This window comes from Hymenobacter sp. NBH84, from assembly GCF_014217645.1.
Lineage (GTDB): Bacteria > Bacteroidota > Bacteroidia > Cytophagales > Hymenobacteraceae > Hymenobacter > Hymenobacter profundi.
Genome location: NZ_CP043644.1, coordinates 4,303,186 through 4,764,558, shown reverse-complemented (window position 1 = coordinate 4,764,558; position 461,373 = coordinate 4,303,186). Strand labels below are relative to the sequence as shown.

Annotated in this window: 392 protein-coding genes, 1 tRNA gene, 2 pseudogenes and 2 riboswitches (2 of these 397 cut by a window edge); of the genes and pseudogenes, 198 read left to right on the top strand and 197 right to left on the bottom strand. The window is 56.7% G+C overall.

Going from position 1 to position 461,373, the window contains the following annotated elements; genetic code table 11:
• A protein-coding gene (locus tag F1C16_RS19985; RefSeq protein ID WP_185282348.1) for a S9 family peptidase crosses the window boundary here: on the top strand, positions 1-564 show its end. 879 nt of this gene lie to the left of the window's left edge; the window shows 564 of its 1,443 coding nt (coding positions 880-1,443); its start codon lies beyond the left edge, outside the window; the stop codon is at positions 562-564.
• Between the two features lie 7 nt (positions 565-571).
• Here F1C16_RS19985 and F1C16_RS19980 read toward each other — a convergent pair whose 3' ends face one another.
• Positions 572-1,852, bottom strand: coding sequence for an MFS transporter (locus F1C16_RS19980; RefSeq protein ID WP_185282347.1), 1,281 nt, complete (start codon positions 1,850-1,852; stop codon positions 572-574).
• A 503-nt stretch (positions 1,853-2,355) separates the two neighbouring features.
• On the opposite strand from F1C16_RS19980, the pseudogene F1C16_RS19975 reads away from it, so the two are divergent.
• The 3 genes and pseudogenes from F1C16_RS19975 to nth all read left to right on the top strand — a co-directional run bounded on the left by F1C16_RS19975 (position 2,356) and on the right by nth (position 3,975).
• Positions 2,356-2,995 (top strand): annotated as a pseudogene (locus tag F1C16_RS19975) (RNA polymerase sigma factor).
• Positions 2,931-3,161, top strand: coding sequence for a hypothetical protein (locus F1C16_RS19970; protein ID WP_185282346.1), 231 nt, complete (start codon positions 2,931-2,933; stop codon positions 3,159-3,161). The pseudogene F1C16_RS19975 and the gene F1C16_RS19970 overlap by 65 nt, the downstream one beginning before the upstream one ends.
• Positions 3,162-3,270: 109 nt before the next feature.
• Positions 3,271-3,975 carry an endonuclease III gene (gene nth, locus F1C16_RS19965; protein ID WP_185282345.1) on the top strand — a complete coding sequence of 235 codons (705 nt, stop codon included), beginning with the start codon at positions 3,271-3,273 and terminating at the stop codon, positions 3,973-3,975.
• Positions 3,976-4,011: 36 nt separating this feature from the next.
• Here nth and F1C16_RS19960 read toward each other — a convergent pair whose 3' ends face one another.
• Entirely contained in the window at positions 4,012-5,247 is a 1,236-nt protein-coding gene (locus tag F1C16_RS19960; protein WP_185282344.1) for a glycosyltransferase family 4 protein, read from the bottom strand.
• Positions 5,248-5,325: 78 nt separating this feature from the next.
• Positions 5,326-6,333 carry a gliding motility lipoprotein GldB gene (locus F1C16_RS19955; protein WP_185282343.1) on the bottom strand — a complete coding sequence of 336 codons (1,008 nt, stop codon included), beginning with the start codon at positions 6,331-6,333 and terminating at the stop codon, positions 5,326-5,328.
• 105 nt (positions 6,334-6,438) lie between these two features.
• Here F1C16_RS19955 and F1C16_RS19950 point away from each other — a divergent pair, with 105 nt between their 5' ends.
• Complete coding sequence (locus tag F1C16_RS19950) at positions 6,439-7,125, top strand: porin family protein (protein ID WP_185282342.1); 687 nt, start codon at positions 6,439-6,441, stop codon at positions 7,123-7,125.
• 218 nt (positions 7,126-7,343) lie between these two features.
• Here F1C16_RS19950 and F1C16_RS19945 read toward each other — a convergent pair whose 3' ends face one another.
• From F1C16_RS19945 to F1C16_RS19935, 3 genes are all read right to left on the bottom strand, one after another.
• Positions 7,344-8,951, bottom strand: coding sequence for an Rne/Rng family ribonuclease (locus F1C16_RS19945; RefSeq protein WP_185282341.1), 1,608 nt, complete (start codon positions 8,949-8,951; stop codon positions 7,344-7,346).
• A 393-nt stretch (positions 8,952-9,344) separates the two neighbouring features.
• Positions 9,345-10,244 carry a tetratricopeptide repeat protein gene (locus F1C16_RS19940; protein WP_185282340.1) on the bottom strand — a complete coding sequence of 300 codons (900 nt, stop codon included), beginning with the start codon at positions 10,242-10,244 and terminating at the stop codon, positions 9,345-9,347.
• Between the two features lie 78 nt (positions 10,245-10,322).
• Complete coding sequence (locus F1C16_RS19935) at positions 10,323-10,628, bottom strand: HU family DNA-binding protein (RefSeq protein ID WP_185282339.1); 306 nt, start codon at positions 10,626-10,628, stop codon at positions 10,323-10,325.
• 192 nt (positions 10,629-10,820) lie between these two features.
• On the opposite strand from F1C16_RS19935, the gene mutY reads away from it, so the two are divergent.
• From mutY to recG, 4 genes are all read left to right on the top strand, one after another.
• Complete coding sequence (gene mutY / locus F1C16_RS19930) at positions 10,821-11,906, top strand: A/G-specific adenine glycosylase (protein WP_258048975.1); 1,086 nt, start codon at positions 10,821-10,823, stop codon at positions 11,904-11,906.
• Between the two features lie 92 nt (positions 11,907-11,998).
• Positions 11,999-12,424, top strand: a complete 426-nt coding sequence (locus F1C16_RS19925; protein ID WP_185282338.1) for a single-stranded DNA-binding protein — start codon at positions 11,999-12,001, stop codon at positions 12,422-12,424.
• Positions 12,425-12,674: 250 nt separating this feature from the next.
• Complete coding sequence (gene gldD / locus F1C16_RS19920) at positions 12,675-13,271, top strand: gliding motility lipoprotein GldD (RefSeq protein ID WP_185282337.1); 597 nt, start codon at positions 12,675-12,677, stop codon at positions 13,269-13,271.
• 94 nt (positions 13,272-13,365) lie between these two features.
• The gene (gene recG, locus F1C16_RS19915; protein ID WP_185282336.1) at positions 13,366-15,465 is read left to right on the top strand and encodes an ATP-dependent DNA helicase RecG; all 2,100 of its coding nucleotides are present in this window, start codon (positions 13,366-13,368) and stop codon (positions 15,463-15,465) included.
• Positions 15,466-15,525: 60 nt separating this feature from the next.
• Here the strand turns inward: recG and F1C16_RS19910 are convergent, their stop codons facing one another.
• Positions 15,526-15,774 (bottom strand): hypothetical protein, encoded by a 249-nt coding sequence (locus F1C16_RS19910; protein ID WP_185282335.1) that lies wholly within the window; start codon positions 15,772-15,774, stop codon positions 15,526-15,528.
• Between the two features lie 343 nt (positions 15,775-16,117).
• On the opposite strand from F1C16_RS19910, the gene F1C16_RS19905 reads away from it, so the two are divergent.
• Positions 16,118-17,566, top strand: coding sequence for a hypothetical protein (locus F1C16_RS19905; RefSeq protein ID WP_185282334.1), 1,449 nt, complete (start codon positions 16,118-16,120; stop codon positions 17,564-17,566).
• Between the two features lie 107 nt (positions 17,567-17,673).
• On the top strand, positions 17,674-18,351 hold the full coding sequence (locus F1C16_RS19900) for an IS1595 family transposase (RefSeq protein ID WP_185281262.1): 678 nt from the start codon (positions 17,674-17,676) through the stop codon (positions 18,349-18,351).
• A gap of 166 nt (positions 18,352-18,517) precedes the next feature.
• Here the strand turns inward: F1C16_RS19900 and F1C16_RS19895 are convergent, their stop codons facing one another.
• From F1C16_RS19895 to F1C16_RS19870, 6 genes are all read right to left on the bottom strand, one after another.
• The gene (locus F1C16_RS19895; protein WP_185282333.1) at positions 18,518-20,305 is read right to left on the bottom strand and encodes an acyl-CoA dehydrogenase family protein; all 1,788 of its coding nucleotides are present in this window, start codon (positions 20,303-20,305) and stop codon (positions 18,518-18,520) included.
• Positions 20,306-20,493: 188 nt separating this feature from the next.
• Entirely contained in the window at positions 20,494-20,859 is a 366-nt protein-coding gene (locus tag F1C16_RS19890; RefSeq protein WP_185282332.1) for a 50S ribosome-binding protein YggL, read from the bottom strand.
• Between the two features lie 2 nt (positions 20,860-20,861).
• The gene (locus F1C16_RS19885) at positions 20,862-22,046 is read right to left on the bottom strand and encodes an acetyl-CoA C-acyltransferase (RefSeq protein ID WP_185282331.1); all 1,185 of its coding nucleotides are present in this window, start codon (positions 22,044-22,046) and stop codon (positions 20,862-20,864) included.
• A gap of 120 nt (positions 22,047-22,166) precedes the next feature.
• Positions 22,167-24,575: a 3-hydroxyacyl-CoA dehydrogenase/enoyl-CoA hydratase family protein gene (locus F1C16_RS19880; protein ID WP_185282330.1), complete on the bottom strand. Its 2,409-nt coding sequence runs from the start codon at positions 24,573-24,575 to the stop codon at positions 22,167-22,169.
• Positions 24,576-24,687: 112 nt separating this feature from the next.
• Positions 24,688-25,164, bottom strand: a complete 477-nt coding sequence (locus F1C16_RS19875) for a MarR family winged helix-turn-helix transcriptional regulator (RefSeq protein ID WP_185282329.1) — start codon at positions 25,162-25,164, stop codon at positions 24,688-24,690.
• A 110-nt stretch (positions 25,165-25,274) separates the two neighbouring features.
• Positions 25,275-27,053, bottom strand: coding sequence for a long-chain fatty acid--CoA ligase (locus F1C16_RS19870; protein WP_185282328.1), 1,779 nt, complete (start codon positions 27,051-27,053; stop codon positions 25,275-25,277).
• A gap of 177 nt (positions 27,054-27,230) precedes the next feature.
• Here F1C16_RS19870 and F1C16_RS19865 point away from each other — a divergent pair, with 177 nt between their 5' ends.
• The 4 genes from F1C16_RS19865 to murQ all read left to right on the top strand — a co-directional run bounded on the left by F1C16_RS19865 (position 27,231) and on the right by murQ (position 30,270).
• On the top strand, positions 27,231-28,379 hold the full coding sequence (locus F1C16_RS19865; protein ID WP_185282327.1) for a formimidoylglutamase: 1,149 nt from the start codon (positions 27,231-27,233) through the stop codon (positions 28,377-28,379).
• A gap of 112 nt (positions 28,380-28,491) precedes the next feature.
• A complete protein-coding gene (locus tag F1C16_RS19860) occupies positions 28,492-28,734 on the top strand; it encodes a cytochrome b5 domain-containing protein (protein WP_258049141.1) in 243 nt (80 codons plus the stop codon).
• 60 nt (positions 28,735-28,794) lie between these two features.
• Positions 28,795-29,445, top strand: a complete 651-nt coding sequence (locus tag F1C16_RS19855; protein WP_185282325.1) for an HAD family phosphatase — start codon at positions 28,795-28,797, stop codon at positions 29,443-29,445.
• Positions 29,446-29,469: 24 nt separating this feature from the next.
• Complete coding sequence (murQ, locus tag F1C16_RS19850; protein WP_185282324.1) at positions 29,470-30,270, top strand: N-acetylmuramic acid 6-phosphate etherase; 801 nt, start codon at positions 29,470-29,472, stop codon at positions 30,268-30,270.
• 120 nt (positions 30,271-30,390) lie between these two features.
• Here murQ and F1C16_RS19845 read toward each other — a convergent pair whose 3' ends face one another.
• Positions 30,391-31,488 carry a porin gene (locus F1C16_RS19845; RefSeq protein ID WP_185282323.1) on the bottom strand — a complete coding sequence of 366 codons (1,098 nt, stop codon included), beginning with the start codon at positions 31,486-31,488 and terminating at the stop codon, positions 30,391-30,393.
• Positions 31,489-31,688: 200 nt separating this feature from the next.
• Here F1C16_RS19845 and F1C16_RS19840 point away from each other — a divergent pair, with 200 nt between their 5' ends.
• On the top strand, positions 31,689-32,255 hold the full coding sequence (locus F1C16_RS19840; protein WP_185282322.1) for a hypothetical protein: 567 nt from the start codon (positions 31,689-31,691) through the stop codon (positions 32,253-32,255).
• Positions 32,256-32,351: 96 nt separating this feature from the next.
• On the opposite strand, the gene F1C16_RS19835 is transcribed toward F1C16_RS19840, so the two are convergent.
• From F1C16_RS19835 to era, 3 genes are all read right to left on the bottom strand, one after another.
• The gene (locus F1C16_RS19835; protein WP_185282321.1) at positions 32,352-32,630 is read right to left on the bottom strand and encodes a hypothetical protein; all 279 of its coding nucleotides are present in this window, start codon (positions 32,628-32,630) and stop codon (positions 32,352-32,354) included.
• A 142-nt stretch (positions 32,631-32,772) separates the two neighbouring features.
• Entirely contained in the window at positions 32,773-34,095 is a 1,323-nt protein-coding gene (gene der / locus F1C16_RS19830; RefSeq protein ID WP_185282320.1) for a ribosome biogenesis GTPase Der, read from the bottom strand.
• Between the two features lie 174 nt (positions 34,096-34,269).
• The gene (gene era, locus F1C16_RS19825) at positions 34,270-35,166 is read right to left on the bottom strand and encodes a GTPase Era (RefSeq protein ID WP_185282319.1); all 897 of its coding nucleotides are present in this window, start codon (positions 35,164-35,166) and stop codon (positions 34,270-34,272) included.
• 211 nt (positions 35,167-35,377) lie between these two features.
• Between era and hemH the strand changes: the two genes are divergently transcribed.
• The 9 genes from hemH (at position 35,378) to F1C16_RS19780 (ending at position 48,731) form a co-directional block, all read left to right on the top strand.
• A complete protein-coding gene (gene hemH / locus F1C16_RS19820; RefSeq protein ID WP_185282318.1) occupies positions 35,378-36,424 on the top strand; it encodes a ferrochelatase in 1,047 nt (348 codons plus the stop codon).
• Positions 36,425-36,710: 286 nt separating this feature from the next.
• A riboswitch (SAM riboswitch) is annotated at positions 36,711-36,802 on the top strand.
• A 273-nt stretch (positions 36,803-37,075) separates the two neighbouring features.
• Positions 37,076-37,828: a phosphoadenylyl-sulfate reductase gene (locus F1C16_RS19815; protein ID WP_185282317.1), complete on the top strand. Its 753-nt coding sequence runs from the start codon at positions 37,076-37,078 to the stop codon at positions 37,826-37,828.
• A gap of 91 nt (positions 37,829-37,919) precedes the next feature.
• Entirely contained in the window at positions 37,920-38,825 is a 906-nt protein-coding gene (gene cysD, locus F1C16_RS19810; RefSeq protein ID WP_185282316.1) for a sulfate adenylyltransferase subunit CysD, read from the top strand.
• Positions 38,826-38,925: 100 nt separating this feature from the next.
• Entirely contained in the window at positions 38,926-40,212 is a 1,287-nt protein-coding gene (locus tag F1C16_RS19805; protein WP_185282315.1) for a sulfate adenylyltransferase subunit 1, read from the top strand.
• Between the two features lie 100 nt (positions 40,213-40,312).
• Positions 40,313-41,095, top strand: a complete 783-nt coding sequence (cobA, locus tag F1C16_RS19800; RefSeq protein WP_185282314.1) for a uroporphyrinogen-III C-methyltransferase — start codon at positions 40,313-40,315, stop codon at positions 41,093-41,095.
• A gap of 11 nt (positions 41,096-41,106) precedes the next feature.
• The gene (locus F1C16_RS19795) at positions 41,107-42,933 is read left to right on the top strand and encodes an assimilatory sulfite reductase (NADPH) flavoprotein subunit (protein WP_185282313.1); all 1,827 of its coding nucleotides are present in this window, start codon (positions 41,107-41,109) and stop codon (positions 42,931-42,933) included.
• Between the two features lie 157 nt (positions 42,934-43,090).
• Complete coding sequence (locus tag F1C16_RS19790; protein WP_185282312.1) at positions 43,091-45,988, top strand: TonB-dependent receptor; 2,898 nt, start codon at positions 43,091-43,093, stop codon at positions 45,986-45,988.
• 26 nt (positions 45,989-46,014) lie between these two features.
• Positions 46,015-47,730 (top strand): NADPH-dependent assimilatory sulfite reductase hemoprotein subunit, encoded by a 1,716-nt coding sequence (locus F1C16_RS19785; RefSeq protein WP_185282311.1) that lies wholly within the window; start codon positions 46,015-46,017, stop codon positions 47,728-47,730.
• A gap of 80 nt (positions 47,731-47,810) precedes the next feature.
• Positions 47,811-48,731: a sulfite exporter TauE/SafE family protein gene (locus F1C16_RS19780; protein ID WP_219733358.1), complete on the top strand. Its 921-nt coding sequence runs from the start codon at positions 47,811-47,813 to the stop codon at positions 48,729-48,731.
• A 206-nt stretch (positions 48,732-48,937) separates the two neighbouring features.
• Here the strand turns inward: F1C16_RS19780 and F1C16_RS19775 are convergent, their stop codons facing one another.
• From F1C16_RS19775 to glmM, 4 genes are all read right to left on the bottom strand, one after another.
• Complete coding sequence (locus F1C16_RS19775) at positions 48,938-49,423, bottom strand: PRC-barrel domain-containing protein (protein WP_185282310.1); 486 nt, start codon at positions 49,421-49,423, stop codon at positions 48,938-48,940.
• Between the two features lie 28 nt (positions 49,424-49,451).
• Positions 49,452-50,096 carry a hypothetical protein gene (locus F1C16_RS19770; protein WP_185282309.1) on the bottom strand — a complete coding sequence of 215 codons (645 nt, stop codon included), beginning with the start codon at positions 50,094-50,096 and terminating at the stop codon, positions 49,452-49,454.
• Positions 50,097-50,423: 327 nt separating this feature from the next.
• On the bottom strand, positions 50,424-51,590 hold the full coding sequence (locus F1C16_RS19765) for a cysteine desulfurase family protein (protein ID WP_185282308.1): 1,167 nt from the start codon (positions 51,588-51,590) through the stop codon (positions 50,424-50,426).
• Between the two features lie 194 nt (positions 51,591-51,784).
• Positions 51,785-53,179 carry a phosphoglucosamine mutase gene (gene glmM / locus F1C16_RS19760; protein ID WP_185282307.1) on the bottom strand — a complete coding sequence of 465 codons (1,395 nt, stop codon included), beginning with the start codon at positions 53,177-53,179 and terminating at the stop codon, positions 51,785-51,787.
• A gap of 170 nt (positions 53,180-53,349) precedes the next feature.
• Between glmM and mazG the strand changes: the two genes are divergently transcribed.
• The 8 genes from mazG (at position 53,350) to F1C16_RS19720 (ending at position 61,537) form a co-directional block, all read left to right on the top strand.
• Positions 53,350-54,192, top strand: a complete 843-nt coding sequence (mazG, locus tag F1C16_RS19755; RefSeq protein WP_185282306.1) for a nucleoside triphosphate pyrophosphohydrolase — start codon at positions 53,350-53,352, stop codon at positions 54,190-54,192.
• A 257-nt stretch (positions 54,193-54,449) separates the two neighbouring features.
• On the top strand, positions 54,450-55,322 hold the full coding sequence (locus F1C16_RS19750) for a MotA/TolQ/ExbB proton channel family protein (protein ID WP_185282305.1): 873 nt from the start codon (positions 54,450-54,452) through the stop codon (positions 55,320-55,322).
• Positions 55,323-55,389: 67 nt separating this feature from the next.
• Positions 55,390-56,013, top strand: coding sequence for a biopolymer transporter ExbD (locus F1C16_RS19745; protein WP_185282304.1), 624 nt, complete (start codon positions 55,390-55,392; stop codon positions 56,011-56,013).
• Between the two features lie 14 nt (positions 56,014-56,027).
• On the top strand, positions 56,028-56,549 hold the full coding sequence (locus F1C16_RS19740) for a biopolymer transporter ExbD (protein ID WP_185282303.1): 522 nt from the start codon (positions 56,028-56,030) through the stop codon (positions 56,547-56,549).
• On the top strand, positions 56,546-57,394 hold the full coding sequence (locus F1C16_RS19735; protein WP_243900176.1) for an energy transducer TonB: 849 nt from the start codon (positions 56,546-56,548) through the stop codon (positions 57,392-57,394). The genes F1C16_RS19740 and F1C16_RS19735 overlap by 4 nt, the downstream gene beginning before the upstream one ends.
• Before the next feature lie 265 nt (positions 57,395-57,659).
• Positions 57,660-58,508: an energy transducer TonB gene (locus tag F1C16_RS19730; RefSeq protein ID WP_185282302.1), complete on the top strand. Its 849-nt coding sequence runs from the start codon at positions 57,660-57,662 to the stop codon at positions 58,506-58,508.
• Between the two features lie 370 nt (positions 58,509-58,878).
• Positions 58,879-59,880: a PstS family phosphate ABC transporter substrate-binding protein gene (locus F1C16_RS19725; RefSeq protein WP_258048974.1), complete on the top strand. Its 1,002-nt coding sequence runs from the start codon at positions 58,879-58,881 to the stop codon at positions 59,878-59,880.
• Between the two features lie 37 nt (positions 59,881-59,917).
• The gene (locus F1C16_RS19720; protein WP_185282301.1) at positions 59,918-61,537 is read left to right on the top strand and encodes a tetratricopeptide repeat protein; all 1,620 of its coding nucleotides are present in this window, start codon (positions 59,918-59,920) and stop codon (positions 61,535-61,537) included.
• A 73-nt stretch (positions 61,538-61,610) separates the two neighbouring features.
• Here F1C16_RS19720 and F1C16_RS19715 read toward each other — a convergent pair whose 3' ends face one another.
• From F1C16_RS19715 to F1C16_RS19650, 14 genes are all read right to left on the bottom strand, one after another.
• Positions 61,611-62,663: an RluA family pseudouridine synthase gene (locus F1C16_RS19715; protein WP_185282300.1), complete on the bottom strand. Its 1,053-nt coding sequence runs from the start codon at positions 62,661-62,663 to the stop codon at positions 61,611-61,613.
• 79 nt (positions 62,664-62,742) lie between these two features.
• Positions 62,743-63,366, bottom strand: a complete 624-nt coding sequence (locus F1C16_RS19710; RefSeq protein ID WP_185282299.1) for an OmpH family outer membrane protein — start codon at positions 63,364-63,366, stop codon at positions 62,743-62,745.
• A 65-nt stretch (positions 63,367-63,431) separates the two neighbouring features.
• Entirely contained in the window at positions 63,432-64,091 is a 660-nt protein-coding gene (locus F1C16_RS19705; RefSeq protein ID WP_185282298.1) for an OmpH family outer membrane protein, read from the bottom strand.
• A gap of 14 nt (positions 64,092-64,105) precedes the next feature.
• Entirely contained in the window at positions 64,106-66,640 is a 2,535-nt protein-coding gene (gene bamA, locus F1C16_RS19700; protein ID WP_185282297.1) for an outer membrane protein assembly factor BamA, read from the bottom strand.
• Between the two features lie 9 nt (positions 66,641-66,649).
• A complete protein-coding gene (locus tag F1C16_RS19695; RefSeq protein WP_185282296.1) occupies positions 66,650-67,396 on the bottom strand; it encodes an isoprenyl transferase in 747 nt (248 codons plus the stop codon).
• Between the two features lie 96 nt (positions 67,397-67,492).
• Positions 67,493-68,251, bottom strand: a complete 759-nt coding sequence (locus tag F1C16_RS19690) for a DUF6089 family protein (RefSeq protein WP_185282295.1) — start codon at positions 68,249-68,251, stop codon at positions 67,493-67,495.
• 43 nt (positions 68,252-68,294) lie between these two features.
• A complete protein-coding gene (locus F1C16_RS19685) occupies positions 68,295-69,173 on the bottom strand; it encodes a DUF6089 family protein (RefSeq protein ID WP_185282294.1) in 879 nt (292 codons plus the stop codon).
• Between the two features lie 130 nt (positions 69,174-69,303).
• On the bottom strand, positions 69,304-70,197 hold the full coding sequence (locus F1C16_RS19680; protein WP_185282293.1) for an NAD kinase: 894 nt from the start codon (positions 70,195-70,197) through the stop codon (positions 69,304-69,306).
• Positions 70,198-70,235: 38 nt separating this feature from the next.
• Positions 70,236-71,687 (bottom strand): POTRA domain-containing protein, encoded by a 1,452-nt coding sequence (locus F1C16_RS19675; protein ID WP_185282292.1) that lies wholly within the window; start codon positions 71,685-71,687, stop codon positions 70,236-70,238.
• 148 nt (positions 71,688-71,835) lie between these two features.
• Complete coding sequence (locus F1C16_RS19670) at positions 71,836-72,513, bottom strand: CBS domain-containing protein (RefSeq protein ID WP_185282291.1); 678 nt, start codon at positions 72,511-72,513, stop codon at positions 71,836-71,838.
• A gap of 110 nt (positions 72,514-72,623) precedes the next feature.
• Positions 72,624-73,400: an alpha/beta fold hydrolase gene (locus F1C16_RS19665; RefSeq protein WP_185282290.1), complete on the bottom strand. Its 777-nt coding sequence runs from the start codon at positions 73,398-73,400 to the stop codon at positions 72,624-72,626.
• 4 nt (positions 73,401-73,404) lie between these two features.
• Positions 73,405-74,028: an aminodeoxychorismate/anthranilate synthase component II gene (locus F1C16_RS19660; protein WP_185282289.1), complete on the bottom strand. Its 624-nt coding sequence runs from the start codon at positions 74,026-74,028 to the stop codon at positions 73,405-73,407.
• 129 nt (positions 74,029-74,157) lie between these two features.
• Complete coding sequence (locus F1C16_RS19655) at positions 74,158-74,679, bottom strand: CvpA family protein (protein ID WP_185282288.1); 522 nt, start codon at positions 74,677-74,679, stop codon at positions 74,158-74,160.
• Between the two features lie 182 nt (positions 74,680-74,861).
• Positions 74,862-75,326 (bottom strand): GatB/YqeY domain-containing protein, encoded by a 465-nt coding sequence (locus F1C16_RS19650; protein WP_185282287.1) that lies wholly within the window; start codon positions 75,324-75,326, stop codon positions 74,862-74,864.
• A gap of 128 nt (positions 75,327-75,454) precedes the next feature.
• On the opposite strand from F1C16_RS19650, the gene F1C16_RS19645 reads away from it, so the two are divergent.
• The 8 genes from F1C16_RS19645 (at position 75,455) to F1C16_RS19610 (ending at position 83,090) form a co-directional block, all read left to right on the top strand.
• Positions 75,455-76,171, top strand: a complete 717-nt coding sequence (locus tag F1C16_RS19645) for a pyridoxine 5'-phosphate synthase (protein ID WP_185282286.1) — start codon at positions 75,455-75,457, stop codon at positions 76,169-76,171.
• A 96-nt stretch (positions 76,172-76,267) separates the two neighbouring features.
• A complete protein-coding gene (gene mnmH / locus F1C16_RS19640) occupies positions 76,268-77,281 on the top strand; it encodes a tRNA 2-selenouridine(34) synthase MnmH (protein WP_185282285.1) in 1,014 nt (337 codons plus the stop codon).
• Positions 77,282-77,304: 23 nt separating this feature from the next.
• Positions 77,305-77,697: a VOC family protein gene (locus F1C16_RS19635; protein ID WP_185282284.1), complete on the top strand. Its 393-nt coding sequence runs from the start codon at positions 77,305-77,307 to the stop codon at positions 77,695-77,697.
• Positions 77,698-77,727: 30 nt separating this feature from the next.
• A complete protein-coding gene (selD, locus tag F1C16_RS19630) occupies positions 77,728-78,789 on the top strand; it encodes a selenide, water dikinase SelD (protein ID WP_185282283.1) in 1,062 nt (353 codons plus the stop codon).
• Entirely contained in the window at positions 78,790-79,386 is a 597-nt protein-coding gene (locus F1C16_RS19625; RefSeq protein WP_185282282.1) for a hypothetical protein, read from the top strand. It abuts the gene before it with no gap.
• A 106-nt stretch (positions 79,387-79,492) separates the two neighbouring features.
• Positions 79,493-81,433, top strand: coding sequence for an ATP-binding protein (locus tag F1C16_RS19620; RefSeq protein ID WP_185282281.1), 1,941 nt, complete (start codon positions 79,493-79,495; stop codon positions 81,431-81,433).
• A 31-nt stretch (positions 81,434-81,464) separates the two neighbouring features.
• A complete protein-coding gene (locus tag F1C16_RS19615) occupies positions 81,465-82,247 on the top strand; it encodes an alpha/beta fold hydrolase (RefSeq protein ID WP_185282280.1) in 783 nt (260 codons plus the stop codon).
• Positions 82,248-82,379: 132 nt separating this feature from the next.
• A complete protein-coding gene (locus F1C16_RS19610; protein WP_185282279.1) occupies positions 82,380-83,090 on the top strand; it encodes an SAM-dependent methyltransferase in 711 nt (236 codons plus the stop codon).
• Between the two features lie 163 nt (positions 83,091-83,253).
• On the opposite strand, the gene feoB is transcribed toward F1C16_RS19610, so the two are convergent.
• Both feoB and F1C16_RS19600 read right to left on the bottom strand, forming a co-directional pair.
• Positions 83,254-85,395, bottom strand: coding sequence for a ferrous iron transport protein B (gene feoB, locus F1C16_RS19605; protein WP_185282278.1), 2,142 nt, complete (start codon positions 85,393-85,395; stop codon positions 83,254-83,256).
• Positions 85,396-85,458: 63 nt separating this feature from the next.
• The gene (locus F1C16_RS19600) at positions 85,459-85,716 is read right to left on the bottom strand and encodes a FeoA family protein (RefSeq protein ID WP_185282277.1); all 258 of its coding nucleotides are present in this window, start codon (positions 85,714-85,716) and stop codon (positions 85,459-85,461) included.
• A 224-nt stretch (positions 85,717-85,940) separates the two neighbouring features.
• On the opposite strand from F1C16_RS19600, the gene F1C16_RS19595 reads away from it, so the two are divergent.
• Entirely contained in the window at positions 85,941-86,855 is a 915-nt protein-coding gene (locus tag F1C16_RS19595) for a carboxypeptidase-like regulatory domain-containing protein (protein ID WP_185282276.1), read from the top strand.
• A gap of 86 nt (positions 86,856-86,941) precedes the next feature.
• Here F1C16_RS19595 and F1C16_RS19590 read toward each other — a convergent pair whose 3' ends face one another.
• Together F1C16_RS19590 and F1C16_RS19585 are read right to left on the bottom strand one after the other, a co-directional pair.
• Positions 86,942-87,553, bottom strand: coding sequence for an OmpA family protein (locus F1C16_RS19590; protein ID WP_185282275.1), 612 nt, complete (start codon positions 87,551-87,553; stop codon positions 86,942-86,944).
• Positions 87,554-87,645: 92 nt separating this feature from the next.
• Positions 87,646-90,129 (bottom strand): bifunctional UDP-N-acetylmuramoyl-tripeptide:D-alanyl-D-alanine ligase/alanine racemase, encoded by a 2,484-nt coding sequence (locus F1C16_RS19585; protein ID WP_185282274.1) that lies wholly within the window; start codon positions 90,127-90,129, stop codon positions 87,646-87,648.
• Between the two features lie 85 nt (positions 90,130-90,214).
• Between F1C16_RS19585 and F1C16_RS23150 the strand changes: the two genes are divergently transcribed.
• Positions 90,215-90,733 carry an EamA family transporter gene (locus F1C16_RS23150; RefSeq protein WP_258048973.1) on the top strand — a complete coding sequence of 173 codons (519 nt, stop codon included), beginning with the start codon at positions 90,215-90,217 and terminating at the stop codon, positions 90,731-90,733.
• Positions 90,734-90,739: 6 nt separating this feature from the next.
• Positions 90,740-91,126 carry an EamA family transporter gene (locus tag F1C16_RS23145; protein ID WP_258048972.1) on the top strand — a complete coding sequence of 129 codons (387 nt, stop codon included), beginning with the start codon at positions 90,740-90,742 and terminating at the stop codon, positions 91,124-91,126.
• 110 nt (positions 91,127-91,236) lie between these two features.
• Here the strand turns inward: F1C16_RS23145 and F1C16_RS19575 are convergent, their stop codons facing one another.
• Complete coding sequence (locus F1C16_RS19575; RefSeq protein WP_185282273.1) at positions 91,237-93,861, bottom strand: DUF5686 and carboxypeptidase regulatory-like domain-containing protein; 2,625 nt, start codon at positions 93,859-93,861, stop codon at positions 91,237-91,239.
• A 160-nt stretch (positions 93,862-94,021) separates the two neighbouring features.
• Here F1C16_RS19575 and F1C16_RS19570 point away from each other — a divergent pair, with 160 nt between their 5' ends.
• Positions 94,022-94,525, top strand: coding sequence for a regulatory protein RecX (locus F1C16_RS19570; protein ID WP_185282272.1), 504 nt, complete (start codon positions 94,022-94,024; stop codon positions 94,523-94,525).
• Positions 94,526-94,586: 61 nt separating this feature from the next.
• Here F1C16_RS19570 and F1C16_RS19565 read toward each other — a convergent pair whose 3' ends face one another.
• Positions 94,587-95,225 (bottom strand): DUF4230 domain-containing protein, encoded by a 639-nt coding sequence (locus F1C16_RS19565; RefSeq protein ID WP_185282271.1) that lies wholly within the window; start codon positions 95,223-95,225, stop codon positions 94,587-94,589.
• Positions 95,226-95,493: 268 nt separating this feature from the next.
• Between F1C16_RS19565 and F1C16_RS19560 the strand changes: the two genes are divergently transcribed.
• A complete protein-coding gene (locus F1C16_RS19560) occupies positions 95,494-96,234 on the top strand; it encodes a hypothetical protein (RefSeq protein ID WP_185282270.1) in 741 nt (246 codons plus the stop codon).
• Positions 96,235-96,401: 167 nt separating this feature from the next.
• On the opposite strand, the gene F1C16_RS23140 is transcribed toward F1C16_RS19560, so the two are convergent.
• The 6 genes from F1C16_RS23140 to F1C16_RS19535 form a co-directional block, all read right to left on the bottom strand.
• Complete coding sequence (locus tag F1C16_RS23140; RefSeq protein ID WP_258048971.1) at positions 96,402-96,530, bottom strand: hypothetical protein; 129 nt, start codon at positions 96,528-96,530, stop codon at positions 96,402-96,404.
• Positions 96,531-96,570: 40 nt separating this feature from the next.
• A complete protein-coding gene (locus F1C16_RS19555; protein WP_258048970.1) occupies positions 96,571-97,347 on the bottom strand; it encodes a 1-aminocyclopropane-1-carboxylate deaminase/D-cysteine desulfhydrase in 777 nt (258 codons plus the stop codon).
• 172 nt (positions 97,348-97,519) lie between these two features.
• Entirely contained in the window at positions 97,520-100,075 is a 2,556-nt protein-coding gene (locus tag F1C16_RS19550; protein WP_185282269.1) for a YfhO family protein, read from the bottom strand.
• Positions 100,076-100,242: 167 nt separating this feature from the next.
• Positions 100,243-100,521, bottom strand: coding sequence for a DUF4834 family protein (locus tag F1C16_RS19545; protein ID WP_185282268.1), 279 nt, complete (start codon positions 100,519-100,521; stop codon positions 100,243-100,245).
• A gap of 17 nt (positions 100,522-100,538) precedes the next feature.
• The gene (locus F1C16_RS19540; protein ID WP_185282267.1) at positions 100,539-101,297 is read right to left on the bottom strand and encodes an FkbM family methyltransferase; all 759 of its coding nucleotides are present in this window, start codon (positions 101,295-101,297) and stop codon (positions 100,539-100,541) included.
• Between the two features lie 70 nt (positions 101,298-101,367).
• Positions 101,368-101,862 carry a hypothetical protein gene (locus F1C16_RS19535; RefSeq protein ID WP_185282266.1) on the bottom strand — a complete coding sequence of 165 codons (495 nt, stop codon included), beginning with the start codon at positions 101,860-101,862 and terminating at the stop codon, positions 101,368-101,370.
• Between the two features lie 189 nt (positions 101,863-102,051).
• Between F1C16_RS19535 and F1C16_RS19530 the strand changes: the two genes are divergently transcribed.
• Positions 102,052-102,124: transfer RNA gene (locus F1C16_RS19530), tRNA-Thr, on the top strand.
• Between the two features lie 67 nt (positions 102,125-102,191).
• On the opposite strand, the gene F1C16_RS19525 is transcribed toward F1C16_RS19530, so the two are convergent.
• Positions 102,192-102,683, bottom strand: a complete 492-nt coding sequence (locus tag F1C16_RS19525) for a hypothetical protein (protein WP_185282265.1) — start codon at positions 102,681-102,683, stop codon at positions 102,192-102,194.
• 241 nt (positions 102,684-102,924) lie between these two features.
• On the opposite strand from F1C16_RS19525, the gene F1C16_RS19520 reads away from it, so the two are divergent.
• Positions 102,925-103,719, top strand: a complete 795-nt coding sequence (locus F1C16_RS19520) for an SDR family oxidoreductase (protein ID WP_185282264.1) — start codon at positions 102,925-102,927, stop codon at positions 103,717-103,719.
• Between the two features lie 84 nt (positions 103,720-103,803).
• Here the strand turns inward: F1C16_RS19520 and F1C16_RS19515 are convergent, their stop codons facing one another.
• Complete coding sequence (locus F1C16_RS19515; RefSeq protein ID WP_185282263.1) at positions 103,804-104,166, bottom strand: hypothetical protein; 363 nt, start codon at positions 104,164-104,166, stop codon at positions 103,804-103,806.
• Between the two features lie 316 nt (positions 104,167-104,482).
• Here F1C16_RS19515 and F1C16_RS19510 point away from each other — a divergent pair, with 316 nt between their 5' ends.
• Positions 104,483-105,082 (top strand): C40 family peptidase, encoded by a 600-nt coding sequence (locus F1C16_RS19510; protein WP_185282262.1) that lies wholly within the window; start codon positions 104,483-104,485, stop codon positions 105,080-105,082.
• Between the two features lie 162 nt (positions 105,083-105,244).
• Complete coding sequence (locus tag F1C16_RS23410) at positions 105,245-105,934, top strand: YkvA family protein (protein WP_185282261.1); 690 nt, start codon at positions 105,245-105,247, stop codon at positions 105,932-105,934.
• Positions 105,935-106,017: 83 nt separating this feature from the next.
• On the opposite strand, the gene F1C16_RS19500 is transcribed toward F1C16_RS23410, so the two are convergent.
• The 6 genes from F1C16_RS19500 to F1C16_RS19475 form a co-directional block, all read right to left on the bottom strand.
• Positions 106,018-106,287 (bottom strand): phosphopantetheine-binding protein, encoded by a 270-nt coding sequence (locus F1C16_RS19500; protein WP_185282260.1) that lies wholly within the window; start codon positions 106,285-106,287, stop codon positions 106,018-106,020.
• 137 nt (positions 106,288-106,424) lie between these two features.
• Positions 106,425-109,862: an efflux RND transporter permease subunit gene (locus tag F1C16_RS19495; RefSeq protein ID WP_185282259.1), complete on the bottom strand. Its 3,438-nt coding sequence runs from the start codon at positions 109,860-109,862 to the stop codon at positions 106,425-106,427.
• 8 nt (positions 109,863-109,870) lie between these two features.
• The gene (locus tag F1C16_RS19490; protein WP_185282258.1) at positions 109,871-110,263 is read right to left on the bottom strand and encodes a four helix bundle protein; all 393 of its coding nucleotides are present in this window, start codon (positions 110,261-110,263) and stop codon (positions 109,871-109,873) included.
• 51 nt (positions 110,264-110,314) lie between these two features.
• Complete coding sequence (locus tag F1C16_RS19485) at positions 110,315-111,454, bottom strand: efflux RND transporter periplasmic adaptor subunit (protein WP_185282257.1); 1,140 nt, start codon at positions 111,452-111,454, stop codon at positions 110,315-110,317.
• A gap of 59 nt (positions 111,455-111,513) precedes the next feature.
• On the bottom strand, positions 111,514-113,058 hold the full coding sequence (locus tag F1C16_RS19480; RefSeq protein WP_185282256.1) for a TolC family protein: 1,545 nt from the start codon (positions 113,056-113,058) through the stop codon (positions 111,514-111,516).
• A gap of 33 nt (positions 113,059-113,091) precedes the next feature.
• Entirely contained in the window at positions 113,092-113,703 is a 612-nt protein-coding gene (locus F1C16_RS19475; protein ID WP_185282255.1) for a TetR/AcrR family transcriptional regulator, read from the bottom strand.
• A 208-nt stretch (positions 113,704-113,911) separates the two neighbouring features.
• Between F1C16_RS19475 and ispF the strand changes: the two genes are divergently transcribed.
• The 3 genes from ispF to F1C16_RS19460 all read left to right on the top strand — a co-directional run bounded on the left by ispF (position 113,912) and on the right by F1C16_RS19460 (position 117,676).
• Entirely contained in the window at positions 113,912-114,391 is a 480-nt protein-coding gene (gene ispF, locus F1C16_RS19470) for a 2-C-methyl-D-erythritol 2,4-cyclodiphosphate synthase (RefSeq protein WP_185282254.1), read from the top strand.
• A gap of 80 nt (positions 114,392-114,471) precedes the next feature.
• Positions 114,472-116,160: a M28 family peptidase gene (locus F1C16_RS19465; RefSeq protein ID WP_185282253.1), complete on the top strand. Its 1,689-nt coding sequence runs from the start codon at positions 114,472-114,474 to the stop codon at positions 116,158-116,160.
• Between the two features lie 145 nt (positions 116,161-116,305).
• On the top strand, positions 116,306-117,676 hold the full coding sequence (locus tag F1C16_RS19460) for a LutB/LldF family L-lactate oxidation iron-sulfur protein (RefSeq protein WP_185282252.1): 1,371 nt from the start codon (positions 116,306-116,308) through the stop codon (positions 117,674-117,676).
• A 13-nt stretch (positions 117,677-117,689) separates the two neighbouring features.
• Here the strand turns inward: F1C16_RS19460 and sdaAA are convergent, their stop codons facing one another.
• Together sdaAA and msrB are read right to left on the bottom strand one after the other, a co-directional pair.
• On the bottom strand, positions 117,690-118,595 hold the full coding sequence (gene sdaAA, locus F1C16_RS19455; protein ID WP_185282251.1) for an L-serine ammonia-lyase, iron-sulfur-dependent, subunit alpha: 906 nt from the start codon (positions 118,593-118,595) through the stop codon (positions 117,690-117,692).
• A 173-nt stretch (positions 118,596-118,768) separates the two neighbouring features.
• A complete protein-coding gene (msrB, locus tag F1C16_RS19450; protein ID WP_185282250.1) occupies positions 118,769-119,230 on the bottom strand; it encodes a peptide-methionine (R)-S-oxide reductase MsrB in 462 nt (153 codons plus the stop codon).
• 145 nt (positions 119,231-119,375) lie between these two features.
• Here msrB and F1C16_RS19445 point away from each other — a divergent pair, with 145 nt between their 5' ends.
• Entirely contained in the window at positions 119,376-120,905 is a 1,530-nt protein-coding gene (locus F1C16_RS19445; protein WP_185282249.1) for an NAD(P)H-hydrate dehydratase, read from the top strand.
• Positions 120,906-120,938: 33 nt separating this feature from the next.
• On the opposite strand, the gene F1C16_RS19440 is transcribed toward F1C16_RS19445, so the two are convergent.
• The 3 genes from F1C16_RS19440 to pafA form a co-directional block, all read right to left on the bottom strand.
• On the bottom strand, positions 120,939-121,823 hold the full coding sequence (locus F1C16_RS19440) for a UbiA family prenyltransferase (RefSeq protein ID WP_185282248.1): 885 nt from the start codon (positions 121,821-121,823) through the stop codon (positions 120,939-120,941).
• Between the two features lie 139 nt (positions 121,824-121,962).
• Positions 121,963-122,547 (bottom strand): inorganic diphosphatase, encoded by a 585-nt coding sequence (locus F1C16_RS19435; RefSeq protein WP_185282247.1) that lies wholly within the window; start codon positions 122,545-122,547, stop codon positions 121,963-121,965.
• A gap of 167 nt (positions 122,548-122,714) precedes the next feature.
• Positions 122,715-124,424, bottom strand: a complete 1,710-nt coding sequence (gene pafA, locus F1C16_RS19430; RefSeq protein WP_185282246.1) for an alkaline phosphatase PafA — start codon at positions 124,422-124,424, stop codon at positions 122,715-122,717.
• Positions 124,425-124,574: 150 nt separating this feature from the next.
• Here pafA and F1C16_RS19425 point away from each other — a divergent pair, with 150 nt between their 5' ends.
• The gene (locus F1C16_RS19425; RefSeq protein WP_185282245.1) at positions 124,575-125,303 is read left to right on the top strand and encodes an HAD family phosphatase; all 729 of its coding nucleotides are present in this window, start codon (positions 124,575-124,577) and stop codon (positions 125,301-125,303) included.
• Between the two features lie 162 nt (positions 125,304-125,465).
• On the opposite strand, the gene atpG is transcribed toward F1C16_RS19425, so the two are convergent.
• The 8 genes from atpG to F1C16_RS19385 form a co-directional block, all read right to left on the bottom strand.
• Positions 125,466-126,350, bottom strand: a complete 885-nt coding sequence (gene atpG, locus F1C16_RS19420) for an ATP synthase F1 subunit gamma (RefSeq protein ID WP_185282244.1) — start codon at positions 126,348-126,350, stop codon at positions 125,466-125,468.
• A gap of 101 nt (positions 126,351-126,451) precedes the next feature.
• Positions 126,452-128,035: a F0F1 ATP synthase subunit alpha gene (gene atpA, locus F1C16_RS19415; RefSeq protein WP_185282243.1), complete on the bottom strand. Its 1,584-nt coding sequence runs from the start codon at positions 128,033-128,035 to the stop codon at positions 126,452-126,454.
• Positions 128,036-128,038: 3 nt separating this feature from the next.
• Positions 128,039-128,599: an ATP synthase F1 subunit delta gene (gene atpH, locus F1C16_RS19410; protein WP_185282242.1), complete on the bottom strand. Its 561-nt coding sequence runs from the start codon at positions 128,597-128,599 to the stop codon at positions 128,039-128,041.
• Positions 128,600-128,686: 87 nt separating this feature from the next.
• Positions 128,687-129,181 carry a F0F1 ATP synthase subunit B gene (locus F1C16_RS19405; protein WP_185282241.1) on the bottom strand — a complete coding sequence of 165 codons (495 nt, stop codon included), beginning with the start codon at positions 129,179-129,181 and terminating at the stop codon, positions 128,687-128,689.
• Positions 129,182-129,368: 187 nt separating this feature from the next.
• Positions 129,369-129,635 (bottom strand): ATP synthase F0 subunit C, encoded by a 267-nt coding sequence (gene atpE / locus F1C16_RS19400; protein ID WP_185282240.1) that lies wholly within the window; start codon positions 129,633-129,635, stop codon positions 129,369-129,371.
• Between the two features lie 54 nt (positions 129,636-129,689).
• Positions 129,690-130,745: a F0F1 ATP synthase subunit A gene (gene atpB, locus F1C16_RS19395; protein ID WP_185282239.1), complete on the bottom strand. Its 1,056-nt coding sequence runs from the start codon at positions 130,743-130,745 to the stop codon at positions 129,690-129,692.
• A gap of 33 nt (positions 130,746-130,778) precedes the next feature.
• The gene (locus F1C16_RS19390) at positions 130,779-131,186 is read right to left on the bottom strand and encodes a hypothetical protein (protein WP_185282238.1); all 408 of its coding nucleotides are present in this window, start codon (positions 131,184-131,186) and stop codon (positions 130,779-130,781) included.
• A gap of 26 nt (positions 131,187-131,212) precedes the next feature.
• Positions 131,213-131,452, bottom strand: coding sequence for an AtpZ/AtpI family protein (locus F1C16_RS19385; RefSeq protein ID WP_185282237.1), 240 nt, complete (start codon positions 131,450-131,452; stop codon positions 131,213-131,215).
• A 215-nt stretch (positions 131,453-131,667) separates the two neighbouring features.
• Between F1C16_RS19385 and F1C16_RS19380 the strand changes: the two genes are divergently transcribed.
• From F1C16_RS19380 to uvrC, 3 genes are all read left to right on the top strand, one after another.
• The gene (locus tag F1C16_RS19380; protein WP_185282236.1) at positions 131,668-134,649 is read left to right on the top strand and encodes a tetratricopeptide repeat protein; all 2,982 of its coding nucleotides are present in this window, start codon (positions 131,668-131,670) and stop codon (positions 134,647-134,649) included.
• Between the two features lie 126 nt (positions 134,650-134,775).
• On the top strand, positions 134,776-137,115 hold the full coding sequence (locus tag F1C16_RS19375; RefSeq protein WP_185282235.1) for a penicillin-binding protein 1A: 2,340 nt from the start codon (positions 134,776-134,778) through the stop codon (positions 137,113-137,115).
• A 137-nt stretch (positions 137,116-137,252) separates the two neighbouring features.
• Positions 137,253-139,067: an excinuclease ABC subunit UvrC gene (gene uvrC, locus F1C16_RS19370; protein ID WP_185282234.1), complete on the top strand. Its 1,815-nt coding sequence runs from the start codon at positions 137,253-137,255 to the stop codon at positions 139,065-139,067.
• 122 nt (positions 139,068-139,189) lie between these two features.
• On the opposite strand, the gene gldN is transcribed toward uvrC, so the two are convergent.
• The 10 genes from gldN to lipB all read right to left on the bottom strand — a co-directional run bounded on the left by gldN (position 139,190) and on the right by lipB (position 149,745).
• The gene (gene gldN / locus F1C16_RS19365; RefSeq protein ID WP_185282233.1) at positions 139,190-140,143 is read right to left on the bottom strand and encodes a gliding motility protein GldN; all 954 of its coding nucleotides are present in this window, start codon (positions 140,141-140,143) and stop codon (positions 139,190-139,192) included.
• Positions 140,144-140,190: 47 nt separating this feature from the next.
• Complete coding sequence (gldM, locus tag F1C16_RS19360) at positions 140,191-141,777, bottom strand: gliding motility protein GldM (RefSeq protein ID WP_185282232.1); 1,587 nt, start codon at positions 141,775-141,777, stop codon at positions 140,191-140,193.
• A 61-nt stretch (positions 141,778-141,838) separates the two neighbouring features.
• Complete coding sequence (gene gldL, locus F1C16_RS19355; protein WP_258048969.1) at positions 141,839-142,654, bottom strand: gliding motility protein GldL; 816 nt, start codon at positions 142,652-142,654, stop codon at positions 141,839-141,841.
• Between the two features lie 91 nt (positions 142,655-142,745).
• Positions 142,746-143,753 (bottom strand): SUMF1/EgtB/PvdO family nonheme iron enzyme, encoded by a 1,008-nt coding sequence (locus tag F1C16_RS19350; RefSeq protein WP_185282231.1) that lies wholly within the window; start codon positions 143,751-143,753, stop codon positions 142,746-142,748.
• Between the two features lie 236 nt (positions 143,754-143,989).
• Positions 143,990-144,997, bottom strand: coding sequence for a PorP/SprF family type IX secretion system membrane protein (locus F1C16_RS19345; protein ID WP_185282230.1), 1,008 nt, complete (start codon positions 144,995-144,997; stop codon positions 143,990-143,992).
• 259 nt (positions 144,998-145,256) lie between these two features.
• Positions 145,257-146,069 (bottom strand): uroporphyrinogen-III synthase, encoded by an 813-nt coding sequence (locus F1C16_RS19340; protein WP_185282229.1) that lies wholly within the window; start codon positions 146,067-146,069, stop codon positions 145,257-145,259.
• 69 nt (positions 146,070-146,138) lie between these two features.
• Positions 146,139-147,338 (bottom strand): DUF4271 domain-containing protein, encoded by a 1,200-nt coding sequence (locus F1C16_RS19335; protein WP_185282228.1) that lies wholly within the window; start codon positions 147,336-147,338, stop codon positions 146,139-146,141.
• Between the two features lie 29 nt (positions 147,339-147,367).
• Positions 147,368-148,444: an MraY family glycosyltransferase gene (locus F1C16_RS19330; RefSeq protein WP_243900257.1), complete on the bottom strand. Its 1,077-nt coding sequence runs from the start codon at positions 148,442-148,444 to the stop codon at positions 147,368-147,370.
• A gap of 47 nt (positions 148,445-148,491) precedes the next feature.
• Positions 148,492-148,908, bottom strand: a complete 417-nt coding sequence (locus F1C16_RS19325) for a hypothetical protein (protein ID WP_185282227.1) — start codon at positions 148,906-148,908, stop codon at positions 148,492-148,494.
• Between the two features lie 36 nt (positions 148,909-148,944).
• Positions 148,945-149,745, bottom strand: a complete 801-nt coding sequence (lipB, locus tag F1C16_RS19320; protein WP_185282226.1) for a lipoyl(octanoyl) transferase LipB — start codon at positions 149,743-149,745, stop codon at positions 148,945-148,947.
• A gap of 176 nt (positions 149,746-149,921) precedes the next feature.
• Between lipB and F1C16_RS19315 the strand changes: the two genes are divergently transcribed.
• Positions 149,922-150,281, top strand: a complete 360-nt coding sequence (locus F1C16_RS19315) for a YraN family protein (protein ID WP_243900258.1) — start codon at positions 149,922-149,924, stop codon at positions 150,279-150,281.
• Between the two features lie 145 nt (positions 150,282-150,426).
• On the opposite strand, the gene F1C16_RS19310 is transcribed toward F1C16_RS19315, so the two are convergent.
• From F1C16_RS19310 to F1C16_RS23405, 3 genes are all read right to left on the bottom strand, one after another.
• A complete protein-coding gene (locus F1C16_RS19310) occupies positions 150,427-151,416 on the bottom strand; it encodes a toxin-antitoxin system YwqK family antitoxin (RefSeq protein ID WP_185282225.1) in 990 nt (329 codons plus the stop codon).
• A gap of 232 nt (positions 151,417-151,648) precedes the next feature.
• Positions 151,649-153,493, bottom strand: a complete 1,845-nt coding sequence (gene htpG / locus F1C16_RS19305) for a molecular chaperone HtpG (RefSeq protein WP_185282224.1) — start codon at positions 153,491-153,493, stop codon at positions 151,649-151,651.
• Between the two features lie 607 nt (positions 153,494-154,100).
• Positions 154,101-154,571, bottom strand: coding sequence for an STAS/SEC14 domain-containing protein (locus F1C16_RS23405; RefSeq protein WP_374940607.1), 471 nt, complete (start codon positions 154,569-154,571; stop codon positions 154,101-154,103).
• A gap of 419 nt (positions 154,572-154,990) precedes the next feature.
• Here F1C16_RS23405 and F1C16_RS19295 point away from each other — a divergent pair, with 419 nt between their 5' ends.
• The 7 genes from F1C16_RS19295 to F1C16_RS19265 all read left to right on the top strand — a co-directional run bounded on the left by F1C16_RS19295 (position 154,991) and on the right by F1C16_RS19265 (position 161,510).
• Positions 154,991-157,447 carry a TonB-dependent receptor gene (locus tag F1C16_RS19295; protein WP_185282222.1) on the top strand — a complete coding sequence of 819 codons (2,457 nt, stop codon included), beginning with the start codon at positions 154,991-154,993 and terminating at the stop codon, positions 157,445-157,447.
• Between the two features lie 178 nt (positions 157,448-157,625).
• Positions 157,626-158,603 carry a cation diffusion facilitator family transporter gene (locus F1C16_RS19290; RefSeq protein ID WP_185282221.1) on the top strand — a complete coding sequence of 326 codons (978 nt, stop codon included), beginning with the start codon at positions 157,626-157,628 and terminating at the stop codon, positions 158,601-158,603.
• Between the two features lie 55 nt (positions 158,604-158,658).
• Positions 158,659-159,897, top strand: a complete 1,239-nt coding sequence (locus F1C16_RS19285) for an MFS transporter (RefSeq protein ID WP_185282220.1) — start codon at positions 158,659-158,661, stop codon at positions 159,895-159,897.
• A gap of 68 nt (positions 159,898-159,965) precedes the next feature.
• Positions 159,966-160,334, top strand: coding sequence for a hypothetical protein (locus F1C16_RS19280; protein ID WP_185282219.1), 369 nt, complete (start codon positions 159,966-159,968; stop codon positions 160,332-160,334).
• Between the two features lie 98 nt (positions 160,335-160,432).
• Entirely contained in the window at positions 160,433-160,882 is a 450-nt protein-coding gene (locus F1C16_RS19275) for a DUF6526 family protein (protein WP_185282218.1), read from the top strand.
• 17 nt (positions 160,883-160,899) lie between these two features.
• Positions 160,900-161,190: a YciI family protein gene (locus F1C16_RS19270; protein ID WP_185282217.1), complete on the top strand. Its 291-nt coding sequence runs from the start codon at positions 160,900-160,902 to the stop codon at positions 161,188-161,190.
• 17 nt (positions 161,191-161,207) lie between these two features.
• The gene (locus tag F1C16_RS19265; protein ID WP_185282216.1) at positions 161,208-161,510 is read left to right on the top strand and encodes a DUF4286 family protein; all 303 of its coding nucleotides are present in this window, start codon (positions 161,208-161,210) and stop codon (positions 161,508-161,510) included.
• 181 nt (positions 161,511-161,691) lie between these two features.
• On the opposite strand, the gene F1C16_RS19260 is transcribed toward F1C16_RS19265, so the two are convergent.
• The 12 genes from F1C16_RS19260 to F1C16_RS19205 all read right to left on the bottom strand — a co-directional run bounded on the left by F1C16_RS19260 (position 161,692) and on the right by F1C16_RS19205 (position 177,410).
• On the bottom strand, positions 161,692-162,177 hold the full coding sequence (locus F1C16_RS19260) for a GNAT family N-acetyltransferase (RefSeq protein WP_185282215.1): 486 nt from the start codon (positions 162,175-162,177) through the stop codon (positions 161,692-161,694).
• A 90-nt stretch (positions 162,178-162,267) separates the two neighbouring features.
• Entirely contained in the window at positions 162,268-162,501 is a 234-nt protein-coding gene (locus F1C16_RS19255; RefSeq protein WP_185282214.1) for a hypothetical protein, read from the bottom strand.
• 216 nt (positions 162,502-162,717) lie between these two features.
• The gene (locus tag F1C16_RS19250) at positions 162,718-164,907 is read right to left on the bottom strand and encodes a prolyl oligopeptidase family protein (RefSeq protein WP_185282213.1); all 2,190 of its coding nucleotides are present in this window, start codon (positions 164,905-164,907) and stop codon (positions 162,718-162,720) included.
• Between the two features lie 103 nt (positions 164,908-165,010).
• Complete coding sequence (locus tag F1C16_RS19245; protein ID WP_185282212.1) at positions 165,011-165,694, bottom strand: hypothetical protein; 684 nt, start codon at positions 165,692-165,694, stop codon at positions 165,011-165,013.
• 243 nt (positions 165,695-165,937) lie between these two features.
• On the bottom strand, positions 165,938-167,398 hold the full coding sequence (locus F1C16_RS19240; RefSeq protein ID WP_185282211.1) for a hypothetical protein: 1,461 nt from the start codon (positions 167,396-167,398) through the stop codon (positions 165,938-165,940).
• Between the two features lie 188 nt (positions 167,399-167,586).
• Positions 167,587-169,176, bottom strand: coding sequence for a hypothetical protein (locus tag F1C16_RS19235; protein ID WP_185282210.1), 1,590 nt, complete (start codon positions 169,174-169,176; stop codon positions 167,587-167,589).
• A 52-nt stretch (positions 169,177-169,228) separates the two neighbouring features.
• Complete coding sequence (locus F1C16_RS19230) at positions 169,229-169,663, bottom strand: hypothetical protein (RefSeq protein WP_185282209.1); 435 nt, start codon at positions 169,661-169,663, stop codon at positions 169,229-169,231.
• A gap of 62 nt (positions 169,664-169,725) precedes the next feature.
• A complete protein-coding gene (locus tag F1C16_RS19225; RefSeq protein WP_185282208.1) occupies positions 169,726-173,196 on the bottom strand; it encodes a hypothetical protein in 3,471 nt (1,156 codons plus the stop codon).
• Between the two features lie 36 nt (positions 173,197-173,232).
• Positions 173,233-173,631 carry a hypothetical protein gene (locus tag F1C16_RS19220; protein ID WP_185282207.1) on the bottom strand — a complete coding sequence of 133 codons (399 nt, stop codon included), beginning with the start codon at positions 173,629-173,631 and terminating at the stop codon, positions 173,233-173,235.
• 185 nt (positions 173,632-173,816) lie between these two features.
• On the bottom strand, positions 173,817-175,262 hold the full coding sequence (locus tag F1C16_RS19215; RefSeq protein ID WP_185282206.1) for a hypothetical protein: 1,446 nt from the start codon (positions 175,260-175,262) through the stop codon (positions 173,817-173,819).
• Positions 175,263-175,557: 295 nt separating this feature from the next.
• Positions 175,558-175,950 carry a hypothetical protein gene (locus F1C16_RS19210; RefSeq protein ID WP_185282205.1) on the bottom strand — a complete coding sequence of 131 codons (393 nt, stop codon included), beginning with the start codon at positions 175,948-175,950 and terminating at the stop codon, positions 175,558-175,560.
• A gap of 95 nt (positions 175,951-176,045) precedes the next feature.
• The gene (locus F1C16_RS19205) at positions 176,046-177,410 is read right to left on the bottom strand and encodes a hypothetical protein (RefSeq protein WP_185282204.1); all 1,365 of its coding nucleotides are present in this window, start codon (positions 177,408-177,410) and stop codon (positions 176,046-176,048) included.
• Between the two features lie 331 nt (positions 177,411-177,741).
• Between F1C16_RS19205 and F1C16_RS19200 the strand changes: the two genes are divergently transcribed.
• Positions 177,742-178,191 carry a DoxX family membrane protein gene (locus F1C16_RS19200; protein ID WP_185282203.1) on the top strand — a complete coding sequence of 150 codons (450 nt, stop codon included), beginning with the start codon at positions 177,742-177,744 and terminating at the stop codon, positions 178,189-178,191.
• A 216-nt stretch (positions 178,192-178,407) separates the two neighbouring features.
• Here F1C16_RS19200 and F1C16_RS19195 read toward each other — a convergent pair whose 3' ends face one another.
• The gene (locus F1C16_RS19195; protein WP_185282202.1) at positions 178,408-179,409 is read right to left on the bottom strand and encodes a sugar phosphate nucleotidyltransferase; all 1,002 of its coding nucleotides are present in this window, start codon (positions 179,407-179,409) and stop codon (positions 178,408-178,410) included.
• Between the two features lie 184 nt (positions 179,410-179,593).
• Between F1C16_RS19195 and F1C16_RS19190 the strand changes: the two genes are divergently transcribed.
• The 3 genes from F1C16_RS19190 to F1C16_RS19180 all read left to right on the top strand — a co-directional run bounded on the left by F1C16_RS19190 (position 179,594) and on the right by F1C16_RS19180 (position 181,532).
• Positions 179,594-180,172: a LemA family protein gene (locus F1C16_RS19190; protein ID WP_185282201.1), complete on the top strand. Its 579-nt coding sequence runs from the start codon at positions 179,594-179,596 to the stop codon at positions 180,170-180,172.
• Between the two features lie 83 nt (positions 180,173-180,255).
• Positions 180,256-180,714 (top strand): TPM domain-containing protein, encoded by a 459-nt coding sequence (locus F1C16_RS19185; RefSeq protein WP_185282200.1) that lies wholly within the window; start codon positions 180,256-180,258, stop codon positions 180,712-180,714.
• 32 nt (positions 180,715-180,746) lie between these two features.
• Positions 180,747-181,532, top strand: coding sequence for a YgcG family protein (locus F1C16_RS19180; protein WP_258048968.1), 786 nt, complete (start codon positions 180,747-180,749; stop codon positions 181,530-181,532).
• Between the two features lie 180 nt (positions 181,533-181,712).
• Here the strand turns inward: F1C16_RS19180 and F1C16_RS19175 are convergent, their stop codons facing one another.
• Together F1C16_RS19175 and F1C16_RS19170 are read right to left on the bottom strand one after the other, a co-directional pair.
• Positions 181,713-182,288, bottom strand: coding sequence for a hypothetical protein (locus F1C16_RS19175; RefSeq protein WP_185282198.1), 576 nt, complete (start codon positions 182,286-182,288; stop codon positions 181,713-181,715).
• A gap of 41 nt (positions 182,289-182,329) precedes the next feature.
• On the bottom strand, positions 182,330-182,953 hold the full coding sequence (locus F1C16_RS19170) for a DUF1684 domain-containing protein (RefSeq protein WP_185282197.1): 624 nt from the start codon (positions 182,951-182,953) through the stop codon (positions 182,330-182,332).
• Positions 182,954-183,082: 129 nt separating this feature from the next.
• Here F1C16_RS19170 and polA point away from each other — a divergent pair, with 129 nt between their 5' ends.
• Positions 183,083-185,941: a DNA polymerase I gene (polA, locus tag F1C16_RS19165; protein ID WP_185282196.1), complete on the top strand. Its 2,859-nt coding sequence runs from the start codon at positions 183,083-183,085 to the stop codon at positions 185,939-185,941.
• 134 nt (positions 185,942-186,075) lie between these two features.
• Positions 186,076-187,098, top strand: coding sequence for a YpdA family putative bacillithiol disulfide reductase (locus F1C16_RS19160; protein ID WP_185282195.1), 1,023 nt, complete (start codon positions 186,076-186,078; stop codon positions 187,096-187,098).
• A 76-nt stretch (positions 187,099-187,174) separates the two neighbouring features.
• On the opposite strand, the gene F1C16_RS19155 is transcribed toward F1C16_RS19160, so the two are convergent.
• The 3 genes from F1C16_RS19155 to F1C16_RS19145 form a co-directional block, all read right to left on the bottom strand.
• Positions 187,175-188,650, bottom strand: coding sequence for a hypothetical protein (locus tag F1C16_RS19155; protein WP_185282194.1), 1,476 nt, complete (start codon positions 188,648-188,650; stop codon positions 187,175-187,177).
• A 24-nt stretch (positions 188,651-188,674) separates the two neighbouring features.
• Positions 188,675-189,928, bottom strand: coding sequence for an OmpP1/FadL family transporter (locus F1C16_RS19150; protein WP_185282193.1), 1,254 nt, complete (start codon positions 189,926-189,928; stop codon positions 188,675-188,677).
• Between the two features lie 241 nt (positions 189,929-190,169).
• The gene (locus tag F1C16_RS19145; protein ID WP_185282192.1) at positions 190,170-190,895 is read right to left on the bottom strand and encodes a cyanophycinase; all 726 of its coding nucleotides are present in this window, start codon (positions 190,893-190,895) and stop codon (positions 190,170-190,172) included.
• Between the two features lie 272 nt (positions 190,896-191,167).
• On the opposite strand from F1C16_RS19145, the gene mgtE reads away from it, so the two are divergent.
• The 4 genes from mgtE (at position 191,168) to F1C16_RS19125 (ending at position 194,565) form a co-directional block, all read left to right on the top strand.
• A complete protein-coding gene (gene mgtE / locus F1C16_RS19140; RefSeq protein WP_185282191.1) occupies positions 191,168-192,550 on the top strand; it encodes a magnesium transporter in 1,383 nt (460 codons plus the stop codon).
• 77 nt (positions 192,551-192,627) lie between these two features.
• Positions 192,628-193,359 (top strand): hypothetical protein, encoded by a 732-nt coding sequence (locus F1C16_RS19135; protein WP_185282190.1) that lies wholly within the window; start codon positions 192,628-192,630, stop codon positions 193,357-193,359.
• A 63-nt stretch (positions 193,360-193,422) separates the two neighbouring features.
• Positions 193,423-194,106 (top strand): hypothetical protein, encoded by a 684-nt coding sequence (locus F1C16_RS19130; protein WP_185282189.1) that lies wholly within the window; start codon positions 193,423-193,425, stop codon positions 194,104-194,106.
• A 96-nt stretch (positions 194,107-194,202) separates the two neighbouring features.
• On the top strand, positions 194,203-194,565 hold the full coding sequence (locus F1C16_RS19125; protein WP_185282188.1) for a hypothetical protein: 363 nt from the start codon (positions 194,203-194,205) through the stop codon (positions 194,563-194,565).
• Positions 194,566-194,604: 39 nt separating this feature from the next.
• On the opposite strand, the gene arfB is transcribed toward F1C16_RS19125, so the two are convergent.
• Positions 194,605-195,012 (bottom strand): alternative ribosome rescue aminoacyl-tRNA hydrolase ArfB, encoded by a 408-nt coding sequence (gene arfB, locus F1C16_RS19120; protein WP_185282187.1) that lies wholly within the window; start codon positions 195,010-195,012, stop codon positions 194,605-194,607.
• 122 nt (positions 195,013-195,134) lie between these two features.
• Entirely contained in the window at positions 195,135-195,914 is a 780-nt protein-coding gene (locus tag F1C16_RS19115; RefSeq protein WP_219733354.1) for a septal ring lytic transglycosylase RlpA family protein, read from the bottom strand.
• A 404-nt stretch (positions 195,915-196,318) separates the two neighbouring features.
• Here F1C16_RS19115 and F1C16_RS19110 point away from each other — a divergent pair, with 404 nt between their 5' ends.
• Positions 196,319-197,230: a DUF72 domain-containing protein gene (locus F1C16_RS19110; RefSeq protein ID WP_185282185.1), complete on the top strand. Its 912-nt coding sequence runs from the start codon at positions 196,319-196,321 to the stop codon at positions 197,228-197,230.
• A gap of 70 nt (positions 197,231-197,300) precedes the next feature.
• Here F1C16_RS19110 and F1C16_RS19105 read toward each other — a convergent pair whose 3' ends face one another.
• Entirely contained in the window at positions 197,301-197,990 is a 690-nt protein-coding gene (locus F1C16_RS19105) for a hypothetical protein (RefSeq protein WP_185282184.1), read from the bottom strand.
• A gap of 148 nt (positions 197,991-198,138) precedes the next feature.
• Between F1C16_RS19105 and F1C16_RS19100 the strand changes: the two genes are divergently transcribed.
• Positions 198,139-200,256 (top strand): T9SS type A sorting domain-containing protein, encoded by a 2,118-nt coding sequence (locus F1C16_RS19100; protein WP_185282183.1) that lies wholly within the window; start codon positions 198,139-198,141, stop codon positions 200,254-200,256.
• A gap of 169 nt (positions 200,257-200,425) precedes the next feature.
• Here F1C16_RS19100 and F1C16_RS19095 read toward each other — a convergent pair whose 3' ends face one another.
• Positions 200,426-201,370, bottom strand: a complete 945-nt coding sequence (locus F1C16_RS19095; protein WP_185282182.1) for a 3-oxoacyl-ACP synthase III family protein — start codon at positions 201,368-201,370, stop codon at positions 200,426-200,428.
• Positions 201,371-201,524: 154 nt separating this feature from the next.
• On the opposite strand from F1C16_RS19095, the gene F1C16_RS19090 reads away from it, so the two are divergent.
• Complete coding sequence (locus F1C16_RS19090; RefSeq protein ID WP_185282181.1) at positions 201,525-202,094, top strand: hypothetical protein; 570 nt, start codon at positions 201,525-201,527, stop codon at positions 202,092-202,094.
• Positions 202,095-202,254: 160 nt separating this feature from the next.
• Here the strand turns inward: F1C16_RS19090 and F1C16_RS19085 are convergent, their stop codons facing one another.
• Positions 202,255-202,956 (bottom strand): head GIN domain-containing protein, encoded by a 702-nt coding sequence (locus F1C16_RS19085; RefSeq protein ID WP_185282180.1) that lies wholly within the window; start codon positions 202,954-202,956, stop codon positions 202,255-202,257.
• 131 nt (positions 202,957-203,087) lie between these two features.
• Between F1C16_RS19085 and F1C16_RS19080 the strand changes: the two genes are divergently transcribed.
• From F1C16_RS19080 to F1C16_RS19070, 3 genes are all read left to right on the top strand, one after another.
• Positions 203,088-203,531 (top strand): hypothetical protein, encoded by a 444-nt coding sequence (locus F1C16_RS19080; RefSeq protein WP_185282179.1) that lies wholly within the window; start codon positions 203,088-203,090, stop codon positions 203,529-203,531.
• Between the two features lie 68 nt (positions 203,532-203,599).
• Positions 203,600-206,041 (top strand): penicillin acylase family protein, encoded by a 2,442-nt coding sequence (locus tag F1C16_RS19075; RefSeq protein WP_185282178.1) that lies wholly within the window; start codon positions 203,600-203,602, stop codon positions 206,039-206,041.
• 1 nt (position 206,042) lies between these two features.
• Entirely contained in the window at positions 206,043-206,426 is a 384-nt protein-coding gene (locus tag F1C16_RS19070) for a hypothetical protein (protein ID WP_185282177.1), read from the top strand.
• Positions 206,427-206,594: 168 nt separating this feature from the next.
• Here the strand turns inward: F1C16_RS19070 and F1C16_RS19065 are convergent, their stop codons facing one another.
• The 4 genes from F1C16_RS19065 to F1C16_RS19050 all read right to left on the bottom strand — a co-directional run bounded on the left by F1C16_RS19065 (position 206,595) and on the right by F1C16_RS19050 (position 215,017).
• Complete coding sequence (locus F1C16_RS19065; protein ID WP_185282176.1) at positions 206,595-208,658, bottom strand: glycoside hydrolase domain-containing protein; 2,064 nt, start codon at positions 208,656-208,658, stop codon at positions 206,595-206,597.
• A 44-nt stretch (positions 208,659-208,702) separates the two neighbouring features.
• Positions 208,703-209,944, bottom strand: a complete 1,242-nt coding sequence (locus tag F1C16_RS19060) for a YdcF family protein (RefSeq protein WP_185282175.1) — start codon at positions 209,942-209,944, stop codon at positions 208,703-208,705.
• Between the two features lie 216 nt (positions 209,945-210,160).
• Positions 210,161-211,801: a RagB/SusD family nutrient uptake outer membrane protein gene (locus tag F1C16_RS19055; RefSeq protein WP_185282174.1), complete on the bottom strand. Its 1,641-nt coding sequence runs from the start codon at positions 211,799-211,801 to the stop codon at positions 210,161-210,163.
• A gap of 24 nt (positions 211,802-211,825) precedes the next feature.
• Positions 211,826-215,017, bottom strand: a complete 3,192-nt coding sequence (locus F1C16_RS19050) for a TonB-dependent receptor (RefSeq protein ID WP_185282173.1) — start codon at positions 215,015-215,017, stop codon at positions 211,826-211,828.
• Positions 215,018-215,443: 426 nt separating this feature from the next.
• Between F1C16_RS19050 and F1C16_RS19045 the strand changes: the two genes are divergently transcribed.
• Both F1C16_RS19045 and F1C16_RS19040 read left to right on the top strand, forming a co-directional pair.
• The gene (locus F1C16_RS19045) at positions 215,444-216,220 is read left to right on the top strand and encodes a hypothetical protein (RefSeq protein WP_185282172.1); all 777 of its coding nucleotides are present in this window, start codon (positions 215,444-215,446) and stop codon (positions 216,218-216,220) included.
• Positions 216,174-216,692, top strand: a complete 519-nt coding sequence (locus tag F1C16_RS19040) for a T9SS type A sorting domain-containing protein (RefSeq protein ID WP_185282171.1) — start codon at positions 216,174-216,176, stop codon at positions 216,690-216,692. Before F1C16_RS19045 ends, F1C16_RS19040 begins: the two co-directional genes overlap by 47 nt.
• Positions 216,693-216,797: 105 nt before the next feature.
• Here the strand turns inward: F1C16_RS19040 and F1C16_RS19035 are convergent, their stop codons facing one another.
• Both F1C16_RS19035 and F1C16_RS19030 read right to left on the bottom strand, forming a co-directional pair.
• Positions 216,798-217,277, bottom strand: coding sequence for a GAF domain-containing protein (locus tag F1C16_RS19035; RefSeq protein WP_185282170.1), 480 nt, complete (start codon positions 217,275-217,277; stop codon positions 216,798-216,800).
• 284 nt (positions 217,278-217,561) lie between these two features.
• Entirely contained in the window at positions 217,562-218,785 is a 1,224-nt protein-coding gene (locus tag F1C16_RS19030) for a S9 family peptidase (RefSeq protein ID WP_258048966.1), read from the bottom strand.
• A gap of 377 nt (positions 218,786-219,162) precedes the next feature.
• Here F1C16_RS19030 and F1C16_RS19025 point away from each other — a divergent pair, with 377 nt between their 5' ends.
• The 5 genes from F1C16_RS19025 to F1C16_RS19005 all read left to right on the top strand — a co-directional run bounded on the left by F1C16_RS19025 (position 219,163) and on the right by F1C16_RS19005 (position 224,960).
• Positions 219,163-219,576 (top strand): BlaI/MecI/CopY family transcriptional regulator, encoded by a 414-nt coding sequence (locus tag F1C16_RS19025; RefSeq protein ID WP_185282169.1) that lies wholly within the window; start codon positions 219,163-219,165, stop codon positions 219,574-219,576.
• A complete protein-coding gene (locus tag F1C16_RS19020; protein ID WP_185282168.1) occupies positions 219,554-221,029 on the top strand; it encodes a TonB family protein in 1,476 nt (491 codons plus the stop codon). Before F1C16_RS19025 ends, F1C16_RS19020 begins: the two co-directional genes overlap by 23 nt.
• A gap of 53 nt (positions 221,030-221,082) precedes the next feature.
• On the top strand, positions 221,083-222,399 hold the full coding sequence (locus tag F1C16_RS19015; RefSeq protein WP_185282167.1) for a M56 family metallopeptidase: 1,317 nt from the start codon (positions 221,083-221,085) through the stop codon (positions 222,397-222,399).
• Positions 222,400-222,525: 126 nt separating this feature from the next.
• Positions 222,526-223,512 (top strand): hypothetical protein, encoded by a 987-nt coding sequence (locus F1C16_RS19010; RefSeq protein WP_185282166.1) that lies wholly within the window; start codon positions 222,526-222,528, stop codon positions 223,510-223,512.
• Positions 223,513-223,907: 395 nt separating this feature from the next.
• Entirely contained in the window at positions 223,908-224,960 is a 1,053-nt protein-coding gene (locus tag F1C16_RS19005; protein WP_308461640.1) for a hypothetical protein, read from the top strand.
• A gap of 201 nt (positions 224,961-225,161) precedes the next feature.
• Here F1C16_RS19005 and F1C16_RS19000 read toward each other — a convergent pair whose 3' ends face one another.
• From F1C16_RS19000 to F1C16_RS18985, 4 genes are all read right to left on the bottom strand, one after another.
• Positions 225,162-226,733 carry a DHA2 family efflux MFS transporter permease subunit gene (locus tag F1C16_RS19000; protein ID WP_185282165.1) on the bottom strand — a complete coding sequence of 524 codons (1,572 nt, stop codon included), beginning with the start codon at positions 226,731-226,733 and terminating at the stop codon, positions 225,162-225,164.
• Positions 226,734-226,867: 134 nt separating this feature from the next.
• Positions 226,868-227,950, bottom strand: a complete 1,083-nt coding sequence (locus F1C16_RS18995) for an HlyD family secretion protein (RefSeq protein WP_185282164.1) — start codon at positions 227,948-227,950, stop codon at positions 226,868-226,870.
• Between the two features lie 88 nt (positions 227,951-228,038).
• A complete protein-coding gene (locus tag F1C16_RS18990; RefSeq protein WP_185282163.1) occupies positions 228,039-228,482 on the bottom strand; it encodes a universal stress protein in 444 nt (147 codons plus the stop codon).
• A gap of 95 nt (positions 228,483-228,577) precedes the next feature.
• Positions 228,578-229,930: a TolC family protein gene (locus F1C16_RS18985; protein ID WP_185282162.1), complete on the bottom strand. Its 1,353-nt coding sequence runs from the start codon at positions 229,928-229,930 to the stop codon at positions 228,578-228,580.
• A 250-nt stretch (positions 229,931-230,180) separates the two neighbouring features.
• On the opposite strand from F1C16_RS18985, the gene F1C16_RS18980 reads away from it, so the two are divergent.
• The 4 genes from F1C16_RS18980 to F1C16_RS23130 all read left to right on the top strand — a co-directional run bounded on the left by F1C16_RS18980 (position 230,181) and on the right by F1C16_RS23130 (position 234,482).
• Complete coding sequence (locus tag F1C16_RS18980; RefSeq protein ID WP_185282161.1) at positions 230,181-232,292, top strand: sigma 54-interacting transcriptional regulator; 2,112 nt, start codon at positions 230,181-230,183, stop codon at positions 232,290-232,292.
• Between the two features lie 75 nt (positions 232,293-232,367).
• Positions 232,368-233,075 (top strand): hypothetical protein, encoded by a 708-nt coding sequence (locus F1C16_RS18975; protein ID WP_185282160.1) that lies wholly within the window; start codon positions 232,368-232,370, stop codon positions 233,073-233,075.
• Between the two features lie 50 nt (positions 233,076-233,125).
• Positions 233,126-234,304, top strand: coding sequence for a glutathionylspermidine synthase family protein (locus F1C16_RS18970; RefSeq protein WP_185282159.1), 1,179 nt, complete (start codon positions 233,126-233,128; stop codon positions 234,302-234,304).
• A gap of 55 nt (positions 234,305-234,359) precedes the next feature.
• The gene (locus tag F1C16_RS23130; protein ID WP_258048964.1) at positions 234,360-234,482 is read left to right on the top strand and encodes a hypothetical protein; all 123 of its coding nucleotides are present in this window, start codon (positions 234,360-234,362) and stop codon (positions 234,480-234,482) included.
• A 178-nt stretch (positions 234,483-234,660) separates the two neighbouring features.
• Here F1C16_RS23130 and F1C16_RS18965 read toward each other — a convergent pair whose 3' ends face one another.
• Complete coding sequence (locus F1C16_RS18965) at positions 234,661-235,641, bottom strand: Gfo/Idh/MocA family protein (RefSeq protein ID WP_185282158.1); 981 nt, start codon at positions 235,639-235,641, stop codon at positions 234,661-234,663.
• A gap of 259 nt (positions 235,642-235,900) precedes the next feature.
• Between F1C16_RS18965 and F1C16_RS18960 the strand changes: the two genes are divergently transcribed.
• From F1C16_RS18960 to F1C16_RS18875, 18 genes are all read left to right on the top strand, one after another.
• Complete coding sequence (locus F1C16_RS18960; RefSeq protein ID WP_185282157.1) at positions 235,901-236,488, top strand: RNA polymerase sigma factor; 588 nt, start codon at positions 235,901-235,903, stop codon at positions 236,486-236,488.
• Positions 236,489-236,748: 260 nt separating this feature from the next.
• Positions 236,749-237,861, top strand: a complete 1,113-nt coding sequence (locus F1C16_RS18955; protein ID WP_185282156.1) for a FecR domain-containing protein — start codon at positions 236,749-236,751, stop codon at positions 237,859-237,861.
• Positions 237,862-237,986: 125 nt separating this feature from the next.
• Complete coding sequence (locus F1C16_RS18950; RefSeq protein WP_185282155.1) at positions 237,987-241,433, top strand: TonB-dependent receptor; 3,447 nt, start codon at positions 237,987-237,989, stop codon at positions 241,431-241,433.
• A gap of 19 nt (positions 241,434-241,452) precedes the next feature.
• A complete protein-coding gene (locus F1C16_RS18945; protein WP_185282154.1) occupies positions 241,453-242,955 on the top strand; it encodes a RagB/SusD family nutrient uptake outer membrane protein in 1,503 nt (500 codons plus the stop codon).
• A 41-nt stretch (positions 242,956-242,996) separates the two neighbouring features.
• Positions 242,997-244,067 carry a LamG-like jellyroll fold domain-containing protein gene (locus tag F1C16_RS18940; RefSeq protein ID WP_185282153.1) on the top strand — a complete coding sequence of 357 codons (1,071 nt, stop codon included), beginning with the start codon at positions 242,997-242,999 and terminating at the stop codon, positions 244,065-244,067.
• Positions 244,068-244,155: 88 nt separating this feature from the next.
• On the top strand, positions 244,156-245,394 hold the full coding sequence (locus F1C16_RS18935) for a glycoside hydrolase family 130 protein (protein ID WP_258048963.1): 1,239 nt from the start codon (positions 244,156-244,158) through the stop codon (positions 245,392-245,394).
• A gap of 167 nt (positions 245,395-245,561) precedes the next feature.
• The gene (fucP, locus tag F1C16_RS18930; protein ID WP_185282152.1) at positions 245,562-246,824 is read left to right on the top strand and encodes an L-fucose:H+ symporter permease; all 1,263 of its coding nucleotides are present in this window, start codon (positions 245,562-245,564) and stop codon (positions 246,822-246,824) included.
• Between the two features lie 186 nt (positions 246,825-247,010).
• Entirely contained in the window at positions 247,011-248,336 is a 1,326-nt protein-coding gene (locus tag F1C16_RS18925; RefSeq protein WP_185282151.1) for an AAA family ATPase, read from the top strand.
• Positions 248,337-248,531: 195 nt separating this feature from the next.
• The gene (locus F1C16_RS18920) at positions 248,532-249,587 is read left to right on the top strand and encodes a hypothetical protein (protein WP_185282150.1); all 1,056 of its coding nucleotides are present in this window, start codon (positions 248,532-248,534) and stop codon (positions 249,585-249,587) included.
• A 92-nt stretch (positions 249,588-249,679) separates the two neighbouring features.
• Positions 249,680-252,127 (top strand): TonB-dependent receptor, encoded by a 2,448-nt coding sequence (locus tag F1C16_RS18915; RefSeq protein WP_258048962.1) that lies wholly within the window; start codon positions 249,680-249,682, stop codon positions 252,125-252,127.
• 17 nt (positions 252,128-252,144) lie between these two features.
• Complete coding sequence (locus tag F1C16_RS18910; RefSeq protein WP_185282148.1) at positions 252,145-253,290, top strand: PepSY domain-containing protein; 1,146 nt, start codon at positions 252,145-252,147, stop codon at positions 253,288-253,290.
• A 182-nt stretch (positions 253,291-253,472) separates the two neighbouring features.
• A complete protein-coding gene (locus tag F1C16_RS18905; protein WP_185282147.1) occupies positions 253,473-255,122 on the top strand; it encodes a TldD/PmbA family protein in 1,650 nt (549 codons plus the stop codon).
• 108 nt (positions 255,123-255,230) lie between these two features.
• Positions 255,231-256,565, top strand: a complete 1,335-nt coding sequence (locus F1C16_RS18900) for a TldD/PmbA family protein (RefSeq protein WP_185282146.1) — start codon at positions 255,231-255,233, stop codon at positions 256,563-256,565.
• A 90-nt stretch (positions 256,566-256,655) separates the two neighbouring features.
• The gene (locus F1C16_RS18895; protein ID WP_185282145.1) at positions 256,656-256,958 is read left to right on the top strand and encodes a GIY-YIG nuclease family protein; all 303 of its coding nucleotides are present in this window, start codon (positions 256,656-256,658) and stop codon (positions 256,956-256,958) included.
• Between the two features lie 97 nt (positions 256,959-257,055).
• The gene (locus F1C16_RS18890; protein WP_185282144.1) at positions 257,056-258,711 is read left to right on the top strand and encodes a TldD/PmbA family protein; all 1,656 of its coding nucleotides are present in this window, start codon (positions 257,056-257,058) and stop codon (positions 258,709-258,711) included.
• 260 nt (positions 258,712-258,971) lie between these two features.
• Positions 258,972-260,621: a TldD/PmbA family protein gene (locus tag F1C16_RS18885; RefSeq protein WP_185282143.1), complete on the top strand. Its 1,650-nt coding sequence runs from the start codon at positions 258,972-258,974 to the stop codon at positions 260,619-260,621.
• Between the two features lie 77 nt (positions 260,622-260,698).
• Complete coding sequence (locus tag F1C16_RS18880) at positions 260,699-262,024, top strand: TldD/PmbA family protein (RefSeq protein WP_185282142.1); 1,326 nt, start codon at positions 260,699-260,701, stop codon at positions 262,022-262,024.
• Positions 262,025-262,105: 81 nt separating this feature from the next.
• On the top strand, positions 262,106-262,786 hold the full coding sequence (locus F1C16_RS18875; RefSeq protein ID WP_185282141.1) for a hypothetical protein: 681 nt from the start codon (positions 262,106-262,108) through the stop codon (positions 262,784-262,786).
• A gap of 99 nt (positions 262,787-262,885) precedes the next feature.
• Here F1C16_RS18875 and F1C16_RS18870 read toward each other — a convergent pair whose 3' ends face one another.
• The 3 genes from F1C16_RS18870 to F1C16_RS18860 all read right to left on the bottom strand — a co-directional run bounded on the left by F1C16_RS18870 (position 262,886) and on the right by F1C16_RS18860 (position 265,153).
• Entirely contained in the window at positions 262,886-263,563 is a 678-nt protein-coding gene (locus F1C16_RS18870; protein ID WP_185281262.1) for an IS1595 family transposase, read from the bottom strand.
• Positions 263,564-263,770: 207 nt separating this feature from the next.
• Complete coding sequence (locus tag F1C16_RS18865; protein ID WP_185282140.1) at positions 263,771-264,436, bottom strand: porin family protein; 666 nt, start codon at positions 264,434-264,436, stop codon at positions 263,771-263,773.
• A gap of 99 nt (positions 264,437-264,535) precedes the next feature.
• A complete protein-coding gene (locus F1C16_RS18860) occupies positions 264,536-265,153 on the bottom strand; it encodes a porin family protein (protein WP_185282139.1) in 618 nt (205 codons plus the stop codon).
• A gap of 264 nt (positions 265,154-265,417) precedes the next feature.
• Here F1C16_RS18860 and F1C16_RS18855 point away from each other — a divergent pair, with 264 nt between their 5' ends.
• The 6 genes from F1C16_RS18855 to F1C16_RS18830 all read left to right on the top strand — a co-directional run bounded on the left by F1C16_RS18855 (position 265,418) and on the right by F1C16_RS18830 (position 274,000).
• Entirely contained in the window at positions 265,418-266,041 is a 624-nt protein-coding gene (locus F1C16_RS18855) for a DUF4159 domain-containing protein (protein WP_185282138.1), read from the top strand.
• A 118-nt stretch (positions 266,042-266,159) separates the two neighbouring features.
• The gene (locus tag F1C16_RS18850) at positions 266,160-267,137 is read left to right on the top strand and encodes a MoxR family ATPase (protein WP_185282137.1); all 978 of its coding nucleotides are present in this window, start codon (positions 266,160-266,162) and stop codon (positions 267,135-267,137) included.
• 195 nt (positions 267,138-267,332) lie between these two features.
• Complete coding sequence (locus F1C16_RS18845) at positions 267,333-268,196, top strand: DUF58 domain-containing protein (protein WP_185282136.1); 864 nt, start codon at positions 267,333-267,335, stop codon at positions 268,194-268,196.
• A 158-nt stretch (positions 268,197-268,354) separates the two neighbouring features.
• Positions 268,355-269,938: a BatA domain-containing protein gene (locus tag F1C16_RS18840; protein ID WP_185282135.1), complete on the top strand. Its 1,584-nt coding sequence runs from the start codon at positions 268,355-268,357 to the stop codon at positions 269,936-269,938.
• The gene (locus F1C16_RS18835) at positions 269,935-272,160 is read left to right on the top strand and encodes a DUF4175 family protein (protein WP_185282134.1); all 2,226 of its coding nucleotides are present in this window, start codon (positions 269,935-269,937) and stop codon (positions 272,158-272,160) included. Before F1C16_RS18840 ends, F1C16_RS18835 begins: the two co-directional genes overlap by 4 nt.
• A gap of 46 nt (positions 272,161-272,206) precedes the next feature.
• Positions 272,207-274,000, top strand: a complete 1,794-nt coding sequence (locus F1C16_RS18830; RefSeq protein ID WP_185282133.1) for a hypothetical protein — start codon at positions 272,207-272,209, stop codon at positions 273,998-274,000.
• Between the two features lie 154 nt (positions 274,001-274,154).
• Here F1C16_RS18830 and F1C16_RS18825 read toward each other — a convergent pair whose 3' ends face one another.
• Positions 274,155-274,373, bottom strand: coding sequence for a hypothetical protein (locus F1C16_RS18825; RefSeq protein ID WP_185282132.1), 219 nt, complete (start codon positions 274,371-274,373; stop codon positions 274,155-274,157).
• Between the two features lie 136 nt (positions 274,374-274,509).
• Between F1C16_RS18825 and F1C16_RS18820 the strand changes: the two genes are divergently transcribed.
• From F1C16_RS18820 to F1C16_RS18810, 3 genes are all read left to right on the top strand, one after another.
• A complete protein-coding gene (locus F1C16_RS18820; protein ID WP_185282131.1) occupies positions 274,510-275,097 on the top strand; it encodes an RNA polymerase sigma factor in 588 nt (195 codons plus the stop codon).
• Between the two features lie 48 nt (positions 275,098-275,145).
• Positions 275,146-276,297, top strand: coding sequence for a serine protease (locus F1C16_RS18815; RefSeq protein ID WP_185282130.1), 1,152 nt, complete (start codon positions 275,146-275,148; stop codon positions 276,295-276,297).
• A 174-nt stretch (positions 276,298-276,471) separates the two neighbouring features.
• Entirely contained in the window at positions 276,472-276,708 is a 237-nt protein-coding gene (locus tag F1C16_RS18810; RefSeq protein ID WP_185282129.1) for a hypothetical protein, read from the top strand.
• Between the two features lie 100 nt (positions 276,709-276,808).
• On the opposite strand, the gene F1C16_RS18805 is transcribed toward F1C16_RS18810, so the two are convergent.
• From F1C16_RS18805 to metH, 8 genes and pseudogenes are all read right to left on the bottom strand, one after another.
• Positions 276,809-277,231: a DUF2007 domain-containing protein gene (locus F1C16_RS18805; RefSeq protein WP_185282128.1), complete on the bottom strand. Its 423-nt coding sequence runs from the start codon at positions 277,229-277,231 to the stop codon at positions 276,809-276,811.
• A 311-nt stretch (positions 277,232-277,542) separates the two neighbouring features.
• Complete coding sequence (locus F1C16_RS18800) at positions 277,543-278,946, bottom strand: OFA family MFS transporter (protein WP_185282127.1); 1,404 nt, start codon at positions 278,944-278,946, stop codon at positions 277,543-277,545.
• Between the two features lie 172 nt (positions 278,947-279,118).
• The gene (locus F1C16_RS18795) at positions 279,119-280,615 is read right to left on the bottom strand and encodes an N-acetylmuramoyl-L-alanine amidase (protein WP_185282126.1); all 1,497 of its coding nucleotides are present in this window, start codon (positions 280,613-280,615) and stop codon (positions 279,119-279,121) included.
• 143 nt (positions 280,616-280,758) lie between these two features.
• Positions 280,759-281,304, bottom strand: coding sequence for a hypothetical protein (locus tag F1C16_RS18790; protein ID WP_185282125.1), 546 nt, complete (start codon positions 281,302-281,304; stop codon positions 280,759-280,761).
• Between the two features lie 60 nt (positions 281,305-281,364).
• Positions 281,365-281,898 carry an energy transducer TonB gene (locus tag F1C16_RS18785; RefSeq protein WP_185282124.1) on the bottom strand — a complete coding sequence of 178 codons (534 nt, stop codon included), beginning with the start codon at positions 281,896-281,898 and terminating at the stop codon, positions 281,365-281,367.
• A gap of 276 nt (positions 281,899-282,174) precedes the next feature.
• Positions 282,175-282,645 carry a tetratricopeptide repeat protein gene (locus tag F1C16_RS18780; RefSeq protein ID WP_185282123.1) on the bottom strand — a complete coding sequence of 157 codons (471 nt, stop codon included), beginning with the start codon at positions 282,643-282,645 and terminating at the stop codon, positions 282,175-282,177.
• A 117-nt stretch (positions 282,646-282,762) separates the two neighbouring features.
• Positions 282,763-283,720 (bottom strand): annotated as a pseudogene (metF, locus tag F1C16_RS18775) (methylenetetrahydrofolate reductase [NAD(P)H]).
• 160 nt (positions 283,721-283,880) lie between these two features.
• Positions 283,881-287,594, bottom strand: coding sequence for a methionine synthase (metH, locus tag F1C16_RS18770; protein ID WP_185282122.1), 3,714 nt, complete (start codon positions 287,592-287,594; stop codon positions 283,881-283,883).
• Positions 287,595-287,666: 72 nt separating this feature from the next.
• A riboswitch (SAM riboswitch) is annotated at positions 287,667-287,778 on the bottom strand.
• A 224-nt stretch (positions 287,779-288,002) separates the two neighbouring features.
• On the opposite strand from metH, the gene F1C16_RS18765 reads away from it, so the two are divergent.
• The 11 genes from F1C16_RS18765 to F1C16_RS18715 all read left to right on the top strand — a co-directional run bounded on the left by F1C16_RS18765 (position 288,003) and on the right by F1C16_RS18715 (position 300,347).
• The gene (locus F1C16_RS18765; protein ID WP_185282121.1) at positions 288,003-289,172 is read left to right on the top strand and encodes a PA14 domain-containing protein; all 1,170 of its coding nucleotides are present in this window, start codon (positions 288,003-288,005) and stop codon (positions 289,170-289,172) included.
• A 156-nt stretch (positions 289,173-289,328) separates the two neighbouring features.
• A complete protein-coding gene (locus F1C16_RS18760) occupies positions 289,329-290,453 on the top strand; it encodes an alkene reductase (RefSeq protein ID WP_185282120.1) in 1,125 nt (374 codons plus the stop codon).
• A gap of 236 nt (positions 290,454-290,689) precedes the next feature.
• Positions 290,690-291,568 (top strand): SDR family oxidoreductase, encoded by an 879-nt coding sequence (locus tag F1C16_RS18755; protein ID WP_185282119.1) that lies wholly within the window; start codon positions 290,690-290,692, stop codon positions 291,566-291,568.
• A 163-nt stretch (positions 291,569-291,731) separates the two neighbouring features.
• Positions 291,732-292,604, top strand: a complete 873-nt coding sequence (locus tag F1C16_RS18750; protein WP_185282118.1) for an SDR family oxidoreductase — start codon at positions 291,732-291,734, stop codon at positions 292,602-292,604.
• 174 nt (positions 292,605-292,778) lie between these two features.
• Positions 292,779-293,387 carry a gluconate 2-dehydrogenase subunit 3 family protein gene (locus F1C16_RS18745; protein WP_185282117.1) on the top strand — a complete coding sequence of 203 codons (609 nt, stop codon included), beginning with the start codon at positions 292,779-292,781 and terminating at the stop codon, positions 293,385-293,387.
• Positions 293,388-293,513: 126 nt separating this feature from the next.
• A complete protein-coding gene (locus F1C16_RS18740; protein ID WP_185282116.1) occupies positions 293,514-295,193 on the top strand; it encodes a GMC family oxidoreductase in 1,680 nt (559 codons plus the stop codon).
• A gap of 104 nt (positions 295,194-295,297) precedes the next feature.
• Entirely contained in the window at positions 295,298-296,635 is a 1,338-nt protein-coding gene (locus F1C16_RS18735; protein ID WP_185282115.1) for a family 1 glycosylhydrolase, read from the top strand.
• Positions 296,636-296,848: 213 nt separating this feature from the next.
• Entirely contained in the window at positions 296,849-297,781 is a 933-nt protein-coding gene (locus F1C16_RS18730) for a hydrogen peroxide-inducible genes activator (protein ID WP_185282114.1), read from the top strand.
• Positions 297,782-297,810: 29 nt separating this feature from the next.
• Positions 297,811-298,413, top strand: coding sequence for a TlpA disulfide reductase family protein (locus F1C16_RS18725; RefSeq protein ID WP_258048960.1), 603 nt, complete (start codon positions 297,811-297,813; stop codon positions 298,411-298,413).
• An 83-nt stretch (positions 298,414-298,496) separates the two neighbouring features.
• Positions 298,497-299,243: an alpha/beta fold hydrolase gene (locus F1C16_RS18720; protein WP_185282113.1), complete on the top strand. Its 747-nt coding sequence runs from the start codon at positions 298,497-298,499 to the stop codon at positions 299,241-299,243.
• Between the two features lie 159 nt (positions 299,244-299,402).
• A complete protein-coding gene (locus tag F1C16_RS18715; RefSeq protein WP_185282112.1) occupies positions 299,403-300,347 on the top strand; it encodes an N-acetylornithine carbamoyltransferase in 945 nt (314 codons plus the stop codon).
• Positions 300,348-300,521: 174 nt separating this feature from the next.
• Here the strand turns inward: F1C16_RS18715 and F1C16_RS18710 are convergent, their stop codons facing one another.
• The 5 genes from F1C16_RS18710 to F1C16_RS18690 all read right to left on the bottom strand — a co-directional run bounded on the left by F1C16_RS18710 (position 300,522) and on the right by F1C16_RS18690 (position 320,182).
• Positions 300,522-301,052, bottom strand: coding sequence for a hypothetical protein (locus F1C16_RS18710; protein ID WP_185282111.1), 531 nt, complete (start codon positions 301,050-301,052; stop codon positions 300,522-300,524).
• Between the two features lie 72 nt (positions 301,053-301,124).
• The gene (locus F1C16_RS18705; RefSeq protein WP_185282110.1) at positions 301,125-302,093 is read right to left on the bottom strand and encodes an NAD(P)/FAD-dependent oxidoreductase; all 969 of its coding nucleotides are present in this window, start codon (positions 302,091-302,093) and stop codon (positions 301,125-301,127) included.
• 282 nt (positions 302,094-302,375) lie between these two features.
• Complete coding sequence (locus F1C16_RS18700; protein ID WP_185282109.1) at positions 302,376-308,846, bottom strand: Ig-like domain-containing protein; 6,471 nt, start codon at positions 308,844-308,846, stop codon at positions 302,376-302,378.
• 1,218 nt (positions 308,847-310,064) lie between these two features.
• Positions 310,065-316,748, bottom strand: a complete 6,684-nt coding sequence (locus tag F1C16_RS18695; RefSeq protein WP_185282108.1) for a T9SS type A sorting domain-containing protein — start codon at positions 316,746-316,748, stop codon at positions 310,065-310,067.
• Positions 316,749-317,446: 698 nt separating this feature from the next.
• Positions 317,447-320,182, bottom strand: coding sequence for a 4-alpha-glucanotransferase (locus F1C16_RS18690; protein ID WP_185282107.1), 2,736 nt, complete (start codon positions 320,180-320,182; stop codon positions 317,447-317,449).
• Between the two features lie 224 nt (positions 320,183-320,406).
• Here F1C16_RS18690 and F1C16_RS18685 point away from each other — a divergent pair, with 224 nt between their 5' ends.
• Both F1C16_RS18685 and F1C16_RS18680 read left to right on the top strand, forming a co-directional pair.
• Positions 320,407-325,620 (top strand): translocation/assembly module TamB domain-containing protein, encoded by a 5,214-nt coding sequence (locus F1C16_RS18685; protein WP_185282106.1) that lies wholly within the window; start codon positions 320,407-320,409, stop codon positions 325,618-325,620.
• Between the two features lie 87 nt (positions 325,621-325,707).
• Positions 325,708-328,077 carry a BamA/TamA family outer membrane protein gene (locus tag F1C16_RS18680; protein ID WP_185282105.1) on the top strand — a complete coding sequence of 790 codons (2,370 nt, stop codon included), beginning with the start codon at positions 325,708-325,710 and terminating at the stop codon, positions 328,075-328,077.
• A 76-nt stretch (positions 328,078-328,153) separates the two neighbouring features.
• Here the strand turns inward: F1C16_RS18680 and F1C16_RS18675 are convergent, their stop codons facing one another.
• The 5 genes from F1C16_RS18675 to F1C16_RS18655 all read right to left on the bottom strand — a co-directional run bounded on the left by F1C16_RS18675 (position 328,154) and on the right by F1C16_RS18655 (position 334,003).
• The gene (locus tag F1C16_RS18675) at positions 328,154-330,703 is read right to left on the bottom strand and encodes an FdhF/YdeP family oxidoreductase (protein WP_185282104.1); all 2,550 of its coding nucleotides are present in this window, start codon (positions 330,701-330,703) and stop codon (positions 328,154-328,156) included.
• 50 nt (positions 330,704-330,753) lie between these two features.
• Entirely contained in the window at positions 330,754-331,095 is a 342-nt protein-coding gene (locus F1C16_RS18670) for a DUF7009 family protein (protein ID WP_185282103.1), read from the bottom strand.
• Positions 331,096-331,341: 246 nt separating this feature from the next.
• The gene (gene fdhD / locus F1C16_RS18665; protein ID WP_185282102.1) at positions 331,342-332,220 is read right to left on the bottom strand and encodes a formate dehydrogenase accessory sulfurtransferase FdhD; all 879 of its coding nucleotides are present in this window, start codon (positions 332,218-332,220) and stop codon (positions 331,342-331,344) included.
• 255 nt (positions 332,221-332,475) lie between these two features.
• Entirely contained in the window at positions 332,476-332,745 is a 270-nt protein-coding gene (locus tag F1C16_RS18660; RefSeq protein ID WP_185282101.1) for a glycosyltransferase, read from the bottom strand.
• A 121-nt stretch (positions 332,746-332,866) separates the two neighbouring features.
• Entirely contained in the window at positions 332,867-334,003 is a 1,137-nt protein-coding gene (locus F1C16_RS18655) for a hypothetical protein (RefSeq protein WP_185282100.1), read from the bottom strand.
• Positions 334,004-334,174: 171 nt separating this feature from the next.
• Here F1C16_RS18655 and F1C16_RS18650 point away from each other — a divergent pair, with 171 nt between their 5' ends.
• Both F1C16_RS18650 and F1C16_RS18645 read left to right on the top strand, forming a co-directional pair.
• Complete coding sequence (locus F1C16_RS18650) at positions 334,175-335,467, top strand: hypothetical protein (RefSeq protein ID WP_185282099.1); 1,293 nt, start codon at positions 334,175-334,177, stop codon at positions 335,465-335,467.
• Positions 335,468-335,695: 228 nt separating this feature from the next.
• Positions 335,696-336,076: a hypothetical protein gene (locus tag F1C16_RS18645; protein WP_185282098.1), complete on the top strand. Its 381-nt coding sequence runs from the start codon at positions 335,696-335,698 to the stop codon at positions 336,074-336,076.
• Between the two features lie 192 nt (positions 336,077-336,268).
• Here F1C16_RS18645 and moaA read toward each other — a convergent pair whose 3' ends face one another.
• Positions 336,269-337,273 carry a GTP 3',8-cyclase MoaA gene (moaA, locus tag F1C16_RS18640; protein ID WP_185282097.1) on the bottom strand — a complete coding sequence of 335 codons (1,005 nt, stop codon included), beginning with the start codon at positions 337,271-337,273 and terminating at the stop codon, positions 336,269-336,271.
• Between the two features lie 124 nt (positions 337,274-337,397).
• Between moaA and moaD the strand changes: the two genes are divergently transcribed.
• Entirely contained in the window at positions 337,398-337,640 is a 243-nt protein-coding gene (gene moaD, locus F1C16_RS18635) for a molybdopterin converting factor subunit 1 (protein ID WP_185282096.1), read from the top strand.
• A 164-nt stretch (positions 337,641-337,804) separates the two neighbouring features.
• Complete coding sequence (locus F1C16_RS18630) at positions 337,805-338,221, top strand: molybdenum cofactor biosynthesis protein MoaE (RefSeq protein ID WP_185282095.1); 417 nt, start codon at positions 337,805-337,807, stop codon at positions 338,219-338,221.
• Between the two features lie 152 nt (positions 338,222-338,373).
• Here F1C16_RS18630 and F1C16_RS18625 read toward each other — a convergent pair whose 3' ends face one another.
• The 4 genes from F1C16_RS18625 to moaC all read right to left on the bottom strand — a co-directional run bounded on the left by F1C16_RS18625 (position 338,374) and on the right by moaC (position 344,602).
• A complete protein-coding gene (locus F1C16_RS18625) occupies positions 338,374-340,116 on the bottom strand; it encodes a S41 family peptidase (protein ID WP_185282094.1) in 1,743 nt (580 codons plus the stop codon).
• Positions 340,117-340,487: 371 nt separating this feature from the next.
• A complete protein-coding gene (locus F1C16_RS18620; RefSeq protein ID WP_185282093.1) occupies positions 340,488-342,737 on the bottom strand; it encodes a S41 family peptidase in 2,250 nt (749 codons plus the stop codon).
• 226 nt (positions 342,738-342,963) lie between these two features.
• A complete protein-coding gene (locus F1C16_RS18615) occupies positions 342,964-344,124 on the bottom strand; it encodes an NTP transferase domain-containing protein (RefSeq protein ID WP_219733351.1) in 1,161 nt (386 codons plus the stop codon).
• Positions 344,114-344,602, bottom strand: a complete 489-nt coding sequence (gene moaC / locus F1C16_RS18610; RefSeq protein WP_185282092.1) for a cyclic pyranopterin monophosphate synthase MoaC — start codon at positions 344,600-344,602, stop codon at positions 344,114-344,116. Before moaC ends, F1C16_RS18615 begins: the two co-directional genes overlap by 11 nt.
• Before the next feature lie 212 nt (positions 344,603-344,814).
• Between moaC and F1C16_RS18605 the strand changes: the two genes are divergently transcribed.
• On the top strand, positions 344,815-346,032 hold the full coding sequence (locus F1C16_RS18605; protein WP_185282091.1) for a molybdopterin molybdotransferase MoeA: 1,218 nt from the start codon (positions 344,815-344,817) through the stop codon (positions 346,030-346,032).
• Between the two features lie 638 nt (positions 346,033-346,670).
• Here F1C16_RS18605 and F1C16_RS18600 read toward each other — a convergent pair.
• From F1C16_RS18600 to treA, 3 genes are all read right to left on the bottom strand, one after another.
• The gene (locus F1C16_RS18600) at positions 346,671-347,333 is read right to left on the bottom strand and encodes an SOS response-associated peptidase (protein ID WP_185282090.1); all 663 of its coding nucleotides are present in this window, start codon (positions 347,331-347,333) and stop codon (positions 346,671-346,673) included.
• A gap of 294 nt (positions 347,334-347,627) precedes the next feature.
• Complete coding sequence (locus F1C16_RS18595) at positions 347,628-348,893, bottom strand: MFS transporter (protein WP_185282089.1); 1,266 nt, start codon at positions 348,891-348,893, stop codon at positions 347,628-347,630.
• A gap of 196 nt (positions 348,894-349,089) precedes the next feature.
• Complete coding sequence (treA, locus tag F1C16_RS18590; RefSeq protein ID WP_185282088.1) at positions 349,090-350,655, bottom strand: alpha,alpha-trehalase TreA; 1,566 nt, start codon at positions 350,653-350,655, stop codon at positions 349,090-349,092.
• Positions 350,656-350,910: 255 nt separating this feature from the next.
• Here treA and F1C16_RS18585 point away from each other — a divergent pair, with 255 nt between their 5' ends.
• The 3 genes from F1C16_RS18585 to F1C16_RS18575 all read left to right on the top strand — a co-directional run bounded on the left by F1C16_RS18585 (position 350,911) and on the right by F1C16_RS18575 (position 353,980).
• Positions 350,911-351,717, top strand: coding sequence for a hypothetical protein (locus F1C16_RS18585; RefSeq protein WP_185282087.1), 807 nt, complete (start codon positions 350,911-350,913; stop codon positions 351,715-351,717).
• A 249-nt stretch (positions 351,718-351,966) separates the two neighbouring features.
• A complete protein-coding gene (locus tag F1C16_RS18580; RefSeq protein WP_185282086.1) occupies positions 351,967-352,284 on the top strand; it encodes a hypothetical protein in 318 nt (105 codons plus the stop codon).
• A gap of 58 nt (positions 352,285-352,342) precedes the next feature.
• Positions 352,343-353,980, top strand: a complete 1,638-nt coding sequence (locus tag F1C16_RS18575; RefSeq protein ID WP_185282085.1) for a catalase — start codon at positions 352,343-352,345, stop codon at positions 353,978-353,980.
• Positions 353,981-354,379: 399 nt separating this feature from the next.
• Here F1C16_RS18575 and F1C16_RS18570 read toward each other — a convergent pair whose 3' ends face one another.
• Positions 354,380-355,312, bottom strand: coding sequence for a cation diffusion facilitator family transporter (locus tag F1C16_RS18570; protein WP_185282084.1), 933 nt, complete (start codon positions 355,310-355,312; stop codon positions 354,380-354,382).
• Positions 355,313-355,454: 142 nt separating this feature from the next.
• Between F1C16_RS18570 and F1C16_RS18565 the strand changes: the two genes are divergently transcribed.
• Positions 355,455-356,810 (top strand): NAD(P)/FAD-dependent oxidoreductase, encoded by a 1,356-nt coding sequence (locus tag F1C16_RS18565; protein WP_185282083.1) that lies wholly within the window; start codon positions 355,455-355,457, stop codon positions 356,808-356,810.
• On the opposite strand, the gene F1C16_RS18560 is transcribed toward F1C16_RS18565, so the two are convergent.
• The 3 genes from F1C16_RS18560 to F1C16_RS18550 form a co-directional block, all read right to left on the bottom strand.
• Positions 356,807-357,811: a glycoside hydrolase family 43 protein gene (locus tag F1C16_RS18560; protein ID WP_185282082.1), complete on the bottom strand. Its 1,005-nt coding sequence runs from the start codon at positions 357,809-357,811 to the stop codon at positions 356,807-356,809. The genes F1C16_RS18565 and F1C16_RS18560 overlap by 4 nt on opposite strands.
• A 173-nt stretch (positions 357,812-357,984) precedes the next feature.
• Entirely contained in the window at positions 357,985-358,428 is a 444-nt protein-coding gene (locus F1C16_RS18555) for a hypothetical protein (protein ID WP_185282081.1), read from the bottom strand.
• Positions 358,429-358,521: 93 nt separating this feature from the next.
• Positions 358,522-359,778: a hypothetical protein gene (locus F1C16_RS18550; protein ID WP_185282080.1), complete on the bottom strand. Its 1,257-nt coding sequence runs from the start codon at positions 359,776-359,778 to the stop codon at positions 358,522-358,524.
• A gap of 179 nt (positions 359,779-359,957) precedes the next feature.
• Here F1C16_RS18550 and F1C16_RS18545 point away from each other — a divergent pair, with 179 nt between their 5' ends.
• The 6 genes from F1C16_RS18545 to F1C16_RS18520 all read left to right on the top strand — a co-directional run bounded on the left by F1C16_RS18545 (position 359,958) and on the right by F1C16_RS18520 (position 366,733).
• Positions 359,958-361,406 (top strand): Gfo/Idh/MocA family protein, encoded by a 1,449-nt coding sequence (locus F1C16_RS18545; RefSeq protein WP_185282079.1) that lies wholly within the window; start codon positions 359,958-359,960, stop codon positions 361,404-361,406.
• A gap of 229 nt (positions 361,407-361,635) precedes the next feature.
• A complete protein-coding gene (locus tag F1C16_RS18540; protein WP_185282078.1) occupies positions 361,636-362,661 on the top strand; it encodes a GRP family sugar transporter in 1,026 nt (341 codons plus the stop codon).
• Between the two features lie 285 nt (positions 362,662-362,946).
• A complete protein-coding gene (locus F1C16_RS18535) occupies positions 362,947-363,573 on the top strand; it encodes a response regulator transcription factor (protein ID WP_185282077.1) in 627 nt (208 codons plus the stop codon).
• 114 nt (positions 363,574-363,687) lie between these two features.
• Positions 363,688-365,310 (top strand): Na+/H+ antiporter, encoded by a 1,623-nt coding sequence (locus F1C16_RS18530; protein WP_185282076.1) that lies wholly within the window; start codon positions 363,688-363,690, stop codon positions 365,308-365,310.
• 165 nt (positions 365,311-365,475) lie between these two features.
• On the top strand, positions 365,476-366,141 hold the full coding sequence (locus tag F1C16_RS18525; protein WP_185282075.1) for a hypothetical protein: 666 nt from the start codon (positions 365,476-365,478) through the stop codon (positions 366,139-366,141).
• A 139-nt stretch (positions 366,142-366,280) separates the two neighbouring features.
• Complete coding sequence (locus tag F1C16_RS18520) at positions 366,281-366,733, top strand: phosphatase PAP2 family protein (protein ID WP_185282074.1); 453 nt, start codon at positions 366,281-366,283, stop codon at positions 366,731-366,733.
• Between the two features lie 74 nt (positions 366,734-366,807).
• On the opposite strand, the gene ettA is transcribed toward F1C16_RS18520, so the two are convergent.
• On the bottom strand, positions 366,808-368,472 hold the full coding sequence (ettA, locus tag F1C16_RS18515; protein WP_185282073.1) for an energy-dependent translational throttle protein EttA: 1,665 nt from the start codon (positions 368,470-368,472) through the stop codon (positions 366,808-366,810).
• Between the two features lie 432 nt (positions 368,473-368,904).
• Here ettA and F1C16_RS18510 point away from each other — a divergent pair, with 432 nt between their 5' ends.
• The 3 genes from F1C16_RS18510 to F1C16_RS18500 all read left to right on the top strand — a co-directional run bounded on the left by F1C16_RS18510 (position 368,905) and on the right by F1C16_RS18500 (position 371,375).
• Positions 368,905-370,200 (top strand): DUF349 domain-containing protein, encoded by a 1,296-nt coding sequence (locus F1C16_RS18510; RefSeq protein WP_185282072.1) that lies wholly within the window; start codon positions 368,905-368,907, stop codon positions 370,198-370,200.
• 136 nt (positions 370,201-370,336) lie between these two features.
• Entirely contained in the window at positions 370,337-370,558 is a 222-nt protein-coding gene (locus F1C16_RS18505) for a DUF2795 domain-containing protein (protein ID WP_019948259.1), read from the top strand.
• Positions 370,559-370,589: 31 nt separating this feature from the next.
• Entirely contained in the window at positions 370,590-371,375 is a 786-nt protein-coding gene (locus F1C16_RS18500) for an ABC transporter ATP-binding protein (RefSeq protein WP_185282071.1), read from the top strand.
• 218 nt (positions 371,376-371,593) lie between these two features.
• On the opposite strand, the gene F1C16_RS18495 is transcribed toward F1C16_RS18500, so the two are convergent.
• The 4 genes from F1C16_RS18495 to F1C16_RS18480 all read right to left on the bottom strand — a co-directional run bounded on the left by F1C16_RS18495 (position 371,594) and on the right by F1C16_RS18480 (position 376,228).
• Positions 371,594-372,763 (bottom strand): lycopene cyclase family protein, encoded by a 1,170-nt coding sequence (locus F1C16_RS18495; protein ID WP_185282070.1) that lies wholly within the window; start codon positions 372,761-372,763, stop codon positions 371,594-371,596.
• Positions 372,764-372,824: 61 nt separating this feature from the next.
• The gene (locus tag F1C16_RS18490; protein WP_185282069.1) at positions 372,825-373,466 is read right to left on the bottom strand and encodes an alpha/beta hydrolase; all 642 of its coding nucleotides are present in this window, start codon (positions 373,464-373,466) and stop codon (positions 372,825-372,827) included.
• Positions 373,467-373,763: 297 nt separating this feature from the next.
• Complete coding sequence (locus F1C16_RS18485; RefSeq protein ID WP_185282068.1) at positions 373,764-374,627, bottom strand: TIGR00730 family Rossman fold protein; 864 nt, start codon at positions 374,625-374,627, stop codon at positions 373,764-373,766.
• A gap of 338 nt (positions 374,628-374,965) precedes the next feature.
• Positions 374,966-376,228 (bottom strand): ABC transporter permease, encoded by a 1,263-nt coding sequence (locus F1C16_RS18480; protein WP_185282066.1) that lies wholly within the window; start codon positions 376,226-376,228, stop codon positions 374,966-374,968.
• Between the two features lie 223 nt (positions 376,229-376,451).
• Here F1C16_RS18480 and queA point away from each other — a divergent pair, with 223 nt between their 5' ends.
• The 10 genes from queA (at position 376,452) to F1C16_RS18430 (ending at position 384,099) form a co-directional block, all read left to right on the top strand.
• A complete protein-coding gene (gene queA / locus F1C16_RS18475; protein ID WP_185282064.1) occupies positions 376,452-377,501 on the top strand; it encodes a tRNA preQ1(34) S-adenosylmethionine ribosyltransferase-isomerase QueA in 1,050 nt (349 codons plus the stop codon).
• A 192-nt stretch (positions 377,502-377,693) separates the two neighbouring features.
• A complete protein-coding gene (locus F1C16_RS18470; protein ID WP_185282063.1) occupies positions 377,694-378,425 on the top strand; it encodes a 2-C-methyl-D-erythritol 4-phosphate cytidylyltransferase in 732 nt (243 codons plus the stop codon).
• 255 nt (positions 378,426-378,680) lie between these two features.
• Positions 378,681-379,364 carry a cytochrome b/b6 domain-containing protein gene (locus F1C16_RS18465; protein ID WP_185282061.1) on the top strand — a complete coding sequence of 228 codons (684 nt, stop codon included), beginning with the start codon at positions 378,681-378,683 and terminating at the stop codon, positions 379,362-379,364.
• Positions 379,361-380,146: a molybdopterin-dependent oxidoreductase gene (locus F1C16_RS18460; RefSeq protein WP_185282060.1), complete on the top strand. Its 786-nt coding sequence runs from the start codon at positions 379,361-379,363 to the stop codon at positions 380,144-380,146. The genes F1C16_RS18465 and F1C16_RS18460 overlap by 4 nt, the downstream gene beginning before the upstream one ends.
• Before the next feature lie 82 nt (positions 380,147-380,228).
• Positions 380,229-380,843: a DUF4142 domain-containing protein gene (locus F1C16_RS18455; protein ID WP_185282059.1), complete on the top strand. Its 615-nt coding sequence runs from the start codon at positions 380,229-380,231 to the stop codon at positions 380,841-380,843.
• Positions 380,844-380,893: 50 nt separating this feature from the next.
• Positions 380,894-381,136 carry a hypothetical protein gene (locus F1C16_RS18450; RefSeq protein ID WP_185282058.1) on the top strand — a complete coding sequence of 81 codons (243 nt, stop codon included), beginning with the start codon at positions 380,894-380,896 and terminating at the stop codon, positions 381,134-381,136.
• A gap of 35 nt (positions 381,137-381,171) precedes the next feature.
• Positions 381,172-381,777: a DUF4142 domain-containing protein gene (locus tag F1C16_RS18445; protein ID WP_185282056.1), complete on the top strand. Its 606-nt coding sequence runs from the start codon at positions 381,172-381,174 to the stop codon at positions 381,775-381,777.
• Between the two features lie 90 nt (positions 381,778-381,867).
• Complete coding sequence (locus F1C16_RS18440; protein ID WP_185282055.1) at positions 381,868-382,512, top strand: DUF4142 domain-containing protein; 645 nt, start codon at positions 381,868-381,870, stop codon at positions 382,510-382,512.
• A 123-nt stretch (positions 382,513-382,635) separates the two neighbouring features.
• Positions 382,636-383,256 (top strand): DUF4142 domain-containing protein, encoded by a 621-nt coding sequence (locus F1C16_RS18435; RefSeq protein ID WP_185282053.1) that lies wholly within the window; start codon positions 382,636-382,638, stop codon positions 383,254-383,256.
• Between the two features lie 234 nt (positions 383,257-383,490).
• A complete protein-coding gene (locus F1C16_RS18430) occupies positions 383,491-384,099 on the top strand; it encodes a DUF4142 domain-containing protein (RefSeq protein ID WP_185282051.1) in 609 nt (202 codons plus the stop codon).
• Between the two features lie 85 nt (positions 384,100-384,184).
• Here the strand turns inward: F1C16_RS18430 and F1C16_RS18425 are convergent, their stop codons facing one another.
• The 6 genes from F1C16_RS18425 to uvrA all read right to left on the bottom strand — a co-directional run bounded on the left by F1C16_RS18425 (position 384,185) and on the right by uvrA (position 391,631).
• A complete protein-coding gene (locus F1C16_RS18425; protein ID WP_185281262.1) occupies positions 384,185-384,862 on the bottom strand; it encodes an IS1595 family transposase in 678 nt (225 codons plus the stop codon).
• Positions 384,863-384,909: 47 nt separating this feature from the next.
• The gene (locus F1C16_RS18420) at positions 384,910-386,304 is read right to left on the bottom strand and encodes a hypothetical protein (RefSeq protein WP_185282050.1); all 1,395 of its coding nucleotides are present in this window, start codon (positions 386,302-386,304) and stop codon (positions 384,910-384,912) included.
• A gap of 32 nt (positions 386,305-386,336) precedes the next feature.
• The gene (locus F1C16_RS18415) at positions 386,337-387,260 is read right to left on the bottom strand and encodes a hypothetical protein (protein ID WP_185282049.1); all 924 of its coding nucleotides are present in this window, start codon (positions 387,258-387,260) and stop codon (positions 386,337-386,339) included.
• Entirely contained in the window at positions 387,257-387,943 is a 687-nt protein-coding gene (locus F1C16_RS18410; protein WP_185282048.1) for a hypothetical protein, read from the bottom strand. Before F1C16_RS18410 ends, F1C16_RS18415 begins: the two co-directional genes overlap by 4 nt.
• Complete coding sequence (locus tag F1C16_RS18405; RefSeq protein WP_258048959.1) at positions 387,940-388,482, bottom strand: RNA polymerase sigma factor; 543 nt, start codon at positions 388,480-388,482, stop codon at positions 387,940-387,942. The genes F1C16_RS18410 and F1C16_RS18405 overlap by 4 nt, the downstream gene beginning before the upstream one ends.
• Before the next feature lie 173 nt (positions 388,483-388,655).
• Positions 388,656-391,631, bottom strand: coding sequence for an excinuclease ABC subunit UvrA (uvrA, locus tag F1C16_RS18400; protein WP_258048958.1), 2,976 nt, complete (start codon positions 391,629-391,631; stop codon positions 388,656-388,658).
• Between the two features lie 276 nt (positions 391,632-391,907).
• Here uvrA and F1C16_RS18395 point away from each other — a divergent pair, with 276 nt between their 5' ends.
• Positions 391,908-392,351 (top strand): hypothetical protein, encoded by a 444-nt coding sequence (locus F1C16_RS18395; RefSeq protein WP_185282047.1) that lies wholly within the window; start codon positions 391,908-391,910, stop codon positions 392,349-392,351.
• A gap of 58 nt (positions 392,352-392,409) precedes the next feature.
• Here the strand turns inward: F1C16_RS18395 and F1C16_RS18390 are convergent, their stop codons facing one another.
• On the bottom strand, positions 392,410-394,041 hold the full coding sequence (locus F1C16_RS18390) for an FAD-dependent oxidoreductase (protein WP_185282046.1): 1,632 nt from the start codon (positions 394,039-394,041) through the stop codon (positions 392,410-392,412).
• Positions 394,042-394,150: 109 nt separating this feature from the next.
• Between F1C16_RS18390 and F1C16_RS18385 the strand changes: the two genes are divergently transcribed.
• Positions 394,151-394,399 (top strand): hypothetical protein, encoded by a 249-nt coding sequence (locus F1C16_RS18385; RefSeq protein ID WP_185282045.1) that lies wholly within the window; start codon positions 394,151-394,153, stop codon positions 394,397-394,399.
• 163 nt (positions 394,400-394,562) lie between these two features.
• On the opposite strand, the gene F1C16_RS18380 is transcribed toward F1C16_RS18385, so the two are convergent.
• Positions 394,563-395,939: a hypothetical protein gene (locus F1C16_RS18380; protein WP_185282044.1), complete on the bottom strand. Its 1,377-nt coding sequence runs from the start codon at positions 395,937-395,939 to the stop codon at positions 394,563-394,565.
• Between the two features lie 273 nt (positions 395,940-396,212).
• Here F1C16_RS18380 and F1C16_RS18375 point away from each other — a divergent pair, with 273 nt between their 5' ends.
• The 5 genes from F1C16_RS18375 to F1C16_RS18355 all read left to right on the top strand — a co-directional run bounded on the left by F1C16_RS18375 (position 396,213) and on the right by F1C16_RS18355 (position 402,919).
• Positions 396,213-396,650 (top strand): ribosome-binding factor A, encoded by a 438-nt coding sequence (locus F1C16_RS18375; RefSeq protein WP_185282043.1) that lies wholly within the window; start codon positions 396,213-396,215, stop codon positions 396,648-396,650.
• A gap of 101 nt (positions 396,651-396,751) precedes the next feature.
• Complete coding sequence (locus F1C16_RS18370) at positions 396,752-397,561, top strand: bifunctional 2-polyprenyl-6-hydroxyphenol methylase/3-demethylubiquinol 3-O-methyltransferase UbiG (protein ID WP_185282042.1); 810 nt, start codon at positions 396,752-396,754, stop codon at positions 397,559-397,561.
• Positions 397,562-397,829: 268 nt separating this feature from the next.
• A complete protein-coding gene (locus F1C16_RS18365; protein WP_185282041.1) occupies positions 397,830-399,059 on the top strand; it encodes an FtsX-like permease family protein in 1,230 nt (409 codons plus the stop codon).
• Between the two features lie 165 nt (positions 399,060-399,224).
• Complete coding sequence (locus tag F1C16_RS18360; RefSeq protein WP_185282040.1) at positions 399,225-402,194, top strand: DEAD/DEAH box helicase; 2,970 nt, start codon at positions 399,225-399,227, stop codon at positions 402,192-402,194.
• A 50-nt stretch (positions 402,195-402,244) separates the two neighbouring features.
• Positions 402,245-402,919 carry a hypothetical protein gene (locus tag F1C16_RS18355; RefSeq protein WP_185282039.1) on the top strand — a complete coding sequence of 225 codons (675 nt, stop codon included), beginning with the start codon at positions 402,245-402,247 and terminating at the stop codon, positions 402,917-402,919.
• 12 nt (positions 402,920-402,931) lie between these two features.
• On the opposite strand, the gene F1C16_RS18350 is transcribed toward F1C16_RS18355, so the two are convergent.
• From F1C16_RS18350 to kaiC, 5 genes are read right to left on the bottom strand one after another with little or no spacing between them, the layout of a single operon-like run.
• Positions 402,932-403,345, bottom strand: a complete 414-nt coding sequence (locus tag F1C16_RS18350) for a response regulator (RefSeq protein ID WP_185282038.1) — start codon at positions 403,343-403,345, stop codon at positions 402,932-402,934.
• 45 nt (positions 403,346-403,390) lie between these two features.
• Positions 403,391-405,127: a PAS domain-containing sensor histidine kinase gene (locus F1C16_RS18345; RefSeq protein ID WP_185282037.1), complete on the bottom strand. Its 1,737-nt coding sequence runs from the start codon at positions 405,125-405,127 to the stop codon at positions 403,391-403,393.
• Complete coding sequence (locus F1C16_RS18340; RefSeq protein ID WP_185282036.1) at positions 405,120-405,449, bottom strand: circadian clock KaiB family protein; 330 nt, start codon at positions 405,447-405,449, stop codon at positions 405,120-405,122. The genes F1C16_RS18345 and F1C16_RS18340 overlap by 8 nt, the downstream gene beginning before the upstream one ends.
• Before the next feature lies 1 nt (position 405,450).
• Entirely contained in the window at positions 405,451-405,747 is a 297-nt protein-coding gene (kaiB, locus tag F1C16_RS18335; RefSeq protein ID WP_185282035.1) for a circadian clock protein KaiB, read from the bottom strand.
• Positions 405,748-405,790: 43 nt separating this feature from the next.
• Positions 405,791-407,524 carry a circadian clock protein KaiC gene (gene kaiC, locus F1C16_RS18330; protein ID WP_185282034.1) on the bottom strand — a complete coding sequence of 578 codons (1,734 nt, stop codon included), beginning with the start codon at positions 407,522-407,524 and terminating at the stop codon, positions 405,791-405,793.
• A gap of 143 nt (positions 407,525-407,667) precedes the next feature.
• Here kaiC and F1C16_RS18325 point away from each other — a divergent pair, with 143 nt between their 5' ends.
• From F1C16_RS18325 to F1C16_RS18315, 3 genes are all read left to right on the top strand, one after another.
• On the top strand, positions 407,668-408,123 hold the full coding sequence (locus tag F1C16_RS18325) for a hypothetical protein (RefSeq protein WP_185282033.1): 456 nt from the start codon (positions 407,668-407,670) through the stop codon (positions 408,121-408,123).
• A gap of 99 nt (positions 408,124-408,222) precedes the next feature.
• On the top strand, positions 408,223-408,756 hold the full coding sequence (locus F1C16_RS18320; protein ID WP_185282032.1) for a hypothetical protein: 534 nt from the start codon (positions 408,223-408,225) through the stop codon (positions 408,754-408,756).
• Between the two features lie 60 nt (positions 408,757-408,816).
• Positions 408,817-410,007 carry a class I SAM-dependent rRNA methyltransferase gene (locus F1C16_RS18315; protein ID WP_185282031.1) on the top strand — a complete coding sequence of 397 codons (1,191 nt, stop codon included), beginning with the start codon at positions 408,817-408,819 and terminating at the stop codon, positions 410,005-410,007.
• Between the two features lie 154 nt (positions 410,008-410,161).
• Here F1C16_RS18315 and F1C16_RS18310 read toward each other — a convergent pair whose 3' ends face one another.
• On the bottom strand, positions 410,162-410,740 hold the full coding sequence (locus tag F1C16_RS18310; RefSeq protein WP_185282030.1) for a hypothetical protein: 579 nt from the start codon (positions 410,738-410,740) through the stop codon (positions 410,162-410,164).
• A gap of 162 nt (positions 410,741-410,902) precedes the next feature.
• On the opposite strand from F1C16_RS18310, the gene crtD reads away from it, so the two are divergent.
• The gene (gene crtD, locus F1C16_RS18305) at positions 410,903-412,408 is read left to right on the top strand and encodes a 1-hydroxycarotenoid 3,4-desaturase CrtD (protein ID WP_185282029.1); all 1,506 of its coding nucleotides are present in this window, start codon (positions 410,903-410,905) and stop codon (positions 412,406-412,408) included.
• Positions 412,409-412,554: 146 nt separating this feature from the next.
• A complete protein-coding gene (locus tag F1C16_RS18300) occupies positions 412,555-413,247 on the top strand; it encodes a carotenoid biosynthesis protein (RefSeq protein ID WP_185282028.1) in 693 nt (230 codons plus the stop codon).
• Between the two features lie 209 nt (positions 413,248-413,456).
• On the opposite strand, the gene F1C16_RS18295 is transcribed toward F1C16_RS18300, so the two are convergent.
• From F1C16_RS18295 to glyA, 4 genes are all read right to left on the bottom strand, one after another.
• A complete protein-coding gene (locus tag F1C16_RS18295; protein WP_185282027.1) occupies positions 413,457-413,699 on the bottom strand; it encodes a DUF6952 family protein in 243 nt (80 codons plus the stop codon).
• Positions 413,700-413,709: 10 nt separating this feature from the next.
• Complete coding sequence (locus F1C16_RS18290) at positions 413,710-414,027, bottom strand: thioredoxin family protein (RefSeq protein ID WP_185282026.1); 318 nt, start codon at positions 414,025-414,027, stop codon at positions 413,710-413,712.
• A 127-nt stretch (positions 414,028-414,154) separates the two neighbouring features.
• On the bottom strand, positions 414,155-415,018 hold the full coding sequence (gene tatC, locus F1C16_RS18285) for a twin-arginine translocase subunit TatC (RefSeq protein WP_258048957.1): 864 nt from the start codon (positions 415,016-415,018) through the stop codon (positions 414,155-414,157).
• A 144-nt stretch (positions 415,019-415,162) separates the two neighbouring features.
• The gene (glyA, locus tag F1C16_RS18280; RefSeq protein WP_185282025.1) at positions 415,163-416,455 is read right to left on the bottom strand and encodes a serine hydroxymethyltransferase; all 1,293 of its coding nucleotides are present in this window, start codon (positions 416,453-416,455) and stop codon (positions 415,163-415,165) included.
• Between the two features lie 167 nt (positions 416,456-416,622).
• Between glyA and F1C16_RS18275 the strand changes: the two genes are divergently transcribed.
• Together F1C16_RS18275 and F1C16_RS18270 are read left to right on the top strand one after the other, a co-directional pair.
• On the top strand, positions 416,623-417,138 hold the full coding sequence (locus F1C16_RS18275; RefSeq protein WP_185282024.1) for a hypothetical protein: 516 nt from the start codon (positions 416,623-416,625) through the stop codon (positions 417,136-417,138).
• A 76-nt stretch (positions 417,139-417,214) separates the two neighbouring features.
• On the top strand, positions 417,215-418,006 hold the full coding sequence (locus F1C16_RS18270) for a tol-pal system YbgF family protein (protein WP_185282023.1): 792 nt from the start codon (positions 417,215-417,217) through the stop codon (positions 418,004-418,006).
• Positions 418,007-418,100: 94 nt separating this feature from the next.
• Here the strand turns inward: F1C16_RS18270 and F1C16_RS18265 are convergent, their stop codons facing one another.
• The 3 genes from F1C16_RS18265 to F1C16_RS18255 form a co-directional block, all read right to left on the bottom strand.
• Positions 418,101-418,805, bottom strand: a complete 705-nt coding sequence (locus F1C16_RS18265; protein WP_185282022.1) for a metallophosphoesterase — start codon at positions 418,803-418,805, stop codon at positions 418,101-418,103.
• Between the two features lie 113 nt (positions 418,806-418,918).
• Positions 418,919-419,152 carry a hypothetical protein gene (locus tag F1C16_RS18260; protein WP_185282021.1) on the bottom strand — a complete coding sequence of 78 codons (234 nt, stop codon included), beginning with the start codon at positions 419,150-419,152 and terminating at the stop codon, positions 418,919-418,921.
• 68 nt (positions 419,153-419,220) lie between these two features.
• Positions 419,221-419,748 carry a hypothetical protein gene (locus F1C16_RS18255; protein WP_185282020.1) on the bottom strand — a complete coding sequence of 176 codons (528 nt, stop codon included), beginning with the start codon at positions 419,746-419,748 and terminating at the stop codon, positions 419,221-419,223.
• A 134-nt stretch (positions 419,749-419,882) separates the two neighbouring features.
• Here F1C16_RS18255 and rsmI point away from each other — a divergent pair, with 134 nt between their 5' ends.
• The 6 genes from rsmI (at position 419,883) to F1C16_RS18225 (ending at position 425,687) form a co-directional block, all read left to right on the top strand.
• On the top strand, positions 419,883-420,617 hold the full coding sequence (rsmI, locus tag F1C16_RS18250) for a 16S rRNA (cytidine(1402)-2'-O)-methyltransferase (RefSeq protein WP_185282019.1): 735 nt from the start codon (positions 419,883-419,885) through the stop codon (positions 420,615-420,617).
• 127 nt (positions 420,618-420,744) lie between these two features.
• On the top strand, positions 420,745-422,445 hold the full coding sequence (lnt, locus tag F1C16_RS18245; RefSeq protein ID WP_185282018.1) for an apolipoprotein N-acyltransferase: 1,701 nt from the start codon (positions 420,745-420,747) through the stop codon (positions 422,443-422,445).
• 79 nt (positions 422,446-422,524) lie between these two features.
• Entirely contained in the window at positions 422,525-423,322 is a 798-nt protein-coding gene (locus F1C16_RS18240) for an inositol monophosphatase family protein (protein WP_185282017.1), read from the top strand.
• A 176-nt stretch (positions 423,323-423,498) separates the two neighbouring features.
• Positions 423,499-423,708, top strand: a complete 210-nt coding sequence (locus tag F1C16_RS18235; RefSeq protein WP_243900266.1) for a FeoB-associated Cys-rich membrane protein — start codon at positions 423,499-423,501, stop codon at positions 423,706-423,708.
• Between the two features lie 120 nt (positions 423,709-423,828).
• Complete coding sequence (locus tag F1C16_RS18230; protein WP_185282016.1) at positions 423,829-424,167, top strand: hypothetical protein; 339 nt, start codon at positions 423,829-423,831, stop codon at positions 424,165-424,167.
• 527 nt (positions 424,168-424,694) lie between these two features.
• Positions 424,695-425,687, top strand: coding sequence for a hypothetical protein (locus tag F1C16_RS18225; RefSeq protein WP_185282015.1), 993 nt, complete (start codon positions 424,695-424,697; stop codon positions 425,685-425,687).
• 94 nt (positions 425,688-425,781) lie between these two features.
• Here the strand turns inward: F1C16_RS18225 and F1C16_RS18220 are convergent, their stop codons facing one another.
• Together F1C16_RS18220 and F1C16_RS18215 are read right to left on the bottom strand one after the other, a co-directional pair.
• Positions 425,782-426,744, bottom strand: a complete 963-nt coding sequence (locus F1C16_RS18220) for an SMP-30/gluconolactonase/LRE family protein (protein ID WP_308461639.1) — start codon at positions 426,742-426,744, stop codon at positions 425,782-425,784.
• 178 nt (positions 426,745-426,922) lie between these two features.
• Positions 426,923-427,819 (bottom strand): mechanosensitive ion channel family protein, encoded by an 897-nt coding sequence (locus tag F1C16_RS18215; protein WP_185282014.1) that lies wholly within the window; start codon positions 427,817-427,819, stop codon positions 426,923-426,925.
• A gap of 105 nt (positions 427,820-427,924) precedes the next feature.
• On the opposite strand from F1C16_RS18215, the gene F1C16_RS18210 reads away from it, so the two are divergent.
• From F1C16_RS18210 to F1C16_RS18195, 4 genes are all read left to right on the top strand, one after another.
• Complete coding sequence (locus F1C16_RS18210; RefSeq protein ID WP_185282013.1) at positions 427,925-428,953, top strand: Gfo/Idh/MocA family oxidoreductase; 1,029 nt, start codon at positions 427,925-427,927, stop codon at positions 428,951-428,953.
• A 170-nt stretch (positions 428,954-429,123) separates the two neighbouring features.
• Positions 429,124-429,585 carry an Rrf2 family transcriptional regulator gene (locus tag F1C16_RS18205; RefSeq protein ID WP_185282012.1) on the top strand — a complete coding sequence of 154 codons (462 nt, stop codon included), beginning with the start codon at positions 429,124-429,126 and terminating at the stop codon, positions 429,583-429,585.
• A gap of 154 nt (positions 429,586-429,739) precedes the next feature.
• Positions 429,740-430,135: a biotin/lipoyl-binding protein gene (locus F1C16_RS18200; protein WP_185282011.1), complete on the top strand. Its 396-nt coding sequence runs from the start codon at positions 429,740-429,742 to the stop codon at positions 430,133-430,135.
• Between the two features lie 94 nt (positions 430,136-430,229).
• Positions 430,230-430,490 carry an acyl carrier protein gene (locus F1C16_RS18195; protein WP_185282010.1) on the top strand — a complete coding sequence of 87 codons (261 nt, stop codon included), beginning with the start codon at positions 430,230-430,232 and terminating at the stop codon, positions 430,488-430,490.
• Between the two features lie 42 nt (positions 430,491-430,532).
• Here F1C16_RS18195 and F1C16_RS18190 read toward each other — a convergent pair whose 3' ends face one another.
• On the bottom strand, positions 430,533-431,306 hold the full coding sequence (locus F1C16_RS18190; protein WP_185282009.1) for a PPK2 family polyphosphate kinase: 774 nt from the start codon (positions 431,304-431,306) through the stop codon (positions 430,533-430,535).
• Between the two features lie 44 nt (positions 431,307-431,350).
• Entirely contained in the window at positions 431,351-431,893 is a 543-nt protein-coding gene (locus F1C16_RS18185) for a hypothetical protein (protein ID WP_185282008.1), read from the bottom strand.
• A 425-nt stretch (positions 431,894-432,318) separates the two neighbouring features.
• Here F1C16_RS18185 and F1C16_RS18180 point away from each other — a divergent pair, with 425 nt between their 5' ends.
• Positions 432,319-432,702, top strand: a complete 384-nt coding sequence (locus F1C16_RS18180; RefSeq protein ID WP_185282007.1) for an Hsp20/alpha crystallin family protein — start codon at positions 432,319-432,321, stop codon at positions 432,700-432,702.
• A gap of 58 nt (positions 432,703-432,760) precedes the next feature.
• Here the strand turns inward: F1C16_RS18180 and F1C16_RS18175 are convergent, their stop codons facing one another.
• Both F1C16_RS18175 and F1C16_RS18170 read right to left on the bottom strand, forming a co-directional pair.
• Positions 432,761-433,084: a hypothetical protein gene (locus F1C16_RS18175; protein ID WP_185282006.1), complete on the bottom strand. Its 324-nt coding sequence runs from the start codon at positions 433,082-433,084 to the stop codon at positions 432,761-432,763.
• A gap of 177 nt (positions 433,085-433,261) precedes the next feature.
• Entirely contained in the window at positions 433,262-433,531 is a 270-nt protein-coding gene (locus F1C16_RS18170) for a VF530 family DNA-binding protein (protein WP_185282005.1), read from the bottom strand.
• Positions 433,532-433,642: 111 nt separating this feature from the next.
• Here F1C16_RS18170 and F1C16_RS18165 point away from each other — a divergent pair, with 111 nt between their 5' ends.
• Genes F1C16_RS18165 through F1C16_RS18155 form a run of 3 tightly spaced genes read left to right on the top strand, consistent with a single transcriptional unit; the run spans position 433,643 to position 435,139 of the window.
• On the top strand, positions 433,643-434,497 hold the full coding sequence (locus F1C16_RS18165; protein ID WP_185282004.1) for a glycoside hydrolase family 25 protein: 855 nt from the start codon (positions 433,643-433,645) through the stop codon (positions 434,495-434,497).
• 31 nt (positions 434,498-434,528) lie between these two features.
• The gene (locus tag F1C16_RS18160; protein WP_185282003.1) at positions 434,529-434,927 is read left to right on the top strand and encodes a septal ring lytic transglycosylase RlpA family protein; all 399 of its coding nucleotides are present in this window, start codon (positions 434,529-434,531) and stop codon (positions 434,925-434,927) included.
• Positions 434,928-434,947: 20 nt separating this feature from the next.
• Positions 434,948-435,139 carry a hypothetical protein gene (locus tag F1C16_RS18155; protein WP_185282002.1) on the top strand — a complete coding sequence of 64 codons (192 nt, stop codon included), beginning with the start codon at positions 434,948-434,950 and terminating at the stop codon, positions 435,137-435,139.
• A gap of 174 nt (positions 435,140-435,313) precedes the next feature.
• Here the strand turns inward: F1C16_RS18155 and F1C16_RS18150 are convergent, their stop codons facing one another.
• Positions 435,314-435,724, bottom strand: a complete 411-nt coding sequence (locus tag F1C16_RS18150) for a DUF6799 domain-containing protein (RefSeq protein ID WP_185282001.1) — start codon at positions 435,722-435,724, stop codon at positions 435,314-435,316.
• A gap of 169 nt (positions 435,725-435,893) precedes the next feature.
• Here F1C16_RS18150 and F1C16_RS18145 point away from each other — a divergent pair, with 169 nt between their 5' ends.
• The 4 genes from F1C16_RS18145 (at position 435,894) to F1C16_RS23260 (ending at position 439,456) form a co-directional block, all read left to right on the top strand.
• On the top strand, positions 435,894-436,241 hold the full coding sequence (locus F1C16_RS18145) for a DUF3140 domain-containing protein (RefSeq protein ID WP_185282000.1): 348 nt from the start codon (positions 435,894-435,896) through the stop codon (positions 436,239-436,241).
• 105 nt (positions 436,242-436,346) lie between these two features.
• Entirely contained in the window at positions 436,347-437,270 is a 924-nt protein-coding gene (locus F1C16_RS18140; RefSeq protein ID WP_185281999.1) for a DnaJ C-terminal domain-containing protein, read from the top strand.
• A gap of 123 nt (positions 437,271-437,393) precedes the next feature.
• A complete protein-coding gene (locus F1C16_RS18135) occupies positions 437,394-437,729 on the top strand; it encodes a chaperone modulator CbpM (protein ID WP_185281998.1) in 336 nt (111 codons plus the stop codon).
• Between the two features lie 164 nt (positions 437,730-437,893).
• A complete protein-coding gene (locus tag F1C16_RS23260; RefSeq protein ID WP_185281997.1) occupies positions 437,894-439,456 on the top strand; it encodes an OmpA family protein in 1,563 nt (520 codons plus the stop codon).
• A gap of 199 nt (positions 439,457-439,655) precedes the next feature.
• On the opposite strand, the gene F1C16_RS18125 is transcribed toward F1C16_RS23260, so the two are convergent.
• From F1C16_RS18125 to F1C16_RS18105, 6 genes are all read right to left on the bottom strand, one after another.
• Positions 439,656-440,399 (bottom strand): ZIP family metal transporter, encoded by a 744-nt coding sequence (locus F1C16_RS18125; protein WP_185281996.1) that lies wholly within the window; start codon positions 440,397-440,399, stop codon positions 439,656-439,658.
• A gap of 137 nt (positions 440,400-440,536) precedes the next feature.
• Positions 440,537-440,632, bottom strand: a complete 96-nt coding sequence (locus F1C16_RS23400; RefSeq protein WP_374940606.1) for a heavy metal-binding domain-containing protein — start codon at positions 440,630-440,632, stop codon at positions 440,537-440,539.
• Positions 440,633-440,796: 164 nt separating this feature from the next.
• Positions 440,797-441,171 carry a hypothetical protein gene (locus F1C16_RS18120; protein ID WP_185281995.1) on the bottom strand — a complete coding sequence of 125 codons (375 nt, stop codon included), beginning with the start codon at positions 441,169-441,171 and terminating at the stop codon, positions 440,797-440,799.
• Between the two features lie 104 nt (positions 441,172-441,275).
• A complete protein-coding gene (locus F1C16_RS18115) occupies positions 441,276-441,881 on the bottom strand; it encodes a hypothetical protein (RefSeq protein WP_185281994.1) in 606 nt (201 codons plus the stop codon).
• 140 nt (positions 441,882-442,021) lie between these two features.
• Entirely contained in the window at positions 442,022-442,882 is an 861-nt protein-coding gene (nadC, locus tag F1C16_RS18110) for a carboxylating nicotinate-nucleotide diphosphorylase (protein WP_185281993.1), read from the bottom strand.
• Positions 442,883-443,090: 208 nt separating this feature from the next.
• Positions 443,091-443,489, bottom strand: coding sequence for a DUF4783 domain-containing protein (locus F1C16_RS18105; protein WP_185281992.1), 399 nt, complete (start codon positions 443,487-443,489; stop codon positions 443,091-443,093).
• 144 nt (positions 443,490-443,633) lie between these two features.
• Here F1C16_RS18105 and gpmI point away from each other — a divergent pair, with 144 nt between their 5' ends.
• From gpmI to F1C16_RS18090, 3 genes are all read left to right on the top strand, one after another.
• Positions 443,634-445,187, top strand: a complete 1,554-nt coding sequence (gpmI, locus tag F1C16_RS18100) for a 2,3-bisphosphoglycerate-independent phosphoglycerate mutase (protein WP_185281991.1) — start codon at positions 443,634-443,636, stop codon at positions 445,185-445,187.
• Entirely contained in the window at positions 445,180-445,770 is a 591-nt protein-coding gene (locus F1C16_RS18095) for a hypothetical protein (RefSeq protein ID WP_185281990.1), read from the top strand. The genes gpmI and F1C16_RS18095 overlap by 8 nt, the downstream gene beginning before the upstream one ends.
• Before the next feature lie 106 nt (positions 445,771-445,876).
• Entirely contained in the window at positions 445,877-446,701 is an 825-nt protein-coding gene (locus F1C16_RS18090; RefSeq protein WP_185281989.1) for a PKD domain-containing protein, read from the top strand.
• Between the two features lie 98 nt (positions 446,702-446,799).
• On the opposite strand, the gene F1C16_RS18085 is transcribed toward F1C16_RS18090, so the two are convergent.
• From F1C16_RS18085 to thrA, 9 genes are all read right to left on the bottom strand, one after another.
• Positions 446,800-449,622: a prolyl oligopeptidase family serine peptidase gene (locus F1C16_RS18085; RefSeq protein WP_185281988.1), complete on the bottom strand. Its 2,823-nt coding sequence runs from the start codon at positions 449,620-449,622 to the stop codon at positions 446,800-446,802.
• A gap of 166 nt (positions 449,623-449,788) precedes the next feature.
• The gene (locus tag F1C16_RS18080; protein ID WP_185281987.1) at positions 449,789-450,385 is read right to left on the bottom strand and encodes a hypothetical protein; all 597 of its coding nucleotides are present in this window, start codon (positions 450,383-450,385) and stop codon (positions 449,789-449,791) included.
• A 63-nt stretch (positions 450,386-450,448) separates the two neighbouring features.
• Complete coding sequence (locus F1C16_RS18075; RefSeq protein WP_185281986.1) at positions 450,449-450,883, bottom strand: secondary thiamine-phosphate synthase enzyme YjbQ; 435 nt, start codon at positions 450,881-450,883, stop codon at positions 450,449-450,451.
• Between the two features lie 172 nt (positions 450,884-451,055).
• Positions 451,056-452,570, bottom strand: coding sequence for a right-handed parallel beta-helix repeat-containing protein (locus F1C16_RS18070; RefSeq protein ID WP_185281985.1), 1,515 nt, complete (start codon positions 452,568-452,570; stop codon positions 451,056-451,058).
• Positions 452,571-452,799: 229 nt separating this feature from the next.
• Positions 452,800-453,471: a phosphoribosylanthranilate isomerase gene (locus tag F1C16_RS18065; RefSeq protein WP_185281984.1), complete on the bottom strand. Its 672-nt coding sequence runs from the start codon at positions 453,469-453,471 to the stop codon at positions 452,800-452,802.
• 229 nt (positions 453,472-453,700) lie between these two features.
• Entirely contained in the window at positions 453,701-454,327 is a 627-nt protein-coding gene (locus F1C16_RS18060) for a DUF3365 domain-containing protein (RefSeq protein WP_185281983.1), read from the bottom strand.
• Between the two features lie 56 nt (positions 454,328-454,383).
• The gene (gene thrC / locus F1C16_RS18055) at positions 454,384-455,682 is read right to left on the bottom strand and encodes a threonine synthase (protein ID WP_185281982.1); all 1,299 of its coding nucleotides are present in this window, start codon (positions 455,680-455,682) and stop codon (positions 454,384-454,386) included.
• Positions 455,683-455,730: 48 nt separating this feature from the next.
• Positions 455,731-456,651 carry a homoserine kinase gene (locus F1C16_RS18050; protein ID WP_185281981.1) on the bottom strand — a complete coding sequence of 307 codons (921 nt, stop codon included), beginning with the start codon at positions 456,649-456,651 and terminating at the stop codon, positions 455,731-455,733.
• An 85-nt stretch (positions 456,652-456,736) separates the two neighbouring features.
• Positions 456,737-459,181, bottom strand: a complete 2,445-nt coding sequence (gene thrA, locus F1C16_RS18045; RefSeq protein ID WP_185281980.1) for a bifunctional aspartate kinase/homoserine dehydrogenase I — start codon at positions 459,179-459,181, stop codon at positions 456,737-456,739.
• 383 nt (positions 459,182-459,564) lie between these two features.
• Here thrA and prfA point away from each other — a divergent pair, with 383 nt between their 5' ends.
• Both prfA and F1C16_RS18035 read left to right on the top strand, forming a co-directional pair.
• Positions 459,565-460,635, top strand: a complete 1,071-nt coding sequence (prfA, locus tag F1C16_RS18040; RefSeq protein ID WP_185281979.1) for a peptide chain release factor 1 — start codon at positions 459,565-459,567, stop codon at positions 460,633-460,635.
• Between the two features lie 184 nt (positions 460,636-460,819).
• A protein-coding gene (locus tag F1C16_RS18035; protein ID WP_185281978.1) for an NAD(P)/FAD-dependent oxidoreductase crosses the window boundary here: on the top strand, positions 460,820-461,373 show its 5' portion. 721 nt of this gene lie beyond the right edge of the window; only the first 554 of its 1,275 coding nucleotides appear in the window; its start codon is at positions 460,820-460,822; the stop codon falls past the right edge of the window.

Sequence of the window (461,373 nt, the reverse complement as noted above, 5' to 3'; positions counted from 1 at the left end):
GAAATTATGCGCCTCATTGGGGCCGATCAAACTCAGGTGAAGGCGGCCATTGAGTTGTACGAGCGCATGGTTACAATTATCCGGCAGACGCCCAACGATAACCAGGCCCGCGGCAAGGTGGCCGGCACGCTACGCCTCAACAACAGCCAGATTGACCCAACTATGGCCCGTGCCCGCGCCATTCAGCTCACGTCGCCCTGGTCACGTTTCTTCCTCGACTTTGACCCGCTCCGGTCCTTGCCCGATGTGCGCTGTCCCGTGCTGGCCCTGAACGGTACCGACGACCTACAGGTAGGCGCGGCCACCAACCTACCACTCTTGCAAAAGGGTCTGAAAAACAACCGCGACGTGACCGTGAAGAAACTTGCTGGCGTCAACCACCTGTTTCAGCCCGACCCGCAGGATTGGCCTTTGGTGAACGGACAGCAGCAGCCTAATTTCTCGCCCAAGGCACTGGATACCATTCGGGAATGGATTGCCAAGCGTACCACCGCGGCTCCATCGGCAGCGGCTCCGCAGAAGCCTGCCGCCAGCAAAACCAAGAACAACACGGCCAGCAAGTAGCTACAGCTTATTCGGCTGGTGCAGAGGTAGGCGCCGGGGTCAGGTCGAGGCGACGGAGTTTGTCGGCTTTGAAGGCGGTTAACAAGACTACTACAATCGTCATACCTCCACCGAAAACCACTGAGGGCACTACGCCCAGTAGCCGCGCCATCGCGCCCGACTCGAACGAGCCGATTTCGTTGCTGGAGCCGATGAAAATATTGTTGACAGCCGATACCCTACCCTTCATATACTCCGGCGTGAAGGTGTGTACTAGCGTTTGCCGCACAATCACCGATACGGAGTCGAACACGCCCGTCATAAACAACAGGAACAACGACAGCCAGATATTAGTAGACAGCGCAAAGCCGATGGTGGCTACCCCAAAGCCCGCCACGGCCCACAGCAGCTTGCGCCCGGCCTGCTGATGCAGCGGGAAATAGGTGAGTACGGCCGCCATCAGCACCGAACCAATAGCTGGTGCAGCCTCCAAATGCCCCAGCCCATCAGCCCCTACCTTTAGAATATCCACGGCGAATACCGGCAGCAGCGCCACCGCACCGCCAAACAACACCGCAAATAAATCCAGCGACAGCGCAGCCAGTACTAGCTGGTTGCCCCAGATAAAGCGCAGGCCACTCAGTACGCTTTCCTGCAACGTGAGCTTGGCGCCCTCAATGGGGGGTAGGGGCCGCGAGGCAATCAGCATAAACTGCACGAGCGCCAGCACCAGCAGGCTCGATGCCACGGCATAGGAATTGGCAACGCCCAGATGCGCAATAAGGTAGCCACCGATTGCCGGCCCCAGCACCGCCGCTCCCTGGTAGGTGGTGCTGTTCCAGGTAATGGCATTGGAGAGCCGCTCGCGGCTGGGTAACAATTGTGGCATAAAGGAAAACAGGGCTGGCCCCAGGAACCCGCGCGCAATGCCGCTCACAAATATCACCGCGTACAGCGGCAGGGTATGGAGCGAGCCGGGCGCTAGTAAATCCAGCCCCCAGGGCGAAGCAAAAAACCAGAGCGCCACCGCGCACAGCACCAGCATGGCCACCCCCGCCACAATAATGTTCTTGCGCCGCACCGAGTCGGCCACGTGCCCGGCGTAGAGCGACACCGCGATGCTGGGAATGGCTTCGGATAACCCAATCAGCCCGAGCGCCAGGGGGTCGTTGGTGATTTTGAAAATCTGCCAGCTCACGGCCAAGCCCTGCACGCGGGTAGCAATGGTATAGCAAATGCGCGCCGAAATCAACCGGCGAAAATCTGGAATCCGCAGGGCGGCATACGGGTCGTGGAGGGGTGCCGACATGCAAACAAATCGAAAAGGATAGGGAACGAATGCCAAAAGTAACCTGAAACCCTGGCTGCCATACTCCTCGCTACTTGCCCTTACTCTTTCTAGACTAGCTTCTTCGGTTACACGCCACACTATGTACACGGAAAATAGTCGATTTTGCAACGCGGCGCCCTCGTCACCTATTTTATTACCTTATTTTTCTTTTGCCCCTTTCGAGCAAATAAATGATTGAATAACCGCACTTTGCAAGTAGTTAAGAGCTAATAGTAACATAATTAATAAGCGAAGACATAATTTTTTATAAAACTCAAAATAATAGATATACTATATAAAATATTAAGGTTTCATAATGCACAAAAAAATATTCAGTTGGTGGCGTTCGGGCATTGCGTTTGGTATAACCATTCTCTACATTTGGTCTTCATCCATTGCTCATCTAGGAGCTACTCTCTGACATTCACCCGGTAACCCCACTCTATGGCCTGAAGCTCTACGTTCCTTAACTCGTAGCCTTTATGGAAACCATGCAGCCGAGCGATTCCGCTCTCATATCCCTTTACATTACCGGTAAAGAATCAGCTTTCGAAATCTTATTGGAACGGCATAAAAGCCGGGTGTTTACCACGATTATGCTGATCGTGCGCGACGAAGACGTGGCCGATGATTTGGTGCAGGACACCTTCATCAAGGCCATTCACACGATGAAAAGCGGGCGCTACAACGAAGAAGGAAAGTTCTCCTCCTGGATCTGCCGTATTGCGCACAATCTTGCCATCGACTTCTTCCGACGCGAAAAAACGTAGCCCTTTATTGAATCTGGATACAACAAGCCATGCCTTCAATTCGTTAAGTCTTGCGGAAGAGGGCGCGGAAGCGCAGCTCACCCGCGAGGAGACGTACGCCCGGCTCCGGGAGTTGATTCAGGACCTGCCAACGGCCCAGAAGGAAGTGCTCATCATGCGCCATTACGGCGACATGAGCTTCCAGGAAATAGCCGATGCCACGGGAGTCAGCATCAACACCGCACTGGGTCGTATGCGCTACGCGCTGATCAACCTGCGGAAAAAGATGGCCGCGCAACCCGTGTTCTATGATCAAAACCTTTACTCAAGAGAAGCTGCTCCAGTACGTGTACAACGAGCTGCCAGCGAATGAACAACAGGCCCTGGAGCAAGCGCTCCAGCACGACCCCGAGCTAGCCGCGCAGTGCGCCGACCTCCTGCTAACGTTACGTGCCCTTACGGCCGTTCGCCAAGCGCCTAGCGAAGCCGCTACCCAAAATATTCTGCGCTACTCGCGTACGTTCCCGTATTCTTCCTAAAGGCTACCCTACCGAGCTACGTTCAGTCCCTGCGTTTCTGACCAGGCCCGAACGTAGCTCGGCGCGGTTATGTACTTTTGACCGATGTTTCTCACCGGTCCTTCTTTCTATGCGCAAGCCTGAGCGGTATCGTCGCTTTCTGGAATATTTTACCACGCACTTCCCCGCCCCCGAAACGGAGCTGCACTACGCCAATCCCTACGAGCTGATTGTGGCCGTAGTGCTCAGCGCTCAGTGTACCGACAAGCGCGTGAACCAAATAATGCCGGCCCTGATCCAGCAGTTTCCTACCCCGGCGCATCTGGCAGCGGCTTCGGCCGAGGAGGTTTTCCCCTTTATCCGCAGTGTTTCCTACCCCAACAACAAGGCGAAGCACTTAGCAGGCCTAGGTAAGATGCTGGTTGAGGACTTTGGCAGCGAAGTACCCAGTACCATTGAGGAGCTACAGCGCCTACCAGGGGTAGGCCGCAAAACGGCCAACGTAGTAGTATCGGTTATCTACAACCAGCCCGCTATGGCCGTGGACACTCACGTGTTTCGGGTGTCGCACCGGTTAGGCTTGGTAAGCCGAACGGCTACCACGCCACTAGCGGTAGAGAAGGAGTTGGTCCGCTACATTCCTGAGGAGCTAATTCCAAAAGCGCATCACTGGCTGATTTTACACGGCCGCTACATCTGCGTGGCCCGCACACCAAAGTGCAGCAGCTGCCCACTCACCGACTTTTGCCAGTATTATGCTACTCAGGTAGCTCCTGTTTTAGACACAGAAAAGCCTGTTTCGAGGCTGAAATCCCCTAAGAAGTCTGATATTTAGTACAACTTAGTTTAAAACAAGTATCTGCTAGTACAATCACAGATCATTGTGTTTTGCGCTCTGCTCCAGAATCTTCTGCATGGTAGCGGCGAGCTGCTGCCGGTCGAAATACTGCTGTGCTACTTGTTGCCCGGCTTGGCCAGCCGCCAAGACAGTAGCCGGTTCCGCAAGCAATTCTGCCACGCGGTCGGCCAACGCTGAGGCATTGCTGGCTGGCACGTACCAGCCGCAGTTGTGCGCTTCCACCAGTTCCTTGGTCCAGCCAGGATTCGTGACGATAACCGGCGTGCCTACCGCCAGACTATCGTATAGCTTGGCCGGCGAATTGGCATCTAGTGCGGGCAGCCCCAGAAAAGAAACGACCGATAAATCGGCCAGCCGAAACCACGCGAAGACGGCGTGTCGGGCCTGCGGCGGTACCAGCCGGATAGCAGCGCAACGGGCGGCAGCGGCTTGCACCAACGGTTCATCGTAGCCGTGTCCCATAAACAGCCAAACCAGGGTAGGGTGGTCGTCAGCTAGTTGCTCGGCCGCTGCCAGCAGGGTAGGGATATCGTTGGCTCGGCCGAAGGTGCCAGCGTACAATATTACCCGTCGGTTTTGCAAATCATATTCCTGTCGGAGCGCAGCTACGGCTTCATCGGTGGCTAGTGCGGCCAGCTCCAAATCAGTACCATTGAGGATGGTTGTTACTTTCTCTTCTCCAAAACGCCATCTCCTACCTTTCGCCAACCCTGTTTCAGTGACGGTGCTGCTCATATCCGGCGAAAGCGTCACGATGTGCTGCGCCGAGCGGTACAAGCCGTATTCCATCTGATGCAGACGCCGCTGCGCCCACTTGCTCGGAACAGCGCCCATGGCAATCGGGAAAGCGGGCCATAGGTCTTGCACCTCGAACACCCACGGCACCCCGCGCAGCCGCGCCACCTGCGCAGCGGCCCACGCGGCCGTCAGCGGGGTCGAAATTCCCCAAATAACGTCGGGCTTATCGATGCACAGGCCTTCGCGAATGGCGTAGGCGGCGTAGCGGCCGAAAGACAATAGCCGCCGCCCTACCCCCATTTTGTTTTCGTACGACACCGCTGCATTACGCACCTCTACCCCTTCCGGTATCCAAGGGTAGCGGTGCGTAATGCGCAGTCGCTCCCACGTGTTTGTCGTAATCAGCGTGATACGATGCGTGCGCGCTAAATGAGCCAGCAACGCGTAGTGCCGACTAGTAGCCGGACAGTCGGGGTTGGTGTGGTGTTGGCTGAATACGGCGATGTGCATGCTAATCAGTTAAAAATTAAAAGTCGCCCGAGCGTATGTAGTCCGTCGAGACGGCTTTTAATTTTTAACTCTTGGTTTTTACTTCCTCTTTGGCTTGTAGTGTGAATCATTGAGAATGCGTTGGGCATCGCGCTGGGCCATAAGCTGCGGCAGTGTTGTTTCGGGGTGCTGCTCCATGTATTTGCGCACAATCTGCAAGCCTACCCAGGCGCCCAGGCGGCCGGGCGCCGTCTTGTCTATTTCGGGCGTAGCGGGCCGTTCGCCAATGTACTTTTTGATAACGAATGGGTCGGCTGTATACAGCAGATTCTTCTCGATGAAGTGCGCCCAGATTTTTCCCTCGTTGAACTGCACACCGACTAGCTCCTTATTTGTATAGCCCATCAGCAGCGAATCGGGCGTACAGGGCAGCATTTTTTCGGCGAAGTATAGGCTTTTGCCAAACTGCACCATATCGCGCAGCATGGTATGGTTGCCGGTCAAAGCGCGGTTGTACTTGCTGGAAATGGTGAGGGCCAGCGCCGGCAGCACGTGCGCAGGGGTATAGCGTCGGTTGATATAGGCCGGCACATCGGCACGGTAAGAGGCAGTAGGCCCCACAAAGAAATCCAGGCTGAGCACAATCAGGCTGTCGTTGGCAAATAGCGCATCCTTTTCTGGCTCCTTACCTAAGCCGCTCACAAAGGTCTTCACTGGCGGCACCCGAAAACTGGGGTAGTAGTAACGCACGTGCTGAAACAAGCCACGCAGTTGTTGCTGCAAGCTATCCGTGTTCTGAAAGGCGGCCTCCGTCTCGCGGCCTAGCTTCTGCAAGCCAGCGTTGGTAGCCAATTGGGTCATGGTTTGCGCCAATTGCTCAGAACCGTAGCGTCCTTCCAGCAAGTATTGACGCGCAAACAGCGGATGATGATCCAAAAACTGCTGGGCTTCGGCCGGGTTTTTGATTTGAAAAAATGGCTTTTCCAATCGTTCGAGCTGCACCGGCGCCTCTACTTTCGCTATGTCAGGGTTTTGCTCACAGTCGGAGCCGGTAGAGCAGGACGTGAGCAGGAACCCGCCCAGCAGGGACACTAGCAAAGAACGCATCGGGATTAGGTTGTACATCACACGTATATTTGAGGCGAAAATAGCCAAAAGCAAACGCTACGCCGTTTGCTTTCTTTTCTTACTGCCGATAATTCGGCCCGCTCTATGAAAAAACTTCTGCTTGCTCTGGGTGTAACCTTTCTGACCGCTGGTGCAGCTTCTGCTCAGGTCGAAATTGGCCTGAAAGTTTCGCCTTCTATCACCAATCTTCGGGCCGATTCGCCCCGCAATGGTACAGGAGCTACGGGCTTCAAAAACGAGAAATCGAAGGTAGGCTTCGGAGGTGGGGTTATCATCGATTACTTTTTTGGTCAAAACTATGCGTTCAGCTCTGGCTTATTCCTGACGGGCAAAGGCGGCACTGTTTCCTACCTCGACCCAAGTACTAATACCCGCTATAATCAGAAAATTGGTGTACAGTATTTGGAGGTACCTGTATCGTTGAAGCTGTTCACCAACGATATTTCTGAAGGAACCAAAGTATATTTCCAGGTAGGCGGCACACTCGCCGGAGCTATTTCTGCCCGTATCGACGGCGAGAAATTTTACCAGGATCCTGGTAACAGCAACGCCGAAACTCGTGCCAGCAAGCACGTCATTATTCCCGACGTAGGCCTGCTGGGTGGTGCCGGGGTAGAGTACCTGCTAGGCCAAAGCACCCGCTTGATAGCAGGTCTCTCCTACCATCACGGCATCGTTAACATTGACCGGTACTTTGATAACACCCGTAAATTCAACAACGTCACGCTAAAAAATAGTGAAGTAGCGCTGGATTTGGGGATTAAGTTTTAACCCAGCGAAGTAAAATAGGTCTGTCCTCTTGAGCTTGCGAAGGACCTTATGCCCGTTGAACGACCATCGTACCAACAACTCGTTCTAGCGTGATAAGGTCCTTCGCAAGATCAGGAGGACAGATGCATTCTAATGCAAAACCCACCATTGAAAAGCCCGCCCTACTCTCGGAGTAAGGCGGGCTTTCTTCTTATTCAGGGGAGATTTTCGCAGAAAAATCAGTCCGTTATTTCTATTTCGCGGTCTTGCATGCGGCTCATGGCCGCTGCGGCTGAGTGCAGTTCGATGTCCTCGCCGTGCTCGTCCTCGATGCGGTAGTCGGTGAGGCCCAGACTGGTGTCCTTCATCACCTTCACCCACTTATAGTATTTCAAGTACCACTTCATCTGCCTCGATACCAGACCTTTGGTGTAGTAAGCATGCAGGAAAGGATGTACGTAGAGCGTAATACCCGACTGGTTTTGCGTCAGCAGCAAATCATCAATGCTGTTGTCGATTTCGTCGGTGACCAAGATAGAAGCTGAGATTTTGCCGGTACCGCCGCAGGTAGGGCACACCTCGCCGGTTACGATGGCCTCGGCGGGGCGCACGCGCTGCCGCGTAATTTGCAGCAGCCCAAACTTAGTAATGGGCAGAATAGTGAACCGTGCTTTGTCGTGCTTCATCACGTCGCGCACAGCGTCCTCCACCTTCTTGCGGCTCTCCGCCGACTTCATATCAATGAAGTCGACGACGATGATGCCGCCCATGTCGCGCAGGCGTAGTTGTCGGGCTACTTCTTTGGCCGCCAACATGTTAATCATGAGGGCTGTGGCCTCCTGGTCGCCTTCCTGGTTACTTTTGTTGCCTGAGTTTACGTCAATAACGTGCAGAGCCTCAGTATGTTCAATCACCAGATAGCCACCACCAGGCACCGACACCGTTTTGCCAAACAGCGTTTTCAGCTGTTTCTCAATATTGTGCTGCTCAAACACTTTCACCTTGCCGGTGTGGAGCTTGAGTAGCCCTAGCTTGTCGGGGGCAATTTTTTGGAGGTAGCCGCGCATCTCGTCGTGCAAAGCCGGCGAGTCTACGATGATGGAATCAAACGACTCGTTGAGCATGTCGCGCAGCATGGAGCTGCTACGGCCCAGCTCGCCCAAAATCTTATCGTTCGGCTTGGCCTTACGCAGGGTTTGGAAGAGCTGTTCCCAATTATCGATCATGCTTTGCATGTCCTTATCTAGCTCGGCCACCTCGCGCCCTTCGGCCACAGTGCGGATAATAACCCCGAAATTATCAGGCTTAATAGACTGAATAAGGCGCTTGAGCCGGTCGCGCTCCGTGCGGCTCACGATTTTCTTAGAAACGCTGATAACGTTGGAAAACGGTACCAGCACCAGATAGCGCCCTGCCATCGAAATATCGGTAGATAGACGCGGTCCTTTGGTAGAGATTGGCTCCTTCACGATCTGCACTAGCAGTTGCTGGCCTTTTTTGAGCGTGTCGGCTACCTTTCCTACCTTATCAAGTGGCCCTTCAAACTGAAATGTTTTGAGCGGGCCAACGGCAATTTTCTGCGATTGTACGCCTTTCACCCACTTATTCAGCGACGGGAAGTTCTCTCCCAAGTCGCCGTAGTGCAGAAAAGCGTCTTTTTGATACCCGATATCAATGAACGCGGCGTTCAGACCGGGCATAACTTTCTTGACCGTACCCAGGAAAATGTCGCCAACGGAATAGTTGGTGTCGTTGCGGTCGAAATGATATTCGAGCAACCGTTTATCCTGAAGCAGGGCAATTCGTTCTCCCTCCTGAGTAGAATTAATGATTAATTCGTTACTCAATGGATTAGGTTAATTAAGCAACTCCCTGGCCGGCAAAACCCTACACTACCCGAAACCCGCAAAGGGAAGCCAGTGCGCACGGCACCAGCTTCCCTTTCAGGCCACGGGGAAAGCATACGGCTAGCCACTCTCGGGGAATTTATATGAGAGATAGACGGACATTTCCTACGTCGGAAACAGCCGCCAGCAGACCCCGGAAGGCTTACTTCTTCTTATGACGATTCTTGCGTAGACGCTTCTTCCGCTTGTGGGTGGCAATCTTATGACGCTTTCTCTTTTTACCGCAGGGCATGAGTTGATGGGTTAAGGGTTAAAACTTGAATTACGTAGACTTTGGGAAACCTCGTACCAGCCGAGGGACGGCAAAGGTACGGATTTCATTCCGTAGCTTCTTTATTGCAGCTTTTGCAGTTGTTCGGCAATTGAGGCAGCCAAGCCAGGGTCGTTACTTAGGCTTTTGGCCCTAGCAAACGCAGCCTTTGCTTCCTCCTTGGCACCAGTTTGAGCCAAGGCAACGCCCAGGTAGAACTGCCCTTCCACATTATTGGGATGGGCAGCAGTCAATTCCCGAAAGCGCTCCACTGCTTTGTCGTACTGATTGCTTTGCATCGAAAGCAGCCCGAGGTTGTAGAGCGCCTTTTCATTTTTAGGGTCAGCGGCAATTACTTCCCGCAACAACGTGACGCCCTGCACTGGGTTGTCGCTGGCCATGTAGGCCATACCCAGGTTAGTTTTTGCGTTCAGGTTGTCGGGGTTGTTTTTGAGCACCCGCTCATACAACTCCCGCGATTTGGCGCCCAGCATCTTACCCCGCTCAGCGGTAGCCGCAAAGCTAAAGGCTTCGAAATACTCGTCGGCAGCACGCTGCCAGGCTTGCTCACCGGGCCGGGCCAAGGCCACTTGCTCGTAGTAATAGCCTGCGCTATCAAACTTTTCGACTGCCTTGTATTGCTTTGCCAAATCGGTGGCCAAGCGAAGCTTGGTGTCGCGGTCGGTGGTAACATTGTATTGCCCTAGCAAACCGTTAATGCTGCTCCGTTGCTGAGACGTAAGCGACATGTGGGGCTGCTCTGGGGTAGCACCGGCTGGTCGGCCATCGGCTTCTACTGAAGCTGTGGAAGGCGCAGCAGCTCCCTGGTCGCGATTGGCGGTGCGGGCAGCTGTTTGAGCCGTAAGTTCGCTTTCACCCTGTTTGGGCTTCACAATTACCTTCGGCAACAGAAACAACGCAATAACCAGGGCAACGGCTATAGCAACAACAGTGAGCTGGTGAGAAGATTTTGATCGGGCCATGCAGAAAAAGCAGGCCGTCGGGTAGTTCCCAAGAAAGGGCGCCCGACGGCTCCGCCGCAATAGTACAACAACAAAAAGTTAGGCGTTAGCCGTTTCTTTGATCTTTTTGCTGTTCTTGATTTTGCCGATGAATGTTTTCGACGGCTTGAAGCTCGGAATAAAGTGCTCGTCGATGATGATCGAGGTATTTTTCGAGATGTTGCGCGCCACTTTCTTTGCCCGCTTCTTGTTTACGAAGCTACCGAAGCCGCGCACGTAGATGTTGTTGCCTTCGGCCATCGAGTCCTTTACTACTTTAAAGAAGGCTTCAACGGTTGCGGACACGTCTGCTTTCTCAATGCCAGTTTTATCGGCAATTTCGGCGATTACTTCTGCTTTAGTCACGCTGGTAAGTGTACTATGGAGTGAAAAAATGTACTGGGCAATTTCCCCGTTCAACACGTAAGCCTTTGCCCACTAGGCTGTTCGCTTCCGAATTGGGGCCACAAAGGTAGGTTGCTTTTTTGGTTTTCCAATTTTTTTCCCACAATCCCGGCCTCTGTCCTATTTTTTGACAAGTCTTTCTGACTCACTGTTTTGAACAACGTTCCTCCTACTTCTGTTCATTCCGCTTTCGCGATTACCCTGCTCAACTGGTATCCGCGCCACCGCCGCGACCTACCTTGGCGCCACACTCGTGACCCGTATGCCATTTGGCTATCGGAGGTGATTTTGCAGCAAACCCGCGTGAAGCAGGGCCTGCCTTACTACCTCGATTTTATCAACTCCTACCCTACCGTGCAGGACTTGGCGACTGCTCCCGAAGATGAGGTGCTGCGCCATTGGCAGGGCCTGGGCTACTATTCCCGTGCTCGCAACATGCACCATACCGCCCAGCAGGTAGTGCGTGAGTACGGCGGCAAGTTTCCGACTACTTATGTCGAGTTGTTGAAGCTGCGCGGGGTAGGACAATACACGGCTGCCGCCATTGCTTCTTTTGCGTTCGACGAGAAAGTGGCGGTGCTGGATGGCAACGTGTTTCGGGTGCTGAGCCGCGTATTTGGCCTCACGCAGGATATTGCCGCGCCAGCCAGCCGCAAAGTATTTCAGCAGCTCGCCGACACGCTGATTCCGGCCGACGCCCCGGCGGAGTTCAATCAGGCTATCATGGAGTTTGGGGCTATTCAGTGCACGCCGGTGAAGCCAGACTGTCTGTTTTGCCCATTGCAGGCGCAGTGCTATGCCTTTCAGCACGGCATGGTGGCCGAATTGCCCATCAAGAGCAAAGCCAAAGCAGCCCGCACGCGCTATTTTCACTACCTGGTGCTACGTCACGCCGACAAGGTGTACATGCGTAAGCGTACTGGCAAAGACATTTGGCAGGGCCTCTACGATTTCGCTTTGACGGAAACAGACTCAGCCGAGTTATCGGCGGTGGAGGTTTTGCGTCGGGTAGAAGCTTTGGGTGGTACGATAGTTTCAGATAGAGCCGAGGAACCTTCGGCGGCCTACCGGCACGTGCTTAGCCACCAGAAGCTGGAGGCCCGGTTCTACCCTATTCAGTTGCAGGCGGCTTTGCCTGTTGCGGCATTGCAGGAACTAGGGTTGGCCGCGTTCAGCGTTGCAGAAGTGGAGGCCTTACCTAAGCCCATTCTTATCACTAATTACATTAGCAAAAAGTGAAATAATTCAGCTAAAAAACTTGGAATATATATTTTCATCTATTACTTTTAGAACAGTAAATACTATGTCACACAGAACGAAAAAGTAACACTATGGCAGGCATCAACAAAGTCATCCTGATTGGCAACTTGGGCAAAGACCCGGAGATTCGGCATCTGGAAGGCGGCGTCAGCGTCGCAAACTTCACCCTGGCCACCAACGACTATTACAAAGACAAGCAGGGCAACCGCGTGGAGCGCACCGAGTGGCACAACATCACGGCGTGGCGCGGGTTGGCTGAAATGGCTGAGAAATTCTTGAAGAAAGGTCAGCAGGTGTACGTGGAAGGTAAGCTCCGCACGCGCCAGTACCAGGACAAGGACAACCAGACGCGCTACATCACGGAGATTGTAGCCGATGAGCTAACCATGCTGGGCGGCCGCCCGCAAGGAGATGGTACTACCCCCGCGGCGGAGCAATCCGCCGCGGCTACGGTCACGTTCCGGCAAGAGCCGGAGCTTGACCAATTGCCGTTTTAATCATCTCCTACCTGGCCTTTCTGAGCCTCGGCACGCTGCCGGGGCTTTTTGCGTTGTAGGGGCAGCTTGCAGCTGCCCCTCGTTGCTGATGTTGTTTAGAAGCAATTGAGTAAACTGCGAGAACAGGTAGGAACAGTGGAATTCTCAATTGCCGCTGACATTGTTTAAAACCAGCAAACAACGGGCGGCCATAATATGCCCCTACCGCCTTATATGCTACCTTTACTACGTGAACTCTGCCTTGCTTCGTATGCCTGTTTCCGCTTCCCTACGTGGCCTTAGCGCCGCGCTGAGCTTTTTGCTGCTGGCAACCGGCTGCTCGTCGGCTCCCGATTACACGCCGAAACCCAAAGGCTACAATCGCATCGACCTGCCACCGCACAGCTACCAGCAGTTGGCGCCGGGGCATCCGTATACGTTTCAGTATTCGCAACAAGCACGCATTCTGCGCGACTCTTCCTACCTGGCGCAGCCGCACTGGCTGAACATCTACTACCCCCAACTGCATGCCAACGTGCAGATTACGTACGCCGACTTAAAGGGGAACCATCAGCTTTACAATAAGCTGTTGGAAGATGCGCGCAAGCTCACCAGCAAGCACGAAATAAAAGCAACAGCCATCGACGAGAGCACCATGAAAACGCCCAACGGCATGCGCGTATCGGTGTTTGAGTTGCAGGGCGAAGTACCTAGTCAGTTTCAGTTCTACACAACTGATAGTACTCGACATTTCTTCCGGGGCGCGCTATATTTTCGCACCGCTACCGCCAACGACTCGCTGGCGCCGGTGATTGAGTATGTGAAGCAGGACGTAGTGAAGCTACTGAACACGTTGAAGTATCAGTAATTTAGCTGTTAGCTAATAGCCGCTGGCTGTTAGCTTTCCGCAAACTCCTTTTTTTGAAGCAAATAGCTAACAGCCAATGGCTAACAGCTAGTAGATGAGTAATTTCTTTCAAACTAAAATAGAGTACCTGCGGGGCGTGGGCCTGCAACGGGCGCAGCTGTTGCAAAAGGAGCTAGGCATCTTCACCTACGGCGACCTGATTCAGCGCTACCCTTTCCGCTACCTCGACCGCACGCAGTTCTACAACATCGTGGACCTGCACGACGACCTACCTTTCGTGCAGGTGAAAGGCATTTTGCGCAACCGCGAGGTGATTGGCGAAGGCCCCAAGAAACGCATGGTGGCCAAGGTAGCCGACGCCAATGGCGAGCTAGAGCTGGTGTGGTTTAAGGGAGTGAATTACCTGGAGAAGATTATCAAGAATCACCAGGAGTACATTGTATTCGGCAAGCCTACCATGTTCAACGGCCGGCCCCAGATGGCCCATCCGGAACTAGAGGAAGTAACGGAGCAGAAGGCCGGCCAGAGCTTTTTGCAACCCGTCTACAATACCACCGAGAAGCTTAAAAACTACCACCGCATCGATAGCAAAGCCATCATGCGCATGGTGGCCGACTTGCTGAAGCTGGCCCTGCCTCAGGTAACGGAAACGTTGTCGCCCTACCTTATTCAGCAGTATGGCTTGATGAGCAAGGCTAACGCCTTGCAGCAGATTCACTTCCCGCAGAGCACCGAGCTGTTGCAAGCTGCGCGCTTTCGCCTGAAGTTTGAGGAGCTATTCTATGTGCAGCTCAAGCTCCTGCGCCAGCGCGACCAGCGCAAGGTAGAGCTGGCTGGGCAGATCTTTAAGGAGGTGCCCTCGCTGGTGCATTTCTACAAGAACGTGATGCCTTTCGACCTTACCGGCGCGCAGAAGCGGGTTATTCACGACATCTACAAGGATTTTTGCTCAGGAAAGCAGATGAATCGCCTATTGCAAGGCGACGTAGGCTCGGGCAAAACCATCGTAGCGTTTATCTCCATGCTGATGGCTGCCGACAACGGTGCCCAAAGCTGCCTGATGGCTCCCACCGAAATCCTGGCCGATCAGCACTATACTGGTTTAAAGGTGTACGCTGATATGCTGGGCCTGAAAATCGGGCTGCTGACGGGGAGTACGCGCACGGCGGCGCGGCGGGTACTGCACGAGCAATTGCGCTCGGGCGAGATGCACATGCTGGTAGGCACGCACGCGCTGCTGGAAGATGTAGTGCAGTTCCGCAACCTGGGCCTCACCATTATGGACGAGCAGCACCGGTTTGGGGTAGCGCAACGCTCGAAGCTGTGGCAGAAAAATCCGCATGTGATTCCGCATGTGCTGGTGATGACGGCCACGCCCATTCCGCGCACACTAGCCATGACACTCTATGGCGACCTGGATGTGTCGGTGATTGACGAGCTGCCAGCCGGCCGCAAGCCCATCATCACAGTCCATCGTTACGACTCCAACCGCCTGAAAGTATTTCAGTTTCTGCGCGACCAGATCAACCTGGGTAGGCAGGTGTACATTGTGTACCCGCTGATTGAGGAAAGCGAGGCCATGGCCGACTATAAGGACCTAATGGACGGCTACGAAAGCGTAGAGCGAGCTTTCCCGGAATTTCAGATAAGCATTGTGCATGGGCGCATGACCGCTGGCGAGAAGGATGCCGAAATGCAGCGCTTCGTAGAGCGCAAAACCCAGATCATGGTGGCTACCACCGTAATTGAGGTAGGCGTGAACGTACCCAACGCCTCGGTAATGGTGATTGAAAGCACTGAGCGGTTTGGTCTTTCGCAGTTGCACCAGCTGCGTGGCCGGGTAGGACGCGGCGCCGACCAAAGCTACTGCATCCTGATGTCGGGCTACAAGCTTAGTAAAGAGTCACGCACCCGCATCGAAACGATGGTGCGCACCAATAACGGCTTCGAAATCGCCGACATCGACCTAAAGCTGCGCGGCCCCGGCGACTTGATGGGCACTCAGCAAAGCGGTGTACTGGACCTGTTGATTGCCGACTTGGCTAAAGATGCCCGCATTTTAACAGAAAGCAGAGCTGCTGCTAATCAGCTGTTGCAAGAGGACCCTACCCTACAACTGCCCCAAAATCAGAATATCCGGCACCATATAGAGTCACTACCGGCTACGGCCGTCAACTGGAGCCGCATTAGCTGATGCCGTGGAAACGGTATCATACAAAAAAGACGACCTGATGGGTCGTCTCAAGGAAACTACTTACTGATTGACTACCTCATTGGTAGTGAAATAAGCGGGGGTAATTCGCCATGGCTGCTGGTTTTCCTGTACACTCACCACCTGAGGGTATAATTGGCGAGTGAAGAAAGAAATCGGCTGCGTGGAGGTTGCTTCTAACGATAACGAATCGGGGGCGATAGTGATAACTGCTTCAGGCGACTGCTGCTTTACGAGCTTGCCAACTACAAGTAAACCTGAAAGCAACAACGATTTTGCTAAGAACTTCATAAAGGAAAGGTATTTGTAGTCTTTCTGACACAAAGTTGAAACCAACTTCTGTGCATCATTTGTTTTTTTGTATTTAGCTAATCTTACTCTTCAGCACAACGTCACTTTTTCGCAAGCTTTGCACCGCACATTTTTCCTTTTCGTTCCTGTATCCGGCTGCAAAGTAAAGGCATTTTCAACTAATAGCGGTTAATCAAACTATTAAGCTTCTATGAAACTTACGCTTTGCAATAGACCATTTTTCGTCAGTCCGGCTCATATACGTAAACACCTGATAATTGGTCACTTTTGCGTAGTACTTTTCACTGATTTTTTCCTGAAACCATCTTAAATTCCTTTGTCTGTGAGACTTACATTTTTGTCATTCAGCATCCTATTGGGCAGCACATTACTGGCTCCGAAGGTGATGCAAGCACAGAAAACGAAATCGGTATCGTTTGCATACCTCCCCGAGCAATCATATGACCGATACAATCAGCGTGTCTCCCAAAAGACCCTTTCTCAGTCGGATGGTGGTTTTTTAATTTTAGCACATAAATCAGTTTCGGGCTACGCCGTAGAGCGTTATGATGGCGAACTGAAACGTGTATGGAGTACCGATTTACCACTAACAGCGGAAGAAAGCATTGAAGGATTTGCGCAAAGCAACCAGCAAGCTACCGTAGTAATATACCGCAAAACCAGTGCGGCTCAGCAGCTCACGGCTTACACATTCGATCTGAAAACAGGTCAAAAAAGCGCCGGCAAGAAATTAATCGAAGCCGGTCTGCGTGACCGACGCCCAGGCGTTACTTTTTCACCCGATGGCACCCACACAATAGCGTGGCGCTACCTCACCCGCGAACAGCAAATAAAGGCTATCCTTGCCAATGTATATGACGCGCAGCTTTCCCAAGTGAAAGAGCGCACCTACGATTTCCATGATCAGGGTGCTTTTTTTTCCACTACCGTTAGCCTAGGCAACGATGGCACGCAGTACGTAACGCTGCTCAGCGACGGGATGAAAAAGCTGAGTGTGCGGCGCTACCTTAATACCAGCACGGAGGTGAAGGTGATGTCGGTAGCGCTTGGGGGCGTGTTTGGCGGGCAGGAGGTGATGGTGTTCGATACGAAGTTTAGTCTGCAACCTGATAACACTTTGTACGCCGCTGCTATTTGTACCGAACGCAAAACTGGCCTTTATCACAGTCTGAAAGCCGTTCGATTTGACTTCACCGACGAGGGCGATATGAAGTTTGCGCCGGAAGTGAAGTTCTCGCCTGACTACTTAGCCGAGGTAAACAAAGCAACCCAAGGCACCAGCAAACGTCTAGAAGACATTTACTTGGCCCAGTTGCTTGTGAATGAGGATAAGCAACTGGTCATCATCGCGCAAAAACAGTACGAAGAAGGCGGCGAGAACTCACCGATTCATTCGCGGGAGTTGCACCTGTTTGGGTACAATGAGTTTTTGGCGCCACGCTGGCATACCATCATCAACAAAAACCAGGTAGCCCCACCCGCCGAAGCCTTCTCCAGCATCGGCTTTCGTGCGGCTATATTTGGCCCGGACCTGCAACTCCTGACGGAGGAGACTATTAAAGGGAAATCTGACCTATACGTACGCCACGTGGACATGACAACCGGCGTAGTGCAAGAGCCAAAAGGATTAGGCCTGAAGGTAGCTAACGACCAAAACCTGGCTTACGTGAAGGACTTTACTACCTGGGCCGATGCCAAAACCATTATCGGTGTAAGCCGCCCTAGTAAGAAATCCGCCGCGTTGATGCTGAATAAGATTGTAGTGAAGTAATCTGAACCACGGATTCGCTCGGATTTATCAGAATACACGGATTTTTTGGACAATTAATTTAGGGGCTTAGGAAGCAAAAAGCGAGGAATGGGGCATAACTTCCTGTTATGCAGCAAACTAACCGCTATTATAAGTGCAGCAAAATTTCCGAGGTCAAATTTCGCTACTTGTTGCGTCTTTTCGCGCTGGATTTGACGGCTTCGGACGCGGCCCGGCTGACGGGTCTGAGCGTACGCGCGGTCAACGACATATACCTGCGCCTGCGCCACCGGCTGCTAGCTTGCAGCCCGGTGCCGGCTGACCTGGACGGGGCCGTCGAACTGGACGAGAGCTACTTCGGCCCGCGGCGCGTACGCGGCAAACGGGGCCGGGGAGCGGGGGGTAAAACCATTGTCTTTGGCCTGTTCAAACGCGGGGCTCAGGTATACACGGAAATCGTCCCGGATTGCTCGAAAAAGACCCTGCAAGCTATTATTCGGGGTAAGATTGATGTCACGGCGATGGTCAACACCGATGGCTGGCGCGGCTATGATGGCTTGGTGGACGTGGGCTACGACCGTCATTTTCGGGTGCATCATGGGCAGAACGAGTTTGTCCAGGGAGCCTCGCATATCAACGGGATTGAATCATTTTGGAGCTTTGCCAAAGCCCATCTGCAACGCTTCAAGGGCGTGCCCAACCATACGTTTTTACTACACTTGAAAGAGGCCGAGTTTCGCTTCAATCATCGCCACGAAGACCTGTACAAACTCTTACTTAAATTGCTTCGTCAACAGCCCCTCTAATTAGTTTTGCTTCCTAAGCCCCTAATTTAATACGTTCATTACCTACTCAGCAATAAAAAAGGCGACCCAAATGGGTCGCCCTTTTTCTGTATCAATCATACGGTAGATCAGCCGTCCACGAAATCCGTGTAATCCGACAAATTCGAGCGAATCCGTGGTTCAGACGTTAATACACATATTCATTCGCCTCGATCAGCTTGGCAGCGATGCGACGGCGAGCTTCCTTGGCATTGAACAGATCTACCTTCGTGAAGCGCTTGAGACCAAGTGAGAGGAGACGCTGCTCGTCGCCTTCTACCATGGAGGCAATGGCATCTTTGCCGGCTTTGTTCACGATGTCTACGGCATCGGCGAGGTAGACGCGGGCAATATCGATTTGCGTGGCCAGGGCCTCTTCACCTTTTTCATTGGCTTCTTTCTCTACCCGCAGAATGGTGCTTTCGGCCACATAGGTTTTGATGGCCATGTCGGCAATGTTCATCAGGATTTCCTGCTCCTTGGCCAGCGAGTTCATATACTTCTGCACGGCCGTGCCCGCTACCATCAGAATAGCTTTTTTCAGCTTCTGAATGGTCTTTTTCTCGGTGGCAAACAGGCCCGTTTCCTCTTCCACGTTGAAGTCGGGAATGGCCATTAGCTCGTTTTGCACGTCTTGGGCCGGTCCCATCAGGTCCAGTTCGCCCTTCATGGCTTTCTTCAAAATCATGTCTACGGAGAGTAGGCGGTTGATTTCGTTGGTACCCTCGAAGATGCGGTTGATGCGCGAGTCGCGGTAGGCACGGTCCATGGGGTAGTCGGCCGAGAAGCCATAGCCGCCGTAGATCTGCACACCTTCGTCGGTCACAAAGTCCAGTACCTCCGAGCCTTCTACCTTCAGCATAGCGCACTCCACGGCAAACTCGCGGGCAGCGCCCAGCAGCGCCTCGTTGGCGCCCTGACCCTGGGCCAGCAATTCCTGCTCGGTGCGGTAGATGTCCATACCGGCGCGGTAAATAGCCGATTCTACGGCGTAGATCCGTACCGCTTGCTCGGCCAGCTTGTGCCGAATGGCGCCAAACTTCGAGATAGGCAGGTTGAACTGCACCCGCTCGTTGGCGTATTTCACGCTCAGGTCGGCGGCCATTTTGCAAGCGCCCAGGCACGCAGCAGCCAGCTTAATACGACCAATATTCAGAATGTTGAAGGCAATGAGGTGACCTTTGCCAATCTCACCCAACACATTTTCCTTGGGCACCTTCACATCCGACAAGAACACCTGCCGGGTAGAAGAACCCTTGATGCCCATCTTGTGCTCCTCGTTGCCGAAAGTCAGGCCAGGCGTGTCGCGCTCCACGATGAAGCCTGTAAACTTCTCGCCGTCAATTTTGGCAAACACGATAAATACGTGCGCAAAACCGGCGTTGGTAATCCACATTTTCTGGCCGTTGAGCACATAATGCTCCCCGTCTTCGGTCAGTACGGCTTTGGTTTTCGCACCCAGTGCATCGGAGCCGGAGCCAGGCTCGGTGAGACAGTAGGCGCCTACCCACTCGCCGGTGGTCAGCTTGGGAATGTATTTCTGCTTCTGTTCCTCAGTACCGAAATACAGAATGGGCAGCATGCCGATGCCTGTGTGCGCCGCAAATGCCACCGGAAACGAGTGGCCACCCCCTACCCCTTCCGTCACCAGCAGGGCCGTGTTGAAGTCCATATCGTACCCGCCATATTGCTCGGGAATGCTCACGCCAAACAGGCCCAACTCACCGGCTTTCTTCATCAGGTCTTCCATCAGGCCTTCCTCGTGGTTGTCGAGGCGCTCTAGCAGGGGCTGCACCTCGCTGGCAATGAAGTCCAGACAGGTTTGGTGCATCATGCGCTGCTCTTCGGAGAATTCAGCGGGCGTAAAAACATCCTGGGCGTTGGTTTCTTTGATAATGAATTCGCCGCCTTTGAGGGGTTTCTGCGTTACTTCCATGGTCGGGTGCGGTGTGTTATTGTTGGGTGAAATGCTAATTCTAAAAGGGTAAAACTGCTCGGCTTGCCGAGTATATCAAGACTTTAGAGGTCTATATTCAGGTATCGAAAGATACGAAAATTTGTTATGCTTGCCGAGTAGTTAACGAAAAGAAAACCCCGATTGGTTCGGGGAGTTCTTTCTATGCGTTATGAGAAAAACTCGTTAAATGCTTCATTAATAGGATATGCTATCAGCATAATCAGCCAAGCATCCCAGAATTGATCATGTAAGTTAAACGTCTGTTCTGTTTCTCTATCCAACAGCCAGCGTTTTAGTAGGTTCTGCTCCTCTGTAGTAGGAATAAGACGGTTATTTAACGACACAACGAATAGTTCGTCATTCCTTCTGCCTAATCCTAGATTGTTTTCTTGTGCAAAAGACCCAAAGTCATCTAGTAATGTTTCTCGTTGAGAAGACGTGAGAGTATCAGGTGATTTGAGTAATAATCGCCAAGCAAGTTCTTGGAACTCACCAGTACGCATTGCTTTTTGAGCTTCTGCGTTACGAAGCATTGCTACTTCAGCAACTCATAAATACCCGCTACACCCTGGCCGCCGCCTACGCAGGCTGTCACCATACCATACTTCTGGCCGCGCTGGCGCAGCTCATCAAATAGCTGGATACTGAGCTTCGCGCCGGAACAGCCCAGCGGGTGCCCCAGGGCAATGGCACCGCCGTTCACGTTCAGCTTATCTGGGTCGATGCCTAATTCGCGCTGCACGGCAATGCTCTGGGAGGCGAAGGCTTCGTTTAGCTCAATCAGGTCGATGTCTTCGAGTTTCATGCCGGCTTGCTTCAGCACTTTCGGTACGGCTTTCACGGGGCCCATGCCCATGATGCGCGGGTCTACCCCCTCGATGGCGTAGTTCACCATGCGGGCCACCGGCTCCAAGTTCAATTCCTTCACCATGCGCTCCGACATCACCAGCACGAAAGCCGCGCCGTCGGAAGTTTGGGACGAGTTGCCGGCCGTAACGGTGCCACCTTGGGCAAACACCGGCCGCAGTTTGGCCAGGGCCTCCAGCGAGGTATCGGCGCGCGGGCCTTCGTCGGTATCCACCACGTAGAAGCGGGTTTTCTTCTTACCACTAGCCGCATCCACGTAGGTTTCTTCTACTGTGATGGGTACAATCTGGTCTTTGAACTTGCCTTCGGCAATAGCCTTCAAAGCCTTTTGGTGCGAGTTGTAGGCAAACTGGTCCTGGTCTTCGCGGGAGATGCCATAGTCTTTGGCAACGGCTTCGGCGGTAAGGCCCATGCCCATATAGTAGTCGGGGTGGGCCTTGGCCAGCTTGTAGTTAGGCACGGTTTTCCAGCCTACGGTGGGCACCATGCTCATGCTTTCGGCCCCTCCAGCTACGATGCAGTCGGCCATGCCGGCGGCAATTTTGCCCACGGCCATTGCAATGGTTTCCACACCGGAGCCGCAGTAGCGGTTCACAATGAGGCCGGGCACGTTGAGGGGTAGGGAGAGTAGGGAAATCAGGCGGCCCATTTGCAGGCCTTGTTCGGCCTCGGGCACGGCGTTGCCTACTATCACATCGTCGATGCGGGTAGGGTCGAGGGCGGGTACGGTAGAAACCAGGTGCTTGATAACGTCGGCAGCGAGGTCATCGGTACGGGTGAAGCGGAAGCCGCCGCGCGGAGCTTTGCCCACGGCAGTTCTATATCCGGCAACTATATAAGCTTGTTGAGACATGGTATTTTCTTTGTCATCCTGAACGCAGCGAAGGACCTTATCACGCCCGCGCCGTTGGGAATATGAGTGCCGACGAAAGCAGCCGTGATAAGGTGCTTCCTTCGTCAGCATGACAAAAACTTAATTACGCAGCGGCTTGCCCGTGGTCAGAATCGACTGAATGCGCTCCAGCGTTTTCCGCTCGCCGGTCAGGCTTAGGAAGGCTTCGCGCTCCAAATCCAGCAGGTACTGCTCGCTTACCTCGGTAGGCGCCGACAGGTCGCCGCCGCACATCACGTAGGCCAGCTTATCAGCAATTTTCTGGTCGTGGGCCGAGATGTAGTTGCCTTCCTTCATAGCAAACACGCCGGTATTGAACATCGCCAGCGCGCCGCGGCCATGTACTTTGATGTTGGTTTTGGGTACGGGCTGAGTATAGCCGGCATCGGCCAGTTCCAAAGCAGCCGCTTTGGCTTGCGCAATGACGCGGTTGCTGTTCACTACAATTTCGTCGCCCCGGCGCAGGAAACCCAGATCAAACGCCTCAGCGGCGGAAGTAGAAACCTTGGCCGTGCTGATGGTCATGTAGGTGTTGCGCAACAGATTGTATTCCGGCTCGCCTTCCTCATACTTGGCGGCGGTGCGCAAGGTCATTTCCTTGGTGCCGCCCCCGCCGGGAATCAGCCCTACCCCAAATTCGACGAGACCCATATAGGTTTCGGCGGCGGCTACTACCTTGTCGCAGTGCAGGTTTAGCTCGCAGCCACCACCCAGCGCCAAGCCGTGGGGCGTGCCTACTACCGGAATGCTGGAGTAGCGCATGCGCATCATGGCTTGCTGAAACTGGGCAATCATCAGATTCAGCTCGTCGTAGTCTTGCTCCAGGGCAAACATGTACACGAGGCCTAGGTTAGCGCCGGCCGAGAAATTGGGCGCGTCGTTGCCGACTACCAGGCCGCGGTAGCCTTTCTCGGCCATATCCACGCCTTTCATCAGGCCCTGAATCACATCGGAGCCCATGGCGTTCATCTTCGAGTGAAACTCCACGTTCAGAATACCGTCGCCGAGGTCGAGCACCGAGGCACCCGCGTTTTTCCAGAGCACCTTGCCCGCGGCGCGCAGGTTGTCAAGAATGATGAAGTTCTCTACCCCCGGAATCGGCTGGTAAGTCTTCGATTCAATGTCGTAGTACTGACGCGTGCCTTTCTCGTCTACTTTGTAAAAGGTAGTGTGACCGGCAGCCAGCATCTCCCCTACCCACGGCGCCACGGTTTTGCCTTCGGCCTCGGCCAGCTCCAACCCTTTTTGCACGCCCAGCGCATCCCAGGTTTCAAACGGCCCTAGCTCCCAGCCGAAGCCGGCGCGCAGGGCGTCGTCAATTTTGTAGAGTGCATCCGTAATTTCCGGGATGCGGTTGCTGACGTAGGCAAACAGCCCGGCAAACGACTTACGGTAGAATTCGCCCGCTTTGTCTTTGCCGCCCACCAGTATCTTGAAGCGGTCGGCTACCTTTTCGATAGGCTTGGTGGCTTCCAGGGTAGCGAACTTGATTTTCTTGCTCGGCTGGTACTCCATCGAGTTCAGGTCGAGGGCCAGGATTTCTGTTTTGCCGCCCGCGCCTTTGGTTTTCTTGTAGAAGCCCTGGCCGGTTTTGTCGCCCAGCCATTTGTTCTCGCTCATCTTCTGCACGAAGTCGGGTAGGGTAAATACCGCTTTGGCTTCGTCGTGGGGTAAGCTTTGGCCGAGGCCGTTGGCTACGTTCACGGTCGTATCCAGCCCTACCACATCGGAGGTGCGGAAGGTAGCCGACTTGGCGTGCCCGATTACCGGGCCGGTCAGCTTGTCCACTTCCTCTACTGTGAGGCCCAGCTGCTGCATCACGTGCATGGCATCGAGCAGACCAAATACGCCTACCCGGTTGGCAATGAAGCCGGGCGTGTCCTTGGCCAGCACTACGGTTTTGCCCAGGTACAGGTCGCCGTAGTGTTGCAGGAAATCCACTACCTCCGGCTTGGTGTCGGGGGTAGGAATAATTTCAAGCAGCTTGAGGTAGCGCGGCGGATTGAAGAAGTGCGTGCCGCAGAAGTGCTGCTTGAAGTCCTCAGAACGACCCTCAGCCAACAGGTGAATCGGGATGCCGGAGGTGTTGCTGGTGATGAGCGTGCCCGGCTTGCGGAACTGCTCTACCCGCTCGTACACGCTCTTTTTAATGTCGAGCCGCTCCACGACTACCTCAATGGTCCAGTCGCAGGAGGCAATATCTTTCAGATTATCATCAAAGTTGCCGGTCTTGATTTTAGACACGTCCTGCTTGCGGTAGAGCGGCGAGGGATTGGACTTCACGGCGGCTTCCAGGGCGCTGTTCACAATGCGGTTACGCACCTGCGGCTTGTCCAGCGTCAGCCCTTTTTTCTCTTCGTCGGAGGTCAGTTCTTTCGGCGCAATGTCGAGCAGCAGCACCTGTACGCCAATGTTGGCGAAGTGGCAGGCAATGCGCGAGCCCATCACGCCAGAGCCCAGCACCGCTACTTTCTTGATAATTCTATTCATATGTTTAGCTGTTAGCTGATGGCTATTAGCCGTTAGCAGTTGTTCTGATTAGTACCTATTTTCTTGTCAACGTTACGCTTCTTGCAAAAGGCAAAGCCAACTCTGGCCGCTCCTACGCCGGCAGTTCCTTGCGCGGTGGTTTCACCGCGAAGTCATCGAAAAGCGTTTTGCCTTCAATCATGCCCGTAATCTGCCCTACCACCTTAAAGAACACGTCGAGCTGGTTTTGCGGAATCTGCTCGTGCACTTTTTGATTGAAATGACGCACAGTTTGGCGGGAGATTTCCTTGCCGCGCAGGCCTTCTTCGGTCAGGAAAATGCGCACCGACCGCTTGTCGTGGGCGTCGGCCTGTTTGTAGATGAGGCCTTTCTCTTCCATACTCCGCAAAATGCGCGTGAGCGAGCGGGTTTCCAGGCCCAGCAGCGGCGCTATTTTGGTAGCGGGCGTGCCGTTTTCCTGGTCAATATTCAGCAGCACAAAGCCGATACTGGTGGTGATATCGTGCTTGGCTGCCTGCGTATTATACATACGCGAAATGGCGTGCCAGGCTACTTTGATGTTATAATCGACGGTTTCTTCCGGTTTCATTGTGCGGGGTGAAGTCTGGTAAACATACGATTATTTGTTATGCTTGCATACTAAGTAAAGGCAAAAAATTTGGCAGGGTAGGGATGCAGGTGCCCCCTACCCTGCCAAGCTTACCGCTTCTCGTTGAACTCGTAGATGCTCTCAATCACATCCTTCAGGTTCTCCGAAATCACTTTGCGCTTCAATTTCATGGTAGGCGTCATCTCACCCGTTTCCACCGACCACTGCTTGGGCACCAGCACCACTTTCTTGACCTGCTCCCAGTGCGCGAAGCTGTCGTTGTAGCCGTGCACGAGGTCGTTGTACATTTTCACCACCTTCTCGTTTTGCACAGCGTCTTTCAGTGAGCCAATCTCTACGCCGTTCTTCTTGCCCCAGTTTTTCAGCTCGTCCATGGCTGGCACTACCAGGGCTGAAGGGAACTTGCGACCGTCGCCTACCACCATAATCTGCTCTACCAGCGGCGACTCTTTCACCTTGCTTTCAATGACCTGCGGCGCAATATACTTGCCACCCGAGGTCTTGAACATCTCCTTTTTACGGTCCGTGATTTTGAGGAAGCGTTCCTGCACAAACTCGCCAATATCGCCGGTGTGGAACCAGCCGTCGGCGTCGATGGCTTCGGCGGTTTTTTCAGGCTGGTTGTAGTAGCCTTTCATCACGGAAGCCGAACGAGTCAGAATCTCCCCATCGGGTGCAATTTTCACCTCAATGTTGTCGATAAGTGGCCCTACCGTGCCAATGAGGTTGTCCTCATGCTTGTAGCCTCCCACGGCAATTACCGGCGAAGTTTCGGTGAGGCCATAGCCCTCCATCACCCGGATGCCCCCGGCCCAGAACACCCGCGCCAAGCGTGGTTGCAACGCCCCGCCCCCGCTCACAATGCAACGCAGATTACCACCCAACGCCTCACGCCACTTGTTGAAAATGAACTTGTTAGCCAGCGCCAGCTGCGAATTATATAGGAAGCCTTGGTTCTTTTGAGTATCATACTTCAAACCCAGATCCAAGGCCCAGAAAAACAGCTTCTTGCTGACGCCTTCTAGCGTGTGGCCCTTCGCTACTATCTTTTCATACACCTTCTCCAGCAGACGGGGTACCGTGGTAAAGATTTCGGGCTTCACCTCGCGCAGATTGTCGGCAATGGTTTCCATGCTTTCGGCGTAGTAGATGCTCACGCCGTGCGTCATGTAGAGGTAGGTAACCATGCGCTCGAAAATGTGGCAGAGGGGTAGGAAACTCAGGGCCTTGTCCTTGGGTCCTACCGGCACGTAGGGCGCGGCGCTGCGCAGGTTGCTGAGCAGGTTGTCGTGGCTGAGCATCACGCCTTTGGGCTTGCCGGTGGTGCCAGAGGTGTAGATGAGTGTCAGCAAGTCATCGGGTTGCACGGCAGCGCGTAGCGGCTCCAGGTCGGCTGGGTTGCCCTGCCGGCCCATGTCCAGTAGCTCCGAGAAGTGCCGGGCACCGTCAATTTTATCGAAGCTGAAAATATGGTCGTGGGCAATGTTCATACCCTCTGTGGCGGCTATTACCTTCTCGTGCAGCTTCTCGTCCGATACCAGCACGGCCTTCACATCGGCGTCGCTGAAAATGTGTTTGTAATCTTCTATCGTGATGCTAGGGTACATGGGCACCACCACGGCGCCAATCTGTGAAATGCCAAAATCGGCCAACATCCACTCAGGCCGATTCATGGCAATAAGGGCCACTTTATCGTCTTTTTTCAAGCCCAGCTTCACTAGGCCCAGGCTCACCAGATTGATCTGATCAATGGCTTCCTGAGTACTCATCTTCTGCCAGTTGCCGTCGTGTTTAGCAGTCAGGCAATCGGTTTGGGGGAATTTTTCCTGTTGAGCAGGTAGAATATCAAATGCGCGACGAACGTCCATAAAGAGAGAGCAGAAGGATGGGAAATACCGCTTAAATAACCGGATTTTTCATAGAAAAGCTACGGTTTGGCTGTTGGGCTAGTAGTTAACTAGCTGACCAGCTACTTTCTAGTACGTAAAAAGCCCTTGGGTAGCGCCTTTTGCGTAATTTTGGGCTTCTACGCTTTGCCTGCACTCATGAATCTGGGTATCTTTTTTGATCCGCTTCGGGAAGAGGTGGTGGCCCCACCGGCTGCGCCTACGGCCCTGGCGGCGTACATTGCCCCATTCGTGCATACGTTCCCCGATTGGCGCACAGCCGACTTGGCCATCATCGGCCTTGACGACTGGCGCGGCACCGCCGCCGGGGCGCCTACCCACCACGGCGCCGATGCCGTGCGGCAGCGCTTCTACCATATGCAGCGCGGCGTAAGGCCGGCCAAATTGGTGGATTTGGGCAATCTGCGGCCCGGCCTCACGCTGGAAGACACCTACCTGCGCCTGCGCGAAATTGTGGCTACTCTACTGGAACACAACACGGTAGCCATCCTGCTCGGCGGTGGCCCCGACCTGGATTATGGGCAGTTTCTGGCCTACGAAACCCTGGACCGCCCCATCAGCTTTGCTTCTGTAGATGCGCGCGTGGACATGGCCGAGTACGACTGTGCCCCCGCCGAGGAAGCGCACCTGAGGCGCATGATTATGCACGAGCCCAACTTCCTGTTCAACTTCGCCCAGCTGGGGCACCAGCAATATCTAGTAGCGCCCGACGTGCTGGCGGCGCTGGAAAAGTTGCACTTTGAAACCATGCGCCTGGGTGCCATCCGCACCGATGTGCGCCAGGCAGAACCCCTACTCCGGCAGGCCGATTTCGTGACGTTTGATGTAGCTGCGTTGCGCTGGACCGAGGCGCCGGGCTACTACCCCGCCAACTCTTTCGGCCTCAGCAGCGAAGAGGCTGCCCAACTGGCCTGGTACGCCGGCCACAACGATCAGCTCACGTCTTTCGGCCTCTACGGCTACCGCCCCGACCACGATGCGCACGGCTTGGCGGCTGGTACACTGGCTACCATGCTGTGGTATTTTGTGGAAGGTTTCTACCACCGTTGGGGCGAAATGGATTTTCAGAGCCGGCGGTTTATTCGCTATGCGGTGGGGCTGCCGGGCACGCCAGCCAAGCTGGTGTTCTACAAAGCCAAGCGCACCGAAAAATGGTGGCTGGAAGTGGAAAGCCTGGCCGACCAGGACATCAAGCGCATCGTGCCGTGCAGCTACGACGACTACATCCGCGCCGCTCAGGGCGACCTGCCCAACCGCTGGATTCTGACGCAGGCGCTGCTGGGGTAGGAGCCGCCACAAGGAAGTTCGGCCGTTTCGCTGGTTATTTGCTGAATCTATGAGCGAAACGCAAACAAACTCATCTGCCCCCAATAGCCTACCCTCGCCGGCAGACACATTATTGCCTACCTACACCCGCGCTCAATTGGCTCTGCGTAACGGGCAGGACCGGGACGAAATTTGGGTGGCCTATCAGGGCAATATCTACGACGTGAGCCGCTCCCGGCTGTGGCGGCGCGGCAACCACTACGAGCACTGGGCAGGCCAGGACCTGACCCGCGAGCTGGACCACGACGCCCCGCACACGCCCAACGTGTTCGACAACTTCCCGATTATCGGCCGGCTGATTTCGCCCATAAAATAAAGAACGTTCTAGCTTGGCCGCATACTGACAAGCGTGCTCTCCTCTACCTAACCGATTCACATGAAGGCATTTATCTTCGACCTCAACGGCACCATGATTCATGATATGGAATACCATACCAAGGCGTGGCAGCACATTTTTAACCACGAGTTGGGCAGCAATTTCACTTGGGAAGAAGTGAAACCGCAGATGTACGGCAAGAACGGGGAGGTATTGGAGCGCATGTTTGGCCCCGACCGTTTCACGGCTGAGGAGATAGAGCAGCTTTCGGTAGCCAAGGAGCAGCGGTATCAGGATGAGTTTCGACCGCATTTGCATTTGCTACCGGGCCTGGCGGAGTTTCTTGAACGGGCCTACCAGCAGGATATTCCGGTAGCCATTGGGTCGGCGGCTATTCCATTTAATATTGATTTTGTGTTAGATACGCTGGACATTCGGCGGTATTTCCGGGCCATCGTCAGCGCCGACGACGTAACGCTGAGCAAGCCGCACCCTGAAACCTTCCTGAAAGCCGCCGCCCAGCTAGGGGTAGCGCCTGCTGATTGCGTGGTGTTTGAGGACGTGCCCAAAGGCGCCGAAGCTGCCCACAATGCCGGCATGAACACCGTGATTCTCACCACCACGCACCAGCCGCAGGAGTTTGCGCACCTGCCCAACGTGCTACACTTCGCCGAGGATTTCAACGATACCTTTATCAGCAACTTATTGTAATTCACCCTTTCTAGCCCCCACCCTATGAGCACCACCGAAAGCGCCTCCCTGTTCAATAATCTCGAAACCCTGTCGACCCACGAGTTGCTGACCGGCATGAACAGCGTGGACCAGACCGTGCCCCAGGCCGTAGCCAAAGCCCTACCCCAGCTAGAGGCGCTGGTAGAAGCCACCGTGGCGCGGCTGCAACAGGGCGGGCGGCTGTTCTACATTGGAGCGGGCACTAGCGGGCGGCTGGGCGTAGTCGATGCCTCTGAGTGCCCGCCTACCTTCGGCGTGCCGCACGGGTTGGTAGTGGGCATCATTGCCGGCGGCGATACCGCCATTCGTAAAGCCGTGGAAAACGCCGAGGACGATGCCCAGCAAGCCTGGCGCGACCTGCAAGCGCACGACGTCAACGAGAAAGATATTGTGGTAGGCATTGCTGCCTCGGGTCGCACGCCCTACGTGATTGGCGGGCTGCAACAGGCCCGGCAACACGGCCTGGCTACGGGCTGTATTGTGTGCAACGCAGATTCTCCGGTGGCCGTCGCGGCCGAGTTTCCGGTAGAAGTTGTGACCGGGCCGGAATTCGTGACGGGTAGCACGCGCCTAAAGGCTGGCACTGGCCAGAAGCTGGCGCTCAACATGCTCACCACTGCTACCTTCATCCGGCTGGGCAAGGTCAAGGGCAACAAGATGATAGACATGCAGCTCTCCAATGCCAAGCTGGTAGACCGCGGCGAACGGATGCTGATGGACGAGCTAGGAATTGAGCACGACGAGGCGGCTGCGCTGCTGAAGAAGCACGGTTCCGTGCGCGCAGCGCTGGATGCGCGAGGGTAGGATGTGTGTCATCCTGAGTGCAGCGAAGGACCTTATGACAGTAGAACGAGTCGTTGTTACGTCTGTAGTTCCACTGTCATAAGGTCCTTCGCTGCACTCAGGATGACATAAGCCTTAATCTTAAAACGACAGCGCAATTGTCGAAGTCAAGTTGCCGTAGGTGTGTCGAAAAGCGCCATCGGTGTTGGCAAAAATGGGGTTGCGAGCATTCAGCACTTTGCCTTCCAGGCGGGCTAGCACATGCTTATTGGGACGGTAGTCGAAGTTGAGAGAACCACCTCTAACGAAATAATCGGGTTCGTTGGGGGTAGGGCCCAGGTCGCGGACTACCACGCCATTGCGGGCATAGTAATACTCGCCACGAGCTGCCACAAACCACTGTGGGGCCAGTTGGTAGCGCACAATGGCGGCGGTTGTGTGCCAGGTATCGTCCTTGGTATCGGGCCGGCGCTTTTCCTGCTTACCGATATCAAACCACAGCAGCGCCTGCAAGCGGCTGGTGGCCGTATAGGTCACATAAAAATCGTGGAAGTAACGGAAGCGCCGCACCGAATCCTGGGGCTGCTCGTTGCCAAAAAGCGTGCTGTAGTTGAACAGTAGCTTCTCGGTAGGGCGCCATTGCACTTGTGTGCCCACCGATTTTGCGCGGTTGTTGTCGCGGATGTTCTGCCAGCCGTTGAGCGCCAGCGCCGTGAGTGTGAGCTTGTCGGAGGCTTCATAGGTAAAGCGGGCGCCCGCCTCGTAATACGGCGAGCCTTCGGCGGCCAGGGAATGCGTCACGGTCCAATTGTCTTTGCTGATGGCCGACTCAAACCCGACGTGCGCGCCGAACACCCCGATATCAAGCCAGGTTTTTTTCAATGGCCGAAAGCCCGCGTAGGCCTCATAAATACTGCGCAACAGCGTGGGTTCGGCGGCGTAGTTGGCCTCGGGGTAGGTGCCGGCCTGTAAGCCCAGCGCCCCACGGATATTGCCATCGTCGTAGCGCAGCCCAATCAGCGCTTGGTTTACCGTAAACTCGTTCTGGCGGTTGTGGGAGTAGAAAAAGCCTGGCCGACTAGTGTTATCAGGGTGTGGGAAGTCATAGCCGTAGTAGCCGTCGATGTAGCCGTAGAGCGTGATGGGCGACGGACGAGCAACGGTATCGAGCGAAATCTGAGCAGCAGCCAGCTGACTCAGCAGGAGTAAAATACTCAGCAATACGTAGCAGTGTTTCATAGCCGACCGTAACGAAAAGGCGCTCTATATGTTGACTTTCTACCTCAAAACCTCTTGTTGCGGAGTGGTTGGAGGGACCGTACTACCCTGGCAATTTGCATGGCAAACTCTACCCAGTCGAACACTTCAATTCGCTACTGCGTTAGGGAGGAGCGGCCCGGGCGTCCGGGGTCGGTTGTTTTACCTCTAGCTCTACCTGCGTGCATACCATCGAGCCACACTACGCCTGGATCGACCAATACTCGGCTTCTGAAGACCCGCGCTCGCCCCTGCACGGCGCCGAGAACAGCCTCGACAGCTATGTCAATACCATCTACGGCTACTACATACACCCGCAGTGGGACGACTTCGGGTCGGACACCCTGTTTATCAAGATTTTATTCGTCGATTACGAGCAACAATCAGCCATTCTGGAGTTTATCGGAGAATGGAACGATGCTATCGAAAACGACATCATGCAGCTCAAACGCGAGATTATCGACCCGTTGCTACACGAGGGCATTGCGCGCTTTATTTTGGTAGGCGAAAACGTGTTTAACTTCCATGGCTCCGACGACTCGTATTATGAAGAGTGGTTTGAGGATGTAGAAGACGGCTGGATTGCTGGCGTCAACTTCCAAGAGCATGTTATTCGCGAAATGCGCCAGTTTAATCTCGATAGTTACATCAATTTTGGTGGGCAACTCGACGAGTTACCCTGGCGAACCTATGAGCCGCGCAAACTATTCAACGTAGTCGATAAAATTATTGGCTATCGGTTAGGATAGTGGCTGTTATTATAGCGAACCTATTCAAAGTAAACACAAAAAAAGGGGGCTCCCCTATGCGGAGAGCCCCCTTTTTCGCCTTTGCAGGCTACGTAATTACTGCTGGGTGGTGGTAGCGCCACCAGCTGGAGCTGGCGTAGCCTGGCTTGGCAGAGCATCAGCGGCATCTTCCATAGCGTCAGCTTTAGCTTCAGTAGCGTTTTCTACCGAATCAGCACCAGCTTCGTTGCCAGCTTCTTCCATAGCGTCAGCCTTAGCTTCGCCAGCTTCTTCTACGTTGTCAGCAGCATTTTCCTGAGCATTCTCAGTTTTGCTGTCGCACGAAGCGAACGAGAACGAAACGGCAGCCAGAGCGAGGAACAGTACTTTTTTCATGATGGAGGTAAATTGGAAAATGGAATTTCAGGTTTGGTGTTTCTCGCGGTTCCAGCCAGGCTGGAGGCGAAATTCGGGAGTTTATACCGGCGTTGGCAGAAGGTAACCCGACACTAGAAAAAAAACTTAAATTTTTTCTACCCTATTTTTTCCTAAACACAATACCAATCGGAACACCCTGAAAGCCAAAGTTTTCGCGCAGACGATTCTCCAGGTAGCGTGTATACGATTCCTTCACGTACTGCGGCAAATTGCAGAAGAACGCAAACACCGGGTTGTGCGTCGGCAACTGCGTCACGTACTTAATCCGTACCATCTTACCCTTTGTAGCGGGCGGTGGCGACTTCTCAATCTCGCGTAGCATCACTTCGTTGAGCTGAGAGGTAGGAATTTTGTGCATCTTGTTTTCGTACACCTGAATGGCCGTTTCGATGGCTTTGTGTACGCGCTGCTTGTTCAGCACCGAAATGAACACCACGGGCGGGTAGGCAATGGGCGCAATCTTTTCCATGATTTTCGCCTCAAATTCCTTGGCCGTGTTGGTCTCCTTGTCCTCGATGAGGTCCCACTTGTTTACCAGAATCACGATGCCCTTGCGGTTTTTATCGGCTAGGGCAATGATGTTTACGTCCTGGGCTTCAATACTGCGGGTAGCGTCCAGCATCACCACGCACACGTCCGACTCCTCCATGGCCCGGATGGCCCGCAGTACGGAGTAGAACTCCACGTCTTCCTTTACCTTGGTTTTGCGGCGCAAACCAGCCGTATCCACCAAGATAAACTCGTTGCCGAACGCGTTGTAACGCGCCGAAATGGAGTCGCGGGTAGTACCGGCAATATCGGTTACAATGCTGCGGTCAGTACCCAGCAGCAGGTTTACGAATGATGATTTACCGGCGTTCGGGCGGCCTACTACGGCAATTTTGGGTACTCCAGCATCAGGTTCTTCTACCCCTTCTTCTTCGAAGTGGCTTACCACGGCATCCAGCAAGTCGCCGGTGCCGGAGCCACTTTGCGAACTGATAGAGTAGATTTCGCCGTCGCCCATGCCCAGAGCGTAGAACTCGCCAGCGGCGTGGGCGCGGGCGTTGGTATCGGCCTTGTTGGCCACCAGGTAGATCGGTTTTTTGTCTTGGTAGCGGCGCAGTACGTTGGCAAACTCCTCATCTAGAGGGTGCAGGCCGGCGTCTACGTCCACCATAAACAGCACCACGTCAGCCTCATCAATGGCCAGCTTCACCTGCTTATTGATTTCCTCCTCGAATACGTCCTCGGAGTTGTGCACGTAGCCGCCCGTATCAATCACGGTGTAGTACTTGCCAATCCAGTCGCCGTAGCCATAGTGCCGGTCGCGCGTTACGCCCGACTCGTTGTCCATGATGGCTTTGCGCTGCCCCACCAAGCGGTTGAATAGCGTGGACTTACCCACGTTGGGGCGGCCCACAATTGCAATGGTATTTTTCATTGGTCTGACTCCAGCCGCCGGCCCGACCAAGTTCGGCAGTGCCCGGAGTAGTTAAGTGAGTTGTTGAGGTCGGAATGTAGGGGCGCCTCGCAGGCGCTCGTCGTTACTGATGTTGTTTAGTAAAACACTGTTGCGCGACACGGTCGTTCAACGATGGGTGCGTGCAACACACCCTTACTGGTACCCAAACCGGCTCAGTGCCTTTGGGTCGGTACGCCAGTTTTCGTTGACTTTGACGTGGATTTCGAGGAACACCTTTTTCAGGAAAAACTTCTCCATTTCCTCCCGCGCCCAAGTCCCTACCTTCTTCAAGGCCTCCCCGCCTTTACCGATGATGATGCCTTTCTGGCTGCTGCGCTCCACGTAAATCGTGGCCCGCATCCGAATAATGTCGTCCTCTTCCTTGAACTCCTCGATGCCTACCTCACAAGAGTAAGGCACCTCTTTTTTGTAGAGCTTGAAGATCTTCTCCCGAATCATTTCGGCGGCAAAGAAACGCTCCGGCTTGTCGGTTAGTTCGTCTTTGGGGTAGTAGGGCGGGTGGATGGGCAGCTTTGCCAGAATCAGATCCAGCAGCTCACCGGTCCCGAATTTCTCCAGCGCCGAGATGGGTAGCACGCGGGTGGCATTGGGCAGGTGCTCCTCCCAATAGGCTACTTTAGCCTCTACCTCAGCCTGATCGGCCTGGTCAATCTTGTTGACCAGCAGAAAGATGGGCGTGTCCTGCATTTTGCGCAGGCGCTCCACTACGGGTTCTTCGTCGTGCTTCTCGTAGATGTCCGTCACAAACAGCACCACGTCGGCATCTTCCAGCGATGAGTACACAAACGACATCATGGCGCTGTGCAACTCGTACTTGGGCTGAATAATGCCGGGCGTGTCGGAATAGACCAACTGGAAATCATCGCCGTTCAGAATGCCCAGGATGCGGTGACGCGTGGTCTGGGCCTTGCTGGTAACAATGCTAAGCCGCTCACCCATCAGGGCGTTCATCAACGTCGACTTGCCCACGTTGGGCTTGCCGATGATGCTCACGAAGCCGGCGCGGTGCGGTTTTGGTTCGGTATTCACGGGTTGTCAGGGAATTAGCCCGCAAAGGTACGGGTATTTTGAGCTTTTAGCTAGTAGCTGGCAGTCGTTAGCTTTTTTGTGGTTGGATTGAAGATAACCGGCCAACTTTGCGGTTACATAGTCAGCCTCTAGACATAAGTGAGCCTAGGAGCTGTCCGTTCTATCGAAAAAAGCGAATAGCCAACCGCTACTAGCTATCAGCTAAATAATAATGCCTACTCCCGCCACTCCCAAACGCCGCGTTGGCGTCCTGCTCGTCAACCTTGGCACACCCGACTCGCCCCGTACGCCCGACGTGCGCCGCTACCTCAATGAGTTTCTCACCGATGGCCGTGTAATTGACATGCCGGCCGCCGTGCGTTACCCTCTTTTTCAAGGCTTGGTAGTGCCGCTGCGGGCGCCCAAATCGGCCAAAATCTACCAGCAGCTCTGGGACACGGAGCGCGGTTCGCCCCTACTCTACCACGGCCTGGATTTGCAGAAGCTGGTGCAGGAGCAGTTGGGCGACGAGTACGTGGTAGCCTTCGGAATGCGCTATCAGAACCCTAGCATCGAGAAAGGGCTGGAGGAGCTGCGCGACGCAGCCGTAGACCGCATCATTGTGCTACCCTTGTTTCCGCAGTACGCGGCAGCTAGCACGGGCTCGGTGCAGGAAAAGGTGATGGATATTGTGAGCAAGTGGTGGATTGTGCCCAGCATCAGCTTTATCAGCAATTTCACCGATGACCCTAGCTTCATCGGCACCTTCGTGACACTGGGCAAGGCCGAAATGGCCAAACACGACTACGACCATGTGCTGTTCAGCTACCACGGCATACCAGAGCGCCACGTGCTGAAGGGTAGCTTCAAAGGCTACTGCCAGCTGGGCAAGTGCTGCAACACCTACAACAAGAACAACCGCTACTGCTACCGGGCGCAATGCTTCGAAACCTCGCGCCTGCTAGCCAAAGGCCTGGGCCTGCGCGACGACCAGTACACTGTGGCCTTCCAGAGCCGCCTGCAAAGCCGCCTGCGCGACCCGTGGCTGCAACCCTACTCCGACGAAGTGCTGAAGGAATTCCCCAAAAAAGGCATTCACAACGTGCTGGCCTTCTCCCCCGCTTTCGTGGCCGACTGCCTAGAGACGACCATTGAGGTAGGCGTGGAGTTCAAGGAATTGTTTGAGGAATCCGGCGGTAAGCACTGGCAGCTGGTGCCTTCCCTGAACTCGCATCCGCAATGGGTAGAAGGCGTGGTGAACATGATTCGCCAGAATTAGCAGCGCCTGATCAGTTAGCACGTCATTCCGAGCTGGTCGAGGAATCTCGCGTGCTGATGAAAGATAGAAATTACCGGGAGCACGCGAGATTCCTCGACCGGCTCGAAATGACGTGCTAGTATGGAAAACCCACTTTTCTAGCTATAGTTAGCCCGCTCAGAACCTTTCTTACCTTCGCTAGTTATATCCGACCTGCTACGTATAGCGGGTCGGATATTTTTTATTTGTGTTTTTCGGCGCTGTGTCTTTACCTTTGTGCCACCAATTCTTTCCCTTTGAAGGATTGTTTTTATACAGAGGCGTGGAGAGACAGGCTCGACGAAACGCCGGCAACCTCCGCTTAATGCGGAACGGTGCCAAGTCCTGACCATATAAAAACAAACAACCGTGGTCCATTCCAACAACCTCCGCACACTTGCTTCTCCTACCCTCTCCGGCCGTGTGGCCGCCTGCATGGGTATGATGTGCTGCTGTGCCTGTTGTTGTTGAAACGACCGGGAAGCATTTCCCTTTGACCTGAGTCTGCCTGCCTAAAGTGCCACCGGCAAGGCCCCGACTCCCCATCCGTACCGCGCACAAGCAGCCACAGCTGCCGCCGGCTACCCTTCCGCGGCCTCGTCCGCACTTCTTCCTCTAGATTTTTTTCGTTTTATGTCTACTTCCCTCGAATCGCGGGTTTCCGACCTACGCCAGCAGTTTGCTACCCAGGATGCACTAGATATCCTGCGCACTGCGGTAGAAGAGGCTCCCGGCAAAATTACTTTCTCTACCTCTTTTGGCATTGAGGATCAGATTATTACTCACCTGATTTTTGCGCACGACCTACCCATTGAGGTGTTCACGCTGGATACGGGCCGCAATTTTCAGGAGACGTATTCCACCTGGAGCAAGACTATTCTGAAATATCAGAAGCCCATCAAAGCCTACGCCCCGCAGACCGATAGTGTGCAGGCATTGGTAGAAGCCAAAGGCCCCAACAGCTTCTACGAGAGCATCGAGAACCGAAAGGAATGCTGCGGTATTCGCAAAGTGGAACCGTTGAACCGGGCGCTGCAAGGTCAGCAGATCTGGATTACCGGCATCCGGGCCGAGCAGTCGCAGAACCGCCAGACGATGGAGCCCGTGGAGTGGGACGAGCCGCATCAGCTTGTCAAAATACACCCGCTGTTCAACTGGACTTGGGAGCAGTGCTGGGCATTTGCCAAAGATAATGGCGTGCCTACCAACCCCTTGCACCAGCAAGGTTTCGTAAGCATTGGCTGTGCGCCCTGCACCCGCGCCATCAAGCCGGGTGAGGATTTCCGGGCTGGGCGCTGGTGGTGGGAAAATGCTGATGCCAAGGAGTGCGGCCTGCACGCTACCCACAACGGCCCCGACCCCGTGGTAGAATCGGTGCCAGCGTAGATCAATTGCTAAACCGGAACGTCATTTTTCCCGCTGGTCGAAATGACGTCTCCGTTTGGCAACTAACAACTGAATACAGACAACTCACTATATGCCTACCCTTGATTACCTGGACCGGCTAGAAGCCGAAGCCATTCACATTTTGCGCGAAGTAGCGGGCCAGTTTGAGCGGCCGGCGTTGCTGTTTTCGGGCGGCAAAGACTCTATTGTGCTCACACGATTGGCCGAAAAGGCTTTTCGGCCGGGCAAGTTTCCGTTTCCACTGGTGCACGTAGACACGGGCCACAACTTTCCTGAGGTGCTGGCCTTCCGCGACGCGCTGGCCGCGCAGCTCGGCGAGAAGCTGGTGGTGCGCAAGGTAGAAGACACCATCAAGCAGAAAGGCTTGCAGGACCCCACTGGCAAATACCCCAGCCGCAATCCGCTCCAAACCTACACGCTACTGGATGTAATTGAGGAGTTTGAGTTTGATGCCTGTATCGGCGGGGCGCGCCGCGACGAAGAGAAAGCCCGCGCCAAGGAGCGTATTTTTTCTGTGCGCGACGACTTCGGCCAGTGGGACCCCAAGCGCCAGCGCCCCGAATTGTGGAACATCTACAACGGCAAAATTCAGAAAGGCGAAAACGTGCGCGTGTTCCCTATTTCCAACTGGACCGAGCTGGACGTGTGGAATTACATTCGCCGCGAAAACATTGCCCTACCCGAAATCTACTTTGCTCACGAGCGCCAGTGCGTGGTGCTACCCGGCGGCCAACTACTGGGCCTCACAGAACACCTGCACCTCGATGCCGACGATGAGATTGTGAGCCGTCAGGTGCGCTTCCGCACTGTAGGCGACGCCACTTGCACGGCCGCCGTGGCCAGCGACGCCAGCACCGTGGAAGACATCATTGCCGATATCATCCAGGCCAAGGTGAGCGAGCGGGGTGCCACCCGCCTCGACGATACCATCTCGGAAACCGGCATGGAAGACCGTAAACGCAACGGCTATTTCTAAATGGTGAAGTTGTGAAGGGTGAAGTTGTGAATTACACGCACAATTCACCCACACGACAAACTCACAATTTCACAATCCCACAATTTCACCATTCCATCTCATGGATCTTCTTCGATTTATCACCTGCGGCAGTGTAGACGACGGCAAAAGCACGCTGATTGGCCGGTTGCTGTACGACTCCGATTCAGTGTCGCTGGATATTCTGGCGGCGCTGGAAAGCCGGGGCGCTGCCCAAGGCAACGTAGACTTGGCTTTGCTAACCGATGGCTTGAAAGCTGAGCGCGAGCAAGGCATTACCATCGACGTTGCCTATAAATACTTCACCACGCCGCGCCGCAAGTTCATCATCACCGATGCGCCGGGCCATGTGCAGTACACCCGCAACATGGTGACGGGTGCCAGCAATGCCGACCTAGCCATTGTGCTGGTAGACGCCCGCCATGGCGTGATTGAGCAAACGCGCCGCCACAGCATTATTGCGGCCCTACTTGGCATCAAGCACTTTGTGTTGGCTGTGAATAAAATGGATCTGGTGGGCTACGACGAGGACGTGTTTCACAAGATTGTAGCCGATTATCAGGATATCACCAAGCTGCTGAAGCTGACCGACGTAACGCCGATTCCGATAAGCGCTTTGCAGGGCGACAACATCGTACGCAACTCGGAGCACATGGCATGGTATACCGGTCCGAATTTGCTCGAGCACCTCGAAGCTGTGCCTGGCGCCGAGGAAACCAAGGCTGAGCCGCGCTTCCAGGTGCAGTATGTGGTGCGCCCCCAAACGGCCGAGCTGCCCGACTACCGCGGCTACGCCGGCCAGATTCAGAGCGGCTCCTACCGCCGTGGCGACAAAGTGCAGGTCCTACCTTCGGGTTTGGAATCGACCATTGAGGCCATTGAAATCAATCAGCAGGAAGTGGAAGAAGCCGTGGCCCCGCAAGGCGTGATCATCCGCCTGGCTGATGACGTGGACATCAGCCGCGGTGACACCATTGTGCCCGCGCACCATGTGCCGCACCTCACGCGCGAGCTGGAAGCTACGCTGTGCTGGATGGCCGAAACACCCTTGCGCGCTGGTCGGCGCTTCCTGCTCCAACACCACGCGGCCCTGGTGAAGGCATCGCTGCCTACTATTCTCTACCGCCTCGATGTACAAAGTCTCACGCACCTAGGCGCCGAGGAAGCCCGCCTGAACGACATCGTGCGGGTGCGCCTGAAAACGGCCGTACCGCTGGCCGCCGACCCCTACCGGCAGAACCGGAAGTCTGGCTCCTTTATTTTGGTAGATGAGCAGACGGGCAACACGGTAGCGGCTGGCCTCATCGAAGCTGTTGACCCGGACTATTTCACAGTGGCAGAGCCTGGCGCCGTGGCGTTTTCTATTTAATAGGAGCGCTTTGCACACGCCCATCGTTGCTGAAGTTGTTTATACATAGCGCTATCGTGCAACAACGGGCACGTGCAACGCCCCCCTACCTTAACTTCTCATGCCTACCCTCCCTACCCCTCGTCTGACCGTAGTAGGCGCCGGCCCCGGCGACCCGGAGCTGCTGACGCTGAAGGGCGCCCGCGTGCTGGCTGAGGCCGACGTGGTGCTCTACGACGCACTGGCCAACGACGAACTGCTGGCCTATGCCCCTACCGCCTTACAGATTTTTGTGGGCAAACGTCGGGGAAAGCGCGCTTACTCTCAGGATGAAATCAACGCCCTGATTGTGGAGCAAGCCCGCCAGCACGGCCACGTAGTGCGCCTGAAAGGCGGTGACCCTTTCGTGTTTGGGCGTGGCCGGGAGGAGATGCTGTATGCCGAGACGCACGGCCTTGCTACGGCGTATGTGCCCGGCATTAGTAGTGCGGTGGCAGCCGCGGGTAGCCTGGGCATTCCGGTTACGCACCGTGGCCTGAGTGAGGGCTTTCGGGTGATTACGGCTACCACATCGAGTGGGGAGCTATCGGGGGAGGTAATGGCGGCGGCACAGGCCAATGCTACTACCATTATTCTGATGGGGCTGAGCCGGCTGCAAGAGATTATGCAACTGTTTGCCCGGCACGGCGCGGCTCACCGGCCAGCCGCCGTAGTGCAAAACGGCACCCTACCTACTGCTCGCCTTGTGGTAGGCACGGTGGCCACTCTAGCTGCCCAGGCCGACGAAACCGGCATCGGTGCGCCGGCCATTATCGTGGTAGGCGATGTGGTAACGCTGGCCACCACCCAGGCTACGCCCCAGGAGGCAGCCACTATTCTTTATCAATACGCTCAAGTAGCCTAAGGGCTTTCTGCATGTCAACTCCAACCAACTCCCTACCCTTCGGCCTCGACCCCTCTAGCCTCGACCAGCAAAGTGCCACGCTGAAACCGGAGCAGTTGCTGTGGCTAAGCGGCTACTTCTATGGGCGCTACGCCGCCACGGGTGCTGTACCAGCAGGCGAGCAAACGGCAGCGGCTCCGGCTGCTCTCAGCGCTACGCCGGCTCCAACTGCCCTCCCGCCCATCACCATTCTCTACGGTTCCCAAACCGGCAACGCCAAAAAGGTAGCGCAACTGGCCGCTGAGGCTGCCGCCGCCAAGGGCTTGCAGGCAGTGGTGAAAGACATGAACGACTACGCCCCGCGCCAGTTGGCACAGGAAAAGTTGCTGCTGGTAGTGGTGAGCACGCAGGGCGAAGGCGACCCGCCTATTTCGGCGGAGGAGCTGCACCGCTTTCTGCTTGGCAAGCGGGCACCCCAATTGCCGGAGTTGCGCTACGCCGTATTGGCCCTCGGCGACCAGAGCTACCTGCAATACTGCCAGACTGGCAAGGAGTTCGACGCCCGTTTGGCAGAGCTGGGCGGCCAGCGCCTGCAAGACCGGGTAGATGTAGACGTAGCGTTCATTCCGCCCTCAAAGCAGTGGATTGAGGAGGTGCTGACGAAAATTGCTGCGGAAGCTACGCCATCGGCCAGCGTGTCGGCCGCTGCGGACGTGACCGGCAGCGCACCCGCACCTGAGGCCCCGGTGTACTCACACGACCATCCGTTTGAGGCCCGCGTGCTGGAAAGCATCCAGCTCAACGGCCGTGGATCGACGAAAGAAACCTACCATTTAGAGTTAGACCTAGCCGATTCGGGCCTTGTCTACCAGCCCGGCGATGCGTTGGCTGTGGTACCGGTAAACGAAGCGCCGCTGGTAGAGCACACGCTCCGCGCCGCCGGCCTGAGCGACAGCGACACGGTACAACTCGACGGCAAAACCCTACCCCTAAGCACGGCCCTCACGGAGCATCGCGAGCTATCAACCCTCACGCGCGACGTGCTGGAACGCTACGCCGCCCTCACCGAGCGCACCGAGTTGCGCGAGCTGCTGGCCGATAAGACCAAACTGCAACCCTACCTCTACGGCCGCGACATAGCCGATTTATTGGCCGAATATCCCACCGAGCTATCGGCTCAGACGCTGGTGGATACGCTACGGCCGCTGCCTACCCGTGCCTACTCTATTGCCAGCAGTCTGCTGGCCCATCCCGACGAAGTACACCTTACGGTGGGCGCCGTGCGCTACGAGTCGCTGGGCCGGCAGAAGCAAGGTGCTTGCTCTACCTTCCTTGCCGACCGTGTGCAGCCTGATGACACCGTGCGCGTGTTTGTGGAGCAGAACGAATACTTCAAGCTGCCCCAGGATACGGCTACCAACATTATTATGGTAGGGGCCGGCACGGGCGTGGCACCGTTCCGGGCGTTTGTGGAGGAACGGGTAGAGCTGGGTGCCACTGGCCGCAACTGGTTGCTGTTCGGCAACCCGCACTTCACTACCGACTTTCTGTACCAAACGGAGTGGCAGCAATACCTGAAAAAAGGTGGCCTAAGCAAGCTGGACGTAGCCTTCTCCCGCGACCAAGCCGAGAAGCTTTACGTGCAACACCGTTTGCTCGAAAACTCCCGCCAAGTATACGAGTGGCTGGAGAATGGGGCATCCTTCTATGTATGCGGCGATAAAGCTCGCCTTGGAAATGCCCTTCAGCTAGCCCTTACCGAAGTAGTGCAGCGCGAGTCTGGCCTCGATACCGAAGCCGCCACCGACTACGTGCGCAACCTGCGCAAGCAGCGCCGCTACCTGGAGGACGTGTACTAGGCATAATATTATCACCTGATTCACAATGCGTTGCTGCTTTAATACCCGATGTTGTTGTAGGTAATCGTGACCTCGCTGGTCGCGGCCTTACGTTCGACCACCCCTTTTGCTTTCTACCTTCTCAACACACTCTTTTAAAGACAGCGCACGCATTGTCATGAGACAACTATATCCTTTTTTCTGGCTTTTCAGCTTCCTGCTGCTAACTACCCGAGCGGCCGTGGCACAGGACCCCATCATTGCAGTGAGCGGCAACGTGCGCGATAACACCCATCAGGCCCTTCCCGGCGTCACCATTAGCGTGAAGGGCGGTAGCGTGGGTACGCAAAGCGACGCCGACGGCAACTTCATTCTCAAAGAGCGGCTCCGATTTCCGTTTACGCTGGTATTCAGCGCCATTGGCTACGATACGCGCGAGGTGGAAGTGGCACGCGCTAGCAGCCGCTTGCAGGTGTCGCTGGAGTCGAAAAACATGCTGATGAACGAAGTCGTGGTATCGGCTTCGCGGGTAGAGGAAAGCCGGCTTCGCTCGCCGGTAGCCATTGAAAAACTCGACATTCGCGCTATCAAGGAAACACCCGCGCCGAGCTTCTACGACGCGCTGGAAAATGTGAAGGGCGTGCAAATGACTACCAGCAGCCTCACCTTTAAAGTACCCAATACGCGCGGGTTCAACATCCCGAACAACTTCCGTTTTATGCAGCTCGTGGATGGCGTGGATATGCAGGCCGCTACCCTGGGCGTACCCTTGGGCAACGCCATCGGCCCTACGGAACTGGATATTGCCAGCGTGGAAATCACGCCCGGCGCTGCCTCCGCCCTCTACGGTATGAACGCCATCAACGGCATGGCGAACCTTACCACCAAAAGCCCCTTCACCTACCAAGGCCTGAGCGTGTACCAAAAACTGGGCGTGAACCACGTGGACGGCACTGACCGCGACCCGAGCATGCTGACGGAATCGGCGGTGCGGTGGGCGCAGGTGGTAGGCCCCGGCCAGCGGTGGGCGTACAAAGTCAACCTATCCTACCTACGCGGCACTGACTGGTTGGCCAACACCCAAACCGACCAGAACCCGCAGACGGCTTCTTCAGCCAACCCACGCTTTCCGGAGCTGAGCGGTGCCAACAACCCCGCCGCCGACCTCTGGAACCGTTATGGCGATGATAACGCCGGCAATGTGTCCATCACCATTCCCTACCAGGGCCGCAACGAAACCTTCAACGTGCGCCGCACGGGCTACTACGAGCGTGATTTAGTGAACCCCATTGTACGCAACATCAAGGCCGATGCCAGCCTGCACTACAAGCTCACCGATAAGCTGGAGCTGTCGTACGGCTACCGCTTTGGGCTGATGGACGGCGTTTTCCAGCGCGGCAATAAGATTCAGCTGGATGGCGTGACGGTACAAAATCACAAGCTGGAACTGCGCGGCCAGGATTTTACGGCCCGCGCCTACATGCTGATTGAGAATACGGGCGACTCCTACAACCTCAACCCGCTAGCGCTGAATCTGGATTTGCAGAACGGCTCTAATGCCGTGTGGGGTGGCCGATTTCGGACTGCCTTACAAGATCAGCTCGGCGCAGGTACCAGCCTTGCCGATGCCATGCGCCAGGCCCGCGCAGTGGCCGATGCCGGCCGCGCCGTGCCAGGTACTGCCGCGTTCAACGACCTCAAAAACCAGATTGTGCATACCAACAACTGGGACAGTGGCGTGAACGTGCCCGGTGCACCCATCCCCGGCGGAGCGGCCCTTATGCAGCGCAGCCACACCTACCACGCCGAGGGTATTTGGAATCTGGGGCAGCGCATCAAATTTGCTGATGTGATTGTGGGAGCCGATGCACGCGTGTACGCTGTGATTCCGGATGGCAACAACTTCGTGGATTTCGGCCGCCCCATCAACGAGCGTACTCAGCCTGGTGGCGACAATCAGTACTATAAAAAGGTAGGGGGCTTTGCGCAGGCCACGAAGCTGTTCTTCGCGGAGCGCCTGAAAGTGACAGGCTCTTTGCGCCTCGACTACAACCCCGAATTCAACCCAAAGCTGAACCCACGGATTGCGGCCGTGTACACCGCTGCTGAGAAGCACAGCTTCCGGGCGTCGTACCAGAACGGCTGGCGCTTCCCGAGCTTGTTTGAGGCGCTGTCGTTCGTAAACAATGGCAACGTACGGCGGGTAGGCGGCCTGGCCCGCGTGAACGAAGGCCTGAACTACCTCGACAATTCCTATACGCTGGCCTCCATTTCCACCTTCAATGCGGCGGTGAATGCCTATGTGGCTGCCAATGCCGGCACTACCGCTTCGCAGGCTGCATTGCGTCCTGAAATTCGCAGCTTGCTTACCGTTGGCAACCTACCCACCGAGCAACCTGAGCAGATTAACGCCTACGAGGTAGGGTACCGCAGTGTGCTGTTCGACAACCGCTTGTCGATTGATGCGGATGCGTACTATAATATTTACTCGGGTTTCCTGGGGCAGGTAGAAGTGAGTGTGCCCAAGGATGCCAGCGGCAACCAAGTGCAGGTAGGCTCCGACAATGCCGTGCTGGCCGCTCTGAACAGCAACCGTGCAGCGCGCCAAGACCGTTACCGCGTGTATACCAATGCCCGCAACAAGTACAACAGCTACGGCTCTACGCTGGGCCTGACGTACAATTTCTACCAGAAATTCTCGATAGGTGGCAATGTCAACTTCAATAATCTATCTGCCAATGACGAGGCCGATATCTTCGTAACTGGCTTCAACACACCGAAGTGGGCTACGAATGTTACCTTCGGCAACCGCGAAATTGCGCGCAATGTGGGCTTTAACGTGGTGTGGCGGCGGCAGACTAGTTTTCTGTGGGAAAGCCCCTTGGCCAATGGCCGAGTGCCTGCTTACCAAACGGTAGACGCGCAAGTAAATGTGCGCGTTCCGAACCTGAAAACCACCATCAAGGTTGGAGGAGCAAACATCTTCAACAACCGGTATATCCAGTACGCTGCGGGTCCTACTATTGGAGGACTGTACTACGTAGCCTTAACATTTGACAATACCGTGCTGCGCTAACGCCAGCCTTCCTAAACGATTCCATCATGGCTGATACTCCAAAATTATCCGAAGTCGAACACATTAAGGCGGGCAGCAACTACCTGCGCGGCACCCTCAAAGAGAGTTTGGCCGACCCTATCACCGGGGCTATTGCACCCGACGATACGCAGCTCATCAAGTTTCACGGATCCTACCAGCAAACCGACCGCGACTTAGAAAGCGAGCGGAAGCGCCAGAAACTAGAGCCGCTGTACTCCTTCATGATTCGGGTGCGGGTGCCGGGTGGCGTGGCTACGCCGGAGCAATGGCGGCGCATGGATGCTCTGTCCGATGCCTATGGGAGCGGTGCGCTCAAGCTCACTACGCGCCAGACGTTTCAGCTGCACGGCGTGTTGAAGCGCGACTTGCGGGCTACCATTCAAGAGTTCAACGATGTGCTGCTCGACAGCATTGCGGGCTGCGGCGACGTGAACCGCAACGTGATGTGCGCCGCCAATCCGCACGAGTCGGCCCTGCACAAGGATGTGCACGCGGTGGCTACGGCCATCAGTGCCCACCTCACGCCCCGTACCACCGCCTACTGGGATTTGTGGCTGGATGGCGAGAAGCAATACTCCAGCCTAGTAAACGATGGCGAAAAGGAGGACTTCGAACCGATTTATGGCGCCACCTACCTACCGCGCAAATTCAAAATTGCCATTGCTGTTCCGCCGCAAAACGACGCCGACATCTTCTCCAATGATATTGCGTTGGTAGCCATTGCCGAAAACGGCGTGCTGCAAGGCTTCAACGTAGCCATTGGCGGCGGCATGGGCATGACCTTCGGGATGCCCGAAACCTACCCGCGCCTGGCCGACCTTATTGGCTTTGTGCCCACCGATAAGGTAGTGGACGTGTGCGAGAAAGTGGTAACCATTCAGCGTGATTGGGGCAACCGCGAAAACCGTAAGTTCTCGCGCCTCAAATACACCATCGACCGGGTAGGGCTACCCGCATTCCTGGAAGAGCTACGCCTACGCCTGGGCTACGACTTGGAGGAAGCACGCCCCTTCCACTTCACCGGCTCCGGCGACTCATTTGGTTGGTCGCAGGGCGAAGATGGTAAGGAGCATCTGGCACTGTTTGTAGAAGGTGGCCGTGTGACCAACAAAAACGGTGTAGAGCTGAAAACCGCCCTGCGCGAAATTGCCGCCTTCCACACCGGCGAGTTCCGCCTGACCGGCAATCAGAACCTGGTCATTGCCAACATCGACCCCAAGCACCGCCAACGCGTGCAGCAGATTCTGGAAACCCGCGGCGCGTGGGCCAAAACCCAACAGCAAACCGCGCTACGCCTCAGCTCGCTGGCCTGCGTGGCCCTAAATACCTGCTCCCTAGCCTTTGCCGAAGCAGAGCGCTACCTCCCCCATCTGCTCGACCGCCTCGATACAGTGATTCAGGCGAATGGTCTCAGCGAGGAAGGTATTCTGATTCGGATGACGGGCTGCCCGAACGGCTGCGCCCGTCCCTACCTGGGCGAGATTGGCTTGGTGGGCCGGGCCATCGGGCGCTACAACCTCTACCTCGGCGCCGACCACGCCGGCCAGCGGATGAATAAACTGTACAAGGAAATGCTGGACGAGGAAGGAATTGTGGCCGAACTAACGCCGCTGCTGGAAGCTTATGCCCAAGAGCGTGAGCCCCAGGAAAAATTTGGTGATTTCGTAATTCGCCAGGGTCACGTGGCTGCTACCGTTCAAGGCCTAGATTTCCACGCTTAATTTAGTGATGATTGATGAGTTGCTATGTCACTGGCAAATCACCACTCATCACTACCAACCTACACCTGACTACCTATTCGATGGATTCTCGCCATGCTACATATACGCCACCTAAACCAGCTCCGCCCGCGGGTATGGTGTGGTGGCGTCGTCTGGCACTAGGTGCACTAGCAGTCGGCGCGCTCCTGCTAATTCTGCACTTTTCCGCAACCTATTTTGCTCAGCAGTCGGTGTGGACGTTTCTGAGCACATCCAAAACGTTCTACATTTTCGTTGCCATCGGCTTCGGAGCACAGCTGATTGATGGGCTACTGGGTATGGGCTACGGCGTGGTTACGGCCATTAGCCTGATGTCGATGAACCTGAATCCGGCTGCCGTGAGTGCCAGCATTCACACGGCCGAGATGTTTGCTAGCGGCGCTTCGGGCTTCAGCCACTACAAAGCAGGCAACGTCAACCGCCGCCTGTTCAAAGCTCTGCTAATTCCTGGCATTCTAGGCTCGGTGAGCGGGGCGCTGCTGCTCACGTATTTCGGAGAGCATTATGCAAACTGGATCAAACCGGTGTTAGCGGTATACCTGCTGCTATTGGGCATTCGCATTATCAGCAAAGCCTTCAAACAGGCCGCCGACCGCCGCAAAAAAGTGAAGCATGCAGGCTGGCTGGCCGGCGCCGGCGGCTTCCTCGACTCGTTTGGTGGTGGCGGCTGGGGACCACTAGTTACTAGCACGCTCATCGCCAACGGCCGTACGCCCCAGTATGTCATTGGCTCAGTAAGCCTTACCGAGTTCTTTGTAACCTTTGCCAGTGCCCTCACCTTTTTTGCTACCCTAGGCGTCACACATTGGCAGATTGTGCTGGGCCTGATCGTAGGCGGCGTTTCGGCAGCACCCTTCGCGGCCCGGCTGGCCGGCCGTATCCCCATCCGCGGTATGTTTATCGGGGTAGGGCTGATGGTGATTTTCTGGAGCCTCTGGACTCTGCGGAAGCTGGTATTTTAGAAAAGGTGAAGTGGTGAGTTTGTGAAGTTGAGAAGTTGAAATAAAAGAGCTTCTATCATTCTGAGCTTGCGAAGGACCTTGTTACGTGTGAACGAGTCGTTGCTACGATGGTCATTTAACTGGCAGAAGGTCCTCCGCAAACTCAGGATGACAGAAGCTCTCTTATTTCAACTTCTCAACTTCACAAACTCACCACTTCACCTTTTTCATCTTGGCCGACGATTAGCATGAAACTGCTCGTCGCTATAAGAAGGCTGATCGTAGAAATTGCTGCTGGTATGCTGCGGCAACCCCAGCTTCAGACTACGCAGCATAGCTTCTTCATACTCCCGCGTAATCTGAATTTCGGTATAAGGAGGATATTCCAGCACCGTTTCTATGGTGAGCGATGGCACGAACACATTATCGGCGTCCTCATCAATAGCTGCTACCCCAATGGGTAGCAAAATGTGCCGCTCCCATTTATTGACCTGCAACGAGGCATCCAACTCCACATCGAGGTAGCGCACCTTCAGGGTTTCCACCTCCACAATTAACTCGTACACGTCGCCAAACTTTTTGCCGTCGCCACCGCGTACCGACCATCCGCGCACGTCGGGGTTGCCGTCGGCCACTTCAAACTCGGTTAGGTCGCGCAGACGGCGTAGGTGCATGTGCTGGCCCGAGGGCACGGGCGTAGAGGTAGTTTCCATCTCGGATGTTTCGTTTAGTTGCTTCGGCCTACGAGGTGGGTCCGTTCATCGTTTTCATGAGCTGGGCGGCGTGCCGGAAAAAATTCTGCACCCACTCGCGCTCCTGCGCCGTGCCAGTGCGGCCGCTGAACTGGCTGGCTTGTAGGCCGAGGTCGTTAGCAGCAAACTCTTCGTCGGGGTAGGCTTTTTGTTGCATAGCTTTCAACAGCGAGGCCACCGCCAGAAAACCAGGGCGCAGGCTGGTGCCCTCTTTGTCAATGCGAGCTGTGGCGCTGGTCAGCTGGTCACGCTGCTCGTTCACGTTTGAGTCACGAAATTCGGTGCGGTCGGCCATGCGCACCAACGCTGCCGTGAACATGCGCAGACCCTCCCGGGCATATTCCGGTTGCGCAGGGTCGGTAGCCGCGTAGGCTTCCAACTCGTCGGGGGTAGGCAGCAATTCGGTGGCAGCCATATCGGCTACGGCCTGCTCATCGGAGGCTGGCATAGCTCTGCTAGCGTTCAGGTCGGCGGGGGTAGAAGCTCCGTCACTAACTATTGGTGGCGCCGGAGTTGCCTCCGTGTCGTTCCGAAAAATAAAGTAGCCAGCCACGGCCAGCGCCAGCGCTACCAAAATAACCAATAGCCATGGGCTGGGAGAAGACTTCTTGCGTTGGATATTGATTTCAGCCATGAGAGCGAATAAAAGTGAGCACGCACTGAAGTACGCATACCGGCAAAAATGGGTACTATCCATACACCTTACTCTACCGTTTCTCGCCTACGCTTGTACAATGGGTAGCGGGATAAAATCGGTAACAGCGAGTATATCTACTGCACAGCCTGAAATGACGCTCCAGTTGGTATACCACTGTGCATATATTGTTTTGGTTGCGACAACGGCGCAACAAGCGGCCTTCTGCCGCTATCCGTCTGAAACATTCTGTGACGAGGTAGGGCGTGACAGTCAGGCTAGCATTATGTAATAACCAAGCCTTCAAGGTGGAATATTACGAAAGAGCTACACTGCTTCGCGGTGATACATTTTCGCTAATTGCGCTACCGCATAATCAACCTCCTCAGGTGTATTGTACTTGCTCATAGAGAAGCGAATGGCGCCGCGGTTCGGGTCGCAGTTCATAGCTGTGAGTACGTGTGAACCCGCATTGGCCCCGCTAGTACACGCCGAGCCACCCGATACCGACACACGGTTGATGTCGAGGTTGAACAGCAACATCTCGTTTAATTCGGACGGTGGCAAGCTCACGTTCAGCACTGTATACAGGCTTCTGTCAGCTTCTGCGGAGTGGCCGTTGAACTGCACGTCATCAATCCCCGCCCGTAGCTTTTCGATAAACCGATCTTTCAGGCCTTGGATATGCTGATGGTGCGCAGCCATGTCGCGGTAGGCAATTTCCAATGCTTTAGCTAGCCCCACAATACCATACACATTCTCAGTACCGGCCCGCACGTTCCGCTCCTGCGAGCCCCCGTGGATAAGCGGCCTCACCTGTAACTCCGGATTGCGGTATATAAACCCTACCCCTTTCGGCCCATGAAACTTATGGGCTGACCCAACCAGAAAATGAGGCTTTAGCTGCTGCACATCGTGGCGGTAGTGCCCCATGGTTTGCACCGTATCAGTATGAAACACAGCTTGGTGCTGCCGGCAGATATCGGAAATAGCCTGCACGTCATTAAGATTGCCTACCTCATTGTTGCCGTGCATCAGGCTGACCAGGGCGCGGGGCTGCCCGGCCAACAGCTCTTCCAAATGCGCCAGATTCAACGTACCTAGTGCGTCGTGCTGCACGTAGTGGAGCGTAATGGCGCCTGATTTTTCCAGTGCTTGCAACGGATGCAACACCGCATGATGTTCCAACGGCGACGTAATAGCCCGCGTTAGCCCCAGCGTTTGGATGCTGCCGAAGATGGCATAATTATCTGCCTCGGTGCCTCCTGAGGTAAACGTAATTTCAGCAGGCGCAGCATTGATAAGGTGCGCAATAGTCTTGCGAGCATTTTCCAGCACTGCCCGCACCTTGCGCCCATGACCATGAATGCTGCTGGGGTTGCCGTAAAACTCACGCATAAATGGCAGCATTGCTTCCAGCACCTCGGGGTCGAGCGGCGTAGTGGCAGCATTATCGAAATAAACGGTGGTAGGGGAAGCAGAAGCAAGCGCCATAGTAGCAGAGGGGTTACGTAAGGACTACACGTAGCACGTGTAGCCGCAACGGGTATATAAAAATAAAGGATTCCGGCGTGGGTCCCGGAATCCTTCACTCACACAGCCACACAATTAGCTGTTACTGTAGCATGCCAGCAGGCGATACAACAACAAAACAAACAAGTGACTTGCATATGGTTTCGGGAAAAAAACTACGCCTTTTGAGAAATAATCTCCTTAATGTCGCCAATAATTTTATTGGCCAAGTGGTCGGCAGTGGCGTTCGATTCCGATTCGGCGTAGATGCGGATAATCGGCTCGGTATTCGATTTGCGTAGGTGTACCCACTCTTTATCAAACTCGATTTTCACTCCGTCAATCGTGTTGATAGGATGCTTGGCGTAACGCTCCTGCATCTGCACCAGCACTTGGTCGGTATCGATATCAGGCGTTAGCTCGATCTTATTTTTCGAAATGAAGTAATTGGGATAAGACGCCCGCAGCCGGGTCATCGTCATTTCTGTTTTAGCCAAGTGCGTCAGGAAAAGCGCAATGCCTACCAACGCGTCGCGGCCGTAGTGCAGTTCGGGAAGGATGATACCTCCGTTGCCTTCGCCGCCAATCAGCGCGTTGGTTTCCTTCATCTTGTTCACCACGTTCACCTCACCTACGGCAGCAGCGGCATAGGTACCACCGTGCTTCTCGGTCACATCGCGCAGGGCACGGGTGCTGCTCAGATTGCTCACCGTATTGCCACCACCATTTTCTTTCAGCAAATAATCGGCTACGGCAACTAGCGTATATTCTTCGCCAAACATCTCGCCGTTTTCGCACACCAGTGCTAGCCGGTCTACATCGGGGTCAACTACAATGCCCAGGTCGAAGCCACCACGCGACAGCACTTTGGCTATATCACGCAGGTTTTCAGGTAGGGGCTCTGGGTTGTGCGCAAAATCGCCGGTAGGTTCGCAGAATAGCTTTTCTACTTTCTCTACCCCCAGCGCTTCCAGCAGTTGCGGCACGGCAATACCGCCCGTTGAGTTCACGGCATCTACTACCACCCGGAAGTTTTTCGCACGGATTGCTTCTACGTCTACCTGCGGCAGAGCCAGTACGGCATCAATGTGCGTTTGCAGGAAGGTATCGTCGGTGCTGTAGTTACCAAGTTTAGTGACAGGCGCAAAGTCAAACGCTTCCATGTCGGCTAGGGCCAATACCTGCTGCCCTTCTGTATCCGAAATGAATTCGCCTTTTTGATTTAATAGCTTCAGCGCATTCCACTGCTTAGGGTTATGCGAAGCGGTGAGAATGATACCGCCTCCAGCTTGTTTGGCCGGCACAGCCATTTCAACGGTAGGCGTTGTGCTCAGCCCCAGATCTAATACATCAATACCCAGTCCTTGGAGAGTAGCAGCTACCAGTTTACTCACTATATCGCCTGACAAGCGAGCATCGCGGCCAATTACAATAGTAGTCTGAGAAGAGTTAGCCAGCATCCAGGTGCCAAAAGCGGCGGCGTATTTCACTACGTCAATGGGTGTCAAGCCTTCACCGGGAGCACCGCCAATAGTGCCGCGAATGCCTGAAATAGATTTGATAAGTGCCACGAGTACGGGTTCGTTTTTAAAGTGCGCAAAAGTAGAAAATAGTGGCTGCTTTCCCTAAAGTACTTGAGTGATGTGCCAGGTTGCATTCGGCGTAATCAGCACATACAAATAGAGTCGCCGTCTACCCCTTATACGGCAACGAAGCAGAATGTCTTTGTATATTTGGCTGAATGGATACTACTTCTTCCTCTGCTCGTGCGGCCCAACTAGCTGCTTTCGGCCGTTTGCTCGATGTGCTTGACCGCTTGCGTGCCGAGTGCCCGTGGGACCGTAAGCAAACGATGCAAACGCTACGGCACCTAACAATAGAAGAAACTTACGAGCTGAGCGACGCCATTCTACGCAACGACCTCCCCGACGTGCGCAAAGAGTTAGGCGACGTCATGCTTCACTTACTCTTTTATGCCAAAATAGCTTCCGAAACGGGTCAGTTTGACATTGCTGATGTCCTGAATGCCCAATGCGAAAAACTTATTTTCCGTCATCCGCATATCTATGGTGACACTAAGGCCGACACGGAGGAGGACGTGAAGCGCAACTGGGAGCAGCTGAAATTGAAGGAAAAAGGCAATACGTCGGTACTAGGCGGCGTTCCCGTATCTCTTCCTGCTTTGGTAAAGGCCATGCGCATCCAAGAAAAAGCGCGCGGCGCTGGCTTCGACTGGGAGCGGCCTGAGCAGGTTTGGGAGAAGGTTCAGGAAGAATTGCGGGAGTTCGGCGAAGAATATTCGGCCATTGACACCATGGATACAGCTCGCCAGGAGCGTGCTGCTCAAGAGTTTGGCGACCTACTGTTCTCCTTGGTCAACTTTGCCCGCTTCGCCGGCATAAACCCTGAAGAGGCTCTTGAACGTACCAACCGGAAATTCATCCAGCGCTTCCAGTTTCTGGAATCGGCGGCAGCCCACGATGGGCATCAGCTAGCTGATTTGACCCTACCTGAAATGGACGTGTATTGGGAGACAGCTAAAAAAGCTCTATCTTTTGCTGCTGATTCCGCAAACCAGGAATAGATTTTTTTAAGCCTCAAGCCTTTTCAGACCGTTTAAACGCATTTTTCTTTTGGCTACCTATTCCTTTTTCATTAGGTTTGCCAAGGCTATGTTGCCCTTGTAAGAAGGAAACTACGTGCGAATAACAGCTCTGCTTCTTTCCGTCAATTTTTGAGCCAACACTTAGATGAACGACACTTTTAACTATATTTTTTTTAACTGACCCAAACGTTTTACATTTTCAACCTTTCACCAACCTCCCCTAATTTTCCGGAACAATGGAACAAAAGAATGCCACGAACAAGAACGTGCGGCCTGCCGCTCCCGCTGCCCCCAAGGGTGAAGCAAAAGGCGGCTCTGCGTTCGCCGCCATCGTTATTCCGCTGGCTTTTGTAGTTGCTGTCATTATTTACAAATTCGTCTTCGGTAACCCGTCCAACTTCCAAGGCGGCAACAACGAGAACCTACCCTTGCCCGGTAACTACATGGGCACCATATACGCCGGTGGTATTATTGTACCGGTGCTGCTGACGCTGCTCATCTTGGTTATCACCTTCTCGATTGAGCGTTTCCTGACCATTGGCAAAGCCAAAGGCTCCAAGAGCATCGAAAGCTTTGTGCGTTCGATCCGCCAGAAGCTGAACGTGAATGACATCGCAGGTGCTATTGCCGTGTGCGACCAGCAGAAAGGCTCGGTAGCGAACGTAGTGAAGTCGGGCTTGCTGAAGTACCAGGAAATGGCCCGCGAGCGTGGCATGGACAAAGACCAGAAAATCCTGTCGATTCAGAAAGAAATCGAAGAATCGACGGCTCTGGAACTGCCTATGCTGGAGAAAAACCTGGTTATCATCTCGACCATTGCTTCGGTTGCTACCCTGGTAGGTCTGCTCGGTACGGTATTCGGTATGATTCGCGCTTTCTCGGCTCTGGCTAACGCTGGTGCTCCTGACACCGCTGCTCTCTCGACGGGTATCTCGGAAGCCTTGATCAACACGGCGCTGGGTATCGGTACCTCGGCTCTGGCCATCATTGCCTACAACTACTTCACTAGCCAAATCGACGTTCTTACCTACAGCATCGACGAAGCAGGCTTTAGCATTATTCAAACGTTTGCTTCGCAACACGGCGAAACGGAAACTTATCCTGCTTAAGTTGCGGTTTACGTACTAAAGCATAGTTTCTTAACGTTTTGAATTTTGCTAACTAACACTTTCAGCAATGCCTAAAGTAAAACCTCACAGAACGTCCCCCTCGTTGGATATGACTCCGATGGTGGACTTGGCATTCCTGCTGGTGACTTTCTTCATGCTCACGGCTAAGTTTGCGCCGCAAGAAGACGTAGTAGTAGATACTCCTGCTTCCATCTCCGAGATTCGTTTGCCCGAGAGCCATGTAATGGTTATCTCCATTGACAAGGACAAGCGCGTATTTTTCGGGTTAGATGATGCGAAGGTGAAAGAGGATCTGTTGGCTACCGTAGGTGCGAAGTACAGCGTGGGTTTCACGGCAGAGCAAGCTAAACGCTTCACTGGTTTGGCGAGCTTCGGAGTACCTGTGCAGCAATTGCCTGGTCTGCTGAACCTCTCCAGTGAGGAGCGTCAGAAGGCATCGCAGCCCGGTGTTCCCATTGACTCGGTTAATAACCAGCTAATTGAATGGGTGACTGCTGCGCAGCGGGCTGAGTACAAAGCTTTTAACAAGCCCGCTTATATCGCCATTCGTGGCGATGGTGCTGCCGACGTACCCACCGTATTGAAAGTCATTAAGCTTCTGCAGGATAAGGATATCAACACTTTCAATCTGATTACCGACTTGGAAGGTAAGCCGGTAGCTGGAAACTAACCGACCTTAGAAACATGGCAGAAATACAACAAAAAGCCGACTCCGGTGGCGGAGGTAAGAAGCGGGCCAAAAAAATGTCGACTAAAATCGATATGACCCCTATGGTAGATTTGGCCTTCCTGCTACTTACCTTCTTCATGCTCACCTCTACGTTCAGCAAGCCTACCGTCATGGAGCTGAACATGCCTGCAAAGATCAGAGATGAGCGAGAGAAAACGGAACTGAAAGCGTCCAATGCTTTCACTGTTCTTCTCGGTGGGGACAACAAGATCTACTATTATGATGGCCTGCTAGATAACAATGTGAAGCCGGACTTGAAGTCTTCGGATTTCAGTGCTGATGGCATCCGCAAGGTATTGTTCGAGCGTAAGCAGCGTAATCCGAATGTAGTAGTGATGATTAAGCCAGATGATACCTCCACGTATAAAAACATGGTGGATATTCTGGATGAAATGAACATCACGGGACAGAAAAAATATGCTCTGATGGAGATTTCGACGAATGATCAGGACTTAATTAAAGGCTCAGGGCTATGATGGATAACGCACAACTGGCCAAGGCTTCTCTCAACGACATCGTTTTTGAGGGTCGCAACAAGGCTTATGGAGCCTATGTGCTCCGCGGCTTGTATAACAAGCACGTTACCCGGGCGCTGTTGATTGCCGTTGCTTTCTTTGCTTTTGCCGTGAGTATTCCGACAATTGCGAATCTGCTAAAGCCTGAAGAGGAAGTAGTGGAAGCACCGAAAAATCTACAGACCGTAGAGTTGATGGCGCCGCCACCACTTAATCCGGCTACACCGCCACCGCCACCGCCACCACCGCCACCACCTCAGGCACCACCACCACCGCCACCAGTCGTTTCGACGATCAAGTTTACGCCTCCCGTGGTAAAACGCGACGAGGAAGTACGCAAGGTGGAAGAAGTGCCAGACGTTGATAAGCTGTCGACGACGACCATTTCGACGGAAACGGTCAAAGGCACCACAGACGTACCGCCACCACCAGACCTGAACGGTATTGAAGGTGGAACTGGCAAAGAGCCAGTTAAAGAGGTGATTGATACCAAGGTGTACAACTACGTGGAGCAGATGCCAGAGCCTCCAGGCGGTATGGGCGCTCTGCTGCAATACATCGGGAAAAACATTAAGTATCCCGCTATGGCATTGCGCAACCAGGTAGAAGGCAAAGTATTCGTGAACTTCGTAGTAGGTCCGGACGGCTCTATCTCTGGGGTTAAAATCCAAAAAGGTATTGGTGCCGGTTGCGACGAAGAAGCAATGCGGGTTATCAAAGGCCTACCGAAATGGACTCCAGGTAAGCAGAACGGTCGGAACGTAAGCGTATCGTTTACTGTACCAGTAACCTTCGCTATCAAGTAAGCTTCAACAGCTTCAGGTAGAAATAGAAAACCCGAACTGAGCATTGCTCGGTTCGGGTTTTCTATTTCTACCTGAAGCTGTTTTGACAATCTGTACAAATTCCTTTTGTATGTTACTCTTTCAAAAAAATGCAAAGCTTATATATACAATTTCTCAGATAGCTACCGTTGAAGAGATGAAAGCAGAGCACTACTAGCAATTGGCTGTAACCTGCTTGGGTAATGCGCATTACGGACACGGTTTTCACTATTTAACCCCTCTGCCCATGAATACCCTACACCTCCCTACCGCTACCCTCGATGATATTGTCTTCGAAGGGCGTAACAAAGCTTATGGTGCTTTTGTGCTTCGGCGGCTGTATCATCAGCACCTGACGCGGGCCGCTCTTATTGCCTTCTCACTGTTTTTATTGCTGGTGAGCGTTCCGCTACTAGTAAATAAGATATGGCCCACCACCATTGCGACTATCCTCCCCCCTGCCCTGGAGGATGGAGGGCTGAAACTAGTAGATGTGGTTTTGCCACCGCCAGCAGAGCAGATTGAAGCAACGGTAGCGCCTCCTGCGCCGGTAGTAGTAACACCTATACAAGAAGAGGTACCTACCCACGTGGTGCCCGACGAACAGGCGAAAATAGAGTCTGTAAAGGCAACGCCGCCTACTACGCTTAACGACGGTATACTTGGTGATGTTGAACGTGTAGGTGAAATAGGGGGTAGTGCCGCAGGTAAGATAGGAGCTACTGGTAACGCTACTACTGGCGTCAGCGACTCCGGCACCACCGTGGCCGCACCACCGGCCCAACCGTTTATACACGCGGAGGTAATGCCTGAATTTGCTGGTGGGCCTGATGCTTTGCGGAAGTTTATGCAGAAGAATCTGCATTACCCTACCCAAGCGTTATCAAACAATGTTGCCGGCAAGGTGTACGTATCGTTTGTGGTGAATACGGATGGTTCTATCACGAACGTAGAGATTGTGAAAGGCCTAGGCTACGGAACAGACGAGGAGGCGATGCGCGTCATACGCAAGATGCCAGCCTGGACGCCCGGCCGTCAGAACAGGCATACAGTACCCGTGCGGTATACCATGCCCATTACTTTTCGATACGAGTAATCATATTTTCCTATATACTAGCGGTCAGAAACAGTCAACGGGGTTTCCGTTGACTGTTTTTTAGTTTTAGTTGCCGTTCCCAAAAGGAGCTGACGCGCACAAAACGAACAAAATCTCTTCTTTTTAACGTTAAAAAATAAAACCTTCTTTCGCTTATATCTTTTAAACATGCATCGCCCTACCACGGAAGAGCGGCTGGGCCGCTCCACTTCTTCGTCTTCTCTCACCCGATACTTTTTATTGCTCATGGCCGTTATTTACTTCGGCCTTGGTGTTTACTTGGTTGCAGCACCCAATGGCGCCTTCAATCTGCCATTAGGACCGCGCCGAATATTGGGGGGAGTATTCATATTTTACGGAATTATTAGATTTGTCCGGATTTATCGTCAGCACTTTCAAAAAACCTATGATAATGATGCGCGCTAGCCGTTGGGTGCTGGGGGGAATAGTAGCTCTGGCTGGTTTGGCAGCGAGTTGCAACCGACCTAATGAGAAGGGCGAACTGGAGGTGAACGATACGCCTACCTCTGGCAAGCTCACCATTAGTGTAGATGAAACGTTTCAGCCTATTATGAAGGCCGAGACCGACACGTTTCAGGAACTCTACCAGTATGCTAAAATTACCTCGAGCTATAAGCCTGAGCAAGATGCAGTAGAGGACCTGCTAGCTAACCGCTCGCGGGTGATAGTACTATCGCGTGAACTGACAGCCGACGAGCGTGCTACCTTGAATAAAGACAAGATCGTTCCGGAGGTTGTACGGGTAGGAACCGATGGCTTGGCCATTATTCTGCACCCATCTAACCCAGATACGCTGCTGACCATGGATCAGCTGCGGGACATATTCACGGGCAAAACCACACGTTGGGACCAGATAAGCGGTAAAAAAACGTTGAGTGATATCAACGTGGTTTTTGATGCTAACCGCTCGAGTACCACCCGCTTTGTACAGGATTCCATAACCCGCGGCGCGGCACTGACTTCGAAGATTTATGCTTCTAAATCGAACCCTGCCCTGATTGACTACGTTGCTAGTCATCCAAACGCAATCGGCGTAATAGGCGCTAATTGGATCAGCGACCGGGATGATAAAACTGTAGAAAACTTTTTAGATAAGATTCGAGTAGCCGCCATCGCCCCCAAAGCGTCGGCCAACCCAGATGACTATCTTCAGCCCTACCAAGCTTACTTAGCACTGAAAACGTATCCGCTGCGCCGCAATTTGTATGTTATCAGCCGCGATGCCCGCACAGGCCTAGGCAAAGGCTTGGTTGCTTTTGTAGCAGGTTCTAAAGGTCAGCTCATTATCTTGAAATCAGGATTAGTGCCGGCCATTGGACAAACTCGAATTGTAAATACCGCAGCTCAATAGCTGCGTATCCTTCGCCCTTTCACCAAATTTTTGATTTATGACTCTCAAGCCCTGGAAGCTTTCTCTTCTCGCTGCTTTGTCGGTATATGGCTCTTCTGCTGTTGCCCAAAATGTGCAGAGCGCGCAGAAAGCCATTGAACTTGAGCGCTACGGACAGGCTCGTGCCGATCTGTTGCGCCAGCCACAGTCTCCTGAAGCAAATTACGAGCTTGGTCGTTTGTACCAGTTCCGCGATATGCCAGACTCGGCGGCTTATTATTTCAACAAAGGCGCCAACGACCCCAAATCTGCACTATCGATGGTAGCTGCTGGTCGGGCCGCATTGGCACAAGGCAAGACCACGGAAGCGGAGGCGCGTTTCGACGAAGCCGTTAAGAAAACCAAGGGCAAGGATGCTGATATCCTCACCAAAATTGCCCAGGCCTACGCTGAGTCGGACGAGAAGAACATCACCAAGGCGCTGACTTATGTGGAAGCTGCGCACAAAGCCAACAAAGAAAAGGATACGCCCGCGTTGATGGTAGCCCGTGGTGATATCTACCTGAAAACGGCTGAAGGTGGTGGTAACGCATCGGGTAGCTATGCTCGTGCGCTTCTAGCCGACCCTAACAACGTACAGGCTTACTACCGTCAAGGTCAGTTGAACGTACGCGCCCGGAACTATAACGAAGCCCGTACGGCCTTCGAAAAGGCTATCAGCCTCGATCCGAACTACGCTCCTGCTTACCGCGATCTGGCCGAGACGTATTATTACGCTGGTCAGTATGATCTGGCTTTGCAGACGTTCCAGAAGTATATCGATCGGGCTGAGCGGACGCCTCAAACTAACGCAACGTATGCTGCTTTCTTGTTTCTGACCAAGAAGTATCCGGAAACCGTTACGGAAGCCCAGAAAGTATTGGCGGTTGACCCCAAGAATGTGGCTATGAACCGCCTAGTTGCTTACTCGCTCTACGAGGATAAGAAGAACGAGGAGGCCATGGCAGCAATGCAGAAATACATGTCGCTGGTGCCGGCTAACAAGCTGATTGCTGATGACTATGTATATCTGGGCAAAATGCAGGTAGCCGCAAATAAATTTGATGAGGGTATTGCCTCCATCAAAAAGGGTATCGAAATGGACCCTCAGAAAGCCGGTGACCTACAAAATGACTTGGCCCAGGCCTACCTGACCAAGAAGGATTACCCCATGGCAGTGGCTACCTATAAGACCAAAATTGCTAACCAAATTAAGGCAAATGGTAGCGCTGAGCTAACGGACCAAATCCGTTTGGCTAATGCATATGAGTACAACAAGCAGTATGCAGAAGCTGATAGCCTCTACGCTGGCGTGCTAACTGCCCGCCCTGAGTATGCTGCTGGATATTTGATGCGGGCTCGCGTGAACTCTAACCTTGACCCTAACTCCACAGAAGGTAAGGCCAAGCCGCATTACGAGAAGTTCTTGGAGATGATGAAGGCAAATCCTGAAGATGCTGCTCGTTACAAGAACGAAGTGTTGACGGCGAACAAATATCTGGGTTATTATTACTACCAGAAGGGCGACAAAGCCGCTTCCCTACCATACTGGCAGGCAGCTCTAGCCATCGACCCGAACGACAACCAAGCCAAGACTGCTGTAAACAGCATCTCGGGCGCTAAGACTGCTCGTAAATAGCATACAGGTTGTAGTACAAAACAGCCCGCTGTCAAAAATGACAGCGGGCTGTTTTGCTTTAATACCAAGTTGTCTATTCTTCGGTAACGTACTCTTCCCACGCGGCCAGCACATTAGCAAAATCGGTAGGCAACTCTACTTCAAACTGCATGGGAGCTCCTGAAACGGGATGCACAAAACCCAGTGATTTAGCGTGTAAAGCCTGCCGTGGCATCAAGGTGAAAGCCTTTTCGACAAACGCTTTATATGCCCCTGTACGTTGGCCGTAGAGCACCTTATCACCGCCGTAGGTGGCATCTGAAAACAGCGGGTGACCAATATGTTTCATATGCGCTCGAATCTGGTGCGTGCGGCCTGTTTCGAGGTTGCATTGCAGCAGGGCTACGTGTCGGTAAGTGCGCAATACCTTATAATGCGTCACGGCATGTTTGCCTTGGTCGCCGTCGGGGTACACAGCCTGCACCTTGCGGTCTTTCAGGCTGCGGCCTATATGTCCCGTAATCGTTCCTTCTGGCTCTTTAGGTATACCCCACACCAACGCCAAATACGTGCGCTCGATGGTATGGTGAAAGAATTGCTGCGACAAGTGTGTCATGGCCCATTCAGACTTACCAACCACTAGCAACCCGGATGTATCCTTATCGATGCGATGCACTAAGCCCGGTCGGATTTCGCCGTTGCGCCCAGTAGGTAAGTTGTGCAGATGGTAGGCCAAGCCATTGACTAGCGTTCCGTTCCAATTACCGAAAGCTGGGTGCACCACCATCCCGGCTGGCTTGTTTACCAATAGTAGCGACTCATCCTCGTAGCGAATATCCAGCTCCATGGACTCGGGCACCACCTTGAACTCGCGAGGCGGTTCGGGGAGCGTCACAGTCACCACATCTAGCGGTTTTACGCGATAATTGGCTTTGGCCGGCTTGTCATTCACCTGCACTGCTTCTGCCTTAATCGCATTCTGAATGCGGGTACGCGACGTGCTGGGTAGGCGATTGAGCAGAAACTTATCTAGCCGCAACAGCTCCTGCCCTTTGTCGGCCCGGATGCGGTGGTGTTCGTAAAGTTCATCTCCACCTTCGTCCTCATCAGGCGGAATAGGTAGGGCATCGTCAGGCAATGGTAGCATAACACAAAGGTAGGGCCCTACAATAGAAAAGCCGGAACCTGTGGGTTCCGGCTTTTCTATTGTAATATGGGTAGGCTAACTATTTCTTCTTTTTGCCCGAAGAGGCAGGCGTTGCAGCAGGCTTAGACGCAGCGGGTGCTGGGGTAGCGGCTGCGGTAGGTGCAGCGCCCGGAGCAGGCGGCGTGATGCCCATTTTCTTCAACACCAAATCCGAGATATTACCTTCTTCAGGACCATGCAACAGTACAGGGCTGTCGCCGTCTGAGTTCAGCACATAAGTGTAACCGCTTTCTTTAGCGACATCGTCGATAGCCTTTTGCAGCTTGTCGAGAGCAGGCTTTAGCAAGGTTTGCTGACGCTGCTGCAAGCTCTGATCGGCATTGCGCTGAAACTCTTGGATAGACTGCTGTATATTTTGCAGCTCTTTTTCTTTGTCAGCACGCACCACATCAGACATAGCGCTAGCACCTTTCTGATACGCCTCTCCTTTCGTTTGATACTCAGTGTATTTCGTTTTCAACTGCGCTTCCAATTGCGAGCTGTAAGTCTTCAGCTGTGACTCAATCTGCTTGCTTTCGGGCATCTGGGCTAGCACATACGATACACTGGTGTAGCCGATCTTTAGCGGGGCCTGAGCCAACGCGGAAGTAGCCGTAGCAAAAGTGAGCACAACGGCAGCCAGGGCGAGGCGGATTTTGTTCATGGTGATCATTAAAAGGGAAAATTCAGTGATTGAGTAGGGCAAAGGTAAGGATTTCAATTTTTTAGCTACGGTCGGCGTGTTGGCACAGTCCGGGTAGGAGCTGCTTGTGGTGTACCAGGCTCGGCATCGGCGCTATTAGCAGGCGTTTGCGGTGGCTCTACGGTACGCGTAGCGCCCGACTGCGCTGGCTGATTGCGGTCCGCAGAAGCCAAACCCAATTCCTCCAAAACAAATTCCGTATAGTCGTGCACCGGATTGGTATATAGCATGGTTAGGTCACCGGATTTGTCGAAGATAATAGCCAGCTGCTTTTTCTTCGCCACTTTTTCCACCGCCTCAAACACTTGGTCCTGCACGGGGCGAGTTAGCTCCTGCCGCTTTTTGAACAGTTGGCCCTCGTAACCAAATATCTTATTTTGGTAAGCCCGAACGTCCTGCTCCTTTTTAGTAATCTCGTCTTGACGCTTCTTCTTCTGCGTTTCCGTTAGTAGAACTTCTTCGGCGCGGTACGTGCGATACATCTTATCCAAGTCCTGCTTCTGCACTTCGATATCCTTCTGCCAATTCTGTGATAAGGTGTTTAGTTCCTGCTGCGCCTGGGCATAAGCCGGCATCTTACCCATTACAAATTCTGAGTCGACGTAGCCAAACTTTTGCGCCAGTGCGGTCGGCGCCAATAGTATCACCAGCGTCAGCACCGACAAACTATACCGAAGTGCTTTCATGCGAACTAAGATGATTAACGAATCTGCTGACCAATGATGAAGTGGAAGCGGCCCTTCGGACCTGTGCCAGGATTCGTTACAGTAGCTGGTACCGTATCGAAGCCGTAGCCATAGTCAAACCCAAGCAAGCCAAACGCCGACATGAATACGCGGGCGCCTATGCCCGCCGAACGATACAGCTTGTAAGGGTTGTACTGCGAATAGGTGTTGAACGCATTGCCAGCCTCTGCAAAGCCCAGAACATAAACCGTAGCGGCCGGGTTCAACGACACAGGGTAACGCATTTCCATCACAAACTTATTGTAGGCAATACCGCCGTTATCTGCCGTTTGTGCGGTCGGAATGGCTTCCTGATCATTCGGGTCGGCGTAGCCGCGCAAACCGATGTATTCAGTACCTACAATGAAGTTGGAAGCACCACCGTAGCCCAGACCCGATCCACCCAGTTTGAAGCGCTCAAACGGCCCCAACGTACGGTTGCCATTATAAGCCCCCAAGAAACCGAAGTGGGCGCGGGAGTTCAGTACCAACTTGCCTACCAGCGGCGTGAACCACGAGGCATCGAACATCCACTTATGGTATTCTAGCCACTGCGTGGAGTTAGGATGAGCTCCTGGGAATAACGAGTAAGGCGGTGTCAGCGACAACGACAACGACAGCGAAGAGCCCCGACGGGTAAAGGTAGGATTGTCGATGCTGTTACGAGCCAATGTAGTATTGAACACAAAGTTGTTTGCGTCGCCTGTGGTTAGCTCCGACACCGCGCTGTTCCGGATGTTCAGCGGATAGTTCTGAAACTTATACTGCGTTATCGATACCGAATTGCTGAGCGTGAAGTAATCATCGGGGAAACGAAGGCGCCGGCCTAGGGCCACAGTTGCGCTGTTCGATTTGATGAACTGCCCGGTCGTAGGGTCGAAGCTGGTTCCGAAGCGCGAAATCGTTTTGTTCAAACTAAAGGAGAACGAATTGGGCTTGCGGCCACCTAGCCACGGCTCTGTAAAGGAGAACGAGTAAGCTTGATATTGCAAACCGTTGGCTTGCACATTCAGAGCCAAACGCTGTCCGTCACCAGCAGGCACAGGGCGCCAGTTGCTAAGCGTACCAGCTTTGCGGAGCGAGAAGTTGTTGAAGACTAAACCTACCGTACCGATGAAGCCTGCATAACCACCCCAGCCACCCGAAAGCGTAATCTGGTCGGAAGGTTTCTCTTCCACCGTATAGTTAATGTCTACAGTACCATCAGCTTGGTTTGGCACAGGGTTCATCCCTACCTTCTCCGGGTCGAAATAACCCAGGCCCGACAGGCGCTGTTGCGTACGAATCAGCAACTCCCGATTGAACTTGTCGCCCGGCAGCGTCTGAATCTCGCGCCGAATTACGTGGTCACTGGTTTTGGTATTACCGGCAATATTGATATCCTTCACCCGAGCCTGCACACCCTCATTGATGCGCATCTCAATATCAATTGAATCGCCTTCCACCTTGGTTTCTACCGGTTCAATTTGGAAGAACAGGTAGCCATCGTTCATATAGAGCGACGTGATATCCTGACCAGTCGGGTTGTAGTTCAGACGTTTGTCCAGCGTTTCTTTGCTATACGCGCTACCTTCTTTGATACCTAACACTGAGGCTAAGGTCTTGTCGTCGTAGAGATAGTTACCGCTCCACGTGATATTACGGAAGTAGTATTTTGGTCCTTCATCCACCGTAATGCGCAGCGCCAGACCATCATCTTTGCGGATTAGCGTGTCCGAAACGATGATAGCATCACGGTATCCCTGAGCATTGTAAAAGTCGAGCAGTTTTTGCTTGTCCTCCTCATATTCAGCTCGCTGAAATTTTCCGGAGGTCAGCAGCTTATACGGCTTCTTCTCTTTAGTCTTCTTGAGCTTGCCTTTCAGCTTCCTATCGGAAAAGGCCTTATTGCCTTCAAAGGCAATATCACGCACCCGGATCTTGTCGCCTTTATCTACATTAATCACCAGCACAACGCTGTTCGACAGGGCCGAATCGGGCCGCTGCGTGATGTTCACTTTCACATCGAGGAAGCTCTTGTTGGTGTAGAACTTCTTTACCTGCGTGCGCGTGTTATTGAGCAAGGCATCCGTTACTACCTTACCCCGAATCAGCTTGATTTTATTCTTTAGCTCATCTGCTTGGCCTTTGCTGATACCTGTGAATTCAAAGCGCGACAAACGCGGCCGCTCCTTCAGGTTGAAATCCAGGAAGATTTTGTTCCCCTGAATTTTCGTGGTTGATACGCTCACGTCGCCCAAAATGCCCTGGTCCCACAGCTTACGAATAGCCTTACCGATTTCTTCACCAGGAATAGAAATTGGGTCACCAATTTTTAAACCTGTTAGCGCAATCAGCGTATTGTTATCCAGGTAGCGTGCACCGCTTACTGTAATGCCGCCTAGCACGTAGTGTTCTGCCCCATCGTTAGGAGGTGCAGTTTGTGCCTGCGTAGGAGCGCTGCTTATGGCACCGCCGAGTAACACTAATAGCGCAGCTAGCCAGCGAAGCTGGTTGAAAAAAGAGGTCATTCGAAGAAATTACGAAACGGTTAACTGCTCACTGGTTTTTCCAAAACGCCGTTCCCGGCGCTGATATTCGCGGATGGCTTCATAAAAATGTTCCCTCCGAAAGTCTGGCCAGAGCAAATCAGTTATATATAATTCAGTATAAGCAAGTTGCCAGAGCAAAAAGTTACTGATACGCTGCTCACCACTCGTCCTGATCAATAATTCCGGATCAGGCATTGCAGCCGTGCTGAGGTAACCAGCAATAGTGTGCTCTGTTACCTCATCTGCTCGCAGCTTGCCGGCTGCTACATCCGCACCCAAACGGCGTGTAGCCTGTACCAAATCCCACCGGCCACTGTAGCTCAGCGCCAGTACCAATGTGGTACGTTCCCCTTTTTGCGTTAGCTCAATAGCTTCTGCTAATTCTCTTTGGCAGCTGACAGGCAAGCTGTCCAACTGACCAATTGCTTGTAATTTTACCCCGTTTTTCAACAGGATAGGTGTTTCTTGCCGTATAGTATGCACCAGCAACTGCATCAGTGCCGTGACTTCGTGCGCCGGGCGTGCCCAGTTTTCAGTGGAAAACGCATAAAGGGTCAGGAATCGTATGCCCAGCTCTGCGGCGGCTTCCACCGTTTCGCGCACAGCCGTAATGGCGCTTTGATGCCCAAAGATGCGTAAGCCACCTTTTTTCTTGGCCCAGCGGCCATTGCCATCCATGATAACGGCAACGTGCGCAGGTAATTTCTGAAGGTCAATTTCGGACCGAGCGGCCATTGTTGTTCTTTGCGTATAGGAGGCTGCAAGTTACGCAAATGGTTGCATACCCTCCCCTCACAATTGGCTGCTCAGTTCTGTCCGCTAATTATTTCTTTATTGTCCTTCAGGACAGCGGATTTTGTAGAAGGTGTAAGAGATACTAATACCGTTGTAAAAATACCAATCTTGCGTGTGTCTGTTAATCAATAAGTCGCGCTCAGAACTTGTATTGAGCTGCGTATTTTTTGTGCTTAAATGGTCAAGATTATCAGTAAAAGTCTTGCGGGCACCAACCTCCGCCCCAAGGTTACAGCGCGGCGAAATAGCATACTTTACTCCTACCCCCGCTGGGATAGCAAAGCCCAGCATTGCTCCACTCCTATCAATTACTCCTGCCAACGATGCATTGGCTGTACTGACGCGCGTATTGGCGTAAAATCCAGCTATGCCCGCAAATACATAGGGGGTAAAATGTATTTTATCTTTTCGGTCGTGATAATCGAAGAAATTATATTCTATCACAGCAGATGCCTCCAGCAGTCCACCTTTTAGCCCAGCCTGCCGGTAGGCAGGCAAAGGGAGTGGTGCATCATTATCGCCTTTTTGGTTGATATCGTCGGCACGCAGCATACCATAGGTAAGCCCCCCACGTAATGTAACGGGGTTTGTAATATCCTTCCGGTAAAAGGCAGTCACGGCTGGCCGATTATTGCGAAACTGGTACGATGGTGCTATTTCACCGCGATACACAGCACCACCAACGCCAATACCTAATTCACTGGTATTTTGAGCTGCGGCGGTGCCGGCAAAAAAAACGCTCCCCGCCGGTATACCACAGGCAAGGAGCGTTTTGAAGAGTTGCGATTTAAACATTAGACAGGCTATGGTCGAGGGTAGCCAGCCTACGTTACATAGGCTAGCGGAATTTGGGGTTCTTTACGCGGGGAGCAAGAATGTAGTTGACGGTAACCCCTAAAGTAGTATACCAGTCGTTGCCATCCTTACCACGACGCTGGCCAGCCTCGGTAAAGCTAGGGAAATCACTCGTGTTGTTGCGCACGCTATTTGTAATATCATGGCCAAAGTACTGAGCAGCACCAGGAGCCAATGTACTGCGCTCTACAAACGTACCGCTTACATCATCTAAGTAGTCGGTGAAGGTTTTACGGGTGATTAGCTCTAGACCGATGTCGAAGCTTTTATTTATCCGGTAACGAACACCTCCACCAAATGGTATAGCAAACTGTGTTAAGCTGTAATCTACCCCTTCTGTTTGCAAAGGCTGTAACTGCACGTAGTCACCATCGGCATCGGCACCCTTAGGGTTATGATGAAATACGGCAATACCGGCCGTGAGGTAAGGCACAAAGTCGGGACGCTTGAGGTAATTGTTACGGTTTTCGATTAAGTCGAATACCGCCATACCAGACAACTCCACAATATCGTTACGGAAGTTCATATTCCGATTGTAGCGATAACGCGAGTCTGCGCCGTTTGGATCAGCTGCCTTCGCGTCATCACCGGAAATACGACCATAGTTCAACGCCACCTTAGCAGAAATGCGTGGAGCGAAACGGTGCATATAATATACCCCTATGTTTGGGCGTGTAGCGGCAACACGGAAGCTGGGCAAACTAGTCTTCGGTACAATGTCACCAAAGTAGTTCATTGCATTTAGGCTTACCCCAATGGAGCTATATTGCTTCCGCTTGCTGAACTGTTGCGCGTTGGCCTGCGTAGCTACCAGCCCCATAAGCAGTAGTGAAGCCAGCGTGTGAGTGAAAATTTGCTTCATAAGTAAGCGGAAGTTATGATATGCAGGTCCAGAAGAAATGTGACAAAACCATTATGGCGTAGTCTTAACTAACGACAAAAGTAGAGGTTACGAAGAACTTAAAAAACAAAAATAATTATTTATCAATGTTTCAGACTGGAATACCGGCCGGGTTACGACGATCTAGTCCCCAATTCAGTTTACTACGCAAGGTGCTCAAAAAGTTAACGTGGTTTAGCTTCACCAAATGCGCATTGAAGGTTTCTCGACGTACGGCTATCTGAATGCCGGCATCGACGGTGACAGAGCGCGAGTCCAGCGAGAGCAGAAAATTATTGCTACGTCCTTCTATCTCAAAAGAAATTACGCTCTCATCGGGCACGATGAGTGGCCGAACATTCAAGTTGTGCGGACATACGGGAGCGATAACAAAATTGTTTGTTTGCGGAAGCATTACCGGGCCGCCACAGCTCAGCGAATATCCCGTAGAGCCGGTTGGAGTCGACACAATTAGGCCATCAGCCCAATATGAATTTAAGTATTCGCCGTCTATGTACGTGTGTACCACAATCATGGACGAAGTGTCGCGCTTCAAGATCGAAAATTCGTTCAGCCCAAAATTAATGCCACTAAAGACTTCGGGGTCAGTGTCTACTCGGATAAGGCTGCGCTCTTCAATGATAAAATGACCTTTAAACAATGCATCTAACGCCTGCGCAATACGCTCGGGATTGATAGTTGCCAGAAATCCTAACCGTCCGGTATTGATACCTAGGATAGGGATTTCCAGGCTACCCACGTAGGTTACCGTGTCTAGAAGAGTACCATCACCACCTATGCTGAGCACAAATTGTACGTCTTGCAAAGAGTCGCCACGCTGAAAGCACGTTATGTTACCGGGGAGCTCCAGATGCTCGCGCAGGTAATCACAGAACCGGGTTTCGACCAGCACGTCGGCCTGCCGATCGGCCAAATCGTTGAGTAACGCCTGTAAATACGGTGCGGCTTCGTTGCTGAATGATTTACCCAGGATAGCAATTTTCATAGGTAACGCTTTTGAATGAACATCCTTCCCGAGCTTCTCTAGATAGGGAAAGATGTACGGAAGAAAAAGCCGGTTTCACCCCGACCATTAAGGGCATATTCCGCTGTGAATACCCAATCGTAGTACGTAACCAGGTGCAGTCCAACACCCGCTGACGCCAGTAGTTGATTAGATAACCGATTCTGGAAACGCTCTGCTACGGCAGAGCGTCCTACTACGTAGCCGGCGTCGGTAAAGGTATTCAAATAAAAAACCAGCGGGATGCTGTTGACCTTTGGATTACCAATACTATTGAGTTGCAGACGGCCCAGATCGAGCAAACGGTACGATAGGCCTTGCCGGGCCAAGCCATAGTAACGCCCATCTACCACGTACGCATCGTAGCCCCGCACCAAGGCCTCGTAGCCGAACGCGTGATTGTCGGGGTAGGCAATGCGCTGAGCGAATCGGGCCCGCGCCTGTACGCCTACGCTGTAGTAGAATCCACGGCCTAGCGCCAGGTAGCGAGCATACGTGCCGTACAGGGTAGTAATGCCAGGACTACCCGTACGCAAAAAAACCCGCTGGCTAGCTACTACCTGCATGAAGCGACCGGTGAGGGGGTAAGCAAAAGTATTGCGCTGATTCAGAGTAGTGCTAAACGTGAAATCGAGATAGTCGCGGCGGTTATTGCCCAGGTAATAGTTGGGGTTGAGTTGCGTAATCTCCGGTGCCACGCGCTCGTGGTGGTAGGAAACATCGAAAGCTGACAGGCGCTGCACGGTATGACGCCAGCGCAATCCGGCCAGGAAATACTGCCGTTGCAAGGCAAACCCATCGTCGGTGCGGTAGTTTACGAGGCGGTCCTGCACGGTTGCATAGTCCAAGGCGCGACTTTGATAGTAGGAGGCCGCCAGGCCCAAGCCCAGACGGCGGCGCCTTCCATAGCCTGGCGCCTCGTAGAAGATTTCGTACTTGCGGTTGAAGCCCAGTTGCAGGTTGGCAATGAGCTGTTCGTTGCGGCCTCGAAAGTTATTGCGAGTGAGGTGAATACCGTAGTCTACCCGACGCCAGCGGTCGGGGCGGTTGGCCCAGGATCGGAAGTTGCGGTCGGCCAACGAGAAGATGGGTACGGGGAAGGTGTACCAGCGTTCCTGTACTCCAAATAGCACCGTTATGCTGCCATCGCGGCACACCATCTGCAAGGCTACTTCATGAAAGAGCTGTAAGTTGTAGATGCGGCGACGGTTGGCCTCCAGGCGCTTACCCAACCCAATCACATTCAACGAGTCGCCTTCCCGAAAGTCTAGTTCGGCACGGAGAATTCGCTCTTTGGTTTTGACATTGCCTACAAACAGTACCTGGTCTACCTTTACCCGCGTGTATCCAGGGCACTGTGCCCGCAGCGTGCTATCACTACCTATAGCGGCCCGCGTGGTATCGGGGAGGGAGATGGCGGAAGCTGGTGCTGGCAGCCAGCTCAACAGTAGGGACAGTAAACAGGCCAGCAACTTTTGTTGAAATAAAGCGTCGGAGGAATGCTAGAAAGCTAGCAGCGCCGGGACTGCTGGAAGCGACTCCACATCAATAATCAGGCCGCCGGATGCTCACAAATGGCAACGCAATCTATTGCCTTTTCACAGCCTGACTCTGTTCTAACTACAAACTCAGATATTTCAACAGCGCATCATAACGCTCCTGATCTTCCGGTACCGCATCTTCGGCACCACTGAATTGCGCCGTGATGACAAAGCCAAACCGCTCCAGCGTAGCCACGATGCGCTGTATCTGCGGCGTATTGAGCCTCAGGGTCAGTTGAATCTTGTAGCTATCCTGCTCATCTTGGGCCACGTGGGCGCTGAGAATCTTGGCATTATTCTCCTCCACGTAGCGACTGATCTGCGACAAAGAGTAGTCGCGCTCATTCATCGACAGAATTAGAATACCGCCACGGCCAGCTATGTCAGGGCTCTGCCCGAAGGCAGCCAGCACGTCGCTGATGGTGACAACGCCTATATAGTTACGCTGGTCGTCGAGCACGGGCACCAGCTGAATTTTATGTTGTACGGCTGCTTCCATGATGTTGTAGAAATGCTGATGACGCTGCACGTAGGCCGTGGCGTAGCCCAAAGGTAGGGTAGCCAGCTGGTGCGTCGGGTGCTCGTAATTGGTAACGTCGATATCAGTGACCAAGCCCACATACTGGCGGCCATCCAGCACGGGCAGTTGGCTTACGTGGAATTCTTCCAACCACTTGGCAGCTTTCCCAGCGGTGTCCGACACCTTGAGCGGCGGAATCATTTGATTTACTAAGTCTTCGGCTATCATCGAAAGCATCGGCAGGAAGAACTAATCAGAGGTAGGGAAAGCAACGCGGACAGTAAACGAAACGGCCGGGCATTCTCTTGTTTTTGAAGCCCGGCCGTTCGTTTTGGTATAATACGTAATTAATCGACAGGTTGGGGTTGGGTGCGGTGGAGAAATTGGTGGAGCAGCTGATTGAAGGCCACAGGGCGCTCCATCATAGGGGCGTGGCCGCAGTGGTCGAGGAAGCGCAGCTCTGCCTGAGGTAGCAGTCGGTAGAACTCGTGCGCCACCACAGGCGGCGTAATCGTATCATTCAACCCCCATACTAACAGCACGGGCACCTGAATGTTGTGCAATTCCTTGCTAAGGTTGTGGCGCTGCGCCGACCGTGCAATGCTGATGATGCGCAAGCATTTGGCATTGGAGTTCGTGACGTTGAATACCTCATCTACCAACTCTTTGGTGGCAATTTGAGGGTCGTAGAACGTGTAAGCCACCCGCTGCTGCACAAAATCATAGTTGCCGCGCTTGGGAAAAGAGCTACCCATCGAATCTTCGAATAGGCCGCTGCTCCCCGTGAGCACCAGGCGCCCTACGTGGGCAGGATTGTGCAGCGTGTAGACCAGTGCCACGTGTCCGCCCAAGGAATTGCCCAGCACCACCATCGGCTCGGTCAGGCCCAGCTCGGCAAGGAAATCTTCTACAAAATTTACCAAGCCCGGCACGCCTGCTTTCAGCAGCGGCATGTCGTAGATGGGAAGCAGGGGAATGATGACGCGGTACTCGCCGCGGAAGCTGTCTACCACATCGTGCCAGTTGCTGAGCGCGCCAAACAAACCGTGCAGCAATAGTAGCACCTCGCCACTGCCTTCATCAATGTATTGAAAATGATTACGTTCCTTGATCTGCAACTCCATCGTCTCAAAGGATAGTCTGGTCGGTAAGTGAAATTTCTACCCCACCGCTCTTTGCAATGATACAATACTTGACCCAATTGCGGAGCATAGTGCCGCCGTGGGTTGTCAGGAGGGCTTCGGGATGGAACTGCACGCCGTGGATGGGTAGGGTGGTGTGTCGGAAGGCCATTAACTCTTGGGTAGAGTCTGTGGTGTAGGCCAAAGGTTGCAAAGTGGGTGGCAGTTCTCGCAGTACCAGCGAGTGGTAGCGCGTTACGGCTACTTCCGTGGGCAAGCCGCAACGCAGCGGCTCCTCCCCTACCCACCGCATCCTCGATACCTTGCCGTGCATGGGCCGAGCCGCCCGCCCTAGCTTCGCCCCGAAGAACTCGCCCAGCGCTTGATGGCCAAGGCACACACCCAGCATCGGCATGTGCTGATGGTAGGCTTCGATAACGGCTGGCATCACGCCCGCCGCAGCGGGTACGCCCGGCCCCGGCGACAGCACCAAGCCATCGAAATCGAGCTGCTGAATAGCGGCCAGCGGCACATCATTGCGCACTACCTGCACCTCGGCCCCGGCCTGGCACAGGTAATCGCGCAGGGTGTAGGTGAAGGAGTCGAAGTTGTCGAGCAGCAGCAGGCGCATCCGGTGAAGTGGTAAGATGGTGAAATGGCGAGTTTGACGTTTTGACGGCGCATGTTGCGCAGATGGCGCCATTAGAACGTCAAACTCGCCATTTCGCTATTTCACCATCTCACTATTTTATCCCTCAACCTAAAACACGCCCCGAAGTTTTGCCAGCAGCGTACCGGCAAAGGGCATCACCCACGCCACCACCTGCAAAGCCAGCGGCGTGGCGCGTTGCACGAAGGGTAGTACATGCGAGTCGGCTGTAAGCTGGGGTGAGAGTAAGGATATGCCCGAAAGTGAGAGGCCGTAGAGCAATAAGCTCAGGCCCAGCAGCCACTTCAGCAGCCCCGCCACGCCACCCAGCAAGTGGTCGAGCATGCCTAGGGGTGTCAAGTGCACGGCCGTCCGGATGAAGCCGCCCAACAGATGCACTCCCCACATAATGAGCACAAACACCAGTAGAAACGCTACCAGCGGCAGCATCCCGAAGGCCTCGCCCACATAGTTACGCACCAGCGGAATAACGTCGTGCAGCAGGGCCAGTCCCCCAATCAGCCCCAGCACAAAGGCCAGCAGCGAAACAGCTTCCAGCACCAGTCCGCGCCGAAAGCCCTTCACGGCTCCTACCCCTAGCGGAATCAGCAGCAGAATATCAAGGCCAGACATGCTGTGAGGTGGTGAAGTGGCGAAGTTGTGAGTAGTGAGCTCCTACAAAGCGTCTGTCATCCTGAGCTTGCGAAGGACCTTATCACGCGAGAACGAGTCGCTGATACGTCTGTCGTTCTCCTGTGATAAGATCCTTCGCAAGCTCAGGATGACACGTACTTTTATTTCACTACCCTCCTACCTTAAAAATTCGTGTTGTTGAGCAGGTGACCCACGGTTTGAGAAATCATGCGGCCGTCGGCTTGGCCGGACAACTCGCGGGCGGCAATGCCCATCACCTTGCCTAGGTCGGATGGGCCGGTGGCGCCCACGCGCTGAATGATTTCGGTGAGGCGGCCTACCAGCTCCGCTTCAGAAAGTTGCTGGGGCAGGTATTCTTCGATGATGGCCAGCTCGGCCAGCTCGTTTTCTTCCAGATCGGAGCGGAACTGCTGTTGGTAGGTTTCGGCGGCTTCGCGGCGCTGCTTCGCGGCTTTGGTCAGCAGCTTGATTTCGTCGGCGGAGGAGAGGGCCGCGCCGTGGGCACCCTCGGCGGTTTCGGCCAGCAAAATCTGGGATTTGATGCTGCGCAGCGTGGTCAGACGCACTTTGTCTTTGGCCAACATGGCCTTTTTGATATCAGCGTCGATGGTTTCTTTCAGAGCCATTTTTGGGAGGAATGAGTAACTAGAGTTGGTAAGGTAGCAGCCAGAAGAATCCGTGGGCCACTATGCAGGCAAAACGTAACTTTGGCCGGTTACGATGGGTTGTACAATCGTACTTCTTCTTTTTTCTGATGACGAAGCTAAGCGTAAACATAAATAAAATCGCCACGCTGCGGAATGCGCGTGGCCATAACCGCCCCGACTTGCTACAGGCTGCCCGTGATTGTGAGCGGTTTGGCGCCGAAGGCATCACCGTGCACCCACGCCCCGACGAGCGCCATGTGCGCTACCAGGACGTGCGCGACCTGAAGCAGGTAGTGACCACGGAGCTGAACGTGGAAGGCAACCCTACCCCCGATTTTCTGGATCTAGTGCGCGAGGTGCGCCCCGAGCAGGTAACGCTGGTGCCCGACGCCCCCGATGCCATTACCTCCAACGCCGGCTGGGACACCATCAAGCACCAGGTCTACCTTATTGGGGTAGTACAGGAATTGAAAGCACTAGGCTGCCGCGTCAGCATTTTTCTCGACCCCGACCCGGCCATGGTGAAAGCCGCTATAGCCACTGGCACCGACCGCATCGAGCTGTATACCGAAGCCTACGCCAGCAACTACGCCGCCGACCCTGCCGCTGCCCTGGCGCCCTACCGCCAAGCCGCCGAACTGGCGCAGGAACTGGGCCTGGGCCTCAATGCCGGCCACGACCTCGATTTAGAGAACCTGGCCTACCTCCACCAAAACCTACCCGGCCTAGCCGAGGTCAGCATCGGCCACGCCCTCATCTGCGACGCGCTGTATCTAGGCTTGGAGAACACGATTCAGCTGTACCGGAGGCAACTAATCAATTAAAGGAGAAGGAGTACGAAGTGGGCGTAACCGTAGAAACCGCTCTCACTCGCCCCTTCCAATTCTCAATTTTTAATTCCTAATTCCTAATTATAAAGGATGCCCCGCCTCGCCCTACCCGATTTTCTGCAACTACCCGAAGACCTACCTATTCTGGATGCGCGGGCGCCCATTGAGTTTGCGCAAGGGCATATTCCGGGGGCGGTGAGCTTTCCGTTGTTTTCGGATGAGGAGCGGGCGCGCATTGGCACCACCTACAAGCAAATCAACCAAGAGCGGGCCGTGCTGCTGGGGCTGGATTTGTTTGGGCCGAAGATGAGCCAGATGGTGAAGCAGGCGCAGAAGGTAGCGCCCGGCCGGGCCGTGCGCCTGCACTGCTGGCGAGGCGGCATGCGCAGCGGAGCCGTGCAGTGGCTGCTGGAGCTGGCCGGTTTTCGGGTAGAGCTACTCGACAAAGGCTATAAGGACTACCGCCGCTGGGCCTTGGCGCAGTTTACGGAGCCCCGGCCGCTACGCGTGCTGGGCGGCCTCACCGGCTCGGGCAAAACCGATGTGCTGCACCAGCTGGCCGCCCGCGGCGAGGCCGTGCTGGACCTGGAAGGCGTGGCGCGGCACAAAGGCTCGGCTTTTGGTAGCATTGGGCAGCCCGCTCAGCCTACCCAGGAGCAGTTCGAAAATGAATTGGCGCTGCTGATGGCGGCCCTACCCCCTACCCTACCCGCGTGGGCAGAGGACGAAAGCCGCACCATTGGGGGCGTGCATATTCCGCCGCCGCTGTTTACGCAGTTGCAGGAAGCGCCCTTGGTGGTATTGGAAATCCCGAGGGCAGTGCGGGTGCGCAAGCTGGCCGAGGAGTACGGTCAGCACGATGCGGGCGCGCTGGCTACTTCCGTGCTGCGCATACGCAAGCGCCTGGGCGGACTAGCTACCAAGGAAGCCCTGGCCGCCATTGGCGAAGACGATATGGAAAAGATGGTGAGCCTGGTGCTCGATTATTACGATAAAACCTATGGCCACGGGCTAGAAGGCCGCACCTTCACTCGTGTAGTATCCGACACCTGCGATGCGGCGGCAAATGCGGATTTGGTGTTAGCAGCTACAAAAGCAATGTAAGTTGCTACTCTACCGAATCAATTATGTATACACCTGTGCTTCGCGTTGCTCGTCCTACTGATAATATAGATGCACTTATGCATTTCTATTGTGATGGGCTTGGGTTTGAAAAGCTAAGCTCATTCAATGACCATAATGGTTTCAATGGAGTAATGCTTGGTCGTTCACAGGCACCTTATCATTTTGAATTCACTCATCAGATAGGCCATATTGTGGGCAAAGCGCCTACTCAAGATCATCTACTGGTTTTTTATGTACCCGATGCTGCTTCATGGAAGGCTACCCTGCAACGAATGCAGCATTGCGGGTTTCCTCCCGTTGCTTCTTATAACCCTTACTGGAATGAGAAGGGGTGCTGCTTTGAAGACCCGGATGGCTATCGAATAGTCCTTCAGCAAGCAGAATGGGCCCTATAATATTTCTTTAAACGTTTCACCATCTTCAGCATGTCTGATTCTGAAATAACCTCCCCCGACCAGATTCGCCTCACCCAATACAGCCACGGCGCGGGCTGCGGTTGCAAAATTGCACCGGCGGTGCTCGACCAGATCCTGCACACCACTATTGCCCAGCCCCACGACGACAAGCTGCTGGTAGGCAACGGTTCCCGCGACGATGCGGCCGTATACGACATTGGCAACGGACAGGCGCTCATCAGCACCACCGACTTCTTCATGCCCATTGTAGATGATGCCTACGATTTCGGACGCATCGCCTCGGCCAACGCCATTTCCGATGTGTATGCCATGGGCGGCCGGCCAGTGCTGGCCATTGCCGTGCTGGGCTGGCCCGTGGATAAGCTCTCACCTGAGGTAGCCCAGCGTGTAATGGAAGGCAGCCGCAGCATTTGCCGCGAGGCGGGCATTCCGCTGGCTGGCGGCCACAGCATCGACTCGCCGGAGCCCATTTTTGGGCTAGCCGTTACGGGTATGGTCGACATTGCCCAACTCAAGCGCAACGACACCGCCACTGCCGGCTGCGAGCTGTACCTCACTAAGCCCCTGGGGGTAGGAATGCTGACCACCGCTCAGAAAAAAGGCATTCTGCGCGACGAAGACGCCCATCTGGCGCCGCAGTCTATGATGCAACTCAACAAAATTGGGGCTGAGCTAGGCGAATTGGAAGCCGTGCACGCCATGACCGATGTTACGGGTTTTGGCTTGCTAGGTCACCTTTCGGAGGTATGCGAGGGTAGCAACCTGACGGCCGAAATCCACTTTGCTCACGTGCCGCTGCTGGCCGCCGCCGAGCCCTACCGGCAGCAAGGGGCCGTGCCCGGCGGCACCAACCGCAATTGGGCCAGCTACGGCCACAAGGTAGGCCCCATCTCCGACGAGCAGCGCCAGTGGCTCTGCGACCCGCAAACTTCGGGGGGGTTGCTGGTGTGCGTGGCACCGGAGGGTAGGGAAAAAGCCCAAGCAGTTTTTCAGCGGCACGGCTTGCACCTCGCGCCGTTTGGCACCCTGCGCCCCCACGCGGCGGATGAGCCGTGGATAACCATCCGGTAAATGACTCGCTTTCTGACCTTTTTACGCCCGCTACTGGAAGCCACTTTCGCCATTTTGGTGATAGTGGTAGGGCTGCGGTTTATCACGAATTTTTTCAGCAAGAACAGCAAGGTATACCAGCCCACCTTTTTGCGGCAGTTCTACCTACTATTCTGGCCGCTGCTGTGCCTGTGCGTGGGCCTGCCGTTTTTGCTGTCATTTTTTTACCTGGGCACGTTATCGGCGGTGGAGCTAGTATTGGCAATGGCGCTTGGGGCTGTTGTACTGGGCTTTTCGGTGCCGTCGTTGGTGTTGCATGCCCAGTACTACGCTCGTAATTTCAGCACCACGCTGGTGTTTGATGGCAAGCAGAACCGCTTGGAAGTGTACGAACAACGAGTACGTATTCCCTTTAGCCGGGCCGATTTGGTGCGGGTGGAATATGTCACCTGTGTATCGCGGCATGTGTTCTGGAACAAATATGAATACCTGCGACTACATCTAGCTAGCGGCGAAGCACTTACTGTCACCTCTATCCTGACCGATCTGCAACCGCTGGCAGAGTTTCTGCGGAACACACATCTGGAGCAGCGCCAGGAATGGTTTTGCTTTTTGTGAAATAAAAACTAATTTTAATTCTATTATCTTGTTTACCAACAATCCGTTGCATCGCCGATAAATTCGGTACGGTTTGCTGGCTTTCGTCTATCCCTATCCCTACGCTGTGTCATTCTCCGGTTCACTCAAGCAACTCTGGCTCTGCCTGTTGCTGGTAAGTGCTGCCGGAATATCATCTGCACAGGCTCAGGATTCGCTGGCCGTGCAGCGGATGCACCGCCTGCTGGCCATCCTGCCCCCCGATACCAACCGCGTGCGCCTCCTAGACTCGCTGTGCGTGCAGCACTACGACAACGCCCCGGAGCAAGGCATTGTCTATGGTCGGCAGGCCCTCACACTGGCCCGGCGGCTACACGACCAACGGGGCCAGCTGATGAGCCTACTTAGTCTGGGCGTGTGTTACACCAACCTCAGCGACAGCCAATACGCCCTCACGCTGTACAAGCAGGCCATGTCGTTGGCCCGGCGGCTCAACTCCTACGACGGCATTGTGCGCAGCTACCACCACATGGCTAGTGTGCACTCAGTCCGCGGCGATACGGCCACCATGTGGCGTCTCTACCGACCAGCACTGGCGCTGGCCTACCACAAAGGTGTGCAGCGCCCTACCCAGATTGCGCTGTTTGGCGATGTGGGGGTGTTGCTGCTGGCCATGCACCGTAATCAGCAAGCGTTGCAGCACCTGCACCGCGCCCTTCTTATGGCTCGTCGTAGCAAGGACATTCTTGCGCAAGCGCAGTACACAGCTAATTTAGGTGCTTATTATCAATCGATTGCGCAGTATGCTACTGCCGAAGGGCTGATGCGCAATGCTGTGAGCCTGGCGCAAGAACGACACAACTCCAAAATAGAAACCAGTGCGTTGCTACAACTGAGCCACGTACTGCTAGCCCGCCGACGTCCCGCTGAGGCAGAAATTTCTGCTATGCAAGCGCTGGAGTTGGCGCGCGCCCACCGCTACTACTCCTTCCTGCTTGAGGCATATAGTAGCTTAGCCAACATTGCAGCGGCACAGGGCGATTTTGCCCAGGGTTATGCCTGGCAGCAGCGCTACCTACTGTTCAATGACACCCTCAACAACCATGACCGGCTGGTGGCGCTGGCCGCTTTGCAGCAGCGTTACGAAACCCAGGACAAGGAGCAGCAAATTGCCCGTCTTACTGCTAACGAGGAGTTGCAGAGTATGCTGAACCGTCAGCTCATCATTACCATTGCCATTCTAACGGTAGGGCTGGCGGCTTTCATTTTCATTTACTTACAGTTGCGGCGCAGCCGGGCAGCACTCTCCAGCAATCACAGGGCCTTACAGGAAACCACAGCGGAGTTGCAGCGCATGGCCGCCTCCAAAGACCGTCTCTACTCGATTGTGGCGCATGACTTGCGCGGACCCGTGACTTCCTTCTCGGGCGTAACAAAGCTGATTGAATTCTACCTCAACAATGGCGATGAGGCTGGCTTGCGCCGCCTGCCCACCCTGGTGCATCAAACCACCAGCAGCATCAACCACCTGCTCGATAACTTGCTGAAATGGGCCGTGAACCAGAACGGGGAATTGGCTTTTCAGCCTGAGCCGCTGCCCGTGGCAGAATTGTTTGCCGAAATTGTGGAGCTGTATCAGACAACCGCACAGGCCAAACAGATTCAGCTGCTAACCGACGTTCCGGTTCGGCTTACGCTATACGCCGATTACAACATGACGCGCACCATTCTGCGCAACGTGCTGAGCAATGCGCTGCGGTTTGCCCCGGTGGGTAGCGCCGTGCGGCTGGGCGCCTACCCCGCTGCCAGCCCTCAGGCCGTGGTGCTTGCTTGTACAGATAGTGGTCCAGGCATGTCTCCTGAGCAGGTAACAGCACTGCTGCATCCTAACTCCTTGGCGCAGCCTACCCGCTGGCAGCGGCGCGAGGGTACGGGGCTGGGCCTGGTGCTGTGCCGCGCTTTTGTAGACCGGCAACATGGAGAGCTGCGCATTCATAGTGCGCAGGGCCAGGGAACGACTATTGAAATTGAGCTTCCCAGCGCCACCCCAGAGCCGTTGCCAGCGTAATACCTAGCTTCTTCCGACCTTTGCCGGCACTATGCAACTACACTACCGCGAATTGGGGCAGGGCGAGCGTACCCTGGTTATCCTGCACGGCCTTTTCGGCACCCTCGACAACTGGCAAACCCTGGCCCGGCGCTGGGCCGAGCACTACCGCGTGGTGCTGGTGGATTTGCGCAACCACGGCCGCTCGCCGCACGCACCCGAGCACACTTACGAGTTGATGAGCGAAGACGTGCGCAAGCTGTTTGCGCAATTGCAACTTCCCGCCGACCGCACTACCCTACTAGGCCACAGCATGGGCGGCAAGGTAACCATGCGCTTCGCCCTCGACCACCCCAGCTACTTGGCCCAGGCCATTGTGGTTGACATTGCGCCCGCCTTCTCGGATATGCGCCACCAAGATGATATTCTGGCTGGTCTGCACGCCGTCGATTTCACTACCTGCACTTCCCGCCAGGCCGCCGACGACGCACTGGCTCAGCACATTTCGCAGCCCGACGTACGACAGTTCCTGCTCAAAAACCTCTACCGCCGCGAAGATAACTCCTTCGCCTGGCGCCCCAACCTGGCCGTACTGGATGCCGAAATGGCCCAGATTGGCGAGGAAATCACCAACGACACGCCTTTCCTGAAGCCTACCTTGTTCATCAACGGCGGCCGCTCCAACTACATCACGCCCGAGGACAAGCTGCACGGCATTCCGGCCCTGTTTCCGAACAGCCACATCGCTACCATCCCCAACGCCGGCCACTGGGTGCACGCTGAGGAACCCGATCAGGTATTCGAGTTGGTAAAAGCCTTCGTGGACCAGGGGTAAGTAAGAATAGATACCTAGAAATAGGTAGGCTAGGTACCATAAGAGCCTTGCAAGCAACGCATAACACGCCTGCTATATCAGCTTCAACTAAAGGCAGACAATCATTTTTAATTCTTAATTTTTAACTCTTCATTGACACCTGGTACGCTCTACCTCCTTCCTACCGTGCTGGCCGACGATACGGCCACGCAGGTGCTGCCGGCCCAGGTACCGGCGCAGATTGCCGCGCTCCGGTATTTCCTGGTCGAAAACGCCCGTACGGCGCGGCGCTTCATCAAGCAGGTAGCACCCGAGCAGGTTATCGAAGACCTGCGCCTCACGGTGATTGACAAAGACAGCACGGAAGCACAGATTCAGGCGGCGCTGGCGCCAGTGGCGGCGGGACAAGATGCAGGCGTGCTGTCCGAAGCAGGCTGCCCCGGCGTGGCTGACCCCGGCGCCGAGCTGGCCCGGCGGGCGCACCAATTGGGTATCCGGGTGGTGCCGCTGGTAGGCCCCAGCAGCTTGCTGCTGGCCCTGATGGCTTCCGGCATGAACGGGCAGAGCTTCACCTTTCACGGCTACCTACCCATCGACCGGGGCCGCCGTGCTGCGGCCGTGAAGCAACTAGAGCGCGTAGCGCTGGCTCAACACCAAACCCAGCTATTCATCGAAACGCCCTACCGCAACATGCCATTGCTCGAAGACCTGCTGAGCCAGTTGCAGCCCTCTACCCGCCTGTGCATCGCAGCCAGCCTCACGGCCCCCAATGAGTACGTGCGCACCGATACGGTTGCTGGCTGGAAAAAGCGCGGCCTCCCCGAGATTCACAAGCAACCAGCGGTGTTTTTGGTAGGGCAGTAGGGTAAGATACTGAGCGAAAACGTCTGTCATCCTGAGCGGAGCGAAGGAGCTTATGCCCGCAGAACGAGTCGTTAGTACGATAGTCGTTCTGCGGGCATAAGATCCTTCGCTCCGCTCAGGATGACAGACGTTTTTCTTATCTACCTACAAAATTACTTCGCCCCTACGAACCTAGCTGGTACACTAGCAACGAAGCAGCATAAGCAAGGCCCGTCATATATACGGCTTGCAGAATAGGCCACTTCCACCCTTTGGTTTCGCGGTAGGTAACGGCAAGTGTGCTCATGCACTGCATGGCAAATACGTAGAAAACCAGCAGCGACAAGGCCCGCACCGGCGTGAAGAACGGCTGGCCTTGGCTGTCGCGGGCGGTGGCTAGCTTCTGCTGAATGGTGCGCGTGTCGGCATCCTGACCCACGCTGTAGATAGTGGAGATGGTACCCACAAACACTTCGCGGGCAGCAAAGGAGGTAATCAATGCAATACCAATTTTCCAGTCGAAGCCCAGCGGACGGATGCCGGGCTCCAGCGCATGCCCTATCGTACCGGCGTAGGAGTTTTCGAGCTTGGCTGAGGCCACTGCATTTTCCGTTTCTTCGGGCGAGAGTTGCTGTTGCGTGGCCGCAGCACGGGCTTGAGTTTCGGCTTGGGCCAGCTGGTCGCCAGGACCGTAGGAGGCTAATACCCACAGGATAACGGAAATAGCCACAATCACCTTACCCGCCTGAAACACGAAGGTTTTTACCTTCTCTACGATGGTAATACCCACGTTTTTCCAACGCGGCCAGCGGTACACCGGAAACTCCATAATAAAGTAGCTCCGTTCGCGGGTTTTCAGCAGAAACTTCATGGCCAATGCCGACAAAATAGCGGCGAGGAAACCTAGCAGATACAGCCCCATCAGGGCAATGCCGCGTAGATTGAAGATGCCCAGCACCGGCACATCGGGCACTACCAAACCAATGAGCACAGTATACACCGGAATGCGTGCCGAGCACGACATCAGCGGCGTCACGAAGATGGTGATGATGCGGTCCTTCCAGTTTTCGATGGTGCGGGCGCTCATAATGGCCGGCACGGCGCACGCTACCCCCGAAATCAGTGGCACGACGCTTTTCCCGTTCAGCCCGAACTTGCGCATGATGCGGTCCATCATGAACGTGACGCGGGCCATATAGCCGGTTTCCTCCAGCACCGCGATGAAAGCAAACAACAGAGAAATCTGCGGAATGAAAATCAGCACGCCGCCCAGGCCAGCCAGTACGCCTTCCGTGAGCAGACTGATGAGCGGCCCCTCGAAGTTGGTTTGCACCAATTGATTGATCCAGGCCACGCCTTCGTCAATCAGCTCCATAGGGTAGCTGGCCCAGGCAAACACCGCCTGGAACATCAGAAACAGCACCCCAAAGAAAATCAGGTAGCCCCATACCTTATGCGTCAGCACCCGGTCGATGCGGTTGCTGTAGGGCTCGGCCTCGTCGGTACGTGTTACTTCTACTACGTTCAGCAGCAGCTCGTTGATGCGGGCGTAACGGTCAATTGTCTCCTGGGCTTGCTGCGCTGTGGGCTCGAAACCATACTGCTGCACCAACTCCCCGATGTAGGCTTGCTCGTCGGCAGTCAGAAAGCTAATACGTTGATACTGATGCGCGTAGTGCAGCGCCAAGTAATCGTTGTGGAGGTTGAAGTAGTAACGGATCTGCCGAATCATGGGCAGCAGCTCCTCGGTGGGCTCGTAGAAGCGCACGGTAGGCGCTGCCAACTGTTGGCCCATCACAATCTTGAGGGCCGCTATGCCAATGCCTTTACGGGCATTCATGGGAATGACGGGCACGCCTACTTCTTGCTGCAAGGCCGCCACGTCAATTTTGACGCCGTGCTGCTCGGCCGTGTCCATCATATTAAGAGCCAGCACGGCGGGAAGGCCCAAGTCAGCCAATTGTGTAAACAGCAGTAGGTTGCGCCGCAAATTACTGGCGTCGGCCGTCACCACTACAAAGTCGGGGTATTGGGCCGAGGTTCTATCGTAGAGCAGGTCGGTGATAACTCGCTCGTCGAGACTTTTGGGGTAGAGTGAGTACGTACCGGGCAGGTCGATGATTTCGGCGCGCAGCAGGGGCGTAATTTGCGCCACGCCGGTTTTGCGGTCCACCGTCACGCCTGGGAAGTTGCCTACCTTCTGGTTGAGGCCCGTGAGCTGATTGAACAGCGACGACTTGCCGGAGTTGGGGTTGCCAATCAGCGCAATGCGCGTGAGCGTGCCCGGCAGCCGCGGCGACGCCACTTCCAGTGTAGTTGCCGACATGCCGGCGCCCGCTCGCTTTATCGTAACGTCAACGCTACCCATCTACCTACCTAACTATTCGTACTAATCCCGCAGCATGATGGTAGCGGCCTCACTTACGCGCAGCGACAAGGTGTAGTCGCCGTTGCCGAGAACCAGCGTAACGGGGCAGCCCAGCGGGGCTTTGCTGTTTAGGCGTACCTGCGTACCCGGAATGCATCCCATTTCCAGCAGTTTCAGCGCCATTTCGGGGTCGTTGAGGCAGCAGATAGTACCGGATTCGCCTACGCGCAGGTCTTTTACACTGCGGGCGGTAGAAGTAGGGAAAGAAGCAGAGGACACAGGCACGGCGGTAGTTTCTATTTAGATTCTATTCAAACAAAGGTACCACCCTTTTATGTTTCAGCCAAAGGCCAGATTTATACTAAAAATTGGTGCTTTCCTATCGTTTTGTTGCGTAGTATCACTATTTCAAAATCAAATTGTATAATTATGAATATAGTAAGATTATCCGCCGATTACGGCACGATTTTTTGTAGTTTGGGAGTATACAAGCGTACTTTATTATGCTCAGACGACTATTCACCCTCCTTGCTTTTGCCCTCTTTTTGCCTGCGCTGAGCTTTGCTCAGGACCAAGCGGCAGGACAGTTCCGGATTTCTGGTCGCGTCGTCGACAAGGAAACAAAGGAGCCTATTCCTTTTGCCTCGCTGGGGCTGAAGGAAGAACAAACCGGCGCACTCACCAATGAGTTCGGTTTCTTCCAGATGGCCGCCCCCGAAAAGGTGCCGCAGGACTCGCTGATTATCCTGGCCTTGGGCTACTACCGCAAAGCTGTTGCCATAAAGCGCGGCGTGAACGTGCCCGACATGATTGTGGAAGTGCCCCGCCGCGTGGTGGAGCTGGCCAACGTGACTGTAAAAGGCGCCAAAGTGAAAGATCTGTCGCTGGGGTCGCGCAACAACACCCCCGGCGAAGGGATGATTCAGGGTATGCCCGGTAGCCAGTATGCGTTCTTCGTGAAGAACGATAAGAACAAGAAACTCGGCAACGTGCGCTCGGTATCGTTCTACATCGGGGAAAACGGCTTCCCCCGCGAACCGTTCCGCGTGCGCATCTACCGCGCCGACGGTAACTACAACTCGCCCAATACCGATCTGCTGACCGAAAACGTAGTCGTGTCGGCCCCGAAAGGCGGTGAATGGTATACCGTAGACCTCACTACGTATAATATTGAGGCACCCACAGAAGGCTTCTTTGTGGCGATGGAATGGATTGTGAGCGGTGATAAGTTCTACACCACCAACTTCATGGATACCTACACGCCTTATGGCCAGATTCTTCGTCCTACCTTCGAGTTCAAGGAAAGCCGCACTTGGAGCTACACGATGGGCAAGGGCTGGAGCCTACTTACCCTAGCCAGCAACGGCCAGCGCTACAACGCCATGATTCGGGCTGAAGTAGATATGCTAAAAGACTAATTATATTAAGCCCTATACGCAACGCGGCCCCGATGCTAGTAGCATCGGGGCCGCGTTGCGTATAGGTAGGGGACTACGAAATTAACTTACTTGGTGAGCACGGCAATTTCGACGCGACGGTTTTCCTGACGGCCGGCAGCAGTGCCATTATCCGCAATGGGTTGCGCTTGTCCCAGCGACTTCACTGTGATGCGCGATTCGGGCACTTCGCCTTGCTCTACCAGCCAGTTGCGCACGGCGTCGGCACGCTCGCGGCCCAGCGTTTTGTTGTAGGCGGCGCTGGCCGTAGAATCCGTATGGCCGTACACACGCATGTCGCGGTTGGGGTAGCGTTTGTCGATGGAATTCAGAATATCCTGCAAGGCCTTAGTGGCTTCGGGACGTAGCGAGGCTTTATCCACATCAAACAGGACTTCGTCGTTGAGGCCGTAGAGACGCACCCGTCCGGCCGCCAGAATGCGTACGCCCGGCAGCAGACTGCTTTCTTCGTCATTTACTACCTGCAGATCGGCTGCGTTGTAGGTCCAATCAGGGTCCGTATCGATAATTGTGGGGGCTGGCCCTTCGCTATTTTTATACACAACGGCCGTATCAGCCGTAGCATCCTGGGGCTCGTTCTTGGTTTCTGGATTTTTTAGGTCGCTGCAAGAGGCAAGAAGGGCCGTTGCGGCAAACAAGGAAAGGAAATGCTTTTTCATGTTGAATCAGGGTGAGATAGTATCGTTTAGGTGTACGGCGGATATAGTTATAAAGGTATTTTTATATTATCCACCTCTCTCCGCTGGTTCCCCTACTCCGTCACAAACACCCGCTTTACCCGTTCGCTCACGTTGGTTAGCAGTTCATAGGGAATAGTGCCAATGCGGGTGGCCAACTCGGTGAGGGGTAGGCCCTCGCCAAATAATACAGCCGCTTCGCCGGCCTGGGCACCCACTACACCGGTCACATCGACCATGCACATGTCCATGCACACATTCCCAATGAGCGGTGCGCGTTGCCCGCGCACCAGCACCTCGCCTACCCCATTGCCAAAGCGCCGGTCGTAGCCGTCGGCGTAGCCGATGGCCAGGGTAGCAATGCGCCGGTCGTAGTCAGTGGCTTGGCCGCGGCGGCCGTAGCCCACAGTTTCGCCGGCGGGTAGGGTTTTGATCTGAGAAATGGTAGTACGCAGGGTGCTGACCGGGCGCAGGGCATCGAGCTGCTGGCCGGTGGCTTCTACTCCGTAGAGCCCAATACCCAGTCGCACCATATCGAAATGCGCTTCCGGGAACCGGATAATACCCGCCGAGTTGAGCGCGTGTTTGAGGATGGAATAGCCCAAAGCGGCTTCGAGGCGGGGCGTCATGCGCTGGAAAGCGGCCAGCTGGCGCTGCGAGAAATCGTTGTGTTGGGCTTCGTCGGCGCCGGCCAAGTGGGTGAGGGCGCTGGCCACACGCAGGTAGGCGGCGTTGGCTTTCAGCACCTGGCACAGCTCGTCCAGGTCTTCTTCCCCGAAACCCAAGCGACGCATGCCCGTGTCGAGCTTGAGGTGAATGGCAGGTAGGGGCTGCTCGCGGGCGGCCCGCAGGTACTCGTGCAAGCGCTCAAAAGAGTAGATTTCGGGCTCCAGGTGATACTGCCGCAGCTTCTGGAAGCTGTCGGGCGAGGGGTTCATCACCATAATGGGTAGGCTGATGCCGTGCTCGCGCAGGTCCACGCCCTCGTCGGTGTAGGCCACGGCAAGGTAGTCGGCCCGATGAAATTGGAGCAGGTTGGCTACCTCGTAGCTGCCGCTGCCGTAGGCAAAGGCCTTCACCATCACCATGAGCTTGGTAGTAGCCGTGAGGCGCTGGCGGTAGTAGTTGAGGTTGTGCACGAGCGCATCGAGGTTCACTTCCAGCACCGTGCCGTGGATTTTCTGCTGAAACGCCGCCACAATCCGCTCGAAGCCGTAGCGCCGGGCACCCTTTACCAGAATGGTTTCGTGGTGAAAATCATCGGCCTGAAAACCGGCCAGGAAGGCTTCGGTATCCGGATAAAATTCCTGCTCGGCGCTGCCAAACACACGCTGGTGCGCGCTGATTTCTGGGCCGATGCCTACCAACCGCTCTACCCCATGCGTAGCCAGCTGCCGGGTTACGCGTCCATACAGCTCATCGGCTGCCAGACCCGATTCCAGTACGTCGCTGAGAATGAGGGTGCGGCGGCCCCGGCGCGGCTGGCGGGCTAACATGTCCAGGGCCAGCGTGAGGCCAGCGAGGTCATTGTTGTAGGTGTCGTCGAGGACGTAGCAGTCGTTGAGGGCCTGCTTCATTTCCAGACGCATAGCCACGGGCTGCAAGCGGTCCAGGCGGCGCTGAATTTCGGCCGCGGGTACCTGCCGCCACAGCAGCACCGTGAGGCAGTGCAGGGCATTCTCCACCGAAGGCTCATCGGCGAAGGGTAGGGTGAAGGTGTGCTCCTGCAACAACGGCCGCTGCATGGCCAAGCGCACGGTGGTGCGGTCGGCGGCAGACTCCAACAGCGTAACGGCCACGTTGGCCTCGTAGGGATGAAAGCGGCTCCAGCAAAACGTGCGCACTGCTTTGGGTAGCTGCTGAGCGGCCGCGTGCACCAACTCCTGGTCGCGGCAATAGAACAGCATATCTACCTCAGTAAACAACTGCATCTTCTCCGCTACTTTCTGCTCATGCGAAGTAAAACCGGCATCGTGGGCCGTACCGAGGGTAGTGAACAAGCCAAGGGTAGGCTGCACCACGCGGGCCAGCCGCGCCATCTCGCCCGGCTCCGAAATACCCGCCTCAAAGATGCCTAAGGTGTGCGACGCGTTCAGTTCCCATACGCTCAGGGGCACGCCCACCTGCGAGTTGTAGCTGCGCGGACTCTTGCACACCAGCTCGTCGGGGCTCAGCAGCTGGGCCAGCCATTCCTTCACGATGGTTTTACCATTAGACCCCGTGATGCCGAACACGGGTAGGCGAAACCGCCGCCGGTGCGCGGCGGCCACGGCTTGCAGCGCCGCTAGGCTGTCGGGCACCACCAGTACGCCGGCGCCGGGTAGGGCAGGCAGGCCGTCGGGCTGATCGACCACGAACAGGCGCACGCCACGCTGGTAGGCATCAACGAGGTAACGGTGCCCATCGTGTTGGGCGCCGCGCAGGGCAAAAAATACGCCGCCCGCCTGGGCGTCAGCCCGCCGACTATCCAGCAGCAAGTGCTGCACGGGCGCGGGCGTGACGGGAGTTTGGAGCAAGGTGCCGCCGGTGAGGGCGGGCAGATCGAGGAACTGAAGCATAGCGAGCAATACAACCGCCACAAAGGTAGAACGGTTGTGCATGGCGCGGTGGCCTGCGCGTATCTTTGCGGCCTTTCTCCTCTGTATGAAAACCTCCCGCTACTACCTAGCCGCCCTCACCGCTTTTTTGATTTGGGGCTTCTTTCCCCTACCCCTGCGCCAGCTTACCACCTACCCCAGCGGGCAGATTCTGCTGTTTCGGGTGCTGCTGTCGGTGCTGGTGTTGCTGGTACTGCACGGGGTAGGGCGCGTGGGGGTGGTGCGCGCTACCCTGCTTCAGTACCGGGCGGCCGCACGGGCAGAGCAATGGCGCGTGGCGGGCGGCACTGTGGTAGGCGGCTTGCTGCTGATGAGCAATTGGCTGTTGTTTATTTACGTCATCAACCAAGTGAGCGTGCAGGCGGGTTCGTTTGCTTACCTCATTTGCCCCATCTTATTATCGTTGCTGGGGTTTCTGCTGCTGCGCGAGCGGTTGCGGCTGCCGCAGTGGTTGGCAATTGGCCTGAGCGCGCTGAGCTGCACCCTACTCGTGACGGGCGACGTACGCTCCCTACTGATGAGTCTGGTAGTGGCAATCACCTACGCGCTTTATCTCATCACCTAACGCATCGTGCAGGGCTACGACCGCCTCGTGCTCCTCACGATTCAGCTGTTACTGGCCACGGTCATTCTCCTACCCGCCGCCCCCCTACTCGGCGCCGATTTGGCCGCCGGCTTTGCCGATACGCGCCTATTGTTTTTTGCAGGCATTCTCAGCGTGGGCTTCACCGTCTTACCTCTGTTCCTGAACCTCTACGCCCTGAATGGTCTCACTTCCGGCACGGTAGGCATCATGATGTACCTCAACCCGATAGTGAGCTTTGTGCTGGCGTTCTGGTATTTCGGGGAGCATCCGCGGCCAGTGGAGCTGTGGGCGTATGGGGTTATTCTGGTGTCAATCGTGCTGTATAACGTGCGGGGTAGGGCGGCGAGCAGACCAACTGTGGCGCGTTCATAGGGATAATAAGTAGCGATTTGGTTAGCTAAATTTCAGTAGTGTCATACTTGATCTGGCGTCCGCTTGTCGAAGCATGACACTCTTTTGTGCCTTGGTTACGGCTACGTACCCTAAAACCCCAGCCCAATCCGCACGCCGCTGCCTATTTGCTTTCCCGATTGCAGGGCCGTGTAGCCATCAATGCGCAGGATGTTGAAGATGTGCTCGATGCCCACACCCAACTCCAGGTAGTGCCCGGCGGCGCGGGTGTGCAGGTAGTTCACCGAGGCCACTTCCTGCCATTTCAGGCGGCGCAGCAGCGGGACTTTGTTGAGGAAGAAGCCGTTGAAATGCTGGTTGTAGTGCGCTTCGAGGTAGGCGCGGCGGGTGCTGTATTGGTAATAATCCAGCAGTTGAAACTGGTTGAAGTTACCGGTGAGGATAGTTTGGTTGCCGGCAAAGTGGCGGTAGTCCATAAACTGCAAGCGCGGCGAGCCGAGGTAGCCACCGCCCGCTACATCGTAGGTACCGGTGCCAAACAAGCCCATCTGTATACTCTGCCGGATGCCCGCCGCCAGGCGCGTGTAGCGCACATCGGACCCAAATACCGAGGGCACGCCCTGCAAAAACGTGAAGCGGAACTGCGGCTTACGGGTGTAGAGGTTCACCTTGCCATCGGGGCGCGTGAGGAAGCGTTGGCCGGGCTGGTAGGTGGCGGTCAGCTCCAGGGTAAGCGCTTGGCTGCGGCCAAAACCCGTGTCGGCCAGCTCGGCGTTGGCGGGCGTGTTGGGCGTGAAAGCGCGGCCGGGCACGTCAATCAGCAGATCGTAGGTGTGGTTGAACAGCTCGCGCCGGTCGTAGTAGTTCACGGCGCCGCGCACGGTCAGGCCATTCGTCACTTCGGTGAGGTAAGCCACCTCGGCGCCGCGCCGCTGGTAGAGTTTGGCGTAGTTGCGGTTGCGCAGCAGCGTATAGGCCGAATTGATGAAAGGCGTGAGCTGGGTGTTTTCGGCGAAGTTTTCCACCGTGCGGCCCACCGAAACGGTCAGGCGGCGCAGCACTACCGGGTCCAGCTGCCAGTCGATTTGCGCCGAGGGACTCAGCAGCTTCGCCGCGAAACCATAGCGTAGCACGGGCGTGAACTGGAAGCGCCGCCGGTCGTCGGTGTCTTGGGTGTAGGTGGCTTCGGCATTAGCCACCACGCCCTCTACCGTATTGTATTGCAGAATGTTGAACACCGGCCGCACGTACAGCCGGCGCTTGGCGAAGGTGTTGTTGTGCGTGTAGCCGCTAAGCAGCAGCTTGCCTACCCCCAGCTCGTTGCGCTTGCGGTCCAGCGAGTCTTGGTAGGGCCGCGAGTTGCGCACTACCTCGGTGCTGTCCTTCACGTGGTAGTCTAGCTGTTCTTCCGCCGTGAGGGGTACCGGGCGCACCTCGTTCCAGTAGGCCGAGTCCTGGGTGGTAGCACCGGCTTCTACCCGCTGAATCTCGCCCCGGCGCAAGGGCTCCACAATACCCAGTACGGTGTTGATGGAATCGGCATTGCTGCGGCGCAGGCGTTGCTTTATCTTCTGGTTGAGGCCGCGCAGGGTAGGGCGTTGCTTGCGTACGTCGGCCACGGTTTCACGCTCCACGGGGGCGTTGGCCACAGGCTCCGGTGCGGGTGGCGCGGCCACTTGCTGGGGCGTGGCGTAGGTAGGCACCACTTTGTAGTTCGATAGCACCGCTGTGGCGTTGGCGCTACCCTTAAACCCGAACGCTTCGAAGGTAGCCGTAGCTTTCTGCGATTGAATCACCCACACGCCCGACGCGCCCGGCGCGGGCATAAATTGTTGCTCCAGGTGCACATGGTCGACGTACTCTAGCTGGGCGCTTTTGTTGAGGTCGAGCGACACGGAGTAGAGCCGCCATGTACCGTCAATGAGGTAGATAAAGCCCGAAAACGCCGGGTCGGCGCGGCGGCGCGGCGTCACGCGGATTTTATGAATCAGCAAATCGCCCTGCTGGGTAGAGCCTACCAGCTCGTACTGGTAGAACAGCATGGCGTTGGAGGCAATCGGAGACACAAATCCGCGCTGCGAAAAGCTACTTTTCAACAGGTTGCTGTAGAAATTCAGTCCCTTGCCGGCGCTGGCAATATTGAAGCTCACACGCTTGGAATCGCCACTCACCCTACTCGACAGCATCTTTTCCTGGATGACGTTGGGCTGGCGGAAGGTGATGTCGGAAATGGTTTCGGAGAGGTAGAAGATGCCTGGCTTAATGTCCGGCCCAATCTTTACGAGGCCCAGCACCTTGCCCGGTACATCGGAGAGGCGACCCAGGGCTTTCACGTAGAGGCGCGCCCGGTAGGCGGCTACCTCCCGCTCGTGGTAGCGCCGCCAATTGATGGCCTGCTGCACCAGAGCGTAGGCCGGGTCGCGGTCGGAAGCGCGCACCACCACCTCGTTGAGCTGATAGTTTTCGGGGGTGAGCTGCACGTTGAGCACCGTGGCGGTGTCGCCGCCGGCCACGCGCACGGTTTGCAGGCGCGGCTTGAACCCTACATATTGAAATACCAACTCGTACTGCCCCGGCTCCAAGCGCAGCTGGTAGCGGCCTTGTTCGTTGGTGGCGGTGCTGGTGGTCGTGGCGCGCACGGCTACGTTGGCGAAGGCCAACGGCTGACTTTGCTGGTCGGTCACAAGGCCGCGCACAATGCCAGCTCGTGCCGACAACTCACTTATAATCAATACAACAAGCAGCAGGTAGCGCATCAACTTTTGTAATAAACACGGAGACTGTGAAGATAGAGGGATTTTGCCGGGCAAAGGTTGCCTGCTGTTCCCGCGCTGCCCGTTTACGTACCAAGCGGTGGTTGCGTCGGAACGCGCCCCGCTGCATCCTCGTTATCGTATCAATTCTTTATCTCCCCGCATGTATCAACCCGATAAAAAGCCGAAGACCTACACCCCCGGCGAGGCGCTGCACAAGATTGCGGCCTTTTGCGCCTACCAGGAACGCACCTTCAAAGAAACCGAAAGCAAGCTGCGCGGCTATGGCCTGACCGAAGATGAGGCCGGCGAAATCATCATCAAGCTCAGCCGCGAAAATCTGCTGGATGAGGAGCGCTACGCCCGCAGCTACGTGCGCGGCCACTACCGCCAGAAAAAATGGGGCCGCCGCCGCATCACGCAGGAGTTGAAGCAGAAAGGCCTATCGGATTACTGCATTAAAGCTGGCATGAAGGAAATCGACGGCGACGAGTACTACCAGAATCTCACGGATTTACTGGAGAAAAAAGACGCCCAGGAAAAAGAGCCGAATCCACGCAAGCGCCGCCTCAAACTCACGCAATACCTTACCCTGAAAGGCTACGAATCGGACCTGATCCGCATGGCGCTGGATGATTTAGGCAAGATACCTGATGAGGACGAGTAGGCTGAACTATTGATACAGAACGTTATGCTGAGCGAAGACGTAGCGTGACGTTTTTCCTACCCTACCGCCGGGCGGGCATTTGCGGCGCGGCGGTTTGCTGCGTGAGTATCACCTGCCTACCCGTGAGGGTTTCCAGCATGGGCCGCAGAATCTTTTGGGCGTTTTGCTGCGTCTGAGCCAAGATACCCGATTGCAAGGCAGTCCGGCGCACGTTGGCTTCGGCGTATTTATAGGCCGCGTCTACTAGCTCGGCATCCTGAAAATAGCCGTTTTCGACAGAATACACTTTGCTTTTGGTGTGGTCTACCTGCCAGGTGCAGAGCTGCGCGGGGGGTAGCGCCACCCGCACAATGGAGTCGCCCACAAAGACCACATCCTGCGGACGCACCTTTTGCAAATCCAAGCAACCAATGGCATTGCCAGCCACAATGAGGGCTACCTTGGCATTAGGCAGGAAGCGAGAGTACTCTTTTTTGTACTCCACTACATCTTTAAACTGATAGCGCACCAGCTCCAAGCGGCCCAGGCCTTCTATTTTCTCCAGTACCGTGTTATGCGTTACGGTAATTTTGGGCTCCATGTCCAGCGGGCTCTTTCCCCAGCTTGATAGGGTAGGCTCCACTTTATCCCACAGAAACCAGCCTAATGCCACTAAGAACAGCAACGGTAGCAAACGGCGGAGTAAACGGAGCAAAGGCATATAGTGTGGTATTTTGTAGCCGCATACGCACCCCTAGGTGGTAAGTTAACTATTTTGCCTCCTGGCCTGCTCTTTTTATTGCTTGATGCAACCATCCTTTTCCTGCCTACTTTCTCCCTGGCGCTGGCTCCACCGCTGGCACCGATGGCTGTTACTGGTGCTTTGGGTAGTGATGCAGAGTTGGTGCTGGTTCGAGTATCAGGGTCCGAGGCTCAACGGCGACGGCCACCGCTACCTGGAATGTGCCAACTATATAGATACCACTGGCATGCTGCCTACCGGGCATTGTGCCCAGTATGTAGGCTACACGTTTTTCCTGTCGCTATTTTTGAAAACAGGATTACTATGGGCAGCCCTGACGCAGATTTTTCTTTCGGGGGTAGCAGCCTGCGCGTTGTATGCTACGGTGTGGCGGCTCAGCTACGGACATTGGCCTACGGCGTCACTGGCTACCCTACTGTTTGTGGGGTGGCTCGAAATTCAGGCATTTAACCCTTTTCTGCTTACCGAGTCGCTGTTTACGACATTACTCATTTTTTCGCTGTGGGCTGTAGTCTGTGTGCGCAACTGGGGTAGGGCGTTCTTGGCGTTGGGGTTGCTACTGCTCACAGCCTGTATTCGTCCCAATGGATTCATAGCACTGGGCGCCGCAACGCTGATGAGTTTTATCTGGCTGTACCGCCGGCTGCCAAGCTCCGCACGATGCGTAGTTTGGCCTGCCTGTTTGGCCGCAATCGTCGGCCTGTGGTTTGTCTTCAACCAGCGCTTAGGTGCGCTACCTTTAATCGAATACTATCGAAAGGGGATTATTCTTTTTGAGTACGGCAACACCTCCCTTCAGTCCAATCGTCCCTTGGTGCTACCGGTTGCCACCCAGCCAGCATTAGAGCAATTGACCACGTTTATCTGGTCTAACCCTCGCTATTTCGGTCAGCTTATAGCTCACAAAGCACTCTACTTTATGGGTTTCCCCGGCCATGGTATTCTCTGCTGCACACGGCTTTCGTAGTAGTTGCCCTGCCACTGCTGTATTTTTCAGGCATCCGTGGTCTTTCCAATTTGCGGGCACCACAGTTGGTTCGCCTGTACCTAGGCGTAGTTATTTTACTTCAAATTAGCATTTAGAGCGGCGCCTGCAAGCAGTTTCTGCACTACCTCGTTGCTGATTGCCGTGTCCTACCCTACCACTGGCCACCACACGCTACGGCTCTCAAACCGCTGCCGGAAGCCCCGCCAGCCCTGCAACCCGCCTGTGTGCACCGCCACTACGGTGCTATCCGGCGCGAAGTAGTTCTTCTCCAGCAAATCCAGAATGGCGTAGAGCAGCTTGCCGGTATACAGCGGGTCAAGCAGAACCCCGTGCCGCGCTTGAAACTGCTGGATAAATTCTATCAGCTCGGTAGAGTAGGCCGCGTAGCCGCCCAGGTGGTAGTTGGTGTGCAGCTTCCAATTGGTATAGGTGGCACCAGTGCCCGCACGCGTCAGCGCATCGATATCCGCACGCAGAAAATCGGCGTTTTTTTAGAGCAGCTACGCCTATGGCTTGCCGGGTGCCGGCTAAGCCAGTGAGTAGGCCGGCCAAGGTTCCACCCGTGCCGCAGGCCACGCAGAGGTAATCGAAATCTGTTTGCTGGGTCAGCTCCGTTACCAGTTCGGCACAGCCGGGTAGGGCTAGCGCGTTGGAACCACCTTCGGGAATTACGTAGGCTGGCCCTACCTCGCGTAGCAACTCCGCCAACACTTCTGGTTCAGTTTTTCGCCGATAGGTGGCACGGTCGAGGTAGTGGAGTTGCATGCCGTGGGCTTGCGCCCCGGCCAGAGTAGGGTTGAGGGGCAGCGTTGGTTCGCCACGTACTACCCCTACTGTTCGGAAACCATGCAGTGGCCCAGCCGCAGCAACGGCAGCTAAGTGGTTGGAGTAGGCACCGCCGAAGGTCAGCAGTGTATTATGCCCGAGGTGGCGGGCTTCCCGCAAGTTGTACTTGAGCTTGCGCCATTTATTACCGGGTAGGGCCGGCTGCGTCAGGTCGTCGCGCAGCAAGAGCAGCCGGATGTTGCGCCGGGCGGCGACTGGCTCCGGGAGTTCTTGGAGAATGAGGGGTGAAGTGAAAGCGTCTGTCATCCTGGGCTTGCGAAGGACCTTCTCACGCGAGAACGATGAATATGAGGACGAGTCGTTGTTGCGCCTCTCGTTCCAGGCGTGAGAAGGTCCTTCGCAAGCTCAGGATGACAGACGCTTTCACTTCACCCCTTTACAAAAATGACCAATTCACCGCCTCACAAACTCACCACTTCTACGCCATCAGCAAATCATCCGATACTGCATCGGGCGTGGGTTGGCGACGCACAGCGTACACGATACCGCCTACCAACAGCAGCACTAGTAGGATAGAGGAAATCAGCGAAATAGTGTTGCCGATGGAGTACGCACTGGGCTCGAATTTGAACTCGATGGTGTGCTGACCAGCCGGCACCTGCATGGCGCGCAGTACGTAGTTGGCACGTAGGTAGGGCGCTGGCTTACCGTCAATAAACGCATTCCAGCCGTCCTTGTAATAAATTTCGGAGAAGACCACCAGGCCCGGCTGGGTGGCGTTGTAGGTATACTTCAGCTCGTCGGGCGAGTAGGCGGTGAGCTTAATGCTAGAGCCTGCGGTGAGGTAGGAGGTTTCTGCCAGCGGAAATTTGCTCACATCCACCACCGCCGTAGTGGCCGGGTTAAAGCTGCTGAGGGCGTTGATTTCTTGGTCCGGCGACTGCACTTTCTCGATGTCGCTCACAAACCAGGCGTTGCCCAGCGCAGCGGGGTTGCGCTGCACTTGCTCAGTTTGCCCGGCCTGCTGCGGCGGCATAATGATGTAGCGCGTGTTCAGCATGTTGAGCACCTGAATGTTGTTGCGCGCAATCTGCCACTCATACAAATCCTGGTAGCGGCGGAGCTTGGCGCCGTGGTAGCCGCCGATGCTCTTGTGGAAATACGACGTGTTGGCCTCCTGGAAAGGCGCCTGCAAGTTGAACACCCGGAAGCTCAGGTCTTTATCTTGCAAAATCTGCTGATCGGCGGCCGTGGGGATGAACTGCTGCGCCACGGTACCACGCTGGAAATTGCTATCGTTGAGGTAGCGCTTGTCAGCACCCCACAGGTCCACCAGCGTGAGCACGCCTACCAGGGCCGCTGCTACCGTCGCCGTGATTTTGCGCTGCAAGAACATCCATAGTACTCCGCCCGCAAAAGCGATGAACAGGATGGAGCGCAGCACATCAGTATGCATTAGCGAGGCGCGGTCCTGGCGCAAGGCATCCAGTGGGAAGCCCTGCTGCTGCAATTGCGTATCGATAGGCGCCGAGAAATCCAGCCCTAGCCCTACCAAGTAGGCCAGCACGCACAGGCCAATGGTGCCGCCCACGGCGTAGAGTAGCTTGCGCTTGAGGTCGGCGGTTTCGGGGGTTTCTACCTTAGGTTGCGGTAGGCCGGGACGGGTAGCAGCCGGAGCAGCTACACGGGCGCGCAGCACCCGCGCTAGTGCCAGCACGGCCAGCAGCGGCATAGCCAACTGGGCAATCACCAACGCCATCGACACCGACCGGAACTTGTTATAAGCCGGGAAGTAATCGAACATTAGGTTGTTGAACGTCTCGAAATTTTTGCCCCAGGCTAGAATAATCGACAGGATGGTAGCTACCAGCAGCCAGGTGCGCGTGCGGCGGTCGGCCACGAACAGGCCCAGCACAAACAGCATGCACACAATAGCACCCACGTATACCGGTCCGCTAGTGATGGGTTGCGCCCCCCAATAGAGCGGCAGCTGCTGCAAGTACTCGCGCAGCTGCACGGGCGGCACACCCAGGCCGCTCAGGGCTTGTGCCGTGGCTGAGCTTTCACTCAAAGAGCCCGACGAAGCGCCACCGTAGTAGTTAGGAATCAGCAAGGTAATGGTTTCGCCTACCCCATAGCTCCACCCAAAGGCGTAGTCACGGTCGAGGCCGGAGCCGCTGGGGGCGTCCTCACTCGCGGCGAGCTGGCCAGGCGCGGCAGGTGGCGCCTTCGTCAACTCCGACTTGCCGCGGATCGAATATTTGCCGTACTCGGCCGTGGTGTAGAGGCGGCCAAAGCTCACGCCTACCGCCAGCAGCGCCGCCACGCCCAGCAGGGCCGTGCGGGTAAAGAAGTCTTTCAGGCGGTTTTCCTTCACGGCAGCCACCAGCTCCACAATACCAAACACCAGCACTAGCAGTAGTAGGTAGTAGGTGATTTGCAGGTGGTTGGAGCGCACGTTCATAGTCAGGCCCAGGGCAAACAGCCCGGCGCCCAGCCATTTGTTGCGCCGAAATGCCACCAGCAGCCCCGCCAGCACCAGCGGCGCATACGCCAACGACAACGACTTGGTGTTGTGCCCCGCCGCCAGAATGATGAGGTTGTAGCTGGTGAAACCCAGCGCAATGGCTCCTACCGTGGCTACCAATGGCCGCACACCCAGCACCACAAACAGCACATAGCCGCAGAGCAAGGTCAGAAACAGGTTGGCTACTACGGCCGGCAAACCCAGCGTGAATAGCTGGTGCAGGTAGATGGATAAGTCGCCGGGGAAACGGGTGCTGATGAGGTAGGTCGGCATGCCGGAGAACATGGAGTTCGTCCACAATGCCTCCTTGCCTGCTACCTCGCGGTACTGCGCCGCCTCGTGGGCACCGCCCTGAAACTGCACAATGTCGTGCTGCGCCAGGCTTTTGCCTTCAAAAAGAATCGGGGCGAAGTACACGGCCACCAGGGCCAGAAAGAACACCACCGCCAGCAAGTGCGGCAGTACGCGGCGCCACAACGGCGCGGGAGCGGGAGAAACAGTAGTCATCCGAGGAAGAAAGAAGCCTGATGCGCCCGCCCGGCCCCCCGGCCCGGCGAAGCAGCCCCGAAGGTAGAATGTTTATTTCATTTAGTAAGGGCTGTGCCCCCGTCAGCAACCACAAACCGGTTGCCAACTGGGGCACAGCGCTATCTATCGGCTACACAGCCAAGTGGCTATTTCAACTCTTCAAAATCAACGTATTCACCGCCCTTGAAATCTTTCTCGCCGGCTTTGGCAGTTTTCGGTGGCACGTAATCGACGCGCACCTGGCCCGGTGCGGGCGGGGGCGACGACGGCCGGGGCTGCCCAAACGGCGCCTGCTGGCTAAACGCGTCGCCGTAGCGGCGGGCGTGCTTTTGCAGAAAGCGGCTCACTACAAAACGCAGTACCAACGGCACTACATAACGAACCAGGAAAAAGAAAACGAGGAGAAAAAGCAGGAATTTGCCCATCAATACAAAACGCCCGGCTATGCCGCCGTGGGGGTAGGTTGAAAGTAAAAGTCGGCCGTGACGGCGCTGGTAAGCTGCGCAGCCGAACACGGTACTAATTCCAAACGCTCGGAGAGCACAAATGGTTTATAGCCCAGACCTGCCAGTAAGGCTACCACCTTCTGGCGATTTTCCAGGCCGTTTAGCTCCGTTTGGATTAGGGGCTGAAAGCGGCGCAACGTGGCTTGCAGGTGCGCAAACACTTCTGATTCAAAACCTTCCACGTCGCACTTCACGAAGTCGAGGCGGGTGAGGTCGCGCAGGAGTTCGTCGGGCACGCGCATGGGCACCTCGTAGGTGCGGGCGTAGTGCTCGTGGGGGTTGCTGCTGGCTACTTTGGTCATGCCGTGGTGCAGCAGGCCGTGGCGCTCAGGCGTGCCCATTTGCACCATCTGGTTCTGGCCGCCCAGGGCGTAGGGTAGCAGCGTCAGGTTATCAAACCCGCTCAGCTTCACGTTTTCCTTCCAGATAGCCTGGAAATCGGGAATGGGCTCCACGGCCAGCACCCTACCCTCTTTGCCTACCAGCCGCGACAACGCCACGGAGTAATACCCTAGGTTGGCCCCAATATCCAGGCAAACGAAGCCCGGTTTTATCAGCTGTTGCAGGAAAAACAGCTCCGGGTACTTCTTTTTGCCCCACCCCGCGCCCACCAGCCGCAGGTACACGCGACTCACCAGACGAATGTAGCGCTCGAAGCCCAGCGCCCGCACCAGCAGTTTACGGAGTTGTTTCATCACGCCGCAAAGATGCCGGAAAGTGCCGGAACGTCAAGGCTACGCGCTACCACTCCCCAAACCGCACACACTATGCTTTGTGGCGCTTGGGTTTGCGCTTCTTGGATTTGTGGCTTTTGCTCCACCACCGCGATACGCCGGCTGCCACCACGCCGCCTACCAGGTACCACGCTACCGTCATGGCTTTGGTTTGAGGTGTACGGTTGCTGGGGGCTTCGCCTAATCCCATTGGGCCGGGCAGCACTACCCCGCCTACCCCGGCGGCCGCGCCCAGCGCTACACCGCGCCACCACGCACCCTTGCCCCTACCCACCAGGCTGTAATACAAACCATTGCTGAGTAAGTCGCCGGCTAAGGTGAGGTAGTAAGCCGATTCCTCGTCGGGTTGGGGTGCATCGGCTTTGCCTAACAGCTTGCGCAGGCCTTGCTCGCCGAGTACATCCATGCGGGGTGCGTCGGCGGGGCGCAGGTGGCGCACGGCTTCGTGTAGTAGGTTCACCGCCACGGCACCGGCCAGGCCGCTGCCAAGGGCCTGCACGAGGGCAGACGGTTTGTTTTTCTTCATGAGCTAAAAAGAGGTTAGCCGTGTCCGCAAGGTGATGCGGTACGGGTATCTTTCCAACGCCAAACCACAATCTGGGGTTGTATCGCTCTTTTTCGCACGATATCCAGATTTTTTGACCCTGCGGTTTGTGTAGTTTCTGAACGTCTGGCTATCTTTGCAGCCCTTGGTAGCGCCGGATACCTCGGAAACGCCTTCTTAGCTCAGTTGGTAGAGCAGCTCATTCGTAATGAGCAGGTCGCAGGTTCGAGTCCCGTAGAAGGCTCTCAACGCACAGCGCCCCGATGAAAGATTTCATCGGGGCGCTGTTTTTTTGTGCGTATAGCAAGCGTCTACTCAATTACCGTGTCGCCGGCCAAGCCGTTTCGGTAGCTGGTTACGGGCTGAAACTGCGGGTCAATCTCCGTGCGGTTGGCACTACCCCAGGGGCGGGTGCTAGTAACGGCATCGTACGACGAGTCATCTGTGTCAGCGCCGCTGTTCTGCGCACGCCACGACAGCCAGCCAATGCCGCCCAACAGCAGAGCACCGCCTACCACTTTTTGGGTGGTGCTCAGGCTGCTTACTTGGTCTACGGCTTTGTTGCTCCACTCCTTCACTTGCTGCGGCAGTTGGTTGACGCCTTCAATCCAGGAATTGCGCGAGCGGGGTGCAGGGTTTGGGCTTAGGTCCAGGTCCTGGGCTGGGTTGGATTCGTCGTTGCGGTAGCTACCGGGGTCGGTGTGGCTACTGGTACCCGTAGAAACGGTACCGGCCGAAACGCCCGATGTGGACGAGGTGGAAGTGCTATATACGGGCTGCTGATTGCGGGTTTTGTTTGCCATAAGTGAAATAGATCGTAAGCGAGTGAGAGAAGCACGCAATGGCTGAGCCACTACGCGGGCAGCGACCTTGGGCTGCCTTCTTTTTTCGTAAAACCCTTACGTTTAGTTGCATTAGTAGCTCGATTACTGGCCGCCCCTACCCAACCTCGACTATAACTCTGCTTCAGCTAACGTAGTATGATATCCTGTTGCTACGCCCTAGCGCTGGCATTTCCCTCAACCATCCGACTACCTTATTCTCATGGCCAAAGACCCAAATTATTCTGTTGCGCTTGTTACTGGTGCCGCTAGTGGCATTGGGCAAGAACTCGCTCATCTCTTTGCCAAAGACCAGTACCAGTTGGTGCTAGTCGACCAGAATCCCGGCGGGCTGCAAGGCTTCGCGGAGCATCTACAGAGTAAGCACAACATCACCCCTACCCTCATCACGCAGGATCTGAGTGCCCCCGGCGCCGCTCAGCGCGTGTATGATGAGGTGCAAAGCAAAGCCTTACAGGTAGATATTCTGGTGAATGACGCTGGTTTCGGCTTGGCAGGTCCATTTTTAGATGCCGACCTCAACCGCAGCGTTGGCATTATCAATACCAACATAACGGCACTGGTAGAACTCACCTATTTATTTGGGCGCGACATGAAGGAGCGCGGCAAAGGCCGAATCTTGCAACTGGCGAGCTTGGCCTCTTTCCAACCGGGTGCCTTACTGGCAGTCTACAGCGCCAGCAAAGCCTTCGTGCTGTCTTTCTCCGAAGCCCTCACCGTGGAGCTGAAAGATTCCGGCGTGACAGTAACGGCCCTCTGCCCTGGCGCTACCGAAACGGAATTCTTTTACACGGCCCATGCCGAGCATACCGAAGAAGGCCAAGGTGAAAAGGCTGACCCCAAAGATGTAGCCGCAGACGGCTACAAAGCCCTGATGAACGGTGAAACCCGCGTTATCTCGGGCGTGAGCAACAAACTTCTGGCAGCCATGACCAAGGTTATTCCCGATACGTGGCTGGCTCTTAGCAACCAGAAAAAGTTTGAGCCAATAGAATAGGCTACCCTTCTTTTCTTACCAATGCCGCCCTACCTCCGTGGGGCGGCATTTTTTATGTAGCTCTTATTAGGTTAAGGGCTCAAGCTACACCTCACCTGCACCTTTGTGCGAGTGGGCGCGCGAGGGCACGGGGCGGCCGTTGGCGTAGAGGTGCGCTTCCTGGTCGCCGGCCACGCGGGCTTCGGCTTCGAAGGGGATATTGTAGTAGCCGTGGCGTAGCCAGTCGCGCAGGTAGCGGCGAAGGAACCCTACCCGGCCATACTGCTGGTACTGCCGGATGTGGCACATCTCGTGCGCCACCCAACGCGGGTCGCGCAAAAATTCCTCTTTAGTAGCTCCACTCAGATGAATGGTGCCGCCTAATACCATGGCCACGCTACGCGATTTGAGCACCATGCGGGCGATGCGGGCGAAAGGAGAATTTTCGATAACGGGCGCTACTTTCATGTGTAAAATTTGGGCAGGTTTATACGGTGTATAACCCAGCGTAGTTTCGTATTTTATATAATTTTTTAGCTTATCCATTGAATTTAACCTATAAAGCGGGAATAAAATACCGGCTTTACTTGGATAGCTCCTCTATTACGGCTTAGCTTTAAAAATCTGGTATCCTAGAAATATCGAGGTTTTATCAGTCTGACTACTCCTTTTTGCTTCTTTATTTCCTGCTACACGGCAGCCCTTTCTTATCGAAGTACCCTACTACTGCTAGCGCGCCTTTTTCCGTATCGGCCGCAGCTTTTCGCCACCTCTACGACGGACAATGAACAACAGAATTCTGTATTGCCTCGCCGCTGCCTCGATGGCCCTTTCGTTTTTCTTTGAGCGTACGCCCGAAACGAACAATTCGGCTCCTATAGTAGCTCAAGCCTCGCTCCTCCCCGACTTTTCCGGTTTTGCAGATGGCACCGCGCTGCCTGCTTTCGCTAACGACTCTGTGGCCTACGCCCACTACGAGCAGAAGCTCGGCGTATCGCTCGACCGTACCGAAGACAAAAACCTGCTGGAAACTGTGCTCGATTGGCTGGGCACGCCCTACCGCTACGGCAGCAACTCCAAGCGCGGCACCGACTGCTCGGGCTTCGTGACGCGGGTGTTTAAGGAAGTATACGGCATCACCCTACAACGCAGCTCGCGCTCCATGTTCCAGAATGTGAAGCACGTAGACAAAGACGAAATGCAGCCCGGCGACCTGGTGTTTTTCCGTCGTGGACCGGGCCAGCCCATCTATCACGTAGGCATCTACCTCAACGATGGTAAGTTTGCCCATTCTGCTACCAATGGCGGTGTGATGGTTAGCTCTCTGAAGCAGGCGTACTACCAGCGCAACTTTTACGCCGCTGGCCGGGTAGCCCTGAACTAGCGCAACTGCTTCCTTTCCTATGCTTCGAAAGCCCCGTTCCCACGAACGGGGCTTTTTTTTACCTTCGTTTCAGCTACAACTATTTCCGGTTGATTTAGTATGTAGCATCGGCGGCTGTCTATAACGGCATCAGCTTTCTATTTTCTTTTACGCTCCTACCCTATGGCTACGAAAGCACCTAAAGGCGAACACGTTGCTTCTTCCCCGTTCTTCAAGAAGTTTCTGGGCAAAGCCGAAGAATACCTGAGTAAACCCCTGCGCATCAAACAGCTCCTGAATGATGCCTACCAGAAAGCCCGCGAGAAAAACGAGCTAGGAAGCCTGGCGCACGAAGCCTGGGAAACTGTGCAAACGCTGATTCGGCTGGTGCGCTCGGCTAGCACGGGCGAATACACGGGCCTGCCGGCTTCTTCCATCTTGGCGGCTGTGGCCGTGCTTATCTACTTTCTGAGCCCCATCGACGTGATTCCGGACTTTATTCCGGTGATTGGTCTCCTCGACGACGTGGCTCTGATAGCCTGGTTCACCTCCACGCTCAAGGAACAGCTCGATAAATTTGCGGAGTGGGAAAAAACTCGTCCGGTGGTGGTAGAGGATAGCCCCGCAGCTACTGGCTTCAGCGCAACGGTGGATAATTCAGCGCGCGTGCAAACGCCGGCTCAGGCCGCACCAGCCTCCGCCCACGAGCCCGCACAGGAAACTCCCGAATCAGCTAAAAAAGCTGGTACAACCGACTTAAGCGACGATGCCACGTCCAGCTCGCCCACGCAGCCCGACGTAGCGGCTACTACTACCAGCAGCAGCCGCCAGCCCAACATCGATACAACTGCTACGGGAGGCAACATTCGGTAGGCGGTAAGCCCCTACCCTTTGCTAACAAGAAAGGCCCGCAACACTGGTGTGTTGCGGGCCTTTGTGCATGTATGGCCGCTATATTAAGCAGCCTGACTGGCCGTTTCGGGCGTATGCTCGGCTACATAAGTCACGAAGTCGCTTACGGTAGTGAGCGGTACCTCATCGGGGATGACGATGTGGAAGCTCTGCTCCAGGGCCAGAATGATGTTGACTACATCGAGTTGGTCGAGGCCCAGCTCGTGGTTGAGACGACTACGCAAGCGAACGGGGCGCATAGGCCGGCGCTGGCTGACAATGCGCAACACTTGCTGCTCGATGGATTTAACGGCTGGGGTAGTAGTAGGTAACATAAAGAAAGAGAAAGAAACACCGCAGTTCCAGCAACCGGCAGCGGCCAGGGCCATTTCCTGCCGGCTGCTACCCTTGCGAGAAGAGTAACAGCCGGCGAGGTTTGTTATGCTGGCGTGAAAATACTGTGAAATAATGATTACGCTTCGGCCAGCACCGGTGGGCGAGCGGCCCGCACCTCCTCCGCATCGGCCGGCGCCTCGCGCGGAGCGTCGGGGTCGACGCCCGTGAGCTTGGCCCGTAGCCGCTCGTTGAGCAGGTACATAACGGGGACTACCAACAGGGTGATAATGGTTGCAAACACCAACCCGAAAATAATTGTCCAAGCCAGCGGCCCCCAGAACACCACCGATTCTCCGCCGATAAAGAAGTTGGGGTGACCCGAGTTGAACAACTCGTAGAAGTCGATATTCAGACCAATAGCTAGCGGGATCAGGCCCAGCGTGGCGGCCGTGGCCGTCAGGATTACCGGGTTCAGGCGGGTGCGGCCGGCCAGAACAATGGCTTCGCGTAGCTTCATTCCCTGCGAGCGGAGCATGTCGGTGAATTCTACCAACAGAATACCGTTTTTCACCACAATACCAGCCAGAGCAATAATGCCTACCCCCGTCATTACGATACTGATGTTCATGCCCGTGATAGCCAAGCCCAACATCACCCCGATTACGGAGAAAATAATTTCCGTGAGGATGATAATCGGCTTGCTCACCGAGTTGAACTGCGTAACCAGCACCAAGAAAATCAGGCCGATGGCGCCGATGGCCGCAATGCCCAGGAACGAACTAGTTTCCTGCTGGTCTTCCTGCGCGCCACCCATTCGGATGGTGTAGCCGGGCGGGGTAGGGAAGGATTTCAGCGCCTGCTCGATGTTGCGCACCACGTCGGGGCCGGTGAAACCACCCAGCACGTTCGAGGAAATCGTAATCACGCGCTTGGTGTCCTTGCGCTTGATGCCACCGTAGGTAGTACCGTACTTCACATCAGCCACCGAGGAGATGGGCACCTGGCGTACTTGGCCCGTCGCGTCGCGGAAGGTAAGGGGCGAGTTCAGGATGGCATCTACGTCGTTGCGGTAGGGCTCGGCGTAGCGTACCTGAATCGGGTATTCATCATCAGGTGTTTTGAATTTGCTGGCTTCGAAGCCGTAGATGGCCGTGCGCACTTCGGAGCCAATCTGGGCCGTGCTGATGCCCTCGCGGTTGGCACGGGTACGGTTGATGTCAACGGCAATTTCGGGGTTGCGGTCTTCCAGGTTAGAGCGCAGCTGCTCGATGCCGCCAATGTTGAGCGAGTCGACGTAGCGCGTTACTTTCTTGGAGAGCTTGGCGAGGGTAGGATAATCATCACCAGCCACTTCGATAGCAATTTCCTTACCCACGGGCGGACCGCTGGCTTCCTTGTCCACCGAAATTTCGGCACCCGGAATGCCTTTCACCACCTCCCGGATCTTATTCATGTACTCACTGGTGGCCGGTCCGGTCCGCTCGCTGGTTTCCTTGAACGCCACGCCGATCTTCGCCAGGTTGGACTGCGACACGCCAGTAGCCGTAGCTTCGCCAGGGTCGCCGGCACCGATGGCCACGTTGGTAATCACCGATTCCACATCGTGGTTGTTGCGGCCAATCACGCCGTAGATGCGGCGCTCTAGAATGCGGGCCACCGAGTCCGTTACCTCTACCCGTGTGCCCACTGGCATCTTCAGGTAGGTGTAGATGAATTTGGGGTCACCGCTGGGGAAGAATTCCACCTTGGGCGAGCGGGCGCCCACGGCGAAGAACGCCACTACAAACAGCACCAACATGCTTACCATAATGGCTATCGGCCAGTTGAGTGCCCAGCGTACCAGGCTTTGGTAACCGTTTTGGAAGCGGGGCAGCACTTTCATCTGGAAGCCGGCAATCAGCTTCACCAACACGTAGTTGTTCAGGAAAATGAAGGCCAGCAGCGTCAGCATTAGGTTGCCCAGGAAGGTAGAGCCGCTGAGGTAGCCAATGACCGCAATGACTGCCACAGCACCAATCGACAGCTTAGCCAGCGTAGACAACTCGCGCCAAGCTACCACCTTGCCGCCGTGGTTTTCCTCGCGCTCCATAAACGACACGGCAAATACCGGGTTCATGATGAAGGCCACGATGAGCGACGACATCAACGTAAGAATCAAGGTAACAGGTAGGTAGAACATAAACGAGCCCACAATACCTGGCCAGAACATCAGCGGCACGAAGGGTGCTACCGTCGTCAGGGTACCGGCTAGTACGGGCACGAACACCTCGCCGGCAGCATACTTAGCGGCCTGGGCCGTGGTCATCTCAGGGTGCTCGTGCAGCAGACGGTGCGTGTTTTCAATTACCACAATGGCGTCGTCCACCACAATGCCCAGCGCCAGCAGGAAGGCGAAGAGCACAATCATGTTCAGCGAGAAATCCAGGGTAGGCAGCAGCACGAAAGCCAGGAACATCGACAGCGGCACCGACAAGCCCACAAACAGGGCATTGGTGGTGCCCATGAAGAACATCAGAATCAGCGTTACCAGCAGGAAGCCGATGATAATGGTGTTGATCAAGTCGTTGAGCGTCACGCGGGTGTCGTTCGAGGTGTCGCCCGTCACGGTGATGGTCAGCTCCTTGGGTAGGGTCTGCTCGGCATCGGCAATAATCGTTTTAATTTTATCCGAAGCTTCAATCAGGTTTTCACCCTGACGCTTTACCACGTTCAGCGTAATGGCGGTTTTGCCATCCAGACGAGCGTAGGATTCGCGGTCTTTAAAAGCATCGGTCACCGTGGCAATATCGCCCAGGCGAATAGCCGAACCGTTCAGGTTTTTGATCTGGATATCGGCAATGTTGGCGGCGTTGGCGTACTGCCCAGCCACGCGCACGGCGCGTTTCTGGTCGCCCACGTCCACCGAGCCACCCGAGATGGTAATGTTCTCGCGGGCAATGGCGTTGCTGATGTCGGTGAAGCTGAGGCGGGAAGCGCGCAGGCGGTTCAGGTCCACATCTACGTTCACTTGCTGCTCCAGGGCACCCACAATGTCTACCCGCGTAATTTCGGGTAGGGCTTCAATCTTGTCCTGAAAGTCGTCGGCATAGCTTTTCAACTGGCTCAGGGGCAGGTTGCCGGCCAGGTTGATGTACATAATTGGCTGTTCGGAGATATTTACCTCCTGCACCGTGGGCGGGGCCGGCAAGTCGTTGGGCAGCTCAGAGCTGGCTTTGTCCACCGCGTCTTTAATGAGCTGCTTGGCATACTGCACATCCACACCCGAGTTGAATTCTACGTCCACAATGGCGTAGTCCTGGTTGGAGGTAGAGTTGATTTTCTTCACCCCATTCACGCTCTTAATCTCCTTTTCGAGCTGGCGCGTTACCAGGTTTTCAATGTCCGTGGGTGAAGTGCCGGGGTACACCGTGGCCACGATGATGCGCGGAATCACGATATCCGGAAACTTCTCCTTGCCGAGCTTGATGTACGCAAACACCCCCGCGATACACAAGATCAGCGTGATGATGTAAATACTCGTCTTGTTATTGATGGACCAACTGGTGGGCCCAAATTCTTTTTCTATATCCTGCATGGCTTTCTTTAGCTGTTAGCTGCTAGCTGTTGGCTAATAGCTTTTGAAGTAGAAGACAGACGACTAATGAAGCCGTGTAGCATCTTTATTTCTTCTTCTAGAAGAGTAGGAAGTGGATGGTCTGGTGGCAGTTCAATAAACCCTAATTGGATAGCCGCGATGAGTTGCGTATCAAGTTCAAAGCAAGAGCCTAACGCAATTTCCAGAAAGTGCTTATACTCCAATTCGCTGGTGCGACTACTACCTTCGGCTATGTTTGACGGAATTGAAATGGCCGTCCGCGTCATCTGACTACGCAAACCGTACGTTTCCTCGCGCGGCAACTGACGGGCTACCTCGTACGCAAAGCCTACAATCCGTAGCCCTTGCTGCCAAACCCGCAATTCCTTATAATTTTTCATTTACGTAGCTTTTCGCTTACACTTATGAAGCTAATAGCTAACAGCCAGCAGCTATAAGCTAACTATTTGGCCGGGGTTTAAATTCTGATAGCCCGCTGATACTACCTGATCATCCGCTTTCAAACCGCTGGTTACCTCCACTTTACCGTTGTAAGTGGCGCCGGTTTCGATAACGCGCTTGGCAGCTATTTTCTGCTGGCCTTTATTTTCTACCACGTACACATAGCTATTCTGCTCGTCGCGCTGCACCAAGTCTACGGGTAGCACGGTAGCGTTCTGGCTGTTATAGTTCTGAATGCGTACGGTGGCTACCATGTTGGGGCGCAGCTTCACAGCGGCTGAGCTATTCAGGCGCAGCTCAATAGTGAATGTGCGGCTGGTGGGGTTGATGATGCTGCTGACCGTACGCACCGTAGCGGAAATATTCTCCTCGCCCATGTCGGGAATGCTTACCAGGGCTTTGTCGCCGGGCTTGATGTTGTTGGAGTAGGCTTCCGAGATGTCGGCCACAATCTTGCCGCTACTGCCGCTGAGCAGGCGCACCACCGGCGAACCAGGTCCCGACGACTCCCCTACCTTGGCCGGCACGTCATCCACGGTGCCTGCGAAGGGCGCCCGCACGTTGTACTGGTCGCGCTGCCGCTGCTGGGTGGTGAGGTTATTCTTGAGCGCCTCATAGTTGTTTTTGGCCTGCAAATACTGCACTTCGGTCCCGATTTCCTGGTCCCAGAGGCGCTTCTGCTTTTCGTAGATCACGCGGGCCAAGTCCATGCGGGTGCGCAGCTCAGCAATACCGGATTCCAGCACAGCCGCGTCTAGGGTAGCCAGAATCTGGCCTTTGCTCACCCGGTCGCCGCGCTGCACGCGGATGCTGGTGATAGTGCCCGGCGCCCGCGGCGACACGTTGGCATTCTCATCAAAATCGGCCCTACCCTGCACTTCCAAATAGCTGGCAAAGTTCTCGGGCTGCACATTAAGTACTGATACGGGCACGGCCTGCGCGGCCGCGTTGGCTTCTTTGGCGCCGGTTTTGGCTTCCAAATCCGCAATTTTAGCCTGAGTGGCGGCTTGCTCTTTTTTGAGTTCCGCCAACCGGGCGGCCGGGTCTTTGTCGCCCTGACCGCAGGACGTAGCTAGTAAGCTGATAGCTAGTAGCTGATAGCTGATAGCTTTGAAAGAGGAGCGTTTCATATGGGATGAAGGAGAGTATTCTAGAAAAAGCCAACAGCTAACAGCCATTAGCTAACAGCTTATTTAGTGTACAGCGTGCCGCTGGCTTTGTCGTAATCGACTTTGGCGACCAACGCATCATAGAGTGCCGAGTAGTAGTTGGTTTGGGCCTGGCGCAGGTCGGTTTCGGCCGTAATCAGCTCCACGTTGGAGCCTACCCCCTCCTGAAACTTGATTTTGGCTACCCGTGCTACTTCCGTAGCCAGGTCCAGGTTGGCGCGCTGGTTGGCCAGCACATCCAGGTCGTTTTGCAGCGTGGTCTGGCTCTGAGTGCGTTGTAGGTCAATGCTCTGTTGCAGGGTAGTAAAGCCCGTATTTACCTGCTTCAGCGTCAGCTTAGCTGTTTGCACCTGGTACTTCTTGCGGAAACCATCGAAAACCGGGATTTGCAACTGCAAGCCCACATTGCCGAAGGCAAACCAGTTCTGGTTGGGGAACTGCGTCTTTGAATCTATCGAACCTGCTCCGCGGAACTCCATTAAGGTAGGTAGCGAACGGGCCGAACCCAAGAAGCCATAGGCACCAATTAGGTTGAGGGTGGGCAAGTAGCCAGCTTTCTGATTGCGTACGTCTAGCGCAGCCAGGTCGCGTTGGGTTTCCAGCACCGAGTACTCAATGCGGTTTTGATAGTTGAAATCAGCATCAGCCTGAACAAGACTCTGCTTTAGGCGCTCGGCATCCAGCACGGCCGTGCTCAGCGAATCGGTGAGCTGCACGGGTTGGCGCTGATCGAGGCCCATCTGGAACTTCAGCAGCGCCACGCTCAGCTCAATCAGGCGCTCGGCGTTTTGCTGCTCAATGCGCAGGTTGTTGCGCTGCACTTGCAGACGCTGCACGTCCAGCTTCTCAGCAAAACCAGCTTCAAATGTCTTCTGGGTCTGATAAAGCAGCGTATCTAGGCGGGCCACGTTGCGGGACAGCAAATCTAGCCGTTGCCCGGCCACCAGCGTGCTGTAGTAGGCTTTCGACACCTGCTCTACTACATCAATTTCGCTTTGCTTGGTCTGCTTTACCGACAACTGCTGATATACTTTAGCGGCTTTCAGCCCCAAGAGGTAGGAACCATTGAACAGCTGCTGCGAAGCCGAGGCCGAGGCGTTGCCCTGCCACTGAAAGCCCAACGATAGTGCCGTAGGCGGCGCCGGCACGTAGGGGTCGTAGGTAGGCGGTAGATTCACTACTTGCCCGTTTTGTGCGCTTGCTACCGCTTCTGGCGTGAGGGCAGCACCAGTTAGTGGACCTTGTCCACCACCAAAAGCGCCGAAGTCAACCAAGGAGCGTTGCAGCTTGTAATTGTCCGTTATGGAAGAAGACACATTTATCTGCGGCAGGCCCTGCGACTTTACCTGTCCTACCTGCGCGGCGGCCAGCTGCTGGTCGATACGCGTAGACTGGAGCGTGGATTTATTCTTGACGGCGTAGTCGATAGCCTGTGGCAACGACAGCGCCATGGGAGCAGTGGTGGCTACGGGCTGACCAGTGGCCGGTGTTTGAGCCAGTAGCTCGTGCAGACTCAGGAAACCCAGCACTGCAAGTAGCAGCAGTAGGCGGCAAATGTTTTTCATATAGGAAAAGAGCGAGGGAACACTTGGGAGAGGCTACTCGACCTCTGTTAGTTGCCGGTATTGGTTGATGAGCTTATGACCTTTCAAGGAGGAAATGCCGAGTAAAAAATGCTCCAGGCATACCGTGTGCAGCTGAATCAGCTCAAACTGCCGGTTCGGAAAAATATCGGGGTTGAAGCATAAGTCTATTTCCGCCAGGCGCAGGCGCCCCAGCACGGCCAAGTCCAGATCTGCGCGGTACACGCCTTCAGCCATGCCCCGCTCCAGATTTTCAATTATTTTTTGCAGTAAGAAGGTCTTTTTATGCTCTTCAAACAGCGCCCAGGCCTGCGGGTGGTATTTCTGCAAATCGTAGAAGATGCTGGGGTGCAATTCACTCAGAAACTGTCGGTGCCACTGCATCAATTGAAACATTTCTTCCAGTGCATTCGCAGCGCCTTTGGTAGGGACTTCGCAGGTTGACTCCTCTACAAGGTGCTGCTGGATGGAGGTCTGCACAATCTCATCCTTGTTGCTGAACCATTTATAGAGGGTCTTTTTCGACATGGCCAGGTGGTTGGCAATGTCATCCATTGATACGCTTCGGACGCCGTTACGCATAAACAACTCCCTGGCAGCGTGTAATATCCGGTCTTTCGTTTCCATACTCACGCTGCAAAGGTACATCGGAAACTTTAATTGATTCCAAAGTTTCCATCTGTTTTTTTCAGCAACTCCTTCTATTGCCGGTGCAGACGTATAGCGCCGCGCAATATTTTACCCTCACTATACTTTTTTTCACTGCGCGCTCATATGCCCTGAGTCTGGCGAGGGCCGTATCTTGGGGCCTTCATTTCTATTCCTTGCTTTTCCTATGAAAATCCGAACTGGCTTCGGCTACGACGTTCATCAGCTTCGGGAGGGCCTACCCTTCTGGCTTGGTGGTATTCAGGTGCCGCACACGCACGGCGCCTTGGGCCACTCCGACGCCGACGTGCTCATCCACGTTATCTGCGATGCGCTGCTGGGTGCCGCCAATCTGCGCGACATCGGCTTTCACTTTCCCGACACCGACCCACAGTATAAAGGCATTGACAGCAAGCGCCTGCTGGCCGAAGTAGTGCGCCTGCTACGCGAGAAAAGCTACCAGATCAGCAACATCGACTCTACCATTTGCCTGGAAGCGCCTAAGGTAAATCCGCACATCCCGGAAATGCAGCGCGTGCTGGCCGAGGTGATGGGTATAGCCGAAGAGGACATCAGCATTAAAGCCACTACCACCGAAAAGCTGGGCTTTGTAGGCCGCCGCGAGGGTGTAGCCGCCTACGCTTCGGTGCTGATTATGCAGCAATAGGTCGTCATTTCTCCCGTTGGTCGAAATGACGACCCATCGAATAACGTTCTGCTAAAAACAAAATCTCCAAGACCCAACGAATGAACAAACCCTCTCTCCTAACCCTGCTGCTGGCAGCGTGCTGCACAACGGCCAGCGTGGCGCAGCAGCCTAAGAAAATTAAAGTAAAGCACAAGCGCGGCGCTCAGACCGAAGCCCCCACCACCCCGCCCCAGCAATCGGCCCCGCAAACGGTGCTGTCCGCCGGCTCCGACCTGGCTGCTACCTACGCCCAGACCATTACGCAGGAAGACTTGCGCAAGCATCTGAGCATCATTGCCTCGGATGCGTACGAAGGCCGCGAAACCGGCGAGAAAGGCCAGAAAATGGCTGCCGAATACATAGCCAACCGTTTCAAAGAGTTGGGGCTGACAGGCCCCGTGCAGGGCTCCGACAATCCCTACCTCCAGCACTTCACCATGGAGCGCAGCACCTGGGCCGACGGCGCTACCCTGAAGGTGGCCGGTCAGACCTACCAGTGGCTCCAGGATTTTTACGGCATGGGTACCTCGCCCTTCCAGCAGGAAACTACGGTGCAGCCCGTGTTTGTGGGCTACGGCATCGAGCAGGACGACTACTCCGACTACACCGGCCTCGATGTGAAAGGGAAAGACCTGATTATGTTGATTGGGGAGCCCACCAACACCCAAAATCAGCCATTGCTAGGCAAAGACGGCAACCCCAGCAAGTGGGGTACTGATTACCGGGCGAAGGCGGCACTAGCTATCCAGAAAGGCGCCCGTAGCGTGTTTTTCGTTGATTTCAACCCCAACAGCAACTTCCAGAAGCTAGCGGCGCGCATGGCGGGCTACATCAATCGGCCTAGCATTGCTTTCAAGGATGCCCAGAAGACGCCGCGTGCTACCATGTTCTTTGTGTCGCCGCAGGTAGGGTACAAGATGTTGGGCACTACGGCTGCGGCCGTTACCAAGTATCAGCAGAGCATCACCAAGGCGGGCAAACAGGTGGTGGCGCCCTTCAAGCCCACCAAATTCAGCATTAAAGCGCCCCGCAAAACCGAGGATTTCACTACTGAAAACGTGCTGGGCTACCTCGAAGGAACTGACAAGAAGGACGAGTTGCTGGTGCTCTCGGCTCACTACGACCACATCGGCATCACGAATGGCGAGGTGAACAATGGCGCCGACGACGATGGCTCGGGCACGGTATCGGTGCTGGAAATGGCAGAGGCCTTCACCAAGGCTAAGGCAGAAGGCCATGGCCCACGTCGTAGCATTCTGTTCCTGACCGTAACGGGTGAGGAAAAAGGCCTGCTGGGCTCGGAGTACTACACCGACCACCCCGTATTCCCGCTGGAAAGCACCGTAGCCGACCTAAACACCGACATGGTGGGCCGCACCGACAAGGAGCACGAAGGCCAACCTACCTATGTGTATGTGATTGGCTCAGACAAGCTTTCCTCGGAACTACACACCATTTTGCAGGAGGAAAACCAGAAGCACGACAACATCAACCTGGACTTCCGCTTCAACGACCCACAGGACCCCAACCGGTTCTACTACCGCTCCGACCACTATAATTTCGCTAAGCATAAAATTCCGGTAGCCTTCTTCTTCAACGGCGTACACGACGACTACCATGGCGCTGGCGATGAAGTCGATAAAATCGAGTTTCAGAAAATGGAGCCCCGCGCCCGCTTGGTGTTCTACACGGCCTGGGACCTAGCTAATCGGGACAAGCGGATTGTGGTAGATTCCAACAAGCCGTAGTTTCATTCGTTGGATAACTGTCATCCTGAGCTTGCGAAGGACCTTTTATATAAGCACAAGTCGTTGTTGTACTTGCTGTTCATGTGTGAGAAGGTCCTTTGCAGGCTCAGGATGACAGCTATTTTCCCTTTTCCCTCTTCAGCACATGAAGTTCACCCAATTCCTCACAGACTCCGAGTCGAAAGCCTTTGACCTGGAGCACCGCCGTAAGATTCGCTTCAACATTGGCAAGTACAACGCGGCCGTGCAAACCGGCCTCGGCTTTTACCAGGACCACGAGTTGGCGCGGGAGCGGGCGTCCTACCTCAAGGCCAAGGTGATGAATCACTTGGACGAGTATCTGCTGGAGTTTGAGCGCAACTTCACGGCGCGGGGCGGCAAGGTGATTTGGGCGCAAGATGCGCAAGAGGCCCTACTAGAAGTAGGCAAGATCATGGCCCGGCGCAAGGCCCGCACGGTGGTGAAGGCCAAGAGCATGACCACCGAGGAAATTCACCTGAACGACTTCCTCGGCAAAAACGGCATCGACTCTATCGAGACTGACCTAGGCGAGTACATCGTGCAGCTGAACGGCGAGCGGCCCTACCACATCGTAACGCCGGCCATGCACTTGAGCAAGAAGGACATTGCCGATATTTTCGTGAAGCACTTAGGTATTGAGCACACCGACGATGCCCAGCAACTGGTGCTCACTGCCCGCCACCTCCTACGCGACAAATACACGCAAGCAGAGGTAGGCATCACTGGCGGTAACTTCCTGATTGCGGATACCGGCGCCGTAGCCGTGACGGAGAATGAAGGCAACGCCCGCTTGTCGGCCACTTTTCCACGCACACACATCGCCATTGTGGGCATCGAGAAGATGATTCCGAAGCTCCAGGACCTGGATTTGTTCTGGCCCCTGCTCAGCACAAGCGGCACTGGTCAGCAAGTGACGGTGTATAACACCATTTACACAGGGCCGCGCCAGCCGTTGGAAAAAGACGGCCCCGAGGAAATGTACGTGGTGCTACTCGACAACGGCCGCACCAACCTACTGGCCCAACCCGACAAGCGTGAAGCCCTGCACTGCATCCGCTGCGGCGCCTGCCTCAACGTGTGCCCGGTCTACAAAAACATCGGCGGCCACACCTACGAAACCACGTATTCTGGCCCCATTGGCTCCGTTATTTCGCCTCACTTATCGGGCCTCGCTGAAAATAAGCACTTAAGCTACGCCAGCAGCCTGTGTGGGGCCTGTACCTCGGTGTGTCCGGTAAAAATCAACATTCACAACCTGCTACTCAAAAACCGGCAGCAGAGCGTACAAGAAGGTATGGCTGATTCGGAAGAAACCCGCGCCATCTACTTCTGGAAACTGGCAATGCTGAACCGCCGCCTACTAAACCTGCTACCCGCTCGTGCCAAGAACTGGGCCCTGTTTCGAATGCTGACGCTGGTAGGCTGGAACAAGCGCCGCGAGGCGTTGGAGGTAGCACCTAAGTCGTTTAATAAGATGTGGCGAGAGCGGCGGTAAGCCTTGCTAGCGCCTACCCTGCTTCCTCGTCCGGTAAAATCTGCACGTCCTGCACCAGCACCATTCGTTCAATTTCGCGGCCGCGGGTGGTGTTGGCTAGGCCGCCCAAGGCGGTTTCCTTGTAGCGGGTTTCCATGCTTTGGCCTACCTCGCCCAAGGCCGCTACACACTGATCTACGGGGATTACTGGGTCGACGCCAGCAATGGCAATCTGGGCCGAGCTGAAGGCAATGGCCGCTGCCGAAGCATTGCGCACCACACAAGGCACTTCCACCAGCCCTGCCACCGGGTCGCAGACCAGGCCCAACATACATTGAATGGTGATGGCCACGGCCGCAAACACCTCGTCTACCGAGCCGCCTAGGCAGTACACGATGGCGCCGGAGCCCATAGCCGCCGCGCTACCCGTTTCGGCTTGGCACCCGCCCACGGCACCCGCCAACGAGGCATTCTGCTCGATGATAAGCGCAATGCCCGCCGCTACTAGCAGGCCCTCTAGTATCTTCCGGTCATCTAGCTGGTGCTGCTCTTGCAACGTAACCAGCACTCCGGGCAAAATGCCCGAGGCGCCGGCCGTAGGCGCCGCCACTACCCTACCCATGCACGAGTTCACCTCTTTGGCACCCAGTGCCCGCGTCACGAGCTGTTTGAACTCGGGCGAGAGTACCGTGACCGGCGAAGCGGCAATCTTACGGGCGCCATTGTTGACCATGCCCGAACGTGACACCATGTTTTGTGTCAGGCCGGTTTGCACGGCGTCGCGCATCACATCGTAGGCGCGTTGCAGCCCCGGCCAGATATCCGCTTCGGCACGGCCTTTTTGCTCTATCTCGTAGGCCAATACGGGCTGAAAAAGGGCCTCGCCAGTTGCCTCGCAGTGCGCCTGCCAGCTGGCAAAATCAGTGAATAGGAGCGACATGCGTTGGAAATGACAGGTTATGGAATAGCTAATACTTGAAATTGGGTAGGCGGCAGTATTTTCCGATTATCGCCTACATCCTGCACTACAAAATTCAACAGAATTTTCCGTCAAAAACAGAGAGCAGCCGGGTTTCGCGGCTGCTCTCTGGGGTAGGGCACGAAGCGCGGCCGTTAGACGGCTGTTTCCTTGGCTTCTACTAGTTTGATAGAAGCCGAATTGATGCACAGGCGTAGGCCGCTCGGAGCCGGGCCATCAGGGAAAACGTGGCCTTGGTGCGCGTCGCATACGTTGCAGAGCACTTCCACGCGCACCATGCCATAGCTGGTGTCTTTCTTATACTTAATAGCGCTTTCTTCTACAGGCTGGGTGAAGCTGGGCCAGCCAGTACCAGATTCGAACTTCGTACGCGAATCGTAGAGCGGGGTGCCGCAGCACACACAGGCGTAAAGGCCAGCTTCGTGCGCCTCGCAGTACTCGCCCGTGAAAGCGCGCTCGGTGCCGTGCTCGCGGGTTACGTGGTACTGCTCGGGAGTGAGCTGCTCGCGCCATTCAGCGTTGGTTTTCTCTACCCGACGGGGCGGGGTAGGGCTACCGTGGTTGGCCAGCCGGATAACATCGTTCCAGGTTTGCATATGGATTGGTTTTGAAGTTCAGGACAGAATATACAGGTGAAAACGCGGAACACAGGCTCGAAGTTTATTTTCGGCTCACCACGGGGTCTTTTTGTCCGTAAGATGCAGGATAGTACTTCTGCCCTGCCTTCTACTCCCTAACTCTATGAAAATCCTTAGCGCCAACCAAACGCACGCCGCCGACCAAGCTACTATCAAAACCGACCGCATTTCCTCTCTTGACCTCATGGAACGCGCCGCTACTGCGCTGGCTGATTGGCTGATGAACCGCCTCTCACCCACCGAAGCAGGCGAAACGCACCTACTGTGCGGCCCCGGCAACAACGGCGGCGACGGGCTGGTGCTGGCACGACACCTACACACAGCGGGCTATCAGGTGCGCGTATGGCTTTTACCCACTGAGAAGCGTTCGGCCGACTGCCAAGCCAACCTCGACCGACTACCCGCCAACGTACCACGAGCCGAGGTAGGGGAAGACGCCCTCCCTACCCTACCCGACGGGGCATTAGTAGTAGATGCCCTGTTTGGTACAGGGCTTAGTCGACCGCTAGAAGGAGTGGCCGCCGCGCTGGTTCGCCACCTCAACAAGGCCAAAGTCCGCGTGCTGTCGGTGGATATTCCCTCCGGACTGTTCACCGACGCACCTCAACCTGCTGATAGCGTGATTGTGCGAGCCTACCACACCGTCAGCTTCGAGCTACCCAAGCTGGCCTTCCTCCTACCCCACCATGCCGAGTACGTGGGCCAGTGGCATTTGCTACCCATCGGCCTCGACACAAAATTTCTCGCGAAAGCGAAAGTTGACCAGTATTTCGTAGACGCCGCTTTTGTAGCGGGTAAGCTGCCGCGTCGTGCTATGTTTTCGCACAAGGGTTTGTATGGTCATGCGTTGCTGCTGGCGGGTAGCAAGGGAAAAATCGGAGCCTGTGTGCTGGCTACGCGGGCTTGCTTGCGTAGCGGGGTAGGCTTGCTTACGGTACGTACGCCCAGTATAGGCTACGATGTGCTGCAAACTTCGGCACCGGAAGCCATGGCGTTGGTCGACCCCAATCAGGAGCACCTTACAGAGCTGCCCTCGCTGAAATCGTACGACGCTGTGGGCATAGGGCCGGGCATGGGACAGGAAGATGCCACGAAGGCCGTATTGGAACAGTTGCTACGAGAGGCTGGTGAGCAGCACATAGCCCTGGTATTAGATGCTGATGCGTTGAATTTGCTAGGAGCAAACCGCGAGTTGCTCGACTTACTTCCGCCCGATACGGTGCTCACGCCCCATCCTAAGGAATTCGAACGCCTCACAGAGCCCGTCCGCGACGACTACCACCGCCTGGAGCTGTTGCGCAACTTCTGCCAGAAACACCGCTGCTACTGCGTACTGAAAGGCGCCTACACTTGCCTCGGCACTCCCGATGGCACCCTATATTTTAATAGTACCGGTAGCCCTGGCATGGCCAGTGGCGGCTCCGGCGACGCTCTCACGGGTGTGCTCACCGCCCTACGTGCTCAAAGCAACCATCTTAGTTCTCTCGATGCCTGCCTGCTAGGCGTTTATGCCCACGGCCGTGCTGGCACACTAGCTGCCGAGGCGCTAGGCGAAGCCGGCAGCCTCGCCCACGACCTTATCGAAAATCTAGGAGTGGCTTTTGAAGAGTTAACTGCACCAGAGGAGTGGTGAAGTGGGAAGATGATGAATGAAAAACTCACCATCTCACATCGCCCAGTACACCGCCAAGAAATACACAATCATAACGCCATCCGTAAGCAGGGCGAAGTAATAATCTGGGCGTGTTTCGTCGGCATACCAGATAACGGCGGCAGCCAGAGCAGCTGGCAGCAACAGCAGCATGCCTTGACGCAGGGTGATGTTGTGGGGGAGTAGCACGCACGATATCAGTAACGCCGCCAGTGCTATCCATTTGGTGGCGCGCACGCCAAATACCCCCGGAAATGTGTAGGTGCCCGTGAGGCGGTCTTTGGTATAGTCACGGATGTCGAAGACGAAGGCTAGCGCTAGAATCAGGAAGAAGCGGCGGGCGAAGAGCAACTGCAACTCGGGCGTGCTGAGTGGGATACCCAGGTACAGCGCCGGCACCCACACCGTGACAGCGGCCCATACATAAGCAATTAGAAATACCTTGAGTAGGGGTAGGTCGCGCAGGGCACGCCATTTCCCCCGCACCCGCACCAAGGGTAGGGAATACAGTACCGAAATCAGGGCTAGGTGCGCCAGAAAGCCGATTAGATGCAGCCAGCCGTCGTAAAAAAACAGAGCACCGGCCCCAGCCAGCGACACCAGGGCCAGCCCAAACAGCTCGCGCCGGTGTTGCCGCATCCAGAGCTTGCGCTCCGAGAGCACCAGCTTCTGGCTGTATTTGTAAGGTAATACACTATCGAGATTATAGAGAAAAAGCGTCGCCGCGAAAATCAGACCCGCCAGCCGGGGCGGAATGTGCACCCGCCAGAACAAAAACGACGCCCACGTAAGCGCCACGGCTGCCAGCGCCAGCCACGTGCTGCTGTACAGCACTGCATTGGTAGCGCGTTTCAGCGTGGCGGGCCAGGTCGGCGCGTGGGTAGTGGAGGAGTCGCGCATGCAAAGAGAACGAAGAGCTGGCGGCAAGATAAGGCCCCGTAGTCCGACGGCGAGGTAGGGCCAAGCATAATGGCGTACAACAAGAAACCCACCGGTAGGCCGGTGGGTTTTGTAAGTATAGCACGAACAACAGTTGGTACTACGCTTTGGTCGAAGTTTCAGCTACTGAATCGGCCGCGACATTTTCTTTGCTAAACGTGGTATTATACAGCGTGATGCTTTCTTCAATGATGCGGTAGGCCTGCTCGCGGCCCATGAAGCGCTCCACTGTTACTTGCTTGTGCTCCAAGGCCTTGTAGTCTTCAAAGAAGCGTTGCATCTCCAAAAGCATGTGGGGAGGCAGGTCTTCCAGCTCGTTGAAGTGATTAACGGAAATGTCGTGGGCAGCTACAGCAATGATTTTGTCGTCTTCCTCGTCGCCGTCAATCATTTGCATCACGCCAATAACTTTGGCTTCTACCACGCACATGGGCACTAGGTCTACAGAGCACAGCACCAGAATATCGAGCGGGTCTTTGTCGTCGCAGTAGGTCTGCGGAATGAATCCGTAGGCGGCGGGATAATGCACAGCCGAGAACAGCACGCGGTCTAGTTTCAGCAGGCCGCTATCCTTGTCCAGTTCATATTTTGCTTTCGAACCTTTGGGGATTTCGATAATGCCGTTTACCAGCGTCGGGGCATTTTCGCCGCGTGATACGTCGTGCCAGGGGTTAAACTTAGCCATTGAGGGTAAAAAGTATTTAGTAGGGAATTATGCAGTGATGGGCGTGTGCTGTACGGATAGCATTGAGCTATGTTGGGCTTGTATTCCGCGAAGTTGCGTGTTTTTCCCAAGATAGCCTTATACGGCACTAAAACGAAAAACAGCACCCACAATTTCTAAAAATTATACTACCAGTTCAGTACTTCCTGCAATGGCTGACCGGTGCAGCCATCGGGCTCCTGAATATGTAGCCACCGCGCTACGGTGGGCGCAATGTCTGGTATCACAGCCGGCGCCGCCGAGGCGCCGTGCTTCACATGCCAGCCCCAGAACAGCATGGGCACGTGGGTATCGTAGGCCGAGGCCGAGCCGTGGGTAGTGCCTTTGTTGGGGGCAGGGTAGGAACCCGATTCCAGCCAGCCGGGCTCCAGCACCACCAGCACGTCGCCGGAACGCTTCGGGAAATACCCGTTTTCCAGATACATCAGCATTCCGCTTTCCCAGTGCGACTTCTGCACGTCGTCGGCGGTGATGGCGCGCGTGACGCCCGCAAATTGCAGCATAATGCTGGCTACTTCGTCCTGCATCAGGCGCAAGTCCAGTTTCTTCTGCGCAATAAGCGGCCGGTTCAGGTACACTTGCTGGTTTTCGTACGTGAGCACCCAATTGCCGGCACCGTGGCGGCGTACCAGTTCGTGCTGCACCGAGTCGCGCATAAAGCGTGGCCCTACCGCACCGGCTGGAATTTTCTTATCAATCAGAAAATTAGGCGAATGCGCGGCGCCGTGGTCGGCGGTTAGAAATACCAATGTATTACCTTTTCCCAGGGTCTTGTCGAGGTAGGCTAGCAGGCGGGCAATGTCCTGGTCGAGGCGCAGGTAGGTGTCTTCGGCTTCAATGGAATTCGGCCCAAACTGGTGCCCCACGTAGTCGGTAGACGAAAAGCTGACCGGCATAAAGTCCGTGATGCCGCGCTGGCCCAGCTGCTCGGCCCGCACGGCCTCCATCGCCAACTCCGCCACCAGCGTGTTGCCGAAGGGGGTAGAGCGCACCACATCCAGGTTCGTAACAGGCACTGGCTCACCTGCATCGCGCAACTTAGTGGCCACAGAGGCATCGGGTAAGCCGCTCAATTGGGGTAAGTTGTGCGGGAATACAGGCTTGGCTTCTCCCCTGAAAGAGCCTTCCCACGGCACATCATCGGGCGTGCTTTCGGTGTATTGTTCAATGGGTAGGAGCGTTTGCCAAGGCCGGCTCAGGTACTGCGCCGGCAGTTTCCGGTCGTTGAACGCCTTCACCCACTCGGGCAGGCTATTCTGATAAAAAGTGCTCGAAATAAAGGAGCCCGTCTTGCCATCGTACCAATACGCCGCGTTGGCCGTGTGTCCACCGGGCAACACGGAGCCGCGGTCTTTGATACACACGGCAATCGTTTTGTTATGGAAGTTGGTAGCCAAGCGCAGCTCATCGGTGATGGTCGTGGTCAACATGTGGCGCGGCGACTGTTGCCCTACCGTGCCCGTGCTCCCCACTGTCTGCACAGTATTGTCTTCGGTTACATAGGTATTCTTACCCGCCTCGCGCTCATACCAATCGTTGCCGATGATGCCGTGCACCGAGGGTGTAGTGCCTGTGTAGATACTGGCGTGGCCCGGTCCAGTATAGGTAGGCACGTAATTGTAATGGGCATTTTCATAGCTGAATCCTTCGCCCAGCAAACGCCGAAACCCGTCTTTACCATACTTATCCCAGTAGCGGTAGAGGTAGTCGTAACGCATCTGGTCCACCACAATACCCACCACCAGTTTGGGACGCTCTAACTTCTGAGAGGATTTTTTTTGCGCGACGGCAGGTAGTGCCAACGCTGCTGCTAGTAAGAAAGACAGACTTTTTTTCAAATCACAGACAAAATGCAGATGCCGCAGCACCACGGTTTAGATGGACCAAAGATAGACTCTGCGCGTTAAAATGTTGCTTTCCTTAGTCAAAAGTGGACTGTTTGCGTAAGCGGAAGCACGTTATCTTTTAGTTACCTTCTTCCCTACCCTATGGCCCAGGCATCCGACTATGCCCTCATCTTCGACATGGATGGGGTTATTGTCAATAATACCGACATCCAAGCTCATGCCTTTCAGATGTTATTCCGAGACTTAGGACTAACCACAAACGCACGCCAATTACTTGAACGTTTGAATGGCATGCCCGCTGGTGCCATTCTTCGATCGGTTTTTCGACATCCCGTGCCGGAGGAAGATATTGAGCGCTACACGGCCCAACGGGAATTTCTCTACCGCACGCTCTATTGGGACGACCGCCAAGAAGTAAGCGGCCTCACGCCGTTTCTGGAAGCCGCCCGCACTGCGGGGTTCCGCATTGCCCTCGGCACCGGCTCCGGCAACGACACCATCAGCTACATCATTGACCACCTCAACCTACGCCGCTATTTCGACGAGCTAATTACCAAGGATGACGTGGACCGGGGCAAACCCCACGGCGACACGTATTCCGTGGCGGCAGAAAAGGTAGGCATTCCACCCGAGCGTTGCTTGGTGTTTGAGGATGCCATCATGGGCGAGCAAGCTGCTTACAGAGCCAGTATGCGCTGCCTATGCCTCAGCACCAGCGTATCGGCCGACAAGTTTCAAGCGCCAAGTCGCGTCATCAAGGACTTCACGGAAATCACGCCCGCCGACATTCTGGAGCTGTTGGAACAGAATACGCCCGTGCCTACCCCCAGCAAGGAGCTAGCCAGCCGACAGTACGCACAGGAAGCATAGACTGTCATTCCAAACGCAGTGAGTAATTTAAGTTTACTCATTGCTGAATGTACTTAAATTCCTCACTGCCTTCAGAATGACAGCTTAGCTTACCGAAGCATAAAGAAGAAAGCCCGTTTCTGAAACAGAAACGGGCTTTCTTGTGGTAATCAGCAGGTCAACTTACCCAGCGGCTAGCGCCTCAGCACCACCCACGATTTCGAGAATTTCGGTGGTAATGGCTGCCTGACGCGTCCGGTTGTAAGTCAGTTTCAACGATTTCAGCAGTTCACCAGCGTTGTCGGTAGCTTTGTCCATGGCCGTCATGCGGGCACCGTGCTCCGAAGCGTTGCTTTCCAGCACTGCTTTGTACAGTTGGATCTTCAACGACTGCGGAATCAGCGTCTGCACGATTTCCTCTTTCGAGGGCTCGAACAGGTAGTCAACGTTGGTAGTAGCCGTTGCCTCAGTAGCCTCGGCGGGTACCAGGGGCAACAACTGTTCGGTGCGCACAATTTGCGTGGCCACGTTCCGGAACTCGTTGTACACCATTACCACTTGGTCAAAGTCGCCGTTGCGGAAGCCGTCCATTGCTTGCTCCGCCGCTGCACGTACCGTGTCGAACGACAGTTGCGTGAACACATGACCATAGCTGCCCAACGTGGGTAGGCGACGACCAAAGTAATCCTGTGCCTTCCGGCCAATGGCCATCACGGTTACGTTGCCAGCAGCAGCCTGCGCGGCATATTGCTCGCGCAGCAAGGCATTCACGCCCTTGAAGATGTTGCTATTGAAAGCACCCGCCAAGCCACGGTCCGACGTAATGGCGATAACCAATATCCGACGCGCGTCGCGCTGCTCCGCGTATTCGCTCACCATCTCGCCGCCAGTTAGGCCCGTTAGGTTTGCCAGAATGCCGTTGAGGCGCTGAGCGTAGGGGCGCATCCGCAGAATATTATCCTGGGCCCGACGCAACTTGGCAGCCGCCACCATTTTCATGGCTTTGGTAATCTGCTGCGTACTCTGCACCGATACGATGCGGTTGCGGACTTCTTTTAAGCTAGCCATGTTGTTAAAATAAGTTGTCAGTTGCTAGTTGTCGGTTGTCAGTTTGGATAAGCTTTCGCCTTGTCCTGACAACTGACAACCAACAACTGACAGCTAGATAATTATTTCGAAGCGTATACCGCCGAAAGGTCGCGGGCTACCTGACGAATGGCGTTGGTCACGCTGTCGTCGAGCTTACCGGCTTTCAGAGCTTGTAAAGCCTCGGGGTGGCGGGTGGTCATTACTTGCACAAACTCCTTCTCGAACTCGCGCACCTTGTTCACGGGCACCTGGTCGAGCAGACCGTTGGTAGCAGCGTAGATAACAGCTACCTGGTCTTCTACGCGCTGGGGCGAGAATTGCGGCTGCTTCAGGATTTCGAGGTTGCGGCGGCCACGCTCAATGGTGAGCTTGGTCGAAGCATCAAGGTCAGAACCGAATTTAGCGAAGGCTTCCAGCTCGCGGAACTGCGCCTGATCTAGCTTCAGCGTACCGGCTACCTTCTTCATCGACTTGATCTGGGCGTTACCCCCTACCCGCGATACCGAGATACCCACGTTGATAGCCGGACGTACACCCGAGTTGAACAAGTTGGTTTCGAGGAAGATCTGGCCGTCCGTAATCGAAATTACGTTAGTTGGAATATAGGCCGACACGTCACCTGCCTGTGTTTCGATGAGCGGCAAGGCCGTTAGCGAGCCACCACCTTTGGCGATGTGCTTGATGCTATCGGGCAGGTCATTCATGTCGCGGGCAATTACGTCGGAAGCGTTGATCTTCGCGGCGCGCTCCAGCAATCGGCTGTGCAGGTAGAATACATCGCCAGGGTAGGCTTCGCGTCCGGGAGGACGACGCAGCAACAGCGACACCTCACGGTAAGCTACAGCTTGCTTCGACAAGTCATCATATACTACCAGTGCGGGACGGCCCGTATCGCGGAAGAACTCGCCGATGGCGGCACCCGTGAAGGGAGCGTAGAACTGCATAGGAGCTGGGTCCGAAGCCGAAGCTGACACCACCACCGTGTAGTCCATAGCGCCACCGCGTTGCAGGGCGTTTACTACCTGGGCTACCGTAGAAGCTTTCTGACCTACGGCTACGTAGATGCAGAATACTGGCTCACCGCGGTCGTAGAACTCACGCTGGTTCAGGATGGTATCGATGGCTACCGTCGACTTACCTGTCTGACGGTCACCAATGATCAACTCACGCTGGCCACGGCCAATCGGAATCATAGCGTCGATAGCCTTGATACCGGTTTGCAGGGGCTCGTTTACAGGCTGACGGTAGATAACGCCAGGCGCTTTGCGCTCCAGCGGCATCTCGTAGGTTTCACCTGTGATGGGGCCGCGGCCGTCGATGGGCTGACCCAACGTGTTTACCACGCGGCCAATGATGCCCTCGCCTACCTGAATAGCGGCAATTTTATTGGTACGGCGTACCGTAGCACCTTCCCGGATGTCGGAGTAGTCGCCGAGCATTACGGCACCTACGTTGTCCTCTTCCAAGTTCAGCACTAGGGCTTGCAGGCCGTTTTCAAATTCGAGTAGCTCCCCCGACTGGGCTTTGCCCAGCCCGTAGATGCGGGCTACACCGTCGCCTACCTGCAAAACCGTTCCGACTTCTTCGAGTTCGGTTTCGGTCTTGAAGTTCGACAACTGCTCCCGCAGAATAGCGGATACTTCATCCGGACGTACTTCTGCCATGACTTATAGTTGGGATTGGTAGGGGTTCTTAGAAAATTCGGTCCGCAGTTTTTGCAGGCGGTAGCGCACGGAGTCGTCGATGAGCTGGTCGCCTACCCGCAGCACGAAGCCGCCAATAAGAGCCGGGTCTACCTTTTCCGTTAGCTGCACCTCTTGCGAACCGGTTTGCTGCTGCACCAACGTATTCATGCGGGCGCGCAGTTCTGCTGTGAGCGGCGTGGCCGTGGTTACCTCGGCTACCTGCACGCTCTTCAACACATTATATTGATGAATGAATTCCGGCCCAATATATTCCAGAGCGCTTTCGCGGTTTTTCTGGGTGATAATGGATAGGAATTTCATCGTCAAATCCGAGACTTTGCTTCCGAAAACAGCTTTCAGAATAGCCAGTTTCTTATCGTGGTTCACGATAGGGTTGCGGAGCAACAGGCGTAGGTCGCGGCTCTCGTCCAGCGTTTGGCGGAACAGATCCATATCAGCCTTCACGGCCGCCAGATTGCCCTGCTCTTCTGCCAAATCCAGCAGCGACTTAGCGTATCGGGAAGCAACTCGTTGTTCAGACATTTTTTTTAGCTGATAGCTGATGGCTGATGGCTAGTATCTCTTGTCGTGCTTGTAGAAGCCAACTGATAACCGCCACTCGCGAACAGCTTAGTTAAGCTTTACTTCTTTCAGGTAAGAATCGACCAGCTGCTGCTGGGCGGGGGCGTCGGTTAGCTCGCGGCGCAGGATGCGCTCGGCTACGTCAATCGACAACTGAGCGGCGGTGTTTTTCACCTCGGCCAGCGCCATGTTCTTTTCCTGTTGGATAGCTTCGCGGGCTTGCGTGATCATGCGGTTGCCTTCCTCGGTAGCCTTGTTCTTGGCTTCCTCGATGTGCTGGGTAGCAACGGCTGAGGCTTCCTTCAGAATACGGTCGCGCTCCAGGCGAGCTTCGGCCAACAGTTTTTCGTTGCTGGCTTTTAGCTGCTGCATTTCCAATTTGGCTTGGTCGGCCATGCGCAGCGCGTTTTCAATCGAGGTTTCGCGCTCCTTCAGCGAGCTGAGGATGGGGCGCCAGGCAAACTTGGCGAGCAGGAACAGTACGATGAGGAAAATCACCGTCTGCCAGAAAATCAGGCCTAATTCGGGGGTTACGAGATTCATGGGAGGGTCGTCAGTCAGCGATACATCGTACTGCGTAAGCAAAAAACAGGTAGGCGCGTCTAGTGAGAAAGAAGCGGCATCTTACGCAATGCCGCCTTTCGATAACTCCCTACCTGAAAGCTGAATCAGCCCGCTACGCCGTGCGCCGAAGCGAAGCGCAGCGGGCTGCTCCATCTACTGCTCTACCTTATTGGGGCGACAGGTTGAGGGAAATCAGCAAGCAAACTACCACTGCGAACAGGGCCAGACCTTCAATCAGGGCGGCTACGATCAGCATAGCAGTTTGGATCTTGCCCGAAGCCTCCGGCTGACGGCCGATGGCTTCCATTGCCTGACCACCAATACGGCCAATACCCAGACCAGCGCCCAGGGCTACCAGACCAGCACCGATACCGGCACCGAATACAGCCAGACCAACCGAATTGGCAACCTGCAACAACAAAGAGAGAAGCATAATAAAAGAGGTTTGTGGGGAGTGTGAAAACAAAAAAAGAGGGGTGGTAAAACCTTAGTGAGCGGCCGTGGGAGCAATATGGTCGCCCTCCATTTGGTAATCCGCCTCATCGTGGTGATGCTCTTCTACCGCGCCGCCAATGTACATGGCCGTGAGCAGGGTGAAGATGTAAGCTTGCAGAATGGCTACCAGCAATTCCAGAATGTTGATGAACAGGCCAAAGGCCAACGAAGCAGGGCTGATAGCCAAGCTACGGAAGATGAAAATCAAGCTAATGAAGCTCAGCGTTACGATATGGCCGGCCGTCATGTTGGCAAACAGACGAACCATCAGCGAGAACGGCTTCACCACAACACCAATCAATTCCACCGGAATCATGATGATAAGCAGCGGCTTGGGTACGCCGGGGGTAGCAAAGATGTGCGCCCAGTAGTTTTTGTTGCTGCTGAACAAAGTGATGAGCAGCGTCATAGCGGCCAGCGTGAACGTCACAGCAATGTTGCCGGTGAGGTTGGCGGCGCCCGGCGTGAGGCCCAGCAAGTTGTTGAACCAGATGAAGAAGAACACCGTGAGCAGGTAGGGCATGTACTTCTCGTACTTCGGCCCAATGGACTTTTTGGCTACCTCATCCCGAATAAAGATGATAATGGGCTCAAAGAACGACTGCAAACCGCGTGGTGCTTGGCCGTGGCGCTTCTTGAAGCCATTGCCTACGCTGATAAAGAGAATCAGCATCAAGACGCTGCTCAGCAATAGCGCGAAGGCATTTTTCGTTAGGGAGAAGTCGTACACCTTGCTACCATCCTCGGCTACCAAATGCTCGTGCTCCAGCTTCAGGCCGTTGTAGGTTTCGCCCTCGGCCAAGTGCTTCGACGAAAACACCTCTACTCCTTTGCCAGGTTGGTAAGCAATAACTGGTAGGTAGGTAGTGAAATGGTCGTTGTCGGTGGAGAACCAATGCCACTCGTGCGAATCGCCGATGTGGTGCAGAATCATCTCGCCCGGCTTGAAGGCTTCCGAGTCTGAAGCCTCCGTCATGGTATCGGCGGTGTGCTGCGCGAAGACGGGAAGCGAAAGAATCCAGAAGAGAGCAATAAATAAACGCTTCATTCAGAAAGGCTTAGTGATGGGTTCACAAAAACTTCATGTAATAGTTACACCCCGTTTTGAAAACGGGCGCAAGTTACTCAGAACAGTCCAGACTTCAAATCCGGCGAAGAGAAAATAGAGGATAAAAAAGGCACCGAGAAAGGTCCAACGGGCGTCTCCTTCGCGTGCACCACCCCTATAGAGGTAGACCAGAACCAAGCCCAACGACAAAAGCAGCCGTAAAACCATGGAGCCAAAGTAGGCCGCCATAAAGTTATCGGGGCTAATACGAACCAGCCGTAGGTTAATCCAATATGTGATAATGGTAATGAGTATGAAGAAACCGAAGATATACCCTGCCAGGGGATGAATGATGGTAGTCCCGTACTGCGTATGCAAGGCATACAGTACGGCCCCGATGAGCAGAGAGAAAATCAACAGCTGGCGAAAAAACTGTAGCATATATATTTCTGTGTACGCGAGGAACGCTACTCGTCGTGGGTGACAGACCGAATTACCTGATACATTGCGCCAATTACTCCTATGAGCACAAAGGCCACAGTCCACCACGGTTTTTTGGTGTGAAGGTAGTCGTCCAGCTTTATCCCGATGAATGTGAACACCCCAATAATACCCAGCATCTGAAAGCCTAGCCCTGAATACTTGGCCAGCGCACGCAAGCGGTTGTTGCTATCAAAATCTGGCTCGGAAGGGGTAGGAACGGCCATAAAAGAGGCATTGGGGGTGCGAAAGTATTGATTTTCGGCGTACTACCTTTCTTTCTACGCAAACTCCGGCTTGCGCGTCGGCCGTTTGCCCCAGAAAATCCCGTAATTTTACCGGTCTGACGGCGTTGTGTAGAAAGTCCGCGCAACATGGCCGAACAAATTGGCCGATGGCGTGCGTTTTAGCTGCTCCATACCGCGTCTACCTGCCTGTGCCTTTGACTACTCTGCTACCTTTCCGTCTGCTCTCTGCCTTGGCTGGCTGCTTGCTACTGGGCGTATTTCTCACGGCTTGTTCTTCCGAGAACCGCTCGCTGGTTGGTCATGCCTATGACAACGTGGTAGCCCGCGACAACGCGTATTTTCTGGCGCGGGAGAAAATGCGCGCCGTGGAAGCAGACTTATATAAGGCCCGCGTGAACGACTACAACCACGTGCTGTCGTTGTTTCCTACCCTCGACGAAGCTACGGCTACTCGCTTGGCCGCCGACCTCGACGATATCATCAAGAAGGCTTCCCTACCCATCCAGCACCGCCCCGGCAGCGACTGGACCGACGATGCCTACCTGCTAGTGGGCAAGGCGCGCTTTTATAAGATGGAGTACGAGGATGCGGTAAAGACCTTCCGCTTCATCAACACCACCAGCCCAGATATTAACACCCGCCACGCCGCTCTCATCTGGCTGATGCGCTCGTTTATGGCGATGAAGGAATACGAAAGCGCCGCCGCGGTTTCCTCTATTCTGGAGCGGGAGGAAGGTACACCGGTGAATGCCAAGGACTTGTTTCTGACTCGCGCCGATTACTACCTGGCGATGAATGAGCCGCAACGGGCTATCGACAATCTGGAACGGGCCGTGCCGTTGGTAGAGCCCAAAAACGAGCAGTCGCGCACGCGTTACATTTTGGCGCAGCTGTATCAGCAGGCCGGAGAAGACAAGAAAGCCTATGCCGAGCTGGATCAGATTCTGAAGCGCAACCCGCCCTACGAGCTGGATTTCTACTCCAAATTGCTGTTGGGCCAGGTGTCGAATTTGGGTCAGGAAGATCGGACGCGTTTAAATAAATACTTCGCGAAGCTGCTCCGCAACCCGAACAATAAGGAGTACCGCGACAAGATTTACTACGAGATGGCGCGCCTGGAATACCGCCAGCAACGCTACCCCGAGGCTTTGACGCTTCTGCGTCAATCGGCTAGAGCCGGTGGTAGCAACCGTGCGCAAAAAGGCTACACTCAGTTGCTAGCCGGGCGTATTTATTACGACAACCTACAGAAATATCGTGCTGCCGCGGCCTACTATGATAGTGCTGTGCAAGCGATGCCCCGCGAGGTGCCCGAGTACACCGTAACGGCTGAGCGTAGCGAAGTGCTGCAACAGTTTGCCCAGCAGATTACGATTGTGGAAACGCAGGACAGCCTGCAAGCCCTGGCGAAACTGGCGCCAGCTGAGTTGGATACGCGCTTGAATGCCTACGCTCAAGCTGAGTTAGATACACGCCGCGAGGCGGAAATACGCGCCAAACAAGCCGCAGACGCACAAAGCCGCCTACAGACGGCTACGGGCGTGAGTGCGGCCCGCTCCGGCAACGTGGGCACCGACCCCGATTTGTTTGCCAGTACCAGCACCGGCGCGGCTTGGTATTTTGACAACCCTACCTCCATGAGCACGGCCCGCGCCGACTTCTTGCGGAAGTGGGGTAATAGACCACTTCAGGACAACTGGCGCATCGTAACGCAGGCCAGCAACTCGCCTGTGAACGATCAGAACGGCGGGACACCTGTGACGGCCATAGCAGCCGGCAGTGAGAATATTGTAAACGGTGCCCAATTGGGCTCCACGCCAGCCGCCGCACCTACCCCAGAAGCCCAATTGCAAACGCTGGTAGCGCAGTATCGCCAAAGCATTCCGCTTACGGAGCCGCAGTTGCAAACCTCGCAGCTTCAAGTGGAAGAGGCATTGTTTGCGCTGGGGGCCATCTACCGTCTTCAGTTGCAGGAGCCCGCCCGCGCTATCGAAACCTATGAGCAACTGCTGACACGTTTTCCTGCTACCAAGCACGCCCCGGAAGTATATTATAGTCTCTACTTATTATATAAAGATCAGAACAACCCGCGGGCCGAAGTATACGCGCAGAAGTTGCGGGGCCAGTTTCCCAACTCGTCGTATGCCAAACTGGTGGCCGATCCGGAGTATCTGCGGCGCGTATCCGTTGCCAATGAGAAGATGGGGGTGCAGCTGGATTCTGCCTTCGCGCAGTATAAGCGGCAGGATTTCACCCAAGCATCCGCTACCCTTGCGCAAGCCCGGCAGCAATACCCCGATACCGACCTCAACGACCGGGCGGCTTACTTGAATACCCTGCTTACCATCCGGACCCAAACGCCTCCTACGGCCAAGGCAGCCGTAGAAAAATTCATTAAGGAGTACCCGGATAGTCCATTGGTGAGCGAGGCCACTACGTTGCAGGCATCTTACCAGAAATACGAGGCTGGACAGTTACCAGGCGCACTGGCCAGCACGCAGAAACCCATCGTATCCAACTTCCGGCCGGGTGAAGTAGAAACTCGCCCGCGAGCTTACTACCAAGCTCCTGTACCCGCAACGCCAGTAGAGGTATATCGCCCGGAGCTCCCGGCGGCCTCACCATCGCGCGAGGCAGTGCCTACTCCTGGCGCCGCTCCTACCCCACCAGCAAGTACCGCCGCTCCGACTACTGCACCATTATCGTCGGTGCCAGCGCCTAGACAGACGCCTACTCCAGCTGCCGCGTCTCCGGCACCAACTGGTACTGTCCCCGCACCTGCGGCAACGGAGCCTGCCAAATCGGATACCCCCTATACCGCAGCGCCTACCTCGGCACACACCGTAGCGTTGGTTTTCTCGTCAAATGCTACCCTGCTGGCGGAACTGCCCAAGCAGTTGGAAGCTTATAATGGCCGTTTCTACCGGGCTAAGAACTTATCGGTGCAAACTGAGGCGCTCGGAGATGCGCAAGTTTTGGTAGTCGTGGGCAGCCTCCCTACCCTGAAGGAAGCACAGAGCTATGCGCTTAAGTTGCGCGGGCCTCAGTCGCCGCTAAGCCGATTGCGGGGCGCGGGCTACCAAACAGTTGTGATTAGCACGGAGAACCTGCCGCTGCTACGTCAAACCAAGAACCTGGATGAATACCAGCAATTCTACGATAACAATTTCCGCTAATTTTGGGTGAAGTATCAATGCAAATGCCGCCGCTGTTAGTAACATTTTTGTTTGTAAATCAGAGCATTAGGTAGGGCAGCTTTTCATTTCCCACTTCATTCTTACTTCTCAACTTCTACTTCTCCCATGGCCTATCCTGCCACGAAGAATAAAGCCGCCTCACGCAAACCTCAGCGGAGCCACCGCTTCCAGGGCATCACCCGGACGCTGTGGGTGCTGTTCGGGGGCGGGCTGGCGCTGTTCGTTCTGTACGTCTGGGCTGTCAGCGTCAACTTCCTGAACCTGTTTGGGCGTATGCCTAATCTGAAAACGCTGGAAAACCCAAAAAGCGAGCTGGCTTCCGAAATCTATTCGGCCGATGGCGCGCTGATGGGTAAATACTTCCGCGAAAACCGCACGCCCGCTGAGTACAAGGACCTACCCCAAAATCTGATCGACGCTCTGATTGCCACCGAAGACGTGCGCTTCGAGGCCCACTCGGGTATCGATCTGAAAGCGATGGGCCGGGTGGCTAGCGGCATCCTGACGGGTAGCAAAGGCGGAGGTGGCTCTACTCTCACGCAGCAGTTGGCCAAGCTGTTGTTCCGTACTCGCGAGGATCTGAATGACGGTCTACTGAATGATACCAAAGGCCTGCGCGTACTCATCGTGAAGACCAAAGAGTGGATTATGGCCGTGCGCCTGGAGCGCAACTACACCAAGCGCGAAATCCTGCGCATGTACCTCAACCAGGCTGAATTTGGCTCGAATGCCTTTGGTATCAACGTAGCAGCCAAGACGTTCTTTAATAAGAAGCCTAAAGACCTGAAATTAGAAGAATCAGCCTTGCTGGCGGGTTTGGTAAACGGGCCATCGTGGTTTAATCCCGTTCGTAACCCAGAGCGTTCCAAGCGCCGCCGTGATTGGGTGCTGGGCCAGATGCAGAAGTATGGCTACATCTCGGAGCCCGAGTATTCAAAGGCCGTTGCCACCAACATCAAGCTCAACTACAGCGTCGAGAATCAGAACAAAGGGATTGCGCCCTACTTCCGCACCGAGCTAGGCAAGCTTCTGCTACAATGGGCCCGCGAAACCGACCACGACCTCTACGCCGACGGCCTGAAGATTTACACGACCATCGACTCGCGTATGCAGAAGTACGCCGAGCAAGCCGTGGCCGAGCACATGAAGCAGCAGCAAAAGCTGTTTGACCGGGTATGGAAGGGCCAGCAGCCCTGGCGTGATGAGAACGGCCGCGTGATTCCAAACTTCCTGCAAACCGCCATCAAGCGTACGGGCCGCTACCGCTCGCTCAACAACCGCTTCGATGGCAATAAGGACTCCATCAACTACTATCTGCGCAAGAAGTATAAGATGACGGTCTTCACGTGGCAGGGCGAAAAGGAAGTGACGATGTCGCCGATGGACTCACTGGCCTACTACAAGCGTTTCCTGCAAACCGGCTTTATGGCTATGAACCCACTGAATGGACAAATCAGGGCGTGGGTAGGCGGCAACGATTTCCGCTACTTCAAGTACGACCACGTAAAGCAGGGCATGCGTCAGCCGGGTTCTACCTTCAAGCCCTTTGTGTATCTGGCAGCCATCGACCAGGGCTACTCGCCCTGCTACCAAGTGGCCGACGTACCCGTAACGTTTCCTGCCGAGGCGGGCCGGCCTAGCTATACGCCCCGAAATTTCGAGGGCAAATACTCTGGCCAGATGTATACGATTCGGCAGGCATTGGCGCGGTCGATGAACTCTATCACGGCCTTTCTGGTGCAAAAGGTAGGCCCGAAAACAGTAGTAAAATATGCCGAACGTTTGGGTATTACTTCTCCTATTGAGGCGGTGCCAGCGGTAGGATTCGGTTCCAGCGACGTGAGCGTATTTGAGCTGTGCGGCGCCTATGGCACCTTCGTGAACAAAGGCGTGTGGACCGCCCCCATGATGGTGACGCGCATCGAGGATAAAAATGGCAATACGCTGATTGAATTCGTGCCGCAAACCCGCACGCCTATCAGCGAAGAAACGGCCTACCTGATGACCTACTTGCTGCAAGCCTCTACCACGGAACGCGGCGGCACCAGCACCATCCTGAAAACCGGCTTTAAATTCCCGTATGAAATGGGCGCCAAGACTGGCACCACCAGTAACTATTCCGATGGCTGGTTTATGGGCATCACGCCCGACTTGGTGTGCGGCATGTGGGTAGGCGGCGAGGACCGCAGCATTCACTTCCGCTCCGGCCGCGACGGCCAGGGCGCCCGCATGGCCCTACCCCTCTATGGCTTGTTTATGAAGAAGGTGTATGCCGACAATAAGAACATTGGCATTAGCACCGGCCCGTTTCCGAAGCCAGCAAAGCCGCTGACTGTGGAAATTGATTGTAGCCGCTACTACGGCGCTGGTCAGCGCGACACCATCCCAGACGACCAAAAGCTCAACCAAGTGAAACTAGAAGATATCCGCAATCAAGATATTTAGGACATCTTTTCATAAAAAACAGCAAATGGCGGTGATAAACACTCGCCATTTGCTGTTTCTATAGGCTACAGTTTCTCCCTGAATCTCCCGTTGCTACTAGTGCGTACGCATTAGCAACTCCCGACTTTCCCTACCCTATGGCTGCCAACGCCCACCTGCAAGAACAGATTCGCCATTTGCCCCATCGTCCTGGTATTTATAAATACTTTGATGATGAAGGCATTATCTACGTTGGCAAGGCGGTAGATATACGCAAGCGCGTAAGCAGCTACTTCACCAAGCAGGACCATAACAAAAAGACCCAGCAACTGGTCAAGAACATCAAGCGCATCGAGTTCACCATTGTGGACAATGAGTCAGAGGCCTTTTTGCTGGAGAATAACCTCATTAAGCAGCATCAGCCCAAGTACAACATCCTACTGAAAGATGGCAAGACGTATCCCTACCTACTGCTGACCAACGAGCGGTTTCCGCGCCTCATCCCAACCCGCAACAAGAAGCCCGGCGATGGTCGCTATTACGGCCCCTACGCCAACCTCACAGCCATGAACGTGATACTAGAGCTAATCAGAGCGTTGTATCCGTTGCGGACTTGCACCTATAACCTGTCGCCCCAAAATATAGAAGCTGGTAAGTTTAAAGTTTGCCTAGAGTATCATCTTGGCAACTGCAAAGGGCCATGCGAGGGCTTGCAGGATGAAGAAACGTACAACCAATACATTGCACAGATTCGGAATATTCTGAACGGTAACCTGACGGTAGCGCGGGCCTATTTCCGGGAGAAAATGACCGCCGCCGCTCAGGATCAGCAGTATGAGCTAGCGCATCAGTTCAAGCAAAAGTTGGATAAGCTGGAAGAATTCCAGGCCAAATCAACAGTTGTCAACGCGTCGCTGTCAAACATCGACGTATTCAGCATTGCGTCCAACGAAAAATCAGCGTTTATCAACTACCTCAAAGTGATGAACGGCTCTATCATCTTAACGCAGTCGTTGGAGGTAGTGAAGAAGCTGGATGAGTCGGACGCGGATATCCTGGCGCCCTTGGTTATGCAGATGCGCGAGGAGTTCGAGAGCCAATCAAAGGAGATCCTGACTAACGTACCCCTACCCGATCTGCCCCTACCCGGCGTAACAGTGGCTCAGCCACAGATCGGCGACAAGCGTAAGCTCTTAGAGCTAAGCCTCAAAAATGTGCTGTACCTGCGCAAGGAGAAGGAAAGCATGAACGACCGCTCCAAAGACTTGAACGAGGTACGGATCATGGAAACTATTAAGAAAGACTTGCGCCTCACGGAGTTACCCAAACACATTGAGTGCTTCGACAACTCCAACTTTCAGGGCGACAACCCAGTGGCTGCGATGGTGTGTTTCCGTAATGCCCGCCCTAGCAAGAAGGATTACCGTCATTACCATATTAAGACGGTGATTGGCCCCAACGACTTCGATTCAATGTACGAAGTCGTAACGCGCCGCTACCGTCGCCTTATAGACGAAGGTGCCAGCCTACCCCAGCTGGTTATCGTAGATGGGGGCAAGGGCCAGCTTAGTATGGCTGTGAAAGCGCTGAAAGATCTAAACCTATGGGGCCAAATGGCTGTCATTGGTATTGCTAAGCGCTTGGAAGAAATTTACGTACCCAACGACCCCCTACCCCTTTATATCGATAAAAAAAGCGAAAGCTTGCGCCTATTCCAACGAATGCGTGATGAGGTACACCGCTTCGGCATCACCTTCCATCGTAGCCGCCGCGACGCTGCTACCCTTAAAACAGAGCTAACAGATGTGAAAGGCCTAGGTCCAGTTACAGCCGATAAGCTTCTCTCCAAATTCAAGTCTGTTAAAAAGATTAAGGAGCTTACTGAGTTGGAATTAGTGGCAGAAGTAGGAAAAGCCAAAGCTAAAGTATTACTAAATTACTTTGCTGACCAAGAATCTGCTGCATTGGAATAGCCTTTTGCGTAAAAATTTATAAATAAAAAGCCTCAACCAATAATTGGTTGAGGCTTTTTATTTATAAGCGGATCAGTTACAAAATCTGTGTAATCCGCTAAAATCCGAGCTAATCTGTAACTTTAGAAGCTCCACAGGTTGTACTCATACTCGATCAAATCAGCGGCAGCTTGTTGCGAAGCCAGGATACCTTGCTGCTGACCACCGTAGATTTCGTCGAGGCGTGCGTTGTTTGGGTTCGACACTCGCACGATGTATGAATTGAACAGCCACAATTCAAACGCGTCTGCCAAGTTCTTATGCTGTGCGTCGTTCTGAGGATTAAACCAGATAGCGCTAGTAGGATTGTTACGGAACACCCGAACCAAATCGCTGTACTTGAACGTACCAATGGGCTTCTCAATACCCGAAGCGTTGGAAGGCAGCGTAGAAGGCACTACCAGCGTGAGGGATTTGATGTCGTGGTACATCCGCGACCGTTTCTTGTCGAAGATCATGTCTTCTTTCAATTCCATTTGGTACAAGTCCTTAGGACGATACTCATAGCTAGGTGGCGCAGCCGGCTTTGGAGGAGCAGCAGCTACCTTTTTAGTAGTAGCTCCTTTTTTACCCTTGGCAGTGGACTTTTTCGCTGGAGCACCCCAACCATCGCCACCACCGCTGCTGCTACCCCAACCGTCGTCACTTCCGCCGCCTAAGTCAGCATCTGTGAAACCGGCAGCTTTCTCAGCATCAGTTAGGCCTTGTGTTTCTTCTACATAAGAAGCATTGGCCTGTACTTGGGCTGGTGTTAGCGTCCGAGTCAGCGAGTCATTAGCATAAGCTTGCAACTCACCGCGCTTCACGGCATCCAGTATAATGCGGCTGATTTCTTTACCTTCGGCAAACATTGGCTTATTCTGCTTTTCCCGTAGGTCAACAGCACGCCAGATAGTTTTGCTGAACATGATATCCGAATTCGGAATCGGACGGTACGAGCCATTGCTGCTCGCGGTAGTAGCTTGTTCCTGTGCCGAAGCTGCTACCGACAGCGTGAGGCCTGCTGCCAGAGCAGCCAAGGAGAGAATCTTGTTCATACCGTAGTAATCAGTAAATCGCCGCGTTTCGTTCAGTTAAGCAATGCTTAGATCAGCGGAATATTGAACTGTTTGCCCATGTTTACGTCTTCCTGCTGGCCTTGGAAGTTCATACGCTTCACTTCCTTCACTTGAATGTATAGACGGTCGCCAGGCTTAGCAGTGTTTACTACATCGCTCAAGTTAGCATCGGGACCACTGATAGTGCGAGAAGGCATTACAGGACGTGGACCACGTACCAATGTTACTTCATAGCTAGTTACCCGGTAACGGGCGTCTTCAGGCAGGAAGTTGGCAAAGCTGGCATCCGGGATAGCACGCAGCGATAGGTTACGCACGGCAGTGATTGGAGTACCCTGCTTTTCGTTAGCCTCACGGCCACCTACTACGCATTTGATATCAGGCTTCGGAACCGGACGCACCTGGAAGGTTTGCGAACCAATAGCGTTACCGCTGCTGCTTACGTTCAGAGTCACTTCCCGCGAGTTAGGCACCAGCATCACTTCACCCGTTTTCGAACCAGGGATAGAGGCAGCACCCGAGGCAGAGAAGCTAGGCTTGTATTGAGCACCCAAAGCAGGAACCTGTACGCTTAGCTTGTTGCCGCACTTGAAGTACAAAGCTTGTACCGAAGCCGATTGAATCTGCATTACGGGCTTAGTAACAGTATAGGGAACCGTTACTTTGAAAGTCGTGTCGCGACCGTTCTGGTTGAAGCGAATCGTACCCGACCACTGCTTCTTAGCATTGCCAGCAGCATCAAAACCACCAGGTGTAGCTGTGAACTCAACTTTACCGTGGCCGTTAGGATCTACTGACAATGGCGAACCATTCAGAGTCATCGTAGGCTTCAGGTTCGAAGCCGAAGCAGTAAGGAAGAGCTCTGCTTTATACTTTGTGCCGGCAGCTACTGTGTTTGACTCTGCACTAGCGAAAGCGCCTACTTTGTCAAATACGATGGTGGTACCACCTACCTTAGCAGCTTGTGCAGCCAAAGCATCCGATTCGTACTTCAACACCTCAGCTTCTTTCTGCGATAGTACAGCTAAAGCAGCTACAAGAGGCGTCTTTTCGAAGTTTAACTCAGCGAAGTCTTTCGTCTTCTGTGCTGGGTCAGCAGCGGTCAAAGGGTCCTCTTTGGCATCTAGAGCTAGAGGAGTAGCGCTGGGCACGAAACCTTTGATGTAGCTAGAGAACTCATTCAGTTTGCCTTTTAGGGGATAGGCTAAACCGTTTTTGTTCTGGCCCAACATGGCGTTTGCTACCTTATCATTAGCATCCATGTTGTTGTACGCATTCTGGCCTTTTTTATTCTCGGTAGCTACTACCAGTTTATCGCGCACATCGTTCAGGTAAGCAACCATTGCTTTGCTGCGTTCCCGAATCTCTTCGCTTTGCTTCAGCACTGCCAAATCGCTGGCTTGGTTGCGGTTCTTTTCAACCTGTGCCTGAATGCCTTTTACGGCATTACCGTTTGCTTTCTCAACCTTCTGGTTGATGCCAAACAGCGCATCATCCAAGAATTTGAATTTCAGCAGAATTGCTGAGTCTACTTGCAGGGCTAGAAGTGCAGTCAGTACTAGGTACATCATGCCAATCATCTTCTGCCGTGGAGTTTCTTTTCCTCCCGCCATCTCGTCTTCCTATTAAATGTATAGTGGGGACAGAATTTCTTAAATCTTTCTACTTATCAGCTTAGCTGGTAGCACGCATGGCGTTCAACATGTTGCCATACACACGGTTCAGCGAGGTCAGGTTGGTGGTCAAACCAGTGATTTCCTGCTTGAACTGCTCGGTCTCTTTGCCGGCTTCGGTCAGGTTTTCCATTGCCTGGCTCAGTGTGCCGTAGAACTTATTCATCGATTTCAGGTGCGTGTTGGCATCCTGCAATTCCATTTCGTACACTGCGTTCAGAGCGCCCAGGTTTTTGGTCACGGTTTGTACCTGCGTGTGGTACTCTTTGGCGTCCGAGGTAGCCTCAGCCATAGCCGACATAGCCTGAGCCGTATTAGAATATGCTTCGTTGATGCGCTCCAGCGACTGAGCAGCTCCACGTACTTTCGTGGTGTACTCTTCCGTAGCGTTGGTAGCATCACCCAGCGTCGAGAGTTGCTGTGTGGTGGTGCTTAGACGGTTCAAACCAGCGCCCAACGAGTTGATAGCCTCAGGAGTTACATTTGCATCCTTCAACATGTCGTCTAATTTGCGGGTTAGGCCAGTGCTGCCGTTGTCAGCAATAGCGTTGGTGCGGAAGCTGGGATTACCAGTCGATGGGTCGTAACCTTCGCTCAACTCAGGGTACACCAATGACCAATCAACTTCTTTGGGGTTAGGTTGGAACGCACTTAAGAAGAAAATAACTGCTTCGGTGCCCAGACCTACAATCAGCATCTCGTTAGCGCCGGGTAAGTGTAGAATTTTGAATAGTGCACCAATAATTACGACTGCAGCTCCAATACCGTAGATTTTCGGCATTACACTGTCGAAGAAAAAGTTACCTTTTGCTGCCATTGTTGAAAAGAAGATTGGAAATGATGAGGGGTTGGTGAGGTTAATGCGTCGGCCACCCGGCCTGATTGATTAATTGAAAGCGAAGTTTGAGTTAGCGAGAGTTGCGGCCAATCTGAATCATGGCGCAACGGAAGCCGATGTAAGAGCGAGCGGAATCTTGGTATTCAAAGTTGCGGGTACCAGTTTCGAGGAAGTAAGCAATGTCTTTCCAAGAGCCACCACGTACCACTTTGCGAGGCTCGTTGTCGTCGGGGTTGGTAGGGTTCATATCCCACACTACTGGTACAGAAGCTTCCATGTATGCATCATCGCACCACTCGGCCACGTTACCCGACATGTCATATAGACCAAAGTCATTCGGGAAGAAGGCGCCTACTGGGGCCGTGTAAGCATAACCATCAGAAGCATAGTCACCGCGGCCGGGCTTAAAGTTGGCCAGCATGCAGCCGTGCGAATTGCGTAGGTAAGGACCACCCCAAGGGTAGGTGGCTAAGTCACGTCCGCCGCGGGAGGCATATTCCCACTCCGCCTCAGAGGGCAAACGGAAGTTAGGCATAGGTGCCAGACCAGACTCTTCGTTGGCGGCATTCTTGTTCTTGGTGCGCCAGTTGCAGAAATACTTGGCGGCAAACCAGTCTACCCCCACTACTGGATAATCATCGAATGCTGGGTGAGTATAGTAATACTCCATCAGCGGGTCGCCCATGTGATACGTGAAGTCGCGTACCCATACGGTAGTATCAGGATACAGTTCCGTCATCACATACTCTTCACCCAACACATCAATGGAATCCTGACGGATAGCATTCATGAACTGGCGGTACTCGTTGTTGGTGATTTCTGTTTCATCCATGTAGAAGCCGGCGATGGTCACCTGCTTGTTCATGTTCACCATAGAGGCCGAAATGTCCTGATCAGTCTGGCCCATGTGGAACGTACCACCGGGGCAGGGCACCATGCCAAAAGGAACCTCCTGTGGGTTATACTCAGGGCGGTCCTCCGCCCCTACTAGGTCGCCCTGCGGTCCTTTGCCAAAGCCACAGCCCCCCAGAAACAATGCCGAGAAGGCAACCAGAGGCAGTAGAAGTAACTTGTTCATGAGGTAGGTGTAGAAAAGGCTGATTGGGCGGCAATACCCAAAGATTACAATTTTATGGAACGGCAAATTTACTCATTGAAGCGTACGCGCACAAGCCTTTCCTCTGACGCGTTGAAAAGACCGCGAGAAGTGCAACATTCGGTGAAACAGGAGGATAGCTCCTCAAGGTTCCCTACGGTTATCCTCTTCGTCTTTCTTACTCACCTAAACCGCGAAAACCCTGCCAGATATGAAGGCTAAAAACTGTAACGCGGCGTACGTACTGCTGGACGCGTAAAAATTCCGGGCTTGGGTAGGCGATACGATAACATCAATTCGACAGAGCTCAACGCCCTTGCATCTTGGTTAAATGCAATAATGTCATAGGCCAATCCAACGCGTGCAGCGTTATCTTTTCCAAAACTGAATCCTACCAAGCCAGTAATGGATTCATCGTAGCGATAACCAATGCCAGCCCAATACCGGTCATTGACTGTAGCACGAACACCAGCTTCGTAAGAATTATTTTTGAAATTAAATTTATCGTTGTTTCCGAACTTACCCGGCAGCACCATTTTCATGAGTACGGTGGGCGTTACCACAACGGATGAAGATGCCTCAATATTGTAGCCAGCAGTCAGATACGAATGATTTTCATTCAGATACCGAGCCGTTTCAGAAAGCTCCGCAGTAGGATCTACTGGTCGCGCTAGGTAGCGGTACCCATTTGCCCGCAGTAGGTTGTTTACGCTTACACCCACATAAAATTTAGGCGCTTCATACCATACTCCAGCACCTAGGTCAAACTTTGCGTCAGAGCCTTCTATTGGCACTCTCGGATCATTTAGATCGACAGGGCGGTAACCGCCCTGGCCTACGTGATTATAGATACCCTGAACCCCAATTCCCAGTCTGGCTTCGCCAATTTTGAAATGCTTGGAATAAGAGAGTTGGGCGTTCGTAGTTTTCAACACTGCTACTACATCTCGGTATACCTGAATACCGATACCCCCACCCAAAGCAGGCACCGGCAACGAGGCCGAAAGCAAGTAGGTTTGGGGCGAACCACCATCATCAAAACTACCACTGTAGCCAAGGTATTGGTAGCGACCCAACGCTGTAATTTCTCCTTGCCCTTTAATGCCTGCATAAGCAGGATTCAAGTAAAGACCAACAAACGGATAGTGCGTAAAATTAGGCTGTTGCTGGGCAAAGGCAGTACCAGCGCAGGTGGATAAAAAACCGGCAAGTAAAATTCGCTTCATATAGCAACAGATTTAACGGAGCGCATGCCATAACAGGCTACACAGGTACATTTTCAAATGTAGAAAAAAAACTCGGTCGCGTCTTTACGCTAAAACGCTCTGCTGTCAGATTAAGTGTCTATCTAGTCTTATGTTTTTGCCTGCTTAAATACACTTCCGAGACTGATTCGGTTACCATTTTGCATTGGTAAAACAGAAACCCCCTTCTCCAACGACTAATTGCTGGAAAAGGGGGCCAATACTATTCTGTTTCTTGCTTTTATTTGCTGCTTTTGAGGGCAGCAATAGCTTCGGCATTCCGACGAATATACTCTTCAATAGCACCCGTCATAGAGGGCGCATTAGGCATAGGGGCTTCAATATCCAACTCTAAACCTGCATCGCGGACAGCCTTTGCTGTGGTAGGACCGAATGCCGCAATGCGCGTACCATCCTGCACGAAGTCGGGGAAGTTAACAAAGAGGGAACTGATGCCAGAGGGGCTGAAAAAAGCTAGGCAATCATACTTCACGTCGCTCAGATCCGACAGGTCGCTGGCAACAGTACGGTAGATGACCGCCTCCGTGAACTTGTAGTTGTTGGCCCGCATGAACTCCGGAATATCATCTTTGCGAATGTCAGAGCATGGGTACAAGAACTTTTCGCTTTTGTGCTTCTTGATGACTTCGAACAAATCAGATGCGGTACGGAGTCCAACGAATAGTTTCCGTTTCCGCAACACAATGTACTTCTGCAAATAGTTAGCTGTTTGCTCTGAAATGCAGAAATACTTCATTTCGGCAGGCATCTCAATTTTGGCTTCCTGGCAAATCCGAAAAAAATGGTCGACGGCATTGCGGCTGGTGAAGATGATAGCCGTATGGTCGAGGATGTTTACTTTTTCCTTGCGAAAGTCTTTATATGAGACAGGGTCAACCTGTATGAATTCGCGAAAATCAACTTTAATACCATACTTCTCCGCAATGGTAAAATAGGGTGATATGTCCCCGGTGGGCTTAGGCTGCGTAACGAGGATGCTGGCAATGCTTTTGGCATGCCGGCCCGTTCCCGGTTGGTCTTTGCTTTCGGCCATAGGTAATCGAGTAAATCTAGCGCAAAAGGAGGGTTATGAATAATGCTTCACACCCTCAACAGCGCGGTATTAGTAAGTAAAAACGATTATTTTAAGCAGAATGATGAGTGGAATCACTTCCGTGGCGCAAAGGTACGAAAACAAATGCAGATTCAGTAATGACGCCCGCCGATGTAACGTGCGGGCTATACGAAATACAGAGCCTAGTAACAGTAAGGAAACCACACCATTAGACACCCATAGTACTGTCTCGGGCAGGGTCTGATTGAGGCCTAAATAGAGTAGCATAACAAGGGGCAGGAATAATCCCATAAAGAGAATTGTGCGGATAAACTCCCGATACTGGACTATTACCAAGGACGTGACATCAAAGATGTAGCCCATCAACTCAAGAAAAAGGTACTTTCCTAATACGAAGGCCGCAATGAGGCTGGTGTAGAACAACACCCGCAGTACAATAGCCGACTCAGGCACGGCAAACAAGCGCCGTAGAATGACGATACTCTGAATGTTGGTATGGATGGCAACAAGCAGCAGCGCAAAGGAGAGCGAGAAAATCAGAACGAGTAGGATATTGAGCCAGGTGATGGTAGGCTTCACCAAAAAGTCGGGCTCGTTGTTACCGCGGCGCCATAGCTGCTCAAACTGATAGATACGAGCAAAACCTGGTTGGTAGGAAGCTCGCAGGCCACCGTACAGCAGCCCGATCAGCAGCAAAAAGCCGATAAACACGGTCTGCCCCTGATGGCCACGAGGACGCGGAAGCGCCCTAGCTACAGTGGAGGCCGGCTTGCCAGAAGCCGCTGCTACCTCCGGAATAGCATTCGCAAACGATGATAGATTAGGCACCGCATCGGCGTGCCAGACACAGAGTAGATGTTGACCAGCCGGCGCAGAAGCTGGTAGGAAGGTAGCCAGATCCAGCGTGTAGGAGGCGGCGGCCGGTGAGGTGAAAATTAACTGGTTGTCCAGAAATAAGCACTCATTCTGACGAGCCACAAACGTGATGGGTAGGGGTCGGCTAGGACGCAGATTCACCCACTGATAATACGCATGCGCCGGCGCGTGGTAGCCGGGTAGGTACAGCGTCAGCCGGTTGCGAGACGCATTGTAAATCAGCCAATCGTTTGACAAGCCGCTTTTGGCGGATGGGGGCAATGGCCGATACTCAGCTGCACGGACGCCGCTGGGTAGGGTCAGCCAGCAGAGCAGCCATACCAACACCCAGCGCCAGTGGTGGCGTGTAGCAATTGAGTGGTTGGTCATCATAATCTCTGGCGAACTTGCTTGCTGTACTACTATGACGCTACTCGACGCTGTACACCCCGCCGGCTGTGGTATACGCCCAGAAAAACGCTCAACAATACCGAGAAAGCCACTAATGCCAGTATTAATAGAGTATTACCTAGAGCGGAGAAGTTGATGACAAACAGAATCACTACTAGATTAAGCAGCCCTAGCAGTAGCACTGTACTTATCTGCTGAAAGCCCATAGCCAGAATACGGTGATGCACGTGGTTCTTATCGGGTGAGAAGGGTGAACGGCCCGCCAGCATCCGAATAATAAAGACGCGCAGAGTATCGAACAACGGTACAAACAAAATTCCTACCGCTACCGATGGCGACGAAGCGCCAAATGGCTGTCCCGTGGTAGCGCCCATTTCAACAAACTGAATGGTGAGTACCGACACGATAAATCCACACACCAAGGAACCAGTATCGCCCATGAAAATACTGGCGCGGTGGAAGTTATAACGTAGGAAACCGATAATACCACCTATCAGGCAGATAGCAACATAAGCGTAGTTTCCGTAAGAAGGGCCACCATAGCGTAGAAAGTAGTAACCAAACGTAGCGGAGATGATGCTTACAATGGTACCCGCCAGGCCATCGAGTCCATCAATCAGGTTGATGGCATTGGTGATGCCTACAATGGCCACGAATGTGATGGCATAGCTGACACCCATAGGTAGCTCGTGAATACCAAAGATGCCCTGGAAGCTGGTAATGCGGATTTCTATATCAGGCATCACCATAATGATACCAGTGGCCAATAGCTGCCCGATAAATTTTTTAGTGACAGAAATCGTCACCAAGTCATCCTTCAGTCCTACAAAAAACAGCACGATGCAACCCGCTAGCAGTTGTTGAATACCATTTTCCAGAGGCGCAAAAATGGTAAGCGCCGACATAAAGCCTGCGAAGATGGCTACCCCGCCCAAACGGGGGGTAAGTGACTCATGCACGGTACGCACGTTGGGCGTGTCGAGCATGTTTTTTAGGTGGGCGATGTAGATAATGGACGGCACGGCAAACAGCGCCACCAAAAACGACCACAGAGCCGACAGGACCAGTTTTACTCCGAGAACGGGCATCGTAACGTCAAGATCAAAGGGGGTGGGTGGAATCGGGCAAGATCGGATTAACTGTGCAGCACGCCTTCCTGCTCGAGCAGCGCAATGTGCGTCAGGTTGGCGGGCACAATAGAATCGGGAACGAAAATGAACTTCTTGTCGAAAATCTGTGCCCCGCGGTAGTAACTGAGCCAGTATTGATTGTTGAGGTGAAACAGGGCCGGGTCGATGGGTTCGATGGGAACGGCGCTGCGGGGCTCTACCTCCGGCAAAGCATGACGCAGGGTGGAGGTGCGCACTGGCTCGCCCTGCGCATTAGTACCGTAGCCATTAGAACTTACGATAACGTTGCTGAGCGGAAAGGAATTGTAGTTCAACAAGTAGACCAGCCAACCGGGTTTGCCGTCTTCCACAACCGCGTCTTGGCTGGGCACTATGGCAATAGAAACGCCTTCTACCGGATCAAAGGAAATATCTTCTTTCATAGGTAATCAGTGGATAAAATGGACGCTCTATCGCAGCTATTCTTGCGTCAGCGTAGCTCCCAATAAGGTTGCCAAATGCGGTACCAAGCGGTCCGCAACCTCAGCCAAAGGCACATCATGGCCCAACTCCTGCTCCATCGAGGTTACGGCTTTGTCGTCGATGCCGCAGGGGATGATATGACCAAAATAATCAAGGTCAGTATTGACGTTGAGCGCGAAGCCATGCATCGTTACCCAATGGCTGCACTTGACGCCCATTGCACAAATCTTGCGCGGGTTGGGGGCGCCTTCCTCCCAGTCGAGCCAGACGCCGGTGAGGCCGGCAATGCGCCCGGCGGAGAGACCAAAGTCGGCCAGGGTGAGGATAACGGCTTCTTCCAGCACGCGCAGGTAGCGGTGAATGTCGGTGAAGAAATTATCGAGGTCGAGGATGGGGTAGCCTACCAGCTGGCCGGGGCCGTGGTAGGTGATGTCGCCGCCGCGGTTGATGCGGTGAAACGTGGCACCGTGGTGCGCCAGGCCTGCTTCATCCAGTAACAGGTGCTCAGGTTTGCCGCTCTTACCCAGTGTATACACGTGCGGATGCTCGCAGAGCAACAGGTAGTTGGGGGTAGGCGCAGGGGCTTCCCCTCGCTCGATGGCGTCGCGGTTCTGCTTTTTGCGCTCCAAGGTATCGGCTAGTAGGCTTTCCTGATAGGCCCAAGCCTCTTCATAGGGCTGCACGCCCAAATGACGCACATGTAGCGCACGATTTTGGTGGGGCGTAGCAGTAGGCGTAGCACTGAACACCGAACTAGTCGGAGCCGATGTACTGCAAGAAGTAAGCAATGTGTCCATCCTAATTGAAAACTGCGGTGTACAAAAAGCAAGCCGCGCTGGCTAGTAATTACATCCTCTCGGCCTGCCAATAACGGCTACCTACAATCCCGGTGACGGGTCGGTGCACAAACCACTTCAAAGGTACTAGATTTAGCACCAACCCCATTCGTGCTGCTCCCCTACCCTACCCCCGTATGATGACTCCCGCGCACCAACTCGGCCAGGCCGGCGAAGATGCCGCCGCCGCGCACCTCACGGCGCAAGGGTACACCGTTGTGCAACGCAACTACCGTTACCGCCGTGCCGAAATCGACTTAATTGCCACGCTGGACGACGAGTTGCTGGTATTCGTGGAGGTGAAGGCGCGCTCTACCTCACAGTTCGGCTACCCCGAGGCGTTCGTGACGGAGCGCAAACGGCAATTGTTTCGCCTAGCCGCCGAGCAGGTACAGGAAGAACTGAACTGGCACGGCGACATTCGCTTCGACGTGCTGGCCGTAACGCCCGTAGCTGCTGGCTTCCGGGTAGAGCACTTTGAGGATGCGTTTTATTGAGACCAGGGACTTCACAATAGTGTGTCATCCTGAGCTTGCGAAGGACCTTATGTCTATTGAACGAGTCGTTATGACGTCATTCGTTTTGGCATCATAAGATCCTTCGCAAGCTCAGGATGACAGAAAAATTCACTCACCCCTACCCCTACTTCCGGCGGGTGTTGCCCGGCCGACGGCGGTCTACGGGGTCGGCATCAGCGGTGCCGCGCTTGTCATAGCCTTTCTCTTTGTCGAAGACCAGCACGCCGTTGCGGTTATATTCCATCACCAGTTCGGGTGTGGCTACCTCCGGCTCGTAGCCCGATTCGCCGTAAGCGTATACATAGTGGCGGCGGTCTTTCAGGTTACGGAAACCCCAGTAGTTGATCCACTGTCCTACCTTCTTGCCATTCTCAAACTGGCCATCCCACTCGCGCTGGCCGTTTTCGTTGTAGCGCACATAGTCGCCCTCCAGCTCGCCATTCACGTAGGGAATCACTTCTTTTAGCTGCTTGTGTTCAGCGTCGTAATAGGAAATGACGGCGTCGCGGGGGAAGCCCATTTCATAATGCACTTTGTCTTGCAGGATGTTGTCGGGCGTGGTTACCTCCCAACGGAGGTGACGAGTGCCCACGGCGTAGAAGCCGGTTTCTACTACTTTGCCACCTTTTAAGCGCTTATAAGGGCCATGCAGTACGAGGCTTTTGGGATCTAACTCACCAGGCCCAGCTTTATACACACGATGCTTACCAGCATCGTAGATGTAGCGCCCAGGTGCGTAAAGGTTAGGCTGCTGAAAGTTTTTGAGGTAGTAGAATATCTCAACCTGCTGATTCTTTCCCTTTGGCCCAGACTTAGCATAGCCCTTCTTTATAGGCTGGCCCATGAAGATATTTTTCTTCTTTTTAGGTTTGCGCTGCTCTGCTTTGGCCTTTGCTTTCGCTGCTTTTTCCTGCTCTTTGGTCAGGGTCACGCGCTTGTTGGTGAGCGAGGGCGCCTTGGCCGTGTCGCTAGCGGTGGTCAGAGAATCGGTGGTAGCCAGCAGGGTAGCCGCGTCGGGCTGACTGCTGAACGACACGGTTTTGCGGGTACAGGCCTCCGTCAGCGGCAGCAACAGGGCCAAAAGTCCGACAAGGGGTAAACGGGTACTACGCATGCAAACAGAGTAGGGAAGGCAGACAAATGGTATTCCAGCCAAACGTAAAGATACACCGCTTTGGTGCCCAATAGTGAGTGGTGAGATAGTGAAATGGCGAGGTACTACCTGCTACAATTTCAACGCAAACCACTTTTCCTCAACAAACAAAAAGCCCGCCGACCTCATTACAGGCAGCGGGCTTTTGTACTGTTTAAGACTTCTCAGACTTTCTTGTACTGAGCAGTCAGCCTTATTCGGCCGTTAGGAGGTCAGCACTGCGTTTTACGAAATCTGTTAGTGCTTCGCCCTTCAGCATGCCCTGGCTGAGCAGGGCCAAGTCGAAGGCTTGCTTAGCCAGCTTCTGGCCAGCTTCACCTTCTTGCGCCAGCACGCGCTGGGCTACCGGGTGGTTGGCATTCACGCTCACGGTGTAGCTGTCGGGTAGGGAGCCGAACATTTGCATACCGCCACCGCCGCCCACGCGCTGCATATCCTTCATGCGGCGCATAAACTCAGGTACCGTCACAATCACCGGCGCATCCTGCGGCGACAGGGCTTCTACCTGCACCTGCATATGCTCGTTGTTGATGGCGGCTTTGTATACCTCCGTCAGTTTGGTTTTGTCGTCGTCGCTGAGTACGCTTTCGGTCGTTTCATCCTTCTCGATGAGCTTGCCTACCGTGTCGGCGTCCACGCGCTTGAAGGTCACTTTCTCCAGCTTCTGCTCCAGCTGCCCAATGAAGTGCGGGTCGAGCACAGCGTTCAGCTTCAGCACCGAATAGCCCCGATCCAAAGCAGCTTGCACGTAGCCGTGCTGGGCCTCTGGGTCGGTAGTATACAGGATAACCGTCTGCTCGTTCTTATCCTTCTGGTTGGCCTGAATGTGCTCCTGGTATTCGTTCAGGGTGTAGTATTTATCGGTGGTGTCTTGCACCAACACGATGTCCTTGGCGCGGTCGTAGAACTTGTCGTCCGACAACATGCCGTACTTCACAAACAAACCGATATCCGACCACTTCTGCTCGTAGCCTTCGCGGTCTTTGCGGAACAACTCGGCCAGCTTGTCGGCTACCTTTTTGGTGATATAGGTGTTGATCTTCTTCACCGCCGCATCGGCTTGCAGGAAGGAGCGCGACACGTTCAGCGGAATATCCGGCGAGTCGATTACGCCGTGCAGCAGCATCAGGAACTCGGGCACTACGTCCTTCACCTCATCGGTAATGAACACCTGGCGCGAGTAGAGTTGAATCTTGTTGCGCTGCAATTGCAGCTCATCCTTGATTTTGGGGAAGTACAGGATACCCGTCAGGTTGAAGGGGTAGTCCACGTTCAGGTGAATCCAGAACAGCGGCGGCTCCGAGAACGGATACAACTCCTGGTAGAACTTGGTGTAGTCCTCGTCGGTCAGCTCCGAGGGCTGCTTGGTCCAGATGGGGGCCGTCTGGTTGATGACCTCACCCTCAAACTCAATCGGGATGGGTAAGAACTTGCAGTACTTGCTGAGGATGCTTTTCAGGCGAGCTTCTTCCAAAAACTCATCCGAGTCTTCGGCTACGTGCAGCACCACGTCGGTACCGCGCTCGGCTTTTTCATGCTCCCCGGTGGGCTCGTCTAAGGTAAACTCGGTGCTGCCGTCGCAGGTCCAGTGGGCGGTCAGGGTATCGTCTTTATACGACTTCGACCAGATTTCCACCTCCTTGGCTACCATGAAAGCCGAGTAGAAGCCCAGGCCGAACTGCCCAATGATCTGGTCTTTGGTAGCGGCGTCCTTCTCCTTGTATTGCTCCACAAACTCGGTGGCGCCGGAGAAAGCAATCTGGTTGATGTATTTCTTAATCTCCTCGGCTGTCATGCCAATGCCGCGGTCGGAGATGGTGATTTTGCGGGCTTCCTTGTCCACCGTCACGCGTACTTTCAGCTCACCCAGCTCACCTTTGAACTCGCCCAGTTGGGCCAGGCTCTTGAGCTTCTGGGTGGCGTCCACGGCGTTGCTCACCAGCTCACGCAGGAAGATTTCGTGGTCGGAGTACAGGAACTTCTTAATGATGGGGAAGATATTCTCGGTGTGAATCGAGATGCTACCTTTCTCTTGCATAACAGGAATATTAGGGTGAACAGACAATTTCAGGCGCCAGCCGGCGCAGTGCGTTGTTCCCTTCAAAAGATATTCCATGCAGCCCGGAGCTGCCAGTTTGACAGCGCATTAGCCTGCCCTACCCTCGAAACCGGCTTATACGTCGGCCAAGCACTGCCGCTGCAACTGCGCCGCGCAGTCTTCATCCATGAGCGACAGCCAGTCTAACGCCGTCAGCACATCAGAGAAATACTGCATATCGCAACGGGCAGTGGGTAGTATTGACTACCGCATTTTCCAGCACCAACTGATTGTGCACCGTGGAAGGGAGCAGTATGGCCAACGCCTGAATATGCAACCGCTGGTAGCGGGGAAACTAGCTTTCACTCAGCCAGGCTGGTGCACGGGGCTCACGGCTAGCAGGCTACTCACTTAGCCAATAAGCCATTATAGCCGTTGGCGCCTATAAGTACTATACGAATAGCATTTCCGGCGTATCGCTGGCAGCAGTAGGAAGCGGACTCGCTGGGCGCAGTATTCCTGATAGTAAGCGCAGCATCTTTTTCATAGCAGTAAAACGTAAACAGGTTGACTACTACAAAATTGCGGCGCTACTACTACCTCATTATTATGAGTAGGTTACGCTTACATAATGTTTGTCGGGCGCTGCCGAGGGTAACGCACTGGAGCAGTGCCATTCCTGCTGTAGCACCGAGGGCAGTGGCGAGTCTCCGGTAATCCATTCGAGTGCATCTTCTACCTCGGAAAAAAACTGAATATCAAAATGAATAAGCGCCTGCCCCATCCATAGGATACTCTCCACTACCATCTGGTTGTAGAGGCTGCGGGGCGGCATCACCAATGCCACTTGCTGTAGCGGCTGACCGGCCATTTTTGGAAACCACGTCAGGCTGATCCACGCCTGCTCCATTATACAAATATCCGGCAAGTCGTGCAGATCCAGTACTACACGTGTAACTGCGTGTTGTTCTGTTAGTTCTAGTATACGTGATAAGCCCTGTTTGAAATGCTGTATGGAGTGTCCAGCTCTCCATTGAGTGCGCAGCAGCTGTTGCTCATCAGCGCACTGAATAATCATATAATCTAAGTTATATAGCATGATGAATTCAAAGGTATATTATTTTGTATTTATATGTGAATTATGCAAAAAATATTTACTCCATTCTATTATATAGATTTATAGTCTCTATGATAGAATAACTATACAAGCTTGTATAACCCTCTAAATCAATGAAAATACGCTTATAGTCGATATACCATGTGTACTATAATCGCCCTTGCCTTTGATTGTATCCCGAAATCAGGAATAAGGTCTTCTGTAAATAGTTCAATTATGATAGTTAATTTATTAAATTGAACTATTTTTATATAACACGATTCAATGGCAGCCTACGAGCCGTTGTACGACTTTCTATTACTTTTGAAACGACAAGACGCTGCTATACGGAGGCCGACTGCAATGGTTACCACTTGGCGCCTTATCTCATGCAGCCGCTTATGACTCGTTATCTGATTTTCGTTGGTCTGCTCGCTCAGAGTGCCTTCGCCCAAACGACTACTCCAGCGGCGTCTGTAGCACGCGCCACAGCGTCTCCGCCCGTTACGGGCCGCGTGACAGATGCCGATACACATGAGGCGCTGCCGGGAGTTACCGTCTTATTTCAGGATTTGCGCCAAGCCACTGCTACTGGTTCTGATGGGAGGTTTAGCTTCTCCAATTTGCCGCGCGGGCGTTTTTTGGTGCAGGTACGCTCCTTGGGTTATACTACCCTGGTACGCACCGTAGACACGGGCAGCGGGCAGCCGTTGGAACTGGCTCTCATGCCGGCCACCACCGAAATCGGACAGGTAGTGGTAACGGGGGTGTCGGCGGCTACGGAAATGCGCCGCTCGCCTATCCCTACCACCATCATCAGTAACAAGGAGCTGAGCCAACGGGCCAGCACCAACGCGGTGGATGCGCTGGCCCACACACCCGGCGTAGCTCAGATTACCACCGGACCGGCCATCAGCAAGCCCATCATCCGGGGGCTGGGGGCTAACCGCGTCATCACTTTGAACAATGGCGCCAAGCAGGAAGGCCAGCAGTGGGGCGACGAGCACGGCATCGAAATCGACCAATACTCTGTGGACCGGGTAGAGATTATCAAGGGTCCCGGCTCGCTGCTCTACGGCTCCGATGGCATGGCCGGCGTCATCAACTTCCTACCCGCCGACCCGGTAGAAGAGGGCAAGGTAATGGGGTCGATATCGACCAACTATCAGACGAATAACCATTTGCAAGGCTACTCGCTGATGAATGCTGGCAACCGCAATGGGCTGAATTGGCTGGTACGTGGCACTGGCAAAGTGGCCGGCCCCTACCGTAACCCCTACGATGGTCGCGTGTTCAACTCCGGCTTTCGAGAGCTGGATGCTAACGGCTACGTGGGGCTGAACAAAAGCTGGGGCTTCTCGCACCTCACGTTCAACTCCTTTAACCAAGAGCTGGGCCTAACTGAAGGTGACCGGGACGAGGAAACTGGCCGCTTCCTAAAAGACGTGGGGGTAAGCAGCGACGCCGTGGCGGCCGTGCCCGTTAGCAGCAGCGACTTGCGCGGCTATGACCTGTCGGTGCCGCGCCAGCAAGTGAACCACCTGCGCATTGGCACCGACAACAACTTCATTTTGGGCCAGAGCCGCCTGACGCTGAACGTGGGCTGGCAGCAAAACCTGCGCCGCGAGTTTGGCGACGTGCTGGCGCCCAACGAGCCCGAACTGTACTTTCAGCTGCATACCGTAGACTACGCCGCCCGCTACTTCCTGCCCGAAACGAACGGCTGGAACACCACCTTGGGGGTGAGTGGGCAAGCACAGCAAAACCGCAACAAAGGCGTAGAGTTCCTGATTCCGGCGTATCGGCTGTTTGATGGGGGTGTATTTGGCGTCACCAAGAAAACCATTGGCAAGCTTGACCTAAGCGGTGGTTTGCGCTACGACATTCGGCGCATCAAGGCCGAGGCGCTCTACCTGGGCGCCGATGAACAGCCCGTACCCGCCGATACGCCTGGCGCCGAAGCCAAGTTTGAGCGTTTCACCAGCACCTTCCGCAACGTGTCGGGTAGCGCGGGCGGGGCCTTCAACGCCACCGACGACCTAACCTTGAAGGCCAACGTGTCGCGTGGGTTTCGGGCGCCCAACATTGCCGAGCTGGGCTCCAACGGCCAGCACGAGGGCACTATTCGCTACGAGATAGGGGAGCCGAATTTGCGGGCCGAGGTGAGTACGCAGCTGGATGCCGGCGTGAGCTACACCACGCAGCACATCAGCCTGAATGTGGATGCGTTTCACAACCGCATCAATCATTACATCTTCCCCAGCCGCCTAGCCACCGCATCGGGCGGCGACTCTATTGCCGCCACCGGCGACCCGGTATTTCGGTACGGGCAGGGCGATGCCCGGCTGGTGGGCGGCGAGATCAGCCTCGATATTCACCCGCACCCGCTGGACTGGCTGCACTTCGAAAATACCTTCTCGATGGTGCGGGCCACCCAGCTCAACCAGCCCGACAGCACCCGCTACCTGCCCTTTATTCCGGCCAATCGGTTTCAGTCGGAGCTGCGGGTGAACTTCCGCAAGGTAGGGCAGAGCCAGCATTTGGCTAATCTGTATGCCAGCTTTCTGGTAGAGCACACCTTTGCGCAAGACCGATTTTACTCGGCCTACTCCACCGAAACCCGCACGCCGGGCTACACCCTCTGCAATGCTGGCTTGGGCGCCGATGTGCGCAATGCCAAAGCACAACCGCTATTTAGCCTCTACCTGGCCGCCAACAATCTATTCGATGTGGGCTACCAAAGCCACCTGAGCCGCCTGAAATACGCCGACGTAAACAACGTGACCGGCCGGCGCGGCGTATTCAACATGGGCCGCAACGTGAGCGTGAAGCTGGTAGTACCGCTGGCGTTCAATTGAGTGGCTGCGTAATTCCTACCTAGTCTGTCATCCCTCATCTGGCGTCCGCTTACGAAGGACCTTGTGTCAGTTGAAAGAACATTGTACTAACGACTCGTTCTAGCGTGAAGGTCTTTCGACACTGGCTTGATGCGCCATATGCTCGGGATGACAGGCGGTTTATTCTCCCTCCTCCTGCATGGCACACCACCACAACCACTCGCACGACCACAATCACAGTCATGGAGGCCATACCCACGGCATTCCAGCCGACGGCAATTTTGGGAAGGCTTTTGGTTGGGGCATTGGGCTGAACCTGATATTTGTGGCGGCCGAAGCGGCCAGCGGCTTCTGGGGCAACTCGGCGGCGCTGCTTTCCGATGCTGGCCACAACCTTTCCGACGTGCTCAGCCTGGCGCTGGCCTGGGGCGCGGCGCTGCTGGCCAAGCGGCAGGCCTCAGCTCGTTATACCTATGGGTACAAGAGTGCCACCATTCAGGCTGCGTTGGTGAATGCGGCCTTGCTGTACGCCGCGTTGGGCTTCATTCTGTGGGAAACCATCGACCACCTACGCCACCCTGAGCCGGTGAATGGCAAGCTGGTGATGCTGATGGCCGGTGCGGGCATTGTCGTGAACGGCTTCACAGCCTGGCTGTTCAGCAGCGGACAGAAAGGCGACGTGAACGTGCGCGGCGCTTACCTACACATGCTCACCGATGCGCTGGTATCGGTAGGGGTAGTGGTGGGCGGAGCACTGGTGTACTTCACCAACTGGTTGTGGCTCGACCCGGTTATCAGCTTCCTGATTCTGGGCATCATTGCTTACGGTTCGTGGGGGCTGCTGCGCGAAACCGTGCAGCTCAGCCTGCAAGCCGTGCCCGACGGCATTGAGCTACCCGAGGTGCGCCAGTTTTTGCTGGATCAGCCCGGCGTGACGCAGGTACACGACTTGCACGTGTGGCCCCTCAGCACCCAGGAAACCGCCCTAACGGTACACCTAGTGCGCCCAGCCACCAGCGAGGATAATCAGTTTCTGAATCATTTGCAGGTGGAAATGCGGGACCATTTCAACATTGGCCACATCACGGTACAGCTGGAAGATACCACGCCCGTGCCGCACGAAGACGGCTGCCACGGCTGCGAGGCAGCGCAGCAATCGGTAGCGGCGGCTAGCTAAGTTGCGGCGGGTAGGAGGAACTGCTTACATTGTTGCGGTCAACCTTTTCCTACCCATGCGCTCCCCTACCCCCTCTTCTAAAACAGCCTCCTTGCTCAGCGCCGTTGTGATTGTGGCCTCGCTGGGCTACTTCGTAGACATCTACGATCTGGTGCTTTTCAGCATTATTCGGGTGCAAAGCCTGAACGGCATCGGCATTACCGATGCCAACGCCGTGACGGAGCAAGGCCAGTACCTGCTGAGTATGCAGATGGGCGGCATGCTGCTGGGCGGCATTTTGTGGGGTGTGCTGGGCGATAAGCGGGGTCGGCTGTCGGTGCTGTTTGGCTCCATCCTCCTGTATTCCCTGGCCAACATCGCCAATGGATTTGTGCAAACTATTGACCAATATGCTTGGCTGCGCCTGATTGCGGGGGTAGGGCTGGCCGGGGAACTAGGCGCCGGCATCACGCTGGTGGCCGAGAGCCTACCCAAAGAAAAACGCGGCTACGGCACCATGATTGTGGCCTCGGTGGGCGTATCGGGGGCTATGGTGGCGTATTGGATAGGCGCGGCGTTTGGCTGGCGCAACGCTTATTTTATTGGCGGCGGACTAGGGCTGGCGTTACTGGCCCTGCGGGTAGGTGTGTTTGAGTCGGGTATGTTTGAGCAGGCCAAGCGCGAGGGCGTGGAGCGCGGCAACTTCCTGGCGTTGTTCAGCAACGGGGAGCGGTTTGGACGTTACTTACGCTGCCTGTTTTTGGGTGTCCCCTTCTGGTTTCTGGTGGGCATTCTTATCACGCTGGCGCCGGAGTTTGGGCGAGAGTTTGGGCTGACTGGCCCCGTCACGGGTGGCCTGAGCATATTCTGGTGCTACTTCGGCCTCACGCTGGGCGATTTCACCAGCGGTGGCCTCAGCCAATTGCTGCGGAGCCGCAACCGTACCTTGCTGGCCTTCATTGTGGCTAGCGCCGTGATGGTGGGCGTGTATTTGTTTGGCCTGCGGGGTGCTTCGCCTACCCTCTTCTATGGAGTGTGCTTTCTGATTGGCTTTGCGGGCGGTTTTTGGGCGCTATTTGTGACGGTGGCAGCCGAGCAGTTCGGCACCAACCTGCGCTCCACGGTAGCCACCACGGCTCCCAACTTTGCGCGCGGTGCCATTGTGCTCATCAATCCGGCCTTTCTAGCCTTACGACCAAGTTTGGGCATGGTGGGCGCGGCCTTGGTTATCGGCGTCGTTACGCTAGCGTTGGCATTTTTTGGGGCTGCTACCCTTCCCGAGAGCTATGGTAAAGACCTCGACTATGTGGAATAAATAACTTGCGCCCCGTTCAACTGGGCACCGCCAATACCGTATACGGCAGTATCAACATCCCTCTGACAATGAAAAAGATACTGGGCCTTTTGGCCGTTGCTGGTGCCGCGTTTTTCGCCGCCCCCGCACAAGCGCAGACTACCACTACCGATATGCAAAGCCAGCAGCAACGCTCGGCCGATGCCAAAGCAGCACTACGTGAGCAGAAGCAACAATCAGCCGCTAGCCGCGATGCCGTGCGTGAGAGCAAACGCGAGGTGAAAGATCAGCGCAATGCCATGAAAGCGCAAAAAGCGCAAATGAAAGAACAGAAGATGGTGGCCAAGCAAGCCAAGCAGCAAGAGAAAATGGCCCGTCAGCAAGCACAAGCTGAAAAACAAGCCCTGAGCGCACAGAAAAAAGCGGCCCGCGCCGAAAAGAAGGCAGCGAACATGTAGTTAGCACCACGGAGGCGACTTTTTCCCTACTTCTTCGTAAAGACAGCTCCGGCCTCATGGTCGGAGCTTTTTTTGTACCTCTACCTCTGCCTGCTCCCATGGCCTCTTCCCCGACTAAAAACACCGTCATGTACTACCCCTGGCACCACTTCGTGCTGATGCCAGCGGCTTTCATTTTGGCTGCTTATGGCGTACGGCGCTACGTGGATGTAGCTGGCAACGACTCGGAGGACTCGCGGTTGTGGTTTACGGTGGCGGCGTTGGCCGTGGTAGGGCTAGGCGTATTATTGATGCTCCGGCAGCACTATGCCCTCACGTTGCAGGACCGCATCATCCGGCTAGAATTGCGCCAGCAGTATTTTGAAGCCACAGGCCAGAGCCTGCGCCCCTTGGAAGGTCAGCTTACCCTACCCCAGATCCTCAGCCTGCGTTTTGCTGGCGACGCCGAGTTGCCCGCACTCGTGCAAGCAGCTATTCGGGAGAAACTGTCGGCCAAAGACATCCAGGCCCGTATCCAAGATTTCCACTTCGACCACATGCGGGTTTGAGTGGTAGCTTTGCCACTATGTTTTTGCTTTCCCTTACCTATCTGGTCCCCCTTGAGGAGATAGAGCCGCTGATGGCTCCGCACATGATGTGGGTAGACACGCACTACCAAACGGGCACCTTGCTGCTCTCGGGCCGCAAAGTACCGCGTACCGGAGGCGTACTCCTGGCCCGCGCCGAGAGCCGGGAAGCCATAGAGGCCATCGTAGCCGCCGACCCATTTACGCAGGCTGGTGCCGTGCGCTACGATATCATCGAATTTACGCCTACCCGCATAGCGCCCGGCGCTGGCGAGGCCTGGCTTGATTAATCTTTTACTTTTCCCGAATGATTTTATACAACGTAACCAGCAGTATTGACCCTGAAGTAGCCGAAGCATGGATGGAATACGTCCGCGACGTGCACATGCCGGAAGTAATGGCCACGGGCTTCTTTGTGAAGCACCAGCTCTGCCGCCTGCTCAACGAGGAAAACGACGGCTACACCTACGCTGCCCAGTACTACACCCTCGGCCTAGAACAGCTCGAAACCTTTCAAAACGCCTTCGAACCCGGCCTTAACGCCACGCTGGAAACCCGGTTTCCCGGCCAGTTTATCTCCTTCCGCACGGTATTGGAGATTATTGAGTGAAGGATAGAGTAAATTGAACGATAAAAAAGCGTCTGTCATCCTGAGCTTGCGAAGGACCTTTTCACGCGAGAACAAGTCGTTGCTTCAACAATCGTTCACACGCGAGAAGGTCCTTCGCTACGCTCAGGATGACAGGCGCTTTGTTATTCACAACTTCACCACCTCACAATTTCACCTTTTACTATTTCCACTCCCGCAGCTGATCGGCTGACAGGTTGCCGTTGAGCCATTCGGGGTCGAGTTGGGCGCCTAGCTTTTGGTAGAAGCCGATGGCGGGCTCGTTCCAGTTGAGTACCTGCCACTTCATACGCTGAGCGCCGGTGTCGCGGGCTTCGGCTACTACTGCCCCAAACAGCGCCCGGCCCAGACCGGTACCGCGGGCGGCTTCTGTTACCACTAAATCTTCCAGGAAAAGCATCTTACCCTTCCAAGTGGAGTAGGCGGTGTAATAGAGCGCAATGCCAATAATCTCGTGGGCGGTATTTTCGGCCACAAAGAATTTGAAAATTGGCTCCGGACCAAAGCCGTCGCGCTGCATATCGGCCAGGGTATTGGTGACTTCCTGCGGGGCGCGCTCGTACTCGGCCAACTCCTGAATGAGGGCCAGCACTTGCGGCAAATCGGCTTCCACGCCCCGCCGAACGGTGATAGAGGACGGAATAGACATCAGCAAAAAAGTAAATAGGTGGAAAACAATGACGCCCGGTTGCGGCGAAAGGGCCGTAACCGGGCGTTGGCACAGGCCAAATGGCCCATATTACATCTGCGGCTGCATCTTTTTGATGTCTTCCGTCGCATTCACCGCGTTGATTTCGCGGGTTGCAGGGTTTTCGGGGGCCGTTTTGCCGCCAGTAGTATCGGGCTCGGGTGGCAGCGGGGGTAGGGGCTCCACAGCCACCTCATCTTGTCTCTTGTAGTCGGGATTGCTGCACGAAGCAATCGACAGCAGCGAAGCACCGGCCAGCAGACCGATCAGAAGCGTATTTTTCATATAAAACCGAAATGACACGGGCATTGACGTTTGGAAGCGCAAGATACGGTGAGATAGTGAGATGGTGAAATAGTGAGTTTGTGAATAGGGCTGTCATCCTGAGCGCAGCGAAGGACCTTATCACGCGAGAACGAGCATCATAACAACGACTCGCTCAACTGGCAGAAGGTCCTTCGTTGCGCTCAGGATGACAGACCTATTCACAAACTCATTATCTCAATTCCTATACGGATTCACACCCATGTTTTGGTAGGCGAAGGTCCAGATGTCGGTCCATTCGTCTATCTGGAGCTGGGTGCTTTTGCCCGCGCCGTGGCCGGCGTTGGTGTCTACCCGGATGAGTTGTGGAGTGGAGCCCGCATCGGCGGCTTGCAGGGCGGCGGCAAACTTGAAGGAGTGCGCAGGCACTACCCGGTCGTCGTGGTCGGCGGTGGTGATGAGGGTAGCGGGATAGTTGGTGCCGGCCTTCAGGTTATGCAGGGGCGAGAACTTATAGAGATTCTGAAACTGGTTGTAGTTGTCGGAGGTGCCGTACTCGGGTATCCAGTTCCAGCCAATCGTAAACTTCTGGTAGCGCAGCATATCCATTACGCCCACCGCCGGAAACGCCACGCGGGCCACATCGGGGCGCTGCGTCATGGTGGCGCCTACCAACAGGCCACCATTCGAGCCGCCCGCTATAGCAAGATGCGCCGGATTGGTATAGCCCTGAATGGTTAGGTATTCGGCAGCGGCAATGAAGTCGTCGAATACGTTTTGCTTATTAGGCGTCATGCCCGCTTGGTGCCACTCCTCGCCGTACTCGCCCCCGCCGCGCAGATTTACCACGGCCAGAATGCCGCCGTTTTCCAGCCACAGCATCCGGGCCATGCTGAAGGAAGGTGTGAGGGAGACGTTGAAGCCGCCGTAGCCATAGAGGTAGGTAGGCACCTGCCCATTCAGCTTCACGCCTTTCTTGTGCACAATAAACATCGGAATCTTGGTGCCGTCCTTAGATGCGTAAAACACCTGCGTGGTCACGTAATCGGCTGGGTCCACCTTGGCCGTTGGCGCCTGATACACGGTGCTGATATTAGTGGTCAGATCGTACTGGTAGATGGTAGTGGGGTGGGCAAAGGACGTGAAGGCATAGTACACCACCTTGTCGGTGCGGTGGCCCTCGAAGCCGGTGGCGGTACCCAGCGCAGGCAGCTCTACCTTGTGCAGGGGTTTGCCCTGCTCGTCGAATACCTTCACGGCGCTGCTGGCATCTTGCAGGTAGGTGGCAATCAAGCGGCCACCGGCCTGGCTCACGCCCTCTAGCTTCTGCTCGGCTTCGGGCAACACATTTTTCCAGTTGGCCGCCTGGGGCCGTTTGGGGTCTACCAGCACCAAGCGGTAGTGTGGCGCCTTGTAGTTGGTGCGCACCAGCAGCTTGCCGTTGGTGGTGCCTACCACATTGTTTTTATAGGAATAGCTGGTAACGAAGGAGGTGAACTTGGTAGCCCGCTTCGGGTCGGTGAGGTCGCGCACGAGTAGGCGGTTGCCGTCGGATTTACCATTGGTGAGGTGCAGCACGGCAAAGCGCCCGTCGTCGGTGGTGGTGAGGTAGCGGAAGCCCAGCGGCATCCGGCGGTCCTCGTACACCAGCTTATCCTGGCTCTGCTTGCTCCCCAGCTTGTGGTAGTACACTTTCTGAAACTGGTTCAGGCCCGCCAAACGGTTGTCATCGCCTTTGGGTGCGTCGTAGCGGCTGTAGTAAAAGCCATCCTTGGCCCAGGCCGCCCCCGATACCTTCACCCAATTGATTTCATCGGATAGGGTTTTGCGCGTTTTCAGGTCAATCACGCGGATTTTGCGCCAGTCCGACCCGCCCCCGGAGGTAGCGTAGGCCAGATAGCGGTGGTCGGGCGAGAAATAGGTGCCGGCCAGCGCGGTGGTACCGTCGTCGGAGAGCTTGTTGGGGTCGAGTAGCACTTTAGGCTCGCCGCCCTGCACGGGCTGTACATACAGCACGGCTTGGTTTTGCAGGCCGTCGTTTTTAGTGAAATACAGGTAGTCGCCCTCCCGCTGCGGCACGCCGTAGCGCTCGTAGTTCCACATGCTCGTGAGCCGCTCTTTAATTTGCCCCCGAAACGCAATCTTACTGAAATATTCCGCCGTTACCTGGTTTTCAGCCGCTATCCACTTCTTGGTTTCAGGCGCGTCTGGGTCTTCCAGCCAGCGGTAAGGGTCGGGCACGGGTGTACCGTGGTAGTCGTCTACTCGCTCGCCTTGCGGGGCGGTAGGATATTGTACCGGAATGCGCGGCGCTTGCTTGGCACTAGTAGCCTTCGGACTAGCCGCCGTAAAGCCTCCCTGCGGCCCCGCCGAGCGGCAAGAGGCCACGGCCAGCAACGTGAGGAGCGGGAGAGTAAATTTATTCATGCAGATATAGTTGGGAGCAGGGCAACGAATATACCAACCAAGTGCATTTCAATCTTGTTATAGTGAAATCACTATTCACAAAATCTTATACAATACGCCGGTATTACTGAGCGCTCCGCATTCTTCCTACCTTCGGAATCACCTGAATTAGAAAGCGTTTGTTGTCGCCCTCGCGGCGCCCGGCGTAGCGACCAGTGCCATAGAAACCGCTGCCACTGATGACCAGTTCAATGCTTTTATCCTGGGTGAAATCGAGGCCGTTCTGTTTCCAGAAGTTCAGTAAGCTGAGGGCACGACGGTAGCTGAGCTGGTAGGTAAGCTGCTCTTCGCGGGCATTGCGCGGGTCACCCTGGGGGTAGCGAGCGGCCATGCCTTCCACAATCACGAGGTAGCGCACCGGCTGGTCAGTCTTGATGCTCTTGAGCACCTTACGCAACGTGCGCCCCGCCTGAAGTAGGGCTGGCTTATAGCGCTCCTCAATCACGTCTTGCCCCGCTCTAAACTGCACTGGCACCAGCAGCTCGTGGCGCTCATTGGCAGGGTCGTACTTGAAGTATTTGCCTTCCAGCTGCTGCAAAGAGCGTTTGATCTTGTTGATTTGCTCCAGCTCCTGCGCTTTGGCTTTCAACTCACCGTTGGCCTGCTTTAGCTCTCCTTCGCGGTCTTTGAACAGCTTGAAACTGTAGACAAACAGCACCAGCATCACCACAAACAGCGACGTCATCAGGTCCACGTAGCTGGGCCAGAAGAAGTCAGAAGATTCGCGGTTTTGCGTGGGTTGATTCATAAGAAATGCCCTCTTTAGTCTTGCTCCAACATTGGTAGCATCAATACGAACACAGGCCATAGTATTACAAATCCTATCCAAATAATAGATGCTATAATGCGTGTCAGCAACTTTAACCAGTGTGTTTCTGTCGGTCTGCCTATAAGAAAAATGAAGCCTATCACTATTACAGCCGGGTACAATAGTATCAACCCGATATAGAATGCATCTGCTATCATCATAGAAGGAGCACTACTTTTATAATTACACCGGCCGCACACCCCCAAACAACTTATCCATAAACCGCTGCCAACGATTCTTGGACGTTGCTTTAACCAACACTGTATTCAGCGCCGAAAGCTCCGCGAGTAGCTTGGCGTCTACCTGCGAGTCGATTTCTATTTTGCGCAGTAGCTCGCGTTGAGTGGCCGTCACGTCGCGGAAGAGGGCTTGCTGGTTGGCTTGCACGTCTTTCAGCGGGTCAAGTTGCTTGAGGATACGCTCGAAGACATTGTCTTGGTTGAGGCGACGGAAGTAGTCGCCCCACTTTTCGTAGGCTTGCTGGGCGTCGCGCTCGTGCTGGTTGAGGCGCTGCTGCATGAGGTCGGTGAGGCGCAGGGTAGCCGTGTCGAAGTACTGCTCGGTGCGGGCGGCCAGGTTGTCCATCTCCGTTTGGTGGCGCTGGAAAAACGACAACTGGTGCTGCACAATGTTGCTCTGCTGCCCAATGTACTGCCCTACATTGTTGATGCCACGCTCAAAACCGCTGAGGCGGTCCAGGATGCTGTGTACCGCCTGCGCTACCTGCGCGCCCTCGGCCAGCATCTGGTTCAATTGCTGCTGATAGCCGGTGAACTGCCCAAACAGCTCTGCCGACTCGCGCACCTTATCGAACACGGCAATATTGGCCTTTGCCATCTGGTCGTAACCAATTTTATCCAACGCTTCCAGAAAGCGGCTCTGCACCTGAATATTATTGGTGAGCTTGTCCATAATCGGCTCAAACAGCGTCACCTTGCCCACAAAATCCTGATTAAAAGCGTCCAGCACACCCTTTAGCGTGCTCAGACTACTCGACATATCATCGTGCAGAATGGGTAGCAGCCGCGCTTGCAAGAAGGTATAGTATTGGTTCTGGTGCTGATCCAGCAATTGCCGGGCGCGACGTACTACCCCATTCCCTAACAACGTCAGCAACAGGCCCACGAATGAGCCCGTCATGGCAATAAGTACGCCGGTGAGAAAGGGCGTCAGTGCGTTATCGTCGGACACACCGTTGCGGGCAATGCCTACCAGGCCGAGAATAACGCCTAGAAAGGTACCGAGCAGACCCAGATAGAGTGGGGTAGCCACATTAGCTTGAGTGGCATTGTCGAGCACCTGGGCCTGACGGGCGGCAATGTCTTTGAGAATATCAAAGTTGGATGCGGCGCCTTTGTTGTGGTAGAGGTAGGCGTTGGTGTCGCGCAAGATGTCGGCGAATTCCGGAGAGGCCGCGTCCGCCTTAATCATGTCGACGGGGTAGGCGCCCTCGGGCGCATCGGCAGCATAGTCGGGTAGGTCGCGCCCGTCGGGAAGTAGTAAGCGGCGCTCTAAGCGCAATGCTTGCCGCTCGGGGTAGAGTTGCCCGAGCCGTAGAGCCTGGGCTTTGGTTTGCAGAAACGTGCGGATTTGCAAGCCTACGACCACCAGCACCACCGCTATTTCAAGGATAATTTCGAGCATGAAGAAAGGAAGAAGCAACGAATAGCTAAAGCTAAAGCTAAAAAGCTAGTTCCCCTCCTTTTTTAGGAGGGGCTAGGGGTGGTAAAGGTCGTTGAACGATTTACTAGCTCTAGTATTCTAGCTCTAGTTTTTACCACGCCTAGCCCCTCCTTAAAAAAGGAGGGGAACTAGCTTCTTAGCTTGAGCGCTTACTCAAAATGCACTACGGCTTTTTGCTCGATATGCCAGGCCCCACCTTGTTTGCGTAGCGTGCCCGGCTCATCGTTGATGATATACGACACCGGTCCGCTGGGCTGCGGGTAGCGGCAAGCGTCGCGCAGGGAGTACTGCGCACTCTGGATAGCGTAGGCATGTACGCTCGGGTCGGGGTTCACCTGGAAGGTAGCCGTATCCGGCTTGTTGGAATCAAGCGTGATTTCGTAGATGCTGTCGTGTTGCGCCTCCTCTAGAAAGTCGTATTCACTGAAAATGCCATTTACCGGCACCTTGGCATACACGTAGCGCACCGAAGCTGGTGCCGCTGCCACCGAAGCATACGACTCGGGCGCTGGTAGCTGCACGGGTGGCACCAAGCTGTCGAACTCATCCCGCGGCGAGGCCGAAGGCGGGCCCGCCGGAATGGGCATTTCCAGATGTGGCGCAGCAGGCGGAGCGTAAGCCGAAGGCGCGGCAGCGATATTGTCAAACGCCGGGGTAGCAGGCTGTGGTGTTTCGACAGGCGCCGATGCTACTGGAGCAGGTTGCTGGGTAGCAGGCTTAGCGGGAGCAGGTGGTGTAGCTGGGGTAGATGGCGCAGGCTTTTCAGTTGACCCAGCGTTGAAACCCTGGGCTACAGAGCGGCTGTCTGTAGTTGGCTGGCGCTCGATTGGTGCTGGCGTTTTTTGGGGCGCCGCCACGTAGCCTAGCCCTTCATCCTCAGAATTATCGAAGTCTTGCCCTAGCTCTTCCGCTACACGCTGTTGCACTATCTTCTCAATCTCGGCGCGCAACTCCGGCGTGAGGCGCTTCGAGGAAAAAGTACCGCCGGGTGCCGTCGACACATTATACCCGGCCGATTTCAGCTTCTCCAGCTCATCACGATGTCGGTCCATGCGGGTGTTTAGATTGCGCATGCTGCTGCGCAACAACCAAAACAGCACGAGGCTCAACAGAGCCAAAATGAACGCAATGGGTGCAAACAAACTGCTCATAACACCTTCTTTATTGCCGGCGGGTGCGGGCGTTGCATAATTAGGGTTTTCCTCGGGGCCGGCATCGGCGGGCGCGGCGGCGGTGGCTTCGTCGGTGCTGGTGTCGGGGGTAGCTTCGGCGTTGAGGCTGCTGCTCACATCGGCGGGCGGCGTGCCGTTTTCCACGTAGTTGTTCAGCGAAGCGGCCAGCGCATCTACGGCCTGTATGCGGGCGGGGCTACCCTTTCGGCTGGGTGAGGCCTTCAGCTTGTTGATGATTTCCGTTGTCAGCTTTTGTAGGCGCGACTTATCTGAACCCAAGCCCTTGTACATAGCGCCCCTACCCTCCAGCGGCTGATAAAGCAGGCTATATACCTTTTGACTATCGGCCTTGATGCTGTTTTCCAGTTGCTTCAAGGAACCACCACAGTTTACGCCGTTCTTCAAGTTGGGCCGCCCGGTGTCGTCATACACAAACTTTATCGCCGCACACCAGATCTGTGCCTTTTGCTCATCGAGGGTAGGTTGACCGAGTTGAGTTTGGGCGTGGGTGAGGGTAGTGGAAAGGAGTAAGCAGGCAGGTAATACTAGGTAACGAAAAACCTTCATAAGGAAAGTTGAGAATTTTCGGCAAAAAGTTTATTAATAATAATACAGCCACTCACATATCCCACACGATATTTAATTTTCTTTTTTTCACTCCACATGGAACATAACAGATATATCCAGGCGCATTTTGATAATAATCGAAGAACATCTTCGGCTTGCTAACCTCTCCTCTATTCATATTAGAGTACATTATGGTATCACTTCTACTACAGGCTCTACTTTTATCAAGTAATCCCGCTTTAGTTGGCTCTTTCTCCGTTACATATATCAATGCATTACCATCTATTTCACCTTCAACTTTCAACCTAACATTGACAGGACTAGAAATATCTTTGTGTTCAAATTTATACACGTGAATACGCGAGACGTCTTTAATTTCTATGGTTCTATTGCCTGTATACAGACTATCAAATCCGAAGAAAAAGAAAATAAATATTCCTATTACCCCTGCTAATAGCAGCCATATTACGGCTGAAAAACGAATCATATCTTTCTACATGAATATATTGTATTTGAATGGCCTAGGACTGAAGCCCTAGGCCATTCACCCTACCCTGGATTCTGCAACTCCCGGCTTAGGTTATACAACGCCTGCTTCAACGGATAGAAGAACAGCGTTTCCGGAAGTGTCTCGTCCTGGCTGAGCTGGCGGTCTAGCTGGTGCAGGCCCAGGCTGAGACTGTCGTCAATTTCGCGCAGGAGCAGATCTTCTACCCGCTTGCGGTCCACATCCACGCCTACCTCGCGCATCAGCGGCGCCACTTCGTCGCCTTCCAGGACCAGCTTCAGGAACTTGCGCACGTTGTCGAGCACGTGTTGCTTGAGGTCAGCGTCTACCTGGGGCAACTTCAGACGTTGCTCGTCAATGTCGGCACTTTGCTCAGCGCCGGTGAGCTTCACAGTACGTACCGCGTCAAAGTCGGCGCGGCTGGAGCTGCTTTCCTCGAACAGCACACCGCCGTTGGTGGTGGCCTCCTTGGGGTTATCCGCCAGAATTACGCGGAAGTTTTGCGGCGGCTCCTGACCAGTTACGCCTTTGAAAACGGCTTTCGTAATCTTCTCAATAGACGTCAGGCTGCTGCCACCGGCTAACAAACGCAAGTAGAGGCTACCCTTGCCGGAGAAACAGATGTAGCGCGGCGTTTTGAGGTTGAGTTGCTGCGTGAGCTGCGCCACGTGGTAGATGATGGCCGTGTAGTGCAGGTAGAACAGCACCCGCAGCTGCCGCCCCTTGCCTAAGCCCAGGCTCTGCGAAAAGCGCAGCTTGTCGTCGTACGTGAACAGCAGGCTGGTCACGTCGGCCGAGCCGAAATCAGGGTTTTGCAGGGCGGCGCGGAGGTAGCCTTTGTACTCCTGGTTTTCCTCCGAGTCGGGTAGGCTTTCCACATGCTGCACACCCAGGCGGAGCAGGCCGTTTTGCTTAGGCGCGCCCTGCACGCGGGCGTAGCCGTCGCCCCACAGGTCGTCGCCAGCAAAGCGGAACGACGAACTGAACGCCGGGCGCTGATCAGCAAACACCAGCAAATCGGTGGTACCACCGCCGATGTCGATGTTCACCACGTTCTCGTCGCGGTTAGGCACTACCTGGTTGGTAGCCGTAAGGTAGTAGTATGGCGCCACCGATTCGGAAACAAACTGCGTGTTGCGCCGACTGTGGAAAACTTGTTGAAAAGCCTCGTCCCACACTTGCTGGAACTGGTTGCGCAGGAAGGCATCGAAGCTCAGCGGCGCAAACCACACCACCCGCGTATCTTCCAAAATACCGCCGTGCAACGCGGCTTTGTGACGCATTAAGAGCAGAACCTCCTTGAAAAACGCCGCAATGCGCGACACGCCCTGCGGGTCCAGCTCCGCCGACCACTTCAGATTTGTCACGAAGCGGTTTTGCGGCGGTTGGCCGGTTTCGGTGTTGATGCTGAAGCCGATGTTGATGTTACTCAGCACTTTGCTCGGCTCGTTGGCGTAGGTGTTGGTCTCGCACACGGCCGTCCGAATCGGAAATTCATACACCGACTGCTGCTCCCCGATAATACTGGGCACGAACTCGCGGTTCTGAATCAAGGGCACATCAAACAGCTGACCCGGCCCGCGCATGTAGCGCTGGTAGGCCGAGTAGCCCGTGTCGGGTAGGGGTGCGTTCAGCAGCTCCACCTGCACGTCCTGCTCGCTGATAGTAAATGGGCGCGGGTGCGCCGATGGTCCATCGGCGTAGGCCACGTGGGTGTTGCTGGTGCCAAAATCGACGGCGAAAGTGAAGCGACGGGTGCCGCGCTCTACCTCGCGCCAGCGCGGCACGATGAGGCCGCGAGCCGGCTCGCCGTTCAGCACAGCGGGTGGGCAGGTTAGCTCGGCTAAATCGAAATGCGTGCCGCTGATTTCATAATACGTGCTGCCGGCCGTAGACACGCTTTTCTGCGTCCGCTCGAAGCGGGTAGCGCGTTTGGAAGCGCCTTGTTCGCTGATGCCCGATCCGTCCACGAAGAACTTCAGGTCGTAGCGACGACTCACCATGGTAGGCGAATTGTCGGCGTCTACCAGCATCACCTTGTAGAAGTCGTTGTACTCGGGCTGCGAGCGGTGCTTGTAGAATGGAAACACGCCCAGCCCGATGTTGGCTTTCACAATGCGGCCCTTCTCCAAAATCTCCCTACCCTGCGCGTCCTTGGGGTTTTGCGGGTTGGGGTAGTAGCTGCGCTCGAAGGTGATGAAGCGCCCCGCCTGCACCGGAATCCGCAGCTGCACGCGCACGTGATTCAGGTCGATGGTGAAGGTGAGCAGCTCGGCCAGTTCATTCTCAGTGAAATACTCGAAGAACGTCTGCCGCAACGGCAGCAGGTACGGAAACCGCGCCCTACCCTGCGTATCGGCGCCGTACTGAAACGACACTTTGCCGGTGTGGAAACGCTGGGTGTTTAGCTCATAGGGCAACTCCACCAGGGCATCTTCCAGGAAGTCGCCCACCGTGAGGTAGGGATATTTGAAGCCTTTGCCAGGTAGCACGCGGTTTTCCAGCGCCAGCTCGTCGAGGTAGGGCACTACGGTGCGGTCGTCCCAGGGCTGACCGTTGAGGTAATTAGCGCCGGGCATGGTCAGGTTGGGGCGCAGCACCAAGGGGCGCGGACCGTTGCTTACGGCTGCCCGCGTGGGCTGAATAAACAAGTCGGAGCTTGTCACGGCAGATTGGTCGGCGCGGCCGGGCAGCGGCACGTTTTTCACCCCCGCCGGATTGCCTTGAATATCAGCCAGCGACGGGTATTTGGTGGCAAACTGCTGGGCCGTGTGCTCGCCCTGCATCTGCATCTGGTTGATGCGCCCACGGTCCAGCGCAGCATACACCGCCCCGGCAAACTCGCGGCGTTGCAGCTGCGGGTAGGCTAGGAACAGCTCGTACACAAACTCCTGAAACTGTGGCGAACGGTCAGCCAGCAACACAATGTTGTGGTCGAAATAATGGCCGCGCGCTTGGGCACGCTCCAACTCCAGCGGCTGGGTGTTGGGCGCCGTGAAGAACAGTGTGAGCGGCGAGGTACCGCCCAATAGGCGCGGCCCGCCCGGCAGCTCCGGCGACTCATAAAATACCAGGTACATATCCGAGAAGTCGCGGAACCGCTCGTCCTGCAAAAACAGCTGCAAGGTTTCGCCAAGCAGGCGCGTGCCTTCGTCGGCGCGCATGCGCTGCACCTCGGCGGCGGCGTTCCAGCGCCGCAGCGTGATTTTACGCCCGGCTTGGGTGTAGAGGTGGTAGTTGTAGAGCAGCTCAAACAGGTCCCAGAAGTGCGTCACCAGTTCGTGGTACACCGAGTTGGGGTTGCGCTGCCCCTCCCGCGCCACGAAATCAAACGCAGCCTCAAAGAGGTGCATCCGCGCAAACGGCGTCGGGATGCTCACGGCCACGTTGCGGGCTTTGCTGCCCGTGGGGTCCGTCACGGTGTTGATTTCAGTGCTGGTGATGGGCGCGGTTTTCTGCCAGCCTTGAATTTGCTGGGAACCGTTGTTGTGCAGGCGAAGGACTTTGGGCATGAGTTGCGGAAAGACGTGTAATGAAGTGTTTTATAGTTATCTACCTTGTCTATATTTATATTGCTGTAACAGCCTACCTATATCTCGCTGGCTGTCAGAAGCAAAGTAACTATCTAACCCTAAGCCATCCTTTAGTGCCTCTGTTGGAATAAATACCATATCTGAGAAGTCATTGTGGTAGACACAGGAGTGTATCTCGCTCCCATTTTGAAGCAGAAACGTTACCTGTACTTGCCAGCTACCTAGTAAACGTCCCTGTCCTGGTACATATGGTTTCAGTATTCTATAGTCATTTACCAGTCGCTTGATATCCGCTTTATCCTGAATGACTATAGTGTCTTGGATGAGGGATGAAGAACTAGCAAAAGGCGATAAGAGTACTGACTTAACTGTAGAAGCTTTTAGTGAAAGAAGTGTTGCTTTAGCTTGCTTCATGTGTGTACTTGTAGTAGCTGTATCAGTACCGATACTTACAACTACTATTACAAGTACTATAAAAGGACTTGCTACGCACAAAATTTGACATGGCAATTTCAAGCCGATCCAAAACAGTTTTGTTAGCCGGGTAATCACACCAAAACTTGTACTGTCGGTCATTCACTTCTTACTATTCACTGCCACTACACCACCTTCACCTTCTCCTCAAATCCTTTCTCCGTCACATCATAAAACAGGGCCAGTAGCTTGCGGAAGTTATCCGGCTCGGCGTTGCTCTTGGAGGCGTCGTTGAGTTTATTGAGGAAGTAATTATGGCTGAGACCTTTGTTAAAGAACTCGTTCCATTTCTTCTCCACGGGTTTGCCAAGAATCATGGCGTTGAAGTCGTCGGTGCTGAGGTCGAAGGGGCGGAAGGCGCGGCGGTTTTGGGCCAGTTCCTTCAGCCACTCGTCTACCCCGAACTCGGGACTGTGCAGGAAGGTGTTCAGTTCCTTGAAGATGGGCTCGTTGCGCAGGGCGTAGTCCAAGTTCAGGGTGTCGAAGTAGGGCGCCTTATCGGTGGGTAGGTGCTGCTTGTGGTAGCGCGAGAAGTAGAGCAGCTGCGTGAGGCGCTCGGCCACGATTTCGCGGGTTTCGGTGGGCAGGTGCGCAAACTGAATTTCCGGCGCGTCGCTCTCCAAGCCGTACTCGTGGAAGTGCGGACCGGAGCGTAGCTCGGCCGTGGGGTAGCGCATGAAATCCACGATGCTCAGGGCTGCCAATAGCTCAATGAGGTGCGCTTTGTTGCGCTGCTGCGTGCCGCCAGGCTGGTTTTCGTAGGGCGTGTCGGGCGTGTCGGCGAGGTAGTAGAGGGCGTCGAGGCCTTGCAGGTTGTGCTCGTAATAGCTGAGCGCCGCCTTGGTCTTGGTCAGGAAGTTGTTCGACTCGATGATGGCGTTATCCTCCGATTGCAGGGCGAAGTAGGGCATCACCGTTACGGCGCCGGTGGGCGCGTCGCGCAGGTAGCGGGCGTTGCTGAGGCGCGTGTTGTTGTCTTTCAGGTTCTTGAGCAGCAGCGGGAAGCCCGCCGCGCCCGTACCGCCAAAGATGCTCGACACGAAAAACACCCGGTCGCCCTCCTGAAAGTTATCGGCGAAGTAGCGCAGCTCCGGCGACTCCACCACCTTGTTCAGCACCACCGAGCCCACGTTGGGCGAGCCGCGGAAGCCAATGGTAAGCGGACTCTCCAGGTTGTCCTGGGTGAACAGCAGCTCCACCAGCGCCTTCGAATCGACGGACAACTGGTCGTAGTGCAAATACTGCCGGAAGCTCTGGTTGATGCCCCCAAAGTCGAACACAAACGTGTCCTTCACCGACCCGTTCACATCCTGCGAAATGCTGCTCAGCGTGCTGATATTGGTGCGAAAAAATCCTTCCTCACGCTGGCCGAGGCTGTTGTAAATCTGCTGGTAGCTCTTAAGCAGGGCCACCGTGCGGTTCATGTCGCCGTTGTGCGCGTCGGGGTCGATGATGATGGGCACCACCCGGTCGCAGTTGGGCAGCTCCACTCCCGCCGCCAGCAGCATCGTGAGCGAGCGAATGACGCGGGAGCCCGTGCCGCCAATACCGAATAAAAAGAGTTTAGCCATAAGGATGAAAGTCGTTGAACGAAGCTCCCCTCCTTCGCTAAGGAGGGGATGTTGCCGCGTCGGCGGCAACTGGGGTGGTTGGCGTCGTTGCTGATGTTGTTTAGTTGTTTCTTCTGTCATGCTGAGCGCAGCGAAGGACCTTCTCACGTCAGGTTTATCAGTGAACGACAATCGTTCTTACTTGAAAAGGTCCTTCGCAAGCTCAGGATGACAGAGGAAACAACGATTGAACTACCCCAAACCCTTCCTTAAAAAAAGGAGGGGAGCTAGTTTGCTAGCTTTTCAGTTTTTAGCTCTAAAACGGCGTCGTACTCGCATTACGCGAGCCGCCTTTCAGAATGAGGGAGAACAGGAAAAACCACAGCAGTCCGTAGAACGCGTTGAACGTGGCCAACCAGTATACATAAGAGTGCGAGGCCACCGCCTGCGCATTGGTTTGCCAGATGACTACTCCAAACGCAATCAGCGCATTCAGGATGAGGAACAGCGCCCAATTGCCGGTTTTGTTGAACGTGGCTACACCCATCGCACGGTTGATGAGGTAATAGAAAATCAGCACCAGCGCTAAGGATACGCCGATAGTGACCAGACCAACGTTAGGGAAAATTACGTCGCGGTAGACAGGGATTTCCGAGGGCGGCTGCGGCGTGCCGATAAGCTCGTAGAGAAAGCGGAAGAGACTTTTCATAGGGTAGCGCGAAACGGATACCGCGCGTTTTGTTAGGCTATGTACGGATAAAAGCGGCGCAAGCGATGCACGAAGCTAGCGCTTCAGGCTATGTTCTACTCGCCCGGTTGCAAGGTGAACGGAATCGTGAAGACAGGCGCTTCGTCTTGCTCATCGCTCGTTACAGCGGCTACGCCGTCGAGGAGGCTACTGAGGGCGAAGGTTTTAGCGCCTACCTGGTTGATATTGCTGTCGTTGCGGGTAGTCCACTGCCCTACCCAAGCTGGGCGGCGGTGGTTGAGCAGGAGCTGCAACGGCCGGGCAGCACGGGGCTGCCGCGTAAGGCGCACCTTCACGAAGTGCGAGTATTGGCTTTCGGGGCCACTACTGTTTTGCGTCTGCGCGTTGGCGGCAAATACATCGGCAACTTTCGCGTCGGTGTCCTGACCTGTGAGTTGCAGGTTTTGCTTGAGGTAGGCCACATCGCGGTAGGCGGCGGGTAGGGTTTTCAAGTCTAAGCCCACCACAAACTCTATGGGCTGCGCGGCCGAGGCTTCCTGCACGGCTACCGTGTGGTAGCTAGCGCCAGCGGCGCGCTTGCTAGCACCGGCATCACCATAGTACCAAGCGCCTTTGTTTTGAAAACGGCTAAGTAGAGACGACGGCGGCTTAGGGTACGTCACCCCGAAATGCGCTTGCTGCCCCGGCTGCTTTGTAAGCAGCGCCGCATCAAACTGCCGTACGGCATCGGCCGGACCCATCACCCAGATATAGTAGGGAATTGGGGTGTCGCAGCAATTGTTGATGCGCTTGGCACCTGTTTTCAGCGCGGGATAGAATGCCCCTTTGAAATCAGAAGTGAAACCGTAGACCGATATGGCCAGGTCTGGGCGGCCGGTGCTGTTCAGGGCGTCGGTGATGTCAGTTTTGACGTAGGCCTGGTCGCCGGTGCGGGGCGGGGCATAGATGAAGTCCGAAATCAGCACACTCACGGCGCCGGGCTGGTAGTAGTGGCTTACCAGCGTATCCAGAATGGCCGGGATGCTGGTGCTGCTGGCGGCCTCACGAATGCCGCCACGCACGGTCTGGGAAAGCTGCTGGTAGGAGTCGCGGTAGGGCTTCTCCTTAATGCGATAAAATGTCTTCTGCCGCACCGCCGAGCTGCGGTTCAGATCCGATAAGAATTGCGCCACGTGCTGCTGAAACTGCGTATTCTGCGCATCGGCGCCGGTTTTGGGCATGAAGCCTTCCATTGAGCCCGATACTTCCAGAAACACGTTGGCTTGCGTCAGCGGCTGGGTAGGAGTTGCGGCTGTTTCTGCCGCGGCTGGAGCTTCGGCGGGGGCAGGCTTTTCAACAGCCGCGGCCGTTTCAGTGGTGCCGGCTTCACCTTTCATGTCCTCGCGGGAGTAGCAACCCGAAAGCAGTACGGTGGCGGCCATTAGGGCCGGTAGAAAGCGGGAGGAGAGAGTCAGGTGCATCGAACCAAGGTAAAGACTGTCGGCTGAAGCCGCAACCTTGCGTACTGCCACACGCGGCAGCAGGTTGTGTAGGAACGATGAGATATAAGGAAAATTTTATACTTGGAGTGAAATCGGCAGATTAGCTACTCCAAGTTGCGGGGTGGGTAGCAATTCACTGAACGTCGAAATAGAAACGCGATGCCGAGCCTGTCGAAACAGGTCAAAAGACACTGCATTTCAACGTAGATTTTCGCTGCTTCACCACATCAATGCTCCTCTTCACCAGTGTAGAGGTGTTGCTAAGAAGTTACCGCAGGTATGTTTGGCTAGAATCAAACGATTACTATGTATGGCTTTCTTCCTTGGCTTGAGCAGCTTATTTGGCGTGTTGTGGTTGGTGGGCTGGTTAGTGCCTACTACCGGCCTGCACGACTCGCATAACGCCGCCCGCGTGGCAGCGGCTATGATGTTCCTTTTCGTCGGTATTTCGCACTTCACTAAGCCGGAAGCCATGCAGTATATGGTGCCAAAGTGGCTGCCTGTGCCTTCGCTGCTCGTGTACCTTAGCGGCGCGCTTGAGGTGCTATTTGGCTTGGGGCTACTCTTCCCAGCTACGCAGCAGCTTAGTGCCTGGGGGTTGCTCGTGCTATTGGTGCTGGTGTTTCCGGCAAACCTCCATGTAGCCATTAACAACCTGCCACCGCCCGGCGGACTGCCCGCTAAACCGTGGTACGTATGGAGCAGGTTGGCCTTTCAGCCATTGTATTTGGCATGGGTGTGGTACGCGGCGCTCGGGTAACGATGTGTTAAAATGCAACCGCCAACTGCACCTTGTAGCTGTTCTGGCAAAAGCTATGCGGGCCCGTAGCCGTAGCACGGTGTTATACAGGTAGAACAAAAAACGAGCTGACCTAAACTAACAGATGAAAGGCTGAAGCAGTCAGATAGTGCAAAACCAGCCTGCATTGCCCAGCAGACACCTTTTTCACTTTAGCTCAGCAGTCCACGGCTTGGGTTAGCTGTAGTCAATCTCCGTGTTGTCTCCAATATTCAGGCTATGATTCAGGCCACGGAATGACGAGTCGCTGCCCACGATGCAGTCGTGCATTACGGCTTGACGCAACTCGCTGTAAGAACCAATGATAGAGTCGCTGAGGACGGTATGCTGGATAATCGTTTTGTCGCCAATAGCCACGTTGGGGCCGATGATGGAGTTGGAAATCTGGCAGTCCTTGCCAATGCTAACGGGCGGAATGATGATGGTATTGGCAAACTCGGGGTACTCGCGGCGGCGCATGGCATCGGGGCGACGCAGCAGGCGGGCATTGGCTTCCAGCAGGGTTTCCTTACGGCCGCAGTCAAACCAACTGTCTACCGTAACGGTCATCATCTCTTCGCCCTGTTGAATCATCAGCATGAGTGCATCGGTGAGCTGAAATTCATCGTAGGTGCGCAGGTTTTCGTCGATCAGGCGCTCCAGGGCCCCGGCCAGCACTTCGGGGTGCGCCAGTTTGTAGAGCCCTACCATGGCGTAGTTCGACTTTGGGATGCGGGGCTTTTCCACCACCTTCAGCACGCGGCCGCCGGGGCCGGTTTCTACCAGGCCAAACATGGAGGGCGTTTTCACTTCCTGCACGGCCAGGATCGAGCCGGATGTTTCCAAAATCGCCTTTAGGTCAACGTCTACAATAGTGTCGCCAAGCAGAATCAGCACGCCATCTTCATCGTGGCGGAACTGCTCGCGGGCCAGCCAGAGAGCATGCGCAATGCCTTCGCGGGGGTCTTGCACCACAAACTCGGCGCGTAGCGCGGGGTAGTGGCGGCGCACGTAGCGCTTTATTTTTTCGCCCAGGTAGCCAATCACAAACACAAACTCTTCGACGCCCGCGGCCACCACTCGGTCAATAATGTGCCCCAGGATGGGCGTACCGGCCACGGGTACCAGCGACTTAGGCTGGGTGTGCGTGTGCGGACGGAGGCGCGAACCAATACCAGCAACAGGAATTATGGCTTTCATGCAAAGGGGAAAAAGCGTACGATTTGCAAAGTAGCAAACCCAGCGGTAGCACGATGCGGCAACTGCTATGGGCCGAATGCGTACGTTGCACCAACTTATGGCTCGTTAGGCAAACCGCCACCCCTAGCCTCAGGTTTTACGTTTCAGTCTTCTCTCCTTTTTTCATCCTTACTCCCTACTCTCTATGAAACGCCTTTTAGTTTACTTTTTTGGCTTGGTCGTGCTGCTCTCACAGTCGTCGTGCGGCTATAACTCTATGGTTGAGAAAGACCAGGCCGTGAAAACGCAGTGGGCCCAGGTGCAGAACAGCTACCAGCGCCGCGCCGACCTGATTCCGAACCTGGTGAACACCGTGAAAGGTGCCGCCAACTTCGAGAAATCAACTCTGACCGACGTGATAAACGCCCGTGCCAAAGCCACTAGCGTGCAAGTATCGGCTGATAATCTCACTCCTGAGAAGATAAAGCAGTTCCAAGAGGCCCAAAGCCAGGTAAGCGCCGGACTGGGCCGCCTGCTGGCTGTATCGGAAAACTACCCCGATCTGAAAGCCAACGCCAACTTCCAGGAGCTACAAGCGCAGATTGAGGGTACTGAAAACCGCATCAACGTGGAGCGCAACAAGTTCAATACTGTAACGCAGGACTACAACACCTACATCCGCTCCTTCCCGCAGAACCTGTTTGCGGGGCTGTTTAAGTTCAGCGAGAAGCCGTACTTTGAGGCAGATGCTGCTTCGCAGAAAGCGCCTACCGTTCAGTTTTAAAAGTAAGCTGATGGCTGTTGGGTGTTAGCTTAATTCCGATTGGAAAAGCTAACACCCAACAGCCATCAGCTAACAGCTTATTTATGACTACCCCACTCACCGCGGAGCAGGAAGCCAGCCTGATTGCCGCCATTCAACAGGCCGAGCGTACTACCTCGGGCGAAATTCGGGTACATCTGGAAGACACCTGCCCTACCCCCGAGCCACTGGATCGGGCCGCGCAGGTGTTTGCCGAGCTGGGCATGCACAAAACGGCCCAGCGCAACGGCGTACTGTTTTATCTGGCCTGGCAAACCCGGCAGTTTGCCGTTATCGGCGATGCCGGCATCAATGCCACGGTACCCGACGATTTTTGGGAAACCACCAAAGAGGCCGTTCTAGAGCAATTTCGGGGCAAGCAACTAGCCGCAGGCCTGGCCCGCGGCATTCAGCTGGTAGGCGAGCAACTGCACCGCTATTTCCCCTACGACGCCGCCACCGACCAAAACGAGCTGGACGATTCCATTTCGTACGGTCCTTCTACTTCGCCGCCGCGCCCATGACCTACCCTACCCCTACGCTACCCTTTTCACGTTTGCCAGCCTTTGTTGCCCTGCTGCTGCTGATTATGAGCAGTTGGCTGCCAGCTACGGCCCAGTCTATCCCGCCGCGGCCCAATCCGCCGCGCCTGGTGAACGACCTGGCAGGCATGATGAGCGCCGACGAGGTAGCCCAACTGGAGCGCAAACTGGTAGCCTACGACGATAGCACTTCCTCCCAAATTGCCGTCGTCACGGTGCCTACCCTTGGCGGCGATGATATTGCCAACTACGCCCAGCAGCTCTACGAAAGCTGGGGCATTGGCCGCAAAGGCGACAACAACGGCATCCTAGTATTGGTGGCCGAGCAGGAACACCGTGCCCGCATCCAAACAGGCTACGGCCTAGAAGGTGCCGTGCCCGATGCCCTGGCTAAGCGTATCATCAGCAACACCATTGTACCCGCCTTCAAGCAGGAGCGCTACTACGAAGGCCTTAACACCGCCACCGACGAGCTCATTGCCCTAGCCAAAGGCGAGTACAAAGCCGACCCCGAGGACCAGCGCCGCAACCGCGACTCGTCGGGTTCGGGCTTTCCATTTTGGCTGATTATCCTAGCCCTGGTGTTGTTCTGGTTCTTGAGCCGGCGCGGTGGGGGCGGTAGAGGCGGCCGCCGTAACCGGGGCAGCGGCGGCATGTTTATCCCACCCGTCATCTTCGGCGACTTTTCCGGCGGCCGCGGCACCTTTGGTGGCGGCGGTGGTGGTTTTGGAGGGGGCGGTGGCTTCGGCGGTTTCGGTGGCGGCAGCTCCGGCGGCGGCGGCGCCAGCGGCAGCTGGTAAGTGGTGATTCTATAAAGTGGTGAACGCAAAAGCGCCTGTCATCCTGGGCTTGCGAAGGACCTTATCACGCTAGAACGATGCTCGTAGCAATGACTCGTTCAACTAGCAGAAGGTCCTTCGCAAGCTCAGGATGACACGCGCTTTCGCATTTACAACTTTACAAACCCACTACTCCCTATCTTACCTTTCATAAAACGGCCTCAGCAAACGCACTACATCTAACGCATCAGCCAGCGCCTCGTGCGCCACGGCATCATCCTCGAATTTTGCCCGCGCCTTGCAGGTTTGCATAGTAGGTAGGCGCGTGTCTTTGTGCCAGTTGAGGTAGAAGGCAGCCGGGTCGAGGGTAGCGGGTTCCGTGCGCACCAGCGTGCCATAGCCGGGTAGGCGGCGGAGAAACGGCACATCAAATACCGCCACGTTTTTGCCAGCAATGGTGAACGTGACGCAGTTTTTCTTGTCTGTTTTGAAGCCTTGCACCAACAGGAACTCCCGTAGCTGCGGCAGCAGCTCGTCGGGTGTGCATAGCTCGCGGTTGGGTCCCTTGTGGGCCAGCTCCTCCAGCAGACGTGCATTCAGGGCCAGCGCCCCAGCCGAGCCCACGTATTCGGGGTGGCGTACCACGCGCCGGAAGCTAGGAAGCTCGTGTAGGGGCAGCGGGTGTTTGGAATCTTCCACCACGGCGGCCAGCTCCAGAATCTGGTGCCGCTCGAAGTTGCCGCCGGTGGTTTCGAGGTCGAGGGAGACGTAGCGCATGGTAGGCGCTTACGCAGCCCTACCCCTCTTGGGTGCGGACCTCAGTGGTCGTTGCTCATCACCCCAGCCCGGATAGCCACTGACAACTGATTTTCGGCCGGCGGAATTGGGCAGGCGTAGCCAGTGCTGTACGCGCAGTAAGGATTATACGCTTTGTTGAAATCGAGTAGCACCTTTCCGGTTTTCACGTCGGCAAAGCGCAAATCGATGTACCGCCCGCCACCGTAGCTACCGAAGCCGTTGGTGAGGTCCGTGAAAGGCACCATAAGGTAATCGGCATACGTTGGCACTTTCAGCAAGGCCAGGCTTTGGTACACCGAAAGCCGCTGTGGCTTGCCATGCAGCAGAAACCGCAGTTCCCCATATTTCCGATAGGGCTGAGGTTGATTTGTGCTGGTGCGTATCAAGAACGGTTGTGCCGTTGAGTCGCGCACAAAAGTGGCTGTTACCAACAGGCTGTCGTTGACTGGAAAGAAAGGTAGCCCCTGAAAGGATTTTCGCGCCGCTGCCGGTAGCGGCGAGCGTTGCGGGTCGCGGTACTCGGCATTCAACTCTTGTTGAAAAGCGGCTATAGTTTGCGCGTGCGTAAGTGGTTGCTGCCCCTGACTATGGCCCACACTATGGAAGAACAGCATGAAGCCCAAAGCAGAAATAATTCGTAGCATCGATTGAATGAAGTTCGTTATTGAGACTGCAACATAACGAATCAGCGGTAGTCATTTGCGCAAGGCAAAGCACTTGTTTCTGGGTTCCTCGCCAACTGCCACTGTCTACCTACGTACCTTTGCTTTACTATGACCGACACCGCCGCTCCCGCTAAAAAACTCTTCCTGCTCGACGCCTTTGCCCTGATTTATCGCGCCCACTTTGCGTTCAGCAAAAACCCGCGCGTGAACTCCAAGGGCCTGAATACGGGTGCCATTCTGGGCTTCACCAACACCCTGGTGGAGGTGCTGCAAAAGGAGCGCCCTACCCACATTGGGGTAGCGTTTGATGCGGCCAAAAAGACCTTCCGGCATGAGCAGTTTGCAGACTACAAAGCCCAGCGCCAGGCCATGCCCGAAGACATTGGCCTGGCCATTCCCTACATCAAGCAGATTATCAAAGCCTTCCACATTCCCATTCTGATGGTGGAAGGGTTTGAGGCCGACGACGTGATTGGCACCCTGGCCCAACGCGCCGAGGCCCAGGGTTTTGGCGAGGTGTATATGATGACGCCCGACAAAGACTACTGCCAACTCGTAACGGAGTGCGTCAAAATCTACCGCCCCGCTTTCATGGGCAACGCCGCCGAGGTGCTCGATGTAGCCCATGTGCTGCAACGCTTCGAGATTGAGCGGGTAGAGCAGGTGATTGATATTCTGGGCTTGCAGGGCGACGCGTCGGACAATATTCCCGGTATTCCGGGCATTGGCGAGAAAACCGCCAAGAAGTTGGTGCAGGAGTTTGGCTCGGTAGAAAATCTGATTGCCAATGTGGATAAGCTCAAAGGCAAGCAGCAGGAAAACGTGCGCAACTTCGCCGAGCAGGGCTTGATGTCGAAGGAGCTGGCGACTATTCATGTGAATGCGCCCATCGAGTTTGAGGCCGAGAAGCTGGTGCTGGACAAGCCCGACGAAGACGAGCTACGCCGTTTGTTCGATGAGTTGGAGTTCCGGCAGCTGGCCGCCCGCGTGCTGAGTGGCCCAACCGCGCCTACCTCTACGCCCCCGCCCAGCCGCGGTGCCCGCCGCCCTTCTGTACCGGCCTCGCAACAGTCGTTGTTTGATGGGCCCGGCATCACGGCCAGCAGCGCCGAGTTGGCCGAGCTAGCGCCCAACGGCCCGCGCCGCACCTTGGCTGATGTGCCTCACCAGTACCACCTCATCGATACGCCCGAGGCACGCCAATCCCTACTCAAACACTTGCTGAAGCAGAAAGAAGTCAGCTTCGACACCGAAACCACCGGCCTCGACACCATGACGGCGCGGCTGGTGGGGCTGTCGTTCTCCTGGCTTCCCGGCGAGGCCTACTACGTACCCGTGCCCCAGGACGATGCGGACGCCGCGCAAGCCCTGGTAGATGAATTTTGCCCGTTTTTCGAGGCCGAAAACATTCTGAAAATTGGTCAGAACATCAAGTATGACCTCACCATTCTCAAGCACTACGGTGTCGAGATTCGGGGGGAGCTGTTTGATACCATGCTGGCCCACTACCTGCTGGAGCCCGACATGCGCCACAACATGGACGTGCTGGCTGAAACCTACCTGCACTACACGCCCGTCAGCATCACGGAGTTGATTGGTCCCAAAGGCAAGAACCAAAAAACCATGGCCGATCTGCCACCCGCCGAGGTGTCGGACTACGCCTGCGAAGACGCCGATGTGACTTTGCAGCTTAAGCACGTATTCGAGCCCAAGCTGAAAGCCCTCAACCAGCTCGACTTGCTGAACGAGGTAGAAAACCCGCTGGTGCCCGTGCTGGCCGCCATCGAGTACGAGGGTGTAAAGATTGACTCTGTGGCGATGGGCGAGTATTCGGCCGAGTTGCAAGGCTACATCACGGAGCTGGAACAGCAGATTTTTGCCGCTGCTGGCGAGGAGTTTAACATTGGTTCGCCCAAGCAGTTGGGCGAGGTCTTGTTTGACCGCATGGGTTTGGGTGGTAACAAAATTAAGAAAACTAAAACCGGCCAATATGCCACCGGCGAGGAGATACTAAGTCAATTGGCCTCCGAAGCGCCCATTGCTTGCCTTATTCTGGAGCACCGCCAGCTCACCAAGCTGCGTTCTACCTACGTGGAGGCCCTACCCCAGCTGGTGTGCGAGCTGGACGGGCGCGTGCACACATCCTTCAACCAGGCCGTGACGGCTACCGGCCGCCTCAGCAGCACCAACCCCAACCTGCAAAACATACCCATCCGCACCGAGAAAGGCAGGGAAATCCGTAAGGCCTTCGTACCCCGCGATGCCAACCACGTGCTACTTGCCGCCGACTACTCGCAAATTGAACTGCGCATTATGGCCGATTTTTCGGGTGATGCCACCATGATTGAGGCCTTCCGCCTGGGGCAGGATATTCACGCCAGCACCGCCAGTAAGGTGTTTGGGGTAGGGCTAAGCGAAGTAGACGGCGAAATGCGCCGCAAGGCCAAAACCGTCAATTTCGGCATCATCTACGGCATATCGGCCTTCGGATTAGCCCAGCGCCTGAACATTTCGCGTAAGGAGGCCGTCGACATTATCGATGCGTACTTCCAAGAGTTTTCGGCCGTGAAGCAGTTCATGGACGACAGCATCAACAAAGCGCGCGAGTTGGAATACGCCGAAACCCTCCTCGGTCGCCGCCGCTACCTGCGCGACATCAATTCCCGTAATGCGACTCTGCGAGGTTACACCGAGCGCAATGCCATCAACGCCCCTATCCAAGGCACCGCGGCCGACATCATCAAGAAAGCCATGATTGATATCCATCACTGGATAGTGGACCAGAAGCTCGGCACGCGCATGATCCTGCAAGTACACGACGAATTGGTTTTCGATGTACCAAAGGAGGAATTAGAATTGGTAACGCCAAAAATCAAAGAATTGATGGCCAATGCCTTGCTCCTACCCCACGGCGTGCCCTTAGAAGTGGAAGCCGGGACAGGCAGCAACTGGTTACAGGCGCACTAGATTGACTTGTCATTCCGAGCGAAGCGAAGAGTCTGGGCAGTAATCGTCAAGCGTTTTTCCTCCAATGCTTCGCTCCGCTCGGAATAACAATAAAAGCGCAACCCTGCGGTGACTTCGTGTGTTACTTTGCTATCATGCACGAATCAACTTCTTCCTTCGATACAGTCGTTATAGGTGCTGGCCCGGTGGGCTTGGCTTGTGCCCTTGAAATCCAGCGCCGGGGCTTTACCGTGTGCGTGGTCGACAAGGGCGCACTCGTCAATTCTATAGTGGGCTACCCCAACCAGATGGAGTTTTTCTCTACTCCAGAGCTGCTAGAAATTGGGGGCTACCCCATGCCAACCAACCACTACAAACCGCTCCGCGAAGAGGCCCTCGACTATTATCGCCGGGTAGCGCAAGTGGAGAAGCTGCCCTTGCGGCTACACGAACGAGTGCTAGGGCTGGAAGGCGAGGAGAACCACTACGAGGTAGTGACTACCAAAGGCCGCATTGCTACCCGGTTTGTGGTAGTGGCTACAGGCTTCTTCGATGTGCCGGTGAAAATGAACGTGCCGGGAGAGGACTTGCCCAACGTGAGCCACTACTACAAGGAGCCCTACACGCACGTCGACCAGCAGGTGGTGGTGGTAGGGGCGCGAAATTCTTCGGCCAAAGCCGCGTTGCAGTTGCTGCGTGCTGGTGCACACGTTACCATGGTGGTGCGTAGCGCTGAGCTGTCGCCCGCGGTGAAATACTGGATTCGGCCGGACCTGGAGAACCGTATCAAAGAAGGTCGTATCAAAGCGTACTTCAACGCAATCATTCAGGCGATTCGGCCAACTGAAATGGATATAGCCACCCCCGATGGCTTGCTTACGCTGCCCGTTGATTTCACCTACGCCCTTACCGGCTACCGTCCCGATTATTCGTTGCTAGACGCCTTAGGCATCACCTCTCAGGACGATGCAGCGCGTACGCCTACCCACGATCAGGAGACGTTTGAGACCAACCGGCCTGGCGTGTACATGGCAGGCACGGTGTGCGGCGGCCTAAATACCAGCCGCTGGTTTATTGAGAATGGCCGTTATCATGCGGCCGTTATTGCAGCCCACTTGGCCGGTGAGGCGGCACCAGCTACTCCACAGATTATTCAGCCGGTCCAGCTCTCGAAGTAGATAAGCTTTGAATAAAAAAGACCGGCCTCAAATCTCTGGGGCCGGTCTTTTTTATGGCTTTCTACGACTACTTTACTTAAGGAAACTTAACGCCCCGATAATCCAGCGGATTTAGCTGGGGGACGTTTGCGTTGTACTTCGCGTTGATGGTTTTGATCATCTCATTGGCGATGATAGCGTATCCGCGGGGTGTGAGGTGCACGCCATCCAGCGAGAAAAGGTTGCCGCTGATGAAGCCAGCATTGTTAGGTACGCCATTTACCACAACGCCGCTGGTTGCTACCCGAGCTAAGAAAGCGTTGGCATCGAAGTAAGCCAGCCCTTTGCGGTCGGCACTTGCCTTGATGATGTTATTGAGCGCCGTGGTGCGGTTGTTAACCGAAGCTACTTCGGTTGCATCCAGCACAAGGGCATTCGCCAACGGGTTGGCAGCAGCAGCTAACGCCGTCGCAATAGCAGCCGGTGCACCAGGAATTTCCAAGCCAATACCATTCGGGAATGGGCTAGTAGCACTAGGCGTATTGATAACTGAACGAGCTGGTAGCAGAATCAAGTCATTAGCGGTTGCCAAGCGGACGGGTGCCGTGGTGCTGCTGGTGCGCACATATAGCGCGAAGCGAGTGCCGGCCGGTAGCGCTGGCAAACCTAGCGCCTGCGCAATGAGCGGGGCCTGTGCAGCCGGGATAGGGGTAGCATTCACTTGCGCAATGACAGCTGCCGTTGAGATAGTCGTGAACAGTGGTGTGTTGACAACGCTTGGAATATTTGCTACAATACCCTTGGCCTCGTTCAGCGTAAGCGCATCAATTACTTGATTATACTTTGTAGTAAATTCCGCGTCTGGCGTGAGAGGAGCACCCGTACCACCCGAACTAGCGTATCCTAGCACATCATTGTTGCCCAGCCAGTTAGAAAAAAAGGTAGGCTTGATGGCAGCAATTTCACTTTCTACATATTGGAGGTATGATTTAGAATCGGCACCAGAAAGCAAGCGCTCAAAGTAAGGGTTGAAGTTACTAGCATTGCTCTGCGCTGTAAGACGACCATAGCCTGCCGTTGTAATATCGGCTATTCTTATACCTGGTACACCCAAATTCTGGTTAGTAGTAGCTGTATATCGCACCAGTAAAGGCAGCCCTTGACTTGCAATAGCTCGACCTGGTGCGAACTGGTTGACAGGCACAAACTGATTATTTACCTGAACCTCCGTATTTATTTGCGGGGTTCCATCTGCATTAAAACCAGTGATTCTCAGAAAGCCGCTACCATTCGCCTGCGCCTCCGTGAACAACGGCTGCACAAAGTCGCCGCCACCTACCGACCGGAACTGCTGTGCCAGCATGGAGGGGTAGGAATTCTGTTGACCTTCCAAGTACAAGCCACCATCGCTATAACCTGCCGTGAGCGAGTTGCCTACAGCAATGTAGCGGGAGAAGTCGGCGGTACCAGCGCTGGATTTTACTTCATCTTCCAGATCGGGCTGACAGGCCGTGAGGCTGAGCCCCAGCAGCGCCAGAAACGGCACTACTTTGCGAAATGTAATCGTATACATGTGTTCAGAACGGGAGGTGGGAAATTAGAAAGCGTAGTTCAGGCCCAGGCCCGGAATCACAATATTGGTTTTGTAAGTACCTGCTACCCGGTCGGTGGTGCCGTTGTTGATCAGGTCGGCCTGGGTTTCGGTCCGCTTCTGAATGCGGATAAACTGCCCCGATAGGTCCAAGCTAAATTTGCCGAATGCGTAGGAAGCACCCACAGTACCGCTTATGCGGTCGTTGTCGGGCGTTTCGGGGGTTACGTAGCCGTCGGGCACGGGCGTCATGTCGTAGGAGCCGCCGGCGCGCACCGTTAGGCCGCTGGTGAGTTTGTACTGACCGCCCAGGCGGAACGTCAGAGCATCTTCGTAGTTGCGCTTGGAAACGCTGGTGTTCTGCCCGTTGATCGGCTGGTCGAAATCAAAACGCAACTCGCGGTATTTGCTCCACTGCACAAAGTTGACATCAAAGCCAATGGTCAGATTTTCGTTGGGCATCACGCCAATACCCACCGAGGTGGTAGCAGGCAGCGGCAGGGTAGCACCAAACTTGGTAGCCTGAAAACGGCTCCGAAATGATTCCGGAATGTTGGTGAACGTCACGTCGCCGTCATTGTCCACCACCGCATCAATTTTGGAGCGGTGGCTGATGCCAATGCTCAGCTTATCCGAAGGCTTGTAGTAAATACCGGCGTTGAAGCCCAGCTTGGTTTTGGCCTTGCCATCCAGCTCGATGTGGCCGTAAGAATCGGGTAGGGCGATGTCGCGCTGGAGGTTCACGGCGCCGTAGGCCAGCACCACCAGGCCAGCGCCCACACTCAACTCGTCGGTAATGGCGTAGCTGAAGGTAGGCTGCACAAAAACGGATTTCAGGTCGATATCCGTTAGGGAAGTGCGGCCTTCCCAACCGTTGGCATAGCCCAACTTGCTGCCAAAGGGCGTGTACACCGCAAGGCCTGCCCGGAACTTGCCCTCGGCCGGGCCAAAGCTGGCGTATAGGCTGAAGGGTGTTACCACGCTGTTGCGCAGCTCCCGCTGTATGTTGCTACCCTCCGCTACGAAGGCATTGCGGGCCAACGTCACGTTGCCGCCCAACTGTACGCCGCGCTCCCGCACCATGGCCAGTGCGCCAGGATTATAGAACATAGCGGCCTGGTCCAGCGACAGGCCTACCCCTACGCCCCCCATGCCGTTGTTTTTAATGCCAGCCAGTGTAACCTGGTAGCCACCGGCCACAGCACTGCCCGTACCAGCAAGCAGCGCACCACTCACAAGGAGTAAAGATTTTAACTTCATACAGGAAATAAAAGGTGAGATTTTAGAAGTAAGAACGGAAAATCGACGCAACTAAATGTAGAAAGAAAACCCGAATAAAGTATGCTTGCCGAGTAGTTTACGTTCGTCCGAAATCGTTTTCGTTGCTGGGCTGCAAAGCAACAAAAAGCCTACCGTTATTCCTTCGAATTATTGACCTTGCCCGTGCGTATATCCAGCACGTGGCCTTGCACCAGCAAATGCAGGTGTAGGCCCTGCACGCTCACGGGCTCGCCCTGCCCAATGCGGCCCAGGTTATGGCTGTGCAGCTGCCGGCCATCCAGCACCACCACCTGCCCGTAGCCGAACACTTCGGCCTGCTGCCCACCCGAATAATCACACCCGTTTCCTCGCTCAAGCCCAGGCCCAGGCAATTGGCGTGCGTGAGTAGGGCATGCGCCAAGCGCCCAAACCGCGCCCGCTCCACAAAGTGCTGATCAATAAGCAAGGATGGTAGCAGCCCCAGCCCTGGCAACACCTGAATGCCGCCCTTGCGCAGCGCCCGCCACCCCTGGCCGTCTACCAGCATGTAGGCGGGTAGGGCCGCCGCGCCGGCACTGGTTCCGGCCACTAAGAACGCGGCATCGGTCTGGAAGCGGTGGCGCAGCACCCGCAGAAACTCGGTACCGGTCAGAAAATCGGTGATGCGCTCCTGGTCGCCGCCCGTGAAGAACACCAGCGCGGCTTGGTGCAGGCGGCGCAGGGTAGCGGGATGGTCGGCGGGGTGGTGCTCGTCGATGGCCAAATGGCGGACCTGCTGGCAGCCCAAGTCGCGCAGCGCTTGCTGGTAGGCGGTGGCCGTGGCTGCTACCTCGCGCGAGGCCGTGGTAATGATTTCAACGGGTAGCTCCGGCAAAGGCAACAAAGCACACAGCCGGGCCAGGAGGGCATCATCATCGCCCCCACCAAAGGCGACGAGGGTTCCGAGCGGAAAGTCAGAGGGAAGCATTCAGGGCAGATAGGAAAAGCCCAAAAATAGTGGGCAACAACATGAGGGAAGCGCTTAGCCAAACAGCGAAAAACGGGGTAAACCAACCCGAATTCATTTGGCAAACTCCCGGCAAGTACGCTAAGCACAAGCCGAAGGACGCGCTATTCATAAAAAAATCGACACTAGCTGCGGCAAACGCAACAGTTAACCGGCCGTATTCTTCTACTTTTGCGCGTTCAATTGTACCAAACGTCGTTGCCTAGCGAAAAACGCCTCCCTCTAGTTATTGTATGAATCAGCACCCGACCACCGAGTTCATCACGTCCCTGATTCAGGAGGGCGAGTTTTTTAAACTCAAGGAAGCATTAAAGAAGTTTGAACCGGGCGAGGTAGTAGAGCTGATTGAAGAGGAAGAAGAGCGCGAACAGCTAATTATCTTCCGCCTTCTGCCGTTGGAACTGGCCACGCAGGTGTTCGAGTATCTTGACCTGGATATTCAGCGGCACTTTTTAGCTAACCTGGCGCAGGATAAGATTACGGACATCCTCAACGAGATGTCGCCCGATGACCGCACAGCCCTGCTAGAGTTCCTACCCGACGAGTTGGTGCGGGAGCTGATTCAGACGCTCTCGGAGCCGGAGCGCAAGGTGACGCTGGAGCTGCTCGGCTACCCCGAGTACTCGGTGGGCCGCCTAATGACGCCCGACTATATTGCTATCCGCGAGAACTGGACCGTGCAGCAGGTGCTCGATTACATTCGCCGCCACGGTGGGCAGTCGGAAACGCTGAGCGTGCTGTACGTGACCGATAGCCGTGGCCGCCTCATCGATGATATTCGCATCCGGGAGTTTCTGCTGGCCGACCCGCAAACCCGTGTGAACGAGTTGATGGACAACCGTTTCGTGCACCTGCAAACCATGCAGGACCAGGAAGAGGCCATCGAGGTGTTTCGGCGCAACGACCGGGTGGCCCTACCCGTGGTGAACAGTGACGGCATCCTATATGGCATCGTGACTATCGATGACATTCTGGACATTCGGGAAGAGGAAGACACCGAGGATATCCAGAAGCTGGGTGGTTCGGAAGCCTTAGATGAGCCCTACCTCACTATTTCGCTCCCTAAGATGATTCAGAAGCGGGCCGGCTGGCTGGTAGTGCTGTTTCTGGGTGAGATGCTGACGGCCACGGCTATGGGCTTTTTTGAAGGCGAGATTGAGAAGGCGGTGGTGCTGGCGCTGTTTGTGCCGCTCATTATTTCCAGCGGTGGCAATGCCGGCTCGCAGGCTACCTCGCTTATCATCCGGGCCATGTCGCTGGGCGAGCTGACGGTGGGCGAATGGTGGAAGGTGATGCGCCGAGAACTGCTGTCGGGCGCATTGCTGGGCGGTATTCTGGGCGCAGTAGGCTTTCTGCGGATTCTGCTGTGGCAGCAAACCGGCTTTTATGACTATGGTCCGCATTGGTTCCTGGTAGGCTGCACGGTAGGGCTGTCGCTGGTGGGCATTGTGCTGTGGGGGTCGTTGTCGGGTTCCATGCTGCCGCTGCTGCTCAAGAAGCTGGGCTTCGACCCGGCCACGTCGTCGGCGCCGTTTGTGGCCACGCTGGTAGACGTAACGGGGTTGATTATCTACTTCTCGGTAGCCACGCTGTTCCTGAGCGGTACGCTGTTGTAAGGCGTCGTAGGGGCGGCTTGCAGCCGCACCTCGTTGACGAAAAATGCGTCACAAGGATTTCCCTACCTTGCCATACTATGCGCATCGTCTTGCTAATCTGCCTGTTACTACTGACCGCCTGTCACGCCACCGACCCACCCGCCACGGACACGCTAGAAACCGGCTGGTACCCCATCCTTACCCAAAACCGCCGCTTTGTGTACGCGGCCCGTTGGTATGCGCCGGGCGCCACCACAGCCACATTGGATACGGTGGTGCTGACGGCGTTGGGGAAGCCATTGTCTTGGTACCCATCCCAAATGGCGTACGAATGGTCGTACCGGCATTTAGATACCACAACAACTTCTACGCAAAAAGAAATGGTAGGAGCTTTCGACAGAGCTGATAAATTTTGGTTGCACCCGCCACGCCGCGGGCATTATAGCATCCTAGAATTAAATCCATTTCCTGACATTCAACTCCCTACTACTGTTGGCTCAACGTGGAATTGGCAGTTAGATGTAGGAAGTCACTACGCCAATCCAGCATGGGCAGTGTGGCAAGACAATTTGCATATCAATCATCGCTATCAGGTTATCGATTCCACCTTAGTCCCTACCCTATTCGGCCGCATACCCTGCCACCGCATGCAGGCAACGGGCACCTGTAAGCTCGGCACCACCGCTTTAGAATCATACTTCAATGCCAAATACGGTTTCGTACGCCTAAATTATCGCAACATCGACCACAGCCGATTGGAGCTGGAACTGGTAGCCGTTACGTCGCGGCCCATTTTAGATAAAGCCATGTTTCTAGAGCCTTCTTTATAGCACTACTACCTAACTACTGTGGAAATACCCACGCTTTTCTTTTTGCAACGAGCCTGTTTGTACATGGCGCTACTGCTCCTATGTAGCGGCTGCGCCGCCGTAGGGCGCTTGGCGCAGCTCGACGACGGCTGGTATCACGTAGAGCACCTGGGCGGCAACGACTCGCTGGCAACCCAGCTGCGGCAGGCCACGCGCTACCGCGTGTACGTACAGCAACGCACCGATACGCTGCGGCTCTCGCCCTATACCGACCAGCCCCAGCCCACCACCTACACGTACGAGCTGCAAAGCAACCACCACGCCCTGCTTTCCAGCCGCTCCTTTGATGTGGATGTGTTTACTCTACCTGTAAAGGCCCGTCTGCCCCGCGAGGGGGTACCGGTGCAGCTTAATACTACGTTCAGCGCCGCCGTGTACCTAGGGCGCCGCCTCGACTACTACTACCTACACAAGCACACGCTGGCGCCCTGGCAGCACGAGCCGCGCATTCGGGCTACCGGGCTGGGCTACGGGGTATTCTTCGGCATGGGCTCTACCAACGTAACAAACGACGTGACGCGTCAGCACGCTGGCCCCGAGTACGAGGGGTTCGTATTGCACGCCGGCATGGCTACTATCTACGATGCTCGCATTTTCAACGTGGGCCTAGCAGTGGGTTTCGATAACCTGCTAGGCCCCGACCGTGCGTACTGGATTTACCAACGGCGGCCCTGGTTTGGTCTGCTGTTCGGTTTGGATTTGAATTAACAGTAATTTATTTTACTAATTTATTTAGCAATAAATAACACCAACCTTCTTTATCCTATTTTCGTTAGCAGCATATATCTTCTAAATGCTGAACTCATGAAAATTCCTGTTGAAAAAGGCCAAGACAAAGGCTTCCTGCCCGATGGCCGTTATACTGTTGAAATCACCGACATTGAAGAAGGCACCAGTGAGCACCAGAATGTGCCCTACTTTGCCGCCCGCCTGGAAAATGAGCAGGGCTTCGTTACCCAGCGCTTCTACACCTCGCCGGCCGGCATGCCCATTTTGCTGAGCTTCTGCGAGGCAGCTGGCGTGCATCCCGAAGAAGGCAAGGACATCGATACCAAACAACTGATCGGTAAAAAGCTGTCAGTAGAGGTATCCGACCACTCCTACGCCGACCCCGCTACCGGCAACGAGCGCACTATTAAGCAGGCTACCGGTTTCCGGACGGCCTAAGCTGCTCCTCAACTCAACTCACAAAAGCCAACGGCTGCCTCAGAAATCGAGGCGGCGGTTGGCTTTTTTGTCGCTGTGGCGTTTCTTCTCTTCTAGCCGTTTGCGCACGGCGCCCGCACTGGGGCGCGAGGCTTTGCGGGCTTTGGGCTGCTGCAAATTCTCCTTGAGCAGCGCGTAGAACTTACGCAGCGCGTGCTCCTTGTTGCGCAGTTGGCTGCGGTCTTCCTGGGCTACTACTAGCAGGTAGCCATCGGTGGTGATGCGGCTAGCCAGCTTTTCCTGCAAGCGCAGCTTCTGCTCGTCGGTGAGCAGGTGCGAGGTAGCCAGGTGAAACCGCAGTTCCACCCGCGACTCTACCTTGTTCACATTCTGGCCGCCTGGGCCACTGCTACGGCTGGTTTGTACCTGAAGCTCGGGCCAGAAATAGTCGGCGGGGGGTAGGGCCATAACAGGAAAAGGGTGAGATGAGGGTAGGGAATGAGGCTAGAGCTCTAAACCAGCGTCTACGCAAAAATACCCTGCCAGCTACAAGCCAGCAGGGTATTTTTGTAATGAGAGTTAGCGGAATGCTAGTGTGTGGCGGCGGCGGGCACTTTGCGTACCAACCCGGTGATACCGCCACGTTGCAGGCGCTTGCGTACGGCATCGGCAGTAGCCCAGTCAGCAAACCCGCCTACCACTACCCGGTTGAGCGAGCGGCTGGCTACCGTTTCGGTAGCCACTGTTACGGAGAGTTGTTGATCTACGGCCAAGATTTTGGCCTGCATGGCAGCGGCATTACGGGCGTCGCCAAACGTGCCTGCTTGCACCACATAGGTAGGCTTCAGTACAACTGGCGTTGCTTCGGCGGGCACCGCTACGGCTACCTCTACCGTTTCTAGCGGCGTGCCCAAGGCCAGCGCCTCATCTTCTACTAGGGCGGCCAGGTCGGCGGGGGCAGCAATAGGACCCAGAGGAGTAGTTTCGGGTACTACCTCAGCCACTACATCAGCCGAGCCATCAGCGACGATGCCCAGTGGGCGGGCTGCTATTTCGGAAAGGTCTAGGATGCGGGCATGGCGAAATGGGCCGCGGTCAGCTACGCGCACCACCACGGCCTTGCCGTTATCGGGGTTCGTCACGCGCAAACGGGTGCCGAAGGGTAGGGTTTTGTGGGCGCAGGTGTATTTATGACGGTCGAACCGCTCGCCGCTGCTGGTGCGGCGTCCTTGGTGCTCCCGGCCATACCAGGAAGCGCGGCCCCGTAGCACGGCGGTGCGGTGAGAGGTAGCAGTCAGAGCTTTTTCGTCGTCGCTGAGGCGGGCGGCTCGGGTGGTCTGTGGCAGCGCCAAAAGCACGGCAAAAAGCACTGCGATGAGAGAACCAGAAACACGCTGTCGGAGAGGCAACTTCATTCAAACATGAATTGGTGAATCCGACAAATCTAGAGGCCCACAACTAAACCGGTCCTGCATCGTCCTATTTTCGCACCTACAAGCTTTCCATATAATTGTACTTTTTATATAAAATTTGCATTAAAATAATTTGATGTTTGCATAGTTAAACCACACCTAAATCAGCATTTGTGTTTAGTTAAGACTACTTTTGCCGTATTATAGGACAAAACAAAGACAAGGGCAGAAATAAGATTATCCGGCCTCTAAAAAAATTATGTCCTTCGCCTGATTCCTCCCGTATAGCCTAGGTTGGAAAAGTCCGAATTATTCTGTATGACCTGTAGTACGGTAAACTACTGCATCTTCTCTTTTACGCTATGGATTTTGGTCGCCTTTCTGATCTGCGCTACGTCGATTTTTCGTTGCCTTCCGACCACCCTGCTACTGCCGCGGTGCTGGCCCGCGCCGCGGATACCCCATCGGCGCCCGCCGTGTATGTGGGCTGCCCCATCTGGACCAACAAAGCGTGGTTGGGCTCCTACTTCCCGGCTGGCATCAAAGACGCGGATTACCTACACTACTACGCCCGGCAGTTCAACAGCATTGAGCTAAACACCACCCACTACCGCATTCCCGACGCGCCCACCGTGCGGCGCTGGCGCGACGCGGTGCCGCCAAGTTTCCGCTTCTGCCCCAAGCTGCCCCAAAGTATCAGCCACGACCGCGCCCTGTATAACGCCGACGACCTCACGGTGTCGTTTTGCCGCAGTATAGGCGAACTGGGCGAACGGCTGGGGCGGGCGTTTCTGCAACTGCCACCCCACTTCGGCCCCGAGCACCTACCCCGCCTGGAACGCTACCTGCTCGATTTTCCGGCGGAAATTCCGCTGGCCGTAGAGTTACGCCATCCGGCGTGGTTTGCCAATCCAGAGCTGTTTGCTACCGTATCGGCCATGCTGGAGGCGCTGGACAAAACGTTAGTGCTAAGTGATGTAGCCGGCCGCCGCGACGTGCTGCATATGCGCTTGACGACGCCTACCGCCTTCATCCGCCTCAACGGCCACGGTCTGGTCCCCAGCGACTACCAGCGCGCCGACGCTTGGGCCGAGCGCTTGGCCACGTGGTTTGGCGCCGGCCTGCAAACGGCCTACGTGTTCATCCACCAGAAAGACATCATGCACTCGCCTCTCTGGACACAGCATTTCTTGCAGCGCTTACAGCAGCTTACGGGCATAGTGGTAGAGCCGCCCCGCGTGATTCCGCAGCCGGTACAGGGCAGCTTGTTTTAAGAATGATAACAGCAAAAAAACCCTGACGGGGCTTAAAGCTCTGTCAGGGTTTTATAAAAGTTTTCCTTGATTAATGCGCTAGGCTAAGGCGAATGTTCAGTTCTGCTATAGGACTCAGCGGACGTTTTATCTCTCCCGTATTCGTAGCATTGTTGTAGATGTATTTCTGATGGTTTCCTACCCCTAGGCCTACGTTACCATCAAATAGTCCCCAGTTGCCTATCCGGCGCTGCATACCCCATAGTACTGTCACACCTGAATAGTCGTACCCATACTGACGCCGCATATCTGTCGCATAGTATGGCTTGTAGCTATACCAATCATTGCTGAGTTGCAAAGCCAAATAGTTACCTATAAACGGGCCGTGTGCACGGCCGCGCTGCTCTCGCTTTATCTGATTGTAGTAATAACGCGCTCCAAGGTCTGTGTTGATCCGTGCTAATTGTACAAATGATCTATCATTCGTTCGATAACGGCCACCCGTTTGTAGCATTGGTGATATATTACCGTAGACAGAAAACTTCGGCGTAAGCTGGCGCTCTACACCGAGCGTAATCGGCAGCAGCAAACCGGAATAGCTTCCATATCCCGAATCGCGGGTTAAACCCGTCCCTAGCTTGAATAGCGTATTGGGTAACCATGTGGTGGATGGGGTAGACGTAGCGGCCGCCGGGTTGTCAATCTCTTTCTCGGTTTGCCCAAACGAAATGCTCGGTAGTAGCAGAACGGCTGCAACGGCCGACATTAGAATTGCTTTCATGATACACTATGTAGAATAAATGGAAAGGCATCGATAAGTAGCAGAGCATCAAGAATACGAATAGGTTGGCTGGGGTCCTAAAAAAAATTCAACTCGGCTGATACGAAAATCCGTACTTGTGCGTGATACACTGTCTACGCCACTCTTTATGCTTTTCTCCCGCGCTACCCAGCTCCTACTGGGCGTTGCCTTTTGCAGCTTCGCGCTGCCTACCCGTGCTCAGCTAATTGCCCCTACCCCCACCGACGAATTGCATTGCCTGATGCAGCCCCTCGATCCGGCACGCCGGGCCGGGCAGGCCAGTTTGGTGATAGAAGGTGAAGTACTAGACTCTAAGGGCTTTTGGGATGCAGCCCACCAGCACATCTATACATCTCACCGGGTACGGGTGTATCAGGTATTCAAAGGCGCGGCGGCGGCTGAAATTACCGTGGTGACAGAGGGCGGCACCGTAGACCTCGACCAGCAGCACCTAACCAACACCTTGACGCTCAGCGCTGGCCAGCAGGGTGTGTTGTTCTTGTACCCAGCGCCGTTTGCGGGGCTGGATGCCGTTGGGGGAGCAGCTTGGGCGGCGTATGGCAGCGAGCAGGGCTTCATTCAATACGACCTAGCCACGGCCACGGCTAAGGAATCGTTTCGCTCCTACCCTACCCTCGGCGATACATTCTACGCTTCCCTGACCAACCTCACGGGTCAGGCGCGGCGCGTGGTGCAGGCCAACCCGGCCCTGACTACCGCCCAACGACGTGCGGGCACCGCAGCCCGCGGACAAGCGCCGGTGATTGCGGCGCTGTCTCCACTGACGACCACCGCCGGCACCGAGTCGGTGCTGACGATTACGGGCACGGGCTTTGGTGCTACGCGGGGCACGGGCTTCGTGGAGTTTCGGAATGCTGATGATGGCGGCGCTACCTTCACGCGGCCACTGGATACAGATTACGTTTCCTGGACGAACACAAGCATTCAGGTGCGGGTACCCTCGTATAGTGCCGATGCCCACCCGGCCGGCACCGGCCAAGTGCGTGTGACCAGCAGCGACCAAGTGACTGCTACCAGCGCCCAGGTGCTTACGGTGGTATACGCCATCAGCAACGTGCAGGAAACCACTGGCAAGCTCACCTACCGCCCCGGCCACATCAACCAAAATGACAACGGCGGCTACACATTTCGCTTCGATCAGAACTTTGCGGCCAATGCGGCTGCGTCGGCGGCCTGGCAACGGGCGCTGGAAAACTGGCGTTGCTCCTCGGGCATCAACTGGCAGGTAGGCGACACCCGCACCACCAACGGCGTGGCCGACGACGGACAAAACTCCGTGGGCTTCGACCAGACCAGCGGCTCTACTGCCGGCGCTACCCTACCCGTCAACGTGCTGGGGCGCACCACCAGCTATTACAGCGGCTGCCGCAACGCCAATGGCAGTATTGTGTTTTACGTGCGCGAGATTGATATGCTGTTTTCCAGTGCGGCGGCCTGGCAGTTTGGCCCTAGCGCACCCGCGCCTCAACAGCTTGACTTTGAGACAGTAGCCGTGCACGAACTAGGGCACGCCCAGCAGCTTTCTCACCTGATTCGGCCTTCTGCCGTGATGCACTACGCCGTATCGCGCGGGCAGGTGAGCCGCACTCTCAGCCCCGTTAGCGACATTGCCGGCGGGCGCTTGTTGCTGCGTACGCGCAGCTTCCCGGCCGCCAGCTGCGATGAGCCAGCCATGCTACCCGCACCGCTCACCCGGTTTACCGCCACTGGCCCCATCCTCACCTGGACCACCCGCGACGAGTGCTTTATACAGGAATTTGTAGTGGAGCGTACCAGCGCAGATACCACTGCCCGCAACTGGCAAACTCTGGCTACCATAGCTGCTGGCGCCACCGGCAACAACTATGGCTATGCCGATGCGCAAGCGCCTACCAGCAGCTTGCTCTACTACCGCCTGCGCATACGCCGCCCCGATGGCTCACTGGACACCACCACACCCATTGCCACCACTTCCGACGCCTCATCCCTCACGGGCCTGGCACTCTACCCCAACCCGCTGAGCAATGGCCCCTTACAATTTCAATACAACACTGGCGCTGCCACCACCTTACGGCTATACATCTACGATGCCCTTGGCCGGTACATCCAGGGTAGGGCTATTTCGCTGCAAACCGGCCTCAACTTATTTACCCTGAATGCAGATGGTCTGCACCCCGGCTGGTACGCCGTGCGCTGGACCGATGAAACCGGCCGCAAAGGCACCGTGCGCTTTATTCGGCTGTAGATGAGTTGTTAGGTTGCCAGTAAGCAAAGAAGCGTCTGTCATTCTAAGCGAAGGACCTTTCCACGGTAGAACGAGTCGTTGTTACGATAATCGTGCTGACGTGAGAAGGGTCCTTCGCTGCGCTCAGGATGACAGACGCTTTTCTGCTTACTGGCAACCTAACAACAACTTATTTTTCCAGCAACATAGCGCCGTAGGAATAGCCACCGCCGAATACGGTGATGACTACCCGGTCGCCTTGTTGGAGGTTGGGCCAGGTATCGGCTAGGCCGATGGCGGCGCCGGCGCAGCCCGTGTTGCCCAGGAACTGAATATTGGATACGGCCCGGTCTTCGGGTAGGCCTAGCTGTTCTACCACATTGCGCGTGATGCGCAGGTTGGCCTGGTGCGGAATCAAGTAGCGCACGTCGCTAACGTTCAAGGTATTGCGCTCCAGCAACTGCGTGGTTACACGGGCCATGTACTGGCAGGCATGAATAAACACGTCTTTGCCGAAGGGCATCACAATGCCTTTCTCCACCGGCTTCAGCGTGACGGCAGTGCTGGCTTTGCCACGGGTAGCGGCGCCACCGGTCATCACGTCCACAATACGAATATCATCTGGGCTCAGGCGCTCTTTGCTGATGAGTAGGGTAGCGGCGCCGTCTCCCCAGAGGTGGCCGGCCATGGTATCCTGCTCGTTGTTGTAGGCCGTGTTGTGTTCCGACACTACTACAATGGCGCGTGTGGCTTTGCCCATGGCAAAATAGCCTTCTACAATTTCCACCGCATTCAGCAGGGAAGAGCAAGCCGAGGAAATACTTACCGTCGGGATATCATCGACGCCCACGGCTATTTGCACGGCGTGCGCTACCGTGAAAATGGTGTCGTGGGGCGTGTAGGTGGCGCCCACAATAAGATCGAGACCGGCCGCAAAGTCCGGCGCGGCAGCCAGGGCGCGCTCGGTGGCCTCTACGGCCATGGTATTGGTATTTTCGCCGGGAGCCGCTTTGCGTCGCTCCCGAATGCCAGTGCGCTCAATAATCCACTCGTCCGACAGCCCGTTGAGTTGAGTGAAATGCTCGTTGGTTACTACTTGCGTCGGTAGATAGGTGGCTACCTGATGAATATACACGGGAAAGGAACTAGGGAAAGCAAGAAAAAAAGAAGGGGCCACACATCAAATCAGACCCAGGGCATCGTTTTGCCGAAGCGGCCCGTACTTTGTAGGCTCCGCCCCAACAAACGCCACTCCCTAGGCTGAGTTCACGCTTTGCCGTTACAAGATTATGACTTTTCCCGCTTTCCCCCCACGTATTGCCCTAATTCTATTCATGCTACTGCTGGGCGCGGCGCCAGCGGCACGGGCGCAGAAATACCGCACAGCGGCCGGCGTGCGTTTGGGAGCCGGCAACTACGGCCTCACCCTACAACAGAAAATCTTTGAAAAAACAACTCTGGAAGGACTTGGCCTGGTAGGCAACCGCGAGGTGAGTGCCGCGCTACTGGCTGAGCGTCACTTCGGTATCCTGGGGCCCAGCCTCAACTACTATCTGGGCGCAGGCGGCCACGTAGGCAACCACAAAGACGACGGGGCCTTTGGCGGCGTGGATGTTATTGTGGGCTTGGAATACAAATTGCCCATTACCCGGCTGGTTTTGTCCGCCGATTTCAAGCCCAGCGTGGAGTTCGGCTCCTCCGACTGGGCCCGCTTTCCCACGGCTATTTCAGTCCGCTACATTTTGGTGAAGGAAAGGAAAACCGGCTTCCTCAACAATGTTTTCGGCGGAGATAAAGACAAGAAAAAGTCGAGAAGCCGGGAGAAAAGCGGCACCCGCCGCGGCCTGTTCGATTTTTAACGAGCGTGCCCCTACCCCCAGCCCCTACCCTCCGGGAGAGGGGTGCCAGGCGTAAAGGGGAACTTGTGGAATTGTGAGGAGTGAGTTTTCACTTTTCACAACGTTACTACTACTAGACCCCACCCCTCTCCCGGAGGGGTGGGGTCACGCCGTCCTACCCTTAGCTGCGGTGCACGCGGCCGCTGCCGGCTACGGAACTGCTCACTTGCGGATTGCCGCTCACGTATACGCTGCCCGAACCGGCGATGCGAGCGTCCAGCGTTTTGGAGGCATACACGCGGGCATTGCCCGAACCGGCAATACGCACGCCGCACGTTTCGGCGCGCAGCTTGGTGGCCTGAATGCTGCCCGAGCCACTGATGCTCACGTTGGTATCGGTGCTGACGCCCGCTACGTTTACGCTGCCCGAGCCCGAGATGGAAATATCCGTTTTGTCGGCCTGCATTTCGGGCAGTTCAATGTCGCCCGAGCCGCTAATGGATAGTGCCAACACGTGGCTTTGCACATCAGTCATGGCCTTGATGCTACCCGAACCGCTCACGGCCAGCGCGTTGATGTCGGGCATGGTGATGTAGACGGTGATTTTGCCCTGGTAGTCGCGGCCGCGGGAGTTGTTTTCTGGCTTGCGTCGAATGCGCAGGCGTTTGCCTTCGACGATAGTTTCGAGGCGTGCTATGTCTTCGGAGCTGCCTTCTACCTCTACCTTTTGGGGGCTACCCTGGCGCAGTATCACGTTGGCTGAGCCTCCCAACCCAATTTCAGAAAAAGCGCTTACCTGCCGCGTTTCGCGGGTATCGGCTAGCGCTGGCTGCGTCAGGAAGGCAGCAAATAAGAGCAGGCAAAGAAAGGTCAGCGTTTTCATGGGGGTACGGTTAGTGGTGAGGTATGTGTGGTAGATGCAACTACTTGCACAAGGGTTGCCCCGCTATTTTACAGCAGGTACGTATTCAACTCCAAAAGCCTATTGCACCCCACTTTCTACCTTTCTCTACCATGTCTCTCCCTACCCTGCTGCTGCTCAATGGCGCCCTTACGGCCTATCTCACCGGCGTTATCTGGACGGTGCAGCTGGTGGTGTATCCCGCGTTTGCGGAGGTAGCGCCGGAGCGGTTTGCGGCGTTTCACCAGCGGCACTCCACTCGCATCAGTTGGGTGGTGCTGGCCCCAATGGTGGCCGAGCTGGGCCTGGCCTTGTGGCTGGCGTGGCAAGGACGGGCTACCCTAGGCGCGGCGGGTTGGGTAGGGCTGGCGCTGGTGGTAGCCATTTGGGCCGCCACGTTTTTTGTGTCGGTGCCGTTCCACAACCGGCTGGGGCAGCACGGCTACGATTACGTGGCCATTGATGGGCTGATACGCACCAACTGGCTGCGCACGGTGCTCTGGACGGTGCGGCTGGCACTGCTGGGTTGGTTGCTGATGCAGTACCTCGCCGTATAATTCAGTATGGGGTAGGCCACAAGATTTTCGTCCTACTTCCCTACCTTCCAGCGCTTAATTCACCTGCTATGGTTTTCCGCTGGATCAAGTTTGCCGTTGCTTTTGTCCTCACCATTGCCCTCACGTGGGTGCTGCATACCAGCCACGGTACTGTGCCACCGTTTGGCAAGTTTCTGAGTCCGTATGTGGGTTTTTGGCGCGAGGGCGAAACGGCGGCCGACTTTCCCAAGCGGCAGGAGCTGGCCCTACCTGCCCTGGAGCAACCAGTACAAGTGCGCTTCGACGACCAGCGCGTGGCCCACGTCTTTGCCCAAAACGACCACGACCTGTACTACACGCAAGGCTACCTCACAGCCCGCGACCGGCTCTGGCAGATGGACTTTATGACCCACGTGGCGGCTGGCCGGCTGGCTGAGATTGTGGGGCCGGAGCGCCTGGAGATGGACCGCTTTTTCCGGCGCATGGGCATGGTGTACGGCGCGCAACGCTCCCTCGACTCGATGATGGTGGACCCACGCACCAAGCTCGCCCTCACAGCCTATTCCGACGGCGTGAATGCCTACATCAACTCCCTCAATCCCAAAGACTACCCCTTCGAGTACAAGCTCCTGAACTACGCCCCCGAGCCGTGGGCGCCGCTGAAAAGCGCCCTGCTACTCAAGCTGATGGCCTTCGACCTGAGCGGCCGCTCCGATGATTTGCGCCTGAGCAACGCGCTGGGCAAATACGGGCCGGAGGTAGTGAAAGACCTGTTTCCGGACTATCCGCGGCTGGAAGACCCGATTGTACCGGTAGGCTCGCCCCGCAGCTTCACGCCGGTGCCCGTGCCGCCTACCCCGGCGGGGTTTGAGGCGGCTATGTCGGGGAAGGTACCGCAGCATGAGCCGGCGCCGGATTTGGGCTCCAACAACTTTGCGGTGGGCGCGGCGAAGTCGGCCACGGGCTACCCCATCTTGGCCAACGACCCGCACTTGCAGCTGAATCTGCCCAGCATTTGGTACCAGATGCAGCTCTCGGCGCCGGGCGTAAACGTGTACGGCGTGTCGATTCCGGGGGCGCCTACCCTGATTATTGGCTTCAATCAGGACGTGGCCTGGGGCGTGACCAACACCGGCGCCGACGTGATGGACTGGTACCAGATCAAGTTTAAAGACGCTACCAAGCGCGAATATCAATACGCTGGCCGCTGGCTGCCGGTGCGCCGGGTGGTAGAGCGCATCCAGATAAAAGGGCAGCCCGACCGCCTCGACACGGTGCTCTACACCCGCCACGGCCCCATCGTGTACGACCACGACGAGAAGCCCTTCTCATCCCAAACGCCCGTGCACCATGCCCTGCGCTGGACCGCGCACGACGGCGCCAACGAGGTGCTGACCTTCTACCTGCTCAACCGCGCCCACGCCTACCCCGACTATCTGGCGGCCCTCACGCATTACGGCTCGCCTGCCCAAAACTTCATTTTTGCCAGCAATCAGAAGGATATTGCCATCCGGCCCAATGGCCGTTTCCCGCTGAAGTGGAACGACCAGGGCAAGTTTATTCTGGATGGTACCGACTCGGCCTACGACTGGCACGGCTGGATTCCGGCCCAGCAGAACCCATTGTCGTACAACCCGAAGCGCGGGTTTGTGTCGTCGGCCAACCAGACGCCGGTGGGACCGGAGTACCCCTACTACCTGGGGTGGCAGTTTTCGCTCTGGGACCGGGGCCACCGCATCAATGAGCGGCTGGCCCGCATGCAGCGCGCTACCCCCGACAGCCTGCGCCTGTTGCAGCTCGACAATTTCGGCATCAATGCCCAACTGATGCTGCCGCGGATGCTGGCGTTGGTAGCGCCGGGCCAACTGAAACCTGCGGAGCAGCGCGTATACCAGGAGCTGCAACGCTGGAACTTCTCCTACGATGCCGACGCGCTGGGGCCGAGCATCTACGAGCTGTGGTATAATCAACTTATCAAACGAATTTGGGAGGATGATTTCGGCAAGCAAACCGGCCTGGAAATGCGCTACCCCAACCGCGACCGGACGAACACGCTCATCCTGCAACAACCCAACTCACCGTGGATCGATGACAAGCTGACGCCCGAAAAGGAGACCCTACCCGATCTGGCGCTGCAATCGTTCCGCTGGGCTACCGACTCGCTCACGCGCAAGTTTGGCCCCCTCAACGACGATTGGCACTGGGCCAACCAAAAGAGCACCGACATTCTGCACCTGGCCCAGCTCCCCGGCTTCGGGCATATGAACTTGAACGTGGGCGGCGGCGTGGGCATCGTGAATGCCATTACCGAGCGCAACGGCCCTTCGTGGCGCATGGTGGTGGCGCTGGGGCCGCAGCCCAAGGCCTACGGCCTGTTTCCGGGCGGACAGAGCGGCAACCCCGGCTCGCGCTACTATGACAACATGATTGACCCGTGGGTGCAAGGCAAGCTGCCAGAACTGGTTTTCCTGCAAAAACCCAACGAGCGCAACGAACGAATCCGCGCCGCCTGGAAACTGACAACGAAATAAGATGCTTCTCTTCCTTCTGATTCTCATCGCAGCCACCGTAGCGCAGATTTTCCTACCCTGGTGGTGCATTGTACCCGTGGCCTTTTTGCTGGCGCTGTTGGTGGGCCGCACCGGTGGCAAGGCCTTTCTGGCGGGCTTTTTCGGGGTAGGGCTGGGCTGGCTGGTGCTGGCTATCTGGCTGAATGGGCAGAATAATAGCGTGTTGGCGCATCGTGTGGCTGAGTTGCTACCCCTCAGCGGCAGCATCGCACTGCTGCTGCTCGTGACGATAATAGTAGGCGGGTTGGTAGGTGGCTTGGCCGCGCTGTCCGGCTGCTGGCTGCGGCAGGCGCTGTGGCCAATTCAGCCGCCAGTTGCACCGGTTGTTGAGATGGAGCCGAAGTAGAAGATTCCACTTATTTGTCATTCTAAATTTTCTGTGTCATTCTGAGCGGAGCGAAGGACCTTTTGCCAGTTGAACGACAAGCGTAATAACGACTCGTTTCAACGTGATAAGGTCCTTCGCTCCGCTCAGAATGACACAGAAAATTTAGAATGACAGATGGTGAGTGAATTATTCACTCAGCGACGAAACCCACTGGTTTTCCCTACCCCACGCTTCGTTCGGGGTGTCGCTGGCCACGAACACCAGTGAGCCACCCGCCGACAGTTCTTTATGTGTGAGCCAGTTGCGGTTCAGAGGTTTGCCGTTCAGGCGGGCGCTTTGGATGTAGCGACGGGTAGGCGTGTAATTTTCTACCTGAATCGTTAGCTGCTTTTTATCCGCCACTTGCACCTTCACTTCCCGGAATAAGGGTAGGTTAAGGTAGTACACGGGCTGCCCCACGCAAGCAGGCATCAGACCGCAGGCCGTCAGTACGTACCACGCCGACATGGCGCCCGCGTCGTCGTCCATGGTGCGCAGGTAGGCTTTGGGCTGGTTCTGGTAGATGCGGCCCACGTAGGGGTCGATGCCGCGGCTGTTGTCGTTGAAGTAGTTCTGCACCACCGTATCGACGGCCAGTTGGTGCATGAGCGCCTGCGACTGCCAGGGCTGGCGGGTGGCGTTATAGAGGGTAGGCGCTTGCAGGTCGGTTTCGTTGGCGTGGTTGTAGTAATCTCCGCCGAAAAATGTATCGAGCTGCTGACGGAATTCTGCCTCGCCGCCTACCATCTCTTGTAAGCCTTTGATGTCGTAGGGCACGTTCCAGCGGTATTGCCAGATGGTGCCCTGGTACATGCCGCGGGCGGGTAGGCGGTCCACGTCGGAGCGGGTCATATCCAGGAAATCCTTCTTCCAATACTCTTTGTATTCCAGGGCTTTGCGTCGATACTGCGCACTCAGGGTTTTGTCTTTCAGAATGCCCAGCAGCTCGCTCAGTGCCCACGCGTCGTACGACGACTCCAGCGCCTTATCGGGATGGGAGTAGTCGAGGCGGTTGACTTCCCGGATTAGTGAGTCGCGGATGCCGCGCAGGTCTACCCGGTAGCCTTTGCGCACGGCGTCGAGTAGCACCACAATGGCGTGCTCCGTACGCACGGTGGGCGAGGGCTCGTGCTGGGTAGCAAAGTCCTTCTTGCCGTAGCGATACAAGCCCGCCAACGATGTGGCTACGTCCTGAAACTCGGTGGGGTAGGCCAGCGAAAACAGCGGCAGCTGGGTGTGGTAGTTGTCCCAGATAGCCCACCCGTTATACACCGGCCGCTTCGATTTCTGCACCGAACCATCGGTGGCCCGGTAGCGCCCATCCGCCTCCGACACCACGTACGGCGACTGCAACGTGCGGTAGAGCAACGAGTAAAACAGCTTTTCGCGGTCGGCATCGCCTTGCACCTGCACGCGGGTGAGCAGCGCGTTCCAAGCCTGACTGGCCGCGCGGCGCACTTCCGCCAACGAAGCTCTTGCCTGCCCTTGCACCGTGGCACGGGCATCATCCGCACTCACGGACGAGAAGGCCACGCGCACCTCTACGTCGGCGGTGCCGTTGGGTAGGCGAGCTACTATTTTGTGCTCACCTGCTGTTTCCCATTGCACGGGTTGGTTGATTTCGAGGAAGTAGTAAAGCCGGTATTTGCCCGCGCTACAGGTGGTACCGGCTTCAATCCAACCCGTAAGGGTAGTGTTTTGCGTCGTGTGTTCCTCTTGCTTGAAACCGTTGGCGAAGGAATGGCTCAGGTTGAAGAACAACCCCGACGCGGCCCCGCTTGGAAAATGGTAGCGGTGCAGCCCGAAGCGCTGCCCTACCGTTAGCTCAGCCCCTACCCCGTTGGCAAACGTGACGCTGTAGTAGCCCGGCTCGGCGTGCTCAGTCTTTTTCAGGAGTTGCGTTTGCGCCGGGTCACTCCCCAGAAATGGTTTCACCAGCAGATTGCCGCCCGCGCCCTGGCACCCTACCCCCTCGAACCGCGTGTGCGTGAAGCCCAGAAAGGTGCGGGCCAAGTGCTCATAGCCGGTATGCAGGTTAGGGTAGGTCTGCGGCCCCAGGCTCAGCATGGAAAATGGGTAGGACGCGGCGGGCGACATCTGACCATGGTCGCCGGATGAACCCAGAAAAACGTTGACCTGCTCGGTAGGCGACGTTTGGGCCAGCGCTGGCAGAGAGCAAAGCGCGAAAAAGAGCCAGAATAAGTGCTTCATGCGGAAAAATTACGCGATACAGGGTTATCTACTAGTTGCCAGCTTTATGGATCGAGCGGGTCGAACGGGTTGGGTTGGCGGGCCTCGGGCACCGGCAGGTAGCTGTTTTCTGTATCGGAGAGGCGTTGTAGGTCGCGGTAGGGCACGTAGCCCAGCTCGCGGCGGCAACGCTCGGCCATGTTCAGGATGTAGCGGCTCTGGCTGGCGTCGGTAACGGTCAGCACGGGCTTATCCGTGGGGAAGCCAAAGGCATAGAGCATCCGGCTAACGTTGCGCAGATTGGTGGTGGTGTGGCGGGCGTGGGGCTCAATGAACACTGCCGCATCGGGCAGCCCCAGCGTTCCGACCATGTATTTCTTCATCTCCACGGCCTCGCAGAAGGGCGTCTTGTTGGGGTGCACGTGCCCGCCCGACACCACCACAAACGGCGCCTGTCCCGCCCGGTAGCGCGCCGCCGCCATGCGGCAACGTAGCGCACTCATCGAGTCCAGTGCCACGCCGGGCTGCTCGGGTCCCATGCCCGGCACCAAGATCATGGTATAGGGGAAACGCGCCCACTCGGTGCCGGCCACGGCGGCGCTGGGAGCCGCATTAAGGCCCGCGCCAAGCGGCTCGTAGCGGGCGGCTTCGTCGCGGCCGTTCAGACGCAGTGCGGCCAAGGTAGCGTGTAGGGGCACCTCATAGAACGTAGCGGGCTGGCGGCGTTTCCGTAACGGCAATAGCTGTTGCTGTAGCGCCTGGGCAAACGCAGCATCCTGGCGCGGAAAGCTAATGGAGTCGATGACGGGGTAGCGCGGGCGCATGCTGGCCACGTACACTTGCAACGTGCGGTTGAGGCCCTGCACAGCATCTTGCCAGGCCAGGCGCAAGGTGGTCGTATCGGGTTGAGCAGCGTAGAGTGGGTAGCCTCCGCCTGAACCAAGCAACGGCTGCACCGCCACTTTAAACGCCTTGTCGGCCACATACAACCGCTGTAGCTCCTGCCCGATAGCGCGAATCTCCCGTGGCTGCCACACCAGCGAATCGACGTAGCGCTGCACGTTGGCGGGGCGCGCCGCGAGCAACGGGTAGCTGCGTTGGGCCTGCCGTTGCGCTACGCGTTGCAACACCTTATCGGCCTGTACTATTTTTCGCAGGGCTGGCTTTGCCTCCAGTAAGGCCAGCAGCGGGTAGGTTTTCGCCACCAACACCGAGTCGGTGCGTTGGGCCGGCGGTGGTGCCTGGGCGTAGCCGAAACGGCTGAGTAGCACCAACAGTAGAAAGGCAGAAGGTAGTCGCCACATCATCAAGAACTGTTTTTACGTTGTGTATTACACCTTTCCTTTAAGCGAAAACGTCATGCAGAAAGCTTCCCTGCATGACGTTTTCGCTTAGCGGCTGTTTGCGTTAACTAGCGTCTGGTCGTTCGCACTACCAGACCGACTTTCGTTCAACGACAAGACGCAAGTATGCGTCTCTACATCGTTCACTGGGTAACACAAACGGCTTAAAAGTAAAGAGGCTTAGTTATACCCTGGGTTCTGCGTCAATTGCCCTTTGCTCAGGTTGATTTGCGACTGCGGAATGGGCCAGTACTCGTGCGTGCCTTTTATGAAGCGCGCCGTGGACATAAACGTGCGGCGGCTTTTCTCGCGGTTGAAGTGGTCGTTCATCACCTCGTCGGCAATGCCCCAGCGCACTAGGTCGAAGAAGCGGTGGCCTTCCAGCGCCAGCTCCAGGCGGCGCTCGGTGCGTACGGCCTGGCGGGCAATGGCCGGGTCGGTCCAGGGAGTGGTGTACTCGGCCACATTGTAGGTAGCGGCGGGCGTGCCGTTGGCGCTCAGCACCTTATCGTTGTTGGCTCGCCGCCGAATCTGGTTCACAATGGCGCGGGCGCCCTCCAGGTTGCCGGTTTCCACCTGGGCTTCGGCCTTCAGCAGCAGCACATCGGCCAGCCGGATGATGTCGTAGTTCAGGGCACTCACCCACGGAAACTGGTTGAGGTAGAACGTGGAGCGGGAACTCACCATGCGCTTCTTGAAGCTGAACACGCCGTAGGTACCCGCATCGCGAACCCAATTGGCTCCATAAGGTGCCAAGTCCAGAAACTGAATGCCGGGCCGGGCCACCGCGTGGTCGAGGCGCGGGTCTACGGAGTCAGCAGCGCCCACGTCCGACTTATCGGTTTGGGGTAGGCCAGCCGCGGTGGTTTTGAAGGCATTCACCAAGTCCTGGCTCGGCATATCGAAGCCGTAGACGGGGTAGTAGGGGCCGCCGGGGTTCAGCAGGCGCTCATCCAGGCTGCCCCGGAAGTTGCTGGGCGTACCGTCGCGGATGGAGCGCTCAATGGCAAACAGGCTCTCCGGGCCGTGCTCTCTGGTGGGGTCGAAGTTGTCGTGGTAGTTGTCGTTGAGGCGGTAGAGGCCCGAGGCCAGCACTGCATCGGCGGCGGCAATCACCTTGGGGTAGTCCTTGGTGTAGGCGTAGAGCTTGGCCAGGTAGGCCGTGGCGGCGCCCTTGCTCACGCGGCCCAGGTCGGTTTGCTTGGCGGGTAGGTTGGTTTGGGCCAGCAGGAAGTCGTTTTCGATGTTCTTCCACAACTGCGCGTCCGAGAGGTTGTTCGGAATGTCGTATTCCGTAATATCCCGCGCCGTTTCGTCTACCCACGGTATGCGGTTGTAGATCTTTTTCAGATCGAAGTAGTAGTGCCCGCGCAGCAGGTGCAGCTCACCCAGCCGAATCTTTTTCAAGTCTTCGCTCATGCCCGCAAACCCATCCACGGCCCGAATGGCGCGGTTGGCGCGGGCAATGCCCTCGTAGCAGGCGCGCCACTTGCGCTCCACATCAATGATGTTGGAGTTCGTGAGGAAAATCTCCATCAGGTGCATGCCGTTCTGGTCGCCTACCCCGCCGCCGCCTTTGTAGGCATCGTCCGACACCACGTCGCCAAACGTCCAGTTGGTGCCGGGCGAGTTGAAGGCGTTGTTGCCTTCGTCAATCTGTCCGCCCAGCGGCGCGTAGGCAGCCGTAATAAGGGCCTCTACCGCGGCCAAATTATTCAGGTCCGTAGAGGAAAGGCTGGCGCGGGGCTGTTCGTCCAGAAAATCTTTATTGCAGCTAGCCAGCGACGTTGCCAGGGCCAGCAGGAGTACTTTATTTTTCATGACAAAGAGAAGGAGCGTGGAAGGTTAGAACCGAGCGTTGATGCCAAACAGCACCGCGCGGGGCTGCGGGTAGTAGCCACGGTCCACGTTCTGGTCGAGGTTGCGGTCCACGGCGCTGTAGTTTTGCAGGTTCACCTCGGGGTCCATGCCCGTGTAGTTGGTGATGGTGAAGAGGTTCTGCGCCTGCACGTACACCCGCACGCTGCTGGCCCGAATGGCCGAGGTCCAGGCCACCGGAATGGTGTAGCCCAGCTGAATGTTTTTCAGGCGAGCGTAGGAGCCATTTTCAACGAAGTAGGTAGATGGCCGCAGCTCGTCGTTGGAGTTGGTTTTGCTGAGCTGGGGCAGCGAAGCTCCGGGGTTTTCGGGTGTCCAGGAGTCCAGAATGCGCGTGTTTTTGTTGAAGGGGTCGAAGGCAAAATCAGTGTTGTACTTGCTGAAATTGTAAATATCGATGCCCTGCACGCCCTGGATGAACAAGCTCAGATCGAGGTTCTTGTACGTGGCGTTGAAGTTGATGCCGTAGGTCAAGTCCGGCTGAGGTTTGCCAATCTGCTGCTGGTCCTGCTCGTTCACGGTGCCGTCGCCGTTCAAATCCTGGTAGCGCCAGCGGCCCACGGCTTTGCCGCGCTGCGCTGGCGCCGCGTCTACTTCGGCCTGGTTCTGGAAGATGCCATCCACCACATAGCCGTAGAAATACGCCACCGGCTTGCCTACCTCCGTGCGCGAGAGCGACAGGCCCCGCGTGAGATTGTTGCTCACGTAGCCCGGAATAAAGGAGTTGCCCTCGCCCAGCGACAGCACCTTGTTGCGTATCACCGACCCGTTGGCCGATACGCCCCAAGTGAAATCCTTGGCGGCGTCGCTCTGGTAGCTGGCCTGAAACTCCAGGCCGCGGTTGCGAATGCGGCCGGCGTTTTCGTACGGCACCAGCACCTCGCCCGCCAGGGCCGGGCGCGGCACCCGCACCAGCACGTCTTTGGTTACTTTATCGAAGAAATCGACACTGAAATTCAAGCGGTTGCGCAGCACCCCGAAGTCCAGACCGATATCGGTTTGAGTGGAGGTTTCCCACTTCAGGTTGGGGTTGCCAATGGCGCGGGCCGCGTAGCCGGTTTGCACCGTACCGTTGCTCCCCGTGATGGGGTAGTTGGTGTTGGTCGGGCTGATGCCGTAGATATCGAAGGCCGGGTAGTTACCGATTTCCTGGTTGCCGCTCTGCCCCCACGAGGCGCGCAGCTTCAGGTTGCTCAGCCAGTTCATCTCCTTAAAGAACGTCTCCTCCGACAAACGCCAGCCCGCCGAGAAAGCCGGGAACACGGCGTAGCGGTTGTTGCTGGGGAAGCGGCTGGAGCCGTCGCGGCGCACCGAGGCCGAGGCCAGGTACTTGCTGGCAAAGTTGTAGTCGAGGCGGCCGAACTGCGAGAACAGGGCCCAGGCCGAGCCGGTGCCGCTGTTGGTTTGCAGGCCCTGACCCGCGTCGAGGTAGCGGAAGTTGGGGTCGCTGATCAGGAAGTTTTCCCGGTAGGCCGCAAAGCCTTCGTTGGTGTTCCGAATGGCTTCCGTACCCACCACCACGGCCAGGTTATGCTTACCAAAGTCGCGGCTGTAGCGCGCAGTGTTGGTCCACGTCCAGTTAATGGTGTAGGCGTTGTTGACGTTCAGGTTGGAAATGGGGTTGTTGGCGATGCCCTCGGTGTAGCTCGGCGAAAAGCCCCGAAAGTTGCTCGACAGGTAGTCAATACCGATGGACGAGCGAACGAACAGGTTATCGAGCACTTCCAGCTCGGCGTAGGCGTTGCCCAGGGCGCGCAGGTTGCGGGAGGCGTTGTCGCGGTTGTTGTAGAGGGCGCGTAGCGGGTTGCCGGCGTCGCCCAGGCCCGCAGCCGGACCGGCAAAGTTGCCGTTCTCGTCGCGCACGGGCACAATGGAGGGTAGGCGGTAGGCGTCGTAGATGATGCCGCCGTTCACGGCGTTGGAACCCGCCTGCACCGAGCGGGCGTAGCTGGCCGTGAAGTTCTCGCCTACCTTCAGCCGCTTCAGCACCGTGTATTCGGTATTCACGCGCAGCGACACGCGCTTGAAACCCGTGTAATCCAGGATACCATCTTGCCCGAAGTAGGTGAGGTTGATGGCGTGCCGGCTGGTTTCGCTCCCGCCCGACAAGCCCAGCGAGTAGTTCTGGATAGGCGCCGTGCGGAAAATGGTTTTAAACCAGTTGGTGCCGGCCACGTTGGCCCGCACATCGGGGTTGCGCTGCAAAAACTCGGGTAGCACAGGTTGCGCGCCGTTGCCGTACTGCGGGTGGCTGGGCGTCTGGCCGCTGTTGCGCTGGGCATCGAACTCCACCTGCGCCAGCTGGGTAGGCGACACCATGTCGGGCAGGTTGTACACCGATTGTAGCCCGTAGTAGGAGTCGAAGCTCAGCTGCGTCTTGCCCGATTTGCCCTGCCGGGTGGTGATGACCACTACCCCGTTGGAAGCCCGCGCCCCGTAGATGGCCGTGGAAGACGCATCCTTCAGCACCTGCATCGACTCAATGTCGTTGGGGTTCAACTGATTGATACCGTTCTTCGTAGGCACTCCATCAATAATATACAGCGGGTCGCTGTCGCCGAGCGTGCCCAGGCCGCGCACCCGCACCACGGCGCCACCACCGGGCGCGCCATCGGTGCTCACCTGCACGCCTGCCACCTGGCCTTGCAGCAGTTTCTCGGGGCTGGCTACCGGGAAGTTCTTCACCCGATCCAGCGGCAGCACACCCACGGCGCCGGTTACGTCTTTCGCCTCCTGCGTGGTGTAGCCCACCACCACTACCTGATCTAGCGCGGTGGTGCTTTCGCGCATCGTTACGGCCAGGGTAGTCTGGTTGCCTACCTGCACCTCCTGGTTTTCGTAGCCAATGAAGGAGAACACCAGCGTGGGCTGCCCTACCTCGTCGGGAATGCTGAGCTGAAAGTTACCCGCGGCATCCGTTACGGTGCCTTGCGCGGTGCCTTTCAGGGAGATGGATACGCCCGGCAAAGCTTGCCCGTTGGTGTCCTTCACCTGTCCTTGAATAGTGCGGGCCAACACGGTTGCGGGGCGCACGGCATGCGTGGCGGGGAGCAGGACGGGTTTGGCCGTAGCGAGTGTGGTCCAGCTTAGCGCCAGCGCTACCCCGGTCAGGTAGTAGGGTCGGCGGTAGCCGGAACGTTTGGGTAGGGAGTGTTGCATGCAGGGAAAGGGTTTTGGTGGTGGAAGAAAGCAGCTGCGCAACCTCTAGGAAAGCGGGCACCTACCTATAGGTGCGTATCCGGCAACAGGCTGCGAATAGCAGCGATAAGTTGCACGATTATTCCCAGTAAGTGCGCCGCCGATTTGGTTGCTGGTTGGTTGCCACGTGTTGGCCACTACCGCGCTACTGGCTGTAGACAACCCGCTCTTGCGTGTTCACTTTGTCTCTACAGCTGCCTGGATTGGCTATTGGCGGCACAAAAGAAGCCCGTCTGGTTTTCGTTATTGTTCCCGGCATGTTACCAAACTGTTGCCATGACCTGTAGCCGTAGCCTTCTCTCTATCACGCATGCATCAAGAAACTGTACAACTATTTGATAATCAAATCCTATATTGTTACTTGCCGCTCCACTTTCTTTCGCCCGCATGAAGCAGAAAATACTAGCCTTCCTCCTGTTTCTGCCCGGCCTTGGCTACCATGCGGCCGCCCAAACCGGCTGCACCGATGCGCGGGCCACCAATTTTGCCCCCTCGGCCACTAGCAACGATGGTTCCTGCCGCTACCCGGCCACCACTGCGGCCCTACCCATTCGGGCCGCCCTACCCTTGGAGGTGCACGAAACCTCCGGCTTGATCTACACCAACCAGCAGCTCTGGACGCTCAACGACAGCGGCAACGAGCCTGTGCTGTATCGCCTCGACCCCGCTACCGGCGAGGTGCGGCAGCGCGTACGCATCAGCAACTTTGCGAATGTGGACTGGGAGGACCTGACCGCCGATGACCGGTACCTGTACATCGGCGACTTTGGCAACAACGCTGGCAACCGGCGCGATTTGCGCGTTTTGCGCGTCCCGAAAGCGGCCATTGGCACCGCGCCCGACATAACTGTGTCTGCGGAGGCCATTGCATTTTCCTACCCCCAGCAGACCAACTTTCAGCCTCCTGTCAATCAGCACAATTTCGATGCGGAGGCGTTTTTTCGTCGCCAACGACTCCTTGCATATTTTCACGAAGAACTGGGCCGATCAGCAAACCAGCTACTACACCGTGCCGGCCACGCCGGGCACCTACGCGGCCCGATACCGTGCCACGCTCAACGTAAACGGCCTCGTGACCGGGGCCGCGCTCAATGCCGCAGGTACGGAGGCCGCGCTATTGGGCTACACCGCCACGGGTGCTACGTTTGCGTGGCTGCTGTTTGATTTCCCAACGGGTCGCGTGCTGCAAGGCAACAAGCGCCGTATCGACCTTCCCTCGGCGCTGCTGGTAGGACAGGTAGAGGCCCTCACGTTCACCGACCGCTACTCGGTGCTGGTGTCCAACGAGCGCCTCGCTACGTCTTTTCTCACGGTGCCACCCCGCCTGTATTCGCTGGCGCTAGGCGAGTGGCTGGCGCCGGTGGCTACCACCAGCAGCCAGCAGGCCGGAGCGGCCCGCTTTGCGCTGTACCCTAACCCGGCACGCCACGTGCTGCGCGTGCAAACACTGGCGCCTACCCCCGAAGACAGTCAGCTGACCGTGCACGACTCCAGCGGACGCCTTGTGCTCACAGCTCAACTGCACGCCCGCAACCAGTCCCACGAGTTGAACCTTGCGCACCTGGCACCCGGTCTGTATGCTGTGCGTATCACCTCCGCGCACGCCACCTACTCGCAAACGTTGCTGATTGAGTAAGCAGCGTTGCGTCCTGTTTACACACCATAAGTGCATAGCAGGCTTCAGGTAAAAAAGAAACCCCCACCTTCTCAACACAGCTCACCTTTTCTGCTGCTCTCTGATTTAGTGTTCTGGGAGAGTTGACGGTTGCAAGCGGTCTGCTTGTAGTTGTTGGTAGAGCAGCTTGGCAGCGGCTTCGAGCAGTGGTTGGTCGGTGGTACGCTCCTGGCAGCGCTGCATATCGTAGTGGCACAGCGTACCAAAGGGCTGACCCTGGGCATCGCGCACGAGCACCCCGCAATAGGAAATGACAGGCGTATCGATCAGGCCCAACACGTGCGGGTCAATGGTAGCATCTGTTATTTCCAAAGGCGCCTGCTGCCGCCCTACCAGGGAACAGTACGTAACGGCCATGGGCACATCGTCGCCCCGCCGCATGGCAGGTTGGTAGCGGTCGAACAAGGCCTCGTTGCGCAATACCTCCCCATCGAACCGAAATAGGCCCGTGTAGCGGTGCGGGGTCCGACTGTTGAGGTACTCCAACGCCGCATGTAGGCCCTGCTGCTGCATCACTTGCCCGAATACGCTGATTTCGTCCCGCATAGAATTTAGTGGTCAAAGGATACTACGTGTAAAGGTACGGTTTGCCTCTCCGAAGGCAGTGTTATATTAGGTTTGCCCCCTGAGCACAACCGTTTTTGCACCCTTGGCATCGACGGATCCGGAGGCGAGCATTTTCAACTTTTACCACGATGCCTTTCAGTCCGGCCAGCTGGAGCTGTGCCAGAAACTGCATTAGACGGCTTGAATGGTTGTCGCCTACTGGTCCGACGCCCTACGGCGTCGGACCAGTAGGCGACGTGAATGGTGGCTTCATCCGCTACACGCTAATACTGCGCAATGAACGCGTAGGCGGACAGCGTGTACACCGCCGCGGCCGTGAAGTGGTTGCCGCCTTCGATGGGGTGTAGCTCCACCTGGGTAGCCCCGCGGGCGCGCATGGCTTTGTAGGCATCTTCGGAATTGAAGAAGGGCACGTAGTCGTCGGCGGTGCCGTGGAAGAGGGCGACGGGCGCGGTGGGCTTCCAGTCGTAGATGTCGTTGTCGGTGAGGGTAGCAGACAGGGGCGCATCGGTGCCGTTCAGTACCGCGTCACGGAAAGTAGTCGAGAATAGCTGGCTGGGCAGTTGGGGCACAGCGCTAAACTGATTGGCCTTTAACTGCGCGGCATATGGTGCTTTGTAGTAGTAGTCGAATGGCCGATTCAGCTTATACACCCGGTCATAGGTGCTCAGCACCCACACGTAGGTACTCAGAAAGTTCAGCGGCTGGTCGCTGCTGAGGATATAGCGCGCAAAGGCTGATTTGTGGTAGGCGCCCGCGCCGGGGGCGCTGGCCGTCACGGTAAACTCCTGGCTATTTTTCTCCTCGATGAGCTTGTGCAAGGCCATGGTTGCAAAGCCGCCCTCGGAGTAACCTACCAGAAAGTTTTTGTCGTTGCGCTGGATTTTCTGCTGGGCGCAGAACTCCCGCGCCGCCCGCAGCATATCCAACGACGAGGATGCCAGCGAGGCCGCGTGCTCGTAGGGGTGCGGCAGGTTTTTGCTGGCGCCGTAGCCAATATAATCCGGGGCCGCTACAATGTAGCCCGTGGAGGCCAGCACCGACACTGCCGAATACACTTCGCTGCTCTGGCTATAATAAGAGGGTGCCCGGTTCTCATCGGCGGGGCGCAGGGTGCCATGCTGGTAGCTGAGGAGCGGCAGGGCCACGGGCGCCGTGGGCACTAGCAGCGCCCCGGAGGCCGTCACGGTCTGGCCGTCGGTGTTTTGGGTGGTGTAGGTGAGCCGGTATACTTTGATAGGATACTTGGCCAGCGCCCCCACCAGTGGCACCTGCGACACGCGGCCGGCCAACACCTGGGCGCTGTACTCGCCAATGAGCTTGCTGCCCACTAAATGGGTAGCGGCCGCCGGAGCCTCGGGGGTTTCGGTGGAGGTGGTAGGGGTAGGCGAATCGGAATTGCAGCTGACGGCCGTACCAGCGCCCAGGGCAATACCCAGGAAACCAGTCAGCCACGCAAATCGGGTAGCAAGCTTAGGAAAACGCACGATACAGAATAGAATGAATTGAAGGTCTTTGTATAACACTGGGGCGCCCAAAAGATTCGATTTCGTAGTGGTAAGTCAGAACCACGGATTCGCTCGGATTTTTCGGATGACACGGATTTTGTGAACGATTCACGCCAACCACATCTCGACGCTACACAGTGGATTGTCACAAAACATAGAGAGCTACCTGATTTGGATAGCCCTCTATGTTTGAAATCGTCTACAAAATCCGTGTCATCCGAAAAATCCGAGCGAAACCGTGATCCGAAATCCGTGTCATCCGTCAAATCCGAGCGAATCCGTGATTCAGATTTATCTAAAGATTTAGTTGTATAACTAAAATATTAGTTATACCTTACTCTCCTTAACCACTACTTATGGAAAATCTACCCGAACTCACCCGCGCCGAGGAGCAAGTCATGCAAGTGCTGTGGCAGCGGGGGCCGTCGTTTGTGAAGGACATGCTGCCGGAGCTGCCCACTCCTACCCCCGCCTACACCACGGTGTCCACTATCATCCGCATTCTGGAGCAGAAGGGCTTTGTGGGGCACGAGGCCTTTGGGCGCACGCACCGCTACTATGCCCTGGTAGCACAGGATGCCTACCGGCGCTTCTCGCTCACCAAGCTGCTGGGCGGCTACTTCGGCGGGTCGTTCAGCCGGTTGGTCAGCTTCTTTGCCCAGGAGGAAAACCTGGATGCCCGCCAGCTCGACGAGCTGCTGCGCCACGCCCAGCAGGACCTCCCCCCTACCCCAGCCGACTCGCAAGATGACGACGCCCCAACTGCTTAATTGGCTTCTGCTGAGCACGCTCACGCTGGGCGCGCTGTGGCTGCTCTACCACCTGGCCCTGCGCCGCGAGCGGTGCTTCCAGTACAACCGCGTCCTGCTACTGCTAGCTCCGCCGCTGGCGGCGCTGTTGCCTCTCGTGCATTTGCCCGCCGCCTGGCTTCCGGCAACTCCCACGGCCCAGGCGCCCCTACGTCTGCTGCTTCCAACCGTGACGGTAGGCGCTTCGGCTACCAGTGCGCCCGCTGTGCCGCTGCTGTTCTGGGTGCTGCTACTGTATGGCGCCGGGGTAGCACTGTTGCTGGGTAGGCTAAGCTGGCAATTACTGATACTTTGGCGCTGCACGCGCACGCTCCCCGCCGAGCAACACGCAGGCTACACGCTGTACCGCACCGGCGGCCAGCGGCCTACCGGCTCCTTCGGTCGCGCCGTGTACTGGGACGATACCGCGCCGCTCACTGCCGCCGAAGCCGCCCAGGTGCTGCGCCACGAGCTGGTGCACGTGCGCCAGCACCACACCCTCGACCGGCTCTGGCTGCGCGTGTGGCAGGCCGTACTCTGGCCCAACCTCTTCGTGCACCTGCTGCCCCGCGCCCTCGACCTCACCCACGAGTACCTCGCCGATGCCGCTGCGGCGCCTTCTACTGCTACCGATTATATCCGGCTACTTGCCCGCCAAGCCTCCGGCTGGCTGGGGCAGGCGCCTACCCTTGCGCATTCTTTCTTTTCATCTTCCACCTTAACTCGTATTGCCATGCTGAACCGTTCGTCGTCTGTACCCCGCCGCTGGAAGCAGTGGCTGGCGCTGCCCGTGTGTGCCGGGCTGCTGTTTGTGGTGGCTTGTGAGAAGAATACGCCGGCTGATGAAGTTGCGGCGCCGCACGTGCAGGAAAGTAAAGAGACTTCTTCTTTAGAGATTCAGAAAGTACCTGGTTCATCCAAGTTCATCCTTCTAGCAGATGGCAAGCAAGTGGGCGGAGAATATACCAAGGACGAGGTCGTACCAGCTTTGCGGCGCTACCGCTCGTCAATGTCCGTTTCTTCCCGGCCACCGGGTATTATCACACCGGATGGAGTATACCGCTACGCGCAACAAATGCCGGAATACCCAGGCGGTATGAGCGCGCTTTTACAGCATATCGGCAAAAGTATCCATTACCCGGCCGAGGCGAGAGCACAGCATATAGAGGGCAAAGTATTCGTCAGATTCACGGTCACCAAAGACGGTAGTATAGACGATGTACAGCTCATGAAAGGGATTCAGCAAAAATTAACTATTAAGCCAGCAAAAGGCGAAGCTCCTTTGGTAACTACTGTTACCACACCACCTATGCTAGCTATGAATGAGGAAGCGTTGCGTGTGGTTCGCGAACTACCTCGCTGGACACCTGGCACGCACAATGGTCAACCTGTGGATGTGTCCTTCACTGTTCCTGTTACCTACGCCTTGCACTAGCTGACCTACTAGTTCTACTACACTATATCCATCCACCTATTTCTTCATTCCTAATGGCTACTCTTCTACTTCACTGGCTTTGGATGAGCACACTGATTCTCGGTGCCCTCTGGCTGTTCTACCACGTTGGGATGCGGCGCGAACAAAGCTTCCGCTACAACCGGATGCTGTTGGTGCTGGCACCACTGCTGGCCGCCGTGCTGCCGCTGCTCCCCTTACCCGCCCTGGAACTGGCTACCCCAGTTATGGTGCAACAGCCATTGCAGTTCCTGTTGCCTGAGGCAACGGCCAACGCGGAGGCCAGCCATCCGGCGGCTACTGCCATTCCGTGGCTGGTGCTCTGCTACGGCATAGGGGTAGTGCTGCTGCTGGCGCGGCTGGGCGGGCAGCTCTGGCAGCTGTGGCGCTTTGCTCGGTTGCTACCCGTAGAGCGGCACGAGGACTATACCCTGCGGCGTACCGGTGGCCAGCGTCCTACCAGCTCGTTCGGCCGCACGGTGTTCTGGGACGACTCCCTACCCCTCACCTCCGCCGAAGGCCGGCAAATACTGGCCCACGAGCTGGCCCACGTGCGCCAGCACCATACCCTCGACCGTCTCTGGCTGCGCGTGTGGCAAGCCATACTTTGGCCCAACCCCTTTGTACACCTGCTGCCGAACGCGCTGCACCTCACCCACGAGTACCTCGCCGACGAAGCCGCCGCTGCTACCTCGCCCGCCGACTATGTTGGGTTGCTGGCTCGGCAAGCCACGCGCTGGCTGGGACAGACGCCTACCCTTGCTCATTCTTTCTTTTCATCCTCCACCTTAACCCGTATTGCTATGCTGAACCGTCCGTCCGTTACCCGCCGCTGGAAGCAGTGGCTGGCCCTACCCCTTGGCTGCGTCCTGCTAGGCGTAGTAGCCTGTGAGAAAAATACGCCGGCTGATGACGCTGCGCTTTCGCAGACTTCCGGGCAGGCTTCGTCTATGCCTGCGCCGCCCCTGCCCGCCCCGCCGCCGCCACCTGCTTTTAACGCAAAAGGTGAACGGATTTACGCCTACGTTGAGCAAATGCCGGAGCCTCCGGGCGGCATGGGTGGCTTATTGAAATATATAGGCGAAAACATGCAATACCCGGCTAGCGCTAAAGCGGCGCAGCTAGAGGGAATGTCATTCGTCAGCTTTACCGTCAACAAGGAAGGCGATATAGAAGACGTGTACCTTCGAAAAGGTATTTCCTCTCCCGAACACGAAGCAGCAGCGCAGGCGATGAACGACGAAGCCTTGCGCGTCGTCAAAGAACTGCCTCGCTGGACACCCGGCAAGCAAAAAGGGCAACCTGTGAATGTGTCCTTTACGATTCCGATCAGCTACGCTTTGAAGAAGTAGTACTTTGCCCGCTACCCTAGCCGCACAGCAGGGGTAGCGGGCAAAGTTTATTCGTGGCTTCCCGGAACGTCCTTTCAGCCCGGCGCGTATCTTTAGCTTCCACATCAACTGAGGACTCGCGCGTTCGTGGCATCTATCCGGCTTTTCTTTCTTTCTCCTACCCACTTATGCTGTTGGGTAGTATGGTTGCTGCTGAGTAGTAGTTGCTCGTCGCCGCAGGAGAAGTCCCGGCAGCCCAGCGCCGCCGAGCTGGCGCTAGCTCGGCAGCAGCAGCTACACCAAGACTCCCTACAGGCCGATTCTGTTGCCAAGGTGCACGGCGAACTGCCGGGCGCCATTCTACCCGAATCGCGTATTGTGGCCTACTATGGCAACCCGTTGCACAAAAGCATGGGCATTTTGGGGCAGTACCCGCAGGATGAGATGCTGCGCCGCCTCAGCGAGCAGATAGAAGAGTGGGAAGCCGCCGACCCCAAGCGCCCCGTGCGCCCGGCCCTGCACCTCACGGCCATCATCGCCCAGCGCGACTCCGGCGCCGATGGCAAGTACCGTGCGTCTCTACCCGATAGCACTATCCAGCGCATGATTGCGCTGGGCCGCCAGCAGCATGCGCTGGTATTTCTGGATGTGCAAGTGGGCCTGAGCACCTTGCCCGAGGAGTTGCCCCGCTTGGCGCCCTACCTGCGCCTACCCTTCGTGCACCTGGGCATCGACCCGGAGTTTTCGATGAAATCGGGCCGGCGGCCGGGTACGGAGGTGGGCGAGTTTGATGCCCAGGACGTGAACTACGCCCGCCGCTTTCTGGCCGATATCGTGAGCGAAAACCACCTACCGCCCAAGGTGCTGGTGGTGCACCGCTTCCGCCAGGATATGGTCACCAATTACCAGGACATCAAAACTGACCCGCGAGTGCAGATTGTGATGGACATGGACGGCTGGGGCACACCCAAAATCAAGCGCGGCTCTTACCGTAAGTTCATCAAGCAGCAACCCGTGGAGTTTGCCGGTTTCAAGCTGTTCTACAAAAACGACCGGCGCCCCGGCTCCCGCCTCATGACCCCCGCCGAAGTGGCCGCCCTGGACCCCAAGCCGCTGTATATTCAGTATCAATAAATGGTGAAGTTGTGAGTTTGTGAAGTTGTGAATAGTCTGTCATCCTGAACGCAGTGAAGGACCTTCTCACGAGAGAACGAGTCGTTAATACGATTGTCGTTCACACGTGAGAAGGTCCTTCACTGCGTTCAGGATGACAGACTATTCACAACTTCACAAACTCACAACTTCACTACTCCTACCCTATCAACAAAAAGCCCTTACACCCGCACCGGTCTAAGGGCTTTTTATACCAGCAGGGTTGCTTCTTGCAGGACGAATGGTTTAGCTCGTCCGTAACCGGCGCGCCATGGCAACATCCTCAGCCACTTACCGAAGCTACATATCCTTATTCCTTGATCAATAGAATTTTTTGTTATCGAACTTCCTAGCTTTATGCCCGTAGCCCTATCATTTTGCCCCAACTACTCGCTGTGTTTGCATTCATATCTCGCCCAATTTTACCTGCGTTCTTTGTTAGCTCCGGTTTACTACTTGCCTTAACTGGCTGCGGCTCCCGCCAGGAGCGCGCCAACCCCGATGCCGCTTCCACGGCCAGCGTGGAGCAGGTAGCCCCTACCCCGCCGCCCGTCGACTCGGTGCAACTGAAGCTGGAAGCCATGCGCCGCGATTCGCTGTGGGCCGACTCGGTGGCCCGCGTGAACGGGCAGCTACCGGGCGCCATTTTACCGGGGCACCGTATTGTGGCGTTCTACGGTAACATCCGGGCGAAGGGCATGGGTATCCTGGGACGTGAGCCCAAGGAGCAAATGTTCCGCAAGTTTGATGGCGTACTGAAGGAGTGGCAGGCCGCCGACACTACCCTACCCGTGATGCCGGCGCTGCATAGCGTGACCATCACGGCCCAGGGCGCCCCCGGCAAGGACGGCAAATACCGCCTCATGAACTCCAAAGCCACCATTGAGGAAACCATGCGCTGGGCCAAGGAAAAGAACGCCATTCTGTTTCTGGACGTGCAAGTGGGTCTGAGCGACCTAGAGCACGAACTACCTAAGCTGGAGCCCTACCTCAAAGACCCCACCATCCACCTGGGCATCGACCCGGAGTTTGCTATGGCCACCAAGGGCGTACGGCCGGGTAAGAAAATCGGCACCTACGATGCCAAGGACGTGAACTACGCCATCAGGTTCCTGACGCGCATTGTGCGCGAAAACAAGCTACCCCCTAAGATTCTGATGGTGCACCGCTTCACGCAGGGCATGGTCACGAACTACAAAAACATCAAGCTCGACCCGCACGTGCAGGTGGTGATGGACATGGATGGCTGGGGCAACCCTATCCTGAAAAAGGATTCTTACAAAGCCTACATCCAAAAGCAGCCCGTGCAGTACACTGGCTTCAAACTGTTCTACGAGTACGACGCCCGGCCGGCCCCCCACCATATCATGACGCCCAAGGAAGTCCTAGCCGAGTTGGACCCCAAGCCGCTGTATATTCAGTATCAATAATGGTGAGTTTGTGAGTTTGTGAAGTTGTGAAATAAAAAAGCGTGTCATCCTGAGCGCAGCGAAGGACCTTATGACAATAGAACGACAAGTGTAATAACGACTCGTTCTATTGTCATAAGGTCCTTCGCTGCGCTCAGGATGACACGCTTCTTTTTCAACCCGCCTATAAACTCACAACTTCACAACCTCACCATTCACCACCTAGTGTGCGGCGTTCAGGTCTACTTTCTCGCCGGGTTTGGCGCGCTTGATGAGTAGTACCAACGGCACGCAGATGAGGAAGAAGCCCCCGATCATCAGGAAGATTTCGGAGTAGGTGATGATGGACGTTTGCTTCATCAGGGTACCTTCGAGGGCGGCATAGGCCATTTGCTGGGCCTGTACTAGGTCGGCACCCTTGGCGCGGAAGTTGGCAATGAAGGCGTTGAGACGCGTTACCGTTTCGGGGTTGTAGAGCGAGATATTGGGCAGCAACGCGTTGCGGTTCTGGAAGATAGCGCGCTCTAGGTACGTACCGACCAGGGCTACCCCAAACGAGCCGCCCAATTGGCGAATCATACCGGTGAGGCCGGCCGCCTGGCCCGCATCCTTCCCACTCAAGCCGGCTAGCGACATGGTGGTGATGGGTAGGAACAACATGCTCAGGCCAAAACCGCGCAGGATCAACGGCCAAAAGAAGTCGCCCTCGCCAGCGGTGGGCGTGAGGCGCACGCTCATCCAATAAGAGAAGATGAAAAACACGGTGAAGCCCACCGGCAGGATAAATTTCTGCGAGATGCCCCGCTGAATCATCTTGCCCATCACCGGCATCATCAGGCCCGACACCACGGCGCCGGGTAGGAGAATGTAGCCCGTTTGCTCGGCCGAGAAGCCCAGAATGCGCTGGCAGAAGATGGGAAACACGAACACCGAAGCGAACAAACCGAAGCCCAGCACAAACGACAGAAACGCGCCGATGGACAGGTTGCGGCTTTTAGTGAGCACGCGCAAATCCACGATGGGTTGCTTGGCCGTCATCTCGCGCACCACGAAGCCTACCAAGCCGATGATGGCCAGAATGGTACCCAGCACAATGTAGGGCGTCTCAAACCACTCTTCCCGTTCGCCTTGCTCCAGCACCAACTGCAACGCGCCCACGCCCATAATCAGCAGGATAATGCCCGCCCAGTCGATTTGACGCAGAGGCCGCGGAATGGCGTTTTTAATACGCTCGGGGTCCCGAATAAACAGGATGGTGAAGATGGAGGCCAGCACACCCACGGGCACGTTCACGTAGAAAATCCAGGGCCAGTCGTAGTTATCCACAATAAAGCCGCCGAGGGTAGGGCCAATAGTAGGCCCGATAATCACGCCCATACCAAACAAGGCCTGACCCAGGGCCAACTCCTCGGGCGGGAAAGTATCAACCAGAATAGCCTGCGACGTAGCCATCAGGGCACCGCCGCCTACCCCTTGGATAAAGCGAAACGCCACCAGTTCCCAGATGTTGGTGCTTTGCCCACAGGCCATGGAGGCAATGGTAAAAAGAATAACAGAGGCGAGGTAGTAGTTTTTGCGCCCAAACTGCTCAGCCAGGAAGCCGGTCATGGGAATCACAATCACGTTGGCAATGGCGTAGCTCGCCACCACCCAGCTCACCTCCTGCTGCGTGGCCGACAGGTTGCCCATCATCTGGGTCAGGGCCACGTTCACGATGCTGGTATCAATCAGCTCCAGCAAGCAGCACATCACCACCGTAATGACGATGATCCACTTGGTAAATCCGGTTTCCATGAGGTAGTGTTTAAACTGTCATCCTGAGCTTGCGAAGGACCTTCTCACGTCAGATAGTACCTATCTATCGTTAGTTGTTCTCACGTGAGAAGGTCCTTCGCAAGCTCAGGATGACAAATAATTTTCCAGCTTATCTATTTCACCGCTACGGTGGCCGTCACGCTCATGCCGGCGCGCAGGGGGTGTTCGGGGTCTACTTTGTCGAGGGCGATTTTGACGGGCACACGCTGCGTTACCTTCACGAAGTTGCCGGTCGAGTTGTCGGGGGGCAGCAGGGCGAAGCGGGCGCCCGTAGCGGCCGACAGCGACTCCACGTGGCCTTCGAACTCCTCGTTGGGGTAGGCGTCTACCTCAATATTCACCTTCTGACCCACTTTCATGTTTTCCAGCTGGGTTTCTTTGAAGTTGGCTACCACCCACGTACGGTCGCTGGCCACCAGGCCAAACAACTGCTGACCGGGCGCTACCACTTGGCCGGGCTGCACGTTCTTGCGGCTTACCACGCCGTTGGCAGGGGCCGTAATGGTGGTGTAGCTCAGTTGCAGCTTGGCGTTGTCGAGGTCGGCTTGGCGCTGCTTCACCACGGCTTGCGCCACGGCTACCTGCTGCTCGGCCGCGGCCACTTGCTGCCGGGCTACGGCTACTTGCTGCTCGGCGGTAGCGCGCTGGGCGGTAGTGGCTTGCAGGTTGGCCTGCACGGCGTCGTAGTCGCTCTGCGGAATGATATCCTCTTTGCGCAGGAAGGTGCTACGCTTCAGGTCTTTTTGGAGGCGGGCACGGTTGGCCGAACTCACACCAATGGTTGCCTGGGCGGCTTTCACATTGGCCTGCGCCGTACCAATGGAGGTGCGGGCAGCTACTACGTTGGCTTGGGCAGCAGCCAGGGCAGCCTCGGCAGCATTTACACGCTGCTGGTAGTCGGCGGGGTCGATGGTAACTACCACGTCGCCTTTCTTCACGACCTGGTTATCGTCGATTTTCACGTCGAGCACGGGGCCACCCACGCGCGGAATCACGGGATATACGTCGCCCTCTACCTGAGCGTCGTCGGTGTCTTCGTGAGCTTGGCCGAACTGGTAGCGTTGGTAGCCAAAGTAGCCGCCCACCAGTAGTACAAGCGCCAAAATAATAAGGATAATCGGGCGCCGCGAACTGCTTTGCGGCTGCTCGTCGGTAGGCGTTACTACGGCGGCGTCTTGGTGAACAGAAGTTGCCATTAGAAAAGGGAGCTTAGAAAATGAGTATTGAATACAAAGTGACGTGAGTGCGACAAGCTGCGAAGAGCTACCGCCAATACCCTACTGGTTAGGCCGATTGGCGGTATTCATCAGCCTGACAGTTCTTTACGAGAAGTGTGGCACAAGGGGCAGTGCGTACCACGGCTTCGGCGGTGCTACCCATCAGGAAGCGCGTGAGGCCGGTGCGGCCGTGCGCCCCAATCAGGATCAGGTCGGCGGGGTGGCGCCGGGCTTCGGCTACGATTTCCGTGGCCGCGTCGCCCTGCACAATAGCTGTGCTAACCACTACCCCTTCCTGTTCCGCCAGTAGTCGGTAGTTGGCCAACTGCAAGGCAATATCCAAGTCGAGGGGGCGCGCCAGCCCGGCCATGGGCAGCTCCGGCTGGGCTTCCAGCACGTGCAGCAGCCGCAGCTCGGCACCGGTGGCCGCCGCCAGCGTTGTGGCGTACCGCACCAGCGGCGCCGAAGCAACCGAGAAATCAAGCGGACACAAAACGGTGGTGAGGGTCATCTGGTGAATTAGTGAGAGGATGCTATGGTGAGTGGCTCGTAGTATGGGTGAAAAGATGAGGTTTATCGTTACCGGAACGACAACTCACCCGTTCACTATTTCGCCGCTTCCCAAATCTGCTCGCCGGTGGCACGGCGGAGCTGGTACTGACCAATGGTGTAGTTGTAGATGGCTTGCAGGCGGGAGAGGCGCGACTGGGCCAGCTGCGTTTCGGCATCCAGCACATCGAGGTTGTTGCCTACTCCGTAGCGGTAGCGGGCCTTGGCGCGGGTGAGGGCGTCGGTGGCCTGCCCAATCTGCACTTCCGAGTTGTCGTAGCGAGCAGTGCTGGCCTGCATGTTGTTCACGGCTTGCAGCACATCGGCGCGCACTTGCTCCTGCGTGTCTTGGGTACGAGCTTGGGCCCCTTTGATGGCCGATTGCGCTTCGGCACGCTGCGTTTTGTTGCGGCCGCCGTCGTAAATCGGAATGGAAAGCTGAGCGCCGGCTACCGTGTTGAAGCGGAAGCGGTTCAGGTTGGGCACGATGTAGCCATTTTTGCCGCCGGCCTGGGCCAGCACGTTCAGTTGCGGCTTGTTGCTTACCTCAGCTACCCGCAACTGCGCCGTGGCTGTGGCTTCGTTGTCCCTGGCCAGCTTCACCTCGGGGCGGTTGGCAGCGCCGGCTTCTAATGCCGCCTGCACATTCACGGTCTCCGGGTTGTATTCGAAGCGGCCGCGCACCGGCACCACCGCCGTTTCGGATTTGTGCAGCAAGCGGGCCAGCTGTACTTCCTGGTTGCGGAGCTGATTTTGCAGGTCAATCTTCTTGTCCTGGGCCTGCGCGATACGTACCTGCGTGGTAGTCACATCGAACTGCGTGCTCACGCCACCTTCTACCCGGCGCTGCATTTCGCGCTCGTGCTGTCGCAACGAGGCAATCTGCGCGTCCTGCACCCGAATGGCCTCGCGGGCAAACAAGATGCTGTAGTAGCTCTGCGCGGCGGCGTAGGCCAAGTCGCGGCGAGTTACGTCGATGTTGTCGGTGGCCGTGAGGGTGCGGCTGCGGGCGGCTTCAATAGCGGCATTGGCCCGCCCGAAGTCCAGCAGCGTATACTGCGCGGCCACGTGGGTGTCGTAGTTGTTGTTGGGTGCCAGCTGAAAAGGCGCCTGCTCGGGGGTAAGGTTCAGCTTCACCTGCGGGTCAATGCGAGTGTAGCTAGCCGTACCCGTTACTACTGGTTTGAGGTAGGTGCGCTGTTGAGCCAAGCGACTCTGGGCCTGGTTTACTTCCTCCTGCAAGGCATTGATGGAAGGGTTGGCATCCAGCACCGAGCGGATGGTGGTTTCCAACGACAGCGAATCGCCAGCGGTGGCCGTAGATATAGGTACCTGCGCGTAGGCGGCGCTACCAATCAGCAACCCTAGAGTTGTGAGTAGCGGCGCAGCAAAGGTTGGTCGGAGATGCATAAGAAAACAGCGTATGGATGCTGCCCCTTATCCGAAAGATGTGCCAAGTGCTGCCATCCTCGTATACCAGCCTAAAAAGTAGTGTTTAAAGCCAAATGAAGCCGTTTTTGGATAGTAGTGGCTGATAAACGGACTTGTGCCACACTGCTATATTTCCTGATATTTTAGGAATACCTCATTTTTATTTCCTCATATATAAGGAAATAAGCACGTTTATTTTGTTGTTGCTTCGGTCATTTCGCCCTCCATTATGCCCCAGACTAACAGTCAGGACGAGTCGTTGCTGCTCTACCTCAACGATGCCATTGCGACTACCCGCAACAAGGAAGCTCTGTTTCAGACCGTCACGGAAAAGCTACGGCTGATTTTCCCGTTCGACGCCATCACCATCATCACCCTCGACAACGAGCAGCAGTACCGGCGGGTGTTTTTGCGCGACTACCTGGGCGAGACGTTACCCCCCATGGCTAACTTTCGCAAGTCCATTACGGGCTCGCCTATTTCGGAGTTTGTGGGCAGTGCCACCCAGCTTCGGCAATACGACCTGACGGAGTTGTTGCCGCGCTACAACAACTACGAGCCGCTAGCCCAAATGCTCAAGAAGGGCCTGCGCTACTTCACAGTGGTGCCGCTGCGCACGGGCGGGCGGTTGATTGGGCTGTTGTCGTTGGTGGCACGGCGGCGCCCTACCTTCTCGCCCGAGGACACCTCTCTGCTCGAAAAGATTGGTAGTCTGGTAGCGGTGGCCGTGAACAACACGCTGGCGTTTGAAGACGTGGCACGGCGGGAGCAGGAGAAAAGCATGCAGCTAGCGCTTACCAATGCGCTGCTCACCATTAAAGAGCGCGGCGAGTTGTTTCAACGTATTGCCACCGAAATAAACCGCGTGGTGCCGTGCACCTACTTTGGGGTGCGCGTGCAAGAAGCCGATGGCCCAATTCAGGTGTTTGCTGAGTTTATGAAGCAACCCGACGGCACGTTCCTCCCCACCGACCCTACCCGCTGGGACCACCTACCCGAATACCCCCAGCTGCAACAGCAGATAGCGCCGCTATTCTCGAAGCCGGGCGTGTACGCGGGGGCCGAGTTTCAGGCGCTGGCGGCGCGCTACCCCCTCATGCGCCACATCTGGGAGCAGCGCGGTACCCGCGCCCTTCTGTGCATGCCCCTCTGGGTGCGCGACGACCAAAGCGCCACGCTTATTCTATCCAGCAAGCAGGAAGATACCTCGCTGACCGAAGACGACCTCCGCCTGATCCGGCTGCTGGTGCCCCAACTCACGCTGGCCATTCAAAACGTGTTTGCCTTCGAGCAGATCGAGCACCTGCGCGCCCAATTGGAGCGGGAGCGCACTTACCTTATCGACGAGATTAACACCACCGCCGCCGCCCGTTTCGCCGATTTTGTGGGCGGCAGCGAGGCCATGCAGGGCGTTTTCCAGCGCATCATGCAAGTAGCCCCCACCGACTCTACTGTGCTGGTAACGGGCGAAACCGGCACCGGCAAAGAGCTGGTAGCGCGGGCCGTGCATCAGCAGAGTCCGCGCCGGACGCGGGCTCTGGTGAAGGTGAACTGCGCCGCCCTACCCGCCCAGCTCATCGAAAGTGAGCTGTTTGGGCACGAGAAAGGCGCGTTTACGGGCGCCATCGACCGGCGTATTGGCAAGTTTGAGGTGGCCGATGGGGGTAGTATTTTTCTGGATGAGGTAGGCGAGCTGCCCCTCGATTTGCAGGCCAAGCTGCTGCGCGTGTTGCAGGAAAAGGAGTTTGAGCGCCTGGGCGGGCAGCGCGTGTTGAAGGCCGATGTACGCGTGATTGCCGCCACCAACCGCGTGTTGGAAGACGAGGTAGCCGCCGGCCGTTTCCGCGCCGATTTGTACTACCGCCTCAATGTGTTTCCGGTGCGCCTACCCGCCTTGCGCGAGCGGCCCGAGGACATTGAACCCCTCACGCGTCACTTTCTGGAGCGCTTCACCAAGCAGATGGGCAAGCCCGTGCGCAACCTGCGCGAGCAGGACTTGCGCGCCCTGCGCGCGTATGCCTGGCCCGGCAACGTGCGCGAGTTGGAGCACGTGGTAGAGCAGGCCGTGATTGTATCCAGCGGACAGTTCCTGGATTTTGGCGGCTTTGCGGCGGCCCTGCACCCGGCCACCTCCGAAGCCATAGCCCTACCCATAGCCAGCAATCAACCCCTCAAAACCCTGAAAGACCAGGAGCGCGACCACATCCTGGCGGCGCTGCACCACACCGGCGGCCGTGTGAGCGGCCCCAGTGGCGCGGCCATGCTGCTCGACATCAACCCCAAAACGCTGGAAGCCCGCATGAAAAAGCTGGGCATCCGGCGTACGGTGGGGGTAGGGTAGCCCGTTTCAAAGCACACCTGTTTCATTGATTATCCGTAGAACAACGGCACCTTTCCACCTGCTTTCACAAGACGCATGCATAAACCCTACTTCCCCCTGGGCGACTGGCGCCGCAACCTGCTGCTGGCCGCCGCGGCTGCCAGCCTGGGCCTGGCCCTACCCGCCTGCTCTGGCAGCTCAGAACCCGACCGCGCTACCACCGAAACCAGCAGCTGGGACGATGCTGCTGACTCTTACTCCCAGGGCGTTATCACGGAGCTGACCGAGGTGCAGCCCGATAAATGGCAGATTACCGCCGAGCGCCCCGCCGGCAAAGAAGAAGTGGCGGCCATCTTGAAGCACTTCGATGGCAAAGTAGACACCCTGCAAGGTCAGGCCCTGCAACAGCAGATGCGCCAATACAGCCAGCAGCACCCCGAAAACCAAACAGTGAGCAGCGGCGGGGGCGGCCTCATGAATATCCTGATGTGGAGCAGCTTGGGCTACATGGCCGGGCGGTTTCTCACGCCCCAGCCCGCCGCCTACGCCAACCCCGGGCTGATACGCCAAAACCAGGGCTGGCGCAGCCAGGTAGCGCAGGAGCGTGCTCAGGGCCGTGGCTTTTTTGGGCGCGGCTTTAATGGTACGCGCGCCGCGGCGGGCAGCAACGGCATTCGGCCCAGCACCAGCGTAGTGCGCTCTACGGGCTACGGTAGCCGCAGCACGATGCGCACCAGTGCCCCCTCGGGGCGGCGCTCTGGCTTTGGCAGCCGCGGCTACGGCGGCCGCGGGTTTGGCGGGTAGGCCCGGCTGCCAGTCGCATTTTCATTGCATTTCTTTTTCCTAACTCTTTTATGCCTGCCATTCAAACGGTACCCCTTGCCGGTACTATTGCCCCTACCCTACGCAACTTAGGCTGGGACTGGGCCGTGGAGGACGTGTGCCAGCACTACGTGGCGCAAGAAGCCGTGCAGCTCCCCGAGGAGCAGGCCGACGCTCTGTTGGAGGCAGCCGATACGCTCTACGACATGCTGGTGCAAGCCGTGCCCGACGAGCTGCCCGACGACTTTTTGCGGCGCCTGGCTATTCCGGAGATACTGTGGGATGCCGTGCGGCACTCCTGGGCCGATGACCGCCACTGGCATCTCTACGGCCGCTTCGACCTGGCCCAAACGCCCGATGGCCCTAAGCTCCTCGAATTCAACGCCGATACGGCCACCAGCCTACCCGAGGCGGCCGTAGTGCAGTGGGCCAGCCTGGTAGCAGCCGGCCTCAGCGAGAAAGACCGCCAAGCCAATGGCTTGTTTGAGGGCTTGCAGGCCCAACTCACGCACTGGCTGGAGCTGAACGACGACCTAGCCCCTACCCTGTTGCTGGTATATTTGCCGGGCAGCGAGGAAGATGCCACCAATTGCGCCGTGGTAGCCGAGGCCGCGCTGGCGGCCGGCTTCGAGCTAACCCACCTCTGCGATGCCGATGCCATGACGGTTTCCGTGACGGGCGCCGAACGCGGTGCCTGGGCCGAGGTAGAGCCCGGCCAGTGGCAAAAGTTTGACTTCGTATTCAAGCTGGTGCCCTGGGAGATTCTGGCCGAAGAAGAACCCGAGCTGACCACCGACCTTACCCAGCTTATGCAGTCGCGGGATGTGGTGGTGGCCAACCCCGCTTACTCCCTACTTTTCCAGAGCAAAGCCATGCTGGCCTGGCTGTGGCAGGAGTTCCCGCACCACCCGTTGTTGCTGGAAGCCTCGTTCGAGGAGCTGGCCGGCCACAGCGTGCGCAAGCCTGTGTTTGGGCGCGAGGGGCAAAACGTGACGGAGCTACACGCCGGCCAACCGGGCCAAGCCGTGGAGGGCGACTTTGCCCAGCAGCCCCAGGTATACCAACGCTACGCCGTCCTACCCCAGGACGCCCAGGGGCGCTACTACCAGGCAGGCGTATTCTGGGCGGGCCAGGCCTGTGCCATCGGCTACCGCCGCGACACCGGTTTTATGACTAACCTATCGGAATTCGTGCCCCACGTACTGCTGTAGTTCAGTCAAACAGAAGCGGATGCCGTACACAGCGTACACCTCAACCAAAACTTCCATGGCTAATCCTACCAGCACTCCGACCCACACCGATCCGGCTACCAAGAATAAGGAGAAGGAAAACGAAACCACCGTGAAGGACAAACCCGACGGTAAGAAGAAAACCACACAGAAGAAGTAACCCTTAAGAAGCTAGTTGAGCTAAATATGAACGGTGTAGAGACGCATACTTGCGTCTCATCGTTGAACGAAATGCGGTCTGATGGCGCGGACGACTACACCGTTCACTAATGAATGCAAACAGCTTACTAGTACTAGTATAGAAAAAGGCCCTGACTTACGCAGTCAAGGCCTTTTTGCTATTCGCCGGGGTAGTGCACGCCCAGTTGCTGCCGGATATCATCGAGCGTTGCTATCAGCTTTTCGCTGAATGCGAGCGGCACCAGCGGGCTTTCCGTCAGGCCTTGCGCCAGGCACTCCTGCACGTGCTGGGCTTCGTAGCGGTAGCCGTAACTGGCTTCCTCGAAGTGGAAATCCTGCGGCTCCTCGCCAGTGCGGTGCAGGGTGATGCGTTCGGCGTGATGAAACTTGTGATGCAAATGCAGCTTGCCCTCGGTACCGTAAATGGTGCAGGTGGTATCGGTGGTGGCAGCCAGGGTGGAGTAGAGGCTGGCCGTGGCGCCGCCAGGGTAAGCCAGCGCCATACTACACGTCAGGTCGACGCCGGTTTCGGTGAGGGTGCCCACGGCTTTCACCTGGGTAGGCTCGCCCAGGAAAAACTTGCTGAAGAACACGGGGTAGATGCCAATATCCAACAAAGAACCACCGGCCAAAGCCGGGTCGAACAGGCGGCTGGTGGGGTTGTAGTCGGCGGCAAAACCGAAGTCGGCTACCATGTGTACCGGGTGGCCGATAGCGCCGGCGCCTACCAACTCCAGGGCTTTGCGGGTGGCGGGCATGAAGCGCGTCCAAAGGGCTTCCATCAAGAACACCTGCTTTTCGCGGGCCACGGCTATCATTTCAGCTACCTCGGCGGCGTTGCGGGCAAAGGCTTTTTCGCAAAGCACGGCCACACCAGCCCGTAGGCACAGCAGCGTGTGCGCATGGTGCTCGGAATGCGGAGTAGCCACGTACACGGCATCCAGATCGGGTAGTTGCACAAGTTCCTCATAGCTACCCAAGGCGTGTGGGGCACCATATTGCGCGGCAAACTGCTGAGCTTTCTCTAAAGTGCGTGAGGCCACGGCGTGCAGGCGGGCGCCCGGCACCAGGGCCAGATCTTGGGCAAACTTGTGGGCAATCTTGCCAGGGCCGATAATGCCCCAATTCGTAGTGTTCATAGGATGCTGATTTGCGAGCGACACGCCTGCGCAGAGGTACGCGGGGAGTGTGTAGAAGTTCTTCGGCTGCAATATGGGCGTTGCTCCCGAACATCAAAAAGCCCACAGGAAGGATAGGTGTGCTGTGTGCGGCGCGTTATAACCCCACAGGGGTAAACTTCGTCATCATAGGCTGCGGTGTAACACCCCTACTTTCAACTATTCCGTTAGCTTTACACACTTCACCAACGTGAAGTAAGTCCCTGACTGCATTCACGCTATGTATAGCCCACCACCTTCGCACCACGAGCAGCGCCACGACGATGACGTGGCCTTGTGGCAGGCGTTTCGGGCGGGGCAGCAGGAGGCGTTGGGTGCCTTATTTGACCGGTACGCGCAGCAGCTTTTTGCCTACGGTCACCACCTGGCGCACGACGCAGAAGAGGTGAAAGACGCCATCCAAACCGTGTTTGTGCACCTCTGGGCGCGGCGCGACCACCTAGGCGAAGTGACAACGGTGAAGTTCTACCTCTATCGCAGCCTCAAAAACGAGCTGCTGCGCGTAGCCATCTCGGCCCGACCAGCCAAAGAGCAGGTCGTGGAAGACTACGAGCCTTCCATCGAGCAGTCGTTGGTGGATACAGAAGAGGAGCACCAGCAGGCCATGCGCCTGCGGTTGTCGTTGGCGCAGCTTTCGGGTAGGGAGAAAGAAATCATCAACCTGAAGTATTTCAGCAACTTCAAGATTCGGGAGATTGCGACCATGCTGCAACTCAACGAGCAGACCGTCGCGAATCTGTTGTCGCGGGCACTCAAAAAGCTACGCCAGTCGCTGTTGGTGAGCGTGTTGCTGTGGCTGCTGGGGTAGTGGGGTAGTAGGCACTTTGTTTTCGTCTGTCATCCTGAGCTTGCGAAGGACCTTCTCACGTTAGAACGACTTTCATAACAACGACTCGTTCTGCCGTGAGAAGGTCCTTCGCAAGCTCAGGATGACAGATAATTTTATTATCATAACGCATTCATATTCAATAATATATAAATAAAATAGCATTATCTCAAAAAAATATTTCCTCTTAACGTGGTAGTAAACTCCCAATAGTCCCTCTTCTATATACTACCACCCACCCCATGCCTGACTACCCACATTTCTGCGCTGAGGAGTTTGCCCAGGACGAGTTCTTCGTTCGGTGGGTGCTGCGGCCTGATGCGGAAACGGAGGCGTTTTGGCAGCAGTGGCTCTCCACGTTTGCCTTCAGGCGCGACGAGGTGGAGGCGGCGCGTCAGTTGGTGCTGGGGCTGCACCAACTTCCCCAGGCCCGGCTGTCGTCGGCGGAGAAAATGGCGTTGCGGCAGCGCATTTTTGAGGAAATAGAGACGCTGGAAGCTCCTGAGTCGGCGGCGCATCACCGTTGGCTGGTCCCTACCTGGCAGTGGGCCGCAGCGGCCAGTGTGCTATTGATGCTGCTGGGCGTTGGGCAGTTCTGGCAGTTGCAACAGCCCGTTTCGGTGTCCGGCTACCGGGCGCTGCTGGCGCAAGCCCGGCGGGAAGCCGGCACCCTGCGCGACATCGACAACCCCACGGCGGGCACCCGCCTGGTGTCGCTGCCCGACGGTAGCTCCGTGCTGCTGCGGCCGCATAGCCGGCTGGCATTTCCGGTGCGTTTTGTGGGCACTACCCGCCCGGTATACCTGGAGGGTTCAGCCTTTTTTGAAGTAGCGAAAAATCCGGAAAAGCCCTTTTTCGTGAATACTGCTTCCTTGGTCACCAAAGTGTTGGGTACCAGCTTCGAGGTGCAGGCAGCGGCCAAGTCGTCCCGCGTGGTAGTGACGGTGAAAACCGGGCGCGTATCGGTGTATCCGCAGGGCGGGGAGCAAGCCCAGTTACAAGCCCGCACGCAGCGGTTAGAAGGCATTGTGCTAACGCCCAATCAGCAGGCTACCTACCACCTAGCCGACCACCAGCTCAAGCGCAATTTGCTGGCGCAACCTGCTCTGGCGGGTGGGGCATCGGCCGTGTTTGAATACGAGGAAACACCTATTCGTGAAGTGTTTGCACAATTGGAGAAAGCCTATGGCGTGTCCATTGTGTACGATAAAGACGGGCTGGGCAACTGTCCACTCACGGCGTCCTTCACCGATGAGCCTTTGTTTGAGAAGCTCCGCCTGATCTGCAAAGCCACGCGTGCCCATTACGAGGTGCTCGACGCGCAGATTGTAGTTACCGGGCCGGGCTGTAACTAATTCGCTTCGCTTTTTTTAGCCGTTCGTCCGCAAACGATTTCGGCTTTCCCATACACGTGCTTTCCTACCCTGCACAGGGTAGGGTGTTCGGGGTGCGTCCTGTTCTACTTCCAATTCCCTATCCTATGCTCTCACTCCTACCTCATCTAATTTGGCGGCGAGGCGTTGCGCGGCTCCTGTGGTTGACCACGCTGCTCGTGGTCGTCGGCACCGCGCAAACCACGGCGGCGCCCGCCTTCCACCAAGACCCCGCCAACCGGCGCATCAGCGTGCAAGTCAGCAACCAAGCGCTGAAAACGGCTTTGCATCTGATTGGGCAGCAGGCCGGTGTGAAGTTTGTGTACAGCCCGCGCCTGATTGACCCGCAGCAGCGCGTGACGCTGCGGGCGCACGAGCAGCCCCTACCCGACGTGCTGCAACAGCTGCTCGCCCCGCTTAACCTCGATTTTGAGATTCTGCAAAAGCAGGTGGTAATTAGCCGGGCGATGGCCACAGGCGCGGTGCCACCGCCTACCCTGGAAGCGCGCAACGCCCGCCCCGTGCCCGTAGAAACGACTATCACGGGTCGCGTAACGCAGGCCAACGGCGAGGGCCTACCCGGCGTGACAGTGGTAGTGAAGGGCACCACCAACGGCACCACCTCCGACGCCGACGGCAACTTCACTCTCAGCCTTCCCGACGCTTCGGGCACGCTGGTGGTATCGGCCATTGGCTTTATCACGCAAGAAGTTGCGTTACAAGGCCGTACGCAAGTGAGCGTGGTGCTGCAAACCGATGTGAAGTCGCTGGATGATGTGGTGGTGATTGGCTACACCACCCAGCGCAAAGCCGACCTCACGGGTGCGGTGTCGCAGGTGAATCAGGCGGACATCAACGGCTTGCCGGTGACGGGGCCCGCCCAGATTTTGCAGGGCAAAGCGGCCGGCGTGGCCATCACGCAGGCCACCGGCGCCCCCGGCGAAAACATTGCCGTGCGCATTCGGGGGGTAGGCACCATCAACGACAACGACCCGCTCTACATCATCGACGGGGTGCCCACCAAAACCGGCATCAACCAGATTTCGCCTAATGACATCGAGAGCATCAACATTCTGAAAGATGCGTCCTCGGCGGCTATTTATGGGGCGCGGGCCTCAAACGGTGTGGTCATTATCACTACCAAGCGGGGTAAGGCCGGCAAGCCGCGCCTCACAGCCAGCGCCTACGCTGGCGTGCAAACGGCTTCCAATCTGATTAATATGGCCAACACCAGCCAATACGTGGCGGCCTACAATGTGGCGGCGCAGAACGACGGTCGTGCGCAGATTCCGGCCGACGTGGCTGCGAGTCTGCCCGATGTGAACTGGCTGAAAGAGGTGCTGAAGCCGGCCCGCCAGTACAACGGCCAGCTCGACGTGAGCGGCGGCACCGAAAACTCCCAGTACATCGTGTCGGGTAGCTATTTGAAGCAGGATGGTTTGATCGAAAACTCGTCCTTTGACCGCTACAACCTGCGCACGGCGGTGAATACGACGTTGTCGCGGTTTGTGAAGATTGGGACCAACGCCAACCTGTCGTACAGCAAAACCCGGCAGGTAGGCACCTCCGGCGACGGATTTGGCGACGGCAACCCGGGAGCAAGCATTGTGCGCTTTGCGCTGTTCCGTACGCCAGGTACGCCGGTGCGCAACGACCAGGGCCAGTTTGTGGACCTGCCCCGCACGCCCGATGGCGCGCTGGCCACGGCCTTTCTGGGCGACGGCATCAACCCCGTAGCCCTCGCCGACGCCGCCGACCGCAACTTCAACCGCTACAATCTGCTGGGCAACGCCTACGTGGAAATCACGCCCGTGAAGGGCCTACGCATCCGTTCCGACTACGGCGTAACGTTTCTGATTACCGATTACAAGCAGTTTTTCAAGACGTTCGGCATTGATCGGTCGCTCAACTCGCCGGCCCAATTGGCGCAGTCCAATGCCAAGGATTTCAACTACAACTGGACCAACACCGCCGTGTACGACCTGCCACTGGGCAAGAGCACATTCAGCTTTTTGCTGGGCACGGAAGCTATCAAAAACAACTCGGAGGCCATTTCGGCCTCGCGCCGCGGCTACGTAGACCAGTCGCCTACCTTCCAGTACCTCGACAATGGCACGGGCGTGCAGCAGAACGGTGGCGGCGAGGCGCACTCGGCGCTGTTCTCGGGCTTTGCCCGCCTGAGCTACGACTACGACAGCCGCTACCTGGCCAGCTTCAACTTCCGCCGCGACGGCTCCTCGCAGTTCATTCCGGGTAGGCGGGCCGAGAGCTTCTACTCCGGCTCGGTGGGCTGGAACCTGGCCCAGGAGCGTTTCCTGCGTGATGTGTCGGCGCTGTCGTTGCTGAAACTGCGCGCCAGTGTGGGGCAGCTGGGCAACTCGTCTATCGGCAACTACCCCTACGCCTCGCTGGTAGGCGGCAACTTTTACTACCCCTTCGGTGGGGTTTCTACGCAAGGCCTGAGCGTGGTGAGCAAGGGCAACCCCAACCTGCGGTGGGAAACCAGCACCCAGAGCGACGTGGGCCTGGACATTGGCCTGTTGCAGGGCGCTTTGCAGCTGACAATGGATTACTTCATCAAGAATACGTCCAACGTGCTGCTGTTCCTACCCCAGCCCAGCAGCGCCGGCAACGGCGGCAACCCGGCCGTGAATGCCGGCAAAATCCGTAATCAGGGTTTCGAGCTGGAGCTGTCGTACCGCAACACCATCGGCAACGACTGGAGCTACAACCTGAGTGGCAACCTGGCTACCCTGAAAAACGAGGTGCGCGACCTGGGCGGCACCCCGCCCAGCGTGGGCGGCCGCATCGACAACAACTACTTCGCTACCCTCACCGACGTGGGTCGCCCCATTGGCTCGTTTTACCTGTTGCAGGCCGACGGCATTTTCCAGACGGCCGAGGAGGTGTTTACGCACGCCTACCAAGGCCCCGGCATTCAGCCCGGCGATGTGAAATTCAAGGACATCAGCGGCCCCAACGGCGTACCCGATGGCGTGATTGACGGCAACGACCGCACCTTTGTGGGTAGTCCCATCCCGAAACTCACCTACGGCCTGACCGGCAACCTGCGCTACAAGAGCCTCGACCTAAGCGCGTTCTTCCAGGGCGTGCAGGGCAACAAGCTCTACAACCAAGTGAACACCGACATCGAGGGCTTCTACCGCGCCTTCAACCTGACGGAGCGGGCGGCCACTAACTACTGGACCGGCCCCGGCAGCACCAACGAGTTCCCGCGCCTGTCGTGGGTAGGGGCCTCCAACAACAAGCAGCCTTCCACCCGCTTTCTGGAAGACGGTTCCTACCTGCGCCTCAAGAACATCCAGTTGGGTTACACCTTCGGCGACAAGCTACTCTCGCCGCTGAAAGTAGCGTCGGTGCGGCTCTACGTGAGCGCGCAAAACCTGCTGACCTTCACCAAGTACACCGGCCTCGACCCCGAGCAGGGCACCAACAGCAACTCCCTCGGCGACGGCGTGCGCGCCACCGGCATCGACTTCGGCACCTACCCCTCGGCTCGCACCTTCACGGTGGGGATTAACGCGGGTTTCTAATCTTCTTGCATCACACGATATGAAACGCAATTATCTTTTGATCAGCGGATTGACTGCCCTGTTGTTAGGCGCGGCCGGGTGCGACAGTTTCCTGGACCAGCCGGTGCTGGGGCAGTACGAGGCCGGGCAGTTTTTCACCTCCGACACCAACACCATTCTGGCCGTAAATGCTGCCTACGTGCCGCTGTCGTTCCGCGACGCGGGCTCCAACACCATCTGGGTGCTGGGTGATGTGGCCTCCGACGACGCCGTGAAGGGTAGCAACCCCGGCGACCAGGCCGACTTCGAGAACATCGATATCTTCAACATTACGCCCATCAACGCGGCCGTGGAGGCCCAGTGGCGCCGCGACTACGACGGCATTTTCAAGTGCAACGTGGTGCTCGATGGCTTGCCCGAGAGCAACACCAACATCAGCGCCACTGTGCGCCAGCAGGCCCGAGGGCAGGCACTGTTTCTCAGGGCGTATTACTACTTCGAGCTGACCAACCTCTACGGCAATATTCCGCTGCGCGTGAAGGTGGAGACGCCCGAGGAACTGCAAAGTCCGGCCGTGCCGCAGGCGCAGATCTACGCCCAGATTGAGGCCGACTGCCAGGCCGCTGCCGAGGCCCTACCCGCCACCTGGACCGGCACCGACGTAGGCCGCGCCACCAAAGGCGCGGCGCTGGCGTTGCTCACCAAAGCCTATCTGTTTCAGAAAAAATGGGCGCAGGCCGCCCAAACTGCCCAGGCGGTAAGCGCGCTGGGCTATAGGCTGCAACCCTTATTTGCTGAGAACTTCCGGGCGGCCACCGACAACAACTCGGAAATCATCTTCTCGGTGCAGCACACCACCGGCCTCAGCCCTAACCAGGGTAGCGGCCTCAACCAGTGGTTTGCCCCGCGCCCGCAAAACGGCTACGGCTTTTTTCTGCCTACCCAAAGCCTGGTCGATAACTTCGAACGGACCTCGGATGGGGTAGTCGACCCGCGCCTGGATTACACGTTGGGTAGGGCTGGGCAGCCGTTTTTCGGGGTGCAGTTTGACCCCAGCTGGACCTCTACCGGCTACGTATCTAAGAAGCACTTGCAGCCGCTGACGGAGATTCCGGCCACCATCAAGGGCGACGGCAACCTCAACTACCAAGCCCTGCGCTATGCCGATGTGCTGCTGATGCAGGCCGAAGCCCTGAACGAATCGGGCAACAGCGCGGGGGCGCTAACGGCCCTCAACCAGGTGCGCAAGCGCGCCCGCGAGAGCTACCTCTACGACACCTCTCTACCCAACGCGGGCACCGTACCCACTGGCCTGCTGCCCGACATCACCACCACCGACCAGGGCCAGCTGCGCGAGCTGATTCGGCGGGAGCGGCGCTCGGAGTTGGCGCTGGAGTTTCACCGCTTCTTCGACATCATCCGCTACGGTGAGGCCTACGCCCGCCAGGCCCTCGCCGACCGGCCCAACTTCAGCTACGCGCGCAACCAGTTTTACCCCATTCCGCAGAGCGAGCGGGACACCAACCGCAACCTGGGTTTATAACTGCGCTGCTGTCTTTTTCCTACCCTTTTGCTTCTCTGTTTATGAAAAGGCACTTTCTTTTACTGCTCCTACCCTGGCTGCTAGGGGGCGCCGCGGTGCTGTCGGCCTGCTCCGACTCCGACGACGATACACCTCAGGTAGCCGCCGATACCAGCCGCCTAGCCGCCCTCATTGACTCTGTAACGGTAGGCTACAACGCCGCCACAGAAGGCAATAAGCCCGGCAACTACGCCACCGGCTCGAAAGCGCCCCTGAAAACCGCCCTGGACTTAGCCACCAGCACCCGCGGTAACAGCCAATACACGCAACTGCAAATCGACAATGCCACGGCCAACCTGCGCCGCGCCGTGGCAGCGTTTCGGGGTAGCCTGATTGAGGATGTATCGGTGGCGAATCTGGTGGCTTACTGGAAGTTTGAGGGCAACACCGACGACGCCACCGCCAACGGCCACAACGGCACTCCTAAAACCGGCCCCACCGGCCCCGGCGCCGCCCCCGGCGACGGCGCTACTCTCCCCAAGCTAGTAGCCGACCGCTTCAACCGCCCCAACCAGGCCTACGAGTTCACCGACGGCGCCTACATTGAAGTACCCTACGCGGCAGGCTTCAACCCGCCGGCCATGACCATCAGCCTGTGGTGCAAGCGCTTCGACTCGAACGACGCCAATTATTTGTTGTCGCTGAACCGCTGGAACGGCTTCAAGTTTCAGCTGCAAGGCGCAGGCAAACCTTTCCTGACGGCTACCACCACCACCGGCATTTTCGACCGGGACGCTGAATCGGGTGTGGTAGCCGTGAACACCTGGACGCACGTGGTAACCAGCTACGTAGACGGCACCCTGAAATTCTACCTCAACGGCGCGCTGGTGAAAACCTGGACCAACGTGCAGGGTCCCATGAAGACTATTCCCGAGCCCGTACCGCTGGCTATCGGCCAGCAGTTGCCCAAGGAAACCTACAACCGCGCCCCCACCGCCGGCCAGGCCGCAGGCTATTTCGAGTACTACGGCCCGGCGTTTTTCAAAGGCCAGATCGACGACATTCGCTTTTACAACCGCGCCCTGACGGATGCGGAAGTGACGTCTATTTTCACGATTGAGAATACGTTGTGACCTCACCCCCCGGCCCCCTCTCCTCGGGGAGAGGGGGAGCCAAACGAACTTCTTTTTCTTCCTAGTATGATTCTACAACCACGCCGCCGTGGCTCCCCCTCTCCCCGAGGAGAGGGGGCCGGGGGGTGAGGTCCCACACACCAGCACGCATGACAATCCGCCCCTACCCCTCGCCCTACTCCTTGCCGCTCTCACTAGCTGCAACTCCGCTGACAAAGCTGATACTACGGCCACTCCTCCCGTCAAACCCAAGGAGTGGACCATGCTCAACTTCGTGAAGGTCGACAGCGCCAACCCGATTATGGGTCCGAGTCCGGTGGGCGTATTCACTGACCCCATTCTGAAGCAGCAGGTACAGTGGGAAGAAAAAGACGTGTTCAACCCCGCCGTGGTGGTGCGCCACGACACCATTTATATGCTCTATCGGGCCGAGAACCTGGTGAAGGGCGCCGTGGGCAAAGCGTCGCGTATTGGCCTGGCTTCCAGCACCGACGGCATTCATTTCACGCGGCGCAAGGAGCCCGTGTTCTACCCCGATAACGACGCCCAGAAAAAATACGAGTGGCCCGGCGGCACTGAGGACCCGCGCGTAGTGGAAGACGCCAATGGCGTGTACTTTATGACTTACACCGCCTACGACGGCGACAAAGCCCGCCTGCACGTGGCCTCCTCCCCCGACCTGGTGCACTGGACCAAGTACGGCAATGCCTTTACTGGGGCCAAAAACGGCGAGTACGTGCCGAAATGGAGTAAGTCGGGCGCCATTGTGTCGCGCTACGAGCCCGACGGACGCATTGTGGCCACCAAAATCAACGGCAAGTACTGGATGTATTGGGGCGATGCGCAAATCTGGGCGGCCACTTCCGACGACCTCATCCACTGGACACCCATCGAGATGGCGCCCGGCGAGAAACCGCCCGTGCCCCTGCGCGCCCAGGCCCAAACCCTACCTAATCTGAAGATTGTGCTGCCCACTCGCGAAGGCAAGTTTGATAGCGACCTAGTGGAATCCGGCCCGCCCGCCATGCTCACCGACCAGGGCATCCTGCTGATTTACAACAGCCGCAACGTGCCTGCCATCGGCGACAAATCCCTACCCGAAGGGACCTACACCGCTGCCCAGGCCCTGTTCGACAAGAATGACCCCACCAAGCTGCTCCTCCGCACCGACAAATACTTCATGCGCCCCGAGAAGCCCTACGAAACCACCGGCCAGGTAAATCAGGTGGTTTTTCTGGAAGGTCTGGCCCGCCTGCACAATACGTGGTTCCTGTACTACGGCACTGCCGATTCCAAAATAGCCGTGGCTACCCGCCCTGTGGAGTAGTGTTGTGAGTTGTCAAGAGGTAGTTGTCAGTTGTCGGGAGGCACGGAGTAGTTGTTAGTTGTCAGAATAAACCTAACTTCCTCGCTAATACCTACTCCCTGAGACAACCGACAAATCCTTCCTGACAGCTGATAACTCTCTCCTAACAACTAACTATCCCCCACCGCATGCAACCAACTGCTCCGGCTACCACCGCCTCAGCCCCCTTCACCGAAAAACGCTACCTCGTCACGCTGGTATTCGTCACCTCCTTATTCTTGCTCTGGGGCGTGGCTATTACGATGGGCGACGTGCTGAACAAGCACTTCCAAAACGTGCTCAGCGTAAGCAAGGCCGACTCGGGGCTGGTGCAGTTTTCCATCTTCGGGGCCTACGCTATTATGGGTATTCCGGCGGGCTTGTTTATGAAGCGGTTTGGGTATAAAAACGGGGTACTGCTAGGGCTGGGCCTGTATGCGCTAGGGGCATTTCTGTTTGTACCAGCGGCTAATGCACAGTCGTTCAATTTCTTCCGCGGGGCGCTGTTTGTGCTGGCTTGCGGCTTGGCTACCCTGGAGGCCGTGGCGCACCCCTTCATGGGCGCCCTGGGTCACCCCGACACCAGCGACCAGCGCATCAATTTTGCGCAGTCGTTCAATGGCTTAGGCGCCGTGATTGGGCCGCTGTTGGGCAGTTTTTTCATTTTAAACGGCGTACACGCTGATGGTGATTTGTCGTCGGTGAAGACCCTCTACCTTTCTATTGGCAGTGTTATTCTATTCATCGGGGTGTGCTTTGCCTTTGTGAAGGTGCCCGCCCTGCAAGACGCTCACGCCGTTGACGTATCGGCTGAGCCGGAGGCGGGTTTTTACAGCGGTACGGCCGAGGAAGTACCCGAGGCCAAGGGTCTGTTCAACCGTCCGCACTTTGTGTGGGCCGTGGTGGCGCAGTTTTTCAACGTGGCGGCGCAGGGCGGCACCTGGGCGTTCTTCATCAACTACGGCGCCGAGAAAATGGGCCTTACTGATGCGGTAGCCTCGCGCTACTTCGCCCTCAGCATGGTGATGATGATGGTGGGCCGCTTCGTGGGTACGTTCTTGATGCGCTTCATTGCTCCCAACAAACTGCTGGCTACGTTTGCTTTCGCCAATATCATACTGTGCCTCATCATTGCCCAAAGCTGGGGCTGGCCGTCGTTCATTGCGCTGCTGGGGCTGAATTTCTTCTTCAGCATCATGTTCCCCACCATCTTCTCGCTGGGCCTCAAAGACCTGGGCGCCAAGACCCAGCAAGGCTCTTCCTTCCTGGTGATGACGGTGGCCGGCGGCGCCATCTTCCCCTACCTCATGGGCAAAGTCGCCAACGAAGACGTAGCCCACGCCTATTACCTGCCCATCATCTGCTACCTCGTTATCTTCCTGTTCGGCGCCCGCCTGTATAAGGTACGGTAGAGGTGAACTTGTAATTTCACCCCCAGCCCCCTCTTCTCGGGGAGAGGGGGAGCGTTCAATGAGAAGCTGCTGCTCCCTGACGTCTGGCTCCCCCTCTCCCCGAGGAGAGGGGGCGGGGGGGTGAGGTCCGCCGCATGAACGAACCGCTAGGCGGTCCGTAACGTTTTGCTCGTATCTTTTGCTTGCATGACGGCCGACCTCACTCCTACCCCTTTCCTACCCGAACACCTCACCCACGCGCATGTGCTGGATGCCCTGCGCCATATCGAGCAGAACGGCTTGCGCCTGGCGCCCGGCACCGTGTATGATTTAGTGTTTGAAAGCCGCCGCTACCCACCGCGGGCGGTGGCGCAACTGGCCTACCGCTTAGCCAGCCAACAGCCCGACATCCGTTGGCCGCTGGCCAGTGGTACGCCCACCAACGCGCTGCTCGAACGCCTCGACTTCACCATTGCCACCAAGCGCCCTACCCTCGCCAACTCCCCGCAAGACGGCAACGTGGCCGAGCAGGAACAGCTACCTGCCAATCTCTACCCCGGCCGCCCGGCCGAAAAGCCTGCCCCTGGCAAACCAGCTCCCGCCGATGCGCCTAGTATAGCCGCCGAGCCAACTGCCTCCTACCCCACCACGCCCGCGCCCCAGCCTTACTCGCGCGCGCAAGCCTTGGCCGAGCTGTTTATCAGCGAGGAACAGTTGGATGCAGCTTTAGCGGCCCTGCATCGCCGCCGCAATTTGCTGTTGCAAGGTCCGCCCGGCACAGGCAAAACGTTTTTGGCCCAGCGCCTGGCGTGGCTGGAGCTAGGTGCCGTAGACGAAAGCCGCATCGAGCGGGTGCAGTTTCACCCCAGCTACAGCTACGAGGATTTTGTGCAGGGCTTCCGGCCCGACGCAACTGGTACGTTTCGGTTGCAAGATGGGGTGTTGGTAGACGTATGCCGCCGCGCCACCGCCGTACCCGACCAGCCGTTTTTTCTGCTGATTGACGAGCTAAACCGCGGCCATGTGGCCCGCATCTTCGGGGAGCTGCTGCTGTTGCTGGAAGCCGACAAGCGCGGCCCTGCCCATGCCGTGCGCCTACCCTACTCGCCGGCCGAGGCCCCGCGCTTCTTCGTGCCCGAGAACCTCTACGTCATCGGCACTTTGAACACCGCTGACCGCTCGCTCACGTCCCTCGACTACGCCCTGCGCCGCCGCTTTGCCTTCGTGGCTCTGGCCCCGGAGTTCGGGCCGAAGCTACAAGCCTTCCTACTTGACAAAAGATTGCCGACTATTTTGGTAGAGCGTCTGGTCACTCGCCTCAATGCCCTCAACGAAACCATTGCCGACGACCCCGAGTTGGGTGCGGAATTTCGCATTGGGCACAGCTACTTCTGCCAGCCTCCCGCTGGCGCAGAGGCCGACTTGTGGTTTCAATTGATTGTGGAACAGGAAATCGGGCCACTCCTGGAAGAGTATTGGCAGGAAGATCATGCTAAAGCAGAGGCGGAACTGAAGCGGCTGCTGGCAAAGTGAATGGTGAGTTGAGAAACCGCCTGTCATCCTGAGCTTGCGAAGGACCTTCCCACGCGTGAACAACAGACGTAAAAACGACTCGTCATACTTATCGTTCTGCCGTGAGAAGGTCCTTCGCAAGCTCAGGATGACAGACGCCTTTCTACCATTCACCACTTCACAAGCTCACAATTTCACCACTCACCATCTCACCGCATGATTCCCATTCACAACCTGTACTACTTACTCTGCTACGCCTGGCACCGGCTGCCAGACCCGGCGGAGGCGCAGGCGGTGGAGGCACAGGAGTTTCATCGGCCGCTAGCGCTCCTGACGCACTTGTTACTGGTAGCCACCCGGCGGCAGTTGCGGCGCGGCTTGTCGGTGGGATATACTGAGCAGGAAGCCGAGTTGACGGAACTGCGCGGGCGGGTGCAACTGGCCCCTACTCTCGCCCGCGACCTGCTGCGGCGGGGCCGCGCCGTGTGCACCTACGACGAGCTTGGCCCCAATACACCACTCAACCAACTGCTGGTGGGCACACTCGCGCAGCTGAGCCGTACGCGTGCCCTACCCGCTGCCACGCGCCAGCAGGTACGGCAGGTGCTGGGGCGCTTCCCTGCCACGGTGCACCCTACTCCGCCTACCAGCCAAGCGCTGCTTCTGCTACGGCGGCAGCGGTTGCAGGGGGCACAGGCGTTTCTGCTGCATCTCTGCGACTTACTGCACCACTGTGCCCTACCCGTGCCCGATGAGGCGGGCCGCCACCGCTTCCGCGACTTCCGCCGCGACGAGGTGCTAATGGCGCGGCTGTTCGAACAGTTCGTGCGCAACTTCTACCGCCTGGAGCAGCGCCATTACCGCGTGCGCTCCGAAACCATTGCCTGGCAAGCAGCCGCCGATAATGCCGAGGACCTGGCCCTACTCCCCACCATGGTGACGGATACTTCCCTGGAAGCCGCCGACCGCAAAATCATCCTCGACACCAAATACTACGGCCGCCGCCCTGCGCACTCGCCACAACCGTCAGCGCCTGATTGCGCCCCATCTCTACCAGCTCTACGCCTACCTTCAAAACCAGCCTGCCACGCCGGGCCAGCAGCTAGAGGGCGTGCTGCTCTACCCCGCCGCCACGCAGGAAGTGGACGTGCGCTACACACTGGGCGGCCATCCGGTGCGCGTGGTTACGCTGGACTTAGCGCAGCCTTGGCCGGATATTGCCGCGGCTTTACTGAATTTAATATTTTAAGGGTCGTCACTAATAGTAATTAGTCTAAATAAAATTAGGAAAATGATTGTGTCCCGCTGAACTTTGCAGCCTAGTCAGTATACAATCTATGACCTCTTCTCTACCCCCTTCTCGCTTGACAACGCATGTAGCGTTGTTTCTTTTTTTCTTGCTGCTGGGCCACTTGGCGCAGGCCCAGACCCTACTTACCGGCCGCGTAACCAACGCGGCTGGCGCCCCACTATCTGGCGCTTCCGTTGGGGTGCAGGGCACCAACGTGGGCACCGATACCGATAGCAATGGCGATTATACCCTCACGCTTAGCCAAGGCGGCACCTATGTGGTAGGGGTGCGCCTGCTGGGGTACCTCAACCAAGAGCACCGCGTGACGGTGAAAGCCGGCGAAAAGCAAACACGTAATTTCATCCTAGTCCCAGGCGACCGGCAACTGGAGGAAGTAACCGTGCAGGGCGACCGTACCAACAAATTCTCGCGCAAATCGAGCGAGTACGTGGGCAAAATGCCGCTTTCGAACCTCGAAAACCCGCAGGTATATGCTACCGTGGGCAAGGAGTTACTCACGGAGCAGTTGGTATTCTCAGTGGACGATGCCACACGCAACGCGCCGGGTTTGCAAAAAATGTGGGAGCCCACCGGCCGCAGCGGCGACGGCGGCTCGTTCTACGCCTCGCGGGGCTTCGTGGTATCCAGCCAGCTGCGCAACGGGGTAGCTGGCGGTGTTACGAGCACCATTGATGCGGCAAACCTAGAGAAACTGGAAGTTATCAAAGGCCCATCGGCCACACTCTACGGCAGCGCCCTGACCTCGTATGGCGGCCTGCTGAACCGCGTGACCAAGAAGCCTTACGAAACGTTTGGGGGCGAAGTGGCTTTGTCGGCCGGCAGCTACGGTTTTCACCGGGCCAGTGTGGATGTGAACACGCCGCTGAACTCGACCAAGACGCTGGCTTTCCGCCTAAACGGTGCTTACACCTACGAAGACAGCTGGCAGAACCGCGGCTACGCGGGCTTTGCGAAAGACATAGCCATTGCCCCAAGTCTGCAATTTCAACCCACCGACCGGCTGACTATTAATCTGGATGCGGAGGTGTACCGCAGCACCAACGTGGGCAAGCAGCTCATTTACATTCCTTTCGACGATAAAGTCGAGAATTTCGGCTTCTCGCGGGCCGATCAAGCCCCGCTCGACTACCGTCAGTCGTACCAAGGACCCGGCCTGACGCAGGATTCGCGCAGCACCAACCTGTTTGCGCAGGTGCGCTACCGCATTTCGCCTAGCTTCACTTCTACTACCTACCTCTCATCGAGCCGCAGCTATTCGCAGGGTAGAGGTCCCTATTTCTACATGATATCGGATATTACTCTTGCGGCGCGAGACAGCATTACCCTTACTACACCCGGCGTCAGCACCCTACTTCGGAATGACCAGTCGACGCGAGACAGCCGCCGTCAGACGTATCAGGTACAACAACTATTCAACGGCGACTTCCAATTGGCCGGCTTACGCAACCGTGTGGTACTAGGCCTGGACTTTCTGCGCCTGGATTCTAACATCGAATTCTTCGGGGGGCAAATCGATGCAGTGCCAATCAACGCACTAGACTATGATTACCGCACATTCAATAAAAGTGCGGTAGATGCGGCTTACGCTGCGAACACTCCACCAAGTTACCCCGTGACAACCAAAATCAATACGTACAGTGCTTTCGCCTCGGATGTATTGAATGTAACGAATAAGCTCAGTGTTTTGGCCGCTATCCGAGTTGACCGATACGATAACGAAGGCGGACTTCTGTACTTCCCGGTAAACAGCTATAAACAGACGGCTGTTTCGCCGAAGTTTGGCGTGGTGTATCAACCCGTGAAAGACCGCGTAGCTCTGTTTGCCAACTACCAGAACAGCTTCAACAACCAGAACAGCTCTTTCCTGGACGCTCAAGGCCAATTGAGCGTAACCAAACCGGAGCGTGCTAACCAAGCGGAAGCGGGCGTGAAGCTTGATGCAGCTGGCGGCCTGATAAGCGCTACCGTCAGCTATTATGACATCCGGGTACAGAATGTTCTACGCATCGTAGGCATGAATGAGGCTGGCCTCGCCATCAGCGCTCAGGATGGTACGCAATGGAGCCGGGGCGCTGAGTTGAACCTGACAGCCAACCCTGTTCAAGGGCTGAACATTGTGGGCGGCTTTGCTTACAACTACTCCAAAGCTGTCGATACCGACCCAAACTTTAATGGTCGGCGGCCAGAAACAGCTTCTTCGCCTTACTTGGCCAACGGCTGGGTGAGCTACCGTCAGCCTACTGGCGCCCTCAGAGGCCTCGGCCTGGGCTTCGGGGGTAACTATGCCAGCGACAATAAGATTATTAACAAAGCTTCGCAGGGGGTATTCACCCTACCTAGCTATACCGTTCTCAACGCCAGTGCTTTCTATGACCTCCCGCACTACCGCTTCGCTGTGAAAATGGATAACCTCACCAATGAGCATTATTGGATCGGCTACACCACCATCAACGCACAGAAGCTGCGCAGCATTATCGGCAGCATCGCGTATAAGTTCTAACCCCAACACTCCCGCCTATGACGGTTAAGCAGCTCGTTGGCAAACTTCACCTCTGGCTCGGACTTGCGTCCGGGCTGGTTGTGTTTATAGTGAGTCTTACCGGGGCCATCTTCGTGTTTCAGGATGACATCCGAGACCTGACGGAGCCCTGGCGCACGGTGGAGGCCCAGGCTACGGCCATGGCCCTACCCTCGCAGCTGCAAGCCGCCGCCCTGGCCCCGCATCTCGGCCAGGCCACTCCCGCCGATACCTGGGTAACGTACTTCGGCCCCGAGCGCTCGGCTACCGTGTTCTTCACCGATAAAGCCGGTAACCCCATTCAGGTGTACCTGAACCCCTACACCGGGCAGGTGCTAAAGGAGCAAAATTTGCGCACGCATTTCTTCAGCATTGTGCAGGAAATACACATGCACCTGCTGCTGCCCGAGGCCATAGCCAAGTGGGTGGTAGGCGGCTCCGTCATCATTTTTGTAGTGATGCTCCTCACGGGCCTCGTGCTGTGGTGGCCCAAGCGTAAGCACGAGCGGAAGCAACGTTTCACCATTAAGTGGGGAGCCCGCTGGCGGCGCGTCAACTACGATTTGCACAATGTGTTAGGCTTCTATGCGGCCAGCATTGGGCTGGTGCTGGCGCTGACGGGCCTGGTCATGATTTTTCCCTGGATGCTGGAGTCGGTTCAGTTGGCGGTCGATGGGGGCAAGAAGGCTCCCCCAGAGCTGATGACCACCCAACTCGACACGCTGCAAACTGTATCGGCCGCTACTCAGCCGCTGCCTGACGTCGTGTACCGCAACGTGCGCCACTTGTCGCCTACCCACGAAATGATCCTGATTGGGCCAACCGGCACGGGCAAAACGCCTACCTACTGCTGGACCTACCAGAAAGCCCTGCACTACTACCACCGCGATGACTACGCGTTTCATCCCATATCGGGCAAACTACTAGAGTCCCGCTTTCACGCCACCAAAAGCGCTGGCACCAAGATTTCCGACATGAATTACGACCTGCACACAGGCCAGATTCTGGGGTTTGGGGGCAAGCTGGTGGCCTTTCTCGCCAGCCTGATTTCGGCCAGCCTACCCGTTACGGGTACCGTTATCTGGTGGGGTAGGCGTCACAAAAAAACTCCTCATAAGCGCCCCGTGCGGGTAGCCGTGGGTTGACTTGCTTCTTTCTGGTGAGCTATAAAAAATAACGCCGCAGCCTCTTGGTTGCGGCGTTATTTTTTTGTGAAGATTAGGTGAACATCGTATGCAGCCCCGCAGCGCTACGTGCGTCCTTCTTGTGAAGTTTCACGATTTATTGGTAAACTTCCGATCAACCTATCACCAAAACCACAACCTGCTTGAAAAGACGTGACTTTGTGGGCTTAACCGGTCTGGCCACCGGCGCCCTGTTCCTACCTTCTATTCCGGGCTTTGGCGGTGCGCTGGTAGCACCGGAGCGTTTGCTGGAAACGGTGGACGTAGCCGTGAAGAAACGCCTGGCCGATGCCGCCCTGAACGCAGCCAAATCGGCGGGGGCTACCTACGCCGATGCGCGCATTGGGCGTTACCTCAACCAGAGCATTTTCACCCGCGAAAAGCAGGTGCAGAACATTGCCAACGGCGAAAGCTACGGCGCCGGGGTGCGCGTGCTGGCCAACGGCACCTGGGGCTTTGCCTCCACCAACGACGTAACGGAAGCCGGCTTGGCCAAAGCTGCCCAGCTAGCCGTGGCCATTGCCAAAGCCAACAGCAAGGTGCAGAAAGACCCCGTGAAGCTGGCCGCCCAGAAGGGCTACGGCGAGGTGGTTTGGAAAACGCCCATCGTGCAAAGCGCCTTCGAGGTACCCATCACGCAGAAGGTAGACCTGCTGCTGTCGGCCAACGCTAAGGCGCTGGAAGGCGGCGCGTCGTTCGTCAATTCGTCGCTGTTTCAGATCAACGAGCAGAAGTATTTTGCCAGCACCGAGGGCTCGTATATCGACCAAGACATTCACCGTATCTGGCCTACCTTCACGGTGTCGGCGGTGGATAGGGCTTCGGGCAAGTTCCGCTCGCGGCAGGCACTGAGCGCGCCCATGGGCATGGGCTACGAGTATCTGGTGCCCAAGGCCAAGGACAAGATTGCGGGGCCCAGCGGCTCGGGTCTGGTGGGCTACAAGATGAGCTACGATTTGCTGGAAGACATTACGGCCGCCACCCGCGAGGCCAAGCAGAAAATCACGGCCAAATCGGTGACGCCGGGCAAGTATGACCTCGTGCTCGACCCTAATCACCTGGGCCTGACCATTCACGAGAGCATCGGCCACGCCACGGAGCTGGACCGCGTGCTGGGCTACGAGGCCAACTACGCCGGTACCTCGTTCGCTACCCTCGACTGGAAAGCGCAGAAGAAACCTTATGGCTCGAAGGTGGTGAACATTGTGGCCGATAAGCTACAACCCGGCTCGCTGGGCGCCGTGGGCTACGACGACGAAGGTGTAAAAACCGGCCAGTGGGACATCATCAAGGACGGCATACTGGTGGACTACCAGAAAACCCGCGACCAGGCGCACATCGTGAACCAGGACCACTCCGATGGCTGCTGCTACGCCGACTCCTGGGATTCGGTGCAGTTTCAGCGCATGGCCAACATCAGCCTGCAACCCAATAAGCAGAAGATGAGTGTGGACGACATGGTGAAGAACGTCGACAAAGGCATTTACATTGCTGGGCGCGGTTCGTTCTCCATCGACCAACAACGCTACAATTTCCAGTTTGGTGGCACCACGTTCTACGCCATCGAGAAAGGCAAAATTGCCGGGATGCTGGAAGACGTAGCCTACCAGGCTAACACGCAGGAATTCTGGAACAGTTGTGCCGCTACCTGCGACAAAGACGATTACCGCTTGTTCGGCTCGTTCTTCGACGGCAAGGGCCAGCCCGCGCAGGTGTCGGCCGTGAGCCACGGCTCGGCTACTACCCGCTTCAACGGGGTGAATGTGATTAACACTGCCCGAAAAATCGGATAATTTTCTTTACGCTGCTAGCTATTAGCTGCTGGCTGATAACCCTCGTTTCAGAGTTCAGATCAGAAAGCTAACAGCTAGCAGCCAACGGCTAATAGCTCTCTAAAAAATATGGCAATTCTCTCCCAATCAGAAGCGCAGGCCATTCTGACCAAAGTGCTCAGCTTCAGCAAAGCCGATGAGTGCGAGGCGTCGCTCTCGGGCAACCTCGGCGGCAACGTGCGCACGGCGCGTAACACCATCAGCACCAGCGGCGCCAACGACAATGTGTCGCTGGCCGTGGAGTCGCGGTTTGGCAAACGCTCGGGTGTGGCTACCTGCAACCAGTTCGACGACGCTACCCTGCGCAACTGCGTGCAGCGGGCCGAGGAAATCGCCCGGCTGGCGCCCGAAAGCCCTGAGTACATGCCCCTGCTCGGGCCGCAGCAGTACGTGGCGGCTCCCGATTCGTTTTCGCAGCGCACCGCCGCCATCAACCCTGATTACCGCGCTACCCAGGTAGCCGCCGGTATGCAGCTCTGCGATCAGCAGAAGTTATCGTCGGCTGCTTTCCTGGAAGATTCGGCTGGATTCCGGGCTGTGCGCAACAGCAAGGGCTTGCAAGCCTACCAGCAGCGCAGCGGCATCACCTACAGCGTAACCGTGCGCACGCCCGACGGCACCGGCTCGGGCTACGCCACCGCCGACTACAACGATGCCAGCAAGCTCGATACTACCGCCCTGACGGCTACGGCCGCCAAGAAAGCGGCTATGTCGCGCGAGGCCAAGGCCATTGAGCCCGGCAAGTACACCGTGATTATGGAGCCCGCTGCGCTGGTAGCCAACACCGATGCCTCGTTGCTGGCTGCGCTGATGGGCGCCCTCGACGCCCGCAACGCCGACGAAGGCCGCTCCTTCCTGAGCAAAAAAGGCGGCGGCAACAAAAAGGGCGAGAAGCTTTTTGACGAGCGCGTGACCATTTACTCGGACCCCACGAACCCCGAAATTGCCGACCTCACCTTCTCCGGCGACGGCCGCCCGCACCAGAAGACTACTTGGATTGAGAAGGGGGTAGTAAAGAACCTCTACACCTCGCGCTACTGGGCGCAGAAAGCGGGCATTCCCGACATTCCGCGCCCCACCGGCTGGATTATGGAAGGCGGCACGCAGAGCCTGGAAGATATGATTAAGGGCACGCAAAAAGGCATTCTGGTGACGCGCCTGTGGTACATCCGCCCCGTAGATCCGCAGACGCTGCTTTACACCGGCCTGACCCGCGACGGAACGTTCTACATCGAGAACGGCAAAATCAAGCATCCAGTGAAAAACTTCCGCTTCAACGAGTCGCCCATTATCATGCTCAACAACCTAGAGGCCATTGGCAAGCCGGTTCGTATGGGCGGCAACCTGGTGCCCCCGCTGAAAATCCGCGACTTCACCTTCACCAGCCTGTCGGACGCGGTGTAGCGTGTCATTCCGAGCGTAGCGAGGAATCTGAGTGATAAGTATAAGTATGCATTCAGATTCCTCTCTTCACTCAACAGCATATCACACTATATGCGACACCATCACTACTACGTTTACCTGGATACCAATCCCAAACGAACTATTCTTTACATAGGAGTCACAAACGACTTAGTGCGTCGTTTGGACCAGCATACAAGCAATGAAGGACAGCGACACACATTTGCGGGTCGCTATTTCTGCAACTTACTGGTGTACTGGGAACAGTTTGGCGATATCAACCAGGCAATTGCCCGTGAAAAGGAAATAAAGGGCTGGCGACGCGAGAAAAAAGACGCATTGATTGCCAGCTTCAATCCGGATTGGCGGGATCTGACAACGGAAGTAACTCCCTAAACAACTTGTCATGCAGCAGCGGTGGAGAACATAGATTGCCTACATGGCACCTCAGATTCCTCGCTGCGCTCGGAATGACAACTTAACCCCTACCCCTTTGAAACGTCGTGATTTTGTGGGACTGACCGGCTTAGCGGCCGGCTCCCTTTTACTACCCAGCATCCCCGGTTTCGGTAGCGGGTTGCTGGTGCCTGCCGAGCGCCTGCTGGAGCCTGGCATGGACGTGGCCATGAAAAAGCGCTTGGCCGATGTGGCCCTGAACGCGGCCAAATCGGCGGGCGCGAGCTACGCCGACGTGCGCATTGGGCGCTACCTCAACCAAGGCATTTTTACCCGCGAAAAGCAGGTGCAGAACATTGCAAGCAGCGAAAGCCAGGGCGTGGGCGTGCGCGTCATTGCCAACGGCACCTGGGGTTTTGCCTCCACCAACCAGATAACGGACGAAGGCATTGCCAAGGCGGCGCAACTGGCCGTAGCCATTGCCAAGGCCAACAGCAAGGTGCAGAAAGAGCCCGTGAAACTGGTACCCCAAAAAGGCTACGGAGTGGTGTCGTGGAAAACGCCGATTACGCAGAACGCCTTCGAGGTGCCCATTGCGCAGAAGGTAGACCTACTAATGGAAACCAACGCCAAGGCCCTGGCCGGCGGCGCGTCGTTCGTGAATTCGGCGCTGTTTCAGGTGAACGAGCAGAAGTATTTTGCCAGCACTGATGGTTCCTACATCGACCAGGACGTGCACCGCATCTGGCCTACCTTTACCGTAACGGCCATCGACCGCGCCTCGGGCAAGTTCCGCTCGCGGCCTTCGATGAGTGCGTCTATGGGCCTGGGCTACGAGTACCTGACGCCCAGCGCGAAGGAGAAAATTGCCGGTCCCGCTGGCTCCGATGTCATTGGGTACAAACAGCGCTACGACATCCTGGAAGACGTGACCAACGCCACCAAGCAGGTGAAGCAGAAGCTCACGGCCAAATCGGTAACGCCTGGCAAGTACGACTTGGTGCTTGACCCGCACCACCTGGGCCTGACCATTCACGAGTCGGTAGGGCACCCCTTGGAGCTGGACCGCGTGCTGGGCTACGAGGCCAATTACGCTGGTACTTCCTTCGCCGACTTGGCCTGGAAAGCGAAAAACATTCCGTACGGCTCGAAGGCCGTGAATATTGTGGCCGACAAGCTACAACCCGGCTCCTTGGGCGCCGTGGGCTACGACGACGAAGGCGTGAAAACCGGCCAATGGAACCTCATCGAGCAAGGCAAACTCGTTGATTACCAGAAAATCCGCGACCAGGCGCACATGGTAGGCCAGGACCACTCCGATGGTTGCTGCTACGCGCAGTCGTGGCAGGATGTGCAGTTCCAGCGCATGCCCAACGTGAGCTTGCAGCCCGGCAAAGCCAAGCTGAGCGTGGACGACATGGTACGCGGGGTAGACAAAGGCATCTACATCGCCGGCAACGGCTCGTTCTCCATCGACCAGCAACGCTACAACTTTCAGTTCGGCGGCATTGTGTTCTATGCTATCGAGAAAGGTAAGATTACAGGCATGCTGGAAGACGTGGCCTACCAGGCCAACACCCAGGAGTTCTGGAACAGCTGCGCCGCCAGCTGCGACGAGTCGGACTACCGCTTGGTAGGCTTCTTCAACGACGGCAAAGGCCAGCCCTCGCAAAGCTCCGCTGTAAGCCACGGTTCGGCCACTACTCGTTTTAATGGCGTGAATGTGATTAATACCGCTCGTAAGATTGGGTAGGCTGTTGAGTTGATGAAGTAAAGCCTTCAAGCAGAACGTCATTCCGAGCTTGTCGAGGAATCTCGCGTGCTGATTAAAGAACGTCATGCTGAGCTTGTCGAAGCATCTTGCGTGTTGACGAAAGATAGTATCTAGCATCAGCACGCGAGATTCCTCAGCAAGCTCGGAATGACGTTCTGTTTTTTCATCTTCTCCTATATAAAAAAGCACCTATATTTCAGTAGTGCAGCAATATCTTACCTCTTTACCACATCCATTCTATGCGTCGTCGTGATTTTGTGGGGCTGACTGGTCTGGCGACCGGGGCCTTGTTCCTACCCTCCCTGCCGGGCTTTGGCGGCACGCTGGTGTCGTCAGAGCGCCTGCTGGAAGGTGTGGACGTAGCCGTAAAAAAACGCTTGGCTGATGCCGCGCTGAACGCGGCCAAATCGGCGGGAGCGAGCTATGCCGATGCGCGGGTAGGGCGCTACCTCAACCAATATGTGTTCACCCGCGAAAAGCAGGTGCAGAACATCGTGAACACCGAGAGCTACGGGGTAGGCGTGCGCGTGCTGGTGAACGGCGCTTGGGGTTTTGCCGCCACCAACGATGTGAGCGAAGCCGCTGTGGCTCAAGCGGCCCGCGAGGCCGTGGCTATTGCCAAAGCCAACGCCAAAATTCAGAAAACGCCCGTGCAACTGGCGCCGCAAAAAGGCTACGGCGAAGTGAGCTGGAAAACGCCCATTGAGCAGAATGCCTTTGAGGTGCCGGTGAAGCAGAAGGCTGATTTTCTGCTTGCCGTGAACGCCAAAGCCCTGGACAACGGCGCGAGTTACGTGAATTCCAATCTGTTTCAGGTGAACGAGCAGAAGTACTTCGCCAGCACCGACGGCTCCTACATCGACCAGGACGTGCACCGCATCTGGCCTACCTTCGACGTGACGGTGATAGACCGCGCCTCGGGTAAGTTCCGCTCCCGCGACTCGCTGGGCACTTCTATGGGCATGGGCTACGAGTACCTCACGCCCCGCGCCCAAGACAAGGTAGCCGGTCCGGCCGGCACCGGCGTAATTGGCTACAAGCAGCGCTACGACATGCTGGAAGATGCCGCCCTGGCTGCCAAGCAGGCCAAAGTCAAGCTCACGGCTAAATCGGTGGTGCCTGGCAAGTACGACTTGGTGCTGGACCCCGACCACCTGGGCCTAACCATTCACGAATCGGTAGGGCACCCCTTGGAACTGGACCGCGTACTGGGCTACGAGGCCAACTACGCCGGCACCTCGTTCGCTACCCTCGACAAGCTGAAATCGGGCAACTTCAAGTACGGCTCGCCGGCCGTGAACATTGTGGCGGACAAGCTGCAACCTGGCACGCTGGGCGCCGTGGGCTACGACGACGAAGGCGTGAAAACCGGCGAGTGGGACCTGATAAAGGACGGTGTGCTGGTGAACTACGAAAAGATCCGCGACCAGGCCGGGGTAGTTGGTCAGGACCACTCCGACGGCTGCTGCTACGCCGACTCGTGGAGCAACGTGCAGTTTCAGCGGATGCCCAACGTAAGCCTGCGCCCCAACGCCAAGAAAATGAGCGTGGATGACATGATCAAAGGTGTCGACAAGGGAATTTATATTGTGGGGGCCGGCTCCTACTCCATCGACCAGCAACGCTACAACTTCCAGTTCGGCGGCAAGCTGTTCTACGCCATCGAGAAGGGTAAGATTACGGGGCAGATTGAGGATGTAGCTTACCAGTCGAACACCCAGGAGTTCTGGAACAGCTGCGCCGCCACCTGCGACCAGTCGGACTACCGTTTCCTGGGCACCTTCTTCGATGGGAAGGGCCAGCCGCCGCAGGTGTCGGCCGTGAGCCACGGCTCCAGCACCACGCGGTTTAATGGCGTGAATGTGATTAATACGGCGCGGAAAGTATAACCAACGATTCACCCCACCCCCCGGCCCCCTCCCCTCCGGGAGAGGGCCGGGGGGGTGGGGTCACGAAACCAACAATTATGGCAATCCTTACCCAAGAACAAGCCCAGGCTATCCTACAAAAAGTCCTCAGCTTCAGCACCGCCGATGAGTGTCAGGCCACGCTGTCGGGTCGTACGGCAGGCAATATTCGCTATGCTCGTAATGCCGTGAGCACGGCCGGCAAGTCTGATAACGTGTCGCTGGCCGTGGAGTCGCGGTTTGGTAAACGCTCGGGCGTGGCTACCTGCAATCAGTTTGATGATGCTACCCTGAAACGCTGCGTGCAGCGGGCCGAGGAAACCGCAAAGCTGGCGCCCGAAGATCCCGAGTACATGCCCCTGCTCGGGCCGCAGCAGTACCTCACGCCTAACGCCTTTGCCGCCAGCACCGCCGCCGATACCGCTGACGCCCGCGCCCAGGCCGCCGGCGACAGCATTGCACTATGCGAGGCCAAAAAGCTGACGGCCGCCGGCTTCTTGGAAAACAGCAGCAGCTTCCGCGCCCTGCGTAACAGCAAAGGCCTGCAAGCCTACCAGCCCGATACCTACGTCGACTTCTCGGTGACGGTGCGCACGGCCGATGGCATGGGCTCGGGCTACGCCGTGGCCGATTTTACAGATATTAAGCAGTTCGATGCGAAGGTGCTGACCGAGCGCGCCGCCAGCAAAGCGGCCGGCTCGGTGGGCGCCCGCGCCATTGAGCCCGGCAAGTACACCGTGATTCTGGAGCCGGCCGCGCTGGTATCGGATGAGGGGTTGCTCAACAACCTGATGTACTCGCTCGATGCTCGCTCGGCTGATGAAGGCCGCTCGTTTCTGAGTAAGAAAGGCGGCGGTACCAAGAAGGGCGAAAAGCTCTTTGATGAGCGCGTGACCATCTATACCGACCCTACCAACCCCGCCGCGCCCAGCAGCGTGTTCGACGGCGAAGGCCTACCCGTGAAGCGCATCAACTGGATCAACAAAGGCAAGGTCGACAACCTGTACTACTCGCGCTATTGGGCCCAGAAAAACAACGTGGCCCCTACCCCCTTCCCCGGCAATTTCATCATGGAAGGCGGCACGCAGAGCCTGGAGGAGATGATCAAAGGCACGCAGAAAGGCATTCTAGTAACGCGCCTGTGGTACATCCGCGGCGTGGACCCGCAGACGCTCCTCTTCACCGGCCTGACGCGCGACGGCACGTTCTACATTGAAAACGGTAAGGTGAAGTTCCCGGTGAAAAATCTGCGCTTCAACGAGTCGCCCATTATCATGCTGAACAACTTAGAAACCATTGGTAAACAGCAGCGCCTGGGCGGCAATTTGGTGCCGCCGCTCAAGATTCGGGACTTCACGTTCACCAGTCTCTCGGACGCGGTGTAAGGGCATATCTTCGTGGAATTACAGTAAAATGGCTCGTATTTGGCTTTCGCCGAATACGAGCCATTTTTCATCCTATTTATCATGAAGAAGTTATTCTGCTTTCTGTTTTTAGTGCCTACCCTATTGCACTGCGCCTATGCACAACAAGCGCTTACTGATACCACGACATGGCACGACACTAATGCAAAGGCCAAACATGGCTTAGCCGTTATCAAATTAGTGGACAATCGCACTGTTCACGCCTATTTGCCTACCAATGCGATTGGCTACATTAATACTATCGATTATTTCCGAAAAAATCCGGAGGTGCGGCCCTTTCCTAAGATTCAATACATCCCCGTTAATGACCTAGAAGTAGTAGAGATGCGCGGCTTCCATCTGGAGAACATGCGTGCTGCCGGTCATCCTGATATCTTGGCCATGCGTGTGTTGGAAGGTCCGGTGGAGCTATTTATGATGAGCGGAAAAATCACCGATAATCTACCGGGGGTTGTCTTTGTGGCTTCCGGTCTCAGCTTATTCACTACAGCTGCCTTTCTAAGCGGTGCAGCAGTGGAAAATAACCGCTGGTTTGTGCGCCGTAATGGTCAGCTGATTGCCTTGAAACATAGCAATTTCCGAGAGCAAATGGGTCAATACACTGCTGACTGCCTAGGAATTAGCACACAGGTGAAACAGGGCATGGATGGTTTCCGGTACAAGGATACGCCCAACATTATCAAGCTGTACAACGAGTTCTTACAGCAACGTGCAACGAACTAGCGCCCTACTCAGCAGTTGTGGGCTGCTGAGTAGGGCGCTAGTTCGTGGTTGGTATACAGGCCAGCTTAAATAGATATGGGGCTTAGGAAGCAAAACTAATTAGAGGGGCTGTTGACGAAGCAATTTAAGTAAGAGTTTGTACAGGTCTTCGTGGCGATGATTGAAGCGAAACTCGGCCTCTTTCAAGTGTAGTAAAAACGTATGGTTGGGCACGCCCTTGAAGCGTTGCAGATGGGCTTTGGCAAAGCTCCAAAATGATTCAATCCCGTTGATATGCGAGGCTCCCTGGACAAACTCGTTCTGCCCATGATGCACCCGAAAATGACGGTCGTAGCCCACGTCCACCAAGCCATCATAGCCGCGCCAGCCATCGGTGTTGACCATCGCCGTGACATCAATCTTACCCCGAATAATAGCTTGCAGGGTCTTTTTCGAGCAATCCGGGACGATTTCCGTGTATACCTGAGCCCCGCGTTTGAACAGGCCAAAGACAATGGTTTTACCCCCCGCTCCCCGGCCCCGTTTGCCGCGTACGCGCCGCGGGCCGAAGTAGCTCTCGTCCAGTTCGACGGCCCCGTCCAGGTCAGCCGGCACCGGGCTGCAAGCTAGCAGCCGGTGGCGCAGGCGCAGGTATATGTCGTTGACCGCGCGTACGCTCAGACCCGTCAGCCGGGCCGCGTCCGAAGCCGTCAAATCCAGCGCGAAAAGACGCAACAAGTAGCGAAATTTGACCTCGGAAATTTTGCTGCACTTATAATAGCGGTTAGTTTGCTGCATAACAGGAAGTTATGCCCCATTCCTCGCTTTTTGCTTCCTAAGCCCCTAGATATTAAACTTGCGTTCTTATCATAGAAAAAACGAAAAAGGACGTGCTGCCAGATTTTACAGGCCATTCCTAATTTAGAAATGAGGCTTACGCACAAGAAATGAATGTTCCGCTGCATTAGCTCCTACCGATGCAGCAGGACAGGACATTCATTTTTCCTACCCACCTAGCTGGTAGCTCACCAACGCCTGCGCTACCTGGTTTCGCAAATGGTTATCGTCACTAGTAATTTGATTGTCACGGGCAATCGAAATAAGGCCAGTACTAGCCCGTATTCCCACCGCGAATCCGGCGGGTAGCTTCACCCCGATGCCAGCGCATATGCCAACATCAAACCGTCGAAAGTCAGCCGTTGCCGAGCGGTCGAAATACGTGGTGTTATCTGGTCCCATATAGCTGCTTAGGTAGGAAAGGGTCCGCTCCTCCCCTTTTTCGCGTGCCGCGAGTAAGAACCCAGCTTGCGGCCCAGCTTCTAAGTAGAACCTACCAAAATGGGTCCGCAGCATTACGGGTATCGTTAGGTAGGATAGCTTGAGTTGATACTGAGCATGATAATCCTCTGCTGGAAAATTAAAGCGCAGCACCTCCGCATCTAGTTGTTGCCGACTGAACTGCACTTCGGGAACCAATGAAAAGTGGCCCGCCAGCTTTTGTTCATAAAATACGCCTACCTGATAGCCTACTCTACCCTTAGGGTGTATGTAGTTACTCGACTTATTTTCTTTGGAAAGAGTAGCATAGTTAGCACCAGCCTTCACACCGAATTGAGCTTGCGCGGTGCTTACCAGCAGCAAGCTGGCAAGTAGGAGTAAGGGTTGTTTCATATATAATAGAATAGATAGGAACCGTAGAAAACAAACGGGCTGGCTCTGTAGAGAGCCAGCCCGTTGCCTAAACGTTGCATGTCCTTCTATCTGACACTGCTAATGGCCTAGCTGAAGCGCCACGTAGCCTTGAAACACGCGGTTTTTGAGGCGGGCATCGTTTACGCCGGTAAGGTTATCCACGTCGTTCACGTCGTTGAGGCCCGCGTTGAAGCGGGCACCGATGAGGAGGGCTGAGAACTTAAGGCCCACCCCGGCGCACAGGCTGAAGTCACCGCGCTTGAAGTCGCTGGTGGCGCCGCGCTTGTAGTCGTTGTAGGTGGCTGCGCCGCCGGTGCCTTGCACACGCTGCGTACCCTCTTTGGTGGCATCGAGCAGGAAGGAAAACTGCGGGCCCGCCTCCACAAACAGCGGCCCTACGTGCACTTTAGCCAGCACCGGCACCGTGAAGTAGTGCATTTTGGTATCGAAGTCCTCGAACTGGCTCTTGATGTTCCCGCCCTGCGAAGAGTACAGCAGTTCCGGCTGCACCGATAGTGGCCCAATCAGTTTGGCCTCGTAAAAAACCCCCGCATGGTAGGAAGTATTGTAGCTGGTGCTCCCGTCGATGTTTTCACCATTGAGCACAGACTGGTTGACGCCGGCTTTCACGCCGAGTTGGGCATAGGCTCCGCTGCTTAGCAGCAGGCCAAACAGAAGGAAGAAGAATTGTTTCATGGCAGGTGAAGCGTGTTTGTTACAGTTTTAGAGTGAAGCTGTTTCCTTAAACGTTAGCCGGGCCGCGCAGTATATCTGGCGGCCTATTATTTTGGCAACTGCTGGGCTTCAGACCTTGACTCAATCCCGCGAAGCGCCATTCGTTGCAATGCTAATCAGGTTTTTTTGCGTTTTTAGCAAAAACCGATGCCACCTTCTGCTAGCTTGCCGCGTCCTTGCCTCGGTTTCTACCCTTGCCATTATCCATTATTAATTTTCAACTGATTGCCTACCCCCTTCACGTTTGTGCGGCTCAGCTACCACTCCGGCGATTGGGATGCCGTGGATGAGCGCATGCCCAGTAACTTGCTGCATTCGCTGGTGCAGTACACCACGGTGCCAGTCGACCAGAAGGAAAAAGTGGTGGCCCTAGACTCGCCGGAGTTGTTTCGCTACCCGTTTTGCTACCTCTCGGGGCACCGGTTAGTACAGTTCAGTGAGGCTGAGAAGAAGAACTTCACGCAGTACGTGCGCAACGGCGGATTCGTGTTTGTAGACGATTGCAACCATGACATCGACGGGCTATTCGCGCGCTCCTTCGAGGAGCAGATGCGCGTGTGCTTCGGGGCGGGTGCGCTCAAGAAGCTACCCAAAACCCACCCCATCTATTCGCAGTTTTTCAAGTTTCCGGACGGCCCGCCGCCTACCGGCTTCGAGCTAAACGGCTGGGGCGACGACCTCGTGCACGACTACCTGAAAGGCGTGGAAACCAACGGCCGCCTAGGCGTGCTCTACTCCAACAAAGATTACGGCTGCGAGTGGGACTACGACTTCCGCAACAAGCGCTTTCTGGCCGAGGATAACACAAAGTTTGGCGTCAATATTTTGCTATATGCCCTCACGGCTTGAGCTGTTAGCTGATGGCTGTTGGCCGTTAGCTTTTTTGCCCTACTACTTCAACATCATTTTCCAAGACAAAAGCTAGCAGCTAACAGCCATCAGCTAACAGCTAACAGCTCAAAAATCCATGACTGAACAAGACGTAAAACGCCTGCTTGCCAAACTGCCGCCCCTGCGCGAGGAAATTGCCAAAGTCATTGTGGGGCAAACGCAAGTGCTGGATGAAGTGCTGGTGGCCCTGCTGGCCGGCGGCCACGCACTGCTAGAAGGTGTGCCGGGCCTAGCTAAAACCTTGCTGGTGCGCACCCTGGCCTCGGCCACCGACCTACCCTTCCGCCGCATTCAGTTCACGCCCGACCTAATGCCGACGGACATTCTCGGCACCGAAGTTCTGGAGGAAGACCACGGCACGGGGCACCGCTCGTTCAAGTTCAACGAAGGGCCGATTTTCGCTAGCCTAGTGCTGGCCGATGAAATCAACCGGACGCCGCCCAAGACGCAGGCGGCTTTGCTGGAAGCCATGCAGGAAGGCCACGTGACCTACGCCGGCCAGGAGCACGCCCTACCCAAGCCGTTCTTTTTGCTGGCCACGCAGAATCCCATCGAGCAGAGCGGCACCTACCCGCTACCCGAGGCCCAGCTCGACCGTTTTCTGCTTTACATTCGCATTGGCTACCCCACCGAGCAGGAGGAGCTGGCCGTGTTGAGCGGCACCACCGGCATCAATAAAGCCCAGGTGCAACCCGTGCTGGGCGGCGACGACATCCGGCAGTTGCAGCAACTGGTGCGTCAGGTGAGTCTGAGTCCTGAGCTGCTGAGCTTCGTGAACCGGCTGGTGCGCTCTACCCGCCCGGCTACCTCAGAGGTGAAGTTTATTCAGGACTACGGGCGCTGGGGCGCGGGGCCGCGTGCTGGTCAGGCTCTCATTCTGTGCGCCAAAGCGCGGGCGTTGCTGCAAGGCCGCTTTGCTGCTACTCTTGATGATATTAAAGCCCTGGCCCCGGCCGTGCTGCGCCACCGCGTGCTGCTGAATTTCAACGCCGAAGCCGAAAACCTGACGCCGGATAATGCCGTGCAGGAGCTGCTGAAGGCCGTGGCGGTGTAATTCTGCTGTCATCCTGAGCTTGCGAAGGGCCTTATCCTGTTAGGGCGACCAAGCGTCTGCCAGCAACTCTACCCTGTTATCCTGAGCTTGCGGACGTCTTCATACCAAGTAGTTACTACCTAATGCATGGTCGTCCCAGCGGGATAAGGTCCTTCACTCCGCTCAGGATGACACATAAAATATCAACTAAAAACCATGCTCAGCCCCGACCAACTCTACGCCCTGCGCAACCTCCCCTTGGCTGCCAAACAAGTAGCTGAGGGCTTCTTGCACGGTCAGCACCTGAGCCGGCGCCGGGGCGTGGGTATGGAGTTCAGCCAGTACCGCCCCTACCAGCCCGGCGACGACCTGCGCCGCCTCGACTGGCGCCTGGCCGCTCGCTCCGACCGCTACTACATTCGCGAGTCGGAGGTGGATACCAGCCTCACGGTGCATTTGCTGCTGGACGCCACCGCCAGCATGAACCACCGCGACGACAACGGCCTCAGCAAGCTCGACTACGGCCGGCTGCTGCTGGCGGCGTTGGCCTACCTGGCGGTAAATCAAGGCGATGCCGTGGCCCTTACCATTCTGCGTCCCGATGGCCTGCAACACCTGCCGCCCCGCGCCGATCCCAGGCAGCTTACGCGCATCTTTCATACCCTGGAAAACGCTACGGCTACTGGTCGCTTCCCGGCGGCGGCCGAGCTGGCGCCCCTCACTGCTCGGCGGCAGCGCGCTCTTACTATCTGCGTGAGCGATTTGTATGAGGAAGACGGGGAGATTGACACGCTCCTGACGCGCCTACGCACCACCAGCGGTGAGGTGCTGTTGCTGCACCTGCTGGCCCGCAACGAGCTGGACTTCACCTACCGCGGCGCCGTCACCTTTGAGGACTTGGAAACCGGCCGCACGCTCCAACTCAACGCCGACCAGCAGCGCCGGGCCTGGCAGGAGCACCTGCAAAGCTGGCTGCGTGAAGCCGCTACCCAGGCCCGCCGCCGCGGCTTCGAGTATGCCCAACTAAACACCGCCGAACCGCTGGACCGAGCCCTGCGCGAATTTTTGAAACGACGGTAGGGGCGCCTTGCAGGCGCCCGTCGCAACAGATGGTTCTATTTTTCATCCTTTGATGCACACACCACACCGAGCTCCCTAAGCGGAAACGCAACAGTCTGTACCCCTACAACCGCCTGCGTATCACTGGGCGCCTGCCAGGCGCCCCTACCTTTTGCCTCATGCTTGCACTGCCCCTATCAGCGTTTCACGTATTGCACCCCACGGCCGGCCTGTTGGCGCTGCTGGGGGTGCTGGTGCCGCTGCTGGTTTACCTCTGGAACCGGCGCCCTGCCCGGGTGGTGCAGGTAGGCAGCCTGCGCTGGCTGGAAACGGCCGCCAACCGCCGTCTGCGCCGCCTGAATCCTGAGCAACTGCTGTTGTTTCTGCTGCGGTCCGCATTGGTGGGCGTGTTGGCGCTGGCTGTGGCAGGGCTGAGCTGGCAGGAGCCCACGCCGCCCGTGCGGGGACAAGTGCTGCTGAGTCCCGACCTGCTGGCCTCATCGGCCCTAGCCGCCGTGCGCCCCGGCATCGATTCGCTGCGCCAGCAAGGCTACGAGTTGCGCCAACTGCGGCGCGGCTTTCCGCGGGTGCCGGCCCGCACCTGGGCGCGCTTGGCCTCGCCTACCCCTTCGCTTACCGATTCGCTCCGGGCATTGCTTCCAGCTGATAACTTGTGGATGCGCGCCCAGCAAGCCGCCGACTCCTTCCCCAACCGACCACTCCGCGTATTTTCGACGGCGGCGTTGCGGCGGTTTGAGGGCCCACGCCCGGCGCTACCCGCCACTTTGCGCTGGCAATTGATTCCTACCCCTGATTCGGCCCGTTGGCTACAGGCTGCGGCCTTGGTTGGCACCGACAGCTTACGCTTGCTGGTGGGCCGTAGCACCGAGGAAGCCAGCACCTTCCGCAGCCTGACAGTGCGACGCCCTGCCAACGGCGCTTCCGTGCGGGTGACGGGCTTACCGGGTATTTCCTACCAAACCACAGCCAACGGCGCCCAACTGCGCACACTTGATTCTACCATCGTACCGGTACGCACTACGCCGGTGCGCGCGTGGCTGCTCACGGATGCCGCGTATGCGCTGGAGGCCCGCTATTGGCGGGCGGCGGTGCAGGCTGTCTCCGTCGGGTTGGTGGCTCCGCTGCAACTTACGGCCGCTACCCAAGCGCCTGCCGGGCCGCTGCCCGATGTGGTTATCTGGCTGAAAGACGCGCCGCTGCCCGCTGCCTGGCAACAAGCAGCCGTGCCGGGTACGCAGGTGTGGCGGGTAGGGCGCGGGGCCGGCCGGGCCGTCAGTAGCACCTTCATTCCTACTAACACGCAAACCGCCGTTGCCATTCGGCGTCTTGATTCGCTGACGGTGGCGGCGGCCGAAACCGTGTGGCAAGATGCTGCGGGTCGGCCGCTGCTCGTCCGGCAGGCGCTGGGTGCGGGCACGTTGTATGACCTTCGCACCCGGCTGCACCCAAGCTGGAGCGCGTTGGGCGAAAGTCCGGCCCTGCCGGGACTGCTGCTGCCACTGCTCCAGCCGCCCGTAGCGCCTACCCGCTTGCTTGCCCACGATCAGCGCACCCTCGACCCGCACCAGCTATTGACCACGGCCGCGCCAGCCGCTGCGGCTGTTTCCGTAGCTGATGATGCTCCGCCCGCTACCGATTTGCGGCCGTGGGTGGTGCTAGCGGCCGTGCTGCTGTTTGGGTTGGAACGGTTGTTATCCGGGCGTGCTGCCGGGCGTCTTCTCACTGCTACTGCTTCCGTATGAGCATTTCCGTAACTTCTGCCGCCGTTGAGCCAGGTCTGTTGCGCCGCGTGGCGCGTTCGTACGCCAGCCGCCGCACAGTACAGATTCTGCTGCCTTTCTTAGCGGCTAGCGGCGCGGCGCTGGTAACCGCAGAGCGGTGGCCGCAGGCGGGGCCAGCCTTGCTAGTGTTGCTAGCCGTGGGCGTTATAGCACTGGTAGTGTGGCTGATCCGCTTGTGGCAATTCCAGCCCGAGCCACTGGCCCGCCGCCTCGACCGGGAGTTTGCGGAACTAGAAGACAGCACCGGGCTGCTCCTGCGCCCTACCCCCGACCTCAACCTACTAGAGCAACTACAGCAGCAGCACGTAGCCGAGCGCCTCGATGCGCTGACTGCCACTACCCCCGCGCTTTTGCACACACCATGGCGCACGTCGTTACTGCTTACCGGCCTATTTTTGGTGGTAGCCGGCGTGTGTTGGTTCCTACCCTCGCCGGCCGCACAGCCAGTTGCCACGGTAGCCACGGCGCCCGTCGTACCCTTGCGGTTTGTGGGCAAACCGGCGCCAGCCAAGGCCCCACGTATTCAGGAATTGAAGCTGCTGGTGACGCCGCCGGTCTACACGCGACGGGCAGGTTTTGCGGCGGCCCAACCGTCGTTTCAGGCGCCGGCCGGGTCGCGGGTACGGTGGCGGGTACGTGTGAGCCGCCGCGCCGCCGCGCCGGTGCTGGAATTGGGCAAGCAGCGGGTACCGCTACGGCCCGTGGCCGACGATTCGCTGGCGTTTGAGGCTGAACAAGTAGTGAACAGTTCGGTGCTCTACCGGCTGCGGTTTGCAGGACAAACTTCTGAGGACTATGCCATTGAAGTCATTCCTGACCGGGCACCTACCCTCCAACTCATCACACCGAAACCCTATACCCTGGTAGAATTTGGGCAGAAGCCGCAGGTGGGCGTGCGCGTAACCGTGCGCGACGACTACGGTCTGAGTCGGGCCCGCTTGGTAGCTACTGTGGCCAAGGGCGAAGGCGAGGCGGTGAAGTTTACGGAAGTAGCCACTGACCTCAGCGCTCAGCTGCGCGGTCAGCCTACCCAACACCAGCTTACCTACACCCTGCAACTACGCCAGCTGGGTCTCACTTACGGCGACGAGGTATATTTCTACGTGCAGGCCTGGGACAACCACCGGCAAATGGCCCGTACCGACACCTACCTGGTGCAGTGGGAAGACACCACCATCGACGCTTCCGGGGCCGATATTTCCCTGGGTGTGAACGTGGTGCCGGCCTACTTCCGCAGTCAGCGCCAGGTAATTATCGATACGGAAAAGCTGCTTTTGGAGCGCAAAGGACTGGATCAGTCCACATTTGCCAGTCGCGCCAACGACATTGGGCACGACCAAAAGGTGCTGCGTATGCGCTACGGTAAGTTTATGGGCGAGGAATTTGAGGAAAGCATCGGCCAGGCCAACGCCCTACCCGAAGGCGAAAAGGAAGAGCACCACGAGGGCGACGGCCATGACCACGGCCATGAGCACGGAGCCCCGTCAACCAACGCCAACCCGTCGTCGCTGGAAACCACGGCCGCCCTCATGGACCCCTACATGCACAAGCACGACGACGCCGAAACCGCCGATTTCCTGGAGCCGGCCGTGAAAGCCAAGCTCAGCGTGGTGCTCAGTCAGATGTGGGAAGCCGAACTGCGCCTGCGCACCGCTCGTCCCGCCGAGGCCCTACCCTACGAGTACAAGGCCCTGCGCCTGCTGAAAGAAGTGCAGCAGCAAACCCGCGTCTACGTCAAAAAAGCCGGCTACACCCCGCCGCCCATGCCCGAAGCCACGGTTCGCCTCACGGGCGAGCTAGAAGGCGCTGCCACACCCCAGCGCCGCGCCGATGTGGCGGCGCCGGCCTCCCAACCAGCCGTGCGGGCTGCCCTGGGCCTACTGAGTCGCTTGCGTCGCGGCCAATCTGCCGCCTCTGCCGATGCCGCTTTGCTCGACCGCGCCGGACCGCCGCTGGCCCAGGCCGCCCTGCAACGTCCCGGCGCCTACCTCACCGCCCTGCGTGACCTGCGCCAACTCAGCGCCGCTTTGCGTGCTGGACAGCCGGTACCTTGCCCCGATTGCCTACCTGTAGTGGAGCGTGCCCTCACGGCCCTACTGCCTACCCCTACTTCCGCGCCTACCCCTGCTCCTGCGCCCAACCGCCTGGCTCGGCGCTACTTGCAAGCGTTGGGTCAGCCGTAGTGCCGCCTTATTATTTGGTTTGATTGTTTGTCTTTACTTCAGCTCCTTGTCTGCCTTCACCCCAAACTTTCTTTTCTACGCGCTGCTCATCTTCTGTCTGCTGCTGGCTGTTGGGCTGAGCGTGGCCGCCTGGCGCCGTCCCAACCGGCAACGGTTGGCCTTGCGCCTGGTAGCGGGCTGGGTGGCCGCGGCCGCTTTGTGGCTGATAGCCTACCCGCCTACCCGCACCGTGCCCGGCAGCCGGCAGCAAGCCATTCTACTGATGCCCGGCTACCAACCCGATTCGCTGCAAGCCCTGTTACGCCAGTTGGGTACGGGCACCCAACTGTGGCGCTACGGCGCGGCCCCTACCCCCGACACGCCTACCCTGCACAGCCTAGTAGCCCTGCGCGAGCAGTTGCCCCACCTCCGGCAGCTGCACGTGCTGGGGCGGGGCCTGCCCTCAGATGCCGCCTCTGTTGCTGACTCGCTTCACCTGATTCGGCACGGTGGCGCGGCAGTGGCTGGCTTTCGGGCGGCGCAGTGGGCGCGGCAGGTGGCGCTAGGGAAAACGTTGCAGCTGAATGGCTCCTTTGCGGCGGCCACCGCAGATAAAGCGCCGGTGTGGGTAGGGCTGCGCGCCGCCGGCAAAACCCGCGACTCGGTGCAGCTAAAAAATGGGCGCGGCACTTTTCAGCTTCGCTACCTACCCAAAGCTACTGGCCTGGCCGAGTACGAGTTGTGGGCGCGGCGCGGCACGCAGGTCGTAGCCCGCGAGACGGTGCCCGTGGAGGTAATGGCAATAGCGCCTTTACGCGTACTGCTACTCACCACCACACCCGGTTTCGAATTCAACTTTCTCAAAAACTACCTGGGCACCCAGCAACACCGCGTGGCGCTGCGCACGCAAGTCAGCAAAGGCCTCACCCAGACAGCTTTCCTCAACCAGCCAACCCACGACCTGCGTCGCCTATCGCCTACCCTACTGGCTCGCTACGATGTGGTAATAGCCGACAATGGCACTCTCACCAGCCTCGCGCCCGCCGAAGCCCAGGCCATGCGCGCGGCCGTACAAAACCAAGGCTTGGGCTTATTGCTACTAGCCGAGCCGGGCGCCCTACCCCGCGCCCTACCCGGTCGCGCCGCCTTTAGCCTGCTGCCCCGCCCCACCGGCGCCGACCTCCCCCAGCCCGTGCGCTGGCCCGATGCGCCGGCCTCGCTGGCCGCCCCGCTCGCTGCCGAGCTGCGGCTCCAGGCAGGTAGCACCGCCCTGGTTACGGACGCCCGCCAACGCCCGGTGGTGGGCGTAACGCGGGTAGGGCTAGGGCACGTGGTAGTCAGCACGCTGGCCGCCACCTACCCTTGGCAGCTGCAAACGACTAACACAGCTGGCTATGCGGCTTTTTGGAGTCGCCTGCTGGCCGCGGTGGCCCGCCCAGTGCCCGTGGCAGCGCAGTGGCAAGTGGTAGATGCCTGGCCCCGCCCACATCAGCCTACTACTCTACGCCTAGAATCGGCCACGCTTCCGGCTACGCTGCCCATTGTTACCACAGCTAAGCAACCAGCCGTCCGCCTACCCATGCAGCAGGATACGCGCCTGCCGGAGTGGTCTACGGGGCAGTTTTGGCCCACCGTCGCGGGCTGGCACCAGGTGCAGGGCCCCGGCGCTACCCGGCAGTGGTTCTACGTGTTTGCGCCCACTGCCTGGCAGGCTACGGAGCGCGAAGCCTACCAGGCGCCGACTGCTGTAGCACCCAACAACCTCCCCCCCACTACTACCCGGCAGCCGTGGGCAGTAGGCTGGTTTGTGGCCCTCTTTGTATTGGCGGCGGGCACGCTCTGGCTGGAGGAAAAGCTGTAGCACCTCACCGCTCGCCCGGCCGCTTTCCTACGTAACCGCTACTTTTGTGCCTGCTTGGGTAGGCTACAACAAAAAAGGTCCGTACCCTCCCGGAGGAAGATACGGACCTTTCGTTTGCTGGCGTTGTGGGTACAACGCCAGCAAATAGTATGGTTTACTCAGCCGTGGTGGTAGTAGTCGACATGGTCGAGGTCGAATCAGCCATCGGAGCGGTTCCTTCCATCGTCGAGGTCGAGTCGTTGCTCATCATGGGCGCCGTCTCGGTGGTCGTAGTTTCCGTCGTGGTCGTGGTTTCAGCAGGCTTCGACTCGCACGAAGCGAGGCCAGCAGCGAATACGATAGCCAGGGCAGATACTTTCAGTAGGTTTTTCATCTTTGGGGTTGGGTTGATTTTTCGTCTGAAAACGCTCTTAATCCCTGCTTCGAAGAAAAGTAACCCGAGTTGAGAATATTTATTTTTGATGGGTTACGTAAGAGCCCCATCCGTATTAAAACAAGAAGTATAGCGAATGGGTAAGGGACTTCCTTCCTACACCGATGCAGAGTTCGTGGCGGCCATCCGCCAGGGCGACGACCGGGCGCTGGCGCAGCTCTACCGCTTGCACCTCCCCATGGTTCTTCACTTGATACAGCAAAACAGCGGTACCGAGGACGAGGCCAAGGATGTGTATCAGGAGGGCGTGATGGTGTTCTACGAGAAGGTACGCGACGGCTCGTTGGAGCTAAGCTGCCAGATTAAGACCTACCTCTACGCCGTGTGCCGCCGGTTGTGGTTGAAGCGGCTGGCCGAGAAAAACCGCTTTGGCGGTAGTCTCTCCGACCACGAGCCCTACCTCGAAACGGGCGCCGAGCAGGATTTGCTCGAAGCCCAGGAGCGCGACCGGCGGTTTGCCATGATGGGCGAGGCGCTGGAACGCATTGGGGAACCCTGCCGTTCGCTACTCGAAGGTTTTTACTTGCTGGATAAGTCCATGCAGGAGCTTACCGCGGAGTTTGGCTATACCAACGCCGACAACGCCAAGAATCAGAAATATAAATGTTTGGTGCGCCTGAAAAAGCTGTTTTTCACCCACTATCAGGAGGAAGAATCGTTCTAGCAGCCTGCACCCTATTGCCCCGGCGGACCTAACCCAGCCGCTTTCTATATGAAAACTGAAGCTGATTATTACGCGCTATTTGAGGCCTACCGAGCCGGCGAACTGGCTGCGCCTGCCCGCCAGGAGCTGGAGCGCCGCCTCGCCGCCGACCCTAGCTTTGCCCAGCAGCTCACCGATTTTGACCTACTGAACGGCACCCTGCGCGGCTACGGCGAACGACTGCGTACGCGCCGCAAGCTGCAAGCCTTCCAAGCCACGCTAGACGCCGAAGCCACCGCCGAAGAAACCTACCAGACCGGCAACCCGCTGATGCCGACGATGCATATCTCTGGGATAGAGCGCACGCTGCGCGAGTTCTGGGGTAGCCACCGCGCCACTATTGCCGTAGCCGCTTCGGTAGCCATTATGGCGGTGTTTGGCACCTTGCTGGGTATTGAGTGGTGGAAAGCCGCCCAAAAACCGGCTCCTACCTACGGTTACACCATGCTGCGCCGCGAGGTGGAGCGCATCAAGCGTACGCAGCGGGCCATGAATCGCGCCATCACGCAGATCGACGAAACCAAGGCCGAAGATATTAACCCTGGCAAGTTCAGCGGCACGGGCTTCGCGCTGTCGCCCAACGGCTACCTGGTGACCAGCTACCACGTTATTCAGGGCGCCGATTCGCTGCTGGTGGAGAGCCGCACGCACGACCATTACCACGCCGAGCCGGTATTCACCGATGTGGCCCGCGACCTGGCTATTTTACGCATCGTCGATAAAGACTTCCACGGCTTCGGCCGCCTGCCTTACTCCTTCAAGCGCACCACCGCCGACCTGGGCGAGCGGGTGTATACGCTGGGCTACCCCCGCGAGGACCTGGTGTTTAACGATGGCTCCCTGAGCGCCCGCTCGGGCTTCGAGGGCGACACGGGCTTCTACCAGATTTCGATTCCGGTGAACCCCGGCAACTCCGGTGGGCCAGTGCTGGACGACCGAGGCAACCTGATTGGTATTGTCAGCGGCAAGCAGTCGGATGTGCAGAGCGCAGCGTTCGCCACTAAGTCGTCCTACCTCACCCGCCTCGTCGACTCGCTGCAAACGGCTACTGTATCGCACGATATTACGCTGCCCCGCACCAATCTGCTGACCGGCACCTCCCGCCCGCAGCAGATTCGCAAATTGCAGAATTACGTTTTCGTAGTGAAGGTGTACGAATAGAAAATGACCTTCCTATAGCCTAGTAAGCTCCGCCATTCGGCGGAGCTTTTTCTTTTTACCAGCAAAAATCAACAAAAAGAGGCAGCCCGCGCCGCCTTTTTCCCGTAGGAGTATCGGTAGCGCTTTTACTGGCGTGCCACTTGATTTCCCGTAACTTTCTCTCCACTCTTTCCTATGGCCAACGACATCCAATCTCTAGACAAAATCACTCCCGAAGACATTGCTCGCACGTTTGAAAGTGCCTACCATGTATTTCAGGGCGACCATGAACACATGGAGGACCTGTTCAAGAACGGGGCAGGCTTGCTTCAGAAATCCGCGCAGAAGTTCACTTCCACCCAACTGGTACTAGGCATCGCGGCCATTGCTGGTGTAGCCATCTTCTTCATCAACCGCGCCGACAAGAACTAGTCGTTCTGTTCGCAGGTAAATAAAAAGTCCCCAACTACGGAAAGTAGTCGGGGACTTTTTATTTGTGAAATGCGTCACTTTCACTCAGCACAACGGTCAGCTATTCCTCTCGCAGCTCATAGCCGCAATGAAAGCAGTGGTAACGGATGCCGCGCAGGGAATAGATCAAGCGGGTGAAAAAGCGCGATGCGGTGGGGGCGCCGGGGCGCACCTCGGTGGTGGCAATGTCGGGGGAGCCGCAGCGGGCACAGGTAAGCGCGGTGCCCTCCTGCGTATCAGGGTCGGGCAGGATGGTCATGGGCACGGTTTCTTCCAGCAAGGCCGTGCGCGCCGCCTCGGCATCTTGCTGGCGCACGTGCAGGCGCACCCCACCCGAAATAGGGCCGTAGGGCCGGTTTTCGTTGCTTACGAAGCAGGGAATTTCCTCCGCGTCGAGGCGGCTTTTGGCCAGGTGTGCGGCAATAGAATCAGGGAAAGAGGCCAACAGAATAATGCGGTCGGCAGAAGGAACAACGGAGGCCATAGTGGTGGGGTGCGAAGCGGCAGCAAATAACAGAAAAGCCCAGGAGGAAGTTGTGCACAGCGCACGACCATTCTACTTAGCTAAACAAAAAGCGCACCCAGAGAGTGCGCTTTTTGTTGTCTGTTGATCAGCAGCTTAGCTATTAAACAAGGCCAGCGCTTTGATAAATGTCTGGGAAACCCCCCAAAGCAGGGGTACCCCAACAAAAAGCCAGGCTAGGACAAGGGCGCCACCGCTCGAAGCGGTTTCGGGGGCGGAAGTGTTTCGTGAGTCCATATCGTCAGGAAGAAAAGTATAAGGTGAGGGCCAGCTTAGTGGCCGCCGGCTTCAATCGTAACAGGGCCTTTCTCGTGGTACTGTTCTTTTACGGGGCGCACGGCCAGGTTGGCCAGCAGCCCTACCACCAGCACGCCAGCCATGGTGTAGAATACGTTTTGGTAGGCGGCGGCGCCTGCCAGATTCTGCTCTTTGGCGTGCTCACTGAGGGTGTGCACAATCAGCGGCCCCAGTACCCCGGCCGTACTCCAGGCCGTGAGCAAGCGCCCGTGAATAGCGCCTACCTGGTACTTGCCAAACAGGTCGGAGAGGTAGGCTGGTGCAGTGGCAAAGCCGCCGCCGTACATGCTGATAATTATACAAGCAGCCACCACATACAGTGTTAGTTGCAGGCCCGCTCCCAGCGTTGGGATGAAGGCGTACAGGATGATGCCTAGGATGAAGTAGATGGCGTAGGTGGTTTTGCGGCCCAGCTTATCGGAGGCCGACGACCAGAAGAAGCGCCCGAGCAGGTTGAACAAGCTCAAAAGCCCCACAAAACCCGCGGCAGCGGCGGCTGTTACGCCCCGGCCCGCGCCCATGGCCGCATCCGAGAACGTATTCTGAATCAGAGGCGAAGCCGTTTCGAGTACGCCGATACCGGCCGTTACGTTGGTGAGCAGCACCACCCACAGCAGCCAGAACTGCGGCGTTTTGATGGCGTTATCGGCCGATACGTTGGCCGTCGTAATCATGGCGTCATGCTCGGTGCTGGGCACGTAGCCCTCCGGCGCCCAGTCGTCGGCGGGCACCCGGATGGTCCACACCCCGAACTGCATGAACAGCAGATAGATAATGCCCATCACAATGAAGGTAGGCGCCACACCTTGCGGTGCCGAACCTTTAAAGTGGTCCATGAGGGCCACGGCCAGCGGGGAGCCAATCATGGCGCCGCCGCCAAAGCCCATAATGGCCATGCCCGTCGCCACGCCTTTGCGGTCGGGAAACCACTTAATCAGCGTACTAACTGGCGAAATGTAGCCAATGCCCAACCCAATACCGCCCACTACGCCGTAGCCCAGGTACAGCAGCGCCAGCGAGTGCAGGTGCACGCCCAGCGAGCCAATCAAAAAGCCACCGCCGAAGCACAGGGAAGCGGCCATCATGGCTTTGCGCGGCCCTACCCGTTCCAGCCACTTGCCAAACACGGCCGCCGAGAGCCCCAGCAGCACAATGGCAATAGAAAACGTCCAGCCGATCTGGCCGGGGGTCCAGTCGTCGGGGGCGGGGTTGGCAGGGTCGCCGCTAATGAGGGAGCCCAGCGGCTTGTTGAACACGCTGAACGCGTAGGCCTGCCCAATAGCCAAGTGGATAGCCAGCGCCGCAGGCGGAATCAGCCAGCGGTTGTAGCCCGGGCCAGCTATGGTGCGGCTGCGGTCCAGTAGAGAAGTTTCTGCCATACGAGGGGTAGGAATTTGGGTGATAAGAGGAGATGAAGTGCCGCAACCAGTTCGCTTCTAACGGGCTATTGCATTGGCTACGCAGCAGTAAATAGCTGCTTTTACGCGCCAAAATCAATTTGACACGATTATTTTTTGCTAAATAGATATAGTCATATGAAGCCTTGATGAACTACTGCACAGCTGGTTTTCCAAACAACCATCCTTTCAATCCCTTGGCCCGCGTACCGCGCACAAATTCCTGCACGCCCGCGGCCATGCGCACCGCCATTCCCTGCTGAAATTTGGGGTCGATGAGACGCCGCTCGTCCTCGGGGTTGGACACGAAGGCTGTTTCGACCAACGCGTTGGGATATTCGGTAGGGCCGTTCAGGCCGAAGTTGAAGCTGCCCACGTTGCCGGCGCCGCGCAGGCCGGTGCGGCGCATCTGCCCATACAGCGCCTCCGACAGCGGCCGAAACGCCACGTAGCGGTAGTAAGTGCTGGTGCCCTGCGTAGCGGTATTGCCGGAGGAATTGACGTGAATACTGACCAACAAATTAGGTCGCGCCCGCCGCAGCTGCCGCACCCGGTCGCTGATTTCGAGGCTGGCGTCGTCGGTGCGGGTCATGACGACGCGGGCGCCCCGTCGCTCCAATTCCTGCTGTAGCTGGCGGGCAATGGCCAGGGTCAGGTCTTTTTCGCGGGCGCCGGTGCTGCCCACGGCACCCACATTGGTACCGCCGTGGCCAGCATCTATGGCCACCACCAACCCGCGCAGCCGAAGCTTGGCGGGCGGGCGGCGCACTTGTATTTCCAATATATTTCCCTTGTAGCCAATATGGTAGCCCCAGCTCTGTGCGTGCTTCAGCAACAGCACCAACCGAAATACGTCGGGAGCCCCCTGCTCGTAGTGCACATCACCGAGGGCTTGCAGACCGTCGCGCTGGGTTATCCAATTAGTGTTCGAGGTGGCCCCAAAAATATCGACCTCCAGGCGGGTAGGGTTGGTGAGGAGTTGGGAACGGTAGGGTAGGCGGGCCGTGAGTGGCACCCGCACGTAGTCGAACAGAGAGTCGCCGCGCACGTCCCAGGAGCCCGTGAGCGAGGTAGGCACGAAGCCGCCGGGCGGCAGTAGCTGCACCTGCTCTTGCGGTATCCAGGCGGTTTGGGACTCGGCCAGGCGCACGCGGTAGAGGTTGCCTACCCTGCCCGTGAGGTGCAGCACCACGGCTGAGTCGAGGTAGCCCATTTTGGCGCCGCCAAGGCGGTCTTCGCCTAGGCCGTAGTTGAGGTAGGAAAGGTTGGACGTGGTTTGTGCCAGTTGGGGCTCGTTCAGGTTCAGCAGGCGCACCCGGTTTTTGCTGGTGGCTGTGGCGCGGGTACTATCAGTAGCCACCAGCTGAAAGGTGATGGGCCGATTAGCGAGCGTATCGCCGGGCTGTACCACGTACGTTGCCTGGTAGGTACCGCGCTGGTTGGGCAGCTCCGTGAGCCGCTGGCCGCGGTAGAACGTAACGCGACTCCCAGGCCTACCCTTGAGACGCACTTGCAGCTGGTCGCCGGGTTGCAGCCATTGGTCGGCGGCGGGTACGGTGGTAACACTTTCAATCAACTGCTGCGCCGGGGCTGCCAAGGGGAGCAGCCAAAACAGTAGCACTACGAAACGCGCAGACAGGAAATGCATCATGAGCAACAAGCACTGTGATTTCAACACAAAAGCCTCGTCAGATGGCGAGGCTTTAAGTAAGGTAGAGAGGTCAGTAAGTAGTCTATGCCTCGCATTGTATCGGAATAGCCTACCAACCAAGGATTCGAGATGCCAGGCTCAACCTACTGCTTATTGCCCACGGCTTCGCCCATGTCTTTCACGTCGCGGCCGGTTTCCAGAGCCGTAAACTCGGTTTGCAGCGCCCGGATATGGATTTCGTCGCGGCCTTTCACATCCAGGCGCACTGCCCGAAACTGTTCGTTGAGGCGGCGGTAGATGGCCGTGGCGTAATCCCAATCGCGCTGGGTCCAGGCGCGACGCTGGGCACGCACTTGCTGCAAAAACTGCGTGTAGGCGGGCTCAATAGTAGTAGCCGTTAGAGCACCAATATCTGCGTAGGTGCCCAGCAACTGCGTGGTGAAAGTGGCCTCCGCGGCGGGGTCGAGGGGCTGGCGGTTCCGAACGCGGGAGGCAGAGTCGTAGCGGGCGGCACGGCCGGCGGCGGCGTTTATTTTGTTGCCGGCGCGGTCGGCTATAGTATCCAGTCTGTTCACACCTTTTTCCAGGGCAGCTTGCCGCTCGCGGGGCGTGCTGTCGCAGGCAGTTAGCAGGCTGAGGGGTAGGGCCACCAGGGCCACGGTTTTGCTTAGCGTACGAAGTAGCATCATGCCCGCATGTACGCAGATTGGCGCCCCCAAGTTGACTACCGCAACAGCCAGCACCCCGCGTTACTCGCGTAGCTTGTACACGAATGGCAACTCGTATACCACTGGCACCGACCGGCCATTTTTCCGGGCCGGAAGCCATTCGTTCGGAATCGTGCGGCACACCCGCAGGGCTTCCTCATCGCAGCCCCCACCCACACTCTGGATGATCTGGTAATTGCTGGCTTGGCCCAGCGTATCAATCACGAAGGAAATGAGCACACGGCCCTGTAGCTTTTTATTCTGAGCAGCCTGCGGGTAGTTCAGCTTGGCGGTGTACGTCGCCAACCGGGCATCTCCCCCGAGAAACATGGGCTGCCGGTCGAGATGCACTGCGGTCCATTTGCCGGGCATAAGCTCCGCACGGTAGGGCACATCGCTCAGCGGGCGGTACTCCAATAGTTTGCGCTCAGTATGGTCGTATTTCTGCACTACTAGCTGGGTGCCAGCACGGTTGTAGGCGTAATATTCCCATACGCCTACCTTTTCGCCTTTGTCCATCATGCCTTTCTCCCACTGCGTTTCGCGTAGGCGTTGCGCGTACGAAAGGCTAGGCAATAGGAAGAGGAATCCGTATAGTAGCTTTTTTTTCATGGGTAGAATATGGGTGGAGAGAAGATGAGAACAGAGTAGGCAGGACTGGATAAAGCACTAGTATAAACCAATAATAATTATATTATTTATTATATCTGCAACATTTGATTACTCACTAATTCTAACCAAAATAACAAATACATAGCCTTATAGCCTATTTAGCGCTCATAGAACATGCTTCGCCTTTGCAGGAAATATACAATTTTCTTGCAGCAGACAAAAACCTTGCTAATCAGGGATTCAACTGTCCAGTTGGTCGCGCAGGTCGCGTAGATCTTCCTGCAAGCCGGGCCACTGCGGACACAGTGCTTCGAGGCGGCGCAACACATGCAACGCGCCCCGGTGATGACCGAGTTGGCGCAGAATCATGGCCCAGCCGCTCAGCGCCCCAAAGTGGCGCGGCTCACGGCGTAGGGTTTCCTCAATATCGGTTAGGGAAGCGCGGTACTCGCCCCGCATGAAGTAGGCGGTGGCGCGCTTGTTCCAGCCCTCGGCCCAATCGGGACGGGCAGTAATCAACTCCGTAAAGCAGGCAATAGCCCGCGTGTACTCCTCGGCGGCCAGCGCCCGCATTCCTGCCTCTAGCTGCTTGTCTAGCGCTTGCTCGCCGGTAGTCAGCCACAGCTGCCAGATTCCGTTGCGCAGGGCCTCAATTTCGGCTGGTGCCGTGGCCACGCGCAGCTGCGCAAATAACTCGTCGAGAGAGGTCAAAGGGTGAAATTGTGAAGTTGTGAAATGGTGAGTTTGACGTTCAGTGTCCTCTCTGTGTACGGCATGCGCTGCCAGCACGTTAAACTCACCATTTCACAACTTCACAATTTCACTATTCTAAAACAGCGCAGCGGCTACCTTACGCACAGACTCAGATTTGCCCATGCTGTAGTAATGTAGGCACGGCACGCCGTGAGCCATCAGCTCGCGGCTCTGATTGATGCACCACTCAATGCCGATCTGGCGGGCGGCGGCGTTGTCGGGAGCCAGGTGCACGGCTTCGCTCAGCTCCTCCGGGATGTTCAGGTAGAACGAGCGGGGTAGGGCCGTGAGCTGGCTTTTGGTGGTCATGGGCTTCAGCCCCGGAATGATGGGCACCGTAATGCCCGCCGCGCGGCAGCGACTTTCGAAGTTGAAAAACTGCTCGTTGTCGAAGAACATCTGCGTCACGATGTAGTCGGCGCCTCGGTCTACCTTATGCTTGAGGTAACGAATATCGGCGCCGGAGTTGGGCGACTCAAAGTGCTTTTCGGGGTAGCCGGCCGTACCAATGCAGAAGTTGGTGGCCGAGGTTTCGTCCTGCTCCTCATCCAGGTAGGCTCCTTTGTTCAGGTCCGATACCTGCCCAATCAGGTCGCAGGCGTAGGCGTGGCCGTCGGGCTCGGGCTTGAACTGGCCTTCGCTCTTGATGGGGGTCGCCGCGCAGGGCCAGCACCGTATCGATGCCCAGGAAGTGCAGGTCGATGAGGGCGTTTTCGGTTTCTTCCTTCGTGAAGCCGCCGCAAATGAGGTGGGGCACGGTATCGACATCAAACCGGTTCTTGATAGCCGCACAGATGCCTACCGTACCCGGCCGGCGGCGCACGGTGTGCTTCTCCAGCAAGCCGTTGGTGTGTTTGCGGTACACATACTCCTCGCGGTGGTACGTCACGTCGATAAACGGCGGCTTGAACTCCATCAGCGGCTCGATGTTGGAGAACAGCGTTTTAATATTCTCGCCCTTTTTCGGAGGTAGCACCTCGAAGGAGAAGAGGGTTTTGCCGTGGGCGTTGGCTAGGTGTTCGGTGACTTTCATATACGTTGACCCCACCCCCCGACCCCCTCCCCTCCGGGAGAGGGGGAGCCAGACGGTGCGGCATTAGCAGAAGTGCTTAGCTCCGGATAAGCTTTGGAATAGAACAATCGTCAGGCTCCCCCTCTCCCGGAGGGGAGGGGGTCGGGGGGGTGGGGTAAGCCTACAACGCCGTAACCGGCACGGCCGTAGGGTCATAGTTCAGGTTTGGGGCCAGCCAGCGTTCCAGGTCTGCCAGCGGCATGTTCTTGCGCTCGGCAATGTCTTCTACCTGGTCTTTGCCGATGCGGCCCAGACCGAAATAGCGCGAGGCGGGGTGGGCGTAGTACAGGCCGCTCACCGACGAAGCCGGGTACATGGCCAGGTTTTCGGTGAGGTGAATGCCCGTTTTGTTTTCCGCATCCAGCAGCTCAAAGAGCGTGATTTTCTCCGTGTGGTCAGGGCAGCCGGGGTAGCCGGGGGCGGGGCGCACGCCGCGGTATTGCTCCTTGATGAGGTCTTCGTTGGAAAGCTTTTCGTCCGAGGCATAGCCCCAGAACTCCTCCCGCACGCGCTGGTGCAGGCGCTCGGCGAAGGCCTCGGCCAGACGGTCGGCCAGGGCTTTAATCATAATGCTGGAATAGTCGTCGTGGTCTTGCTCAAACTGATCGAGCAGCTTTTCGATGCCAAGGCCGGCCGTTACGGCGAAGCCGCCGATGTAGTCGGCGCGGCCGGTTTCCAGCGGGGCCACGTAGTCGGAGAAGGCCACGTTGGGGATGTTCTTGCCCTTTTCGCCTTGCTGACGCAGGGTAAAGAACTCCGTTTCCACCTCCTGCCGGGTATCGTCTTTGAACACCTGAATGGTGTCGTAATCGACGGTATTGGCTGGCCAGAAGCCAAACACGGCGCGGGCCGTCAGCAGCTTCTCGTCGATGACTTTACGCAATAGAGCCTGAGCATCTTCGAACAGCTTGGTAGCGGCTTCGCCCAGCGTTTCGTCTTCCAGAATGCGGGGGTAGCGGCCCTTCAACTCCCAGGTGTGGAAGAAGGGCGTCCAGTCGATGTAGGTGGCCAACTCGGCTAGGTCGTAGTCTTCCAGCACCTTCGTTCCCAAGAAGGTAGGCTTGGTGATGGGCGTTTCTTCCCAATCGGCCTTAAAGCCGTTTTCGCGGGCTTGCTCGATGGTGAGGTAGCGTTTGTCGCGCTGGCGGCCGGCGTAGTCGTTGCGCAGAGTCTCGTACTCGTCGCGCACGGTGTGGGCGTAGGTTTCCTTGGCCGAGCCCAGCAGGCCTGCCGCTACCCCCACCGAGCGAGAGGCGTCGTTCACGTGCACCACGGGTCCGGTGTAGGCAGGCGCAATCTTCACGGCGGCGTGCAGGCGCGAGGTAGTGGCGCCCCCAATGAGCAGGGGCGTTTGCAGGCCGCGGCGCTCCATTTCCTGGGCCACGTACACCATCTCATCGAGCGAAGGCGTAATCAGGCCACTTAGGCCAATAATGTCGACCTGTTGCTTTTCGGCTTCGTCCAGAATCTTTTCCAGCGGCACCATCACGCCCAGGTCCACAATATCAAAGTTGTTGCAGGCCAGCACCACGCCCACAATGTTTTTGCCGATGTCGTGCACGTCGCCTTTCACCGTGGCCAGTAGGATTTTACCGGCGGTTTGCCGGTCGCCGCTTTGCTTGTCGGCCAGCAGGTAAGGCTCTAGGTAGGCCACGGCCTTCTTCATCACGCGGGCCGATTTCACGACCTGCGGCAGGAACATTTTGCCGGCCCCAAACAGGTCGCCTACCACGTTCATGCCGGCCATCAAGGGGCCTTCAATTACTTCCAATGGGCGCCCTACCTGCTGGCGCACTTCCTCGGTATCTTGATCAATAAACTCCGTGATGCCGCGCACCAGCGCGTGTTGCAGGCGCTCCTGCACGGGTAGGCTGCGCCAGGCATCGGCTACTACCTCCACCTTTTCCTTCTGCTTCACCGTTTCGGCGAAGTCCACGAGGCGCTCGGTGGCATCGGGGCGGCGGTTCAGCAGGACGTCTTCGCATAGTTCGAGCAGGTCTTTCGGCACCTCGTCGTACACGCCCAGCTGACTGGGGTTCACGATGCCCATATCCAGGCCCGCCTTGATGGCGTGGTAGAGGAAGGCCGAGTGCATGGCCTCACGCACTACGTCGTTGCCACGGTAGGAGAAGCTGATGTTCGAGACGCCGCCGCTGGTGAGGGCGCCGGGCAGGTTCTGCTTGATCCAACGCACCGCCGCAATGAAGTCCAGCGCATAGTTGCGATGTTCCTCCATGCCGGTGCCCACGGTCAGGATGTTGGGGTCGAAGATGATGTCTTCGGGCGCAAAATCGACCTCGTTTACCAGGATATCGTAGCTGCGTTGGCAGATTTCGATGCGGCGCTCGTAGCTGTCGGCCTGGCCGTTTTCGTCGAAGGCCATCACCACCACGGCCGCGCCGTACTGGCGCACCGTGCGGGCACGGGCCTTAAATACTTCTTCGCCTTCCTTGAGGGAAATGGAGTTGACAATGCTCTTGCCCTGCACACACTTCAGGCCAGCTTCCAGCACGCTCCACTTCGAGGAGTCGATCATGACGGGCACACGGGCAATGTCGGGCTCGGAGGCAATCAGGTTGAGGAAGGTGGTCATGGCCTGCTCCGAATCGAGCATGCCTTCGTCCATGTTCACGTCGATGACTTGGGCGCCGCCTTCTACCTGGTCGCGGGCTACCGCCAGGGCAGCTTCGTAGTTGCCGGTACGAATGAGGCGGGCGAAGGCGCGCGAGCCGGTCACGTTGCACCGCTCGCCCACGTTCACAAATAAGCTCTGCTCGGTGATACCGAACGGCTCCAACCCGCTCAGGCGGGTAGCGGGCGGCACCTTGGGTAGGGTGCGCGGCTTGTACTTGTCGGCCAGGCGGGCCAGCTCGGCAATGTGCTGGGGCGTGGTGCCGCAGCAGCCGCCTACCACCGTCACGAGGCCATCGGTGAGGTAGCCTTCCACCAAACCCGCAAACTCCTCGGCCGACTCATCATACCCACCAAAGGCGTTGGGTAGGCCAGCGTTGGGGTAGGCGGAAATGTGCACGTCGGCAATGCGGCTCAACTCCTTCACATATACTTTAAGCTGATCGGCACCGAGGGCGCAGTTCAGGCCCACGCTGAGTAGGGGCAGGTGACGAATGGAGTTCCAGAACGCCTCTACCGTCTGGCCGCTCAGGGTACGGCCCGAAGCGTCGGTGATGGTACCGGAAATCATGATGGGCACCTGCCGGCCGCCTTCATCGAAGAACTGCTGCACCGCGTACAGGGCCGCCTTGGCGTTCAGCGTGTCGAAGATGGTTTCGATGAGCAGGGCGTCGGAGCCACCGTCTACCAGGCCACGCACTTGCTCGTGGTAGGCGTGGGCCAGCTCGTCGAAGGTCACAGCGCGGAAGCCGGGGCGGTTCACATCGGGCGAGAGGGAGGCGGTGCGGTTGGTCGGGCCAATGGCGCCGGCCACGAAACGCGGCTTGCTGGGGTCCTTGGCCGTAAACTCGTCGGCTACTTCGCGGGCCAGCCGCGCCGACTCGTAGTTCAGCTCATATACAATGTGTTCCAGCGCGTAGTCGGCCTGGGCGATGGTGGTGCCGGAGAAAGTATTGGTTTCCACCATATCGGCACCAGCGGCAAAGTACTCCGCGTGGATGCTCTTGATGATGTCGGGGCGCGTGAGCGAGAGCAGGTCGTTGTTGCCGCGCAGGGGCTTGGCGTGGTCGGCAAACCGCGGGCCGCGAAAGTCCTCCTCCGTCAGCGTGTAGCGCTGAATCATGGTGCCCATGGCGCCGTCTAGGATCAGGAGGCGGCGTTGGAGGATGTCGTAGAGCGGGGAGTCGGGGCAGGTCGTCTTCATGGATTTTCCTTCGGGAAAGCAGCGGGTACGAAAGCTTATCCAGAAAGAGAAAACCGCCGAAGCAGGTTCCTGTACTTATCTTCTTCCGCCCAATAGCTAGGGCGAAATGGGAGTTGGCACCTTGTAATATGTCAGGTTGCCAAGACGTCACAGGGCCCAATCCCTCGGTCTTTCTGGATAAGTAATACGCAAAGATACAGCTCAAAGCTCAGATTACAACCGTCCTGGCTTTTCTGCTGAGGCTGCTGCGCGAGGTTGGCTTGGTAGATCGAAAATCTTGTTTGATGAGTAGGAGGCGCCACTCTGTTGAAAAAATCGTCACGGCTTTTACTTCTGCCGCATTTTGTATCATCAGCGGCTAGTAACCCAGAGCATCTATCCCCCGCTGGTTTCGTGGTTATGCACCTTATGCGGATTTTCCTCCTGCTTTCTGGTTTCCTGCTCAGCCGTGCGGTGTTAGCGCAGACTATTATGCCGCCTTCTGCCGGCACGGGTTTGCGAGGACAGTACTATGCTGGGCGCGACTTTGAGAAGCTGGTACTCACTCGCCTCGATAAGAATATCGACTTCGACTGGACCTACAGCCCGCCTACCCCCGGCCGACCATCGGAGCGGTATGTATCGCCGGGGCCGGGGGTGCCGGGCCAGTGGTTTTCGGTACGCTGGACGGGCTACCTCTACGCTCCCTCGACGGGTACTTACAAATTCAAGATTGCTACTGACGATGGCATGCGCGTATGGATTGGGCAGCAGCAAATCTTGGACTCCTGGCAATATCAGCCAGTTACCATATCTTCTACGCATATGATCTTGAAGGCTGGGCGCTACTACCCTATACGAGTGGAGTACTTTCAGGCAAACTTCGACACCCGAGCGCTGCTGGCCTGGCAAACACCACCTCTCACGGAGCCTTCGTGGTGGGATAAGGTGCGTGAGGCCGTAGGGTTTGGCGAAACTGACCCGGCACCTATTCCTACGCGCTACCTCTACCCCTCTTTACCGGCTACAGCCGCGCCGCGCCCTACCCCTACTCTGCCGCCAACAGTAGCCGCCGCACCCAGTGCTCCACCAACTACCACTGCTTCCAAAGTGGCATCCGTGGCTAAGGCTCGGCAAACCAAACTGGCTACGCGCCGCCCAGCCACCATCCAGCCGCTTACGGCGTTGCGCCCCCAGGCAGCCGACGCCGATGCTGTAGCACCAATTCTTCTTCTGCCTACTCTGAACACGCTCACGAAGGGCGAGACCCTTACGTTACCCAACCTCTATTTCACCCGCAGCACGGCGGCGTTGCTACCTACCTCCTACCCTACCCTGAACGCGCTAGCCCGCACCCTAGAGCAACAGCCCGCGCTCCGCTTAGCAATAGCCGGCCACACCGATAATGTAGGCGATGCGGCGCTCAACCAACATCTTTCTGAGAAACGTGCCCAGGTAGTGCGGCGCTACCTGGTGCAGCAAGGCATCGATTCGCTCCGGCTAGCGGCGGTGGGCTATGGTGGCACCCGGCCAGTGGCTGATAACCGCGACCCGCGCCAGCGGCCTCGCAACCGGCGGGTAGAGGTTGTGGCGCAGTAGGGTGATAGATAGTAGTACCAGCGAGCAAGATGGCGCGGCAGCATGAGCGTGTTAAGATTTGATAACCTCTGCACCAGCCAAAACATTCGTGTACAAACATGAGTTGTAGACACCGATACGCGCAGCACCTTTGCTGTAGCTGTACACCCACTCAACATGACACAGACAACCCATCTTTTCTCGCCCTTCACCGTGGGCGCTCTTTCCCTACCCAACCGCCTCGTGATGGCCCCCATGACGCGCAGCCGCGCCGACAACCCCGAGCACAAGCCCACCGACATGCACGTGGAATACTACGTGCAGCGCGCTTCGGCGGGCCTGATTATCACGGAGGGCTCGCAGGTATCGGAGCAAGGCGTGGGCTACATCAACACGCCCGGCATCTACTCTGAGGAGCAGGTGGCCGGCTGGAAAAAGGTAACCGACGCGGTGCACGAAGCAGGCGGGCGCATCTACATTCAGCTGTGGCACGTGGGTCGTGTATCGCACCCGTTTTTCCATAATGGTGAGTTGCCGGTGGGGCCATCGGCTATTAAGCCGGAGGGCGCAAAGGCTTTCACAGGCAAGGGCATGGAAGAAGTGCCTACCCCCCGCGCCCTGGAGCTGAGCGAAATCCCCGGTGTGGTAGACCAGTTCCGCCAGGCCGCCCGCAATGCCAAAGCCGCCGGCTTTGACGGCGCCGAAATTCACGGCGCCAACGGCTACTTGCTCGACCAGTTCCTGCAAGACGGCTCCAACCAGCGTACCGACGAGTATGGCGGCAGCGTAGAAAACCGCAGCCGCTTTGTGCTGGAAGTGGTGCAGGCCGTGGTAGACGAGCTGGGCGCCGACCGTGTGGGCATCCGCTTCTCGCCCCAGGGTAGCGCCAGCATTCAGGATTCCGATCCAGTGGCGACGTTCAGCTATGTAACGGAGCAACTGAACCAGTTCAACCTGGCCTACCTGCACGTGATTGAGGCCCTACCCGGCCACCCCATGGCCCAGCCTAGCCGGCCGGCCGTGGCCGCCAAGCTGCACGAAATTTTCAACGGCACCTTTATCCTGAACGGTGGCTACACCCAGGAAACTGCGGAGGCAGCCTTGGCTAACAACGAAGCCGATCTGATTGCCTTCGGTGTGCCGTTCATTGCCAACCCCGATCTGGTGGAGCGCTTCGAGCAAGGTGCCGCCCTCAACACCCCCGATCCTACCACGTTCTACGTGGCCGGCGAGAAGGGCTACACGGATTATCCTTCGTTGCAGGAAACTAAGGAAGCGGCACAGGACATCGAGCAGAAATAAGCGTTGCTCGGTTTTCGTTTTGAAGACCAAGTACCGAATGCAGGCACCCCGTTTTCGACTGCCTACAACGTAATCTAGCTATACCAAGGAAAGCCTACTGCTCGGAGCGGTAGGCTTTCCTGTTTTCAGGGCGAGTTACTTTCTGGAACGGATTTCTAAACACAACAACTTTTTGGCCTACCCCTGACCTTCCGCCCTACCCTGCGTATCCCTTACCAACCTAAACTATTCTGACCATGAGCACTGACCCCAACGAACCTCGTCCTACCAATAGCGAAATTGACCCCAAACCTACCTCCTACCCCACCAGCGAAGAGGGCATGGATGTGAAGCCCGACTGGGATATGTCGAGCTACCACCCAGCAAACAAGCTGGCCGGCAAAGTGGCTCTCATTACGGGCGGCGACTCCGGCATTGGTCGGGCCGTAGCGCTGGCGTTTGCCATGGAAGGCGCCGACGTAGCCGTTATTTATCACACCAACGCCGAAGACGCTGAAGTAGTAGGCCAGGCCGTACGCGCTCAGGGCCGCAAGTTTTTGTCGATTCAGTGCGATGTGCGCTCAGCAGAAGCCTGCCGCGACGCCGTGCGCCGCACCCACGCCGAGCTGGGCGGCTTCAACATTCTGGTAAACAACGCCGCCTACCAGATGGGCTACGAAAACTTCGAGACCATACCGGAGGAAAACATTCACATCACGTTCGATACCAACATCAAGGGCTACTTCTTCATGGCGCAAGCAGCCATTCCGTTCCTGAAGGAAGGTGATTCCATCATCAACACGGGTAGCATTGTAGGCTTGGTAGGCAACAAGCACCAGATCGACTACGCCTCTACCAAAGGCGCTATTCATACCTTCACCAAGAGCCTAGCGCAGTACCTGGGCGACAAGAAAATCCGGGTAAACGCCGTGCTGCCTGGCCCTATCTGGACGCCTTTTATTCCCGGCGGTATGCTGAAAGAGGACTTGAAAACCTTCGGCGACGCTACCATGCTGGGCCGCCCCGGTCAGCCCGAGGAACTGGCGCCAGCTTACGTGTATTTCGCTTCGACTGACGGTAGCTACTCCACGGGTAGCCTACTGGAAGTAACGGGCGGCATGCCCAAAGGCGGCTGAGTTTGCCGCGTCTCTGCGCGAGGCGCGGTGCCCACAACGGCCTTCCCAAAAGCTTCCGCCGGCCGTGCCGGTCGGAAGCTTTTTTCTGGGCGCAGCTTCCGCCAACCGCCGTGCTTTTGCGTATTCCTACTCACCAACCCTTCCTACCTTAACCTAAACTCCTATGAGCACTGAATTTCGCCCTACCTCGGATGATATGAAAGCCGAAAAGCTGCCCTACCCGGCCAAACAGGCCGATATGAAGCAGCAGCCCGACTCCGACCTTTCCTACTACAAGCCAGCCGGCAAGCTAGAGGGTAAAGTAGCCCTCATCACCGGCGCCGACTCCGGCATTGGTCGGGCCGTGGCCCTGGGCTTTGCCATGGAAGGTGCCGATGTGGCCATCCTTTACAACGAAAACGACGAAGACGCCGAGAAAACCAAATCCATGGTGGAAGGCACGGGCCGCCGCTGCCTGGTGCTGAAATACGACGTGCGCGAGCCCGAAAACTGCCTTTCGGCCGTGCGCCGCACCCACGACGAGTTGGGCGACCTAAACATTCTGGTGAACAACGCTGCCTACCAGATGTCGCAGGAGAAATTCGAGGACATTCCGGTGGAGCAAATCCGGCGCACGTTTGAGACCAACATCATGGGCTACATTTTTATGGCCCAGGCCGCCGTGCCGCACCTGCAAAAAGGCGACTGCATCATCAACACGGGTAGCATTGTGGGCCAAACCGGCAACAAGATTCTCATCGACTACGCTTCGTCGAAGGGCGCTATTCACGCCTTCACCAAGTCGCTGGCGCTAAGCTTGGGCGAGAAGGGCATTCGGGTGAATGCCGTGCTGCCCGGTCCTATCTGGACACCCAACATCCCCGGCACCATGCCTGCTTCTGAAATCGACAAGTACGGCCACGAGGTAGCCTTGCAGCGCCCCGGCCAACCCGAGGAGCTGGTAGGCGCCTACGTGCTGCTCGCCTCGCAAGACGGCTCCTTTATGACCGGCGCCTTCATTCCCGTAACGGGCGGCAAGACCAGCAGCGACGAGTAAAAAGTTGTCTTTTTCGCAGAAGCACCCCGCAGCCCAGGGCAAATGCTCTGGGCTGTTTGTTTGATGCATATAAATTCTACGGTTTAGCTTGAAACAGGCACCCTGTTTTGTATTTCTCCGTAGAAACTGATGTTAACTGTCGGTACACTGATTGGTGCCGCATTTCTCCTCCTTATGGCCTCTCCTCATTACCCAGAAGGCACCGTACGGGCGCTGCTGGCTACCGACCTCGTGACCGATGCTACCCGCGACGCGCTGCAAGCCCGCCTTGACGCGCCCGTGTACGAGCCGCAGTACCTCGATGGTGCCACCTACGAATTGCTGCGCGCCGTAGCGGCGCGCCTGTTTCCGCAGCCCGACCGCCCCGACAACCCCATTGAGCTGGCTCCGGCCGTAGATAAGCGCCTGCTAGAAGGCGGCTCCGACGGCTGGCGCTACGACGCCCTACCCCCCGACCGCGAAGCCTACCGCATGGGCTTGGGCGGCATCCGCGACAGCGCCGAAACCATGTTCGGGCAGAAGTTTCTGTCGCTCAGCGACGAGCAGAAAGACCAAGTATTGAACGCGGTGCAGCAAGGCACCGCGCCCGGCGACGTGTGGCAGGAAATGTCTGGGGTTCGCTTTTTCGAGGAACTGCTGGCTGAACTCACCGAGAACTACTACGCCCACCCCTTGGCGCAGGAAGAAATCGGCTACGTCGGCATGGCCGATGTACCCGGCTGGCACCACCTCCAACTCAACGAATTAGACCCCCGCGAGCCGGAAGAACAGGTGAAGTTGTAAAAGGTGAAGTTGTGAAGGTAGGATTGCCTATCGTCATGCTGACGCACGCAATCCCTATCAGCAACTTACCCACAGCTTGCTCTCACTATTCACAAATTCACGACTCACACTTTCACCTTTCCCTTTATGCCTGAGGAAGAAGTAGCTGAAGAAGGCGTTTTGAATCCCCTCCAACCCGAGATTCAGGATCCGCTTCTCAAAGAAATAATCGAAGAAAACGACTTGCAGGCTGACCCCAGCCGCGACCCGCTGGAACAACCCGCCCCCCTCCCCGACCCCGACGAGGTAGTGGATTGCGTGGTGATTGGCACCGGCGCGGGCGGCGCGCCTCTGTTGGCCCGCTTGGCTATGGCCGGCCTGAAGGTAGTGGCCCTGGAAGCCGGCCCCTGGCACGACCCACGTAAGGATTTCGCCACCGACGAGAAAGCACAAGCGTTCTTGTTTTGGAACGATGAGCGGCTGTCGGCCGGCGAGGACCCAATTGCCTTTGGCCGCAACAACTCCGGCATTGGGGTAGGCGGCTCTACCCTGCACTACACCGCCTACACCCCCCGCGCCCAGGACGACGATTTCCGCCTGCAACGCGACTTTGGCGTGGGCAAGGACTGGCCCATCGGCTACGAAGACCTGGAGGCGTATTACGACGAGCTGGAGCAGTTCTTGGGCATCTCTGGCCCCAAGAACTACCCCTGGGGCCCTACCCGCAAGCACAGCTACCCCTTGGCTCCCCTACCCCTGAACGGGGCTGCGCAACTGATGCAGCGCGGCTGCGAGCAGCTGGGCATCAAGACCTCACCGGCAGCCAATGCAGCGTTGTCGGCGCGGTATTACCAGGAGGGGATTGGCTGGCGCGAGGCGTGCACCAACCGGGGTTTTTGCCAGGCGGGCTGCAACATCGGCGCCAAAGCCAGCATGGACGTTACCTTCCTACCCCTAGCGGCCAACTACGGCGCCGATATTCGGCCTAACAGCTACGTCACGGAGATTGAGCGCGATGCTAGTGGCGCCATCACGGGCGTGGTGTATGAGCAAAACGGCATCACACTGCGCCAAAAGTGCCGCAATCTGTTTTTGTGCGCGGGCGCTATCGAAACGCCTCGCTTGCTGCTGCTGAACGAGTTAGCGTTGAACAGCGGCCAGGTAGGGCGCAACTTCACGGCGCATACCGGCGTGCAGGTGTGGGGCACTTTCCCCGAGGATGTGCGGCCTTACAAAGGCATTCCCGGTGCGCTGATTTCGGAGGATACGCACCGCCCCAAGGATGCTGATTTTGTGGGCGGCTACTTACTGCAAAGCATTGGGGTGATGCCCGTTACGTTTGCTTCGCAGGCGGCACGGGCGCGCAAGCTCTGGGGCCAGGCAGGCCGCGACTACATGCGCAACTACAACCACATTGCCGGCATCAACATATTGGGCGACTGCCTACCCCACGACAGCAACTACCTGGAGCTGGCCGAGGAAAAAGACGCCCGCGGTGTGGCCAAACCCCGCATTCACTTCACGGCCCAGGAAAACGAAAAGCGCATGACGGCCCACGCCGAAAACATTATGCGCCAGATTTGGGGAGCGGCCGGTGCCACCGATATCTGGGCTTTCCCGCGCTATGCCCACACCATTGGCACGGCGCGCATGGGCCGGAGCGGCGACGACGCCGTGGTAGACGCCGACGGCCGCGCTTTCGACGTGCCGAACCTGTATATCTGTGATAACTCTGTATTTCCGAGCGCCTTGAGCGTCAATCCGGCGCTGACGATTATGGCGTTGAGCCTGCGCACGGCCGATAAATTTTTAGAGAAAGCCCGGTAGGGGCGCGTTGCACGCGTCCGTCGTTGAACGTCTGCGTTGAACGGCCTCGCCTACTCACCGTTCAATATTTCAACGATGGACGCCCGCAAAGCGTCCTACCCTTTATGGCACAGGACTTTTTAAAACACATCAAAAAGAAATTCGGCAACGGCACGTACGAAGGCGACCAATTTGGGGGCGCAGATGGCCGCGACGGAAGCGGTCTGCCTACCAAATCACCCCGCAACTTCATGTTTGCGACGGGCATTGAGTGCTCCTACCCTACCATCGACCACGGCAAAACCCGCCGCGACCTGCTCGAGGAAACCGACCACTACAACCGCTATAAGGAAGACCTGGGCCTGGTGAAGGAGATGGGGCTGAACGTGCTGCGCTACAATCTGCCCTACTACAAAATTCAGAAGGCACCAGGCAAGTACGACTGGGAGTTTGCGGATGCTGCTATGGCCGAAATCAAACGCCTGGGCATCACGCCTATTCTGGACCTGATGCACTTTGGCGTGCCCGACTGGTTGGAGAACTTTCAGAACCCCGAGCTGCCTGTGCACTTTGCCGAGTACTGCGGCGCTGTGGCCCAGCGCTACCCCTGGGTGCGTTTCTATACGCCCGTCAACGAAATTTACGTGACGGCCCGCGCCAGTGCTAAAGACGGCATCTGGAACGAACAATTGAAATCCGACAAGGGGTTTGTGACGGCCATGAAGCACTGCGTGGCTGCCAGCATCATGGGCAACCATCAAATTGCCAAGTACCGCCCCGACTGCGTAATTGTGCAGAGCGAATCGGCGGAGTACATTCACGAGATGCGGGCGGTGGAAAGTGACCATACGCGCCTCACCAACAAGCTGCGCTTTCTGTCGCTGGATTTGCTCTATGCTCACACCATCGACGCCGAGGTATTGCTGTATTGCCTCGACAACGGTATGACCCGCGAGGAGCTAAAGTGGTTTATGGCCGGCGAACCTCCCGGATACCAGATCATGGGCAACGACTACTACGGCCGCAACGAGAAGATTATCAAGCCCAACGGCGACCTGTGCTCTGCCGAAGACGTGCTAGGTTGGTACACTATGACCAAGCAATACTACGAGCGGTACCGCAAGCCCGTGTTCCACACCGAAACCAACACCTTCAACGCCCTAGACGCCGAATGCTGGCTCTGGAAGCAGTGGGTGAACGTGACCCGCATCCGTCAGGACGGCGTGCCGGTGGTCGGCTTCACGTGGTATTCCCTCCTCGATCAGATTGATTGGGACATCTCGCTGGCCGAAAAGCGCGGCTTTGTAAACCCCTGCGGCCTCTACGACCTCAATCGCAAAATTCGTCCCGTTGGCGAAAGCTACAAGATGATGCTCCAGGAATTTGGTCAGATTACGATGGTACCGCACGGGGAAATCTTCCAGATCACGAAACGCCCGGCTGAGCTGAAAGTGGAAGTGTAAAGGCTCACAGATTTTTTCGGATTTTGCGGATTAGTCGGATTTTACGGACGATTTATAGGGCCGGGCAGCTTATTGCTACCCATCTTTTCAGCTCGCAAACTCACGAAGCTTTACCGTGCTTCAGCAGCAAAGCTGTAAGGCAGTGCATAGTACAGCCTATGATTGTCCACAAAATCCGACTAATCCGCAAAATCTGAAAGAATCCGTGAGCCGATGACGTTGCAGCAGTTGGAATATATCGTAGCCCTCGACGCGCACCAGCAGTTTGTGCTGGCCGCAGACAAGTGCTGTGTCACGCAGCCTACCCTGAGCATGCAGGTGCAAAAGCTGGAAGAAGAGTTAGGCGTACTGCTCTTCGACCGCACCCGCAAAGGCGTGATACCCACCACGGTTGGCACCAAGGTAATCGAGAAAGCACGCGAGATTTTGCGTGCTTCCCAGCAGCTGCGCGAGGTGGTGCAGGTGGAAAAAGGCGAGTTGGTAGGCGACTTGCGCCTGGGCATCATCCCTACCTTGGCGCCCTACCTGGTGCCGCTGTTCTTGGTAGAGCTGGTGGAGCGTCACCCGCAATTGCGGGTGCAGGTAGAGGAAATGCAGTCGGCCGACATTATGCAACGGCTCAAGGAAAACCAGCTGGATGTGGGCCTGCTCGTGACGCCTCTCGATGACCGCCAACTGCGGGAAATTCCGTTGCTGGAAGAGCCTTTCCTGGGCTATGTGTCCGAAGGCCACAGCCTCTACCCACAGGCCACTATTAGCCCCACCGACCTGGGCGCGCCGGGCCTGTGGCTGTTGCAGCAGGGTCACTGCTTCCGCCATCAGGTGCTCAACATCTGCTCGCCCTCGCCCGTGGCCGACAGCCAACCCTTCACCTACGAAAGCGGCTCCATCGAAACCCTGAAGGAGCTGGTGCGCCGCAACCACGGCTACACGCTGGTGCCGGAGCTATCGGTACTCAGCGAGCTGGACAATAATCCCATGGTGAAGCGCTTCGAGGCGCCCGAGCCGGTGCGCGAAATCAGCATGGTGGTGCATCACGGCTTTGTGCGCCTACCCCTGCTGCACAGCCTACGCGAGCTGGTACTGGCCAAGGTACCCGAGCGCCTACACGCCGGGCAAGCCGGCCGCAAAATTCGGTGGCGGTAAATAGGGAAGAAGTCATATAGAGTACAGTCATGCAGAATTATCGCCGCTTACTTTTTGATTGGCTGCCCTGGCTCGTGCTGGCGGCCGTAGTTTTCATTCCGGCGCTGCGCGTGCCGGTAGTGAGCACGTTGCAGCGCGGGCTGCTGGTCACCGGCCTGATGCAACCTACACTACCCACAGTCTCTACCCCGGCTCCGGCTGTGGCAACAGCTACTGCTGCTGCCTACCCTGATGTGCCCCTGCTCACCCTCGACGGCCAGCCCACCAACCTGCAGGCCCTACGCGGCAAGACGGTTTTCTTCAATATCTGGGCTACCTGGTGCCCGCCCTGCGTGGCGGAGCTACCCGGTATTCAGGCGCTGTATGAGAAGGTAGACAAGCAAAAAGTGGCTTTCGTACTGGTGTCGTTTGACCGCAACCCAAAGAAAGCACAGGCTTTCATTCGGCGCAAAGGTTACACCGTACCGGTGTTTTTCCCGGCCGCGCCTCTCCCGCCGGCCTTCGACTCGCAGGCCATTCCCACTACCCTTATTATCGGACCAGATGGCCGGATTATCACTCGCCACGAGGGCATGGCTGACTATGATTCGCCCAAAGTGAAGGCGTATCTGGAGGGGTTGGCTCAACCGTAGTAACGCTGCAAAAGCCAGCGCTTTCCATTTCGTTGCCGTACATAAGCAGAGCCGCTACGTAGGCGGCTGCTAACCACTGCGCAATGGCATCTTCCAACTTTCCTACCCTTATTTACCTCCATTACTGGGCAGGCGCCGGCCACGCCTGGCAGGGCGTAGCCGATGCACTGGGCTCTGATTATTCTTCTTTAGCGCCCAATTTGGGCGGTTTTGGCGGCGCGCCTGCCCCAACGGGCGGCTACACCTTAGATGCCTACGCCGATACAATAGCTGCGTATATCAAAGAACAAAGGCTAACGCATTACGTGTTGGTGGGCCATAGCATGGGCGGCAAAATTGCGCTGGCGCTGGCGGCACAGCAGCCGGTGGGCCTGGTAGGCGTGGCCCTGCTGTCGCCCTCGCCGCCCACCGCCGAGCCCATGACGGAGCAGGACCGCCAGGAGAGTCTGAAAGCCTACGGCAAACCCGCTGAGGCCGAAAAAACCTTCCAAACCATCACGGCCCGGCCGCAGCCGCCTGCTATCAAAGAACAGATTATCAACGACAATCTGCGCAGTAGCAAGGGCGCCTGGGATGCCTGGCTGCTACACGGCAGCCGCGAAAACATTGCGGCTCGTATGTGCGACGTGCAGGTGCCCTGCGCCATCTTAGCCGGCGACCAAGACCAGATCATGTCGCCCTCGGTGCACGGCCTGGAAACCCTACCTCTGCTACCCGACGATACGCCCTTGGAAATCATCGGCGGTGCCGGTCACCTGCTTCCTTATGACGCTCCCGAGGAAGTAGCTGCGCTGCTGCACGATTTCGTTTCGCGCCTACCTTTGCGGTAGATAGCACTAACAGAACGTGTCATGCTGAGCGCAGGCGCAGCCGTAGTCGGAGCATCTCTACCGTAAGTAATTTCCAATGATGGCAACAAAGCGGTAGAGACGCTTCGACAGGCTCAGCATGACGGACACTTTCCGACCCTTACACACATACCTCCCTTCATGCAGAACTTCACCTCCTTCGCCGATGCGGGCGACTACAAAGCTCTCCTCGCTAAGGCACTTGAAATCAAGCAAAACCCATACGACTACCAGCACATTGGTAAGAATAAGACCGTCGGGCTGATTTTCTTTAACCCCAGCTTGCGCACCCGCCTGAGCAGCGTGAAGGCTGCCTACAATCTGGGCGCACAAGCCTGGGTACTGAACGCCGGTGCTGATTCGTGGACGTTGGAAATGGCCGATGGCGCCGTGATGAACGGCGGCACGCAGGAGCACATCAAGGAGGCTATTGCGGTGATGAGCCAGTATTGCGACGTGTTGGGCGTGCGCACCTTCCCTACCCTGAAGGACCGCGAAGAAGACTACAACGAGGTGGTATTCAAGAAGATTATGCAATACGCCACGGTGCCCGTGGTGAGCCTGGAAAGCGCTACGCTGCACCCGTTGCAGTCGTTTGCCGACCTGATTACCGTGGCCGAACACAAGCAGAAAGAGCGTGTGAAAGTGGTGTTGACCTGGGCACCCCACGTGCGCGCCCTACCCCAGTGCGTACCCAACTCCTTCGCCGATTGGTTCTCGGAAGTCGATTGGGTAGACTTTGTGATTACCCACCCCGAGGGCTACGAGCTAGACCCCAAATTCACGAAAGGCGCCCGCATCGAGTACGACCAACGGAAAGCCCTGGAGGGTGCCGATTTTGTGCAGGCCAAAAACTGGAGCAGCTATAAGGAATACGGCCAAGTCATCAGCAACGACCCTAGCTGGATGCTTACGCCCGAGCACATGACGGGTACCAACGACGCTAAATTCCTGCACTGCCTCCCCGTGCGCCGCAACGTAGAAGTATCCGACGCCATCCTGGACTCACCTAACTCCCTGGTGATTCAGGAAGCCGGCAACCGCGTCTTCTCCATGCAAACCGTACTGCACGAGTTGTTGAAATAAGTGGTGAAGTGGTGAGTGAAAAAACCCGCCTGTCATCCTGAGCTTGCGAAGGATCTTATGCCCAAAGAACGATAGACATAACAGCGACTCGTTCACGCCTGATAAGGTCCTTCGCAAGCTCAAGATGACAGGCGGTTTTTTTCACTCACCACTTCACAAACTCACTGTTTCACCTTACAGCGGATCGGCGGTGACTTTGAAGCGGGAGTCGGCGCGGATGGTGATGTCGCGGGTGATGGCCTTGGCAATGGTAGCCTTGGTGGTTAGCGTATAGCTTTCTGCTTTGATGTAGCTGTCGAGTTTGGCCTTGGTGGGCGTGAGTGTGATACTCTGCACGCCAGTTGGGACATTGCTCAGCGAGGCTAATAGAATCTGGTCGTTGCCGTTGCCCGTGCTGATGTAAATTTCAATGCTGCGTAGGAAATTGAAATTTTCGCTGTTGGGGTCGGCAATGGTGAGCGTGAGCCGATCTAGGCTTACATCCTTCACCAAGTCGGCGCGGGTATTGTTGTTCTTGAATTTGGAAGACGACTGCGTAGGCACAGCCACTGGCGACAAGGGCGCGGCTATTCCCACCGGGAAGCTAGAGGCAATTTTGATGTTTTGGCTGTCTTCAATATAGAAGGTCAGGAGCTTGTCAATCTCCTTGCAGCCAACAACGAACAAACCAAAAAAGAGGGTAGCGAGTAACAGGACTTTTTTCATGTGAATTGAATTTTGTCCGGAACCTACGCAACCACTACGCCAAACAGATTGCCGTTCGGCTACTCCTTCAACTTATTTTGGGCATTCTTCCCGTGTCAGCTGCTCGTTGATGACAATGCCTGCCTTGGAGCCATCGGCGGCGGCCATAATGGCCTGCTGCTGACCGGGCGTAAGGTCGCCAGCAGCGTAGAGGCCAGTCACGGAGGTCTGCTGCTTTTTATCGACCCACACGGCTCCTTTCTTCGTGAAGCGGCACCCTAGCTGCTTGGCAAACGGGGCGCGCTGGTGTTGGGGCGCGTGCAGAAATAGTGCATGACATTCCAGTGGCTCGCCTGTTTCAAACTCCACGCAACGCAGCATCCCATCGGGGTTGCCTACCAATCGTTGCACGCACTCCTCACGCACAGCAATGCCCTGCTGGCGCAAACGGCGCCGGGCATTGTTGGTGAGGTGGCCCGGCCCGTCGGTGCACACCGTTATGTGGCTCGACCACCGGCTGACCAGTAGGGCTAGTCCCGTTACGGTTTTGCCGCGGCCGTAGACGGCCAGCGGTTGATTGCGCACTTCCCAGCCGTGGCAGTAGGGGCAGTGCAGCACCCCCCTACCCCAGAACTCGCGCATACCATCCAGGGGTGGCAACTCGTCTTCTACCCCCGTTGCCAGTATCACTTTGCGCGCCGTTGCCACGGTAGTGCGGTTGGACTCGGTATCGGCCTCCACCCGAAAATGGCCGTTCTCTTTCGTGATAGATGTTACGCGCAGCTCGCGCACTTCCACCGATTCGTAGGGCGTGAGCTGGCTGCGGCCAATGCGCAATAACTCCTCGGGGGCGGTGCAGTCGCGGGTGAAGAAGCCCTGCACCGCGGGTGAGGTGACGTTGCGTGGGGCACCGGCATCGCACACCAGCACGCGGCGCATGCTACGTCCTAGTATCAGCGCCGCGCTCAGGCCGGCGCTGCCGGCGCCCACAATTACCACGTCATAGTCAGTGGAAGTCAGCAGCTTGTGGGCGGGGCGTACGGTGGCAATGGTTGGCTTCATGAAACAAATAAAAGAGCAGCGCAACAGCCAATACCGGTGTGGTGCAGGCCTACCTGCGGGAAAGCTGACAACACGCAGAAATGGTGCTTTCAGATAGAAAGAGCCTTTTGTACCGAAGTTTCGGGCAATTGGTTTTTAGCTCTCTGCACAGGACAGTTTCCTAGTTCTTATTTTTATCACTATTCCTGCTGCTTCAAATAAGAACCTGATTGACATAAAACAAAAAGCCTCTCCCACCGGAGAGGCTTTTTGTTTGCTTGCGCGAAGCGTTTGCCGCAGGGCTTATTGCTTCACGAGGCGCAGCACGTGGCGCTCGTTGGTGCCTTGCACCAGCACCACGTACGTACCCACGGGCAGTTGCTGCACATCCAGCGACGACTCCAGGCCACCGCTTACCGAGTAGCTAGCCACCGTACGGCCAGCCATGTCTACCACGCTTACTTGGTAGCTACCAGTTGCCAGACCGCGTAGGTCCAGCGTGGTGCGCGTGGTGGTTGGGTTGGGATACAGCGTTGGGGCTTGCGCCACTACCTCACCCGCGAACACCACCGTGCGTACCGGCGACAGCGACTCCGTGCCGTCCTGGTCTACCTGCCGCAGGCGGTAGTATACCGTGCCAGTGTGCGGCACCTTGGCATCTACCAGCCCGTACACGTGCGCCTGGTTGGTGCTACCCTGCCCGGCTACCCGGCCTACCGCCATGAAGGCAAAGCCATCGAAAGAGCGCTCTACTACGAAATAGGCGTTGTTCTTCTCCGAAGCCGTGCTCCAGCTCAGTACTGCGTTCTGCTGCACTGCCTGCACCGCGAAGGCTACCAGCTCAACTGGCAGCGGGTTCGCACCAATACTGAATGTTTCTACTACGGTGTTGGTACCACCATTCACGTCCGTAGTGGTGATGCTCACCGAGTACGTACCGGACCGCAACTTAGTACGATCTGATACGAATAGCTGGCCAGTAGATTGGTTTAGGCTGATACCTACAGCCGATAGTTGGTCAACAGTTAGCGCCGAAGAACCAGCAATAGCTGTATTGAGACCTGTGGTAGGCAAACCGTTGCTGGCTCCCGCGAGCAGGGCACCCGTAGTGGCATCGTATACTAAGGCTGTAGTACCCGAAGCAACATATCGTGCTCCATTATTGTCGATAAGGTACGTCAGCACATCGTTATTCTGATACGGAGTGTTATTGCCTCCTTTGGTGGGCGTTGCCCTGTAATAAGAGTTGATGTCTTTGCCCACCGCAATGGTATACAACGCCGCATTCGAGATGTTGCTGGCCGCGTCAATAGCTGTATAGCTGAAGAAGGCGTTGCCGGTGAAGCCAGCCGCTGGGTCAAACTTCAAAGTGGCTGCCTGCGCGGCCGTCAGCGGGATGGCCGTGCCGGTGGTGGGTAATGCCACGTAGGTACCCCCATTACTATAGTACAGCACGCCCTGAGCCGCCGTCGGCAAAGAAGCCGGATCGATAGCGTAGGTCAGACTAGAGGCGGCAGTTTCAGCGTCAGTAGCGGCAAGCGGCGAGATAGTTATCTGGCCAGCGGTATTGCCTTCGGGCGCCTGCATAGCGTTTACCACGTTCTGGGCGTAAGGCGCCAGGTCGAGGATAGCCGTATTAGTTGTTCGCTGGTTGTTGGTCGCGTCGCTTTCCGAGGAAGTCGTCGTCACGTTACCCATCACGCTATAAGCCGTAGTCGGTGCTGTGATAGTGAACGTATTGGTAACGGCCCCAGCTGCGCCAGCGGCCTGCGAGGTGATGGTATTGAATGTAATAACGTTCCCACTCTGGCTACCGTTGGTGATGTTGGAGGCTATTACGCCCGTTGGGAGCGTTACCTTCTGCACCACGTTGGCGGCCGGTGAGGGACCATTATTCAGCGTTACCACGGAGTATGTAACCGCGCTGCCTGGCACCACTGCTGCTGGTCCGCTTACCAGTGTTGTCACGTCAGTTTGCGCCGTGATATTGATTCTGGCTGCCGCCGCGTTGTTAGCGGGGTTCGAGTCCGATATATCCGAGGCAATAGAGGCTGTTGCCGACAGGGTAGTAAGACCCGGGGCATTCAGCTGCACCGTGTACGTGAACGAGCTGGGGGTTGTCGTCGTCGGCGAAGCCAGCGAGGCGATAACTGGCCAAGTCACTAGGCCCGTTGCGCTGTTATAAGTACCTCCGTTAGATACTGTTACTCCAGTTAAGCCGATAGGCAAGCTCAAACGCGTTACCACATTGGTAGCCGGATCCTGGTTGTTGAGGTTGCTGGAAAATACGGCGGTCAGCGTTACGGGCTGGCCAGCTGTGACAGTAGCCGCCGAGGACGTAAGCGTCACACTTAGGTCCGCCGTTTTGTCGCTCTCGCGGGTAGAGGCGGTCGTAAACGTTGAGCGGTTGTTGTCGAGGTTACGGTCTACTACCGTACCTGCTACTGTGGCCTGGGCCAAGCCCGTCAGCTGGGCCACTTCTGGCATCCGCACCGTGATGCTGTTCACGTTGCTGGCGCCATTGGCTAAGTTGCTAATCGTAGCGAAAGTTACTAACCCCGTGGCACTATTGTAAGTAGCATCAGCAGGTAGAGTAATAATGGTCAGGCCAGCTGGCAATTGCAGCGTCGGCACTACCGATTCGGCCGTGTTAGGCCCGTTGTTAGTGGTTACTACCTGATAAGTAGCCGCCCCGAAAACAGGCGTAGCAACCGGACCGTTCACACTGATAGCCACATCGTTGGAACCGGTTATTGTCGTCGTAACAGCAGCGCGGTTGTTAGCCGTGTTGCTTTCCGGCGTGGTAGTGCTCACATTGGCTGTAGGTGAGTAGGAGCCCGCGCTCGGCGCACCGAACGATACTGAGTTTACCAGCTTACTGCCGCTAGGCAGCGTGCCCAGCGCGAAGGTAACCACCCCGGTAGTTGCATCGTAGGTGCCGCCGCCCGTAACGGTCACGTCGGCAAGGCCAGCCGGCAGACGCACGGTCTGCACGACACCGTTAGCGGGCGCACCGCTTGTGTTGGCCGTCGTCACGGTGTAGTTCACTACTTGCCCGGCCAGAGCCGAGGTGGGACCAGCCAAAGCTGTTGTCACGTCGGTGGTTGGGGTTACCATCACCTTGGTTGAAGCCACGTTGTCAGCGGCTACAGGGTCGGTGGTGGCGCTGCTTACACTGGCAGCAGCCAGCACGTACCCAGCCGTGGGGGCCGTGAACTGAAACGAGTAGCTCTGGGTAGCGGCGCTGGCTAAGCTACCAATGGTACCGAAGGTTAATACCCCAGTAGTTGCGTCGTAGCTAGCGCCGGCAGGCAGCCCCGATACCGTTAGGCCAGGCAGCATGCTCACCTGCTCTACTACGTTGGTGGCGGCGCTGGGGCCGTTGTTCACAATATCTACTTTCATCGTCACGATGGCGCCGGGCGCCACGCTCGGTGTCGTGGTAGAGATGGTGGTAGCCAGGTTGGCCACCGTGCCAGTCTGGTTGGTGGTAGCCGTAGCGGGCGTACCAGTGGTGGGTGTCACGGTGGTAGCCGTAGCGTTTTGGGTATTGTTGCCTGTAGCCACGTCGCCCACGTTGTTGCTAGTGCCCGCGGCGGTATAGCTGCCTACCACAGTAGCGGCAGCCGTGAAGCCAGTGGCTGGTGCCGTAAAGCTAATCGTGTTGACAGCCGTTTGTCCCAGGGGTAGGGAGGCCAGTACCGGGAAGGTGACAATGCCGGAAGCCGCGTCGTAGGTGCCGCCATTAGACACGTACACGTCCACCAGATTTTTGGGTAGCGTCACAGTTTGGAGTACGTTGGGCGCAGCCGACAGGGCACCATTCGTTGCCACATTTTTCGTGGTTACGGTGTAGGTAGCCAGGTTACCGATTACCACGCTGGTGGGGCCAGTAATGGTAGTCGTTACGTCGTAGCGCGGGTTGATAATCGTGCTCACGCTGGCTGCGTTGTTGGCCAGGTTGATATCTGTGTTGGCGGCTGATATGCCGGCCGTGGCCGTGATGGGGCCGGCGCTGGGTGCTTTCACCGTGATACCGTAGGTATTGCTACCACCCGAGTTCAGTGAAGCCACCGTGGGGAACGTCACCAGACCTGTCGTGTTATTGTAGGTAGGCGCTGTGCTAGCCGCGCCGTTTATAGTAAACGTAACCGTGTTGCCACCATCGGTCAGCCCGGCGGGCAGTTGCAAGGTTTCCACTACCTGTGTGGCCGTGCTCGGACCATTATTCCTAGCCGTTACGGTGTACGTCAGCGTTTGGCCGGCATCTACGTTAGCTGCGCTGGCTGTGATAGTCGTGGTCAGGTCGGTAGGGGGGCTCTGCACCGTTACGGAAATAGTGCCAGGGTTGCTCAGAGCACCATCTACGTCCTGCACCGTATAGGGAATGGATACTGTACCGGTGAAACCTGTCACTGGTGTAAACGTTACATCGCCGTTATTATTCACTGTGAACGTACCCTTATTTGCCACCGTGAAGGTTGTCTGACGGGTGGTGCTGCTGGGGTCGAGGTTTACAGTGGCCACGTTGATGCCGCCGTCTCCGTCCGTATCATTGGCCGTGACGGAGAAAGTTTTGGCCGTGTTAGGCAGCGTAGTTTGTAAGTCGTTGTTGGCGACTGGGGGCAAGTTACAAGTACCAAAGTACAACTGGTCGATACCCAAGTCGTTGCCGCCCGCGGCCGTCGATACGTTGCGAATTTCAAATACGGCCGTAGTATTGTCGCCGGAGTACCACACGCTGGAATACCTCACCCAGCGGTCCGGAGACTCGTTTAGTATCAACGTGCTCGATACGGAAGAGCCATTAATAACGAACCCTACTTCCGGTACTGCACTGTTCGAGCCCGGCGGCAGCAAGTTGTTGAAGTAGGCCGAGAACGTATAGTAGCGGTTTTTCTGCACCGTCACCGTTTGCGCGTACATGCGCTGGATGCTGGCCGAACCGTTAATCATCAGAAACTTATTGGCCGCGGCCGGCGTGGTTGACTTCGTCGTACCATCGGTGTTGGTGTTGTCGTAGTCGTACCCACGGAACGCGTTGTGATACGTGTTGGCGTTTACGTCCACCGCATAGTTGCCCTCTGGGTTAAGCCCTTTAGTACCGCCAGTAAGTGCCGCGTTGGCCGTGGGCGAGATATAGTTGTAGTCGTTGGAGAAGCCGGTGTTGCCCTGGGAGAAGTCAAAGTTGGTCAGCAGGTTCTGGCCGGTCGAGGATGTACAGGCCGAACCAGTGTCATATACACGCAAGCTTACCGTAGCCGTCGCTGTCTGGCCAGCCTCATTCGTAATTCGGTAGGTGAAGCTGTCTGGTCCCAAGTAGTCCGCGGTAGGCGTATAGGTGTAAGTACCGTTCGCGTTAACGACTACCGTACCGTGCGCCGGATCAGTTAGCTTGGTGGCAGTTAGCTTAGTGTTGTTCGGGTCGTTATCGTTCAATAATACGTTGCCAGTTACGGGCGTATTCTTAGGCACCTCGTAGCTATCGTTGCCAGCCGTCACTACCACGTCGCTGACCGAAATTGTATAGGTAGCGGCGGCGTTAGACTCCATACCACTATTATCGGTGGCAGAGAATGTAAACGTGACGTTTCCCACGGTGGTACCGTCAGGCTTAAACCGTAGGCTACCGGCCTGAGCTACCGTTAGCACCTGCCCGGCCGTAGCAGCCACGTATGTTCCGTTAGCATCCTGGTAGTAAAGCGTACCTGAGGTAGGCAGCGTCACAATCTTGTATGAGGCAACATTGCCATCCGCATCGGTGGCGTTCAGAGAGCTGATAGTCCGCTGGGCAGCGTTGCGCGGAATGATAGTTGTGTTGGTAACGTTGACAGCCATCGGCGGCAGATTCGACTTGCCGGCGCACAATACGGAACTGGGCACCACAGTACCCTGCGTTACGCCAGGACCAGAGAAGTAACTGAAAACTAAGCTATTGTTACCGGTGCCCTCGCCGTAGAAAATCAGAATATTGTGTAGACCCACCGACAGCGGCACGCTCACTTTCGTGGGCGCTGTACGGGCAGTATGGCTGCCGCCATTGTTCACAATGGCCGTGTTCGCGTCGGGTGTCGCCAATAGCGCATCACCGTCAATCCACATGTAGGAGGCCTCGTCGGAGTTCAGGTCGAAGCTGTATGTACCAGCCGTGCCGATGTAAATGCTGCCGCGGTAGCGGGCGCTGAATTGATCAGGGTTGGCGTCGCTGCCGGCGGTCGTTACACCTTCGCTCACCAGGTTGCCGAAGCTATTGCTGGCAGCGAAGTTGATGGTAGCATCCACGCGGGAGAGCTTCGCCGTATTGTTAGCGAAATAGCTCAGGTTGTCGTTGAAGTTACCAGAGAAATACTCTGCCGATAGGCCACTGTACGATTTGGTATTATCGAAATAGGAAACGCCGCAATTACCAGCCACAGCTATGGCCTGAATTGGAATAGTAAACGTGGCCGGTGCGGAGGTCTGGTTAGCGTCGTCTTTGGAGGTGTAGTTGAACGTTACATTGCCGCCAGCGAAGGTTTCAGCAGGGTCAAATCTGAGGCTACCAGCTTGCGCTGCTGTAAGTGTCTGACCAGCAGCCACAGCCGCGTAGGTAGTGCCAGTAGTATTATAATACAGCACGCCCTGATTGACGGGCGGAATCCGGGTAATCGTATAGCTGATAACGCCGCCATCGACAGTACCGCTTAAAGCGCTGATTGCCGTTTGGTTGGCTGTGCTGGCCAGGGACGCATTGGTGATATTGTTAGCAGTAGGCAACGCCCGGTCCCAAGTCATCTTGTCAATGCCAATGCCTTGTGCAGCGGGATCAGTTGCTCCAGTTGTGTTCTTATATGTAATTGTTACACTAGTAATAGGGCTACCGAAAGAAGCAGTAACATAGTCATTAGCTGAAGTAAGATTCAGCGTGTTCGCTGTAGCTGTATTTGAGGGATTGATAGTTGCCGCTGTCGGACTAGACGAGGTTACTGTTGGTGCAACGGCAGTTGCACCATTAGCCCCCGCAAAAACCACTTGATCTATATAAGTAGTTCCAGTAGCGTCATTCTTATCGATATCCTGCACTTGTACCTTAAAATTGGCTACTGGTCGGTTGAAGGTAAAAGTGACAGATGATGTTTTGTTACTACCTGTGGGGTAATTAATCAACCAATTAAGTGTCGTAACACTATTTCGCACTTCCGTTGCCAAAGAATATCTTGCGTCAGCAATACTACCGTTTGTAGATGTTCCTGCACTAGTTCCGCTTCCTGTTGCACTATACGCACTACTAACCGTCGTAACTGTAGAGCCAGCTGGTACGCTGGTAGCAGCGCGGTTAACCCAGCTACCACTGTAGTTGGCATCGGCGAAATTGAGTGTAGTAGTTTGCGCCCACGCGACGGTCCTACCCAAGCAGTTCCAAGCCAGGAGTAGAATAACAAACCGTAAAGTTGTCTTCATATGGAGTGAATGTGTGGTGTGACTTTTCCAGCAGTGGTTCTCAGTTATCCATCAAGCATCTATTGCTAACCAATACATCATAGCAAACCTACTTCCTGCCTATTATCTATTTGGGACATTTTCGATAGAAACCTTCTTTCCCTCGGCGAATATTTTTTCTTATTTATAGATTCCGAATGAATGTAATAAAATGCACTATCTATGCCAGAAATCAACGATAAAGCCTTAATGAACGGTTTTTTTACTATACGAAATAGTACCTAATTCGTATTTTACTCTTTTAAAAAACACAAATTCAACGCCTTTTCAGATGTCTTTTTTTATAATTATTCTAATTTTATATATAATTCAAAAAGCACTATTGCAGTAGTAAAAGGCTTCTGACGCATAACCGACCAGGTTAGGCTTTTGATAACTGCTTTGTCTCTGATCTTACTTTTATCCAGTGCATCTGAAAGTAATCTGGTGCTGTTCTGCTTTGCTATTTTCTTGTAAACACACAAAGGGCTCCTCTGTAACAGAGGCGCCCTTTGTGGTTAAATATGGGAGAAACTACTTCTTCACAAACCGTAGTATGTGACGAGTAGCACTACCCTGTACAACCACTACGTAGGAACCAGCTGGCAACTGCGCAACCGGCAGTGTTGCGAGACTGCCACCCTGCACAGGGTAGGTGGCCACCGGGCGGCCGGTCATATCCAGCACGCTCACTTGGTAGCTGCCAGTTGCCAACCCACGCACATCCAGCTCGGTGCTGGTGGTGGCAGGGTTGGGATACAAAGTAGGCGCTACCGTGGCATAAGCTGCAAACTGCACTGTACGCACCGGCGAAAGCGACTCCGTACCACCCTGATCTATTTGCCGCAGGCGGTAGTAGAGCTGCGCAGCCACTTGGGCGGCGCCGGCATCGGTCAGGTTGTAGCTGCTTGCTTGGCTGGTATTGCCGTGACCCGCTACGCTGCCTACCGGCACAAACGAATGACCGTCACTGGAGCGCTCTACTACGAAGCGGTCGTTGTTTTTCTCCGAAGCGGTGCGCCAGTTCAGCACGGCATGTTGGCCCACTGCTTTCACCTCAAACGCTACCAGCTCTACCGGTAGTGGATTCCCGCCAATAGTAAATCCTACAGCATGCGACGTGATACCACCATAAGCATCCGTAGTTGTGATGTTGACAGCATAGGTACCTGCCCGGAGCTTATTGCGGTCAGCAACGAGAAGCTGGCCCGTGGCCGGATCGAGAGCGAGACCCAGAGTGCTGAGCTGTTCGGTACTCGTCTGGTCCGCTAGGGTAGCCTGGCGAATGCCGTTGTCCGTTATGGCCTGTGGGGTAGCGTCATTGTAGGCCCCGCCGTTCTCATCGAACACCGTTGCAATTACGTCGCTGTTCTGATACGGCGTAGTCGTGCCCCCTTTTAGCGCGGTTTTGGTGTACTGCGCAACGTTGTCTTGTCCTACCGCCAGCGCGTACAGCGCTGGAGCTGAGTCCGTGTTCTGATTGTCAGTAGCAGTGTAGGAGAAGAACACGTTGCCGGTGTAACTTTCCGCTGGATCAAAGGTCAGTTTCCCAGCATCAGTCGCCATCACCTGTTGCTCCATTGCCACCGGACTACCATTCAGATACAATACCCCTTGCGCACTCGTGGGTAGCGATTTGATGGTATAAGACCTAATCGAACCGTCGGCGTCGCGGCCATTCAGCGGAGCAATTGCCAGCTGACCAGCCGTGTTGCCCTGTGGGCTCTGCATGGTGTTGATGGTCGCATTGGCTACCGGAGCTTGGTTGGCCAGAGTAGTAGCCTGCGTCGACGTATTATCACCGGGGTTCATATCAACTGTTGTAGCAATCAGGCTGCTAGTTACGCTGAAGCCGGGCGTAAGGGCAGTGAAGGTAATGTTGTTGGTCACTTCCCCGGCCACCCCGGCCGCCTGCGACGCAAGGGTTGCGAAGGTTATTTCGCTGCCGTTTTGGGTAGCACCTACTGGCAGCGCCACGACGGTTGCGCCGGCAGGCAACACTATCTTTTGCTGCACATCCGTTGCCGGCGAGGGACCGTTGTTGAGCGTTACGACGTTGTACGTCACCAGTGTACCGGGTAGGGCAGTGGCCGGACCGCTCACCTTCGTCATCACATCAGCGCGGGCGTCGATGTTTACAACGGCAGTTGCGTAGTTGTTGGCCGGCGTCGGATCGGGGTTGCCGCTCAATACGCTGGCACGGGCTACCAATGGCCCGGTGCCGGGTGCATTCACTGTAATATCACGGGTACGGGTGGTGCCTGCAGCCTGGGTGCTAAGAGTCGCAAATGTCACGACGCCCGTTTGCTCATTATACCCACCATCTTCCACTGTCACACCAGTCAGGCCAGCAGGGAGAGAAACTAGCTGCACTACGTTGGTAACCGGCGTGGTGGTGCTGGCATTGATCGTATTCACGGTGAAACGTATGGGCTGACCAGCTGCTTGGACCAACACGTTAGCAACAATCGATGTCTGCTCATCTACCGAGGCCAGAGTCGTTGTAGTCACTTCGGTGCTGATGGTAGCGGTGTTATTAACCAGGCTCGGGTCGTTGGCCCCAGCCGCCGCAACCGTTGTGGCTAACAGGGTAAGCTGGGCTGCATCGGGAGCTAGGAACGTAATGGTATTAGCCAGCGTACCCGCTGTTCCTACCGCCTGGTCCGTTACGGTGGGGAATGTCACCAAGCCTGTTGCAGCGTTGTAGCTGCCGCCGCCAGTAACCGTTACGCCACCCAGTTCGGCGGGTAGTTGCACGGTCGTAGTCTGACCCGAAGAAAGCGACGGACCATTGTTGGTCGTGGTAACGGTGTAGGTAACGGGGTTGCCTACAACGGTGGTCTTCACCCCGGTCAGAAACACAGACATATCTGCATTACGCTGCGTGGCTGTGGTAGCCTTCGCCGTGTTGTTGCTTGTGTTGGCATCTGCCGTAGAAGAGCTGACGTAGGCCGTTGCCACAAAGGAGCTGTTGGAGGGCGCTGTAAACGTGATGGTGCTTGTCATGGTACTGCCCACAGCCTGGCTGGTGACCGCCGGAAACGTGATAACACCAGACGTAGCATCGTACGTGCCCGTGCCTGCATTCACGCCCGTGAGGCCAGCCGGAATCTGCACTGTCTGCACCACGTTGGAAGCTACCGAGGGACCATTGTTTAAGGTAGTTACTGTGTAGGTCACCGACTGTCCGGCCACCGTCGAGAGCGGCCCTTGCAGAGCGGTAGCCACATCGGCCTGCGGGGCTACCACGGCTGCCGTAGCGGCCAGGTTGTTGCCAAGCATAGGGTCAGAAGTAGCGGAGCTGATGCTGGCCAGGGCCATCACCGTTCCGGCCTGCGGAGCCGCCAGGGTAATCGTACGCATTTCGGCCGTTCCACTAACTGGGCTTATGGCCGGGAATGTTACTAGGCCCGTTGCAGGGTCATACGTCCCGCTACCCGTGGTCTGCACTCCTGTCATATTGGGGGGCAGCAGCACGCGCTGCACCACGTTATTAGCAGTGGCCGGACCGTGGTTGCCCATCGTCACCGAAAATACTAGCGGTGCCCCAGGCAGCATGTTGGCACCTGGTACTGTTATGCTGGTATAGATGTTCGCACGGTCGGTAGTAGCGGGCGTTACGCTGGTAGGCGCCGCCGTGGTGCTGTTGTTGTTCGTGAACAAGTCGCCGGCAGTAGGCGACACGCTAGCCGTTACAGTAAAGTTGCTCATTGGCGCCGCAAAGCTGATGCTGTTGTTCACCGTAGTGCCGTTGGCCAGCATAGCTAATGTCGGAAAGGTTATAATGCCCGAGTTCTTATCGTAGGTGCCGTTGCCGGACACAAACACGCTGCTCAAACCAGCTGGCAATTGCACGTATTGCGTAACGCTGCTGGCCGGCGAAGGCCCTGCATTAGTGGTCAGGACGGTGAAGGTAGTGAGCGAGCCCTCTACTGTGCTGGTGGGGCCGTGGAGGCTGGTGGCCAAGTCAAAGGAAGGCGTAATGTTCAACGTACTGGTGCCTGCGTTGTTGGCAGTCTGACCGGCTTCGTAGGTGCTAGTGCTCATAGTAGCCGTGGCCATTACCGGTCCAACAGCCGGAGCAGTGAACTTGATAGACGAGCTGGCTCTGAACAAGCTGGCTAGAGCAGCGTTGTTGTTGGGGAACGTGTACGTCACAATGCCCGTTGCGCCAACGTAGTTACCCGTTACGCCATTGCTGGCCGTTACGCGCACCTCTTGCAGGCCGCTGGGCAGCTGTACCTGGGCAGTAGGCGTCGCCGCCGCGTTGGTACCGATATTGTCAAACGTCACGTCAAACGTGCCGTCCTGCCCGGCCGTTACGGGGTTGGTTGGCGTGGTGATGGTGACAGCTACATCGGCCGTCATATTCAGCGTAGCCGTGAGGCTGGCTTGGTTGGGAGCGATACTTACGCCCTCGGCCGTAGTCGTACTTACGTTGCTGATAAGGGTAAGAGTACCTGTTTGTCTGGGTGCCGTGAAGCTGAACTGATACGCGTTGCTGGCTCGCCCATTCAGGGTAGAAGCGCTACCGCTGAAGGTGATGATACGGGTATTCGGATCATAGGTAGCCCCGTTCGGAACTTGCACGCTGGTTACCCCCATGGGGAGCGTAACGGTCTGCGTCAGCCCCTCGGCCGTGCCCAGGCCCGTGTTTGTGAACGTGGCCGTATAGCTACCCGAGGGCTGACCTGGATTCAGCAGCGCCGGTCCGGTTAGCGTTGTGGTTACATCTGCGGCGCAGGTAGTACCCACAGTACTGTTGGCAATGCTGCCACTGATTTGCGTGTTGCTCACACCCGACAGGCCAGGGGCAGCGCCAAAAGCACCACCGCCCACGGTTGTACCATTGGCACCAGCCGCCGTCGATACGGCTGCTACTGCGCCATTAGCCAGCACTACCCCGCCACCGCCACCGCCGCCAGGACCGTGGTAGCCGGCGGTACCGCTGCCGGTGTTCGTGCCGCCATTGCCGCCATCGGCAGTTAGCGTAACCTTCGACAGGCCCGCTGTATTAACGGCCGTCAGTAAGATAGATCCGCCGGCGCCGCCGCCGCCGTTACCGTCGTCTTTCACGGCGCTGCTGGCCGAGGTGCCATTGGCCACAAGGGTGCCCGTGCCACTCACAGCACCTGTACGCACCATAATAATGCCGCCGCCCACTGCGCCGCTACTGATTGTTCCATCAGTGCCGGTGCTACCGTTGTTGGTACCGGCACCGCCGCCGCCGCCCAAGAACAGGCGGCTACTGCTACCTTCCGTTACTGCGGCACCCGGCTCGCCCCCAATGGCGAGCTTACTGTTGAAGTTATTGCCACCTCGGCCGCCTGCGCCACCATTGGCACCGCCGCCACCGCCGCTGTTGTCTACGTTGTTGTTGCCGCCGCCGCCTGCATTGGCGGGTGCCCCACGGCTATTGCTACCGCTAGGGTACCCATCCGCCGTGTTAGTTACGAGGGTAGTACCGTTAAATACGTATTGCGGAGTACCGGCAATACCCTCTCCTTTCTGTGCGTTGTTGTTGGAAGCAGCTGTTGTCACATACGATAGGTCGTCGCCATTAGCAGTGGTCTGCACACGGCCAGCCCCACCCCGGAAGCCCGCTCCCGTTGCGTTTATCGTGAATCCGTTCAGGTTCAGCGTACCAGCTACATCAAGGGCCAGTATACCGCCTGTGCTACCGTCCCAGGGTAGGGCGGTGATGGTGGCACTCAGCGTCAGGTTGCCATATTGCGGAACCCGCACCACCTGAAAGCGGCGCTGCCCGGCAGTACTAGTGGCAGGGGCGTTCTGGTATCCGCTCCTGAGCGGAGTAGCCAGCTGCACGGTACCACCCGCAGTCGTAACATCACTTTTTGCTACCACATACTCATACGTGCCGGCCGTGAAGCTGGCGTTGCTCAAGTAGCCACTGGCGGGTCCACCCGCTACACCGTCGCCGTAGGCATCGGTACTGGTAACGTTGATGTCGGCCCCTTGCATCTGAATAACCAACAGCAAGTCGCCAGCCGCAATGTTGGTTTTAGTAGTTCCCGCAGCGGCTTCTACCACAATCGAAGTGGCACCCGCCGCCAGCGTTTGGGTGGTGCGACTGGGGTAGTACGTGTCCGGATTCACTGCCAAGCCAGCTACTGAGCCATCACGGCCCGGATTAGCGCAGGGCGCCGGTGCGCCGCTGGCACCCGTTGGCGTTACGGGAATGGTGTAGGTGGCCGGCGTAGCGTCCTGCACATCGGCATCATCAATGGCCGTGTAGCTGAAGCTTACCGGACCCATTGCTGTCACGGCCGGGTCAAACGTGAGCTGCGTGGCCTGCACCGGCGTTAGGTTCTGGCCGGCGGTAGCAGCAGTGCCATTCACGTATAAAATACCCTGCGTAGCAGAGGGTACTGTTACCAGTTTATACCCCTTCAAGGTACCGTCTACCGCAGCGCTCAGGGCGCTGATGGGCAGTACACTAGCGCCGTTCGACATACCGGCCGTCGTCACATCGTTGGCTACAGGCTCTATCCGGCACCACGAGATGCTGGGAATGCTGATGGATTGCGTTTCGGTAAGCGGTAGCAGACCATTTGCCGCTGTGGTATTGCGATACACGATTGTGAACGACGTAACCGGAACGTTGAACGCCACATCCACCGAAGCGCCATCCACGGCCGAATTACCACCGGGCCCCACCTTAGCTGTAGCTGTGGCGGTAGTGGTCGTGTTGCTCAGGTTTATATAAGTAGCACTGCTGCCAACCAGAGTCAGAGTAGGCCGTACCGTTGTGTTGGTTGCCGTGGTGCCGGAGATTGTTACCTCATCAGTATAACCTGAACTCAGGGCAAGGTTGACTACCCCAACATTGTATATAGCGTCAATATCCTGCACCCGCATCGATAAGCCCGATACGGCCCGGCTGAATGTATATGTAACGGTCGATGAGTTATTAGCTAAATAAGTAGCGCTCCATACCAATCCTTTTTGCCCGTTCAGTGCACTTACGGATAAAGCAGTAGCATTGTCATTTGTTGAGCTGTAGCTGGTGCCTACCCGCGTGAAGGAAGTGGTACTGGGCACCCCTTCAGCGGGGCGGTTTTTCCAGCTTTCACCGTTCGTGCGCGCAGTGTAGTCTAGCGTGACGGGGGCAGTCGTACACGTTTGTCCCAGGGCCGGCAACAGCCCCGAAGAAGCCAAGACTGCAACTAGACCCAGTAAGCGTAAGGTTGCTTTCATGTAGTGAAAAATTCCTGTGAAATGCGAACTAATGGAGGGATGCTTAGTGAATCACTCAATTGGATTTAATTCCAATGAAGTCAAAATGGGAAGGTTTACTGAAAGAACACCAGCAATTATTCAGTCTCATCGAGGTTTACAGAATGAGTTGCCTAAACGCATTGCGGGTATCTACCAAAAACAATTCATTAGATATCAACCAGAATAATTAAATACAACTTTTCTATTTTTGAATCATGCCGAATCATTTTAGGAATAGAGTAATAACCTACTTACTGTATTCTATATAGCGACTCGCCAAAGCATTCTGGAATTTATTATAAAATGCTTTTTTTCAGTATTTTATAATAAATTATACAGTGTTCAACTTTACGAATATTAAGCCAACTTACTCCCGTAAATCAATCAAAATCTATCAACTTGGCATAATCGTATTTTGTCACTATTCCGCTTCCTCAATAAGCTGCTAAAACACTAGTTTAATTAATACTGCCCGAGATATGCACTTTAAAAAAATATAATATGCTTTACTCTATATACTTATTTTAATAACACTAGTACGGTTCAGCTTAGTATCGCATTTTATAATTTTAACAATATATTGTATACAAAAAAAGCCCTACTCCACACAAAGTGAAGCAGGGCTTTTCGTAGAATGTTACTGCGTTATTTTTGCAGATAGGAAGGGAGTAGTGGCATTACAGCAGAGCCCGACCGCGCACGGCTATTAATGTCTGTAACTCGTGATTGAAATTGGTGGCCCGATTCAGGTCTTCCAAATCGAGGTGCAGGCGGTATTTCCAGAAATGCTGCGGGTTGGCGGGCACGTTGATCTGCTCGTCCTGCGGGTTCTCGCGGCGCAGGTCGGCGCTGAGAGCCAACAGATCCTGGAGCGGGAAGATGGCCCACATGGCAGGCGAGTGCAGGTGTTGTGCCACAATCTCGCGGGCTACCCACGGCTCGCAGTAGTAAGGGGCTTGCTCGCCCCAATGGCCGAGGGTGTTCTCGAAGAAGTGCTGGGTTTTCTGGCGGTCTTCTTCCCACCAGCCGCGCAGTGTGCTCATGTCATGCGAGCCGGGGCTGACCACAGAGAGGTAGGGCGCGGCATCGGGGTGGCCGAACTCTACCTTAGGGTCGGAGGGCATGCGCTGGATGTTGAGGCCCAGGATGCCAAGCTGCTTCATCACGCCGGGCACCGAGGCAGGTACCATGCCCAGGTCTTCGCCGCAAATCAGCATGTTGGTGGCGTAGCGTACGGGCGGCAGCTTAATGAGGCCCTGCTCGCGCCAGAACTCCTCGTTGCGGCCGTAGAAGAAATTGATGTAGATGTCGTCGTAGAGTCGACGGCGGGCTTCGTCGCCGTCCAGTTCGCGGAAGGAGTAGGTTTTGTTGAGCGTGATGCGCGGGTGGTAATAGTCGTTGCCGGCGGGTAGGAACAGCACCTCGTTCACCAACTGATACAGGCCCGTACGCAGCCATTTGTAGTGGTCAGCGCTATGCGGCTCGCGGGCAATCTTTTCGTCTATATATGCCTCAATCTGACGCTGCGAGGCCACGTGCGGCTTCAGTTGGATGGCACCGTAACCAGCATCGTCCATGTACTCGTCGTACACGGCCTGGGCCTGGTCGTGGAAGATGTCTTGCAGCATGTGCCACCGGATGTAGGGCATGCACAGACGGCCATAGTCAAACCAACCCAAGCGGCGCTCAATCTCATCGCGGTGCAGGGGTAGGGCCGGCGCAAAGTGGCCCAGTAGACCCTCCACCGAGTTGCCGGGCATCTCCCAGATGCGGAAGAAGCCTAGGATGTGGTCGATGCGCAGGGCGTCGAAGTAGCGGGCTAAGTGGCCCATGCGCTGCTTCCACCACGCGTAGTCGTCCTCGGCCATGCGCTCCCAGTTGTAGGTAGGAAAGCGCCAGTTCTGGCCGGTGGTAGAGAAGTCGTCTGGTGGGGCGCCGGCCTGGCGGTCCATGTGGTACAGCTCGGGCTGAGTCCAGGCATCCACGGAGTGGCGGTAGATGCCAATGGGCAGGTCGCCCTTCAGCACCACGCCCCGCTCGCGGCCGTAGTTCACAGCGTCGAGCAGTTGCTTATCGAGGTGAAACTGCGTGAAAAAGTGCACGCCGAACTCGTCGAAGTCGGGTTGCGTCTGGGCCGTGAGAGCTTCCAGGTCGTGCGGAGCGCGGAACTCCTGGGGCCACTGCTGGAAATCGGCCGTCCCGAACCGGTCGCGTAGGGCTGAGAAGGCCGCGTACGGCACCAGCCAGCTGCGCTGCTCCTGCAAAAACGCTTTGAACGCCGGATCGGATAAGAACTGCTTTTTCTCTTGCTGGTAGAGCTTGCGAATAAACGCCCATTTGGCGTTCATCACCGGCTCGTAGTCCACAAAATCCTTGGCGTTCAGCTCCTCACGCAGGCGGTCCAGCTCGGCGCGGTCGGCGGGGTCTTGCAGCTCGGCCACCGCATCCAGGTTCAGGTACTGCGGGTGCAGGGCAAACACCGAAATAGCGGCGTAGGGGTAACTGTCTACCCAGGTATGGGTAGCGGTGGTATCGTTGATGGGCAATACCTGCACCAGTTGCAAATTGGTGCGCACGGCCCAGTCCATCAGCAGCTTCAAATCGGGGAACTCGCCTACCCCCAGGCCTTGCTGGCTGCGCAGGGCAAACACGGGGAGGGCCACGCCGGCCCCGCGCCAGTGACCGGTGGTGTAGCGGAAGTTTTCGTCGGCGCGCACGCGCAGGGTGTACTCCTGCTCGGAAGGCGGCAGCACCCGGTCTTCGCCGGTTTCCAGCTGCACCATGGTTTGAGTGGCCGGGTCCCAGATACCATACTTATATAAGGCAATGCGGTCGGGTTGGGCCAGGGTTACGTCGGCGTGCCAGGTAGGGTAGTCGGCATCCGATAGCACTAGGGCCTGCTTGGCATCCCAAGCGCCCAGGGCGGCATCGGAGCCCAGCACGCACACCTGGCAACCCGAGGGCACACGCGGCGCGGCCAACTGGAAGCGCACCGCGGTGTTGCCGGTCACGCCCTCCGTGGCAGCCTCAGCTGGCGCGGGGGTAGGACGGCGCATCAGGGCCTCGGTGAAAGCGGCCGTAAACAGCTCATTTTCGGGTTCGGCGGGTGCCCGCCAGAAATCGTGCAGCAGGACGCGCTGGTATTGGCCCTGCTGGTAGTCGATAGTACGATTAGGCCCCCATTCCCACTCCTGGGTACCGTCCTGCTGGTTCAGCAACATATACTTATAGGATACAGTGCCGCTGGCGGTATCTGGAAGGGTAATTTCCTGGCTCCAGGTGCCCACGGCGGGGTCGAAGTGCAGGTTTAGAGCCTGATCAAGGTTCCAGTTGCCCAGGCTGGGCTCAGAACCGCATACCACCAGGCGTTGCCCCCAGGCAGTGAAGTAGGGAATAGAAAAACGGAGAATCATACGCAGCGCGTGAGTAGGAAAAGAATGCGAAGGGTCTGGTAGGGTTTACGACCAAACCGGGTGCGAAGCTACAACTGTTAGCTATTAGCTGATGGCTGTTAACGTCGGCTTTTATGTGGAAGAAGCTAACAGCCGTCGGTCAATAGCTAATAGCCTCCGAAGCCAACCTAAGCGGGTAGTTTTGCGTTGGTTATCTCGATTCAATCTCTTTTTGCCTATTTCCCTTGCCTACTTTCGCCCGTCGCATCCTTTACGGTATTCTTGGTTTGCTGGCCTTTGTGCTGCTTCTTATTATAGGAGTGGTCGTTGCGCTGCAATTCCCGGGAGTGCAGGATTTTGCTGCCAACAAAGCAGCTTCCTACTTGCAAGATAAGATTGGCACAGAGGTGCGCATCGGTAAGTTTCGCACGGATTTCAAGCACGCCATCAGTCTAGACGGGGTGTATCTGGAAGACCAAAAAGGTGATACGCTGGTATCGGTGGGCCATTTGGGCGTCGATCTAGATTTGTGGGCCCTCACTAAGTCGGAAATCAACCTTAGCTCGCTGGAGCTGAACGACGGCACCGTGCACATCACGCGCACCGAGCCCGACAGCGCCTATAATTTCGACTACATCACGGCCGCGTTTGCCACCGGCGACACCACCACGGCGCCCGTTGACACCACGGGCGGCTTCAAGTACAACATCGGCGACGTGCGCCTCACCAACATCTTCCTGACCTACCAGGACCAGGTAGACGGCATGAACGTGCGCAGCCGGGTAGGTGAGCTGGCCGTGAATATGGAGGAGGTAGACGTAGATAAGTCCATTTACCGGGTTGGTGATGCCAAGCTGGCCCGCGCCGGCTTCAACATTCGGCAAACTAAAATAACGCCGGACACACCTTCTGAGCCGCTCACGCTCACGTTCGACCTAAACAAAGTGAACTTGGATACCGTGAGTCTGGTGTACCAGGATGACCCCTCGGGGCAGTACATCAATACCAAAATCGGGCAAGCAGAAGTAACCGCTGACAACATCGACCTGATTAACAGCAAGGTAGCCCTGAACTCGCTGGTGCTCAAAAACAGCACCTTCGCCTACGCCCAGAACAAAGACATACCGACGGAGCAGCGCACCATCAACCCCGCCGAGGTAGTGCGCGGATTGGATAGCGCCGTAACCAAAACCACCGGCGACTCGACCAGCTGGGCCGTGACGCTGAAGAAGTCTGACATCAGTGGCCTGGATGTGAAGTTCGACAACTTCAACGAGCCCAAGCAGAAGACCCGCGTGCCGGCCATGGACTACAACCACCTGGATTTTACGGACCTGGCCCTGCAAACCAACAACCTAGTATACACTGAAAACAGCACTACCGGCCGCATCAACGAGTTGAAGGGCAAGGAGCAAAGCGGCTTCCAGATCAACCACGCCGAGGCCGATGTGATATTCGATTCGGTGCAAACGCGCTTGGATAATCTCGACCTGGTAACGCCCAATACCCGCATCCGGCGCACGCTGGCCATGGGCTACGAAAGCCTAGGCGGCATTGCTGACGATATTGCCAACCTCAAGATTGAGGGCGACCTGCGCGAAACCCGCATCGGCTTCCGCGACATTCTCTACCTCTACCCCGACATTGCCAGCACCCCACCCTTCACCACTGGCCCCGACCAGTCGGTGCTGATTAGTGGGCAGGTGGACGGCCGTGTGGGCGACATGCGCATTCGCAACCTGAACTTTGTGGGCTTCCGCAATACGCAGGTGGTGGGCAGTGGCCGCATCCAGGGCCTGCCCGAAACGGACCGCCGCCTGTATGCCGATTTCGACGTGCAGAAGTTTACGACCACCGACGCGGATATTCGGAGCTTGGTACCCAAGGGTACCATTCCGGCTGGCTATTCCCTACCCCCCAACATTGCCGCATCGGGCACCTTCAAGGGTAGGCCCACGGCCATGGTATTTGACACCAATCTGAAGGTGCAAACCACCTACGGCAACGCCAATGCCGTGGTGAACATGGAAGCCGGTCCGGCTGGTCGGGAACCCATTACGGCCCGCTTTGCTGTGCAGAATTTCAATGTAGGCAAGGTGTTGCGCGACCCCACCATTGGCAGCGTAACGGCCACCGGCCGCTTCAACGGCCGTGGCCTCGACCCCAACACGATGGTAGGCCGCCTCGTGGCCGACGTGCAGCGCGCGGGCTACCAGGGTTATGTGTACCATGACATCAACGCGGTGGTAGACATCGACCGCAACAAGTACGACATCACGGCCCGTAGCGAGAAAGACGCCAACCTGGCCTTCACGCTCGACGGGGTAGTAAATCTGCGCGACGCCGACAACCCCGCGTACAGCTTCAATACCAACATCAAAGGTGCCAACCTCACCAAGCTGGGTTTCTATACCGGCGGTGATTTGCGGGTGCAGGGCAACCTGAACTTCGACCTGAGCGGAGCCAGCGCCAACACCATCAACGGCACGTTCTCGGGTACCGACGTAGCCATTGTGCTCGACAATCAGCCCATCGTCTTCGACCGGTTGCAGGGCAAGATTGTGCAACAGCCGGGCAACACGTCCTTGAACCTGGACTCGAATGTGTTGGCCGTGAACTTGCAAGGCAACACCCCACTTGGCGACTTGGCCACGGTGCTGCAAGAGCACATCGACCGCTATTTCGATTTGCCGGGCGTGCGCTACCAGCCAGGCGGACCTGTGCGGCAGTTCACCTTCGATGCCAGCTTGCTGGATACGCGCATTGCCACCAGCATGGTGGATGGCCTCACTACCCTGTCGCCCTTCAAGCTGACGGGTAGCTTTGACAGCCGCGATGCCGACCTGACCATGAATGCCCGCGTGCCGGTGATTGTGTACACCGGCTACCGCATGGATTCGCTACGCCTGAATGTGTCGTCGGACCCGCAGAAACTAGACTATGCCGTGCGCCTCAACCAGGTAACCCAAGACACTAGCCTGCGCCTCCCTCACCCCAGCCTCACGGGTAGCATCGCCAATAACAAGGTAGGCACGCACCTGCGCATTGCCGAAAAGGACAGCACCACCAAGCTGGACTTGGCTGGCGCGCTGCAGGTGCTCGAACAGGGTGATGCCTACTCGTTCAGCTTCGACCCCAAGCTGGTGCTCAACGACCAGCAGTGGACCGTGGCGCCCAACAACTCCATTGCTTACAACGTGAACAGCGGCGCCATTCGGGCCGAGAACGTGAATCTGAGCCAGGGCAACCAACTGATTGCCCTGCAAACCCTACCCGGCGCCGACTATCCGCTGCAAGCCCGCCTTCAAAACCTTGACCTGAACATGCTGGCTACGGCCGGCGGCTTGCAAGACTCGCTGGTAGGCGGCACGCTGAATGGCGAAGCCGTGGTGCGGGCCATTGGGCAGCCGCGCATGGCCTTCACAGCCGACGCGAACCTCAACCAATTTGCCTACAATAAATCGGTCATTGGGGATGTGTCGCTGAAAGCTACCAACCCTACCACCGACCGCTACGAGGTAGATGCCCGCCTGACCGGTGGCCCCAACAACAACGACGTGCGCGCCACCGGCGCCTACCTCGCCAGCGGCGCTTTGGATATGAACGTGAACGTAACGCGCCTGAACCTAGCCACCGCCGAGCCCTTCGCGGCCGGCGAGATTAAGGACATGAGCGGCTACCTCACGGGCCAGATGAGCATTGCAGGCACTACCAGCGCGCCCCAGATCCGGGGGAGCCTGAACACCAACGACGCAGGCTTCCGCATCACCCAGCTCGGCTCGCCCTTCACCCTACCCAACGAAAGCCTGGTGTTCGACGACCGGGGCATTCGCTTCGATAACTTCACGATTCTAGACTCGCTGCGCAACAAGGCCGTGGTGAATGGTTACGTGCTGACGCAGAATTACATCGACGACTACCGCTTCCAGCTTCGGGCCACTACCAATGATTTCATTGCCGTGCAGAGCACAGCGAAAGACAATGAGCTGTACTACGGCAAGCTGGTAGTAGACTCCGACACCCGCATCACCGGCGACCTGAACCTACCTAGAGTACGTACCACGGCTACCGTGGTAGACCCATCGGCGCTGACGGTGGTAGTGCCCAACGACGAAGCCGGTAAGGTAGAGAGCGAAGGCATTGTGCAGTTCATCGACAAGAGCGCGCCGCTGGATACCATGCTAGCCCGGCAAGTACAAGTTGATTCGGCGCAGACGGCAGCAGGCTTCGATATTGCCGCTACCATCACCATCAACGACGATACGCCCTTCACCATCATCATCGACCCCATCACCGGTGACAACCTGCGCGTGCAGGCATCGGGCACGCTGAACACTGCCATTGACCCGGCCGGTACTATCACGCTCAGCGGGGCGCTGGCTGTGAAAGAAGGTCAGTACCATATGTCGCTGTATGACTTGGTAGAGCGCGACTTCGAAATTGCGGAGGGTAGCACCATTGTATGGGCCGGCGACCCGTACAACGCCCAACTGAACGTGTCGGCCATCTACAACATCAAGGCCGCGCCTTCGGAGCTGCTGTCGTCGCAGGGCACCAACTCTGACACAGACAAGAACTTGGCCCGCAACACCATCCCGTTCCGCGTGTTCCTGAATGTGAAAGGCGAGATGCTGAAGCCGCTGATTGATTTCGACATTAAGCTGCCGGAAAACAACAGCTCTCCGCTACGTCCGCAGATCGAAAACCGCTTGGCGCAGTTGCGGCAGCCCAGCGAAACCAGCGAGCTAAACAAGCAGGTGTTCTCCCTGCTAGTACTGGGCCGCTTCATGACCGACGACCCCTTCCAGTCGACGGGTGGGGGTAGCATTGTGGGCGACCAGCTGCGCGGCTCGGCTAGCCAGGTGCTCACCCAGCAACTCAACAATCTCACAGGCAGCTACCTCTCCAACTTGGGCGTAGAGCTGGGGGTAGACTCGCAGAATCAGTTCGATAAGGCCGGCAACCAGAGCACCCGCACCGACCTGAACGTGGCCGTGCGCCGCCAGCTGCTCAATAACCGCCTCACGGTGCGCCTGGGGACCGATGTGCCCCTAGCTGGCGGTAACCCTGCCTCGCAGGGCAACCAGAGCGTCAGCAACTTTGGGGGCGACGTGAGCATTGAGTACAACATCCTAGAAAATGGCCGCCTGCGCCTGCGCGCCTACCGCAACAACGCCTACGGCGACATCGACGGGCAATACGTGCGCAACGGAGCCTCCCTGATTTTCCAGCGCGACTACCAAAACCTGGCCGACCTGTTTAAGGGAATCGATAAGGATGTGAAGCAGGAAAGCAAGCAGCGTCGCCGCCAGGACAAGGAAGAAAAGAAAGCTGCCCAGGACTCTACCGCTACCCGCAACGCCGCGGCACCCGCCCGCCGCGACTCCACCCGCACCACAGCGCGCCGGGACTCCACCCGCGCCCGCACCGTGGCCCGGCGCGACTCTACCCAGCGGTAGCGCGACGGGTTCTGGCGCTATCTTCGCGCCCTCCCTGCTCATTGTTTCGCCTCTTATTTCTGCCTTTTGATTCGTTTTTCTTCCCCGATGATGTCCCGCTTCTCGTTTCCGCTCTCGGTGCTGGTGGCCTCGCTGTGGCTGGCGGTGGCCGGGTGCAGCGGCACCAAGTTCATCCCCGAAGGCTCTAAGCTCTACACGGGTAGCACCGTGAAGCTGAAGTCGGACGCAGCTATTCCCAACGAAAGTGAGCTGACTACCCAGCTGGAGGGCGTGATTGCGCCTAAGCCCAATAGCTCCATTCTGGGCCTGCGGCCTAAGCTGTATTTCTGGCATATGGGGGTAGGCAAGGAAAAAGGCCTGGGCCATTGGCTGGCCGATAAGTACGGTGAAAAGCCCGTGCTGCTAGCCGAAGTAGACACCCAGCGGGTGCAGGACCTGATGCGGAACCGCCTCAACAACAACGGCTACTTCAAGCCTACCGTCACCAGCAAAATCATCACGAAGGACCAGACGGCTTCCGTTGATTACACGGCCAATGTGGGCAAGCCCTATCGCATCAAGGAGATTCACTTTCCCGACCGCGACACGCTGCTGGACGCCGCCATTCGGGCTACCCAGCCGGGCACGTTGCTGAAGGTAGGCGACCCGTATAACCTGCAAACGTTCATCAACGAGCGCACCCGCATCGACGCGGCCCTCAAGAACCAGGGCTATTATTACTTCACGCCCGAGTACATTCTTTTTCAGGTGGATAGCACCCTTGATAACGAGGCCAACGTGTACGTGAAGGTGAAGGGCACGATTCCGCCCAAGGCAGCGCGCCCCTACGTGCTCAACCGCGTAACGCTGAACACGGACTTCAAGCTCTCCGACACCACCACCAACGTGCAGCCCATGATGTACCAGGGCTACCGTTATTTCCCCGACGAGTCGATGTTCCGGGCCAAGGCCATTACCAACGCCGTATTCCTGTACCCCGACAGCGTGTATCGTCGTCGCCGCTCCGACCAGACCCTGGCCCGCCTCATGAGCCTGGGCACGTTTAAGTACGTGGATATTCAGTACCGCCCGGCCCGCAATGCCCCCGACTCGGCCGAGTACGGCAAGCTCAACTCCCTGGTGCGCATGACGCAGGTACCCAAGAAATCGTTGCGGGCAGAGCTGCAAATGAACGTGTCGAACATCTTTACGGGGCCGGCCTTGGTGGTGGAATACCGTAACCGCTCAGCCCTACGCGGCGCCGAGCAATTGATTGTCAACGCCACGGCGTCGGTAGAGCAGGGCAAGGGCACGTTGTCGGGCGTTACGTCCACGCAGTACGGCATTGATGCCAAACTGCTAGTACCGCGCCTGATTACGCCGCCGTTCGACATCCGATTGGCTAACTCCGACTTCCAGCCGCGTACGTTCTTTAACGCAGGGTATAAGCTGGTGTCGCGCACCGAGTATTTCCGGCAGGACGTGTTCAACCTGGGCTACGGCTACTCCTGGAAGACCAAAGCCACCAACGAGCAGCAGTTTCAACCCATTGACTTGCAATACAACCGCCTGAGCGGCGTGACGGGTAGGTTCCAGGATATTCTGGACCAGCGGCCGTTTCTAGCGCGCAGCTTTCGGCAACAGTTTATCCTGGGTAGCAGCTATACCTACACCTATAACCAGCAGGTGCTGGACAACAAGCGCAACCAGATTTATTTTAGCGGGGGCATCAATTTATCAGGTAATCTAGCCTACCTGATTCAGAGCCTCGCAGGCGCCAGCAAAACGCCCATAGGCGACACTAATCCGCGCGACGCCTATACGCTGTTTGGTCAGGCCTATTCGCAATACACCCAGGTAAACCTGGAACTACGCGACTATTTCCGTACGTCACTCGACCCTACCAGCGGCAACAAGTTTGCGACTCGCTTGCTGATTGGGGTAGGGATGCCCTACAAGAACTCCGACGTGCTGCCTTACCTCAAGCAGTACGGCATCGGTGGCCCCAACAGTATCCGGGCTTTCAACGCCCGCGGCCTCGGCCCCGGCACTTACCGCACTACGGCGGCCGAGCAAGGCGGCTTCTACGACCAGGTAGGCGACATCAAGCTGGAAGCCAACGTGGAATACCGCCAGGACCTGTTTCCCTACGTGAAGGGCGCCCTGTTTGTAGATGCCGGCAACGTGTGGCTGGTAAACGCCGACCCCAGCCGCGTCACCTACGACGACAATGGCAACCCCGACGGCCTGAATGGACAGTTTAAGTTCAACACGTTTATGAAACAGATAGCCGTGGGCGCTGGCGCCGGTATCCGCATCGACGTGCAATTCTTCGTGATTCGTCTGGACGCGGCGTATCCGCTCATCTATCCGTATTCTTTCGCAGCTCCGGTAGGCAGTCCGGAAGGCTTGTATGAAGATAAACCTACTGGCTTCAAGCCAGTGAAACTGAATATTGCTATCGGCTATCCGTTCTAGCGTTTCCTACCCTGTCAAACACAAAGAGGCCCGACCGTTTTCACGGTCGGGCCTCTTTGTGTTTAGCAAATTACAGTTACGCCTCTACCGCTTCCGGCTTAGCTTTCTGCATCTTCTTCGCCACTTCCGAAGGCACCACTGTCACGACTACATATTTCGAGGTAGGCGTATTGCTGACCTTGGCTACGCTGGCAACGGGTACCAGCGGGTTGGCCTCGGGGAAGTACGCCGACACGTTGCCGCGCGGAATGTCGTACGGGATGGCCAGGAACTTCTCCACGGTACGCATATTACCCTCGTAGTGGCTTGTGATGTCGATGAGTTGCTTGGACTCCAGGCCGCGGTCGGCCATGTCCTGCTTGTTCATGAACAGCACGCGCCGCTCGCCGTACACGCCGCGGTACCGGTCGTTGTAGTCGTAAATGGTGGTGTTGAACTGGTCGTGCGAACGGATGGTCATCAGCACCAGTTGGTCGGGCTCCAGGGTGTACTTCTCCAACTCGGTTTTGGTGAAGTTGGCCTTGCCGTTTTCCGTCGTAAACTTCCGGTCGCGGGGGCCATTGGGCAGGTAGAACCCGCCAGGACGACGCAGCTTCTCGTTGAAGTTATCGAAGCCCGGAATCACACGGCTGATGTGGTCGCGGATGACGTCGTAGTTTTCCGTCATGGCTACCCAATCGGCAATGTTGGTTCGCTCGCCCAGGGTAGCAATAGCAATGCCGCTCAGGATGGCAACTTCGCTCATCATCTGCCCGGCCAGCGGCACCAAAATGCCTTTGTTCTGGCTCACCACACCCATCGAGTTTTCGCAGGAGGTCATCTGGTGTCCCGATTTCTGCATGTCGATATCGACGTGCGTAAAGCAGGGTAGCAGCAGGCTAGTTTCGCCGGTAGTCAGGTGGCCGCGGTTGAGCTTGGTGCCCACAAATACGGTCAGCTTCTGCTTGCGCATGCCTTCGGCAATAACTTCTGTATCGGGGCCAGCCGCCAGCAGGTTGCCGCCTAGGCTAACGAATACCTTCGTTTTGCCCTTGTACATGGCCTTGATACTTTCTACCGTATCGTAGCCGTGCTTGTAAGGAGGCGTGAAGTTGAACTCTTCTGCCAGCGAGTCCTGGAACTGCTTGGTAGGCTGTTCCCACACACCCATGGTCCGGTCGCCCTGCACGTTGGAGTGGCCGCGCACTGGGCAAGTGCCCGCGCCGGGCTTGCCTACGGCGCCTTTCATCAGCAGCAGGTTTACTAGCTCCTGAATGGTTTGCACACCCTGGCGCTGCTGCGTGAGGCCCATGGCCCAGCAGGCAATAATTTTCTTTTTGTGCGCCAGCAGATTAGCGGCTTCCAAGAGTTGCTCGCGGGTGCAGCCGCTCAGCTCCTCAATATCCTCCCAGCTGGTATTCTGGATGTTCTCCACCACAGCGTCGTAGCCGGTGCAGTACTCGGCAATGAAGTCGTGGTCAACTACCTTACCGGGGTTCAATTCCTCGGCGGCCAGCAGGTGCTTCATAATGCCGCGCAGCAAGGCCATATCACCATCCACGCGCACTTGCAAAAACACGTCGGTGATGGTCGTACCGTTGCCGAGTAGTGTACCCAATACCAGCAGCGGATTCATGAAATCCTGCGGGTTTTTGAAGTGGTTGAGGCCGGCTTCGATCAGCGGATTCACGCTGATAATTTTGGCTCCATTACGCTTGGCTTCTTGCAGAGCCGAGAGCATACGCGGGTGGTTGGTACCGGGATTCTGGCCGATAATCATGATGACTTCCGCCTCATGAATATCATTCAGCGTGACCGAGCCCTTGCCTAGCCCAAGCGTAGTAGACAACGCCGCGCCGCTGCTTTCGTGGCACATGTTGGAGCAGTCGGGTAGGTTGTTGGTGCCGAACTGCTTAGCGAAAAGCTGGAACAGGAAAGCCGGTTCGTTGGGCACTTTGCCGGAAGTGTAGAACACCGCCTCGTTGGGCGAGTCCAGCGCGTTCAACTCGTTGGCCACAATCTGGAACGCCTCGGGCCACTCAATAGGCTCGTAGTGCGTACCGCCGGGGCGCTTCACCATTGGGTGCGTCAGGCGACCCGCGTTGTTTTGGTCGCGGTCGGTCATGCGCGACAACTCGGCCAGGCTATGCTTGGCAAAGAACTCAGGGCCAGCGGCTTTGTCGTCGGCGTCAGAAGCCGTGGCCTTGGCGCCGTTTTCGCAGAACTCCGCCACCGAGCGGTGATGGTCCGGGTCGGGCCAGGCGCAGCTGGAGCAGTCGAAACCGTCCTTCTGGTTGAGACCAAGTAGGGCTTTGGTGCCACGGCCTACGCCGCCTTCACTCCAGCTAAACTCCATCGATTTGATAACGGCCGTTACGCCCGCCGCTACCTTAGCTTGCTCTTCCAGCTTCAGGCCCGTTAGGGCTTCTGGCGGCTGCGCCAGAATGGGGTTCTTGTATTTGGCACCGGCCACATCGGGGGCCGGAATATTTTCCTGGTCCCGCTCGCCCTGTGGGTCGGGACGGTAGTTGTCAGTCACGGGCGCTTCGCCCTGATCTGGGCGCTCGCCGCTTTTTGGGGCGTTTTCAGCCTTTTGCTCCTGGCTCTTGCCAGCCTTAGCCGGGTTGGTTTTCGGTGATTCTTCCATTTCAGTCTCGGGTGGTTTAGATTCAGTTACACAGGAAAGCCACTTGCGTACTAATGCCGGCAGCCTAAGTCTTTCTCTACTAATATACGCAACTCAGTCGCTTCGGCTACGTGCAGGGTAGCAGAAAGGCTAATTTCTTCGGACGCAACCCAATTGTGTGCTACTGTTTCGGGCACCAGCACCGTGAGGCGCCCCGGCAGGTAGGCCACGCGCAGGGCTTCGGCGGCAGCTGTGGAGTTGTCGGGGGCGCGTTGCAGGGCGTAGGTGAGCGTGCCGTCGGGGCCGGGCGCCAGTGGCACGTGGGAGGCTACTTGTCCGGTTTCGCCGAAGGTTGCTACTTCTTCTTCCGAGAGACGAAGGCGCAGGGTGTTATCTTCAAAACGGAGCTTCATGGGTGGGAGAGGAAAGTTTTGAGGTTGTGAAGTAGTGAGATGATGAGTGGCGAAATGATGAAGAGAGGCGCAACTGCTGACGCATTTGCGACCCACGCCAGAGGTAGCAAGTCAAAAAATCATGTGTCATCCTGAGCTTGCGAAGGACCTTCTCACGCTGAAATGACAAGCGTAATAACGACTCGTTCTGCGGGCACAAGGTCCTTCGCAAGCTCAGGATGACAGACTCTTTTGCTTACCTACCCCTTACAAGTTCACTATTTCACCCTTAATCCGCCACGGGTGCGAATAGATATTATACCGTTGCTGGCGCACAAAGCCCAGCAGCGTCATGCCGAAACCAGCGGCGGCCTGCACGGCTAGGCTACTAGGGGCGCCCACGGCGGCCAGCACCGGAATGCCGGCCACGGCCGCTTTCTGCACCAGCTCAAACGAGGCCCTACCGCTCACCAACAGCACGGTATCGTGCAAGGGCAACTGCTCATTGAGTAGGGCCGCACCAATGGCTTTGTCGAGGGCGTTGTGGCGCCCCACGTCTTCGCGCAGCAGGCGCAGCTCGCCGGTGGGTGAGAAGAGGGCCGCTGCGTGCAGGCCGCCGGTTTGCTCGAATACCTCCTGGGCTGCCCGTTGCCGCTCAGGTAGCTCATGGATAATGCTGGCCTCCAAGTAAGGGCCATCGGTGGGGAGCACGGGGCAGCTGCTGGCGTGCACCGCGTCGATGCTGGTTTTGCCGCAGACGCCACAGCTGCTGCTGGTGTAAAAGTGGCGCTCCAGGCGCGGCAGATCCACCGGGACGGAAGTAGCCAGCTCGGCGCGCACCACGTTTTCGCGCTCCTCTTCCTTGGTTACGTCGGGGCAATAGATAACGCCGTTCAGCTCTGCCCTACTTCGAATGATGCCTTCGGTGAGTAGGAAGCCCGCGGCCAACTCAAAATCATGGCCGGGCGTGCGCATGGTAATGGCCAGGGTGCGGTGCTCGCGCGCATCCGTCGGCCCATAGCCTACCCTGATTTCCAGGGGTTCTTCGGCGGCCAGCACGTCGGTGGCGGTGGCCGCACCGTGTCCGGCTGTCACCTTCTGCACGGTTACGTACTCGTAGCTGGTGGGGGGTAAGAAAGATTGCAAAGGGCGAAGAGGTAGGAAGTGATACGTGTAGTATCTTAACCTCTTTCACCGGGCACAAGTTTGCAAATGGCCTTGCCGGTCCGACGCCGTAGGCGTCCGACCGGTCGTCGTTGCGGTCGGCCGCGCCGCCGGGGGTAGGCACTGGCAGGCGTTTGCGTGCAGATTGGGCAACGAGCACGCAGACATCAGCACGCAGCTCGTTCAACGACGACCGGTCGGACGCCTGCGGCGTCGGACCGGCCAGTTACTTCTCTGCTAGCACGTTAGCAACAGCTGCTCGTAGCCGCGCATCACGCCTTCCAGCGACAGGTGCTGCTCGGCATAGCGGCGGGCATTCTGGCTGAACTGCGTGGTGTCTTGCGACATGGCTGCGGCAATACCGTCGTTCAGGGCCTGCTGGTTTTCGGCTTCTATCAGAATGCCCATCTGGTGCTCCTGTACCAGCGCGTGCATCCCCGATCCGGGGTTGGAGGTGATGACGGCCACGCCCCCCACGGCCAGCACGGTGGTCAGCTTGGAGGGCATCACTAGGTATAAGTGTACCCTATCAGGAAGATTCTATTCTTCCTGAATGAAGAATGAGGTCTAAGGCGCAACGCATATCGTAGCCTTCGCTCCACAAATTTGACTGGATTATGCGTGCTTCCTAAGCAAGAGATATTTTTTGATCGTGGGCAGCTGCCGTTTCTATGGCCTGCTGCGCCTCTTTCTCGTCGGCCACCGAGGGCTCCACGTACAAGGCTTGCAGGTGGGGCGAGCTAGTGAGGCGCGCCAGGTAGTCTACGGCGTCGAAGTAGTGCGTACGCAGCTCCTGGTACTTCTCCCAGGCGGCATCCTGGTCTACCACTATCGGAATTCCCTGGGCAGCCAGCTGCTCCAAAGCCGCTGCATAGGCGGCCGGATCGGGGTCAACAATTGCATTCTTCTCCCGCCGCCAGAAGGACACCCGCGTGTGAGAATGGTCGTGAAAATAGCGCATAATCCGATTCAGTGACATGCACCCGGCCCGGAAGCATAGCTGTGTATACCGGTTGGAGGTTTGGTCTACGCCACTGAGAATAAGCGCTGCTGTGTCTAAAATGATATTTGCGGCCGTTACCCAGGAGCGCCCTGGCTGCGGCGACCGAAAAAACGTGAGCATGGGCAATGACGTGTGACTGGCCTCCAACTCCACAAACCAGGCCGCCCACTGGTCCCATTCCTTCTGGTCGTCATCGAGGGAATGGGAGCGACCCAGCCAGCACACCAGGTCGATGGCCGAGCGGTTGTTGCCGGCGCGCAGTTCCAGCTGACTTACCACGGCCTCACGCCGGGCAAAGGCCTGATACATGGTTGGAATATATGATATCAGCAGTGTGATAAGCAGCAGGCCCAGTGCCGCCTCGGAGTAGGAAAAGGCGCTAACCACGAGCGAGCGGGACTCGTCGGTACCCAGCGTGAGCAGGGAGCTGCTGCTGAGCTTGTAGCACCGCGTCAGGCTACCGCTGCCCAGCGCCCAATAGATGGCAGTGTACCCAGCCGACACCAGCCCCAAGCATATAAGGGGTAGCATTACCAGCCCTACCGGCGCAAACAGCGCCATGACCCGGTCGCGCTGGGCGTAGGTTTTGCCGAATACAGCTACCGTATCAAACAGGTAGCGCACCAAGGTCAGCGCCCACTTATTGATGCGTACTGCTTCGCTGCGGGGCAGCACGAAGGAGCGAACGGCAGCCAATACCGTGGCCAACACCAGAAAGACTCCACCCATGAAGATGGGCACTCGCCACCATAAATCTGACATAGCCTACTTGCGCTGCTCCGTGAGTAAGGTTTCTCTATACGGCGGTGCCCAAATACCGACGATTTCTTCTTTCCCTTATCATCATTGCCTCACAGTTAAGCTGCTTTGGGGGAGCGCACACGCTTTGGCTTGTGTCTGGCGTTGGGAGCATGTACCCTAGCCCCCTACCTTATGCTGCTTATCGACGACTTGCAGGTGGAGCGCGACATTCTGCCGCTCTTCAACTTCACCCACCAGGAACAGTCGGAGGCGGCGTTGCGACAGCTGTTTGACGAACGGCCACCTACCAAAGCAGCCGTAGCTGAGCGCCAGGCCGTCGTTCAGGCCTTTCTCAACAACTGGGCAGTGCTAGGCAATTTCTCCTACTCGGTGCTGTACTTCCGCGGGGCCCAGTCGTTTATGCAGGAGGTGCAGAGCGGACGCTATTTGCTGGCTGCCGGGGCGAAGGCCCGGTGGCAGTTTTTCTTTTCGGAGGCAAAGCGTCACCACGTGCAGTCGCAGGTAGTGCAGCTGATTCTCTTTCTGGAAAAGCTGCATACCAGCTACCTCGCTCGCCTCGACCTCGCCTCTTTTCCGCCAGCTTTCAGGGCTGAGTTAACCGCTGCCAATGACTTTCTGGGCTTATTTGACTTAGGCGCGCAGGCTGCGGCGGTGCGAGAAAACGCCTTCACCGTCTCCCACATCTTGCAGACTACCAATGTATTGCAAAAACTGACAGCCGAAGAAACTGCGGCGTTCTGGTCGTTTCTATTTCGGTTCGAGGCCTATTGGTCGGTGGCGAAAGGCGTGATGCAGCACCAGTTGTGCTTTGCCCGATTCGACGACCAGCAATTGGTGGTAGAAGACCTCTACCATCCGCTTGTGCCCCAAGCAGTGCGCAATACCTTTCGGCTGCGGCCCGGCGAGAACGTGCTCTTACTCACGGGCCCTAACATGGCCGGCAAGTCTACGTTTCTGAAAGCCATAAGCTTGTGCGTGTACCTGGCGCACCTGGGCTTGGGCGTGCCGGCCACGGCGTGCACCTTACCCTACTTCGATACCATTGCAGTCAGCATCAACCTCAACGACAACCTGCGCAGCGGCTACAGCCACTTCATGACCGAGCTGCTCCACCTGAAAACCGTAGTGGAGCAGTTGGCGCAAAAGGGGCAGCAGCGGTGCTTTGCGGTATTTGATGAGCTGTTTCGCGGTACGAATCAGGACGATGCGCTGGACATCACCCAGGCTACAGTCGGCGGCCTCACGCGCTTTCCACGCTCCGTCTTTTTCCTCTCCACCCACCTGTTGCAGCTAGAAGAGCAACTGCCACCACTGGGTGCGGCGGTGGGCGCTTACCACATCGACTGCTCCATCGTCGACGGCCGTCCAGTGTTTTCCTACCGGCTCCGTCGGGGTTGGTCGCAGCTGAAAATTGGCCGGCTGTTGTTTGACGAGGTAGGGTTGGACCGGCTGCTGAAGTCGTAAGTGGTAACGCTGGACCAGAATTTTCAAGGTTTTCCCACTCGCTGTAGAAATCCTACCGTTCGCTGCAAAAAAGTAGCAGTTCGGCCAAAAAGCGCGGCTGTCCGGTCGTAGCGGCTTCATCCTTGTACTAGTCCACACAGCAGAAGGAAACCAGTCTAACTCGCTGATTTAGAATTCTGCACGGTCTTCCTCTCTTCTTGTTTTCACTCACATTTCAGGTATCATAGTATGGCTTACTCTACAAACACTCCTGCTGGTCAATCGGTACAAAACATCCTCGACTCGCTACCCGGCCTGATGGCCGTAGCCGTTGTTGACATTCAGTCGGGCATGGCGCTGGCATCGCACTCCAACACCCCCAACCTGAACCCCGAAACGGCGGCGGCTTACAACACGGAGGTGGTAAAGCAAAAGCAAAAGGCCATGACGGCCCTGAAGCTGACCGGCGAAAAGATTGATGATATCCTCATCAGCCTCACCAACCAGCTGCACCTGCTCAACATCACGGAGGACGGCAAGAAGTTCATCTACCTGGTCGTGAACTCCCGCGACACGAACCTGGCCATTGCCCGCGACGTATGCCGCCAGGCTGCTGAAGTGCTGAAGTAAGCACTGAGTTATTATAATAACAAAGCCACTCCAAATTGGAGTGGCTTTGTTGGTTTTGGGAGGGTAACGAATCAGTACGTACTTACCCCACCCCCAGCCCCTCCCTTCCGGGAGAGGGGTGCGTTCAACGATTCTTGTGCATATCGTCTGGCACCCCTCTCCCGGAAGGGAGGGGCTGGGGGTGGGGTCTCCCTACCCCCCAATCGTCGACATCGACTCGAAGCTGAGTTGATGTAACGGGCGCTGGCTTTCGGCCTCGAAGCCGTTGGCAGCGCGGTAGCGGAAGGCATTGGAGAGAGCCGCTACGATATCCGCGTCGGAGGAACCGCCGCGCAGCATGGCCCGGATATCGAGTACGCCTTGGTCGTAGAGGCAGGTTTTGACGCCGCCTTCGGCCGTGAGGCGTATGCGGTTGCAGGTACCGCAGAACGTGCGCGAGTAGGCCGCAATGATGCCAATAGTGCCCTGGTGACCGGCCACGCTGTATTCGCTGGCTGTAGCGCCCACGGGGGTAGGCAGCGGCGTAAACGCGCCAAAGTGCGCTTCTAAGTGTTCCCGAATACGGCGGTGATTCCAGGGGAGGGTAGCCGCATGGCTGCCGCCGTTGAAAGGCATTTCCTCGATGAAGCGCATTTCCACGGGCAAGTCACGGGTCAGTTCGGCCAGCGGAATCAGGTCCTGAATGTTCTGTCCATCCATCACCACGGCGTTGATTTTCACGCGAATACCAGCGGCTAGCAGGGCGTAGAACGTATCCAGCACCTGGGGCAACTCGTCGCGGCGCGTGATTTGGTGGAAGCGGGCGCGGTCTAGCGTGTCCAGGCTCAAGTTTACGGCACGTACACCCATGCGGGCCAGCTCGGGCACGTGGGGCGCTGTGAGTACGCCGTTGGTGGTCAGGCTGATATCATTGATGCCCTGAATGTGCGTGAGCTGCTCGATAAAGCCCATCAGGCCGCGTCGCACAAACGGCTCGCCACCCGTGAGGCGCACTTTACGCACGCCCAGGCCAGCTAGCAGCGTTACCAAGCGAGTCATTTCCTCGTAGGTCAGCAGTTCTTGGCGCGGCACGTATTGAATGCCTTCTTCGGGCATGCAGTAGAAGCAGCGCAGGTTGCAGCGGTCCGTTACGGCCAAGCGCACGTACTCCAGCGGCCGGCCGTGCGAATCGTAGAGAACAGTAGGAGTAGCGGACATGAAGGAATGCGAAAACGCCCCACCGACGCCGGCGAGGACAACTATTGGAACAAAAAGCGGGTAGGCTTCTTTTGCAGGTACTACTTAAGCAACAAAACAGTTGCTTTGTTCATTCTTTCGCCAAATGAAATTAACCATCGCCCTCTTCGGCATCACCCGCGAAATTGTAGGCCGGCCTACCCTGGAGTTGACCACACCCGATGGCCAATCGGTGCAGAGTCTACTTGCGGAGTTGCGCCAACAGTATCCCGCGCTGGGCAAGCTGAGCAGCCTGGCCGTGGCCGTTAACAACGACTACGCCACCGACGACACCCCCCTGCACGAGCGCGACGAAATAGCTCTGATTCCACCCGTTAGCGGCGGGTAAATAATATCTCTTTAACTGTCATCCTAAGCTTTCGAAGGACCTTCTCACACTAGAACGACAGACGTACTAGCGACTCGTTCCAACGTAAAAAGGTCCTTCGACACTGGCTTGATGCGCCACATGCTCAGGATGACAATTGTACTCCTGACACTATCCACACCCACATGCATATCGACCTCACCGATCAACCCATTGACATCACTGCCGCCCTGCAACTGGCCGAGGACGACGGTGCTGGGGCGGTCAATTCCTTTATCGGCACGGTGCGTAACCAGAGCACCGGCCGCCGCGTGGTGCGCCTCGAGTATGAGGCCTACGACAGCATGGCGCTACACCAATTGCGCAAAGTAGCCGAGCAGGCCCAGGAAAAGTGGCCGATGCTGCGCAAAGTCGTGGTCATTCACCGCAAGGGCACTCTATTTATTGGCGACGTAGCGGTTATCGTAGCCGTGTCTACCCCTCACCGCGCCGAGTCTTTTGCCGCCTGCCAGTACATTATTGACACCTTGAAGCAGGTAGTACCGATCTGGAAGAAAGAGTTTTATGAGGATGGCACTACGTGGGTAGCAGCGCATCCGTAGGGTGTGAGGGTAAGTGGATAGGAGGTTTTCACTCCGTGTCATCCTGAGCAAAGCGAAGGACCTTATCACGCTAGAACGACAGCCATACCAACGACTCGTTCACGTGTGATAAGGTCCTTCGCTCTGCTCAGGATGACACAAAAGTAAGAGCGCTACCCAGCCGTTTCAATCAGCTGCACGGCTCTTCCCAGTAACTCATCCCTACCCTCTTTGATACCCTGGATGGTAGGCTTCACCTCAATATCCGGAACAATGCCGATGCGCTGGGTTTCGCGGCCGTCGGGGTAGTACACGCCCAGACCGGTAATCCAGGTGGAAATGCCACCGGGTAATACAATGGTAGACACATCGCCATCGGCGCCGGCCGTGGTGCTGCCGATAACGGTGGCATTGGGGGCGGTGCGCAGAGCCATAGTAGTAAATTCAGCCTGGCTCTGCGAGATTTCATTGACAAGGACAACTACCTTTCCAGGGTAGAACTTTCCCTTCTTAGGACGCACATAGGAAGGATATTTGCGCAGCGGAAACCGCCCTGGATATGTGATATCCGGATTACTGGCCTGCACAAACGGCGTGAATTTACGAACTAGATATTGCGACAAAGCATACATTACGGGCTCAGCGGGGTAGTTACGGATATCAATCACCACTCCCTTCGTACCCTCCGCCGCCTGCATAATCTCCGGCAGCGTTGCATTTTTGATCGTACCCAAAGAGAGGTAGCCGATATTGCCCGGCAACAACCGCCAGGGCGAAGCTTCCGGGTCCGGTGTACCCCAATCCATCTTCAAATTGAGCTTTTTACTTTCGTAGCGGGTAATAGTCAGGGGAAGCTCCCGTCCGTCACGGCGCACAACCAGAGGTAGTTGCTCCGTATTACCGCGCAGTAGCAGTTTGGCGATGTCGCGTAACTGGGTAGGCTCATTGGAGGCCGAAGTGATAGGCTGCCACTTTTTCACCAGCTCTGGCACCGGCACACCGTCGATTTGCACTACCACATCGCCCGGTTGCAAGCCCGAGGCTTTGCCGAGCGCCGCATCGTAATAGTCCGTCACCACGGCCTGGTTTTCTATGAAACGGATGCGCACCGGCGCGTATAATTTGCCTTTATACGTATCCAACACTTCATCTTTGTAGATACCGGCATGCGAATCGTGAATGCGGGCAATAAGTGCTTGTAAGGTAAGACGGTACTGCTCGGCGGTGCCGGCGCGGGTCAGCTTGGGGATAAACTCTGGTAGTACTTGTTGCCAATCTTCTCCGATGGCGTAGCGGTAGGGGAAGAAATACTCAACCATGTTCCAGAAGCGGTAGAGCGCCAGCAAGCGCAGCCCGGTATCGGGTAGCGCGGCGCGGCCGTAGGCCACCTCGTGCTGGAAGACGGAGTTTCCTGCGTTAGGGTCTATGCTCACGTAGTAATTCGCACCCTGATTTCGATTCCTGCTTAGGTAGATAAGTTGAGTGCTAAGTGCGTCGCTAAGCTGTTTTTTATCTGATAGCCAAGCCAGATCGGGTTGCAAGCGCACTTTGTCGGCGGGTAGCTCTTTGCACGTTTTGCACGTGGGCACCTCGCCAAATTTTGTGACCCAGCCGCGCAGCACCTCACTACGAGCGGGCTCGTTGGGCGCCGCTAATACGGCGGGCAGCACCCGAAACAGCTCGGCGTCCATGTTGAAGTTGCCGGCGGCCACAGCCGGGTGGTAATACTTCACAAAGCCCCACACCCGGCCCAGCACTGCCAGGTTTTCTACCTGCTGCTGATTGAGTTTTTCGGGAAACACAATGCCGGAGCGTTGCTGAAAGGCGGTATCCTGCGCGGCCGGAGCCGTTTTTTGCGCCAGGGAAACGGTAGCGCAGCCTAAGTGGAATGCCAGCGCGAGGTAGGGTAGCTTCATAGAAAGAAAAGAATAAACGTATGTAATATGAAGTCAGGAAGATAGCAGAAGCACTAGATATAGTGTGGCACTTACTCCGCCACCCGCATCAATAGGCCTAATCAGTAACCCATATAGTGTACTGACGGGGTGCCTCATCCCCACCCCCCGCCGAAAAAGGGGAAGCCGAGAGGAAACCAAGAAGTAGGAATGCCATTCAACGAGCATTTAACTTTTAACACGCAACATTTCAATCGTCCGGTTCCCCCTGCTCCGAGTAAGGGTAGGGAAGTCGCGCATCCGCAACGGCCATTCCGAGCGGCGCGAGGAATCTGAGTAATTATTCCGAAATGGTTTCACTCAGATTCCTCGCGCCGCTCGGAATGACAATTTTACCCGGCCGTTTCAATCAGCTGCACGGCTCTTTCCAGCAATTCGTCTCTACCCTCTTTGATGCCCTGGATGGTGGGCTTTACTTCGATATCGGGCACAATGCCGATGCGCTGGGTTTCGCGGCCGTCGGGGTAGTACACGCCCAGGCCGGTAATCATGGTAGGGATGCCGCCGGGCAGCATGATGCTGGACACGTTGCCGTCGGCGCCGGCCGTGGTGCTGCCGATAACGGTGGCGTTGGGGGCGGTGCGCAGGGCCATGGTGGTGTATTCGGCCTGGCTCTGCGAGATTTCATTCACTAAGATGACCACTTTACCAGGGTAGGGATTTGCTACGCCGGGCGACACCGAAACGGGTTCTGGCATCAGGGGGAAAGTGCCTGGATAGGTTATGTCGGGCCCGCTGAATAGCGCAAACTGCGTGGGTTTGGGCACCAGGTACTGCGACAAAGCAAACACCACGAACTCGGAGGGGTAGTTGCGGATATCAATCACCATTCCCTTCGTACCTTCTGCGGCCTGCATAATTTCTGGCAGCTTATTTTTCTTGATCGTGCCCAGCGAGAGGTAGCCGATATTACCCGGCAGCAACCGCCAGGCCGAGGCTGCTGGGTCCGGCGTGCCCAAGTTCATTTGCATATCGAGCTTGGTGCTTGCGTAGCGGGTGAGCGTGAGCGGAAATTCCTTGCCGTTGCGGCGCACCACTACGGGTACTTTCTCTGTGTTGCCGCGCAGCAGCAGGTTGGCAATGTTGCGCAGCTGGGCCGGCTCGTTGGAGGCCGGGGCAAGGGGCTGCCACTTTTTCACCAGCTCCGGCACCGGCACGCCGTCGATTTTCACCACTACGTCGCCCGCTTGCAGGCCCGATTCTTTCCCGAGCGCCGCATGGTAGTAATCCGTCACTACGGCCTGGTTTTCCACGAAGCGAAGACGCACCGGCGCGTACAACTTACCGTTGTAGTGGGTCAGCACCTCATCCTGATAAATATTGGCGTGCGTGTCGTGAATGCGGGCAATGAGCGCCAACAGGGTAAGGTGATACTGCTCGGCGGTGTTGCTGCTAGTCAGCTTGGGAATAAACTCCGGTAGTACTTGTTGCCAATCTTCCCCGATGGCATACCGGTAGGGAAAGAAATAGGCAATCATGTTCCAGTAGCGGTAGAGCGCCAATAGGCGCAGCCCGGCATCGGGTAGTGCGGTGCGGCCATACGGTGCTTCGTGCCGAAAAACAGGGTTGCCTACGTTCGGAGCCGCACTCACGTAGTAGTGCTCTCCCTGGTTTCGGTTTTGGCGCAGGTACGTGAGTTGGCTGCGAAGCGCTTCGCCGAGCTGTTTTGTATCTGATAGCCACGCCAGATCGGGTTGCAGGCGCACTTTGTCGGCAGGCAGTTCTACGCATGTTTTGCACGCGGGCACTTCTCCAAACTTCTTCACCCAAGCACTCAGCAGCTGGCTGCGTTTCTTCTCATTGGGCGCCGCCAGCACGGCGGGCAGCACCCGAAACAGCTCGGCGTCCATGTTGAAGTTGCCGGCGGCCACGGCCGGGTGGTAGTACTTCACAAAGCCCCATACCCGGCCCAGCACCGCCAGGTTTTCTACCTGCTGCGTGCTGAGCTTTTTTGGAAACGTAATCCCCGAGGCCTGCTGAAACGCAGTGTCTCGCGCCGCTGGCTTAACGGACATGGTTCGCGTAGCTACAGCGGACAGCGGTTTATCATCAATGGTCAGCTCCAGGTCGTCGAACCAAGCAGTGCCGGTGCCAGCCAAAATGCCGCCGAACAGAATATATTCTGCCTGCTCCTCCAGGGGCAGCGTAATGCTGAACTGCTTCCAGTCGGTAGTGCCCCGCATGGGCTGGTCCTGGGTGTTTTTGAAAGCCACGGAACCACTTGAACCATCTTCGCGCAGCCAAATTGCCGCCGAGCCCTGCTCCGATACGCCCTCCGTTTTGATGAAGCCCTTCAGCGTAACCGACTTACCCGCGTATTGCGCCGGAATTCGCAACGTAGCCACGCCAAATTGCCCCTGCTTGGCCTGGCTGTCCTGCATCCGCAGCGCATACTTGCCTTGGTGGCGCACTGCCGAGTCGAGCGTGACGCGGTAGCCTTTGCCGTTGTTGGTGTACCAAGTAGCGGGCAATTGACCACTAGGATACTCAAAATCATAGGCAGTCGCCGGGGCCGCAGTTTGCGCCAGGGAGACGGTAGCGCCGCCCAGTTGCAATGCCAGCGCGAGGTAGGGTAATTTCATAGGAAAGAGGAGAATAGGTGTATGGCATATGGAGTCAGAAATGTAGTAGAAGGTAGCAGGTAGGCTTTAAAATTTATAGCCCCGAAGCGCGAACTTTGTAGTTCACGCTTCGGGGCTATTGTACCACTTGTTGTTCTGACGCGCGAACTACATGGTTTGCGCTACTATATGGGTGCTTCAGTTCAACGCCTATCCCCTGGCAGAGCCGGGCGCCTGCAAGGCGCCCCTACCCTAGCTCCCGCTCGGCGGCTGCACGCTCTTGCGGCGTGTTAATGTTGCGTAGCTCCTGCGGGGCGGGCGGCATCAGGAGTTGAATATCACTGTTGATGAGCGCCTTGCGCGGGCACGAGTAGCCTAGGGCCAGAAACTGAAGCAGTACCGCATAGCTGCGCGGCTCCCAAATGGTGATGAGCGGCTCAGGCCACTCGTTGTGCGGGCTTTGGTAGGCCGTGGCCACGCGGCCGGCGTGGCGGTGCGCTACCAGGTGGCGCAAGGTTTCGGTGGAGAGGAAAGGTAGGTCGCATGCTACTACCAGCCAGGCGGCGTTGGGGTCGTGGCGGAAGGCGGTGAGGATGCCGCCCATGGGCCCCAGGTCCAGGAACTGGTCGGGTAGGGGCGTGAGGCCGGCGGGCAGGGCGTCGGCCTGGTCGGCGCGGCAGGACACGAATACATCCTGGCACACCTCGGCCAGCAGGCCGGCGGCGTATTGGCGCTGTTCCTGCCCGTGGTAGCGCAGCTGGCCCTTGTCGGTTTGCATACGCTGGCTGTGGCCGCCGGCCAACACCAGGCCACGCAAGGGCGGCGCGCTGGCCTGCCACCACTGTTGTAGCCAGTCGGCAATGGCAGCGGTGTCGTCGAGGGCAAGAACGGTGGGTTGCCGCTCGCCCAAGTGGGTTCGCAAGTAGGCGGGCAGCTCGGTTTCGCCTTCGCTCAGCAAAATCAACTGCACATCGGTCAGGCGGTCGAGCTTTTTCTCCAGCGGTTTCTTACTGCTGATAATGGCAATTTGCTGCTGAGCGCGGAAGTGGTTGCCGTTCACCAGCACCAGGCTCTGACCACCTAGCCAGTGCTGCTGGGCAAACTTGTCCATGCCGCGCTGCACATCGAGGCGGCGGAAGTGGATTTTGTCGGTTAGCTCGGCAGCAGCGCCTACCGTTAGCAATGTGTCGGCGGGGGCGGCTTCGTCGCCGGTGGCATGGTCGGCGTCTACGTAGGCCGCGTGCAGGGTAGGCGACAAGTGTGGCATCAGGCGCGCTACCAGGTCTTTAATCACGCCGCAGGGTGCGCCCAGAATAGCCAGCTCCTGGCGGTTGAACTCGCCGGTAGCGGGGCGGGTCAGGGCAGCGTGCTTGGCGTGCGGGGCGGGTAGGGGCTGGTTAGTCGACATGATGAAAATCTTGTTTGCCGCCGGTTTTTTCCAGCAAGCGCGTTTCCTGAATAATGATGTTGTGCGACAAGGCTTTGCACATGTCGTAAATGGTGAGAGCCGCCACCGAAGCGCCGGTTAGGGCCTCCATTTCCACGCCGGTTTTGCCGGTCACGGACGAGGTGCATTCAATGATAACTGAATCAGGTTGCTGCACTTCAATGCGCACTTGGCAGTCGTCGAGACCCAGTGGGTGGCACAGCGGAATCAGCTCCGAGGTGCGCTTGGCCCCCATGATACCGGCCAGAATAGCCGTTTGAAACACGGGGCCTTTGCGGGTGGGCAGGTCGCCGTCCTGCACCAATTTCAGAATTTCGGAACCGAGTACCACGATGCTGCGGGCACGGGCCACGCGGCGGGTAGCGGTTTTACCGCCTACATCAACCATGGCGGGCTGGCCAGCAGCATTGAGGTGGGTGAGTTTAGAGGAGTCAGACATAGCAGGAACGCGGTATGTGAGGACGCGCTTGGTAACGGATGTTGAACAAAAAAGCAGTGCCCAGCCGGGGCTTTGCAGTGCGTTGCAGACCGTGCGAGGAAGGAGTTGATATAACCAAACCAGACGCAAATCGTCTAGTTCTACCATCGTGCTCATTGCACAAGGTCTACCACCTATACGCGAAGTAACGCTTCGCGCTTCATCTCTGCCCCATGACTACCGTCGAAGAAGCCACTCGCCTGGTGCTGTCCACCGTTCGCACCCTCCCCACGGAACGGCTCCCCCTCCCCGATACGCTGGGCCGGGTGCTGCGCCAGGCCGTAACCGCCGACCGCGACTTTCCGCCCTTCAATCGGGTAGCCATGGATGGCATTGCGCTCAACTATGCGGCTATTGCGCAGGGCCAAACGCAGTTTGAGGTAGTGGGTATACAGTTTGCCGGCCAGCCCCCTACCCCCCTTGCCAGTCCCACCACTACCCTCGAAATCATGACCGGGGCCATGCTGCCGCCCGGCACCGATACGGTAGTGCGCTACGAGGATGTAGACATAGCAGCGCAACCCGATGGCCGCCGCGTGGCGACCGTGCGCGTGCTGCCACCCAAAGCCGGGCACAACGTGCACGCCCAGGCCACCGACCGCCACCAGGGCGACGTGCTGCTGCCTGAAGGCACCTTGCTGGGACCAGCCGAGGTAGCCGTAGCGGCCACGGTAGGTGCTACCCATTTGGTGGTGGCACAACGCCCGCACGTGGCCGTGGTGAGCACCGGCGACGAGTTGGTGGAGCTGGACCAGGCGCCCCTCCCCTACCAGATCCGGCGCTCCAACTCCTACATGCTGCAAGCGGCTGTGTGGCAGGCCGGCGGCCGGGCCGAGCGGTTTCACTTCAACGACGACCCCGACGCCTTGCGCCAGGGCCTGCCGCCCCTGCTGCACCAGTATGATGCCGTGCTACTCAGCGGGGGCGTGTCGATGGGCAAAGCCGATTTCCTACCCGCGGCATTGGCCGAGGCGGGCGTAGAGCAGCTGTTTCATGGGGTGCAGCAGCGGCCGGGCAAGCCCTTTTGGTTTGGGCAGCACCCACAGGGCGCGGTGGTGTTTGCGCTGCCGGGCAATCCGGTTTCCACCTTTGTGAACTACTGCCGTTACGCTGCGCCGTGGCTGCGGGCCGTGCAGCAGCCTACCCTACCCCAGCCAGAACCTACGTTTGCCGTACTGGCCGCCGATGTGGTGTTTCGTCCGCCCGTCACGCACTTTCTGCTCGTAAGCCTTGCAAGTGCTCCCGATGGTCGGCTGCTGGCCACACCCGAACGCGCCCACGGCTCCGGCGACTTGGCTAGTTTACTGCCTAGCAGTGGCTTTTTAGAGCTGCCTATAGGGCAAGACAAGTTTCCGGCTGGTACGGTGCTACCGGTATGGCGCTTCCGGTAATTCAGAGAATTGATTTCGGTTGAAGGTGGTCAGAACGCCAGCCTAACTGTCATCCTGAGCGGGGCGAAGGACCTCCTTACGTCAGCACGATGCTCGTAACAACGACTTGTTCTAACGTGAGAAGGTCCTCGCAAGCTCAGGATGACAGTTGGGTTGGCTTTCTGAGCAGCCGGGTTGCCTTTTCTAATCGTGTGTTAAGAAAACTTAACAATGCCCTACGCTGCCCAAAAGGCATTTATTATCATTCTGATAAAATTTTATACATAACTCATATCAATAGATAATTCAATATTTTATATACTTGCCATATACTTCAGCAAGTCACATTTTTTCTAACTATAATTCAAGCTTATGCGCGTTTTCTACTCTCTCCTCCTTTGCCTCTTTATCAGCGTTGGTACAGCCGTAGCAGCTAAAGCACCACGCAAACGGCCAGATTCGCATCGGCACCGCACAGTGAGTGACATGTTTAAGCCTCGTATGAGCCACTTCGGCACCGGCAAGCCCTTGATTCCCTACCACAAGCGCGTGAAGCACGCGAAGGAGAAGTCGTTGACCTTCTAAAGGGACCCATTCCTACAAAAGAGCCGGCCGCATGCTATGCGGCCGGCTCTTTTGCGTTGTTTACCGTGTGCGTGTCAGGCTGCTTCCAGCACCTCAGCGTCGTTGTGCGCGGGCGAGTTCACGCGGGTGGTCACGGCGTATTCCATCATGCCATCGGTGGGGTAGGGTACGAGTAGGTGCTGATGGTCGGCGGGGCTGAGGGTGTCGGCGAGCCAGGCTTGCTCGGCCTCTGGGCCAGGGAGCAGCACGGGCATGCGAGTGTGCAGGCGGGCCATCAACTCGTTGGGCTCGGTGGTGATGATGGTGAAGGTAGGCAGCACCTCACCGGTTTGGCGGTCGAGCCACTCGTCCCATAGACCGGCGAAGGCAAATGGTTGCTCATCGCGCAGCATAATCCGGTGCGGCACCTTGCCTTGGGGCGTCTGCTGCCACTCATAGAACGAATCGGCCAGCACCAAGCAGCGCTTGCGCTGGAGCAGCTGCCGAAACGAGGGCTTGTCGGCCAGGGTTTCGGCGCGGGCGTTGATGGGCTTGACAGCCTTTTTCAGGTCTTGCACCCAGCCCGGTATCAGCCCCCACTGCACCAACTGGATGGTGTCGGGCGCAGCGTTGATGATGATGGGTAGGCGCTGCGACGGGGCAGCGTTGTAGTTCGGCTCGGTGGGTTCGGCAAGCGTTGCGCCGAAGCGTTTTGCCAGGCCTGCGGCAGGCGTGAGGGTAGTGTAGCGGCCACACATACAAGCAAATCAAAAAAGAGTGGAAGTAACGAAAGGGTAGCTGCCGTTTGGAAGCTAGAAATTGACGGCCGCAGAAAATAGCAGCGTATCGCCCGCACCTGTTTACGTTTGGCGATTGGTTAGGTGCTGCGCTATGCAACGAAATTCTGCTGTATTACTAATAGCAGTTTCTACGTTGCTATCTGTTTAGGCTATCTAGGAACGGTGTAGAAACGCCTACTTGCGTCTCATCGGCCGCGCCGGATGCACAAAATCGTTCAACGATGAGACGCAAGTAGGCGTCTCTACACCGTTCTACACAGGCACCGCTGTTTCAGAAACCGGCTCGGCGGCCGCAGGTTGCAACGACGCTTCGCGTGACTTGCGGCGCAGCGTGCGCAGATGCAACACCCCAATCAGTAGCGTAAGAATACCCTCTGCTAATACTGTGTTCTGCACGCCAATGTGCTCCGACACAGCGCCTACCAGCAGGCTACCCAACGGCACCAGCCCTGCATAGGCCAGCACATAGAGGCTCAGTACCCGCCCCCGTAGTGCGGGCTCCACGGTTGTTTGAAGCAGGGTATTGCTGATGGTGATTTGCGACATCATCCCAAACGCGCCGAGTACCAAAAACAACAACGCCAGTGGATACCACGGCGCATGCGAAAACAGCAGCAGCCCTACCCCAAAGATGAAGGTATTCACCGTGAGCACCTTGCTCAGGTTGACGCTGGCTTTCAACGACGCCAGAAAAATGGCCCCGATAAAGGCGCCCAGGCCAATGGCCCCATCCAGCATGCCAAAGGTGCTGGCCGTACCACCAAAAACGTCCTTGGCATACACGGGTAGCAGCGTAGTGAAGGGTAGGGCCAGCAGGCTGGCGAGGGCTAGCATCAGAAGAATGTGCCGGATAGCCGGTGTTGCGGCCACATAGGCCAGCCCGTCGCGTAGCTCAGCCAGCATGTTTTTCGTGTGTAGCTTGGCTACGTAGGGCGGCAGCCGAATAGCCAGCAGCGAACCAATGACGGCCACAAAGCTCAGCGCGTTCAGCCCAAAACAGGCCACCGCGCCCAGGTGCTCCAGCGCAAAGCCCGCCAAAGCCGGGCCTACCAGCTTGGCCAGATTCACCATCGAAGAATTCAGCGCCAGGGCGTTGGGCAAGTCCTGTCGGTTCTTGATCAGCTCGGGTACCAGCGACTGGCGGGCCGGCACGTCGAAGCCGTTGATGATGCCCAGCATGGCGCTCAGGCCGATGATGCCCCACACTGCATCCGGCCGTTGCCAGATCAGGAGCGTGAGCAGCAGCGCCTGTATCATGGAGAACACCTGCGTGAGCAGCAGCACGCGGTAACGCTGGTAGCGGTCGGCTACCCCGCCGCCGAGAAAAGAGAAAATAGCGGCCGGAAACAGGGTAGCAAATACGCTTATTCCCAACATCAACTTGGAGTTGGTATGCGAATACACCACCCAGCTAACGGCCGTTTTCTGCATCCAGGTACCCAAGAGCGACAACGACTGCCCACCAAAATACAACCGGTAGTTGCGGCTACGAAAGGCGCGAAAGGTGCTCAAATTCATGCGTGAGATACTGCAATCCGCGTCTAAAGCGGTTTTGTGCTTTGTGTAGGGTAGTGCGAACTATGTCGTTCGCAACTCACCTCACGGGCCGTACAACAGCGTAGCTACGCGAACAACACAACCCGCACCATATTATAACAATCAAGGAGTCACATATACTATGTGATATATAGTGGTGCCTAACAGCTTATACCCACTACTTCTGGCGTTGCTTCTGCTCGTTGAGAAGTTTTAGCAAGACGCCATTGGTCCAGCCGAAGCCATCTTGCAAAGGGTACTCGCCACCACCCGCGGTTTTGTGAATGTCCTCCACGTTGTACTTCTCAAGCAGCTTGCCGGTTTCCCGAAACACGCGCACGTTCAGGCTGGTCCAGCGGTGGGCTACGGTATCGGCCAGGGCGTGGTGCTGGTAGCGGCGCAGGCCCTGCACAGCCAGGTATTGCAGGGGCGCCCAGGCGTTGGGCGCGTCCCACTGCTGACCGCTTTCGTTGCTGGTAGTAAGCAGGCCCCCATCGCGCAGAAACTCGCTTTCGAGGCGGCGGGCGGCTTTGCTAGCTTGCCCCTTGGTTGCTACCCCGTAGGCCAGCGGAAACACGCCAGCCAGGGTATGGATGCTGGCCCGGCGTCGCTCGGGCAAGTCATAGTCGACGTACCAACCAGCCTGCCTGTCCCAGCAATAGCGCTGAATGGCCTTTGCCCGGCTTTTCGCTTTCTGCTGATACAAGGCTGCTTGCGCTTTATTACCCTCCTGCTGGTAGGCGCGGGCCAAGGTTTGCTCCAACACCAGCACCAGACAGTTCAAATCGACGGGTACCAGGTTGGTGGTTTCGATGGTGGCCATGGTATTAGCGGGGCCAAACCAGCGCGTACTGAAATCCCAGCCCGAGGCGGCGGCGGCGCGCACATTGCGGTAGAACTCCGGCAGCGGCTGCCGCGTGAGCTTGCCGGCCGCCACATCCTCGGCGTAGGACTCTTCGCGGGGCTGGTCGCTGCTGTCCCAGTAGCGGTTCAGCAGCTCGCCCTTGGGCATGCGCACCACGCGGCGGGTAGCCTGGCCGGGTTGCAGGGAGTCGGCGCCGGCCATCCAGTAGGCGTACTCCTTTTCGAGTTGGGGGCGGTAGTGGGCCAGGGTAGCGGGCGTGCCTTCGGCCTGGGCCAATAGCTGCACCATCTGGGCAAAAAACGGCGGCTGCGAGCGGGTGAGGTAGTAGGTGCGGTTGCCGTTCGGGATGAACCCTACCTGGTCAATCAGGTAGGCAAAATTGTCTACCATATCGCGCACCTGCTGGGTGCGGCCTGCCTCTTGTAGTCCCAACATCGTGAAGTACGAATCCCAATAATATACCTCCCGGAAGCGCCCGCCCGGCACTACGTAGGACTTGGGTAGCGCCACCAGCGACGAGTAGGGAGGTGCCGTAACCCGCGCCGGGCGGCGCAGCACCGTCCAGAGCGTGTCGAGATGGGCCCGGATGCCGGCGGCCACGTTGCTGTGGTAGGTGGCAGTATCCTCAGCGGGCAGCGCGAAGTAGCGCTGGGTAAAGGCTTTCAAGTCGAAGCCGGGCTGATCCTTTTCTCGTTGGTAGGCGCTCATCACCTCGGCCGGCGGCACGATGGGCAGCAGGTCCACGAAGGTTTTGTTGTCGGGATACACGCGGCCCAGCTGCACGGCCTCAAACAGGCCGGGGTAGAGCTGCCGGGGCGAGGGTTGGGCATAGGCCACACCAGTAGCCAAGAGCAGAAAACAGAGCAGAACGTTCTTCATCGTCATCGTGGGTAGTGTCGGGAAGGGTATCTGCGGAAAACGCAGCCACGGCGCAGAAGTTGGCACAGCCCCTACCCTGCTCTCTGTGCTTGTCCACAGTTCGCTTTACTTAAGGCCCTGAGAAGCACGCTTGTCCCTTGTCGTACTGGTCGTTATATGCACAATATCAAAATCTTTTTATATTACCATAACATTATCAACACATTACGTAAAAGAGAACCTTTCCCTATCCTTTCCTATACTTCATCCTACTCTATGGAAAACACCTCAACCCTAGAAAGAACGCCGCCGGTTACGTCCATTCATACTCCTTCTCAGCTAACCAGCAAGGGTAGAGTGGTGCGGGCTTTTCCCAGCGCCATTTTCAAGTATTTGCTCATTGGGTTTGGCATTTTGGTGGCCATGCAGTTGCTGATTGTGGCGGAGTTCGTGAATGACATCCGGCCCGGTCGCCTACTGTTCGAGAAGTTCTATTTCGACCGCGAGGCCAACTTTCCGGCTTTCTTCTCGGCGTTCATTCTCTTTTTCTCTTCGCTTCTGCTGGCTGTTATTGCTTCTTTGAAACGGCAGGACCAGGATGGTTTCTGGCGGCAGTGGCAGGGGCTCAGCTTCGTGTTCCTGTTTCTGGCCCTCGATGAAAGCGTGAGCTTGCACGAACTCCTGATTGAGCCCTTGCACAACATGTTCAATCTCACAGGCTACCTGCGGTTTTCGTGGGTGATAGTGGGCGGACTGTTTGCGATGGTGTTTGCGGTGGCCTACCTCAAGTTCCTGTTCTCGCTGTCGCCACAGATGCGGTTGCGCTTTATTCTGGCCGGGGCCGTGTTCGTGCTGGGCGCGGTGGTGTTTGAAATGCTGGGCGGCAACTACTTCACCGACGGCAACCCCGACCCGACCACCGACAACCAGACGCCTACCTACCTCGTCATTATGACGCTGGAAGAGGCCTTTGAAATGGCGGGTATTCTACTGTTCATTTCCACGCTGTTTGCCTACATCAAGCAGCACTACAATAAGCTCATTATTTCCGTTGAGCAGCCTGGAGAAGTGGTAAGGGTGTGAAATGGCGAGTTGTGACGTAGAAAAAATTCTGTCATCCTGAGTGCAGCGAAGGACCTTCTCACGCTAGGGTCCGTAAACCAGGAAATAGCAAGGCCGTCATGCTTCGCAAACCGCGGCAGGACGGCCTAATTGTTTGCTGTATACTTGCTTCCAAACGATGAATGCCGGAGCATGGCGTTCTAACGTGAGAAGGTCCTTCGCTGCACTCAGGATGACAGACGCGTTTTCTTTCACCATTTCACTATTTCAATGCCTGATTTGCTGCTGACTGTGGCGCATAGCTTCCGGGTGCCGGGGCTGGGCATGGTGGCGCTACCCGCCGAAGCAGCCCCGCGTCTCCTACCCCTGGACCTGCACACGCCCTTGGCGGTGACGGTCATTTTTCCGGACAATCATAGTGAATCTGTGACGGCCACTGTGGAGGAGATTGAGCACGTAGGCACCACCCGGCGCGGACTTTTATTGGAGTTCACAACACCTACTTCCCTACCCCCTGGCACCCGTGTCGTATCAACGGAGGCTATGCTGGTATCGAATAATTCAATGGGAAATCCGTACCTTTTCTAAACTCAAGTCAGTTTATAGCAGTTATTTCGGGGCACCAAAACCATCCAACATTACCACTATGGCAGACGAAACCAACAACGGCCAGCACACGCCCGCCGACGGTACCGGCACCGCCGTGAACGGCGTAGGCTCTTCGCACGACCAGCGCACCGCTGACGGCGAAAACGCCCAAACCCTGACCACCCGCCAGGGCCACCCGCTGACCAACAACCAGAACCTGCGCACCGTGGGCAACCGCGGTCCGGCTACACTGGAGAACTACCAGTTCATTGAGAAAATCAGCCATTTTGACCGCGAACGGGTACCCGAGCGCGTGGTGCACGCCCGCGGTGCTGGTGCGCACGGCACGTTTGAAGCCTACGGCAAGGTAGGCGACGAGCCCATTGAGAAATACACCCGCGCTAAGCTGTTCAACACCAAAGGCAAAGAAACGCCCGTGTTCGTGCGCTTCTCTACGGTGGGCCACGGCGGCCACTCGCCCGAAACCCTGCGCGACCCGCGCGGCTTCGCGGTGAAATTCTACACCGAAGATGGCAACTGGGACTTGGTAGGCAACAACCTGAAAGTGTTCTTCATCCGCGACGCGATGAAGTTCCCAGACCTGATTCACTCGCAGAAGCCCGACCCGGTGCACAACCGCCAGACCGGCGAGCGGATTTTCGACTTCATCTGCAACACGCCCGAGGCGATGCACATGGTATCGTTCCTGTTCTCGCCCTGGGGCATTCCGGCCAACTACCGCCAGATGCAGGGCTCGGGTGTGAACACCTATAAGTGGGTGAACAAAGACGGCGACGCCGTGCTGGTGAAGTACCACTGGGAGCCCATGCAGGGCATCAAAAACCTGACTGCCGGCGAAGCCGAGAAGATTCAGGCCAAGAACTTCAACCACGCTACCCAAGACCTGTACGAGAACATCAAGAAGGGCAACTTCCCTAAGTGGGAGCTGCGCGTGCAGATCATGTCGGACGACGAGCACCCGGAGCTAGACTTCGATCCGCTTGACGACACCAAGATTTGGCCCGAAGACCAGTTCCCGCACCTGCCCGTGGGCATGATGACGCTGAACAAGAACCCTGAGAACTACTTCGCGGAGGTAGAGCAGGCGGCTTTCGGTACCGGCGTACTGGTAGACGGCCTCGATTTCTCGGACGACAAGATGCTGCAAGGCCGCACCTTCTCTTATTCCGACACGCAGCGCTACCGCGTGGGTGCCAACTACCTGCAACTGCCCATCAACGCGCCTAAAAAGCACGTGAGCACCAACCAGCGTGATGGCCAGATGACCTACCACGTGGATTCGGCCCCTGGCCAGAACAACCACGTGAACTACGAGCCTTCGTCGCTGAACGGCCTGAAGGAGGCCCCCCGCTCGGCTCCCGACCACACGCCGCAGTACACCGGCCGCCTGGTACGCCAGACCATCGACCGCGAAAACAACTTCAAGCAAGCAGGTGAGCGGTACCGCACACACGAAGACTGGGAGCGCGACGACCTGATCAACAACATGTCGGGTGCGCTGGCTGATGCCGCTGAAGTGATTCAGCAGAAGATGATTGAGCTGTGCACCAACTGCGACCCCGAGTGGGGCCAGCGCCTGCGCGACGGCATTGCCGAGAAGAAGAGCATGATGATGAAGGACGAAGAAGCTGTGGAGCAAGCCGAAGAGCTAGCCCACGATGCCAAGCCGTACTAACTCGTTCGTAGCTTATTTTGAAAAAGGGGGCGCTGACAGTAGTCAGCGCCCCCTTTTTTTGTTGGAATTTTGAAGTAATGAAAGAGGCTGTTTGGGTTAGCGGAAAAGGTATCTGAAACGGTGTAGAGACGCATACTTGCGTCTCGTCGTTGAACGCCAACCACCCAAATCGTTCAACGACGAGACGCAAGTATGCGTCTCTACACCGTTCAGTGGTAACTCAAACCAGTTTCTAAACAAAAGTGCCTGTCATCCTGAGCTTGCGAAGGACCTTCTCACGGTAGAACGAGTCGTTGTTACGCTTGTCGTTCTACCGTGAGAAGGTCCTTCGCAAGCTCAGGATGACAGACGTTTTTATTATTCACCACCTCACAATTTCACTACTCACCATCTCACCATTCACTCCATCGGCTGGATAAACACGTGCTTGATGTGCGGCAGCTTCTGTTGCACGGCAGCCTGCACGCGCACCACAGCAGCCGCTACCTCCTGCGCCGACTGCTCCGGCTGGAACCGCACGCGCACTACTACCAACAACTCCTCCGGCCCTAGGTAGCTGGAAAGCGGTTCTTCAGCCGCGACAACGGCTTTGTCTTCACGTACCACTTCGGTCACGTGTTGCAGCACGTCGGCCTCGGCAGGTTCGCCCATCAGTAGGCTTTTGGTTTCGCGTAGCAGCAGGCCCGCCACAATCAATAGAATGACGCCGATGCCGAGAGAGGCTACCCCATCGAGGGCGGGTATGTTGAGCGTGTGGCTGAGGTAGACGCCCAGAAAGGCAACGGAGAGGCCAAGTAAATCGGCGGCGTCCTCGAACAGCACCACGAAGGTGCCGGGGTCTTTGCTGCTGTGGAAAGCCCGCCAGAACCCTACCCCCCGGCGCTGGGCGTTGAAGGTGCGGCGGGCCAGCAGAAACGAGCCGCCGTCGAGTAGGAAGGCAATGCCCAACACCCAATAGTTCCAGGTAGGGTCGCTGAGAGGCTCGGGGTGACGCAGGTGCTCCACGCCTTCGTAGAGCGACACACCGCCGCCAATCCCAAAGATGCACACCGACACCACAAAGGCCCAGAAGTACAGCTCGCGCCCGTAGCCGAACGGCCGGCGCGCATCGGCGGGGCGCTGGCTGCGGCTCAGGCCTAGCAGCAACAGCCACTCGTTGATGGTATCGACCAGAGAGTGAATGCCTTCTGACAGCATAGCCGAGCTGCCCGTGAAATAAGAAGCCACAAACTTGACGATGGCAATAGCCAGATTGGCCGCCAGTGCTCCGAAAATGGCAATTTTAGAAGATGGCTGTTCGGGCGCCGCCGACTCAGGAGTAGTAGAATTCACGCGGGAGAGGAGAATAAAATGTGGAAATGGCTATACGCAAAGGATGCCTGGCTGGCTACCGCCCGCCTGTCGTTGCAACAGTAGCTGGACTTTTGAGGTATAGGGTAGCAACCTTTTCCCGATTCTCTTTAACTACTTCAGCATGGAAGATTTAGCCAAACTAACAGACCTCGGCAAACCCCGTGTGGTGATAGTGGGAGGCGGTTTTGCCGGTCTGGAGTTAGCCAAGCAGCTCCGCGACGTGCCCGTGCAGGTGGTGCTCATCGATAAGCAGAACTACCACAACTTCCAGCCCCTGCTTTACCAGGTAGCCACGGCGGGCCTCGATGCCAGTGATATTGTATCGCCCTTCCGCAAGATTCTGGGGCGGCAGAAAAACTTCTACTTCCGCATGGCAGAGGTGCAGTCGGTGGATGCTGATGCCCATGTGCTCCAGACGTCCATCGGCCTGATCAATTACGATTATCTGGTTATTGCAACTGGCTCTACCACCAACTACTTTGGCGACGACCAAATGGAGGCAAATGCCATTGCCATCAAGTCGATAGAAGATGCCATTGAGCTGCGCAACACGGTGCTGGCCAACTTCGAAAAGGCCCTGCAAATGGGCGACGCCGAGCAGATGAACAGCCTGCTGGACTTCGTAATTGTGGGCGGTGGCCCTACCGGCGTGGAAGTGGCCGGCGCCCTCAGCGAATTGCGCAAGCACGTATTTCCGTGCGACTACAAAGAGCTGGATTTCAAACAAATGGATATTCACTTGATCCAGAGCGGACCGGTCTTGCTAAAAGGGATGTCGGCGGAGGCTTCGCAGAAATCGTTGGAATACCTGGAGGAGTATGGCGTGAAAGTGGTACTGAATAGCCGGGTGAAGTCCTACGATGGCTACACTGTGACGCTCAGCACCGGCGAAACACTGATTACGCGCACGCTTATTTGGGCGGCCGGCGTGACGGGCGCCCCCATACCCGGCCTGCGCCCTGAGGCTTTGCTGAAAGGCAATCGGTATAAGGTAGACGAATACAGCCGCGTAGAAGGCTACACCAATGTATTTGCCCTCGGCGACATTGCCTCCATGCAAACCCCGGAGTTTCCGGAGGGTCACCCCATGGTGGCGCAGCCAGCCCTGCAACAGGGCCGGCTATTGGGCCACAACCTACCCCGACTGCTGAACGGCCACCCCCTGGAGCCTTTTCGCTACGACGACAAAGGCGCCATGGCTACTGTGGGCCGCAACCGCGCCGTGGCCGACCTGAAGCTACCCGGCGGCAAGGATTACCGCACGCAAGGCCTGCTGGCCTGGCTGATGTGGACGTTTATCCACGTCATTTCGCTGGTGAGCTTCCGCAACCGCTTTGCCGTGTTGCTCAACTGGACATGGAGCTATTTCAGCTACGACAAAGGCGACCGGTCTATCATTGGCAAAGCCAAGGACCCGTTGCGTGTAAAAATAAAGCCCCCGGTAGAGCAAATGGTGACCGAGCCACTGAAGGACTAGGACTTTTCTTCGCTTATAGGCGCCGGCTGCGGCGTGTGGGTAGGGTGCCCGTCGGGCAGTAGGCGGGGCCAGCCGTTTTCGTACACCACGCGGTCTAGCAGCATAACGCGCCGAGAGAAGCCCTGTTCATCGTTGATGGCATCGAAGGTAGGCTGGCGTGGGTCGATGGCGTGGTAGGCCAGCCAGTCTTGGCCGGCCGCATCGGTGATAAGGCAATTGTGGCCAGGCGCATGCCAGTGCGCGTTGCCGGTGAGGATGGTACTGTCGGGGCGGCCGGTGGCCTGGGCCAGCGTTTCGAAAGGACCGGTGGCGTGGCGGGCACGGGCTATCATTACGCCGTAGTGGGCATCGGGGCCACAGCAGTTATTGCCGGAGTAGAACAGGTAGTACCAGTCGTTGCGCAGCACCACCCAGCTACCCTCAATCAGGTGCTGGTACTCATCGGCGCTACCCGGCACGTCGGGCTGTACTAGCTCTACTTCCTGGCTATTAGGCGCAAACAACAGCCGATCGGGTGCCAGTTCGCGCACGCGCAACGGCCCGAAGCCGGAGCCCCAGTACAGCAGCCGTTTGCCAGTAGCGGGGTCGTCGAAAGCCATCGGGTCGATGTGCTCGAAGCCGGTTTCACCACAGAGCAGCGGCTCGCCATTGTCTACGAAAGGGCCAGTTGGGTGCTCGGCGGTGGCTACGGCCAGGCAAAGTCCGGCGCCGCTATCGGGCTGGGCCGAGTAGTAGAGGTAGTAGCGGCCATCTGCCTCGCTCACGTGGGGTGCCCACAGCCGCTGGGTGGCACTAGCCCAGCGGGGCTTGTGGGGTAGGGCCTCACCCAGCCATTCCCACTGCACCAAATCTTGCGAGCGGGCCACCTGCAAGTTGATAATCACCCCGTCGCGCTTGGTTTGCGTGCCGTAGGCGTAGTAGAATCCGTCTTTTGCCCGGATAATGGTAGGGTCCGGAAAATCGTCGTCGAGGATGGGGTTGGTGTAGGTAGGGCTCGGCATAGTAGTGGTGAAGTTGTGAATGAAATCCGTCTGTCATCCTGAGCGAAGGACCTTCTCACGCTGATACGAGTCGTTGGTACGCTTGTCGTTCTAACGTGAGAAGGCCCTTCGCAGGCTCAGGATGACACAGACGTTTTTTTACTCACCACCTCACCTCTCACTACTTCAAAACCTCACAACCTCACCATTTCACCCTTCCTCATCGGGCAGTGGGAGTCGAGCCAAGCGATGGCGGCTTGCTCCTCCAGAAAGCGACCTATCTGGTAGGGTAGGGTATCGAAGTAGGACAGCGGCAAAAGCGACGTATCGGCTTCCAATGCCTGCAAATGCACGGGCGCCAGCAGAAAAGCCAGATGCACCCGGCCTTGCAGCCGGCTTGCCAGCTGCGGATAAAACACCTCCATCATCCATGGAATACCGTTCTGGTTGGTATGGTCGCGGCGGCGGGCATCAATCAGCCAGCGCATGCACCCGCAGGTGGTAGCGGCATTCAGCATCAGGTTGTAGCCTTGCTGCATTTCTGCCAAAGCAGGATTGCGCATCCACCGGCCTACCAGCAGGTCCAGATCGGCCCGATACGTGAGGTCTAAGTAGTCCGGCGATAGTAGCTTATCCATAAGTGAAGGGCAGGAAAACAGTGCGGTATAGTAATCGTTGGCAGGCCACCAAAAATGCGGCCAATTAGCACTATTTTCAGGATAAGCTACCGCCTAAAACACCTCGCCCACATTGAATGACAGCGCCCGCGAGCCGTCAAACCCAAAGCCGTAATCGATGGACAGGTTGGTGCGCGAGAGCTTGTTCATGGCCACGCGCAGCCCTACCCCCACGGCGGGCACCACCTTCTCGAATTGGTTGGTAGCGGGCTCCGATATGGTTTGTGCATTGCCGAACGCTACGCCGCCTAGCAGCCGGTTGCGCGTGATGCGAAACCGATACTCGGCCTCGGCATACAGCATGTCTTTGCCCCGAAAGCGCCCCTGAATGAAGCCACGGCCAGTATTGTTGTAGGTATCCCAGCCCGTACTGGGCAGGTCGAGGTAGGGCGGCGTGCCTTGCAGCGTGATGCTATTATACGACCACAGGGCTAGCATATTGCCGGAGCCTTCACGCAGGCGCAGGTAGCGGCGGGCCTCCAAGAGTAGCGTTTGATAGGTAACGGTGCTTCCCAACAGCTTCAGGTTGGGGCGGTACAGCAAGTTCACATAGGCGCCGCCCGGCTGGGGGTTGATGGCGTTGCCGCGCGAGTCGTAGAGCAGGTTCAGGGCCACCCCCGATGACACCGACGAGCCCGTAATACCTTGCTCGTAGCCCGAAATGCGGGCTACCTCCTGCCCGTCGCTGGTGCTTTCGATGCCCCAATGATAATCGAGCTGGTAGCCCAGGCCGCCGTAGAAGTTGGGCAAGATGCGGCGCAGCATGGTTTGGTAGATGCGCAGGTAGTCGAACTCCATGTTCACCACGCCGCGGCGGGTGCTGGTGCGCGTGCCCAGGCCATAGGTGTTTTGGGGGTAGTGCATCAGGCGCCAGTCGCCAATCCAGTTGATGCGGTTGTCGGGCGTCCAGATAGAGGACGTGGCCGTCAGAATCACCTGCTTGTTCTGCGTTACGGCCAGGGCCGACACCAGCGTGGAGATGTTGGCACCGGGTTTTTGATACGCCACATTACCAGCTACTTGCAGCAGCCCGCGGGTTTGCAGCGTGTAGCTGACAACGGGAATAATAGAAACAAAGCGGTGGCCGCTTTCCAGCGTCACGGTGGTGTCGCGGGCGGCAGGACGCAGGCGCGGGAAGAAATACGTCAGCACGTCGCCCAGGTCGCGCCGGTCTTCATCGGAGGTAGCGGCCGCGGGCGCGCCGGGTTGCTGCCGCAGCGTATCAGCCGTTTGGGCACGCGTCGGCACTACGCCCGCCAGCAACAGTCCACTCAGCACCCACCACCAGCTCGAAAACAACGGCAAAACCATACGGCAAAATCAAACAAAAACTATGCTCTACGCTCGTGCTTGCGGGGCGCTTCGTCCCATCAACCGCGCCGCTACCCGAAAGTTATGTACCACGCAAGGCAGTGGGGCGGGCATTTCTTTTTGGCAGATCCTCGTACACTTCCCTTGTATCCTGTCTTCTCCATTTCACCTATCACCCTATGTCTTTCACCAACGAGCTATTGAACACCGTGCTGCGCGAAGCCGGGCGGGAAGTATCACGCAAGGAATTTCTGAATCTGGCGGGCCGCGGCCTGGCCGTGGGCGTGGCGGCCGGCACCCTGGCCAGCTGCCAGGATAAATCGGGGGCTGCAAGTGGCGGCACTGCCGCGGCTACTGTGCCCACCACCGGCACACCGGCCTCTAAGGTAGACGCCGCTACTACTTACACTGCTCCCGATGGGCAGAAAATTCCGTCGTCGGAAGCCGTGTCGCCGCCCGCCAAGGTGCCCGCCGATGTGGAAAAGCCCATTGAGTTGGAAGCTTGGAAATCGGATGTAGACCCCCAGTCCGGCCCCACCCCTACCCCCCTGCCCCCCGACCGTCGGGTAGGCTACGCGTTGGTGGGCCTGGGCCACCTCACGCTGGAGGAATTGCTGCCCGCGTTTGGGGAGTGCAAGAAATCGAAACCGGTGGCCTTGGTCAGCGGCTCGCCCGAGAAGCTGAAAAAGGTGGCCGCGCAGTACGGCATCAAGCCTGAAAGCTGCTACAGCTACGAGAACTACGAAAAGCTGAAGGACAACCCCGAGGTGCAGGCCATTTACATTGTGCTGCCCAACTCCATGCACGCCGAGTACGTGATTCGAGGGGCGCAAACCGGCAAGCACATTCTCTGCGAAAAGCCCATGGCTACCTCGCCCGAAGAGTGCCAGGCCATGATTGATGCCTGTAACAAGGCCAAAGTGAAGCTGATGATTGCGTACCGCATTCAGTACGAGCCTTACAACCGCCAAGTGCGCGACATGATACGCGACAAGAAATACGGCGAGGTGCAATACATACAAGCCCAAAACAGCCAAAGCTCGGCCAACCCCGACCACTGGCGCCACAAAAAAGCCCTGGCTGGCGGCGGCGCCCTCCCCGACATTGGCCTGTACTGCCTGAACACCTCGCGCTTCCTGCTGGGCACCGAGCCAACCGAGGTGTTTGCCTACTCCTACAGCACGCCCGGCAACCCGTTATTTAAGGAGGTAGAGGAGATGATGTCGTTTCAGCTGCGCTTCCCCAACGGCGTGGTCGTCGATAACATCACGCACTACAACACCCACGACTCGCGCTTCTACCGCGTGAACACGCAGCGGGGCTGGCTGCACCTGAACAACGCCTACGCCTACACCGGGCAGCAGCTGCAAACCTCGCACGCCGAGGGTAAAGCCCGGATGGAAAATCACATCACCATTCCCTCCAAAAACCAGTTTGCCGCCGAAATGGACCACTTCTCGGAGTGCATTCTGGACAACAAGAAGCCCCACACGCCCGGCGAAGAAGGTTTACAAGACCACCGCATTATGGCAGCCATCTACCAGTCGGCCCGCGAGGGTAGGCCCGTGAAGCTGACTCCCGTGCAGGGCACTGACGTCTTCCGCGGCCCCGAGCCGAAGGAGGCGTAGGGTAGGGTTGAGGTACAGTAATGGCGCGGAGCTGTGCCCCGTGTCTACTATTCGCAGGCCTCTGGCCTGCCGTCGTCTGCGCCACTAGGAACGCTTGAGTGCATTGTTCTGGCGATGCAGGCCAGAGGCCTGCGAATAGTAGACACGGGGCACAGCCCCGCGCCATTACTGTACCTCGTACCATTTAGTGCGACTACAGCATTATTAGTTTCTTCCCTATCCCACTACCATGTTTATCATCGAGCAAACCGGATTAGCCATTGGCGTTTGCCTACTCGCCATGCTATGCTGGGGTTCATGGTCGAACGGACAAAAGATAGCCGCCCGCGATAAGGTGCCCATCACCCTGTTTTACCGCGACTATGTGCTGGGCATTGTGCTGTGGGCGGTGGTGGCGGCTTTCACGCTGGGCAGTTTGGGAGAAGACGGGCGGCCGTTTCTGGAAGACTTGCGCAAGGCCGACTGGGCCATGTTGGGCCTGGCGCTGGCGGCGGGCGTGGCGTTCAACCTGGGCAATCAATTGCTGGTAGCAGGCATTCAGGCGGCGGGACTGGCCATTGGCATGCCTGTGGGCACCAGCATTGCGCTAGTACTGGGGCTCATAGTAAACTACCTGGCCGAGCCTGAAGGCAACGTAGCCCTGCTAACTGCCGGCGGGGCGGTGGTATTAATTTCCATTGCGTGCAGCGCCTTCGCCTACCTCAAAAAGGAAGCCGACAGCCAAGACGGTGAAGATGACGCCGAAGGCAGCAAAACCAAGGGCCTGCTGATTGCGGGTTCTGCTGGCCTAGCCAACGGGTTTTTCTTCTGGATGATTACCACCTCTATGGCCTCCGATTTTGCCGACCCCGAACGCGGGCAGCTTACGCCTTACACGGCGCTGGTGGTGTTTGCGGTGGGCATGGTCATCAGCAATCCGCTGTTCGAGCAGATCCTGCGCCGCTTCGCCGATACGCCCGAAGCCGCCCAACTCCGCTACCGCGATGTAACCACCCGGCACCACTGGGTAGGGGTAGGCAGCGGCCTGCTCTGGGGCTTAGGTATGACCTCGCTGCTAGTAGCTTCCACCGAGGCCGGCAATGCCATATCCTTCGGTATCAGCCAGGGCGCTACGGTGGTGGGCGTACTCTGGGGCTTATTTGCCTGGCGGGAATTTAAGGGTGCACCTACTACAGCTTCCCGCTGGCTGTGGGTTATGGGCGGTACTTATGTGCTGGGAGTAGGCTTGATTGTAGCGGCGCGGCTGGGTAGCTAACAAGTACCGAGAGGGTAGGGCGCCGCACATAGCGGCTCGCTGTTGCGGAAATCAACGCTGTTCGAGAAATCAGCCTGTCAGACCGACCTAATGCATCGTGTACTTGCTACAATACCACGGCCTCAATATATTCATACTATATATTTCGCAAATACCATATAGTAGGTATTGCCAAGGCTTCTGCAAAGATGGAATTTTAGCCATTACACCAATGGCAACGGCCGCAGCATTTATTCAGGCTAACGCGTTGGTTTCCAATCTCCACCCTTAACCAGCTAGGTGGTTATGGCTACTCCTTCTTTTTCCGTTTTAGTGGCGGCTACGCCCTCTTTGCAGCGCTACGGGCTGCTGGCTACGCTGCACGAAGCCTGGCCGGGCCTCACCACCGATACTACCGCCGACGCCAGCCAACTCACGTACTTAGTGCGGCGGCACAACTACAACCTGGCCATTATAGATGGCCTGCTGCCCGGCCTGCTGCTGCCCGAGCATTTGCTACCGCTGTGGCCCCGGTTGCCGGTGTTGCTGCTTACGGGCAGCCGGCTATCCGCTATAGTGCGGGAACAGCTGCTGCAGGCCGGCACGGTGGCGCTACTCCCCTACCATACTACGCCCGAGCACATCATAGAGGCGGTGGAACGGCTGCTGCGCGACCCGCGTAGTGCGTTGCTTACTTCCCCCGTGGCTACGCGTCGGACCGCGGCGCCTGCCACGGCTTTCAGCCGCCGCGAGCTGGAGGTGCTGCGGCTGGTAGTGGCCGACTGCTGCAACCAGGAAATTGCCGACCGTCTCTACCTGAGCGTGCGCACCGTGGAAAGCCACCGCCGGGCGCTGTTGCAGAAAGCTGGCGCCAAAACGCTGGTGGGCTTGGTGGTGCAAGCTGTGCGCGAGGGCTGGGTAGCAGTAGCCTGATGTGGCGTTGCAGCACCTGAGAAGGCGGCCGCTCTCGGGGTGGCTCTGTGCGAGTAGCGTTTTTGCCGGGTAGCGCCTACCTTCCGGCGTCTCACGCTCGCCTACCCGCTGCCCATGCTCCCACACAACCTGCACGCTACCATTCTGCTTATTCTGGGCCTGCTGCTGGCCATGTTACTGCTCGTGATGCTAGGGCAGAAGCTGCGCATCTCCTACCCTATTTTTCTGGTGCTGGCCGGCCTGGCGCTCAGCTTTGTGCCAGGGCTGCCCCGAATAGTCATCGACCCCGATCTGATTTTCCTAATTTTCCTACCCCCGCTGCTCTACCAGGCGGCCTGGGAAACCTCCTGGAAGGACTTCTGGCGCTGGAAACGACCCATTCTGCTGCTGGCGCTGGGGCTGGTGTTCTTCACCTCTACCCTAGTGGCCTATGCCTCCCGCCGCCTGATTCCGGGGTTCACGCTGCCGCTGGGCTTTTTGCTAGGCGGTATCATTTCTCCGCCCGATGCGGTGGCGGCCACCTCTGTGCTGAAGGGTGTGCAGGTGCCGCGGCGCATCACCAGCATTCTGGAAGGCGAAAGCCTCATCAACGATGCCAGCAGCTTGATTGTGTTTCGCTTTGCCCTGGCCACGGTGGTATCGGGCACGTTTGTGTGGCAGGAGGCTATTAGCAGTTTTCTGCTGGTGAGCGGCATGGGCGTGGTGGTAGGACTAGTGCTGGCCCACGGCTTCTACCTCATGCACCGCTACCTGCCCACTACGCCCAGCATCAACACGGTACTCACGTTCATTGCGCCTTATGGCATGTATCTGGTGGCCGAAGAGTTTCACTTTTCGGGCGTGCTGGCCGTAGTGAGCGGGGGGCTGCTGATGTCGTTTCGCTCGCACCGGGTGTTTGATGCCGATACGCGCCTGCAAGCCAACAGCGTGTGGGCCAGCGTGGGCTTTGCGCTCAATGGCTTGGTGTTTATCCTGATCGGGCTGGAGTTACCCCAGGTGGTAGAGGGGCTGGGCTCCTACTCCCTACCCCAGGCCATCACCTACGGCCTAATCATCAGTGCCTTGGTCATGCTGATTCGGTTGCTGTGGATGTTTCCAGCGGCGTTTGTGCCGCGCTGGCTGAGTGCCAGCATTCGCGCCAGCGAAACCAGTCCCGGCTGGCAAGGACCGGTGGTGATAGGCTGGGCCGGCATGCGCGGCGTGGTGTCGCTGGCCTCGGCGCTGTCGGTGCCCCTGCTGCTGACGGATGGGCAGGCATTTCCGCAGCGCAACCTGATTCTGTTTATCACCTTCGTAGTGATTCTGGTTACGCTGGTATTCCAGGGCCTCACGCTACCACTGGTCATCCGCCTGAGCGGCGTGGGCCAGCTAGAGGAGCCTATACCGGCCGAGGAGCAAGAAGCCGGCATTCGGCTGCGCCTGCGCCGCGTGGCACTTCACTACATGGCCCAACACTACGCCGCCGACGTGCAGCACAACGAGCTGATTCGGGCGTTGCAGCAGCGCATGCAGGCCGAGGCCCAGCGCACTGGCAACCTGCTCGAAGCCCTCGACTACGACGAAACTAAGCGCCAGGCCCTGCAACGCTACCACCAGGTGCTGCTGCACGTGCTGCGCGTGCAGCGCGAGGAGCTGTTTGTGCTACGCCACGAGGATGTGTTCGACGAAGAGATGTTGCGCCACCAGGAAGCCCAACTCGATCTGGACGAGGCCAAAATCAGCCACATGCCGCATTAGGATATGTAGCAGACGAGCAGTGTATCCTGCTTCCACAGAGGATAGTCAGCTCTCTGACACTCAACCCTTGAGAGCAGTAAGACGTTTAGAAATCAATACGTTACTCAGCCCTTCTTTCCGTACGGCACATCGCATCACGGGAAGACATTTTCCTCAATAAATCGTATGGATGCTCTACTTCAACCTGACGCAGTATTTGAACCTTCGGCTGTGCTGGGTCAGCAGGCGTTGCTGGGCAATATCAGCCGGGCAGTGCTGCCCATCACCACCCAGGCCGTACGGATGAGCCTGAAGTCGGTGTTCATCAACCGAGTTCGGGAATTGGGCAAAGGTGAGATTCAGGTGATTAGTGTGGTGACGGATGGCGTATCGGCGGAGCCTATTCAGCTGTGTTCGGAGGTGTACCGGAAAGTCAGAAGGCGCACCGCCCTACCCATTGGCCCCAGCGGCATCACGCTCTACCGCACCCAGGCCGATGGCAAGATTCCGCCGTTTCTGGATTACCGCATTCTGGTGATAGAGCTGGACGAAGACGTGCGCCAGGCCGGCGACCTGCTGGACCAGGTGCGCCAGGACAGCCAGTTCCAGAGCTTCCGGGATTCGCTGTTGCAGATTACCTCCTTCACCGCCCCTCAGATTTCCCTTATCGCCGCTGCTACCGACCTCACGCTCAACATCATTGCCAAGCTCCTCAAAGCCAATAAAGACGACCAACTGTTTCTGCTGCGCGGCTCCTTCGACAACGCCTTCGACGACCTGGGTGTAGGCTTCGGCGAGATGACCCAGGGGAATCGTAACGTGACGGTGAAGTACCAGGTAGAAGCGGTGTAGAAAGCAGCAAAGTAAGGCTCTGCCAGACAACCCCGGAATGTAGTATCCCCCTACCACTACTCATGTAAAGACCTAAAAATCAGTACTGGTACGGTACAACAGTCAGCCGACAGGCAACAGATTTGGGATACTTACTGGCATGGCCTCGCGCACAGCCAGCACCGTCGCCGATATCACCTGGCAACCGCTGTCGGCAATGCGTAGCGGTATACGTTTTTCGCCCAACTTTCCGGCCTATGTCTCGGACCATTCCTTCTTTGGCGCGGCCCACGCCGCGGCCATGCGCGCCTTTTTCGGCCGCGACGATATTGCCTTCACCGCAACCACTGACCCACACGCCTTATGCGACGAAAACGGCATCCGCCGCACCCGCCGCTTTAGTTCCTTTCCGCAGGCTGCCCTCAAAAATGGCTGTAGCCGGGTGTACCTTGGAGTGCATTATCAGTTTGATGCAAACGGCGGCTACGAGATAGGCACCTTGGTAGGGCAACATACAGCCAACTTGTTTCAGGCCAGCGTTGCGCAACCCGAAATGGGTACCCAGCCATGGCGTAGTCCAAGCATAGCAAAGCCAACAGACCAGGCTCTGTAAAGAGGAAGCCGGTTTGTTTATCAGCTGCATGTGTATCTGATAAACAAACCGGCTTCCTCTTTACAGAAAACGCCCTACCCTAAGCTGCGGTAGCGCACGCGCTTGGGCTCTACATCGCCCAGGCGCTTCTTCTTGGCTTCTTCGTAGTCGGAGAAGTTGCCCTCAAACCACACCACCTCCGAATCGCCCTCGAAGGCGAGGATGTGGGTGGCGAGTCGGTCGAGGAACCACCGGTCGTGGCTGATGATGACGGCGCAGCCGGCAAAGTTTTCCAGCGCGTCTTCTAGGGCCCGGATGGCGTTTACGTCCAAGTCGTTGGTGGGCTCATCAAGCAGCAGCAGGTTAGCGCCTTGCTTGAGGGTCGTGGCCAGGTGCACGCGGTTCCGCTCCCCGCCCGAGAGGCTACCTACTTTCTTTTCCTGGTCGCCGCCGCGGAAGTTGAAGTTGCTTACGTAGGCGCGGGCATTCACGGGGCGGCCGGCTAGCAACATGGTTTCGGTACCACCCGAAATCGACTCGAACACCGATTTAGCAGGGTCCAGCGTGTCGTGCTGCTGGTCTACGTAAGCAGTCTGCACGGTAGGGCCTACCTCGAACGTGCCCGCATCGGGTTGCAGTTGGTCAGTGATGAGGCGGAACAGCGTGGTTTTGCCGGCGCCGTTCGGCCCGATGATGCCCACAATGCCACCCTGGGGTAGGGAGAAGCTCAGGTTCTCGAACAGCAGCTTATCGCCGAAGGCTTTGGTCAGCCCTTCGGCTTCAATTACTTGCGCACCCAGGCGCGGGCCGTCGGGGATAAACAGCTCTAGCTTCTGCTCCTTCTCCTTGGCGTCTTCGCTCACCATTTTGTCGTAGCCGGCGAGGCGGGCCTTGCTCTTGGCCTGGCGGGCTTTGGGCGCCATGCGTACCCATTCCAGCTCGCGCTGTAGGGTTTTCTGGCGCTTGCTCTCGGTTTTCTCTTCCTGTGCTAGGCGGTTGGATTTCTGCTCCAGCCACGAGGAATAGTTGCCTTTCCACGGAATACCCTCGCCGCGGTCCAGCTCCAGAATCCAGCCGGCCACGTTGTCGAGGAAGTATCGGTCGTGGGTTACGGCTATCACGGTGCCTTTGTACTGCTTAAGGTGTTGCTCCAGCCACAGCACGCTTTCGGCGTCGAGGTGGTTGGTGGGCTCGTCCAGCAGCAGCACGTCGGGCTCTTGCAGCAGCAGGCGGCACAGAGCCACGCGGCGCTTTTCGCCGCCCGAGAGGTTGCCCACCACGGCATCGGCCGGGGGCGTGCGCAGAGCGTCCATGGCACGTTCCAGCTTGCTATCCAGGTTCCAGGCGTCGAGTTGGTCGAGGCGTTCCTGTACTTTTCCCTGCCGTTCGAGCAGTTTATCGAAATCTGCATCCTCGGCACCAAATGCCTCGTTAATTTCGTCGAACTCCTTGAGCAGGGCCACGGTTTCGGCCACGCCCTCCTCCACTACCTCCTTCACCGTTTTAGAGGCATCCAGCTGCGGCTCCTGCTCCAGATAGCCCACCGTATAGCCCGGCGACCAGACCACTTCGCCCTGGAACTGCTTGTCGACACCGGCAATGATTTTCAGCAAGCTGGATTTACCGGAGCCGTTCAGACCCAGCACGCCGATTTTGGCACCGTAGAAAAAGGATAGATAGATGTTTTTGAGAACCTGTTTCTGGGGCGGAAACACCTTGCTAACGCCCGCCATTGAGAAGATAATCGTCTGGTCGCTCATATGACTAAAAAAAGTGGAAATGAAACAAATGATTAGCGGCACTGCCGGGAGTAGCTCTTACCCTGGCAGCAACTCAGGTACCATAGCCCGCAGCCGGGTTTTGCAGTGGCTTCTGCGGAAGTATACTACAGATGCCCTATTTTGCGTATGATTGATTTAAAACAATAACATGACAGGAGGTTTTCTCCACTCATTTTTCACCTTATTGCCTGATCTACAAATGCTGTTTGGCTGGCTGGTAGTACCTTGCCGGCATACCACCTGGTAGGGCCGGAGTTGCCGCAAAGGTAGCGTCCTGCGTGGCTTTCTGCCCTATATTATGCTAAGCGCGTGGGCATTTCTGCCCGGCATGCCGTAAACTTGTGCACTTAGTCTAGCTTCACATTCCGCTCGCTCCTCCCTCCACTTATTCGCTTCCGCACTATCCCAATTATGGAACAACACGACCACCTCCTCGCTACCGCCCGCCAATACGGCTATGTCGAGGATGACCAGGTGTGGCTCCGTCCGTTTATGACGCTGCCTGCCCGCCGGGTAGGTCAGGTTAAAGACTCTCCCGACACCTCCCTCATCTACTTCGCCCAGCGCTTCGAGCTGTTTCGGGCCAAGGTAGAAGACCTGCTGGCCAAGATGGCTGCCTCCGACAACAAGGGGTCTTTCCTGATGAAGGCCCTGCACCTGAAAGAACAAGTGGCCAGCTACGATGGGCTAGGCGATTTTGAGAGCCTCTACCACCGCCTCACCGAGGCCGAAGAAGGCATCAACGTAACCATTGCGCAGAACCGGGAAAAAAACATGGCCACCAAGCTGGGCGTGTTGCAGGAGCTGGAAGAGCTACGCGATACCCTGGATTTTCAGACCGCTACGGAGCGGGTGAAAGCCCTGCGCCAGGTCTGGATCAAGACCGGCCCCGTTGACAAGGAGCTGATTGAGGACATGGAGGACCGTTTTCGGGCGGCTGTGGATGCCTTTATGCAGCGCAAGCGCGATTTCCTGGCCGATAAAAAGGCCATGACCAACCGCGTGCAGGACAAGTACATGGCCCTGATTCGGCAGTCGGAAGCCTTGCAGGATTCCGACGATTTCGAGAATACCACTCGTAAGCTCAAGCAACTGCAACAGGACTGGAAAGACATTGACGCCACCTTACCCCGCAAGCAGGCCAACGACCTGTGGACGCGTTTCCGGGCGGCGCACAACCATTTCTTCGAGCGCCTGAAGGTGCACATCAACACCAAGCGCACCGAAAACCAGCCTGAGGACAACCTGGCCCGCAAGCGCGGGCTGGTGGCCGAGGCCGAGGCCCTGCTGCACCGCCCCATGTCGGAGGCGGTGGCCCGCGCCAAGGAGCTGCAAGCTGCCTGGAAAAAGGTAGGCCCCGTGCGCGGCGAGGAGTCGGACCGGGTGTGGGAGCAGTTCATTGCCGCCTGCGACAAGGTGTTTGAACTCAGCTCGTTGGAGCACTACATCCGCAAGCGCCACGGCGGCGCCCCTGAGCCCGGCACCCGCGACGACCAAATAGCCGCCCGCGTGCAGGCCCTGCGTGAGTTCGTGAAAAGCGACCGGCAGGAGCAACTGGTGCTGGAAGAAAACCTGAGCAAACTCAACGTGTCGCCCGGCAACGAGTCGTTTCGGACCATGTTACAGGGGAAAATCCGAGCGTTTGAGCGGAAAATCCGCACCAAAAATCATTTAATTGAGCTTCTACAAAAAGGAGTGCTTGTATAAGCAACCTTCAGTTGTATTTTACGTTGTCGGCAAGGAGCAACGTTTTGCCGGCCTCCGTGTCTACCTTCACATCGTCGTAGACCAGCGAGCTTGCGACGTGCCACCTTTTGCCAACCTTTTTTTATAGTACACGACTATGTATTGGACGCTGGAACTGGCTTCCTATCTGGAAGATGCCCCCTGGCCTGCCACCAAGGATGAACTCATCGACTACTCTATCCGTTCGGGCGCCCCGATGGAGGTAGTGGAGAACCTGCAGGCCTTGGAAGACGATGGTCAACCCTACGAGAACATCGAGGAAGTATGGCCCGATTATCCGACCAAGGAAGACTTCATGTTCAACGAGGACGAATACTAAGAACTGTTGAATATTAAGTGTTGAGTACTGAATGAGTGATTTTGAATTAACTGACAATCATTCCTCACGCAGCATTCAACATTCAGCACTCGACATTTCCGGATTGGTTGCGGGGTACGAACAGCGCGTTCTGCTCCGCAACCTTTTTTTTGTGGTACCCAAGCCGACTTTTGTGGCGATTATCGGGCACAATGGCTGCGGCAAAACCACACTGTTTCGGGCACTCACGGGGCGCATTCCGTACCAGGGCACCATCCGGGTAGCGGGGCACGATTTGCGCACCGTAGCGCGGCCCGCCGCCGAAGGCCTGCTGGCCTACCTACCCCAGCGCACTACCGTAGGCTTTCCCATTGCCGTGCGCGAGTTGGTAGTGATGGGCCGCTACCGCCACCACCGTTTCCTGGGCGGCTACTCTCCCACCGACTACGCCCTCTCCGACAGCGCCTTGCAACAGGTAGGCGCCGCCCACCTCGCCACTCGTGATTTCACGCTGCTTTCCGGCGGCGAACAGCAGCTGGTGTGGCTGGCGCAGCTCTCCTTGCAGGAAGCAGGGTTGTACCTGCTAGACGAGCCCACCCAACAGCTGGACGTGTACTACCGCCGCCGCGTGTTTGCCCTGCAACAGCAGTGGGTAGCCGAGTTGGGCAAAACCATCCTCTGCATCACCCATGACCTAGACAACCTCACTGCCTTCCCACCCGGCGGCCACCTGCTCAACCTCTCCCGCCCTACCCCTACCCTCCTCCCCCTCACCCCCGAGGTAGTGCTAGCCGAAAAGGCGTATCTAGAAAGTGAGGAAAGCTTTGTGAAGAGGTGAAGAGGTGAAGAGGTGAAGAGGTGAAGAGGTGAGTAGTGAGTAGTGAGTAGTGAGTAGAAAATACGGCTGTCATCCTGAGCTTGCGAAGGACCTTCTCACATTAGGACGCGTCGTTATCACGCTTGTCGTTCCAGCGTAAGAAGGTCCTTCGCAAGCTCAGGATGACAGACGCTTTGCATTCACAACTTCACAAACTCACAATTTCACCACTCACCATCTCACCGCTTCCCCGGCCGGCCGCGGAGCACGTGCCAGATGGAGCGCAGAAACGGCCACGGCTGCACCGAATTCATAATCTGGAAGTTTTCCCACCAAGAGGTGCGCTCGTCTAGGAATCTTAGTACGCGCTCCAACGGGTTGTTGGTAAACAGATCGGAGAAAATGCGGCTGGTGATTTCGCCGCGGCGCTGCATGATGTCGAGTAGCAGGGTGTCGAACAGGTGAAACTGCCACCGGTCGCCAGTGAGGTGGCGGGGCGGGGCGCCCGTTTCGGCCAGGGCGGCCACCAGCCGGGCTGTGTGCGCCTGAATGCGCTGGAAGGCGTAGCCGGTGCTGGGCTTGGCCCGTCCCGCGCGCGTGCCCAGGTTGATGATGCGGGCACCCGCCCGCGCCGGCAGTGGGTGGTCGGTCATGGGAATGGCACCTACCTCTTCAGCCTCAATCTGAAAGTTCTCTACCCCCAGCGTATCGCGCAGGTAGGCGCGCATGGCTTCTTCGTACTCGTCTTTGGGCAGGACTTCGGCCGAAAACAGCGTGTACTCCACCAGCGCTTTGGTGGGGCTGAAGGGTAGCACATAAATAAAGCGCGCCTCCTGATGCTGCGCGCCCCGAAAGTCCATAAACTCTACCGTGGCCGGATCGAACACGGCGCGGTCGGTGGTTACTTCCCAGCCCACAAAGTGCTGAAGCAGGTACCGGTGCTTATCGGGCCGACGCGTGAGGGTAGGCGGGCGGCTATCGAAGGCGTAGCGAGCCGTGAACTCGCCGGCCGTGGTGGTAGCGCGCACGCCGTTGGGCAGCTCCGTAAGCGTTTCTACCCGGCCGCGCACTTGCGTTACTTGGGGAGCCGCACCCAAAGCCTTCCGCGTAAACTGGTAGAAATCCAGCCCCCGAATCATTTTATACGTGTACTCCTCCAGCGGAAACACCTGGTTTAGCCAAGGGCTGCGGAACGCCAGCTGCTGCCACTCGTGGGCCACGATACTGTCGAAGGGGGTAGGCGCGGCCGTCCAAAATGACCATGTGCGGTCGTTCTGGTCTTTGGCTTCGGGCTCAATCAGCAGTACCCGCTTGCCGCTAAGGCGCGGCTCTTGGGTAATGGCATAGGCCAGGCTGAGCCCAGCGGCACCGCCACCCACCAGCATGTAGTCGAAATCGGAGCTTTCCAAACGCAAACGGCGGCCGGAGTAGACCGGCCGCCGCTGCAAGTTAGACTTCCTGACGTAACTACTACGCCATCATGGGGTACAGTTTGAGGCCGCCGGCCAAGTCGCGCACGGCGTCGCGTACGTCCAGGTCCAGCTCGGCGCTGAAGTGCTGTCGCCCTGACAGGATGCTTACCTGCGACTGGAGGCGCTCCACCCACAGCTGCTCGTTTTCTTTGTAACCGGAGGTATACGGGTCGTCGTCAGAGAGCAATACCATCAGCTTGTCCTGCGGAATCAGGGTGCGGGCCGCCTCGTAGTCCACGGGGGCGTGCATCCAGTTCAGAATATCCTGCCAGGGACTATCTACCGAAAACCAGCCGGCTACACACAGCACACCGCCTATTTTCCGGGGTTTTTCTTCTTCTTTCGCCACGCTGGCCAGATAGTGCAGAATAGCTAGGCAACCCACGCTATGGCCTACCAGAATCACGTTTTCGTTGAGTTGAGATGGGGGCAGCACCTCGCGCAGATACTCCACGGCCCGCTCAATTACGGGTAAATCCCAAGCGGGCATATTTAGCGCCCGCACCTGGTAGTTAATGTCATCTTCTTCGGCAGCCGCCGCCAGTTGACTGCCCAGCCAGGGGTACCAATCGTTGTTGGCAGCACCCGCCCAGCGTGGAACGATATAAACGGTTTTAGTTACAGGAGTAGTGGTAGGCATGGTGGGTACAGTTTGTTTTAGAGGACGTATATACTACAAAACCATTACGGCCGGATTCCCGATTTGCAAAAAAGATTCCATTTTTGAAGTAGAAAGCTTAATAAAGTTATACGCTTAAAATCCTGTTTCCCACTTTTATAACCTGAAAAAAACAGACTTTCCATACTTAAAACAACAACTTATCAGCATTAAGCCAGCTGAATATCTTTTTATAATTATATAAAAGCAACAAAGCCTACTATTCTTCATAACAGAAGAATAGTAGGCTTTTTCCTATACAGAGAAATAGACTTCTGCTTAGAAGTTGGGCGACAGCAGGTACTTGGAGTAGAAGTCGTCGATAATCTTCACAGCCGATTCGGCGTCGTCCACGATCTGCACCAGTTGCAAGTCCTCAGGCGAGATGTTAAACTCCTCATGCAGCATCACGTCTTCAATCCACTTAAACAAGCCATTCCAATAAGCCGAGCCTACCAGCACGATAGGGAAACGGCCGATTTTCTTGGTTTGAATCAGCGTCATGGCCTCAAACAACTCGTCGAGCGTGCCGAAACCGCCGGGCATACCGATGAAGCCCTGCGAGTACTTCACGAACATCACCTTGCGCACGAAGAAGTAGTCGAAGTTGATGATCTTGTCGGAGTCGATGTAGACGTTGTGGAACTGCTCGAAAGGTAGTTCGATGTTGAGGCCCACCGACTTGCCACCCTCGGAGCGGGCGCCTTTGTTGCCGGCCTCCATAATGCCGGGGCCGCCACCCGTAATCACGCCGTAGCCGTGGCGCACCAGCTTGGCCGCAATTTCCTCGGCCATCTTGTAGTAAGGATTCTCGGGCTTGGTACGCGCCGAGCCGAAGATGCTCACGCACGGCCCGATTTTGCTCAGCTTCTCGAAGCCCTCTACAAACTCGGCCATCACCTTGAAGATCTGCCAGGAGTCGGCAATCTTGATTTCGTTCCAGTCCTTGTCTACAAACGCTTGGCGGATACGCTGCTCGTCATCAACCTGCACCGTGCGCTGGCCATGGGTTTGTTCGCGGATATCGCTGATGGTCTTGGCCTTATTGTCGTTTACATCGGGCCTTACAATGGTTTTGCCGCTACCCGCATTCAGGGTTTCATCGGCAATCTTGGTTTTGCTGTTCTTAGTAATCTTTGACATAGCCTGTACTGAAAAACCGTCGGACCGGGCTTAATCGGCCAGATGGCAAAAGGGGTAAAATAAAAACCGCCCGCGCTGGGGCGGGCGGCCAAATGTAGGCCTAGGCAAGTTAACAATTTGTTAACAATAGGTGGCCGATTTGTTACGGGTAGACTGATAGGGGCAAGATGGTAGAATGTCATGCTGAGCGCAACGGAGCGAAGTCAAAGCATCTCGCGCGCAACGGTACTCCCAACTATCAGGAATTACTTACGGTAGAGATGCTTCGACTCCGCTCAGCAGACGGCCTACTACCTTACCCCGCTTACTGCTTGCTACTCTCTAATTCACTCTCTACCCTATTTCGCCCGGATGGCAATAACGGGGTCGAGGTTAGCAGCCAGCACGGCGGGGATGATACCGGCCAGCATGCCAATCACCACCGACACGGTGAGGCCCAGCGTGATGTTGCCGGCCGACAGGAACAGTGGCATGGCATCCTGCGGAATGGCCGTTATCAGAAATACCAGGAAGATGCCGGCGCCACCACCTAGCAAGCACAGGAAAACGGCCTCAAACAAGAATTGAAACAGAATGAAGTAGTTCTTGGCGCCCAACGACTTCTGAATGCCGATGATGTTGGTACGCTCCTTCACCGACACAAACATGATGTTGGCAATACCGAAGCCACCTACCAGCATGGCAAAGCTGCCGATAACGGCCCCGGCCACGCCAATCACCGAGAACAACGAGGTAATGGCGTTGGCCAGCATCTCGGGCCGGTTCAGGGAGAAGCTGTCTTCCTCACGTGGCTTGAGGCCCCGGATAGTCCGCATCAGCCCTTGCATCTCCGACTCTAGGTTGAGTAGACCGGGGTCGGAGTCGACGCCTTTCACGCCGATGGTAGGCGTGACGCCACCCCCGCCCCCGCTGGCAATGGCAAATATCTTGGTGAACATACCAAACGGAATCAGGCAGTTGGCGTCGTTGCTGGGTGTGTCGAGCAGCTTCTTGCCTTCCTTCTGCAATACCCCGATAACGGTGAACGTGAGGCCCTTAGCCTTGAACGTCTGCCCCACGGCCGAGGTATTAGGATACAAGTTAGCGGCAATATCGGCTCCGATGATAGCCACGCTCCTAGCCGACTCTACCTCCTGGGGCGTGAAGTAGCGCCCCTCGGCCAGTGGCACGTCCGACACAATGTAGAAATCGTAGCTGACGCCCTCCAGGCTACAGCTTGTCATGCTATTGCTGCCTGCTTTAAAGGTGTTGCCGCTGGTGTTGGCGAAGATGGCTACCCCACGGTTGCTGCCGGGGCTAAGGTTGCGCTGCAATGCCCGGAACTCGCGCACGGTGGGCACGGGGCGGTTGAAGTATTTCCACCACGGGACGCCCGGCCCGAAGGACCACGGCCACTTGTTTACGTAAATCACCTTATCTCCCACAAAGCTCATGCTCTGGCGCACGTTGGCCTCCAGCGAATCGACCACCGCAAACACCGAGATGATAGAGAAAATACCCACCGTGACGCCTAGCAGCGACAGAATGGTGCGCAGCAAGTTGCCCTTCAACGCGTCCCACGCAAACCGAAAACTCTCGAAGGTCAAACGCAAGGCTTTCATAGGATATAGGTAGAAAAGGACCGATGGAAAAATAAAGATGGCTGCAAGGAATGAATTTATAGCACAAAGCTGCCTGCAATCGTGTTGAATACAGTAGAGCTTGGCAGGCAAGCACTGTGAAAGCCGTTGCCTACCTGCCTGACTCCGTGCTTATCCGGCGAATTTATGTACTTTTGCCGGCTCAAATTTTCGTTACTTCCCCTACTATTGCCCATATCTGCCCATGAAACTTTCTGAGTTCAAATTTGATCTGCCCGAAAACCTAGTGGCGCAGCATCCGGCCAAAAACCGCGACGAGTCGCGCCTCATGGTGTTGCACCGCGACAGTGGCAAGATCGAGCACCGCGTTTTCAAAGATATTATCGAGTATTTCGACGAAGGCGACGTATTTGTACTCAACGACACCAAGGTGTTTCCGGCCCGCCTGTATGGCAACAAGGAAAAGACTGGTGCTAAAATCGAGGTATTTCTGCTGCGCGAGCTGAATAGGGAAATTCACTTGTGGGACGTGCTGGTAGACCCCGCTCGCAAAATCCGGGTAGGCAACAAGCTGTATTTCGGCGAGTCGGATATGGTGGCTGAGGTGATTGACAACACCACATCGCGCGGCCGTACCATCAAGTTTTTGTTTGATGGCTCCGACGAAGAATTCTACAAAGCCCTGCACGACCTGGGCGAAACGCCCCTACCCCGCGAAATCATCACCCGTGATGCCGACGCGCAAGATAAGGAGCGTTACCAGACTATTTATGCTGCGCACACGGGTGCCGTGGCCGCGCCGTCGGCGGGCCTGCACTTCACCCGCGAAGTAATGAAGCGCCTGGAAATCAAAGGAGTAGACACTGCTGCCGTAACGCTGCACGTGGGCTTGGGCACTTTCCGTCCGGTAGACGTGGAAGACCTAACCAAGCACAAGATGGATTCGGAGAACTTTATTGTACCTCAGGAGGCCGCTACCATCGTGAATAAGGCGCTGGATGCCAAGAAACAGGTGTGCTCGGTGGGTACTACCACCATGCGGGCGCTGGAGTCGTCGGTATCGGCGCACGCCCGCCTGAAGGCCAACCAGGGCTGGACCGACCGCTTCATCTTCCCTCCCTACGAGTTCAAGATTGCTACCTCGCTGCTTACCAACTTCCACACTCCGGAGAGCACGCTGATGATGATGGCCTCGGCCTTCGCCGGCCACGAATTCCTGATTGAGGCCTACCAAACGGCCATTAAGGAGAAGTATAAGTTCTTCAGCTACGGCGACGCGATGCTGATTCTGTAGTAAGATCTTAGATTTCAGACTCGTTGTTCTGATTCTTTAACCTGACTTATATTCCGCCTGTCATTCTGAGCTTGCGAAGGACCTTATCACAGTAGAACGATTATCGAAATAACGACTCGTTCCACTGTAATAAAGTTCTTCACAAGCTCAGAATGACAGGCGGTTTTTATTTTTGCTACCCTACCCGATTTTATGCCTACCGATAGCCAAGGTCCTGAGACCTTAAACACCCAAGACCCACGCGAAGCGCCCCGATTCGCTATCCTCGTGGCGGGTGGTAGCGGCACGCGCATGGGGGCTGCCAAGCCCAAGCAGTTTCTGGATTTATTAGGCGAACCAGTATTGCTGCACACGCTGCGCCGCTTCGCCGAAACGCCGTTGCGGGTGCAGCAGTGCGTGGTGGTGCTACCATCCGAGCAGTTCTCCACCTGGCACCAGCTCTGCGCCGAGCACAATATTCATATACCGCACACGGTAGTGGCGGGCGGCGCTACCCGTTGGGCCTCGGTGCGCAATGGCCTCGCCTACCTCGCCGACCAGAAAAGCGGCACAGTAGCGGTGCACGATGGCGTGCGGCCCTTGGTGCCGGCCTCGGTGATTGAAGAATGCTTTGCCACGGCCGAGGAGCACGGCACCGCCGTGGCGGCAGTGGTACCCAAAGACTCGGTGCGCAACTTGTCGCAGCAGGGCTCCTATGCGCTGGACCGCGCCCGCCTGCGCCTCGTGCAAACGCCTCAGTGCTTTGAATTGGATCTGCTGCGTCGTGCCTACCAGCTCCCCGAGCTGCCTACCTTCACCGACGACGCCAGCGTGGTGGAAGACCTGCACGCCATCCACCTGGTGCCCGGCGACTACCGTAACCTGAAGATTACCACGCCCGAAGATTTGCTGCTGGCCGAAGCTATTCTGCGCAGCACTACGTAGGTAGTAAAAATTCCCCCCCCCGACCCCCTCCCCTCTGGAGAGGGAGAGCCGAATGGTTTAGCTGTTAGCTAATAGCTCTTATCCAAAACTAACAGCCATCAGCTAATGTCCCCGGAAAAGGCTCCCCCTCTCCCGGAGGGGAGGGGGTCGGGGGGTGGGGTCAGCGCCCGCACGAGGCCCCTACACCCTTTGCAACGATGAGACACAACAGATTGTGTCTCTACACTGTGTATAGCCCAACCCTACCCCTCCACCATGAAAAAGCTGCTCGAAAAGCACCCACTGGCTATCCGCTGGTTTCACTGGATCAACTTTCCGGTGCTGGCTATTATGATGTGGAGCGGCCTGCTGATTTACTGGGCCAACGATGTGTACCGCATTGGGTGGGGCGACACTACCTTGCTGAAGTTTTTCCCGAAGTCATTTTATGAAGCTTTACACGTGCCGTTTCAGTTGGCGAAGGGCATGGCTTGGCATTTTGTGGCGATGTGGCTGTTTGTGCTGAACGGCATAGCGTACGTGCTCTACACGCTGATTTCGGGTGAGTGGCGGTACTTGGTGCCAGGCCGACACGCTTTGCGCGAGGCGTGGCAGGTAGTACTGCACGACCTGGGCATTCGCAAGGCACCGCTGCCGGTGCGCAAGTACAACGCGGCCCAGCAGATTGCCTACTCCGCCGTGGTGCTAATGGGGGTAGGCTCGGCCCTTACCGGCTTTGCCATTTACAAACCCACCGAGCTGGCAGGGCTTACTACCCTACTGGGCGGCTACGAGTGGGCGCGGGCCGAGCATTTCATCCTAACGCTGGGCTACGCGCTGTTCTTTGTGGTGCACGTGGCACAGGTGGTGCGCGCCGGCTGGAACAACTTCCGCTCGATGATAGCCGGCTTCGAACTGGTAGACACGCCTACTTCCTCCTCCAACTCTACCCGCCCATGACCTCTCCCCAACGCCCTACTCCTACCCCCAACGACGAAGCTGTGGAGCAAGAGGCTGCCCGCCGCTCCCGCCGGGCTTTCCTGACGGCTGGCTTGGCCTCGCTGGCGGCGCTGGGCGGCTGGCGCTGGCTGGCAACGCGCCCCACCGACGACGGCGCCCTGTGGCCCCTGCGCCGCGTGCTGGACGTGAACGGGAAGATTTCCAAAGAATTTCTGAGCAACGCCGACCTGGCCCCGGTGTTTCCGCGCAGCCGTGCCAAGGAGCCGCGTATTAACGGCAGTCTGGGCCTGAAGAGCCCGCTGGATATAACGACTTGGCAGTTGCAGGTGCAGGGTTTACGCGCTGATGGTCCCGCGCCGGTACGCACGTTTTCGCTAGCTGATATTCAGGCCCTACCCCGCGTGGAAATGACCACTGAGCTGAAGTGCATTGAGGGCTGGAGCGTGGTAGTGAACTGGGCCGGAGCGCGCTTTTCCGATTTTGTGACACACTACCAACTAGCATCGGCGGCCGACTTGGCGCCCTACGTGCACTTGGTAACACCCGATCAGAAATATTATGTGGGTATGGACATGCAGAGTGCCTTGCACCCCCAAACCCTATTGTGCTACGAGATGAACGGCCAACCGCTAACGTTGGAGCACGGCGCACCGCTGCGGCTGGTAACACCCCTGAAATACGGTATCAAGCACATTAAGCGCATTGGCAGCATTGCGTTTACCGCCCAGCGCCCGGCCGATTACTGGGCGCAGCGTGGCTATGACTGGTATTCAGGCTTGTAACAACACAACCGTAGTAGTCCACATCGGTTTTGCCTCAAGGCCCGAACCAAACTACCACACCCAGAGGTGCGTATAGCAGGGCATGACTCTCCCTACCCCCCTCCCACGCCATCGTCGTTTGCTGTGCCTGCTTGTGGTGGGCGGCTGCTTCGCGTCGCTTAGTGCCTGCTCGCCGGGTACCAACAGTGACAACCCCGTAGCCGCGGCTCTTGCGCAAAACGAAAAGCGCATCGACGACCTCGATATCACTGAAAAGCAAAAGCAGGACGCTGAGTTCATGGTAAATGCTGCGGCCGATGGCATTCTCAACCAGCAACTGGCCACTGTGGCGCTGCAGCGCGCCGCTACCCCCAGTGTACGCAACTTGGCGCAGACCCTGCTCAACCAGTACATCAAAATGACTGGGGAGTTGAAAACGCTGGCTGGTCGGAAGGGCATTACGCTGCCTGAGGCCCTGGGCTCGGAGCGCAAGGAACAATACGATAATATATCGGCCCTCACGGGCACTGCCTTCGACAAAAAATACAGTGCGGCTATAGTCGATGGCCAGAAGAAAGCCGTAGACTCCTACGAAGACCTCAGCGAAGACGCCTACGATGGCGACATCCGGGGGTTTGCCGCCAAGTACTTACCCATGCTGCAACAGCAGGTGACCCAAGCCCAGCAGGTGCAGGATGAGGTTGAAAAGCTACCGTAATTCCATTCTACCCTCCGCTCTTTTCCACACCATTTCACTTTTCTTTTCTGATGACGTACCGTATCCTGACCGGCCTAGCTTTGGCCGCTGCTCTCTCCCTCTCGGCTTGCAACGACGCCGAAAAACGCACTGATGGCACCGCCGGCGAAGCGGTAAGTGACATTGATAAAGCTGCTGAAGAAGGCGGCGTGCAGGCCGATGCCGTGGTAATCGACGATAACGCTGGCCCTACCGTTACACCCTCGGCCGCCGACTCGGCCGCGCTAGATAAGAGCGGCACGACGCAGCCCTAAGCTACCCTTCCCCTCCACCTATTCTTTTCTTTCCGATGAAACGCATATTGCTAGCTCCGCTTTGTGCGGTGGCTTTGCTGGCAGCTATAGCCAGTTGCACATCCAACGGCGACTCCGTAGAGCAAGCTCAGAAAACCAACGAAGCCCGGCACGAAAACGCCACTGCCAACACGGACATGGGCAACATGAAACAGGATAAGAAGGATTTCGACTCCGATTTCATGACCAAAGCGGCTAGTGGCGGCATGTTAGAGGTGGAATTGGGCCGTTTGGTGGCCCAACGAGGTGCTACCCCCGAAGGCAAGCAATTTGGTCAGCATATGGTGGATGACCATAGCAAAGCCAACGAAGAACTGAAAGCCCTAGCTGCCCAAAAGAACATCACGCTTCCCAGCACACTCGGCGAAGGCCACCGTGAGGTGCTGGACGATGTGACCGACGAGAAAGGCGTGGACATGGACAAGAAGTATCTCAAAGAGATGGTGAAAGACCATGAGGAGGATGTAAAAGAATATACGGAAGCCTCCACCAATGCTAGCGACCCAGATATTAAAGCTTTTGCGGCTAAAAATGTCCCTATTCTGAAGCGGCATTTGGCGATGGCTCAGAAGATGTACGCAGCCGTAGAGCAAAGAAAATAACTATACTGAGAGCGAAACCTACATTGGTTATCCATGGGTAGGCTTTGCACCAGTGTCTTTCTCACCAGCCCTATTCCCTCCTAATCCTATATGAAAACTTCCTTTCTAACGCTGACCTACGTTACTGCTTTAGTAGCAATGTCGGCGTGCAGCCAAGACAATACGGCCACTACTGATACAGCCGCCGAAAACGTGAGCAACACGGACTCGGGTCCTATGACTATGCACGTCCCTGATACCAGCAACACAGACGTTACTACAGCGGCGGAGGCTCGTACAGCACCACCCATGCTCAACGGTTCTACTATCACAGGTAAGGATTTTGTGCTGAAAGCAGACCAAGGCGGCCACAATGAGATTGGACTGAGCAAGCTGGCCCTAGAAAAAGGCGTTACCGGCGATGTAAAAGCCTTTGCAACCAAAATGATTGACGACCACACCAAGGCCGGCAATGAGTTGAAGGTGGTGGCACAGAAGAAAAACATAGCTCTACCGGGAGAAATGGATCCGTATCACAAATCCCTTTACGACCAGATGAGCAAGATGTCGGGCAAGCAGTTTGAGCAGGCCTATGTAAGCCAGATGGTAAAAGACCACCAACAGACGGTGGATTTACTGAACGGTGAGATTCAGGCTGGTTCTGATCCAGATGTGAAAGCTTGGGCTCAAAAAACGCTACCCGTTGTGCAACAGCACACAACGATGGCGCAGCACAACGAAGGCATGAACATGTAACAGCGCAGGGGTGTAGAAGCTTCCTCTCAACAGCAGCTTTGCATCGCTTCTATTCCTACCCTATCCATATATCAACATGGTAGGCAAAGACTTACTTTCCTTTTCCAATAACTATTCTTTCTCATGAAAACCATTTTCCCTAGCCTGCTATGCGCGGGCGTGCTGTTGTTTGCTACATCTTGTGGTAACGACACCACTTCGAACAACGAAACTGCAACTACAGCTACTGATTCCGTGGCTACTGAAAACACCATGGAGTCAGCAGACGCCCCGGCCATGAACATGGCCTCCGATACGGCCACTGCTCCCCACGCCACCGACGAAGAGTTTATGAAATCGGCCGCACACAGCGACCAGAACGAAATTCAACTCAGCAAATTGGTGCTTGAGAAAGGCGTAACAGGAATGGCCAAGGACCACGCTAACCAAATGGTAACGGACCACACCAAGTCGACGGCCGATCTAAAGGCCATTGCGCAGAAGAAAAACGTAACCCTCCCCACGGACATGGACGCTGCGCATAAGGCTATAGCTACTACCATGCAAAAGCTTTCCGGCAAAGACTTGGAGACGCAGTATATGCAACAGATGGTATTAGATCACCAGAAAACGCTAAACACTATGCAGGCCCACGACAAAATGACGCAGGACGCTGATCTGAAAGCATTCATCGCTAAAACAGCACCTGTGGTACAGAACCACCTGACCATGTTTAAGCAACACGCTGACACCGGCGCAATGTAAGGCTACCTACCCGATGCTTTACAGGAAAAGCCGCTACCATCTGGTAGCGGCTTTTTTGGTTAGAAACAATTGTGCTTGGCTGACGCGTAGTGCGTATTCATATACTAATGATATGTCATTCAATAATTTATAAATCAATTAATAAAATCGTGTTGCAACATATATTGAATACGATCAGTATACTTTATCTGTTGTATGCTACCATGCAGGTAGCAACACCTTTTTCAGTTGCACATGAAATTGACTACAAAATATATTCTTGGAGCCCTTCTAATTGGCTCTTTCTCTTTTGCTACCACTCCGGCAGCTCAGGCGCAAAAGAAGCCGGTGAAAGAGGCAGAAAAAATCAATAAGAAGCGCAACCGGCTAAAAGCCGATTCCTCACCTTACTCCAAAGATCAGCTGCAATACGACGCCGAGTTTGCCGTAGCGGCTTCTAGCAGTAACATGCTGGAAATAGCCTTAGGCAAGTTAGCTCAGCAAAAGGCCATTGCCACGGAGGTGAAGGAATGGGGCAAACGCATGGAGCAGGAGCACGGCCAGGCCGAGCAGCAGCTCCAGGCCATTGCCGAGCGCGCCCGCATTACCCTACCCCAGATGATGGGCAAAGATGACCGCGGCATCTACGACGATATCGACGACCGGAAATACTTCGGCTTCGACAAAAAATACATGCGCGACCTACAGGAGTTGCATGAGCGCACCATTGCCCGCTTTGCGGATGCGGCCGCAAAAGCCTCCAACCCAGAACTGCGCACCTACGCCGCCGAAATGCTACCCAAGCTGCGAGAGCATGAAGAAATAACGGCCCAGCTGTTTGAGCGCGCCAGCGACCGGAAGTAGAAGATAACACCCTTACTTTTAGAAGGCTCTGAGGTAATCAGAGCCTTCTTTTTATTTTTATAAGGGGCTTAGGAAGCAAAACTAATTAGAGGGGCTGTTGACGAAGCAATTTAAGTAAGAGTTTGTACAGGTCTTCGTGGCGATGATTGAAGCGAAACTCGGCCTCTTTCAAGTGTAGTAAAAACGTATGGTTGGGCACGCCCTTGAAGCGTTGCAGATGGGCTTTGGCAAAGCTCCAAAATGATTCAATCCCGTTGATATGCGAGGCTCCCTGGACAAACTCGTTCTGCCCATGATGCACCCGAAAATGACGGTCGTAGCCCACGTCCACCAAGCCATCATAGCCGCGCCAGCCATCGGTGTTGACCATCGCCGTGACATCAATCTTACCCCGAATAATAGCTTGCAGGGTCTTTTTCGAGCAATCCGGGACGATTTCCGTGTATACCTGAGCCCCGCGTTTGAACAGGCCAAAGACAATGGTTTTACCCCCCGCTCCCCGGCCCCGTTTGCCGCGTACGCGCCGCGGGCCGAAGTAGCTCTCGTCCAGTTCGACGGCCCCGTCCAGGTCAGCCGGCACCGGGCTGCAAGCTAGCAGCCGGTGGCGCAGGCGCAGGTATATGTCGTTGACCGCGCGTACGCTCAGACCCGTCAGCCGGGCCGCGTCCGAAGCCGTCAAATCCAGCGCGAAAAGACGCAACAAGTAGCGAAATTTGACCTCGGAAATTTTGCTGCACTTATAATAGCGGTTAGTTTGCTGCATAACAGGAAGTTATGCCCCATTCCTCGCTTTTTGCTTCCTAAGCCCCTTTATAAATACTTAAATCGGTATCGGAGTCCTACGCTTACTCCCGGGCGCAAGTAACCATATCGGTTCTGAAAGTTTACTGCAATAGGTTTTATTAGAACTCCTTCAGCAGTAACCTGTAACTGTCGTTTTCGGCCAAATCCATAGGCAATATCAAGACCAGCCATTGGATTCACAGCCCAGGTTTGTTCCCGACCTGTTGATTGGTTCATGGGTTGGCCGTTCTGATACAAAACACTTTGAGAATGCACTAACCCTGTCAGCACGGCTACGCCACCTACTACATCGAACTGCACACGTTGTGCAAACGTCTTGGTGAGAGAATAGCGCATTACCACAGGAATAGCAAAAGTGTATTCGTCGCTAGTAGTCTGATCGTAGCCATCGAGAACGGAAAACTGACTGTAGCGTGATTGATTATACTGATATTGGAGTCCTACCTGCATGGCTAATCGTGGCCGTAAATAGTAACCTGCATATATATAAGGCCCAATACCTACTCCTAAATTGCTGTAATATCTCTCAGAAGGAATATAATAGCCATACACTCCTGCTTGTGTTCCAATGTATGCACGAGATCTTGCAGCAGCATCGTCATCGGAGGAAGGCGCATAATGTGCAGGAGCAGCGCCTAATACTAACCCAACACGCAGGCTACCCGTCATTTGCCACTTTTGATAATTCAACTCTTCTGTCAATAGCCTTCCTACCCCGGCATTGAAATCAATAAATCCATAATGCCCCCAACGCCGCTGTATCCCGTAGAGCAGGGCTGCCTCTGCATGCAATCGTCTCGCGCTGAGCGTACGTAAATAGTAGGGCAGATCGGAAAAGCGATCAAAGCTGCTTCCTAGTGCCAAAGAAAAATAATTGGCAGAGAAATTTCCGGCACCGCGCCCCTGCCGGATACGACGTTCTAGATTATAGTAATACCGTCCGGCCAGTTGCGCGCGTACTGCAAAAGATTGTTTGATTTCACTACCGCCTGAAGATGAACTAGGGCGGCGGTACTGCATAACTGCCGGACTAAGCTCTGCCAACGCGGACCAAGCCGGCCGGTACAGTTTTCGTTCATACGCTAAGTGAATTCCAAGACGACGATACCCCCGGTAACTATTTAATAATCTATTGCTTTCATCGCTTAAATAGACATTATTCAGACCCAGCTTCCACAGGTCGCGGTCCTCGCGCTGCACGCGCAGAGTTGCTGTATCCAGCAGTGCTGGTTTTGCTTTTGACTTCAGCGGTTTCGTCAGCACTTCTTCTGAGTAGCTGATGTGCTCTTCTGTGTAGCTGCTGCGGGTGGAGTCGACAGTAACCTGGGCCGAGGTTGAAAAGGGTAGTCCGGCGATGGTCAGCAACAGGCAACAGCGCAGCAATAGTATGGCGTAACGCATAGAAAGGATAGGTTGGAAGGCGGATGGGTAGATTAAGGCTGAAAGACAAATTCCTGCGTTTGCAGTGTCAGGGGTGCGTAAGTAGTGCTGATGCGCACTACCGGCCGCGAGGCTACTTCTGTGGTGAGCGTGCCTCGACTGGTGGTAATGCGCTGGGCACTTTGGTAGCGGTCGGGCACCGTGAGAGGGCCTTGCTGCACACTTAATTGGTAGCCAAACTGCTCTGGCTGCGGCACGCTAATTACTACCTCCGTTCGGTAAGCTTCCACATTTAGCTTGCGCAAGTTGGCGGCTGGCTGGGCATGCACGCTCCCATACTGGTTGTGTATTGTGATAGTTCCTCCCACATCCAGTAGTTGCACTGCCGATTTATTGGCTTCGCACAGAAAGGTAGCCTGCACCTTTTTAGCGGTCAAATCGGCGTAACGGGCTTCAATATTCACGTTGCCTTGTAAATCGAGCAACGTAATTTGACCGAAACTTTGCTCTAGCTGCTGCCAGCCGTTTAGGTTTGTTAGGCTGGTATGCCCGTAGGTATTAATAGCAGTCAGGTGGTTGCCAGCAGGCATCATCACGGTGTACTCCGCGCGTAGGTCGCTTTGCACAGTAGGCGCTCCAGCGGGTAAAGAGAAAAAGTTGATCAGGTTGATAGCACTGACGTTTTGTTGCAACCGATACTGCGCTGCCCCCAAGTCGCGCTCAGCCACAGCCCGGTCGGGGTGACGGGCACTCAGGCGCAGCACCACTTGCACAATCGGCTTGTCCCAGCCTTGTACCCGCAATGTGGCCTTTTCAGCTCGGATGCGTACCGGCGTGTTGGGTTTGCATACCCAGCGCTGTTCCAGCGTGCGGGTCACTACCTGCACCTTTTGCTGTGCCTGCGCACCGAGGCTACTCAATAGCCAAAGCAGCACCAATACGCCCACCCGACAACGATTCTGTACGATGTTGCTCATGAGATAAGAAGTTGAACCAGCTCGCGGGTGATTTCTGCCCGTAATGTGGTTAGCTGCACTTGTTGTCGAACTACAGTTGGTGAGGCGCCAAACCGCTGCGCATCCTGCCGAAGTTGCCGCTCCTGTTCTTCTACCTCCGATAGTTGCGCCCGCAGCTCCCTAAACTCACTCGACTGGCACACGGTAGGCAGAGAAGTACAGTGTGCATCAATGAAAGCCTTACCCTCCTGCGCCAGCGGATCGGCAGGCGCGGCAAGCCGCACAGCGGCAACTGGCGCGGCTACCTCTTCTTCGCTGAACGTGACTGTTTCGTAGGGAACCGCTGCCACTTGCTTGTCTAGCGTGGTAGGCCGCAGCCACCACACACCGAGAAGCAACAGAATAACAGCGGCTATACTTGCTACCCGACGCCATGCATGTGTAGGCCACATTGGCCGGAATACCACGGCCGCGGCTGGTGCTTCGGCTTCATCAAGTCGACTGGTAATAGCATTCCACAACGCTTCATCGGGTTCGTGCGCGGGCAATGCGGGTATAGTGTGGGCAATGGCCTCTTCAGCTTCTAGCTGCGCTGCAATATGCAGCCAGATAGCCGCTTTGGGCTCGTGCGAGGGTAGGCCGACTACTGCCCGGCGCAGGTGCTCGCGCCCGGCTTCCTCGGGTAGTTTGGGAAAATCACTCATCGGTACAAATGCTGAAGTTTGCGTTGCAGCAGCCGCTTGGCGTGGTATAGTTGCGACTTGCTGGTGCCCTCCGTGATGCCCAGCAGCTCGGCGGCCTCGCGGTGGGAGTAGCCCTCTACCTCTAGCAGGCAGAAGGTGGCGCGGTAACCGGCCGGCAGCTCGCCAATAGCTTTTTCCAGCGCCTCGCCGGTCAGGCTGTCGTGCCAGGCTACCAGTGGCTCGGGGTGGCTATCCGGGTCGTAGAGTTCCATGCGCTGCTCGTGCCGGAGCGTGAGCAAGGCCCGCCGCACCACAATGGTGCGAATCCAGGCACCCAGTGCCGACTGCTGTCGGAAGCTGCCCAACTGCTGAAACACCTGCACGAAAGCGTCCTGCAACGCATCCTGCGCCAAATCCCGGCTGTTCAGAATGCGCAGGGCGCAGGAGAACATGGCGGTTTTGTAGCGCTGGTACAGCTGGTACTGCGCTTGACGGTTGTGGGCCAGGCAGGCCGTGAGCAACTGTTCGTCGGTGAGCGGCAAGGTAGGGGAAGCTAGCACGGGGCGGATAGTTGCCCTAAAGTGCTGCGCCGCCGGGAGAAGGTTGGTTAGGGCAGGAGAATTATTTTAAAACTTACTTTTCTGGAGCAGCATTCGACCAGTTGGAGGAAAGTAGTGGACATAAAAAAACCGTCACACACTTCTGCATGACGGTTTTGTATGGTTTACTTGTTTTACTCTACCTCCGCATACTTACTCGTCCTCAACTCCTCAGCCAGGAACTTGCTCGTATAGCCTTTCTTCGACTTGGCTACTTGCTCGGGTGTGCCTTGGGCCACGATGGTACCGCCGCCGGCACCGCCCTCGGGGCCGATGTCGATGATGTGGTCGGCTACTTTGATCAGGTCGAGGTTGTGCTCAATGATGAGGACCGTATTGCCTTTGTCGACTAGCTTTTGCAGCACGTCGGAGAGGTGGTTGATATCTTCGAAGTGCAAGCCAGTAGTGGGCTCGTCGAGGATGTAGAATGTCTGGCCGGTGTCTTTCTTGCTGAGCTCGGTGGCCAGCTTCACACGCTGGGCTTCGCCGCCGCTGAGGGTAGTAGCCTGCTGGCCCAGCGTGAGGTAACCCAGACCTACGTCATTCAGCGTCTGAATCTTACGTAGAATACGTGGCTGATACTCGAAGAACTCCACGGCCTTTTCCACCGTCATATCGAGTACGTCGGTGATAGATTTGCCTTTGAAGCGCACTTCCAGCGTTTCGCGGTTGTAACGGCGGCCTTTGCAGGTTTCGCAGGGCACGTGCACGTCGGGCAGGAAGTTCATTTCGATGGTGCGCAGGCCCGCGCCCTCGCAAGTTTCGCAGCGGCCACCCTTCACGTTGAAGGAGAAACGGCCAGGACCGTAGCCACGGATTTTCGACTCGGGTAACTCGGCAAATAACTGGCGAATTTCGGTCATTACGCCGGTGTAGGTAGCCGGGTTGGAGCGCGGCGTACGGCCAATCGGCGACTGGTCTACCTCAATTACCTTGTCGATAAAGTCCAGACCCTCAATAGCATCGTACTTCAGCGGCTCGCGCTTGGCATTGAAGAAGTGCTGGTTGAGGATGGGGTAGAGCGTGTCGTGAATAAGCGACGACTTGCCTGAGCCCGACACGCCCGTCACGGCAATGAGCTTGCCCAACGGGAACTTGGCCGTCACGTTTTTCAGGTTATGCCCTTTGGCACCTTTCAGTACCAATTCTTCGCCGGTGCCCTCGCGCTTTTTCTTGCGTAGCTCAATGTGCTTTTGCCCGCTGAGGTACTGCGAGGTAAGGGAGCCGGAGTTGAAAATCTCGGTGGGTGAGCCTGCGGCCACAATGTGGCCGCCGTGGATGCCCGCGCCGGGACCAATGTCCAGCACGTGGTCGGCGTGCATGATCATGTCCTTGTCGTGCTCCACTACAATCACCGAGTTGCCGATATCGCGCAGATGCTGCAACGCCTTGATTAGCCGCTCGTTGTCGCGCTGGTGCAGACCGATACTGGGCTCGTCCATGATGTACAAGACGCCTACCAGCTGGGTACCAATTTGGGTAGCCAGGCGGATGCGCTGGCTCTCGCCGCCGCTCAGCGTGCGCACCGAGCGGTGCAAATCGAGGTAGTCGAGGCCTACCTCCAGCAGGAAGCCGATGCGCTTGCGGATTTCCTTCAGCAGCTCACGGGCAATCAGGTTTTGGCGCTCCGAGAGGCGGTCTTCCAATCCTTCAAACCACGCCGACAGCTCCTTCACGTCCATTACCGACAGCTCCCCAATGTGCTTATCGGCAATCTTAAAGTGCAACGACTCCTTTTTCAGACGGTAGCCGTGGCACTCGGGGCACTCCTTGGCCTGAGTGTATTGCTGAATCCAGTCCCGAATGTTGTCCGAATCAGAATCCATCTGACGCCGTAGGAAGGGGATAATGCCCTCGAACGGCTCCGTGTAGTTAGCCTTCGTGGTATCGGCGTCCTCATCTTCGGGGATGCCGTGCAACAGGCGCTGCACTAAGTCTTCGGGCAGCTTTTGGATGGGCATACTCAGCGAAGCTTTGTGTTTTTTGAGAATGAGCTGGAGCTGCTGAAAAATCCAGATGTCGCGGTACTCGCCCAGCGGCGCGATGCCGCCCCTGCTGATACTCAGCTTCTTATCCGGCATCACGGTTTCCTCCGTGATTTCCTGCACCTCGCCTAGCCCGTTGCACACGGGGCAGGCACCGTAGGGCGAGTTGAACGAAAACGTATTCGGCGCGGGGTCGTCGTAGGCGATGCCGGTAGCCGGGTCCATCAGGAAGCGGGAGAAAAACTGGGTGTTGTCCTTCTTCTTGCTGTCGGGGTCGAGCACGAGCATGGTGCCCTTACCCTGCGTGAGCGAGTTTTGCACCGAGCCGGCCAAGCGGTGGCGGTCTTCGGCTTTCACCACCAAGCGGTCAATCACGATTTCGATGTCGTGAATCTTGTAGCGGTCCACCTGCATCTTGGGCGTGATGTCGAGCAGTTCGCCATCAACACGCACTTTCGTGAAGCCCGACTTGGCCACCTGCTGAAACAACTCGCGGTAGTGGCCCTTCCTACCCTTCACTACGGGTGCCAGCACTACCAGCTTCTTGTTATCGTAGTGCTTCAGGATGTAGTTGATAATCTGGTCGTCCGACTGCCGGATCATCTTCTTGCCCGTCACGTAGCTGAACGCCTCGGCGGTGCGGGCATAGAACAGGCGCAGGAAGTCATAAATCTCGGTAATGGTGCCGACGGTGGAGCGCGGGTTGCGCGAGGTGGTTTTCTGCTCGATACTAATCACCGGCGACAAGCCTTCGATTTTATCCACATCGGGCCGTTCCAGGCCGCCCATAAACGAGCGGGCGTAGGCCGAAAACGTCTCCATGTAGCGACGCTGGCCCTCGGCGTAGATCGTATCAAACGCCAGCGACGACTTGCCTGAACCGGAAATACCAGTGAACACCACCAGCTTGCCCCGCGGAATCTGAACGGAAACGTTTTTCAGGTTGTGCTCGCGCGCGCCGTATACTTCGATGAACGGTGCTTCGGCGGCGGCCGGGTTGGAGTGGGCGTGGCCGTTGGAGGGTAGGGCTACGGCCGCGGCCGTCAGCTCGGCCTCCGCCGTAGCTATTTGTGAAAGGGGAGAAATCGTAGCGGCCGCAACGGCCGGGGCTTTTTTCTTAGCCATGCAAAGCGGATCGAATAAGTCTGCAAAGGTACGCAAAACGCAGCCGGATGGCTACTCCGAATAGCTTCTTAGCCAGTGGCATTAGCGAATAACGAAGCGGTCGAAGTATGGATGCGTTTGTGGCAGATAGGATACAACAACGCGCTGCCCCGAAATGTCCCGATTTACCGAAAGTTCTTATTCGGGGCCGTAGTAGGATTATGCTGTGGTGAACTTGGCCTTGTTCTTGTCAAAAGCCTATGAAATTGATTCGTTTTCTCCACATCCCACTGCCTCATGAAAAGATTCACAACTTTCGCTTTCTCGGCTCTCTTAGCCCTGGCTTTCTCGGGACCATCTGTACAGGCACAACAAGTAACAATCAACATTAATACACCTTCGTGGGGACCTGCGGCTCCGGCGGGCTCGCAGTACTACTACATCCCGGAGGTAGGCGGCTACTACGACCTGCGCGACCAGAATTACGTAGTAGAGCGCCAGGGCAAATGGCAGCGTCTGAAATCCATCAGCGGCTATGCGCCCAGCAGTTTCCACCCAGTCGTGATTGATTACCGGGGCGCGCAGCCCTGGGTGCAGATTGGACGGCACCGGCAGCTCTACCCCGTGGCCCTACCCCCCGGCCAAGTGAAGCGCCTGCAAAACGGCAAGGGCCTCCCCCCCGGCCAGGCCAAAAAGCTGTACGGCGGCAACGGGCATGGGAAAGGTAAAGGCAAGCATTAAGCAGCAATAACTTAAAAAGGGCGGCGCGAAGCATGTACTTCGCGCCGCCCTTTTTAAGTTATTGATTGGCGAGATGTTGCCAGTTAGTTTCCTCACTGATATCAGCAGGGGCAGGCATTTTATTGGCCGCCAGTAGGGCTTCAATGTAAATCATGTCCGGGTCGTGGTTCATGCCGGCGGCGGCCTTCACTTGGCCATCCTGCACGTAGAAAGCCAGGAAATCCTGCTTGGCTACATCGCCTAGGTAGTGGATGTCGTCCCACTGCTCGGCGTGGCCGGCGTAGCGCAGGCTCTTGCCGTATTGCTGGGTCCAGAAGTAGGGCGCGGCGGTATAGGGTACTTGCTGGCCCAGCAGATTACGGGCGGCCAGACGGCCATGCTGCTGGGCTACGCGCCAGTGCTCAATGCGCAACGTGTCGCCGGTTGTGGCTGGAAAATGGGCAATGTCGCCGGCTGCGTAGATGTTGGGGGCAGCTTGCAAGTATTCGTCTACTTGCAGGCCGCCGTCTTTTTCCAGTTGGAAAGTTTCTTTCAGAAAGTCGGTAGCCGGGCGTACGCCTACCCCCAGCACCACTAGGTCGGCGGGCAGGTCTTTGCCTGATTTCAACCGAACGCCCGCTACGCGGCCGTTCTGGCCGGTTAGCTCGGCCACCTCAGCTTCAGCCTCAAACTGCACGCCTTTTTCCTGGTGCATGGTGCGGAACATCTTGCCTACCTCAGGCCCCAGCACTTTCTCAAATGGCTCCTTTTCCTGGGCAATCACCGTCACGGTGCGGCCGTCCTGGCCGGCGAGGCTGCTAGCCGCTTCCATTCCAATAAAGTTGGAACCAATAATGACCACGTGCCTGACTTCTTTGGCAGCCTTCAATAGCGCGTCGGCATCGGCCTGGGTACGTAGGAGCAGCACATTTTGCAGATCGTGGCCAGGCAGCTTGGGGAGGGAGTTGGGTGTGCCGCCGAGTGCCAGCAGCAGCTGGTCGTAAGACAGTGGAGCCGCATCGGCCAGCAGCACCTGCTTCTTTTCCAGATCCAGGCCGGTAGCGCGGGTGTTGGTCAGCAACTCGATATGGTGCTTCGCATAGAAGTCTGCTTCGCGCAGGGGCAGACTTTCGGGCTTGGCCTTGCCTGCCAGGTAGGCTTTGCTGAGCTTGGTGCGGTCGTAAGGAGCTGCTGCATCGGCCGATACCAGTACTACGCGGCCGGCAAAACCTTCTTCACGTAGCGTTTGGGCCGCCATTTGCCCGGCCGCGCCGCCGCCTACTATCACAATGGTGGATTGCGCCGCGGCTAAGTTTGGAGCGGTAGGCACGGGGGCACCACCTACCTCGGCGGTAGGCGTTTCGTCGGGCTTGTCGGTGCTGGCGGGCGGGTTGCCGGGCACCAACACGTATACCCTACCCTCGGCCTCGCGCACCATAAAGGTGGGTAGGGCATCGAGGGCGGGCGGCTCGCACAAGCTGCCATCGGTGGCGTTAAAACAAGCGTGATGCCACGGACATACAATCTGCCCCTGTACCAACCGTCCTTTTTCGAGGGGGGCGCCGTAGTGCGGGCAATGCGCAGCAAAAGCACGATACTGCCCCTGGTGCCGGACCAGCAGCACCTCAGGGCCATCATTGGGGATAGGGAAAGCGCGCAGTTCGCCTTCTTGCAGGGCGTCAAGTGGAGCCAGGTTGATTTCAGTGGGCATGGTATGGAGCTTGATCTGTTTTTCACAACGCACACCAGCACGGCCGGGTTAGCCCTGTGGCACGTATGTATAGAACAAACCTTTTTCTACCACCCTTTTTATTTTTCGCATGGCTACGCCCTACACGCCCATCAGCTGCTCGTTTTATGATGAGCTGGAAGCGCTGGCTACCACCCGCCAGCCCTGCCAGCTCGTTTACCGCACCCAACCCGACTCTCCCCCGGTCACCTACCAGGGCATTATTGCTGATCTGTTCATCCAAGATAAAGTAGAGTACCTACGCCTCACCGACGGCTTCACCCTCCGCCTCGACAACCTCCTGGCCGTAGACCAGAAAGAGCGCCGCGACGTGTGCTAACAAGTGAGGGAGTAAATAAAACGGCGTCTGTCATCCTGAGCAGCGCGAAGGACCTTATGCCAGTTGAACGATAAACGTAACAACGTCTTGTTCTACCGTGATAAGGTCCTTCGCAAGCTCAGGATGACAGGCGCTTTTGCTATTCACTCAGCTACTCCCTCACTCAGTCGCTCTTCAACTTAAACAAATGCGGGGTGCTGGTAGGCTCGTAGCGGCCAAAGGCGGTGGGCAGCTTGTAGCGCAGTTCGGGGAGCAGGTTGCGCTCGTCGATGAGGTAGGCCGGAGGGTGGCGCATGTTGTGCGCCAGCCGGAAGGCGGCGGCGTACTCGTTGAGGTGGCCGAAATCCTGCTGCGCTAGGCGCCAGTCGAGGTAGGGCGTGACCAAGCGATTGGAGAGGTAAGGGCGGCGGTCGGAGCCCAGCACCAGTAGGGTTTGGTTGCGTACGCTGGCATACGCGGGGTTGGGCTGCACGGCAAAGGATTCTTCGGCAGGAATGGGTAGTAAGTTGCCAAAGGGCAGCACACTCCGGTAGCGGATGCCTACCACAGTTCCTATCAATACCACGAGCAACAACTCCAGCAGCCACGGCCGCTGCGCCCGCTGCCACAGAAACAACCCGAAATAGGTGAGCGGCGGCAGTGCCAGCACCAGCGTACCGGGCGCCCTACCATCACCGACAATGATAATAGCAATGGTAACAACCAGCCAGACCAGCATCAGCTGCAGGAACTTCACCTGAAATACCAGCCCCAGCGAGGTAGCAAACGTACGTAGCAGCGCCGCCGCCAGTAGCACACCCGGCAAGATCAGCAGGCGCAGTTGCACCAGGCGAGGCATGCCATCGGCACCAGCCGTAAGGCCCGTCAGGGTAGGGTGCAGATGGAACTGTGAGAAGGCCGGCAGCGCATCGACATACAGCAGCACCGTGCCCACTACCACGTACGGGAAAAAGAAGCCGCACAGCAGCAGCAAAAAGCTACGAAACGAGTTGGCAGCGAAGATGATAACCGCAAACAGCGCCAGCACCAGAAACAACGCCAGTGGCAGGTAAAACAGTGCCGCTAACCCCAGTAGGAACCCTGCCTGAAACAGGCGGCGGTTGTCGTATCCCTCACGCGAGGTGGGCAACAGCGCACTGAGCGCGTACACCACCAACGTGTGCCCCACCAGCAACGGCGACAAAATATCCAGGTCAGACGTGACGCTGGCTACCAGCAGGTAGGTTAAGGCGGCTACGTAGCCGCGCTCGGGGTGCACATCGGCGCGGTTGAGGATGCGGTTGAGGCGCACGGCTTGCACCACCAGCAGCGCCAGGGCCAGCGCCCGGTACAGCCACAGCGGCCGGCTTCCCAGGGCTTCGAGCAGGCCATACAAGGTGCTGGCCAGCGGGGCCGTGCTGTCATACAGGTCGCGGTAGGGCACTGCGCCACTGTGCAGCCGCTCGCCTATCAGGAAGGCGTGCAGCTCCACGGCCGACAGCGGCAGGCCCAGCCACAACAAGGGCAGGCGCACGGCCAGCACCAGCAGCAGCAACACCACCAGACGCGAGGGAAGCGGACTTTTAAAAAACTGAAGCAGGATATTGGGGTCTTGGGGTCGTGGGGACTTCGGGGTCGTGGTTGCTACGCTGGCAACCAAACAGACTCCTGGTTCGCAAAAGTAGCAGGTGCGTCAGCAGTAGCCTAACCAACCCAACGCCTAAAGTCGATGCGGCCACGTAGAACCGGGTAGGGATTCAGGATGTAAAAATAAAATTCAAGCCCCTAAGACCCCGAGACCCTAAGACCCTAATCACCTATCTTTGCCTGTTCTATGGAAAGCAAACGACAGCAAAAAGTAGCCAGCGTACTACAACAGGAACTGGCCGCCGTATTTCAGCGCGACCTGCCGCACTTGTTCCCGGGCCTGGCACCTGGCATCAGCACGGTGCGCGTATCGCCCGATTTGGGTATTGCCCGCGTGTATCTGAGCCTGCTCTTGGTAGGCGATGGTGAAGCGATGCTGGAGTTAGTACGCGACAGCGGCAAGGAGATTCGCATGGCCCTAGCCAAGCGAATCCGCCAACAACTGCGCGTGGTGCCGGCTCTGAGCTTCTTCCTCGATGACAGCGCCGCCTATGCCGCTCACATGGACCAGGTATTTGGTGGCCTCACCATCCCGGCCACCGACCCCAACGCGCCCACCGACGAGGACGACTCCGCCAAGCCTACCCCTCCCCGCCCCCGCCTGTTTGCCGACGAAGATGAGTAACAAGGTGAAGTTGTGAATGGCGAATTTGTGATTTTTCAGATATCCTTTTCCCTTCCGCCTACTCACAACTTCATAACTTCACAACTTCACCATTTATCCCCTTGCATTACGACCCGATTAAACGCTCGCTGGGCAACGTGTTTAACCGCACGCCGTGGCTGCGGCGCCTGTTCTATCACCTGCTCGACCTGCTGCTGCTGCGCACCTGGCACGTGCATCGCGAGCTGCGGCAGTGGTCCAAAGGCCGCACCCAGGCCCCCCTCACCATTCTGGATGCTGGCGCCGGCTACGGACAGTATACCTACTGGTTGAGCAGCATGAGCCCCAAATGGCAAATCCTGGCCGTGGATGTGAAAGAGGAACAGGTAGCCGACTCCAACAACTTTTTCCGGCAGATCGGCCGGCCACAGGTACAGTTTGCCGTGCAGGACCTAGTGCTGTACCAGGAGCCTAACAGCTTCGATCTGGCTTTGTCGGTGGATGTGATGGAGCACATTCTGGAAGACGTGGAGGTGTTCCGTAACATTCACGCCTCGCTTAAGGATGGCGGCATGCTGCTCATCTCTACCCCCAGCGACCAGGGTGGCTCCGACGTGCACGGCGACGGCGAAACCAGCTTCATTGAAGAACACGTGCGCGACGGCTACAACATCCACGAGATTCAGCAGAAGCTGCGCACGGCGGGTTTCGAGCGCATTGAGGCTCGCTACAGCTATGGGGAGCCGGGCCAGGTTTCCTGGCGCCTGAGCATGAAATACCCCATTCTGATGCTGGGCAAGTCGCGGCTGTTCTTCCTGCTCCTGCCATTTTACTACCTCCTAATCTTTCCCTTCTGCCTGCTGCTCAATTGGTATGATGCCCGTACCACCCACGACTCCGGCACCGGCCTGATTGTGAAAGCTTGGAAGTAGCTGTTTTGCCTGGGGTAGCGTATCTTGGGAATCGATTCTTAGGCCGAAAGATTATGGAGGAAGGAAACGATATAGCCAGCATGCCTTACCGCTTAGACTGCTTACAAATGCAGACCACACACGATATTGCATTTATTGCTTCTGAACCTACCCCAAAGAATTCAATACAAGACCACGAAGAGCGCCTGCGCCGCCTCGAAGAGTTTATGCGTCGCGCCATCTAGCTTTACTTTATCCGCCTCCCGCTTCGCCCTACCCACGCCCGCACGTGAACGTTCCTTTGCTCATTGCCCGGCGCTACTTTTTCTCGAAGAAGAAGCGCAACATTATCAGCATCATCTCCAACATTTCGATGGTAGGGGTGGCCGTGGGCACAATGGCGCTTATCATTGTGCTGTCGGTATTCAACGGGCTGGAAGACCTCGTGCGCGGCCTCTACGGCAAATCGGACCCCGATCTGATGATTTCGGCGATGCAGGGCAAGTCCTTCCCGGTGGATAGCGCCTTCATCGACCGTATCACGGCCGTACCGGGCGTGGCGCTGGTCACGCAGGTGATTGAAGACAACGCCTTGTTACAGTACCATGACCGCCAGATGGTAGTGAAGATGAAGGGCATGAGCGAAAACTACTTCGCCCAGAGCAACATCGACTCGGCTATTGTGGAAGGTGACCACCGCCTCGTGCGCGACGGCCAAGACTATGCTCTACTAGGAGCCGGCGTGCAGCACGAGCTCAGCATTGCTCTCGACAACCGCCTCTCGCCCCTGCGCCTACTCTACCCGCGCAACACAGGCAAAAAATTGCTGTCGATGAATCCGGAAACGGCCTTCAACGAGCAAGCTATCCTAGCCGGCGGCGTGTTCCTGATCGAGCAGCGCATTGACGACAGCTACATTTTTGTACCCCTGGGGTTTGCCCGCGACCTACTGCTCTATGGCAACCGCCGCACTTCGCTGGAAGTACGCGTGGGCGACGAGCACTCCGTAGATGACGTGAAGGACGAACTACGGCAGCTACTTGGTGCCAAATTTCAGGTGCTCGATTCGGATGAGCAACACGTAAGCCTGCTGAAAGCCATCAAGGTAGAGAAGATGTTTGTATTCATCACCTTCGCCTTCATCCTGCTCATTGCCTCGCTCAACATCTTCTTCTCGCTGTCGATGCTGGTGATAGACAAGAAAAAGGACGTGGCTATTCTGCGGGCCATGGGTGCCACTACCCAACTTGTGCGCAATATTTTCTTGTTCGAAGGTGCCATTGTGGCTATGGTGGGCGCCATTACGGGCCTGGTGTTGGGAGTAAGCATCTGCTGGCTGCAACAAACGTTTCACCTCGTCTCGATGGGCATGGCCACGGCCGTGGTAGACTCCTACCCTGTGAAGATGCAGGCCACGGATATTGTGCTGACGGGCCTGGCCATTATCGTGATTACCGTTTCCGTGTCTATCCGGCCGGCTTTAAATGCGGCGCGTCTGGACGTGCGCGATAATTTGTAACCTACTTTTTGCGGCTGTAGTATCTCAGATGATACCCTGTTTTGCATACGGCAAAGCAGTAAGGGAATTTTATGGTTTTATATAATTATTCTAATAATAAATTATCGAAATAACCACATTTTACCATTTGTCCTTACTTTCATCTTTGCATCCTTGCCGCCAATCATGAAAGTCTCTACGTTACAGCCCTTTCAGATCGTTTATTCACTGCTCGAACACGAATACCTAGGCTACCTGTTTGAGTCGTACGTAGTGCAGCGCAACGCGCGCGGCCAGCTTACGCTGCAACACCAAACCGTATCGGCCAAGAACGCCCCAGAGTTTGCGGATGGCCTCGACGAAACTGATTTTGAGCTGGTAGGCCTGACCGACCAGATTCAGCAGGATGTAGTGATTAAGGAGTTTTGGCCCAAGAAGAAAACCACTGCGGCCGACTTCTTCCTGAAGATATTTGACGGGGAAAAAGGCGACAAGAACCTGCAAAACGCTATTTGCAATTACGTGCAGGAGCGCATGGCCCAAATTCTGGAGCGGCTAGCGGGCAAGCAGGTGTTCATTATGGGCAAGGATGGCGAGCCTACCTGGCACGAGATTGAGGTAGCCCCCGAACCGGCCAACGTGCTCTTCCACTTCCGCCGCAACGAGGACAATACCCACTATTTCCCTACCATTCAGTACCAGGGTCAAAAGCTCGATTTCCAGTATAAAAATGCCGTGATTGTGTGTGCGCAGCCGGCCTGGCTGCTGCTCAACGACCGGCTCTACCACTTTCGCAACGAGGTAGACGGCAAGAAGCTGCAACCCTTTCTGAATAAGAAGTTTATCGTGGTGCCGCGGCAGGTAGAAGACAGCTACTATCAACGCTTTGTGGCCCCACTGGTAGAGTCGTTCGACGTGCACGCACGCGGTTTTGATATCAAATCGGAACGCTACCTAGCGCGGCCCCGCCTTACGTTTTCGGACGTGGCTACTGCCGTGGTAGTGGAGCAGGAAGCGCCTACCCGTGGCCCTGGCCGGCGGCCGACGTCGGTGGCCGAGACGGCGCCGGCTGTGGCCGCGCCCACCAGCCACATTCACTTCGACCTTTCTTTTCAGTACGGCGGCCATACAGTGCCCCGCGGCCACGACAAAAAAGTGTGCGTACGGCTGGAGAAAACGGACGACAGCTACGTGTTTCACCGCCTGATTCGCAATTTGGAGCGGGAGCAGGAGCTGATTCGGGCATTGCAGGACCGCGCCCTGGAAATGCGCGACGGCCACGCTGTGCTGGACAAGGCAACAGCCTTCCGCTGGCTACACCTGCACGCCGACGACCTCGCCCGCCTAGGCTTCACAGTGCAGCAGGGCGACACGTCGAGTAAGGACTATTTCATTGGCGAGGTAACGGTGCGGGTAGGCATCACCGAAACCAACGATTGGTTTGATGTGCACGGCACGGTGCATTTTGGCGAGTTTGAGGTACCATTCATCAAGCTGCGGCCCTATATTCTGAACAAGCGCCACGAGTACCGCCTTCCCAACGGGCAGATTGCCATTATTCCGGAGGAATGGTTTACGCAGTACTTAGAGCTGTTTGCCTTTGCTGAGGAGCATGAGCAGGGCCTGTCGTTGCGCAAGCACCACTTGGCCCTGGTAACCGACTTGCAGAGCGGCAACCTAGCCGAGGTGACCATGACCCGCAAGCTGGAAAAACTGCGCGAGTTTGAAGCCGTAGAAGACAAGCCCATGCCCGAGGGCTTCCGGGGCACATTGCGCCCCTACCAAAAAGCCGGCTACAACTGGCTGCACTTCGTGCAAGACTACCACTTTGGTGGCTGCCTAGCCGACGATATGGGCTTAGGCAAGAGCGTACAAACGCTGGCTTTGCTGCTCCAGCGGAAGGAAAGCGGAGCCGCCAGCGGCGCGGCCACGCTGCTCGTAATGCCTACCTCCCTGATTTATAACTGGCTCAGCGAAGCGCAAAAATTCACGCCGGCTCTGCGCGTGCTCACTTACACGGGCACCTACCGCGACAAAAACGTGGAGCAGTTTCAGGGCTATGACCTTTTGCTGACCAGCTACGGCATTGTGCGCCTGGATATCGAGCTGCTGAAAACTTACAGGTTCGATTACGTGATTCTGGACGAGTCGCAGGCCATCAAGAACCCCAGTTCCACTACCTCGCAGGCTGTGCGCGGGCTGCACTCGCGCCACCGCCTGATTCTGACAGGCACGCCGGTGGAAAACAGCACCATGGATTTGTGGTCGCAGATGTCGTTCATCAATCCAGGACTATTGGGCACGCAGCACTTTTTCCGCAAGGAATTCCTCAAGCCCATCGAGAAAGGCAAGGATGAAGGTAAGATGCGGCGTTTGCATACACTCATCAAACCATTTATCCTGCGGCGCCACAAAGCTCAGGTAGCCACCGAGTTGCCCGATAAGATCGAAAACCTGAGCTACTGCCCCATGACCGAGGAGCAGCAGCAGTGTTACGAAGAAACCAAGAGTTACTACCGCAACAAGATTCTGCAAAATATTGAGGAGCACGGCACAGCCAGCACCCAGTTTATGCTGTTGCAGGGCCTCACCAAGCTCCGCCAGATTGCCAACCACCCGCGCATGGCCCACGAGGACTACGAGCACGAGTCGGGCAAGCTGCGCGAGGTGGTGCGCATGCTGCGCAACGTGGTAGCCGAGGGACACAAGGTATTGGTGTTCAGTCAGTTTGTAAAACACCTGGATATTATACGCCACGCGTTAGACGAGAAAAGCCTACGCTACGCCTACCTAGACGGCAACACCCGCGAACGGCACAAGGAGGTAGTGCGCTTCCAGGAAGATGAGAAGCTGCGCATTTTCCTGATTTCGCTGAAAGCGGGCGGCGTGGGCCTCAACCTCACCGCCGCCGACTATGTGTTCATCCTCGACCCGTGGTGGAATCCTGCCGTGGAAGCCCAGGCCGTAGACCGCGCCCACCGCATTGGGCAGGAGCGCACGGTATTCACCTATAAGTTCATCACCAAGAACACGGTAGAGGAAAAAATCCTGGCCCTGCAAAACAAGAAAATCCAGCTCGTCACAGATTTGATTACGACGGATGAGGCCATTATCAAATCGTTGACAAAGGAGGATATTGAGGAACTGTTGGGGTAGGAATGGCTTATCTTCTTGCTACCCTTATACCTGATTATTAACAACTCTATATGCGTAAAATATCTACTACCAGCGCGCTCTTTCTGACAGCAACTCTAGCGCTTTTAAGCTGGGGGCAGGCTGCTCAAGCTCAGGAAGCGCCAACGACGCGTCGTTTCGCGGTGCAGGTACACTACGGGGCGGTAGGCAACTTCTTTGCGTCGTCCTTTAAGGATACTCCCTATGAGCTGCAACACGTTAATTTTCTGGGCACTGCGGGCGGCGCCGAAGTTTCGTACCGGGTAGGTAGGGCTGGAGCCGTGGCGCTAGCCTACACACGCAGCGTGAATATGGACGAAAAGCACATTGCCTATCTTACTAATTGGGGTGCTACCCGCTATGTCGATTTCCGCCTGCGCTACGTCAATAACGCTTTCCAAGCCATCTACGAGCGCGCCCTAACGCCCGATTTCAAAGTGCACGCCGGACTATTGTATATAACTACTGCCTCACAAACTCTCTACCCAGGCCCTCCCAATTCCTACGGCGCCCCCTACACCACCATCGACGAGAGCAACATGGGCAACAGCTACCCCGAAGAAGGTGGCGTCGTAGCCGGATTAGAATACTCTCGCCCCATTGATACCCGCCTGCGCTTGGGGATAAAAGCGCGGGGTTACTACTTAACATCAGGCAGAACCTTCGAAATGCTGACGCTCACCCCTACCCTATCCTACTCACTATAAGACGTATATACATTATAGATGCCGGTTGAAGTACGTTTCCAGAATGCCTTCTACCTTTTCTTTGGTCAACGGCTTACTGAGAAAACCATCGACCTGTAGCTTTTGCACACGCTCCATATCCTGCGGGTGCAACGATGTAGTAAGCATCACAATGATAATGGCGTGCTTGCGGGGTAGGGTCAACTGCGCGTAGGCTTCCAGGAACTCGAAGCCGTTCATGACGGGCATTTTTACATCCAACAGAATAAGGGCGGGGCACGAGGGCGAGGCATCGCGGCAATGTTCCTCTACCAACGCCAGCGCTTCCTGACCGTTGAGAGCAACTAGTAGCTTATCCGTAACTTGAAGACGACTAAGTAATAGCTTATTGAGGTAATTGTTTGTCTGGTCATCATCTACCAGAAGGGCGCAGGTCAGCTTTTCCATGTGTATGCGTATAGGATATATCTTGCTTATACAGAAGCAACTGCATTATATATACTGCCGTCGAAAATAGGCTGAGAACAGGGAGCCAACGCCCACCTCGCTCTGTACCTCGATGCGTCCGCCGGCATTTTCCATGATTTTCTTTACCATATAGAGTCCAATGCCACTACCCTCTACATGGGTATGAAACCGCTCGAACATGGCAAATAGCTTGTGCTGATGGGTAGCCAGATTCAGGCCCAACCCATTGTCTTGTACCGAGAGGATAAGGAAATCGTCGGTCATTTGACACCAGATACGCACGTGCGGTACCCGATCAGGCGCCCGGTACTTGAGGGCATTGCTGAGCAGATTGTAGACAACACTGCGCAGGTTTTTTTCGGAGAATAACACCGCCGGACAATCCGTAATCTCCACTTCCAGCTGTACCCCCAATTCCTGAATCAGCGGCGCCAAGTCCAGGCACACGTCCTGGATGGTGGCGCTCAACGGCAGCCAGGCCGTGGGTGCAGCGTATTCTTTTTGCAACTTGGTGACTTCCGTGAGGTGGTCGAGCGTGCGCTTAAAGCGGTCTACCGAATCTTGCATCATCGTCAGCAGCGCTGCTACCGGCTGCGCCGATGGGCTACTGTCGTCGGCACTGGGCAGCTCCTCCAGGAGCGCATGCAGCAGGCCCTCTATGTTGCTGATGGGTGCTTTTAGATCGTGTGAGGCCGTGTAAATAAAGTTGTCCAGGTCGATGTTAGCGCGTTGTAGCTGGGCATTATTTTCTTGCAACTGCTTCTGCGCCTGATCGATACGCACCTGCGTCATTTTCTGCTCGTGAATATCCGTGCAGGTTCCAATCCACTGCATTAGCTCCCCGCGCTCGTTGTAAGAGGGTAGGGCGCGGTTGAGCATCCATCGGTACGTCCCCGTGTGGTCAAGCAAGCGAAATTCGGCTTCAAATACGTGCCCGGTTTCCAGACTTTGCTGCCAGCGGGCAGCAGCGGCGTCCCTGTCGGCCGGATGCTGGTAGTCGCGCCACCACGCCTGCTCCAGCTGGTCAGCGGTACGGCCGGTGTAGTCAAACCAGCGACGATTGAAGTACGTGGATACGCCCTCTGAATTGGCAGTCCAGGCAATTTGCGGAATGCCTTCCAGCAGGCGGCTCACTTCGGCGGCGGCCTGCTCGACGCGCTGCTGGGCAGCTTCCTGAATCTTCAGGGCCTGCTGCTGCCGACTGATTTCAATATTCTGCTCCGCTACTAGCGCCCGAATGGCTTTTATCTCGTGGTGAGCGGATAAATCGGTCAGAATACAAGCCAGCACCAACCCGCCGTTGAATTGCAGCACATTGGCCGACAACGACAACGGCAACAACTGCCCCGCCAACGTACGGAGTGGCAGTTCCCCTTTGCTTTTCCCGATGCTCCACCCTTTCGCCCATATGGCCTGCCATGAGGGCTGAAAATCCGCTGGCACGAAAGCGGCGAAGTTAGTACCAATGATATCCTCCAGTCCCTGTTGCAGCAGTTCTGCCAGCGCCGCGTTGCCGTACAGAATCATGCCTTCCTGACTTAGCAGCATGGCACCTTCGTTCATCTGCTCAATCAGGGTGCGGTAGCCCTGGTCGGCGCCTTCCAGCGTGAAGATGCGCGGCCCATCGGCGCCCTGAATGGCCAAGGCATCGACGGCACCCGTACGCACGGCCGAAATCAGGTCTTCTGCTTCCTGCAAACGCAAGAGTAGCTCTTCCTTTTCGCGCAGTAGTGCCGCTACGGTCATCTCAGGTTCAGCCATTCCCGTCGTCAGTAGTAGGTGGGTCGGGTAGGCCCAGCGTGGCTAGCACCGTGGCCCGTTCTGATAAGTCGCCAATTAGCCGGCGCACCGGCAGAGGACGTTTGCGCACCAAGGTAGGGGCTGCAATAATCTGTTCTTCCTTCGCCAGCAACGGTTGCTGGTAAATATCAATAATCTGTAGCTCGTAGCGGCCCGCCAAGTACTGCTCGCAGATGTCTTTCAGGTTGCGCACAGCGCGGGTAGAGTTGGGCGTAGCTCCAGTGATAAACAGTTGAAAAACGTAGTCGGCCTCGGCAAGCGTCGGCGGTTGCTCCGTTGCCATTCTATTGCTCGGGGCTCTCCAGCGGCCGGATATCCAGCCCTACTAGCACCCGCTCCTGGTTCGACAAGTCGCCAATGATGCGACGAATGGGCGAGGGTACTTTGCGCACCAGGGTAGGGATGGCCAGAATCTGGTCGCCCTCCGCCAACTGCGGATTTTTCAGTAAGTCAATCACTTCCAGCTGATAACGACCTTTCAGGTACCGCTCGCAGTATTTCTGTAGATTATTCAGGGCAGTTACCGATTTGGCAGTTTGTCCGGCTACGTAAAGGCGCAGCTCCCAGGTTTCCTTTTCCATACTGGGGGTAGTGGTAACAAGTGCATTTTCCACGGATAGCTGCTTATGGCTGATCGTCGGGCGGGGTAGCAATTCGCCCGATAGAGAGATTGGCAATGTGCTGCCGGCCCTTGTGCAAGGCTTCGCGGCGCGTAGCTTCTTCGTCGTTGATCTGGCGCAGCTCCTCCTCTACCGACTCAAACTCGGTGCGCAGATTGGCAATCGTTGCTTCCAATACGCGGCGTTTGCGTTCTAGTTCGCGGTCTTTGCGGATCAGCTCTTGCTGCCTAACCACGGCTTGTGCCTGCTCCTGCAATTCCTGAGTGAGGCGCCCGGCGCCGGTTACGATGCCGCCTGGCCCAATAATCACGTCGAGCAGCTGAATGCCATTGTCGGTTACCAGAAATTCGCGTACCTGGTTGGAGTGTCCCATCCCGCGCGATTTCAGGATGCTGAGCCCCCGGTTTCGTTCGCCCACGCCTTCTAAGTCACGTACATTGATCCACGTATCCACCAACGAAGACACGCCTTCTTCCGTCATTTCGCTCTGCCCATTGCGAGGACTGGTGAGGGCCGTAAACAGCGCCGTAATGCCATTCACCTTCAGATAGTCGATCAGGCGCGTGAGCATGCTACGCACCTCTGACAGACTACCCACCGATATCAGATTAGTGATGGGGTCGATGACCACCGTTTGCGGCTTGTGCTTGCCGATAAGCTTGTGCACCGTAACCAAGTGCCGCTCCAACCCATTGAGGGTAGGCCGCGAGGCTTCGATGTACAGTAGACCCTGATCCAGAAACGGTTGCAAATCCAACCCAACAGACCGCATGTTGCGCACCAGCTGCTTCGGCGACTCCTCGAAAACAAACATCAGGCATTTTTCGCCACGACGACAAGCGGCGGCGGCGAAAGCAGCCGATAGCGTAGTTTTGGCCGTGCCGGCCGTACCCGTTATCAGCACGCTGCTACCACGGTAGAAACCGCCCCGCCCAAACATCTCGTCCAGCGCCACTACCCCCGACGACACGATGTCGTTGGACACTTCGTGCTGCAAGTTCAGGGAAGTTATGGGCAGCACCGAGAAGCCTTCCTCGGTGATGAGGTAGGGATATTCATTGGTGCCGTGGGTGCTGCCGCGGTACTTCACAATGCGCAGGCGGCGGGTAGTAATCTGGTCGATGACGCGGTTATCGAGCAAAATCACGCAGTCCGACACGTATTCTTCCAGGCCCTGGCGTGTGAGCGTGCCCTCGCCCCGCTCGGCAGTGATGATGGTGGTCACGCCTTTGTCTTTCAGCCAGCGAAACAGCCGCCGAATCTCGGAGCGCAATACGGCCTCGTTGGGAAAGCCCGAAAAAAGCGCCTCCACTGTGTCCAGCACCACGCGCTTGGCCCCAATGGAGTCGATGGCGTAACCTAAGCGAATGAATAAACCTTCGAGGTCGTACTCGCCGGTTTCCTCAATCTCGGAGCGGTCTACATGCACGTGGTCGAGACGTAGCAGTTTGTCGGCCTGCATTTGGGGCAGGTCGAAGCCCAACGATGCCACGTTGGCCGACAGCTCGGCGGCGGTTTCCTCGAAGGTCATGAGCACGCCCGGCTCATTGTAATCAAGAATACCGCGCACCAGAAACTCGATGGCCATCAGGGTTTTGCCGCAGCCGGCGCTGCCGCACACCAGGGTAGGCCGCCCCTTAGGCAAGCCACCTTCCGTAATCTCATCTAAGCCATCAATGCCGGTCAGCGACTTGGGCAGGGTAGGCAAGGTTGATAAAGAAGCAGTATCCTCTAGCATAGAGTTGATTTTCGAACGAAGAATTCTACCACAAGATACGTGTGTTCTCGGAGAACGGCCCGGCTTGCGTCGCAACTCTTGTTCAGCAGCACAAGTTGTTTTCTGCCCTTCAACCAAACCGGTGCTACGTCCGTTTGGCAGATATGCATCTCCTCCTTCGCACCCGGGTAGCCCAACCACCGGCCCGCGTACTGGCTGGCTTCGACCGGGCCTTGTTTGAGTCCCTGGCGCCCCCTTTTCCTACCCTGCACTTGCTCCGTTTCGACGGCAGCCGCCCCGGCGACCGAGTGGAAATTGAGTTGGCCGTGGGGCCCAAGCGTTGGCGCTGGACCAGCCTCATCACCGAGGCCGGCCAGTTGCCCGATGGCAGCCAGTATTTCATAGATGAAGGCCAGGAGCTGCCTGCGCCATTGCGCTACTGGCGCCATCGCCACCTTATAGAGCCTAATCCTCGCGGCTTGGGCAGCGTGATTGTGGAGGATATCACCTACCGTACCGGCTCGCGGATACTGGATGTGCTGCTCTATCCCGCTATGTGGGCGCAGTTTGCCTACCGCCGGCCGGTGTACCGGCGCGTGTTTGGTCGGCCGCAAGGGTAGGGCTTTATTGCTCCGCACGCGGCGGCAACGCGCCATCTTGCCCGCGCCGCCGTATACGCCTGAACCGTACGTTTCTTCGCCTGTCAACTGTTTATCCTAATGTCGATTGCTACCCTCCGCCGCCTGCGGCTGCTTTCTTCTTTGCTTGTCGGTTTCGTGCTGCTCACCCTGGCAGTGGGCTGCCAGAGCGCCCGGCCTACCCCCACAGCCTACCAGGTGCGGCTGACTGAGCCAGCGGTAGCCTTGGCCCCTACCCCCCCCACGCTTACCCCAACGGCCGAAACGCCCTCAGCTACAGCGGAGCCACTGCCTATTGATACATCGCCCAAGTCCCGTGCGAAGGCGCGTGCATCGCACCCAACCACGCAACCCAAAGCCTTGACAACTGCCACTAAACGCCTTCCGCAACGCTTGGCGCGTGCAGTAGGGCGCACCGCTGTGAAGCACCCAGCAGGCGTACACCGCAATACCACTGAAGTGGGCCTGGGCACCACCGTACTAGGCGTGTTGGGGTTGATTGTGGCCCCTATCGCGCTGATTGGTCTGTTGATCTGGGGCGGTTTGGTGTGGGCCATTCTCCTAGGCCTTGCTGCCCTAGCCGTGCTGATAGCCTATATCGACCCATATTGGTAGGCGTGCAGCGGGAGCAGTCGGAACAGGTTATCTTTGTGGTCTACTTGCTTGTTTCAGCCCATGACTTCTGCTACCATCACGCTCAAACCCGGAAAAGACCAATCCTTGCGCCGCCGCCACCCGTGGGTGTTTTCGGGGGCCATTGCCCGTTTGCAGGGCGAGGTAGTAGAGGGTGAAGCCGTAACGGTGCTGGCCCACGGCGGTGAGGTGCTGGGGGTAGGGCACTACGCCCCCGGCTCCATCGCCGTGCGGATGCTGGATTTTGGACCGGATGCACAACTGCCAGAGGCCGCTTTCTGGGAAGAAAAGCTGCGCAACGCCTACCAACTACGTCAAGGCCTGGGCTTGACCGGGCAAGGCAATACCAACGTTTACCGTCTCGCCCACGCCGAGGGCGACGGCCTACCCGGCCTGATTATCGACGTGTATGGTGATGTGGCCGTGGTGCAGGCGCACAGCGCCGGCATGTACCGCGCCCGGCCACATATTGCGGCGGCCTTGCAGGCGGTGGTACCCGGTTTGCGGGCTGTGTATGATAAAAGTGCCGAAACCGTACCCGCCAAAGCCGCGCCCGGCGCCCAAAATGGCTACCTGTTCGGCGCAAGCAGCGGGCAGGAACACATTGTGCACGAAAACGGCCACCGCTTCGTGGTGGATTGGGAAACGGGCCAGAAAACCGGCTTCTTCATCGACCAGCGCGACAACCGCAGCCTGCTGGCCCGTTACGCCCCCGGTCGCCGCGTGCTGAATACGTTTTGCTACACCGGCGGCTTCTCGGTGTATGCCCTCGAAGCTGGCGCCGAGCTGGTGCATTCCGTCGATTCCAGCAAAAAAGCCATTGAGCTAACCGACCACAACGCGGCCCTAACTGACCACGCCGACCGCCACGAGGCTTATGCCCAGGATGTGTTCAGCTTCCTGAAAGACCGCCACAACCAGTACGACCTCATCGTGCTGGACCCGCCGGCCTTCGCCAAGCACCTCTCGGCCCGCCACAACGCTTTGATGGGCTACAAGCGCCTGAATGTGGCCGGTATCAAGCAGATAGCGCCGGGCGGATTGCTGTTCACGTTCAGCTGCTCGCAGGTGGTGAGCATGGAGCTGTTTGAAGGCGCCATCATGGCCGCGGCCATCGAAGCCGGGCGGCCGGCGCGCATCCTGCACCGCCTCACCCAGCCCGCCGACCATCCCGTGAGCCTGTTTCACCCAGAAGGCGAATATCTGAAAGGGCTAGTGCTGGCCGTGGAATAGAACAGAATAGATGGCTGCCGGCTTCTTTGTGCGCGCAATTTTAATTTTTAATTGCGCGCACAAATGTTTGCAGGTAGATAAGTGAAACTAGTTTGACTCGCTTACCTAATCAAGCTAGTTTCACTACCCAGCGCCTACTAGCCTCCTATGCTGGCTACCGCCTGGCAAACGGGAAGTAGCGCAATCCTTCTTCCATCAGTCGCTCTGTGATGCCGCCTACCGTTGAGTAGCTCATATGCGTAGTGCCTCGGTTGTTGTATTTCCAGAGCAATTGCCCGCGCTGGTCGTAGAGCGCTAGGTCGAGCATCACTTCATCGTGTGAAGACACGGCAGGCGCAGTGTTGGTAGTGGTAGTAGCCGCAGGACTCTGTACTAAAACGGTAGAAGCTGCCACTGCCTGTAGCCGTTGCGTGCGGTATAGCCGGGCCACCAAGATCGACTCAACCCCAAATTGCTGGGCCAGCGCGCCGAATGGCAACAGCGAATCGGCGGTTAGCTGACGGCGCTCTACGTTACGGACAGTCAGCTGCTTATTGCGTCCGTGCTGCAATAAGGTAGCGAAGAGCATCTCCTGCAACATCGATTCCTCGCCGGGTGTGGAGTTGGATGCGTAGTTTCGATTGCCGGGAACATCATCTATTACTGAAACCAGCTCCAAAGGCACAATGGCAACCGAACGCGGCCGTTGCTGGGGTTGATGCGCGGTCGGACTGGTATACAAGCGCGCCGGCATACTGCATCCGGTTAAGAACAGAAAACCTATATACAGTGTTACACGGTGCCACGGCTGCCTCAGAAAAGTAAACATAACGAGGGTATAAGAGTAGAAAAATGATGTTATATATTCAAAATCTACTATCATGCCATATTACTGGTAGCATCGATTTTTAACGCCTTGCACACTACCTCACACAACAACACGTCAGCGGCTCCGGCCCTCATCATCGGTGCCGGTATTGCTGGTATTGCCACGGCCATACGGCTGGCGGCGGCCGGGCACCCCGTCACGGTGTTGGAAGCCCAGGAGTCGTTTGGGGGGAAAATGCACCAGCTGACGCTGCCCGGTGGCTACCGATTTGATGGGGGGCCGTCGCTGTTTACCCTACCCCACCTGGTGGATGAGCTGTTCCGGCTGGCCGGGCGCACCCCGGCAGACTACTTCCGCTACGAGCGCCTCGACCCCATTACGCACTACTTCTTTGCCGATGGCGCCCGCGTAACCGCTTGGGCCGACGAGGCCAAATTTGCGCAGGAAGTAGAAAATAAGCTCGGTACGCCCGCCGCTGAAGTGCGGCAGTTTCTGGCGCAAAGCGGCAAGTCCTACCGTGCTACGGAAGGCACCTTTCTGCACAAGTCGCTGCACAAGGCCAGCACCTACCTTAGCCCGGAAGTGCTAAAGGCCGTGGCTGCCCTACCCCAGCTAGGTCTGCTCAGCACCATGCACCAGCGCCACGCCCGCGCTTTCCCCAAGGACCCGCGCCTAGTGCAGCTCTTCGACCGATTTGCTACCTACAACGGCTCCGACCCCTACCAGGCCCCAGCCACGCTCTCCCTGATTCCGCACCTGGAGCACGGCATTGGTGCCTACTACCCCGAGGGCGGCATCTACGCCATTGCGCAGAGCCTGGTACGGCTGGCGGAGGAGTTGGGCGTGCAGTTCCGGTACAACGAGCCAGTAGAGGAAATTCTAGTGGAAAATGGGCGCGTGATTGGTGTACGCACCGCGCAGGCTCAGTACCGCGCAGCGTTGGTAATCAGCAACATGGATGTAGTGCCTACCTATTGCAAGCTGTTGCCTACGCAGCCCGCGCCGGAGCGCACGCTTGGGCAGCCCCGCTCTTCCTCGGCCCTGATTTTCTATTGGGGGGTAGGCACGGAGTTTCCCGAGTTGGGCGTGCACAACATTTTCTTCTCTGAGGATTACAAGCAGGAGTTCGATGCCATTTTTCAGCAGAAAACCATCAGCCCCGACCCGACCGTTTACGTCAATATCACCTCCAAAAAAACACCCGAAGACGCGCCCGCCGGCCACGAGAACTGGTTTGTGATGGTGAACGTACCCCACGACCAAGGCCAAGACTGGCCCTCGCTGGTAGACCAAACCCGCGCTGCCGTGCTGGCCAGAGTGAGCCGGGTGCTAGGCCGCGACGTAGCACCGCTGCTACGCGCCGAGCACGTGTGGGACCCGCCAGGCATTGCCCAACGCACGTCGTCGTTTGGCGGGGCGCTCTACGGCAGCTCTAGCAACAACATGCTGGCGGCGTTTTTACGGCACCCCAACTTTGCGCGGCAGTTGCCGGGGCTGTATTTCTGCGGTGGCTCGGTGCATCCGGGGGGCGGCATTCCGTTGTGTCTGCTCTCGGCGCGCATCGTGGCCGATCTGGTCGCTCAGGCCGGCTAATCTCCGCCGACGCGTAATTTTTTACGGGGCGGGGGCTGGGCAAGCCGCCGCTACGCTCTATCTTCGGCGGCTCAACCTTTGCTGACTGCCGGCCGTTTGCTTCTGATATTGCCGTTGCGCTACCCGCCGCGGCTCTTCCCTTCGTCATGCCTCATACCGATCCTACCTACTCGCCGCTCGCAGCATCGGTCGTAGACCCGGCCGCCCGGCGCCGTCGTTTGCGGCTCGCGCAAGGCGTGCTGCTGCTGTTTTATGTTACGGGCTTTCTGGGTCTGGCTTTCTCGCAAGACCCCTCGTTTTTTCTGCAATTCGTCCCGCTGAACCTGTTGCTGACAGCGGCCTTGTTATTTGCTTTTCAGCCCAACAAGAGCGGAGTTTTCATTGCGTTTTCCATTACCACAGCGGTAGTCGGCTTTTTGGTGGAGGTGCTGGGCGTACGCACCGGCCTGCTGTTTGGCGAGTACACCTACGGGGCTACCCTGGGCTGGAAAGTGCTGGAAACGCCCCTCATCATCGGCGTCAATTGGTGGATACTCACCTATGTAACCACAGTGCTAAGCCGCTACGTGCCGGCCCCAGAGTTTGTGCGGGCGCTGCTGGCTGCCCTGCTGATGGTAGGCTTAGACGTGTGCATCGAGCCGGTAGCCGTGCGTTTCGACTTTTGGGAATGGCGCTACCACATCATCCCGTTCCAAAACTTCAAGGGCTGGTTCGCCATTGCGCTCATCCTGCAAGTGTATGCCAACCGCACCAACTTCACGAAGCGCAACGAGCTAGCGCCGTTCGTGTATTTGCTGATGCTGCTATTCTTCTTCGGGCTAGGCTTCTTTTTGAAGTAGTGAAGTTGAGAGTTTGTGAAGTTGCGAAGTTGCGAAGTTGCGAAGTTGCGAAGTAAAAAGTACGGCTGTCATCCTGAGCTTGCGAAGGACCTTATGCCAGTTGAACGACCATCGTAACAACGACTCGTTCACATGTGATAAGGTCCTTCGCAAGCTCAGGATGACAAACGCTTTTTCACTCACAAACTCACCATTTCACAACTTCACCACTAATTAATCGACACGCGGACTTTCTTGGTGTATTCGCGCAGGGCGGTTTTGAAGTCGGCGCCGTGGTCGCGCATGTGGTTGAGAATGAAGATGGCCGCGAATACGTGCGTGAGCTGTTCGCCTTCGTCCTCGCCGGGCACCTCAAAATCGGGCTGGCGCTCGTCTAGTAGGGCCTCTTCGGCTTCTACCAAGCTTTGCAGCGTCTGGGTTTCTACCAGCTGCTTGATAACGGGCATTTTCATGGCAAGAGGGCTAGTTGAGGCGGCTGATCAGACCGGCAACGGCCTCTTCTTTGCTGGCCGATACGGTTTCCAGCAGCTGGCCATCCTCGAACACGGCGAAGAAGGGTAGCGTGGTTACGTTGGCGCGCTTGCGGGCTTCGGGACTGTGTTCGGCATTCACATCCAGAAACAGAATATCCTGGTTTTGCTCGGCTTCTGAGAGACGCTTGAACTTGGGCGTGAACAGGCGGCAATTGCCGCACCAGTCGGCATAGTACTTTACTACTACCTTTTTATTTTGCTCCAGCAACTGCTGGAAATCGGCGTCGGTTGCTTTCGTTACGGGCATCGTCTGTATGGTTAAGGAACCGCAAAGGTAGGCACGGATTCGCAGACGCGAATTCAGTGGAGTAGCCCATTAATGAAAAACGCCCTTGCTCCCACTGGGAACAAGGGCGCTCTAACAGAACTATTGCTTACTCACTAACCCCCTGATTGGCAGCCAACTCCGCATTCAGCTTCTTGGTAGCATCGCGGCGCACGCGGCGGGCAATGTGAATACTGAGTTCGTAGAGCAGCACAATAGGAATCGTCACGATAATCTGGGAGGTGATTTCTGGGGGCGTGATGATGGCCGCCACAATCAGAATAATCACGATGGCGTGCTTGCGGTACACGGTCATGATTTCGGATGTAATCAGCCCGGCTTTGGCCAGGAAGAACACAATCATGGGCAACTCAAATACCAGGGCGCACGATAGCGACATGGTGGTGAGCGTGCTCAGGTAGCTTTGCAGGTCGATCTGGTTTTCAATGGTCGGGTCGACGTTGTAGGCCGCTAAAAAGTTGATACTCAGCGGCGCCGCAATGTAGTAGCCGAACAATAGCCCCGTCAGAAACAGGATAGACACGAAGAAGACCGCCCCCCGCGAGTTTTCCTGTTCCTGGGGGTAGAGGCCGGGCTTCACGAAGCGCCACAGTTCCCAGAATAAGTAGGGAAAACCCAGCACCAGCCCCACAATAAAGGAGGTGCTGATGTGCATGGTAAGCTGCCCGCTCATCTCGCGGTTCTGAATCACGAAGCCGATTTTATCAATGCACAGATCCGGCGCACCAATAGACTGGCCCAGCTTGCAGAACATGCGGTAAGTCCAGAAATCCGGCCGCGACGGCCCCAGAATTAAATCGTGAAATAGAAACTCCTTGGAAAAGAAAGCGCCCATCGAGAACACCACCACCGCAATGGCCGCCCGGATAATATGCCAGCGTAACGCCTCCAGGTGGTCGATGAAGGACATTTCCTGCTCGGGCTGGCCGGATTGAATATACTGTTGATCCACGAATGAGTGAAGGAATGAATGGGTGGGTGATAGCGTGTGCCGGGGAAGCAGCAACGAGAGACAAACGAAAACGGCCGTCGTTAGGATGTTGACGGCCGGTTTTCTCTACTAATTCGTCTTTCGACCCGCACGCATCCCCTAAAATTAGGCAAACAGCGGGAACTGCTGCATCCACTCGTTTATCTCGCCACGCACCCGCGCTAGGTAGGCGTCGTCGGCGTTGTGCATCAGCACGTCGTCGATGAAGGCCACGATGCGGGCCATGTCGGGCTCACGCAGGCCGCGGGTCGTCACGGCAGCCGAGCCGATGCGCATGCCGCTGGTCACGAAGGGCGACTTATCATCGAACGGCACCATGTTTTTGTTGATGGTGATATCGGCCTTAATGAGCGTGTTTTCGGCCAGCTTGCCGGTCAGCCCTTTCGAGCGCAGGTCAATGAGCATCAGGTGGTTGTCGGTGCCGCCGGAGATGATTTGGTAGCCGCGCTCCAGGAAGCCGCTGGCCAGGGCCTGGGCATTGCGCACCACCTGCTGGGTGTAGTCGGTGTAGGCATCGGAAAGGGCTTCGCCGAAGGCCACAGCCTTGGCGCCAATTACGTGCTCCAGGGGGCCGCCCTGCGTGCCGGGGAATACGGCCGAGTCGAGTAGGGCCGACATCATGCGCGTTTCGCCCTTGGGCGTTTTCAGACCAAACGGATTTTCAAAGTCCTTACCCAGCATAATCAGGCCGCCGCGAGGGCCGCGCAGGGTCTTGTGGGTAGTGGTAGTAACGATGTGGCAGTGGTCGAACGGATTGTTCAGCAGCCCTTTAGCAATGAGGCCCGAGGGGTGCGAAATATCGGCCAGCAGCAGGGCGCCTACCTCGTCGGCGGCTTCACGCAGGGTCTGGTAGTCCCAGTCGCGGGAGTAGGCCGAGGCGCCGCAGATGATGAGCTTGGGCTGCTCGCGGCGGGCGGTTTCTTTTACTTTCTGCCAGTCGATGAGGCCGGTTTCGGGCTCTACGCCGTAGAACGACGGTTTGTAGAGCTTGCCCGAGAAGTTAACCGGCGAGCCGTGGGTGAGGTGGCCACCGTGCGAGAGGTCGAAGCCGAGGATTTTGTCGCCGGGGTTGAGCACGGCCAGCATCACGGCGGCGTTGGCCTGGGCGCCGGAGTGCGGCTGCACGTTCACCCACTCCACGCCAAACAATTGCTTGGCCCGGTCGATGGCCAACTGCTCGATTTGGTCGACCACCTCGCAGCCGCCGTAGTAGCGCTTGCCGGGTAGGCCCTCGGCGTATTTGTTGGTGAGGATAGAACCCTGCGCCCGCATCACCTGCTCCGACACGTAGTTTTCGGAGGCAATGAGTTCGATGCCGTGGGTCTGGCGCTCTTTTTCTTGTTGAATCAGGTCGAACACGATGGTGTCCTGGGCGATGGCGGGGGCTTTCGTTTCCATACCTCAAAGGTAGGACGAAGCCAGAGAACTAGCAGCACAAAGCCGGCAGCAATCCGGGTAGTGCTTTATCAATGTTGAAAAGCTATTTTTGAATACGCACAGTTTTTGCCTAGTGCCGTTTACCTCTGGTGCGCCCCGCGCTCCTACCCTGCCTTTTCGTCTTTTCTATGGCTCAACTACTGGCCGACATTCTGCCCCAGCTGCGCATTGGCAACCAAGCCGCGTTGGTTGATTTTTACCGCCAACACCGCGCCCACTTTGCCCGGTGGGCGAATCAGCAACAGCAACTGACCGACACGCAGGCCCACCAACGCCTGCGCAATGCGCTGCTGCTGTTCTACGACCAAGTGGCCGACGGCCGCCTCACGAAAGCACCCGACGATTTGCGCAACTACATCTATGCGCTGGCCCTACAAGAATCGGTTAAGGAAATTGAAATGCCTCCCGAACTGCTCCCCGCCGCCGAGGCCGGGCGCCGCCGCCGGCTGATTCTCTTTTTCCGCCAGCTCAGCGACGACAGCCAGAAGATCCTGATGTACTTTTATTTTCGGGGCTACAACTTCACGAAGGTAGCCGGCAAGATGGGCTACCCCAATGCCGCCGTGGCTCGCCAGCAAAAGCTCAGCAGCCTGCGCACACTCGCCGATTTGCACCTTCGCAGCCGGGGGGCTACCCCAGCGTAGCCACCGCTTCGCCCGGCTGGATTCTGCCTACTTTTAGCATCTACCTCCTCACTCGCTCCGCTTCCTTTCGTTCGCTATGCCTTCTTCCATCGACCTACGCCCGTATCTGGACGACCTGGAACGCTTTTCTGATGGGCAGATGACTTTGGCCGAACAGGATGCCTTTGAGGAGCGCCTAGTACACGACGCTGATCTGCAACAGGCCTACCTCGCCTACCAGCAACTCACAGCCGATCTACGCTGGGTGGCGGGCCACGAAACCCTGCGCCTGCGTTTGCTCAACCTCGATAAGACTCTGGACGAGCGGGAAGCCGCGCTGATCCGCATCAAGGAGGACATCCGGCGGCGGCGCACACGCTGGGGCGGCGGCATTGTGATAGCCGCCTTGGTAGTGCTGGCGGCCGCGTTGGCCTACCTGCTCCTGCGCCCGGCTCCTACCACTACCTGGGCCCGCTACTACGTGCCCGACCCCGGCCTCACCGATTCGGCGCGGCTGTTTGTGCGCCGGCCGCTGCTGGCTGAAGCCATGCACCAGTACCGCCACCAGCAATATCCGGCGGCACTGCGAGTACTGCGCCGCCTCTCCACCGACCGTCTGGGGCAGGATACCTTACTGTATTTCAATGGTATCTTCCTGCTCCAACAAGGGCAGGCCGTGCAGGCCCGCCCCTACCTTCAGCGCGTAAGCGAGCAATCAGAATCTGACCTGGCTGGCAAGGCGCTCTACCACTTGAGCATGGCTACCTGGCGGGCCGGTCAACCCACCGAAGCCCGCAAGCTGCTCACGCAAGTAGCCGCCGATTCGCTTAACCCTTATCAGAAGGCAGCCCAGCAAGTACTGCGCGCCAAGGTGATAGGGAAAGAGTGAGATGGTAAATTGTGAAGTGGTGAGCTAGAAAGACGCCTGTCATCCTGCGCTTGCGCAGGATGACAGGCGTCTTTCTAGCTCACCACTTCACAATTTACTCCTTCCGCACGGCAATGGGGTAGGGTTCTTCCACATTAGGCTGCAACGTTAGCTGAAGCGAATCCAGCTCCAGCACGGCCAGGTGCGCTAGTTCCGGGTTGTGGCGGTAGACGCAACCAGTGTCTAGCCCAATGCTTTCCTGATGGTTGTGCACGTGGCGCTCTACCTCGGCGGTGGGGGTAGGCACGTGTCCATGCAGCAAGCGGCGCCCCTGCATCCGCGAGGCATCAAAAGTAAACTGCTTGATGGTCATCATGGTGTGGTGGTCGGCGCGCATCTTGTCCGGGGGTTGGCGAAAGTCGAAGCCGGCGTGTACCAGGGTATAGTCGGCGAGGTCGTGCTGAAAGGGCAGGGCTGCTAGCCAACGCAGGTATTCGGGGGGTATTTCGCTGGGTTGCGTAACTCCGAAACTTTGCAACGTGAGCTGATAGTCAGGGTCAGAAGCCCACTCCACTTTGCCTTGGTCCGTGGCAGCGTCTAGCAAATCCTGGTCGTGGTTGCCGCGCAGGCACAGCACCTGATAGCCGCGCTGGGGAAGTTGCATCAGGTAGTCGAGCACGCCCTGGCTATCGGGTCCTTTGTTCAAGTAATCGCCTAACACATACAGCTCGTCGGTAGGGCGCAGATGCAAAACGTCTTCTACCGTGTGGCGCAATGTGGCAGCGCAGCCGTGAATATCCGTTGTGACGAAACGAGCCATAGCAAATCTTTTTGTATGTAAATAATTGAACGAATGGTCATTGCCATAAAGTAAGAAGCACCCGTGGCAGCTGCTACGGGTGCTTCTTACTTAGTCAACAAGCTACTCTCAGCTTAGCTGTACGCTGGCTTGTCCAGGTCAGGCTTATCGTAGTTGCGGTTGGGGTTGTTCACCAAGTGCGCAGGCACTTCGTCTAGGCCATCGTTGGTGTACTCGTCAGCAAGGCGCTGCTCTTCTTCCTGATTTTCTACGGGCAGATTACCTGCGCCTTTTGCCTGTTCCGACTGCGAAGGGCTACCGTGGTTTTCCTTCGACGCTTGATTATTATTATCTCCTTGATTTGCCATGATCATCAGCTATTTAGGGTATTTCAAAAAATATTTTACTCTGTCTATCAAGGTTTTACCCTGGTAGACTATACCTCCAATCCCGAGTCCTGGGCGTTGCGGTCCAGTAAGTCGGCGTTGGTTTGGGGGGTAGCCGTGTTAGGGAAGTCGCCGCCACTGCTGTGGCCGGGCGCTTTGGGCTCCATTTGGCCCAAGCCCACGCGCGAATTGGGGTCTTCCATTTCATCGGGACCCTTGCGCATGTCGTCGGCCTCCAGCTCATCGGCGGGGCCATTGTTCACGCGGCGGTGGTCGGTGTCTTTGGGGGCGGGCAGGTCCTGGTCGGCGCGGTCCGAACGACGCTCATCTTCCGTGAGCATATTGTCGCCGGTGGTGCGCAGTTGGTCTTCGTCCTCGTTCATCGAGGTAGCCGTAATGCCGTTCGAGCTGTCCGTGCCGTAGCCTTCTTTGCCGTCGCGGTTGCCGTAGCCACCACGGGCATCAGCGTTTTTGGGCGGGTCGGCACCGGGCGTAATGTTGCTGGCGCGTAGCTCCTGCTCGTCAATCTGGTTGTTGGGTTCCTGCCGCACGGGCCGGTCTTTCGGGTCAATAGCCATAGGATGGTTGGTTGCGGGTGATGGGGTGGGTGGAATTCTACTGATGTGTACTTGCTTTCTGAAAACAGGGTTGTATTCCACCCACCACCAATCCGTTTTCATTGCCTGACGCCCACGCTCCGTACCTTTGCTTTATGTCTGACGCCGTTGCTACCCCTACCCTGCTCTACCTCGTGCCCACGCCCATCGGCAACCTGGAGGATATCACTCTGCGGGCCATTCGGGTGCTGGGCGAGGTTGATACCGTACTGGCCGAGGACACCCGCACCAGCGGCCGTCTGCTCCAGCACCTGGGACTGAAAAAGTCTATGCTCAGCTACCACCTGCACAACGAGCACCAGCAAGTGCAGCGCCTCCTCGACCGCCTGGAGCGAGGCGAGCGAATGGCGCTGGTATCCGATGCCGGCACGCCCGGCATCTCCGACCCTGGCTTTTTGCTGGTGCGCGAGTGTCTGGCGCGGGGCCTAAAAGTGGAGTGCCTACCCGGCGCCACGGCTTTCGTGCCGGCCCTACTCAAGTCGGGGTTCGGGGCCGAGCGGTTTACGTTCGAGGGCTTTTTGCCGGTGAAGAAGGGTAGGCAAACGCGCCTCCAGGAGTTGGCGCAGGAAACGCGCACCATGATTTTCTACGAGTCGCCGCACCGCATTGTGAAGACGCTGACGCAGCTAGCCGAGGTGTTTGGCCCAGAGCGCCCGGCCTCCGTGAGCCGGGAGCTGACCAAGCTGTTCGAGGAAACTGTGACCAATACCCTGGCAGAGCTGGCCGCTGATTTTGGCAGCCGTACGGCCATTAAGGGCGAAATTGTGCTGGTGGTGCAAGGCGCCAAAATCGAAAAGCCCAGCAAGGCAGATAAATATGATGAAGAGTGAGTTATGAGTTGCGAATAGAAAACGCGTGTCATGCTGAGCATTCCGCGCAGCATGACACGCGTTTTTTACTTACAACTTCGCAACTTCACAAACTCACGACTACTCATTAACAACTGATACTTAAGCTATGGCTACGCAAACTGCTCCTACCTCTGCTACCCTGCGCCAGCCGGCGGCCGTGCCGGCCTGGCAACCTGCTTCGCTAGCGCTGCTGAGTGCCGCCTTGTTGTGGGCGGGCTGGCCTGTGCATCCGGCGGGATTGGCGGCGCTGCTGCTTGTGGGTTGGGTACCCTACCTACGCATGGAGCAGTTGCTGGTGCGCAGCGGTGCCAGCGGCTGGCGGGTGTTTCGGTATACCTACCTCACGCTGGTGCTCTGGAACGCCTTCACTACCTGGTGGGTGAGCTACAGCACTTTGGGCGGCGGCATTGCGGCGGTGGTACTCAACGCCCTGCTGATGTGCCTGCCTACCATGGCCTTCTACCACACCAAGCGGCTGGCGGGGCCGATGTTGGGCTACCTTTCCCTACCCATCTACTGGATTGCCTTCGAGCAACTGCACCTGCACTGGGACCTCACTTGGCCTTGGCTGACGCTCGGCAACGGCTTCGCCGAAGCCAACCAGTGGGTGCAGTGGTATGAGTACACCGGCTTTTTGGGCGGCTCTTTATGGATTTGGGTGGTGAATCTGTTGGTGTTCCGGGCGTGGTTTGGAGAGAAAAAGACGGTGGCTCCGTGGTCATTTGGCTCGGAGCGCTGGCGGTGGGTAGCGCCTGTGCTGGCGGTAGTTCTTCCGATTAGTATTTCGCTGCTGATTGGCCGCAGCTACCAGGAAAAGGGCAAAGTAGCCGAGGTACTGGTGATTCAGCCCAACGTAGACCCCTACAACGAGAAGTTCTCCAGCAATCCGAACTTCATTCCGTACGACCAGCAACTCACGCGCCTGCTTACGCTCACCGAGCAAAACATAACGCCTCAGACGCGCCTGGTGTTTTGGCCCGAAACAGCTTTAGAAGAACATTATTTTGAGGATTCATTCGATGCCAACCCTAAAATTCAGCGTCTGCGGCAGTGGCTGGGTCAGCACCCTGGCATAGAGCTGATTACGGGCTACACGGGCGTACTGCGTTACCCCGACGCCATTACACCCACCGCACGCTACCGCGACGACATGGGCTGGTATGACGTGTTCAACGCGGCGACGTTTCTGCCGGGGCCTACCGGCGCGCCTACCTTCTACCATAAGTCGCGGCTGGTGCCGGGCGTGGAGAAGATTCCGCCGGCACTGACGTCCATTATTTCGCACATCGACCTGGGTGGCACCGTGGGCAGCTACGGCAGCCAGGAAGAGCGCACTGTGTTCCGCTCCGTGCACGAGCCGGCGCTACGCGTGGCACCTTTGATTTGCTACGAGTCCATCTATGGCGATTTCACGGCCGAGTACGTGAAGAATGGCGCTACCTTGCTCGGCATCATCACCAACGACGGCTGGTGGTCCGATTCGCCCGGCCACTTGCAGCACATCCAGTACGCTACCCTGCGTGCCATTGAAACCCGCCGCGATGTAGCCCGCTCGGCCAATACGGGCATTTCGGGCTTCATTGACCAGAAGGGCCAGCGCGTGAGTAGCACCGGCTGGTGGGTGCAAGCCGCCCGCCGCTACCCCGTACACCTCAATACCGAGCAAACCTTCTACGTGCGCCACGGCGAGCTACTCGGCCCATTGATGCAGATTTTGACGGGTTTGTTGCTGGCCTGGACCATCGTGGCCGCCGTGCGGCGTAGGAGCGCCTTGCAGGCGCCCACCGTTGGCACAAGACCCTACTAATCAACTACAACCATCGGACGCCTGCACGGCGTCCTCACCTTTACCACCAAAACCGGGCGCATACCACGCGCCCCTACCCATGGATTTCAACCACCTCAGCTTGCAAGTAGCCGATATAGCCCGCCGGGCCGGCCAGTTTATCCGCCAAGAAGCCGCCAACTTCGACCGCGGCCGCGTCGAGAACAAGGGCCTGCATGACATGGTATCGTACGTAGATCAGCAGAGCGAGCGGCAGCTGGTGGCCGAGCTGAGTGCCTTGCTGCCCGAAGCTGGTTTCATCACCGAAGAAGGCACCACCACCATCGGCCGGGCCGAGGAGTTCAACTGGATTATTGATCCATTGGACGGCACCACCAATTTCATCCACGGACAGCCGGCCTACTGCGTGAGTGTGGCCCTTATCCAGCGCAGCACGCTGGTAGTGGGCGTGGTCTATGAAATCAACCAGGACGAGTGCTTCCGGGCGGCGCAGGGCGCGGGGGCGTTCTGCAACGAAAAGCCCATTCGCGTGTCGTCGGCCGATGATCTGCACGACTCGCTGCTGGCCACGGGCTTTCCCTACTATAAGTTCGACCAGCTCGACAACTACCTAAAAATCCTAGCCTCCTTCATGCAGAACACCCACGGCCTGCGCCGGGTAGGCTCGGCGGCCCTGGACCTAGCCTACGTGGCCGCCGGCCGCTTCGATGGCTATTTCGAGTTCAACATCAACTCTTATGACGTAGCCGCGGGCATCCTGCTGGTGCTGGAAGCCGGTGGCCGCGTGACGCAGTTCTTGGAAGAAGGCGACCCGATTTTTGGGCGTGAGGTGATAGCTAGCAACGGCGCCCTGCACCCAGCCATGATGGCAACGGTGAAGGAGTATTGGGGGAAGTAGGGTAGCTAATTTTTTGAAATAAGTCTGTCATCCTGAGCTTGCGAAGGACCTTCTCCCGGTAGAACGAGTCGTTGGTACGATGGTCGTTCTACCGGGAGAAGGTCCTTCGCAAGCTCAGGATGACAAGAAAATAGAAAGTCAAACTTTTCCTACCCTACCGCAGTTATAAACCCGCTATGCTTCTGACTATCACCTCCGTCGAAATTCAGTATTTCATTATTGCGGCGCTGTTTGTGGCGGCGGCGTTTTATGTGGGGCGCCTTTTCTGGCGGGCTTTCTTTACCAAAAGTGCGGCTGGCTGCGCAAAGGGCTGCGGCGCGTGCAGCACTATTGATGTAGACGCCTTGCAACGCACCATCGAAAAACGCCAGGCAATCAGTCAATAACGAGCCTCTCCGCGAGTTTCCGACTCTTTGTAACAACCTGCCCCCGCCCTGGCTGCGTATAGCCGGAGCGGGGGTTTCTTTTCCTGCTCCCATACCCTCTCTACCAGAACTCCTACTCCCATGCAAGACAAAGAAGAAGAACGCTCGATGACTTCGGTTGAAAAGAAACTCAACCAAGAAGGATACACCGCTGATTTTGTGGTAACCGATGGCCGCCTGCATGCCATGAGCGACGACAAAAAAACCTATGCCCCCGAGGATGTAACCATTGTAGACTTCTACCGCTTCGAGGGCGAGAGCAACCCCGATGATATGTCGATTCTCTACGCTATAGAAGCCAAAGATGGTGTAAGAGGCACCATTTCTACAGCTTTTGGCACCTATGCCGACGCCGACGTAGACGGGTTCCTGAAAACGGTTGAAGACCTAGGCAAGAACTTGGTAAAAGGCACCAAGTAGTTAGCTGTCAGTAAATACTGAACAACTCGCATTTAAAAAGTGCGTTCCGAATACATTCGGGGCGCACTTTTTTTGCTTTTAACTTACATCATATCAGCGCTGTAAGTACGTCCTACCCTCTTCGTTCTAGCACTGACCTCGACCCGCTATTGGTCGCCATTGGCGCGGGTGATAAGAATTTTGATACTGTCTCGGGGTGAAGGCTAGCTTCCCGCCAGGAGGTAGGGCTTCACAACTGCTATGTGCCTTCAAGCACTGGCCTACCCGAATATGGGGCCATTAGAAACTGTTGAATAGTAGTATACGAGAAGTTATATATGAAACAATGTTTCATATATAACTTCTCGTCGTAGCTTTGCGGCGTACTTAACACGCATCGTATGTCACTTTTTTACGCTCGCCCAAAACGGGCTCTGCTCACCCTCTTTCCGATACTTGTTGGCTTGCTCACTAGCTTTGGGCTCTTTAGCTGTCAAAAAGAAGAGGTAATAGAAAACATCAATTACGGCTATTTACCCCCTTTTACGTTGCCTGATTCTTTGACGCTGGTCTATGGTCAGACGGTGCAGCTCTCCCTACCTGCTGAGTACAACAATCTGAAGGATGCCACTTTAGCTTTTGATTTCAAAGCCAATCCACGTATCAAACTCAATGATACGGACTCACTGAGTACTTTTATGCGCAACGCTGTTACATTTAACAGCAGCACAAATACTGTGACCGTTGATGCTGGTAAGCTGTATCCTAACGGTATGACTTCCATCACGACCAGCTACCAAACGCCGCGGGTGTATACGGCTACGCTGGTAGCCACTTCCACAGCAGGCTTCCAACCCGTAAAGTCGACTATCAAAATTCGGGTGGTGCCTACGCAACTGGCTATCAAGGACCTTAGTGCCACCGACAAGATTCCGTATGCGTACGCTATTTACAGCAAGCAGGAGGAACGCTATACGGTTGACTACCAAGGCATCAACCCCGCCAATACCTACCTCTACCTCCACGTAAACGGCCGCCCCGACGGCAAAGTGAACTTGGTGAAAGACGAGGTAGTGGTGAGTGCCGACGCGGGTGACTCCGCGCAAAAGAGCGAGTGGATATACGACTTGATTCCCATTCTAACGAAAGATGGGTATGAAGTGGCCCGCAAGCAGTTCCGGGTGGTGTTGATGTCCAAGCCGAAGTTCTTTTTTGGCACCTACTACTCCGATTATGACCTGACGATTCTGGAAAACCGCATCGTTATGGGTCTGGGCAATGCCTACACGTCCAAGGCCCCTACCTTCTCACCCGATAAATACAAAGGCAAGTTCTCGATGATCGGTATCAAGAAGGACGGTGCCGCTTTCACGGATACACAACAGTTGTTTACGGTAGACGAAGCAACCGGCAAGGTATCGGTGGCTGCTAACACAACACTGAAGGCAGGCGCTTACGAAGTGACGGTGCAGACGCAAGCCACTACGGGCCTTGTACTTACAGCAACCTTCACGCTTGTGATGGAGCCAATAGACGGCTAACGCTACAACAGCATTGGCATCAGCCAGCTTAAATTACCCCCAACAGGGCAGCCATCCAGGAAATGGAGGGCCGCCCCGTTGGGGGTAACGCTTGTCAGTATGCGCCCTTCACGCGCATAGACAGCTTATAAATTCCCTCTGAGGCGGTGATAAACAGCATTTTATGGTCTTTGCCGGCAAAACAGATGTTACCGGTCCATTTTTCGGGCACGTCGAAATGGGCGAGTTTCTGGCCAGCGGCGCTGTACACGGTCACGCCATTGCCGGTGAGATACACGTTGCCTTTTTCGTCCAGGGTCATGCCATCGGAGCCCTGCTCCACAAACAGCTGCTTGTCGGTGAGGTGGCCGTCGGGGCCGAACTGGTAGCGGTAGGTTTTGTCGCCGTCGATGTCGGCCACGTAGAGGTAGCGGCCATCGGGTGTGCCAATGATGCCGTTGGGCTTGCGCAATTGGTCGTCTACTACTACTGGCTGAGTTTGGCCGGGGGCCAGGTAGAACACCTTTTGGCCTACCATATCGGGGCTATTGCGTGCCCAGTAGTCGCGCTGGTAGTAGGGGTCGGTGAAGTAGATACCGCCGGTTTTGGGGTGCGCCCATACGTCATTAGGGCCATTTAGTCGCTTGCCGCCAAAGTCTTTCACCAGCACCTTCACCTTCTTATTGTTGGGGTCGATGGACCACAGCTGGTTGTGCTCGTCGGCGCAGGCCAGCAGGTGGCCTTTGGCATCGAAGTACATCCCATTGGCTCGCCCCGCATCAGCCATAAACAACGACAGCTTGCCGCTGGTGTCGTATTGCCAGATGGTGTTATTAGGCTGATCGGTGAAAAACACGTTGCCCTGGCGGTCTACGGCCGGGCCTTCCGTGAATTTGAATTGCCGGGCAATAAGTTGGGGCGTAGCAGAATCGGCCACCAACTGAGCGGTTTGGTTGTCGGGTGTATCCATAGCAATAGTATCCGTAGCCATTGCGCGTTTGGTTACGACGGCGGGTATCACTAGCAGCACTGCTACCACAATGACGGGCAATCGACTACCGGTTTTCATCCATTTCATATACAGCATATAAGCGTTTTGCAAGCCGTTCGGACTTTCTGGCGGCTATTTAAGTAAGTAGAATCTTTTCGCAACGTCAGGTGGCGTGACCCCGCCCCCTCCCCTCTGGGAGAGAGGTGCATTCAATAATTCTCGTGCGCGTCGTCTGGCACTCCTCTCCCGGAGGGGAGGGGTCAGCCTATTCGCGCACCATCTTCTTACTGATTTCCTCCAGCAGCTCGGGCGAAATATCCAGCGTGCGAATGGGGAAGGGAATCACGATGCCTACCTTATCGAAGGCGCGCTTAATGCGCATGATGGCTTCGCTTTTGGCGCCCACGTAGTCGACCTGCTTGCGGTAGGGAATCCAGAAGCGCAGGGTGAAGTCGATAGAGCTTTCGCCGAACCCCGTGAACATCACCTCCACGGGCCGGTCGGTGAGCAGGTTGGGGAAGCCGCGCATGCAGTCCAATACCACGTCGCGGGTTTTTTCCAGGTCGGTGTCATAGGTCACGCCGCACTCTACGTCTACGCGGCGGTGGGTGGTCACGGTGTAGTTAATCACGGAGCTTTCGAACACCTTGCGGTTGGGCACGCGCACCAGCTCGCCCGTTACCTGGCGCAGGTCCAGGGTGCGCAGGTTGATGCTCTCGATGGTGCCGAAGTAGCTTTCCGTCTGAATAACATCGCCAACCGTGAACGGCCGCTGAATGGCGATGATGATGCCACTGATGAAGTTGGCCGCAATATCCTGAAACGCAAAACCCAGCGCCAAACCAATAATCCCGACGCCCGCCAGCAGCGACGTCACGGTTTTATCGAGACTGAGCACTTCCAGCGTGAAGAACAGCCCCACAAGCAGCACACCCACGTAGGTGATGGTGATGACCAAGTTGTTGAGCGTAGCGCTGTGCGACACGCGCGGCAACAGATTGCTTACCACCCGGCGCACCAACCGCGCTACAAAGTAGGTGATGACCAGAATCAGCACTGCCATGATCATATTGGGCAGCAGCAAAATAAACTGCCTTACCCAGCGGCCAAGCTTATCTGTTAGTAAAGTGAAAATACGATGGAAGTCAGTTAATCCGAACATAGGATAGTAAGTCTGTTGCCTAAACATACGGGGAACCCATAGGATTGGTCAAATTGTGCAGCGCGGGCACGCAGCCTACCCTGGTCATTGCGTGTATCTTTGGGCATGACAGCTTCTCCTATTCAAACAGGTTTGCTGGCCTACGGTATGTCGGGCCAGATTTTTCAAGCGCCCTTTGTGGCGGCTCACCCTGGTTTCGCGCTGCGCGCCGTAACGGAGCGCCACCAGCAGCGCGCCGCCCAAGACTACCCTACCATCCAGAGCTACCCCAGCGTAGAGGCGCTGCTGGCCGACCCCGAGCTGGAACTGGTGATTGTAAACACACCCAGCAACACGCACGTGGACCTGGCTACCCAGGCCCTACTGGCAGGCAAGCACGTGCTGGTAGAAAAGCCCGTGGCCATTACCACTCCTGAGCTAGAAGGGCTCTTGGAGCTGGCGCAGCGGCAAGGCCGGCACTTCCTGGCCTACCAAAACCGCCGCTGGGACAGCGACTTCCAAGCCGTACGGGCCGTGGTAGAAAGCGGGCAGCTCGGCAAGCTACACGAGGTGCACTTCCGCTACGACCGGTTCAGAACGCCGCTCAACGCTAAGAAATTCAAGGAAGAGCCCGGCCCCGGCGCCGGTCTGTTCTACGACTTGGGGCCGCACCTGCTGGACCAGGCTATCAGCTTGTTTGGGGCACCGCTCAGCTGCACCAAAACCCTGACCAGCCACCGCCCTTATTCCCGGGTAGACGACTACTTCCACCTGCACCTGCGCTACCCCGAGGGGCTGGAAGTGTTCCTCACCAGCGGCTTACTCGTGGCGCAGCCAAGCCCAGCCTTTGTGCTGCACGGCACGCGCGGCAGCTTCAGCAAGATGCGCTCCGATGCGCAGGAGGCACAGCTGCAAGCCGGCATGCGCCCTACCGAGCCTGGCTATGGCCAGGAAGCACCCGAGCACGCTGGCCGCCTCACGCTGGCCGCCCCCGGCACCGACAACCTCACCACCACGTCCTACCCTGGCTTGACGAGCAACTACCTAGAGCTGTTCGAGGCTGTGTTCCAAACCATTCGGCACGACGCGCCCTACCCTATCCGCAAGGAGCAACTGCTTCAGCAGTTGGCGTTGTTGGAGCAGCCGGCTAGCTAAGCAAATAGGGTCCTTCCCTCGGCCCCTCCCCCTTTTTGGAGAGGGGCCGAGGGAAGGACCCTACTAGAACGACTAGATGCTTGCATTAGCTCTGGCATTCCACTAACTCTGCTATTATATAAACCTTTTGCCCTGTATATTTGTAACCTATTCTGTTACACACTTTGTATATGAACACCCGCTTCGTCGTTGCTACCCATATTCTGGCTTACCTAGCCCGTGCCAACGGGCAGCCGGTATCATCGGAGGTAGTGGCAAAAAGCGTGGGCACGCACCCGGTGGTAGTGCGCCGTTTACTGGGTGATTTGCGCCGGGCCGGACTAGTACGCACACAGTTGGGTACGGGCGGTGGTGCTCTCCTAGACCGCGCCTTGGACGATATCACGCTGCTGGATGTGTTGCACGCCATGCTGGAGCCCGAAGCCGACCTGTTCGCCGTCAACAATGCCAACCCGAATACTGGTTGCGACGTGGGCCGCGTCATCAGCGACTCGCTCGACGATTTGTTGGGGCCGGCCAAAAAGGCCATGCAAGCAGCCCTGGCAGCCGTGCCCCTCACTGAGGTGATCCGGCAAATCCGACTGCGCTTGAACAGCGAGGACTGCGGCTGCCCTGCCGATGATGGCAGCTAACAGCTTCTTTTTGGTGCTTTACCCCCGTGCGTTAAAGTAAACGCCCTTCTCAAACGTCATCTTATTTGTAAGCCGAAACAACGCTCACTACCCTCTGCTTACTGCCTTTAAATGTAACCGTTGCGATTACGGTTATTCTTTCCGCTTCGAAATCATGAAAAAAAACCTGGGATTTTTCTTTATCCCGCTAGCCGCCATCGGTAGTCTTACTCTACCTCACTGGCTGCATCCACATCGTGCTACCCCGCAAGCTGCCATTGTAGTAGAAGCTCCCGCCAATGCGCCACTGGTAGCAACGGGGCAGGCGGTAGCCGCGGGTGTGCGGGGCCGCTTGTGGCAGCTCTACGTGGTGCCGGGTCAGCGGGTACGCCAGGGCGAGGTGCTGGCCAAAATGGCCTCTACCCTACCCACGCAGGGCACGGCGCCGGCTGCCTTGGGCTTCGAGTACGTGGTGGCGCCCGCCGATGGCACCATTGCGGCTACCGTAGCCGAAACCGGCGCTTACCTTGCCGCCACCGAAACGGTGCTGTTGTTTCAGCCTACTGAGTAAAGTAAACAGCCACTTTTTCGACTCTAGGTATACCAAACCTTTACTTCCCGGACGTTACACGTCCACCATTGTTTACCTTTTTCTTGCTTTTCTGATGGAACAACTCGTCCGCCAGCAAGTAGAGCGCCTGCTTCGTCGGAAGGGGCGCCGCACTACCCAGCCCCTTCTGCCTACCTCCCGCCTGGCCGAGGATATAGGGCTGGATTCGATTGAAACGGTGGAACTGGTGATTGATTTGGAGCATCGTTTCCACATCGAGATACCGGACCCCGAGGTGGAAACCTTGCGCACCGTGCAGCATGTGTTGGACTGCGTAGAGCATCACCTCACCAGCCACCACTTGGCCGTGGCATAGTGCTCTGACACTTGCGTACACGACAAACTGACCCGCCCGATGTTACTCTGGGCGGGTCAGTTTGCTTTCGGGGTAGGTGGGGTTGAGGTCGGCCAGGGTGTCGCGCAGGGTGCGGGCTACCTCGTAGGCTTTGTACCAGTTTTGGTCGGACGGCACAAGGTGCCAGGGGCAGCTGGGTGGGCTACAATGCTTGAATACGTCCTCGTATACTTGGCGATAGGCGGGCCACTGCCCGGCCTTGTGGTCATCGCCAGGCTCATACTTCCACTGCTTGCTAGGATTATTAACACGCTCCGCTAGGCGCTCCTCCTGCTCTTCCTCCGACACATTGAGGTAGAATTTCAGCACTGTGGTGCCGGCCTGCTGCAAGAGTTCCTCAAAGTGATTGATGGCCGCGAAACGCTGTTTAGCCGTAGCGTCATCGATTAGCTTATCTACGCGAGTGACCAGCACGTCTTCGTAGTGCGAGCGGTTGAACACGTGAATCATGCCGTGGCCGGGGGTGCGTTGGTGAATGCGCCACAGAAAATCGTGGGACAGCTCGTCCTTAGTAGGCTCTTTAAACGAATACACCCGCACGCCCTGCGGATTGATACCGCTGAACACCCGCCGAATCAGGCCGTCTTTGCCGCTGGCATCCATACCCTGCAACACCACCAAAATGCTACGTTTGTTCTCAGCATACAGGCGTTCCTGCCACTCCACCAACTCCTCCCGGATTTTGCGCATCTCGCGCTTGGTTTCGTCTTTGTGTACGTGCTTCGGTGCGCGAGTAGGCAGCTTGGTCAGGTCGACGTCGGGTAGGGTGGAGTTCATGAAGTGGTGTTAGGGGTAGTAAATATTATAGTACGAGCACGGCTTCAGCGCAGCTGAGTGGTGCTGCCCAGGGCAGCCAGCGTCACGGGGCCTTCTGATACGTATTGCAGGCGCGCCGGCAGGCCGGCTTCGTCCAGATCATCGAGCAACGCCCGCCCATCGGCTTCCGACTTATACGAGTCGATGGTGGTAGCGATGACGGTGACAGGCCGGTTGGGTAGGGCTTTCAGGGTAGCGCGGCGGTCTATTTCGGGCGGAAACACGGCGGCGTACAGAATCAGGCGGTCGTAGCGGGTGCGCTGGCCGGCCAGCCAGCGCGCCGCCGCCGCGCCGCCGTGCCCGCAGCCCAGCACCGTCACGGTTACTTCGGGTGGGCACGCGGCCAGCACCTCCGCCGCCAACGTGTCGAGGTAGTTGCTCAAGTCCGTCAGGTCGGGCACCAGGTCGCCCACCGCAAACCAGTCGGCCCCAATGCGGCGCGGCGCTTGCCCATCAGATGGCAATCCGTAGCGCGACAGCGCCTCGGGCAGCACCAGCAGGCGCTCGGGCGTATCGAGAGCAACTAATTGAGCAGCCAGCTCTGGCACCGGCTGGTTTTTCGCCGTGCAGACAAAACCATACCTGCTGAATAGCGGGTCCGGGCTCGCCCAACAGGTAGTAGCGAGCCGTGCGGGAAGTAGTAAACGTAATGGGCTGCATAGGCAGTGCGGAACAACGTATCTGAAAGCGGAGTGGTATTTTGTTGGTATCCGGCCTTCGCTCACCCGATTAAGGGTAGCAATTGCCAGGTACTATGGTCAAATATCGGAAGCCTATACGCAGAATCGGCTCCAACTGATCAGGTAAGAGCGAATAGTTTATTGCCGCGTTATACCGTCAACATGGCACAATTGCTACACAAATCTGGTTGAAAATATGTCATTATGGCCATATTATGCGGTTTTTGCTGGTATTACTTGGCTGGTACACCGTTTGATTAAGTATAGTTGAAACTAAGAGAAGAGGAAACACCATGAATCTGATAAGCAAAGAATTTATTCATAACATCGCCCCGCAACTCGATCTGCTCAACACGATTGGCGGTGGTATTGCGCAGGCTATGCTGCGGGTAGATAAGCGCGAAAAGGGCGTGGTTATTCGGGTGGCGGCTCCCTCCATCAACCCCGAAAACTTCCACGTGCTGCTGAACGACCGTAACCTGACCATTTTCTGCGAATACCGCCACCAGCCCGATGACCAGCTGGCTGCGCCACTGTTCAACCAAACGCTGGCCATTCCCGCCGGCCTGGACCTGGAGCGCATCGACGCCGTACACGAAGGCAACGAACTGCGTATCCGCATCCCATACAAAGACAACGCCACCAAGGGGCGCGAAATCGATATTAAAATCCGGTAGAACTCACTCCCTACCCTAACCGAAAGCCACCCCAACGGGTGGCTTTTTTGTGGCTATCCTACCCAAACAACGGAATCAGCAGCACAAAGCCCATCAGCAGCGACAGGTAAAACCAGCCCATCAGCTGGCCACGGTAGCGGCGCGGCAGTTGGTTGCTGAGCACCAACACGGCCACTACCACCAGCAGCAGGTGTAGCAGCAGAAACACCACCGTCTTCACCCAGTTGCTGACAATGGTGTTTTCGGCCTGTAGCTGGTTGCTCTCGCCCAGGCCCGAGGTAGCAAACCGCAGCAGGTAGTACACCGCCACCTCAAACGCCACAAACAGCCCTAGACCTGCTAGCCACGTCAGAAAGCCGTTTTTCTCGGTTACATCAGCCATGAAGCGGTGAAGTTGTGAGTGGTGAAGTTGTGAGTAAATATACGTGTGTCATCCTGAGTGCAGCGAAGGACCTTCTCACTGTTGAACGAGTCGTTGGTATGGACGTCGTTCTACTGTGATAAGGTCCTTCGCTCTGCTCAGGATGACAGCCGTTTTTGCTACTGTCTATTCATCATTTCACTGTTCACCACTCACTTCCTTTGTGCGAGTATGGATGTAGAGGTCTTCTACCTTGGTGCGTGCCCAAGGCGTGCGGCGCAGAAACGTGAGGCTGGATTTGATGCTTGGGTTGACAGCAAAGCAGTTGATACGGATGCGCTCGTCTAGCCCCTCCCAGCCGTAGTGCGCTACCAGATACTCCAGAATGTGCGCCAGCGTGACGCCGTGCAGCTCCCGGATGAGGTGGCCGTTTTCGTCGCGGGCTTCAGAGGCGGAAGAGGTAGGCATGGTAGCAAGTAAAAGTATTATACAGACCGAAAGATACGCATCAAGGTAAAAAAAGGCATTTTTTACGCGCCGCTGGGCACCATCGCGTCGAAATCCTGCGTTACTTTCGGTGTGGCTACTCTCACCAACCGCTCCCGTCGTGCTACCGCTGCTGCGGCTGCCCGCGCCGCCAACATTCGGCGCACGTGGCGGCTAGTGGCGGTGTTGCTGTTAGTAGGAACGTTGTTCGTGTATGTGCGCTATCGGCGGCAGCTACACCGCTACGTGCGCCACACCTACGCCACCCTCATTACCGGCCACCTCACGGGCCTGGAGGCCACGCCGCTACTGGCCGGCTATTCCGTGCACGGCATCGATGTATCGTCTTACCAAGGCCGCATCAACTGGAAGCTGGTAGCGGGGCACCAGGTGCAGTTTGCGTTTATTAAGGCCACGGAGGGCGTAACGCTGCGCGACCCGCGCTTCCGGGCCAACTGGCGGGGCGCCCGCAAGGCAGGCGTATACCGGGGGGCCTACCACTTCTTTCAGCCCAACTACGATGGTGCGGCTCAGGCCAACCTATTCACGCGCACCGTGCCTCTGCAAGCCGGCGACCTGCCCCCCGTGCTCGACGTAGAGGCCCCCAATTTTCATGATGTAGCCACCATGCGCCGCAACCTGGCTACTTGGATGCGGCTGGTGGAGCGGCACTACGGCGTGCGGCCCATTCTCTACTCCAACTACGGCTTCTACCGGCGCTACCTGGCCGGACACTTCGATGAGTACCCGCTGTGGCTGGCGCACTACGAGGTAGACACCCCCCGCCTACCCGCCGACAAGTGGATTATCTGGCAGCACTCCGACGAATCGTATGTACCTGGCATCCGAGGCACCGTCGATTTCAACGTATTTCAGGGAAGCTTTGAGCGGCTACGCAGCCTACGGATTCCGGCTCGGCCGCGCCCTACCCCGAAGCCTAACCGGTAGGCAATTGCCGCTTTTCGCCTACTTTCGTGCCATGCCCATACCTCTTTTTTACCGGTTTTGCCTACGTTGGCCGGGGCTGTTTTTGGGTGGCTTGTTGCTGCTCACTGCCTGCGGTAGCGGACGCAACGCCTTCACACAGACCGGCAAAGCTTCCTACTACGCCGATAAATTCAATGGCCGCAAAACGGCCAGCGGCAGCACCTACCGCCCCGGCCGACGCACGGCGGCGCACAATACCCTACCCTTCGGCACTGTGGTGCGCGTGACCAACCCCAGCACCCACCGCTCCGTCAAAGTCACCATCACCGACCGGGGGCCGCACGTCAAAGGCCGCGTTATCGATCTGTCGCGCAAGGCCGCCCGTAAGATCGGGATGCTGGATGCGGGCGTGGCGCCTGTGCAGCTGAAAGTGGTGCGGGCCGTTCGCTGATTCACCCTTATCCCTACCTTATGCGTATCCGCAAAAAAGTGAAATGGTCGTTTCCTGCTGCTACCAGCCGGTTTGTGGCATTGGGCGCCTTTGTGAAAGCGGCCGAGGCCCAGCACTGGTCAGAAGCCGAAATTCAGTTTGTGATGGATGAAGTGGTGGAGGCCAAAGACGACGCAGAGGCCTTTGATATCCTACGCGACTACTCAGAGTAAGGTAGCAAGACGACAGGCTGCTGAGAAGATGCTCGCATTCGCTAAAAAAGGGCATTAGAACGATGTAGAGACGCATACTTGCGTCTCGTCGTTGAACGATTTCGGCCATCTGGCGCGAACGACGAGACGCAAGTATGCGTCTCTACACCGTTCACTATTCAACGCAAACAGCCTCTAATTCCGCTTGCCCTTCTTTTTGCCGCTTTTGGCTTTGTCCATCGTGGCGCGGGCCAGGCTGTCCTGAGCGGCCACGGAGGCGGCCGTGGTGAGGCGTCCTGTGGGCGATACCATGTCGCCTTCCTGCAAGGTGACGGTGCGGCCATCGGTGGCGGTGAGCGTGCCGTTGGTGGCTACTTTGACGCCGCTGGGTAGGGTCACGTCGTCGCGCAGTGGGTTGGTGGCGCCGCTTTGCGTACGCATCACTTGCCCATCTTTCATCATAAAACCCTCTTTCATGGTGGCTCCTTTAGGCGTCACACGGGGTTTGGGCTGTACTGTTTTGCGGGCGGATGGGGTGGTTTGGGCCTGGGCTGTTAGGGCGGTGCTACTCAGCAACAAGGCGGCGAGAAGTACGGTAACTTTCATGGGTAGGGTAGGAATAGATGAAGAGTGTGGTGAGGAGCCGGCGCTAGGTAGCAGGTGATTTGCCAGTCAGCAACATGGCAGTAACCAGAAGGCGCTGCCACTCGTTTTTGGTAAGAAATACGGGTGTTTCCCCTGTCCGGATCTACTGACCTTTCATTCTCCCACTACCATGAGCAAAGCCTCTAACGACACCGAAAACGAAGAAGTATATAAGCAGTTCAAAGACCAAGTAAACATGACGGCCTCCGAGCTGGAGAAGTGGCTGAAAACTGATGAGTCGAAGGAGGTAGGACAGGACAGCGGCGACGGGGAAAGCATCGGCCATAAGTCGGGCGAGCACATCATCGACATTCTGCACAAGAAGACAGCCGACCTTACCGACGACGACTACGCCCATATGCACAAGGTGCACAGCTACATCAGCCGCCACTCGGCTCAGGGTCCTGAGAAAGACAAAGAACATTCGCGCTGGCGCTACTCCCTTATGAACTGGGGCCACGACCCGTTGAAAAAATAGTTTTTGATGTGCTGTTGTGCTGCTGATTGATCTGTTGCTTTATGCAGCGCGTCCATCAGCAGCCCAGCATACCTCCTCCATCAGCACATCAAACCATCAACTGCTTTGGACTACAAGGATTATTACAAGGCCCTGGGCGTAGAAAAAAACGCGACGGCCGACCAGATCAAGAAAGCCTACCGCAAGCTGGCCCGCCAGTATCACCCCGACGTGAACCCCAACGACCCCGAAGCGGAGCGTAAGTTCAAGGAGGTGAACGAGGCCAATGAGGTGCTCAGCGACCCAGAAAAGCGTAGCAAGTACGACCAGCTCGGCGCCGACTGGCAGCGATATCAGCAAGCAGGCGCGGGTGGCGCACAGGGCGCGGGCGGCGGCTTCGATTGGTCGCAGTATGCACAGGGCGGCGGGTTTGGCGGGGGCAGTGAGGACCCGTTTGGCGGGGCCGACTTCTCCGACTTTTTCGGCAATATTTTCGGCGGCATGGGCGGCGGCCGGGCCGGGGGCACCCGCGCCCGCGCCGGCCAGGATTACCAAGCCGAGTTGGTACTGACTCTAGAAGAAGCCTACCAGGGCGGCCCGCGCACCATCACTGTGAACGGCAAAAACCTACGCCTCACGGTGAAGCCGGGCATGGAAGACGGCCAAACCATTCGGCTGCGCAACCAAGGCGGGCCGGGGCTCAACGGCGGCCCGGCCGGTTCACTGTACCTCACTTTCCGCATTGAGCCTGACCCGCGCTATACCCGCACCGGCAACGACCTGACCCAGGAAGTACCCGTGAGTGTGTATAAGGCTATTTTGGGCGGCGACCAGGTAGTGGATACCTTATCAGGTAGCGTTAAGATCAAGATCAAGCCCGAAACTCAAAACGACACTCGCCTGCGTCTGCGGGGCAAGGGCTTCCCGGTCTACGACCAGCCCGGCCAGTTTGGCGACTTGTATCTGCGGCTTACCCTCAGCCTACCCCAGCAACTCACCGAGCAGGAAAAAGACCTGTTCCGTCAACTAGCCGCACTGCGCAATGAGTGATGTTAGAGGGTAGCGGTTAGTTGTCAGCAGGTAGTTGCTGGTACCATTTAACTGGCAACTACCTGCTGATAACTAACTACTATCCTCCTAATAACCAACAACCAATCACTGATAATCAGCAACATGGAAACGCACGTCATCACGATTACTTATCACGATTGCGCCACCACGTACGGCCTGCGTGAGCAGGACCTGCGCGAGTTTGTGGAGTTGGGCTTGGTACAGCTTGCTCCCGGCGCCCCCGACACCATCCGCGACGAGCCCGAACACCTAGCCCGCCTGGCCCGTCTTCAGCACGAACTAGGCCTGAGCACCACGGCCATCGATGTAGTGCTGGCCATGCGCCGCCGCATGCAGCAGCTCCAGCAGGAGCTGATGCGGCAGCGGGCCCGCGCCCTGCAATTAGAGCAATTTGTATATGGCAGCGGGCGCACGCTGGAAGCAGACGAGTATCTATAAATCAAGTGATTATACCCGTTCGCAACCCAACTCGATAGTGCGTCAAAAAATTAGCTTTCGGAAATATAGATAGAGAGTAACCTTTCTGGTGAAGGGTGGTATAATTCTGTGCTGGCCGGTCAAATTCCAACGACCAGAATCATTCAATTCTCTTCTTTATTTATATGTCTTTGACATTCTCTACCCTTCGGGCATTGAGTGCGGGCCTGGCCATCAGCGCCTTAACTCCACTTATGACCCAAGCACAAACCTCTGAGTACAAAACGGTTGTCGGTATTTCGGCTAATGGTTTTCAGTACAAAGGCAATCTGGGTTCCGACTACTGGGACTTCAGCCGTGCGAAGTGGGGACCTGGCATCTCCATCAACCAATACATTGCCCCTGGCCTGAGCATCGGTTTGCAGGGTAGCTATGTGGAGTTGAAAAAATCGTTGGGCACCAACAGCAGCAACTTCAACACCAACGTGGTGAGTGCGAATGTGCCCATTAAGTTGATGCTGAACAATGGCTGGGCTTTGAAGGAAGACGCCTTTATTCAGCCATACATCCTGTTGGCGCCCGGTATTCTGTACTACAGCAGCGATGGGCAGTATCGTTTGAATAATAGGAATACTGTATTCAGCCGCGACGAAACTAAATTTGCCGGTCAGGCTGCCTTGGGTATCAACTTCCGCATTAGCGGCAACCTTGGCATTTTTGTGCAGACTTCGCAGGTGGTAGGCTACAAAGCGAACCTCGATGGCAACCCCAACCACGACAACGACGGCTGGGACGACCGGTTATTGCAACACTCGGCAGGGCTGAACCTTGCCTTCGGCAAAGCCAAAGATGAAGATGGCGATGGTGTGTCAGACCGCAAAGACAAGTGCCCTGGCACCCCGGCTGGTGTAGCTGTTGACGAAAACGGCTGCCCGCTTGACCGCGACGGTGACGGTGTACCCGATTACCAGGACAAGTGCCCCGACGAGAAAGGCCTAGCTACCTTGGAAGGCTGCCCCGACCGCGACGGTGACGGCGTACGTGACTCTGAGGATGCCTGCCCCGATACGCCTGGCAAGCCAGAGCTGCAAGGTTGCCCCGATGCCGACGGGGATGGTGTAGCTGACAAGGACGACAAGTGCCCCAACACCCCCGCCGGCGTAGCCGTTGACACTACCGGCTGCCCATTGGATAAAGACGGTGATGGCGTGCCTGACCACGAGGACCGCTGCCCTAACACGCCAGGCCCAGCTTCCAACAAAGGTTGCCCCGAGGTGAAAGCCGAAACTAAGAAGGTGCTCAACGAGGCTACTAAATACATCCAGTTTGAGTTCAACAAAGCGGCCTTAAAGCCTTCTTCCTACCCCAAGCTAGAGCAATTGGTAAGCATTCTAAATGAGTATCCCGACTATAACCTGAGCATTGCCGGCCATACCGACAGCAAGGGTAGCGACGCTTATAACCAGCAGCTGTCGTACGACCGCGCTTCCAGTGCCCGTCAGTATATGATTGAAAAAGGCATTGCCGAGTCGCGCATTGAGTCGCGGGGCTATGGCGAAAGCAAGCCTATTGCCACCAACGATACGGAGGCCGGCCGCGCCCTCAACCGCCGCGTGGATTTCGACCTGTACCTGCCCGGCGACACGAACCCCGCTGAGGCCAAATATGGCCCTCAGCCTACCCTGAAGGAACTGAACGAAACAAAACCCGTTGCGCCTGCCAGCAAGGCTAAAAAAAGCGCCGGCTAAGAAAACGCCGGTTCGTAAAGCTCCCGTACGGAAGTAGGGCTTTCCCCTACCCTCCGTTAATTGAAAAGGCGGCCCGCTATACAGCAGGCCGCCTTTTTGGGTTTTGTGGTAGAAGGGTTGTAATGGTTTGCCATTCCATACTGCTCTCCGTAACATACAGGACAACAGTTGCTTTTCTAACTCCTGTTAGTCCCCTGCGCTATAGCACGTCTACGGCTAGGGCCAGCAGGGCACCGGCCAGTGTAGCCACCAGTTTGCGGGTGTTTAGATGATGCTCGGGGCTGGTTTCAAATAGGATAGTAGTCGATACATGCAGAAAGTTGCCGGCCACCAAGCCTAACAGGGCAGCATACCACCCGCTGTGGAGCAGCTGTTCCAGTACTATATAATTGCTAAATACAATGCCTGCCGGTGCGGCTAAAGCAAACAGCAATAGGTAGGGCAGTGCCCGCCGGAAGCTGCCCAACTGCAACAGCAGGGTGCCCATCAGCGCAAATGCCGCCGGAATGTGGTGCAGCGTAATACCAATCAGTACGGCATACAGATTACTTGCTACGTCGCCTGCCTGCGGCGCCTTAACCAGAATACTACCCTCCAAGAAAGAATGCAAGACCAGCGCGCCCAGCAACGCGTAAGGCACCCGGCCTATCGGCCGCTCGTGGGCGTGGGCGTGCACATGCCCATGCTCTACCCCCTGCGAAAACACCTCTAGCAGCAACTGCCCAAAAAAACCCGCCAGCACATAGTAGCCCACGCGGTGGGGTTGCTCTGGCAGCAGCAGCAACGCCTCCGGCAGCAGGTGCATTACAGTGAGTGTGAACAGGTAGGCTCCCCCAAAAGCCAGCAGCGGCTTCAGCCAAACGGTATGCAGGGTAGGCACTAGTCTGGTCAACAAACCAGCTCCCAACACCGTCAGGAACAAACTAAAAATGGCAAGCCACATACGATGCTCTAAAAAGAAAAATGCCTGCCACTCTCACACCGAAAAGAAAGGGGGCGCTATCCGCGCCCCCTTTCTTTTCGGGTATTTAACAGACATTATTTTGAAACAACGTTGCAAAAAATAAGTTTTCGTTGATTCTATTCTGTAGCTGGAGTAGCCTGGTTAGCAACTAAATCCATTTCACACACAGGGCATTTACCCGGCTTATTGCTTTCACTACCCTGGCAACCCATGGGGCACACATAGGCAGCGGTATGCGCGGGAGTAACTGCTTCTGTGTTGGCAGGCGCGGCGGTGGTAGCTGGCTCCGACTGGCAAGCACCTAGCAGCAACATTGCCCCTAGCAGCAAACCCGTTGCCGGACGAAGCATCAACTGGCCCAACGAAAAATCCATCTCTATTGGTGCGAGTCGTCGTCCTGTACCGAGCGGGAGCGGGCTTTTGCCTTTTCCTGGGCGGCTTCGCCCTGCTCATGCCGAATCTCCTGGTCGTTAGCCGACACCGTTTTCTTTGGATTAGGCATAGCGCGCTCGTCAAGCGTTACGCCCGAGTTGATGGGGCGTGGGATAGCAGCACCATTTGCCTGCGTTTCAGGCTTGCTGCCACCCTGCTGTTCTCCCTCATTCATAAAGTAAGTATCAGAGCGCGTGCCAGGGGCAACTAGGTCTGTCGATACTTTCTTATCCGGACGCCAATCCGAAGGTTCGCTGCTGCACGCGTTCAGGGCGAGGGTGGCCAGGGCAAGGCCGGAGAGCAGAAGTTTTTTGGTCATATCAATAAGGAAGAAAATGCCGAAGCGGACTACGTAAAAAAGGAAGCTTACCTGCTTACGAGCACAAAGGTACACACAGATGTACCCGCGGCGCCACCCAAATGTTACGCTGCTTTGGTTTCGGCGGGCAGCAGGTTTTTGCGCCGCAAAATAGCCTCAAACAGCTTGATATCATTGGGCGAGTTGAAGATGCGCGGTGGCAGCAGCATAAACACTGGCACGTCGAAGGTGCGGGCCACCCAGCGGCGCCAGCCGGCCAGCTCCTGCGGGGCCTCGCCCTGCTTCAGGTACAGCATGTAGCCATCGGGTGCCACGCGGGCGCGGCCAATCATTTCCCAGCCGATGTTCATGCCCTGCTTTTCGTTGAGGCGGGCAATGAGCTGGCGGTTGTCGATTTCGTAGCTCACGCGTTCAAATAGCGGCTTGCTCTGCTCCATCTGCGTCACGCCCGTAATCTGCGCCGAACGTAGCAGCACGTACAGCACCGTAAGCACTACCCCCGACGCCAACCACCACCACGAGGGCCAGATCAAGGCAGGCAGCACTCCCACTACAAACGGGATGAGAGCGTACCACCATTCCTTTTTCCAGACCTGCGCCATAGCTAGGCGCGTGTAGGTATTGGTATCGAGCTGCGTTTTCTTCGTGCGAATCGCGAGGGGCGAGGGCTGTTGCGCCTGCCGCACTCCTCGCTGATTAGGTTGTTGCATGGTATATTGATGTGCTGATTTTTAATGGGTTGATATGCTGATTTTCTGACAGTTGATATGTTCCTAATTAGTTAAAGTGTTGTTTCCGAGCCAATAACCAGCTCGTCCACCAGCACACCAACTCATCGAAAATCAGTACCTTAGAATGCTTTCAGGCTCATGTCCAGCGTGCCGGCCGAGTGTGTGAGGGCACCCACCGAGATATAGTCGACGCCGGTGGCAGCTACTGCGGCCAAAGTTTCTTCCGTGATGCCCCCCGAAGCTTCCAGCTCGTAGCGGCCGGCTACCAATTCTACGGCCTCGTGCATTTGGGCGGGCGTCATGTTATCGAGCATGATACGCGAGATTCCGCCCGTGTCCAGGGCTTCCTGCACTTCGGCCAGAGTGCGGGTTTCTATTTCCACGGGTAGCGTGCGGCCGGTGCTCGCCAGGTAGGCATGCGTAGCCTCAATGGCCGCCCGGATTCCACCAGCGTAGTCCACGTGGTTGTCCTTCAGCATAATCATGTCGAACAGCCCGTAGCGGTGGTTTACGCCCCCACCTATGACCACAGCCCACTTCTCGCACAAACGAAAATTGGGGGTAGTCTTGCGCGTATCGAGCAGGCGGGCCTTGGTGCCGGCCAGCAGCTCGGTGAGGCGGGCCGTGATGGTAGCAATACCGCTCATGCGCTGCATGCAGTTGAGCACCAGCCGCTCAGCCGTGAGAATGCTACGGGCAGGGCCCTCTACTACAAAGGCCACGTCGCCGGGTTGGATGCGGCTGCCATCGGGCAGGTAGACGGTTATCTGCAAGGCCGGATCCACTTCCCGGAAAATCAACTGGGCCAACTCTACCCCAGCAATCACGCCTGTGCCCTTCACCAGCAGTCGGGCGCGTTTGCGGGCGGCAGCCGGAATGGCGGACAATGTGGAATGGTCCCCATCGCCTACATCTTCGGCCAGCGCCGTGCGGATAAACGTCGTCAGGGCGTCTGGGGTAAGGTAGGGGGTATTTTTCACAGGGCAAAAATAGAAAAATGGGCTGATATAACGGTGTGGAAACGCTATGGCCTGCGCAACTACAGGGGAATGGCGTAAACAACCTCGGCAGCGACGCAATAGTTAGTACGCACAACGCCCCCGCAGCAGCTGGCTACGGGGGCGTTGAGGGCAGTACGAAGAGGCATCGCGGGGCAAATGCACAAACCTTCTCTAAAAATCAGAATGCTTACTCTTTGGTAAACTCAATCGTGTCGATTTTGATAGCACCGTTGAACGACTTCATCTTCACAAAAACCCGATAAGAGCCGCTTTTACTGGCATATTTACCGATGGCATAGGGCACACCTTCGGGGCTAGCACCTTTGTGAATATACTCGAAGCCGCTGCTTGCATTCTTGGCAAAGAAGTCCTTCATCACAAACTCAGCCTGCGTAGCGCTGTAGCTTTGCTTGTCCCCGTCGAAGCCTAACTCGACGGTATTAGCAAAATACTGGGCCAAATCACGCGAGGAGCCATTGCTAATAGCCGTACGGGCAGCAAGCAAGGCGTCCCCCTGGGCGTACGCGGCAAGCGTACTTAGCGTGAGCCACAGGAAGAGGAAAACCCGGGTAAAAGTGCGTTTCATATTGGAAAAAGTATACTTCACCTCCGATTGCTAAAATTATGCCAACAGCCGCTTCCTGGTTTGCGTATGTTGTGCGGTTTCTTTCCGGAGGGAAGAACACAACAAATTGTGCCCGTTCCGGGCCAGGTACGTTATCTTTGCTGCATGAACAAACAGGTATTGCTGGTCATTTTGGACGGCTGGGGGCTGGCCCAGAATAAGGAAGTATCCGCCATCGATAAAGCGCGTACGCCCTTCCTCGATTCGTTGTTTCAACGCTATCCGCATAGCAAGCTGCAGGCCTCGGGCGAGGCGGTGGGGCTACCCGAGGGGCAAATGGGCAACTCAGAGGTAGGGCACATGAATATTGGTGCCGGCCGCGTGGTGTACCAGGATCTGGTGCGCATCAACAAAGCTATTCGTGACCGGAAGTTGGGTTCCATTCCGGCGCTGGAAAAGGCCTTTGAGTACGCCCGTACCAACCAAAAGCCAGTACACCTGCTAGGACTGCTCTCCGATGGCGGCGTGCACTCGCACATCGACCACGTGAAAGCCCTCTGCACCCTGGCCCGCGACCAGGAAGTGCACAATGTATTCATCCACGCCTTCACCGACGGCCGCGACACCGACCCCAAGGGGGGCGTAGGCTACGTGAATGAGCTGGAGCAGCACCTGCAACATGGCGCCAGCGGCCGCATTGCCTCCATTGTGGGCCGCTACTACGCTATGGACCGCGACAACCGCTGGGAGCGGGTGAAAATTGCCTACGACTTGCTGGTGAACGGCAAAGGCACGCCTTCGCAAAACCTGATTCAGAGCATGCAGGACTCCTACAAAGAGGGCGTGACCGACGAGTTCCTGAAGCCGATTGTGAAGGTAGGCGCCGACGGGCAGCCCCTGACGACCATTCAGGAAGGCGACGTGGTTATTTTCTTCAACTTCCGCACCGACCGCGGCCGGGAGCTGACCGAGGCTCTCACCCAGCAGGACCTGCACGCCTACCAGATGCACCGCCTGAACCTGCATTTCCTGACCATGACCACCTACGACGCGTCGTTTACGGGCGTCACGCCGATTTTCGAGAAGGACAACCTCGAAAACACCCTGGGCGAGGTGCTGGCCGCCAACCACAGAACCCAGATTCGCATTGCCGAAACGGAGAAGTACCCGCACGTGACGTTCTTCTTCTCGGGGGGTAGGGAAAACGAGTTTGAGGGCGAAAGCCGGATTATGCGCAATTCGCCCAAGGTAGCGACCTACGACCTGCAACCCGAAATGAGCGCCTACGAGCTGCGCGACGCGCTGGTGCCGGAGCTGCAAGCTAATGCGGCCGATTTTGTGGTGCTGAACTTCGCCAACCCCGACATGGTGGGCCACACCGGCGTATTTGAGGCTGCTGTGAAGGCCGTAGAAACTGCCGACACCTGCGCCCAGGCGGTAGTAGAAGCTGCTCAGGCGGCCGGCTACGCTAGCATCATCATTGCTGACCACGGCAACGCCGACATGATGGTGAACCCCGACGGCACGCCCAATACGGCCCACACCACAAACCTAGTGCCCTGCATCTTGGTTGATAACGACTACCAGGGTACCCTGGCTGATGGCAAGCTCGGCGACATTGCACCTACCGTTCTGGCACTCATGGGGTTGGCTCAACCCGCCGAGATGTCGGGGCAGTCGTTGCTGCGCGCGGCGGGCACTACTTCTACTCATGCGTAACGTTTTTGTTTTTTTATTCGGGGCGGGGCTATGGGCCGGTGCCACGGGCTGCGGCTCGTCGGCAGGGGCCGATAGCCCCGCTTCCGCTACTACGGTGCGGCCGGCCTATTTCCCGCTCAAGGAATACCTCGATGCCCAGGCTGCCCGCCTCGCCCAGCAGCAGCCCGCCGTGGAAAAGCGCGTGACGTTGCGCGGCTCCGCGCCGGAAACCGCCCGTGTTCCCAAAATTGAGTGGGACAAGGAATTACAGGTTTTTTACCAAGCCGATATCAACAAGCCTGCCTTGCGCGGCGCTTACGCGGTGGATTCTACTACCCTACCCAACGGAACTCGACAAATTCTTTATACCCGTAAGCCCGGCTTCGATAATGCTGTGGTGCGCCTGACTGTCGTGCGCGACGCATCCGGCGTCCGCTCCGTTGATGCGACGCTACAAAAGAACAATCCCCTATTCTACTCCGAGAAGAAGCTACAACTGCGGGGCCAAGCCGGCACGCTGGACGCCTACCAAGTACAAGGAGTACAGAAACTGGTGCTGTTTGATACGTTGCGCTATGCGACGAACGCGCGGGTGGTGCGGTAGGAAGCAGTAGTGGTGTAAGTCGCTCATCAATTACTTTTTGAGCTATTTATTTTTGGGAAGAGTATGGTATTGAATATATTACAACTATATTATTCAATACTGTACTATGACTACTATTACTCGGTTCGCGTTTATCTCCGTACTGGCACTAGCTAGCTGCAATAAAGAGTCAGAGCCTATTCAACCTGCACCCGTTGCCAGTTTCTCAGTTGCTGGCGCGGCTTCTAATGATGTCATTAAGGTAGGCACGTATGACGCGATTGTAGTGACTAATACTTCTACAAAGGCTGATACATACACTTGGTCTCTGGGCAACGACAGTATTAAAACCGGAGCTGACCCAAGGATATTTCGTTATCCTAAAGCAGGCACTTATTCCCTTACCCTGACGGTCCAAAACGCCGATGGACAAAAGTCATCAACCAGTCGCACTATTCGAGTGCTAGACCGGATAGTGAAGCAGGTAGCAATTGTGTTTGCCCGGTTTGAGAATGCCTCTCCACCCCATATTTTTGACCGCCCTACTTTGCAGGCAGTTGTACGACTAGGTCCTGATAAAGTAACTTATCCTGATCCTACGAATCGATATACTTCTTACAACGCGCCTGTTGTATTTCGGAGCCCGCTGGTGCAGAACGTCACAGAGAATCAATTTCCTCTTATTTTTCCGCTTACAGAACGGCTAGTATTAGATATCCCCACGCTAACCAACCCACTAGAGTATCGCGGGAGAAATAAAACAGGATATAGTGGTGTAGGCTACGGGCTGGAGTTATATATGCAGGATGCCACCGGCACTTACTTAGCTTCTTCGTCTTACCAAAGCTTGTATCTCACTCAGGCTGGAAATATCACGTTGCGGGATGATATTCCGAATAACAAATTCACAGTTCAGTATTCTAACATTAAGCTGCAGGGTCAATACGAATAAGCATAAGGCTTGCATATAGTGAGCACAAAAAGGGCTGCCGATCTGTAGATCGGCAGCCCTTTTCATATAACGAAGAAGTTTTTGCTTACTGATTCCCCCTACCGCACCGACGACGTAGACGTTTCCAATCCCCAATTCCTACCCTTCTCCACGGCGGGCACGCCGCGCTCCAGCCACACAGGCGCCGGGGCACCTTTCAGGTAGTGGTCGAAGAACTGTAGCTCGCGGATGGAAATGTCCTTGCGGTTTTCGCGCTTCACCAGGTTGTGGGCCTCGCCGTTGTATTGCAGCAGCCATACGGGCTTGTTGAGGCGGCGCAGGTCCGTAAACATCTCGATGCCCTGGTACCACGGCACGGCGCCGTCGGCGTCGTTGGCCATGATGACCACCGGCGTCTCTACTTTGGGTAGGTAGAACAAGGGCGAGTTGCGGATATACAGATCCTGATTTTCCCACAGGGTAGCGCCCAGGCGGCTCTGCGTGCGCTCGTACTGAAACTGCCGGCTCATGCCCGACTCCCAGCGGATGCCGCCGTAGGCCGAGGTCATGTTCACGACGGGCGCGCCGGCCCAGGCGGCGGCGTACATGGGCGTTTGGGTGATGAGGTAGGCCACCTGGTAGCCGCCCCAGCTTTGGCCCTGAATACCAATGTGGGCACCGTCCACCCAGCTATTTTTCTTTAATGCTTCCACCCCCGAGTTCACAAACTCCACTGCCGAGGCGCCCGGCTCGCCGATGGTGTAGCTGATATCGGGTGTGAACACCAGGTAGCCGTTGCTGGCAAACATGGCAATATCGAGGCGAGAGGGGGTAGGCGCGGGCGCGTTGTAGCGGTACAGGCCGTCGGACACTTTCTCGTAGAAATACGCCACCATAGGGTATTTCTTGTTCGGGTCGAAGTTCTCGGGCTTGTAGAGCACGCCGGTGGCGGCGTAGCCCTTGGGCGTGGTCCAGTGCACCAGCTCGGCCGTAAACCAGTTGTAGTCTTTCTGCTGGGGGTTGATGTTGCTGAGCTTGGTTTCCTTTTGCAGATTGCGGCTCACGTAGAGGTCGGCGGGGTTCTGTACGCTGGTCTTCGTGTAGAGGAACACGTCGGCGTTTTTGGCCTGCATCAATTGCGAGTAGGCCATGGGCACCAGCGTTACCCGCTGGGGCGCTTTGGTGCTGGTAATGTTCTTTTTGTAGTAGCCCCACTGCTTGGTGGTTTCATCCTGCACTTGCAGCCATAGCTCATCTTTGGGCTCAATGAAATCCTGCTTGGCTACCGGTATTTCGTAGCGGAACCGCAGCTTCTGCTGGCGCCCTACCCCGTTGGTGAAGTTGGAAGCCGCGCCGGTTTTGGGGTCTACCTTCCAGATGTCGTACCGGTCGTAGAGCAGCACGGCGTCGTCGTTTTTGGTCCAGGCGGCAATGCCGTAGGGCTGGGGGTCGGTAGGCGAGTCGTTTTCCTCGTCCGTGAAGTCTACCTTAGCTTTGGCCGTCAGGTTGATGGTTTTGCGGTTGGCCACCGAGTAGGCAAACCAGCCTTTTGCGTCGTAATCGTACCAGATGGCGTACTGCCCGCCAGGCGAAAGCTGGAACCGGCTTTTACTACCCTTAGGATTGATGGCCACCCGCTCGCCGGTGCGCGTGGAAACCAGGTAGGCGCGCTTCATGGTATTGCCCTGCCACTGCATGGCCACGCGGTTGGCGGTATCGGTCACCGCCAGCACGTACTCCGCATTCTTTTTATCGGCCATGTAAGCGTCTTGCAAGTACTCGTCGGCCAGCTGAATGTACTTGCCGCCATGCTTGGGGTAGGCCACCGCCAGGTAGCTGCGCTGCAATTCCTTTTTCAGGTTTTTCAGCTGCATGGGTTGCAGATAGTCGTCCTTGTAGTTCCAGATATCGAGCTTGGCGTGCTCAAATTCTACGAGGGTTGTGTCTTGCGGAATCAGATCGGGCGCGGTACCGAAAAACAGCTTCTCGCCGTTTTCGCTGAACAACACTTTGCCGAACCCGCTGGGCGACCAGCCCTTTTTCAGCCCGTTGGCGCTGGGCGCCAGCAGCACGCGGGCACTGTCGGCAAAGTCAGAATAGTAGAGTGTGAACGGCTTGCTAAGGGCTTTTTCGGGGTACTTTTCGGCGGTGAAAGCCAGCTGCTTGCCCGCGTCGTCGAACGCTAGGTTTTTGTAGGTGCCCTTGCCGGCGCTGAGCTGGCGTAGGTTGCCCGTCGCCACATCAAACACAAACAGTCCCGAGCGCACGGTTTTGTTGCCCTTGGGCGCGGCCACTGCAAACGCCACCTTGTTGCCCGACTTGCTCACCTTGTAGTCCGTCACTGCTTCGAAGGTGCGCGGCTGCCCTTTTTCAAGGTTCAGAATGGTGAGGATGGCGCCGCCTTTTTGGGTTTCCAGCAGCTTGTCGGTGATTTTTTTCACCGTATCCACAGGAGCCTTTTTCAGTGTGTCTTTCAGCAGCGGCTTGGTGGCCAGAAACGCCAGCACCGTGCCTTCTTCGGCCAATTGAAAAGACTTCACGTCGGCATACTTCGTGAGCTTGCCAGTGCTCAGCCCATAAATACCCAGCGAATCCTTGGGCATCTGGTCGGGCTTTTTCTTCTTGATGCGGGCCTGCCGCACGTCCTGGTAGCGCGGGCTAATGCTGAACACCGCGTACTTAGAATCAGCCGAGAAGACGGCCGAATCGCCCCGACTGATCTGGCGTAGCGTTTGGTTGCCAGCCGTTTTGAGGTAGAGCGTACCGTCGCCCTGCTGGGGCTTCACCTGAAACAACACGTATTTGCCGTTGTGGCTAATACGCTGGCCCGCTACACTTTGCCACTGGTCGTACACCGAGTGGTCGAGGGGTTTCTTGGGCGCTTGTTGCGCAAAGGCTGGCGCGGACAGCAAGCCGGTAAGCAGAAGAAGGGAAGAACGCATGTGCACGAAAGAGTAGCAGACAGACAACAGTTGACGTAGCTCTAAAGGCACAACTATCGGCTATAAGGTTGCAAGTTATATAAGCTGTTAGCCTGTAGCTGTTAGCTGATAGCTTCCATTCCGAAAGCTATCAGCTAACAGCTACAGGCTAACAGCTTATATAACCTTAGTCCACGTAATACTGCACCTGCACGGCGCTAAGCTGACCTTTGTGCAGGGTCATAGCTACCGTGTTGAGGCGGTTGGAGTCGCCGATGCGGAGGCTGTCGCAGTTGCCGGTCTGGCGGGCGTAGCGGGCGCGGTAGGCGCTACCCAGCTTCTGCTGGAGCTGCTGGCCATACTGCGGGGCAAAGTCCGTGACAGTTACTTCACGCAGCAAGTCTTTTTCGGCGGCCCGGTAAAACTCGAACTGGTTGCCGTGGTGGCGCAACACCAGAATGGTATCTACCTGGTTGCGCTCGTGGCGGTTCTTGAACGGTGTGCGCGACACAATGGTAGCGCCAGCCTGCTGCAAATCGGCCACCGTAATTTCGGCTCCAAAAGGGTCTTCGGCTACCTCATCATCTACCAACGAGCAGGCTGTTTTCGCCGTCTTAGGCGGCACTGGGGCAGCCGGCGGCGCAGACGCGGGCCGCGGTCGGGCAATGGGTGGCGCCGAAGCCGTTGGTTTCTTCTCCTGGCATCCCGTAGCCAGCAGCAAGCCACAGCTCAGCGTGAGGGCATGGCTGCCAGAGCGCGAGAAACAGGTAGCAAGCAGAAGCATAGGCATGGAGGTTAGCGTGGTAGAGTATACGCAGAAAAGGAGGGTTCTGCTTTTACTCAGGCGTTATTTATCTGATTTTTTTCCCATCAGCGTCACCACTACCCAGCGCCGGCCGCCGTGGTTGCGATGCTCTCCCAGATAAATCCCCTGCCAGGTGCCTAGGGCCAGCTCGCCCCGCGTGATGGGCACCGTGACGGAGCTACCCAGCAGCACGGCCTTCAAGTGGGCCGGCATATCGTCGGAGCCCTCTTGGGTGTGTTGGAAGTAGCTCGCGTTTTCGGGCGCCACGCGGTTGAAATACTCCTCCATATCGCGGCGCACGGTAGGGTCGGCGTTTTCGTTGATGGTGAGGCTGGCGGAAGTATGCTGAATAAAGAAATGCGCCGTACCCATTTCAATCTGCTCCAGCTCAGGCAGTTCGGCCGTCAGCAGGTCAGTTATCAAATGAAATCCACGGCGCACCGCCGGCAAGCGCAGTCGTTTCTGAATCCAGAGCATGATTGATGTGCTGATGTGGTGATGAAAAATACGCTTGTCATCCTGAGCTTGCGAAGGACCTTCTCACACGAGAACAACAGGCGTAACAACGACTCGTGCTACCGTGAGAAGGTCCTTCGCAAGCTCAGGATGACAGATAAACAAACGGAAGGTCTACTTATTCCCTACCCTTCTACGGCGCTGCGCGCTCGTAGGCGCCCATATCCGGCGTACGCGGGTCGCGGGGGGCGTTTAATAGGTCGTGCGGGAGAGTAGGTAGGGGCACGGCTTTGTTGCTGGCCGGCGACATGGGGCCGAGGCGGTAGTCAAACCGATTGGGGTAGAGATTAGGCGTACGCCGGAATTTTGGGTCTTGGTTGAGCACGTTGCCGCTATTGCCAAAGCCTAACGCAGTAGCTGTGCTAGTAACTGCTTTGTAGCGCTCTGTTTGCAACAAGCTATTCTGAATTGCTACCTGCTGATACTGAGCACCATTTGCCAACAGCAGCTCATCCCGCAACCCACCCCATACAATGGAGTTGCGCATTACCAGGCGCAGGGGGTAGGGACCTTTGGCCACCGTGCTGGGCGCCTCGTTGCTGAGTGTCAGCGACTCGGTAGAGCGGTTGAAATTGCCCCGGTAGTTGGCAATGGTGCAGTAGTCAAACGTGAAATTGCCACCGCCTACCCCCAGTACTGCATACTCGCCGCAGTTTGTAATCAGGCAGTTATGCATCTCCACATCACCCGACAGGCTCAGCACCCCGGCCCCAGTGGGTAAGGTTTGGGCAGCGCTGGCAAAGCTGATGCTCTGCCCCGAAATATTGCGGATAACCGTATTTTCTACCCGCACCGCCGGTCGGGGTAGGAGGTTGCGGTAGTTGAACAGCAGCAAGCCGTAGGCAGCATTCTTGATTTCGGCGTAGCGCACCACATTTTCGTGGCTGCTGGCCAGGAACTGAATACCCGCCCACTGGCCCGGAATATTGTCGTAGAACGGCTCCAGCCGGTCGCCGGCAAAGCGCACGATGTTTTCATCATTAACCTCCACTGAGTCGGTACCGGGCTGATAGTCAGGATTCACGCGCAGCGTACCGGCCACAATCAGAATAGAACCCGCGTGCGAGTACACCCGCGTACCGGGCTGCATGGTGAGCGTACACGCCGAGTCTACTCGCACCGAGTTGTAGATGACGTGGGGCTTGTCGTTGGTCCAGGTGGTGTTGCAGGGTAGGGTTTCGCCATTGTGGAAGTAGGCGTTTTGCCCGTAGGCTAGCAACGCAATCTGCTGGTCGTTGCCGTTGGTGCGAAACCGCAGGTCATCCGTTACGATAAACGGTTTGGCATCGCCGGGCGTCGGGTCGATGGTGGCGCGCACCAGCACCAGCAGGCTGTCGCGCCCCCGAATTTCCACGTTATTGATGCTGGGGCCGGCGTCGCCGCCTACCAGCAAGCGGTAGGGTGAGGCACCGGGGTTAGCCAGTGTAATCTGCTCTACACGCACGGCGCGGGGGTTGCGGTTGTAGACCCACAGCCGCCGCGTGGCCGTGCCGGTGCGCACAAACACCGTATCAAACAGCACTGTATCCTGCGAAAACTCCAGCCGTGCGCTGCTGTCCGTCGTCACGATATCTGCCTTGGGCTCGCAGCCGGGTAGCAGAAGTAGGGTGAAACTCAGCAGAAAAAGAGAAAGCAGAAGGTAGCGCATGAGGCTACAAAGGTAAAGGGTTTTGAGGGTAGGAAAGGTAGGGGTAGGAGGGGTTGGAAGGGTGCCTTCCTGAGCGCAGCGAAGGACCTTCTCACGTTAGTACGAGTCGTTGTTACGAGCATCGTTCACACGTGAGAAGGTCCTTCGCTGCGCTCAGGATGACAGCCTTCTTACCTTCCTACCCCCACACCTTCTAATCCTCCTCTTCCCACACACTCAAGCTACCTCCCTACGGCACGTACTGGCGCACCACATCCACAAAGCGGTGTAGCTTCTGGCTGTCTAAGTGTCCATCGGTGCGGACGCCGCTGCACACGTCTACCCCAAACGGATGCACGGTTTCGATGGCTTCGCGCACGTTCTCGGCATGTAGGCCGCCGGCCAGAAACACCGGAATATCCAGCGCCTCGCGGATGCGGCGGCTGATGTCCCAGTTGTGCACCCGGCCGGTGCCGCCCAGCTCCTTCACGGGCAGTTTGGGGTTGCCGGAGTCGAGTAGCACGCCATCTACGTGGGGCGCCACGCGCTTGGCTTCATCGAATGCCTCGGGGCCGTTCACGTGAATCACTTGCACCAGGCTGATGCCGGGTAGGGCCGTGCGCAGGTCCTTATAGGTGCCTTCACTCAGCGCATCCACGATTTGCAGCGTGTCGGCGGCCGTGCGGCACTGGTGCGCGATGATGGCCTGGGTGGTGGTTTCGCTGGTGAGTAAGAAAGAGGCTACCGAGGGTGGCGTGCGACGGCAAAGCTCCCGCACCAGGTCGTCGGGGATGATGCCGGGTCCGCTGGGCATGCGGGCCACCAGCCCCAGGGCATCTACGCCCAGCCCTACGGCCGCTTCGAGTTCCTGCCGCGTGCTGATGCAGCAAATTTTGATGCGCGGACGCAAAGTAGGATTCATACCCTGAGTTAGCGTATCTATTCGGAATTAGAAAGAGTTACGCTAATTATTTATGGAAAAGCTGCGCTATTTGTCTGCTTTCTCAATCTGTCATCCTGAGCTTGCGAAGGACCTTCTCACGGTAGAACGAGTTGTTATTACGCTTGCCGTTCTGCCGTGAGAAGGTCCTTCGCAAGCTCAGGATGACAGATTGAGAAATGGATAACAAACAAGTAAAAACTATCCCCTTTTAAAACCGCCGCTTAAAGATCTTCCGGGTTTTCATGGTATAAAACTCAGCAATACCCTGGCGGGTAAACTGCACTTTCCACGTACCCATTGCTTCGCCTACCCGGTAGCCCAGCGGCACCTGCGGGTAGCGTTGCCGAATCAGGGTAAGATCGGCCGGCGCTATATCGGTTTCGGTGCCGTGGCAGCGCAGGCAGGCCGCATCGGTGACCAGCAGCGGCCGTTCGTAGGTAAACACTTCATTTGAAGGCCGCTTCACTACCCGACTGGTATCGTTGAGGCCGCTCCCAGGAGCGCGGCGCACGTGCGTGAGCGTAGCTTGCAGCACCTGCGCCAACGAATCAGTAACCGCAAAGGCAGCAATATGGCCAGCGGGTAGGGCATCGACCACGCTGCCGGCTTGCAGCTGCGTGGCTACTTGTTGGCGCAGGGCACGGTCGGCGGTGCGGGTGAGGGAGTCGCCCGCCCAACGGGTAGCGCGTAGCAAATCGGCGGGCAGGATGCGCTTCACCTGCCGGTTTTCGGCCTCCACGGCCAGCTCTTTCGTGTTCGAGAGGTGCTCTACCTGATCGGGGCGGCAGGCCGACAAGAGCAGCAGCCCTACCCCGCCCCACATTCGCAAACGCATACGCAACGGGTTAAAGAATCTACTGCAAGGTACGAAGCCGCCACGGCTCCCCTACCCTATCGGCTCAGCAAAAAATCCCGAAGCGCCGCGTACTCGGCCGGCAGCGGCACCCGCTCGATGGAGCGCTGCATAAGCGGCTCCAAGGCGGTAGGCAACGGCACGGCTTCGCCCAACAATGGCTCCACTACCTCCCGAAACTTCACCGGATGTGCCGTTTCAAGCAGAAATCCGCCCTGGGGCGTGGGGTTTTCACTGAGATACTGCTGCATAGCTCGGTAGGCCACGGCACCGTGTGGGTCCAGCAAATAGCCGGTTTCAGTGTGCACGGCGCGGATGGTTTCCTCCGTTTCGGCGTCCGTCACGGAGTAGCCGGTCATGAGGCCGGTGATGCGGGTGTGCTCGGCTTCAAACAAGGCCAGAATGCGGCCGAAGTTGCTGGGGTTGCCTACGTCCATGGCGTTGGAGATGGTAGTCACGGCCGGTTTGGCCGCGTACTCGCCGCTGAGCAGGTAGGCGGGCACGGCGTCGTTGGCGTTGCAAGCGGCCACAAAATGCGCCACCGGCAGCCCCGACACGTGGGCCAGCAACCCCGCGCACAGGTTGCCGAAGTTGCCACTGGGCACCGCCACTACCGGCGGCAGTTGGGGCTGCCATTGCTGCCAGGCCAGGCAGTAATAAATCTGCTGGGGCAGCCAGCGCGCCACGTTGATGGAGTTGGCTGAGGTGAGGCGCTGCTGCTGCATCAGGTCCACATTGGCAAAGGCCTGCTTTACGAGGCGCTGGCAGTCGTCGAAGTTGCCCTGAATTTCAAGGGCCGTGATGTTCTGCCCCAGCGTAGTCAGTTGGCGCTCCTGCAAGGGGCTCACTTTGCCAGCGGGGTATAGAATCACCACCTGCACGCCCTCCACGCCCAGAAAGCCGTCGGCTACGGCCCCACCCGTATCGCCGGAAGTAGCCACCAGCACCGTAACGGGCTCGGCTTCCTGCCGCGAAAAATAGCCCAGGCACCGACTCATAAACCGCGCCCCCACGTCCTTAAATGCTAGGGTAGGCCCATGAAACAGCTCCAACGCCGCTATTTGCTCCGTGACGGGCACCAGCGGAAACGGGAAATTGACCGTCTCGGCGCAGATACGGCGCAGCTCGTCTTCCGGAATCGTGTCGCCCACGTAGGGCGCCATCACCTGGTAGGCCACCTCGGCAGCGGGTAGGGTTTTCAAATCCAGCAGGAAATCGGCCGAAAAGCGCGGAATGGTTTCTGGGAAGTATAAGCCGCCATCGGGCGCCTGCCCCTGGATGGTTGCCGTGCGGAAATCAACGGCCGGCGACTGGTGGTTGAGACTATGGTATAGCATTGCAGTGAGAATAACGATTGTAAGAAGTAGTGCGCAACGCTGCGTGCGCTAAGGCTGCGCCACTACCCGCACGCCCTCCGTGTTCATGCGCGTCACGTAGGTGAACTGTTCGATGCCCAGCCGGTCGTACACGCTTTGCATGGCAGCGGCCACGGCGCGGGCGGTGGCTTCTTCCCGGCTCAACATGAAGATCGAGGGCCCCGAGCCCGAGATGCCACCGCCTAGCGCCCCGGCTTCGCGGCTAGCGGCTTTCACCTCGGCAAAGCCCGGAATCAGGATGCTGCGCACGGGCTCCACGATGTAGTCTTCCAGGGAGCGGCCGATGAGGTCGTAGTCCTGCAGGCAGAGGCCAGCTACTAGCCCGCCCACGTTGCCCCACTGCCGGATGGCGGCGGGTAGGGCCACTTGACGCTTCAGAATGGCGCGGGCATCGGCAGTTTTCACTTCAATTTGGGGGTGCACCACCGTTACCCAGAGCGGTGGGGTAGGCAGTGGCACAATGTCGAGCGGGGCGGTGCTGCGGATGAGCGTGACGCCCCCGTACAGGCACGGCGCAATGTTGTCGGCGTGCTGCACGCCCGAGGCCACTTCCTCCCCAAACATGGCAAAGCGCACCAAATCCTCTTTATTGAACCGATTATCCAGCAACGCATTAGCACCTACCACCGCGCCTGCCGCACTGGCCGCGCTGGACCCAATACCACTACCCGGCCGGATGGCTTTGTTAATGCGCACCTCTATCCCTACCCCCGGTGCCTCGCGCAATAAGGCCAGCAGCGCCCCACCCGCCACGTTGCGCGTGGGCTCGGTGGGCAGGTCGAACTCGTCCTCGTTGATGATGGTAACGCCGGGCGTATCGGTCAGGCGCAGGTGCATGGTGTCGGCGGGCTCGGCCAGCGCAAAGCCCAGCACATCAAACCCACAGACCATATTGGCCACGGTGGCCGGAGCCAAAACGGTAACGGACATTTGTTGAAGTGTTAAGTTTTGAATGTTGATAGAACGTCATGCTTCGACTTCGCTACGCTCAGCATGACGTTCTAACTCAATAGTTCTACTGCCGTGTGGCGCGCATGATATCTGCGAAGACGCCGGAGGCGGTTACGTCGGCGCCGGCGCCAGCACCCTTCACCACCAGCGGCTGCTCGGGGTAGCGGGCGGTGTAGAACAGCACGGCGTTGTCTTTGCCTTGGAGGGAGTAGAAATCGTGGTCGGGGCCGACGGCTTGCAGGCCCACGGCGGCGGCGCCATCGGCGTAGCGAGCCACGAAACGGAGCTGCTTGCCGGCGTCGGCGGCCTCGCGGTAGAGACGCTGGAAGTGCGGCTCCTGGCGGGCCATTTCCTGGTAGAAATCTTCTACGCTACCCTCCATGCACGAGGCGGGCAGGAAGGCCTCGTTTTCTATGTCGCTCATTTCCAGCTCCTGCCCAGCTTCGCGAGCTAGAATCAGGATTTTGCGGGCCACGTCTACCCCACTCAGGTCGAGGCGCGGGTCGGGCTCGGTGTAGCCCTCGGCCTGGGCCTGGCGCACCACGTCGGCGAAGGGCACGGTGGCGTCGTAGTGGTTGAACACAAAGTTGAGCGTACCCGACAGCACGGCTTCGATACGGTGCACTTCGTCGCCGCTACGCGTGAGGTCGTTGAGCGTGCCGATGATGGGTAGGCCCGCGCCCACGTTGGTTTCAAACAAGAACGCCGCCCCAAACTCCCGCGACAACCGCTTGAGCTGCTGGTAATAGCTCAGCTCAGCCGAGCCGGCTATTTTGTTGCACGCCACCACGGCCGCGCCGCTGCTCAGCAGCTCGGGGTAGCAGCGGGCTACCTCGCCGCTGGCCGTCACGTCCACAAAAATGGTGTTGCGCAGGTTGCGACTCTTGATGACTTGCAGGAAGTCGGCCAGCTTGCCTTCCTCGCCCTGGGCCAGGGTGTCGCGCCAGTTGCCCAGGTCTAGGCCCTGCTCAGCAAAGGCAAACCGGCGGCTATTGGCCACCCCTACCACCCGCACTTGCAGACGCAGGTGACGTAACAAGTAGGCCCGCTGCCGCGAGAGTTGCTCCAGTAGCTTGCCGCCCACGTTGCCGGCGCCTACCACAAACAGGTTCACTTGCTTGGTCTGCACCTCAAAAAACGACTCGTGCAGCACGTTGATGGCCTTGCGCACATCCTGCGCCCGAACCACCACCGAAATGTTCTTCTCCGACGAGCCCTGCGCAATGGCCCGGATGTTTACCCCATTATTACCCAACGCGTTAAACAAACGTCCGCTCACGTTGGGGTGGTCCTTCATCTTCTCGCCCACCAGGGCTACAATAGCCAAATCGGCCTCTACCACCAGCGGTTCTACCTTGCCGGAGCCGATTTCAAAGGCAAACTCGTCGTCGGTGGCGGCTTTGGCGCGCACGGCGTCGGCGGTGCGCACGGCCACGCAAATGCTGTACTCCGAGGAGCTTTGGGTGATGAGAATGACGTTGACTTTCTCCCGCGCCAGGGCCGCAAACAGCCGCATCGAGAAGCCCGGAATGCCAACCATACCGCCGCCTTCCAAGCGTAGCAGCGTAACCTGACCAATGCTGGACAGGCCGCGCACTACCTCGCCGGTAGCCGGCGGGGCCACTTCCACACGGGTGCCTTCATCGGCGGGGGCAAAGGTGTTCTTGATGAGCAGCGGAATGCCGCGCTGCCGCACCGGCTGGATGGTAGGCGGATACAACACCTTTGCCCCGAAGTGCGACAACTCCATGGCTTCTTGGTAGCTGATGCGCGGAATGGGCCGGGCCTGGCGCACCAAACGCGGGTCGGCCGTCATCATGCCGCTCACGTCGGTCCAGATTTCCAGCACTTCGGCGTCCAGTGCGCCCGCGAAGATGGCGGCGGTGTAGTCGGAGCCGCCGCGGCCGAGGGTAGTGGTAGACCCCTGGGCATCCGAAGCAATGAAGCCCGGCACCACGTACACGGCGTGCGGGTGGTTGCGCACGTAGGTTTGAATTTGCCGGTTGGTGGTCTGAAAATCCACCAACGCGTTGCCGAAGCTGCTATTCGTGCGGATCAGCTCGCGGCTGTCGTGGCAAACGTGGTCGATACCGCGCACCAGCAGGTTGGCCGCCACCAGCCGCGCCGACAGCAGTTCCCCGAAGCTCATGAGGCGGTCTAGCGTCCGCACCGACAGCTCGCCCAGTGCAAACACGCTGTCGCAGAGCGTTTCCAGGTCGTTACACTCCTGCTTCACCCTACTTAGTAGGCTGCTCTGGCTGGTAACGGGGGCCAACTCCTTGGCCGCGTCCAAGTGGCGCTGTTCAATGGTTTGCAGCAGTTGCCGGTAGCTTTCTTGCCCCGCCGCAGCTTGCTGACCGGCGGTAATCAGCGCATCCGTCGTGCCACCCAACGCCGACACGACCACGACGGTAGGGCCGCGCTGCGCAGCCTGCGCTACCAGTTCGCCTACTTGTTGGATAGCTGCTGCCGTGGCCACCGAAGAACCACCAAATTTCAGAATCTGCATAAAGAGTAAGGAAGAATAAACGCGAAAAAGCAGCGCTTCGGGTCGGTAGCAACCTCTTTTCAGGAGGGTGGTACCGGTGAAGGGCTGCTCGGAAGATGTGAAAGTGAGAGGTAGAGCAGCCCCGCTAACCGGTAATAATACCGGTAGTGGCTGTCGGTGTCATGGTAATGACCGTCAGGGTAGGGAAAAGCGGACCGATAGCGGCGAAGGGGCGCATACGTGCTCTAAGGTTCGGACCAAAGCTAGAAAAGATTTGTTACCAACCAAATTCATGATTCGGCCCGCCTACGTTTTCCAACAAACCACGAAGGGAACAAGCCCGCTGGTTCCGCATGTTAGTTTATGTACCTTTGTGCATATAAATATAATTCTCTGACAGGCAGATGCTAGATAAACTGGAGGCCATTCAACAGCGCTTCAACGACGTGAGCGAGCAACTCACGCAACCTGAAGCCATGAGCGACATGAAACGCTTCAAGGCCCTCAATAAAGAATACAAGGACCTTGGCAAAATCGTGACGGAGTACAAAGCCTACCAGCAGGTACTCAGCAACATCGACAATGCCAAGGAGGTGATTTCCACCGAAAAGGACCAGGACTTCCGCGAAATGGCGAAGGCCGAGCTGGACGAGCTGCTGCCCGAGCAGGAGCGCCTGGAAGCCGTTATCAAGGAACTCCTGATCCCCAAAGATCCCAACGACTCCAAGGACGTGATTATGGAAATCAGGGCCGGAGCCGGGGGCGACGAGGCGGCCATCTTTGCTGGCGACTTACAGCGCATGTACATGCGCTTCGCCGAAAAGCAGGGCCTGCGCATGGACCTCATCGACGCCACCGAGGGCACCTCGGGCGGCTACAAGGAAATTGTGCTCTCGCTGAAAGGCGAGGACGTGTACGGCAAGCTGAAGTTTGAATCGGGGGTGCACCGCGTGCAGCGCGTGCCGGCCACCGAAACCCAGGGCCGCATTCATACTTCGGTAGCCTCTATCGTAGTAATGCCGGAAGCTGAGGAATTGGATATTGAACTGGATATGAACGACATCCGCAAGGACTTGTTCATGTCGTCGGGACCTGGTGGGCAGTCGGTAAACACCACCTACTCGGCTGTGCGCCTTACGCACTTGCCTACCGGCCTGGTGGCCCAGTGCCAGGACCAAAAGTCGCAGCTCAAGAACTTCGACAAGGCGTTGCAGGTACTCCGCTCACGCATCTACGAGATTGAGCTGGCCAAGAAAAACGAAGCCGAAGGTGCCGCCCGCAAGAGCATGATTGGCGGCGGCGACCGGTCGGACAAAATCCGCACCTACAACTACCCCCAGGGCCGCGTAACCGACCACCGTATTGGCTTCACGGTGTATAACTTATCCAGCGTAATGGACGGCAACATCGATGATTTCGTGGAGCAGCTGCGCATAGCCGAAAGCGCCGAGCGCCTGAAAGAAGGCGTAGGGTAGTTAGCTATTGAGTATTGACTTGCGCTCGTCATGCTGAGCGGAGTGCAACGAAGCCGAAGCATCTCTACTGATAGTAATCACTAACGGTAGAGATGCTTCGGCTTCGTTGCACTCCGCTCAGCATGACGGTTTATTTTTGCTGTGCAGCGCCAACCTTACGGCGCCTTTTGGAGTTTGCCGGGGTATGGCTACTTCCTCTGCATCTCTACCTATTATTATCATCGGCGCTGGTATGGCTGGCCTCACTTGCGCCAACTACCTGCACCGGGCCGGCAAATCTGTATTGGTGCTGGATGCTGCCGACGCCGTGGGTGGCCGCGTACGCACTGATATTACACCCGAAGGCTTCCGCTTAGACCGTGGTTTTCAGATCCTGCTCACGCGCTACCCCGAGGTGCAACGCCTCATGGACTACGGCGCTCTGGACCTAAGGGCTTTCGAGTCGGGTGCCGTTATTCAATTGCCTACTGGCCGGGAAACGACGCTAATCAACCCGTTGCGGCAACCGTTGGCGGCGTTCGAAGCCCTCACCTCGCCCATTGGCTCCCTGGCCGATAAGTTCCGTATTGCAAACCTGGTGCGACATGTGAGCAAGTATACCGCCGGCCAACTCATCAGCCGCAACTCCTCCAACCAAGAAGACACTCTGACCTACTTGCGCCGCAATGGTTTCAGCGAGCGGATCATTGACACCTTCTTCCGTCCGTTTTTCGGCGGGGTGTATCTGGACCAGCAGCT

What these genes read in the sequence shown, in the direction of transcription:
- F1C16_RS19980 (WP_185282347.1), bottom strand. Translation starts at nt 1,852, where the DNA reads ATGTCGGCACCCCTCCACGACCCGTATGCCGCCCTGCGGATTCCAGAT.
- F1C16_RS19970 (WP_185282346.1), top strand. Translation starts at nt 2,931, where the DNA reads ATGATCAAAACCTTTACTCAAGAGAAGCTGCTCCAGTACGTGTACAAC.
- nth (WP_185282345.1), top strand. Translation starts at nt 3,271, where the DNA reads ATGCGCAAGCCTGAGCGGTATCGTCGCTTTCTGGAATATTTTACCACG.
- F1C16_RS19960 (WP_185282344.1), bottom strand. Translation starts at nt 5,247, where the DNA reads ATGCACATCGCCGTATTCAGCCAACACCACACCAACCCCGACTGTCCG.
- F1C16_RS19955 (WP_185282343.1), bottom strand. Translation starts at nt 6,333, where the DNA reads ATGCGTTCTTTGCTAGTGTCCCTGCTGGGCGGGTTCCTGCTCACGTCC.
- F1C16_RS19950 (WP_185282342.1), top strand. Translation starts at nt 6,439, where the DNA reads ATGAAAAAACTTCTGCTTGCTCTGGGTGTAACCTTTCTGACCGCTGGT.
- F1C16_RS19940 (WP_185282340.1), bottom strand. Translation starts at nt 10,244, where the DNA reads ATGGCCCGATCAAAATCTTCTCACCAGCTCACTGTTGTTGCTATAGCC.
- F1C16_RS19925 (WP_185282338.1), top strand. Translation starts at nt 11,999, where the DNA reads ATGGCAGGCATCAACAAAGTCATCCTGATTGGCAACTTGGGCAAAGAC.
- gldD (WP_185282337.1), top strand. Translation starts at nt 12,675, where the DNA reads ATGCCTGTTTCCGCTTCCCTACGTGGCCTTAGCGCCGCGCTGAGCTTT.
- recG (WP_185282336.1), top strand. Translation starts at nt 13,366, where the DNA reads ATGAGTAATTTCTTTCAAACTAAAATAGAGTACCTGCGGGGCGTGGGC.
- F1C16_RS19910 (WP_185282335.1), bottom strand. Translation starts at nt 15,774, where the DNA reads ATGAAGTTCTTAGCAAAATCGTTGTTGCTTTCAGGTTTACTTGTAGTT.
- F1C16_RS19900 (WP_185281262.1), top strand. Translation starts at nt 17,674, where the DNA reads ATGCAGCAAACTAACCGCTATTATAAGTGCAGCAAAATTTCCGAGGTC.
- F1C16_RS19895 (WP_185282333.1), bottom strand. Translation starts at nt 20,305, where the DNA reads ATGGAAGTAACGCAGAAACCCCTCAAAGGCGGCGAATTCATTATCAAA.
- F1C16_RS19890 (WP_185282332.1), bottom strand. Translation starts at nt 20,859, where the DNA reads ATGCTTCGTAACGCAGAAGCTCAAAAAGCAATGCGTACTGGTGAGTTC.
- F1C16_RS19885 (WP_185282331.1), bottom strand. Translation starts at nt 22,046, where the DNA reads ATGTCTCAACAAGCTTATATAGTTGCCGGATATAGAACTGCCGTGGGC.
- F1C16_RS19880 (WP_185282330.1), bottom strand. Translation starts at nt 24,575, where the DNA reads ATGAATAGAATTATCAAGAAAGTAGCGGTGCTGGGCTCTGGCGTGATG.
- F1C16_RS19875 (WP_185282329.1), bottom strand. Translation starts at nt 25,164, where the DNA reads ATGAAACCGGAAGAAACCGTCGATTATAACATCAAAGTAGCCTGGCAC.
- F1C16_RS19870 (WP_185282328.1), bottom strand. Translation starts at nt 27,053, where the DNA reads ATGGACGTTCGTCGCGCATTTGATATTCTACCTGCTCAACAGGAAAAA.
- F1C16_RS19865 (WP_185282327.1), top strand. Translation starts at nt 27,231, where the DNA reads ATGAATCTGGGTATCTTTTTTGATCCGCTTCGGGAAGAGGTGGTGGCC.
- F1C16_RS19855 (WP_185282325.1), top strand. Translation starts at nt 28,795, where the DNA reads ATGAAGGCATTTATCTTCGACCTCAACGGCACCATGATTCATGATATG.
- murQ (WP_185282324.1), top strand. Translation starts at nt 29,470, where the DNA reads ATGAGCACCACCGAAAGCGCCTCCCTGTTCAATAATCTCGAAACCCTG.
- F1C16_RS19845 (WP_185282323.1), bottom strand. Translation starts at nt 31,488, where the DNA reads ATGAAACACTGCTACGTATTGCTGAGTATTTTACTCCTGCTGAGTCAG.
- F1C16_RS19835 (WP_185282321.1), bottom strand. Translation starts at nt 32,630, where the DNA reads ATGAAAAAAGTACTGTTCCTCGCTCTGGCTGCCGTTTCGTTCTCGTTC.
- der (WP_185282320.1), bottom strand. Translation starts at nt 34,095, where the DNA reads ATGAAAAATACCATTGCAATTGTGGGCCGCCCCAACGTGGGTAAGTCC.
- hemH (WP_185282318.1), top strand. Translation starts at nt 35,378, where the DNA reads ATGCCTACTCCCGCCACTCCCAAACGCCGCGTTGGCGTCCTGCTCGTC.
- F1C16_RS19815 (WP_185282317.1), top strand. Translation starts at nt 37,076, where the DNA reads ATGTCTACTTCCCTCGAATCGCGGGTTTCCGACCTACGCCAGCAGTTT.
- cysD (WP_185282316.1), top strand. Translation starts at nt 37,920, where the DNA reads ATGCCTACCCTTGATTACCTGGACCGGCTAGAAGCCGAAGCCATTCAC.
- F1C16_RS19805 (WP_185282315.1), top strand. Translation starts at nt 38,926, where the DNA reads ATGGATCTTCTTCGATTTATCACCTGCGGCAGTGTAGACGACGGCAAA.
- cobA (WP_185282314.1), top strand. Translation starts at nt 40,313, where the DNA reads ATGCCTACCCTCCCTACCCCTCGTCTGACCGTAGTAGGCGCCGGCCCC.
- F1C16_RS19795 (WP_185282313.1), top strand. Translation starts at nt 41,107, where the DNA reads ATGTCAACTCCAACCAACTCCCTACCCTTCGGCCTCGACCCCTCTAGC.
- F1C16_RS19790 (WP_185282312.1), top strand. Translation starts at nt 43,091, where the DNA reads ATGAGACAACTATATCCTTTTTTCTGGCTTTTCAGCTTCCTGCTGCTA.
- F1C16_RS19785 (WP_185282311.1), top strand. Translation starts at nt 46,015, where the DNA reads ATGGCTGATACTCCAAAATTATCCGAAGTCGAACACATTAAGGCGGGC.
- F1C16_RS19780 (WP_219733358.1), top strand. Translation starts at nt 47,811, where the DNA reads ATGGATTCTCGCCATGCTACATATACGCCACCTAAACCAGCTCCGCCC.
- F1C16_RS19775 (WP_185282310.1), bottom strand. Translation starts at nt 49,423, where the DNA reads ATGGAAACTACCTCTACGCCCGTGCCCTCGGGCCAGCACATGCACCTA.
- F1C16_RS19770 (WP_185282309.1), bottom strand. Translation starts at nt 50,096, where the DNA reads ATGGCTGAAATCAATATCCAACGCAAGAAGTCTTCTCCCAGCCCATGG.
- F1C16_RS19765 (WP_185282308.1), bottom strand. Translation starts at nt 51,590, where the DNA reads ATGGCGCTTGCTTCTGCTTCCCCTACCACCGTTTATTTCGATAATGCT.
- mazG (WP_185282306.1), top strand. Translation starts at nt 53,350, where the DNA reads ATGGATACTACTTCTTCCTCTGCTCGTGCGGCCCAACTAGCTGCTTTC.
- F1C16_RS19750 (WP_185282305.1), top strand. Translation starts at nt 54,450, where the DNA reads ATGGAACAAAAGAATGCCACGAACAAGAACGTGCGGCCTGCCGCTCCC.
- F1C16_RS19745 (WP_185282304.1), top strand. Translation starts at nt 55,390, where the DNA reads ATGCCTAAAGTAAAACCTCACAGAACGTCCCCCTCGTTGGATATGACT.
- F1C16_RS19740 (WP_185282303.1), top strand. Translation starts at nt 56,028, where the DNA reads ATGGCAGAAATACAACAAAAAGCCGACTCCGGTGGCGGAGGTAAGAAG.
- F1C16_RS19735 (WP_243900176.1), top strand. Translation starts at nt 56,546, where the DNA reads ATGATGGATAACGCACAACTGGCCAAGGCTTCTCTCAACGACATCGTT.
- F1C16_RS19730 (WP_185282302.1), top strand. Translation starts at nt 57,660, where the DNA reads ATGAATACCCTACACCTCCCTACCGCTACCCTCGATGATATTGTCTTC.
- F1C16_RS19720 (WP_185282301.1), top strand. Translation starts at nt 59,918, where the DNA reads ATGACTCTCAAGCCCTGGAAGCTTTCTCTTCTCGCTGCTTTGTCGGTA.
- F1C16_RS19715 (WP_185282300.1), bottom strand. Translation starts at nt 62,663, where the DNA reads ATGCTACCATTGCCTGACGATGCCCTACCTATTCCGCCTGATGAGGAC.
- F1C16_RS19710 (WP_185282299.1), bottom strand. Translation starts at nt 63,366, where the DNA reads ATGAACAAAATCCGCCTCGCCCTGGCTGCCGTTGTGCTCACTTTTGCT.
- F1C16_RS19705 (WP_185282298.1), bottom strand. Translation starts at nt 64,091, where the DNA reads ATGAAAGCACTTCGGTATAGTTTGTCGGTGCTGACGCTGGTGATACTA.
- bamA (WP_185282297.1), bottom strand. Translation starts at nt 66,640, where the DNA reads ATGACCTCTTTTTTCAACCAGCTTCGCTGGCTAGCTGCGCTATTAGTG.
- F1C16_RS19695 (WP_185282296.1), bottom strand. Translation starts at nt 67,396, where the DNA reads ATGGCCGCTCGGTCCGAAATTGACCTTCAGAAATTACCTGCGCACGTT.
- F1C16_RS19690 (WP_185282295.1), bottom strand. Translation starts at nt 68,251, where the DNA reads ATGTTTAAATCGCAACTCTTCAAAACGCTCCTTGCCTGTGGTATACCG.
- F1C16_RS19685 (WP_185282294.1), bottom strand. Translation starts at nt 69,173, where the DNA reads ATGAAGCAAATTTTCACTCACACGCTGGCTTCACTACTGCTTATGGGG.
- F1C16_RS19680 (WP_185282293.1), bottom strand. Translation starts at nt 70,197, where the DNA reads ATGAAAATTGCTATCCTGGGTAAATCATTCAGCAACGAAGCCGCACCG.
- F1C16_RS19670 (WP_185282291.1), bottom strand. Translation starts at nt 72,513, where the DNA reads ATGCTTTCGATGATAGCCGAAGACTTAGTAAATCAAATGATTCCGCCG.
- F1C16_RS19665 (WP_185282290.1), bottom strand. Translation starts at nt 73,400, where the DNA reads ATGGAGTTGCAGATCAAGGAACGTAATCATTTTCAATACATTGATGAA.
- F1C16_RS19660 (WP_185282289.1), bottom strand. Translation starts at nt 74,028, where the DNA reads ATGCGCCTGCTGCTGCTCGACAACTTCGACTCCTTCACCTACACCCTG.
- F1C16_RS19655 (WP_185282288.1), bottom strand. Translation starts at nt 74,679, where the DNA reads ATGTCTGGCCTTGATATTCTGCTGCTGATTCCGCTAGGGGTAGGAGCC.
- F1C16_RS19650 (WP_185282287.1), bottom strand. Translation starts at nt 75,326, where the DNA reads ATGGCTCTGAAAGAAACCATCGACGCTGATATCAAAAAGGCCATGTTG.
- F1C16_RS19645 (WP_185282286.1), top strand. Translation starts at nt 75,455, where the DNA reads ATGACGAAGCTAAGCGTAAACATAAATAAAATCGCCACGCTGCGGAAT.
- mnmH (WP_185282285.1), top strand. Translation starts at nt 76,268, where the DNA reads ATGCCCCGCCTCGCCCTACCCGATTTTCTGCAACTACCCGAAGACCTA.
- F1C16_RS19635 (WP_185282284.1), top strand. Translation starts at nt 77,305, where the DNA reads ATGTATACACCTGTGCTTCGCGTTGCTCGTCCTACTGATAATATAGAT.
- selD (WP_185282283.1), top strand. Translation starts at nt 77,728, where the DNA reads ATGTCTGATTCTGAAATAACCTCCCCCGACCAGATTCGCCTCACCCAA.
- F1C16_RS19625 (WP_185282282.1), top strand. Translation starts at nt 78,790, where the DNA reads ATGACTCGCTTTCTGACCTTTTTACGCCCGCTACTGGAAGCCACTTTC.
- F1C16_RS19615 (WP_185282280.1), top strand. Translation starts at nt 81,465, where the DNA reads ATGCAACTACACTACCGCGAATTGGGGCAGGGCGAGCGTACCCTGGTT.
- feoB (WP_185282278.1), bottom strand. Translation starts at nt 85,395, where the DNA reads ATGTCGGCAACTACACTGGAAGTGGCGTCGCCGCGGCTGCCGGGCACG.
- F1C16_RS19595 (WP_185282276.1), top strand. Translation starts at nt 85,941, where the DNA reads ATGCTCAGACGACTATTCACCCTCCTTGCTTTTGCCCTCTTTTTGCCT.
- F1C16_RS19590 (WP_185282275.1), bottom strand. Translation starts at nt 87,553, where the DNA reads ATGAAAAAGCATTTCCTTTCCTTGTTTGCCGCAACGGCCCTTCTTGCC.
- F1C16_RS19585 (WP_185282274.1), bottom strand. Translation starts at nt 90,129, where the DNA reads ATGCTTCAGTTCCTCGATCTGCCCGCCCTCACCGGCGGCACCTTGCTC.
- F1C16_RS23150 (WP_258048973.1), top strand. Translation starts at nt 90,215, where the DNA reads ATGAAAACCTCCCGCTACTACCTAGCCGCCCTCACCGCTTTTTTGATT.
- F1C16_RS19575 (WP_185282273.1), bottom strand. Translation starts at nt 93,861, where the DNA reads ATGCGCTACCTGCTGCTTGTTGTATTGATTATAAGTGAGTTGTCGGCA.
- F1C16_RS19570 (WP_185282272.1), top strand. Translation starts at nt 94,022, where the DNA reads ATGTATCAACCCGATAAAAAGCCGAAGACCTACACCCCCGGCGAGGCG.
- F1C16_RS19565 (WP_185282271.1), bottom strand. Translation starts at nt 95,225, where the DNA reads ATGCCTTTGCTCCGTTTACTCCGCCGTTTGCTACCGTTGCTGTTCTTA.
- F1C16_RS19560 (WP_185282270.1), top strand. Translation starts at nt 95,494, where the DNA reads ATGCTGCCTACCGGGCATTGTGCCCAGTATGTAGGCTACACGTTTTTC.
- F1C16_RS19555 (WP_258048970.1), bottom strand. Translation starts at nt 97,347, where the DNA reads ATGACAGACGCTTTCACTTCACCCCTCATTCTCCAAGAACTCCCGGAG.
- F1C16_RS19550 (WP_185282269.1), bottom strand. Translation starts at nt 100,075, where the DNA reads ATGACTACTGTTTCTCCCGCTCCCGCGCCGTTGTGGCGCCGCGTACTG.
- F1C16_RS19545 (WP_185282268.1), bottom strand. Translation starts at nt 100,521, where the DNA reads ATGGGCAAATTCCTGCTTTTTCTCCTCGTTTTCTTTTTCCTGGTTCGT.
- F1C16_RS19540 (WP_185282267.1), bottom strand. Translation starts at nt 101,297, where the DNA reads ATGAAACAACTCCGTAAACTGCTGGTGCGGGCGCTGGGCTTCGAGCGC.
- F1C16_RS19535 (WP_185282266.1), bottom strand. Translation starts at nt 101,862, where the DNA reads ATGAAGAAAAACAAACCGTCTGCCCTCGTGCAGGCCCTTGGCAGCGGC.
- F1C16_RS19525 (WP_185282265.1), bottom strand. Translation starts at nt 102,683, where the DNA reads ATGGCAAACAAAACCCGCAATCAGCAGCCCGTATATAGCACTTCCACC.
- F1C16_RS19520 (WP_185282264.1), top strand. Translation starts at nt 102,925, where the DNA reads ATGGCCAAAGACCCAAATTATTCTGTTGCGCTTGTTACTGGTGCCGCT.
- F1C16_RS19515 (WP_185282263.1), bottom strand. Translation starts at nt 104,166, where the DNA reads ATGAAAGTAGCGCCCGTTATCGAAAATTCTCCTTTCGCCCGCATCGCC.
- F1C16_RS19510 (WP_185282262.1), top strand. Translation starts at nt 104,483, where the DNA reads ATGAACAACAGAATTCTGTATTGCCTCGCCGCTGCCTCGATGGCCCTT.
- F1C16_RS23410 (WP_185282261.1), top strand. Translation starts at nt 105,245, where the DNA reads ATGGCTACGAAAGCACCTAAAGGCGAACACGTTGCTTCTTCCCCGTTC.
- F1C16_RS19500 (WP_185282260.1), bottom strand. Translation starts at nt 106,287, where the DNA reads ATGTTACCTACTACTACCCCAGCCGTTAAATCCATCGAGCAGCAAGTG.
- F1C16_RS19495 (WP_185282259.1), bottom strand. Translation starts at nt 109,862, where the DNA reads ATGCAGGATATAGAAAAAGAATTTGGGCCCACCAGTTGGTCCATCAAT.
- F1C16_RS19490 (WP_185282258.1), bottom strand. Translation starts at nt 110,263, where the DNA reads ATGAAAAATTATAAGGAATTGCGGGTTTGGCAGCAAGGGCTACGGATT.
- F1C16_RS19485 (WP_185282257.1), bottom strand. Translation starts at nt 111,454, where the DNA reads ATGAAACGCTCCTCTTTCAAAGCTATCAGCTATCAGCTACTAGCTATC.
- F1C16_RS19480 (WP_185282256.1), bottom strand. Translation starts at nt 113,058, where the DNA reads ATGAAAAACATTTGCCGCCTACTGCTGCTACTTGCAGTGCTGGGTTTC.
- F1C16_RS19475 (WP_185282255.1), bottom strand. Translation starts at nt 113,703, where the DNA reads ATGGAAACGAAAGACCGGATATTACACGCTGCCAGGGAGTTGTTTATG.
- ispF (WP_185282254.1), top strand. Translation starts at nt 113,912, where the DNA reads ATGAAAATCCGAACTGGCTTCGGCTACGACGTTCATCAGCTTCGGGAG.
- F1C16_RS19465 (WP_185282253.1), top strand. Translation starts at nt 114,472, where the DNA reads ATGAACAAACCCTCTCTCCTAACCCTGCTGCTGGCAGCGTGCTGCACA.
- F1C16_RS19460 (WP_185282252.1), top strand. Translation starts at nt 116,306, where the DNA reads ATGAAGTTCACCCAATTCCTCACAGACTCCGAGTCGAAAGCCTTTGAC.
- sdaAA (WP_185282251.1), bottom strand. Translation starts at nt 118,595, where the DNA reads ATGTCGCTCCTATTCACTGATTTTGCCAGCTGGCAGGCGCACTGCGAG.
- msrB (WP_185282250.1), bottom strand. Translation starts at nt 119,230, where the DNA reads ATGCAAACCTGGAACGATGTTATCCGGCTGGCCAACCACGGTAGCCCT.
- F1C16_RS19445 (WP_185282249.1), top strand. Translation starts at nt 119,376, where the DNA reads ATGAAAATCCTTAGCGCCAACCAAACGCACGCCGCCGACCAAGCTACT.
- F1C16_RS19440 (WP_185282248.1), bottom strand. Translation starts at nt 121,823, where the DNA reads ATGCGCGACTCCTCCACTACCCACGCGCCGACCTGGCCCGCCACGCTG.
- F1C16_RS19435 (WP_185282247.1), bottom strand. Translation starts at nt 122,547, where the DNA reads ATGGCTAAGTTTAACCCCTGGCACGACGTATCACGCGGCGAAAATGCC.
- F1C16_RS19425 (WP_185282245.1), top strand. Translation starts at nt 124,575, where the DNA reads ATGGCCCAGGCATCCGACTATGCCCTCATCTTCGACATGGATGGGGTT.
- atpG (WP_185282244.1), bottom strand. Translation starts at nt 126,350, where the DNA reads ATGGCTAGCTTAAAAGAAGTCCGCAACCGCATCGTATCGGTGCAGAGT.
- atpA (WP_185282243.1), bottom strand. Translation starts at nt 128,035, where the DNA reads ATGGCAGAAGTACGTCCGGATGAAGTATCCGCTATTCTGCGGGAGCAG.
- atpH (WP_185282242.1), bottom strand. Translation starts at nt 128,599, where the DNA reads ATGTCTGAACAACGAGTTGCTTCCCGATACGCTAAGTCGCTGCTGGAT.
- F1C16_RS19405 (WP_185282241.1), bottom strand. Translation starts at nt 129,181, where the DNA reads ATGAATCTCGTAACCCCCGAATTAGGCCTGATTTTCTGGCAGACGGTG.
- atpE (WP_185282240.1), bottom strand. Translation starts at nt 129,635, where the DNA reads ATGCTTCTCTCTTTGTTGTTGCAGGTTGCCAATTCGGTTGGTCTGGCT.
- atpB (WP_185282239.1), bottom strand. Translation starts at nt 130,745, where the DNA reads ATGAAGCGTTTATTTATTGCTCTCTTCTGGATTCTTTCGCTTCCCGTC.
- F1C16_RS19390 (WP_185282238.1), bottom strand. Translation starts at nt 131,186, where the DNA reads ATGCTACAGTTTTTTCGCCAGCTGTTGATTTTCTCTCTGCTCATCGGG.
- F1C16_RS19385 (WP_185282237.1), bottom strand. Translation starts at nt 131,452, where the DNA reads ATGGCCGTTCCTACCCCTTCCGAGCCAGATTTTGATAGCAACAACCGC.
- F1C16_RS19375 (WP_185282235.1), top strand. Translation starts at nt 134,776, where the DNA reads ATGGCCTATCCTGCCACGAAGAATAAAGCCGCCTCACGCAAACCTCAG.
- uvrC (WP_185282234.1), top strand. Translation starts at nt 137,253, where the DNA reads ATGGCTGCCAACGCCCACCTGCAAGAACAGATTCGCCATTTGCCCCAT.
- gldN (WP_185282233.1), bottom strand. Translation starts at nt 140,143, where the DNA reads ATGAACAAGATTCTCTCCTTGGCTGCTCTGGCAGCAGGCCTCACGCTG.
- gldM (WP_185282232.1), bottom strand. Translation starts at nt 141,777, where the DNA reads ATGGCGGGAGGAAAAGAAACTCCACGGCAGAAGATGATTGGCATGATG.
- gldL (WP_258048969.1), bottom strand. Translation starts at nt 142,654, where the DNA reads ATGGCAGCAAAAGGTAACTTTTTCTTCGACAGTGTAATGCCGAAAATC.
- F1C16_RS19350 (WP_185282231.1), bottom strand. Translation starts at nt 143,753, where the DNA reads ATGAACAAGTTACTTCTACTGCCTCTGGTTGCCTTCTCGGCATTGTTT.
- F1C16_RS19345 (WP_185282230.1), bottom strand. Translation starts at nt 144,997, where the DNA reads ATGAAGCGAATTTTACTTGCCGGTTTTTTATCCACCTGCGCTGGTACT.
- F1C16_RS19340 (WP_185282229.1), bottom strand. Translation starts at nt 146,069, where the DNA reads ATGGCCGAAAGCAAAGACCAACCGGGAACGGGCCGGCATGCCAAAAGC.
- F1C16_RS19335 (WP_185282228.1), bottom strand. Translation starts at nt 147,338, where the DNA reads ATGATGACCAACCACTCAATTGCTACACGCCACCACTGGCGCTGGGTG.
- F1C16_RS19330 (WP_243900257.1), bottom strand. Translation starts at nt 148,444, where the DNA reads ATGCCCGTTCTCGGAGTAAAACTGGTCCTGTCGGCTCTGTGGTCGTTT.
- F1C16_RS19325 (WP_185282227.1), bottom strand. Translation starts at nt 148,908, where the DNA reads ATGAAAGAAGATATTTCCTTTGATCCGGTAGAAGGCGTTTCTATTGCC.
- lipB (WP_185282226.1), bottom strand. Translation starts at nt 149,745, where the DNA reads ATGGACACATTGCTTACTTCTTGCAGTACATCGGCTCCGACTAGTTCG.
- F1C16_RS19315 (WP_243900258.1), top strand. Translation starts at nt 149,922, where the DNA reads ATGATGACTCCCGCGCACCAACTCGGCCAGGCCGGCGAAGATGCCGCC.
- F1C16_RS19310 (WP_185282225.1), bottom strand. Translation starts at nt 151,416, where the DNA reads ATGCGTAGTACCCGTTTACCCCTTGTCGGACTTTTGGCCCTGTTGCTG.
- htpG (WP_185282224.1), bottom strand. Translation starts at nt 153,493, where the DNA reads ATGCAAGAGAAAGGTAGCATCTCGATTCACACCGAGAATATCTTCCCC.
- F1C16_RS23405 (WP_374940607.1), bottom strand. Translation starts at nt 154,571, where the DNA reads ATGATTATTCAGTGCGCTGATGAGCAACAGCTGCTGCGCACTCAATGG.
- F1C16_RS19295 (WP_185282222.1), top strand. Translation starts at nt 154,991, where the DNA reads ATGACTCGTTATCTGATTTTCGTTGGTCTGCTCGCTCAGAGTGCCTTC.
- F1C16_RS19290 (WP_185282221.1), top strand. Translation starts at nt 157,626, where the DNA reads ATGGCACACCACCACAACCACTCGCACGACCACAATCACAGTCATGGA.
- F1C16_RS19285 (WP_185282220.1), top strand. Translation starts at nt 158,659, where the DNA reads ATGCGCTCCCCTACCCCCTCTTCTAAAACAGCCTCCTTGCTCAGCGCC.
- F1C16_RS19280 (WP_185282219.1), top strand. Translation starts at nt 159,966, where the DNA reads ATGAAAAAGATACTGGGCCTTTTGGCCGTTGCTGGTGCCGCGTTTTTC.
- F1C16_RS19275 (WP_185282218.1), top strand. Translation starts at nt 160,433, where the DNA reads ATGGCCTCTTCCCCGACTAAAAACACCGTCATGTACTACCCCTGGCAC.
- F1C16_RS19270 (WP_185282217.1), top strand. Translation starts at nt 160,900, where the DNA reads ATGTTTTTGCTTTCCCTTACCTATCTGGTCCCCCTTGAGGAGATAGAG.
- F1C16_RS19265 (WP_185282216.1), top strand. Translation starts at nt 161,208, where the DNA reads ATGATTTTATACAACGTAACCAGCAGTATTGACCCTGAAGTAGCCGAA.
- F1C16_RS19260 (WP_185282215.1), bottom strand. Translation starts at nt 162,177, where the DNA reads ATGTCTATTCCGTCCTCTATCACCGTTCGGCGGGGCGTGGAAGCCGAT.
- F1C16_RS19255 (WP_185282214.1), bottom strand. Translation starts at nt 162,501, where the DNA reads ATGAAAAATACGCTTCTGATCGGTCTGCTGGCCGGTGCTTCGCTGCTG.
- F1C16_RS19250 (WP_185282213.1), bottom strand. Translation starts at nt 164,907, where the DNA reads ATGAATAAATTTACTCTCCCGCTCCTCACGTTGCTGGCCGTGGCCTCT.
- F1C16_RS19245 (WP_185282212.1), bottom strand. Translation starts at nt 165,694, where the DNA reads ATGAATCAACCCACGCAAAACCGCGAATCTTCTGACTTCTTCTGGCCC.
- F1C16_RS19240 (WP_185282211.1), bottom strand. Translation starts at nt 167,398, where the DNA reads ATGCTCGAAATTATCCTTGAAATAGCGGTGGTGCTGGTGGTCGTAGGC.
- F1C16_RS19235 (WP_185282210.1), bottom strand. Translation starts at nt 169,176, where the DNA reads ATGAAGGTTTTTCGTTACCTAGTATTACCTGCCTGCTTACTCCTTTCC.
- F1C16_RS19230 (WP_185282209.1), bottom strand. Translation starts at nt 169,663, where the DNA reads ATGATTCGTTTTTCAGCCGTAATATGGCTGCTATTAGCAGGGGTAATA.
- F1C16_RS19225 (WP_185282208.1), bottom strand. Translation starts at nt 173,196, where the DNA reads ATGCCCAAAGTCCTTCGCCTGCACAACAACGGTTCCCAGCAAATTCAA.
- F1C16_RS19220 (WP_185282207.1), bottom strand. Translation starts at nt 173,631, where the DNA reads ATGAAGCAAGCTAAAGCAACACTTCTTTCACTAAAAGCTTCTACAGTT.
- F1C16_RS19215 (WP_185282206.1), bottom strand. Translation starts at nt 175,262, where the DNA reads ATGGCTAAACTCTTTTTATTCGGTATTGGCGGCACGGGCTCCCGCGTC.
- F1C16_RS19210 (WP_185282205.1), bottom strand. Translation starts at nt 175,950, where the DNA reads ATGAAAAGTCTCTTCCGCTTTCTCTACGAGCTTATCGGCACGCCGCAG.
- F1C16_RS19205 (WP_185282204.1), bottom strand. Translation starts at nt 177,410, where the DNA reads ATGCACCTGACTCTCTCCTCCCGCTTTCTACCGGCCCTAATGGCCGCC.
- F1C16_RS19200 (WP_185282203.1), top strand. Translation starts at nt 177,742, where the DNA reads ATGGCTTTCTTCCTTGGCTTGAGCAGCTTATTTGGCGTGTTGTGGTTG.
- F1C16_RS19195 (WP_185282202.1), bottom strand. Translation starts at nt 179,409, where the DNA reads ATGAAAGCCATAATTCCTGTTGCTGGTATTGGTTCGCGCCTCCGTCCG.
- F1C16_RS19190 (WP_185282201.1), top strand. Translation starts at nt 179,594, where the DNA reads ATGAAACGCCTTTTAGTTTACTTTTTTGGCTTGGTCGTGCTGCTCTCA.
- F1C16_RS19185 (WP_185282200.1), top strand. Translation starts at nt 180,256, where the DNA reads ATGACTACCCCACTCACCGCGGAGCAGGAAGCCAGCCTGATTGCCGCC.
- F1C16_RS19175 (WP_185282198.1), bottom strand. Translation starts at nt 182,288, where the DNA reads ATGCGCTACGTCTCCCTCGACCTCGAAACCACCGGCGGCAACTTCGAG.
- F1C16_RS19170 (WP_185282197.1), bottom strand. Translation starts at nt 182,953, where the DNA reads ATGCTACGAATTATTTCTGCTTTGGGCTTCATGCTGTTCTTCCATAGT.
- polA (WP_185282196.1), top strand. Translation starts at nt 183,083, where the DNA reads ATGACCGACACCGCCGCTCCCGCTAAAAAACTCTTCCTGCTCGACGCC.
- F1C16_RS19160 (WP_185282195.1), top strand. Translation starts at nt 186,076, where the DNA reads ATGCACGAATCAACTTCTTCCTTCGATACAGTCGTTATAGGTGCTGGC.
- F1C16_RS19155 (WP_185282194.1), bottom strand. Translation starts at nt 188,650, where the DNA reads ATGTATACGATTACATTTCGCAAAGTAGTGCCGTTTCTGGCGCTGCTG.
- F1C16_RS19150 (WP_185282193.1), bottom strand. Translation starts at nt 189,928, where the DNA reads ATGAAGTTAAAATCTTTACTCCTTGTGAGTGGTGCGCTGCTTGCTGGT.
- F1C16_RS19145 (WP_185282192.1), bottom strand. Translation starts at nt 190,895, where the DNA reads ATGCTTCCCTCTGACTTTCCGCTCGGAACCCTCGTCGCCTTTGGTGGG.
- mgtE (WP_185282191.1), top strand. Translation starts at nt 191,168, where the DNA reads ATGAATCAGCACCCGACCACCGAGTTCATCACGTCCCTGATTCAGGAG.
- F1C16_RS19135 (WP_185282190.1), top strand. Translation starts at nt 192,628, where the DNA reads ATGCGCATCGTCTTGCTAATCTGCCTGTTACTACTGACCGCCTGTCAC.
- F1C16_RS19130 (WP_185282189.1), top strand. Translation starts at nt 193,423, where the DNA reads ATGGCGCTACTGCTCCTATGTAGCGGCTGCGCCGCCGTAGGGCGCTTG.
- F1C16_RS19125 (WP_185282188.1), top strand. Translation starts at nt 194,203, where the DNA reads ATGAAAATTCCTGTTGAAAAAGGCCAAGACAAAGGCTTCCTGCCCGAT.
- arfB (WP_185282187.1), bottom strand. Translation starts at nt 195,012, where the DNA reads ATGGCCCTACCCCCCGCCGACTATTTCTGGCCCGAGCTTCAGGTACAA.
- F1C16_RS19110 (WP_185282185.1), top strand. Translation starts at nt 196,319, where the DNA reads ATGGATTTTGGTCGCCTTTCTGATCTGCGCTACGTCGATTTTTCGTTG.
- F1C16_RS19105 (WP_185282184.1), bottom strand. Translation starts at nt 197,990, where the DNA reads ATGAAAGCAATTCTAATGTCGGCCGTTGCAGCCGTTCTGCTACTACCG.
- F1C16_RS19100 (WP_185282183.1), top strand. Translation starts at nt 198,139, where the DNA reads ATGCTTTTCTCCCGCGCTACCCAGCTCCTACTGGGCGTTGCCTTTTGC.
- F1C16_RS19090 (WP_185282181.1), top strand. Translation starts at nt 201,525, where the DNA reads ATGACTTTTCCCGCTTTCCCCCCACGTATTGCCCTAATTCTATTCATG.
- F1C16_RS19085 (WP_185282180.1), bottom strand. Translation starts at nt 202,956, where the DNA reads ATGAAAACGCTGACCTTTCTTTGCCTGCTCTTATTTGCTGCCTTCCTG.
- F1C16_RS19080 (WP_185282179.1), top strand. Translation starts at nt 203,088, where the DNA reads ATGTCTCTCCCTACCCTGCTGCTGCTCAATGGCGCCCTTACGGCCTAT.
- F1C16_RS19075 (WP_185282178.1), top strand. Translation starts at nt 203,600, where the DNA reads ATGGTTTTCCGCTGGATCAAGTTTGCCGTTGCTTTTGTCCTCACCATT.
- F1C16_RS19070 (WP_185282177.1), top strand. Translation starts at nt 206,043, where the DNA reads ATGCTTCTCTTCCTTCTGATTCTCATCGCAGCCACCGTAGCGCAGATT.
- F1C16_RS19065 (WP_185282176.1), bottom strand. Translation starts at nt 208,658, where the DNA reads ATGAAGCACTTATTCTGGCTCTTTTTCGCGCTTTGCTCTCTGCCAGCG.
- F1C16_RS19060 (WP_185282175.1), bottom strand. Translation starts at nt 209,944, where the DNA reads ATGATGTGGCGACTACCTTCTGCCTTTCTACTGTTGGTGCTACTCAGC.
- F1C16_RS19055 (WP_185282174.1), bottom strand. Translation starts at nt 211,801, where the DNA reads ATGAAAAATAAAGTACTCCTGCTGGCCCTGGCAACGTCGCTGGCTAGC.
- F1C16_RS19050 (WP_185282173.1), bottom strand. Translation starts at nt 215,017, where the DNA reads ATGCAACACTCCCTACCCAAACGTTCCGGCTACCGCCGACCCTACTAC.
- F1C16_RS19045 (WP_185282172.1), top strand. Translation starts at nt 215,444, where the DNA reads ATGAAGCAGAAAATACTAGCCTTCCTCCTGTTTCTGCCCGGCCTTGGC.
- F1C16_RS19035 (WP_185282170.1), bottom strand. Translation starts at nt 217,277, where the DNA reads ATGCGGGACGAAATCAGCGTATTCGGGCAAGTGATGCAGCAGCAGGGC.
- F1C16_RS19025 (WP_185282169.1), top strand. Translation starts at nt 219,163, where the DNA reads ATGGAAAATCTACCCGAACTCACCCGCGCCGAGGAGCAAGTCATGCAA.
- F1C16_RS19020 (WP_185282168.1), top strand. Translation starts at nt 219,554, where the DNA reads ATGACGACGCCCCAACTGCTTAATTGGCTTCTGCTGAGCACGCTCACG.
- F1C16_RS19015 (WP_185282167.1), top strand. Translation starts at nt 221,083, where the DNA reads ATGGCTACTCTTCTACTTCACTGGCTTTGGATGAGCACACTGATTCTC.
- F1C16_RS19000 (WP_185282165.1), bottom strand. Translation starts at nt 226,733, where the DNA reads ATGGAAACCGGATTTACCAAGTGGATCATCGTCATTACGGTGGTGATG.
- F1C16_RS18995 (WP_185282164.1), bottom strand. Translation starts at nt 227,950, where the DNA reads ATGGCAACTTCTGTTCACCAAGACGCCGCCGTAGTAACGCCTACCGAC.
- F1C16_RS18990 (WP_185282163.1), bottom strand. Translation starts at nt 228,482, where the DNA reads ATGACCCTCACCACCGTTTTGTGTCCGCTTGATTTCTCGGTTGCTTCG.
- F1C16_RS18985 (WP_185282162.1), bottom strand. Translation starts at nt 229,930, where the DNA reads ATGCATCTCCGACCAACCTTTGCTGCGCCGCTACTCACAACTCTAGGG.
- F1C16_RS18980 (WP_185282161.1), top strand. Translation starts at nt 230,181, where the DNA reads ATGCCCCAGACTAACAGTCAGGACGAGTCGTTGCTGCTCTACCTCAAC.
- F1C16_RS18975 (WP_185282160.1), top strand. Translation starts at nt 232,368, where the DNA reads ATGCATAAACCCTACTTCCCCCTGGGCGACTGGCGCCGCAACCTGCTG.
- F1C16_RS18970 (WP_185282159.1), top strand. Translation starts at nt 233,126, where the DNA reads ATGCCTGCCATTCAAACGGTACCCCTTGCCGGTACTATTGCCCCTACC.
- F1C16_RS23130 (WP_258048964.1), top strand. Translation starts at nt 234,360, where the DNA reads ATGGCTAATCCTACCAGCACTCCGACCCACACCGATCCGGCTACCAAG.
- F1C16_RS18965 (WP_185282158.1), bottom strand. Translation starts at nt 235,641, where the DNA reads ATGAACACTACGAATTGGGGCATTATCGGCCCTGGCAAGATTGCCCAC.
- F1C16_RS18960 (WP_185282157.1), top strand. Translation starts at nt 235,901, where the DNA reads ATGTATAGCCCACCACCTTCGCACCACGAGCAGCGCCACGACGATGAC.
- F1C16_RS18955 (WP_185282156.1), top strand. Translation starts at nt 236,749, where the DNA reads ATGCCTGACTACCCACATTTCTGCGCTGAGGAGTTTGCCCAGGACGAG.
- F1C16_RS18950 (WP_185282155.1), top strand. Translation starts at nt 237,987, where the DNA reads ATGCTCTCACTCCTACCTCATCTAATTTGGCGGCGAGGCGTTGCGCGG.
- F1C16_RS18945 (WP_185282154.1), top strand. Translation starts at nt 241,453, where the DNA reads ATGAAACGCAATTATCTTTTGATCAGCGGATTGACTGCCCTGTTGTTA.
- F1C16_RS18940 (WP_185282153.1), top strand. Translation starts at nt 242,997, where the DNA reads ATGAAAAGGCACTTTCTTTTACTGCTCCTACCCTGGCTGCTAGGGGGC.
- fucP (WP_185282152.1), top strand. Translation starts at nt 245,562, where the DNA reads ATGCAACCAACTGCTCCGGCTACCACCGCCTCAGCCCCCTTCACCGAA.
- F1C16_RS18925 (WP_185282151.1), top strand. Translation starts at nt 247,011, where the DNA reads ATGACGGCCGACCTCACTCCTACCCCTTTCCTACCCGAACACCTCACC.
- F1C16_RS18920 (WP_185282150.1), top strand. Translation starts at nt 248,532, where the DNA reads ATGATTCCCATTCACAACCTGTACTACTTACTCTGCTACGCCTGGCAC.
- F1C16_RS18910 (WP_185282148.1), top strand. Translation starts at nt 252,145, where the DNA reads ATGACGGTTAAGCAGCTCGTTGGCAAACTTCACCTCTGGCTCGGACTT.
- F1C16_RS18900 (WP_185282146.1), top strand. Translation starts at nt 255,231, where the DNA reads ATGGCAATTCTCTCCCAATCAGAAGCGCAGGCCATTCTGACCAAAGTG.
- F1C16_RS18895 (WP_185282145.1), top strand. Translation starts at nt 256,656, where the DNA reads ATGCGACACCATCACTACTACGTTTACCTGGATACCAATCCCAAACGA.
- F1C16_RS18885 (WP_185282143.1), top strand. Translation starts at nt 258,972, where the DNA reads ATGCGTCGTCGTGATTTTGTGGGGCTGACTGGTCTGGCGACCGGGGCC.
- F1C16_RS18880 (WP_185282142.1), top strand. Translation starts at nt 260,699, where the DNA reads ATGGCAATCCTTACCCAAGAACAAGCCCAGGCTATCCTACAAAAAGTC.
- F1C16_RS18875 (WP_185282141.1), top strand. Translation starts at nt 262,106, where the DNA reads ATGAAGAAGTTATTCTGCTTTCTGTTTTTAGTGCCTACCCTATTGCAC.
- F1C16_RS18870 (WP_185281262.1), bottom strand. Translation starts at nt 263,563, where the DNA reads ATGCAGCAAACTAACCGCTATTATAAGTGCAGCAAAATTTCCGAGGTC.
- F1C16_RS18865 (WP_185282140.1), bottom strand. Translation starts at nt 264,436, where the DNA reads ATGAAACAACCCTTACTCCTACTTGCCAGCTTGCTGCTGGTAAGCACC.
- F1C16_RS18860 (WP_185282139.1), bottom strand. Translation starts at nt 265,153, where the DNA reads ATGAAACAATTCTTCTTCCTTCTGTTTGGCCTGCTGCTAAGCAGCGGA.
- F1C16_RS18850 (WP_185282137.1), top strand. Translation starts at nt 266,160, where the DNA reads ATGACTGAACAAGACGTAAAACGCCTGCTTGCCAAACTGCCGCCCCTG.
- F1C16_RS18845 (WP_185282136.1), top strand. Translation starts at nt 267,333, where the DNA reads ATGCTCAGCCCCGACCAACTCTACGCCCTGCGCAACCTCCCCTTGGCT.
- F1C16_RS18840 (WP_185282135.1), top strand. Translation starts at nt 268,355, where the DNA reads ATGCTTGCACTGCCCCTATCAGCGTTTCACGTATTGCACCCCACGGCC.
- F1C16_RS18835 (WP_185282134.1), top strand. Translation starts at nt 269,935, where the DNA reads ATGAGCATTTCCGTAACTTCTGCCGCCGTTGAGCCAGGTCTGTTGCGC.
- F1C16_RS18825 (WP_185282132.1), bottom strand. Translation starts at nt 274,373, where the DNA reads ATGAAAAACCTACTGAAAGTATCTGCCCTGGCTATCGTATTCGCTGCT.
- F1C16_RS18820 (WP_185282131.1), top strand. Translation starts at nt 274,510, where the DNA reads ATGGGTAAGGGACTTCCTTCCTACACCGATGCAGAGTTCGTGGCGGCC.
- F1C16_RS18815 (WP_185282130.1), top strand. Translation starts at nt 275,146, where the DNA reads ATGAAAACTGAAGCTGATTATTACGCGCTATTTGAGGCCTACCGAGCC.
- F1C16_RS18810 (WP_185282129.1), top strand. Translation starts at nt 276,472, where the DNA reads ATGGCCAACGACATCCAATCTCTAGACAAAATCACTCCCGAAGACATT.
- F1C16_RS18805 (WP_185282128.1), bottom strand. Translation starts at nt 277,231, where the DNA reads ATGGCCTCCGTTGTTCCTTCTGCCGACCGCATTATTCTGTTGGCCTCT.
- F1C16_RS18800 (WP_185282127.1), bottom strand. Translation starts at nt 278,946, where the DNA reads ATGGCAGAAACTTCTCTACTGGACCGCAGCCGCACCATAGCTGGCCCG.
- F1C16_RS18795 (WP_185282126.1), bottom strand. Translation starts at nt 280,615, where the DNA reads ATGATGCATTTCCTGTCTGCGCGTTTCGTAGTGCTACTGTTTTGGCTG.
- F1C16_RS18790 (WP_185282125.1), bottom strand. Translation starts at nt 281,304, where the DNA reads ATGATGCTACTTCGTACGCTAAGCAAAACCGTGGCCCTGGTGGCCCTA.
- metH (WP_185282122.1), bottom strand. Translation starts at nt 287,594, where the DNA reads ATGAAGACGACCTGCCCCGACTCCCCGCTCTACGACATCCTCCAACGC.
- F1C16_RS18765 (WP_185282121.1), top strand. Translation starts at nt 288,003, where the DNA reads ATGCGGATTTTCCTCCTGCTTTCTGGTTTCCTGCTCAGCCGTGCGGTG.
- F1C16_RS18760 (WP_185282120.1), top strand. Translation starts at nt 289,329, where the DNA reads ATGACACAGACAACCCATCTTTTCTCGCCCTTCACCGTGGGCGCTCTT.
- F1C16_RS18755 (WP_185282119.1), top strand. Translation starts at nt 290,690, where the DNA reads ATGAGCACTGACCCCAACGAACCTCGTCCTACCAATAGCGAAATTGAC.
- F1C16_RS18750 (WP_185282118.1), top strand. Translation starts at nt 291,732, where the DNA reads ATGAGCACTGAATTTCGCCCTACCTCGGATGATATGAAAGCCGAAAAG.
- F1C16_RS18745 (WP_185282117.1), top strand. Translation starts at nt 292,779, where the DNA reads ATGGCCTCTCCTCATTACCCAGAAGGCACCGTACGGGCGCTGCTGGCT.
- F1C16_RS18740 (WP_185282116.1), top strand. Translation starts at nt 293,514, where the DNA reads ATGCCTGAGGAAGAAGTAGCTGAAGAAGGCGTTTTGAATCCCCTCCAA.
- F1C16_RS18735 (WP_185282115.1), top strand. Translation starts at nt 295,298, where the DNA reads ATGGCACAGGACTTTTTAAAACACATCAAAAAGAAATTCGGCAACGGC.
- F1C16_RS18730 (WP_185282114.1), top strand. Translation starts at nt 296,849, where the DNA reads ATGACGTTGCAGCAGTTGGAATATATCGTAGCCCTCGACGCGCACCAG.
- F1C16_RS18725 (WP_258048960.1), top strand. Translation starts at nt 297,811, where the DNA reads ATGCAGAATTATCGCCGCTTACTTTTTGATTGGCTGCCCTGGCTCGTG.
- F1C16_RS18720 (WP_185282113.1), top strand. Translation starts at nt 298,497, where the DNA reads ATGGCATCTTCCAACTTTCCTACCCTTATTTACCTCCATTACTGGGCA.
- F1C16_RS18715 (WP_185282112.1), top strand. Translation starts at nt 299,403, where the DNA reads ATGCAGAACTTCACCTCCTTCGCCGATGCGGGCGACTACAAAGCTCTC.
- F1C16_RS18710 (WP_185282111.1), bottom strand. Translation starts at nt 301,052, where the DNA reads ATGAAAAAAGTCCTGTTACTCGCTACCCTCTTTTTTGGTTTGTTCGTT.
- F1C16_RS18705 (WP_185282110.1), bottom strand. Translation starts at nt 302,093, where the DNA reads ATGAAGCCAACCATTGCCACCGTACGCCCCGCCCACAAGCTGCTGACT.
- F1C16_RS18700 (WP_185282109.1), bottom strand. Translation starts at nt 308,846, where the DNA reads ATGACTTGGGACCGGGCGTTGCCTACTGCTAACAATATCACCAATGCG.
- F1C16_RS18695 (WP_185282108.1), bottom strand. Translation starts at nt 316,748, where the DNA reads ATGAAAGCAACCTTACGCTTACTGGGTCTAGTTGCAGTCTTGGCTTCT.
- F1C16_RS18690 (WP_185282107.1), bottom strand. Translation starts at nt 320,182, where the DNA reads ATGATTCTCCGTTTTTCTATTCCCTACTTCACTGCCTGGGGGCAACGC.
- F1C16_RS18680 (WP_185282105.1), top strand. Translation starts at nt 325,708, where the DNA reads ATGATGTCCCGCTTCTCGTTTCCGCTCTCGGTGCTGGTGGCCTCGCTG.
- F1C16_RS18675 (WP_185282104.1), bottom strand. Translation starts at nt 330,703, where the DNA reads ATGGAAGAATCACCGAAAACCAACCCGGCTAAGGCTGGCAAGAGCCAG.
- F1C16_RS18670 (WP_185282103.1), bottom strand. Translation starts at nt 331,095, where the DNA reads ATGAAGCTCCGTTTTGAAGATAACACCCTGCGCCTTCGTCTCTCGGAA.
- F1C16_RS18660 (WP_185282101.1), bottom strand. Translation starts at nt 332,745, where the DNA reads ATGCCCTCCAAGCTGACCACCGTGCTGGCCGTGGGGGGCGTGGCCGTC.
- F1C16_RS18655 (WP_185282100.1), bottom strand. Translation starts at nt 334,003, where the DNA reads ATGTCAGATTTATGGTGGCGAGTGCCCATCTTCATGGGTGGAGTCTTT.
- F1C16_RS18650 (WP_185282099.1), top strand. Translation starts at nt 334,175, where the DNA reads ATGCTGCTTATCGACGACTTGCAGGTGGAGCGCGACATTCTGCCGCTC.
- F1C16_RS18645 (WP_185282098.1), top strand. Translation starts at nt 335,696, where the DNA reads ATGGCTTACTCTACAAACACTCCTGCTGGTCAATCGGTACAAAACATC.
- moaA (WP_185282097.1), bottom strand. Translation starts at nt 337,273, where the DNA reads ATGTCCGCTACTCCTACTGTTCTCTACGATTCGCACGGCCGGCCGCTG.
- moaD (WP_185282096.1), top strand. Translation starts at nt 337,398, where the DNA reads ATGAAATTAACCATCGCCCTCTTCGGCATCACCCGCGAAATTGTAGGC.
- F1C16_RS18630 (WP_185282095.1), top strand. Translation starts at nt 337,805, where the DNA reads ATGCATATCGACCTCACCGATCAACCCATTGACATCACTGCCGCCCTG.
- F1C16_RS18625 (WP_185282094.1), bottom strand. Translation starts at nt 340,116, where the DNA reads ATGAAGCTACCCTACCTCGCGCTGGCATTCCACTTAGGCTGCGCTACC.
- F1C16_RS18620 (WP_185282093.1), bottom strand. Translation starts at nt 342,737, where the DNA reads ATGAAATTACCCTACCTCGCGCTGGCATTGCAACTGGGCGGCGCTACC.
- F1C16_RS18615 (WP_219733351.1), bottom strand. Translation starts at nt 344,124, where the DNA reads ATGTCGACTAACCAGCCCCTACCCGCCCCGCACGCCAAGCACGCTGCC.
- moaC (WP_185282092.1), bottom strand. Translation starts at nt 344,602, where the DNA reads ATGTCTGACTCCTCTAAACTCACCCACCTCAATGCTGCTGGCCAGCCC.
- F1C16_RS18605 (WP_185282091.1), top strand. Translation starts at nt 344,815, where the DNA reads ATGACTACCGTCGAAGAAGCCACTCGCCTGGTGCTGTCCACCGTTCGC.
- F1C16_RS18600 (WP_185282090.1), bottom strand. Translation starts at nt 347,333, where the DNA reads ATGTGTGGCCGCTACACTACCCTCACGCCTGCCGCAGGCCTGGCAAAA.
- F1C16_RS18595 (WP_185282089.1), bottom strand. Translation starts at nt 348,893, where the DNA reads ATGAATTTGAGCACCTTTCGCGCCTTTCGTAGCCGCAACTACCGGTTG.
- treA (WP_185282088.1), bottom strand. Translation starts at nt 350,655, where the DNA reads ATGAAGAACGTTCTGCTCTGTTTTCTGCTCTTGGCTACTGGTGTGGCC.
- F1C16_RS18585 (WP_185282087.1), top strand. Translation starts at nt 350,911, where the DNA reads ATGGAAAACACCTCAACCCTAGAAAGAACGCCGCCGGTTACGTCCATT.
- F1C16_RS18580 (WP_185282086.1), top strand. Translation starts at nt 351,967, where the DNA reads ATGCCTGATTTGCTGCTGACTGTGGCGCATAGCTTCCGGGTGCCGGGG.
- F1C16_RS18575 (WP_185282085.1), top strand. Translation starts at nt 352,343, where the DNA reads ATGGCAGACGAAACCAACAACGGCCAGCACACGCCCGCCGACGGTACC.
- F1C16_RS18565 (WP_185282083.1), top strand. Translation starts at nt 355,455, where the DNA reads ATGGAAGATTTAGCCAAACTAACAGACCTCGGCAAACCCCGTGTGGTG.
- F1C16_RS18560 (WP_185282082.1), bottom strand. Translation starts at nt 357,811, where the DNA reads ATGCCGAGCCCTACCTACACCAACCCCATCCTCGACGACGATTTTCCG.
- F1C16_RS18555 (WP_185282081.1), bottom strand. Translation starts at nt 358,428, where the DNA reads ATGGATAAGCTACTATCGCCGGACTACTTAGACCTCACGTATCGGGCC.
- F1C16_RS18550 (WP_185282080.1), bottom strand. Translation starts at nt 359,778, where the DNA reads ATGGTTTTGCCGTTGTTTTCGAGCTGGTGGTGGGTGCTGAGTGGACTG.
- F1C16_RS18545 (WP_185282079.1), top strand. Translation starts at nt 359,958, where the DNA reads ATGTCTTTCACCAACGAGCTATTGAACACCGTGCTGCGCGAAGCCGGG.
- F1C16_RS18540 (WP_185282078.1), top strand. Translation starts at nt 361,636, where the DNA reads ATGTTTATCATCGAGCAAACCGGATTAGCCATTGGCGTTTGCCTACTC.
- F1C16_RS18535 (WP_185282077.1), top strand. Translation starts at nt 362,947, where the DNA reads ATGGCTACTCCTTCTTTTTCCGTTTTAGTGGCGGCTACGCCCTCTTTG.
- F1C16_RS18530 (WP_185282076.1), top strand. Translation starts at nt 363,688, where the DNA reads ATGCTCCCACACAACCTGCACGCTACCATTCTGCTTATTCTGGGCCTG.
- F1C16_RS18525 (WP_185282075.1), top strand. Translation starts at nt 365,476, where the DNA reads ATGGATGCTCTACTTCAACCTGACGCAGTATTTGAACCTTCGGCTGTG.
- F1C16_RS18520 (WP_185282074.1), top strand. Translation starts at nt 366,281, where the DNA reads ATGGCCTCGCGCACAGCCAGCACCGTCGCCGATATCACCTGGCAACCG.
- ettA (WP_185282073.1), bottom strand. Translation starts at nt 368,472, where the DNA reads ATGAGCGACCAGACGATTATCTTCTCAATGGCGGGCGTTAGCAAGGTG.
- F1C16_RS18510 (WP_185282072.1), top strand. Translation starts at nt 368,905, where the DNA reads ATGGAACAACACGACCACCTCCTCGCTACCGCCCGCCAATACGGCTAT.
- F1C16_RS18505 (WP_019948259.1), top strand. Translation starts at nt 370,337, where the DNA reads ATGTATTGGACGCTGGAACTGGCTTCCTATCTGGAAGATGCCCCCTGG.
- F1C16_RS18500 (WP_185282071.1), top strand. Translation starts at nt 370,590, where the DNA reads ATGAGTGATTTTGAATTAACTGACAATCATTCCTCACGCAGCATTCAA.
- F1C16_RS18490 (WP_185282069.1), bottom strand. Translation starts at nt 373,466, where the DNA reads ATGCCTACCACTACTCCTGTAACTAAAACCGTTTATATCGTTCCACGC.
- F1C16_RS18485 (WP_185282068.1), bottom strand. Translation starts at nt 374,627, where the DNA reads ATGTCAAAGATTACTAAGAACAGCAAAACCAAGATTGCCGATGAAACC.
- F1C16_RS18480 (WP_185282066.1), bottom strand. Translation starts at nt 376,228, where the DNA reads ATGAAAGCCTTGCGTTTGACCTTCGAGAGTTTTCGGTTTGCGTGGGAC.
- queA (WP_185282064.1), top strand. Translation starts at nt 376,452, where the DNA reads ATGAAACTTTCTGAGTTCAAATTTGATCTGCCCGAAAACCTAGTGGCG.
- F1C16_RS18470 (WP_185282063.1), top strand. Translation starts at nt 377,694, where the DNA reads ATGCCTACCGATAGCCAAGGTCCTGAGACCTTAAACACCCAAGACCCA.
- F1C16_RS18465 (WP_185282061.1), top strand. Translation starts at nt 378,681, where the DNA reads ATGAAAAAGCTGCTCGAAAAGCACCCACTGGCTATCCGCTGGTTTCAC.
- F1C16_RS18460 (WP_185282060.1), top strand. Translation starts at nt 379,361, where the DNA reads ATGACCTCTCCCCAACGCCCTACTCCTACCCCCAACGACGAAGCTGTG.
- F1C16_RS18455 (WP_185282059.1), top strand. Translation starts at nt 380,229, where the DNA reads ATGACTCTCCCTACCCCCCTCCCACGCCATCGTCGTTTGCTGTGCCTG.
- F1C16_RS18450 (WP_185282058.1), top strand. Translation starts at nt 380,894, where the DNA reads ATGACGTACCGTATCCTGACCGGCCTAGCTTTGGCCGCTGCTCTCTCC.
- F1C16_RS18445 (WP_185282056.1), top strand. Translation starts at nt 381,172, where the DNA reads ATGAAACGCATATTGCTAGCTCCGCTTTGTGCGGTGGCTTTGCTGGCA.
- F1C16_RS18440 (WP_185282055.1), top strand. Translation starts at nt 381,868, where the DNA reads ATGAAAACTTCCTTTCTAACGCTGACCTACGTTACTGCTTTAGTAGCA.
- F1C16_RS18435 (WP_185282053.1), top strand. Translation starts at nt 382,636, where the DNA reads ATGAAAACCATTTTCCCTAGCCTGCTATGCGCGGGCGTGCTGTTGTTT.
- F1C16_RS18430 (WP_185282051.1), top strand. Translation starts at nt 383,491, where the DNA reads ATGAAATTGACTACAAAATATATTCTTGGAGCCCTTCTAATTGGCTCT.
- F1C16_RS18425 (WP_185281262.1), bottom strand. Translation starts at nt 384,862, where the DNA reads ATGCAGCAAACTAACCGCTATTATAAGTGCAGCAAAATTTCCGAGGTC.
- F1C16_RS18420 (WP_185282050.1), bottom strand. Translation starts at nt 386,304, where the DNA reads ATGCGTTACGCCATACTATTGCTGCGCTGTTGCCTGTTGCTGACCATC.
- F1C16_RS18415 (WP_185282049.1), bottom strand. Translation starts at nt 387,260, where the DNA reads ATGAGCAACATCGTACAGAATCGTTGTCGGGTGGGCGTATTGGTGCTG.
- F1C16_RS18410 (WP_185282048.1), bottom strand. Translation starts at nt 387,943, where the DNA reads ATGAGTGATTTTCCCAAACTACCCGAGGAAGCCGGGCGCGAGCACCTG.
- uvrA (WP_258048958.1), bottom strand. Translation starts at nt 391,631, where the DNA reads ATGGCTAAGAAAAAAGCCCCGGCCGTTGCGGCCGCTACGATTTCTCCC.
- F1C16_RS18395 (WP_185282047.1), top strand. Translation starts at nt 391,908, where the DNA reads ATGAAAAGATTCACAACTTTCGCTTTCTCGGCTCTCTTAGCCCTGGCT.
- F1C16_RS18390 (WP_185282046.1), bottom strand. Translation starts at nt 394,041, where the DNA reads ATGCCCACTGAAATCAACCTGGCTCCACTTGACGCCCTGCAAGAAGGC.
- F1C16_RS18385 (WP_185282045.1), top strand. Translation starts at nt 394,151, where the DNA reads ATGGCTACGCCCTACACGCCCATCAGCTGCTCGTTTTATGATGAGCTG.
- F1C16_RS18375 (WP_185282043.1), top strand. Translation starts at nt 396,213, where the DNA reads ATGGAAAGCAAACGACAGCAAAAAGTAGCCAGCGTACTACAACAGGAA.
- F1C16_RS18360 (WP_185282040.1), top strand. Translation starts at nt 399,225, where the DNA reads ATGAAAGTCTCTACGTTACAGCCCTTTCAGATCGTTTATTCACTGCTC.
- F1C16_RS18355 (WP_185282039.1), top strand. Translation starts at nt 402,245, where the DNA reads ATGCGTAAAATATCTACTACCAGCGCGCTCTTTCTGACAGCAACTCTA.
- F1C16_RS18350 (WP_185282038.1), bottom strand. Translation starts at nt 403,345, where the DNA reads ATGGAAAAGCTGACCTGCGCCCTTCTGGTAGATGATGACCAGACAAAC.
- F1C16_RS18345 (WP_185282037.1), bottom strand. Translation starts at nt 405,127, where the DNA reads ATGGCTGAACCTGAGATGACCGTAGCGGCACTACTGCGCGAAAAGGAA.
- F1C16_RS18340 (WP_185282036.1), bottom strand. Translation starts at nt 405,449, where the DNA reads ATGGCAACGGAGCAACCGCCGACGCTTGCCGAGGCCGACTACGTTTTT.
- kaiB (WP_185282035.1), bottom strand. Translation starts at nt 405,747, where the DNA reads ATGGAAAAGGAAACCTGGGAGCTGCGCCTTTACGTAGCCGGACAAACT.
- kaiC (WP_185282034.1), bottom strand. Translation starts at nt 407,524, where the DNA reads ATGCTAGAGGATACTGCTTCTTTATCAACCTTGCCTACCCTGCCCAAG.
- F1C16_RS18325 (WP_185282033.1), top strand. Translation starts at nt 407,668, where the DNA reads ATGCATCTCCTCCTTCGCACCCGGGTAGCCCAACCACCGGCCCGCGTA.
- F1C16_RS18320 (WP_185282032.1), top strand. Translation starts at nt 408,223, where the DNA reads ATGTCGATTGCTACCCTCCGCCGCCTGCGGCTGCTTTCTTCTTTGCTT.
- F1C16_RS18315 (WP_185282031.1), top strand. Translation starts at nt 408,817, where the DNA reads ATGACTTCTGCTACCATCACGCTCAAACCCGGAAAAGACCAATCCTTG.
- F1C16_RS18310 (WP_185282030.1), bottom strand. Translation starts at nt 410,740, where the DNA reads ATGCCGGCGCGCTTGTATACCAGTCCGACCGCGCATCAACCCCAGCAA.
- F1C16_RS18300 (WP_185282028.1), top strand. Translation starts at nt 412,555, where the DNA reads ATGCCTCATACCGATCCTACCTACTCGCCGCTCGCAGCATCGGTCGTA.
- F1C16_RS18295 (WP_185282027.1), bottom strand. Translation starts at nt 413,699, where the DNA reads ATGAAAATGCCCGTTATCAAGCAGCTGGTAGAAACCCAGACGCTGCAA.
- F1C16_RS18290 (WP_185282026.1), bottom strand. Translation starts at nt 414,027, where the DNA reads ATGCCCGTAACGAAAGCAACCGACGCCGATTTCCAGCAGTTGCTGGAG.
- glyA (WP_185282025.1), bottom strand. Translation starts at nt 416,455, where the DNA reads ATGGAAACGAAAGCCCCCGCCATCGCCCAGGACACCATCGTGTTCGAC.
- F1C16_RS18275 (WP_185282024.1), top strand. Translation starts at nt 416,623, where the DNA reads ATGGCTCAACTACTGGCCGACATTCTGCCCCAGCTGCGCATTGGCAAC.
- F1C16_RS18270 (WP_185282023.1), top strand. Translation starts at nt 417,215, where the DNA reads ATGCCTTCTTCCATCGACCTACGCCCGTATCTGGACGACCTGGAACGC.
- F1C16_RS18265 (WP_185282022.1), bottom strand. Translation starts at nt 418,805, where the DNA reads ATGGCTCGTTTCGTCACAACGGATATTCACGGCTGCGCTGCCACATTG.
- F1C16_RS18260 (WP_185282021.1), bottom strand. Translation starts at nt 419,152, where the DNA reads ATGGCAAATCAAGGAGATAATAATAATCAAGCGTCGAAGGAAAACCAC.
- F1C16_RS18255 (WP_185282020.1), bottom strand. Translation starts at nt 419,748, where the DNA reads ATGGCTATTGACCCGAAAGACCGGCCCGTGCGGCAGGAACCCAACAAC.
- rsmI (WP_185282019.1), top strand. Translation starts at nt 419,883, where the DNA reads ATGTCTGACGCCGTTGCTACCCCTACCCTGCTCTACCTCGTGCCCACG.
- lnt (WP_185282018.1), top strand. Translation starts at nt 420,745, where the DNA reads ATGGCTACGCAAACTGCTCCTACCTCTGCTACCCTGCGCCAGCCGGCG.
- F1C16_RS18240 (WP_185282017.1), top strand. Translation starts at nt 422,525, where the DNA reads ATGGATTTCAACCACCTCAGCTTGCAAGTAGCCGATATAGCCCGCCGG.
- F1C16_RS18235 (WP_243900266.1), top strand. Translation starts at nt 423,499, where the DNA reads ATGCTTCTGACTATCACCTCCGTCGAAATTCAGTATTTCATTATTGCG.
- F1C16_RS18230 (WP_185282016.1), top strand. Translation starts at nt 423,829, where the DNA reads ATGCAAGACAAAGAAGAAGAACGCTCGATGACTTCGGTTGAAAAGAAA.
- F1C16_RS18220 (WP_308461639.1), bottom strand. Translation starts at nt 426,744, where the DNA reads ATGAAATGGATGAAAACCGGTAGTCGATTGCCCGTCATTGTGGTAGCA.
- F1C16_RS18215 (WP_185282014.1), bottom strand. Translation starts at nt 427,819, where the DNA reads ATGTTCGGATTAACTGACTTCCATCGTATTTTCACTTTACTAACAGAT.
- F1C16_RS18210 (WP_185282013.1), top strand. Translation starts at nt 427,925, where the DNA reads ATGACAGCTTCTCCTATTCAAACAGGTTTGCTGGCCTACGGTATGTCG.
- F1C16_RS18205 (WP_185282012.1), top strand. Translation starts at nt 429,124, where the DNA reads ATGAACACCCGCTTCGTCGTTGCTACCCATATTCTGGCTTACCTAGCC.
- F1C16_RS18200 (WP_185282011.1), top strand. Translation starts at nt 429,740, where the DNA reads ATGAAAAAAAACCTGGGATTTTTCTTTATCCCGCTAGCCGCCATCGGT.
- F1C16_RS18195 (WP_185282010.1), top strand. Translation starts at nt 430,230, where the DNA reads ATGGAACAACTCGTCCGCCAGCAAGTAGAGCGCCTGCTTCGTCGGAAG.
- F1C16_RS18190 (WP_185282009.1), bottom strand. Translation starts at nt 431,306, where the DNA reads ATGAACTCCACCCTACCCGACGTCGACCTGACCAAGCTGCCTACTCGC.
- F1C16_RS18180 (WP_185282007.1), top strand. Translation starts at nt 432,319, where the DNA reads ATGAATCTGATAAGCAAAGAATTTATTCATAACATCGCCCCGCAACTC.
- F1C16_RS18175 (WP_185282006.1), bottom strand. Translation starts at nt 433,084, where the DNA reads ATGGCTGATGTAACCGAGAAAAACGGCTTTCTGACGTGGCTAGCAGGT.
- F1C16_RS18170 (WP_185282005.1), bottom strand. Translation starts at nt 433,531, where the DNA reads ATGCCTACCTCTTCCGCCTCTGAAGCCCGCGACGAAAACGGCCACCTC.
- F1C16_RS18160 (WP_185282003.1), top strand. Translation starts at nt 434,529, where the DNA reads ATGCCCATACCTCTTTTTTACCGGTTTTGCCTACGTTGGCCGGGGCTG.
- F1C16_RS18155 (WP_185282002.1), top strand. Translation starts at nt 434,948, where the DNA reads ATGCGTATCCGCAAAAAAGTGAAATGGTCGTTTCCTGCTGCTACCAGC.
- F1C16_RS18150 (WP_185282001.1), bottom strand. Translation starts at nt 435,724, where the DNA reads ATGAAAGTTACCGTACTTCTCGCCGCCTTGTTGCTGAGTAGCACCGCC.
- F1C16_RS18145 (WP_185282000.1), top strand. Translation starts at nt 435,894, where the DNA reads ATGAGCAAAGCCTCTAACGACACCGAAAACGAAGAAGTATATAAGCAG.
- F1C16_RS18135 (WP_185281998.1), top strand. Translation starts at nt 437,394, where the DNA reads ATGGAAACGCACGTCATCACGATTACTTATCACGATTGCGCCACCACG.
- F1C16_RS23260 (WP_185281997.1), top strand. Translation starts at nt 437,894, where the DNA reads ATGTCTTTGACATTCTCTACCCTTCGGGCATTGAGTGCGGGCCTGGCC.
- F1C16_RS18125 (WP_185281996.1), bottom strand. Translation starts at nt 440,399, where the DNA reads ATGTGGCTTGCCATTTTTAGTTTGTTCCTGACGGTGTTGGGAGCTGGT.
- F1C16_RS23400 (WP_374940606.1), bottom strand. Translation starts at nt 440,632, where the DNA reads ATGGGTTGCCAGGGTAGTGAAAGCAATAAGCCGGGTAAATGCCCTGTG.
- F1C16_RS18120 (WP_185281995.1), bottom strand. Translation starts at nt 441,171, where the DNA reads ATGACCAAAAAACTTCTGCTCTCCGGCCTTGCCCTGGCCACCCTCGCC.
- F1C16_RS18115 (WP_185281994.1), bottom strand. Translation starts at nt 441,881, where the DNA reads ATGCAACAACCTAATCAGCGAGGAGTGCGGCAGGCGCAACAGCCCTCG.
- F1C16_RS18105 (WP_185281992.1), bottom strand. Translation starts at nt 443,489, where the DNA reads ATGAAACGCACTTTTACCCGGGTTTTCCTCTTCCTGTGGCTCACGCTA.
- gpmI (WP_185281991.1), top strand. Translation starts at nt 443,634, where the DNA reads ATGAACAAACAGGTATTGCTGGTCATTTTGGACGGCTGGGGGCTGGCC.
- F1C16_RS18095 (WP_185281990.1), top strand. Translation starts at nt 445,180, where the DNA reads ATGCGTAACGTTTTTGTTTTTTTATTCGGGGCGGGGCTATGGGCCGGT.
- F1C16_RS18090 (WP_185281989.1), top strand. Translation starts at nt 445,877, where the DNA reads ATGACTACTATTACTCGGTTCGCGTTTATCTCCGTACTGGCACTAGCT.
- F1C16_RS18085 (WP_185281988.1), bottom strand. Translation starts at nt 449,622, where the DNA reads ATGCGTTCTTCCCTTCTTCTGCTTACCGGCTTGCTGTCCGCGCCAGCC.
- F1C16_RS18080 (WP_185281987.1), bottom strand. Translation starts at nt 450,385, where the DNA reads ATGCTTCTGCTTGCTACCTGTTTCTCGCGCTCTGGCAGCCATGCCCTC.
- F1C16_RS18075 (WP_185281986.1), bottom strand. Translation starts at nt 450,883, where the DNA reads ATGCTCTGGATTCAGAAACGACTGCGCTTGCCGGCGGTGCGCCGTGGA.
- F1C16_RS18070 (WP_185281985.1), bottom strand. Translation starts at nt 452,570, where the DNA reads ATGCGCTACCTTCTGCTTTCTCTTTTTCTGCTGAGTTTCACCCTACTT.
- F1C16_RS18065 (WP_185281984.1), bottom strand. Translation starts at nt 453,471, where the DNA reads ATGAATCCTACTTTGCGTCCGCGCATCAAAATTTGCTGCATCAGCACG.
- F1C16_RS18060 (WP_185281983.1), bottom strand. Translation starts at nt 454,327, where the DNA reads ATGCGTTTGCGAATGTGGGGCGGGGTAGGGCTGCTGCTCTTGTCGGCC.
- thrC (WP_185281982.1), bottom strand. Translation starts at nt 455,682, where the DNA reads ATGCTATACCATAGTCTCAACCACCAGTCGCCGGCCGTTGATTTCCGC.
- F1C16_RS18050 (WP_185281981.1), bottom strand. Translation starts at nt 456,651, where the DNA reads ATGTCCGTTACCGTTTTGGCTCCGGCCACCGTGGCCAATATGGTCTGT.
- thrA (WP_185281980.1), bottom strand. Translation starts at nt 459,181, where the DNA reads ATGCAGATTCTGAAATTTGGTGGTTCTTCGGTGGCCACGGCAGCAGCT.
- prfA (WP_185281979.1), top strand. Translation starts at nt 459,565, where the DNA reads ATGCTAGATAAACTGGAGGCCATTCAACAGCGCTTCAACGACGTGAGC.